359 protein-coding genes, 9 tRNA genes and 1 riboswitch (2 of these 369 running past the window's edge) are annotated in these 461373 nt (G+C 40.9%); of the genes, 233 read left to right on the forward strand and 135 right to left on the reverse strand.

The features are described from left to right. Positions 1-1306, reverse strand: the 5' portion of a protein-coding gene (locus KTO63_RS21335) for a hypothetical protein (RefSeq protein ID WP_217793992.1). The gene continues 131 nt to the left of window position 1, outside the view; 1306 of the gene's 1437 nt are visible here — the first part of the coding sequence; its start codon is at positions 1304-1306; the stop codon falls past the left edge of the window. Positions 1307-1527: 221 nt separating this feature from the next. On the opposite strand from KTO63_RS21335, the gene KTO63_RS21340 reads away from it, so the two are divergent. Further along, the gene (locus KTO63_RS21340) at positions 1528-2841 is read left to right on the forward strand and encodes a glycosyltransferase 87 family protein (RefSeq protein ID WP_217793993.1); all 1314 of its coding nucleotides are present in this window, start codon (positions 1528-1530) and stop codon (positions 2839-2841) included. Positions 2842-2930: 89 nt separating this feature from the next. Here KTO63_RS21340 and KTO63_RS21345 read toward each other — a convergent pair whose 3' ends face one another. The 3 genes from KTO63_RS21345 to KTO63_RS21355 form a co-directional block, all read right to left on the reverse strand. Then, positions 2931-4508, reverse strand: coding sequence for an NAD(P)/FAD-dependent oxidoreductase (locus KTO63_RS21345; protein WP_217793994.1), 1578 nt, complete (start codon positions 4506-4508; stop codon positions 2931-2933). A gap of 115 nt (positions 4509-4623) precedes the next feature. Then, positions 4624-5025, reverse strand: a complete 402-nt coding sequence (locus tag KTO63_RS21350) for a hypothetical protein (protein ID WP_217793995.1) — start codon at positions 5023-5025, stop codon at positions 4624-4626. A gap of 156 nt (positions 5026-5181) precedes the next feature. Then, entirely contained in the window at positions 5182-6021 is an 840-nt protein-coding gene (locus KTO63_RS21355; RefSeq protein ID WP_217793996.1) for a zinc-dependent peptidase, read from the reverse strand. Positions 6022-6296: 275 nt separating this feature from the next. Between KTO63_RS21355 and aspS the strand changes: the two genes are divergently transcribed. From aspS to KTO63_RS21390, 7 genes are all read left to right on the forward strand, one after another. After that, complete coding sequence (gene aspS, locus KTO63_RS21360; protein ID WP_217793997.1) at positions 6297-8120, forward strand: aspartate--tRNA ligase; 1824 nt, start codon at positions 6297-6299, stop codon at positions 8118-8120. A 165-nt stretch (positions 8121-8285) separates the two neighbouring features. Next, positions 8286-8786, forward strand: a complete 501-nt coding sequence (locus tag KTO63_RS21365; protein ID WP_217793998.1) for a hypothetical protein — start codon at positions 8286-8288, stop codon at positions 8784-8786. A 341-nt stretch (positions 8787-9127) separates the two neighbouring features. Beyond that, positions 9128-9697 (forward strand): outer membrane beta-barrel protein, encoded by a 570-nt coding sequence (locus KTO63_RS21370; RefSeq protein ID WP_217793999.1) that lies wholly within the window; start codon positions 9128-9130, stop codon positions 9695-9697. Between the two features lie 175 nt (positions 9698-9872). Beyond that, positions 9873-11138 (forward strand): replication-associated recombination protein A, encoded by a 1266-nt coding sequence (locus KTO63_RS21375; RefSeq protein WP_217794000.1) that lies wholly within the window; start codon positions 9873-9875, stop codon positions 11136-11138. Between the two features lie 97 nt (positions 11139-11235). Continuing rightward, positions 11236-11688, forward strand: coding sequence for a GNAT family N-acetyltransferase (locus KTO63_RS21380; protein ID WP_217794001.1), 453 nt, complete (start codon positions 11236-11238; stop codon positions 11686-11688). A gap of 287 nt (positions 11689-11975) precedes the next feature. Beyond that, positions 11976-12923, forward strand: coding sequence for a hypothetical protein (locus KTO63_RS21385; protein WP_217794002.1), 948 nt, complete (start codon positions 11976-11978; stop codon positions 12921-12923). A 66-nt stretch (positions 12924-12989) separates the two neighbouring features. Then, positions 12990-13409 (forward strand): hypothetical protein, encoded by a 420-nt coding sequence (locus KTO63_RS21390; RefSeq protein ID WP_217794003.1) that lies wholly within the window; start codon positions 12990-12992, stop codon positions 13407-13409. 470 nt (positions 13410-13879) lie between these two features. Here KTO63_RS21390 and KTO63_RS21395 read toward each other — a convergent pair whose 3' ends face one another. The 3 genes from KTO63_RS21395 to KTO63_RS21405 all read right to left on the reverse strand — a co-directional run bounded on the left by KTO63_RS21395 (position 13880) and on the right by KTO63_RS21405 (position 16740). Continuing rightward, positions 13880-14530: a response regulator transcription factor gene (locus KTO63_RS21395; protein ID WP_217794004.1), complete on the reverse strand. Its 651-nt coding sequence runs from the start codon at positions 14528-14530 to the stop codon at positions 13880-13882. 233 nt (positions 14531-14763) lie between these two features. Continuing rightward, positions 14764-15603 (reverse strand): sensor histidine kinase, encoded by an 840-nt coding sequence (locus KTO63_RS21400; protein WP_217794005.1) that lies wholly within the window; start codon positions 15601-15603, stop codon positions 14764-14766. Positions 15604-16377: 774 nt separating this feature from the next. Next, entirely contained in the window at positions 16378-16740 is a 363-nt protein-coding gene (locus KTO63_RS21405; RefSeq protein ID WP_217794006.1) for a hypothetical protein, read from the reverse strand. 476 nt (positions 16741-17216) lie between these two features. Between KTO63_RS21405 and KTO63_RS21410 the strand changes: the two genes are divergently transcribed. The 4 genes from KTO63_RS21410 to KTO63_RS21425 all read left to right on the forward strand — a co-directional run bounded on the left by KTO63_RS21410 (position 17217) and on the right by KTO63_RS21425 (position 19137). After that, complete coding sequence (locus tag KTO63_RS21410; RefSeq protein ID WP_217794007.1) at positions 17217-17876, forward strand: response regulator transcription factor; 660 nt, start codon at positions 17217-17219, stop codon at positions 17874-17876. A gap of 42 nt (positions 17877-17918) precedes the next feature. Continuing rightward, positions 17919-18449 carry a hypothetical protein gene (locus tag KTO63_RS21415; protein ID WP_217794008.1) on the forward strand — a complete coding sequence of 177 codons (531 nt, stop codon included), beginning with the start codon at positions 17919-17921 and terminating at the stop codon, positions 18447-18449. A 27-nt stretch (positions 18450-18476) separates the two neighbouring features. After that, complete coding sequence (locus KTO63_RS21420) at positions 18477-18659, forward strand: hypothetical protein (protein WP_217794009.1); 183 nt, start codon at positions 18477-18479, stop codon at positions 18657-18659. A gap of 268 nt (positions 18660-18927) precedes the next feature. Beyond that, a complete protein-coding gene (locus KTO63_RS21425) occupies positions 18928-19137 on the forward strand; it encodes a hypothetical protein (protein ID WP_217794010.1) in 210 nt (69 codons plus the stop codon). A gap of 240 nt (positions 19138-19377) precedes the next feature. On the opposite strand, the gene secA is transcribed toward KTO63_RS21425, so the two are convergent. Continuing rightward, positions 19378-22704 (reverse strand): preprotein translocase subunit SecA, encoded by a 3327-nt coding sequence (gene secA, locus KTO63_RS21430; protein WP_217794011.1) that lies wholly within the window; start codon positions 22702-22704, stop codon positions 19378-19380. A gap of 329 nt (positions 22705-23033) precedes the next feature. Continuing rightward, positions 23034-24278 (reverse strand): thioredoxin fold domain-containing protein, encoded by a 1245-nt coding sequence (locus tag KTO63_RS21435; RefSeq protein WP_217794012.1) that lies wholly within the window; start codon positions 24276-24278, stop codon positions 23034-23036. A 216-nt stretch (positions 24279-24494) separates the two neighbouring features. Here KTO63_RS21435 and atpG point away from each other — a divergent pair, with 216 nt between their 5' ends. Both atpG and scpB read left to right on the forward strand, forming a co-directional pair. Then, entirely contained in the window at positions 24495-25382 is an 888-nt protein-coding gene (gene atpG / locus KTO63_RS21440) for an ATP synthase F1 subunit gamma (protein ID WP_217794013.1), read from the forward strand. A gap of 417 nt (positions 25383-25799) precedes the next feature. After that, a complete protein-coding gene (scpB, locus tag KTO63_RS21445) occupies positions 25800-26726 on the forward strand; it encodes an SMC-Scp complex subunit ScpB (RefSeq protein WP_217794014.1) in 927 nt (308 codons plus the stop codon). Between the two features lie 182 nt (positions 26727-26908). On the opposite strand, the gene KTO63_RS21450 is transcribed toward scpB, so the two are convergent. From KTO63_RS21450 to gap, 3 genes are all read right to left on the reverse strand, one after another. Then, the gene (locus KTO63_RS21450; protein ID WP_217794015.1) at positions 26909-28108 is read right to left on the reverse strand and encodes a phosphoglycerate kinase; all 1200 of its coding nucleotides are present in this window, start codon (positions 28106-28108) and stop codon (positions 26909-26911) included. A gap of 60 nt (positions 28109-28168) precedes the next feature. Next, entirely contained in the window at positions 28169-28522 is a 354-nt protein-coding gene (locus tag KTO63_RS21455) for a hypothetical protein (protein ID WP_217794016.1), read from the reverse strand. Between the two features lie 78 nt (positions 28523-28600). After that, positions 28601-29614 carry a type I glyceraldehyde-3-phosphate dehydrogenase gene (gap, locus tag KTO63_RS21460; protein ID WP_217794017.1) on the reverse strand — a complete coding sequence of 338 codons (1014 nt, stop codon included), beginning with the start codon at positions 29612-29614 and terminating at the stop codon, positions 28601-28603. Between the two features lie 304 nt (positions 29615-29918). Here gap and KTO63_RS21465 point away from each other — a divergent pair. After that, positions 29919-29990 (forward strand) — tRNA-Glu (locus KTO63_RS21465). A gap of 182 nt (positions 29991-30172) precedes the next feature. Here KTO63_RS21465 and KTO63_RS21470 read toward each other — a convergent pair. From KTO63_RS21470 to KTO63_RS21480, 3 genes are all read right to left on the reverse strand, one after another. Continuing rightward, positions 30173-30427 carry a Txe/YoeB family addiction module toxin gene (locus KTO63_RS21470; protein WP_217794018.1) on the reverse strand — a complete coding sequence of 85 codons (255 nt, stop codon included), beginning with the start codon at positions 30425-30427 and terminating at the stop codon, positions 30173-30175. After that, positions 30424-30675 (reverse strand): type II toxin-antitoxin system Phd/YefM family antitoxin, encoded by a 252-nt coding sequence (locus KTO63_RS21475; protein ID WP_217794019.1) that lies wholly within the window; start codon positions 30673-30675, stop codon positions 30424-30426. Before KTO63_RS21475 ends, KTO63_RS21470 begins: the two co-directional genes overlap by 4 nt. A gap of 119 nt (positions 30676-30794) precedes the next feature. Next, the gene (locus KTO63_RS21480; RefSeq protein ID WP_217794020.1) at positions 30795-31430 is read right to left on the reverse strand and encodes a hypothetical protein; all 636 of its coding nucleotides are present in this window, start codon (positions 31428-31430) and stop codon (positions 30795-30797) included. 202 nt (positions 31431-31632) lie between these two features. Between KTO63_RS21480 and KTO63_RS21485 the strand changes: the two genes are divergently transcribed. Then, the gene (locus tag KTO63_RS21485) at positions 31633-33021 is read left to right on the forward strand and encodes a vWA domain-containing protein (RefSeq protein ID WP_217794021.1); all 1389 of its coding nucleotides are present in this window, start codon (positions 31633-31635) and stop codon (positions 33019-33021) included. A 94-nt stretch (positions 33022-33115) separates the two neighbouring features. On the opposite strand, the gene metX is transcribed toward KTO63_RS21485, so the two are convergent. Next, on the reverse strand, positions 33116-34141 hold the full coding sequence (metX, locus tag KTO63_RS21490; RefSeq protein WP_217794022.1) for a homoserine O-acetyltransferase MetX: 1026 nt from the start codon (positions 34139-34141) through the stop codon (positions 33116-33118). An 85-nt stretch (positions 34142-34226) separates the two neighbouring features. Between metX and KTO63_RS21495 the strand changes: the two genes are divergently transcribed. The 3 genes from KTO63_RS21495 to KTO63_RS21505 all read left to right on the forward strand — a co-directional run bounded on the left by KTO63_RS21495 (position 34227) and on the right by KTO63_RS21505 (position 39795). Next, positions 34227-34655 carry an OsmC family protein gene (locus KTO63_RS21495; protein ID WP_217794023.1) on the forward strand — a complete coding sequence of 143 codons (429 nt, stop codon included), beginning with the start codon at positions 34227-34229 and terminating at the stop codon, positions 34653-34655. A gap of 125 nt (positions 34656-34780) precedes the next feature. Next, positions 34781-35950, forward strand: a complete 1170-nt coding sequence (locus KTO63_RS21500) for an O-succinylhomoserine sulfhydrylase (RefSeq protein WP_217794024.1) — start codon at positions 34781-34783, stop codon at positions 35948-35950. Between the two features lie 332 nt (positions 35951-36282). Next, the gene (locus KTO63_RS21505) at positions 36283-39795 is read left to right on the forward strand and encodes a PKD domain-containing protein (protein WP_217794025.1); all 3513 of its coding nucleotides are present in this window, start codon (positions 36283-36285) and stop codon (positions 39793-39795) included. A 143-nt stretch (positions 39796-39938) separates the two neighbouring features. On the opposite strand, the gene KTO63_RS21510 is transcribed toward KTO63_RS21505, so the two are convergent. The 4 genes from KTO63_RS21510 to KTO63_RS21525 all read right to left on the reverse strand — a co-directional run bounded on the left by KTO63_RS21510 (position 39939) and on the right by KTO63_RS21525 (position 44454). Continuing rightward, positions 39939-41342: an MBL fold metallo-hydrolase RNA specificity domain-containing protein gene (locus KTO63_RS21510; RefSeq protein WP_217794026.1), complete on the reverse strand. Its 1404-nt coding sequence runs from the start codon at positions 41340-41342 to the stop codon at positions 39939-39941. Positions 41343-41560: 218 nt separating this feature from the next. After that, the gene (locus KTO63_RS21515; RefSeq protein ID WP_217794027.1) at positions 41561-42049 is read right to left on the reverse strand and encodes a DUF4442 domain-containing protein; all 489 of its coding nucleotides are present in this window, start codon (positions 42047-42049) and stop codon (positions 41561-41563) included. A 97-nt stretch (positions 42050-42146) separates the two neighbouring features. After that, entirely contained in the window at positions 42147-42641 is a 495-nt protein-coding gene (locus tag KTO63_RS21520) for a thioredoxin family protein (RefSeq protein WP_217794028.1), read from the reverse strand. 184 nt (positions 42642-42825) lie between these two features. After that, positions 42826-44454 (reverse strand): C1 family peptidase, encoded by a 1629-nt coding sequence (locus KTO63_RS21525; RefSeq protein WP_217794029.1) that lies wholly within the window; start codon positions 44452-44454, stop codon positions 42826-42828. Between the two features lie 353 nt (positions 44455-44807). Here KTO63_RS21525 and KTO63_RS21530 point away from each other — a divergent pair, with 353 nt between their 5' ends. Then, a complete protein-coding gene (locus KTO63_RS21530; protein ID WP_217794030.1) occupies positions 44808-45413 on the forward strand; it encodes a hypothetical protein in 606 nt (201 codons plus the stop codon). Positions 45414-45481: 68 nt separating this feature from the next. Here KTO63_RS21530 and KTO63_RS21535 read toward each other — a convergent pair whose 3' ends face one another. Continuing rightward, positions 45482-45880, reverse strand: coding sequence for an OB-fold protein (locus KTO63_RS21535; protein WP_217794031.1), 399 nt, complete (start codon positions 45878-45880; stop codon positions 45482-45484). A gap of 265 nt (positions 45881-46145) precedes the next feature. Between KTO63_RS21535 and KTO63_RS21540 the strand changes: the two genes are divergently transcribed. From KTO63_RS21540 to KTO63_RS21555, 4 genes are all read left to right on the forward strand, one after another. Beyond that, positions 46146-47276 carry a c-type cytochrome gene (locus KTO63_RS21540; protein ID WP_217794032.1) on the forward strand — a complete coding sequence of 377 codons (1131 nt, stop codon included), beginning with the start codon at positions 46146-46148 and terminating at the stop codon, positions 47274-47276. A 26-nt stretch (positions 47277-47302) separates the two neighbouring features. Continuing rightward, the gene (locus KTO63_RS21545) at positions 47303-47950 is read left to right on the forward strand and encodes a hypothetical protein (protein ID WP_217794033.1); all 648 of its coding nucleotides are present in this window, start codon (positions 47303-47305) and stop codon (positions 47948-47950) included. 43 nt (positions 47951-47993) lie between these two features. Beyond that, positions 47994-48551, forward strand: coding sequence for a YceI family protein (locus KTO63_RS21550; protein ID WP_217794034.1), 558 nt, complete (start codon positions 47994-47996; stop codon positions 48549-48551). A gap of 115 nt (positions 48552-48666) precedes the next feature. Then, positions 48667-49638, forward strand: a complete 972-nt coding sequence (locus KTO63_RS21555; RefSeq protein ID WP_217794035.1) for a DUF5777 family beta-barrel protein — start codon at positions 48667-48669, stop codon at positions 49636-49638. Positions 49639-49857: 219 nt separating this feature from the next. Here KTO63_RS21555 and lysA read toward each other — a convergent pair whose 3' ends face one another. From lysA to KTO63_RS21575, 4 genes are all read right to left on the reverse strand, one after another. Further along, on the reverse strand, positions 49858-51069 hold the full coding sequence (gene lysA, locus KTO63_RS21560) for a diaminopimelate decarboxylase (protein ID WP_232373284.1): 1212 nt from the start codon (positions 51067-51069) through the stop codon (positions 49858-49860). Between the two features lie 94 nt (positions 51070-51163). Further along, complete coding sequence (gene truA, locus KTO63_RS21565; protein ID WP_217794036.1) at positions 51164-51928, reverse strand: tRNA pseudouridine(38-40) synthase TruA; 765 nt, start codon at positions 51926-51928, stop codon at positions 51164-51166. A 97-nt stretch (positions 51929-52025) separates the two neighbouring features. Beyond that, on the reverse strand, positions 52026-52661 hold the full coding sequence (locus KTO63_RS21570) for a SanA/YdcF family protein (RefSeq protein ID WP_217794037.1): 636 nt from the start codon (positions 52659-52661) through the stop codon (positions 52026-52028). 120 nt (positions 52662-52781) lie between these two features. Continuing rightward, positions 52782-54188: a DUF4476 domain-containing protein gene (locus KTO63_RS21575; RefSeq protein ID WP_217794038.1), complete on the reverse strand. Its 1407-nt coding sequence runs from the start codon at positions 54186-54188 to the stop codon at positions 52782-52784. Positions 54189-54378: 190 nt separating this feature from the next. Here KTO63_RS21575 and KTO63_RS21580 point away from each other — a divergent pair, with 190 nt between their 5' ends. Both KTO63_RS21580 and KTO63_RS21585 read left to right on the forward strand, forming a co-directional pair. Continuing rightward, positions 54379-56877, forward strand: a complete 2499-nt coding sequence (locus KTO63_RS21580) for a M1 family aminopeptidase (RefSeq protein WP_217794039.1) — start codon at positions 54379-54381, stop codon at positions 56875-56877. A gap of 175 nt (positions 56878-57052) precedes the next feature. Continuing rightward, entirely contained in the window at positions 57053-57769 is a 717-nt protein-coding gene (locus KTO63_RS21585) for a 3-ketoacyl-ACP reductase (RefSeq protein ID WP_217794040.1), read from the forward strand. Between the two features lie 107 nt (positions 57770-57876). On the opposite strand, the gene KTO63_RS21590 is transcribed toward KTO63_RS21585, so the two are convergent. From KTO63_RS21590 to KTO63_RS21615, 6 genes are all read right to left on the reverse strand, one after another. Further along, positions 57877-58188, reverse strand: a complete 312-nt coding sequence (locus KTO63_RS21590; protein WP_217794041.1) for a Dabb family protein — start codon at positions 58186-58188, stop codon at positions 57877-57879. A gap of 17 nt (positions 58189-58205) precedes the next feature. Next, on the reverse strand, positions 58206-58535 hold the full coding sequence (locus KTO63_RS21595) for a hypothetical protein (RefSeq protein WP_217794042.1): 330 nt from the start codon (positions 58533-58535) through the stop codon (positions 58206-58208). Between the two features lie 46 nt (positions 58536-58581). Then, a complete protein-coding gene (locus KTO63_RS26400; RefSeq protein WP_217794043.1) occupies positions 58582-59376 on the reverse strand; it encodes a TPM domain-containing protein in 795 nt (264 codons plus the stop codon). A 41-nt stretch (positions 59377-59417) separates the two neighbouring features. After that, positions 59418-59876: a TPM domain-containing protein gene (locus KTO63_RS21605; protein ID WP_217794044.1), complete on the reverse strand. Its 459-nt coding sequence runs from the start codon at positions 59874-59876 to the stop codon at positions 59418-59420. Between the two features lie 19 nt (positions 59877-59895). Next, positions 59896-60498: a LemA family protein gene (locus KTO63_RS21610; protein WP_217794045.1), complete on the reverse strand. Its 603-nt coding sequence runs from the start codon at positions 60496-60498 to the stop codon at positions 59896-59898. A gap of 113 nt (positions 60499-60611) precedes the next feature. After that, a complete protein-coding gene (locus tag KTO63_RS21615) occupies positions 60612-61208 on the reverse strand; it encodes a riboflavin synthase (RefSeq protein WP_217794046.1) in 597 nt (198 codons plus the stop codon). Positions 61209-61408: 200 nt separating this feature from the next. Between KTO63_RS21615 and rpsU the strand changes: the two genes are divergently transcribed. The 19 genes from rpsU (at position 61409) to rplL (ending at position 72744) form a co-directional block, all read left to right on the forward strand. After that, the gene (gene rpsU, locus KTO63_RS21620; protein WP_217794047.1) at positions 61409-61603 is read left to right on the forward strand and encodes a 30S ribosomal protein S21; all 195 of its coding nucleotides are present in this window, start codon (positions 61409-61411) and stop codon (positions 61601-61603) included. A 63-nt stretch (positions 61604-61666) separates the two neighbouring features. After that, a complete protein-coding gene (locus KTO63_RS21625) occupies positions 61667-62566 on the forward strand; it encodes a tyrosine-type recombinase/integrase (RefSeq protein WP_217794048.1) in 900 nt (299 codons plus the stop codon). A gap of 176 nt (positions 62567-62742) precedes the next feature. Continuing rightward, positions 62743-63045 carry an HPF/RaiA family ribosome-associated protein gene (locus KTO63_RS21630; protein ID WP_217794049.1) on the forward strand — a complete coding sequence of 101 codons (303 nt, stop codon included), beginning with the start codon at positions 62743-62745 and terminating at the stop codon, positions 63043-63045. Positions 63046-63456: 411 nt separating this feature from the next. Beyond that, a tRNA-Thr gene (locus KTO63_RS21635) sits at positions 63457-63529 on the forward strand. Between the two features lie 104 nt (positions 63530-63633). Beyond that, a tRNA-Tyr gene (locus KTO63_RS21640) sits at positions 63634-63716 on the forward strand. Positions 63717-63818: 102 nt separating this feature from the next. Beyond that, positions 63819-63891: transfer RNA gene (locus KTO63_RS21645), tRNA-Gly, on the forward strand. 87 nt (positions 63892-63978) lie between these two features. Continuing rightward, positions 63979-64050: transfer RNA gene (locus KTO63_RS21650), tRNA-Thr, on the forward strand. A 247-nt stretch (positions 64051-64297) separates the two neighbouring features. After that, positions 64298-65485: an elongation factor Tu gene (gene tuf, locus KTO63_RS21655; RefSeq protein WP_217794050.1), complete on the forward strand. Its 1188-nt coding sequence runs from the start codon at positions 64298-64300 to the stop codon at positions 65483-65485. Between the two features lie 93 nt (positions 65486-65578). Continuing rightward, positions 65579-65649, forward strand: a tRNA-Trp gene (locus KTO63_RS21660). A gap of 172 nt (positions 65650-65821) precedes the next feature. Continuing rightward, the gene (secE, locus tag KTO63_RS21665; RefSeq protein WP_217794051.1) at positions 65822-66019 is read left to right on the forward strand and encodes a preprotein translocase subunit SecE; all 198 of its coding nucleotides are present in this window, start codon (positions 65822-65824) and stop codon (positions 66017-66019) included. A 3-nt stretch (positions 66020-66022) separates the two neighbouring features. Next, positions 66023-66586, forward strand: coding sequence for a transcription termination/antitermination protein NusG (gene nusG / locus KTO63_RS21670; protein ID WP_217794052.1), 564 nt, complete (start codon positions 66023-66025; stop codon positions 66584-66586). Positions 66587-66726: 140 nt separating this feature from the next. Continuing rightward, positions 66727-67941, forward strand: a complete 1215-nt coding sequence (locus KTO63_RS21675) for a hypothetical protein (RefSeq protein WP_217794053.1) — start codon at positions 66727-66729, stop codon at positions 67939-67941. Between the two features lie 324 nt (positions 67942-68265). Beyond that, positions 68266-68796: an LVIVD repeat-containing protein gene (locus KTO63_RS21680; RefSeq protein ID WP_217794054.1), complete on the forward strand. Its 531-nt coding sequence runs from the start codon at positions 68266-68268 to the stop codon at positions 68794-68796. An 11-nt stretch (positions 68797-68807) separates the two neighbouring features. Beyond that, a complete protein-coding gene (locus KTO63_RS21685) occupies positions 68808-69572 on the forward strand; it encodes an LVIVD repeat-containing protein (RefSeq protein ID WP_217794055.1) in 765 nt (254 codons plus the stop codon). Positions 69573-69577: 5 nt separating this feature from the next. Then, the gene (locus KTO63_RS21690; protein WP_217794056.1) at positions 69578-70261 is read left to right on the forward strand and encodes a DUF3575 domain-containing protein; all 684 of its coding nucleotides are present in this window, start codon (positions 69578-69580) and stop codon (positions 70259-70261) included. 235 nt (positions 70262-70496) lie between these two features. Continuing rightward, positions 70497-70940, forward strand: coding sequence for a 50S ribosomal protein L11 (rplK, locus tag KTO63_RS21695; protein ID WP_217794057.1), 444 nt, complete (start codon positions 70497-70499; stop codon positions 70938-70940). Positions 70941-70966: 26 nt separating this feature from the next. After that, a complete protein-coding gene (gene rplA, locus KTO63_RS21700; protein ID WP_217794058.1) occupies positions 70967-71659 on the forward strand; it encodes a 50S ribosomal protein L1 in 693 nt (230 codons plus the stop codon). A 48-nt stretch (positions 71660-71707) separates the two neighbouring features. Continuing rightward, positions 71708-72232: a 50S ribosomal protein L10 gene (gene rplJ / locus KTO63_RS21705; protein ID WP_217794059.1), complete on the forward strand. Its 525-nt coding sequence runs from the start codon at positions 71708-71710 to the stop codon at positions 72230-72232. Positions 72233-72375: 143 nt separating this feature from the next. Next, positions 72376-72744 (forward strand): 50S ribosomal protein L7/L12, encoded by a 369-nt coding sequence (gene rplL, locus KTO63_RS21710; RefSeq protein ID WP_217794060.1) that lies wholly within the window; start codon positions 72376-72378, stop codon positions 72742-72744. A gap of 213 nt (positions 72745-72957) precedes the next feature. On the opposite strand, the gene KTO63_RS21715 is transcribed toward rplL, so the two are convergent. From KTO63_RS21715 to KTO63_RS21725, 3 genes are read right to left on the reverse strand one after another with little or no spacing between them, the layout of a single operon-like run. Then, on the reverse strand, positions 72958-74022 hold the full coding sequence (locus KTO63_RS21715) for a beta-ketoacyl synthase chain length factor (RefSeq protein WP_217794061.1): 1065 nt from the start codon (positions 74020-74022) through the stop codon (positions 72958-72960). Continuing rightward, positions 74015-75226: a beta-ketoacyl-[acyl-carrier-protein] synthase family protein gene (locus tag KTO63_RS21720; protein ID WP_217794062.1), complete on the reverse strand. Its 1212-nt coding sequence runs from the start codon at positions 75224-75226 to the stop codon at positions 74015-74017. Before KTO63_RS21720 ends, KTO63_RS21715 begins: the two co-directional genes overlap by 8 nt. A 5-nt stretch (positions 75227-75231) precedes the next feature. Next, the gene (locus KTO63_RS21725; protein WP_217794063.1) at positions 75232-75489 is read right to left on the reverse strand and encodes a phosphopantetheine-binding protein; all 258 of its coding nucleotides are present in this window, start codon (positions 75487-75489) and stop codon (positions 75232-75234) included. A 139-nt stretch (positions 75490-75628) separates the two neighbouring features. Between KTO63_RS21725 and KTO63_RS21730 the strand changes: the two genes are divergently transcribed. The 8 genes from KTO63_RS21730 (at position 75629) to KTO63_RS21765 (ending at position 84668) form a co-directional block, all read left to right on the forward strand. Continuing rightward, positions 75629-75961 carry a zinc-ribbon domain-containing protein gene (locus KTO63_RS21730; RefSeq protein WP_217794064.1) on the forward strand — a complete coding sequence of 111 codons (333 nt, stop codon included), beginning with the start codon at positions 75629-75631 and terminating at the stop codon, positions 75959-75961. A gap of 93 nt (positions 75962-76054) precedes the next feature. Further along, entirely contained in the window at positions 76055-76975 is a 921-nt protein-coding gene (locus KTO63_RS21735; protein ID WP_217794065.1) for a hypothetical protein, read from the forward strand. A 132-nt stretch (positions 76976-77107) separates the two neighbouring features. Beyond that, positions 77108-78244: a beta-ketoacyl-ACP synthase III gene (locus KTO63_RS21740; RefSeq protein ID WP_217794066.1), complete on the forward strand. Its 1137-nt coding sequence runs from the start codon at positions 77108-77110 to the stop codon at positions 78242-78244. A gap of 273 nt (positions 78245-78517) precedes the next feature. Further along, complete coding sequence (locus KTO63_RS21745) at positions 78518-80065, forward strand: hypothetical protein (protein ID WP_217794067.1); 1548 nt, start codon at positions 78518-78520, stop codon at positions 80063-80065. A gap of 44 nt (positions 80066-80109) precedes the next feature. After that, positions 80110-81099 (forward strand): hypothetical protein, encoded by a 990-nt coding sequence (locus KTO63_RS21750; protein WP_217794068.1) that lies wholly within the window; start codon positions 80110-80112, stop codon positions 81097-81099. A gap of 146 nt (positions 81100-81245) precedes the next feature. Beyond that, a complete protein-coding gene (purQ, locus tag KTO63_RS21755) occupies positions 81246-81908 on the forward strand; it encodes a phosphoribosylformylglycinamidine synthase subunit PurQ (RefSeq protein ID WP_217794069.1) in 663 nt (220 codons plus the stop codon). 227 nt (positions 81909-82135) lie between these two features. Next, complete coding sequence (locus tag KTO63_RS21760) at positions 82136-82591, forward strand: protein-disulfide reductase DsbD domain-containing protein (protein ID WP_217794070.1); 456 nt, start codon at positions 82136-82138, stop codon at positions 82589-82591. A gap of 103 nt (positions 82592-82694) precedes the next feature. Further along, on the forward strand, positions 82695-84668 hold the full coding sequence (locus KTO63_RS21765) for a protein-disulfide reductase DsbD family protein (RefSeq protein WP_217794071.1): 1974 nt from the start codon (positions 82695-82697) through the stop codon (positions 84666-84668). 352 nt (positions 84669-85020) lie between these two features. Here the strand turns inward: KTO63_RS21765 and KTO63_RS21770 are convergent, their stop codons facing one another. Then, positions 85021-85605 carry an RNA polymerase sigma factor gene (locus tag KTO63_RS21770; RefSeq protein ID WP_217794072.1) on the reverse strand — a complete coding sequence of 195 codons (585 nt, stop codon included), beginning with the start codon at positions 85603-85605 and terminating at the stop codon, positions 85021-85023. Between the two features lie 301 nt (positions 85606-85906). On the opposite strand from KTO63_RS21770, the gene uvrA (KTO63_RS21775) reads away from it, so the two are divergent. Next, on the forward strand, positions 85907-88723 hold the full coding sequence (uvrA, locus tag KTO63_RS21775) for an excinuclease ABC subunit UvrA (protein ID WP_217794073.1): 2817 nt from the start codon (positions 85907-85909) through the stop codon (positions 88721-88723). 185 nt (positions 88724-88908) lie between these two features. Here uvrA (KTO63_RS21775) and KTO63_RS21780 read toward each other — a convergent pair whose 3' ends face one another. Next, positions 88909-89547 (reverse strand): peroxiredoxin, encoded by a 639-nt coding sequence (locus tag KTO63_RS21780; RefSeq protein ID WP_217794074.1) that lies wholly within the window; start codon positions 89545-89547, stop codon positions 88909-88911. Positions 89548-89720: 173 nt separating this feature from the next. Beyond that, complete coding sequence (dinB, locus tag KTO63_RS21785) at positions 89721-90926, reverse strand: DNA polymerase IV (RefSeq protein ID WP_217794075.1); 1206 nt, start codon at positions 90924-90926, stop codon at positions 89721-89723. Between the two features lie 311 nt (positions 90927-91237). Here dinB and KTO63_RS21790 point away from each other — a divergent pair, with 311 nt between their 5' ends. The 3 genes from KTO63_RS21790 to KTO63_RS21800 all read left to right on the forward strand — a co-directional run bounded on the left by KTO63_RS21790 (position 91238) and on the right by KTO63_RS21800 (position 93162). Beyond that, a complete protein-coding gene (locus KTO63_RS21790; protein WP_217794076.1) occupies positions 91238-91711 on the forward strand; it encodes a hypothetical protein in 474 nt (157 codons plus the stop codon). A gap of 93 nt (positions 91712-91804) precedes the next feature. Then, a complete protein-coding gene (locus KTO63_RS21795; protein WP_217794077.1) occupies positions 91805-92389 on the forward strand; it encodes a Crp/Fnr family transcriptional regulator in 585 nt (194 codons plus the stop codon). Between the two features lie 173 nt (positions 92390-92562). Continuing rightward, a complete protein-coding gene (locus KTO63_RS21800; protein WP_217794078.1) occupies positions 92563-93162 on the forward strand; it encodes a DinB family protein in 600 nt (199 codons plus the stop codon). Here the strand turns inward: KTO63_RS21800 and rimM are convergent. From rimM to KTO63_RS21820, 4 genes are all read right to left on the reverse strand, one after another. Beyond that, complete coding sequence (gene rimM / locus KTO63_RS21805; RefSeq protein ID WP_217794079.1) at positions 93125-93640, reverse strand: ribosome maturation factor RimM; 516 nt, start codon at positions 93638-93640, stop codon at positions 93125-93127. The two genes, KTO63_RS21800 and rimM, sit on opposite strands and share 38 nt — an antisense overlap. 136 nt (positions 93641-93776) lie before the next feature. Then, positions 93777-94229 (reverse strand): 30S ribosomal protein S16, encoded by a 453-nt coding sequence (gene rpsP / locus KTO63_RS26480; protein ID WP_217794080.1) that lies wholly within the window; start codon positions 94227-94229, stop codon positions 93777-93779. A gap of 226 nt (positions 94230-94455) precedes the next feature. Further along, on the reverse strand, positions 94456-95778 hold the full coding sequence (ffh, locus tag KTO63_RS21815) for a signal recognition particle protein (protein ID WP_217794081.1): 1323 nt from the start codon (positions 95776-95778) through the stop codon (positions 94456-94458). Positions 95779-95999: 221 nt separating this feature from the next. Further along, complete coding sequence (locus tag KTO63_RS21820; RefSeq protein ID WP_232373286.1) at positions 96000-96869, reverse strand: sigma-70 family RNA polymerase sigma factor; 870 nt, start codon at positions 96867-96869, stop codon at positions 96000-96002. Between the two features lie 313 nt (positions 96870-97182). On the opposite strand from KTO63_RS21820, the gene KTO63_RS21825 reads away from it, so the two are divergent. Beyond that, a complete protein-coding gene (locus tag KTO63_RS21825) occupies positions 97183-97563 on the forward strand; it encodes an START-like domain-containing protein (RefSeq protein WP_217794083.1) in 381 nt (126 codons plus the stop codon). A gap of 44 nt (positions 97564-97607) precedes the next feature. On the opposite strand, the gene KTO63_RS21830 is transcribed toward KTO63_RS21825, so the two are convergent. Next, complete coding sequence (locus KTO63_RS21830) at positions 97608-98213, reverse strand: hypothetical protein (protein ID WP_217794084.1); 606 nt, start codon at positions 98211-98213, stop codon at positions 97608-97610. A 34-nt stretch (positions 98214-98247) separates the two neighbouring features. On the opposite strand from KTO63_RS21830, the gene KTO63_RS21835 reads away from it, so the two are divergent. The 3 genes from KTO63_RS21835 (at position 98248) to KTO63_RS21845 (ending at position 101677) form a co-directional block, all read left to right on the forward strand. Then, the gene (locus tag KTO63_RS21835) at positions 98248-99675 is read left to right on the forward strand and encodes an LptF/LptG family permease (RefSeq protein WP_217794085.1); all 1428 of its coding nucleotides are present in this window, start codon (positions 98248-98250) and stop codon (positions 99673-99675) included. Between the two features lie 98 nt (positions 99676-99773). Continuing rightward, a complete protein-coding gene (locus KTO63_RS21840) occupies positions 99774-100535 on the forward strand; it encodes a superoxide dismutase (RefSeq protein ID WP_217794086.1) in 762 nt (253 codons plus the stop codon). A 149-nt stretch (positions 100536-100684) separates the two neighbouring features. Further along, positions 100685-101677: a cation diffusion facilitator family transporter gene (locus KTO63_RS21845; protein ID WP_217794087.1), complete on the forward strand. Its 993-nt coding sequence runs from the start codon at positions 100685-100687 to the stop codon at positions 101675-101677. Positions 101678-101820: 143 nt separating this feature from the next. Here the strand turns inward: KTO63_RS21845 and KTO63_RS21850 are convergent, their stop codons facing one another. The 3 genes from KTO63_RS21850 to KTO63_RS21860 all read right to left on the reverse strand — a co-directional run bounded on the left by KTO63_RS21850 (position 101821) and on the right by KTO63_RS21860 (position 104299). Next, positions 101821-103635 carry a DUF4139 domain-containing protein gene (locus KTO63_RS21850; protein WP_217794088.1) on the reverse strand — a complete coding sequence of 605 codons (1815 nt, stop codon included), beginning with the start codon at positions 103633-103635 and terminating at the stop codon, positions 101821-101823. Positions 103636-103775: 140 nt separating this feature from the next. Continuing rightward, complete coding sequence (locus tag KTO63_RS21855) at positions 103776-104057, reverse strand: type II toxin-antitoxin system RelE/ParE family toxin (protein ID WP_217794089.1); 282 nt, start codon at positions 104055-104057, stop codon at positions 103776-103778. Positions 104058-104062: 5 nt separating this feature from the next. Next, on the reverse strand, positions 104063-104299 hold the full coding sequence (locus KTO63_RS21860) for a hypothetical protein (RefSeq protein ID WP_217794090.1): 237 nt from the start codon (positions 104297-104299) through the stop codon (positions 104063-104065). 239 nt (positions 104300-104538) lie between these two features. Between KTO63_RS21860 and KTO63_RS21865 the strand changes: the two genes are divergently transcribed. The 9 genes from KTO63_RS21865 to KTO63_RS21905 all read left to right on the forward strand — a co-directional run bounded on the left by KTO63_RS21865 (position 104539) and on the right by KTO63_RS21905 (position 122443). Next, positions 104539-105903, forward strand: a complete 1365-nt coding sequence (locus KTO63_RS21865; RefSeq protein ID WP_217794091.1) for a dipeptidase — start codon at positions 104539-104541, stop codon at positions 105901-105903. 181 nt (positions 105904-106084) lie between these two features. Next, complete coding sequence (locus KTO63_RS21870) at positions 106085-106492, forward strand: RNA-binding S4 domain-containing protein (protein ID WP_217794092.1); 408 nt, start codon at positions 106085-106087, stop codon at positions 106490-106492. A gap of 581 nt (positions 106493-107073) precedes the next feature. Then, positions 107074-113460, forward strand: coding sequence for a PA14 domain-containing protein (locus tag KTO63_RS21875; protein WP_217794093.1), 6387 nt, complete (start codon positions 107074-107076; stop codon positions 113458-113460). Between the two features lie 82 nt (positions 113461-113542). Further along, entirely contained in the window at positions 113543-115741 is a 2199-nt protein-coding gene (locus KTO63_RS21880) for an exopolysaccharide transport family protein (RefSeq protein ID WP_217794094.1), read from the forward strand. Between the two features lie 81 nt (positions 115742-115822). Continuing rightward, entirely contained in the window at positions 115823-117010 is a 1188-nt protein-coding gene (locus KTO63_RS21885) for an acyltransferase family protein (protein WP_217794095.1), read from the forward strand. A gap of 9 nt (positions 117011-117019) precedes the next feature. After that, the gene (locus KTO63_RS21890) at positions 117020-118240 is read left to right on the forward strand and encodes a glycosyltransferase (RefSeq protein ID WP_217794096.1); all 1221 of its coding nucleotides are present in this window, start codon (positions 117020-117022) and stop codon (positions 118238-118240) included. Between the two features lie 255 nt (positions 118241-118495). Beyond that, the gene (locus KTO63_RS21895) at positions 118496-119992 is read left to right on the forward strand and encodes an O-antigen ligase family protein (protein ID WP_217794097.1); all 1497 of its coding nucleotides are present in this window, start codon (positions 118496-118498) and stop codon (positions 119990-119992) included. Between the two features lie 10 nt (positions 119993-120002). Beyond that, positions 120003-120737 (forward strand): TolC family protein, encoded by a 735-nt coding sequence (locus KTO63_RS21900; protein ID WP_217794098.1) that lies wholly within the window; start codon positions 120003-120005, stop codon positions 120735-120737. A 158-nt stretch (positions 120738-120895) separates the two neighbouring features. Further along, entirely contained in the window at positions 120896-122443 is a 1548-nt protein-coding gene (locus KTO63_RS21905; protein ID WP_217794099.1) for a hypothetical protein, read from the forward strand. Positions 122444-122539: 96 nt separating this feature from the next. Here the strand turns inward: KTO63_RS21905 and KTO63_RS21910 are convergent, their stop codons facing one another. The 3 genes from KTO63_RS21910 to rlmN all read right to left on the reverse strand — a co-directional run bounded on the left by KTO63_RS21910 (position 122540) and on the right by rlmN (position 125637). Next, on the reverse strand, positions 122540-123256 hold the full coding sequence (locus KTO63_RS21910; RefSeq protein ID WP_217794100.1) for an RluA family pseudouridine synthase: 717 nt from the start codon (positions 123254-123256) through the stop codon (positions 122540-122542). A gap of 61 nt (positions 123257-123317) precedes the next feature. Next, a complete protein-coding gene (locus KTO63_RS21915; RefSeq protein ID WP_217794101.1) occupies positions 123318-124472 on the reverse strand; it encodes a pseudouridine synthase in 1155 nt (384 codons plus the stop codon). Between the two features lie 109 nt (positions 124473-124581). Further along, entirely contained in the window at positions 124582-125637 is a 1056-nt protein-coding gene (gene rlmN, locus KTO63_RS21920; RefSeq protein WP_217794102.1) for a 23S rRNA (adenine(2503)-C(2))-methyltransferase RlmN, read from the reverse strand. Positions 125638-125743: 106 nt separating this feature from the next. On the opposite strand from rlmN, the gene KTO63_RS21925 reads away from it, so the two are divergent. The 3 genes from KTO63_RS21925 to KTO63_RS21935 are packed head-to-tail and all read left to right on the forward strand — an operon-like array spanning position 125744 to position 127805. Next, positions 125744-126307, forward strand: coding sequence for a DUF1016 N-terminal domain-containing protein (locus tag KTO63_RS21925; RefSeq protein WP_217794103.1), 564 nt, complete (start codon positions 125744-125746; stop codon positions 126305-126307). A 19-nt stretch (positions 126308-126326) separates the two neighbouring features. Then, on the forward strand, positions 126327-126584 hold the full coding sequence (locus KTO63_RS21930; protein ID WP_217794104.1) for a PDDEXK nuclease domain-containing protein: 258 nt from the start codon (positions 126327-126329) through the stop codon (positions 126582-126584). A 27-nt stretch (positions 126585-126611) separates the two neighbouring features. Further along, complete coding sequence (locus KTO63_RS21935) at positions 126612-127805, forward strand: thiolase family protein (protein ID WP_217794105.1); 1194 nt, start codon at positions 126612-126614, stop codon at positions 127803-127805. 219 nt (positions 127806-128024) lie between these two features. On the opposite strand, the gene hisS is transcribed toward KTO63_RS21935, so the two are convergent. After that, positions 128025-129392: a histidine--tRNA ligase gene (hisS, locus tag KTO63_RS21940; RefSeq protein WP_217794106.1), complete on the reverse strand. Its 1368-nt coding sequence runs from the start codon at positions 129390-129392 to the stop codon at positions 128025-128027. 149 nt (positions 129393-129541) lie between these two features. Next, positions 129542-130000 carry a low molecular weight protein-tyrosine-phosphatase gene (locus tag KTO63_RS21945; RefSeq protein WP_232373287.1) on the reverse strand — a complete coding sequence of 153 codons (459 nt, stop codon included), beginning with the start codon at positions 129998-130000 and terminating at the stop codon, positions 129542-129544. A gap of 273 nt (positions 130001-130273) precedes the next feature. Between KTO63_RS21945 and KTO63_RS21950 the strand changes: the two genes are divergently transcribed. The 22 genes from KTO63_RS21950 to KTO63_RS22055 all read left to right on the forward strand — a co-directional run bounded on the left by KTO63_RS21950 (position 130274) and on the right by KTO63_RS22055 (position 151448). Then, entirely contained in the window at positions 130274-131107 is an 834-nt protein-coding gene (locus tag KTO63_RS21950; protein WP_217794107.1) for an energy transducer TonB, read from the forward strand. A gap of 368 nt (positions 131108-131475) precedes the next feature. Beyond that, a complete protein-coding gene (locus KTO63_RS21955) occupies positions 131476-131709 on the forward strand; it encodes a hypothetical protein (RefSeq protein WP_217794108.1) in 234 nt (77 codons plus the stop codon). Continuing rightward, a complete protein-coding gene (locus KTO63_RS21960; protein ID WP_217794109.1) occupies positions 131706-132641 on the forward strand; it encodes a PstS family phosphate ABC transporter substrate-binding protein in 936 nt (311 codons plus the stop codon). Before KTO63_RS21955 ends, KTO63_RS21960 begins: the two co-directional genes overlap by 4 nt. A gap of 50 nt (positions 132642-132691) precedes the next feature. Then, positions 132692-134383, forward strand: a complete 1692-nt coding sequence (locus KTO63_RS21965) for a tetratricopeptide repeat protein (RefSeq protein ID WP_217794110.1) — start codon at positions 132692-132694, stop codon at positions 134381-134383. Positions 134384-134609: 226 nt separating this feature from the next. Next, positions 134610-135014 (forward strand): NADH-quinone oxidoreductase subunit A, encoded by a 405-nt coding sequence (locus KTO63_RS21970; RefSeq protein ID WP_217794111.1) that lies wholly within the window; start codon positions 134610-134612, stop codon positions 135012-135014. Positions 135015-135118: 104 nt separating this feature from the next. Further along, complete coding sequence (locus KTO63_RS21975; RefSeq protein WP_217794112.1) at positions 135119-135700, forward strand: NADH-quinone oxidoreductase subunit B; 582 nt, start codon at positions 135119-135121, stop codon at positions 135698-135700. A gap of 176 nt (positions 135701-135876) precedes the next feature. Continuing rightward, positions 135877-136407, forward strand: coding sequence for an NADH-quinone oxidoreductase subunit C (locus tag KTO63_RS21980; protein WP_217794113.1), 531 nt, complete (start codon positions 135877-135879; stop codon positions 136405-136407). 182 nt (positions 136408-136589) lie between these two features. Continuing rightward, positions 136590-137831 carry an NADH-quinone oxidoreductase subunit D gene (locus KTO63_RS21985; RefSeq protein WP_217794114.1) on the forward strand — a complete coding sequence of 414 codons (1242 nt, stop codon included), beginning with the start codon at positions 136590-136592 and terminating at the stop codon, positions 137829-137831. Positions 137832-137995: 164 nt separating this feature from the next. After that, positions 137996-138493 carry an NADH-quinone oxidoreductase subunit NuoE gene (gene nuoE / locus KTO63_RS21990; protein WP_217794115.1) on the forward strand — a complete coding sequence of 166 codons (498 nt, stop codon included), beginning with the start codon at positions 137996-137998 and terminating at the stop codon, positions 138491-138493. Between the two features lie 15 nt (positions 138494-138508). Beyond that, a complete protein-coding gene (locus KTO63_RS21995; RefSeq protein WP_217794116.1) occupies positions 138509-138991 on the forward strand; it encodes a copper resistance protein NlpE in 483 nt (160 codons plus the stop codon). Between the two features lie 34 nt (positions 138992-139025). Further along, positions 139026-140375 carry an NADH-quinone oxidoreductase subunit NuoF gene (nuoF, locus tag KTO63_RS22000; RefSeq protein WP_217794117.1) on the forward strand — a complete coding sequence of 450 codons (1350 nt, stop codon included), beginning with the start codon at positions 139026-139028 and terminating at the stop codon, positions 140373-140375. A gap of 53 nt (positions 140376-140428) precedes the next feature. Next, a complete protein-coding gene (locus KTO63_RS22005; RefSeq protein WP_217794118.1) occupies positions 140429-140791 on the forward strand; it encodes a four helix bundle protein in 363 nt (120 codons plus the stop codon). A gap of 84 nt (positions 140792-140875) precedes the next feature. Beyond that, entirely contained in the window at positions 140876-141958 is a 1083-nt protein-coding gene (locus KTO63_RS22010; protein ID WP_217794119.1) for a 2Fe-2S iron-sulfur cluster-binding protein, read from the forward strand. A 94-nt stretch (positions 141959-142052) separates the two neighbouring features. After that, on the forward strand, positions 142053-143117 hold the full coding sequence (gene nuoH / locus KTO63_RS22015) for an NADH-quinone oxidoreductase subunit NuoH (RefSeq protein WP_217794120.1): 1065 nt from the start codon (positions 142053-142055) through the stop codon (positions 143115-143117). A 52-nt stretch (positions 143118-143169) separates the two neighbouring features. Then, positions 143170-143715, forward strand: a complete 546-nt coding sequence (gene nuoI, locus KTO63_RS22020) for an NADH-quinone oxidoreductase subunit NuoI (protein ID WP_217794121.1) — start codon at positions 143170-143172, stop codon at positions 143713-143715. A gap of 179 nt (positions 143716-143894) precedes the next feature. Next, positions 143895-144395: an NADH-quinone oxidoreductase subunit J family protein gene (locus KTO63_RS22025; RefSeq protein ID WP_217794122.1), complete on the forward strand. Its 501-nt coding sequence runs from the start codon at positions 143895-143897 to the stop codon at positions 144393-144395. Positions 144396-144565: 170 nt separating this feature from the next. Then, positions 144566-144949, forward strand: coding sequence for an NADH-quinone oxidoreductase subunit NuoK (nuoK, locus tag KTO63_RS22030; RefSeq protein WP_449580029.1), 384 nt, complete (start codon positions 144566-144568; stop codon positions 144947-144949). Positions 144950-145027: 78 nt separating this feature from the next. After that, entirely contained in the window at positions 145028-146914 is a 1887-nt protein-coding gene (gene nuoL / locus KTO63_RS22035) for an NADH-quinone oxidoreductase subunit L (protein WP_217794123.1), read from the forward strand. Positions 146915-147067: 153 nt separating this feature from the next. After that, the gene (locus KTO63_RS22040; protein ID WP_217794124.1) at positions 147068-148534 is read left to right on the forward strand and encodes a complex I subunit 4 family protein; all 1467 of its coding nucleotides are present in this window, start codon (positions 147068-147070) and stop codon (positions 148532-148534) included. A 125-nt stretch (positions 148535-148659) separates the two neighbouring features. Then, positions 148660-150048, forward strand: a complete 1389-nt coding sequence (locus KTO63_RS22045) for an NADH-quinone oxidoreductase subunit N (RefSeq protein WP_217794125.1) — start codon at positions 148660-148662, stop codon at positions 150046-150048. Positions 150049-150133: 85 nt separating this feature from the next. Next, positions 150134-150928, forward strand: coding sequence for a GDSL-type esterase/lipase family protein (locus tag KTO63_RS22050; protein ID WP_217794126.1), 795 nt, complete (start codon positions 150134-150136; stop codon positions 150926-150928). Positions 150929-151019: 91 nt separating this feature from the next. After that, positions 151020-151448: a hypothetical protein gene (locus tag KTO63_RS22055; RefSeq protein WP_232373288.1), complete on the forward strand. Its 429-nt coding sequence runs from the start codon at positions 151020-151022 to the stop codon at positions 151446-151448. A 377-nt stretch (positions 151449-151825) separates the two neighbouring features. Here KTO63_RS22055 and KTO63_RS22060 read toward each other — a convergent pair whose 3' ends face one another. After that, entirely contained in the window at positions 151826-153061 is a 1236-nt protein-coding gene (locus tag KTO63_RS22060) for a T9SS type A sorting domain-containing protein (RefSeq protein WP_217794127.1), read from the reverse strand. A 384-nt stretch (positions 153062-153445) separates the two neighbouring features. Here KTO63_RS22060 and KTO63_RS22065 point away from each other — a divergent pair, with 384 nt between their 5' ends. Both KTO63_RS22065 and KTO63_RS22070 read left to right on the forward strand, forming a co-directional pair. Continuing rightward, positions 153446-154720, forward strand: a complete 1275-nt coding sequence (locus KTO63_RS22065; protein ID WP_217794128.1) for an ABC transporter permease — start codon at positions 153446-153448, stop codon at positions 154718-154720. A 117-nt stretch (positions 154721-154837) separates the two neighbouring features. Next, positions 154838-156163, forward strand: a complete 1326-nt coding sequence (locus KTO63_RS22070) for an NCS2 family permease (protein ID WP_217794129.1) — start codon at positions 154838-154840, stop codon at positions 156161-156163. Positions 156164-156293: 130 nt separating this feature from the next. On the opposite strand, the gene KTO63_RS22075 is transcribed toward KTO63_RS22070, so the two are convergent. Further along, on the reverse strand, positions 156294-156845 hold the full coding sequence (locus tag KTO63_RS22075) for a YqgE/AlgH family protein (protein WP_217794130.1): 552 nt from the start codon (positions 156843-156845) through the stop codon (positions 156294-156296). 294 nt (positions 156846-157139) lie between these two features. Between KTO63_RS22075 and KTO63_RS22080 the strand changes: the two genes are divergently transcribed. Then, a complete protein-coding gene (locus KTO63_RS22080) occupies positions 157140-158504 on the forward strand; it encodes a sensor histidine kinase (RefSeq protein ID WP_217794131.1) in 1365 nt (454 codons plus the stop codon). Positions 158505-158808: 304 nt separating this feature from the next. Here the strand turns inward: KTO63_RS22080 and KTO63_RS22085 are convergent, their stop codons facing one another. Further along, positions 158809-160065 (reverse strand): S-adenosylmethionine:tRNA ribosyltransferase-isomerase, encoded by a 1257-nt coding sequence (locus KTO63_RS22085; RefSeq protein WP_217794132.1) that lies wholly within the window; start codon positions 160063-160065, stop codon positions 158809-158811. A 427-nt stretch (positions 160066-160492) separates the two neighbouring features. Between KTO63_RS22085 and mraZ the strand changes: the two genes are divergently transcribed. The 15 genes from mraZ to KTO63_RS22160 all read left to right on the forward strand — a co-directional run bounded on the left by mraZ (position 160493) and on the right by KTO63_RS22160 (position 179824). Continuing rightward, positions 160493-160957, forward strand: coding sequence for a division/cell wall cluster transcriptional repressor MraZ (gene mraZ / locus KTO63_RS22090; protein WP_217794133.1), 465 nt, complete (start codon positions 160493-160495; stop codon positions 160955-160957). Between the two features lie 26 nt (positions 160958-160983). Next, the gene (rsmH, locus tag KTO63_RS22095) at positions 160984-161937 is read left to right on the forward strand and encodes a 16S rRNA (cytosine(1402)-N(4))-methyltransferase RsmH (protein ID WP_217794134.1); all 954 of its coding nucleotides are present in this window, start codon (positions 160984-160986) and stop codon (positions 161935-161937) included. 91 nt (positions 161938-162028) lie between these two features. Continuing rightward, positions 162029-162382 carry an FtsL-like putative cell division protein gene (locus KTO63_RS22100; RefSeq protein WP_217794135.1) on the forward strand — a complete coding sequence of 118 codons (354 nt, stop codon included), beginning with the start codon at positions 162029-162031 and terminating at the stop codon, positions 162380-162382. Positions 162383-162387: 5 nt separating this feature from the next. Further along, a complete protein-coding gene (locus tag KTO63_RS22105) occupies positions 162388-164496 on the forward strand; it encodes a penicillin-binding protein (RefSeq protein WP_217794136.1) in 2109 nt (702 codons plus the stop codon). After that, complete coding sequence (locus tag KTO63_RS22110; RefSeq protein WP_217794137.1) at positions 164496-165962, forward strand: UDP-N-acetylmuramoyl-L-alanyl-D-glutamate--2,6-diaminopimelate ligase; 1467 nt, start codon at positions 164496-164498, stop codon at positions 165960-165962. Before KTO63_RS22105 ends, KTO63_RS22110 begins: the two co-directional genes overlap by 1 nt. Before the next feature lie 90 nt (positions 165963-166052). Continuing rightward, the gene (mraY, locus tag KTO63_RS22115; protein WP_217794138.1) at positions 166053-167327 is read left to right on the forward strand and encodes a phospho-N-acetylmuramoyl-pentapeptide-transferase; all 1275 of its coding nucleotides are present in this window, start codon (positions 166053-166055) and stop codon (positions 167325-167327) included. A 143-nt stretch (positions 167328-167470) separates the two neighbouring features. Further along, the gene (gene murD / locus KTO63_RS22120) at positions 167471-168811 is read left to right on the forward strand and encodes a UDP-N-acetylmuramoyl-L-alanine--D-glutamate ligase (protein WP_217794139.1); all 1341 of its coding nucleotides are present in this window, start codon (positions 167471-167473) and stop codon (positions 168809-168811) included. A gap of 85 nt (positions 168812-168896) precedes the next feature. After that, on the forward strand, positions 168897-170147 hold the full coding sequence (locus KTO63_RS22125; protein ID WP_217794140.1) for an FtsW/RodA/SpoVE family cell cycle protein: 1251 nt from the start codon (positions 168897-168899) through the stop codon (positions 170145-170147). Between the two features lie 118 nt (positions 170148-170265). Beyond that, on the forward strand, positions 170266-171360 hold the full coding sequence (gene murG, locus KTO63_RS22130) for an undecaprenyldiphospho-muramoylpentapeptide beta-N-acetylglucosaminyltransferase (RefSeq protein ID WP_232373289.1): 1095 nt from the start codon (positions 170266-170268) through the stop codon (positions 171358-171360). 40 nt (positions 171361-171400) lie between these two features. Next, on the forward strand, positions 171401-172828 hold the full coding sequence (gene murC / locus KTO63_RS22135; protein WP_232373290.1) for a UDP-N-acetylmuramate--L-alanine ligase: 1428 nt from the start codon (positions 171401-171403) through the stop codon (positions 172826-172828). A 305-nt stretch (positions 172829-173133) separates the two neighbouring features. Further along, positions 173134-174177 carry a cell division protein FtsQ/DivIB gene (locus KTO63_RS22140; protein ID WP_217794141.1) on the forward strand — a complete coding sequence of 348 codons (1044 nt, stop codon included), beginning with the start codon at positions 173134-173136 and terminating at the stop codon, positions 174175-174177. A gap of 46 nt (positions 174178-174223) precedes the next feature. Further along, positions 174224-175621 (forward strand): cell division protein FtsA, encoded by a 1398-nt coding sequence (gene ftsA, locus KTO63_RS22145; protein ID WP_217794142.1) that lies wholly within the window; start codon positions 174224-174226, stop codon positions 175619-175621. Positions 175622-175764: 143 nt separating this feature from the next. Further along, positions 175765-177705 (forward strand): cell division protein FtsZ, encoded by a 1941-nt coding sequence (ftsZ, locus tag KTO63_RS22150; protein ID WP_217794143.1) that lies wholly within the window; start codon positions 175765-175767, stop codon positions 177703-177705. Between the two features lie 437 nt (positions 177706-178142). Continuing rightward, positions 178143-178595 (forward strand): hypothetical protein, encoded by a 453-nt coding sequence (locus KTO63_RS22155; RefSeq protein WP_217794144.1) that lies wholly within the window; start codon positions 178143-178145, stop codon positions 178593-178595. Positions 178596-178861: 266 nt separating this feature from the next. Then, positions 178862-179824, forward strand: a complete 963-nt coding sequence (locus KTO63_RS22160; protein WP_217794145.1) for a TIGR01777 family oxidoreductase — start codon at positions 178862-178864, stop codon at positions 179822-179824. A 122-nt stretch (positions 179825-179946) separates the two neighbouring features. On the opposite strand, the gene KTO63_RS22165 is transcribed toward KTO63_RS22160, so the two are convergent. The 3 genes from KTO63_RS22165 to KTO63_RS22175 all read right to left on the reverse strand — a co-directional run bounded on the left by KTO63_RS22165 (position 179947) and on the right by KTO63_RS22175 (position 182594). After that, a complete protein-coding gene (locus tag KTO63_RS22165) occupies positions 179947-180762 on the reverse strand; it encodes an ABC transporter permease (protein WP_217794146.1) in 816 nt (271 codons plus the stop codon). 115 nt (positions 180763-180877) lie between these two features. Further along, positions 180878-181771, reverse strand: coding sequence for an ABC transporter ATP-binding protein (locus tag KTO63_RS22170; protein WP_217794147.1), 894 nt, complete (start codon positions 181769-181771; stop codon positions 180878-180880). Between the two features lie 160 nt (positions 181772-181931). Beyond that, positions 181932-182594 (reverse strand): peptidase M10, encoded by a 663-nt coding sequence (locus tag KTO63_RS22175; protein WP_217794148.1) that lies wholly within the window; start codon positions 182592-182594, stop codon positions 181932-181934. A 292-nt stretch (positions 182595-182886) separates the two neighbouring features. Here KTO63_RS22175 and KTO63_RS22180 point away from each other — a divergent pair, with 292 nt between their 5' ends. Next, positions 182887-187305 (forward strand): T9SS type A sorting domain-containing protein, encoded by a 4419-nt coding sequence (locus KTO63_RS22180; protein WP_217794149.1) that lies wholly within the window; start codon positions 182887-182889, stop codon positions 187303-187305. Positions 187306-187470: 165 nt separating this feature from the next. On the opposite strand, the gene KTO63_RS22185 is transcribed toward KTO63_RS22180, so the two are convergent. From KTO63_RS22185 to KTO63_RS22205, 5 genes are all read right to left on the reverse strand, one after another. After that, positions 187471-189039 carry an ArnT family glycosyltransferase gene (locus tag KTO63_RS22185; RefSeq protein WP_217794150.1) on the reverse strand — a complete coding sequence of 523 codons (1569 nt, stop codon included), beginning with the start codon at positions 189037-189039 and terminating at the stop codon, positions 187471-187473. A 172-nt stretch (positions 189040-189211) separates the two neighbouring features. Next, entirely contained in the window at positions 189212-190783 is a 1572-nt protein-coding gene (locus KTO63_RS22190) for a glycosyltransferase family 39 protein (RefSeq protein WP_217794151.1), read from the reverse strand. A gap of 113 nt (positions 190784-190896) precedes the next feature. Further along, positions 190897-193275 (reverse strand): 3-hydroxyacyl-CoA dehydrogenase/enoyl-CoA hydratase family protein, encoded by a 2379-nt coding sequence (locus KTO63_RS22195; protein ID WP_217794152.1) that lies wholly within the window; start codon positions 193273-193275, stop codon positions 190897-190899. A gap of 332 nt (positions 193276-193607) precedes the next feature. Beyond that, positions 193608-194720: a helix-turn-helix domain-containing protein gene (locus KTO63_RS22200; protein WP_217794153.1), complete on the reverse strand. Its 1113-nt coding sequence runs from the start codon at positions 194718-194720 to the stop codon at positions 193608-193610. An 886-nt stretch (positions 194721-195606) separates the two neighbouring features. Further along, positions 195607-196629 carry a S66 peptidase family protein gene (locus tag KTO63_RS22205; RefSeq protein WP_217794154.1) on the reverse strand — a complete coding sequence of 341 codons (1023 nt, stop codon included), beginning with the start codon at positions 196627-196629 and terminating at the stop codon, positions 195607-195609. 180 nt (positions 196630-196809) lie between these two features. Between KTO63_RS22205 and metG the strand changes: the two genes are divergently transcribed. The 3 genes from metG (at position 196810) to KTO63_RS22220 (ending at position 199940) form a co-directional block, all read left to right on the forward strand. Then, positions 196810-198957 carry a methionine--tRNA ligase gene (gene metG, locus KTO63_RS22210; protein ID WP_217794155.1) on the forward strand — a complete coding sequence of 716 codons (2148 nt, stop codon included), beginning with the start codon at positions 196810-196812 and terminating at the stop codon, positions 198955-198957. Between the two features lie 284 nt (positions 198958-199241). Continuing rightward, positions 199242-199315 (forward strand) — tRNA-Pro (locus KTO63_RS22215). Between the two features lie 214 nt (positions 199316-199529). After that, on the forward strand, positions 199530-199940 hold the full coding sequence (locus KTO63_RS22220; protein WP_217794156.1) for a toxin-antitoxin system YwqK family antitoxin: 411 nt from the start codon (positions 199530-199532) through the stop codon (positions 199938-199940). Between the two features lie 135 nt (positions 199941-200075). On the opposite strand, the gene KTO63_RS22225 is transcribed toward KTO63_RS22220, so the two are convergent. Beyond that, a complete protein-coding gene (locus KTO63_RS22225; RefSeq protein ID WP_217794157.1) occupies positions 200076-201095 on the reverse strand; it encodes a LacI family DNA-binding transcriptional regulator in 1020 nt (339 codons plus the stop codon). Positions 201096-201607: 512 nt separating this feature from the next. On the opposite strand from KTO63_RS22225, the gene KTO63_RS22230 reads away from it, so the two are divergent. The 16 genes from KTO63_RS22230 (at position 201608) to KTO63_RS22305 (ending at position 228947) form a co-directional block, all read left to right on the forward strand. Further along, on the forward strand, positions 201608-204595 hold the full coding sequence (locus tag KTO63_RS22230) for a SusC/RagA family TonB-linked outer membrane protein (protein ID WP_217794158.1): 2988 nt from the start codon (positions 201608-201610) through the stop codon (positions 204593-204595). A gap of 53 nt (positions 204596-204648) precedes the next feature. After that, positions 204649-206196: a RagB/SusD family nutrient uptake outer membrane protein gene (locus tag KTO63_RS22235; protein ID WP_217794159.1), complete on the forward strand. Its 1548-nt coding sequence runs from the start codon at positions 204649-204651 to the stop codon at positions 206194-206196. A gap of 27 nt (positions 206197-206223) precedes the next feature. Then, positions 206224-206937, forward strand: coding sequence for a fasciclin domain-containing protein (locus tag KTO63_RS22240; RefSeq protein ID WP_217794160.1), 714 nt, complete (start codon positions 206224-206226; stop codon positions 206935-206937). Between the two features lie 24 nt (positions 206938-206961). Beyond that, a complete protein-coding gene (locus KTO63_RS22245; RefSeq protein ID WP_217794161.1) occupies positions 206962-208056 on the forward strand; it encodes a DUF5007 domain-containing protein in 1095 nt (364 codons plus the stop codon). A 65-nt stretch (positions 208057-208121) separates the two neighbouring features. Continuing rightward, positions 208122-211271: a SusC/RagA family TonB-linked outer membrane protein gene (locus KTO63_RS22250; protein ID WP_217794162.1), complete on the forward strand. Its 3150-nt coding sequence runs from the start codon at positions 208122-208124 to the stop codon at positions 211269-211271. Positions 211272-211288: 17 nt separating this feature from the next. Then, positions 211289-212827, forward strand: coding sequence for a RagB/SusD family nutrient uptake outer membrane protein (locus tag KTO63_RS22255; RefSeq protein WP_217794163.1), 1539 nt, complete (start codon positions 211289-211291; stop codon positions 212825-212827). 40 nt (positions 212828-212867) lie between these two features. Continuing rightward, positions 212868-213590, forward strand: coding sequence for a fasciclin domain-containing protein (locus tag KTO63_RS22260; protein ID WP_217794164.1), 723 nt, complete (start codon positions 212868-212870; stop codon positions 213588-213590). 50 nt (positions 213591-213640) lie between these two features. Further along, positions 213641-215281 carry a DUF5008 domain-containing protein gene (locus KTO63_RS22265; RefSeq protein ID WP_217794165.1) on the forward strand — a complete coding sequence of 547 codons (1641 nt, stop codon included), beginning with the start codon at positions 213641-213643 and terminating at the stop codon, positions 215279-215281. A 160-nt stretch (positions 215282-215441) separates the two neighbouring features. Continuing rightward, positions 215442-217202: a LamG-like jellyroll fold domain-containing protein gene (locus tag KTO63_RS22270; RefSeq protein WP_217794166.1), complete on the forward strand. Its 1761-nt coding sequence runs from the start codon at positions 215442-215444 to the stop codon at positions 217200-217202. Between the two features lie 40 nt (positions 217203-217242). Next, positions 217243-219231, forward strand: coding sequence for a M60 family metallopeptidase (locus tag KTO63_RS22275; RefSeq protein WP_217794167.1), 1989 nt, complete (start codon positions 217243-217245; stop codon positions 219229-219231). Positions 219232-219259: 28 nt separating this feature from the next. Further along, entirely contained in the window at positions 219260-221053 is a 1794-nt protein-coding gene (locus KTO63_RS22280) for a LamG-like jellyroll fold domain-containing protein (RefSeq protein WP_217794168.1), read from the forward strand. Between the two features lie 359 nt (positions 221054-221412). Then, positions 221413-222540, forward strand: coding sequence for a DUF3472 domain-containing protein (locus KTO63_RS22285; protein ID WP_217794169.1), 1128 nt, complete (start codon positions 221413-221415; stop codon positions 222538-222540). Between the two features lie 90 nt (positions 222541-222630). After that, positions 222631-223869: a metallophosphoesterase family protein gene (locus KTO63_RS22290; RefSeq protein ID WP_217794170.1), complete on the forward strand. Its 1239-nt coding sequence runs from the start codon at positions 222631-222633 to the stop codon at positions 223867-223869. 256 nt (positions 223870-224125) lie between these two features. Continuing rightward, positions 224126-225388 (forward strand): glycoside hydrolase family 88/105 protein, encoded by a 1263-nt coding sequence (locus tag KTO63_RS22295; RefSeq protein WP_232373291.1) that lies wholly within the window; start codon positions 224126-224128, stop codon positions 225386-225388. 37 nt (positions 225389-225425) lie between these two features. Beyond that, positions 225426-226688: a DUF2264 domain-containing protein gene (locus KTO63_RS22300; RefSeq protein WP_217794172.1), complete on the forward strand. Its 1263-nt coding sequence runs from the start codon at positions 225426-225428 to the stop codon at positions 226686-226688. A gap of 312 nt (positions 226689-227000) precedes the next feature. Beyond that, entirely contained in the window at positions 227001-228947 is a 1947-nt protein-coding gene (locus KTO63_RS22305; protein WP_217794173.1) for a hypothetical protein, read from the forward strand. Between the two features lie 171 nt (positions 228948-229118). On the opposite strand, the gene KTO63_RS22310 is transcribed toward KTO63_RS22305, so the two are convergent. Together KTO63_RS22310 and KTO63_RS22315 are read right to left on the reverse strand one after the other, a co-directional pair. Next, positions 229119-230951, reverse strand: a complete 1833-nt coding sequence (locus tag KTO63_RS22310) for a hypothetical protein (protein ID WP_217794174.1) — start codon at positions 230949-230951, stop codon at positions 229119-229121. Between the two features lie 226 nt (positions 230952-231177). Further along, positions 231178-233532, reverse strand: a complete 2355-nt coding sequence (locus tag KTO63_RS22315; RefSeq protein WP_217794175.1) for an arylsulfatase — start codon at positions 233530-233532, stop codon at positions 231178-231180. A gap of 587 nt (positions 233533-234119) precedes the next feature. Here KTO63_RS22315 and KTO63_RS22320 point away from each other — a divergent pair. The 6 genes from KTO63_RS22320 to KTO63_RS22345 all read left to right on the forward strand — a co-directional run bounded on the left by KTO63_RS22320 (position 234120) and on the right by KTO63_RS22345 (position 243494). Then, on the forward strand, positions 234120-234644 hold the full coding sequence (locus tag KTO63_RS22320; protein ID WP_217794176.1) for an RNA polymerase sigma factor: 525 nt from the start codon (positions 234120-234122) through the stop codon (positions 234642-234644). Positions 234645-234724: 80 nt separating this feature from the next. Continuing rightward, positions 234725-235771 carry a FecR family protein gene (locus tag KTO63_RS22325; RefSeq protein ID WP_217794177.1) on the forward strand — a complete coding sequence of 349 codons (1047 nt, stop codon included), beginning with the start codon at positions 234725-234727 and terminating at the stop codon, positions 235769-235771. Positions 235772-235847: 76 nt separating this feature from the next. Then, positions 235848-239162, forward strand: a complete 3315-nt coding sequence (locus KTO63_RS22330; protein ID WP_217794178.1) for a SusC/RagA family TonB-linked outer membrane protein — start codon at positions 235848-235850, stop codon at positions 239160-239162. 29 nt (positions 239163-239191) lie between these two features. Then, positions 239192-241000: a RagB/SusD family nutrient uptake outer membrane protein gene (locus KTO63_RS22335; protein ID WP_217794179.1), complete on the forward strand. Its 1809-nt coding sequence runs from the start codon at positions 239192-239194 to the stop codon at positions 240998-241000. Positions 241001-241049: 49 nt separating this feature from the next. After that, complete coding sequence (locus tag KTO63_RS22340) at positions 241050-241958, forward strand: metallophosphoesterase family protein (protein ID WP_217794180.1); 909 nt, start codon at positions 241050-241052, stop codon at positions 241956-241958. A gap of 276 nt (positions 241959-242234) precedes the next feature. Beyond that, positions 242235-243494: an alkaline phosphatase family protein gene (locus tag KTO63_RS22345; RefSeq protein ID WP_217794181.1), complete on the forward strand. Its 1260-nt coding sequence runs from the start codon at positions 242235-242237 to the stop codon at positions 243492-243494. A 43-nt stretch (positions 243495-243537) separates the two neighbouring features. Here KTO63_RS22345 and KTO63_RS22350 read toward each other — a convergent pair whose 3' ends face one another. Further along, positions 243538-244281: a hypothetical protein gene (locus tag KTO63_RS22350; RefSeq protein WP_217794182.1), complete on the reverse strand. Its 744-nt coding sequence runs from the start codon at positions 244279-244281 to the stop codon at positions 243538-243540. A gap of 416 nt (positions 244282-244697) precedes the next feature. Between KTO63_RS22350 and KTO63_RS22355 the strand changes: the two genes are divergently transcribed. The 3 genes from KTO63_RS22355 to KTO63_RS22365 all read left to right on the forward strand — a co-directional run bounded on the left by KTO63_RS22355 (position 244698) and on the right by KTO63_RS22365 (position 247388). Further along, positions 244698-244844 (forward strand): hypothetical protein, encoded by a 147-nt coding sequence (locus KTO63_RS22355; RefSeq protein ID WP_217794183.1) that lies wholly within the window; start codon positions 244698-244700, stop codon positions 244842-244844. 233 nt (positions 244845-245077) lie between these two features. Beyond that, a complete protein-coding gene (locus KTO63_RS22360; protein WP_217794184.1) occupies positions 245078-246715 on the forward strand; it encodes a tetratricopeptide repeat-containing sensor histidine kinase in 1638 nt (545 codons plus the stop codon). 7 nt (positions 246716-246722) lie between these two features. Continuing rightward, the gene (locus KTO63_RS22365; RefSeq protein ID WP_217794185.1) at positions 246723-247388 is read left to right on the forward strand and encodes a response regulator; all 666 of its coding nucleotides are present in this window, start codon (positions 246723-246725) and stop codon (positions 247386-247388) included. Positions 247389-248561: 1173 nt separating this feature from the next. On the opposite strand, the gene KTO63_RS22370 is transcribed toward KTO63_RS22365, so the two are convergent. Then, positions 248562-252605 (reverse strand): hybrid sensor histidine kinase/response regulator transcription factor, encoded by a 4044-nt coding sequence (locus KTO63_RS22370; RefSeq protein ID WP_217794186.1) that lies wholly within the window; start codon positions 252603-252605, stop codon positions 248562-248564. 397 nt (positions 252606-253002) lie between these two features. On the opposite strand from KTO63_RS22370, the gene KTO63_RS22375 reads away from it, so the two are divergent. From KTO63_RS22375 to KTO63_RS22400, 6 genes are all read left to right on the forward strand, one after another. Then, positions 253003-256134, forward strand: coding sequence for a SusC/RagA family TonB-linked outer membrane protein (locus tag KTO63_RS22375; RefSeq protein WP_217794187.1), 3132 nt, complete (start codon positions 253003-253005; stop codon positions 256132-256134). A gap of 19 nt (positions 256135-256153) precedes the next feature. After that, a complete protein-coding gene (locus tag KTO63_RS22380; protein ID WP_217794188.1) occupies positions 256154-257932 on the forward strand; it encodes a RagB/SusD family nutrient uptake outer membrane protein in 1779 nt (592 codons plus the stop codon). Positions 257933-258193: 261 nt separating this feature from the next. Then, positions 258194-259396: a glycoside hydrolase family 88 protein gene (locus KTO63_RS22385; RefSeq protein ID WP_217794189.1), complete on the forward strand. Its 1203-nt coding sequence runs from the start codon at positions 258194-258196 to the stop codon at positions 259394-259396. A 9-nt stretch (positions 259397-259405) separates the two neighbouring features. After that, positions 259406-260851: an alpha-L-fucosidase gene (locus KTO63_RS22390; RefSeq protein ID WP_217794190.1), complete on the forward strand. Its 1446-nt coding sequence runs from the start codon at positions 259406-259408 to the stop codon at positions 260849-260851. A 110-nt stretch (positions 260852-260961) separates the two neighbouring features. Continuing rightward, a complete protein-coding gene (locus KTO63_RS22395) occupies positions 260962-262224 on the forward strand; it encodes a DUF2264 domain-containing protein (protein ID WP_217794191.1) in 1263 nt (420 codons plus the stop codon). A gap of 115 nt (positions 262225-262339) precedes the next feature. Then, complete coding sequence (locus tag KTO63_RS22400; RefSeq protein WP_217794192.1) at positions 262340-262558, forward strand: ribbon-helix-helix domain-containing protein; 219 nt, start codon at positions 262340-262342, stop codon at positions 262556-262558. A gap of 56 nt (positions 262559-262614) precedes the next feature. On the opposite strand, the gene KTO63_RS22405 is transcribed toward KTO63_RS22400, so the two are convergent. Continuing rightward, positions 262615-263112, reverse strand: coding sequence for a quercetin 2,3-dioxygenase (locus tag KTO63_RS22405; protein WP_217794193.1), 498 nt, complete (start codon positions 263110-263112; stop codon positions 262615-262617). Positions 263113-263317: 205 nt separating this feature from the next. On the opposite strand from KTO63_RS22405, the gene KTO63_RS22410 reads away from it, so the two are divergent. The 3 genes from KTO63_RS22410 to KTO63_RS22420 all read left to right on the forward strand — a co-directional run bounded on the left by KTO63_RS22410 (position 263318) and on the right by KTO63_RS22420 (position 265226). Next, positions 263318-264382 (forward strand): TlpA disulfide reductase family protein, encoded by a 1065-nt coding sequence (locus KTO63_RS22410; protein WP_217794194.1) that lies wholly within the window; start codon positions 263318-263320, stop codon positions 264380-264382. A gap of 204 nt (positions 264383-264586) precedes the next feature. Then, positions 264587-264916, forward strand: coding sequence for a type II toxin-antitoxin system RelE/ParE family toxin (locus KTO63_RS22415; RefSeq protein ID WP_232373292.1), 330 nt, complete (start codon positions 264587-264589; stop codon positions 264914-264916). Then, positions 264906-265226, forward strand: a complete 321-nt coding sequence (locus tag KTO63_RS22420) for a helix-turn-helix domain-containing protein (RefSeq protein ID WP_217794195.1) — start codon at positions 264906-264908, stop codon at positions 265224-265226. The genes KTO63_RS22415 and KTO63_RS22420 overlap by 11 nt, the downstream gene beginning before the upstream one ends. A gap of 65 nt (positions 265227-265291) precedes the next feature. Here the strand turns inward: KTO63_RS22420 and KTO63_RS22425 are convergent, their stop codons facing one another. Next, the gene (locus KTO63_RS22425; RefSeq protein ID WP_217794196.1) at positions 265292-266332 is read right to left on the reverse strand and encodes a DUF6340 family protein; all 1041 of its coding nucleotides are present in this window, start codon (positions 266330-266332) and stop codon (positions 265292-265294) included. A gap of 130 nt (positions 266333-266462) precedes the next feature. Between KTO63_RS22425 and KTO63_RS22430 the strand changes: the two genes are divergently transcribed. Beyond that, positions 266463-267074, forward strand: a complete 612-nt coding sequence (locus KTO63_RS22430; RefSeq protein ID WP_217794197.1) for a hypothetical protein — start codon at positions 266463-266465, stop codon at positions 267072-267074. Positions 267075-267419: 345 nt separating this feature from the next. On the opposite strand, the gene KTO63_RS22435 is transcribed toward KTO63_RS22430, so the two are convergent. Then, positions 267420-268532 carry an AraC family transcriptional regulator gene (locus tag KTO63_RS22435; RefSeq protein WP_217794198.1) on the reverse strand — a complete coding sequence of 371 codons (1113 nt, stop codon included), beginning with the start codon at positions 268530-268532 and terminating at the stop codon, positions 267420-267422. Positions 268533-268839: 307 nt separating this feature from the next. Beyond that, positions 268840-271653: a TonB-dependent receptor gene (locus KTO63_RS22440; protein ID WP_217794199.1), complete on the reverse strand. Its 2814-nt coding sequence runs from the start codon at positions 271651-271653 to the stop codon at positions 268840-268842. 286 nt (positions 271654-271939) lie between these two features. Between KTO63_RS22440 and KTO63_RS22445 the strand changes: the two genes are divergently transcribed. Next, positions 271940-273556: a DUF6089 family protein gene (locus tag KTO63_RS22445; protein WP_217794200.1), complete on the forward strand. Its 1617-nt coding sequence runs from the start codon at positions 271940-271942 to the stop codon at positions 273554-273556. Positions 273557-273683: 127 nt separating this feature from the next. Here KTO63_RS22445 and KTO63_RS22450 read toward each other — a convergent pair whose 3' ends face one another. The 3 genes from KTO63_RS22450 to KTO63_RS22460 form a co-directional block, all read right to left on the reverse strand. After that, positions 273684-274304 (reverse strand): response regulator, encoded by a 621-nt coding sequence (locus KTO63_RS22450; RefSeq protein WP_217794201.1) that lies wholly within the window; start codon positions 274302-274304, stop codon positions 273684-273686. Then, positions 274301-276340 (reverse strand): tetratricopeptide repeat-containing sensor histidine kinase, encoded by a 2040-nt coding sequence (locus tag KTO63_RS22455; protein ID WP_217794202.1) that lies wholly within the window; start codon positions 276338-276340, stop codon positions 274301-274303. Before KTO63_RS22455 ends, KTO63_RS22450 begins: the two co-directional genes overlap by 4 nt. 380 nt (positions 276341-276720) lie before the next feature. After that, complete coding sequence (locus KTO63_RS22460) at positions 276721-280719, reverse strand: hybrid sensor histidine kinase/response regulator transcription factor (protein WP_217794203.1); 3999 nt, start codon at positions 280717-280719, stop codon at positions 276721-276723. A 320-nt stretch (positions 280720-281039) separates the two neighbouring features. Between KTO63_RS22460 and KTO63_RS22465 the strand changes: the two genes are divergently transcribed. The 17 genes from KTO63_RS22465 to KTO63_RS22545 all read left to right on the forward strand — a co-directional run bounded on the left by KTO63_RS22465 (position 281040) and on the right by KTO63_RS22545 (position 309293). Continuing rightward, positions 281040-284099 (forward strand): SusC/RagA family TonB-linked outer membrane protein, encoded by a 3060-nt coding sequence (locus tag KTO63_RS22465; protein WP_232373293.1) that lies wholly within the window; start codon positions 281040-281042, stop codon positions 284097-284099. A 50-nt stretch (positions 284100-284149) separates the two neighbouring features. Next, the gene (locus KTO63_RS22470) at positions 284150-285691 is read left to right on the forward strand and encodes a RagB/SusD family nutrient uptake outer membrane protein (protein ID WP_217794204.1); all 1542 of its coding nucleotides are present in this window, start codon (positions 284150-284152) and stop codon (positions 285689-285691) included. A 205-nt stretch (positions 285692-285896) separates the two neighbouring features. Continuing rightward, positions 285897-287030, forward strand: a complete 1134-nt coding sequence (locus KTO63_RS22475; protein WP_217794205.1) for a cellulase family glycosylhydrolase — start codon at positions 285897-285899, stop codon at positions 287028-287030. Between the two features lie 252 nt (positions 287031-287282). Continuing rightward, complete coding sequence (locus tag KTO63_RS22480) at positions 287283-290072, forward strand: family 43 glycosylhydrolase (RefSeq protein ID WP_217794206.1); 2790 nt, start codon at positions 287283-287285, stop codon at positions 290070-290072. 64 nt (positions 290073-290136) lie between these two features. Further along, entirely contained in the window at positions 290137-291267 is a 1131-nt protein-coding gene (locus KTO63_RS22485; RefSeq protein WP_217794207.1) for a sialidase/neuraminidase family protein, read from the forward strand. A 307-nt stretch (positions 291268-291574) separates the two neighbouring features. Further along, on the forward strand, positions 291575-292021 hold the full coding sequence (locus tag KTO63_RS22490; protein ID WP_217794208.1) for an RrF2 family transcriptional regulator: 447 nt from the start codon (positions 291575-291577) through the stop codon (positions 292019-292021). A 214-nt stretch (positions 292022-292235) separates the two neighbouring features. Then, positions 292236-294110 (forward strand): assimilatory sulfite reductase (NADPH) flavoprotein subunit, encoded by a 1875-nt coding sequence (locus KTO63_RS22495; RefSeq protein WP_217794209.1) that lies wholly within the window; start codon positions 292236-292238, stop codon positions 294108-294110. A gap of 152 nt (positions 294111-294262) precedes the next feature. Continuing rightward, on the forward strand, positions 294263-295972 hold the full coding sequence (locus KTO63_RS22500) for an NADPH-dependent assimilatory sulfite reductase hemoprotein subunit (RefSeq protein ID WP_217794210.1): 1710 nt from the start codon (positions 294263-294265) through the stop codon (positions 295970-295972). 191 nt (positions 295973-296163) lie between these two features. Continuing rightward, positions 296164-297720 carry a uroporphyrinogen-III C-methyltransferase gene (gene cobA / locus KTO63_RS22505; protein ID WP_217794211.1) on the forward strand — a complete coding sequence of 519 codons (1557 nt, stop codon included), beginning with the start codon at positions 296164-296166 and terminating at the stop codon, positions 297718-297720. A 9-nt stretch (positions 297721-297729) separates the two neighbouring features. After that, entirely contained in the window at positions 297730-298542 is an 813-nt protein-coding gene (locus tag KTO63_RS22510; RefSeq protein WP_217794212.1) for a serine O-acetyltransferase, read from the forward strand. A gap of 145 nt (positions 298543-298687) precedes the next feature. Further along, positions 298688-299599, forward strand: coding sequence for a cysteine synthase A (gene cysK / locus KTO63_RS22515; RefSeq protein ID WP_217794213.1), 912 nt, complete (start codon positions 298688-298690; stop codon positions 299597-299599). Between the two features lie 75 nt (positions 299600-299674). Then, complete coding sequence (locus KTO63_RS22520) at positions 299675-300391, forward strand: phosphoadenylyl-sulfate reductase (protein ID WP_217794214.1); 717 nt, start codon at positions 299675-299677, stop codon at positions 300389-300391. Between the two features lie 176 nt (positions 300392-300567). Continuing rightward, positions 300568-301476 (forward strand): sulfate adenylyltransferase subunit CysD, encoded by a 909-nt coding sequence (gene cysD / locus KTO63_RS22525; RefSeq protein ID WP_217794215.1) that lies wholly within the window; start codon positions 300568-300570, stop codon positions 301474-301476. A gap of 417 nt (positions 301477-301893) precedes the next feature. After that, entirely contained in the window at positions 301894-304872 is a 2979-nt protein-coding gene (locus KTO63_RS22530; RefSeq protein WP_217794216.1) for a TonB-dependent receptor, read from the forward strand. A 162-nt stretch (positions 304873-305034) separates the two neighbouring features. Next, positions 305035-306567: a TSUP family transporter gene (locus tag KTO63_RS22535; RefSeq protein ID WP_217794217.1), complete on the forward strand. Its 1533-nt coding sequence runs from the start codon at positions 305035-305037 to the stop codon at positions 306565-306567. Positions 306568-306627: 60 nt separating this feature from the next. Further along, positions 306628-307875, forward strand: coding sequence for a sulfate adenylyltransferase subunit 1 (locus KTO63_RS22540; RefSeq protein WP_217794218.1), 1248 nt, complete (start codon positions 306628-306630; stop codon positions 307873-307875). A 308-nt stretch (positions 307876-308183) separates the two neighbouring features. Next, on the forward strand, positions 308184-309293 hold the full coding sequence (locus KTO63_RS22545) for an acyltransferase family protein (RefSeq protein WP_232373294.1): 1110 nt from the start codon (positions 308184-308186) through the stop codon (positions 309291-309293). A gap of 283 nt (positions 309294-309576) precedes the next feature. On the opposite strand, the gene KTO63_RS22550 is transcribed toward KTO63_RS22545, so the two are convergent. Both KTO63_RS22550 and KTO63_RS22555 read right to left on the reverse strand, forming a co-directional pair. Next, positions 309577-309942, reverse strand: coding sequence for a HigA family addiction module antitoxin (locus KTO63_RS22550; protein ID WP_217794219.1), 366 nt, complete (start codon positions 309940-309942; stop codon positions 309577-309579). 6 nt (positions 309943-309948) lie between these two features. After that, positions 309949-310269, reverse strand: a complete 321-nt coding sequence (locus tag KTO63_RS22555) for a type II toxin-antitoxin system RelE/ParE family toxin (RefSeq protein WP_217794220.1) — start codon at positions 310267-310269, stop codon at positions 309949-309951. Positions 310270-310521: 252 nt separating this feature from the next. On the opposite strand from KTO63_RS22555, the gene KTO63_RS22560 reads away from it, so the two are divergent. The 4 genes from KTO63_RS22560 to KTO63_RS22575 all read left to right on the forward strand — a co-directional run bounded on the left by KTO63_RS22560 (position 310522) and on the right by KTO63_RS22575 (position 316794). Further along, positions 310522-310998 (forward strand): MarR family winged helix-turn-helix transcriptional regulator, encoded by a 477-nt coding sequence (locus KTO63_RS22560; RefSeq protein ID WP_217794221.1) that lies wholly within the window; start codon positions 310522-310524, stop codon positions 310996-310998. Positions 310999-311060: 62 nt separating this feature from the next. Further along, positions 311061-312377, forward strand: a complete 1317-nt coding sequence (locus tag KTO63_RS22565) for a TolC family protein (RefSeq protein ID WP_217794222.1) — start codon at positions 311061-311063, stop codon at positions 312375-312377. 102 nt (positions 312378-312479) lie between these two features. Beyond that, positions 312480-313535 carry an efflux RND transporter periplasmic adaptor subunit gene (locus KTO63_RS22570; RefSeq protein ID WP_217794223.1) on the forward strand — a complete coding sequence of 352 codons (1056 nt, stop codon included), beginning with the start codon at positions 312480-312482 and terminating at the stop codon, positions 313533-313535. A 103-nt stretch (positions 313536-313638) separates the two neighbouring features. Further along, complete coding sequence (locus KTO63_RS22575; protein ID WP_217794224.1) at positions 313639-316794, forward strand: efflux RND transporter permease subunit; 3156 nt, start codon at positions 313639-313641, stop codon at positions 316792-316794. Between the two features lie 150 nt (positions 316795-316944). Here the strand turns inward: KTO63_RS22575 and KTO63_RS22580 are convergent, their stop codons facing one another. The 7 genes from KTO63_RS22580 to KTO63_RS22610 form a co-directional block, all read right to left on the reverse strand. After that, on the reverse strand, positions 316945-320853 hold the full coding sequence (locus tag KTO63_RS22580) for a TraB/GumN family protein (protein ID WP_217794225.1): 3909 nt from the start codon (positions 320851-320853) through the stop codon (positions 316945-316947). 294 nt (positions 320854-321147) lie between these two features. Then, entirely contained in the window at positions 321148-321627 is a 480-nt protein-coding gene (locus tag KTO63_RS22585; protein WP_317195793.1) for a PIN domain-containing protein, read from the reverse strand. Between the two features lie 66 nt (positions 321628-321693). Next, entirely contained in the window at positions 321694-322155 is a 462-nt protein-coding gene (locus tag KTO63_RS22590) for an excisionase family DNA-binding protein (protein WP_217794227.1), read from the reverse strand. Positions 322156-322340: 185 nt separating this feature from the next. Next, on the reverse strand, positions 322341-323597 hold the full coding sequence (locus tag KTO63_RS22595; protein WP_217794228.1) for a homoserine dehydrogenase: 1257 nt from the start codon (positions 323595-323597) through the stop codon (positions 322341-322343). Between the two features lie 106 nt (positions 323598-323703). Further along, positions 323704-324138: a preQ(1) synthase gene (queF, locus tag KTO63_RS22600; RefSeq protein WP_217794229.1), complete on the reverse strand. Its 435-nt coding sequence runs from the start codon at positions 324136-324138 to the stop codon at positions 323704-323706. Between the two features lie 44 nt (positions 324139-324182). Then, a complete protein-coding gene (locus KTO63_RS22605; RefSeq protein ID WP_217794230.1) occupies positions 324183-325367 on the reverse strand; it encodes a trans-sulfuration enzyme family protein in 1185 nt (394 codons plus the stop codon). A 210-nt stretch (positions 325368-325577) separates the two neighbouring features. After that, positions 325578-325700: riboswitch (SAM riboswitch) on the reverse strand. A gap of 167 nt (positions 325701-325867) precedes the next feature. Then, entirely contained in the window at positions 325868-326881 is a 1014-nt protein-coding gene (locus tag KTO63_RS22610; protein ID WP_217794231.1) for a PDDEXK nuclease domain-containing protein, read from the reverse strand. Positions 326882-327035: 154 nt separating this feature from the next. On the opposite strand from KTO63_RS22610, the gene KTO63_RS22615 reads away from it, so the two are divergent. The 3 genes from KTO63_RS22615 (at position 327036) to KTO63_RS22625 (ending at position 329137) form a co-directional block, all read left to right on the forward strand. Then, positions 327036-327989, forward strand: a complete 954-nt coding sequence (locus KTO63_RS22615) for a helix-turn-helix transcriptional regulator (protein WP_217794232.1) — start codon at positions 327036-327038, stop codon at positions 327987-327989. A gap of 243 nt (positions 327990-328232) precedes the next feature. After that, positions 328233-328691, forward strand: coding sequence for a GyrI-like domain-containing protein (locus tag KTO63_RS22620; protein ID WP_217794233.1), 459 nt, complete (start codon positions 328233-328235; stop codon positions 328689-328691). 14 nt (positions 328692-328705) lie between these two features. Continuing rightward, the gene (locus KTO63_RS22625) at positions 328706-329137 is read left to right on the forward strand and encodes an SRPBCC domain-containing protein (RefSeq protein ID WP_217794234.1); all 432 of its coding nucleotides are present in this window, start codon (positions 328706-328708) and stop codon (positions 329135-329137) included. A 173-nt stretch (positions 329138-329310) separates the two neighbouring features. Here KTO63_RS22625 and KTO63_RS22630 read toward each other — a convergent pair whose 3' ends face one another. From KTO63_RS22630 to KTO63_RS22640, 3 genes are all read right to left on the reverse strand, one after another. Continuing rightward, complete coding sequence (locus KTO63_RS22630; protein ID WP_217794235.1) at positions 329311-329961, reverse strand: porin family protein; 651 nt, start codon at positions 329959-329961, stop codon at positions 329311-329313. A 30-nt stretch (positions 329962-329991) separates the two neighbouring features. Then, entirely contained in the window at positions 329992-330675 is a 684-nt protein-coding gene (locus KTO63_RS22635; protein WP_217794236.1) for an OmpA family protein, read from the reverse strand. A 324-nt stretch (positions 330676-330999) separates the two neighbouring features. After that, entirely contained in the window at positions 331000-332160 is a 1161-nt protein-coding gene (locus KTO63_RS22640) for a hypothetical protein (RefSeq protein ID WP_217794237.1), read from the reverse strand. A gap of 393 nt (positions 332161-332553) precedes the next feature. Between KTO63_RS22640 and uvrA (KTO63_RS22645) the strand changes: the two genes are divergently transcribed. Further along, complete coding sequence (uvrA, locus tag KTO63_RS22645) at positions 332554-335424, forward strand: excinuclease ABC subunit UvrA (RefSeq protein ID WP_217794238.1); 2871 nt, start codon at positions 332554-332556, stop codon at positions 335422-335424. A 120-nt stretch (positions 335425-335544) separates the two neighbouring features. Here uvrA (KTO63_RS22645) and KTO63_RS22650 read toward each other — a convergent pair whose 3' ends face one another. Together KTO63_RS22650 and KTO63_RS22655 are read right to left on the reverse strand one after the other, a co-directional pair. Then, on the reverse strand, positions 335545-335949 hold the full coding sequence (locus tag KTO63_RS22650; protein WP_217794239.1) for a helix-turn-helix transcriptional regulator: 405 nt from the start codon (positions 335947-335949) through the stop codon (positions 335545-335547). A gap of 1004 nt (positions 335950-336953) precedes the next feature. Continuing rightward, entirely contained in the window at positions 336954-337445 is a 492-nt protein-coding gene (locus KTO63_RS22655) for a hypothetical protein (protein WP_217794240.1), read from the reverse strand. Positions 337446-337619: 174 nt separating this feature from the next. Between KTO63_RS22655 and KTO63_RS22660 the strand changes: the two genes are divergently transcribed. Next, a complete protein-coding gene (locus tag KTO63_RS22660) occupies positions 337620-338087 on the forward strand; it encodes a ferritin-like domain-containing protein (protein ID WP_217794241.1) in 468 nt (155 codons plus the stop codon). A 180-nt stretch (positions 338088-338267) separates the two neighbouring features. On the opposite strand, the gene KTO63_RS22665 is transcribed toward KTO63_RS22660, so the two are convergent. Continuing rightward, positions 338268-338414: a lmo0937 family membrane protein gene (locus KTO63_RS22665; protein ID WP_217794242.1), complete on the reverse strand. Its 147-nt coding sequence runs from the start codon at positions 338412-338414 to the stop codon at positions 338268-338270. A 180-nt stretch (positions 338415-338594) separates the two neighbouring features. On the opposite strand from KTO63_RS22665, the gene KTO63_RS22670 reads away from it, so the two are divergent. The 6 genes from KTO63_RS22670 to KTO63_RS22695 all read left to right on the forward strand — a co-directional run bounded on the left by KTO63_RS22670 (position 338595) and on the right by KTO63_RS22695 (position 344371). After that, positions 338595-339518 carry a YihY/virulence factor BrkB family protein gene (locus tag KTO63_RS22670; RefSeq protein WP_217794243.1) on the forward strand — a complete coding sequence of 308 codons (924 nt, stop codon included), beginning with the start codon at positions 338595-338597 and terminating at the stop codon, positions 339516-339518. A 316-nt stretch (positions 339519-339834) separates the two neighbouring features. Beyond that, positions 339835-341343: an alpha-amylase gene (gene amyA, locus KTO63_RS22675; protein WP_217794244.1), complete on the forward strand. Its 1509-nt coding sequence runs from the start codon at positions 339835-339837 to the stop codon at positions 341341-341343. A 156-nt stretch (positions 341344-341499) separates the two neighbouring features. Then, a complete protein-coding gene (locus tag KTO63_RS22680; RefSeq protein WP_217794245.1) occupies positions 341500-342006 on the forward strand; it encodes a pyridoxamine 5'-phosphate oxidase family protein in 507 nt (168 codons plus the stop codon). Between the two features lie 225 nt (positions 342007-342231). Continuing rightward, entirely contained in the window at positions 342232-343281 is a 1050-nt protein-coding gene (locus tag KTO63_RS22685; RefSeq protein ID WP_217794246.1) for an AI-2E family transporter, read from the forward strand. Between the two features lie 117 nt (positions 343282-343398). Next, a complete protein-coding gene (locus tag KTO63_RS22690; protein ID WP_217794247.1) occupies positions 343399-344064 on the forward strand; it encodes a porin family protein in 666 nt (221 codons plus the stop codon). Between the two features lie 130 nt (positions 344065-344194). Next, complete coding sequence (locus KTO63_RS22695) at positions 344195-344371, forward strand: hypothetical protein (protein WP_217794248.1); 177 nt, start codon at positions 344195-344197, stop codon at positions 344369-344371. Between the two features lie 177 nt (positions 344372-344548). Here the strand turns inward: KTO63_RS22695 and KTO63_RS22700 are convergent, their stop codons facing one another. The 4 genes from KTO63_RS22700 to rpoN form a co-directional block, all read right to left on the reverse strand. Beyond that, a complete protein-coding gene (locus KTO63_RS22700; RefSeq protein ID WP_217794249.1) occupies positions 344549-345991 on the reverse strand; it encodes an ATP-binding response regulator in 1443 nt (480 codons plus the stop codon). After that, the gene (locus KTO63_RS22705) at positions 345972-347585 is read right to left on the reverse strand and encodes a PAS domain-containing sensor histidine kinase (protein WP_217794250.1); all 1614 of its coding nucleotides are present in this window, start codon (positions 347583-347585) and stop codon (positions 345972-345974) included. Before KTO63_RS22705 ends, KTO63_RS22700 begins: the two co-directional genes overlap by 20 nt. A gap of 2 nt (positions 347586-347587) precedes the next feature. Then, a complete protein-coding gene (locus KTO63_RS22710) occupies positions 347588-349111 on the reverse strand; it encodes a sigma-54-dependent transcriptional regulator (RefSeq protein ID WP_217794251.1) in 1524 nt (507 codons plus the stop codon). Between the two features lie 102 nt (positions 349112-349213). Continuing rightward, positions 349214-350629, reverse strand: coding sequence for an RNA polymerase factor sigma-54 (gene rpoN, locus KTO63_RS22715; protein ID WP_217794252.1), 1416 nt, complete (start codon positions 350627-350629; stop codon positions 349214-349216). A 172-nt stretch (positions 350630-350801) separates the two neighbouring features. On the opposite strand from rpoN, the gene KTO63_RS22720 reads away from it, so the two are divergent. Continuing rightward, positions 350802-352220, forward strand: a complete 1419-nt coding sequence (locus tag KTO63_RS22720; protein WP_217794253.1) for a sensor histidine kinase — start codon at positions 350802-350804, stop codon at positions 352218-352220. 100 nt (positions 352221-352320) lie between these two features. Here KTO63_RS22720 and KTO63_RS22725 read toward each other — a convergent pair whose 3' ends face one another. Then, positions 352321-352626 carry a hypothetical protein gene (locus tag KTO63_RS22725; protein ID WP_217794254.1) on the reverse strand — a complete coding sequence of 102 codons (306 nt, stop codon included), beginning with the start codon at positions 352624-352626 and terminating at the stop codon, positions 352321-352323. Positions 352627-352808: 182 nt separating this feature from the next. Between KTO63_RS22725 and KTO63_RS22730 the strand changes: the two genes are divergently transcribed. Continuing rightward, a complete protein-coding gene (locus tag KTO63_RS22730; protein WP_217794255.1) occupies positions 352809-352970 on the forward strand; it encodes a DUF1328 domain-containing protein in 162 nt (53 codons plus the stop codon). A gap of 130 nt (positions 352971-353100) precedes the next feature. Next, positions 353101-353523 carry a response regulator gene (locus KTO63_RS22735; protein ID WP_217794256.1) on the forward strand — a complete coding sequence of 141 codons (423 nt, stop codon included), beginning with the start codon at positions 353101-353103 and terminating at the stop codon, positions 353521-353523. A gap of 82 nt (positions 353524-353605) precedes the next feature. Here KTO63_RS22735 and KTO63_RS22740 read toward each other — a convergent pair whose 3' ends face one another. The 3 genes from KTO63_RS22740 to KTO63_RS22750 form a co-directional block, all read right to left on the reverse strand. Beyond that, positions 353606-354010 carry a hypothetical protein gene (locus KTO63_RS22740; protein ID WP_217794257.1) on the reverse strand — a complete coding sequence of 135 codons (405 nt, stop codon included), beginning with the start codon at positions 354008-354010 and terminating at the stop codon, positions 353606-353608. Further along, entirely contained in the window at positions 354003-354341 is a 339-nt protein-coding gene (locus KTO63_RS22745) for a phage holin family protein (RefSeq protein ID WP_217794258.1), read from the reverse strand. The genes KTO63_RS22740 and KTO63_RS22745 overlap by 8 nt, the downstream gene beginning before the upstream one ends. Before the next feature lie 208 nt (positions 354342-354549). Then, positions 354550-354786 (reverse strand): YtxH domain-containing protein, encoded by a 237-nt coding sequence (locus KTO63_RS22750; RefSeq protein WP_217794259.1) that lies wholly within the window; start codon positions 354784-354786, stop codon positions 354550-354552. Between the two features lie 223 nt (positions 354787-355009). On the opposite strand from KTO63_RS22750, the gene KTO63_RS22755 reads away from it, so the two are divergent. Both KTO63_RS22755 and KTO63_RS22760 read left to right on the forward strand, forming a co-directional pair. Continuing rightward, positions 355010-355423, forward strand: a complete 414-nt coding sequence (locus tag KTO63_RS22755) for a response regulator (RefSeq protein ID WP_217794260.1) — start codon at positions 355010-355012, stop codon at positions 355421-355423. 170 nt (positions 355424-355593) lie between these two features. Continuing rightward, entirely contained in the window at positions 355594-356184 is a 591-nt protein-coding gene (locus KTO63_RS22760) for a low affinity iron permease family protein (RefSeq protein WP_232373295.1), read from the forward strand. Positions 356185-356253: 69 nt separating this feature from the next. Here the strand turns inward: KTO63_RS22760 and KTO63_RS22765 are convergent, their stop codons facing one another. The 3 genes from KTO63_RS22765 to lpxB form a co-directional block, all read right to left on the reverse strand. Beyond that, positions 356254-356427 carry a DUF6728 family protein gene (locus KTO63_RS22765; protein ID WP_217794261.1) on the reverse strand — a complete coding sequence of 58 codons (174 nt, stop codon included), beginning with the start codon at positions 356425-356427 and terminating at the stop codon, positions 356254-356256. Between the two features lie 183 nt (positions 356428-356610). After that, positions 356611-356943: an MmcQ/YjbR family DNA-binding protein gene (locus tag KTO63_RS22770; RefSeq protein ID WP_217794262.1), complete on the reverse strand. Its 333-nt coding sequence runs from the start codon at positions 356941-356943 to the stop codon at positions 356611-356613. A 183-nt stretch (positions 356944-357126) separates the two neighbouring features. Further along, positions 357127-358245, reverse strand: coding sequence for a lipid-A-disaccharide synthase (gene lpxB / locus KTO63_RS22775; protein WP_217794263.1), 1119 nt, complete (start codon positions 358243-358245; stop codon positions 357127-357129). 229 nt (positions 358246-358474) lie between these two features. Here lpxB and KTO63_RS22780 point away from each other — a divergent pair, with 229 nt between their 5' ends. The 4 genes from KTO63_RS22780 to KTO63_RS22795 all read left to right on the forward strand — a co-directional run bounded on the left by KTO63_RS22780 (position 358475) and on the right by KTO63_RS22795 (position 364045). Then, entirely contained in the window at positions 358475-358957 is a 483-nt protein-coding gene (locus tag KTO63_RS22780; protein WP_217794264.1) for a DUF3291 domain-containing protein, read from the forward strand. 200 nt (positions 358958-359157) lie between these two features. Next, positions 359158-361734 carry a phosphoenolpyruvate carboxylase gene (locus KTO63_RS22785; RefSeq protein ID WP_217794265.1) on the forward strand — a complete coding sequence of 859 codons (2577 nt, stop codon included), beginning with the start codon at positions 359158-359160 and terminating at the stop codon, positions 361732-361734. A gap of 273 nt (positions 361735-362007) precedes the next feature. Further along, positions 362008-363183 carry a TlpA family protein disulfide reductase gene (locus KTO63_RS22790; protein WP_217794266.1) on the forward strand — a complete coding sequence of 392 codons (1176 nt, stop codon included), beginning with the start codon at positions 362008-362010 and terminating at the stop codon, positions 363181-363183. A 127-nt stretch (positions 363184-363310) separates the two neighbouring features. Next, positions 363311-364045 (forward strand): DUF481 domain-containing protein, encoded by a 735-nt coding sequence (locus KTO63_RS22795; protein WP_217794267.1) that lies wholly within the window; start codon positions 363311-363313, stop codon positions 364043-364045. Positions 364046-364264: 219 nt separating this feature from the next. On the opposite strand, the gene KTO63_RS22800 is transcribed toward KTO63_RS22795, so the two are convergent. The 12 genes from KTO63_RS22800 to KTO63_RS22855 all read right to left on the reverse strand — a co-directional run bounded on the left by KTO63_RS22800 (position 364265) and on the right by KTO63_RS22855 (position 380601). Then, positions 364265-365347: an outer membrane beta-barrel protein gene (locus tag KTO63_RS22800; protein ID WP_217794268.1), complete on the reverse strand. Its 1083-nt coding sequence runs from the start codon at positions 365345-365347 to the stop codon at positions 364265-364267. Positions 365348-365433: 86 nt separating this feature from the next. After that, positions 365434-366819, reverse strand: a complete 1386-nt coding sequence (locus tag KTO63_RS22805; RefSeq protein ID WP_217794269.1) for an ammonium transporter — start codon at positions 366817-366819, stop codon at positions 365434-365436. A 677-nt stretch (positions 366820-367496) separates the two neighbouring features. Then, a complete protein-coding gene (locus tag KTO63_RS22810) occupies positions 367497-368333 on the reverse strand; it encodes a DUF2911 domain-containing protein (protein WP_232373296.1) in 837 nt (278 codons plus the stop codon). Positions 368334-368457: 124 nt separating this feature from the next. Then, positions 368458-368994, reverse strand: coding sequence for a hypothetical protein (locus tag KTO63_RS22815; protein ID WP_217794270.1), 537 nt, complete (start codon positions 368992-368994; stop codon positions 368458-368460). Between the two features lie 334 nt (positions 368995-369328). Next, complete coding sequence (locus tag KTO63_RS22820; protein WP_217794271.1) at positions 369329-369856, reverse strand: hypothetical protein; 528 nt, start codon at positions 369854-369856, stop codon at positions 369329-369331. A gap of 351 nt (positions 369857-370207) precedes the next feature. Continuing rightward, the gene (locus KTO63_RS22825) at positions 370208-371710 is read right to left on the reverse strand and encodes a glutamate synthase subunit beta (protein ID WP_217794272.1); all 1503 of its coding nucleotides are present in this window, start codon (positions 371708-371710) and stop codon (positions 370208-370210) included. A 162-nt stretch (positions 371711-371872) separates the two neighbouring features. Then, positions 371873-376387 (reverse strand): glutamate synthase large subunit, encoded by a 4515-nt coding sequence (gltB, locus tag KTO63_RS22830; RefSeq protein WP_217794273.1) that lies wholly within the window; start codon positions 376385-376387, stop codon positions 371873-371875. Between the two features lie 502 nt (positions 376388-376889). After that, positions 376890-377417 carry a peroxiredoxin gene (locus tag KTO63_RS22835; RefSeq protein ID WP_217794274.1) on the reverse strand — a complete coding sequence of 176 codons (528 nt, stop codon included), beginning with the start codon at positions 377415-377417 and terminating at the stop codon, positions 376890-376892. Positions 377418-377422: 5 nt separating this feature from the next. Then, positions 377423-378115, reverse strand: a complete 693-nt coding sequence (locus tag KTO63_RS22840; protein ID WP_217794275.1) for an aspartate/glutamate racemase family protein — start codon at positions 378113-378115, stop codon at positions 377423-377425. A 146-nt stretch (positions 378116-378261) separates the two neighbouring features. Further along, entirely contained in the window at positions 378262-378702 is a 441-nt protein-coding gene (locus KTO63_RS22845) for a nuclear transport factor 2 family protein (RefSeq protein ID WP_217794276.1), read from the reverse strand. A 37-nt stretch (positions 378703-378739) separates the two neighbouring features. Continuing rightward, positions 378740-379813 carry a 3-oxoacyl-ACP synthase III family protein gene (locus tag KTO63_RS22850; protein WP_232373297.1) on the reverse strand — a complete coding sequence of 358 codons (1074 nt, stop codon included), beginning with the start codon at positions 379811-379813 and terminating at the stop codon, positions 378740-378742. 170 nt (positions 379814-379983) lie between these two features. Next, positions 379984-380601 carry a porin family protein gene (locus KTO63_RS22855; protein WP_217794277.1) on the reverse strand — a complete coding sequence of 206 codons (618 nt, stop codon included), beginning with the start codon at positions 380599-380601 and terminating at the stop codon, positions 379984-379986. A gap of 176 nt (positions 380602-380777) precedes the next feature. Here KTO63_RS22855 and KTO63_RS22860 point away from each other — a divergent pair, with 176 nt between their 5' ends. After that, complete coding sequence (locus tag KTO63_RS22860; RefSeq protein WP_217794278.1) at positions 380778-381551, forward strand: NIPSNAP family protein; 774 nt, start codon at positions 380778-380780, stop codon at positions 381549-381551. Positions 381552-381911: 360 nt separating this feature from the next. Then, positions 381912-382082 carry a hypothetical protein gene (locus KTO63_RS22865; RefSeq protein WP_217794279.1) on the forward strand — a complete coding sequence of 57 codons (171 nt, stop codon included), beginning with the start codon at positions 381912-381914 and terminating at the stop codon, positions 382080-382082. Between the two features lie 129 nt (positions 382083-382211). Here the strand turns inward: KTO63_RS22865 and ilvA are convergent, their stop codons facing one another. The 12 genes from ilvA to KTO63_RS22925 all read right to left on the reverse strand — a co-directional run bounded on the left by ilvA (position 382212) and on the right by KTO63_RS22925 (position 397363). Beyond that, positions 382212-383468, reverse strand: coding sequence for a threonine ammonia-lyase (gene ilvA, locus KTO63_RS22870; protein ID WP_217794280.1), 1257 nt, complete (start codon positions 383466-383468; stop codon positions 382212-382214). Positions 383469-383596: 128 nt separating this feature from the next. After that, positions 383597-384646 (reverse strand): ketol-acid reductoisomerase, encoded by a 1050-nt coding sequence (gene ilvC / locus KTO63_RS22875; RefSeq protein WP_217794281.1) that lies wholly within the window; start codon positions 384644-384646, stop codon positions 383597-383599. A gap of 54 nt (positions 384647-384700) precedes the next feature. After that, entirely contained in the window at positions 384701-385186 is a 486-nt protein-coding gene (locus tag KTO63_RS22880; protein WP_217794282.1) for a DinB family protein, read from the reverse strand. A 108-nt stretch (positions 385187-385294) separates the two neighbouring features. Continuing rightward, complete coding sequence (gene ilvN / locus KTO63_RS22885) at positions 385295-385885, reverse strand: acetolactate synthase small subunit (RefSeq protein ID WP_217794283.1); 591 nt, start codon at positions 385883-385885, stop codon at positions 385295-385297. Positions 385886-386024: 139 nt separating this feature from the next. Beyond that, entirely contained in the window at positions 386025-387782 is a 1758-nt protein-coding gene (ilvB, locus tag KTO63_RS22890) for a biosynthetic-type acetolactate synthase large subunit (protein ID WP_217794284.1), read from the reverse strand. 120 nt (positions 387783-387902) lie between these two features. Further along, positions 387903-389582, reverse strand: a complete 1680-nt coding sequence (ilvD, locus tag KTO63_RS22895) for a dihydroxy-acid dehydratase (RefSeq protein ID WP_217794285.1) — start codon at positions 389580-389582, stop codon at positions 387903-387905. 646 nt (positions 389583-390228) lie between these two features. Continuing rightward, the gene (gene leuB / locus KTO63_RS22900) at positions 390229-391344 is read right to left on the reverse strand and encodes a 3-isopropylmalate dehydrogenase (RefSeq protein ID WP_217794286.1); all 1116 of its coding nucleotides are present in this window, start codon (positions 391342-391344) and stop codon (positions 390229-390231) included. A gap of 13 nt (positions 391345-391357) precedes the next feature. After that, positions 391358-392872, reverse strand: a complete 1515-nt coding sequence (locus KTO63_RS22905; protein ID WP_217794287.1) for an ATP-binding cassette domain-containing protein — start codon at positions 392870-392872, stop codon at positions 391358-391360. 134 nt (positions 392873-393006) lie between these two features. Next, positions 393007-393588, reverse strand: coding sequence for a 3-isopropylmalate dehydratase small subunit (leuD, locus tag KTO63_RS22910; protein ID WP_217794288.1), 582 nt, complete (start codon positions 393586-393588; stop codon positions 393007-393009). Positions 393589-393732: 144 nt separating this feature from the next. Next, positions 393733-394518, reverse strand: coding sequence for a class I SAM-dependent methyltransferase (locus tag KTO63_RS22915; protein WP_232373298.1), 786 nt, complete (start codon positions 394516-394518; stop codon positions 393733-393735). 135 nt (positions 394519-394653) lie between these two features. Next, positions 394654-396048, reverse strand: a complete 1395-nt coding sequence (gene leuC / locus KTO63_RS22920; protein WP_217794289.1) for a 3-isopropylmalate dehydratase large subunit — start codon at positions 396046-396048, stop codon at positions 394654-394656. A gap of 157 nt (positions 396049-396205) precedes the next feature. Beyond that, positions 396206-397363, reverse strand: coding sequence for a 2-isopropylmalate synthase (locus KTO63_RS22925; RefSeq protein WP_217794290.1), 1158 nt, complete (start codon positions 397361-397363; stop codon positions 396206-396208). A gap of 190 nt (positions 397364-397553) precedes the next feature. Between KTO63_RS22925 and KTO63_RS22930 the strand changes: the two genes are divergently transcribed. Beyond that, positions 397554-399110 carry a hypothetical protein gene (locus KTO63_RS22930; protein ID WP_217794291.1) on the forward strand — a complete coding sequence of 519 codons (1557 nt, stop codon included), beginning with the start codon at positions 397554-397556 and terminating at the stop codon, positions 399108-399110. Between the two features lie 155 nt (positions 399111-399265). On the opposite strand, the gene KTO63_RS22935 is transcribed toward KTO63_RS22930, so the two are convergent. After that, positions 399266-399763, reverse strand: coding sequence for a hypothetical protein (locus KTO63_RS22935; RefSeq protein ID WP_217794292.1), 498 nt, complete (start codon positions 399761-399763; stop codon positions 399266-399268). Positions 399764-399936: 173 nt separating this feature from the next. On the opposite strand from KTO63_RS22935, the gene KTO63_RS22940 reads away from it, so the two are divergent. The 14 genes from KTO63_RS22940 to KTO63_RS23005 all read left to right on the forward strand — a co-directional run bounded on the left by KTO63_RS22940 (position 399937) and on the right by KTO63_RS23005 (position 423059). Next, positions 399937-400473: an RNA polymerase sigma factor gene (locus KTO63_RS22940; RefSeq protein WP_217794293.1), complete on the forward strand. Its 537-nt coding sequence runs from the start codon at positions 399937-399939 to the stop codon at positions 400471-400473. 105 nt (positions 400474-400578) lie between these two features. Next, complete coding sequence (locus KTO63_RS22945; RefSeq protein WP_217794294.1) at positions 400579-401745, forward strand: FecR family protein; 1167 nt, start codon at positions 400579-400581, stop codon at positions 401743-401745. A gap of 294 nt (positions 401746-402039) precedes the next feature. Continuing rightward, positions 402040-405723: a SusC/RagA family TonB-linked outer membrane protein gene (locus tag KTO63_RS22950; protein ID WP_232373299.1), complete on the forward strand. Its 3684-nt coding sequence runs from the start codon at positions 402040-402042 to the stop codon at positions 405721-405723. Between the two features lie 87 nt (positions 405724-405810). Then, positions 405811-407325, forward strand: a complete 1515-nt coding sequence (locus KTO63_RS22955; RefSeq protein WP_217794295.1) for a RagB/SusD family nutrient uptake outer membrane protein — start codon at positions 405811-405813, stop codon at positions 407323-407325. Between the two features lie 146 nt (positions 407326-407471). Beyond that, positions 407472-408323 (forward strand): zinc-binding metallopeptidase, encoded by an 852-nt coding sequence (locus KTO63_RS22960; protein WP_217794296.1) that lies wholly within the window; start codon positions 407472-407474, stop codon positions 408321-408323. Positions 408324-408383: 60 nt separating this feature from the next. After that, the gene (locus KTO63_RS22965) at positions 408384-409742 is read left to right on the forward strand and encodes a DUF4302 domain-containing protein (RefSeq protein WP_217794297.1); all 1359 of its coding nucleotides are present in this window, start codon (positions 408384-408386) and stop codon (positions 409740-409742) included. 40 nt (positions 409743-409782) lie between these two features. Next, positions 409783-412056 (forward strand): MBG domain-containing protein, encoded by a 2274-nt coding sequence (locus tag KTO63_RS22970; protein ID WP_217794298.1) that lies wholly within the window; start codon positions 409783-409785, stop codon positions 412054-412056. A gap of 23 nt (positions 412057-412079) precedes the next feature. Beyond that, a complete protein-coding gene (porV, locus tag KTO63_RS22975) occupies positions 412080-413201 on the forward strand; it encodes a type IX secretion system outer membrane channel protein PorV (RefSeq protein WP_217794299.1) in 1122 nt (373 codons plus the stop codon). A 44-nt stretch (positions 413202-413245) separates the two neighbouring features. Then, positions 413246-414748: an immunoglobulin domain-containing protein gene (locus KTO63_RS22980; protein WP_217794300.1), complete on the forward strand. Its 1503-nt coding sequence runs from the start codon at positions 413246-413248 to the stop codon at positions 414746-414748. A gap of 35 nt (positions 414749-414783) precedes the next feature. Then, the gene (locus KTO63_RS22985) at positions 414784-415524 is read left to right on the forward strand and encodes a hypothetical protein (RefSeq protein ID WP_217794301.1); all 741 of its coding nucleotides are present in this window, start codon (positions 414784-414786) and stop codon (positions 415522-415524) included. 478 nt (positions 415525-416002) lie between these two features. Next, positions 416003-420295, forward strand: a complete 4293-nt coding sequence (rpoC, locus tag KTO63_RS22990; protein ID WP_217794302.1) for a DNA-directed RNA polymerase subunit beta' — start codon at positions 416003-416005, stop codon at positions 420293-420295. Positions 420296-420566: 271 nt separating this feature from the next. Continuing rightward, complete coding sequence (locus KTO63_RS22995) at positions 420567-421154, forward strand: OmpH family outer membrane protein (protein WP_217794303.1); 588 nt, start codon at positions 420567-420569, stop codon at positions 421152-421154. A 104-nt stretch (positions 421155-421258) separates the two neighbouring features. Next, positions 421259-422053: a PhzF family phenazine biosynthesis protein gene (locus tag KTO63_RS23000; RefSeq protein ID WP_217794304.1), complete on the forward strand. Its 795-nt coding sequence runs from the start codon at positions 421259-421261 to the stop codon at positions 422051-422053. Positions 422054-422156: 103 nt separating this feature from the next. Beyond that, positions 422157-423059, forward strand: a complete 903-nt coding sequence (locus KTO63_RS23005) for a ribonuclease Z (protein WP_217794305.1) — start codon at positions 422157-422159, stop codon at positions 423057-423059. Between the two features lie 141 nt (positions 423060-423200). On the opposite strand, the gene KTO63_RS23010 is transcribed toward KTO63_RS23005, so the two are convergent. The 3 genes from KTO63_RS23010 to KTO63_RS23020 form a co-directional block, all read right to left on the reverse strand. Next, positions 423201-424220 carry a helix-turn-helix domain-containing protein gene (locus KTO63_RS23010; RefSeq protein ID WP_217794306.1) on the reverse strand — a complete coding sequence of 340 codons (1020 nt, stop codon included), beginning with the start codon at positions 424218-424220 and terminating at the stop codon, positions 423201-423203. Positions 424221-424845: 625 nt separating this feature from the next. After that, positions 424846-425673 carry a sulfite exporter TauE/SafE family protein gene (locus KTO63_RS23015; protein ID WP_217794307.1) on the reverse strand — a complete coding sequence of 276 codons (828 nt, stop codon included), beginning with the start codon at positions 425671-425673 and terminating at the stop codon, positions 424846-424848. A 343-nt stretch (positions 425674-426016) separates the two neighbouring features. After that, complete coding sequence (locus KTO63_RS23020; RefSeq protein WP_217794308.1) at positions 426017-426406, reverse strand: SRPBCC domain-containing protein; 390 nt, start codon at positions 426404-426406, stop codon at positions 426017-426019. 255 nt (positions 426407-426661) lie between these two features. Between KTO63_RS23020 and KTO63_RS23025 the strand changes: the two genes are divergently transcribed. From KTO63_RS23025 to KTO63_RS23090, 14 genes are all read left to right on the forward strand, one after another. Then, positions 426662-427078: a VOC family protein gene (locus KTO63_RS23025; RefSeq protein WP_217794309.1), complete on the forward strand. Its 417-nt coding sequence runs from the start codon at positions 426662-426664 to the stop codon at positions 427076-427078. 121 nt (positions 427079-427199) lie between these two features. Next, positions 427200-427613, forward strand: a complete 414-nt coding sequence (locus tag KTO63_RS23030) for a DoxX family protein (RefSeq protein ID WP_217794310.1) — start codon at positions 427200-427202, stop codon at positions 427611-427613. A gap of 248 nt (positions 427614-427861) precedes the next feature. Continuing rightward, on the forward strand, positions 427862-429307 hold the full coding sequence (sufB, locus tag KTO63_RS23035; protein WP_217794311.1) for a Fe-S cluster assembly protein SufB: 1446 nt from the start codon (positions 427862-427864) through the stop codon (positions 429305-429307). 107 nt (positions 429308-429414) lie between these two features. Next, complete coding sequence (gene sufC, locus KTO63_RS23040; protein ID WP_217794312.1) at positions 429415-430197, forward strand: Fe-S cluster assembly ATPase SufC; 783 nt, start codon at positions 429415-429417, stop codon at positions 430195-430197. A 12-nt stretch (positions 430198-430209) separates the two neighbouring features. Further along, positions 430210-431508 carry a Fe-S cluster assembly protein SufD gene (gene sufD, locus KTO63_RS23045; protein WP_217794313.1) on the forward strand — a complete coding sequence of 433 codons (1299 nt, stop codon included), beginning with the start codon at positions 430210-430212 and terminating at the stop codon, positions 431506-431508. Positions 431509-431645: 137 nt separating this feature from the next. Then, a complete protein-coding gene (locus KTO63_RS23050; protein ID WP_217794314.1) occupies positions 431646-432890 on the forward strand; it encodes a cysteine desulfurase in 1245 nt (414 codons plus the stop codon). A 102-nt stretch (positions 432891-432992) separates the two neighbouring features. Beyond that, complete coding sequence (locus KTO63_RS23055) at positions 432993-433427, forward strand: SufE family protein (RefSeq protein ID WP_217794315.1); 435 nt, start codon at positions 432993-432995, stop codon at positions 433425-433427. Between the two features lie 2 nt (positions 433428-433429). Then, positions 433430-433741, forward strand: coding sequence for an iron-sulfur cluster assembly protein (locus KTO63_RS23060; RefSeq protein ID WP_217794316.1), 312 nt, complete (start codon positions 433430-433432; stop codon positions 433739-433741). A 158-nt stretch (positions 433742-433899) separates the two neighbouring features. Next, on the forward strand, positions 433900-434373 hold the full coding sequence (locus KTO63_RS23065; protein WP_217794317.1) for an RrF2 family transcriptional regulator: 474 nt from the start codon (positions 433900-433902) through the stop codon (positions 434371-434373). A gap of 235 nt (positions 434374-434608) precedes the next feature. Then, positions 434609-435394 (forward strand): hypothetical protein, encoded by a 786-nt coding sequence (locus KTO63_RS23070; protein ID WP_217794318.1) that lies wholly within the window; start codon positions 434609-434611, stop codon positions 435392-435394. 205 nt (positions 435395-435599) lie between these two features. Then, entirely contained in the window at positions 435600-437162 is a 1563-nt protein-coding gene (locus tag KTO63_RS23075) for a hypothetical protein (RefSeq protein ID WP_217794319.1), read from the forward strand. Between the two features lies 1 nt (position 437163). Continuing rightward, the gene (locus tag KTO63_RS23080) at positions 437164-438060 is read left to right on the forward strand and encodes a glycoside hydrolase family 25 protein (protein WP_217794320.1); all 897 of its coding nucleotides are present in this window, start codon (positions 437164-437166) and stop codon (positions 438058-438060) included. A 9-nt stretch (positions 438061-438069) separates the two neighbouring features. After that, positions 438070-439107: a S8/S53 family peptidase gene (locus KTO63_RS23085; RefSeq protein WP_217794321.1), complete on the forward strand. Its 1038-nt coding sequence runs from the start codon at positions 438070-438072 to the stop codon at positions 439105-439107. Next, on the forward strand, positions 439104-441353 hold the full coding sequence (locus KTO63_RS23090) for a hypothetical protein (protein WP_217794322.1): 2250 nt from the start codon (positions 439104-439106) through the stop codon (positions 441351-441353). Before KTO63_RS23085 ends, KTO63_RS23090 begins: the two co-directional genes overlap by 4 nt. A gap of 149 nt (positions 441354-441502) precedes the next feature. Here the strand turns inward: KTO63_RS23090 and KTO63_RS23095 are convergent, their stop codons facing one another. Both KTO63_RS23095 and KTO63_RS23100 read right to left on the reverse strand, forming a co-directional pair. Next, positions 441503-442561: a helix-turn-helix transcriptional regulator gene (locus KTO63_RS23095; RefSeq protein WP_217794323.1), complete on the reverse strand. Its 1059-nt coding sequence runs from the start codon at positions 442559-442561 to the stop codon at positions 441503-441505. 553 nt (positions 442562-443114) lie between these two features. Next, positions 443115-444191 carry an AraC family transcriptional regulator gene (locus KTO63_RS23100; protein ID WP_217794324.1) on the reverse strand — a complete coding sequence of 359 codons (1077 nt, stop codon included), beginning with the start codon at positions 444189-444191 and terminating at the stop codon, positions 443115-443117. Between the two features lie 341 nt (positions 444192-444532). Between KTO63_RS23100 and KTO63_RS23105 the strand changes: the two genes are divergently transcribed. From KTO63_RS23105 to KTO63_RS23115, 3 genes are all read left to right on the forward strand, one after another. After that, positions 444533-445561 (forward strand): helix-turn-helix domain-containing protein, encoded by a 1029-nt coding sequence (locus KTO63_RS23105; protein WP_217794325.1) that lies wholly within the window; start codon positions 444533-444535, stop codon positions 445559-445561. Positions 445562-445716: 155 nt separating this feature from the next. Then, positions 445717-445953 carry a hypothetical protein gene (locus tag KTO63_RS23110; protein WP_217794326.1) on the forward strand — a complete coding sequence of 79 codons (237 nt, stop codon included), beginning with the start codon at positions 445717-445719 and terminating at the stop codon, positions 445951-445953. Between the two features lie 176 nt (positions 445954-446129). Next, positions 446130-446570, forward strand: coding sequence for a four helix bundle protein (locus KTO63_RS23115; protein ID WP_217794327.1), 441 nt, complete (start codon positions 446130-446132; stop codon positions 446568-446570). Positions 446571-446675: 105 nt separating this feature from the next. Here KTO63_RS23115 and KTO63_RS23120 read toward each other — a convergent pair whose 3' ends face one another. The 3 genes from KTO63_RS23120 to KTO63_RS23130 form a co-directional block, all read right to left on the reverse strand. Beyond that, the gene (locus tag KTO63_RS23120; protein ID WP_217794328.1) at positions 446676-447314 is read right to left on the reverse strand and encodes a hypothetical protein; all 639 of its coding nucleotides are present in this window, start codon (positions 447312-447314) and stop codon (positions 446676-446678) included. Between the two features lie 233 nt (positions 447315-447547). After that, positions 447548-447621, reverse strand: a tRNA-Asp gene (locus tag KTO63_RS23125). A gap of 137 nt (positions 447622-447758) precedes the next feature. Then, positions 447759-447832, reverse strand: a tRNA-Asp gene (locus KTO63_RS23130). Between the two features lie 136 nt (positions 447833-447968). On the opposite strand from KTO63_RS23130, the gene KTO63_RS23135 reads away from it, so the two are divergent. From KTO63_RS23135 to KTO63_RS23150, 4 genes are all read left to right on the forward strand, one after another. After that, positions 447969-448946 carry an acetyl-CoA carboxylase carboxyltransferase subunit alpha gene (locus KTO63_RS23135; protein WP_217794329.1) on the forward strand — a complete coding sequence of 326 codons (978 nt, stop codon included), beginning with the start codon at positions 447969-447971 and terminating at the stop codon, positions 448944-448946. An 88-nt stretch (positions 448947-449034) separates the two neighbouring features. Next, positions 449035-449916, forward strand: coding sequence for a 4-hydroxy-tetrahydrodipicolinate synthase (gene dapA, locus KTO63_RS23140; RefSeq protein WP_217794331.1), 882 nt, complete (start codon positions 449035-449037; stop codon positions 449914-449916). Positions 449917-450055: 139 nt separating this feature from the next. Next, positions 450056-450772 (forward strand): hypothetical protein, encoded by a 717-nt coding sequence (locus tag KTO63_RS23145; RefSeq protein WP_217794332.1) that lies wholly within the window; start codon positions 450056-450058, stop codon positions 450770-450772. Positions 450773-450782: 10 nt separating this feature from the next. Next, positions 450783-451880 (forward strand): Gfo/Idh/MocA family protein, encoded by a 1098-nt coding sequence (locus KTO63_RS23150; protein ID WP_217794333.1) that lies wholly within the window; start codon positions 450783-450785, stop codon positions 451878-451880. A 116-nt stretch (positions 451881-451996) separates the two neighbouring features. Here the strand turns inward: KTO63_RS23150 and KTO63_RS23155 are convergent, their stop codons facing one another. The 3 genes from KTO63_RS23155 to KTO63_RS23165 all read right to left on the reverse strand — a co-directional run bounded on the left by KTO63_RS23155 (position 451997) and on the right by KTO63_RS23165 (position 459904). Beyond that, the gene (locus KTO63_RS23155; protein WP_217794334.1) at positions 451997-457294 is read right to left on the reverse strand and encodes a S8 family peptidase; all 5298 of its coding nucleotides are present in this window, start codon (positions 457292-457294) and stop codon (positions 451997-451999) included. A gap of 152 nt (positions 457295-457446) precedes the next feature. Then, positions 457447-458778, reverse strand: coding sequence for a sugar porter family MFS transporter (locus KTO63_RS23160; protein ID WP_217794335.1), 1332 nt, complete (start codon positions 458776-458778; stop codon positions 457447-457449). Positions 458779-459019: 241 nt separating this feature from the next. After that, positions 459020-459904: an AraC family transcriptional regulator gene (locus tag KTO63_RS23165; protein ID WP_217794336.1), complete on the reverse strand. Its 885-nt coding sequence runs from the start codon at positions 459902-459904 to the stop codon at positions 459020-459022. Between the two features lie 389 nt (positions 459905-460293). Between KTO63_RS23165 and KTO63_RS23170 the strand changes: the two genes are divergently transcribed. Next, a protein-coding gene (locus tag KTO63_RS23170) for a DUF5107 domain-containing protein (RefSeq protein WP_217794337.1) crosses the window boundary here: on the forward strand, positions 460294-461373 show its 5' portion. It continues 2268 nt past the right edge of the window; 1080 of the gene's 3348 nt are visible here — the first part of the coding sequence; the start codon lies at positions 460294-460296; its stop codon lies off the right edge, out of view.

The raw sequence follows: 461373 nt of genomic DNA on the forward strand, positions 1-461373 counted from the left end.
TTTTACCGTGACTAACATAACCGCCTACCCGGAAATTAAATTTTTCCCGCTTAACGTTTAGGCCCAGTTGCAAATGATAAATGTTCCATTCAGTAGCATTGGCTATAAAGCCGTCGGTGTTTTTATACAAATTATTATTAGCATAGGTATAATCACTTCGAAGCGAACAAAAGAAAGTGTATTTTGGGTTGATCAGGTAACTCGCGCCAATTGCCCAGTTCAGCACGTCCTGACGTAGATCTTTTAATTTTAAAATGTCAGGTGTAAGTGAATTGAATCCTGTATCCGGACGGATAAAAAAATCTTTTCTGGGTGTGAGAATGTTATACTCTTTTACCGCTCCAAAATATTCCAGGCTTACATAAGTCGTCCACTTTCGAAAGAAGTGCGAATATCCCGCCGCAATACTGAATGGTTTTTTCCATGTAGCCTTCAAATCTTCCTGCCTGGTATTTGCCAGCAGACTTGCAGGGTTTCCGGAAAGAGCAAAGTCAATATTGTTGATGACATTGTCCGTAAGGATTGTGCCTTTTCCGGTAATGCCGATATTGGGAGAAGAAATCAGCAGCCCCAATTTGTCTTTTGCTCCATCCCACGCACCACCTAATCTCAATCTTATACCATTAGTACTGTAATTAGCATAATAAGATGCATCGTAACTTACAAGTGGTATGGAAGAGCCTGCGCCGGGATTTACCAATGCCCTTGCGTAATAAGAGGTATTGATCACCTGTTTTCTATGATAGCCCTCAATTGTTAGGCCGAGCGATAATTTCTTTGAAACATTTAAACCGGCACTCACAACACCACCGGCTTCTTTGGACGAATTTTCACTTAGAAATTGGCCGATAAATGTTTCGGGGCCGGGGCTGTAACTATCATCCAGTACATTGAAAACATCGTCGCGTCGTTGTGTGACCGAGAAATTGAAAGCCGGTTGCTGAATAAGCCCGTAGCCGATATACCATGGATGCCTGCCCGGAATTTTGAGGCTTCCCACAAGCATTAAGGCAGTTGCACCGGTGTTGGTTGAAATCAGATCCTTGCCGGTTCCTGCCCCGTCTTTGATCTTTATGTTGTCATATTGATAGGCCGTGGCACTTGCGGAAAGTGTTACAAGCTTTGATTGGGTCAGTAATGCAGGGTTGTAGAAAAACACACCGCTATCACCATTGTTTGCGACAACGGCTCCGGGCAAAAAGAAGCCCCCCGGTGAATAATGGTTGATCCAATAATTGGCATCTTGTGCATGTAAAAGGAAATGGCTCAGGAAAGCAATAAACAACAACAGTTTTTTCCGCAGCATGAATAACGTTTGAGTAAATGATTATTGTTAACGGGCAAACAATGTATTAACGCTTACGAGTGAAAGTAGTTTTGAAAAGGACCGAATTTGTTGGGCTTTGCGATGGCTAAAGGTTGACTATGGAAAACACCTCAAACATATTCAACAGTTAGCCATATCCCTTTTATATTTATGTTTACAAGATAAATCAATTTGCTCAAACCGGAATTAATACCCTGACGATGTCGCAATACTCAAAAAGAGTTCTAATCATACTGCTTTCTTTGCTTGCTATTGTTTCAATTGCAAAGTCTTTTTACTATACAGAAAAGTTTGGAGGAACCGATCTGAGATGCAGGATAGTTGGTAGCCGGCTTTTACTTACAGATCAGTCGCCCTATTTTTACAAGTGGCACAATGGTGATGATGTTCGCTATCTTGATCCCAATGATGAACTTAACCGGAAAGTAAATGGAAATGTGGTAACGCCGGCCCTCCTGTTATTAAACAAGCCACTGTCGCTTCTTTCTTATAAATACATCAGAATTTTGTGGACGGTTATTCTTTATGTTTTGTTTGGGCTGTCATTATTTTTTATCTGGAAAGTAAACGAGTCGAAAAAGAAAATATTCCTTCCCCTCGCAATTATCCTCCTCGGATTTATGATGTCTGATAGCATGTTTTGTAATGTAGAGCGCGGACAGACCTATATTTTATATGCGTTCATTTTTTCTCTCAGCTACTTTGTGTACAACAGTAAATCGCGCTACAATCATTTGCTGGCAGGTGCGATCACAGGTATATCGATATGGCTGCGACCGTTGTTTTTGTTACTGAACATTCCTTTTCTGTTGCAAAAAGATTTTAAGTGGGTGCTGGGTTCCGCAATTGGATTTGTGCTTGGTTTGTTCGTTTTTTTTCTTCCATTAAAGGCAACATGGGCAGATTACAGCAATGCCATGAAGCATTATGAAATGGAACAGCTCGGCAAAGAAAGTTATGTTCCCACCAATCATTTGATCACAAAACCCAAAGATGTAGAAGGCGTTTCCAACCTCACCGATTACAAGAGCGGTTTCGCTTCAGCAGGAATGAGCAATTTGCAGCATATTTTCAAAGCCAGGGGGTATGAACTACGGGCTCCAATGCTTATTGCATTGTTTGCTGTTGTTGTAATAATATGCTCGCTGTTTTTTCTATGGAAAAATTCCGTCAAACAATTTGACACGCATGATCTCTTCCTGTTTGGTTTTTTGTTGTATATGATGTCGGAGCTTTTTCTTATAGGAGCAAGGGGAGGATACAATAATATTCAATGGATATTTCCGGCATTTATCATGCTGATTTTTTTGCGTGAGAATATTGTTGCCGTGGCTGTTTTATTGCTTGGCATTGCATTTATGAATGGCTGGCCATTTCTTTTTCCTAACCAAAGCGCATTGGGAGAGGCGATCATGTTTTATGTGCTGGTAGATTATATTTTTATCCGCAGACTTACAGTTGATAGATGCAACGGCGAAAATGTTCGTCCCTCCGGTTTACCACTAAGACACTAAGAACACAAAGTTGCACTAAGGGTTCTCTTAGTGAGGCTTAGTGTTCTTAGTGTCTTAGTGGTAAATTGCGAACACGTCCTTTCTGGTACTCAGCTATTCGTCTTCTCCTCATGATAATCGTCCTCCGTATTCACGCTCCAGATATTCTCCTTGGTTGATTTTTGAGCAATGATATTGTCAACCGCAATCATTGCCGTAAGCATGGAGTGATCACTGTTGTTGTATTTGTGCATGCCATTGCGGCCAATAAGAAAGAGGTTTTCAAATGTGTTTACGTAGTCGCGTATTTCCGGAAACCTGTTATAACTGCCAAAGTAGGCTGGATATGTTTTTTCCATTCTCACAATATTGCTGTCCAGCACGTCTTCTGCGTTAATAAAACCAATTTCACACAATTCTTTAATGGCAAATCGAATAAATGCATCATCCTGCAATTGCCACAATTCATCATCTACATTACAAAAGTATTCAAGCCCCAGCCACACATGATCCGGGTTATTCACCATTGCAGGGCTCCAGTTATTATAGATTTGTAAGCGACCTATTTTTACATAGTTTTCCTGTATGTAGATCCAGTTATCTTTTATAGAATGTTCTTTTGTTTTGTCAAAAGCCAGTTTGTTTACAAGAAGCCCTACCGTTATATAATCGCGGTATTGTAGCTTGCCAGCGATCTCGGCAATGTCCGGCGGCGCCGAAGGTTGCATACCTTTTATAAGTTCCTGTACCGGCATTGTTGAAAAAAAGAATTCTCCTGAAAAGGTGCGCGCTTCTTTCGTTTCGCTGTTGTGAGAAATTACACTTTCAATAGTTTGATTGGAATGAATGATCTCCGTTACCTGCTGATTAAAATGAATTTCTCCTCCCTTGGCCATAATAATGTCAGCCACTTCTTCCCACAACTGGCCGGGGCCAAACTTTGGGTACAAAAACTTTTCAATCAGGCTCGTTTCTGTTTGCTTTTGCGAGATAGAGTTTTTCTTAGCAGGCAAAAGATTTTTTTGAACAGCATGTGCAATCGCTTTTCTAACGGACAATTCTTTTATGCGTTGCTTGCCCCATTCAGCAGGAATTTCTTTGCAGGGAGAACCCCAAACCTTTTCCGTATAATCTTTGAAAAAGGTTTCATACAATTCGTTGCCGAAGCGGTTTATAAAAAAATCTTCGAGAGAAACTTCATTTTTTAACGGGAACAAAACGGCTTTAGCGTAAGAAAAGCATATGCGCAATGTTTTAACAAACCCCAGGTTGCTCAGCGTTTCAACAGAAAGGCTAACCGGGTAGCTGAAGAACTTTTTGTTGTAATAGATCCTCGAAAGTCTGTTGCGTATCAGCATTACTTTGGAGGGATCGGCAACCGGTTTGTGAAGCATTTCATCACGCAACTCATATGACTGACGATGATAGTTTATAGAAATGTGCTCGTCTTCGTTTTTTTCAATGGGCAGAATACCCAGCCACCAATTCATGACCCTATCCGACTTTGAGAAGAACCTGTGTCCGCCAATATCCATCCTGTTGCCCTTGTAATTAACGGTTTTGCTAAGCCCGCCAATGTCCGTTGATTTTTCAAGGATAACAGGAACAATATCCGTTCGGGTTAAAAGTTCATACGCTGCAGTAAGCCCTGCCGGGCCGGCGCCAATAATAATCGCTTTTCTTTTCATAGTCGTTTTTCCGCGGGGCAAATTAAGACAATAGTTGATAATTGAAAGTTGAAAGTTGAAAAGGGGGGAAGTTTGGCAACCCAATCATTTTCAATTTTCCACTTTCAATTTTCAATTAACGTATGTTCATATTCAAACTAAACGCCGCTGCTTGCAACTTAACATCTACCTCACGTAATTTTTTGATAAGGGAAGCGATGCGCCTCAGTTTCATAATACCAAACAAGGGGAGTGCCGAATGAAGTTTAAAATCATTTGCAGACAATTCCGGCATTTCCCGTAATTGTGTAGTAATAAATTGTATGTCTTTGTTATTGTTAACCGGGGGCGTTTCAGCGGCTTTCTTTATGTCAGACAACAGTTCGCAATAGGCATTAAACTCCAGGCTCTGTTCAGCTTCGGCTTGCGAAAATGCCAGGTTTTTGGCATTGGTTTCCAAAAAATCTATAAGCGTATTTGTTTCCTTTACGGCCTGATCCACCTTGCTGTAAAGGCTTTTTAGGTAATTATTGGGCATGAGGCAAAGCTAGGAATTAGAAATTAGGATTTAGTAGAGACGCATAACAATGCGTCTCCGAATCTCCCCGCATAACAATGCGTCTCCGAATCTCCCCGCATAACAATGCGTCTCCGAATCTCCCCACATAACAATGTGTCTCCCTACCACCAATTCCTAATTCTTAATTGATTCCAGCAGGTTTTGATTCAGCAGGTCACTCAGCGCCGCATACAGGTCCGGCATTTGTTCGCAAAGCTCTCCCGGCTTTTCGAAGAAGGTTTCCACGCATACGGCCCAAAATTCGTTGTAGTTTGTTGCTGCATAGTTGTCAAGTATGGTATCGTTGGGCATTTGCGCGTCGCTGTACATCTGCATGTGATTAAAGATGGGCCTTGCAGTTTTGGAGAAGCGATAAAATCTGGCAATGAAATCGTAGTCCATGTCCTCATGCGCCACAAAGTTCGTATAAGCCAGCGCGTGCGCCATTTCGTGCAACCCAACGTTTTGGGCATCATCATCAAATTTGTACCCCTTAACGAAATTATTCCACGAAAGATAAATGCCCTGGCTACTTACATGTCCCTGGAAAGGCGTTTGGTTCAGCCCGTAATAATAGTCGCACTCCGTTATATATATCTTCTTGAAAAAGTCGAGCAGGTAATGGTCAAGGCCAAAAGTCAGCTGAATGGCTGCCGCCGAAACGAGCACCGGCATTTCCGGTTGTGCATCGAGTTGCACAAACTCAAACTCTTTACTATGCTGAAAATGAAGTAACCGGGTAATGAATTTGGTCCTGTTTTCCGCGTCCAGTCTCTTGTAATAATTGTTATAAGAGCAAAGCAGATCATCGTAGTATTTCCAGTTGGCAGTAAGTTCTGCTTCTACAACGGAAGAGATTTTTCTGTTATACAAATATCTTCTAATCGGCGAGGCACAAAAATAGCCTGCCACCAGGAAAATGCCGCCAACAAGCAACAGTGTAGTTAAAATCGGTTCAGAAGAAATTTCTTCCATTGGAACTGCGGTATATAAGGTAAACGGGTAAAGTTGTAATTTATTATCGAAGATAGGAGGCGAAAATCGATTAATAATTAATAATGAATAATTAATAGGTGAGGCTCACTGTTAAATCAGGTTGCATTTTTGTTACATATGTCCCAAAGGCTGCATTCAATAATGACTGCCGCCCTGTTAATTATTAATTATTAATTATTAATTCCCAATTGTACCTTTGCGCCTCTAATTTTAGGGGAATTTTACCCTTTAATGTTAATATCAACCGGAATCTCATGTATAGAACACACACTTGTGGTGAATTACGACTAACCAATGTAAACAATGAAGTTACGCTTGCCGGCTGGGTACAAACCGTGCGCAAATTTGGAAGCATCACCTTTATTGATCTTCGCGACCGCTACGGCATTACCCAACTTTTGTTTGGAGAAGAATTGAATAAGCAACTGGATGAAAATCCGCTGGGAAGAGAATTTGTGCTCCAGGTGAAAGGAAAAGTAAGTGAAAGAAGCAATAAAAACGCCAACATTCCTACCGGCGATATCGAAATACTTGTACAGGAATTTTCCATTCTAAATAAATCAGCGGTCCCTCCGTTCACCATCCAGGATGATACAGATGGTGGAGATGACCTGCGCATGAAGTACCGCTACCTCGATCTTCGCAGAAATGCCGTAAAGAGAAATCTTGAACTGCGCTATTCTGTGAACCGCGCCGCGAGAAACTTTTTGCATGAGCAAAACTTCATGGATATTGAAACCCCGTTCCTCATCAAGTCTACTCCGGAAGGCGCGAGAGATTTCGTGGTGCCATCCAGAATGAACCCCGGCCAGTTCTACGCGTTGCCTCAGTCCCCGCAAACCTTTAAGCAATTGCTGATGGTAAGCGGTTACGACAGGTATTACCAGGTGGTAAAATGTTTCCGTGATGAGGACCTGCGTGCAGACAGACAGCCAGAGTTTACCCAGATCGACTGCGAAATGTGTTTCGTGGAGCAGGAAGATATTCTGAACATGTTTGAAGGTATGATCAAACATATTTTCAAAACAGTGAAAGGCGTAGAAATTACGGAAAAAGTAGAACGCACTACATGGGAAGAAGCAATGTGGACGTATGGAAATGATAAACCGGATATCCGCTTCGGCATGAAGATCGCCAATTTGAAATTTCCTCAGCATACGTTCCCGGCAAAAGCAAAGGCAGCAGGTGACGTATTGGAAGGCGCAAACTTCGGCGTATTCGATAACGCAGAAACAGTAGTGGCTATCGCCGTTCCCGGAATTGCAGAATACACGCGCAAGCAAATAGATGAGGTGACAGAATGGGTGAAACGTCCGCAAATAGGCATGCAGGGATTGGTTAATATTAAGTGTAATGCAGACGGAACTTTCAAAAGCAGCGTTGATAAATTTTACTCAGAAGATAAGTTAAAAACCATTGCAGAGGCAACCGGAGCTAAAGCAGGAGACCTTATCTTAATTCTTGCGGGAGCTGAAGAAAGAACACGTAAGGCAATGAGTGAGCTTCGCCTGGAAATGGGCAAACGTCTTGGAATGCGTAAAGAAGACGAGTTCAAATTATTGTGGGTACTCGATTTCCCATTGTTTGAATATGCAGAAGAGGAAAATCGCTGGGTAGCAAGGCACCATCCGTTTACAGCGCCAAAACCAAGCGACATTCCAACAATGATCAACAACAATCCGCGCATAGAAAATGCGGCAGAATATTTGAAGCATCCTTATGCGAACATCAAGGCAAATGCCTATGATATGGTTTTAAACGGGAATGAAATTGGCGGCGGCTCCATCCGTATTTTCCAACGTGAATTGCAGGAAAAAATGTTTGAAGCGTTGGGTATGGACAAAGAAGAACAGCTGCACAAGTTCGGCTTCCTTCTCGGAGCATTTGAATACGGCGCACCACCACACGGCGGTATTGCCTTTGGTTTCGATCGCCTGTGTTCTATTTTAGGCGGAAGCGAAAGCATCCGTGATTTTATAGCCTTCCCTAAAAACAATAGCGGCCGCGATGTAATGCTTGATGCGCCGTCATCCATTGATGAAAAGCAGTTGAAGGAATTGCAGATAAAACTGGGGTAGAGAAATAATTAATAATTAGTAATTAATAGGGTTGTATTCTGAATTAAATGCTTCCCTAAAAAGTTAGACGGGTAAGACCATTAGCTCATTTATCCGGGTGTTACACTATTAATTGTTAATTATTAATTATTAATTGCGAATTCCACAAAATAACACAGAAGAAAAATGAAGGCCGCACTAAAAACATCCGTCATACTATCCTGGATCAACCTTGTCGTGTCTTGTGGATGCGTATTGTTGGGACTGATTCTTTCGGGGATAGTGGGTCCAAAAATCGGATTTGTGGCGGTAGTATTGTTTGGTGCTATTGGTTTACACAGTTACGAATCATTAAGGCTTCGCAATTGCATTGTCTATAACGCTCCAATGGATAAAAAAACACCATTGAGCTTGCAGGTAATGGGTTTTATAGCGATATTTTTTTCTTTTGTAACTATTAGAATTGGCTTCGATCTTTTTCGAAATGCAAAAGAAGTAGCAAAAGAGAACAAAAAGATGTTTGTTGAACACATTGAGCAATACGAAAAAGTGAATTTTGAGTTGCTGTATCAAATGTTAGCGGTTGGAATGGTAATTTTTGGATTAGCAGTTTTGGTAAACGTATTGATAAGCATGTCATTGTTAAGATGGTACAAAAGCCAGGATGAAAATCAGAACCCGGAATAAACGAAATAGTCTCCAGATAAAAAATGCATCGCACCAGCGATGCATTTTTTATTTAATGTGGTATGAGTCTTGAAATTTTTGCCAAAACATTGTAGTTCCCTATTACTGGAAATTCCTCCCCTATAACCGATGTAACGGTTATGTATATTCTAATTTATAGAATCGGCCACACTACTTATTGAATAAGGTTTTTGCCCATGAAAAATTTGCACACACGCAATACGAATAAGTTTTATAACATGATGATGTGTCAATATAACACTGACAATGTTATCATTTCACTAAGGGGCTGCAACCTTTGGTTTTGAATTTGATTCTTAGTGATCACAAAAATTTTATTTATGAAAAAAATGTTATTGGCTGCATTCATTTTAGTCGGCGCTGTAATCTCTGCAAAGGCTCAACAAGGAAGTGTATTGGTGTTTGGTAATGTAGGTTTGAATACTTCAAAGACTCCAACAAACGCGGGTGATGGCAGTACTTATAAAAGTACTGACTTTTCTATCGCTCCAGGCGTAGGTTATCAATTTGACAAAAACTGGACAGTAGGTGCTGAACTCGGCTTCTCAACCCAAAAGGCTGGTGATGCAAAGGCTGCTAACACTTTCAAAGCAGGTCCTTTTGTGCGTTACACACATCCTATTTCTAACATCTTTGCTATCTGGGGTCAACTCGGTACCGGATATCAAGGTGAAAAGCAAGGCGATTATAAAGCAAGCGGTGTATATGCTTACATTACACCCGCAGTGGCAGTTAACGTGAAAAATGGTTTCGCGCTTAGCTTCGGTATTGGTGCAATTACCTTCGACAATATGAAGCCTAAAGGTGGAGATGCAACTACTTCATTTGGTTTGACATTCGGTCAGTCATTCAACGTCGGGATCTCTAAAAATTTTGGTGGTAAAAAATAATTTATACCAACATCTGTTAATAGCGCCTGGCACTTTGCCGGGCGTTTTTTTTGAGTGGAGAATTGAGAATTGAGAGTGGCAGATGCTTCCTCTCTTAGAGCCTAACGAATCTTAACTCTCAATTCTCAATTCTCCATTTTCAACTCTCCTCTTCCTTTTTTACTTTTGACTCACCATGAGTAATGAAGCGATTCCTTTAGCAGAGAGATTGCGTCCGTCTACACTGGACGCACTGGCCGGTCAAAAACACCTCACCGGTAAGGGCAGCATTTTACGCACAGCCATAGAACAGGGAAAAGTTCCGAGCATGATTTTGTGGGGGCCTCCGGGAGTGGGCAAAACAACCATAGCCAATATTATCGCCCATACACTGAATGTGCCATTTTACACGCTAAGTGCCATTAGCAGTGGCGTAAAAGATGTGCGCGAGGTTATCGAAGACGCTAAAACAAAAGAAAGGGCAATCTTGTTTATAGATGAGATTCATCGTTTTAACAAGGGACAACAGGATGCATTGTTGGGAGCCGTTGAAAAAGGCACGATAACCTTAATCGGCGCCACAACAGAAAATCCGTCTTTTGAAGTAAACAGTGCATTGCTCAGTCGCTGCCAGGTGTATGTGCTCAAACCGCTGGATGAGGCAGATCTCACTGCTTTGCTTGAATTTGCCCTTAAGAATGATGAACAACTTAAAAAGAAAAACATTATTCTTAAAGAAACATCCGCCTTAATAAATATATCCGGCGGCGATGCTCGAAAGTTGTTGAATTTGCTGGAGCTCGTAACCGATGCATTGGATGACAATGCCGAAATTACAGACGAGAAAGTAATGGAGATAGCACAGCAACGCATTGCATTGTATGACAAAAAAGGGGAGCAGCATTATGATATTATTTCGGCATTCATAAAATCTATGCGTGGCAGTGATCCCAATGGTGCCGTTTACTGGCTCGCAAGAATGATTGAAGGCGGTGAGGATGTTAAGTTTATTGCACGCAGAATGCTGATCCTTGCAAGTGAAGACATCGGCAATGCGAATCCTAATGCTTTACTGCTTGCCAACGCTACGTTTGAAGCGGTCAACAAAATCGGCTACCCGGAAGCAAGAATAATATTGTCACAATGCGCAGTGTATCTTGCCACATCGGCAAAAAGCAATGCTTCTTACATGGCAATAGATGCAGCACTTTCAGCAGTGCGCAGCTACGGAGACCTGCCGGTGCCCCTGCACATAAGAAACGCTCCTACAAAGCTGATGAAGAACATGAACTACGGCAAAGACTATAAATATTCCCACAGCTATGAAAACAATTTTTCTGAGCAGGAATATTTGCCGGGAGAAATAAGTGGCAATAAATTTTACGAACCCGGCCAGAACGCAAGAGAAAACGAAATAAGAAAATTTCTTCAGGATCGCTGGAAGAAAAAGTATAACTATTAATTGAAAATTGAAAGTTGAAAGTTGAAAATGATGTTCTCTCCGGAAAATATCATTCCTCATTTTCAATTTTCAATTTTCAACTTTCAATTAAAATAAAATGGAACTAACCTGGAGCTTAAAGACATTCAACGATCTTACCGCAAATGAATTGTATCATATACTGCGTTTGCGAAGTGAAGTATTTGTTGTGGAGCAGAATTGCGTATTTCTTGATGCTGATAATAAAGATCAGATCGCACACCATTACATGTGCTGGAATGAAAACGATCTTTTGGCCTATACAAGATTGTTACCCGCAGGTTTTGCGTATGAGCATGTGTCTATTGGTCGGGTGGTTACTTCTCCGAGAGCAAGAAATCTGGGTATCGGCAAATTGTTGATGCAGCAGTCTATAGAGGAATGTGTAAAACTTTTTAATGCAGATATAATTAAAATAGGAGCACAACTATATTTAAAGAAGTTCTACGAATCGTTTGGGTTTTCCCAAAGCAGCGAGATTTACGTAGAAGACGGCATAGACCATATAGAAATGTTACTAACTGTTTCGTAATTATACGATGCGATAATACCTATTTTAAAAAAAAGTTAAACCAAACACACCAAAATTTAAAATACTCCGTTTATAGGTTAGGGTACAACAATATTCGAAAACAAAATCCATTAGTATGAAATTAACTCTACGCCTAACCGTCAGCGTCTATCATTATGCGAAGCATCTTTCGCGAAGTAATCAATCCTTTAATAAATCACATAACTAATATATAGCGACTAAAAAAGAGAGTAGTCGTTACCGTATATCTTTTATCCAATACTATTCGAAAACTTAAACATATTCACATGAAAAACCGTGTACATGCTTTGGCGTACAAGTGTGTTTTGTCTATATGCGCCCTATGCCTATCAATCATTTCTTTCGGCCAGATCCGTCTGTTTGACAATTCAGAAGCTGGTATTACAGTAGGACCATCTAACTTTTTGGGAGACCTTGGCGGTAACGCCGGTCGTGGAACAACGTTCCTTAAGGATAATAACTTCCCAATGACCAAGTTGACTTTTGGTGGTCACTTAACATTCAATCCCAATCCATTAATAGGAATTCGTTTGGCCATTAACTATGGTACACTCGAAGGCGATGATGCAGTAATCAAAGCCAAAGGTGGCCTGGAAGAAGCAAGATTAAATCGTAACCAACGTTTCAAATCTACATTGCTGGAAGGTATGTTGGCTGCTGAAATTTTCCCGACAGTAATGTTCGAAGAAAATCCTAATGATGTATATCACAAACTGCGTCCTTATGGTTTAATTGGTGTGGGCGCGTTCCACTTCAACCCACAAGGTAAAGATCCTTTAACTGGCAATTGGGTTTATCTGAAACCGCTGGCCACAGAAGGAGAAGGGTTCTCTCAATATCCTGACAGAAAACCTTACAATCTTACACAGCTTTGTATTCCAATGGGTCTTGGTTTGAAATATTATTTCAGTGACAACTTCGCATTGGGTTTGGAGATCATCTATCGTAAAACATTTACTGACTACATTGATGATGTTAGTACAGACTATATCGATCCTAAATTATTTGATCAACACTTTGGTACAAACACTGCAACAGCAAAATTGGCGAAGAGAATGGCTGACCAAAGATTACAGGTATTTCAAGGTGATAACAAACGCGGAACGCCCCAGAATAATGATGCGTACTATACAATCGGTTTGAAACTTAGTTTCCGTTTGCAAGCCGCAGATCCTTGGGCCAATTCAACCCGCTGTCCTTCTTTCCGTTACTAATACGCGAAAGAAAGGTTACAACGATTGTTATATGCCAGGTTGGTTTTGTTAACTAAATAGAACCTTATGAAAACATCCTCTTTTACCAATGGAAAAAGAAAGTATTCTTATCTGTTATTGATAGTACTGGCTCCATGCTTAGCATATGCAGTACTGACTACAAAAGATAAAAATTTTTTTCCTGATCAAAGTAAAAGAGGTGTTTTAAAAGATAGTATAATAATTACCAAAATCACAACCAGCAAAGCATACGATGTAAAGCTCTATACAAATGCCTCTAACAAAGTGCTATTCTTTTCAGTGAGTGGCGAAGAGAATAAAATATATGAGCTTGCAATCTTCAATCAGGAAAATAACAAGATTAAAGAGTTGCATCTGCGCAATCGGCAAACAAGTTTAATAGCGCAGTTACCAAAAGGTACATATGTGTTTCATGTGTACAGTGATGAGGAGCAAATTGAAAAAGGTAATCTTGTTGTGAAATAATTCAATTCCAATAAGCATACAGGGAAATTGGTAGAATCTAATATCCGGTTAATTTTGACCTGATCCGTTCCCTATTGTTTTCGTTTAGTACCCTATAGTAAAAAGATTTTATTGATCATTCCCTGTACTGCTTATTGGAATAACTTTTTGGTTTAACCCCAGTATCCTTAGTAGCCGTCGACGAGTAGTTGGCGGCTATTTGTTTTTAGATAGTTGAGAGTTGAGAATGGAGAGTTGAGAGTTAGTGGTTGGTAGAAAATGCACTTTAATAGATGCGGAAGCTCTTGTCAGCCAAAATGTATTCCTAAAATTCTTATTGTTGGAATAAACGAAAAAGGTGATGAGTAATTCATCAATTGTTGGAGTCATTGCTCATTCGCAATGCCGCATATAAACACAGCCATCAAATAATAACAAATCTGGCCACCAACTCTCAACTCTCAACTCTCAATTCTCAACTCTCAACTCCTTTAGTCTACCAAATTATTCTTCACTGCATAAAACACCAAACCCGCTGTGTTCTTAGCGCCAAAGCGCTCCATTAGGCGGTCCTTGATGGCTTCAACAGTTCTTGGACTCACTTCCATTTTTGTGGCGATCTCTGCGGCTGTAAATTCCATGCAGATGTACTTGATAACGTCACGCTCTCTGTCGCTTAATGTAATTTCTGAATTGAGGTTTGGAATTACCTTTTGTTTAGCGTGGGCTTTTTTAAGAAGGATTCTGTTTACGAAGTTATTGAGGTAATAGCCTTTATTCATGACATCCATAATGGCTCTTCTGATCTCGGAAGGATCTGCGCTTTTCAGCAAGTAACCATTGGCGCCAATTTCCATCATGTGACCAACGAAACGCTCGTCTTCAAACATGGTGAGGGCTACTATATGAATGTGAGGATAATTTTTGGTAATAAATTTTGTTGCTTCAATTCCGTCCTTCTGGGGCATACGAAGATCCATCAGCACCACGTCCGGGTCTGCCTGTAAAAGACCGTTAATAAGTTCTTCTCCATTTTCTGCTTCCTGTACAAACTTCAGGTTGGTATAAGGCCTTAAAGAAAGAATAACCCCTTTACGGAAAATTTTGTGATCATCAGCAATGGCAACTTTGATTATTCTCATAGGTGAAAAAAATGATATTGGCTTATTATTACGATTATTAAAGATACAAAATCTGCCAATTTGAAAATTTGAGAATTTGAAAATTTGAAAATTCTTTTCGGGCAACGTTCATTTTCCAGGCCAACTCTTCCCGATAACGGTAGAAAACAATAAAACCAGAAAGGCGCACCAGAAGCATTTCCAAATCCTCAAATCCTCAGATTTTCAAATTTAAAGTCGTTTGACCCTCATTATTAATCGACCTTAATATCCTCTTCATTAAGGTTTAATTCGATTGTGATCTTATAGTAGGTTTGCGAACTGTCGCGCTCAAAGAAAATCTTTCCCTGTAACACGTTCAACCTACTTTGGATATTTTTAAGACCCAACCCGCCAGAACTCTTATTTAGCTTCTCAAAATCAGCCTGCGTAAGGCCTTTGCCGTCGTGGTGAAGACGAATGAAGAAGCTGTTGCCGTTGATGTTTTGAGTGATATGAATGAAGCTTGAGTTGCTATGTTTAAGAATGTTATTCACGAGCTCCTGGATAATTCTGAATACAATAAGCTCTTTTTCAGCCGGCATTCTTTCCTTATAGTCATGGAACCGTGCACTGCCTGTAATGGTGCCTGCGCCGCTTATTTTTTGAAACAGATCATTTACTGCCGACTCAAGACCAAAGTTTTTAAGCGTAGGCGGCATCAATGAGTGTGAAATGTTCCTTATAAGCTGTATGGTCTCGTCGATAATTTGCTTTGCATTGTAAATATTCTGAAGCTGCGTGGTTTTATCGAGATTAACAAGGTTTTCGTTGAGGTATAACCGTGCAGTGGCAAGAAGTGGTCCGGCATCATCGTGAAGATCAGCTGCCAGGCGCTGCCTTTCTTCTTCCTGTAATTTAATAGATGCGTTGAGCAACATTTTCTGCTGTTGATATTCCAGCTGTTGCAGCGCCATTTGATAACGGATAATTTTTTTCTGGTGGAAGATTATAAGAAAGATCAACCCTATCGTGAGGATCAGCATCCCTATAGTTCCGAAGAATATCATCTGCGAAACCGGACTGGCGCTATTGAGTATTTGAAGCAGAACCATGTTGACTTCGGGTAAGGGTTGTTGATGCTTTAATTAAGTTGGGTTTGCGAAATCCTCGAATTACTTCTTAAGTTTTGATAGTTGTTTTTTTTTATTGAAAACGCCACTGCGAACATAATGTTCTTCAAGATATTACATCCCAGGTTGATTACCCAAAAAGTTATTTGGGTATTGCGCGATAACTGCCCCGCCTGCACAAAAAGAAAGAAAGTTCCTGCTAAATATAACATTATTCCTGCTACTGCCCAGAATTCGGGCTTTGCATAAATGAACTCGTCGTTCATTTGGTTGAGCTCCTCAAAGAAATAATATATACAAAGGCTTATGATCAGAATAGCCTCAATAGTTACCGGAATAGAATCAAACGAAGCCGCCGCCGAAAAATTATAAAATATTGAAAAAAAGAGAAAAATGGGTGAAATTACGAGGAGGATCCTCTTAACCAGCTGCTTCTGCAGGGTTAAATAAAAGAAAGTGGCAAATAAAGAGAATTCAACGACGGTAAAAACATTAAGAAGGGTTTCGCGGGAAATGCCGTTTGTTAACAATTGCTTGCTTGGTTTGGACGACATCAGCAAAAGATCATTGGCCAGGGTATACAAGCAATAAAAAAAGATAACCCATAATGTTCTTCCTTTCTTACGTGAAAAAAGAAAAAACATTATGGGTATCAGGCTTGAAAATGTGCTTATATATTGTAATACCGTGATAACTATGAATTTTTATATCCAAAAATATAAAACGGTATGATATAAAAATAATTATTTTCAAGAATTAGTACCAGCTCCAGGTTACAGCGTCGTCATTAGGAACAACTCTGTCTGCAGTAATGCCTGGTTTTGATTCCAATTGGCCAAACTGGTTGATAGAAGTAATTTCTTTAATGATGTTATCTTTTGAATCGATACCAACATAAACCAAAGTTTTTTGACCAGCTTCGTTCAATGCATTGTAGAAACGGATTCCTACACAGTCAGGCTGAGCTAGCATTTGCTCGATAATGTTACGACCAATGAAATAAGCCTGAACCTCATCAGGATGAGCATCCTGGAAGTCTTTTACGAATTTTGCACCTAATTCTTGTCCGATCTCTTCGCCTACAGCGGCTGGGTTTGAGTGTAAAAGTTCTTTTTGCATCACAAGTAAGTTTTTTGAATTTTAGATTAATGAGACCGTGAATAACCTTCCAAAAAAAAAAAAAACCAACAGCGTAAATTGCGCAGTTTAATTACTATATTGCCTGCAATTCAATGCCATAGGGCTTTTACGATTGGTTTGTTCGTATGTCTACTAATCTAAAATGAGTAAAAAGACGATGCAATAATAGTAAAATTACTATCATAGTTTTTTTATTTTTCGCCCAATTCTATGGCGAAAAACTTTAATTTGATACTTTTTTGAGGTTTTGGAATTGATCCAAGTAAATATTATTCAGGTTATTGACCTGTTAGTTTGTATAATATTTTAAAAAACGTAGCTTAGTTATTACAATAGTACTTTTCTTATTACGTTTAATGTTGTAGTACAATTTTTAAGCGTATTTTAGACATTGTGCTATCGTAATAATTAGAATTTCCTATTAGTAAAAAACCAAACCCAATACAACCAACCTTATGAGTTCTGAACTGGTTATTAGAGTATCAATAGCCGATGACCACAAGATCTTTCGGGACGGCATTAAGATGGCTCTAAAAGGCAGAGACTACCTGAAAATCCTCTGGGAAGCCGAGGATGGTAAAGATCTCATGCATAAAATGCAACTGAAAAAGCCTGATGTTCTCTTGATGGACATTAGAATGCCTGAAGTAGACGGCATAAACGCCATTCCGCTCTTGCGCAAAGAGTATGAGGATGTGCGCATTATTGTGCTCACCATGTACGATGATCAGGAGATGATCACCAAAATGATGGAAATGGGCGCAAATGCCTATCTCACAAAAACTACAGATCCGGAAGAGATCTACCAGGCCATTCTCACCTGCATGAACGAAGACTTCTATTTTAACGACATGGTAAACAAGGCCGTGCTGTCGAGGTTACAGACCCGCCGCACCGTTCGCCAGTTTTACCCTAATCCTGTTAAGTTTTCTGAAAAAGAAGTGCGCATCCTGAAACTACTTGCGGAGGATAAAACCACTGAGGAGATTTCGAAAGAAGTGTTTTTGAGTCCACGCACCATAGAAACAATCAGGCAGAATATGAAGACGAAAGTGGGAGCGAAGACAATTGCAGGATTGATCATGTACGGTATGAGAAATAAAATCATTGACTAAAAAGTTTCAACTAGTATAAGGTAAATTTTACACTTTGGCATCATGCTTCAGCAAGCATCTTCAGAAATAAGAATGAACGAGGATCATAAGGGCCTTTTGGTTGAAAAGCTGCAATGGTCGAAGAGAACGATATTTTCCCGGTATGCCTGTTTTTACGGAGCAGTCATTTTTATATTGGCACTTTTGCTTAATAAGGTAAAACACCTGTCAGATATATCGATGTATGGGTGGGAAATCATCAGTGCGTTTTCGCTTCCCTTTCTTAGCATATTTACTTTTTTTCTGGTTAGAGACATCCGGCGTGATGTAATACCATTAAAAAAAGATATCTCCTGCGCCAAATGTTGGCAGCATCATTTTGTGGCGCAAAAATATTATCACGCATTAATAAAAAAATACTTGCTGTTCTATCCCGGAAAGGAGGATGAATACATCGAAGTATCTCCTGAAGATTTCGATAAGCTTATTGAAGGAGAGTACCTAAACCTTGTTACTTCACAATCTGATGAAATTATTTGTTTGCAAAGGGACAATGGAGAAATAATAAGAGCTTTCGATTTCAGTTTTAAATAGACGGAATCGCTTAATAATATTTGCTGTATGAGAAATGAAAAATGCTGGTCTATCGTGATCAGCGTTTTCTTTTTAGGTGAGTTGGTGCACAAATACCGTTGGTGCACATATAAGAAGTTGGCGCAGATATGCGGCGCTGCCTTTGCGCAAGGGCCTATCTGTGCCGGCGACTTCATAGTGCCGGCACAGATAGCCATCCGCACAAGCTAAGCCGCATATCTGCGCCAACAGTGTGTAATGCGAACTTTTGACATTGCAACGTGTTTGATTGATTCAGCAATAAAAAATGACCGATTCCATAAATGTTCTTTGTGATGAAAAAATACTTTCGCTATTCCTAATAATCACAAAAGAATGAGAACAATTACAATTCTTCCCCGTGCATGGTGCGGACGAGCGAAAGCCGCCGAACGCTTCCTCTTTTGTGAGCGTAGGACACCTAAACACGGGTTTTTTATTTTCCTAAAAAAAACAAAAGATGGTCAAAATTTCAGACAACAAACTTATTATTGAGATTGCAACTCCTACGCCCGTAGAAACCCTGTACGATCTCCAACGCAGCCTTTTGCATTTGCTCATGCTAAAAGATTCACGTCAAAATACAGATGGCGTTGCAGAGTGGAACACAATTAGCTTGCTGGACGAATTGCAGTTATCAAAAGCCGCATTTCAAAAAGCGTTTTGCTAGAAAATTATTTGCAAAAAGCGAGCTGATCGTATTGATCCGCTCGCTTTTTAGTTTGTGACGCACCCCGTAGAGACGCGTTGAACGCGTCTCTCGCACCATTTGGTGTTTTAGATGTCAAGCGTGCTATTTTCCGTAGCATTCTTCAGGTGTTAAAGAGACGCATTCAATGCGTCTCTACGGGTAATTCCTAATTCTTAATTCCATAAAAAAAGCCGATCCAAAAGGATCGGCTTTTTACACCTATAAATCTTTTCCGTGACACTGTTTAAATTTCTTTCCACTTCCGCAAGGACAAGGATCGTTTCTGCCAACCTTTGGTCCTACACGTATCGGCTCTTGTTTTACCGCAGCGCCAGATGGATCGTAGTAATCATTTTCGTTTGCTGCATAATCCTTACCAGCTGCATCAACTTCTTCTTTATTCGCTTGTAAACGGCTCATGTCTGTTTTTTCTTCATGACCCTCACGAATATGTCCGGAATGTTGCTGCTCCATTGGAATACCGCTGTGGCAAAGGAAAGACACGATGTCTTTGTTTACCTCGCTATCCATATTTCTGAACAGATCAAATGCTTCCACTTTATAAATTACCAATGGATCTTTTTGTTCAAGATATACCGTTTGTACACTTTGTTTCAAATCATCCATTGCACGTAAATGCTCTTTCCATGCATCATCGATCAACGCAAGAGTGATTGTTCTTTCCAAAGAATTGGTAAGCTCTCTTCCGCTTGTATCAAGTGTTTTACGCATGTTGCTCAACACGTTCACACCTCTTCTTCCATCAGTAAACGGAACTACAACATTCTCGATATGCTCACCTTGTGTTTGACGAATATTTTGGAAAACAGGAACAGCGTGCTGCTGAATATTTTCCTGCTTGCGTTGATAATTTGCAGACGCTTCGTTGTACAAAACTTCTGTAAGCGCAGCAAGATTGTCTTGTTTTAAACTGTCGGCAGTAATAGAAGTTTCAATACCGTAGTTCATAATCACTGCCAGTTTGAAACCTTCATAGTCCTCCTGCTCTTTAAATGAGTTTATGAGACCTTCAGCAACTGTGTAGAACGCGTTATCAAGATCAAGCGCAAGTCTGTCGCCAAACAAAGCGTGGTTACGTTTTTTGTAAACAACGTTTCTTTGTTTGTTCATTACATCATCATACTCCAGCAAACGCTTACGAATACCAAAGTTGTTTTCTTCTACTTTTTTCTGCGCTCTCTCGATAGATTTTGTGATCATGCTATGCTGGATCACTTCACCTTCTTTATAGCCCATTTTATCCATCAGGCTGGCGATACGCTCGCTACCGAACATACGCATCAAATCATCTTCCAATGACACATAGAACTGGCTGCTTCCCGGATCACCCTGACGACCGGCACGACCGCGCAACTGCCTGTCTACACGACGGCTTTCGTGACGCTCTGTACCAATGATCGCCAAACCACCCGCTTCTTTTACGCCTGGTCCAAGTTTGATATCCGTACCACGACCCGCCATGTTTGTAGCGATAGTAACTGCTCCTGCAAAACCTGCTTCAGCAACTACTTGTGCTTCTTTGGCGTGTTGTTTTGCGTTCAACACGTTGTGCGGAATTTTTTTCACCTGCAGCATACGGCCCAGCAATTCACTCACCTCTACAGAGGTTGTACCCACAAGTACCGGACGGCCCGCATTACGCAGTCTTTCGATTTCATCGATTACTGCAGAATATTTTTCGCGTTTTGTTTTATATACAAGGTCCTGCTCATCTTTTCTAACCGCCTGAACGTTTGTAGGAATAGTAACCACATCCAGTTTGTAGATATCCCAAAGCTCTGCTGCTTCTGTTTCGGCAGTACCGGTCATACCGCAAAGCTTGTGATACATACGGAAGTAGTTTTGCAAGGTGATCGTAGCATATGTTTGTGTTGCTGCTTCGATCTTTACATTTTCTTTCGCCTCGATCGCCTGGTGCAAACCATCGCTATAACGACGACCTTCCATGATACGACCTGTTTGCTCATCTACAATTTTCACCTGGTCCTCAATTACCACATACTCCACATCTTTATCAAACAAAGTGTATGCTTTCAATAATTGCTGCACCGAGTGAATGCGATCTGCTTTTGTAGAGTAGTCGTTCAGAAGCGCTTCTTTCTGTTGTAATTTTTCTTCTGGAGTACCTGCGCCTTGCTCAATAGCAGCAAGCTTTACGCTGATATCCGGAAGTATAAAGAATTCTGGATCTTCGCCTGATTTAGTGATCATTTGAAGACCTTTGTCTGTAAGGTCTACTGAGTTATTTTTTTCGTCGATGTGGAAATATAGTTCCTCATCCACTTTGCCCATTTCTCTTTGCTGATCTGCGAGGTAATAGTTTTCTGATTTCTGCAATTTCACACGAATGCCCGGCTCACTTAAGAACTTGATCAACGCAGTGTTCTTAGGCAAACCGCGATATGAACGCATCAGGGCCAAACCACCATCTTTTGGATCGTCGTTGCCTTCTGCAATTTTCTTTTTAGCCTCGTTCAGAAATTTATTTACCACTTGTCTTTGTGCTTCGAATAGTTGTTGCACACGTGGTTTCAAAATATGATATTGCTGATCATCGCCCTTAGGAATAGGACCGGAAATGATCAACGGCGTACGAGCATCATCGATCAAAACGCTATCCACCTCATCCACCATTGCGAAGTGGTGCTTGCGCTGAACCATTTCTTCAGGATTGTGCACCATGTTATCACGCAGGTAGTCAAAACCAAATTCGTTGTTGGTACCATAAGTGATATCTGCCATGTAAGCCTTTCTTCTTTCTTCGCTGTTTGGTTGGTGCTTGTCGATACAATCAACAGTCAAACCGAGCCACTCGAAAATAGGGCCGTTCCACTCGCTATCGCGTCGCGCAAGGTAGTCGTTCACCGTTACCACGTGTACACCTGCACTAGCAAGCGCGTTCAGGTAAGCAGGAAGAGTAGAAACAAGCGTTTTACCTTCACCCGTTGCCATCTCGGCAATTTTACCCTGGTGCAAAACTGTACCACCGATCAGCTGCACATCATAGTGCTGCATGTTCCATGTAACTGTACCACCGGCAGCGGTCCATGAGTTTTTGTAAATAACCTGATCGCCTTCAATGCGAACGTGATCTCTTTTAATGGAAAGGTTACGATCCAAGTCAGTGGCAGTTGACACAACCTCTGTATTGTCTTTAAAGCGGCGTGCAGTTTCTTTTACTACAGCAAATGCTTCAGGAGCTATTTCTTTAAGAATTTCTTCAATTTTATCGTTGCGGTCTTTTCTCAGTTTGTCCACTTCCTGATAAAGGGCGTCTTTTCCTGTAAAGTCACTAAACGGCAAAGCCTCAGCCTGCGCATTTAGATCCGCTATCTCTTTATCGATATCCGTAAGGTGAGATTGGATACGTTGTTTGAATTCCTGAGTTTTGGCACGGAGTTGATCGTTAGTGAGGGATTGGTAAGCCGTGAAAAATCCATTGATTTTTTCAACAATAGGCTGAATAGTTTTTACATCTTTTTCTGACTTACTTCCACCAAATAGCTTTTGAATGAACCCTAGCATATTTATTAATTATAATTATTCTAATTATTTTGATATAACAGGCTGTCAAATACGATGCTACAAATTTTTTAAGGCCAATTTGACAGGGTAGCAAAGGTAAGGAAAAGCTAGGGGCAAACTTTGAATAAAAAATAATACCTCGCCAAAGCTTTTTTAAATTGTTTTACCTCCTGCAATTGTTTGCTTATCAGTAAAATAAAATATTAAAAAATAGTTTTGAATCAAGGCAAATGATGATTTTTTAAAAGTAATTCACGAAACAAAAGAGGGAATGACATTTCTATCATTCCCTCGGGTAAAATCAGACAAAATTTACGTTTGATTTCTTATTAATCTTTCCAGGTTTTTTCGCCTTTGTTCATTTTCTCCAAAGTTTCCTGGTAATTTTTTCTTTCGCTTTCAGGAGAAGTATTCATCGCTTTTGTTTCCCATGCGATGGCATCTTCTTTTTTGCCCATTTTGTACAACAAATTGGCATAAGTATCCATAAAGCCAGGATTGTTGTCTTTCTGGAAAGATTTTTTGCTCCACTCCAGGGCTTGTTGTAGACAAGCTACATCATTACAATTTTCAAAAATCGTCCATGCGTACTCGTTCAGATCGTTGTCGCTGGCTTTCGCGCTATATTTTTCCATGTATGGAATGATAGCAGCCTGGAAGTTTTTCCAATCTTTTTTGTACTTATAATAAGTCACTTTACCAAAAGCTGCCAGCTCACCTCCAAGCGAAGGATACTTTGCCGTCAGATTTTTTTCCAACGCGGACCAGTCAATGTTTTCGTAAAACTGACCTGTTTGATTATTGTAAATTTTTGGAATAACATCTTCATTAAGGGCAATGTTTCTCACTTTCAGTTCTGCTTTTCCAGCGCCCAAAACTGCGTTTACCTTAGCTGGGTCTTTCATGAATACTTCAAAACCCTTGTCTTTACTGCTATTGGTAAATTTGTCAAGGAACTCGATGTTTTCTTTTGTAAGAAGGTCCTTCTGCGTTTGCAAATATTCGGCAGAAATCTTTTTAGCCATTGGTTGGTCGTACGCATCACTTGCCGCCATTGCTGCTTTTCTCAAAAAGTCAGGATTTCTTTCGCCCTTGTTATATTTTTCAATCAGCGGGTAATATTGTTTCGCCGGATCAAGCGCTGCGGAAGCTCTTTCTACAAATTCTTTTGCCTCGCTACCACCCACCATTCTGTGCACGATGGAGCCATCGGGCGCAAAAAACAAGAAAGTAGGAAAGGCGCGAACGCTGTATTTCTGCATGATGTCATGTCCGTCAGCATACCATTTTTTTACGTCCTCGTTGTCGTTTTTAGACGTATCGAGCTGAACTTTTACACTGATAAACTTGTCGTTCATGTAGTTTCCAACAGATTCCTGCGGGAAAATCGTTGAGCTCATGTATTTGCACGGGCCGCACCAGGTGGTAAAGCAGTCCATGAAAATATATTTGTTTTCGGCTTTGGCTTTAGCCTGGATTTCGGTCCAGCTCAAACCATGTTGAAAATGAATGCCTTTGTCCTGTGCAAGGCCAAAAAGTGGCAGGAAGGCAAGAAGTGCTGCTATTTTTCTCATTTTTAAGTTTTGAAGTGTGCTAAAATAGTTTCATATGAGGCTAAAATCCAAACCGTTTGTCCCAAATTGTACCTGAATTAACATTTTAAAAATCTGTGAAGTAAATAGTGACCCTAAATGTTCCATTTTAAGTCTATTCTGTTACCTTTGCGCAAATTTTCGGAGGCGGTATATCAAGGAGCCGTTTTTACCTAAAGATCAATATAAATATTATATATGTCAGGTGCTTTAAAAGAAGTTCGCGGTAGAATCAAATCGGTACAAAGTTCTCAGCAGATCACAAAGGCCATGAAAATGGTGAGTGCTGCAAAATTGCGTCGTGCACAGGATGCCATTACACAAATGCGCCCTTACGCACAAAAAATGCAGGAAGTGCTGAGCAATATTTTGAGTAATACAGAAGGTTCTATAGGCGGCGACCTTGCAACTGAACGCGCTCCTGAAAAAGTGCTGTTGATTGTTATTACCAGTGACCGTGGATTAGCGGGTGCATATAACAGTAACGTTATTAAGCTGGCTAAGCAAACCATCAGAGAACATTATGCTGCGCAGGAAGCGAAAGGTAATGTTACCATCTGGTCAATCGGTAAAAAAGGTTTTGAGCATTTTGCAAAAAACAACTACAAAGTAACTGATACGTATAAAGATATTTTCCTGAACCTGAGTTTTGAAAACGTGCAGGCTTGTGCAGAAGCAGCAGTTCAGGCTTACAGAGATCATAAATTTGATGTGGTGGAAATCGTGTACAGCGAGTTTAGAAACGCTGCAACACAGGTGTTTTTGGCAAGCCGTTTCTTACCAGTGCCTTTGGCAAAACCGGCTACAACTAATAAGAATATTAAAACAGACTTCATCTTCGAACCTAGCAAAGAAGAACTGATTGCTGAGTTGATCCCTAAAATTTTGAACACACAATTATTCAAAGCGGTTCTGGATGCACATGCTTCTGAGCACGGTGCACGTATGACGGCTATGGATAAGGCAAGTGAAAACGCAAACGAACTGTTGCGCAACCTGAAGATCAGCTACAACCGTGCACGTCAGGCGGCGATCACTACCGAGCTTACAGAGATTGTAAGTGGTGCAGCTGCGTTGGCAGGGTAACTAGGAATTAGGAATTAGAGGAGAGTGAACAGGTAGAAAAAAGAAGATTTTCACATATTTCATTGCCGTTGGTTTCAACCAAGGGAGAGTGAAAAAGAAATAAATTACAAGGGTCGCCGAAATAAGGCGGCCCTTTTTTTGATTTCGAAATAATCGCCAAAGGCGATAAGATAAATCTGCAAGGCCACAGGCCTTGCAGAGCAATACGCAGCCTGCTCTCTCATTTTCAAATTTTCAAATTCTCACATCGGCTCTCCACTGTTATTCACATTGTGTATAAACTACTTTCAATGTTATCGTTTTTTTTTGAAGCTTGCAGGGGTAAAGCTGGATGCTAAACGCAGAAAGCTTAACGCAAGGAGCTCCGGGCGTTAAGCTTTTGGCATTAAGCGTTTGGCACACAAAATGATTTTTTATATGGAAATAGGACACATTATACCACATATAGAGGCGCTGATCTTTGCGAGTGACAAGCCTTTGACTGCTTTGGAAATTACCGAGCTGATCAACAACGCTTTTGGTTTTATGGAGGACAAGATCACGCTTGACCAGATTGAAAGCTGTATTGAAGGCATCAAAGAAAAATACGACGCTGAGTTTTATCCATTTGAAATTCGTGAAAGTGGCGGTGGTTTACAGTTTCTTACCAAAAAAGCTTACCACAAAACGGTGGGACAGCTGAATGGCGATAAGTTCCTAAAACGCCTGAGCGCGGCGGCTTTGGAAACGTTGTCGATCATTGCTTACAAGCAACCTATTACAAAAGGAGAGATCGAATCCATTCGCGGTGTGAGTACAGATTACAGCATTCAAAAATTGCTTGAAAAAGAATTGATCATCATTTGCGGTCGTAGCGAAACATTGCCGGGCAAACCTTTGTTATACCAGACTTCTAAATCGTTCATGGATTATTTCGGTCTGAATACTCCGGAAGATCTTCCAAAGATCAAAGAAGTATTAGCGGAGCAAATTATGCCGACTGCGATTGTAAATGGACAAACGCAAGGAGAAGAAGGTGAGGAAGACGAAGTAGTTGTAGATACGCTTACTGAAACTGAGACAGAAATTGAAACTGATGAAGACCTTGCGTTGGAAGTAACGGAAGACGGAGAATTGATAGAAAATCATGTTTCTCAAAATCATACAGAAGAAGAAATAACTGATGTTTTGAATGAGGAAATAGAAATTAGCGAAACTGGAGACGAAGAAATTGCGGACATGGAAGAAGCTGATATTACAGAAGAAGCGTCAGAAGAAGCCTCCGACGATAGCAATGCCGACGAAAATAGCGACGACGAAGGCGATTCGCAAACCGAAGAAAGTGATGACGAGGAAAAACAATAGTCTCTTTTGCATCCTTATAACAATTAGCAAACCCGTAGCGAAAGTTGCGGGTTTCTTTTTTTAAGTAAAAAGGCAAAAGGAGAAATTAAAAAAAGTGTTGCCATGACGACAACACTTTTAAATATGCTTAGAGTTTCACTTAAAACCATACTCCCCACTTTCAACTCTCAATTCTCAACTCATTAAGCTTTTACCGCTGCAATGCCCGGCAATTCTTTTCCTTCAAAATACTCAAGCATAGCGCCGCCACCGGTAGATACGTAGCTCACCTTATCAGTAAAACCAAACTGGTTAACTGCTGCTACAGAATCGCCACCGCCTACAAGAGAGAATGCACCATTTTGTGTTGCCTCAGCAACTGCAGTAGCAATTGCTTTTGTGCCGTGTTGGAATTTTTCCATTTCAAAAACACCCATTGGGCCGTTCCACAAAATGGTTTTAGAATTTTTGATAACGTTGGAGAACTGGGCACATGCATTTTCTGCAATGTCAAGTCCCATCCAGCCTGCAGGTATATTGTTGCTTGGTGCAGCAGAAGTATTTGCATCAGCAGCAAACTTATCAGCGATTACAGAATCGGAAGGCAAGTGGATGCAAACACCCTTTGCTTCTGCTTTCTTAAGCAGATCCTTTGCCATGTCAAGTCTGTCATCTTCGCAAAGCGAATTGCCGATGTTACCACCCTGTGCTTTAAAGAAAGTGTACGCCATACCACCACCAATGATGATGTCAGTTGCTCTTTCCAATAAGTTTTCGATGATCAATATTTTATCAGAAACTTTTGCACCGCCGATGATTGCAGTGAAAGGTTTTTGTGCGCTATGCAGTACTTTTTCTGCGCTGCTAACTTCACCTTCCATCAACAAGCCGAACATTCTTTTTTCTTTGGGGAAAAACTTGGCAATAACCGCAGTTGACGCGTGTGCGCGGTGAGCAGTACCAAATGCATCGTTCACATACACATCACCCAATTTGCTTAATTTCTCAGCAAATTTTTCATCGCCTTTTTCTTCTTCTTTGTAAAAACGAAGATTCTCCAGCAATAGAACTTCACCAGCTCTCAACATGTTGGCAGTCATGAAAGCTTGTTCGCCAATGCAATCATTTGCAAACAAAACGGTTGTGCCGCCCAGCAATTCGCTCAGGTGCTGCACAAGATGTTTAAGGGAAGATTTCTCTTCAGGACCGTCTTTCGGACGACCGAGGTGGCTCATTAAAATAACGCTGCCACCATCGCTCAATATTTTTTTTATGGTAGGAACAGCCGCTGTCATGCGGGTGTCGTCTGTAATTGCCTGTGTTTGTTTGTCCAAAGGAACGTTGAAATCAACGCGGACCAAGGCTTTTTCACCTTTAAAGTTGTGTTCGGAGAATTGTGACATAAAGTAAAGTTGGGTTCGTTCTGCAATAAATTTTGATGCCGCCGTAGCCAGCAGTAGTTATCAGTTGGCGTCCGGATTGTCGTAGTCTATCATTTTATCATCCTGGTGACGTAGCATGAACATCGCTTCCATGGTAACATCTTTTCCACCCTTAAAGTTTGTGGCCAGCGTGCTTACTGTATAAATAGGCCCCCATGGTAAACCCCACCAGCCGAATAGTAAAGACAGTGCGGCGAAGCCAAAGCCTTTTATGTAGCGGCTTTGCCCCGGAGGGATGTAATAGATGTCGGATCGTCGCTTAAATGTTATCACAAGTGCGGAAATGCAGTATTGGTATAATACAAAGCGACCGCCCTGATCAACTTCATGCGAAAGCTGATCCAGGCTCACGTTGCCCAGGTTTTTAATTTGCATAGGTTTAGACTCTTGGCAGAGTAATCGTTAGAGGGTCAAAAGAGAAAAGCGGAACTGTAGAGTTCCGCCTTGAGAAATTTATTTGCTGATCAAACCAGCGAAGTGTTTTACTGTACGAACAAGCTGAGATACATAGCTCATTTCGTTATCGTACCAGCTAACAACTTTTACTAATTGTTTGTCGCCTACAGTAACAACTTTAGTTTGAGTTGCATCAAACAAAGAACCGTAGTGGATACCGATGATATCTGTGCTTACGATTTCGTCTTCTGTGTAACCGAAGCTTTCGTTGCTTGCAGCTTTCATTGTAGCATTAATTTCTTCTGCTGTAGTTTTCTTAGCAAGAACAGCAGTCAATTCAGTAACAGAACCGGTGATTGTTGGAACACGTTGTGCACCACCGTCCAATTTACCTTTCAATTCCGGTAATACAAGACCGATAGCTTTAGCGGCACCTGTAGAGTTAGGAACGATGTTCGCGGCAGCTGCTCTTGCACGGCGAAGGTCGCCTTTAGCGTGAGGAGCGTCCAATGTATTTTGGTCGTTAGTGTAAGCGTGGATAGTAGTCATGCTACCAACTTCGATGGTGAAAGCATCGTTCAATGCTTTAGCCATAGGAGCAAGACAGTTTGTAGTACAAGAAGCACAAGAGATGATTGTTTCACTACCATCAAGAATGCTGTGGTTAACATTGAAAACGACAGTTTTCAAATCACCTGTAGCAGGAGCAGAGATTACTACTCTTTTTGCACCGGCTTTAAGGTGGGCAGCAGCTTTATCTTTATCTGCAAAGAAACCAGTACTTTCAATAACAACATCTACATCGTGCTGACCCCATGGAATTTGAGCCGGGTCTTTTTGTGCATATATTTTTACAGTTTCGCCGTTAACGAGGATAGCGTCGTCAGTTGCTTTAACATCAGCATCAAATCTTCCCTGCGCACTGTCGTATTTTAATAAATGTGCCAATACTTTCGGGCTGGTAAGATCATTGATAGCTACCACGTCAATTCCTTCCATGTTGTAAATCTGACGGAAAACCAATCTTCCTATTCTTCCGAAACCATTGATGGCAACTTTTACTGTGCTCATAACTTAAATGTCATTTTAGTGTTTTTGCAATAGCGCAAATGTTATTTTAATGTTGGGAGTTGCGAAGTTACAAATCTGCAAAATTATTTGAGAGATATTTTTTTGTTATTAAGTAGAACCTGATTTTTATCATCGATCTTTCAATGTTTTTGATTGGTGCTTGAAATTTTTCTAACCGTGATTATGCGATTTTGAAAGCGAAAACATTTATTTACAGATGATTGAAAAAATAATTTGAAAGTTTTTGAAGATTTTTTTGGTAGAAAGAAACACAGGCTTATCTTTGCACTCCCTTAACGGAAACGCCGCGTTGGTCAATCGGTTAAGACGCATCCCTTTCACGGATGAATGACGGGTTCGATTCCCGTACGCGGTACAAAAGCTTCGAAGAAATTCGGAGCTTTTTTCGTTTATAGCATGCTCTTTATTTCGCGTCATTTCCTTTTTTCTTTGATAAAAATGGAATAAAAAAACACTGGCTCGTAACCAGTGTTTCAAAAATATCTAACGTAAAGTAGTTGCATTCGATTTCTAATTTGTCTACCAAGAACGCTGCAATTAATAATGATATCGACATTGCACAATAACAATAGAATCGCCTTCTTCTTTGTAAACAATCCGATGCTCCAGATTTATTCTGCGTGACCAAAACCCAGAAAGATTTTCTCTGAGTGGTTCAGGTTTCCCTGTTCCCTCAAATGGAGTACGAATGATTTCTTTAATCAAGGTGTTGATCTTACGAAGCATTGCTTTGTCGGTTTGTTGCCAATAGAGATAATCTTCCCAGGCATCTTCAAGAAAAATTATTCTCATTCTTCAATAAGCTTTCGTTCCTTGCCTTTTCCTTTTTCATATTGATCAATTGCTCTTTGAAGGCGTTCTGCATTTTTTGGAGATCTTAACAGGTAAAAAGTTTCCATTATGCTCTCATAATCTGCTTCTGAAAGCACAACTATATTTTCTCCTTTCGTTCGCGTTACATGAAGAGGAGTATGGTTATTGAAGACTTCGTCCAAATAACCTTTTAATTTCTGTCTGAAATCTGAATAGGTGACTATCATAACTACAAATGTAACAGAAAAGGATTGTTGTACAAAATGTTGTACAATACTTTGTTGAGAATAATAAAGAATTGAAACAAAAAAACTTACGATTAAGGTCATAAGTCTAACCAAAAAAACTATTTCAATACTCCCCAGTCCAGCACTCTTCTCGCATACTTCTTATCACGAATGATAAAAGTATATTCCGTGCCTCGATCGCCCATGCCGAGCATGTAGATGTAAATATTTTTTTTATCCGGTGTTACGTAAACAGCGTTGCGTGTTTTCTGGTTGCCTTCATTTGAAAATGAAAAGGTGGGGTTGTAAAGATCTTTGTACGCAACAGAAGGTATAGCGACTGTGTCTTTATCAATGATCACGCTGATAGAATCGATGGTCGTTTGCGGCGTAATGCCATAGCAGCCATAAAAAGGTTTGCCATCTATTCTTACCAAATGGTCTTCTACCAAATTCAGTTTGTGTTTTGTTGGAACAAATCTTCCCGTTTGAATGTACACGGTAATTCCATCTCCTGAGTAGGTTGCTGAATTGCTGTTAACATCCCGCAATGGAAGTTTGGGAAATGGCTTTTTATTGATGCTTTCCTCAATGCCGGCCATCGTAAAAGCTGCCAGATCAGCTTTTAGGTCTTTTTCCATCATGCGCGCCCATTGGTCCTTTTTCTGGCGAAAATCTGGGTAGTCCAGGTCCTGCGCCTTTACGAAAGTTGTAGTGGCGAGCAACGCGCCCGAGAGAATCAGTATTTTTTTCATGTGGTTCTTCATTTCATAAAAATAATTGAATAATTGATTGACCGACGAGATAATTCTGTTACCAATGTCCTTAAAAAAATGATATTTACCACGTGAAGAAAAGTGAAAGAAAAGCAAAAAGGTTTTCGCTCTTGTGCAAAATAATGTTTTCCGCATCTTCGTTTTGTTCACACCATTTTCCCAACAACTAAAACCCTTCAAAATGAAATTGACTGGCTTTTGTTTAGCATTTGCTGCAGTCTGTATCGTTTTATCTTGTAGTTTTTCCAGCGGACAAGGCGAGAATTCACCTAAGTCGCAAAAGGCTGCCATTGACGACTCTTCCAACCTGATTCGCTGGCAAGTGAGGACCTCAGGTGCCTATCTCCTTTATGATGGCAATGAAGATCCCTACCTGTACATCAACATAAAGAGCGGCGAAAATAAAAACGATAAAAAAAGAGTTCCTCTGAACATATCACTGGTGCTGGATCGCAGCGGTTCAATGGCCGGTGATAAGATAGAATACGCAAAAAAAGCGGCAATGTTTGTGGTGGACCAGTTAAACAGCAATGACATTTTATCTATTGTTAATTATGATGACAAAGTAGAAGTGACCAGCCCTTCACAGCCTGTAAAAAACAAAGAGATGCTGAAAGCTGCCATAGATCAGATCTGCGACCGGGGGTCCACCAATTTGTCGGGAGGCACGTTGCAAGGGTATTGGCAAGTGGCAAAAACAATGAAGGCTGGGTATGTGAATCGTGTGTTGTTACTAACTGATGGCCTCGCGAATGTGGGAATTACGGACCCATCGGAATTAAAAAAACTGGTGGACAATAAGTATAAAGAAAATGGAATCGCGCTTTCCACGTTTGGGCTTGGGGCAGATTATAACGAGGACCTGCTAACCCTGCTGGCTGAAACCGGCCGCGCAAACTATTATTTCATAAAACAAGCGGATCAGATACCCGGAATTTTTGCAAATGAGTTAAAAGGCCTTTTAAGCGTTGTGGCACAGAATGCAGCTGTATCTGTTACCTTACCTGATGGCATGGAATGTGAAAAAGTGTACGGCTATCCATACGAACTAAAGAACAACAAGGTTGAGATCAAATTCAATGATATTTATGCCAACGACGAGAAAGCCGTATTGATCAAACTAAAACCGGTAAATCGCCATAAGGCAGCTTTCTCTTTTAATTGTAACCTTTCTTATACCGACGCAGAAACGTTTCAGGAAAAAAATCTTGCAGGAAATGCCACTATTAACCTTACAAAAGAGAAAGAAAAAGTAGAAAAGTTTCGAGATCCTGTGGTGCAGGAGATGATTGCCGTATTTACGTCTGCTGAAAAATTTGACGAAATACTTGCCGACGTGGATCGCGGCGACTATAAAACCGCAAAAAGAAAAGCAGACAGTACGCTAAAAACGATCAGGGTTTCTAAAGACAAATACAAGTCTGAAAAGCTTCAGAAGCAGGAGCTACAATTGGAGGAATACACTAAAAACCTCGACAGCGTGCAAAACATGAAACTTGAAGATGTAAAGTTGTACCAGAAATCGAACAAGTCTGCGAATTATGAAGTGAAGAAGCTTAAAAAACAATAACCGAATAATTGATTTTTGCAGAACGCTTAACGCCTAATGCACAACGCAGAGCTTTGCGTTAAGCATTAGGCGTTTGGCATTAAGCTTTTTTCAGTTATTCTGCTACATGCCCCAGCCATCTCGTTAACGCCTCTGAAATGATCTGAAACTCAACCAGGAAGCCATCATGACCGTAAGAGGAGTCAATTTCTATATAGGTGGCGTTGGGCAAATGCTCGGCTATAAACTGCTGTTCTTTTGGCGGGCATAAAATATCGCTTGCTATTGCCATTACCAAAGCTCTTTGTGGAACGCGTCTCAAAACTGCAGCAAGATTGCCGCCGCGGCCGCGTGAAATGTTGTGAGAGTCCATGCTTTTGGTAAGTGCCCAATAGCTTTGCGCAGAAAATCTTTTTACCAGTTTATCGCCCTGGTAGTTAATGTATGAAGAGGCTTTAAAATTATCCAGCTTTTCATGATCGTGATCGGCTTGCTGATGCACCATCATATCGTAGTTGCGATAGGTGAGCATGCCAATGGCTCTTGCCGCTTTCAGGCCCTTTTCACCCGCGCCGATGCGTTTTTCCTTCCAGCTTTCATCTGCCTCAATGGCCAGTCGCTGGGCTGTATGAATAGCAATTCCCCAGGCGCTTTCGGCCGGAGAGGTTGTAATAAGGAAAATGTTTTTGATTACCCCTGGTTCCATCACACTCCATTCCAGCACCTGGTAGCCGCCCATGCTGCCACCCATCAACAGGTGCACAGAGGAAATGCCCAAATGCTCCTTTAAAAGAATATGCGCTTTTACCATATCTCGAATGGTAATCAGCGGAAAATCGGCAAAATAAGACTGGCCGGTCACCGGATTAATGGATTGGGGGCCGGTACTGCCGTAACAAGAACCCAGGATATTGGCGCAGACGATGAAATATTTATTGGGATCGATGGCTGAATTTTCGCCCACTACTCCCTTCCACCAGTCGGTAGCATCGCTGTTGGCGGTAAGCGCGTGACAAACCCATACCACATTACTTTTGCTGGCATTGAGGGTGCCATAGGTGTGGTATCCGATAGTTACTTCCGGCAGGGTATCACCGCTTTCAAGTTCAAAACTTTTTTTAATATGTAGCGTTTGCAACATCTAAAATCAAAATAATTAGGGTGCAAAGTAACGGCGTGTGATGTTACCTTTGCTAAAATTTTTTTTCTTTTAAAATTTCTTCGCCATGGTAAATATTGAGATAAACCTTTCTGAGCCCGGATACGGCTTTGAAGCAACGGACAGCATGGGACATGTGGTAAAAATGGACACCAGTCCCGAAACAGGCGGTAATAACTACGGAGCCAGACCAATGCAGGTGCTTTTAATGAGTCTTGGCGGTTGTAGCGGCATTGATGTGGTAAGTATTTTAAAGAAACAGCGCCAGGATATTACCCACTTTAAAATGTTTGTAGAAGCGGAAAGAGAAACCGGTAAAGAGCCTGCCCTTTGGAAAAGCGCCAAAATAGTGTTTGAACTGGGCGATTCCGTAGATGAAGACAAGGCTAAACGTGCCGCTCAGCTCTCTATGGAAAAATATTGCTCCGTAGCTGAAACCCTCCGCAGAGCGGGTTGTGAGATTACGTGGGAAGTGAGAATGGTCGAGATGAATTAATAATTAATAATTAAGAATTAATAAGGCTGCGTGTTTACCAGTGTATGCCCTGTTAATTCACCATCCCTCACGACCAGTATGAAGACCGCTCTATTAATTATTCTTTATTAATTATTAATTAAAAAATGTCACATCATCCTATAACTAAAGTCATCCGTACACAAGTGCCGCGCACAGACGAGATGGAGCACTCTTCGCCTTTGTTTCTTACTAGTAGTTTTTGCTACGATGATGCGGAGGAAATGCGTGCGACATTCGCGGACGAAAACGACAACAATATTTATACGCGATTCAGCAATCCTAATGTTCAGGAGTTTACTGACAGAATGGTGGCGCTGGAAGGCACGGAAGCCGGCTTTGCAACTGCAAGTGGTATGAGCGCCATTTTTGCATCATTCATGACCTTTTTAAAGCAAGGAGATCATTTGATTTCCTGCCGCGCCATTTTTGGAAGCACGCATACCGTTATTACAAAGTATTTGTCCAAATATGGCATTGAATACACTTATGTGGATGCAAATGACGTGGCAAGCTGGGAAGCGGCGGTAAAGCCAAATACCAAAATGATTTTCCTGGAAACGCCCACCAATCCTGCACTGGAAGTGATTGACCTGGAAGCTGCCGGAAAATTTGCCAGGAAGCATAATCTTTTACTGAACGTAGACAATTGTTTTGCCACGCCGATCGCGCAGCGACCGATTGATTTTGGTGCAGACATTATCGTGCATTCTGCTACCAAATGGCTCGATGGGCAAGGACGTGTGCTCGGCGGTGTTGTATTGGGCAAGAAAGAATTGATCCATGAAGTGTACCTGTTTTGCAGAAGTACCGGACCATCTCTTTCTCCATTCAATGCCTGGATATTGAGTCGTAGCCTCGAAACACTGGAGGTCCGTATGGAGCGCCACGCCTCTAACGCACTGAAAATAGCAAAGGCATTGGAAGGGCATGAAAAAATAAGTTCTGTTCGTTATCCATTTTTGCAATCTCACCCTCAACATGAAATTGCGATGCGACAGATGACAAATGGCGGGGGCATTGTATGTTTTGAATTAAAGGGCGGCCTGGAAGCTGGCCGTAATTTCCTGGATGCTTTGCAAATGCTCACACTTACTGCGAATCTTGGGGATACAAGAAGCATAGCTTCGCATCCTGCAAGCACAACGCACGCTAAGCTTACCAATGAAGAGCGCGAAAAAGTTGGTATTACTCCGGGACTCATCCGTATTTCTGTTGGTCTCGAAAATGTGACTGATATTATGAATGATATATTGCAGGCGATAGATAGGAGCTAAGAAAGTTATGAGTAATGAGTTATAAGGTCCCCGTTCGCGGGGACTTTTTTTTTGACTTTTGACTTTTGATTTTTGACGTAATTGTGCCATTTTTTTCAAAATAGTCAACTGCCTGTCTGCGTAATTCCCCATTTTATCGATACATTGTACTTTACATACGACCCAGACCTAATTTTATGAAAACTGTCTGTTTTTAAAAGCCAGGCTACCTGTGATAAATTTTCCTTTCCTAAGACTTATCTTATTGCTAAAGAAAATGGTTTGTTAACCGGTTACTCGAAAGAGAATCTGTTTGTATTATTGGATAAATTGCTTGAATACCGTACTTGGTCATGAAGAAAATATATCTCTTTACTCTATTAATATTGAGCTTTTGGAGCACAAAGGCGCAGGACTTTTCAAACAAAGGAAAGGATTTTTGGATCGGGTATGGCAACCACGTCAAGATGTTCGCCACCAACGCAAATCAGCAGGAGCAGATGGCCCTCTACATCACATCTGATGTTAATACAACAGGTACCGTTTCTATCAGCGGGATTTTTAGCCAGAATTTTACAGTCACTGCCAATCAGATAACTGAGATAGCAATTCCTCAATCGGCGCGGCTGCTATCGGATGGACTTTCGAATTATGGCATTCATGTTACTGCAGCCAAAGCAGTGGTTGTGTACGCACACATATATGCGTCAGCAGTATCAGGCGCCACTGTTTGTTTACCCACAAATACCCTGGGGAAAGAATATTACTCCATTAACTACACACAAAAAAGCAATGAAGAACCGGCCTATTCATATTTCTTTGTAATTGCTACAGAAGACAATACAACGGTTGAAATTACCCCGGCACAGGCAACTATTGGCGGTTGGGCCGCAGGTTCTGTAAATACGGTGACATTGAATACCGGGCAGGTTTACCAGGTTCTTGCAAACAAGGACCTTACCGGTTCCACGATCAAGTCTATTGCCAATGGAACCGGAAACTGTAAACGAATAGCCGTGTATAGCGGAAGCGGAAAAGTTTACATTAGTACACCGGAAAATCAAGGATGTACCACTGCAGACAATTTGTTTCAACAAGTATATCCTACCAATACCTGGGGCAAAAAATATATAACTGTGCCCAGCAGTGGAAGGCCGCTCAATATCTACCGCATTATTAAATCGAACCCCGCTGCCCAGGTATATGTAAATGGGGCTGCAATATCCGCAGGCAGTTTTACCAACAATTTGTATTACGAGTTCTACAATAGTACCACTAATGTTATTGAATCCGATATGCCCATCATGGTGGCGCAATATTTCCCAACACAGGCCTGTAATGCAAACGGAGGAGGTAATGGAACAATAGGAACCTACAACGATCCAGAAATGATCTTCATAAATCCTGTTGAGCAAACCATCAGGCAGGTGACGCTAAACTCCACAAGTCATTATTTGATCAGAGAACAATATATCAATATCGCTGTGAAGAATGAAGGAGCGGCCCTAAGCAGTATGCGTTTAGATGGTAGTCCCATAGGCAACTATTTCAGCACATTGCCACAGGATTCAAAATACTCCTATGCGCAGATATCGGTAGGGCAGGGCACGCATAACCTCAACTGCGATTCGGGCTTTAACGCCATCGCCTATGGCATGGGAGACCACGAAACGTATGGCTATTCTGCAGGAACCAATCTCGTTGACCTTTACCAATTCATAACAATTAAGAATTCTTACGCAACGGTCAATTTCCCGGCGGCTTGTAAAGACGCGCCGTTTCAGTTTTATAATGTTTTTCCGTATCAACCGTTGAGCCTGAAATATCAGTTCAATGGCTTGTTTAATGATACCACGGTCAACAATCCTGTGTATGATTCTACATGGAGTGTTGGGGCAAAAACGCTTTATCGTTATAAGCTCGACAGATACTATACGGTTCATACACCGGCCACCTATCCGATATCGGTTATCGTAAACAATCCGACAGTAACAAATGGCTGCACCGGCGAGCAGCAAATAGATTATGATTTGGAAGTTTTTGATAAGCCCAAAGCTGATTTTTCTTATGACTTCTCCGGCTGCTTCAAGGATGTGGTAAGCTTCAAGGAGATTGCGGACCCAAATAACACACGACAATCAATATTGGTACACTGGGACATGGGACACGGAAAAATAATTGATACTGCAGGTCCAAACTATGTCTTTAAAGCCATTGGCGATTCCGTGGTCAAATATTCTTACATCACCGATGTAGGATGTTTGTCAGATACCGCGGTAAAAACGATTTCAATAAACCCTTTGCCGGTAGCACATTTTAGCACCTCGCTACCCTTGTGTGAAACCAAGGGGGTAACTTTCATTAATCAATCTACTGTACCCAAAGGAAATGTTACAAAATGGCATTGGAGTTTTGGAGACAATACAGATAGTTTGTTTGTGCAAACACCCACACATATCTACGCGAAACAAGGAAGCTATAATGTTTCATTGCTTGTTGAGTCCGACAGCGGTTGCAGGAGCAGCGTTCAAACGGTTCCCGTAACGGTTAACTATCAGCCGCTGGCGAACTTTGGCGCTCCAAGAAATTGCCTTGACGATGGTGTTGCAACTTTTACCGATTCGTCTTCGGTAGGGGATAATTCTACTTTAACCTACAAATGGGATTTGAATTACGGCACGTCTCCCGCAGGAACGTATCCAACAAATGCAAACCCGCAGTGGCACTATACTTCAGTGGGCAATTACCAGGCAAAACTTACCGTTACTTCAGACAAAGGTTGCACGTCTGACACGATAAAGAGCTTTACGATAAACGGTGCCGTAAAGGAGGCCAAATTTTCAATTAACAATACTAATTTTTGCAGCAATACGGCGCTTGACATTACCAATACTTCTCAGGTTATTTTTGGCAATATGGTAAAGCTTGAAATATGGTGGGATTATAATAATGATCAATCCGAAAAAACTACAGATGACTATCCGTATAACGGAAAAGTATATTCGCATTTATATAAAAGTTTTACTTCAGCCAGTGGTGAAAAGTCATTTGCTGTACACTATAAAGCTTACTCAGGAGCGACCTGTTTTGATGAATTTGACACAACCATTACTTTGAAGCAAACGCCTGTACTGGCATTTGATTCACTATCACCGATTTGCCAGGAGGCATCGCCAATAGTCTTAACTGCTGCATCTAACACCGATGGTTTTACCGGCACGGCAACATACGCCGGGGTTGGAGTTGTGTCGGGAAAAACATTTGATCCACACAGGGCAGGAGTGGGTAAGTTTCCAATCAAATTCACATTTGTAGCCAGCAACGGATGCAGTGCTGATTCAACACGTTTTATAACAGTTAACCCAACACCGATTATTAACGTACAGGCAAATATAACATCGCTTGAGGGGGGCACCACGTTGATGCCGGCGACTGCCTCCGGAAATAATTTATCGTATAGTTGGCAGCCACCAGTGGCAATGGAAAATAGTCATTCGCTCACACCAACTATTTCGCCATCCAATGATATTACTTATACACTCACTGCGACATCTGCCGATGGCTGCACGACCAGTGCGGATGTAAATGTAAAAGTGCTGAAGTATGTGAAGGTGCCGAACGCGTTCTCTCCAAATGGCGATGGCATTCACGATACATGGATCATTACCTCCTTGTCTGATTACCCGGGCTGTGAAGTAGAAGTCTATAACCGTTATGGTCAATTGGTGTATAGATCGGTTGGCTATGGCACCCCATGGAATGGAACTTTTAATGGCGCCAAACTGCCTGTGGGAACATACTACTGGGTCATAAAGCCGCACAATGGAAGGCAGCCGATAAGTGGGTATGTGGCGATTATAATGTAATTGAGAGTTGAGAATTGAGAGTTGAGAGTTGAAAATGCCTTGGCAGTTAGTGCATGACGCTTGATACTAAACGCTAAAAGGGTTCTGTTAGTGTTAAGCACTACGCAGCTTTCAACTAACTCTCCACTCTCAATTCTCCACTCTCATCCAAGTCCTACCTCATAATGCATTTCCGGAATCTCTACATCCGAAAACCCTTTCTTAATTAGCCTTTGTTTGAAATGCAGCTGCACTTCGTATTCGCCGTGAACAATGAATAATTTTTTTACCTGCTTGGGATCCTGGCAAGCAAGGAATTGAGAAAGGTCCTCATAATCGCCGTGGGCACTCATGCTTCTAACAGAAGCTATTTCCGCATGCACTTCATGTTCCACGCCAAAAATGGAAACCTCTTTTCTACCAGCTAATAATCGACCGCCAAGTGAATTAGGTTCGCAATAGCCAGTCATTAAAATTGTGTTGCGGCTGTTCTCGATGTTATTGCTGATGTGATGTTTCACCCTTCCTGCATCTGCCATACCACTCGCTGAAATGATTACACAAGGGGTCTTGCGGAAATTAAGCTGCTTTGATTCTTCCACCGATTTAATATATTTCAATCCTTTAAAACCAAATGGATCGTTATCTTTCTTCAGCAACTCTTGTATTGTTTTGTTGAAATAACGCGAATAGTGTTTTACCACTTCTGTTGCCTCAATACTGAGTGGACTATCAACAAAATAATCAAGATCAGGAAGGCGTCTTTCTATTTCAAGTTGATTAAGGTAATATAGAATTTCCTGCGTGCGGCCAACACTGAATGCAGGCATGATCAACTTTCCTTTTTTCTGCAAACAAGTTCTTTCGATCCAGTGTAACAATTGATCTGGTGTGGTAATTTCCATATCGTGCAAACTATTGCCATAAGTGGATTCTATGATCATATAATCCGTTTGAGGAAATTCTTCCGGTGATCGGAGGATCGCGTCACGATAACGTCCCACATCGCCACTAAAAGAAAGACGGCTGCTTTTACCATTCTCCTGTATGCGCAAATGCACAGCGGCACTACCTATGATGTGACCTGCATCTGTGTACATTACCTCAACATCTTCATCGATCCGGAACCACTGATCATAATCCACTTCATTAAAAAAAGGAAAACTATTCTTCGCGTCTTCGATTGTATAAAGCGGCTGTAAGTAAGGCGCACCCTGAGATGCACGCACCTTGTTTACATACTTTACATCGTCTTCCTGGATTTCTCCCGAATCAAGCAACAGCACCTGCGACAATTCTTTGGTGGCAGGTGTGCAGAAAATTTTTCCGTGAAAACCATCTTTGACAAGTTTTGGGATTAAACCACTATGGTCGATGTGTGCATGCGAAAGGATCAAGTAATTTACCTCCGCAGGATCGAAGCCCCATGTGCGGTTGAGCGCATCTGTCTTATCGCCCATACCCTGAAACATACCGCAATCCAGCAAATATTTTTTTCCATTCTTAAGAGTCAATAAATGTTTAGAACCCGTAACTGTTCTGGCCGCGCCGTGGAATGCTATTTTCATAAAAACAAGTTATAGTGAATAAAAAAAGTAAAAAAGTAAAAAAGTAAAAAGTAAAAAGTAAAAAGTAAAAAGTAAAAAGTAAAAAGTAAAAAGTAAAAAGTAAAAAGTAAAAAGTAAAAAGTAAAAAGTAAAAAGTAAAAAGTAAAAAGTAAAAAGTAAAAAAGCTTAAACATTAAACTGTCCTGTATGGGCAAAAATTGTCAACGATTTTTGCCTTTTTAATTTTGTCTTTTTACTTTAAACCCCCATGTAATATAAAACTCCGCAACTACCTCTCCTGCCTCATTTACGCCCGTTGATTTTACCCGTAATGTTTCTCCTTCACCAGATTGTTTTGCTTTGGCAATTGTGTTTTTAATTGCCTCGCCATCGTTGCAGGTGAACGTTGTAACGCCCGTTGCTTTTTTGGTAAAGCTCGCTTCCATGTTTCTTACAAGCATAGACACTGCAGGATCGGATTGATAGCAATGAGCCATTGCCAAAACACCCGTACTCAGTTCGCCCGCCATACCCAAACAAGCAAAATAGGTTGACCTGAATGGATTTTTTGAAAACCATTTGAAAGGCACGGTGACCGTACAGGACGATTCATCTGCGTGCTTTACGCGAACACCGCTGAAATAAGCAGCCGGCAAATTCGATAAAAGAAAAAGCTTGTACTTAAACGAATTGTTGACCAGTTGAAGAAACTTATTTTCATTTGGCATAGACAAGTTGTGAGTTATGAGTGATAAGTTCAAGATGCTATGGCATCAGGATTTTGTCCGTATTATAAGGCCTGACTCTTTAATTTTTCCTTTTGACTTAGTATTTGTATTGATTAGGATCGAGCGCTTTTACATTCCAGTTTTGGAGGAATTCCATCACTTTTGTTTTGTTGTAAGAATGCCCCTGTTCAAGGTACTCAGAATTTTGCGTATTCAATCGCTCTCCATTTTCATCCAGAATTACAAACACCGGGAAGCCGAATCGCTGCGGATATCCCAGCTTTTCCAGCATTTGAGTGTTTTTGTTTTCCTTGCTGTAGTTCAAATGATATACAACATAGTCCGCTTTAATAAGCGAATCTATTTGGGCATCTGCCGTGGTGAACTTGTAAAACCTTGCGCACCAAACGCACCAGTTACCGCCTATCTGCACGAATACATGTTTCTTTTCGTCTTTGGCCTGCCTGATGGCTTTGTTTAAAGCAAGCACCACATTTTCTGACGGCTTGTAAATATTGAAAGTAGAGTCTTGCGCAAATGCGAATGCAGAGTTTAGTAAGCAAATAACTAAAAGGGTTACAATCTGTTTCATCTCCTAAGTTAAAACAAGAACGAAGATGGAACGCAGATTTTCAAGATTTTCATGATTTGTTATGATTTGAAATTTAAAGCGACCTACTGCCAGTTAACCTCAAGTCTTAAATTTCAGTTTCACATTCAAATCAAAAATCACATTCAAATCATGACAATCATGAAAACCAGCGTTCCTGTATTTCTTATTGCTTGTCAATCTCCACCAAACAAGCAACTACCTGGTTATCTGTTGCAGGCACCGAGAATGCAATATTACCCTTTGAAGATGGCTGAAACCTTACATTTTGCACCAATGCTGAACCCAATGCTTTTGATAGTCTCGCACCATAATCCTGAGATGGATTTTGGGCAATGCTCGCGTTCAACTGGTTCCAGTTCAATTCTTTTTTACTTACCACAACGGCCATTATGTCTTTCGTGCCAATGCTATCCGGCTGCATGCTTTTATCTTTTGGAAACAAGCGATATCCTGCAATGCCACAGAATGGAGAGTATTTTGTTTTGGTAGGATCATCTTTTCTTGGATAAGGAAACAACGTATAAGAGGTGCCGTCGGTTTCTTTACCGAAAACATATACGTAACATTCAGTGCTGTTTTTAACTTCCATTTTAAAACGCGTCCCTCCTTTTTTTAACGGAGAAACGGTTTCAAATGTATTGCCGCCGGTTAGTTTTAAAGGAATATAGCCGCGGGCGATCGTACGTTTCTGGTTATTGTCGTACTGAACTTCTACAAGACCTACTTCGCAGGTAAGCGGTTCGTTTGCGGCAGCGCCAACTTTTTGCATCGGCTCAAGGCCGTATGCCTCACGAACAAAATATTTGAAATCGCCGTAACGCACCCATGCGAAACCATTATTTCCCCATTCAGGTCCCCAGCTGTTCATGATCAAAAATGAACCGCCATATTTTTTATCATCATAGCCCACCACACATTGTGCGTGGCCGCCAAATCCATTCATTTGCTGGTCACCCGGCGCCGGTGTCCACAGGTCCTTTCCCTTCATATCCTGCATATAACTTTGACCCACCATCATACCGATAACAACAGGTGCTCCTTGCGATAAATTTTCTTTGATGGCGCGAAGATCAATCACGTCATTTCTGTCACCAAGAGAAAGCCTGTTAAAGCCCCTCATTTTAAATTGGGAAGCATCCTGCATCTGCTGTTGAGATGGTTGCCTGCTACAGTTTTGGTCGGTGTAAGGAAATTGGTCGTAAGGTACAGCGCCTCTTTGCGTCATGAATTCCATAGCGCGGATGATATACGAACCTTCACAATTATCCAATCCAATTTGGTTATATAAAAACGCCGGACTGAATTTAACCGCATCGCCGGATTGGCCGGTTCTGCCAGATTCAAGAATACTCCTGGCGGCATAAGCGCTACTCCAGGCCACACAGCTGCCTTGTTTTCCCTGGTCGCCAACAGCGGGCGCAAACTTTTGGAGATTGGAGCTTTCCGGCAAAGGATTTTTGCTATCATCATCATCTAATGATTCATAGATGTTGGCCTTTTCAAATTGCTTCGGATCGAGAAAACCACCGGTAGCAAGACCGTTGGCAATTTGATTTGTAATCGCCCCGCCGCCAATGCCACAGCCACTTCCGCGGCCCAAAAGAAAATAGCCGCCTATCAGAATGAGTATCAAAAGAAAAATTCTCTTGCCTCTGAATAAACTTAACAATAAAGGTAACAACGCCAGCAAGCCACCGCCGCCTCCCCCAAAGCCACCACCACCGCGGCCGCCACCACTGTTGTCGTCATTGAATTGTTCTTCCGGCTGATCGTCTGTCATTCGAATTGGCATAGCTGTATTCTTTTTGGTAAAAAATAAAGGGTGAAGAAAGTTAAAAATTTTCTTTTAAACATTTCAATAAGGTCAAGAGTTTTAAATAGCGGAAATATATGTTTATCTTAAGCATAGGAATCAGAGTTGAAAAGACCACAAGTCAATTAATAATTAATAAAGAATAATTAATAAGGTTACTGTCGTTATAAGCTGTGGCTTTCTGTTTTTTGATGCCGCTAAACGCACGCAGAACGAAGTCTCGGACAGGTGAGTTTATTAATTCTTAATTATTAATTATTAATTCGCTACGCGGAAATATCATTCCACTCCTGGTTCACGGTAAACCTTTTAGTAACTAAAAAACCTGTTCTATGGCTTCAGCAAAAAAGAAAGCCGCTCCAAAGAAGAGCGCTGCTAAAAAAGCAATTGCCAAAAAGACTCCTGCTAAAAAAAGTGTTCCCGCCAAAAAAGCTGCTAAGAAGGCGGCGCCAAAGAAAACTCCTGCAAAAGGTATTATTGACAAAATTTTGAGAAAAAGACACACGATTTACATCGAGAGCGCTGCATTTTTTCCGCTTAGCAGTGCCACCGGATATGTAGATCATTTTCAAGACGGAAGATGCGCAGCGGTTGCGCCCGGAGATCTTAGTGTTGCATTGCCAATACCCGTGGGCGCAATACTAAAATCTATTTCTATTCACTACATGAATACTACCACAAATACTGTGATCGCATTCTTTTTGCGTAAGCATGCAAACAGGCATTCACCATCAGGTGAAATAGAGATGTCGTTCATTAATTTGCCTCCGGGCACATTGCCACCTGATAATTATCTAACAGTAACGGATACAACATTTCCAGATGGCGGAGTTATACAGGATAAATTCCTGCATTATATAACTATTCCCGGAACAGGAGATTTTCCGGGCGGTTTGAAAATTAGTGTGCGAGGTGTGAGCCTTGTGTATGATTTCTGATAAAAAAAACGTCCCGGTCATTTTGTGACCGGGAACGTTCTAAATCAAACCTTAAAAACAATACCCTTTTATTTTTTAATAACGCATTCAGCGATATTAACTTCTTCCATTAAATCATTATAGCCTACCAGTAAGCCCTGAACTTTAATATTATCACCGGTTTTAATGCCGCTTATTTTGCTGATATCTGTTGAATCAATATTGCATGCAATATTATTCAGTGAAACTGTAATGCCATCTACGTTTGTAACCTTTCCCTGTATCAGTACTGCTTGATTGATATACTTTCTCAGAGCCACTGCAGTATCGGTTTTGAATTCGCTTGAAAGCGTACTTGATGTAACCTCGTATTTAGCTTTTTCGGCGCCCACATTCCTGTGTGGTTTAAAGAAAACATACCATGTGGCCCAGCTGGCAACTGCAATGCCCATTGACAGAACGAGGAGTATAAACTTTTTCTTATTCATAACGGTTCGATGATTTTTTGTTACTTAATCTAACTCAAAAGTATACCCCATATTTCCTAAATTTTATAATAGCCCTCATTCCAAAAGATAACAATTGTCAGCGTTTTGAACTTCGTTTATACGTCTACAATCAGTTTTTTGGAAAATGGTTGTCATGAAAAACCGTTCTTCATCGTCATAGTTTTGTCATCACAAGTTCACGCTATTATTGCCTGCTTCTTGAAAAGATCATTCTCGCTTTCATACATCTCAATCTTTAAGTACAATGAAACGACATCTAATTACAATCAAAACACTAGCCTTTATGCTGTGCGCCGTGCTTATGTCTATAGTAGCGGTGCAGTGCAAAAAGGAAGGCAAAAATGCCTCTTCAATCTTCAGGGGTTTGGCATCCTCCGACATTGACTCAACAATTTTTTCGCCATTTTATGACACAACGGTTTTAAGTATTGCTACTGCGAAGTCCATTAACGACAGCATTATCACTACAGGTATTCAATCGATCATAAAAGCCAATTGTGCCAATTGCCACAATAACAACATTAAACCAAACCTGGTTACATTCAATGATATCAAGAGTTTGGTAGTGCCCGGAAATCCAGAAGCAAGCAAACTTTGGCAGGTAATCACCACAAACGATCTGAACAAAGCAATGCCACCTATCACAACTGAAAAAGCGGTCTCTACAGAAGACAAAATTTCAATCTACAACTGGATTAAAAATGGTGCTAATGAAACACCAGTTCTGGCTGATTATAGACCAACGGCAGTAAGGTTGATCACTGGTGGTTGTACTGCGGTATGTCATAACGACAAGGTTTGTGTTGGTAATTGGGCACGGAAGGGCAATGCGACTGATTTTGGAAGATCTCTTACCACGCTAGATACAATTAGTGCGCCAGTGCATGGAGCAATGCCGCCTAACCCACCTGGCTGTCTTTCTGTTAATGATACTTTAAACAAACGTATCTGGAAATCATATCAGGATAGTGTGATAAGGTATTTTACAAATTTGAGTAATACTGACACGGTAAGAAAATCACCTAGCAGTCCTCTTGATCCATTGAATAATTATAATAATCTCTTGTTTAATATTTGTTATCCAAATGCATTGAGATCAGTCACTACCACTAACAAGGTTACAAAGGATCTTTTTGTTTCGGCAACCTCTGGAAACAATAATTTGTTGGCGAAGGTTGATGCAACAATATCTTTTAAAGGTTTTGCGAAGTCTGGCAATATGGCTTCAGCAGACGGACATTTGAAAAGCTCCGAAGTAGCTATAATTAAAGGGTGGTATTTCTTGGATCCGAATATTCCTGACGTGTGGAAATATGGCAACGGCACTACGCCTGCTTTTAAAGATGCCCAAGGAAATCCTATCCTGAAAAAATAAGTTTAACAATACTTCAATTTTAAATAATGAAAAAATTAATGCTAGCAATGGTGGTATTATCTGGAATAGCCTTATATGCACCATCCTGCTATAATAATAAAGCAGATATAGTATTGCCGGATTCAACCATCTCTTTTACCAAATCAGTTGTGCCAATTTATGTGTCGGGAGGATGTGGTTGTCATAATACAGTTAAGCCTACAAACACCACTGGAAGCGATAATGCTGTAAGATTTTCCAATGGAGGCTATAACGGAAAAGACACTATTCTCTATGATGTGATACTGGGCAAAACATCGTTGATAGAAAGCTGGATAAACGGCGGTAAACACCCTGGCGGTGGCGATGTATACCTGACACCACAGGAAATAAGCGTTCTAAGAAGTTGGATAAATCAGGGCTCACCAGATGATAGAAGCAGCGGCGGAACTCCTACAAATGTGACTTATTCCAACACTATCCAGGCAATGGTGAGCAGCACATGTGCAGGCGGTTCTTGTCACACCGGCCTTGGTCCAACATTAACTTTTGCAAAACTCGTCGGAGATAAAGACAAACTAACAAGTATGGTAAGCTCAAAGGGTACTTCCGGACACCCTGGCGGAAAATTGACCCTTGGAAGTTCAACATGGGCCGCTATCAATGCATGGTTGTCTGCCGGTATGCCTCAATAATTAATCAGATTGTAAACAGTAATAAACTTTTAAAAACAGAATTATGAAACACATTCTTTTATTGACATTATCAATCGTTTTAGGCGTAAGCGTATTAAACGCTCAAACATATAAAACAAGAGATGGTTACCTGACATTCAATCCAAATAAAGACCAAAGTCACAAGGACTATGCCGCAGCTTCTAAAGAGGCAACAGCTGTGCTTAAGGTTGAAACTTCAGAAGTAGCACTGCTTGTGCCAATGAAAACTTTCCACTTTAATAATGCATTGTTGGAAGAACACTTTAACGAAAACTATCTGCATACAGATAAAATTCCAAATGCTTCTTACAAAGGCAAGTTGATTGGTTTTACAAAAGACATGCTGGCAAAAGACGGCACTTATAACATTTCATCTGAAGGTCAGATAACATTGCACGGTGTTACTAATTCGTTTAAATCTCCGGTAAAGCTTGAGGTGAAAAACAAAGTAGCAACATTCTATTGCGACTTTCCTATTCAGGCCGATAAATTCAATATCGAGATTCCTGCCGTAGTAAAACCAAAATTGGCAGATCAAACTCCAATCAGTGCTACCATTAAGTTTCAACTAAACCAATAGGGTTAAAATATTTATCAGGATGAAATGAGCCCCCTGCCCGATGGCGAGGGGCAAATTCCCTGCCCGACCAAAGTCGATCAGGCGGGCATCCGGCCAAAATAAAACGAATACGCAGATGAAAAGAATAACATTATTTACAGTACTATGCTTACTGCTTGGCCAGTTCAAAGCAGTGGCACAGGATGACTTGTTGGGAGATTTAGAGAAAGAAGACAGTGCGAAACCTAAACAGAACATAACAACAGGTACTTTCAAGTCAACTCGTGTAATCAACATGCAAAGTGTTGAGATAACCGGTAAGGGCAACCTGCAGTTCATGATCTCCCACCATTTCGGCAACATTTGGGAAAATGGCAAAGGTTGGTCCAATCTTGCCGAGTTCGCAGGCTTGAACGGTGGAGTTGCAAACACGCTCCTGTCACTCGACTATTCTCCTACAACCTGGGGCAACGTGGGTCTTGCAATGACAGGAAAAGCCCAGTATGAGCTATGGGGTAAACTAAAATTATTAAGACAACAAACTGGAGAACGAAATATTCCTGTTACACTCGATTGGTTTTCTACCATGCACATCGATTGTTCTGAAGGGCCAAGTCCGGAGGATTTCGTTTGGAACAGAATGTCATACTTGCATCAAATATTAATTGCACGTAAGTTCAGCGATAAACTTTCATTGCAGTTAACGCCTTCTTATGTACACTATAACTATACCCCATACTATGATTACAAAACATCAGGGGGGCATCAGGCAAATAACGTGTTCTCTGTAGGTATAGGCGGACGTTATAAGTTCACTTCAAAGAAAGCTTTGACATTTGAATATTCCCGTCAGTTGAATGGCTATAAAGATTTGTATTCTGCAGAAACAGGAGGCATGATTAGCTACAACCCTGATTTGATTTCACTGGGTTATGACTGGGATACAGGCGGGCACATTTTTCAATTCTATGTAAGCAGCACAACAGCAGCGAGCAACATTACGCAGCTGTCAAGAAATACAAGTGATTTCAAACAAGGTAATTTCTCCCTGGGCTTCACTATCAACAGAAGTTTCGGGTTAAAAAAAGTGGTAAAGACCGCTCCATAGGATATTGACATATGAAAAACAAAAAGGCCATGAGCGTTTCGCTTCATGGCCTTTTGTTGTTTTTATCTAGCTTCGTTTGTATTTCTTCGTGTACAATGTACGAGATGCTTTATCAGAAAGCGGTTTAATTGAATGCACTTCTGAGAGTTTAGATTAAACACGTGGACTCAATTTTAAAATCAGTGTAAATCAGTCCAATCTGTGTCATCTGCGTGCTCCCTACAACACCTCGATCTGATTTTTCATCAAATCCTCAAACACATCTCTCTTGCGGATCAAAATTGCTTCGCCATCTTTTACCAATACTTCAGCAGGTTTCAATCTTGAGTTAAAGTTGCTGCTCATTTCAAATCCATAAGCTCCTGCATTATAAAATACAAGAAAATCTCCCTCGCGCACTTCATTCAAAGCTCTGTCCCATGCGAAAGTATCTGTTTCACAAATATTTCCTACGACGGTGTAGATTCTTTCGTGGCCATTTGGATTGGTGATATTTTCAATGCGGTGATAAGCATCGTAGAACATCGGACGGATCAGGTGGTTGAATCCGCTGTTAACACCCACAAACACTGTCGCCGTAGTTTGTTTGATAACGTTTGCTTTCACAACAAAATAGCCGCTTTCGCTTACCAAAAATTTGCCCGGCTCAAACCAAACCTGGATTTTTTTGCCTGTTTCATTTTCATAGCTATGAAATGCTTCCGCTACTTTTTGACCAAGCAAATTGATGTCAGTTTGAACGTCACCTTCCTGGTAAGGAACCTTAAAACCACTTCCCAGATCGATGAACTCCAGTTCAGGAAAATGTGTTGCAAGTTCAAACATGATCTCAAGACCCTGAAGAAAAACATTCACGTCTTTAATATCACTTCCGGTGTGCATGTGAATGCCTCTTACGTGCAATTTGGTGCTTTTCACAACACGCTCGATATGGCGCATCTGGTGAATAGAAATGCCAAATTTGCTATCGATGTGACCGGTTGAAATTTTATAGTTTCCACCACCCATGATATGCGGGTTAAAGCGAATACAGATAGGATAGGAGTTGCCGAAACGTGTCCCAAATTTTTCCAGAATGGAAATATTATCAATGTTCAGGTGAACACCCAATTCTTTTCCTTCCACCACTTCTTCAAAATCAACACAGTTTGGAGTGAAAAGGATTCTGTCTGGTGTAAAACCAGCTTTTAAACCAAGCTTCACCTCGTTAATGCTCACGCAATCCAAAGAAGCACCGATGCTTTCTACATACTTCAGTACGTTTATGTTAGACAATGCCTTACATGCATAAAAGAAACGCGCATTAACATCCTTAAACGCGCTGTTTAGTTTGTTGTATTGTTCCTTTATTTTTTCTGCATTATACACATAAAGAGGCGTTCCAAACTGGTTGGCTAACTGTACTAAATACTCTTTGGATAAACTGGACATAATTGTTTTATTAAACCTATTAACTGAATAGAATTTGCGAATTTAAGAGATTTTAAGGCAAAGATGTAATGTGTGCCGGAGGCCGGCGTTGTTTTCAGGAGAATTTAGGCGATTCTACCTGGTTCAAATAACCCTCCGGATATTGCACATTTACCAGGAACAATGCTTGTGGAGGCACAGAGAAATCTGCCTGAGTGCAGTCCCTGGCCTCGATGATCTTTCGAAAATCATCGATGGAATACTTGCCGCGACCCACGCGCAGCATGGTTCCGGTGAGGGCCCTTACCATTCCGCGAAGAAAGCGGTTCCCTTGTACGTGATAAACAAGGCATCCGTTTTCCTCGATCCATTCGCTCACGGAAAGATTGCAATTGAAAGTTTTAACCTGTGTATTTCGCTTGGAAAAAGAAGTATAATCGGTGTATTCTTTTAAAACATGGGCCGCCAGTTTCAATTGACCTATATCAAGTGTGTAGGGAAAATAATAGGCCCTGTCGTGCAGAAAGGGATTTTTTTCACCGTAAATAAAATACTTGTACTCGCGGCTCAATGCATCAAATCTGCTGTGGGCGCCTTGTGGCATGGGGTAAATGTTTTTCACAACGAGATCTGCCGGTAAAATGGCATTCATTTTATAGACCGCACGTGGATTGATCTCATCTTCATAATCGAAATGAAAAAAATTCTGCAAAGCGTGCACGCCCGCATCGGTGCGGGAAGAGCCGGTCAGCTCAACGGGTTTTCTATGGATGATGCCAAAAGCCTTCTCCACTTCCGCCTGAACAGAATGCGCATTCTCCTGAATCTGAAAACCGCTGTATGCGGCACCGTTATATGCTACTTCTATGAAATACCTCATTCTAATTTAATTGAAAGTGGAAAATTGAAAGTTGAAAATGAAGAGCGCTTTTGGCGTTTTCTCTCATCATTTTCAATTTTCAACTTTCAATTTTCCATTACTCTATTCTTATTTTTTCCCCGAGATACCTCGGTTTCGTTCCAATCAAATAATCGATATAAGCCTTGCATCTTGCCAGCTTTTCACGTTGCTTGGTTTTAAAGCCGGCATACTTTACGACATCTTTTGCATTATAGCCGATGGCATCGATTCCTTCCTTTTCGGCAATGAAAATCGCTCTTTCGTTGTGAAACTGCTGTGAAATAACAGTTACGGATTGCTGACCGAAAATTTCTTTTAAACGCACCACCGAGTCAAAAGTTCTAAAGCCGGCATAATCAAGAATGATTACCGAAGAATCAATGCCTCTGCCAATAAGGTCATTCCTCATATCTTCAGGTTCATTGTACTCTTTACGGCCGTTGTCACCACTTATGACAAGATATTTTATTTTTCCCGCTTTCAGTAAATCGGCAGCAGCATCTATTCTGTATTGATAGTATAAATTGGGATAGCCGTTGCTTAGCAACTTAGAGCAACCCAGCAACAACCCCACTTTATTGTAGGGAATAGATGCGGTATCATTATACAACTTGTTACTTGCCGCGCTTTTGATACTGGCATTCGCAAGAAACACAAACGCTACTGCAATGACAACTGCGATTAGTGCAGCCCAAATAATTTTCTTTATCATGGAAAACGGCTTTTAAGTAGTTGAGAGTTGAGAATGGAGAGTTGAGGTTAAAAATTAAGAATTGAGAGTTGCTTGCAATTCTCCACTCTCCACTCTCCACTCTCAATTCTCAACTCTCCACTATCTTCTGATCATCGCTTTAAATCTGTCACGATAATAGTCAGATTTGAGCAAATCTTCAAGTGTAGAATAGTTATAAGTATCTAAAGTAAATGGATAGGCCGTTTCAAAAAGCTGGTACTTGCTCTCATCTTCGCCAAATAGCTCGCTGATGGCTTTAAGCTGCTTTACAGTAAAGCATTTCGATTTCAATAGTTTCTTGGTCGTTGCTATTTTTTCGTCAAGATCGTTTATGGATAAAAGCTTCACGCGAAGTTTATCAATGTCGGCGTCAGTCGCGGTGTTCCTGCAATCGGAGTTGTTGATTTGCGCAGTATGCGCGATTGGTTTTGCTGTCGCAGCTGTTGTGTCAGCAATTTCTTTTTTATGCGTGGTATCGGCCTTCACCGTTTCGGTTGGCGTTGCAGTCATTGGGGCAACCGCCACGCTAACAGCAGCCGGCGCCTGAACCGCCGTCTCTTTTGTCAAAGGTGTCGCAATTCTGATGGTATCCACCCCCGAATTTGTGCTATCAATATAAACTTCCTCTAAAGCTGTTTCACTGGACGAAACACTTATTTTCTTAACAGACGAAAGCATTGGCTTCGCTGGAAATACGGCGACTGCAGAATCGGTTTTAGCTGGGATTTTTGCAATTGCTGAATCTGAAATGACTTTTTTCTCTGCAGCCAAGGTATCTGTCTTTGTTGCAACTATTGGCTCAGCTGCAACCACTGCTGCTTTAGCCACTGTGTCGGCAACTTGTTTGCTTGCTTCCGTTGTTGTATTATTTGAGGTGGTTACCGCGGTAGTACCGGCAGCAACGGGAGCTACTGCTGTTTCCGTGCTCGGAGTTGGAGTCGTTACATTGCTTGCGGTCTGCGCTGCAGGCTGTTCCTTAGAAGCTAGTGCAGTATCAGCTTGCTTTGCAGCCTGTTGCGGAGCAACGGTCGCCGTTTGCGCAACTGCGGTTTGCGGCGTAACGCTTTCGTATAAAATGCTGGTGTCGTTCACTACATTGGATAATAGGACGGAAAAATTATCCGTCTTTCTCGTTCCGGAAATCATAGAATTGCCGCGCTCACTGTTGCGGTTCATCGTTGCTTCGGAGGTTTGGTAGTTTACCAGGCCCCATCCCTTATCGGCGAAATTTTTCAGTTGATAACCCGCATCTTTATTATAAATATTCAGGATGAAATTTTGCTCAGGGAAAGCGTTCCTAGGGAAGCCTATTACAAACTGATAAGCCTGTCCCTGTAAACCGGATAAAATAAGATAACCGTGATCACTGGAACTGTATGTTTTTCCATCCATCAAAAGATAAAATGGTTGGCTATTGTCTGTCTGTAAGTATATAAAATAATCTTTCTGAGAAAATGCGCCAAAGCCCGTCAAAAGGAACAGTAGTATTGCTAAACCTGATTTCATCCGTATATTTTATATTTTATTTTGGCCAGATGGAATTCGCCCCGCGCCATTCGGCAGGCGGGCCTCATTACATATTATCCAATGTTACAGCAAAACTACTTGAAAATGCAGTTTAGCTTGCCATTTACCATTTTTTTTAGAAAGAGAATGAATCGAAACTATATCTTTAAGCCCTATTTAATAAATCAGTATGAAGAGAAAGCTTTTCCTATTTACTGCTTGCGGTCTTTTAATGCTTGCACAGGCAAACGCGCAATCAGAAGCTACAGCTACAACCCAGCCCTTAATGTACCAGGCAACTGCCACTAAGATTAACGATCTTGTACATACAAAATTGGAAGTCGCATTTGACTATGATAAATCCTATATGTATGGTAAAGCATGGATCACGCTGCAACCACATTTTTATGAAACCGATACCCTGGCACTTGATGCCAAAGGCATGGACATAAAAAAAGTTGCCATTGTAAAAGGTGGTGCAACAACCCCGTTGAAATACGAGTACGATGGATGGGTGCTGAATATCAAACTTGACAAAAAATACAAAGGCGGCGAAAAATACACAGTTTATATCGATTACACTGCAAAGCCTAACGATCTTAAAGTAAAAGGCAGTGCAGCCATTACAGATGCCAAAGGTTTATACTTCATCAATCCAAAAGGGGAAGAGAAAGATAAACCAACGCAAATCTGGACGCAGGGCGAAACCGAAGCAAACTCTGTTTGGTGCCCTACGATCGACAAGCCAAATCAGAAAACAACAGATGAAATTTCAATGACCGTTCCGGCGAAATATGTTACGCTTTCAAACGGTTTATTGATCAGCCAGAAGAAAAACGCAGACGGCACAAGAACAGACTACTGGAAAATGGATCTGCCACATGCTCCTTACCTGATGTTTATGGGTGTGGGCGACTATGCCGTGGTAAAAGATAAATACGGCAATAAAGAAGTAAGCTACTACGTAGAAAAGGCGTACGAACCTGTAGCACGCAGAATTTTTGGTTATACACCGGAAATGATGGCCTTCTACAAACGCATCACTGGCGTTGATTACGCATGGCAAAAATATTCTCAGATTATTGGCCGAGATTATGTAAGTGGCGCCATGGAAAACACGACCGCTACTTTGCACCAGGAAAGCGCGCAACAAGATGCACGTGAACTGGTTGATGGCAACGGCTGGGAAAGTACCATTGCTCACGAGTTGTTCCACCACTGGTTCGGCGACCTTGTTACAGCGGAAAGCTGGAGCAACCTGACAGTAAACGAATCTTTTGCAAACTATAGCGAAACCTTATGGGATGAATACAAACACGGTAAAGATGCCGGCGATGCGCAAAACTATTCTGACATGCGCGGTTACCTGCAAAGCAATAGTGAAAAGAAAGATCTTGTCCGTTTCTACTATGCAGACAAAGAAGACATGTTTGATGCAGTGAGTTATAACAAGGGCGGACGTATCCTGCACATGCTTCGCAACTATGTTGGAGACAGCGCTTTCTTCAAATCACTGAACAACTATCTTACTACAAATAAATTCAAAGCCGCCGAAGCACAGAACCTTCGCTTGGCTTTTGAAGAAGTTACAGGTAAAGATCTGAACTGGTATTTCAATCAGTGGTATTACGGTGCGGGCCATCCGAAATTAAACATCAGCTATGCATATGATGACGCTGCAAAACAAGTAACAGTATCTGTAAAACAAACACAGGACGGGGACAAAGTCTTCCGTTTGCCATTTGCAATAGATGTCTACAATGGTTCTGCAAAAGTTCGCTACAATGTTGAAATGACTGAACGCGAGCAGCAATTTACTTTCCCATACGGAAAATCAAAACCAGAGTTGGTAAACGTTGACGGAGATAAAATTTTGCTTTGTGAAAAAACGGACGATAAATCTTTAGCAAACTTCATACACCAGTACAAGTTCGCTGGCAACTATCTCGACAGGAGAGAAGCAATTGACGCTTGCGCAAAAAATGCTGATAACACAGATGCCCAGGCATTGTTGAAATTAGCGGTAAATGACAGGTATTTTGGCTTGCGCAACTATGCCTTGTCAAAATTGAAAATGGATAATACAGCTATTAAAGATGGCTTTGAATCAACAATTGCAAACATTGCAAAAACTGATAAAAACACAACTGTTCGTGCACAAGCGATCAGTTTGTTAGCAGCTTATAACAAACCTGAATATAAAACATTGTTCGAAAAATCTGTTACCGATTCTTCTTACAGTGTAGCAGGTCAAGCGTTAGAAGCATTAGGTAAAATAGATCCTGCTGCGGCTTTGGCAAAAGCTCAACAGTTGAAGGCCCAACCTGCTAAAGGCAAATTGATGGAATCAATCAGTGGTGTGTTGATCGATGCTGGTTCAGAAGCTGATTTCGATTACGTAGCCGGTAACTTTGATAAAATGCCGTTGTCTCAGGCAAAAATGGAAATGCTGCAACCTTTGGCTGACTACATCGCAAAAGTGAACAATACCGCATTAGTGAAAAAAGGCGTTGACATGATCGTGGAATTCCGCGAAAGTATTCCGGCTGCCTATAAATCTCAGCTTAGTCCATACATCAACAACATGGTGTTAATGGGCATTGCTGGCAAAAAGAAAGCTCAATTGGCGGGAGCCAATGCTTCTGCTGCACAAGAGCAAATCGATTATATTAAATCGAAAGCGAAATAAATATTTGATATCACAAATTGAAAGCTCCCGGAGAAATTCGGGAGCTTTTTTTTGCAGAGAAAGTTGATAGTTGTTAGCCTAAAACAGCGAATATTCAAAAATGAAGCCTAACAACTAACAACTATCAACGAACAACTTGTTTCTCTTAATTTTGCGGTTACAAAAACGAAATACCATGGAATCGATCAAAGGTAAAATAGCTCTCATAACGGGCGCAGGAAAAGGAATTGGAAAAGCTATTGCTGTAGCATTAGCAAAGGAAGGCGTAAATGTGGGACTCGTTGCGCGAAGCGCTGCTGATCTTGAAAAACTGGCCACGGAAATAAAATCATTTGGAGTAAAAACAGCCATAGCAACTGCAGATGTTGCCGATATAAATGCGGTTAACAACGCAGTAGAAAGTATTGTGAAAGAGTTGGGCAATATTGACATTCTGATCAACAACGCCGGAGTTGGGGCATTCGGCGGATTCATGGATCTTCAACCAGAAGAGTGGGAGAGAATAATAAAAGTGAACCTGCTTGGTGTATATTATGTAACGCGTGCTGTACTGCCATCAATGATTGAAAGAAAAACCGGAGATATTATCAATATCGCATCAACAGCAGGTTTGCGCGGAGCAGCCGTTACAAGCGCCTACAGTGCTTCAAAATTTGGTTTGATTGGTATGTCAGAATCACTGATGTACGAAGTAAGAAAACACAACATTCGCGTAACAACACTTACGCCAAGTACCGTTGCAACAGACATGGCCGTTAATTTGAAACTTACAGACGGCAATCCTGAAAAAGTAATGCAGCCGGAAGATATAGCCGAACTAATAATCGCCCAGCTAAAATTGAACAAACGCATCTTCATTAAAGACGCCAGTATGTGGTCAACAAATCCATAGAGAATGAATAACTGAATGACTGAATAACTGAGTGGTCGATTGTTGTAGTGCAAATCGAAAATAAACACTCAGTTATTCAGTCATTCAGTTATTCAGTTATTCAGTTATTAAATCGCGTCATACACCACCACCTTCTGCCACAACTGCGAGTAGTCTTCCACAAATTTTAAATGAATAGGATCGACCTGGTAACTATCCTGATCTGCGGCATTGTCAAAAATGATCATCCAGGAAAGGGAATAAGTATTATCGATCACGCCGCGGTTGGTTGCCGCTGGTTTGCCAATATGAAAAGATTTTATGGTCGAAATTTCTGTAAGAGATCGTAAGCCTTTTTCCAATTGAGCCAAATCGTTTTGATCGGTCGGATTTTTCAGCCAAAAAAATACGTGATGAATAAATACTTGTTTTAATTCCATAATTATCGATTTAGAAACTATTGTTTTTCTATACTATAAATTTTGACAACAGGAATTCCATCTCCCACCATCATGCCTGTCTTGTATTTTTCTCCTGTATATTCAAAAGTAACTTTTACTAATTGTCTTGCCGTAGGTGTTTGTGTAAATGTTTCCGGCAAATTATTCGGATGAACTGCACTGCTGTCTTGCAGTTTTATATACCAACCCACTCCATCGGCAGCAGGCTCGCCTCCATAAATGACGGTAGCTGCAGTAGTAACTTTTTTGTTGTCGGCATTGTCTTTTTTGCAAGCAGCAAGGATCAATACAAAACATGGAATGATTAGTAACAGTGTCTTTTTCATTTTCGGGTGTTTAGCTGCTGACATTAAAACTATACACTTCGTTGCATTACCAGCTACCACTGGCGCCGCCGCCGCCGCCACTACCACCCCCGAAGCCACCAAAACCTCCCCCGCCGCCGCCGGACCAACCGCCTCCGCCTCCTCCACCGCCGAAGCCACCACCACCTGTTGGAAACCAAATAGGTGGACCCCAACCGCGATAACCCCGTCTGCTCATCATGCCACCGCCACCGCCGCCACCACCTCTGCTGGAGAAAATGACAATAATTACGATGACGATTACAATGATTGAGATAATGCTACTGCCGCGGCCACGTCCCTGGTGTTCGCCCCTTTGATCATAACCTTCAGGAGCTTTGTATTCGCCCGCCGCCGCCTTGAAAATTGCATCGGTAGCCTCATCAAATCCACGATAATAATTTCCCGCCCTGAAATTTGGAACTATTTCAGTCTCTATAATTCTTTTTGCAATCGCATCCGGAACAGCACCTTCAAGGCCATAGCCAACCTCAATTCTTAACTTGTGGTCCTCCATCGACGCAAGCAAAATAATACCGTTGTTTGTCTTTTTATTGCCCACTCCCCAGTCTCTCAAAATTTTTAAAGCAACGTCCTGAGGATCATAGTCCCCAATAGATTTTAGCGTTATGACCACAAGCTGATTGGACGTGCTGTCGTCATATGCCACCAACTTGCTTTCAAGAGCTGCCTTTTGATCCGGTGTAAGAACATTCGCAAAATCATTAACCAGGCGAGGTGGAGATGGTCTCGCAGGAATATTTTGCGCAAAGCAAAATGTGCCCGTAAAAAAAAACAATAAATAAAAAAGTAAATTTTTCATGCGTAAAATTCAAAGCAGGTCTTTCGACCTGCTTATGATAATTATTTCCCGAAAATTATATCGTCGGGCAATTCATTTTTATCCGTTTCATTATCGTATGGGAAATGATAATGCAAGGCTTCCCCTACATCATTGATTGCTTTGCAGAGACCCGTGGCATAATGTTCCTGTTTAAAATGCTCCAACATATGCGCAACTTCTTTTTCCCAAAACGCATCGCCCGTTTTTTGGTGTATGCCATGATCGCCAAATATTGCGACTTGCCTGTCCTTCACAGCCAGGTAGATAAGAACGGCATTGTGATTGTCGGTTCTTTCCATTTTCAGCACATCAAAAATTTCTGAAGCCCTGTCAATAGCTGACACATACCTGCATTTACTTTCAATGTACACACGGATTTCCCCACTCGTTCTTCTTTCTGCCTGTTTTATTGCAGCAATAATATCAGCTGACTCGTGGCTATCAAGAAAGGTTCTTTTGGAAGAAGAAAAAAATGGCATCAGAAATAAAATTTAATAATTAAAATTTCACCTCTGGAGCCTTGTCAGATCCAGGTTGTGCTTCAAAATATCCCTTCGATTTAAAACCGAACCATCCGGCATAGAAATTATTCGGGAACGTGCGTATAGAAGAATTGTATTCCTGTACAGCATCATTAAAATCTTTGCGGGCAACAGTTATCCTGTTTTCAGTCCCTTCCAGTTGAGCCTGAAGGTCAAGGAAGTTTTGATTTGCCTTTAAAGTAGGGTATGCCTCAACACTCACCAGCAAGCGGCTAAGTGCACCGGAAAGCTCACCCTGAGCTTGTTGGAATTGTGCAATTTTTTCAGGAGAAAGATCATTTGCATTTATCTGAACAGAAGTTGCCTTTGCTCTTGCTTCAATAACTTTTGTAAGCGTTTCCTGCTCAAAATTTGCGGCACCCTTAACGGTGTTTACAAGATTTGGAACAAGATCAGAACGGCGTTGATATTGGTTTTGAACATTGCCCCATTTTCCCTTCACATTTTCATCCTGCGCAACAGCCTTACGCTGAAAATTAACGGCCCCGCATCCGCCGCATCCAACAAGAAGAACAATAAGTCCAATGATAACAACAAGAATAAGTTTATTAGTGCTCATGGTTGTTTAAAGTTTATGATTAAAGATACAATCAAAGATGGTTATTTGTTTAAAATGATATTGGCGCAGACATGCAGGTCGGCCTCCGCAGCGTTGCGTGTCTGCGCCGGCGTTTAAACCTTACGGCCTAGTTCTAACGATCTCGCAATATATTTTCCCACAACATCAAATTCCAGATTCACAATATCACCCGTTCGCATATTTCTTACGTTCGTATGATTAAACGTGTATGGAATAATCGCAACGGAGAAAGCATCTTCTGTTACATTAAAAATGGTAAGACTGATTCCGTTCATGGAAATTGATCCTTTCTCGATCATTAGATGGGCAAAAGCTTTTGGATAAGAAAAAGTGAGTTGCCAGCTGCCATCCATTTCCTTTATTTCCTGTAAAATGCCAGTAGTATCTACATGCCCCTGAACAAAGTGACCATCCAGTCGGCCGTTCATTTGCAAACATCTTTCTATGTTAACTATAGTTCCGGCTTCCCATTTCCCAAGATTCGATTTTTCCAGTGTTTCTAAAATGGCAGTTACACGGTGGCGATCTTCCGCAATTGCCTCGACAGTAAGACAAACACCATCGTGCGAAACACTTTGATCCACTTTAAATTGATCAGAAATGGCGCTTTGCAACCAGAAACTTTTGTTGGTACCTGAAGTAATAACTTCCAGTACCTTTGCTGATGATTCTATGATTCCTGTAAACATGGTTGCAAATTAGGAATTAGGAATTAGGAATTAGGAATTAGGGCTTCGTTTTATTTATTAGTGGTTAATAATCAGGATGTAAATGAAGTTTAGTGCCAAAAATGAAATTTCAAATCTCAAATTTCGATTTCTCTTGTTTTTTTATTTGAAACTATTTACCTTTGCACTCCAAAATCGCCTAAAGGAGGTATATATAAAATATGTTAATCATAGACTCAAAAGATTGCGAAAACATCGACAAAGCGCTTAAAAAGTACAAGAAGAAGTTCGAGAAAGCAAAAACTTTGCTTCAGTTGAGAGAGCGTCAAACTTTTACTAAGCCTTCTGTAAAACGCCGTACACAAGTACTAAAGGCAATTTACAAGCAACAAGTAGCAACAGGTAAATTCGATTAAGTTATTTAAGCTTTTTCATAGTGGGATAGCTGCAAAGTATTAGCTTTGTGGCTATCTTAGTTTATGGAAACAGCACCGTCCATTCTTTCTCCATTCCTTGATTATCTGCAGTTTGAGAAACGCTATTCTCAACACACCGTCCGCTCTTATCAGGACGACCTCACGCAATTTTTCAACTATTTAAACAGTAATTTCGGCCAAACAACTGTAGTAGAGATCAATTCTTCCATGGTAAGAACCTGGATGGCATCGTTGAAAGATGCAAAGCTTACTTCCAAGACGATTAATCGGAAAGCATCTTCACTAAAATCATTCTTTAAATACCAGCTAAAACTCGGCAATATTGAGTCAACCCCAATGACCAATGTTTCAGCTCCTAAAATTGGTAAAAGACTGCCCTCGTTCGTTATGGAAGACGACATGAACGTATTGTTAAAGGAAATCGCTTTTCCGGATGACTGGGATGGCAAAACGACTCAATTGCTAATTGAAGTTTTTTACGCCACGGGTATTCGTTTAAGCGAGTTGGTAAACCTGAAAGAACAGAGCGTGAACCGTAGCTCAACCTCAATCAAGGTTTTGGGAAAGGGAAACAAAGAACGGATCATTCCGGTCAACAAACAGTTGATAGAGAATCTTGTAGAGTATCAAAAGGAAAAGAGAAAGCTCTTCGAAGCGTTTGACAGCGAATATCTTTTTGCGACCCCCAAAGGCAAAAAACTTTACTCCAAATACGTATATCTCAGAGTGAAATCATACCTCTCGCAGGTAACCACTCTGCAGAAGAAAAGCCCCCATATTTTGCGGCACACTTTCGCCACACACCTCACTAATCACGGCGCCGATCTCAATGCAATAAAGGAGCTCCTGGGGCACAGTAGTTTGGCATCCACTCAGGTTTACACCCATAATTCCATCGAAAAATTGAAGGAAGCATACAAAAAGGCACACCCCAAGGCGTGAAAATTAGACGTTGTTAAAAAGTTGGCAAACCTGAGAAAAATCAGAAGTCTTTATTTGGAAAGGATAGGAGGTTGGTTTATCTTCATAGTCCCTCTAACATTATTATTTTATTAAATAATGAGTGTGAAAATGTTAGTTCTTTAATTTATTGTTTCACGTTTAAAATTGCGATTGTTATGGACGTTAAAATTCAGACTGTGCACTTCGACGCAGATTCTAAATTGATTGATTTCGTAAATTCTAAAATTCAAAAACTTCCTACCTTTCATGACAGGATTATTAAGATTGATGTGTTTTTAAAACTTGACAATGTAATTCATACAATTAAAGACAAAGTCGCAGAAATCAGGGTTCATGTCCCCAAACACAATTTTTTTGTAAAAGCCAGCTCAAAATCTTTCGAAGAATCTTTTGACTGCGCTCTTGATTCACTCGTAAATCAAATGAAAAGAAAAAAAGAAAAACGTTTAGCAGCATAAAAAATACTTCAGACCTCCTTTTGGGAGGTCTTTTTTTTTAATATGACTTCTTCGCAGCGTGAAATTTTATCAAGTGAACACTACTTTCCTGAAAAATATTTTCTTTGCATCTTTAATTGATTGCGCATGCTTAATTTTGCAGTGTTTTCAATGGTTTCAGCGACTTTTAAATGAGTTTTTAAATCGAAAAAATGGCTTTAAAAATTGCAAATCAGAAGCAATAATTAAAAAAGCTAAAAAAAAGTTGAATCAAAATTTGGGTATTATTCGAATTCTCTTACCTTTGCCTTCCCAAAAAACACAGGGCGTTGCGAAACGAAAAAAGCTCTTAGATAATATTGATTTTCAAACTATAGCAAGGAGTTGCCATCTCCAAAAAAGGTGGTAAAAATCCAGTCAAAAATATAGTAAGCCGGAGTAGCTCAGTTGGTAGAGCAACTGATTTGTAATCAGTAGGTCGCGGGTTCGAGTCCCATCTTCGGCTCTTAATTTAGTTTGAAAGATTGAATATGTAAAGTTGAAAGCAAAAAAGCATCATGTCTTTTTAATTTTCAAATTGTCACATTATCAAATTTTCAAATTAATGTCGGGCAGGTTCCAGAGCGGCCAAATGGGGCGGACTGTAAATCCGCTGTCTTTCGACTTCAGAGGTTCGAATCCTCTCCTGCCCACAGACAAAATTGAAATTAGAGAGTTTGAAAATTTGAAAATGAAGTTTAAATGCTAGTTTGATTTTCAAATTTTCAAATTTTTATATTTTCAAATTGTTACGTGCGGAAGTAGCTCAATTGGTAGAGCGATAGCCTTCCAAGCTATAGGTTGCGGGTTCGATCCTCGTCTTCCGCTCTTTGTTTTCAGTTAGCAGTCGGCAGTCGTTTAATATTCAATTGTTAGGTGCTGCAAAGCTGAAAAAAAACTGCCAACTGAGTATATGCCGTTGTAGCTCAGTGGTAGAGCACTTCCTTGGTAAGGAAGAGGTCGAGAGTTCAATTCTCTTCAACGGCTCACAATAAAGCCGGGCTCAGAAATGAGCATCCCGATCTTGATCGGGAAGATCGAGAAATCATTCTCTCAACGGTTCAAGTGTAAAGCCGTGAATTTATCTCACCTAAAAAATGAGGTTTATCAACGGCTAGCCATTTTTTCAGAAACTGAGGTTTAGGCAAATGGCAAATCAGTAGATGTTTCCTGTTGTTAAAACAGTATTCATATTTAGAAAACAAATTTAAAACCGCAACTAAAAACTATAACGATGTCAAAAGAGACCTTTAAGAGGGATAAACCCCACGTTAACGTTGGTACTATTGGTCACGTTGACCACGGTAAAACAACTTTGACTGCAGCTATCACCGATGTTCTGAGCAAGAAAGGTTTGGCGCAGAAGAAAAATTATGATGAAATTGATGGTGCACCTGAAGAAAAAGAAAGAGGTATCACTATCAACACAGCTCACGTAGAATATCAAACAGCTAGTCGTCACTATGCTCACGTTGACTGTCCAGGTCACGCTGACTATGTGAAAAACATGATTACTGGTGCTGCACAAATGGACGGCGCTATTCTTGTGGTTGCTGCTACAGACGGTCCTATGCCTCAAACTCGTGAGCACATCTTGCTTGCTCGTCAGGTAGGTGTACCTCGTATGGTGGTATTCATGAATAAAGTTGACCTTGTTGACGATCCTGAATTATTGGAACTTGTGGAAATGGAAATTCGTGAGTTGTTGACTGAAAAAGGTTTTGACGGCGATAACACTCCTATCATCAAAGGTTCTGCAACTGGCGCATTGGCTGGTGAAGCACAATGGGTTGAGAAAATCAACGAATTGATGGAAGCTGTTGATACTTACATTCCTCTTCCTCCACGTCCGGTTGATCAAGCTTTCTTGATGAGCGTTGAGGACGTATTCTCTATCACAGGTCGTGGTACTGTTGCTACTGGCCGTATCGAGAGAGGTCGTATTAAAGTGGGTGAAGGTGTTGAAATCGTAGGTTTGATCGAAAAACCACTTACTTCTACCGTTACAGGTGTTGAGATGTTCAAAAAATTATTGGACGAAGGTGAAGCTGGTGATAACGCAGGTCTATTATTGCGCGGTATTGAGAAAAAAGATATCCGTCGTGGTATGGTAATTTGCAAACCAGGTTCTATCACTCCGCACACTGAATTCAAAGGTGAAGTTTACGTATTGAGCAAAGAAGAAGGTGGACGTCACACTCCATTCTTTAACAAATACCGTCCTCAGTTCTACTTCCGTACTACAGACGTAACTGGTGAAGTTACTCTTCCAGAAGGAACTGAAATGGTTATGCCAGGCGATAACACTTCATTGAAAGTTACTTTGATCCAACCTATTGCGATGGAAAAAGGTCTTAAATTCGCTATCCGCGAAGGTGGACGTACAGTAGGTGCTGGTCAGGTTACTGAAATTGTGAAATAATATAGCTTAAGCCATTAGCTTTAAGCCCTACTTTTAGCAGATTTGTTTAATTTGCTGATCGTAAACCAAGGTCTTTTGCTAATGGCTTTTTACACGGGCATGGTGCAACGGTAGCATACGGGTCTCCAAAACCTTTGATCTGGGTTCGAATCCTAGTGCCCGTGCTGATTAATTTGTAAGTTTGAAAATGTGTAAATTTGAAAATGAAATAAGTTTCAGATTTTCACATTTTTTGCGCTTTTAGAATATCTGTATTTGTAACTGATCGGGTGACTCAAAAAGCAGAATTTTCAAACTTTCAAATTCACAAATTTTCGAATTCACAAATTGTTCTCTATGAATAAAATCGGAACATACTTTAGCGAGTCATACAAAGAGTTAGTTGAAAAAGTGACCTGGCCTACATGGAGTGAATTGCAACAATCAACCGTAATTGTGTTGGTTGCTACACTTTTGATCACCGTTGTAGTAGGTGTAATGGATTTTGCATCACACTCGCTTTTAAATTTCCTATACTCTTTCTTTAAACACTAAATAATGGAAGCAGCAAATCAAATTGAGACCAAATGGTATGTGCTGCGTGTTGTAAGCGGCAAAGAGCGTAAGGTAAAAGAATACCTCGATAAAGAAATTTCACGTAGCGGATGGGTAGAAGTGGTTAAGCAAGTTTTTTTACCTGTTGAAAAAGTGTATAAAGTACAGAATGGTAAAAAAGTAATGCGTGAACGTAACTACTATCCTGGTTATGTTATGATTGAAATTACTGATGGTAAATTGTCTGATGATTTACGCGACCTTATAAAAAATACAACCAACGTTATTCACTTCCTTGGTAAAGACGATCCTATCGCTCTACGTAAAGCAGAGGTAAATAAAATGTTGGGTAAAATGGATGAAATGCAGGAAGCTGGTGGTGTTACCATGAGCGAACCGTTCATCGTTGGTGAGACAATAAAAATTATTGAAGGACCTTTCAATGATTTCAACGGTATCATCGAAGAAGTTAACGACGAGAAGAAGAAGTTGAAAGTAACCGTGAAGATCTTCGGTCGTTCTACTCCGGTTGAACTGAATTATATGCAAGTTGAAAAGCTAGGATAATCTTAGTTTTCAAAATATTGTGAAAACCGCTCATTTAGAGCGGTTTTTTTAGCTCTATTATTTTTTTGAAAAATCATTCTATATCTTGTTGTCAAAATACCCTTTTCCTGTAATTTGTACCTTAATCTAATTACCAAAACATGCAACAAGCATTGAGAAGACTAATATATTTCGAGAATCCCACCCGGTATCAGTGGCTCATCTATTTTGGGTTCTTCGCTTTGTTGCATATTCCTGCTGTTTTACATCACGAAGGGGTAAATGCTTATTTACTTTACGCAAATTCATTATTGAAAGGTCATATTTCACTCCAGGCGGATAACTACGATTACCTGGATATGATATTTTATAACGGCAAGCATTACCTTCCTTATCCGCCGTTTCCTTCACTTGTACTTTTACCTTTTGCTGCCATACTTGGCCCTAATGTAAATACCATACTGATAGCGCTTATATGCAGTTGCGCGAACCTATATCTGCTTTACAAGGTGTTTCTAAAGCTTGAGATCAGCAAGCCTATCAAATCGTTACTGATTCCCGCATTTTTTTTCGGTACCGGTTATTGGTATGTGTTAGTAACTAGTCATCACGTTTATCAGTTTGCACATATAATCGCTACCACTTTAATTCTTCTTAGTATAAATGAAATATTGGGTAAACAAAGATGGTGGCTTGTTGGAATATTTATTGGCTGTAGTTTTCTTACGCGACAGTTTACACTATTTTATGGAGTGTTCGCATTAGGATATTTGTACTATATAAACAAGGATAAATTAGACGGCAATTTTTATAGAAAAGCTGTCAGCCTATGTGGGTCCATACTTGTGTTTGTGGGATTGTATCTTGTTTACAACTATGTCAGATTTGGGCAGCCATTAAACGCCGGCTACAATTATATTGAGTATGCCGGAATATTAAAGGATCGTGTTGCGACTTATGGTGTATTCAGTCTGAGATATTTTTGGTTCAATTTTTATAGCCTGTTCGTCAAGGGTTTTACGATCATTATTGACGGCCCTGACAGGTTAAAAATTGTGGATATAGATCTATGGGGCACATCGCTAACAGCCGCCAGCCCTTTTTTAATTGCTAGTGTAAAAGCAAACTGGCCAAAGAAATTGTTATGGGTTAGCTGGATCACCATTCTGATAATGTTGACTGGTATTTTGTTCTATCACAATAACGGTTTTTCACAAGTGAACTGTATGCGATTCACTTTGGATTTTCTACCGCTATTGTTTATCCTTACTGCGCTTGGCGCCAATAGCATTCCCAGATGGTTACTTAGAATCATGGTAATATATGCCTGCGTTCTTAATGTTGCCGCATTCGTTATTCATTACATGGCGCAATAAGAAACCAGATTGTTACAATTGTTAAATTTCCTTTAATTCCAATCTCTCCTTTATTGCAGAGCAACGTTTTATGTTGCCCTTATGTCAAAGCTGAAAAGTTGCGATACCAGCTATTACGTTAAAGAAGGAAATGCCACAGCAGCGAGCCCTAAGCTGAATACTACAGAACCATCAACAAGGCTTCTCATAATGCAACTTCGTGTTTCAGATTACGTGTGATTGAATTTAGAAATGATCTGCAAAAAATATGATCTGCGGAATTGTCATTCTTATGCATTGACTTTTCATCGCAGTGATATTTATACTTCAAACAAAACACCATTTATGAAACGCTTAATGATCCTAGTTGTGGCAGGCTTCGTCATTGCCGGAACAGCCTGCATGCCCGATAACGACGCGCCTACAGAAGGGCAGGCTTATGTCCCGGTTTACTACGCCAAACAAAATATCCAACAGATTTCAACAGAAGCGCCAAAAGCTACAATTGATCCGGGAAAGATTTATGCTTACGGGAACTACATCTTTCAAAATGATAAAAATTCCGGCGTTCATATCATCGATGTGAGTGACAAAAAGCATCCGCGTAAAACAGCTTTTCTAAACATTCCTTTTACCAATGAGCTGGCTGTAAAAGGACATTACCTGTATGCAGACAATTACAAAGACATGGTTGTTTTCGACATCAGTGATCCAGCCTTACCGGTAATGGTTAAGCGAATTGAAAATGTATTTACACCCGTTAACCAAAATTATCCACCTTATACCAATGTATTATTTGAATGCCCGGACGCCAGCAAAGGCGTGGTTGTTGGCTGGAAATTGGAAACCGTTAAATCTCCTAAATGCAGACGCTAAAAAATACACTTATGAACAGAAATTTTACACTCATCATACTTAGCTGCTTGCTGATGCAATGCACTAAATCCAGTACATCAACTTCGTCTACCACCTCTTCCTCAACGCTGAATTCGTCTACCGGCGGAAAAGGGGGATCTACTGCACGATTCGCAATTGCCGGGAACTATTTGTATTCAGTGGATGAAATATCTTTAAAGGCGTTCGATATTTCCGATCCAATACATCCGGTGCTGAAAAATACCGTGTCGGTAGGCTTTGACATCGAGACCATATTTCCGTTCAACGATAAATTATTCATTGGCTCCAGTACCGCGGTATATATTTATTCAATTGAAGACCCGTCAAAGCCAACGGTATTGGGTACTGCGTTATCACCCACTGTAATGCGACGTTGCGATCCTGTGGTGGCAAAGGATACGGTGGCGTTTGCGACTCTCCGGTCCAGTGCACCTTGCGGCGGTACGCGAAGTGTTTTAGCCGTATACGACATAAAGGAAATTACAAATCCGGTGGAAAGAAGCACGCTTACGCTTCAGGAGCCCTACGGTCTGGGCTATGATGACGATGTGTTGTATGTATGTGATAAAGTGTTGGGCCTGCTGGTAATTGATATCAAAAATCCTTACCAACCATCGGTGATAAAGGCAATTACCGAAGCCGTTTATTCTGATGTAATTCCCTACAATCATATGCTCATTTGCTGGACAAACGCAGGCATTAAGTTTTACGATATTTCAGATAACCGAAACCCTGTTTTTCTCGCTAATATTTAACTGCAATGAAAAACAAAACCAATTGTGTGCTGCTGACCCTGGTCATTGCAGCACACCTTTCTGCACAATCCAAGTACGACCAAAAAGGAGACCTGAGTGTTCGCTGGAATTTCCCGGGCATGGTCGATCCCCTGAGCAGCAATCTCACAATGGGGGCAGAGTATCGTTTTTTGCCCCACTGGTCCTTTGTCGCAGATGCAGGGTGGATCTTTGCGTCACCGAGTGAAGGGGGGAAAGTATCCGGCTATCTTATACGGCCAGCTGTAAGATATTATCCTTCGTTACGCCACTTTTTCTTCTTTGAAGCCCAGTTTCATTACAAATACATTCAGAAGAAAGAACAGGCATGGGTGCCGCATGAGGTTCAAAACGACATTCCGATCTATGAGAAGTATGAAGATGTTAAGCTAAATGCAAGGTCTTATAGCCTGAATTTACTTTGCGGAACACAGTCCACTTTGCGAAAACCGGGCGGGGCGAAATGGGACCGCCTGAATCGGCTGAAGTTTGAATACTATTGGGGCCTCGGTTTTCACTATTACGAGGAAGCAAAACCCACCCGCAGCGCAGCGACGAACGATTTTATTACCTTTCCTAGTGAATCGACATTTGTTTTAACCCCCCAATTAGGTATTACACTGGTATACAGGGTGGTAGACAAAAGTATGGCCAAGAAGATATTACCTTAGATAGGTAACATGTTTTATTTCAGTTATTTAGACATGGTTTGTTGATTGATGTGTTATCTTTACACCAGCTTGAAAACCAGCATAGTCAATTGTTTCACAGAAAATAGGCAGTAAAAATGTTTATTTATTGGGAAATTTAATTACTTTTGCATCCCCAAAATAAAGTTCTTTCGATTCGAATGGCTTTGGGAGTGCTGCCATTAAGCAGTACGTTATCACCAAAAAATATTTTAACATGGCAAAAGAAATCTCAGGTTTCGTAAAGTTGCAGTGCAAAGGCGGTCAAGCCAATCCTGCACCTCCAATTGGTCCAGCTCTGGGTTCTAAGGGCGTTAACATCATGGAGTTCTGTAAGCAATTTAATGCTAGAACTCAGGACAAAATGGGTAAAGTTCTACCTGTATTAATCACTGTTTATTCTGATAAGTCATTTGACTTTGTAATTAAAACTCCTCCGGCTGCGGTTCAGTTGATGGAAGCTGCGAAAATTAAAAGCGGTTCCAAAGAGCCTAACCGTAACAAGGTTGGTAAAGTAACCTGGGCTCAGGTGGAAGAAATTGCAAAAGACAAAATGCCTGACCTCAATGCTTTTACGCTTAACAGCGCTATGAGCATGGTTGCCGGTACGGCTCGCAGCATGGGCTTGACTGTAGAAGGTAAAGCTCCATGGGAAAACTAATTCTGAAACCGTAAAAAAATTGAGCTATGGCTATCAGTAAAAAAAGAAAAGTAGCAAATACTAAAGTTGACAAAAACAAGATATATTCTTTAAAAGACGCTTCTGCTTTGGTGAAAGAAATTAACACTACAAAGTTTGATGCTTCTGTTGACGTTCACATCCGTTTGGGTGTTGATCCAAAAAAAGCTGACCAGGCTGTTCGTGGTACTGTAACATTGCCACATGGTACTGGTAAAACTAAACGTGTACTTGTTCTTTGCACGCCAGATAAAGAAAACGATGCAAAAGGTGCTGGTGCAGATTTCGTAGGTTTAGATGAATTTATCCAAAAAATTGAAGGCGGTTGGACTGATATCGATGTAATCATCGCTACTCCATCCGTAATGCCTAAAATTGGTAAACTGGGTAAAGTATTGGGACCTCGTAACTTGATGCCAAACCCTAAAACAGGTACTGTTACAAATGATGTAGCTGCTGCAGTTAACGAAGTAAAAGGCGGTAAAATCGCTTTCAAAGTTGATAAAGCAGGTATCGTACACGCTTCTATCGGCCGTGTAAGTTTTGGTGCTGACAAAATCGCAGAAAACAGCCAGGAATTAATCAATGCGCTTATCAAATTGAAACCGGCTACCGCTAAAGGTACTTACCTGAAAGGTGTTAGCATGGCAAGCTCAATGAGCCCTGGTATTACAGTAGACACCAAAACTTTTATTCACTAATTAGTTAATACTGTTGCCGCGTAAGCGTTTACAGATAAAAAAAGCGTCATGAATAAAGATCAAAAAAATGAAGTGATTGAACTGCTGAAAGGTAAGTTCGCTCAATATAATAATTTCTATATCGCCGATACAGAAAGCTTAACTGTAGAACAAGTTAGCAAACTGCGTCGCCACTGCTTTAACAAGCAAGTGGAAATGAAAGTGGCTAAAAACACTTTGATTAAAAAAGCATTGGAATCTATCGATGCTGAAAAATACAGCGGGGTTTATGATTCTCTGCACAATGTAACTGCATTGTTGTTCAGCGAAAGCCCTAAAGAACCAGCTTTAATCATTTCTTCTTTCCGTAAAGAAACAAATGGTGAAAGACCAATTTTGAAAGCTGCTTTCATTAATGGTGACCTGTTTGTAGGTGACAACCAATTGAAAGCGCTTACTCAAATCAAAACCAAAAACGAGCTTATCGGCGACGTTATTGGATTGTTGCAATCTCCTGCAAAACGCGTACTTTCTGCATTGCTTAACAAAGCTGAGAAAGAAGGTGCTCCTGCTGCAGAAGCTGCTGCTGAGTAATTTGAAGTTTGAGATTTATAGATTTGAAATTGATTTCAGATCTTAAATAATACACCTGGCCGGATGGTTAAACAAAGGCAAAACAAATTTTTTTAAACTCTCCGCCGGAGGTATCGATGAAGGCGGAAAAAATTTTAACAATCATGGCAGACGTAAAAGCATTAGCTGAACAATTAGTAGGCTTAACAGTAAAAGAAGTTCAAGAATTAGCAGATGTACTTAAAGCTGAGTACGGTATCGAACCAGCTGCTGCTGCAGTTGTGGTTAGCAGCGAAGCAGGTCCTGCTGCTGTTGAAGAAAAAACTGCTTTCAACGTAGTGTTGAAAAACGGTGGTGCTTCTAAATTGAACGTAGTTAAAATCGTTAAAGATTTGACTGGTTTGGGATTGAAAGAAGCTAAAGAATTAGTTGACGGTGCACCTAAGAATGTAAAAGAAGGTGTTTCTAAAGCTGAGGCTGAAGACATCGCAGCTAAATTGAAAGAAGCTGGCGCTGATGTTGAAATCGCTTAATTCTAAGAGTTTCAATATAATAGAACCCTCCGAGTTTTCGGAGGGTTTTTTATTGGCTATTGTACGCAAGTGAAGCTGATTAAACAGATTTACGCAGATATTTTAATGACTGAATAACTGAGTAACTGAATGCCCAACGTCAAAATGGCTGATAAGCATAAACTTTCAGTTATTCGGTTAATCAGTTATTCAGCTTGCGTATAAATCTGCGTGCTATTGTTTTTCCAGTAAATAAAATGCGTGTTCCTTTCCGTTGTATTGATTGTAGATAACTACATTTTTAAGAGTGGAAGAGGTTCCTTTTTTAAAGATCAGCGAAGGGTGTATAGTTTGATGCTGTAACACTTTAGTGGCGGCCCACAGCGCAAAACCTGCAGCTGTATCAAACTCACCGCAAAGGTGTTTGAAGGCTAATTGATTTGTACTGGGCGAAAGCTGTTGTGAAATGGCATCTTCAAAGTGGCGTGTTTCTATATTTCCGTTATAACTTAAAAACACCGCATCCACCTCGTCCAGCGACAGGTTGTGTTCCGCAAGAAAGTTCTTAAAAGTTATTTTTACTAATGCTTCATCTGCATTATACAACATGCGCAACCCGCTAAGTGTGGCGATTGCGTTTTCTGCATTTTTGTTTAACGTTAAGAAGAATGTGCCTTCTCCTGCGATAGTTCCTGCTGTAGACGAGTCAAGCAAATTGATGTTTTTCATGGCTTCATTTTTCCAGTAACCCATCTTTTTCTTCAGCTCGTAATGTTCGGCAGTCATTTCTTCGAAACATCCGATCAATGCGTTTTCGATTCGATTTTCCTCGAAAAGCATAATGGCATCCATCAAAGAATTTTCCAGAGAAAAGCCACGATGAACATAGGTAGAGTTATAGCCATTTGCATTGTGATGCAGTGCAATCAAACCATTTAATGCGTTGTATGTGGATTGTATAAATGCTGTGGGATTAAGCGTGCCTTCATTGAAATCTACGATGTCATGCAGAAATTTTTCGGTATCAGTCATGCTTCCCTTTGCCGTACCGGTAATGATAGCCTGGGGATGCTCGAGCTTTGCATCTTTCAATGCTTCTATCGCAGTTACCAAGCCAATCTTGATTATGCGTGTCATCCGGCGCAGCTGCATAATAGTAAAATACTGCTTATAGTCCGGTTCGTGATAATTGAGGATGTTTTGCTCAAATACCTTTATCTCTTCTGGCAAATTATTGTTGCTAAAAGTATCCTGTGCACAAATTGCACGCGCAGATGTTATGTAAACCGGATTAAACATATTTACTAAATAGAAGGCTGGCGTTGTTTCCGCCAAATCCAAAAGAGTTACTTAAAACGTGATTGACTGTTTTGTCTGTTTGTAATAAAGTAACAGGAGACAAACCAAGTTCTGGTATCGGTGATTTGAAATTAAGATTTGCGTAAATTATTTGTTCCTGCAAGCTGCGTATTGAGAAAACTGCTTCTACAGCTCCAGCCGCGGCCAGTGTGTGTCCTGTGAATGGTTTCGTAGAACTGAATAAAGGAACATTTTCTCCGAACAATCTCTTCAAAGCTATTCCTTCTGAAAGGTCATTGTTGAGTGTGGCAGTGCCGTGAACATTAATATACGAGATATCCGCTGGTTGCAAGCCTGCCATTTGAATGGTCTCCTGCATCGCAATTAAAGCGCCTTCTCCGTTTGGTGATGGGGCCGTTGGGTGAAAGGCCTCGTTAAAGTTGCGATAGCCACTTAGTTCTGCGAGAGGCTTGTTGTCGGAACGCTGTAACTGTTCTTCGCTTTCCAGGATCACATAAGCCGCTGCCTCGCCGAGATTTAAACCATTTCGATTTTCGTCAAAGGGCATGCAGGGCGATGGGTCTATATTTTTAAGGCTGTTGAAGCCATTCAAAGTAAAACGGGTAAGCGCGTCTGTGCCGCCACAAACAGCAACATCAAGCTGGCCGGATTTGATCAATCTTGCGCCGTATAAAATGGCATTCGCAGAAGACGAGCAGGCAGTGCTAATCGTGGCGATCCAATCTTTTATATTGAAATGATCCGCAATTTTTTCCGTGCAGTCCGCACAGTCAAGGCAATCAGCGAGTCCGTTCTCGTTTGATTTTGTGGTGGGATCAACCAGATCGAAATAACACTTTTCCATGTCACTCATGCCACCGACTGTAGTAGCATTAATGAATCCGGTTTTTTGACGGGATGGGTCAAGTTTGCTCATCTGCATAGCTTCCTGCAATGCAGCAATTCCTAAAAGAGATGTGCGGGTATAGTAAGCGTTTTTTTTTACGCCAGTCAATTCGAGCAGCTTGTCATTAGGCACTTTTATTTCGCCTGCAATCAGTTTGCTCTTAAGAAGTGTATCGACTATTTCAATGGAACCTATGCCAGATGCATTATTTCGCAGTGACACCAACGTTTCCTCAACCCCGGTACCTATCGCAGAAATGATTCCCATACCGGTGATAAACACACGCTTTCCTGGCATGACGACTATTTTTTTCTATTAGCCTGGATGTAATCGGCCATAGCATCTATTGACTCAAGCACTTTTCTTCCTTCACGGGCATCTTCAATCTTGATGCCGTAGTTTCTTTCCAGCAAAACCATTAATTCGAGAGAATCGATGCTATCCAGTCCCAAACCATCTCCAAACAATGGTGCCGTATTGTCAATATCATCAGGGTTCATTCCTTGTAAGTTCAGCGCCTCTATGATCTGCAGTTTCAGGTCTTTTTTGAAGTCGTCCATGTGTGATTGAGTATTTTAACAAAGCAAACAAAAATAGGCATATTTCCCAAAGTTGATTTTATTTGTTGCTAATTATATGCCATGGAAATAAATTGCCGACCGGTGGCGTTTGTTGCTTAATCTAAACTCTATAACCCTTATGATATTTTTTTACGGAACGAAACAGCGATTTATTGGCCACGATGAAGCGTACATGCCGTGCCCGTGTTGTGAAGTACACACAGATGCAGAAGTGTATGTAACGAGCAAGTATTTTCATGTTTACTGGATTCCATTTTGGCCAATGGATAAGGAAGTCAATAGTGAATGCGGCAAATGTGGTCTTAAAAGATATAATTTGCCAATAGAAGACAAATTTATCCCTGATGCGAAAGAGTTAAAGCGAAAATTCAAGCACCCATGGTACACATACCTTGGCCCGGCGCTCATATCATTTATCATCGCTTTTCTTATCGTTTCGAGTTTTAGATAGGTATTTAAAGCAGAAATTTTGCGTGGCATTCATTTAGTATTTTTTGCATTTCCGCTATTGTCTTAATTTAGGCGGCTTATATTAACACCAATTATGAAGCCAAGCGTATTAGTAGTTTATTTTTCGCAGTCAGGCCAATTACGTACCATTATTGATAACATGTTGGCGCCGGTTAAGGATCAGCTCGATGTTACTTACTCAGAAATTGAGCTTGAAAACCCGTTTCCGTTTCCATGGTCGTCAGATTCTTTCTTTGATGCCATGCCGGAGTGCGTTGAAGAAATCCCCGCCGCTATTAAGCCAATGTCAATTCCTGACAAAAATTATGATCTTGTAATACTTGGCTATCAACCCTGGTTCCTTTCTCCGTCAGTGCCCACAACAAGTTTCCTGAAAAGCGATTACGCAAAGGTTTTAAAAGGGAAACCGGTGCTTACCGTAGTTGGCTGCCGCAATATGTGGTTGAATGCCCAGGAGAGAATAAAAGCTAGTTTGCAAAATGTTGGCGCGAGAATAGTAGGTAATATAGTGTTTGCAGATACCAATCATAACCTGGTCGCCTTGTTTACCATCATCCGCTGGATGTTTACAGGTAAGAAGGAAGCGTCAGGAATGTTGCCCGAGGCAGGGGTGCAAACGGCAGATATTAATGCGGCGACTCGTTTTGGTTCAACTATTTTAAATAGTTTGCAAGCCCAAAAACTGGATGAATTGCAGCCAGCATTGCTTGCCCAAAAAGCCGTAGAGTTGAAACCGACTCTTATTGTATTGGAGCGTCGTGGGATTACTAATTTTAGGAAATTCGCGAAGTACATAAGAGCAAAAGGAGATAGGGGAAATCCGGAAAGAAAATCGCGTGTAATGCTTTTTAAACGCCTTTTATTAACGGGCATTTTTGTATTGTCTCCCATTTCAGGAGCAACAGCTAAATTGCAGAGTATTTTTAAAAGAAGGTCCTTTAAAAGCCTGTTGAGCTATTTTAAAGGAATCGAATATAAACAGGGAGTTATTTAGTGAGTTGAAAGTTGAGAATTGAGAGTTGAAAGTTGAGAGGGCTTATTTTTATTCACGCTGATAGCGCTAAAACACTCGACTAACAACTAAAAAACAACTTAAAAGCGTAAAACATAACTATTATATATAACTATGGGAGAAGTGTATATTACAAGGATGGCAAAGTTCCTACCCAATGAGCCGGTAAGCAACGACGAAATTGAGGAAGTTTTGGGGATGGTTGATAACAAACCTTCAAGAGCACGGACGAAGATCTTGAGCAATAATAAAATCACTTCCCGCTATTATGCAATGGATAAAAACGGGAAAAGTACACACTCGAATGCACAACTTGCTGCCACGGCTATACAAGGCTTGTTTGATGATAAAATCACTAAAAATGATATAGAACTGCTTGTTTGTGGTACTATGTCTCCTGACCAATTATTGCCAAGCCATACCGCAATGGTACATGGAGAACTTGCTTGCAGACCTATTGAAATAGCATCAATCAGCAGTTCTTGCGCAGCAGGATTTCAGGCGTTCAAATACGCTTATATGGCAATTAAGAGCGGCGACAAAAAGATTGCGGCAACGTGTAGCTCTGAGAAAGTTTCAACATGGCTACGAGGTGAAAAATTTAACCAGGAAGCTGAAAAACTGAAAGAGATCGACGACAATCCAATCATAGCATTTGAGAAGGATTTCATGCGCTGGATGCTAAGCGATGGCGCTGGTGCTGCCTTGTTGCAGGACAAACCAAATGAGAATGGTATTTCTCTGAAAGTGGATTGGGTAGAGATAAAATCTTACGCCAACGAATTGCCAACCTGTATGTATTCGGGTGCTGTAAAACAACCGAACGGTACGATGACCGGATTTCCTGATTTCGAGCCGGAAGAGTGGGGCAATCAAAGTATATTTTCTTTCAAACAAGACACTCGTTTATTGGGCGTGAAGATCGTTCCCATGGGCGGCGTTTTTATGAAAGAACTTGTTGCAAAACATAATGTGGACCTGGACAAGCTTACGTGGTTCCTGCCGCATATTTCTTCGGAATATTTTAGGGATAAAATTGCTGAAGAAATGCATAAAACAGGCATTCCGGTGGCAGCTGAAAAATGGTACACGAACCTGGTGCGCGTAGGCAACATTGGCAGCGCTGCTCCTTATGTAATGCTGGAGGAATTGTTCAACGGCGGAAAATTGAAAAAAGGTGATACGATTATGCTGATGATTCCGGAAAGTGCCCGTTTTACTTATGTTTATGTGCATTTGACAGTAGTATAATATTTAGGGATACATTTTCGTTTGCATAAAGGAAAGTGCAAGCCGTGGAGATTGATTCAGTTGAAAGGATCTTCACGGCTTGTTTTTTTAAAAGTCGTTAGTTGATAGTTGTTTGTTGTTAGAAAATGCTTTAGGTGCCAGTTCCGATATAGTTTGTAAGCTCTTTAAGCCTAACAACTATTAACTAACAACCTGTTCTGGCGGTTTTATCAAAATTCACTTTTCCCTTTGCTATTGAACCTGTATATTTAGTTGACAAGAAATTGGATAAGTATGAAAAACAGGCTTTTATATTTAGTAGGTTGTTTGCTATTGACTATTTCGACGATTGCCCAGGACAATTTTAGGGTCTATTATTCAGAGCCTGAAAGAGATGATTCGAAGAGAACGAATTTTGAGGTGATCGGGAAAATGGGGCCTAATTTTGTTACCTACAAGAATAACCGTACAGTCCACTCTATATGCGTTTACGACAATGAAATGAAGCTGGTAACTCGTTCCCAAATGGAATTCATTGACGAAAACCGTTTCATGAATGTAGATTTTATTGCCTTCCCTGATTACTTCTACGCCATTTACCAATATCAACGTAAAAATGTTGTTTACTGCAATGTTGCGAAGCTCGACGGAATGGGCAAGGTTATCGGCAAGCCGGTAGAGCTGGACAGTACACATCTTAATGGCCTCAATTCTTCTGCAGATAAAGTATATACTGTTATTTACAGCGACGACAAACAGCGTATAATGCTGGTGAAAATTAACAGCCAGAATCCACGGAGCTATGTTTTTACAATGCTGTTGTTTGACAACAACATGCAACTGGTGGATAAGAGCAGAGCTAGCCTCGCAATGGAAGAACGCAGCAATAATTTTACAGACTTCTACCTCAGCAATAACAGTGAACTTATTTTCGCAAAATTCGTCAGAAGCGGTAATAGTACCGAATCTGTGACCAACGTAAACCTGGTAATGAAATACCCGGATTCGCTTGACTTTACAGTAAGGCCTGTCGATATCGGTACAAAAATACTGGATGAATTAAGGCTTAAAATAGACAATTCCAAACGCAGGGCGGCGCTCACATCATTTTATTACAAACAGAAAAGAGGCAGTGTGGAAGGATTGTATGCGCTTACCTGGGATATGGCAAAAGGCGAGAAAATACGTGACATTACCTACTTCTTTAACGATGACCTGAGAGCTGCAGCCAAAGGTGAGGATGGAAGCAAGAAAACAGCCTTCGATGACTTTTACATAAAAAATATAATTGTAAGGAAAGACGGCGGTTATCTGCTTTTGGCGGAATCGCTGTATTCTTCCTCCAGTGGAAATAGCTATAACAGGTGGAATAATCCCTATTGGGGAAGCCCGTGGTCCTCGCCGATGGATTACTACTCGTATCCGTATTACAGCCCTTACTACATGCCATGGAACCGTGGTGGATTTCCCGATTATTCAAACACTCGTTTTTTTGCAGACAACATAATGGTGCTTTCATTTTCAAATGACGGCACAATGGAATGGAGCAACATCATTCCAAAAGAACAGTTCGATGATCAATCAGATAATTCTATATCCTACGGTCTTATTAACACCGGAGGAGAGCTGCACTTCCTGTTCAACCAGATGGACAAGAAAGTGCAAATATTAACAGATCAAAGTATAGGACCCGATGGAAAAGTTTCGCGACACCCGACTATAAAGAACCTTGACAGAGGTTACGAGTTTATGCCGCGTTTTTCCAAACAGGTAAGCAGCAAGCAAATAATAATTCCGTGCTGGTACAAGAATTATTTATGCTTCGCAAAAATTGATTTTTAAGTAATCCATTATTCAAACACACCCAACCCTAAAAACTAACAACAGTGGTAGGAGTTTTTAAACAAAATAACCTTGGAAATGCCTTTTTCCTTTTGCTGTATGCATTGGTAATAAAGTTTCCAATGTTCATTCACGGCCAGTATGCTGTGCAGCTGGAGGGCGACAACTATATTTACCATCTGGTGCTTAAGTTTTTGAATCCACTTACATCGTCCGCGCCGGTGCTGTTTCCCATCATTGCATTTATCTTTTTATTTGCGCAAAGCACATTAATTAACCGGTTGTGCAATAACCTGAAGTTATTTCCCCGGCCAAATTATTTGGTAGGCATGTCCTATCTTTTGATCACATCGCTGGTGAAAGAGTGGAGTTATTTTTCAGCGCCCTTGCTCATTAATTTTCTGTTGATCTGGATATGGTATTTAACCAACACATGGTACAATAGCAATCAACCTAAAACTAATATTTTCAACACCAGCATATTGGTGGGCATCCTGCCGCTGATATACAGTCCGTCGATTGCCTTTATCCTTGTACTGGTGTTGGCTTTGCTTATTACAAGACCCTTCCGGCTCACAGAATGGTTCATCGCAATACTGGGATTGATCACGCCGTATTATTTTCTTTTTGTCATATTGTACCTGGTTAATAAGTGGCAATGGCAAAAACTTATATCACCTATACATTTCTATCTGCCAAAGCTCACCACTTCGTTATGGATAACAGGTGGCATTGTCTTGCTCGTGGTGCCGTTTCTTATAGGCGCCTTCTACGTGCAAAACAACCTCAATAAGATGCTGATACAGGTTCGTAAAACATGGAGCCTCTTGCTGGTATTGCTGGTGGTTTCACTGATGATTATTCTCATCAACCCCGGAACAGGCTACCAACACTGGTTGATGATTACGATTCCACTGGCAACCTTCCATGCGGCAGTATATTATTTTTCCAATTCAAAATTCTTCGCCCTGATCCTGCACTGGTTCATTTTTGCGTTTGTGATCCTGTTGCAGTACAACGGTTTGTTTAGTTGAAAATTGAAAATTGAAAGTTGAAAATGGGTTCGATAGGAATTCCGTTAAATATTGACGGACATTGGCTATCAATTCACTTTCAACTTTCAATTTTCAACTCTCAATTCATTAACTTTGCCCTTTCAAAATTTAATCCCTCTTATAATATGAAGTTTGGAGTGGTTGTATTCCCAGGTTCTAACTGTGATCGCGATATGCAGGAAGCGCTGCAAAATGATCTAAATCAGGAAGTTGTAATGCTTTGGCACAAGGACAAAGATATCAGCAGCTTTACAACAAATGACTGTATCGTTCTTCCTGGAGGATTTTCTTATGGTGATTACATGCGTTGCGGTGCCATCGCACGTTTCAGCCCAATGATGCAAAGCGTAATTGAGTTTGCAAACAAAGGAGGAAAAGTTTTAGGCGTTTGTAACGGTTTCCAGGTTTTGTGCGAGGCGCAGTTGTTGCCAGGTGTGCTTTTACGCAATGCAAATCAGCAGTTTATCTGTAAAAATGTTTACCTGAAAGGCGTTGGAAGCGATAAAGCATTGAAAATTCCCATCGCACACGGTGAGGGACGTTATTTCGCCGATCAGAAAACATTGGAAGAGCTGGAAAAAAACAACCAGATTATCTACCACTATTGCGATGAAAACGGCAATATCACCGCAGAAGCAAATCCGAACGGAACTACTAACAATATCGCTGGAATCCGAAATGCCGCCGGCAACGTATTTGGTATGATGCCACACCCCGAGAGAGCAAGCTCTAACGCATTGGGTAACATTGATGGCCAGATTATTTTGAAGACACTGTTGATGAGCTAGTAAAATTTTGAGAATTGAGTTTTGAATGATGAGTTTAGGATTTAATAGCAGGACTCTCACCTATTTTTCACGTAATACTCATAACTCATTGCTCAAAACCCGTAGCTAAAATAGGCTTGAAAACGCCGAAAGCGGAGTTTGTATAGAATAAGAACGGGTTTGTACAATTTTAGATTTTTATTAGCAATCAATCGTCGATTTTTGGTTAAGAAATTAAAATTAAACTGATGAAAAAAATAGCGCTTTTTTTAGTAGCGGCCCTGGTTACCACCCTTAGTCTGAGTGCGCAGAGTACAAGTCAGGTAAAGTGGAGTTTTTCCAGCAAAAAAGTAGCCGATAATACTTACGAAATACACATGACAGCAACCATCAACGGAAACTGGCACATGTATGCACAGGATGGCGGCGACGGTCCTGTTTCAACAAGCTTCGCTTTCACAAAAAATCCTTTGCTGACAATGGATGGCAAAGTGAAAGAAGTAGGTAAAATGAAAAAGGTGTACGAAGAGTCTTTCAGCTCCGAAGTACGCTACTACGAAAAAAGCGTAGACTTTGTGCAAGTTGTAAAAGTAAAAGGCAAAGCAAAAACAAATGTTGCCGGTAAAGTAGAATTTATGGTTTGTAACGATAAAGAATGCTTGCCTCCATCTGATGTAGATTTTAAGGTTGCAATCGGCGGTTAATTGACCTTACACTGTCCGCAATGCATTTCTCAATAAAATAGTGAAAACGAGTTCTTGCAAAAGGGACTCGTTTCTTTTTAACTGCCTAATTTTTCTAACAACAATGTTGTCAAAATACACACATACAATACTAACTGCTTTCTTATTGCTGGTTGGCTGCAATCTTTTCGCCCAGAAAGATTCGGTTATAAAAGTAACTGCCACCCAGGAAAAGTTGAATGACAAGGAAAGTGTTATTCGACTGAAAGTAACGACTGCCCCGGGAAATAAAATTTATTCAATCGACAAGAAATCTGAAGAGTCAGTAAGCTCTTCGGTTACATTCGATTCATCCGTTCAAAAAGAATTGAAAGGACCAATCCAGGAATCTGGCAAAGCCATTACAGAAAAGGATACTGTTCTTCTTGCCGATGTGAAATATTACACGGATTCTGTGATTTGGTCACAAACTGTACAAACTCCAGCTGACAAAAAGGAATTTGAAGGAAAGATCAGCTACATGGTTAAAGTGGGAGATGATTATAAAAATGGCGATGAAAGCTTTGATGTGACTGTTAAACAAGCAGACACTGCAAGTGGAAAAGCCGGGGCGACAAGTTCTGACCCTGCAGAAACCAAGAGGTCATTGCCGAGAACATTTTGGATTTGTTTATTAGCCGGGCTTGTTGCGGTAATAACGCCATGTGTTTTCCCTTTAATGCCTGTGACTGTAAGCTTCTTCCTTAAGCGCAGTAAAACCAGAAGCGAGGGTGTTCGTAATGCGTTGTGGTATTCATTGTCGATCATACTTATTTACACAATTCCTACATTGCTGTTGACTATCATTTTCGGTAATAAGGTACTTTATACGATCTCAACAAGTGCTATTTCCAATTTAGTTTTCTTCGCAATATTCATGGTGTTTGCTATTTCATTTTTAGGAGCCTTTGAACTGACTCTTCCAAGCAGCTGGGCAACTAAAGCCGATGAAAAAGCCGGAAAAGGAGGTGCGTTTGGAATATTCTTCATGGCCTTAACGCTTGTGATCGTGTCGTTTTCTTGCACCGGCCCTATTGTAGGTTCATTATTGGGACAAACAAGTAGCCAGGGCATCAGCGCCGCTCCAATTGTTGGTATGTTAGGATTTAGCATTGGCCTTGCTCTGCCATTCTCAATATTTGCGCTTTTCCCATCTATGTTGAAGTCACTGCCGAAAAGTGGTGGCTGGTTAAATAGTGTAAAAGTTGTTTTCGGTTTCGTGGAATTGGCGTTAGGTATGAAATTCTTGTCCAACGTGGATTTGATCTATGGTTGGCATCTGCTTGACAGAGAGATTTTCCTTGTAATCTGGATTGTTATTGCAATAATGTTGGGGTTGTATCTATTGGGCAAACTAAAGTTTTCTCACGATAGCGATATGCCTTATGTCAGCATTCCAAGGCTGTTCCTTGCTATCGCAAGCTTCTGTTTTGCATTATACCTGACTCCGGGGCTATGGGGTGCTCCGTTAAAGGCACTTGGTGGTTTATTACCACCTACAACAACTCAGGACTTCAACCTTGATGAGTTGCAATATAAGATAGGGTCAGCTCCGGCAACTTCGACGGGAGCAACCGCTAGTGCGGTAAAACCTCCTGTAAAATATATCGACAAATTACACGTGCCATTCGGTCTTACCGCATATTACGACCTGGAGGAAGGAATAGCGGCTGCAAAGGCTTCAAACAAGCCAATAATGCTGGATTTTACGGGTCACTCGTGTGCTAACTGCCGAAAAATGGAAAACGGTGTTTGGAAAGATCCGGACGTGTTGAAGAGAATGAAAGAAGACTTTGTATTGGTAAGTCTCTATGTGGATGAGAACAGCAAGCTTCCTGAAGAAGAGCGTTATACCAATGCCAACGGCGAAAAAATCGTTACTGTGGGAGAAAAGAACCTGGATTACGAAATCAAGTTGACTAATAATCCTTCTCAGCCCCAATACGTTTTCATCGATCATGAAGGAAAAATAATCAAAAATGCAGGTGGCTACGATCCTGATATTCCAAGATTTGTAAAAATCCTCGACGAAGTTAAAGAGGGTTTTAAAAAGAAATAAGAATTAAACTGAGAATAAAGCAAAGGCCTGGGTTTACCCGGGCCTTTTTTATTGGAAGAAGTTGTTAGTTGATAGTTGTTGGTTGTCAGCCCTTACTTTCGAATAGTCCTCGCTGATGCCTAACAACTATCAACTAACAACTTTCCCTATACGCAAAAATCCCGCATTACTGCGGGATTTCAATTAGGCGTCATTCCGGGTCAGCCTTCTAAACGGCGAAGCATTCGATGTTTTATTAGATGGAGAAACGGAATGACAATATGTTTGGTTGTTTCTCTAAAAAGATTAATGCGGGTGCAAAATAAGTTATTTCTTAATTGCCCCGCATTTAATATGTTAATAAAATTTCAAATTATAAAGCAATGCTTTTTTCGATCATCATTTTTCTCAGGTTTATCAAGCCATAGCGCATTCTACCCAATGCAGTGTTGATGCTGCAATTTGTTAAAGATGCGATTTCTTTAAAGCTTAATTCTGCATAATGACGAAGAATGATTACCTCTTTTTGATCTTCTGGAAGAAGGTCCAGTAATCTGCGAACGCGATCGTGGCTTTGACGCTTCATAATTTTAACGTCTGCGCTTTCTTCCGTGAAATTGAGAACGTCAAAAATGTCTTGTTGGTCAGTACCAGTTTTGATAGAAGGAGTGCGTTTAACCTTTCTGAAGTGGTCCACGCAAAGGTTGTGGGCGATACGCATAGCCCAAGGAAGGAATTTACCTTCTTCTGTGTAGCGGCCGCTGCGAATAGTGTCGATAATTTTTATGAGAACATCCTGGAAAATATCTTCTGCGAGATATTTATCCTTTACAAGAAAGAGTATGGATGTGTACAGTTTGTCCTTGTGTCTTATTACAAGGGATTCAAGGGCATCCATTTCGCCGTCCATAAACAGATGGATCAGCTCATGATCAGTTTTTTGCAAATGTGATTTCATAAACTTAACTACTGGAGTTTTGTTATTATTGGATATTGGTTACAGTCTTCAATTGTCTAGGGTGATTTAGACGAAATTTAGTAGTATTTTAAGCGATAGGCGCAATTTTTAGGTTTTTCATGTAAATAACAAATGATAATTAAAAATACTGTTATTTTTTTAAGAAGCAAATTTTTGCGAAATTTTTATTTAAGCTGCACAATAAAATTACAATCTGATAACCCAACCTTCATTTTGCGGCATGTTATTGGTCATATTTGCAATAAATTTGTCTATAGCTTCTTTATAGCTACATATATAAATGAATACGAGTACAAAGAAAAAGAAAATAGCAGAGGCAGGTGTTACCAATTCGGACAATTCAATTTTGATAAAGGGCGCAAGGGTCCACAATCTTAAAAATGTAGATGTTGAAATACCTCGTAGCAAGCTGGTGGTGGTAACCGGCGTTTCCGGTTCGGGAAAATCATCTCTTACAATAGATACTTTATATGCCGAAGGGCAGCGACGCTATGCAGAAAGCCTTAGCGCTTATGCGAGACAGTTCCTTATGCGCATGGACAAGCCAGACGTTGATTATATAAAAGGCTTATGTCCCGCCATCGCCATAGAGCAAAAGGTGATTTCCCGTACACCTAGGTCAACTGTGGGTACGATGACGGAGATTTACGATTATTTGAGACTTTTATTTGCCCGTGCCGGCAAAACGATTTCTCCCATCAGCGGAAATGAAGTAAAAAAAGACGATGTAACAGATGTGGTGAATGCCATTAAATCGCTTCCCCATGGAGACAAAGTGCTTATTATGGTAGAGTTTCGCCAGCATAAGAACCGGGACGTTAAAGAAGAACTCAATATTTTAATACAAAAAGGCTTTTCGAGACTATATGCCAACGGAGAAACCCTGCATATAGAAGATACTTTGGAGGATGTTGCTGTATTAACTCCAAAATCTAAAAAGGCAGCTCCGGTATATGTGCTGGTTGATCGTTTAGTGGCGAAAGACTTTGAGGAAGATGATCTTCACCGCATGGCCGACTCAGTGAATACCGCGTTTTTCGAAGGAGAAGGCGAAATGTACATACAGGTGAATAATGACAAGCCTCGTCATTTTTCAAATAAGTTCGAGCTTGACGGTTTGACGTTCGAAGAACCGGTTCCCAATCTTTTTTCATTTAATAACCCATTTGGCGCATGCCCTACCTGCGAAGGATTTTCACAGGTGCTGGGGATAGACGCGGACCTGGTAATTCCCGATAAACGTTTAAGCGTATACGAGGGCGGCGTGGCCCCGTGGAAAGGTGAAAAACTGGGATGGTGGAAAGAACAATTTATCAAAGGTGCAAAACGCTTTGATTTCCCCATTCACACACCAATAATTGATCTTACAAAAGAACAGTACAATACGCTGTGGAAAGGAAATGCACATGTGCAGGGCATAGATGACTTTTTCAAAGAGGTAGAGCAGAACCTGTATAAAGTACAATACCGTGTGCTGCTGAGCCGTTACCGCGGCCGCACGCAATGCCCGGATTGCAATGGATACCGCCTGCGCAAAGAAGCATTGTATGTAAAGGTAGGAGGAATGAATATTGGCGAATTGTGTGACATGCCGGTGAAGGATCTCAACCAGTGGTTTGCAGATCTGAAGTTAAGCGAACACGATAAGCAGCTGGCGAAAAGAATTTTGATTGAGATCAATACGAGATTAAAGACATTGCTAGATGTTGGACTCGGTTATCTTACACTAAGTCGCCTCGCCAATTCACTGAGCGGTGGTGAAAGCCAGCGTATTCAATTAACGAGAAGTTTGGGAAGCAACCTTACCAACTCTTTATATATTCTTGACGAGCCGTCAATCGGATTGCATTCAAGAGATACGGCAAGACTTATCGAGGTTCTAAAAGAGTTACGTAATCTTGGCAATACGGTAGTTGTTGTTGAACACGATGAAATGATGATGCGTGAAGCGGATTACATTATTGACATGGGACCGTTGGCTTCGCACTTAGGCGGAGAGGTGATTGCAACAGGCAATTACGATCAGATTGTAGCCAATAAGAAAAGCCTCACCGGTAAATACCTAAGCGGAGAGCTTACCATTGATGCGCCGAAAAATGCACGCAAATGGACAAGATCTGTAACTGTTCAAGGTGCAAGGCAAAACAATTTGCAGAATATTGATGTGACCTTTCCATTGAATGTAATGTGTGTGGTAAGCGGCGTGAGTGGTAGTGGCAAGACAACGTTGGTGAAGCAAATTTTATATCCCGCATTGCAGAAAATTAAAGGGGAGTTTGCAGATAAAGTTGGCTTGCACAAAGGTGTTACTGGGGACATTGATTACATTTCGCAAATTGAAATGGTCGATCAAAATCCGATTGGTAAATCTTCACGAAGCAATCCCGTTACTTACATCAAAGCATATGATGAAATAAGAGATCTGTTTGCCAAGCAACCACTGAGCAAAATAAGAGGCTTTCAGCCAAAACATTTTTCTTTCAACGTAGATGGAGGAAGATGCGATGCTTGTAAAGGAGAAGGCGAGCAAATTGTAGAAATGCAATTCCTTGCTGATGTGCATTTAACCTGCGAAGTATGTCACGGTAAAAGATTCAAAGAGGAAGTGCTGGAAGTAACTTACAAAGGTAAGAGTGTGTATGATGTTCTGGAAATGAGTGTTGATGAAGCGATCGAGTTTTTTGCCGATGTAAAAGATGTTTCTAAAAAAATAAAACCGCTGAGCGATGTTGGCCTTGGCTATGTAAAGCTTGGCCAATCGTCTGATACGCTTTCAGGCGGTGAGGCACAGCGTGTAAAACTGGCTTCGTTTTTAGGAAAAGAAAAGGCCCAGGGTCATATACTTTTCATCTTTGATGAGCCGACGACCGGATTGCATTTTCACGATATTAAAAAACTGCTGGCATCATTCAACGCGTTGATAGAACAGGGACATTCTATTCTTGTAATTGAGCACAACACCGACGTTATAAAAAGTGCCGATTGGGTGCTTGACATGGGGCCTGAGGCCGGCGATGGTGGCGGTACACTTGTATTTGCAGGAAGACCGGCAGATTTGAAGAAGAGTAAGGAGAGCTATACAGCGAAGTTTCTATAATTGAAAATTGAAAGTTGAAAATTGAAAATGGTTTCTAGGCAGAACAAGCCGTTTTTTTTCAACTTTTTTTAAAGCAGAAGGGCTTCAACAAATTGTCGAAGCCCTTCTGCTATTTATTCAAGTTTCAATCAAAAAGACAGAGCAACTGCACCCATCATTTTCAATTTTCAACTTTCAATTTTCCATTAGTCCAAGTTTGGTTGCGGAGTATAACGCAAGTATGGTTTTACTACCTCAACACCTTTAGGGAATTTTTTGATAGCGTCTTCTGTAGAAACTGCAGGAACAACGATTACTCTTTCACCGTGTTTCCAATCAGCAGGAGTTGCCACGCTGTGGTTAGCAGTCAACTGAAGTGAATCAATTACACGCAAAACTTCAGTGAAGTTTCTACCTGTTGAAGCAGGATAAGTCAATGTTAATTTAACTTTCTTATCTGGCCCGATAACGAACAAAGAACGCACTGTAAAAGTTTCAGAAGCGTTAGGGTGAATCATACCGTAAAGGTTAGCAACAGTTCTGTCTTCATCAGCAATGATTGGAAACTCTACTGAACAATTCTGAGTTTCGTTGATATCTTTTTTCCAGCCGTGGTGCTTTTCAATTCCGTCAACACTTACAGCAAGAACTTTTACATTTCTTTTTTCGAATTCGTTTTTCAACAAAGCAGTTTTGCCAAGTTCTGTAGTACAAACAGGAGTGTAATCTGCAGGGTGAGAAAAAAGGATACCCCAGCTGTTACCAAGATATTCGTAAAAATCTATTTCTCCTTCAGTAGTAACTGCTTTAAAATTAGGAGCAGCATCGCCCAAACGTAAGCTCATAGTTAGATGATTTATTGATTATTTAGTTATAAGTTGTCTACGAAGATATTATTTCTCTACTAAAAAGGTGGATTAATCAAAGGATTTTTTAAAGAGCGTAGATTTGGTTGTAAAATATTGAAAAAACGACAGCAAATGCGGGATATTTTTCTTTTTCCTTTACGAACGGATGTTTACTTTTTAAGGTTTTTTCTTCCGGTTCTGTTGAATGCCGCGTGCTCACTTTTAAACTGCTCATTTTGCTTCACAGTGGCCTTTGTCAGCAAGTCGGAACCGAACTTATTTTTAACGTCGTCAATGGCTTTATAAAGGCCCGATTTTTTTTGAACATCCGTAAAAAGACTGGTTTGCATGGCCTCGTCGGTAAGTTCACTTAGTCGTACGCCAATCAGCCTTACAGCTTGTCCTTTTCGATACGATTTATGAAACAATTCTTTAGCTGAGCGTATCAATTCATCATCGTAAAAAGTGTAGGGAATCGTCGCCTGCTTAGTTGTGGTTTCAAAATCAGCGTATCTTATTTTCACAGCAATGCATCCCGCTGTTTTGTCATCCTGCCTTAATTCATAGGCGACTTTTTCGGTCATTCGCACCAGTTCCACCAGCAGGAAATCTACGTCAGTTTTATTCTCTTCAAAAGTATTTTCGGTGGAGATAGATTTCGCTTCATGGTAAGGCTGTACAACGCGGGTATGGATACCATTTGCCCTTTCCCAAAGATCGCCGCCGTATTTGCCAAGGATCATTTCCATTTCCTCTCTTTTCCGAAGGCGGATATCTTTGATCGTTTCTATGTTGTAGGTAACAAGTTTTTTATAAGTCTCTTCCCCAACGCCCGGAATTTTGTTTACGCGTAGCGGATCAAGGAATGCGAGCTCTTCACCTGGCCTTACCCAAATAAAACCATTTGGCTTGGCCACATCTGTCGCTATTTTGGCAATTAATTTATTACTTGCCAGTGCAAAAGAGATAGGCAAATGTGTTTCATCTATAATGCGTTGGCGAAGCTTTTGCGTCCATTCAAAGGGAACAAAATACTTATCCATTCCAGTTAGATCGAGGTAGAATTCATCAATGGAGGCTTTCTCAAACACAGGTGCTTCTTCTGCTATAATATTGGTTACCCATCGGGAGTAACGGCTGTATTCTCCGCGGGAACTGTTGGTAACAATGGCATGCGGGCAAAGCTGCATCGCCTTTTTCATGGGCATGGCACTGTGGATGCCAAATTTCCGGGCCTCGTAACTGCAGGCCGCTACAACGCCTCTCTCGCTGTGCCCGCCCACAAGCACAGGTTTCCCCTTAAGCGATGGATTGTTTATAACTTCCACGCTTACGAAAAATGAATCCAGGTCGAAATGTGCTATGTAACGCTGCAAGGGAAAATAATTGAATAACTGAATAACTGAGTAACCGAATAACTGAATAATTGAATAACTGAGTCGTTGAATCACGTAGGGACTGATTGATTGAAACCTTCAGTTATTCGGTTACTCAGTTACTCAGTTATTCCACTTTCGGGTTCTAAGTTACGTAAAATACCGGCTTAGGATTTTTTAGTTTTTTGCTACAATTTTTATCAAAAACTAATATATTAGTTTATTTAACTGCCTGTATTTTAATGTGAATGAAGGATAAAATTGTTCTGAAATTGCTCTTTCTCATATGGCTAAAATTCATATTTTTAGAGATGCAATTAGAATGGTTAAAGGCGGGAATTGGCCCGCTTCAAAGTTTAATATCGTTTTTACAGAAGAAATCCGACACGAACGACGTTCACAAAAGGCAGGTAATACGTGAATTGCAAAACAATCTGAACGTTTTTAAAAACGGATTTAAAAACAATGTGGCATACGACGTTTTGATCGATATGCTGTCTAATGACGCAATCAAACAGGCGATAACTGCCAACTTCAATTTTAAGAAATTGCACCAAGGAAAAATTGATGCGCAGAACATATATGAGGAAAGAAACAAGCGCTATATTGGATGGACAGCAGAGAAGCTACTAGAAAAAATTGATGAAAAAATAGAAGAGTTGAAGAACCTTAAAAAGATGAACAACAACTCTGTGACGCAGGTGAAAAACAATGTTTCTCTGATGGTGAGTAATCTGTATTATCGTATGAAGCTGTTAGCTGATTTCATAAAAGCGGCCCATTAGATTGAAGTAAAAAGTAAAAAATAAAAAGTAAAAACGCAGTGATGCGATATTGAAACGATTTTTGCAAGACACTAACCGAAACCCTCGTAGTTTATGGAAGAAGCACATGCACAGGCTTTGAAAAAAACAATTTTTGCATTGCAGCCGCTTGCAGAAAATGAATGGGAAAGCTTTCTGGAAGGCTGGCAAACGGTTTCGTACAAACGAAAAACTATTTTGACTGCGACAGGCGAAACGGAGAAGTATTTGTATTTCGTTGTAGACGGTGTGCAGCGCGGCTTTTACGCTAACGGTGAGAAAGAAGTAACCATTGTTTTTTCGTATCCATATTCGTTTTCCGGCATTATCGATTCTTTTCTTTTGCAACAGCCTTCGAAATATTTTTTAGAAACACTTACTACAAGCACCTTGTTGCGGGCGCCTTACAGGCATATTGAAAAACAAATGGAAACCTGTTTGGGCATTGAGCGCTATGTAAGAAAATCGTTGTCGTTCATTGTGTCTGGCATATTGGAAAGACAAATAGAATTGAGTTGTTTTTCTGCCGAAGAGAAATTTCGCACCTTGCTAAAACGCAGTCCGCACATTTTGCAACTAGTCCCTCATAAATATCTTGCTTCCTATCTCGGCCTTGACCCTACAACCTTCAGCAAGCTCATGGCAAGTGTCAGGATTTAAACCTTTGGAAAAAATCAGTGTAAATTAGTCCCATCAGTGTCATCCCCGTCCGAACGGTGTCAGCCGGGCGGGTGTGTGCCTATTGCCGCTTTCCGTCTCCGATATCAATAATCTTGGCGCAGACCAACATTTTATAAAAACCGGCTTTATAGCTTTGTTTAAAATTTACAACAATGCCATCTTACTCTTCTAAATCTCTATTACAACAGTTGAAAACAGACGTTATCGACGTTCTGGAAGCTGTGCAAAATAACTACGCACATTTACCGGAAAATATGTTGCTCACGCAGCCCGCAGCAGGCAAATGGAGCATTGCCCAGGCAATGGAACATATGAATACTTACGGCAGATACTATCTGCTTGCCATTGAAAAAACAATTGATAAAGCTGCTTTGCTCAACAATAAGAACACTGCTTCATTTGTGCCAGGTTGGCTCGGAGACTATTTTACGAAAATGATGCTAAAGCCTGCGAAAATGAAATCCCCGTCCAAACATATTCCTCCTGCGAAGTTAAATGCAAAAGAAGTGGTGGAAGAGTTTATGGAACAACAGCGCTATTTGCTTTTGTTGTTGTCCAAAGCTGAGATTATTGATTTAGGTAAATGGAGGATTCCAATTACGCTGACAAAACTCATAAAACTTAAACTGGGCGATACTTTCCGCTTTTTAATTGCGCACGAACAGAGACATATGATCCAGATAAGAAATGCTGCAATGGTGTTGGGAGAAAATACTACATATACAATTCCAGCAGTCCATCCGGCAATATAACATGCACCTTTTTGTTCTTTCGGTCTATTTTTTCGAGCGTATCTGTGTGGATGGGAATAAGTGCTTCGTTGCCATTCAAATCGATCTTAGCTAGCACCTGGTGCGGTTGTTCGATCACTTCGAGGATCTCACCAAGGTCTTTGCCTTCGTCAATCAGGTGGTAGCCGAGCAGTGAAACCGGAGCAGACTTGCCGGCATACTTTTGAAAATCTTCTTCGGGAAGCCAAAGTTGTTTTTGTGTGAGTTTTTGAGCGACTTCCTTGTTGTCAACGCCTTCGAGTTTAATGAACACTTCACTGTCGTTTTTCATTCGGGCCTCCTGGATGAAGTAGGGAAGGAACTCGTCCTTCTTAACCTCTACAAACAGCACTTCCAGCCCTTTAAGCGCCGTCTTTTTTCCAAGATGATGTTGGAGGACCAATTCTCCTTTAACGCCAAAGGTGGCCACGAATTTGCCGAGAGTGTTATAGTTAGTCATTAATTGAAAGTTGAAAGTTGAAAATTGAAAATGATGAGGGAAAATATTTTCCGTTTTCAACTTTCAATTCTCCATTGAAGAAAAAAATCCCGATGATAAATCACCGGGATTTTAATTTTTTTCGCAAAAAATTGATTTATCCTTCAGCACCCGCATCGCCTTCGGCTTTGCGCTCAACTCTCTTTACGATTGGTTGTTGTGGTCTTTTGGAAAATCTTGCTTTTCTGTGCTCTTCCTGGCGACGTTTAATTTGAACTTCGTGTTCTTTATGCCAAGCTTCGAATTTAATCATAGCAGTAGCATCGTCGAACAAGCCTAATTTAACTCCGCGCAGTAAATGCTTCAGGTACAATACGCCTTTGAAAGACAGGATTCTGCGAACAGTGTCAGTTGGTTGAGCACCTTTGTGCAACCAGTCAAGCGCTTTTTGGCGATCGAGCTGTACTGTAGCAGGAACTGTTTGTGGGTTGTAAGTACCGATTTTTTGGATGAATTTACCATCTCTTGGTGCACGTGCATCAGCTACCACTACAAAATAGAATGGTCTTTTCTTTGAGCCGTGACGTTGAAGTCTCATTTTTACTGGCATCTTAAATAGAAATTTAAATGCTTGAACAAATAGGGTTTACTCTTTTCAAGGATTGCAAAAATACCAATCCTTTTCGTTTTAGCAAATTTAATAAATGCTAAGAATTTTCTAAATAGTTGTTTGATTTTTAGTTGATAGTTGTTAGGCTTGATTATCAACCAGTCAACCGTATTTTGCAATTTTCCGTTGCGACAAATCTAACAACCAATAACCATCAGCTAACAACTTATTTCTTACCAAACCCGCCCATGCGGCCCATTGGCATTTTATTCATCATCTTCATCATGCTCTTCATTTGTTCGAATTGTTTCATGAAGGCATTTACATCTGCAAGTTCCTTGCCACTTCCTTTAGCGATCCTTGTGCGGCGACTTAGATTGATAGAATCTGGGTTCGCTCTTTCGTGAGGAGTCATTGAATTGATCATTGCTTCAATTCCTTTAAACGCATCATCGCTGATCTCAATATCCTTAATGGCTTTACCCACGCCAGGAATCATACCCATCAAATCTTTCAGGTTACCCATTTTTTTGATCTGGTCCAATTGCTGTTTAAAGTCTTCAAAATCAAACTGATTTTTACGGATCTTTTTTTCCAGCTTCTTGGCTTGTACCTCATCGTACTGCGCCTGCGCTTTTTCCACAAGGGTAGTGATATCACCCATGCCCAGGATACGCTGTGCCATCCTTTCAGGATAAAACACATCCAGCGTGTCCATTTTTTCACCGCTGCTGATGAATTTAATAGGTTTATCTACCGTGTATTTGATGGAAAGAGCAGCACCACCACGAGTATCACCGTCAAGTTTTGTAAGAACAACGCCGCTAAAGTTCAATCTGTCGTTAAACGCTTTTGCAGTGTTTACGGCATCCTGACCGGTCATTGAGTCCACTACGAAAAGGATTTCCTGAGGGTTTACAGCATTTTTTACATTTGCCACCTCGGTCATCATCACTTCGTCAACTGCCAAACGACCGGCTGTATCTATGATCAGAACGTTCTTATTTCTTGTTTTGGCTTCTTTTACAGCGTTTTGTGCAATGGAAACGGCGTCTTTGTTTTCAGGCTCGCTGTACACATCCACACCTATCTGGCCACCAAGTACTTTCAACTGGTCGATCGCCGCAGGTCTGTAAATGTCAGCTGCCACCAACATAGGGGAGAAGCCTTTTTTGCCTTTCAGGTAGTTGGCCAGTTTTCCGCTGAAAGTTGTTTTACCCGAACCCTGCAATCCAGCGATCAAAATGATGGCAGGATTGCCTTTGGCATTGAGTTCCACCTCGTTACCACCCATTAATTCGGTTAGCTCATCCTTTACAATTTTGGTCATCAATTGACCAGGACTGATAGCTGTGATAACTTTTTCGCCAAGTACCGCGTCTTTTACTTTATCGGTAAATTCTTTGGCAATTTTATAGTTAACGTCGGCATCGATCAATGCACGGCGAATTTCTTTTACAGTAGCCGCAATATTAAGTTCCGTAATCCTGCCTTCACCTTTCAAACTCTTAAAGGCCGAATCAAGCCGTTCGCTTAATGACTCAAACATATTTTTCTCTATTTTCTAAAATGAAAAGGTGAATGTAACGATACATTCACCTTAATTAAGTTTGCAAATATAAATTTTAATTGAAGATGGAAAATTGAAAGTTGAAAATGGGATTGTCTCAATCATTTTCCGCCACTCAATCAATTAGGTATAAAAGGAATACGAAAGCTTTTTGAAAGCTTTTTCGGGTAAATTTTTTCTATAGAATATTGTCTTTTGGGTTAAACTCCCAGGTAGCTACGCAAAACTTTAGACCTGGAGTTCGATTTTAATTTAGTGATCGCTTTGTCCTTGATCTGGCGGACGCGTTCGCGTGTCAAGCAGAACTTTTCGCCGATATCTTCAAGACTCATTGGGTGATCTACACCAATTCCAAAGAAAAAGCAAATAACTTCTTTCTGGCGTTCGGTAAGCGCTTTTAAAGAACGGTCGATCTCTTGTTTTAAAGATTCGTCGTGCTCAATGCGTTTTTCGGTTCTTTCGGCGTTGGGGTTTTCAAGCACATCAATCAGTGTATTGTCTTCGCCTTCAGAAAGAGGAGTATCCATGCTTACGTGGCGGGCAGAAACGCCGAGCGTTGATGATACTTCATCAATATCGAGTTCCAGCATTTCAGCCAGTTCTTCTGGTGATGGCTCACGTTCGTATTCCTGTTCAAGCTGCGAAAATGCTTTTTGAATGCGGTTTGTCAAACCAACCTTGTTAAGTGGTAAACGAACGATTCGTGATTGTTCTGCAAGAGCTTGTAAAATACTTTGGCGGATCCACCAAACGGCGTAAGAGATGAATTTAAAGCCGCGTGTTTCATCGAAACGTTGGGCTGCTTTTATGAGGCCGAGGTTGCCTTCGTTAATCAGGTCGGGAAGGGATAAACCCTGGTTCTGGTACTGTTTTGCAACGGATACAACAAAACGGAGGTTTGCTTTGGTAAGTCTGTCGAGTGCCCTTTGATCGCCTTCTTTAATCAGGCGGGCCAAACGGACCTCTTCTTCGGGACTGATCAATTCTACCTTACCAATCTCCTGGAGATATTTCTCCAGACTTTGTGATTCACGATTGGTGATAGATTTCGTGATTTTGAGTTGTCGCATGCTCATAGGTGAGGTTTTTTATCTAAAGCTGTTTTGGTTATGAAAGGTATATTTTAAAAAAATTATGGTTAAGTTTTTGCTACTCACAAAGTGTCTTTCTCCACTCCTCCCTATGCATTAGCAATTTAACAAATATTATTACACCACCCAAAAAATCTATTTTCCATGGTATTTTTCCGAAAAATTAGAAAAAATACGTTGTGTAACCATATGAAAACTAATTTCTAGTAAAATTTATTGTGCAAATCTCTTTTCTACATTAATTATTTTTCTATTATTGCGCATTGGTAATTTTTTGAATTGAATAAGGTAGATGAGCAAAAAACAAATTTTTACACTAGAGTATCCCGTTAGGTGTTCACCATCGATACTCTTTGAATTCCTGAGCACGGCCTCCGGGTTACAGGAATGGTTCGCAGATAAAGTGGATGAAAGAGATAATATTTTTAGCTTTTCATGGAACGGTTCTGTAGAAAAAGCCGACGTTGTGGAAAGTGAGGAAGAAAGTTTCATTCGTTTTCACTGGCAACATGCGCCGGCTGAAGAATACTTTGAATTTCGCATTGAAAAATCTGAAGTAAGCAATCAAACGATTTTGGTTGTGAAGGATTTTGCAGACAAAAAAGACATTAAGGACCAAAGCCAACTTTGGAGCTACCAGGTTAAGGACCTGCTGCATCGTATTGGAAGTTAATTAATAAAATAAAAAGCGGTAAAGCTTTAAAGCTTTACTACTTTTTATAAAAGCGTAAGCATTTCGATTGAAGAAGTTTCCAATTGTTTCTCTGCAATAGACCATTCTTTAAGAGGAGATTTTACTGCAAGTTTTATAAAATTATTTTTCTCCAAAACATCTGACAACGCGGTTTTGCTGTAATCTTTCAGCAAAGAATAATTCCTGCTGTCGATATTGTGAGCCCATTCGTTTCCCTCTGTAGACAAATAAAATTGCTTTGCCGCTAAGTGTTCAAATCGATCAAGAATACTTTCTGCGACTTTGTGCCTGTGTTCACCGCGCACATGTAGGGTGGTGCTGAAATAATTTCCCCACCAGAAAAAATTTCTTACTGCCACAATTTCTTCTCTCGTAAAAAAACGCGGATAGTCCAACATTACATAAGGCAGTTCTTCATACTTTTCTCCTTTTGAAATTTTGGGGTTATTGATTGAGCAAACTGCCGGAAGTGTGTGCTGGCGTGCGTTAATGTGATTATGCAACTGATGTGCAACATTGCCAAACATCGCGTAAACTTTCTCAATTATGGCATTCTTTGTTAAAATCCACCCGCTATTTTGAACTAACTGCAATTCATCTTCCGAAAGCATTATTTTTGTTGCGCTCATAGCATAAAGATATTCACGAATTTATTTACGGCCCGTGATAAAAAAATTAGACAAACTAATCGTTAAAGCCTTCGTAGGACCATTTATTGCCACCCTTTTTATTACATCATTCGTATTGGTGCTGCAGTTTTTCTGGCTGTATATCGACGATATTGTTGGCAAGGGTATTGATATTCTTACCATTCTTAAATTCGTGATGTATGTGGCTGCAACGGTAGTTCCGCTTGCATTGCCGCTGGCTGTTTTGCTTTCCTCTATTATGACTTTTGGTAACCTTGGCGAAACCTTTGAATTGGTTGCCATCAAATCTGCCGGTATTCCACTGCTTAGGTTTATGCGGCCGCTTTTTGTTACAACGATGTTTATTTGCGGCGTCGCGTTCATGTTCAACAACTACATCATTCCTGTTTGTAACCTTCGTTTCAACAGATTGAAATATGATATTATCAACAAAAAACCTGCATTTGATTTAAAGGAAGGTTCGTTCTACACCAGCATTCCGGGTTATGCGATCAAAGTGGGTAAGAAGGAAAAAGATGACTCCACTGTAACAAATGTTGTTATCTACGAAAAAGATTATAACCTGCAGGACAATTTTATCGTTGCGGAAAAAGGTGTGATCACTTTGTCGCCTGACAAAAGGTTCATGATATTTAAATTTAAAAACGGCTGGCGATACCAGGAAAGGGGAAGCCGTGGCGGCGGTACGGAATATATAAGACTGGGCTTCAAGGAATTTCAGAAATCATTTGACATGAGCTCGTTTATGTTTAACAACACGAGCGACAGTGCATTCAAGAACAACTGGCAAATGTTGAGTGTGCGACAACTTTCGATATCTATTGATTCAGTTAACAAAATGATTGACCATCAGAGGAAAATAACCGCTATGAATTACCTGCCGTTTGCCAAGTATGTAGACTCTGGCTGGGCAAAAGTTGACTCGGTGAAAAAAGTGAAATCTATCAAAGACATCATTCCGGATAGTGCATGGACCTCTACGAACGACAGATTGGTTTCCCAGGCGACAGGCATTAAATCCACTATCGAAAGTATGCTTCCTGCGTATGATGATAAGCGTAAGGAACTGCGTTATTATAAAATTGGCTGGCACCAGAAGTATTCTATGTCCCTTGCCTGTCTTGTTTTGTTTCTTATTGGTGCGCCACTTGGCTCCATCATAAGAAAAGGAGGGATTGGAACGCCTTTGGTTTTCGCTGTGATATTCTTCGTGGTCTTTTTTCTTTTGAACAATTTTGGTCAAAAGTTTGTAAAAGAGGACGTGCTGAGTCCGTTCGTAGGAATGTGGATGGCAACATTCATTCTCGTGCCGATCGGGGTGTTCTTAACTTATAAGGCAATGCGGGATTCCCAGTTATTCAACAAGGAGTTTTATCACAGAATACTTAAAAATATTGGTCCTTACCTGGAGAAATTGAGGCGCGGAAAAAAGGAGGCGTAGGGTATCGCGAAAAGGTTTTAAGGTTAAACTTTTAGCGGTATAATTTTTTATATAACTGACTGGTTTTAAATAATTAATTTTGAGCAAACTTTCCTAGCATGAAACAATCATCCCGCCGGACATTCATAAAAGATTCAGCAAAAACTACAGTTATTTTAGGTGTTGGCGCCATGGTAGGCGGTTCTATCATTGAAGGATGCGGACCAGGCAAGAAAACTGCTGCTACTGTTCCTTCAAAAATTAAAACACCTTTTGATCAACAACCTTTACCATACTCGTACGCAGCGTTGGAGCCATATATTGATGCGATGACGATGGAAATACACTACACAAAACACGCAGCAGGATATACAAAAAACCTGAAAGATGCGGCGCAGGCAGAAGGCGTTACAGATACATCGTCCGTTGAAAACGTACTGGCAAATATTTCCAAATATTCCACCAAAATGCGCAACAATGCGGGTGGCCACTATAATCATGAGCTTTTTTGGAAAAGCATGAAAACAAATGGAGGCGGCACTCCTTCCGGCGCTTTACTTACTGCTATTGAGACCAAATTCAAATCTTTCGCTGACTTTAAAACAGCGTTTAATGATGCTGCCAAGGGCCGCTTCGGAAGCGGTTGGGCATGGGTAATCGTAAACAACAACAAGGACCTTGAAATAACTTCCACTCCAAACCAGGATAACACTTTGATGGATATTTCTGAAAAGAAGGGTATTCCGCTTTTGGGTCTTGATGTTTGGGAACATGCTTACTATTTAAAATATCAAAACAAACGTCCCGACTACATTGAAAACTGGTGGAACGTGGTAAACTGGCAATTTGTCCAGGATAGATATCAGACGATTGTTGGGTAGAAAGTTTTGAGTAATAAGTTATAAGTAGTACGTTTTAAGTAATGATAACAAGTGTGTCATTATGCAACTTCCTTATTATAACAGACGAAGCTTACAACCCGGAACCTACTACTTACAACTTATAACGTACAACTTTAAACTCGATTCACTTGAATTCAGCGCAGGTAAATATTCGCATACAAAAGATAGTTGTAACTGTTGCGATTTTTCTTTTCATTGTTAAGATCATAGCTTATTTCCTCACAAAATCTGTTTCCATATTAACGGATGCTTTGGAAAGCATTGTGAATGTGGTGGCTGGCTGCATTAGTTTGTACAGCCTGTTTGTAGCGGCTAAGCCCAGAGATATAGATCATCCGTATGGTCATGGGAAAGCCGAATTTTTATCAGCCGCAGTTGAAGGTACACTGATCAGCATTGCCGGTGCTTTCATCATATACAAATCGATTCTCAATTTCATCGATCCAAAGGAGATACACAAGGTTGATTATGGTATCCTGATGATTGTTTTCGCTGGTGTGGTAAACTGGTTTGTGGGTGCCTACGCCATCAGGCAGGGAAAGCAAAGCAATTCAGCCGCGTTAGTTGCAGGAGGAAAACATTTGCAGTCCGATACTTACTCCACGATAGGCATTGTCGTTGGTCTTATGCTGATCTATTTCACGCATCTTGTGATCATCGATAGCATTGTAGCGGCTATTTTCGGATTGATCATCATCTTCACTGGTTATAAGATCATTCGTTCATCTATCGCCGGCATTATGGATGAGGCTGACATGGAGTTGCTTGGAAAGCTGGTAAAAGTCCTTAACCAAAACCGCCGTGAAAATTGGGTCGATCTTCACAACTTACGCGTGATCAAGTATGGCAGCGTTTTGCATATTGACTGCCACCTTACTGTTCCCTGGTATTTAAATGTGATTGAAGCGCACAAAGAGATCGATGGATTGATAGACCTCATCACAAACAATTTTGGCGAAAGTGTAGAATTCTTTGTGCACACTGATCCATGCTTGAATTTCTCCTGCGCGATTTGCATAAAAGAAGACTGCAACGTTCGCGTGCACCCATTTGAAAAGCGCATTGAATGGACGCTGGAGAATATTATTTCGAATAAAAAACATAGTTTAGTTGAGAGTTGAGAATGGAGAGTTGAGAGTTAGAAGAAAGTTGTTGGTTGTTAGAGCTTCATTACAACATTCTAGATTAGACTTGCTATTCAACAAGGCCTAACAACTAATAACTATCAACCAACAACTCTCAACTCTCAACTCTCAATTCTCAACTACAAATTCACCGTTCTGTCCTTTGGATATTTCACGCTGTACGTGAAGCGCACTTTCTTCGTTTCGTTTGCGGCGAGTTGTAATTGCCAGTTCAGCACACCGAGGTCCTTGTTGATGTCAGCACCGCCCGCATCCAATAATTCTACTTCTATTTCTTTATTGGTCGAAGTTGGAAACTGGTCCTTCAGCAAAACATTTGTTGCTTCGTTCTTGTTATTTTTTACCGTGATTTCGTAAGTGAATTTTTGCAGCTTGTTAGATCCTAAAAACTTAACGCTGCTGTAATCGATCAGCTTATCGCGCTTGATCGCAACGCGTTTGTCTCTACCCAGCGTTAAGCTTAGTGTGTCCTGCACAGAGTTCGGATCAATAAAGGATTTGCCTACATAGGTGCCTTCGAAAATAATGTTGGCGTTACCCGGTAGTAAGTTTAATTTTTCCCAGCCTTTTACTTGTGCAAGCAGATATGCATCTTTATCAAGTTTGGGCACAGAGTAGTGTTTATAGTTTGCAGGAACTTCCAATGATTGGATAGTTGCTGTTTGTTCTTTTCCGTTGGTAGGAACGTCGAATGGTATGGAAATATCAAATGTTACATCCATTGTGTTATCAGCTACTGAAACATAATCTTCAAGGCCTGATTTTAATGTAACCACTATTGCGCCAGCTCCTGCGCGTGAACCGTATAACGCAGTGGCAGCACTGCTTTTTAACTTCTCCATACTTTTAATGGAAGATGGGTTGATTTTGGCAAACTCGCTTTCGTCCATGATGCTTCCGTTTACTACATAAATGGGTTTTGTCGCTTTTTCCATTTCTTTGTCCTCATCATCGATTCTCCTTGTGCCGTAACCAACGACAACAACTTCTTCCATTTTTGAGGAAACGGAGAGTCCCGGAACCCTGCCAGAAAGCGAATTCATCGCAAGCTGTTTGTTCATCACATTAACAGGATCAATATATCCCAAAAACCATTGCGATAAAATAGGCGCATCGCCCCACTGGCTTGGCACTGAGGTTGATAAAGATAATTTCACCTGTTTCCAATCGATGCCTGTAGACTGGTTGATCTTTGCTTTTTGAATGACTTTAAGTGGCTTGTCTGTGCTTTCCACACGAATGTCGTAGTAAGGCGTCCAGAAAGCATTTTGAGCGATATAGGAAATATTGAAATCGAATTTTCCTGGTGTGGCTACAGACACTTGCAATATCAATCTTCCGGAAGTTGCCACGTTTTTACTTTGTTCCTCTTTTAGCTGCGATTGAAGTTTGGTGATTAGTTCCTGTTCTTTTTCTTTTTTAGCATTTTGTTGGAGAAGATCATCCTGCAATTCGCTGAGTTTTGCTTTGTAGTAGTCCATTAGCTTCATCAGCTCCGCAACGCTAAGCCCTGTCTGCGTTCCTTTGATATCACGATTTGCATTTAATACATCGATTAGCTTGCCTGTATTGCTTATGGCAAGATCAATTCGTGCAATTTTATTTTTAACCGTTTCCAAAGAGTCTTCCAGCATTTTTATGCGAGGTGTTTTTTCTGTAGACACAAGATAGTTGTTGGAAAACTCAACGCCCATAATGGTTACAGCTGCAGGGGCTTTTACTTGTATGCTGTTGATATCAACCTTGTTGCTGATATTTTCAATGATCAATTCGTTATTGCCCGGCTTAAGCGTGGCACTTGCAACGTGATTCATTTCTGCGCCGGAGCGGTAAATGGTAACTGTTTTCAGCGTGGCGGGAACAGTTACTTTGTCTTCTGCTTTTGCGGTAAAAGCAAAGGCAACAAACATCCATACTAGCATCTTCTTTTTCATAATACCAATTTTGTATGGAGAGGATGCGGGGGAGAGATGGATTACATAAAAGAAATTAAGAATTAGGAATTAAGAATGCCTAAGTGGTGAATATTTGCGTCGAAATTTCGCTAGACAAAACTTGAAATTTCTAAAAGGTATTAATCTTTTGGTTTTTTGCTTGAATGTCTAACAGCAATTATGATGACTTTCAAGGCTTCCACTTCGTAGATAACCAGATAAGGAAAGCGTTTGATCTTTAGTTTTCTGAAATGTTCGTTAATTGAAGAATAATGGAAGGGGGAATTACAGATTTGTTCAAATCCCGATTCTATTTCGTCGATCAGCTCAAATCCTAATCCCGTTTTCTGTTGTTCGTACCATTCAAATGCGTCTCGCATATCAATTACAGCTTCTTCCTGTAATTCCAGGGCATAACTCATTGAGCTTATTTTTTACCAATAATTTTATCCTTTGCTTCGGTCCAATTATAAACTTTACTTTTTCCGTTTACTCGGTCTGTTCGTCTTTTTTCAAAATCTTTAATCTCCTCTTCGGTAAAAGAATACTCAAAATCATCGTCGTCATAATACTCCTTTGCTATCGCATACATAAGCTTCAAAAGCTTTTCGTCGCTGTTGTCAATATATTGATGTAGTTTTTGACGAATATTTGTCACTTGCATAAACACCCATTTTGACAAATTTAGAATTTTATATCGTCAATAGAAAACTAAGAGTTAAGAAGCTTCAGTGGCAAATATTCCTGACAAGTTGGGGTGGCGCACCCTATGCTTTAGAAGGCACATTCGCAGGTAAAAATCCGTGTAAATCCGTCCAATCTGTGTCATCTGTGTGCGGTAGTTCTTTTTTCCGTGTAAACCCCTAATTTCGTTTACTTTTCACCTAAATTAAACTGATTGTTATGCAAACCTGGAAAGATTATCAGGAAAAAAATAAGGACAAGTTTCTAAATGAGTTGCTTGAATTATTGCGCATTCCAAGCGTGAGCGCAAGAAGCGAACATAAAAAAGATATGCAGGCCTGTGCCGAAGCGCTCAAAACACGCTTACTGGAAGCGGGTGCAGATAAAGTTGAAATTTATGCGACAGCGGGTCATCCCGTGGTGTATGGTGAAAAAATTATTGATCCTTCCAAACCAACTGTTTTGGTGTATGGTCACTATGACGTGCAACCCGCAGACCCGCTGAACCTGTGGCACAGCGGTCCTTTTGAACCGGTGATTAAGGATGGAAAAATATTTGCGCGAGGCGCATGTGATGACAAAGGCCAGGTGTACATGCACGTGAAAGCCTTTGAAACCATGAGCAAAACAAATACGCTTGCAACCAACATTAAATTTTTGATTGAAGGAGAAGAAGAAGTTGGAAGCCCTAACCTGGCAACATTTGTAAAAGAAAATAAAGCGCTTTTAAAATCTGACGTGATTTTGATCAGCGACACTGCGTTGATCAGTCTTGACACACCTTCCATGGATGTTGGTGTGCGTGGATTAAGCTACATTGAAGTGGAAGTGACCGGTCCAAACCGCGATCTGCACAGTGGTGTATACGGTGGAGCAGTTGCCAACCCGATTACCATTCTTGCAAAAATGATTGCTTCATTGCATGATGAAAACAATCACATTACTATTCCAGGTTTTTATGATGATGTGGTAGAAGCCACTACGGCAGAAAGAAAATTGATGGCCGAAGCTCCATTCAGCGAAGAAGAATACAAAAAAGATTTAGGTGTAAATGAGCTGTGGGGAGAAAAAGGATATACCACCAATGAACGCACAGGTATTCGTCCAACGCTTGAGCTGAACGGTATTTGGGGTGGCTATACAGGCGAAGGTGCAAAAACTGTATTGCCATCAAAAGCATATGCGAAGATCAGTTGCCGTTTGGTGCCTAATCAAGGATCTGATAAGATCACTGAAATTCTGATCAACCATCTTAAAAAAATTGCTCCGCCATACATCCAGATCAAAGCAGAATTGCATCACGGTGGCGAGCCTTATATGACGCCGATTGACAGCAAAGGATATAAGGCTGCTGCAAAGGCAATTGAAACAACTTTTGGTAAACAACCAATTCCTGTGCGCGGTGGCGGAAGTATTCCTATCTGTGCATTGTTTGAAAAGGAACTGGGTGTAAAGATCATCTTCATGGGCTTTGGATTGGACAGCGATAATTTGCATAGCCCTAACGAAAAATATGATCTGGCAAACTATTATAAAGGCATTGAAACCATTCCGTATTTCCATAAGTATTTTGCGGAGCAGTAAATAGTTGTGTTGTCGCCAGTAGCCAGTAACCAGTAGCCGGTGTTTATGTGTAAAGGGCCTTGATTTTGAGAGAAGTTTGTTTGTGTAAGGTTTTAATGCGCTTAATCACCGGCCGCCGGCAACCGGTACAGGCAACCCAAAATTACTGGGTAGTCAACTCCAAAAAGATAACGTTTAGAACATGAGTTCTGATAAAGAAAAACTTCGTCTTGATAAATATCTCTGGGCAATCCGTTTGTTTAAAACGCGGAGCATTGCTGCTGATGCGCTGGAGAAAGGGCGTGTGAAAATGCATGGTGAGTCTGTAAAAGCTTCCCGCTCTGTGAACGTAGGAGATGAGTATGAGGTAAAGACTGAAGTTAAGAAATGGGTAATAAAGGTAACAGGGTTGCTCGCTAATCGCGTACAGTACGCTGAAGCCATAAAATACTACGAAGACCTTACGCCACTGGAAGAAAAGGAAAGAGTTCGCTTCCAGGCTGCATCTTTTCATACGGGCAAACGCCTTAGTAAAGTAGGAAGACCCACCAAAAAACAACGCCGCGACATTGAGGGCTTTATGGATGAAGGGGAGGAGGAGAAGGCTTAATTTGAAATTTGAAAATTTGAGGATTTGAAAATTTGAAAATGCTTTCCGGGTAACCCCCGAATGTATATGCCAAGCCCTCTGGTTTGATTTTTTAGATCGCCTGCCAATGATTTCCAATCAAGCAATCCCCACACGGCTTATCCCATTTTTTTGCACAAAGGCTATTTCAATGCGCCTTGGATAAGGCAAATGGTGAGCCCGCACATTATTAAAAAATTAAGCGTAAAAATACGCGTGCATTTTAGCATTTTTAGCAATAATTCAGTATATTAATTTATTCATTTTCAATTCGAAAGGGAATTGCTCACTTTTTGAATGATTTATTTTAACAATTGAAAAATTATATTATTTTTGAGACCGACTTCTAGTTTAACTCTCTCGTCATAAATAGTAGAATACGTACATTCATTATCCCCATCGGAAAACTAACTGTGCTTAATACCTTTATTATTCTTAGAGAAGCCAATTTCGTTTTATTCTCCAATATGCCTCTTGTGTTTCCTTGCATTTAGCCCGTTACGACAATTGTAACTCTGCATAGGACATAAGATTCATCCATTTATTTTATCAATGTATTTCGTATGAAACGAATTGTACTTCTTACCACAACTGCAGTTTTGCTGCTTATTGGAAAACTTTCTGCCCAGAACGTGTTCGATCAGAATGATCCCGTGTACACGTACGATAACACTCAGCCTTCTGGCAGCGTTTATAATCCTGTGGTTCCCAACAATGGAACAATGGCAAAGTGGATCAGGACCACGGCGGCCTACAACGGCAGGCAGGTAACTTTTACTACCACAAATTACAAGCCTTATATATGGAACGGAATGCCTTTCCGTCTTATCTATCCAAAGACATATCAACAAGGTGTGGCAGATGGCAAGACATATCCTCTTGTGGTGTTCTGGCATGGCGGCGGTGAAATTGCGCCAATAACCAACAACGAACTACAATTGTATAATGGAGGTGATTTTTTCCAGAACCAGATTACATCCGGCGGTTACGACGGATTTATGCTTTTTCCACAGGAAACAGCTATTGGCTGGGAGCCTTATTTCAGCCGTGTAAATGATGTGCTTGATTCTCTCTACAAATGGTGTAAGGTGGATCCGGACCGTGTTATTTCTATGGGTTTGTCTATTGGTGGCCAAGGCTCAATGAGTTACGCCAACCAAAATCCAAAACGGGTATCAAGAATTATAGCAGCCTCTCCAACTTTGGTGGGTACTCTTACTCCCAATATTCCATCCTTCCTGCAAATTCCGCTTTGGATGGCTTCGGGAGGGTTAGACACCAATCCTGATTCTGCTTCAGCAAGGGCCTTCTATAACAGTTTTCGACAAGCCGGTGGTAATGTTATTTATGATTTTTTTCCGCTAGACGACCACCACACCTGGAACGATCAGTGGGCCAAGCCTTATTTTCTCTCACAACTCAATACCGCGCATAAAGCAAATCCGCTTGTTTATTTTCAAAATAACTTACTGTGTCCGGATTCTGCCATCAATGTTCGCATGGGATTGACAGCTGGATATTATGCATACCAGTGGGATTTGAATGGAGCGGTAATTTCCGGTGCAACCTCTTCAGAATATACTGCTACTGCATATGGAACTTATCGTGCAAGATTTCAACGCACCGCAACCTCCGGCTGGTCAGCCTGGTCTCCCAGTCCTGTAACGGTATTAACGAGAGCACGGTACAATGCACCAGCAATTGCCATTCAGGGTATACGCACCAATGTGTTGCCTGGTGCGGATAGCAGTTATTCAGTTCCATTAATGGAGCCTGCAGGTTACAATGCTTACAGATGGGTTTCGGCAGCAGACAATTCTATTAAAAGTGCTGCGCAAGTATACAATGCTCCATCCGGCCAATACAAGGCGGCGGTGATGGACGCGACAGGATGTTATTCGTCATTTACCCCTGTATATACTGTCGTAAATGCGAACGGTTCTCCTAAACCGGACAGACCTAAAAATTTGAATGCAACACAGCTCAGCGGGGCCAGCATTTTGCTGGACTGGGCAAAAAATTCAGTAGTTACGAATGCGCCTACCAGTTATGAAGTATACAGAGGCACGAAAGCTGGTGGCCCTTACACATATGTTGGCCTTATTCCGGGAACTTCCCTTTCATACACAGACAATGGTTTGACATCTAATACAGCATACTATTACATTATAAGACCAATAAACGGAACCGCTGCGGGTGCTGTGAGTAATGAAGCTACTGCCACCACGCAAGCAGATGTAACTGCGCCAACTGCTCCATCAAATTTAGTGTCTGGAACATATACCACACGCCAATCTGTGGACCTGTCCTGGAGTGCCGCTACCGACAATGTTGGTGTATATAAATACGATATTTATGTAAACGGTGTGAAAATGTACTCTACTGACTCCCTTTCTACAACCGTATACAACCTTACTCCTCTTACTACATTCGTATTTACAGTAAAAGCAAGAGACAAAGCGGGCAATGTATCGCAGCCAAGCAACCAGGTGATTGCTTCAACTGCGTTGGTTGGATTGAAATGGAGGTTCTATCAGAACTACTATTATAATTTGCCAAACTTTTATTCGCAAACAGTGGTGTCATCGGGCATATCTTCAAACGTAGATATCTCTGTACGTCCAGGTACTGTAAACGATCAGTTTGGATTTGTGTGGGAAGGTTACATTAAAATTCCACAAGCAGGTACTTACACTTTTGGATTGAAATCTGATGATGGAAGTGCTATGTGGGTAAATTCATTTTACAATTACCTCGTAACTCCTACTGTAAACAATGATGGCGCCCATGATAACAGTGCCACAAAAACCGGCACCTATACATTCCCGGCAGGTGGTGTATATCCTTTTGCTGTTTCATATTTCGAGCAGGCGGGTGGCCAATCTATCGCGTTGACATGGAGTGGTCCCGGTGTCACATCAGGAGCCATACCGAACTCTGCATTTACAGATAATGTAAGTGCGGGTACGTTGCCTACAGCACCATCGCTTCCAACTGCAACGGTAAATTCTTATCGTCAAATAACCGTGGGCTGGAAAGATAACAGCACAACTGAAACCGGTTTTGAAATTGTAAGAGGTACAGCTGCTGCTGGTCCTTTCACTTCTCTGGCTACAACTGCTGCAGGTGTGATTAGCTTTGTAGATACGTTTGCATTGAATCCATCAACGGCTTACTATTACAAAATAAGAGCTGTAAATACAGCAGGAGCTTCTGCCTTTACTTCAGTGGCAAATAATACTACACAAGCTGCACCAGCTGCGCCTGGCGCACCAAGTGCACTTGGGTTAGTTGTTAATTCCAGCAAGCAAATAACACTTAACTGGACAGATAATTCCGGTATAGAAACAGGTATGGAAGTATGGAGGTCATCTAACGATAACACTAACTACAGAGTGATCGCTACCTTGAATCCAAATACGGTTAACTATGTTGATGCAACTGTATTGCCAAACGAAACCTATCTATATAAAGTAAGAGCTAAGATTGTTGGAAATAGTTCCGCATTCTCAAATGAAGTAACAGGAAGATCACTGGATATCAAACCTACTGTTACACCAATTGCAGACTTCACTATGAAGTACGGTACAACGTTCGTGTTGCCAATCAAAGCATCTGATCCGGATAACGATGATATCGCATTCACTTATCTGAATAAGCCTGTATTTGCAACACCGGCAAATATTTCAAATGGTAATGCAACACTTACCTTCACGCCAACTGTTGTAACGCAGGGTACTTTCACCATAGCCGTTGTAGCAAACGATAACAATGGTAAGACAGATACAATGAGATTCACTCTTATTGTAAACTCGAACAATCCGCCAAGCATCGCACCTATAAGCAACATTGCAATTGATGAAGGATCTACATCTAACGTTAATGTGTCTGCTACAGATCCGGAAGGAAATGCAAATATCTCATGGACATTTACCGGCTTGCCTTCATTTGTAACGTTTACAAATAATGGAAACGGTAACGGAACCATGGCCGTGGCTCCGGGTTATGCAGCTTCGGGTGTGTACAGCGTAACAGCAACAGTGAATGATGGATTTGGTGGAAAGGCGAACCAAACCTTTACGATAACAGTAAATGATAAATCTCCGAATACCAAATGGTATGTGAAGGTTTATTACTCTGGTGCAGGCGATCCAGCAGCGCCGGCGCCTTGGAATAACGTGGGTGGCGTGTCAACCAACCTGCTAACTTCTTCTGGCAGTGCATCTACGGTGGGCGTTACTATTTCCGCGCCAAATAATATTACGCTGTATAAATCAGGTCAAACAACTGGTAACAACAGTGGCGTTTTCCCGGATGTTGTTTTGCGTGACTGTTTCTATTTGTCAAACCCGAGTAATATAGGAAACATTTTGATCAAGAATTTGAATCCTGCATCTTCTTACAATTTCAGATTGTTGTCTTCAACAAACGACTATACTGAAACTGCATTGTCAAGAACAGTATTCAGCTCCGGAGGTAAAATGGATTCGGTTCTGGAAAAAAATAACACAACCAATACTGCATCTCTTGCAGGAATCTCACCGGATGCAGCAGGAAATATAAACATTCAGTGGTACAGAGGTGCAGCTGCAGGAACACGCAATGCATACATCAATGCCTTTATAATAGAACAAGTATATAATGATGGTACTGCTCCTGCAAAAGCACAAGGCATCGGTTCTACATTTATCCCTGGCAGCGGTGCCAAGGTAACATGGAAGGATATTGCCTATAACGAAACAAGTTATAAAGTATATCGCGCATCAACCAGTGCAGGGCCTTACACACAATTGAATCCTGGCGCAACAAATCAAAATGATTCGAGCTACCTGGATGCAACAGCTACCCCTAATGCAACATACTATTACTATGTTGTGGCAAACAACAGCGTTGGTGATTCTCCGTCATCTGATACAACAATGTTGGTGACAGGAAATAATCCGCCAATCATTGCACCGGTTACCGACTTGTATGTGAAAGCAGGCAGCTCGGCTGCTATAACCTTTAGTGCAAGCGACGATGCAGGTGATGTGTTGACTGCAACAATTCCTGATCTGCCAACTTCATTCGTTACATTAAGTCCGCCTAGTGGTAATACATACACAGTTACGGCTACTCCGGGCCTCGACAATGTAGGCTTCTACAAAGTGACCATCAACGTGGCTGATAACAAAGGTGGCCTTACTAAAAAGACCTTTAATATCCTCGTAAGTGAAAGTGGCGTAAAAACTGCGCTTGTGAAATTCGGTGGTCTTGGCTTTACACTGCCAAAACCATGGAACAACGTACCAAGCGGTTCAGGATTCCCTGTAGCAGGTCTTGCAACCACTTCAATGACAGATGATGGTGGTGCAGCTGTAAGATGGAATGTACAACTCGTAACCCAATTCGACGGTTATTATGGCAATGGTTTCAAAACCGGTAACGATGCAGGCGTGGTGCCAGATACGGTAATGTTTACTGGTATATACTGTAGCCAGGCAACTACTCCACGTACATTCAAACTAACAGGTTTGGATCCGAACAAGAAATATTCTGTAGGATTTGTTTCAGGATTGAACTCAGGTTATAACTATACAGCCACTGTAAGTTCAGGAGCAAAATCCGTAACATTCAACGGTTCTTACAATGCTAACAACCTGCCAAGATTGAATGGCCTTGTACCGGCAGCAGACAGCTCTGTTTCGTTTAATGTGCTGAGAGCATCTAACAGCCAGGCTGCATGTATCAGCGCCCTGATCATCCAGGAATATGATCCTGTTGCTACACCAAATCTCAACCCGACTAACCTCATAGTTGAGCCTGCAGATACCAACAAGATCAGGCTTACATGGAGCGATCGCGGAGATGGTGAAACCGGTATTGAAGTTTACAGATCAACAGCTTACGGTAGCGGATATGCGCTGGTGACAACAACTGCAGCGAATGCGGTAAGTTACACAGATGTAACGCCGGCGACCAATACACGTTATTATTATAAAGTAAGAGTGAAAAATGGTGCTGTTTTCTCAGCGTACAGCAACATTGCAACTACAACAAGCCCAAGAAGCATCATCTATGTAAACATGAAGAATTCAAACCCTGGAGGAGCGCCATGGAACAATACCGGTAAGGCACCTGTAGTGGGAGACGTGTTTGGATTGAATGATCCAAAGGGCAACTATACCGGATATACAATGACCATTGTAAATAACTTTAGCAGCTCAGGCAGCGGCGGAAGCAGCACAGGAACCAACTCCGGCGTATTCCCTGACAGTGTAATGGTATCCAACTATGTTGTTGCAACGAACACTACTGCTACTGTTAAATTCAGCAATCTTGATCAGAGCAAGCGTTATCGTGTTGGCTTCTCCGGAAGTTCAAATACATGGGCAAACTCCTTCAATACTACTTATTCTATCGGTAATCGCACGGTTTATCTGAATGCGTTGTACGATACAATCAAAGCAGTTTACATTGACGGTGTGATACCAAATTCAAACGGAGAAATTACAGCCAATATCTCTACCACACCAGACGCGGCATATGGTTTGCTGAATGCCATAGTGTTGCAGGCATACACGTATGTTCCTGGTGGATCTGCAACTGATCTTCCTGTGGCCAGCCAGGCGATAAGAGTTAACACAGGTATTGCAGCAGACAGCGCTGCGAGAAGAGACTCAACAAAACGAGTTCCGGCAGAATTGAGTACTTATCCAAATCCGTTCAACGATTATTTGAACCTTCAGGTTGAAACTGCAAATACAATTGACAAACTGGATATAGAAATATTTGACAGTAACGGAAAGATAATGTTTGCGAAAGTGTTTAACAGTGTACCTTCAGGTACAAATACCATCAGAATATCAACCGCAGAGGCGAAACTACAGCAAGGCATATACTTCATGCGGGTTCATAGCAGCGATGGTGCAACCAATAGCGTTATCAAGTTGATCAAAATAAATAAGTAGCCTTAACTTACCTTTAATCCGGGAGTTTCGTATTCCCGGATTCTTTTTTTATTTTTCGCACAAAACCACAAAGAACTTACCAATGGATCTAGTCTTTTTGTTACATGCACTGCTGAAGAAAAAATGGGTCATACTCATTTGTACCATTGCGGGTGTGCTTGCAGGGCTCATCTTCGTATTCTCTAAAGATCAATTTTACGTATCCGTCGCGCAGTATTCCACCGGCTTTACCATGAAACAACAGGTAAAGATCAAAGACGATGTGGGATATAGTTTTGCCGAAGCAGATCAACGTTTTAAAAACGTAATTGAAACCTTCAAATCTCCCGTTGTTGTGGGCATGCTGTCTTACGAATTAATGCTGCATGATCTTGAACAAAAAAGACCTTTCCGTACGCTTACCGCAAAAGAGAAAAGTACTCCTTCAATTGTTGGTCTTAACCTGGAAGAAGCAAAAAGAGTATTACATCAAAAAGTAGACAACCAGGAATTGCTGGTCGCTTATGAACCTTCCGAATCAAAAGTATTTGAGCTCATCAAATTGTATCAATACAATCACGAGGCTTTATTGAGCAGATTGAGCGTTGACCGTGTACAGGGAACTGACTATCTGAACATCGTTTTCAAGTCTGAAAATCCTGAACTGTCTGCTTACGTGGTAAACTCCATAGGTCGCGAGTTCATCAACTTCTTTACAAAGATCAATGCGACACGTACCACAGAATCTATGACCAAACTTTCTGCTCTTACTCAACAGAAGAAACAAGAGTACGACAATGCGGTTACGATCTTGCAAAAATTCAGGGAACAAGTAGGTTCTCCTAACGTGGGCGACAGGGCAAAAGCGGCGATGGAAATGATGCAAAGCCTTACCACGCAATTGAACGACAACGAAGGCAAATTAAATAGTTTGAAAGGGCGTCTCAGTTCTGTAAAAGATCAGATACAAGGATTGAGCTCGGGAACTGTTACCGCTTCGAATGCAAATTCCGACATAATATCGCTTACGCAAAAGAACAGAGAACTGGCGTCACAGCAAACTACAGCAGGGCCGGCAACTTATAAAGATTTGCAGAATCAGATTGACAACAATACAAAACAGATCCAAAAGCTGGAAACTTTCAAGGCCGGTAAAGGAGATGTTTCAGGTCTTAGAAATCAATTGACAAGAGATAAGAGTGACATTGAGTATGAAATAGCTTCACTGACTCAAACGTCAAGGTCTATCAATGATAAAATCAACCTTTACAAAGGCATGGCCTATACAGGTGGTGGTGATGAAGTAGAAGTGCAAAAACTACAAAACGAAGTAGACCGTCTCAACACTGAATACCAGGCTTTGCTTGCAAGAATGCAAACGTCGCAAGACGTAGATGTGGCGCCGGAAATCAACTTTAAACAAACCATCGTTGGTCAGCCTGCCATCAAACCAGAGCCGGGTAAGAAGAAGACAATCTTGTTACTCTGTGCGTTAACAACATTAGTAGTGTCTTCGTTGGTGGTGATCATCATCGACTTCCTTGACAACTCGGTGCGTGCGCCTTCTATTTATCATAAGAACATTAAACTTAAATTATTGTCAACTGTTTCAAAGATTAACCTGAGAACAAGAACAGTTGCCGATCAATTTGAAAATGTATCGGAGACAACAAGACAAGCAAACTCAGCAGAAAATATTTTCATTGAGAGTGTAAGAAAGCTTCGTTATGAAATTGAGAACGGTGAGAAAAAAGTTATTCTTTTCACGAGTACAAAATCTGACGTGGGTAAATCAACTTTGATCGAAGCGTTGGCTTATAGCATGAGTCTTGCAAAAAAGAAGTTACTTTTGATAGATACTAATTTTCCGCACAATACCCTTACGGAAAAGTTTGTCCCGAAATCTACGCTTGAAAACGTAAACTTTAATCCAGATAAATCCGTACACGAAAAAGGCGTTTACGAAATCGCCAGCAAAACTCCCATACCCGGTGTTGACATTATTGGCTGTAAGCAAGGTAATTATTCTCCGTTGGAGATATTGCCTAAGCACAACCTGCTTGAGCATCTTGCGCTTATTAAGCGCGAGTATGACTACATCTTTATTGAAGGCGCCGGCCTGAATATGCACTCAGACAGCCGCGAACTTTCAAGATATGTAGAAGGCGTTGTGGTTGTGTTCTCTGCCGATAATACCCTTAATCAACTGGACAAAGAATCTTTACAGTTCCTCAAAACCATCGACAACAAGGTTATGGGGGGTGTATTGAACAGTATTGAAAAAGATAATATCGAACTCTAGTAGTGTGTATATTTAAACCTGAATCCTACAAAGATGGTTCATCAGTGATGATAGCATGCTGCTGTTAGAAAACCTAAAACAGTGGGTATTAAGAACAATTTGTTTAATGCGGACTTCGTATTAAGCAGGAACAGACAGCCGTGGATAGACTACGTCAGAGGCATATGTATCATTATGGTATGCTACAGGCATTGCTTTGATGGTCTTACAAATGCCGATATACAAACGCAGGGATATATCGTGTTCAAATATTTGAACGTGTTCTTATTTAGTTTCCGAATGCCTTTGTTCTTTATCGTATCCGGCTTGTTTGTCGCGGCAAGTTTGAACAAGAAAGGTTTGGGCAATTACGTTTCGGATCGGTTCAAAGTTATTTTTTACCCGCTATTAGTGTGGGGAACCATACAAATAACGCTGCAGCTGCAGTTTGCGCCATATGTAAATGCACACAGGGAAGTAATAGATTATCTCAATCTGATTATTTACCCACGAAAAATAGAGCAGTTCTGGTATCTTAATGCTTTGTTTGTAGTAGGAGTAATTTACGCATTTATAAAAGTGAAATTAAAGCTTACCAGCTTACAGCATCTCGCAGTAGCTTTGGTATTCTATGGCATCGGTGGTTATCTGCATGCAATAAGAACAGGAGCTTTCATTTTTACAGACGTATTTCACTACTATTTGTTCTTTGCAATAGGTGATAATATTTCACAGTTTGTGTTAAATAAAGACAAGGCCAAATACTTTACGCAACTCAAGTATGTTTTGCCGGTATTTGTTCTGTTTATTATTACACATTACTTTTTCACAAAGATCAACCTGCGTCACAATCAGGATTATTACATTGAGCACTATATGCCTTTGTTTTTCCTTGTTGTTGCGCTAACGGGCTGCTGCTTCATTGTGCAGATAAGTTTTTTGCTGGAGAAAGCAGGCATCCTGAAATTTTTGCGCATCGTAGGTTATCATTCGTTGTTCATTTATGTGATGCACCTTATAGTGCTTGCGGCCACAAGAGCATTGCTGGTTCATGTGTTTGACATAAGCAGTGTTCCGGTGTTGTTAACCATAGGCATCTCGATGGGCATCACACTTCCAATAATCATTTACAATATTCTATCGAAAGCAGGTGCATGGTGGCTATTCAGTTTGAAGAAGCCGGTGGAAGAGTTGAATTTTACCAAAGAAACATACAAAAAAAAATTGCTGGCCTCTAACAAGGTTTATGAAACAGTAACACCTGGAAAATCATATACCGGCACGCAATAACTGAACCTTATGGAGCATAAGTTTATACACGATAGAGATATTGTTATGTTCAGCTTCCAGCCGTGGGACACAGAAATAGGAAGCAACTTTAAAGATATGGCGCTCGAACTTGCAAAAAGAAACAGGGTTCTTTTTGTGAACCGTGCGCTCGACCGCAGGTCCCGCCTGCGCGATAAAAATGACCCCAAAGTTTTTGCACGCCTTGCCAGCATTCAAAATGGTGAAGGCGAGTTAACTGAAGTAAGCAAAAACATCTGGGTACACAATCCAAGAACGATAGTGGAATCAATCAACTGGGTGCCGGTGGCAACCGTGCATGATGCGTTGAACAAAATGAACAATAAAAGAATTGCTGACGAAATTAAAAAGGCCGTTCAGCGATTGAATTTTAAAAATGTATTGCTCATCAACGACAACGATTTCACCCGGGGCTTTTACCTGAAAGAAATGCTCGGCTGCAAAGAATATATTTTCTACATAAGAGACTATATGCTCGCCGTTGATTTCTTTAAAAGGCACGGTGCAAGACTGGAAAGCGGTGTGATGAAAAAGGCAGATCTTGTAGTGGCCAATTCCTCCTACCTCGCAGACTATTCCAGGCAGTTCAACAAAAACAGTTTCGATATAGGGCAGGGCTGTGACCTCACACCTTTTCTTGCCGAAAACCTGCCAATGCCAGATGACTTGAAAGCCATCAGGAAGCCGGTCATTGGTTATGTTGGATTCATAAGCGAAGTCAGGCTCGATGAAAAAGTATTGATCCATCTGGCAAAAAATAATCCCGAACACCAGGTAGTACTGGTGGGCCCGGTTGACGATTTCTTTCAAAAAAGTGAATTGAATAAATTGGAGAACGTGCATTTTTTAGGAAGAAGAAATCCGGCGACATTGCCTGCTTATATTTCTCATTTCGATATCTGCATCAACCCACAGATGTTCAATGAAGTGACCGCGGGTAATTATCCACGAAAAGTAGACGAATACCTGGCCATGGGGAAACCGGTGGTGGCAACAGCCACAAAGGCCATGGATATGTTTGCGCCCTATACTTTTTTGTGCAAAACCAAAGAAGATTATGCGGCACATGTAAACAACATCTTGCAACACCCGGAACAATTCAATAGTTTAGACCAGCAAATGAAGCGTCGCGAATTTGCCAAAACGCATACCTGGGAGAATAGTATAGGATTGATGGGAGATGCGTTTTATGAATTAATAATTAATAATTAAGAATTAATAGAGCAGGGTGCGAGATGTTGGGAAAATGAATTCAAGAAGGGTAGAAGGAATTGTGAAGTGTTATGAAGAAGAGAACAAGATTAATCATGAAGCCTAACAACTAACAACCAACAACTGTCAACTTAAAAAAATGTCTGAAGAACAAAAAACCGAAACAAAGGTACTACGAATCGTCTCTCTTCTATTTGTGGGAGGTTATATCGTGTACATGTATGCGCACTTTTTATTTTTCTGAAAAACAACCGAATGTTCGACCAACTGAAAATATATACCAACTCTGTTCTTTCATGGCTGCAGGATCAGATTGTAGCCAAAAAAATGGACTCTCCGTTAGGCTGGCTGATTATGGCAGCCGTGGGGGTTGCGCTCGCATACGCCACTGCAATAGGTGAGGCCGTAACAGCAGTTATTGTTTGTTTTTGTGCAGTAGGCGTATTCATCGTAATACTTTGCCTTAAAAAACCAATGTGGGGATACTACATGGTTATTTTAATTTCCACATTTATATCGCTGCCAGACCGGCTCGTGCATATTCCTTTGCCTTTGGGATTGTTAATTGAGGTGCTCTCATACGTAGTGTTCTTTGGCGTATTGGCCAAGCAATATCGCGAACGCATCAACGTAGGCGAGTTCTGGAGAAACCCCATCTCTGTCATTCTCATCATTCAGTATTCATATTTTCTTATAGAAGCCTTCAACCCCGAAACACAAAGTTTGTTTGGATGGTCGTTGTTTTTCCGCAAGCAGCTTAGCTTTCTGATGTTTTATTACATTACCTATTTACTGCTCGATAACGAAAAAAAGATTTTCGATTTTCTTGCCTTGTGGGTAGGCATTTCTTTGTTCATTGCCCTCTGGGGAATCAAACAGCAGTGGCTTGGATTTTTTGAGTTTGAAGAAAGATGGATCTATTCTGATGCCCAAAGGGTAAACTTGTTTTTCCAAACGGGATTCATGCGTAAGTTCTCCATTCTTACAGATCCCGCCGGCTTTGGGGTGTGTATGTCGTCCACAGGCGTATTCACTTTGATCCTTGGTATAAGAAGCAATCACACGAGAAATCGCATCCTGCTAATTATCGCGGGTATTCTTATTCTGCTTTCATCAAGCTATTCCGGTACACGTACCGCCAACCTGATGATCGCAGCCGGTATCGCCGGTTATGGAATATTTACCATTAACGAAAAGAAAACGGCGGCCCTTATTGTTGCTTTCGTATTTTTCACCGGAGCATTGTTGTTTGGACCGTTTCAAAATAATCCCGTGGTATTCCGGATGAAATCTACCCTCGAAGGAAACAAAGATGCGTCCGCAAACATTCGCGATTATAACAGGCACAACGTTCAACCTTACATATGGTCACACCCTTTGGGTGGAGGTATCAATACAACAGGAGCGGAGGGGCAAAACTACAATCCCTCACACTATCTGGCCAGCTATCCACCCGATAGCGGATACATGAAAATATTGGCAGAGCAGGGATGGCTGGGATATGCCATTCACATGCTTTTCTATTTTATAGTGCTTAAAGCCGGGCTTGAAGGGTTTTACAAGGCGAAAAGACCTGAAATTAAGAACGCATATATTGCAATCACAGTTTTTTTATTTATATTATTGGTGGGGGAAATTTCCCAGATAACCAACGGCGGCTATCCATATTCATATTTCTATTACCCATTGCTGGTTATTCTTTACAAATTAATTGACTATGACACACCAACACCGGAAAAAAGCAACATATAAATACCGTGTTATGAAAAGAACATTAGGCTTACTTCTTGTATCCTTTGGATTGTTTGTTAGTGGATTTGCTCAGAAAAAGCAGAGCTCTTCCGCTGGCAATAGCACTTATCTCACCGCGGACACTTCGAAGAAATCTGATATCCGCGAAAAGCTGGTGCAACTGGCCATTCAAAACCCAACATATGAAGTGGCGGATAGAAGAGTAGCAATAGCCGATCAGGAATTGAGCAGAACAAAAACTAAGATACTTGGACAGATCACTATTGCCGGTAACGTAAATGAATTTACTATCAATCCACCAGAGAACGGTTACAACACATTGTATCCAAGATACAATATCGGAGCCACTTTGCCATTGGACCTCTTCATTACAAGAAGCAGGGACATCAGGATCGCTAAAGAAAATCTTGGTATAGCGCAGGCAGAAAGAAATGAACGCTACCGCGTCATCAAAGCTCAGGTGCTCACTGCCTATGAAGATTATTTGCTGGCAAAACAAAAGCTGGAATTTCAAAGCCAGATCACGCAAGATGCTTTCCAGGAATACAAACAACAGGAAAGGGATTTTTCTGATGGCATCATAGAGCAAAAAGAATACAACGCAGGATTTAAAAAATGGACACAGGAGCAATCTCAAAAAATTGAAATGCAGCGCAACCTCAACGTTATCAAACTTGACCTGGAAGCCATGATAGGTATGCCGTTTGATGAATTGCTTGCCAGTTATGAAAGAGACAAACGATAAGCAATTAGGAATTAATAATTAAGAATTAACAGGTGAAACACGCTCTGTTTATGTGCGGTCGCGAAATTTAGCGACGTTGTGTTAATTATAACCTGTGGGATAACAGGCGACCAATTCACGCTTCACCTTTGACGATTCACGATCCCCTAAAAATAGTAATGAAAAAATATAGCCCTTTTTTAGTTTGTACCGCGTTACTGCTGGTATTTGTTGCTTTATTGGAGATGCAGGCGCTTCACAGAACCGGCGGCCATTTTTGTTATCCATTAGATGATGCTTTCATTCACATGTCAGTAGCGAAAAATCTTGCTGTGAGCCATGTGTGGGGCGTTACAAACAGCGGATGGGTGTCCACGTCATCCTCTCCTTTTTACACTTTGGTGCTTACGTTAAGCTATATCATTGCCGGTGTAAACATTTACTCTCCGTTCATCATTAGCTTGCTGGGCGGCATACTGGTGATGTATGCGTTGTCACGGGAATTGAATAACAACAGCACACTTACCAATCAGCAGAAAATACTGGTGATGATCGTTACGATGATACTCGCGGTGATTCCATCTTTATCATTATCAGGAATGGAGCACACACTGCAGATATCATTCACCTTGTTTTTTGTACATGCTGCAGCAACATACATTGTATCAGACGATAAAAAGAAATCGTTTTGGCCCGTTGCAATATTAGCCGCACTAATGGTTTTTACACGATATGAAAATGTGTTCTTGGTTGGCTCAGTGTGTGGAATATTATTGTTGAGAAAGAAAATTGCTCCTGCATTTCTTATAGGTGCAGTAAGCATTGTGCCGGTTGTATTGTTTGGCATTTTCTTTTACAGCAAAGGAGGGTTCCCCATACCAAATTCAGTATTGATAAAAGGAAATACAAACTTTAAATCTATCGCCGGCGGTCAGTTATCCTTGCCTGCATTGTCCATGAGCCTTGGCGGTATTTTGATTGTAGCATGTCTCGTTGCATACGATAGAATTAAGAGAGGCTTGTACGATCGTGATTTTTATCTCGTAGCAATATTCATCATCACTACTTTCTTTCATAGCGTGTTTGCCCAGTTCGGTTGGTTCTTCCGCTACGAAGCCTATTTGATCGTATTGGCAGTTTCCCAGTTATTGAAAATGTTCCTGCAGGAATTCAACTGGAAGGAATGGAGAAAACCTGCTACTTTAATTTTTGGCGCGTTCACCATCATCATGTGTTCGAACCTGGTGCTCCGCGTTGCTAATGCACAGCGCAAGACAGCCGGTGCCATCCACAATATTTATGACCAGCAATACCAGATGGGAAAATTTGTAGAAGAATATTACAACGGCCAAGCCATTGCTGCAAACGACATTGGAGCGATCAGTTACTTTGGCGATATCAAAACGCTTGACCTTTGGGGCCTTGCCAATAACGAAGTAACAAAAGCACGCAAAGACAATTATTACAACACCGCTTTCCTGCGTGAGTTGGTAAAAAAGAATGACGTCAAGCTGATCATGATTTACGATTCATGGTTCAAGCCGGATATCTCTGAAGATTGGGTGAAAGTGGCAAGATGGTATTTGCCTTACAATGTTATTTGCGGAGATGATATGGTTACGTTCTATGCACCTAACGCGGCGGCTGCCGGCATGCTAAAGCAGAATCTTTTGCAGTATGCAGAAACGTATTTACCGAAGGAGAACAGGGTGGAATATTATCGATAGATTTCCTTTCTTCATAAAGTAAAAAGTCAAAAGGAAAAATTCAAAAAAGCGGAGACTCCAATTTTTGAATTTTTCCTTTTGACTTTTTTATTATCTCTAGTTCCACTTCTCCAACTGATTCAACGTCGCTCTCATGTCCTTTGGTACAGCAGCTTCCAGCACATGAGCGTTTCCTTCTTCATCCTTTACGATCAGTTTTTGCGCATGCAAAGCAAGGCGATTAAGCAAAGGTTTTTCTTCCAGAACATCTTTGCCCAGCTTAAATTTTTTCTTGATTGCAGAAAGTAAAACAGGATGTCCGTCACCATACACTTCGTCACAAACAATAGCGTGACCAAGGTGTTTCATGTGCACACGTATCTGGTGTGTACGTCCGGTGAAGATCTGAAACTGCATCCATGAATAGTTGTTAAACTCTTCCAACACCTGGTATGCAGTTTGTGATGCCTTACCTTTTCTATTGGTAGTCATCACACCTTTCTTTACAGGATGCTCAATGATCGGCATATCAATAAGCCCACTTGGTACAGACAATCTTCCTAACACCAAACCAACATAAAACTTCTCTGTTTCACGTTGTTCAAATTGTTGCGAGAGATGCTTGTGCGTTTGTTCATTCTTTGCAAAAACAATCACACCACTTGTGTCCTTATCAAGGCGGTGAACGGTAAAAATTTCTCCGTATTTATCGAGTAAAATGTCTTTTAAAGAAACTTCGGATTGCATTCTGTCCGGCACAGATAAAAGACCCGAAGGCTTATTAACAGCAATAAAATTGTCGTTCTCAAAAATGATCTCCAGAGAATGCTTCATGTTAAATTGAAAATAAAATATCAGTGTAAATCAGTTTAATCAGTGTCATCAGTGTGCTATACTACTTTTGACCTTTCTTCACCGATCTGTTGAAATGTTTAAGTGTTCTTACTTCTTTTTCGTTCAGTAAACGGAACTTACCGCGGTTCACATTTTTCTTTGTAAGACCTGCATACATTACGCGATCAAGGCCTTTTACATCATATTTCAAATGTTCGAAAATGCGGCGCACGATACGGTTTCTTCCGCTGTGGATCTCGATGCCGATAATAGATTTATCTTTTGGATCAACATAACCCAAAGCATCCGGAGCAATAAAACCATCTTCCAATGTAAGACCGGCAGCAATGCTGTCAAAGTCATTTTTAGTAAGAGGTTTGTCAAGCGTTACCTCGTATATTTTTTTGATCTCGTGGCTTGGGTGGCTAAGTGTTTGTGCAAGATCGCCGTCGTTTGTAAGCAACAAAACACCGGACGTATTTCTATCGAGTCTGCCCACAGGATACACACGTTCTTCCGTAGCTGTTCTGATCAACTGCAACACCGTTTTTCTTCCCTGCGGATCATCAGTTGTAGTGATGTAATCTTTTGGCTTGTTCAACAAAATGTAAACAAGGTTCTTTGTAGGAATGACTTTTTTGCCATTCACTTTGATTACATCTTTCTCACCAAGTTTATAACCCGGCTCAGTAACCACTTTGCCATTTACTTCTACCTTTCCTTCTTTCACCAAAGTAGCCGCATCTCTGCGTGAACACACACCACCATGGGCAATGTATTTGTTCAAAGGCATTCCGGCATGGTTGCCCATGATTTCTTCCTGCACGTCTTTATTACCAGCAGCAGGAGCAGCTTTCGCTTTTACATCAGTATTTTTTGAAATGGAAATTTTGCCTGCTGGTTTTCCAGGCTTTGTTGTATTGTTAGTAACAGGTTCGGCGGTTTTCTTGAATTTCGCGTCTTTCGGATTTTTTGCATTTCCGCCTTTAAGCGCCCTGATCTCTTCTTTACTTACTTTAGGCGATCCGGAAGCGGTAAGGCCCGCTTTCTTTAGTTCGTACGCCTCAGCTTTCTGCTTTCTTTTGTCTTCGAAATGCTTGTCAATAGCCGCAGCTCTTTCTTTTTTAGCTGCTTTTCTGTCTTGCTTGTACTTTTCTTTTACAGTACCCGCTTTTTTCTTGTTGATAAATTTCTCGAACTGTGAAATTCTTCCCATGATTTTAAAAATTTGCTGTTTTTCAACAGTAGTTATGAAAGTGAAAATTCAAAAGTAAAAATTCAAAAAAGGGACACCCCTTTTGACTTTTACCTTTTGAATTTTGATTTTATACGTCGACCTCTTTATTAGCCAATTGTCCGCATGCTGCGTCAATATCTTTACCACGGCTTCTGCGCAGGCGCACATTCACGCGGTGTTTCTCAAGATACTGCATGAACTTGTCGGTAGTAGCTTCATCGGGTTTGGTGAATTGTGCGAGATCAATTGGATTGTACTCGATGATATTGATAAGATCTGCAGGCACCTGGCGATAGATCTTGATCAGCTCATCTGCATCTTGCAATGAGTCGTTAAAATTGTTGAACAGGATATATTCAAACGTGATCTCGTTACCGGTTTGCTGATAAAAATAATTCAGCGCATCAATCAATGATTTGATATTGTTGGTATCGTTGATCGGCATGATCTGGTGGCGCTTTTCATCATTCGCCGCGTGAAGCGATAAAGCAAGTTTAAAACGCACTTTGTCATCACCCAGCTGCCTGATCATTTTTGCAACACCCGCAGTCGAAACGGTAATGCGGCGTGGGCTCATGCCGAGACCATCTTCCGCAGAAATTCTTTCAATCGCTTTCAGCACGTTTTTATAGTTCAGCAAAGGTTCGCCCATGCCCATAAAAACGATATTGCTTAGCTTTTTGCCATGTACACGTTCTGCCTGCTGGTTGATCAGAACAACCTCGTCATATATTTCGTCGTAAGACAAATTACGCTTGCGGTCCATGTAGCCCGTAGCGCAGAATTTGCAACTTAGTGAACAACCAATTTGTGAAGATACACAGGCGGTTTGCCTGTTTTCTGTAGGAATCAAAACGCCTTCCACCAAATGACCGTCAGTAGTTCTGAAACGGCTTTTTACGGTGCCATCGGCGCTGTATTGTGTCGCGTCAACTGTCAATGCCGGTAAAGAAAAGTGCTCAGAAAGTTTCGCACGAAGCTCTTTACTCAGGTTTGTCATTGCATCGAAAGTGTGTGCGTGTTTAAGCCAAATCCACTCGTAAACTTGTTTTGCCCTGAACTTTTTCTCCCCCAATTCCTCAAAATACTGCGTCAATTCATCCTGCGATAAATGACGAATATTCTTCTTGTCTGTGTTTAACATCGTGCAAAGGTACGATAAAAGGGGCGGAGGGTCAAGGAGATATTTGCCACCGATGTGTAACTTTTGAAAGGGTTATATTTGCCAAAACATTCATTCCTTTACGCATATGGATTTGAGTTCCAATAATTTATCCGAACGAATTGCCACTTTGTTAAAAACTGCCAGAAATCGGGTGGCTTCAGTCGTTAACCAAACTATGGTGTTTGCTTATTACGAGATTGGGCGAATGATCGTGGAAGAAGAACAGCATGGAAGAGAACGTGCAGATTACGGAAAACAGTTGCTTGTAGAATTGTCTGTAAAGCTGACCAAAGAATTTGGTAAGGGTTTTTCTGCAAGCAATTTGAAGCACATGCGTCAGTTTTATTTGGTCTATTCAATTCGACAAACACTGTCTGTCGAATTTCAAAACGATAAAAATCAATCATTTACAAATGAATTCTCGATTAGACAGACAGTGCCTGGCGAATTGGAAAGTGAAAAAGGTCAGACGCTGTCTGACCAACCGCAAAAAGCAGAGACACCGTCTGCGCAATTCAAATTAAGCTGGTCTCATTACCTAAAGCTCATGAGAATTAACAATGAAAAGGAAAGGCAATTCTATGAAATAGAATCATTTAAGAATAATTGGAGTTTGCGGGAGCTCGAACGACAATACGATTCAGCATAGACTCTTAAGGTGTTTTGTATTGATCGATTTAAAAATAGGAGAATTAAAACATCAGGATATCGGCCAAATGCAGATGTACGTGAACTACTACGATAGAGAAATTAAGCTGAAAGATGAAAACAAGACAATAGGAATAATTCTTTGTCAAAACAAGAGTGAGGCTGTGGTTCAATACACATTGCCAGAAAACAACGAACAAATTTTTGCTAGCAAATACCTCACAGTTTTGCCAAGCAAAGAATCTCTCAAGGAATTGATTGAAAATAATATTGACTAAGAGCTAAAAATTACCCTCTTCCGATAAATGAAACCAGTTTACATAATCGACGCAGTTCGGACCCCAATAGGCAAATATGGCGGCATTTTAGCAAATGTGAGAGCAGATGATATGCTGGCACACACCATCAAAGAATTGATGAAACGCCAGTCAAATGTTCCCTTACAGGCCATTGAAGACGTAATTGCCGGCGATGCCAACCAGGCAGGAGAAGATTGCCGCGATGTGGCGAGAATGGCTGTTTTGCTGGCTGGTTTTCCCGTATCAGTAGGAGGCAACACAGTGAACAGGCTTTGCGGCTCAGGCATGCAGGCCATTATGGATGCAGCCCGTGCCATCATGTGCAATGAAGGAGACATTTATATTGCGGGAGGCGTGGAAAGCATGACCAGGGCGCCATTCATTTTATCAAAAGGAGAAGGCTCATGGAACAGAGCGCAGGAAATGCACGACTCAACCATCGGATGGCGCTTTACCAATAAAAAGCTGGCTGAAATGTATTACCCCTATAACATGGGCGAAACAGCAGAAAATGTGGCGCAGCGATGGAGCATCTCAAGGGAAGAGCAAGACCTTTTTGCCTACGCTTCGCAAATAAAATACGAGAAAGCTTTGGCCGCCGGTAAATGGGAAGATGAGATCATCGGCGTAGATATTTCAACATCCCGCAAGCCGGAAATAGTTTGTAAAGATGAACCGCCAAGATCAACCACTTTAGAAAGATTGGCAGCATTAAAACCTGCTTTTGTAAAAAACGGAACCGTAACAGTAGGCAACTCCTCTTCAATAAATGATGGCGCTTCGGCCTTGTTATTGGCGAGTGAGGAGGCCGTGGAAGCCTTCCGGTTGAGGCCAATGGCAAAAATTGTTTCCATGGCCATCGCAGGCGTTGACCCTTCAGTAATGGGTATTGCGCCCGTTCCTGCAACCCAGAAGGCTTTACAACGTGCCAATCTTACGATTAAGGACATTAACATCGCGGAAATGAATGAGGCTTTTGCTTCGCAAAGTATTGCCTGCATGCGTGAACTGAACCTTGATCAAAGCATTGTAAATGTAAACGGCGGCGCCATTGCTTTAGGAAATCCGTTAGGTACAAGCGGCGCAAGAATTGTTACGACGTTGGTGCATGAAATGTTTCGATCACAGCTTCGTTACGGACTAGCTTCTGCTTGCGTGGGAGTAGGGCAGGGCACAGCGATGATCGTGGAACGCGTGTGAGAGAAAGAACGCAGATTTTCATGATCGTCATGATTTGTGATGATTTTATTTTGGATAGAAAAGGCTGGATGCTATATCTCCTGTTTTGACGAAATACTTATAAAAAGAAAAGACTTCAAAAATAATCGAAGTCTTTTCTTTTTATAAAAAATCATGTCAATCATGACGATCATGAAAATCTGCCTGCCCGACTAGTCATTCAGGCGGGCGTTCCAATTCTCAAAACCCAAAGTTCAGCAACTCATCAAAACTTATCGTTTGTTGCTCACCCGTAGATAGGTTCTTAATGTTCACTTTCTTTTCTTCAAGTTCTTTGCTGCCCAATATCACGATGTAAGGAATTACTTTCTTCTCGGCATATTTGAATTGTTTGTCAAACTTGCTGTTCTCATGGAAGAGCTCGCTGCGAATGCCTTTGCTGCGTAGTTGCTGCGCCAGTTGAAAGGCTGCATTGCTCTCAGCTTCTCCAAGGTTAAAAAACAAAACCTGTGTTCCGGTATGAACATCGGAAGGAAATAAGTTTAGCTCCTCCATTACGTCATAAATTCTATCCACACCAAAGCTGATGCCCACTCCAGGAACATTTGGAACACCAAACAAACCTGTCAGGTCATCGTATCTTCCGCCGCCGCCGATGCTACCCATGTTGGCACCAATGGCTTTGATTTCGAAAATAATACCGGTATAATAATTCAAACCACGTGCAAGCGTAAAGTCAGTCACGATTTGGCTTGTAGCGGATGTTAAGCGACTATTCGAAAGCAAATAGTTGATTTCATTCAAACCTGCTTTTCCTGTTTCATTATCACCAATCAGTTTTGATAGAGCTTCAATCTTTTCTTCATTGGAGCCTGCAATGTTAAGGTATTGCTCTATCGTGCTGATCTGCTCAGCATTCAAACCGCGTTGTTGCAGTTCTTCTTTAACTTTTTCAATACCAATTTTATCAAGCTTATCAATAGCGATGGTAATGTCGAGCATTTTATCTGCACCGCCGCAAATTTCTGCCAATGCCGCCAAAACCTTTCTGCTGTTGATTCTTATTTCAACAGGGATATTCAGTTTCTCAAAAGCACTTGCATAAATATTGGTTAGCTCAACTTCATTCAACAAACTTTTACTTCCCACCACATCTGCATCGCATTGATAAAACTCACGGTAGCGGCCACGTTGTGGGCGATCAGCTCTCCACACCGGTTGTATTTGGTAACGCTTGAAAGGCATTGGCAATAGAGAATAATTCATTGCCACATATCTTGCAAAAGGAATGGTTAAGTCATAACGCAAAGCACGTTCAGTAAGATTTTTGTCATTCTTGCCCAACAAAACATTTTCAAAAGCCGCTTTGGCTTTGTCAATATTTTTCGAATCGCTCAAGCCGTTATTCAATATTTTGAAAATGAGTTTATCTCCCTCTTCACCATATTTTCCCATCAATGTTTCAAGGTTTTCCATTGCCGGCGTTTCCAGCGGTTGAAATCCATATAGTTCAAATATGCTGCGAATTGTATTAAAAATGTAATTGCGTTTACGAACTACTTCCGCACTAAAATCTCTTGTTCCCTGCGGTAAAGAAGGCTTACTCATTGAAGTTTATTTGTGTATTCTTTCTAATTATTAAAGTCTTGTTGTTATTGCTGTGTACGATGTACGAAGTGCGTTGTACGAAAGTGTTTCGGTTGTGTCATTGTAATGAATTTCGTACATCGTACATCGTACTCCGTACATCTCACGTCTCACCCCTTATGCCTTTCCACAATCACCTCACACGCTTCCTCTATCAATGCATATACTTTGTGATATCCTGGTTCTGTTCCATACCAGGGATCAGGCACGTCCATATTTTTTCCCGGATACAATTCGTTCAACAATAATTCTACTTTGCTTTCATCGAATTTATTTTTTGCAATGCGTCGCATATCATCCACTACATCTTCCGCCATTGCATATATTTTGTCGAACTTGTCGAAATCGTCTGCTACAAATTTTCTTGAACGTTGTGCACTGATATCAACGCCATTCATCAACGCTACTTTTTGCGACAATGGATGAGGCGCTTCTCCAACATGATAGCCATTTGTGCCGGCGCTATCAACATGCCAATCCAGTCCCGCGCTCGCTGCTTTGTCTTGTAAAATTCCTTCCGCTAATGGGCTCCGGCAAATATTGCCCAGACATACCATCAAGATATTCATGGGCGCAAAGATAGGAAAACGCCTAACGCTAAATGCCTAACGCTTAACGCTGGTCCCCGAATGATTGAATAACTGAATAGACTGAATAGACTGAATGATTTATAAATGCCAAGCCCCTTCGACCTTCAACTACTCAGTTATTCAGTCCATTCAGTTTATTCAGTTATTCAATTTTGAGAAATGTTTATGGAATCTTTTCGTCCCCGCATCTCATTATTAAGAACACAGCGCTGGTTTGTACAAAACGAATTTTCCCAAGTAAAACATACTATTATGAATGCTAATTCAATTTTACACAGTGATGTGCTTGACATACTATTTGAAAACCGTAACAAACAATATGGCGCATACACATTAAGGAAAGAGTACAATAAAAGACTGATGACTGCGATAGGAGGGATGTTTTCTCTGGTGGCGATTGTTGTGGGGTGTTTGTCTTTTAAGGCGAAGGAAAAACCTGCTGTATTTATTGCAGAAGGGCCGGTTGTAACTCTTGCAGCAGATCCAACTCCGCCTCCTCAAAAAAAGGACCCTGTTATACCAAAACTAAAACCCAAAATGGATGCCGGAGCGCTTAAACAAAATATTGCTACAATCCAGAATACGGCGCCGGTAATAACAGAAAGTGAGACGACTGTGCCGCCCGTTGAGGCAATGGAAAACAAAGCAATAGGTACCGAAACAAAAGAAGGTAATGCCTCTGATGGTACTGTCCAACCGCAAGGTAATGGTAGCGGAACGGGACCGGGAACAGGAAGCGACAATGCTACAACGCCGCCTGCGGAAGATAATACCATCTACAAAAGCGTTGAGATGATGCCCGAGTTTCCTGGTGGCACAAGCGCCATGATACGTTTTCTCAAAAAGAATCTGCGTGAGATCACAAACGAAGAAGAGCGTACCATTAAAGTGCTCGTTCGCTTCATAGTCGACAAAACAGGTGTGGTAACAGGATTTGAGATAGTGGGTTCAGGCGGAGAGGAATATGATAAAGAGGTTTTAAGAGTGGTGAAAAAAATGCCGCATTGGAAACCGGGTTCTCAAAACGGCAACCCCGTAAATGTGTACATGACCTTGCCGGTTGTGTTTCAAACCGAACAGGAATAGTACTTTGAAATATGTGAGATATACTTTGGATGATGGATCAATAACCCCTATTTAAACCCTCAGCCATTGCGGGCAGCCGGCAAGTTCGTTGCCAGGCTGGCCGCATAGCTCTTTTTGGGACAAAAGCTGATATAGGTTTTCACAATAATATAACGTAGTTGCAGGACCAATCTTAACTGTTTGATTGCGTATTTTTTTAATATAATAAACCACAAAAATTCCCACGTAAAGGGATGGCACACAATAAAAAATGGTAAAATCTAAAGAAGGAAATATAAAATTGAAAAATGTAAAAGAGTTTAAAGAATTAGCGTTCGAAAAAGATATGTTTTTATTATCTTGCTCCATTCTATTTAAAAACGGGTCATATGGACGATAAGTTTCAGGAGCGAAAAGAAAAAAACTACAGTATAATGAGGTCCGTGAAGGATTACGGCATGGGCATCGTAATTCTGTGTTTTGGAATTTTTTTCGCGTTTTCAGACAAGCTCGGTTTTAAATTTGGAGTGGAACCCCTGCTAAAATATTTCTTTGCCGGATTGTGTATCGTTTACGGAGGATGGCGAATTTACCGTGGTTACCAAAAGAACTATTTCGAATGAGATCATATATTGCCTCTAGAAAAATAAAATTTATTTCAACCTGGGTTGTAGTTTTCTTCGTAAGTGTGCTTGCGGGTTGCAACAATGGTCAGCAAAAGCCTTTTGGGGATACTACCAATTCAGGAACAATTAACATAAGTGTTGACGAAAGCTTTAAACCGGTAATTGATTCTCAAATCAAAGTATTTGAGGCACTTAATAAAGATGCCAGAATAATAGCTCATTACAAGCCGGAAGCTGAGTGTCTGAAGGACCTGAATAATGACAGCGTAAGAATGGTTATTATTACAAGGGCATTGACAGACAAGGAGGTTGAACTATTGACCAATAAGGAAAAGTTCTCTCCTCTCCAGGGAAAGATTGCCTACGACGCAGTTGCGTTGATCGTAAACAACCAGGCAAAAGATTCCATCTTTGACATGACTGATGTAAGGTCCATTTTAAAGGGCACCAGTGGTTACAAGCTAAAACCGGTATTCGACGGCCTTTCTGCAACGAGCACAGTTCGTTATGCCATGGATTCCATTTTGCAGGGCCAGCCGATGGGCAAAAATGTTACGGCCGCCACAAGCAGCCTTGGAGTGATAGATTACGTATCTAATAATCCGGATGCGATTGGTTTTATAGGAGTTAGTTGGATCGGAAATCCGGAGGACACATCACAAATTAGTTTTTTGAAAAAAGTTAGAATTGCATCCATCCGTTGCGGTATTTGTCCACAGGAAACATATGTAAAACCTTACCAGGCGAATATTGCCATGAGACGCTATCCGTTGGTACGTGGTTTGTATTATGTGCTGAAAGAAAATTATGACGGCCTTGGAAACGGGTTCGCCAACTTCATGTTGTACGAAAAAGGGCAATTGATTTTCAGAAGAGCGTACTTATGGCCTGCGAAAATGCAGTTTATTGTACGGGATGCAGGGATGTAAAAAGTAGTTTTATATAAAAATCTATATTTAGTAAACCAGAAAAATAAACAATGAAGAAAATTACCTTAAGCATTGCAGTGGCAGCGGTTATGTCCGTTACTTCTTTGTTTGCGCAAAGTGTTGAGCAGGGAAAGAAATTTTATTACTACGAAAGGTTCAACAGCGCTAAGGCAGAATTTGAAAAAGCACTGGCTTCAAACCCTAACGATGTGATTGCTACCTATTGGTTGGGCCAAACATTGCTTGAATTAAAAGATACTGCAGGAGCGAAAGCCCTGTATCAAAAAGGCTTAACAACCAGCAACAATGCACCGGCAATGCTAGTGGGCATGGGGCAGATTGAGTTGAACGAAGGTAAAAAAGACGATGCTCGCCAACGTTTCGAGACTGCACTTAACCTTACTAAAAATAAAGACGTAAATATCATGGCAGCAATTGGCCATGCTATAGTAGATTCTAAAGCAGGAGATGCTCAGTTCGTAATCGAAAAACTGACTCCTGTTACTCAAGCTAAAGACTTCAAAAGCCCTGAAGTTTGGACAGTAATTGGTGATGCTTACCGCAAACTTGGAGATGGCGGAAGTGCCGTTCAGTCTTATCAAAAAGCATTGAACATCGATCCTAAATATGCAGGCGCTGAGTACAGAATTGCAAAACTGTACATGACACAAGGAAACAAAGACATATTCCTTCCTGCATTGGAGCAATCAGTGCAGATGGATCCAGGCTTTGCTCCGGCATATTATGAGTTGTACTACTACTGGTTCAATCGTGATATCAACAAAGCAAAAGATTTCTACGAAAAATTTATGGCAGTTTCTGATCCAAACCCGAACAATGATTACGAAAAAACAAGTATCATTTTCGCTTCAGGAAACTACGACAACGCGATTAGTACCGCTCAGGGATACATTACTTCTCAAGGTGACAAAGCGGATCCCCGTTATTACAAACTGATCGCTTACGCTTATGATGCGAAAAAAGATTCAGTAAACGCAAAAAGCTACCTGGATCAGTATTTCGCAAAACAAAAAGCGGAAAATTTCGTACCGAAAGACTATGCTTTCAAGGCAGAATTGTTGAGCAAATTCCCCGGAAACGAAACTCAGGCTCTTCAAGCTTATGAGCAGGCTATAGCTGCAGACACTTCTAAAACTGAAAAATTAGAATTGATGAATAGCGCGGCTGGTTTATCTAAAAGATTGGGCAACAGAGCAGAAGAAGCAAAATGGCTGGGACAGATCTATTACACAGATCCTAAGTCTACAAAAACCGACTTATACAACTACGGATATGCTTACTACCAGGCTAAAGTGTATGATTCGTCGGTAGCTATCTTTGGAAAATACAAAGAACTTTACCCTGAAGAAATCTATGGTTATTTGTGGTCAGCACGTTCATATGCAGCGATCGATACAACCATGGCAAACGGATTGGCAGTTCCTGACTATCAGAAATTTGTAGAAGTTGCTAAGAAAACAGATTCAGTAAAAATGAAGAGTTTGATCATTCAGTCTCTTTACTACCTGGCTTCTTATTCAAACGATATCAAGAAAGATAAAGATGCGGCAATCGGTTATTTGCAGCAAGTGGTAGCACTTGATCCAACCAATACTGATGCTACTCAGATCATCGAAAAATTGAAAAAACCGGCTAAACAACCCGCTGCAGCTCCTCAGAAAAAAGCAACAGGTAACTCCGGAACTTCTACCAAAAGCTCTGGTGGGCACACCGCCAAGTAGATAGATTATTATCTTCTTTCCATAAAACAAAGAAACTGTCCTCCGGGGCAGTTTTTTTGTTTTAAGAGTGTTGCTGAGTAAGTGTTTTCACTAGTTTTTTCTACCTGAAATCGGGTAAAAAACTTTTTCTACGGACGGGTTGATAATAATCAGCTAGAATATTTCACATTATTGAGGTTTATATCATTGGCTAACCTATTTTTGCGCTTTAAGCAATCTTCTCATTATGAACTTGTTCCTTTTGCAAGTAAGTACTCCGGTAGTTGCCAATACCTCTGCCAACTACATCCCTATTGCATTGCAACTAATATTCGCTGCTCTTTTTGTAGCGGGTACATTAGGTATCGCCAACATTCTGGGGCCAAGACGTAACACCAGCGATAAACTGGCTACGTTTGAAAGCGGTATTGAAAGTGTGGGAAACGCCCGTCAGCCAATGGCTATTAAATACTTCCTGGTTGCTATTCTCTTCGTGTTGTTTGACGTGGAAGTTATTTTCTTCTATCCTTATGCAGTAAATTTCAAGGAGCTTGGCTGGCCCGGTTTAGGTGCAGTTTTAATGTTTGTGGCCTTCTTTATCCTGGGCTTTATCTATATCATAAAAAAAGGAGCCCTCACCTGGGAAGATTAAGCAATAATTAGTGCCTGTTTGGTGTTAATTAGCTGGTTTTGAAATTACAACTAAAAGACAGTACAGCTGTTAGGCAACAGAGGTGCTTTAAAAAGGAAAATATTATGTCTCGTCCTGTATCGTTTAATGTGAAAAATGAAGGTGGTAAGCCTATAAACATAGTCGATGCCCCTGCCGGCTTTACCGGTGAAGGCTTCTTTACTACTAAATTGAGTGACGTTGTAGGTTTGGGAAGAAAAAATTCACTTTGGCCTTTACCATTCGCTACATCTTGTTGCGGAATCGAATTCATGGCGACCATGGCCTCTCATTATGATCTGGCTCGCTTTGGCGCTGAAAGAGTTGGATTCTCTCCCCGCCAGTGCGATTTATTGATGGTAATGGGAACGATTGCAAAAAAAATGGGACCTATCGTAAAACAGGTATACCTGCAAATGGCAGAGCCAAGATGGGTAATAGCAGTTGGTGCCTGCGCATGTTCCGGTGGTATATTTGACTCATACAGTGTATTGCAGGGCATCGATCAGATCATTCCTGTAGACGTGTACGTTCCCGGCTGTCCTCCAAGACCAGAAGCTATTTTAGATGGCTTTATGAAAGTGCAGGATCTGGTAGGGAATGAGAGTATCCGCCGCCGAAATAGCGACCAGTACAAGGCGTTGCTGAATGGATATGGCATTCAATAATTCAATTTGAAGATGTGGCAATTTGAAGATTTGAAAATGCCGTAGAAAGGATCTTGCCCCATTGATGACAGACAAGCTAAAGAATTATTAATAGAGAAAATGACAGATAAGAAATTTGCGATTTAAATGTTCAGGCATTTCCAAATTCCCAAATTTTCAAATTTTCAAATTAACTCATGGATCAAGATTATATAAAACAAAGGCTGATTGAGAAATTCGGAGAAGCTGTAACAGGTTTTGAATCACCGTATGGAATGTTGACTTTTGAAGCACCGAAAGAAATGAACCTGAAAGTGCTGCAATTCCTGTACGATGATGAGCATTTGAAATTCCGTTTTCTAACAGACCTCTGCGCTGTACATTATCCGGACAATAAAGGAAGAGAACTCGCTATTGTGTATCTGTTACACAACCTTGTTGATAATGTTCGTATCCGTTTCAAAGTATTTTCACCAATAAATGAAGCTGGAGCTGCTTATACTGCAGACATCTATACAGCAACAAAATTGTTTGAAGCAGCCAACTGGCTCGAAAGAGAAACTTTCGATTTCTTCGGCGTCAATTTCGTGGGCCATCCAAATCTTAAACGTATAATGAACGTAGAAGAAATGGACTACTACCCAATGCTTAAACAATACCCGCTGGAAGATCAATCCAGGGTAGATAAAGATGATGAGATGTTTGGACGCGGAGGAAGCGTAATTTGAAAATTTGAAAATGTGGCAATTTCCTGCCCGACGGAATTCAATCAGACCGATCATGAGACGGCAGGCGGGGAAAATGATTGTCCCATTACCCGATTTTCAAAAGACAAGGTAACATAAAATACAGGAGGTTTGACCTAATGAATTTTCAAATCTTCAAATTTTCAAATTGACTAATTGATTCTATGTCAGAATTGCAACATATAAAAGATCCGCACATTGTACTTCCGGATGGGTCCATAGAAAAGACGACTACAACGCTTAATCTTGGTCCTACGCACCCGGCTACGCACGGTGTATTCCAAAATATTTTGGAAGTAGATGGCGAACGCATTGTTTCTTCAGAGCAAACAGTTGGATATATCCACAGGGCTTTTGAGAAAATTGCAGAAAGACGTCCGCTTTACCAGATCACTCCACTGACAGACAGGCTCAACTATTGTTCTTCGCCCATCAACAACATGGGCTGGCACATGACAGTTGAGAAGCTGTTGGGCATTACACTTCCTAAGCGCGTGGAATACCTGCGCATCATCATCATGGAATTGGCCCGCATTTCTGATCACCTGATCTGTAACTCAATCGTGGGTGTTGACTCCGGAGCGTTTACTGGATTCCTTTACGTGATGCAATACCGTGAGTTGATCTATGAAATTTATGAAGAGGTTTGCGGATCACGTCTTACCACAAACATTGGCCGCATAGGCGGTTTCGAAAGAAACTTTAATGATATAGCTTTTGCCAAACTTGAGAAATTCCTTGCTGAATATCCGGCTGTGCTGAAGGAGTTTGAAAACCTTTTCAACCGCAACAGGATTTTCATGGAACGCTTGATTGGCGCGGGTCCTATTGGTGCAGACAGAGCATTGAACTACGGTTTTACTGGTCCTAATTTAAGAGCAGCCGGTGTTGACTACGACGTTCGCGTTCACTCACCATACAGCAGCTACGATGATTTTGAATTTGAAGTACCCGTTGGTTCAACAGGTGACTGCTACGATCGTTTCCTTGTGAGAAACCAGGAAATGTGGCAATCACTCAGAATTATCGAACAGGCTTACGCGAAAGTAAAAGCATTCAAAGGCAAAGATGCAGAAGTGTATCATGCTGATGTTCCTGAATTTTATCTTCCTAAAAAAGAAGACGTTTACACCAAAATGGAAGCGCTCATCTGGCACTTTAAGATAGTGATGGGTGAAACAGAAATTCCTAAAGGTGAAGTTTACCATAGTGTTGAAGGTGGAAACGGAGAGTTGGGATTCTATTTGATCAGTGATGGAGGAAGAACCCCATACCGCCTGCATTTCAGAAGACCTTGTTTCATTTATTACCAGGCCTATTCTGAATTGACAAGCGGAGGAATGTTATCAGACGCAGTTATCACAATGAGTTCATTGAACCTGATTGCAGGAGAGATGGATGCTTAGAAATTTGAGAAGGTGGTGATTTGAAAATTTGAAAATGAAAGTTGCAAATCACCCAAATGAATAAGTAGCATTCAATTATTAAAATTTTTGAGTTTGAAATGGAGAAAACCAGACTGTATTGGTCATTTTCAAATTTTCAAATCTTCAAATTTTCAAATTATACCATGTCACAGTTTTCAGAAGAAAGATTGGCGAAAGTAAAAGAGATCATTGCACGTTACCCGGACGGGAAACAGAAGAGTGCATTGCTGCCAGTGTTGCATTTGGCACAGGAGCAATTCGGCTGGCTCAGTTCAGAAACGATGGATTATGTTGCGGGCCTGTTGAAGATCGAACCAATTGAAGTGTATGAAGTGGCTACTTTCTACAGCATGTACAATTTAAAACCTGTTGGCAAATACATGTTTGAAGTTTGCCAAACCGGCCCTTGCATGGTGCGTGGAAGTGAGGACATCATTGAATATATCAAACAGAAGCTGGGAATTAAAGTAGGCGAAACAACCCCTGATGGTTTGTTTACGTTGAAAACAGTTGAATGTTTGGGAGCTTGTGGTTATGCGCCAATGATGCAGCTTGGAAAACATTATCGCGAACATCTCACAAAAGAAAAGGTAGACGCGATCATTGAAGAGTGCAGAAGAAACGCAGCTGCGAATAACTAAAGAAAACAGATGCATATGAAAAAATTACTCTTTGCTTTTTCGATCCTGGCGTTTGCCGCTTGTAACAGCAACACCGTTTCTGAGAAAACAACAGCAGAAGTAAAAGATTCAATTGCAAAGGACAATGTAACAGCGAAAGATGGCTCAGCAGAGGAAACAACCAAAGCTGCAACTACAGACACTATTCACAACGCAGCCAATTCGCTTGACATAGCAGGAACATACTCCGGAAAATTACCTTGCGCCGATTGCGAAGGAATTGAAGAAAGCCTGGAATTGAAAGCTGACAAAACATTTGTGATGACAGATGAATACCAGGGCAAAAAGAAACCGGTTACAAATACGACCAAAGGCAAATGGGAAGTGAGCGGTAACATGCTAACGCTTCAACCGGGGATGAAATACAAGGTGGAAGAAAATAAATTGAGACAGTTGGACATGAGTGGGAAAGAGATCACGGGGCCTTTGGCAGATATGTACGTATTGACAAAAAAATAGATCAGAACTATTAAAAAGCGCAAGCTTTACAGATATGGGAGTAAAACTATTATTAGACAAAGCACATGTAGAGGGAATTCGTTATTACGATGTTTACCGTCGCGAAGGTGGTTACCGTAGCGTGGAAAAGGCATTGAAAATGTCTCCCGCCGATATCGTGGAAGAAGTGAAGAAAAGCGGACTTCGTGGTCGTGGTGGTGCCGGTTTCCCTGCAGGTATGAAATGGAGCTTTATTGCCAAACCAGAAGGCGTTCCCCGTCACCTCGTGTGCAATGCAGATGAGAGTGAGCCTGGTACTTTCAAAGACAGGTACCTGATGGAGTTCCTTCCGCATCTTTTAATAGAAGGATTGATCGTAGCATCCTTTGCATTGGGTTCTAATGCAACTTACATATACATCCGTGGCGAATACGCGTGGATTCCGGATATTCTTGAACAAGCCATCAACGAAGCGAAAGCAAACGGTTGGTTGGGAAAAAATATCCAGGGTAGTGGTTTTGATTGTGAAATTTATGTACAACGCGGTGCCGGCGCTTACATCTGCGGTGAAGAAACTGCATTGATCGAGAGCCTGGAAGGTAAACGCGGTAACCCACGCATTAAGCCTCCGTTCCCTGCCGTGAAAGGTGTGTGGGACAGACCAACAGTGGTGAACAACGTTGAGACGCTGGCAGCTGTGGTGCCAGTCATCAACATGGGTGGTGAAGAGTATTCGAAAATTGGTGTTGGTAAATCAACCGGAACAAAATTGATCTCTGCCTGCGGTAATATCAACAAACCTGGTGTCTACGAAATCGACATGACCATCAGTGTGGAAGAATTTGTATACAGCGATGAATATTGCGGTGGCATTCCAAACGGAAAAAGATTAAAAGCTTGTATTCCTGGCGGATCTTCGGTTCCTATTTTGCCTGCTAACCTGTTGTTCAAAACAGCGAAGGGCGAACAAAGAATGATGAATTACGAAAGCCTTAGCGACGGTGGTTTTGCTACCGGTTCGATGATGGGCTCCGGTGGATTCATCGTACTGGACGAAGATCAGTGCGTGGTAAAACATACATTGACGTTGGCTCGCTTCTATCGTCATGAAAGCTGCGGACAGTGCTCTCCATGCCGCGAAGGAACTGGCTGGATGGAAAAAATTCTTAAGAACATAGAGACCGGCAAAGGCAAAATGACTGACATCGACCTTCTCTGGGACATCCAAAGAAAGATCGAAGGCAACACCATCTGCCCACTCGGCGATGCTGCCGCTTGGCCTGTGGCGGCTGCGATAAGACATTTCAGAGACGAATTCGAGTGGCACGTAAACAATCCGGAGCTTTGCCTCACGCAAAACTTTGGTTTGGCACATTATGCAGATGCACGCGAGGTTGTAGCTTAACTGTTTCACGCGACGAGAGAAAAGAAAAAATAAAAAAGTAAAAAGAAAAAGGGTTGCAGAGTATCGATCGACCTTATGATATAAAGAGGAGGTGTTATCTTTTTTCGAAAGAGCTCTTGTTGTTCATTTCGACACAGAGGTATCAAAGAATTTATCACTCGATATTTGATCAACTGTTGAGAAGTGGAACTTCAATCGGAGCAAATGTGGTAGAAGGAGGAGTGGGAAGCTCGAAAAAAGACGTAATCAATTTCTATCATATTGCGCTGAAATCTGCAAATGAAACAAAATACTGGTTGTGTTTAATTAGAGACACAATCAAATGTGAACAAGAGAAAGTTGCAGGATTGTTATCAGAAGCAAATGAAATATCTAAAATCATTGCTTCAAGTTTAATTCAAATGAAAAAAGTGTAAATAAAGTAAAACAATGAAAACTGAGCCACTTTGAAGTCTTAGAGTTTGAGCTGGTTTTTATTTTTTATTTTTTATTTTTTAATTATGGCTGAAGAACAAAAACTTTTTAAGGTTACAATTGACAACATCACTGTGGAAGTGGAGCCGGGGACTACAATCCTGAATGCTGCACGTAAAATTGGCGGTGATGTGGCACCCCCTGCCATGTGCTATTACAGCAAATTGAAAGGCAGTGGTGGTAAATGCCGTACTTGCCTTGTAGAAGTAGCTGCGGGTTCTACTGCGGACCCAAGGCCAATGCCTAAACTCGTTGCAAGCTGTCGCACCACTGTAATGGATGGTATGATCGTAAAGAACATTACCAGCGAAAGAGTGATCGATGCGCGTGCCGGTGTGGTAGAGTTCCTGTTGCTGAACCATCCGCTGGATTGCCCTATCTGCGACCAGGCCGGTGAATGTCACTTGCAGGACTTAAGCTACGAGCACGGAAAAGCAGGCACCCGTTATGAGTTTTCAAGAAGAACATTTGAAAAACATGACTTGGGTCCGTACATCCAACTGCACATGACCCGTTGTATTCTGTGCTACCGTTGTGTGTTCACGGCTGATCAACTAACGAACAAACGTGTTCATGGTGTACTCGACAGAGGCGACCATGCTGAAATAGCCACTTACATTGAGAAAGCATTGGACAACGACTTCATCGGAAACGTGATCGACGTTTGTCCGGTGGGAGCGTTGACAGATAAAACTTTCCGCTTTAAAAACCGTGTTTGGTTCACTAAACCGGTAGATGCACATTGCGGTTGCGATAAGTGTAGCGGAAAAGTAACTTTGTGGATGCGTGGTGACGAAGTATTCCGTGTAACTGCACGTAAAGATGAGTGGGGTGAAGTAGAAGAGTGGATCTGTAATACCTGTCGTTTCGAAAGAAAGAAAGTAAGCGACTGGACAATTGAAGGCCCAACCGAAGTGAGCCGTCACTCCGTAATTTCGCAAGGACATTATGTAGGCATAACAAAACCGGCTGAAACAATCGATAAAGTAATGGGAAGAAAACCACAACTGTTAATGGACATCCATACGGTAAGTGGCGTAAACGATCCCAATGTGGATTTGAGTGAAATAGAAGGTCCGGCACATTCAGATGATTTTAAAAAGCAGTAGGGGCGAATTGCATTCGCCCTGTTTAACCTGGATGGTTAACAGCGACAACTTTATAAGAGGGCAAATTCAATTTGCCCCTACTAAATAAAAGATTATGGTACTCTTATCTTTCGATTGGTTTTTAATTATTGAAAAAGCGATACTTATTTCTATCGTGATTGTTGCGTCGCTTGTAATTGCGATGTATGAAACATGGGGCGAAAGAAAGGTCGCGGCGTTTATCCAGGATCGTATTGGTCCGGATAGAGCAGGCTTTGGAGGTATTTTGCAACCGCTGGCCGATGGTATGAAACTCTTCATGAAAGAAGAGATCATTCCGAATTCTTCCAACAAGTTCCTGTTTGTAATGGGACCCGGTCTCGCGATGTTAACGGCTATGATGACCAGCGCGGTTATTCCATGGGGCGGACATCTTGAAATAATGGGCAGAACGGTGCCTTTGCAAATTGCTGACATTAACATCGGTATTTTGTATGTGTTTGGTGTGGTGAGTTTGGGAGTTTACGGTGTTATGATCGGTGGATGGGCAAGTAATAACAAATTCTCATTGATGGCTGCATTACGCGGCGCATCTCAAATGATCTCTTATGAATTGGCAATGGGTCTTTCATTGATCGCATTGTTGATGTTGACAGGCACTTTGAGCCTGAGAACAATCGTAGAGCAACAATCTACCGGTCACTGGAACATCTGGTACCAACCGCTGGGTTTTATCATATTCTTTGTATGCGCTTTGGCTGAATGTAACCGTACGCCATTTGACTTACCTGAAGCGGAGAGCGAATTGAACTTTGGTTATCACCAGGAGTATTCATCAATGAAGCTTGGTTTTTATCTATTCGCAGAATACGTGAACATGTTCATCAGTTGCGTTATCATGGCGACTTTGTTCTTTGGTGGTTATGACATTCCGTTTGTGAATGATGCTCATTTGTATGAAATATGGGGCAACTGGGCGGCATTGGCGCAAGTGGTTATGTTGATGGCTAAAGTGATTTTCGGCATATTCGTATTTATGTGGATCCGTTGGACAGTTCCACGCTTCCGTTATGACCAATTGATGAATTTGGGCTGGAAAGGTCTTATTCCATTAGCTTTGGCAAACATGGTGATTACAGCGGTTGTAGCACTATTAAAGTACAACAACTGGCATTTTTAACTTAAAAAAATATATTTGCGCAACATTACCGTTGCGTATGAAATTATAGATCATGCAATCATTAACTAACAGGGTAAAGCCGGTTGATCGTAAGCCAATGACATTTCTGGAGAAAATCTATCTCTGGGAAATTGCCAAAGGCATGATGATTACCATAAAGCACTTTTTTAGAAGAAAGCCTACAATTAAATACCCTGAAGAAAAAAGGGAATTCAGCTCTGTGTTTCGCGGTCTGCACATTTTAAACAGAGATGAACAAGGCCGTGAAAGATGTACAGCCTGCGGACTTTGCGCCGTTGCCTGTCCCGCAGAAGCTATCACCATGGAAGCTGCTGAGAGAAAAAAAGGCGAGGAGCATTTATACAGGGAAGAAAAATATGCAGCACGTTACGAGATTAACATGTTGCGCTGCATTTTCTGTGGACTTTGCGAAGAGGCGTGCCCTAAAGATGCTATCTATTTGAGCCAAACCTTCACACCATCGAATCTTACGAGAGCACAGTTTATATATAAGAAAGATGATCTTTTGATTCCAGATCCCAATAAAGATCCTGAGCTATATGCAAAGGCGTTGGGTGATAGGAAGAAACCACAATAATTTGAAAATTTGGGAATTTGAGAATTTGAAAATGAGAGAGTGTAACCCCAAAATTTTTAAAATGACAGTTCTTGATTTTTAGATTTGAATAATACGAAAATTAAAGAATTGAATTTTTGAGGAATGATGAACCATCCATTTTCAAATTTTCAAATTCACAAATTTTCAAATTGAACAATATGAATATTTCGCAAATATTATTTTGGATTTTAACGGTGCTGGCCCTGGGAAGTGCACTGGGAGTTGTGCTTAGCAAAAACCCTGTTTATAGTGTGCTTTGCCTGATCGTTACCTTCTTCGCCATCTCCGGCCATTACATTCTATTAAATGCGCAGTTTCTCGCTATTGTAAACATCATCGTGTATGCTGGAGCCATTATGGTGTTGTTCCTCTTCGTGATCATGTTGATGAATCTCAATGCAGAGGTTGAACCACAAAAAAGTAAAATATTAAAGTTCGCAGGTTTTATAGCAGGCCTATGTTTGTTCCTTGTTATAGTTGCGGCTCTTAAAAATGCCGAAGCTAAAACGCAAGCCGCACAATTGGCCAGCGGTGATATCGGGTTGATAAAAAACCTGGGTACTGCTTTGTTTAATGACTATGTACTTCCTTTTGAAATAAGCAGTGTGCTATTCCTGAGCGCCATGGTGGGAGCGGTTGTGATTGGAAAGAAAGAGTAAGCAATTTGAAAATGTGGGAATTTGAAAACGAGGGAGGGAACGCAGATTTTCAAGATTCTCATGATTATTAAGGTTAAATTTTTTGAATAAATAAAATTTGAATTGGAAAATGGAATGAGATGTTTATGAACAGATGATTGTTTTAAAGATCATAACAAATCATCAAAATCATGAAAATCTGCGTTCTGCTGTTTTCAAATTATCTAATTAATAACATGCCGATAAATTATTACATCATCACAGCTATTGCATTGTTCTGTATTGGAATTACGGGAGTGTTGACTCGTCGCAATGCGATTATCATTTTCATGTGTATTGAGATAATGCTGAACGCGGTGAACCTGTTGCTGGTGGCATTTTCAAAAATGTTTCACATGGCATACCTGGCAGATCCTGCGAAAGCGGCGACATCTGGTATCGACGGACAATTGTTTGTATTTTTTATCATGGTGGTTGCTGCAGCAGAAGTAAGTGTAGGATTGGCGATTATAGTGATGATGTACAGGAATACGCATTCTGTAGACGTTAATTTCTTAAACAGACTTAAAAATTAAAAAGTAAAAAGTAAAAGTCAAAATACACTTTTGGGTGCTGCTTTTTTGAATTTTTGCTTTTGAATTTTTACCTATATTATGAACTTAATTTACTTAGTACCACTATTTCCGCTCGTAGGATTTTTGTTAAATGGTTTGTGTAGAAACTATCTAAACAAATCATTAGTGGGCATCATTGGCAGTGGCAGTATACTGGCGTCTTTCATTGTGAGCCTTATTGTGTTCTTTGACGTGAAAGCGGGACACACTGGCGTTGTGAGCTACTTTGAATTTATCAATCTTGGAAAATTTGCCATACCGTTTGCATTCCAGGTTGACCAGCTTTCTTCGTTATTCCTTCTGATTATCACGGGCGTTGGTTTCCTCATCCATGTGTACTCAACTTCTTACATGCATGAAGAAGAGAACCAGCACTTCGCAAGATATTTCGCTTACCTCAATCTGTTCGTGTTCTCCATGCTTTTGTTGGTATTAGGAGCAAACTATGTGATCATGTTCATTGGTTGGGAAGGCGTAGGTTTATGCTCTTATTTGCTGATCGGTTATTGGTTCAAGAGCATTCCTTATACAAATGCTGCGAACAAAGCATTCATCATGAACCGTATTGGTGACCTTGGTTTCTTGATCGCGATCTTCTGGATCATTTCCCGGGTAGATTCGGTAAACTATTCAGATGTTTTTACACACCTGGATAAGTTCAGCACAACCGATCTGGTAGTCATAACATTGTTGTTGTTCGTTGGTGCTACGGGTAAAAGTGCACAGATTCCTTTATACACGTGGTTGCCAGATGCGATGGCGGGTCCTACCCCCGTATCTGCACTGATCCACGCCGCAACGATGGTTACAGCAGGTATCTACATGATCGCTCGTAGTAACATATTGTATTCTCACGCTCATGTTACCATGCATATAGTTGCAGTTATTGGCCTGGCAACTGCCGTATTTGCTGCAACAATCGCATTAAAGCAAAACGATATTAAAAAAGTATTGGCTTATTCAACTGTAAGTCAGTTAGGTTATATGTTCCTTGCCCTTGGTGTAGGCGCTTACACTGGTGCAGTTTTTCACGTAATGACGCACGCTTTCTTCAAAGCATTGTTGTTCCTTGGGTCCGGTAGTGTGATTCACGCAATGGGCGGCGAACAGGATATTCGTAAAATGGGTGGTTTGGGAAAATACATGCCTGTAACGCATATCACATTCCTGATCGGTTGTTTGGCAATTGCCGGTATTCCCGGATTCTCAGGATTTTTCTCAAAAGATGAAATACTGGCACATACGTTTAGTGAAAGCCCGTTGATGTATTGCATTGGATTGTTTGGTGCATTGCTTACAGCGTTCTATATGTTCCGCTTGTATGCGACCACATTCAAAGGCGCTTTCCGCGGAACGCACGACCAGGAGCATCACTTGCACGAAAGCCCGGCCGCGATCACCATTCCATTGATCATTCTGGCAGTACTGGCATTTGCAGGAGGCTATGTTGGTATTCCTGAATTTATTAAACCAGATGCACACGCATTAGAGCATTTTCTTTCTCCAATATTCGATGAGTCAACGAAGTTATTGGCTCACAAACCATTGGAGCACAATACGGAGTGGATGCTGACTGGTATCTCTACTTTACTGATCGTTATCGTTGTTGTTGTAGCGTGGTCAAAATTTGCGAAGAAACCGGAGGTGGAAGAACCTCAGGGCTTCGGAAAAGTATTGGCCAACAAATGGTACATCGATGAATTATATGATGCCATTATTGTAAAGCCGGTGTATGGCTTGGGCAGATTCTGCAACAATGTATTGGAGAAACTGGTTGACTGGATCGTGAACGGAGTAGGAAGAAGCGTGCAGTACGGCAGCCGCCAATTGCGTTTGCTGCAAAGCGGACAAGTTGGAAGCTACGTGTTGTTCATGATTATTGGTATTGTGTTGTTCTTTGTAATGCAGTTCTTCTTTAAAAAGTAGAAACAATTTGAAAATGTGGTGATTTGAAAATTTGAAAATGGTTATTAAGCTCGACGCGTTGAGTTAAAAAAGGAAGTCCGAACGTCAGAATTTTCAAATCTTCAAATTTTCAAATCGATAATTAATTACCTGTTTGAATTTGAAAATATAATTATGGTTCCTGTATTATTATTACTCATTCCTTTATTTAGCGGGCTTGCACTGTTTGCAGTGAAGAACGAAAATAGTGTGAAGACGCTGGCGTTGCTATCAAGTATTGTAACGTTAGTGATGGCGCTATATGGCATGACATGTGCTAATGGAAGCGAATATCTAATCGTAAATAAAGAATGGCTTCCGGCATTGAACAGCCGTTTCCATATGGAAGTAGATGGAATGGGTAAAGTATTGACTTTACTTACCGCATTGTCTTTCCCAATCGTTTTTGCAGCAACCTCAGGCAATCGCTATGAAGATTCAAACAGATTCTATGCGCTGATGCTTTTGACCCAGGCCGGTTTGATGGGCGTGTTCATGGCCATGGACGCATTGTTGTTCTACTTCTTCTGGGAGCTGGCCTTGATCCCGGTTTACTTCCTTTGTTCACACTGGGGCGGCGAAAAAAGAATACAGGTTACCTTCAAATTCTTTGTTTACACATTTGTGGGTTCTCTATTAATGCTTACTGCATTGATCTATTTATACTTCCATGCAGGTCAGAGCTTCGATATAAAAGCATTCTACAACATCAAACTAACTTCTTCCAAAGATGCGCTGATGTTCTGGTTAATGTTTGTTGCATTTGCTATCAAAATGCCTTTGGTTCCTTTCCATACATGGCAGCCTGATACATACGAACAATCACCAACTGCGGTTACAATGATCCTGAGTGGCGTGATGGTGAAAATGGGCGTGTTCGGTGTGATCCGCTGGGTGGCTCCGGTATTGCCAATAAGTTTTTATCAATATGGTGATACCATCACTTGGATGGCCATCATCGGTATGATATACGCATCTCTTGTTGCAATGCAACAGGATGATTTGAAACGTTTGGTGGCTTACTCATCTATCGCACACATCGGCTTGATGGTTGTTGCATTGTTTGCAACTACAAAAAGCGGTATGCAGGGTGTAATGATCCAAATGTTTAACCACGGTATCAACATCATAGGCATGTGGATAGTGGTTAATGCAATAGAGCAGAAATTCGGAACAAGAAAAATGTCTCAACTGGGAGGAATTGCTCAAAAAGCACCCGGCCTTGCAATACTATTGGTAATTGTTGCTTTTGCAAATATCGCACTACCTCTTACAAACGCATTTGTGGGTGAGTTCATGATGTTTAATGGCGTTTTTGGGTCGACTGTTACCAGCTTCAACGTTGTGTTTACTGTGTGTGCAGCACTCACAATCATTCTTGCGGCTGTCTATACATTGAAGATGCTGCAGAAAGTTTTATTCGGTGAAGCAAGTTCTGTTACGGCTCAGACAACAGACATCAGTTTCTCTGTAAAGGCTTCCTTGGTGATTATTGTTGGAGCGATATTGTTATTCGGAGTATATCCAAAACCAATGCTTGGTGTGACCAGTGAATTGGTAGATGTGCTGCTGAATAGAATGACACTGACAATGGGTAAGTAAAAAATTAAAAAGTAAAAGTAAAAAGTAAAAATCGAGAGCTGACATCAAAATTCTATCAAGGCATCATGCAGGTTTCTGAATTTTGACTTTTGAATTTTGGCTTTTGACTTCAAGTTATCAATATTATGAACGCGATTATTATTTCTGCTATCCTGGGAGTTGTTATGATGTACAGCGGAGTATTGACTAAGAATACTTCTGCTATACGCAATGTTGCAATTGTTGGGCTTATTGTTTTGCTTGGACTGAACATGGCCGAGGGTTGTGGCTACCAGCTATTTCATATCAACACAAAGGGAATGATGAGCTTTGAAAAATATGGCTTGTTGTTCAACAGCATCGCATTTGCATCCACTTTGATTTACTTTTTACTGTCTGGCCGTGACGTTGAGAAAGTGGGCGTGTATGTGGCAGAATATTTCGCTCTTATATTTTTCATTTTGTGCGGTGTTGCAATCGTAACATCATTCAATAGTTTATTGTTGTTGTTCATCGGTATTGAAATCATTTCTATTCCGCTGTACATTTTAACCGGTGCAGACAAACGCAACCTGAAAAGCAATGAGGCATCTTTGAAATACTTCCTGATGGGTTCTTTCTCCACAGGTATCATGCTGATGGGTATCACGCTGATCTTCGGGGCAACCGGAAGCTTCATGCTGAAAGGCATTGCTCCACTTGTTACCGGCGCCGCTGATGCACCATTGAACGTTTGGTTGGTTTCCGGTTTGCTGTTGTTGTTCATCTCAATGGCATTTAAAGTATCTGCAGCTCCTTTCCATTTCTGGACACCAGACGTTTATGATGGCGCACCTTCTGTCTTCACTTCATTCATGGCAACCATTGTAAAAGCTGCTATTTTCGTAGCATTCCTTCGCTTGTTTGATGGTGCTTATGGCGAAATGAAAGGGGCATGGCAATCAATCATTTCCATTACTATTTTATTGACATTATTTATAGGAAACATTACGGCAGTATTCCAGCAAAGCGTAAAACGCATGCTCGCTTATTCTTCAATAGCTCAAGCAGGCTTCATGTTGTTTGCCTTGTTTGGTTTCAACGAGTTTGCAAAAGAAGGTATCATTCTTTACGCCGCAGCATATAGCCTTGCGACGATAGGCATCTTTGCCATTTTGATTAAAATGAAAGATTATACTTTCGAAGGTTACAATGGTTTGGGAAAATCGCAACCGGTACTTGCTGCAACCAATACAATTTTCTTGTTGTCATTGGCTGGAATTCCGTTAACAGCGGGCTTCTTCGCTAAATACTACATGTTGGCTGCTGCGATCAAAAATGGCACCCAGTTCTGGTTGGTGATCTTTGCGGTGTTGTGTGCTGCGGTGAGCGTATACTATTATTTCCGTGTGATACAATCTATGTATTTCAAAACAGGAAATGCAGAAACTACAACCATTACTCCGGCATTTAAATATGTGTTGATCGTGTTGGCAGGTATTGTGATCTTGCTGGGTGTGTTCCCGCAGTTGTTGCTGAGTCAACTGTATTTCTAGAACTAATAAACCCCGGCTGGTTAACTCCCTTTTATAACTGTCGACTAAATGCCATAGCATTCTGTAAAAATATAAATCTATAGATATGTCGGGTTCATCTGAACACCTGCCAGATAAAGCAGGAACTGGAGAATTTTTGGGAAAGACGCAAGAAAGTGCAAGAGCGATTTCTGCTGGAACATCCAGTTTAAGGTCAAATTGGCGGACAAATCATAAACTATTGTTTCGGCTCCTTTTTGTATCTATAGTCTTAAATGTGCTTTCCGGATTTGTTTTCATCGGCAAGCGTTATTATTATTCGCACCCTAACCTGGCGAAAATTTTTAGATCTTCAAAAGTTAACATAGTTGTAATTGGTGACTCAAGAGTAAGCGATGGAGATTGGGGCAAAATTTTAGAAAGAGACGATGTTAAAAATTGTGGTTTTTGGGGGATTTCCACGAGCGGCCTTCTAAAAAAGTTGGATACCGTTTATCATTACAGCCCTGGCACCTGTATGATTCAAGTTGGAATAAATGATATTCGCTACGACGCTCCGATCGATACCATATTTACCAACTATAAGCTTATTGTTGATAGCCTTTTGACACATAACATTACTCCTATTGTAACTAGTATAATTCCTTTAAGAAAAGATTATTGGTCTGATTTGCTAGACGAAACAGTTGTAAACAGGAGAGTTGATAGTCTTAATAACCAGATTAAGCAATTGTGTAAAGCCAACGGCGTGTCTTATGTTGACATAAACAACGACATCACAGATAATAATAGGTTGAAAAGGGAGTGTACTTATGATGGCATACATCTCAACAAAGAAGGCTATGGGTCAGTCGGAAAGGTTCTCTCTAAATATTTGAAACAAAATGTACGTCTAAAATAAATCTGACATTACAATAGAAATAGAGCCGGCTAACAAGAAAGTTAGCCGGCTTTATTTTTGGGCAACCAAAGCTTGGTACATTTGCTTTATAATGATAAGAAAACCTGAAATAGACATAGTAAACGAAGTGTTGGAGGAATGCATTGTTGCCTATCCGGTTTCTTCATTTGTGATCAGCTTATATCAGCAGTACATCAAGCGAGGTAGTTTGAGTAAAAAACAATTGGAGGGGTTACATAGCAAAGCTTCCAAAATACAAGATATATCACCCGCCAAACTCGCTACACTGGAGGCTTTAATTAAAAAAATGCCTACACGCTTCAAATCTGAAGCACCTGCGCCAACGCCTCTTTATGAGAAAAAAGACGAAACTCACGGACAAATGATCGAAGCCATTCTGGCAAAATATCCGCAACACAAAAGAGTGCTTTTTTTTAAGGCAAAATATGATAACAATGAGACGCTGTCACCGCAGGATGTTGCTGAACTCAAAAAGTTTGAACAGTTGTTGAAACGATAGAAAATTCTTTTAGATTGTAATTAGCGTCTCCGTTATCGACGTCTAAAGATTTTCGTTTCACCAACTTTAACATGTCACCCTTACGGGGCTGATTATAAATTTTCGAAATCCTTTCTTTTCTGCTGACGTTTCGCGCCGATGGGGCTCGAAAATCAAAGGAACGCAACGTAGCCCCATCGGGGCAAAACGTTAGTAGCCCGAATAAAATTATTGAGAACGAAATGTCAGCTCCGTAGGGGCGACATGTTAAACATCGCGAAGTGATGGCTTCCGCAGTTTTTAAATAGACGACTATAGCGAAAGAACGTGCTAAACAAAACGGCAGAAAGTTGATTCTTTCTGCCGCTTGCATTAGCGATTTGCACTAAAAAGACGATTTATTGCACTAAAATTTTTGTAACGGTTACATTTTTATTTCCCTGGATTGGCACAACCTTCATCACATATTCACCTCTCGAAAGCCGTGAACCTGTTGCAATTGATTCTACCTGTCCGGCAATTTTTACATCTACTATTTTTTGAGACAACAACTTGCCAGATTGATCAAGCAGTTGAATCGAATATTTTCCGGTGGGGAGACTGTTGAAGTTTGTATAAACAAGGCCGTTTACGACTGGATTTGGATACACTGATAATTTACTGTTATCAACTTTTTTCAGGTTCTTATTCTCACCCAAAAAATTTCCATTTGCAAGATCTGAACCTACATAACTGGAATCGCATGACCCATACCTCTTGCAAGTGAGCGATGGAATATCTACTACATAGTATCCTGCAGTAGAGCTTGCGCTGCTTACCACAAGATTACCTTCATCATCCACGGCTGCACCATTGCTGGAAAAGTTTTGAGGGAACCCGGATATTGTTCCCAGGTATATTGCCACTTGGGTTTGGATATTTATCCTAAACAAAGCCTGGTGCGCGGTTATAAGGTACAGGTTGCCTACTCTGTCAGCCACCATATCACCTCCCCAGCTTGTTTGTTGGCTGTGAATGGAAATATCTTTATTTGCCGCAGCGTCTGAAACAGCTCCCAGATCGGTAATCACGGGATTTTTATCTGTTGTAAAACTGATGAAGTGATTACCGTCGTTTGAAAGTGCATAGCCAATACCGTTAGGATCAAAGGTCATTCTTGTGATGTGATTTGCCAGATCGTTCAGGTCTTTTGCCACACCAAATGTTTCATTATTGAAATAGTAGATCTTGCCTGTATTGGGTTCTATATAACGAAGCTGGTTAATACCCATCGGCGTGTAATAAAGCCTTTGATGTTTCGCGTCATAGGCTGCTGCTGCACTGTAGGTATCAAACGGCTCACGAATCAACGGCGTTGCAGCGGAAGGGGCAGTTTGATTTAATACAGTTGCTTTGTTGGATTCTTTTAGTAATTTTTTTGAGCGGGCATCAAAAAGTGAATAACTCATATTGCTCTCAAATACATTTTGCACCAATTGCCCGGTAGTAAGATCAATCATTTTAACTTCTGTCCAGCCAATTGTTTTATTGTTGCCCGGAGAAGTGATCACAAAAGCGTAGTTGCTCTTTTGTTGTGAAAATGAAAGAAAGGAAGCTGCGAGTGAGATGGTGGTGAGTAAAGTTTTATACCTCATGATAATAAGGTTTTATGGGTGGTTCAATACTATAAAATTACATTTTTTGGTACGCTTTATCAATGGGTGCGGAAGCTCATTCAACTGGCGCGGGAGAGGCGTTCAACGTGTCTCTACTAATTGATTTTGTTGCATTGTTTTATATAGGGCGAAGAACTTATCAAGTGTTTTTAACACACAAGCAATTTCATCTGATAACAACTTTTGCAGGCTAATTGTTGACAGGGTCGCACTAAAAATCTTTGCTGTTATAACCGCATTACAAAGTTCGGGTTAACAGGAAAAAACTGTGAAAATCTGCCAAATCAGTGTCATCTGTGTGCTCACTTCCGAATTTTCATCTCACAATTCTTTGATCTATAAATCATTTCTTATTTTAGACCTATGAAGTTGACTGATACCATTTCGTTGTCGTTCCGCACAATTAGAAGCAATTTCCTTCGTACCGCAATTACGGTTGCCATAATTGCCTTGGGGATCGCTGCGTTAATTGGTATCAACACTGCCATTCAGGCCATTGCGCAGAAATTCCAGGAAAGCTTTTCCTCCATGGGCGCCAACGGATTTACCATCCGCTACAGGCAGGTGAATGTGCAGTTTGGGAGACCCAGCGTAAAAATGCAAAGCAAGAAAAACAGGAGACTCAAAACTTCCAACGCCAATAAAACCATCAACATCCAGGAAGCTGAAGCATTTAAAGAGATTTATAAATATCCTTCCGAAGTGAGCATTTCAATTGGCGGCGGCGGAAACAATATTGTGAACTATGGTAGCCAGAAAACGAACCCTACCGTGCGGATAAATGGTGGCGATGAAAACTATGTGGATATGAATGGCTATGACCTTGCCGCCGGTCGCAACATTAATACGCTCGATGTTACATCTGCAAGAAATGTGTGCATCATCGGAAAAGATATTGTAGACAAACTATTCAAAGGAAATGATGATCTCGCGGTTGATAAAGTAATTAGCATAAATGGTATTTCATATCGCGTAATCGGAACCCTGCAATCAAAAGGGTCGACGTTTGGGATGAGTCTCGACAACCTCATCATCACTTCTTACAAAAATGTGCGCCGCTTTTTCAATACAGGGACTAATGCTTCTTTTTCGATAGGAGTGAAAGTGCATGACGTGAGCAACATGGATGTTGCCATTGGTGAGGCTGAAGGTGCATTCAGAGCAATTAGAAAAGTGAGCGTTCAGGATGATGATAATTTTCTGATCGACAAAAGTGACAGCTTCGTTGAAATGTTGATGAAACAAATGGGCCGGCTTACGGGTGCAGCAGTAGTAATCGGCTTTATAACACTGGTAGGAGCTGCGATCGGTTTAATGAACATTATGCTTGTAGCAGTAACCGAACGCACAAAAGAAGTAGGTTTGATCAAAGCCATAGGCGGCAAGCAACGCAACGTAAGAATGCAGTTTCTTTTTGAATCGATTATTATCAGTTTGCTCGGGGCATTCTTTGGAATTATCATCGGGGTACTACTTGGAAACATTGTGAGTGTGCTAATGGGTACCGGCTTTGTTGTTCCCTGGATATGGGTTGCATTGGGTGTGCTGATCTGCAGCGTAGTGGGGTTATTGGCTGGTTTATATCCGGCATTCAAAGCTTCAAGACTAAACCCGATCGAAGCCCTCAGATATGAATAAGAGCTGACAATTTACCGACCATTAATGCTAATGGTTCTTGAGCCCGCAAAGCAACCAATGACGAATGCCGCACCTGTCAATTTTCAAATTTTCAAATTTTCAAATTTCCAAATTGAAATGCTGGCATCCTTTTTCCATTTAAAAGAAAACAATACTACTGTAAAAAAAGAGGTTCTTGCGGGACTTACAACATTTTCAACCATGGCTTACATATTGGTTGTTAATCCTGTAATTCTTTCAAAAGCAGGAATGCCGTTCGAGGCACAAATTGTATCAACAGCGTTGGCCGCAATAGTCGGAACATTGGTAATGGCTTTGTATGCAAAGCTTCCTATAGCACTGGCACCGGGCATGGGCTTAAATGCATTTTTCGCCTACACCATCGTATTGGGAATGGGCTATACTTGGCAATTTGCGCTCACCGCCGTTTTCCTCGAAGGCGTTTTATTTATTCTTCTTTCGCTCTTCAAAGTGCGGGAAGCGATCATCAACAGTATTCCCATCAATTTGAAGCATGCAATATCAGTAGGCATTGGATTGTTCATCGCGTTGATAGGAATGGTAAATGCCGGCATTGTAGAAACTGGCATGCAGCACATCGGTCATAATAATTTAGATGGTGTTATTGTAAAACTGGGAGATGTAAAGTCTGCCGGGCCCATTATTGCTGTGATTGGTTTGCTGGTAAGCGCAGTGTTGATGGCTAAAAATGTAAATGCCGCGCTTTTAATCGGAATCATTGCCGCAGCAATTATTGGCATTCCACTGGGCATCACCAAGCTGCCTGCAAATGGCCATTTCATAAGTTTACCTCCTTCCATATCCGCCACGTTTTTTAAATTGGAGTTCAATAAGATCTTCACAGTTGATATGTTGGTGATTTTATTTACGCTGCTGATGGTAAATCTTTTCGATACAGTAGGCACATTGATCGGATTGTGCAGCAAAGCAGGTCTGCTTGACAAAGACGGAAAAATTCCTGTCGCCAAAAAGGCTTTGCTGGCTGATGCTATTGGAACCACATCGGGCGCATTGCTGGGAACCAGTGTGGTGGCGGCTTATGTGGAAAGTGCAAGTGGCATAGCATCTGGAGGCAAAACCGGTTTAACGGCATTTACAGTTGCCTGTATGTTTTTTCTCTCCTTATTTTTTGCTCCGTTATTTATGGCAATTCCTGCCGCCGCTACGGCTCCGGCTTTAATTATAGTGGGAATGTTAATGATGAGTGCAGTAAAAGAAATTGATTTTTCCGACATCACGGAAGCAGTGCCGGCATTCCTCGCCATCGTTATGATGCCTTATACTTACAGCATTGCAGAAGGCATTGTATTCGGCATGCTTTCCTATGTTTTCCTGAAAATACTAAGTGGACGTTACCGCCAGATATCGCCTGTGATGTATGTGTTGACGGCGTTGTTTTTGATCAGTCTGTTCTTGAGATAATTGAAAATTGAAAGTTGAAAGTTGAAAATGCTTTCTGTGTTGCAGCGTCCAAATCGCACAGGCAGCACGCGTGTGAAACAAGAGCGAATTTTCACATAGAACGTCATTTTCAATTTTCAACTTTCAATTTTCAATTCAACTGCGGGTCTATTGGAAAGTTGATCATTATCTCATACTTGCCGCCCATATGTCGCAGAGAATCTTTCCAGATTTCGTTTGTATCGTTGTGGAACACAATATTACGGGTCGCTTCAACCGTGAGCCATGATTTCTCTTTAATCTCACCATCCAGCTGGCCCTCTCCCCAGCCTGAGTAGCCAACGAAAAATCTGATCTTGTTCGGGCTGATCTCACCATTGCGCAGTAGTTCCAGTACGCTGGCAAAATCGCCGCCCCAGTAAATACCTTCGCTTACCATCATGCTGCCTTCGATCTGTTGGGGATATTGATGGAGAAAATGGATGGTATCCATTTGTACCGGGCCGCCATAATACACGGGTATTTCAAGGCCGTCGGCATTATTGATCAATTCGTTGAGCTTATATTCGTAAAAACGGTTAATAACAAAACCAAAACTACCTTCATCACGGTGCTCGCATAACAGCACCACTGTTCGCATGAAGTTAGGATCCTTTAAAAATGGATCGGCTATTAGTAATATGCCTGGTGCGGGTTCAATCATACTATCAAATTAAGCTAATAATTTAAGAATCGGAAATTCAAAATTTGAAAATTTGAGGATTTGAAAATTTGAAAATGGAAATGTGCGCTTTACATCATTCCCTAAAAACAACTGAATATTCTGAAAGCAATTAATAATATAGCTAGTCGACAGTTATCTAATTTTCAAATTTTCAAATCCTCAAATTTTCAAATTTTGGTCCGTTTTGGCTAAAACAATGCAAAACCTTCGTTAAAACACTCCGCAATTTGCTATATTGTCGCTCCAAAACTTATTTGCTAAATAATTTTGTAGATGAAGAAAATTTTCCCCGTCATAATTTTACTGATCACGCTTTCTCTTGCAGGCATCATTATTATCCAGGTGTCCTGGTTCAGATCAATGATGGAGAACAAAGAAGAGGAGCTTGACCGTAAAGTAATTGATGCGATCGCCCAGGTAGCATCAGATCTTACGGAGCAAAAGGGAACACTGCCTTCATTGCGCAATTCAAGATTGCGTCCTTCATTTTCTTTTCCTTCGGATCAGGTGATGAAAGAGTTGATGAAACCTCCCACCATTGCAGAAAAATTTACTGAGTTTGAGGTCAATGAAAAAATTGCCAAGACTTTTAAAAAAATCGGTTTAACATCGACAAGGTATGAGTTTGCAATTATTTCTACAGCGGGCTTATACAATTTGGAGTTAAAGTCGAAAAGGTTTTCTAACGTGATGAATGACACCGTGCATAACAAGCAGTTCATTTACCCGTTCCTTCAAAATTCGGATAATATAAATTTTCAACAATCCGTTTCAAACGAGCTTCTGGTTGTGATTATTCCAGACATCAAAAACCAAGCCTGGCGGGAACTGCGATGGATATTACCTGCATCAATTTTATTCACATTAATTCTCGTGAGTACTTTCTATATAACGGTCCGGACGATGCTGCGGCAGAAAAATCTGGGCGAGATCAAGAACGATTTTATCAACAACATGACGCACGAGTTTAAAACGCCACTCGCAACGATCTCGCTCGCCGTCGATGCGTTGAAGAATGAAAAGGTAATGCAGAGCCGCGAGAAGATGCAATACTTCAGCGACATCATCAAAGAAGAGAACCGCCGCATGAACAAACAGGTGGAAACCATACTACAAGCGGCTTTGATGGACAGGCAAGAAATAAAGCTCAACAGAAAATCAATCCATGTTCACGATGTGATAGGTCATGTGATTGATAATTTTAACCTGCAATTACAGGATAAGAGCGGAAAGGCATTTATGAATTTGAATGCTACGAACGATCTTATTTATGGTGATGAAGTACATGTAACCAACCTGATCTCCAATCTTATTGACAACGCTGTAAAATATTCAAACGATAATCTTGTTCTTCGTGTAAGTACAGCCAACGTGAACGATTCATTGCAAATCAAAATCGAAGATAATGGGATTGGTATGAGCAAAGATTCGTTGAAAAAGATCTTCGAAAAATTCTATCGTGCACACACCGGCAACGTGCATAATGTAAAGGGCTTTGGGCTTGGTCTTAGCTACGTTAAAACAATCATTGATGCTCATAATGGAAAAATTAAGGTAGATAGTGTGCTTGGTAAAGGCACTGTGTTTACAATTGAGTTGCCATTGCAGACAAAGGAAGAAGTGGTGGAGGAAGTGTAATTAAAAATTAAAAATTAATAGGGCGCCATTCATTGCTGAGTGGCGCCCATTTTATTTTCTAAATATTTTGATTGTAACTTCTAATGTTCTTAAGTCACACCGTCATTGCGAGCCCTGCAGAGAAAGAAGATTCAAAACACAAAAATCAAGATGAGCAAACAACAAGCGGGGCGAAACAATCTCAAATGGTGCGCTGGAGATTGCTTCGCCCCGCTTGTTGATATTCGAAGGTTGTTAATTAAAGAGGTCATTCATTCTCTGCAGGGCTCACAATGACGTGCTGGGTTGTTTATCGGACCTGATTTTACAACTGAGAATTCAAAAGCAAACTCCCATCTCCATAACTCAAAAATCTGAAATCGTTCTTCAATGCGTAGTCATAAACTTGCCTCCAATCCTTACCAATCAACGCAGCAACCAATAACAATAAAGTTGATTGTGGTTGGTGAAAATTAGTTACCAGGCCTTTTATCACTTTAAAAGTGTAACCAGGCGCAATGAGGATTTGCGTTTTACATAGGATCTTTTCGAGATTATTTTTTTGCATCCATTGCAGCAGCGCATTCATCGAATCGATAAGTGTCACGTTCATTTGTTGCAATGCTTCACCATACACATCCCATTGATGAATTTCAAGTTCATGCATATTGGCAGAAGGATGCATCAATGCTTTAACGCCCATCCAGTAAAGACTTTCGAGTGTTCGCAATGAAGTGGTGCCAACAGCAAAAATGCCCGGAGCAAAATCTATTATTTTTTGAATCGTAGCTTTATCAACATCAATAAACTCTGCATGCATCTCGTGATCCTGCATTAGCTCTGCCTTTACGGGCTTGAATGTTCCTGCGCCCACGTGCAGTGTAACAAATGTATGCTCGATACTTTTTTGTTTCAATGCATCAAAGATGGCAGGTGTAAAATGCAGACCTGCTGTAGGTGCAGCGACTGAACCATCATGTTCTGCATAAATCGTTTGATAAGTGCTGCTATCCTCAGTTGTGGTTTCTCTTTTTAAGTAAGGAGGAATAGGAATGATGCCAAATGTGTGCAGCACTTCCGCAAAGCTTAATGATGCCGGTTCCCATGAAAGTTCCAGCATAAAGCAATCAGGCAAGCGATCGATCATTCTTGCGTATAGACAAGGCATTGCCTTGTCTCCATTATTTGCGGGAATCTGCGGAAGCGTTTTTTCCAAAATCTGCCCATGCTTCCATTTACTCGCGCCACCAATCAGGCATTTCCATTGCACTTTATTTTTCTGCAACATGGCGGTTGTAAGGTCAGGGTAAATATCAGAAGGTTCCAGGCAAAAGATTTCAATTACACCACCAGTAGGTTTTTGAAAAAGTATGCGGGCTTCCACCACTTTGGTGTTATTGAAAACGAGCAAACTGTTTTCAGGAACAAATGATGAAATGTTACTATAGGTTGATTGTTCGATTTTCCCACTTTTATACACCAAAAGCTTGGAAGCGTCTCTTTCCTGCAATGGAAACCTCGCAATTCGTTCTTCGGGAAGCGTATATGTATAATCGTTGATAGATAATTTTTCAGGATTCATGCGATCAATTTGTGGTTATTAGCACACGGATGACACGGATTAGACTGATTTACACGGATAATTGTTTTAATCTGCAGTTCAGCCGACCGAATGCGCGAAGTTAAAATTGTTTCAAACATGAATACGCAACGATAATAGGACGAAGCTTTAATTGAGAGATCAGTGAAAATCTGTCGAATCTGTGTCATCCGTGTGCCTTCTTTCAATGTTATTCACAAAACGCGCCCGGTAATCCACCAGATATGCACACGTAATTCACATTTTGACGTTTTTAATGTCATTTTTCGCCCTCCAATCACTTATCTGCATTGCATTTGAGCCCATTTTGGGTATGTGGAAAAAATTAAGAAATCAAAATTTGTCTTAAAAGTGGGAAAAAGTGTTATTTTGTGGTAATAAATGTTTGAATAGTGTCAAATTCCTGTAAATGAACGGATTTCTAGGTGAATATGAGGCCACTTTGGACGCAAAAGGTCGCTTTCTCCTTCCGGCTGGCTTTAAAAAGCAACTGCCAGAAGAAGATGATGGCCGTTTTGTGATAAACAGGGGATTTGAAAAATGTTTGACATTATACCCGATGAAGAGTTGGGAACCAGTATTTGACGAGTTACGCAAGCTGAATGATTTTGATCCGAAGGTACGTGAATTCCGCAGGTATTTTTTAAACGGAGCCACGACTTTGGAACTGGATAGTGCAGGAAGATTATTGTTGCCGCCAAACCTCAAGGCACATGCGGAATTGGAAAAAGACATTGTGTTGGTGGCGGCCTTTGATAAAATTGAGATCTGGGACAAAAACAAATATCAGCAGTTCTTTGACACCGTTTCGCCTGATGCATTCAGTAGCCTGGCGCAACAAGTAATGGCACCGCCACCTCCGGCAAAAAGCTAATTCTTTAAGCATTTAAAAAAGTAGTGATGAAGAAAGATAAAAAAGAAACAGCCGGAGATGATGCGCAACACGCTGGCAGCGATTATCACATACCCGTACTATACAACGAGGTGCTTGATAATCTTGCAATAAAAGCGGATGGCGTATATGTGGATTGCACTTTTGGGGGCGGGGGCCACTCAAGAGGCATTTTGACAAAGCTTGGTCCTGAAGGAAAGCTGATTGCTTTCGATCAGGATGCGGACGCGAAAAAGAATTTGCCGGACGATGAACGTGTGATTTTCGTACCACACAATTTTCGTCACATACAGCGCTTTCTTCGTTTGCATAAAATAACACAGGTTGATGGAGTGCTGGCAGATCTTGGCGTGAGCAGCCATCAGTTTGATGAAGCAGAAAGAGGGTTCTCCATTCGCTACGATGCAGATCTTGATATGAGAATGGATCAGCGACAAACGACAACGGCTTTCGATATTGTAAATACTTACAGCGAATCGCAATTGCACAAGCTGTTTGAACAATACGGTGAAGTAACCAATTCCAAAACGCTGGCGAAAAAAATTGTAGAGATCAGAAAAGCAGTTTCGCTTAAAACGATCCACAATTTTAAAAACGCTTTGCAAGGAGTGGTGAAAGGAAATCCAAACAAGTATTTCGCACAGGTTTTCCAGGCATTGCGAATAGAAGTGAACGATGAGTTTGGTGCGCTGAAGGAAATGCTGGAGCAACTGCCAACAGTCTTGAAGCCAGGCGGACGGGCGGCGATCATAACGTTTCACTCTTTGGAAGACAGGATTGTAAAAAGCTTTTTTAAGAAAGGCACATTTGAGGAAGAAGAAGATCATCCTTTTGAAAGTAAGAAGATAGAAACGCTGATGAAGCCAACCACCAAAAAGCCGATCCTTCCTACAGATGAAGAGATGAAGAGGAATTCGAGATCACGAAGTGCAAAATTGAGGGTGGCAGAAAGGATTGGGTAGAGACAAGGCATTGCCTTGTCTGCACAATCAGAATGATAAATCAAAAAAGACAAGGCAGTGTCTTGTCTGTACCGAAAACATCAATAGTTAAATGGACGAGGTTGTAGAAAATAAGGAACCGGAAGTTAAACAAAAGAAAGCCTCCTGGCGCAGATGGTTTAAGTATGCGTGGGTGGTGAAGAACATTCCTTTTTTTCTTTTTCTTAGTGTGCTGGCAATCATTTATATATACAACGGACACTATTCAGATAAAACGATCAAGGAAATAAACAAAACGAACAAGGATCTAAAAGAGCTGCAATTTGAATACAAAACGCTGAAAAGCGAAGTGATGTTTCGCAGCAAGCAAAGTGAATTGTCAAAAGCGGTTGAGCCATTGGGTTTAAAAGAATTGTCAACCCCGCCGGTAATACTAGCAGATAGTTCTACACACAACGACGATTGATTTTTATGGAGGTAAAACGCGACATACTATGGCGGGTGTATTTAAGTTTCCTGGGAGTTTTGTTCCTGGGAATAGCTGTAATTGGCCGCGCTTTTTACATTCAAAATGTGGAAGGGCATTATTGGAGAAGCAAGAGCGATAGTTTACATACAAAAATTGTAAACCTTGATGCAGAAAGAGGAACGATCTATAGTGAAGATGGCAGTATGTTGAGTACCTCGATTCCTTACTTCAATATTTATATAGACTTTGGCGCAGAAGGATTGCGTGACAAAGGTGGTAAGAGGTTCAATGAAAATCTGGATTCATTGAGTATGTCTTTAGCAGGTCTTTTTAAAGATGCTTCCACGGAAGATTATAAAAAGATGTTGCAAAAAGGATACAGAGACAAGAACAGGTTTTTTTTATTAAAGAAGAATATTTCGTTTGAAGAATATAAACAACTGCGTGATTTTCCGCTCGTGAAACTCGGACGCAACAAGAGTGGATTCATCGCAGATGTACAATCTAAAAGATTAAACCCTTTTGGATTGCTGGCAAACAGAACGATTGGCCTGGCTCGTGAGAACGCACAGAACGTGGGATTGGAAAGAACTTACGACAGTTTGCTAAAAGGTGAAAGTGGAAAGAAGCTCGTAAGATTCATCGCAGGTGGTGTAGCCGTACCCGTTGAAGGCTATGAAGTAGACGCAGAGAATGGAAAAGATGTAACAACGACCATTGATGTAAACATACAGGACATTGCGGAAAACGCTTTGCTGAAGATGATGATCGAGAATGAATGTGAGCACGGAACCTGTATGGTGATGGAAGTCGCGACGGGAAAAATTAAAGCAATCGCCAATCTTGGAAGAACGCCGGAAGGCAATTACTGGGAAGATCTGAACTACGGACTTCGTGCAACAGAACCCGGTTCTACTTTCAAGCTGGCAACAATGCTTTCTGTACTGGAAGATAAATATGCGACACTTAACACACATGTGAACCTGGAAGGCGGCAAATGGCAATACGGACGCAGAACGGTCTTTGACAGTGAAAAACACGGGAAATATGATGTAACCATCAAGGAGGCATTTGAAGAAAGTTCAAATGTGGGAATGGCTAAGCTGGCAACAACTTACTATACCAAAAATCCTGAACAGTTCATCAATCATTTAAAAAGATTAAGGCTTAACCAATTAACAGGAGTTGATCTCATAGGAGAAACAAGTCCTGTGATCAAAACGCCAAAATCAAGAACATGGAGCGCTACATCGCTGCCGTGGATGGCTTTTGGATATGAAGTATTGGTGAGTCCGCTGCAAACATTGATGTTGTATAACGCAGTGGCGAACAACGGAAAAATGATGAAGCCTTATCTCGTTAATTCCTTCCAGAAAGATGGAATTACGGTAAAGGAAAATCAACCAGTGGTGCTGGAAGAAAAGATTTGCAGTGAACAAACATTAAAACAACTGAAGTCTTGCCTTGAAGGAGTAATGCTGGAGGGAACAGGTAAAGGCTTACAGTCGCCATATTACAGAACAGCGGGAAAAACAGGAACGGCGCTCGTTGCAAACGGTAGTCGTGGTTACGCAGACAGAATTTATCAATCATCGTTCGCAGGATATTTTCCGGCAAACAACCCGAAATACACTTGCATAGTGGTGATAAAAAATAAACCGTTTGCTAAAAAGTTTTACGGCGCATCAGTAGCAGGGCCCGTGTTTAAAGAAGTTGCCGACAAGTTGTACGCGATGAACGTAGATAAAAGTTCTTTCAATATCACAATGAGCGCTATCAGAAAAGACAGTTCTGCTTTTAGTGGAGCTGGCAATACTGATGAAGTGAAATGTGTAATGCGAACACTGAAACTGCCTTATGTGGACTCAGTGAAAAGAATTGACTACACATCGGTTGCAACAAACGACAACCGCTCTGTACTAACAGCAAGATCTGTGCAGAAAAATATAATGCCGAATGTAAGAGGAATGGGTTTGAAGGATGCGTTGTATTTGCTGGAGAATATGAAGATAAAAGTAATTACAAAAGGTAGAGGAAAAGTAACGGCACAATCGCAGGAAGCCGGAACACCCATTACCAAAGGATCAACAGTAATAATAGAATTGAGTTAATGGCATTATTGCAGGATATATTATACAAGGTTAGCCTTCGCTCCGTGCAGGGAAATATGCAGGTAAATGTAAACGACCTGCAGATCGATTCGCGTAAGATAAGCGAAGGTTCGGCATTCATAGCGATCAAGGGTGTTCATGTAGATGGACATCAATATATAGAAACAGCAATTGAAAAAGGCGCGACTGCCATTATTTGTGAGCAGTTTCCGCTGAACTTAAAAGAAGGTATTACGTATGTGCAGGTAGAAAACAGTGGTGTTGCCGCAGGTAATATGTCTCATAACTTTTATGGACAGCCATCTGAAAAGTTAGTACTGGTAGGGGTTACGGGCACAAACGGAAAAACTACCATCGCTACATTGTTGTACAAGCTCTTTACAGCATTGGGATACAAAACAGGTTTGCTGAGCACTGTTCAAAATCAAATAGGTGGTGAAGTGTTGCCATCAACACATACCACACCGGACGCGATCAGTGTAAATGCATTGCTGAAAAGAATGGTAGATGCGGGTTGTACACATGCATTCATGGAAGTGAGTTCGCATGCGATAGACCAGCACAGGATCAGCGGGCTGGAATTTGCCGGAGGCATTTTCAGCAACATCACGCATGATCACCTGGACTATCACAAAACATTTGCAGAATATCTGCGCGTAAAGAAATCGTTCTTTGACGGATTGCCAACAAATGCGTTCGCTGTTTCAAATCAGGATGATAAAAATGGTGCTGTGATGTTGCAAAACACCAACGCACAGAAGTATTTCTACAGCCTGCGTACGCTGGCAGATTTCAAAGGAAAGATCCTTGAAAATGGTTTGCTGGGTTTGGTGATGATCATTGATGAACAGGAAGTGCATTTCAGATTGATCGGCGAATTCAATGCTTACAATTTGCTCGCTGTATATGGCGCCGCGATTTGTTTGCACGAAGACAAACACGAAGTGCTGAGATGTTTGAGCGTATTGACCGGTGCAGAAGGAAGGTTTGATTACATCGTATCGCCAAAAGAAAGGATCATCGGAATTGTTGACTATGCACACACGCCGGATGCTTTGGTGAACGTGTTGACAACCATTCAAAAATTGAGAAAAGGTCACGAGCAAATTATAACAGTTGTAGGATGTGGCGGAGACAGGGATACGGCGAAACGTCCGGTGATGGGGCAGGAAGCCTGCGACTACAGCGACAAAGTGATCTTTACTTCGGACAATCCGAGAAGCGAAGATCCAAACGAGATCATCAAACAAATGGAAGCAGGATTAAACACTGCAGCAAAAAGAAAATTTATTTCAATAGTAGATAGAAAGGAAGCGATCAAAACAGCATTGAGTTTGGCGAAGCCGGAAGATATCATTCTCATAGCAGGAAAGGGCCATGAGAAGTACCAGGAAATAAATGGTGTCAAACATCATTTTGATGACAAGGAAGTGTTGCAGGAAATGTTCGAGTTATTTGGAAAATAAAAAGTAAAAAGGCAAAAGTCAAAAACGGAGAGTCCTGGTATTCGGCGACAAACTCAGTTATTCAGTTATTCAATTATTCAGTTACTATAAATGCTCTATCAATTATTTGAATGGTTTAAATCTGAAGGGTGGAAATTTCCCGGAGGACAATTGTTCCAGTTTATCACATTTCGTGTTTTGCTGGCCATCATCTTGTCCCTGGTAATTACGACGGTGTTTGGAAAATCGCTCATCAACTATTTGCGTCGCAAACAAGTTGGTGAAACAGTTCGCGACCTCGGTCTTGCAGGCGAACAACAAAAGAAAGGAACGCCAACGATGGGCGGTATCATCATCATTCTTGCCATTTTAATTCCAACATTATTATTGGCGGACCTACACAAAGCCTATATAAGGTTGATGATCCTCAGTACCATTTGGTTGGGAATAATTGGTTTCATAGATGACTATTTAAAACTAAGAGCAAAACGCATTGCACAACAACAAGGCGTTGCATATAAAAAAGGCGATAAAGATGGTTTGGCAGGATGGTTCAAAATATTTGGACAAGTAGGTCTGAGTATCATCATCGCGAGCACACTATTGTTTAATGAGAATGTAAAAGTGTGGCGCGAATATACCGGCGACGTGACAGGTGTTAAAGACGTGAAAACGGTGAAGTTTGATAATGTGGAAAGACATTTTGTAGAAGCGAAAGATCCTGTTACGACCATTCCATTTGTAAAGAGCCATGAATTCAACTACGCGAAATTATTACCGCCGGCTTTAAGAAGTTTTACATGGGTTTTATATATAGCACTTGTAATCTTTATTGTTGTTGCGGTTTCTAACGGAGCCAACTTAACAGATGGAATTGATGGATTGGCAACCGGCGTCTCGGCGATCATTGGTGTGTGTTTGGGTGTATTTGCATATGCAAGTGGTAACCTTCGGTTGGCCGATTACCTGAACATCATGTACATTCCTAACCTTGGTGAGTTGTCCATTTTCATCGGAGCGTTGGTAGGAGCATGTATCGGATTCCTTTGGTACAATGCATTTCCGGCACAAGTGTTCATGGGCGATACGGGAAGTTTAACATTGGGAGGTATCATCGCAGCATTGGCGATCATCGTGCGCAAAGAATTGTTGATTCCTATTTTTTGTGGAGTGTTCTTAGTAGAAAATATCAGTGTAGTAATACAGGTTTCCTATTTCAAATATACCAAGAAGAAGTATGGCGAGGGCAAAAGAATCTTTTTAATGAGTCCATTGCATCACCACTATCAAAAGCTCGGTTATCACGAAAGTAAAATCGTAACACGCTTCTGGATAGTAACCATATTATGCGTTGTGTTTTCAATTGTAACATTGAAGATCCGCTAAAAGTAATATTGAAAAACCGGATCAATAGCTTTAAAATCCTATTCTTGAATGACCACCCTAAGGCGATCAAAAGACATTGAGGTGCAGTTACTAACAAATCCATTCTTTTGAAGAACCCCAAAATCCGATTGGGAAAGTAAATTATGAGCAAACGTATTGTAATTCTCGGGGCAGGTGAAAGCGGGATTGGCGCAGCCATCCTTGCTAAGCAGAAAGGGTATGGTGTATTCGTATCTGATGGTGGCAGTATTAAAGACATTTACAAAAAAGAACTGGAACAACACCAGATAGAATTCGAAGAAGGAAAACATTCAGAAGAAAAAATTCTGAATGCAGACGAGGTGATGAAGAGCCCCGGCATTCCCGAAAAAAACGAAATGGTGAAGAAGATAAGAGCGAAAGGAATACAGGTGATAAGTGAAATAGAACTGGCATACAGATATAAAGGAAACAGCAAGATCATTGGCATAACAGGTAGTAATGGTAAAACAACCACCACATCGCTGATCTACCACATTTGTAAAACAGCTGGAGTGGATTGTGCGTTGGTGGGCAATATTGGTTACTCATTTGCAAAACAGGTGGCAGAAGATCCAAAGCCGTGGTACATAGCAGAGATAAGCAGCTTTCAACTGGATGATATCATAACATTCAGGCCAGATGTAGCAGTGCTGACGAACATCACGGAGGATCATTTAGATAGATACGACTATAAGTTTCAGAACTATATAGACAGCAAGTTCAGAATAATAATGAATCAACAGCAGGGCGATACATTTATCTATTGTGCGGATGATGAAGTAACCATGCAGAACATAAACAACTTTTCAATTAAATCTAACTTATTACCATTCACTATGAGAAATGAACTGAAAAAAGGCGCTTACATTAAGGATGGAGAAGTCGTAATAGCCACGGAAGAAGAAAAAATGCAGATGAGTGTATATGATTTTGCATTGAAAGGTAAACACAATCAATACAACACTATGGCAGCAGGACTGGCCGGTTCATCCATTGGCCTGAGAAAAGAAAAGATACGTGACGCCATTCAGTCATTCGAAGCACTTGAGCACAGAATGGAGTTTGTTGCAACTGTGCGTGGAGTAGATTTTATCAACGACAGCAAAGCAACCAATATCAACAGCACCTGGTATGCTTTGGAAAGTATGGAAAAACCAACCATCCTCATCTTAGGAGGGGTAGATAAAGGAAATGATTATGATTCCATTCGTGAACTGGTAAAAGAAAAAGTGAAAGCGATCGTGTGCATGGGGTTGGATAATTTGAAAATTCAGAATGCTTTTAAAAATGATGTTGCAGTAATTGCAAGTACATCAAGCGCTGAAGAAGCTGTACATACAGCATTTCATTTGGCAAACAAGGGAGATGTGGTTTTACTGAGCCCGGCTTGTGCAAGTTTCGACTTGTTCAAAAATTACGAAGACAGAGGAAAACAATTCAAAGACGCGGTGAAGAATTTGTAGAGTTGCAGAGAAAGCTCTAACAACTAACAACGATCAACTAATAACTTATAGCGAAAACAAAGCAACACCGTAGGAACAAAAAAGAATGAACAACATTGCTGACATAGAACAAAATGCTTTCAGGGGATTAAGCAGCAGAACCAAAGGGGACAAAGTGATTTGGTCCATTGTGATACTGCTTGCCCTGGTGTCGCTGCTGGTAGTGTACAGCTCTACGGGTTCGCTTGCATACAAAATGTACAAAGGCAACACGGAGGTGTACCTGTTCAAGCAGATCGTTTTTATTTCAATAGGTATCGGCATCATATATTTCGCCCACATGGTAAATTATAACGTTTACTCGAAAGTGGCGCGGATATTGTTTCTTGTTGCCATACCATTACTCGTATATACATTGTTCTTTGGTGTGAAGCTGAACGAAGGTAGCCGCTGGATACGACTGCCCATCATCAATCTTACTTTCCAAACATCTGACTTGGCAAAGCTTGCACTCATCATGTACATGAGCCGATTGCTGAGTAAAAAGCAGGATGTGATCAAAGATTTTAAAACAGGCTTTTTGCCAATCGCAATACCGGTTGGCATTGTGTGTATACTGATTGCACCGGCAAACCTTTCAACGGCTTTGCTCATTGGTGCAACAAGCATGTTGTTGATGTTCATTGGACGTGTGAGTATGAAACATCTTTTGCTGATCATTGGCATTGCAATGATACCGGTGATGATGTTGATAATGGCTGCCGTTTTTCAACACAGCAACAACGGTGGTGTTTCCACATCCACTCCAACAGCAAAAGTAGAAGGTAAGTCAAGATTGTTTGTGCGCGTGGGTACATGGATAAGTCGTGTAGAACACTTCATGTACGGAGGGAAAGATATTGATGACGATGACAACTACCAGATCAACCAGGCAAAAATTGCCATCGCAAAAGGTGGGGTGATGGGCCTTGGCCCTGGAAACAGTGAGCAGCGAAATTTTTTGCCGCACCCTTATTCGGATTTCATTTACGCGATCATCATAGAAGAGTACGGTTTGGTGGGAGGAGCTCTCATCTTATTTGTGTATTTGGTTTTCCTGTTTAGAAGCATACAGATTTTCCGTAAATGCCCTTATGCCTTTGGGGCCTTTTTGTCGTTAGGGCTGAGCTTCACTTTGGTGATTCAGGCGCTGGCAAACATGGCTGTGAATGTGAACTTGTTTCCGGTAACAGGGGTAACGCTTCCTTTGGTGAGTATGGGTGGTAGTTCATTTTTGTTCACTTGTTTGGCAATAGGAATTATACTGAGTGTGGCGAGGAATGTAGAGAAAGCGGAACAAGCGGGAATTAATAATTAAGAATTAATAATTAAGAATTAATAGTGTGACTTGCCGATAAAAAGGATGGTACGCCGTAGGGAATTTCGTACACCGTACATCGGACTTCGTACACTGTTTTAACTTTTGACTTTTGAATTTGAAAAAAATAATCATAGCGGGCGGCGGCACAGGCGGGCATATTTTTCCCGCAATAGCCATTGCCAATGCATTGAAGAAAATAGATTCATCCATTGAGATATTGTTTGTAGGAGCCAAAGGGAAAATGGAAATGGAAAAAGTGCCGGAGGCAGGTTATAAAATAGAAGGGCTGGACATTGCGGGTTTCAACAGAAGTTCTTTGATAAAAAATATCGGACTGCCGATAAAGCTGATCAAAAGTTTTTTCCAGGTTAGAAAGATCATTAACTCGTTTCAACCGGCCGCTGTAATTGGCGTTGGTGGTTACTCGAGTTTTCCGGTGTTGAAATATGCACAGCAAAAAAATATTCCAACATTCATTCACGAGTCAAATTCATTTGCAGGAAGGTCAAACATAATGCTCGGCAAAAACGCAACAAAAGTTTTTGTGGCAAGTGATGGAATGGAGAAATTTTTTCCTGCTGCTAAGATTATGATCACCGGAAATCCTGTTCGTGCGACAATTGCGAATTCCACGGTAACACGTGAAGAAGGCGTTCAGTTTTTCGGATTAGATCCTGCGAAAACTACAGTGCTGTCAATTGGTGGAAGCCTTGGCGCACAAAGCATTAATACAGCAATTGATAGTGGCATTGCGGCATTTGCGAAAAATGGTCTGCAGTTGATCTGGCAAACCGGAAAGCCTTATGCAGCAAGAGGTGCAGAAGTGGCTGTCGACAATAAAAATGTTTGGTCCAACACCTTTATAAACAAAATGGAATATGCATTTGCTGCGGCAGATGTGGTGATCTCAAGAGCCGGTGCCATGGCGATCGCTGAATTGTGTGTAGTGAAAAAACCGGTTGTATTCGTACCCTATCCCTTTGCAGCCGAAGATCACCAAACAGTAAATGCACAAAACCTTGTTGCAAAACACGCCGGCATAATGATCAAAGACAGCGAGGCGAAAGACAAGCTGGTAAATGAAATAGTAGGCCTGGCAAAGGATGCACAATTGCAAAATGAATTGAAAATAAATATTGGCAAACTGGGAGTGAAGAATGCAGATGAGGTGATAGCCAGAACAATAATTGAATTATTGAATAAAAAATAACTGAATAACCGAATAACTGAATAACTGAAACGAATGCGGAATGCTAAAAAATTGGACATCAGTTATTCAGTTAATCAGTTACTCAGTGGCAAATAAAATGATCGCACTTAAAGACATAAAGAAAATTTACTTCATCGGCATCGGCGGCATCGGTATGAGTGCACTGGCGAGATATTTTCATTCTCAGCAGATTGAAGTAAGCGGATATGATAAAACGACAACACCATTAACGAAGGCATTGGAAGAAAGCGGCATGGCGGTTCACTATACGGAAGACTTGAACGCCATTCCAAAAGATGTACAATTGGTGGTGTACACACCAGCCATTCCAAAGGAACATGCAGAATTGGTGTACTATCAGCAACAAGGTTACGAAGTGCGAAAACGAAGCGAAGTGTTGCAGATCATCAGTGAGGGCTCTTTTAATATTTGTATAGCAGGAACGCACGGCAAAACCACCACTACCACAATGGTTGCGCATTTGTTACGCGACAGCGGTTATGGTTGCAATGCATTTCTCGGTGGTATTTCTGTAAACTACAACACCAATTTCTGGAGCAATCAAAGAAATGTGTGTGTAATAGAAGCAGATGAATATGACAGAAGCTTTTTAAGATTGAGTCCTGATGTGGCCATCATCACATCAATGGATGCAGATCATTTGGATATTTACGGAACGGAAGAAGCATTGCAGGACACGTTCGTTCAGTTCAGTGAAAAGATTAAGCCCGGCGGTTTGCTCATAAGCAAATACGGATTGGCGAGAGAAAAAGATTTTAAAACGGACAAGCAACTGCGCTACAGCGTAAGCGACAACAAAGCAGATGTATATCCGGAAAATATCCAGATGCATAACGGCAGTTATTCATTTGACGTAGTGATAGACGGTGATAGAATTGAAGGGCTGACATTGCACATGGGCGGCCAACATAACGTGGAGAATTCAATTGCTGCAATAACTGTAGCGTACGAACTGGGAATAGAGAAAGAAAAAATTAAAGCAGCAATCGCGTCTTTCAAGGGAGTGAAGAGGAGATTCGAGTATATCAGAAAAGATAGCGACACAATTTTGATTGATGATTATGCGCATCACCCGGAAGAGTTAAGAGCATTGCTCACGGGCGCGAAAAGTTTGTTTCCTGATAAAAAATGTGTAGTTGTTTTTCAACCGCATTTATATAGCAGAACAAACGACTTGCAGGACGCATTTGGCGAAAGCCTTGATATAGCTGATGAAGTGATACTGCTTCCGATTTATCCGGCAAGGGAACTTCCAATACCGGGTGTAAGCAGCGAAATGCTTCTGGACAAAATGAAAAACCAGCACAAGCAAGTGCTAAGCAAAGAAGATCTTTTAAAATGGGCATCAAGTGTCGATCCTCGCGGTAAGGTAATAATTACTGCAGGTGCAGGAGACATTGATGCGCTGGTAGAACCGATAGGCGAGAAATTAGGAATTAGAAATTAGGAATTAGAAGGAAGGGCAACATTCATCTAATTCCTAACTCCTAACTCCTAACTCCTAATTTCTAGCTCCTGAAAATTATTCTGCACAGTAGGCTGCTGTGCAACAGGTACCCGTCCAACAATCGCTGAAATTAAAGTGTGACTGTTGGGCGGGACACCAAAGTAGAGACAAGGCATTGCCTTGTCTGTGTTAAAAGGATTAGGAAATAATATTTAGAACTAAATAAAGTCTTTTACACCCTTAGAAACTGGTCGGGGGTGAGGTTTATGGAGAAGAAAAAAAATATCAAACGCGTTTTAACTGCCATGCTTTGGATAGCAATGGCAAGCGGCGTTGTGGTATTGTTGGTGGCGGCAATTGGTAAAAAAAACAATGAACAATGCAAGGGCATTGAAATTGATATAAGAGGAGTTGGTGAATATTATTTTGTGGACAAGACAGATGTGATGAATGTTGTTTCCCCAAACAAAAGCGTAAAAGGTAGAGCCATCACGGGTTTTGATTTGAGAAAATTAGAAGAGACGCTGGAAAAAAATCTGTGGGTGAAGGATGCCGAACTGTTCTTTGATAACAAAGCGATACTGCACGTAAAAGTAGAAGAACGTGAACCAATAGCAAGAATTTTTGCGGTGAATGGGAATTCATATTACATCGACAGCGCTTTTGCAAAATTGCCGTTGAGCCCTAAAATGAGTGTGAAGTTACCTGTGTTTACAGGTTTTCCGACTGATGCGGTGAAACTGAGTAAGGCAGACAGTACGCTGATGCAATACATAAAACAAGTGAGTTTGTTTATTGCGAAAGACACTTTCTGGACAGCGCAGATTGCACAAGTGGACATTACACCATTGAGAACATTCGAAATGGTGCCGACAGTTGGTAACCACATCATCATATTTGGCAATGGTGAAAATGTAGAAGCAAAGTTTGACAGGTTGATGATTTTCTACAAAAACATTTTGCCAAAAGTGGGGCTGAACAAATATGAATCGGTGAACGTGCAGTACGAAAAACAAGTGATAGGAATGAGGCGTGGCGCGGACAACAGGATTGACTCGCTGCAGGCATTGAGAAACATTCAGCAAATGTTGCTGGCTGCAAGGCAGATGAGAAGCGACAGCAGTTCAACAACGCAAATGCCGGTGAAGCAAATGCAGCCTGAAACACTGAGCGACTCAACACTGTCACTGATTGATGCAGATAGCAATGCAGGAGCTGCAGCAGGACAGGCGATCAACGCGATTGCGCCACCGGCAAGCAATGTGAGAAGCAATGCTGCAAAACCTGCGACAAGAGCAACGGCAACACCAAAACCTGGTGCTGCAAGAAACAACAGACAACGACGATAGCAACACCATATTCAAAGACGTAACAACTATAAACAAACATATATTTATGAACAACGAACAACCCATTATTGTCGGCCTGGACATTGGTACTACCAAGATAGCTGCCATTGCAGGAAGAAAAAATGAGTTCGGTAAGCTCGAGATCTTAGGTTTCGGACGAGCCAACTCTAATGGCGTTAAGCACGGGCAGGTATTGAACATTGATGAAACCATCAAGGCAATCCGTACCGCACTTGAAAATTGTTATGCCAGCAATCCGAATTTAGAGATCAATGAAGTGTATGTAGGTATTGCCGGACATCACATTAAAAGTTTGCAAACCCGTGGAGACATCGTTCGCCATGATAACAATGAAGAAATCAGTCAACGTGAAATCGATCAGTTGGTCGCTGACCAATATAAAACGTATATCCCTGCAGGTGATCAGATCATTGATGTGATACCACAGGAATTTACAGTAGATAATTTTCAAAACATTCCAAACCCAATTGGGTACGGCGGTGTAAAAGTGGGTGCAAATTTCCACATCATCACTGGTGATAAAAATGCGATTCGCAATATCAACCGTGCGGTTGAGAAAAGTGGATTGCACACCAAAGATCTTGTGTTGCAACCATTGGCATCTGCTGCAGCAGTAATGGGTTACGAGGACATGGAAGCAGGTGTTGCCATTGTTGACATCGGCGGTGGTACAACTGACCTTGCTGTCTTCTGTGATGGTATTTTAAGACATACTGCTGTAATACCGTTTGGTGGTGAAAACATTACCAATGATATTAAAACCGGCCTTGGTGTTTTGAAAACACAAGCCGAGCAAATGAAAGTGCAGTTTGGTAGTGCTTTGGCAAACGAAGCAAAAGCAAACGCGTTCATTACCATTCCTGGCCTGCGTGGTATGCCACCAAAAGAGATCAGCGTGAAGAATCTTGCAAACATCATACAGGCACGTATGAGTGAGATCATGGATTTTGTTACCTATCACTTGAAACAAGTGGGCATGGATAGCAGAGTGCTGAATGGTGGTATCGTTTTAACCGGCGGTGGTTCTCAATTGAAACATTTGATCCAGTTAACAGAATATGTAACAGGCGTAAATACACGCATCGGTTATCCTACAGAACATCTTGCTCCCGGACATATTGAAGAGTTGGCAAAGCCAATGTACGCAACATGTCTTGGCCTGATTTTAAAAGGGTACAATGATTACGAGAACAACCTGAAAGTATTCGAGAAAGATTTCAAGAAAATTCCGGTTCCTGATAATTTGAAAAAACTGGAAGCAGTGAAAGCGGCTCCAATCGTAATCGAAGAAGAGCAGCAGCAAGAGCAGGTTATTCAGAAAGATAAAATGAACAATCGCAATTCAGGATTCAAAGATATTTGGGGCAAATTCAAACACAGTTTGATCGATCTGTTCCAGGAAGAAGAAGATAAGGCTTTATAGAGTGGAGAGAGGAGAGTTGAGAATGGAGAGTTAGTGATTTTTTTAACTCTCAACTCTCAATTCTCAACTCTCAACTGGTTTTCATACTAACTAACCATTTTATTCACAGCCGGCATTTACAGTGTTGGCGAAATTTATTAACTATGATTCACTTTGATCTACCGAAGGAGAAATCATCTATCTTAAAGGTGATAGGTGTGGGGGGTGGTGGCAGCAATGCTGTTAATCACATGTTCAGTCAAAGTATTGAGGGCGTGAACTTTATTATTTGTAACACTGATGCACAGGCTATTTCACAAAGCAATGTGCCGAATAAAATACAACTGGGGCCACATCTTACTCAAGGGCTTGGCGCGGGTGCCAATCCCGAAATTGGTAAGCAGGCAACAGAGGAAAGTTTAGAAGAGATAAAACGCATTTTAGAAGTAAATACCAAAATGGCCTTCATCACTGCCGGTATGGGCGGTGGTACAGGAACTGGTGGCGCTCCTATCATTGCCAAGATCTGTAAAGATCTTAGCATATTAACAGTAGGTATTGTAACCACTCCGTTCTCTTACGAAGGAAAGAAAAGACAACTACAGGCGGAAGAAGGCATCAGTCATTTGAAGAACCATGTAGATACTTTATTGGTGATCAGCAACGATAAATTGCGTCATCAGTTTGGTAACTTAAAAATGAAAGATGCATTTGCGAAAGCAGACAACGTTTTGGCAACAGCTGCAAAATGTATCACAGACGTGATCAACAGCACCGGCCAGATCAACGTTGACTTTGCCGATGTATGTACAGTAATGCGCAATGGCGGTGTTGCTATTTTGGGTAACGCAGCGGTTGAGGGTGAAAACCGTGCGCAGAAAGCAATTGAAGAAGCATTGAATTCTCCATTGCTGAATGACAATGAAATTAAAGGTGCAAGATGGATATTGATCAACATTAACTCTGCGGAAGGTGACCACGAGTTTACAATGGATGAAGTGGACATCATTCAGAATTATTTGTTGAGCCAGGCCGGAGAAGAAACTGACGTGATTCTTGGTTTGGGTTATGACAATTCTTTGGAAAGAAAAATTGGCATCACACTGATTGCAACTGGTTTTGAATATAAAGATCCTTTTTACAGAACAGAAGAAAAGGAAATACCGGAACAACCGAAAAGAGAAGAGAAGATCATCATGAAGCTCGAGCCTCAGCGTGAAGAGCCGAAAGCATACGTTTCAACATCTTTTTCCTTGCCCTTGGACGAGAGGGTGGAAGAAGTGGTTGAAAATGAAATGGATAGTGGTATCATCTCTTTTGTGGCGGAAGAGCCAACAGAAAAATTGAGAGAGGATCTTCAACCTACCCTCGTAGAAGTCCCATCAAATAAGGATTCTGTTGTGTTTTTTACGGAAGAAAACGACAGTAAAAATACTGTGGATAAAAAAGGAGGAAGCGAAAACGGTCCGGAGTTTTTTGAGTTAGTATATTCACATCCAGCCAAAACGGAGATGCCAGGACAGAATTTGTCACAACCACAACAGCCGAAATCTACTCAAAATAATTCTTCAGCGTCTGCAGCGTCTGGAGGATACTTGGCCAAGCCATCCAATATTTATGCGGAACCAAAGGCAGACCAAGGTGCGCCAAAAGCGCAGGCCGCGCCTTACGCGAAGCCTAACATCCCTCAGCAACCGGAAGCAACGTCTGTTCCAAAAGAAGAGGAACCTTCTTTAGACATGCAATTGGTGATTAAGGATGAAGTTCCTGCGGCGGATGTGCAGCGTACAGAACAGACTTATTCAACTGCCAGCAATAACTCTTTTGTTGAGGAACCGGCAATGCCGGACGAAGCAGAGGACCAGCGACGCAGAGCGGCAGAGAGAATACAGAAACTACGTAATCTGTCATTCAACGTAAACTCAGCCGATCCAAACAATGAGTTCGAAACTGTGCCGGCATATATCCGCCGCAACCTGGAACTCTACAACAACACAAATCCGGTAGAGAATTTTTACAGCAACTACACTGTAAAATCTGACGAAAATAATAACGCAAAAATCAGCACAATAAATACTTTTCTTGACGGTAACAAGCCCGACTAACTTATTGGTCGCTTAGCTACCATGTTTGTTTTTAGTTGTATCCCCTTGATTTTTCAAGGGGATTTCTTTTTTAATAATTGAGTAATTGAATGATTGAATAATTGTGGAAGAGGAATTATGGCGCCATTTGCAATAGTTATGGAGCCAAAAGCCCCAGAGGGGCTATATGTTAGTAGTTAGTATCAAACAGCCATGAACCAATGCCAGCCCCGTCGGGGCGACATGTTAACTATCACGAAGCCGGAAAATTCAGGAGATTTCTATTTTACGGCATTAAATGATCGGTGGCAGCGTTGATTGTAACGTCTTCAAGAGTTTTACCACTAAGCCACTAAGGACACTTAGTTCCATTAAGGCAGTTTGGATAATTTGAAATTGTAAATCTTATATTTGGCTTCCAAAATCAATGTTGAAAAGGATATTGGCAATTGAGAAAAATGGCCCTAAAAGAAGATATACTGCGAAATTTTTATAAAGATGGAACCAAAGAGTGGCATTGGGGTAAAATAATCTTAGATGTTGTATTTGTTTTGGCATTATTGATAGTGTGTATTTATGGTAGAAATAGAAAACAAAAGTTAGATGCAGAAAGGATAAAGAATCACAGATATACCATTGGAATAACCGGGAAAAAACATCATGGCATAAAAAGTTCTCAACCCTCGGTTGAATTTTATTATGTGGTTTCATACATGCAGTACAACAGGAATCAGACTGTTGGCGCACAATATGAAGATAACCTGATATCTAACGGAGGACGTTACTATGTAGAGTTTTCTTCAAAAGATCCAGGTAACAGTGTGCTGCTGTTAGGAGAGCCAGTTCCTGACGCAATACAATCCTGCCCTGACACAGGATGGATCAATCTTCCCACTTATTTCGTTAGGTAGAGTTGGCTGTTACCAATGCGTTGATTGTAACTTCGTCATGAGTTTACCACTAAGTCACTAAGGACACTGAGCTCCACTAAGGCCGCTTGATTATCGGCAACCCCTTAGTGAAACTTAGTGCCCTTAGTGCCTTAGTGGTAAAGAAAACGGTCTAACTAAAGGTTGTATGAAGATGATCATGGCAATGCCAGCAAAGAGATTCTATAATCTGCGTATCTTTGTTATCTCTCTACTGAAGAACTTTTCTTTTACTCAATACTATCCAGATGGAAACGATCCTCATTACCGGCGGCACCGGATTAATCGGAAAAAGACTCACATCATTATTATTGCAAAACGGATACAGTGTTATCGTCCTCACGAGAAATAAAATTGAAGCTTCGGAAAATTTCAAATTGGAAGATCCGCAGTCAACAGGCTATCACAATCTTTCCTTTGCTGAATGGAACGTAAAAGAACAAACCATTGATCGCACCGCAGTAGAAAAAGCAGATTACATCATTCACCTTGCCGGCGCCGGCGTTGCAGATAAAAGATGGTCGGACAAAAGAAAAAAAGAAATCGCAGAAAGCAGAACGAAAAGCGGTGCGCTGATTGTAAAAGCACTTAGCGAAAATTCGCATCATGTAAAGGCTGTTGTAAGTGCATCTGCCATTGGTTGGTACGGCCCGGATCCTTCTGTTCCCAACTTAAAACCATTTGTCGAAAGCGATGAACCAAATGATGATTTCCTCGGGCAAACCTGTTTGCAATGGGAGCAAAGCATAGAGCCTGTACAAAAGATGAATGTTCGCCTTGTAAAATTGCGCACCGGCATTGTTCTGAGTAATGAAGGAGGAGCACTTGAGGAATTTAGAAAACCTTTGCGATTTGGTTTATCAACAATACTTGGAAGTGGCAGCCAGGTAGTCAGCTGGATTCATATCGACGACCTTTGCAGAATGTACATGCAGGCAATGCACGACGAAAAAATGCAAGGCGCTTACAATGCCGTTGCAACACATCCAATCAGTAATAAAAAACTCAACGAAACGCTTGCTGTCAAACAACGAGGCAGATTTTATATTCCGATCTATGTGCCTTCATTCGTATTAAAAATGGTGCTCGGTGAAATGAGCATTGAAGTGTTGAAAAGCACCACCGTAAGCAACGAGAAAATGAGAAAGGCGGGATTTCAATTTATATTTCCGGATGTGGAAAAAGCGATTGCTGATCTAATTAATAATTAGTAAAGAATAATTAATAGGTGTAACGGATTAATTGGAAAGAGATATTCCGGTATTTTAAGAAACCATAATGCCACATTCAGTAAAGAATGTGGCATTATTAATTATTCTTTATTAATTATTAATTACAAGTCGCGTCTCATATACACAAACAAACTCAAACTCCACGTAATCACCAGTCCAATCAGTGTTAAAAAGATATGCGATTGAACGGCCGCTAGTGCTAGTTTGTAAGTATCCGCATCAATCTTTCCTAAAAATGCAGGAATTGGAATTAGGCGGTCGGAAATTTCTAACGGTAAAAAGCGGCCGACATCATTTGCCTTGAACTTCAGGATGCCCACTAAAATTGGTTCAAGAATGATACAGTAAAAGATGAAAATGGCAAGCGCGATAAATGATTTGCGCACCAGCAAGCCGATTAAAAAAGCAATTGACAATTGAGCAAATGTTTGAAAAGCAAATAACAGCACATAATAAAACTGGTCCCATTTGCTGGCAGTCACATCATCTGTATTTGTCGAACCAATAATAAGACTCACGACAAAATAGATTGCGGAAACAATCAACGTAATAATAACAACGCTGATGAATTTGCTCCACATGAATTGTTGCCTGCTCCAGCCATCAATAATATTTTGGCGATTTGTTTTGTAAGTGTACTCGTTGGTAATAAGCATGATCACTACAATAGCCGGAATGAAAATAAACAGCGATGAAAAAAAAGCAACTGTATGCCATGCTTCCGGAAATGAAAAAGGATTACCCATCAGCGCCTTTACAATCTGCCCCTGCATCGTCTGTTTTGCGGTAATGTTGTGATAAATACTTAGAAAGGTATAGTTAATGCCGGGATAGGAAAGAGCCGTGATGCAAATGACCCACCAGAATGCAGGATAGTTCTTGATCTTCAGCCATTCTGTTTTTACTAGATTCAACATGAGTTGTAAGAAATTAGGAATTAGGAATTAGGAATTAGGAATTAGAAATTAGAAATGGAATTCAGAATATTCAACCCTGTCTAACTCCTAATTCCTAATTTCTAATTCCTTGTTTTTAGTTATTCGTTAGTTCAAAAAATTTCGCTTCGAGTCTTTTCTTTTTAATGACAAGATGATTAAGGGTAATGCCTTTGCTGAAACAAAATGCATTTATTTCTTCAGGGCGGGCTGTGCCTTTCGCTAGTTGAATTTGCACAAGGCCGTTTTCCAAAATAACCTGCTCCGTACCGTTATATGACTGGAGAATGTTCAGGAGCGCATTGTTGTCACTTGCACTTATTTCAACAATGTCATTGTCCACCAGCACATCGTCGACTGCACCGGTAGTGAGCAATGTTCCTTTTTTTAGAATAGCCACGTGTGTACAAACCTTTTCTACCTCATCTAAAAGATGGCTCGCCATGATGATGGTATGTCCTGCAATACTAAGTTCTTTGATCAATTCCCTTATTTCTGCAATGCCCACAGGATCCAGACCATTAGTGGGCTCGTCAAGCACAAGCACTTTTGGTTCGCCGAGCAAAGCGCCTGCAATAGCAAGTCTTTGTTTCATTCCAAGGCTGTAAGTGCTGAAGCGACTGTTTTTTCTTTCCAGCAATTTTACTTTTTCCAGCACAACGTTTATTTCGGTAACGTTGCCTCTGCCACTAATGCTGTTGGTAATTTTCAAATTATTAAATGCTGAGAGATAATGATAGAAGTTGGGCGTTTCCAGCAACGTACCAATTTTCCTTCTGGTGGCTGGAGAACTTGGTTGGTCAAACCACAGGAAGTTGCCATTATCAGCCTTCAGTACATCTACAATAATGCTGAGCAAAGTAGTTTTGCCACTTCCATTTGGACCCAGCACACCAAATATGGCACCCTGTGGTACTTCAAATGAAACACCATTCAGCGCCTTGATGTTGCCATAAGATTTTGAAATGTTTTGAATAGAAAGAATAGACACGGTTTGAGATTTTCAAACAAGATAAAGGAATAATTAGGAATTAGAAATTAGGAATTAGGAATTGGGCATTTCTGATGATATGCGGCTGCAAAACGTGAGCAGTAAAGAAAGGTTGTAGCTATACAGGTGTTTCACAGAAACAATTCTTAATTCCTAATTCTTAATTCTTAATTGAGCCTCCATGGCTCGCATGATAAACACTAGAAAATTCTCCCACCACCGCTCTGTCATTTTTAAAAGAAAGTTTATGCAATTGAAGATTGTCTACATCGCTTTGAAGTACTTTTCTATGAATCGGGTTTAAGGTGCCTCCAGGTGTGGCGGGCGCCGCCACTGCACTGTATTGATACATGGGGTCGCAGATGGTGCCGCGTGGATACATAATGCCCGGTGCACCTTTTCCTCTTATATCTAATTGAACGGGATGAAGCAGTCCGAGCGTATGTCCATACTCGTGAGCAGCAGTAGTGGAATGATCGAGAATGTTCGCAAGTTTGAAATAACCAGTATTGCAACCAATGCCATCCACAAATGAAATATCCTGGCTAGAAAATTCTTCAATGCGGAAGTAGTTATTTCTCGGGTCATCATTGTACCAGACTTCCTCCGGAGTAAGATCAGGTTTGTAAAAACCTTCAATGCGCAGAGTAAACGAAAAAGTATTTCTCTTTATAATAACCGTTTTGTTAAACTCATTCCATTGTTGCTGAATGTCTTGCGCAGCCTGTATTGCAAGAGATTCGGTTGCGGCATCGCCGTAAAAAAATAACCTCGAATGAATAACAAGTAGTTGTGAATGATGATCAAGATAAGCTTCTCCCATGGAGTTATGAGTTTTGAATAATGAGTAGTGAGTTTGTGCGTAACAATTATTTAATCACATCATTTACAACTTGCCGATCAGGACTCATTACTCACAACTCACAACAAATCTAATAGTTTACGTATAAAAAAGGCTACGGGTTTCTACAAACGGCGAGTAAAATCCCCCATCGTAGATTTACATTGGTTCGCGCACTTTTGCACTATTTCATTTTAGCTCTTGTGAAACACGTTGGAAGTGGCTTATTTTGTATTCAGTCGTATCCGTTTCCGTAATCTAAATCCGTGTACCTATGAAGATAAAACTCTACACTCTACTCAAACTGGCATTGCCGGTTATTTTTCAACTTCTCATAGTACAACTTGCATTTTCGCAGGACTGCTCAACCCTTAAAGCCACTACCAAAGCAACAGAGTCTCGATGCACTGCAACGGGTTCTATTGAAGTAACGGCTACTGGTGGAAGTAACAACTATAACTATAGGGTTGACGGGCCAGTTACCACCTCGTATACATCATCCCGATTGTTAACGGGCCTCTCTGCAGGTTCCTACACTGTTTATATAAAAGACATCGTGAAGGGGTGTGAAATTACGGTTATGAACGTAATTGTACCAGGAAGCTATAGTGATCCTCGCTTCGCATTGGTTAAAACTGATGTGACCTGTAAGAACGGAAATGACGGTACAATTTCTGTAACAGGAGCAGTGAATGGAAGAACGCCTTTCATTTATACCATAATGGCGCCTTCCCCATCTTCTGTTGGCGTAACCAATACAACGGGTAATTTCAAGAATCTCTTAAGTGGTGAGTATGTAATACAACTGCAAGACTCGTGTGGTGGTAAACAAACACGACGCATTACCATTCTTAACTACGATTGGTGGATAGATAGCCAAACCATTACCAATGCAGGTTGTGATTTGGTAAATGTTGCCATTGGCCTTAAAGACAACAAGGGCAACACAAGCGGATCAAGTACGTTGTTCAGCGGATTTACTTTTGGTTATACTTTATCCAAAGGAGATACCACCTATGTTGGTTCTTCCAATTTCTCATTTCATTTAGCGAATAAAAGAAGTGCGGTTATTGTAGTAAAAGATCCTTGTGGGAATACAAAGACGATCAACTGGACAAACAATTTAATTCCTACACTGCCAGCCAATGTAACAACAACGCCAACCTGTAAAACATTCACGGCGCAAGTTACTGGTCAGGTGAATTTTACTGCACCAACACAATATAAATTATACAACAGCTCAAACCAGCAAATAGCGAGCAACACCACCGGAACATTTACCGGTCTTGCTTACGGAACATATAAGGTAACTGCTTACGACGCATGTTATGATACAACCATTACACGCACATTCACTGCAGCGCCGGTTAAGCCCTCAGTAAATGCAACAGTGAGCGTAAGCGGCAAACAGTGTTCTACATTTGATGCTACAGTAACCGGTCAGTCAAACTTATCGAGCCCGCAATTTTATCTGTATAATAAAAATGGCGTGCAGGTAGCAACTAATACAAATGGAGTTTTCACCGCAATTCCTTACGGTTCATACTCTATTAAAATCAAAGATGCCTGCTATGACACAACCATCACGCTGCAGTTCACACAAACGCCTACTAAGCCAAGTGTAAATGCGAACGCGACGATCAGCAATCAAAAATGTACTACGTTTTCCGCAACTGCATCTGGTAGCAATTTGAGCACTCCTCTTTATTGCCTCCTTAATTTGAGCGGTACTCAGATCGGTACTTGCAACAACACGGGTGTTTTTGATAACATCCCTTACGGCGATTATAAAATAAAAGTAACAAACAGCGCAAGTTGTTATGACACTACTATGTATGTTGCTGTTTCTGGAAAAAGAAAGAAACCGACCGCAGGAAGTTATGGTATCTCAAACAAAGATTGTAAAGGTTTCACGCTCACCATCACAGGAGCAACCAATTTGACCAACCCTCTATATTGTTTGTATGATGATCGCGGAAACCAGGTAGGAGATTGCAATACAACGGGTAAATTCACCAATGTACCTTATGGTCATTATTTTATCAAAATCAAGAATGATGCAACTTGCTACGACACAACGCTTGTAACAGAAGTTACAGTGGCAAGAAATGCAATGGGCAAAGGTAACTACACGATTTCTAATTTGACTTGCAGTGGATTTAAAGTGGCCATCAGCGGCGCTACGAACCTGAACAATCCTACGTTTTGTTTATACGATGTAAATGGCAACCAGGTGGGAGATTGCAATGCTACCGGTGTGTTTGATAATGTGCCTTACGGTTCTTACTGCATCAAAATAAAAAATGATCCTGCATGTTATGATACCACGATGATGCAATGCTTTACTCAAAATCGTCCTGTACCTGCAATTGGCACTTACACGATTACAAAATCATGTGCAACATTTGATGTTAAAATTACAGGCAATACTTCTGTAAGCAATCCTGTATATACATTGGTAGATGCGAGCGGAAACCAGGTCGGTTCCACAAACACAACAGGTGTTTTCACAGGCATTCCATATGGTAAGTATTGCATCAAGTTGAAAAACGATCCTTCCTGCTACGATACTACCATGCAAACTTGCTTCACCGCAAACAGGCTGTTGCCAAGTGCCGGACAGTATACGTTAAGTAATCAAGGTTGTACAGGATTCGATGCTACTATTTCGGGTTCATTGAATCTTACAAATCCTACATACACTTTGTATGATGCAAATGGCAACCAGGCAGGAACTTCTACAACAGGTAACTTCACCAACATACCTTATGGTTCATACAGTGTTAAGATCCACAATGATCCATGTTATGATACTACCATGATACGCTATTTTGCTGCGGCACATGCGTTGCTGTCGGTAGATCAAAATGTAAACATTACCAAAGGTTGCGCGTCTATGGATGTTAAGATCACCGGACAAACCAACCTTAACAATCCTACATATACTTTGTATGATAAAAATGGTAATCAGTTTGGCACTCCGAATGCAACCGGTGCGTTTCCTGCAATTCCTTACGGAGATTATTGTATAATGATTAAGGATGGATGTTATGATACAACCATTAAGCGTTGCTTCAGTGTGTTGCCAAATCCGATAAGCATTTCATTATCGGCTGCACAATCTTGTGCGATAGGTGCCACCAATATCAAAGTAGTATTTAACTCCGGCTCTTCTCCATACACCGTTGCTGTATACGATCCATATGGTGATGTAGTAAGTACTCAAACCTCCAACAGCAATACTATTATGCTGAACGACTTGCCAGGGTTGGATAACAACAAAAAGTACACAATCATCGGAACCGATAAATGTAGTGTAGCAGACACCGCGAAAATAACGCCGGTAGCGAGCTATGTAAATCGCAACATCAGCTTCCAGTCCAAATGCCCTACGGCACAGTGGGAAAATGGTGCGGCGTTAATTAGCATTACAACATCATCGAACCTTGGAACAGCAACGCCTACAATCATTTCCAAAAATGGGGCGTCAACAACTATCAACTATTCCATCACTACAGGAAATGGATTCCAGTTTGTTGACATAGAACCTGCAACTTACATTTTGCAGTATTCAATCTCTGGTTGTACGGGACACGTTTATGATACAGTAACAGTGGCTCCTTATGCATATCCAAGTCTTGCACAGTCTGCCGCATACCAGTGCGACAACAATAGCTTTAGCGTGGGTGCATCGCCAAGAGGCGGTATCGGGCCATTTACTTACGAAGTAATTGGAAGTTCACCTGAGTTCCCTTCCATTGTGGCCCCTCCGCAAAGTAACCCTGTATTTACTTTTGACAATGGCGTGGAATATTCCCTCGTTCGTTTGCGTGCAGTGGACGCCTGCGGTAACGCAACGTTGAATGATGTTAACATTCTGCCTTTGGCAAATTCAATAGTAACCGCGTCTGCAAACTGTTTCTATAAAGACGTAACGTTAAGCGTGGACACTGTTCCAAATGCAACATTTGAATGGTATAAGATCAATAGCAACACAGACAGTACGCTGGTGGGCACCGGCACCAAATTACATATGCCTGCGTTACTGCCTGATGAAGCAGGTGTTTATCTTAGCAAAATGTCTGTAAACAGTGGCTGTTTAACCAAGATGGCATACTTCAATGTCACCGGAAGTTGCGATGGCGTATTGTCGATGAAAGTATCATTATCTGGTAAACAAAATAGTCAGGGTAATCAGTTAAGTTGGGTAGCAACTAGTGAAACAAGTGTCCAAACCTACATTATAGAAAGAAGCACGTTCGGTAGCGACAACTATGAAACAATTGCAACGGCAAGCGCAAAGAATACAAGATCATCCAGCAGATATGCGTTTGTTGACAAAGATGCCAATGCTGCCGTGAGTAACTACAGAGTAAGAGTTGTCGATGTAAATGGGGCATCAACATTCACCAATAAGATAACCATTAAGAAAGAAGACAAGGCAGATATTGTGGTAATGCCAAACCCTGTAACAACAGAATTTAATGTAAGTATTGCAGGTAAAAAAACACAGAACTATCAGTTGTCTCTTTACAATATGGCGGGTCAGTGTGTGTTCACTAAACAGGAAGTGAATATTCAGAACGCTACGTTGAAATACGAAAGAGGAAGCATTCGTCCGGGTATCTATGTGTTGCGAGTTTATAATACTTCAACAGGAGCAACCACAGTAACAAAAGTGCTTTTCCAATAAATTTTGGTTGTAAATTTTCATAAGCAAAGAAAGCCCCGTATTTACGGGGCTTTCTTATTGGCTGAATAACTGAATGACTCAATAACTGAGGGTCGTTGATTGATCAAAACCCTGGTCGAAATAAAAACTTCAGTTATTCAGTCATTCAGTTATTCAGTTACTCTGTTACTCAAATATCAAAAGCACAAACCTCTCCACGCGATCAGGTTTCCGGCGCAATAATTCCTGTGACTTTGGATCCTTATAGCGGTAGGCAAAGTAGAGGAGCGCACCGCTGCTTATTGCGTATTTTCCGTTCTTGGTGGTGTCGTGCAGTGGGTTTTTGTATTGAGGATTATTTTTGCGAAAATCCTGCTCGTACTCGAGCAGTTGGCCATAGTCGATCACGCCTTCATTAACGTACCAATGCGCTGTTCTTTTATCAGTAATAAACTCGTTTGTATAAGCCATTTCATGAGGAAAAAAATATAGCACCGATGCGATCATCCACAAACCACCCAGGCCACAAACTATCTGGAAATTCTTCCTGGAAAAATAGTTTCCCATTACATGTAACGCATAGCCACTGGTAATAAAGAGCAGTGGATACATGCTCAGCAAATGTCTTGCACCTATTTGAAACCTGTTGAACAAACCTCCATATAAACAGTATAACAAAGCAACAATTGTTGCGAGGAAAACGAACTTGTTTTTTTGTGCCCTTGCGAGAACATTCAGCGTTCCAATAGAAAAAAGCATCAATAAAAATATAGGAGTGATGATCAATAACAAAAGCCAATAGTAATACCATACAGGCGGTTGATGGAAGGATCGAAACAACCATGTTGCGCCGATGAACGTTTCGTCACTCTCTGGAATGTCCAGCTGACCGTGATAACTAAGCATATCCGCAGCATGGATCATATTGATAGGCAAGGGCACAGGAATGCTTCCAAGAAAACTTTTACTCATCGAATTGAACCGTTCGCTTTGAAAAGACTCATTCTTCAGAGCAATGAATCTGCGGTCCGTAGGGTAGGCAATATTTATTACAAATAAAATAACAAGCGCGCTGATTACTGCAGACTTTAGCAGGAAAAGAAGATTGGCCTTGCCATTTAGTTTTCTGTAGAATAATATAATTGTACCAATGCCAAATCCCATCAGTATGGGTGCGAAAGAAAATTTGCCAACAATACCCAACCCAATAGCAACAGACATCAATAATAAATGGTGGAATTTTCTGCTCGTATAAAATTGAAAAGCAAAATATAAAAATGCAATGGTGCACATACCCACCGCCATATCTGATGTTAGGACAGTTGAATAAGTCAAAAAAAACGGATCGATTATAGCAAGGGGAAAGACCAACATGCTGTAATTGAGATTTGTTTTTTTCAGAAACAGCCACAGGAACACAAGCATGGCTATGGCGAAAATAATCATGGCATACCTTCCATTTAAAATATCCGAATGACCACCATCAGTTCTTTTTAGTTGGGGATTCAGCACCTGTGCTACAACTCTGGGTAAAACGGCTGGAATCAGAAGCATGGTTTTACTGTCATCAAATGCACTTATTCTTTCAGGTTTTCCACGCAGGCAGCGAAGGGTGTAGCTATAATAATCATTTTCATCGGAATGAGTACTTCTATATTGCAGACAAACAAAACTCAGAATAATATATGCACCTAGCAAAATGCACAGTGCAGAAGGCTTACGCAGCCAGTTATCAAAAGATGCGAGAAAATTCATAGTGTTTGCAAATTAAAAGACTTTGGGGAATAACTGAATAACTGAATAACTGAGGGGGTCGCGGTGCTTGCTACCAAATATTTTAGCCGGTAGGCTTTAAAGTCTGACAGCTATCGAAATCCAACTAACAATCGTAGAGAACCTTCAGTTATTCAGTTACTCAGTTATTCAGTTATTTGTCTTCGTCAAATATCAGCACCACAAATCTCTCTATCCTTGTCGGTCTGCGATTCCATAATTCGAGAGATTTGGGATCCTTGCCAAAATAAGCGTCGTAGAATAACCTGAATACACAAATGGCATATTTGCCGTTGTGGGAAGTGTCGCCAAAGGGTTTTTTGTAGCCGGGATTATTTTTTATAAAATCTTCAGCAAAATCAACTGACTGGCAGTAGTCGGTCACTCCAACGTTTGCGGTCCAATGCGCCGTCTTTTTGTCTGTTATAAATTCATTGGTGTATGGCATAAAATGCGGAAAATAGTAGCCCTCAGAAATAAGCAACCATATGAATCCCATGCAATAGAAAGCTACAACCTGGCGGATAGAAAGCCATTCACTCAATTTATACATCGCGAATCCTGCAACAACAAACAGCAGTGGGTATATGGCTAATAAATGCCTGTCGCCTATCTGAAAGAAATTAATGTATCCCGAGTAGGCACAGTAAAACAGTGCAACAACTGTTGCAAGGAAAATAAACGGATATTTCCTGTAAGAAAAAATTGCCGCCGCAGCGCCAATAATCATCAGCAATAAAAGAAAGATTGGTGTTTTAATACCCAACAGCACCCAGTAATAGAACCACAAAGGAGTTGTATGCAAACCACCTAGCAACCACACGCGTCCCTCAAACGTAATATCACCAATAGGGAGATTTGGTTGTGAATGATAACTCAGTTGATCGGCCGCCTGCACCATATTCTGGGGAACTGGCAAGGGAAAGGCTCCTACAAACGACTGACTTAAAGCCTTGAACTTTTCGCTCTTAAGCTCCATGTTTCTAAGAGATACAAATCTTTTGTCCGTTGGATAACATAGGTTGATAACCAGCACAGAGATGACAAAAACAACTGCCAACGATCTAATACCAAATAAAAGAGAGGACCGGCTTCTGAAAGAGGTAAAAAACAGAAAAACGCCACCGATAAAAAATGCCATTAACACAGGAATAAATGAAAACTTGCAGACAAACCCCAACCCGCATACAATAGAGAGATATACCAGGTATCGCGTTTTTTTTGTGCTAAAAAATTGCCACCCATAATAGAAAAGCAGTAACGTGAAAAGGCCCACGGCCATGTCAGAATTAATAAACGTCGCATAATTAACAATCATTGGATTTATCGCTGCAAGCGGAAAAACAAGCATGGCATAAGGCAGATCCAGCTTTTTCAATGAGAGCCAAAGAAATAGAAGAAGAAGAACAGAATAAACAAGAATTGTATATCTGCCGTGAAGAATGTCAGCTATGCCGCCATCATTTTTTGTAAGGCCCGGGTGAAAGATTTGTGATATCATTCGCGGTATCAATGCCGGAAAGACCAGAATAGTCTTGCTGTCATCCAGAATACGTACTCTTTCCGGATGCCCCTTCAAACAGCGAACGGTATATTCGAAATAAGTTTTTTCATCCAGGTTCAAGCTCCTGAAATGAGCGCAGATAAGGCTAAGAGCAATATGAATTACAAGAATGGATGCAAGTGCAACTCTTTTGTTCACCCATCTGTCAAATTGGAAAAGCATTCTTTTTTTAATTGAAAATTGAAAGTTGAAAATTGAAAATTGAGAATGAAGAATCTCAGGCATGTTGCTTCCAAAAAACGCTTCACTCTCAACTCTCCACTTTCAATTCTCAACTAATTCCTCACCGGTTTTCCGCCCTTCAACACACTCTGTATTCTTTCAAGCGTTTTCTTTTCCCCTGTCAGGCTAAGGAAGGCTTCGCGTTCGAGGTCAAGCAGGTATTGTTCACTAACAAGAGATTGTTCGCTAAGATCGCCGCCGCACATAACATAAGCCAGTTTTTTTGCCACTACCACATCGTGATCAGTAGCGTAATTAGCACGCCACATGCCATTAATGCCCGCGTACAATGCGCCCAATGCGGAACGGCCAAGCACTTTCACGTCTGTGCGTGGAGCCGGAGTTGTATAGCCGCGATCGTAAATTTCTATCACGCTGTTTTTAGCATCAGCAATTCTTCGTCCCGGGTTCATTACAATTTCATCATGACCTTTTCGAAGAATGCCCATATCAAAAGCTTCTGCGGCAGACGTCGCTACTTTTGCAGTTGCAATAGTTAAGAAGCGATTTTTTAAAGTGATGGTTTCGGGTTCATCTTCATGCATTTCATCTGCAGCACGAAGCGCAAATTCTTTTGTGCCTCCACCGCCGGGAATCAGCCCCACGCCAAGCTCCACGAGACCAATATATGTTTCTGCAGCTGCACAAACTTTATCGCTGTGAAGACTAAGCTCACACGCACCGCCAAGCGCCAAAGCATGCGGAGCCACCACCACCGGTACAGAAGAATAACGGGCACGCATCATGGTGTTTTGGAACATGCGTATCGCCATGTCCAGTTCATCATATTCCTGCTCAATGGCAAACATGAAGATCATGCCCACATTTGCACCCGCAGAAAAGTTCGGTGCATCATTTGCGATTACAAGCCCTTTGTATTTTTCCTCTGCAAGTGCTATCGATTTTTGGATGCCTTCCAATACTTCACCACCAATCGTTCCCAGTTTGGTGTTCCATTCAAGGCCGAGCACATCACCACCCAGGTGATAAGTACGACAAGCACTGTTTTTCCACACAGTCTGATTTTCGTAATTCTTCATTACTATGAAAGCTTCTCCACCAGGCAATGCCTTGTAAGATTTGCTTTCAATATCGTAATACAGGCGCTTGCCATTTTCTACTTTATAGAAAGATGTAAATCCTTTTTGCAACATTTCCTCCACCCATGGCGCCACGGTGTAGCCGGCTGCCTTCATGGCTTCTGTTGTTTTCGCTACACCCAGCACATCCCAGCTTTCAAAAGCACCAATCTCCCAGCCAAAGCCAGCCATCATGGCATCATCAATCCGGTAAAGCTCATCGCTTATTTCAGGAATACGGTGAGAAATATAGGAAAACAAACCATAGTGGAATTGCTTATAAAACTCACCCGCTTTATCCGTTCCACTTACCAATGCTTTCAATCTTGTTTTAAGATCGTCAATTGGTTTTGCTGCTTCCACTGTAGCGAACTTTGGTTTTTTACGGGACTCATATTCAAGGGTGGAAAGATTCAACACCAAAATTTCTTTTTCGCCACCCGTACCTTTTGTTTTCTTAAAAAAGCCCTGGCCGGTTTTGTCACCCAGCCAGTTATTTGCCACTACTTTATCCAGCCATGCCGGAATTTTAAACGTATCTTTTTGTTCGTCATTAGGACAGTTTTCCGCTACACCGTTCGCTACTTTTACAAGCGTATCAATACCCACTACATCCGCTGTGCGGAAAGTAGCAGATTTCGGACGGCCAATAACCGGCCCCGTCAGTGCATCGATCTCGTCAATACTTAGTCCCATTTTCTCAACCAGCTTAAAGATGGCCATGATGCCATATACACCGATCCTGTTGGCAATAAATGCAGGCGTATCTTTACAAAGCACTGTTGTTTTTCCTAAATACAGATCGCCGTATTGCATAAGGAAGTCAACTACCTCTGGCGATGTGTGTGGTGTAGGAATAATTTCCAGTAATCTTAAATATCGTGGAGGATTGAAGAAATGCGATCCGCAAAAATTAGCCTTGAAATCTTCGCTTCTTCCTTCTGTCATTAAATGAATTGGAATGCCTGAAGTATTGGAAGTGATTAGAGTGCCGGGCTTGCGGAACTGTTCTACTTTTTCAAATACTACTTTTTTTATGTCGAGTCTTTCAACTACCACCTCTATGATCCAATCGCAGTTGGCGATGTCCTTCATATTGTCGTCAAAATTTCCGGTAGTAATTTTTTTAATCGCATCCTTGCTATAGACAGGAGAGGGATTGCTTTTCAATGTAGCCGCCAGTGCGTCGTCAACTATTTTATTTCTCTGTTTCTTATCAGTACTGTCGGCTGCATCTTTGGGTACAATATCAAGTAATATAACCTGCACACCAATGCCCGCAAAATGGCAAGCAATGCGCGAACCCATAACACCACTTCCTAATACGGCAACTTTTTTGATCGTACGTTTCATAATTTTTTTAGTTGAGAGTTGAGAATGGAGAGTGGAGAGTTAAGTGTAAAGTGAGAGTCTTTGGTGGTAATTGTTGGCATTTAATGACGACTCGAAAATACAGGCTAACAACAATCCTCGATCAACCAATAACTCTCCACTCTCCATTCTCAACTCTCAACTACTTCAAAAAAAGGTTAGTTAAACAACTAATTTATCGAAATTAAATAAATTTAATTGAAAAAATTGAAAATTGAAAATGAAGAATGGAAAGAGGGTTGAGAATTGAGAGTTGAGAGTGGGCTTAACTATTATAGTTCAACCAACAACTCTCCACTCTCCACTCTCCATTCTCAACTATTAAAGGTTCTTCTGCTTTGCACGATAATGCTATTGGGATTAATGCCGTAATACTTTTTATACATTTGTGAGAAATGGCTCACCGTTTTAAAACCCATTTCGTAAGCCAGGTTGGTAATAGAGCGTGGATTGTTATATAGCATGTCTTTGGCCCGTCGCATGCGCACATCCAGATAATATTGGTAAACACTGGTTCCTACAATTTCTTTAAACTTGATCTTTAATTTTGTTTTACTTATTCCTACCAGTTTGGCTAAATCATTCAGCGAAAAATGCTGAAAATGTGCGCCATCATCAATGGTTTTTTTTATTTGCATAATCTTTGCTGCATCGCCAAACATTATGCCCTTGGATTTCTTGTACTTCTCCGACGTTATTTTTTGAATAAAATGTGCCAGTATCTTCAATACATTCCCCTTTATAATTATTTTTTCGGACACAGAGTCTCCCTTGTCCATATTAATGATCTCCTGCACCAGGTTATATTTTACTGTCCCCAAAGCTGTATATATATTGCTCTTAATTATTTCTGAGTCGTTAAAAGCGTTGCATATGTCTTTAGCGTCAGCTTTGCAATGACACTCCGTATTTGTTTCCAGTGTGCAGCCTTGTGAGGTGTTATCTCTTAGTCCGCATGGGTGCGAAGGAGAATCTGCATTCCATAGCGTGTTTTGAATATATTCTTTTGATACACAAATGAAGATTGATTGGAATTTTTCACCGGGTTCTGTTTTGAATGATACAGGAATCGCTGATGAAGACCAGTAGATACTTGAGTTTGCGGTTCCTCCCATTTTGTTTCTTTTACCTTGGGAGAAATGCTCGACAGATGATGGGCTGCAATTGAGATGCATTGAATAATAGGGATCTTCTGTTGTTGCGACCCGTTCGTAAATCATACGAACATTATATACAACATCGGTAATACAAATGTCTACGTCGTTTGATAGTTTATAATATTTGCATGACCCTTCCGCGATATCGGGCGGGAAGATGATTTGGTTGTTTTCGACGATTACATGCGAGTTAAAAGTTCTGTTTATTTCGTCAGCTATGTTGTACAGCCATTCGTTTCCGATTCCGCTTTTTTTAAATTGGATTTTCATAATAATGCTTTGTAAGGTATGTAAATTGAATTCCGGACGAAAGTGTATCCGTCTAAATGAAGGGCGTCGCACACCTAAATTCATATAGGCACGATTGTGCTACCGCTTTTCTTATCGTCATTTTTGAGAAATGTTTTTGTGTCAGATATAAAATTATTTTCAGTGGTAAGTATCTGATCTACAAAATGGGACTAGTATATTTTCGAAAGAGGCAGTTTTGAATCTCGTTTTGTCAAATTGAGCTTTCAAAATGTTCTGCGCGGACTAAGATGTTATAGCGCATTGAAAGGTTGCTTGAGGCAGGGGAAATAACTGAATAACTGAATAATTGAGAACTGAATAATGGAAGCATCACCTTGACAAGTTCTGCGAGTTTAAGCCTACCAACAAACAACTAGGAACTAACAACCAAAGAGCCTGCAGCTACTCATTTATTCAGTTATTCAGTCTCTGGGGGAAAAAAAAACGGAGTCGCACGTGGCGCTCCGTCTTTCATAGAATAGGGTGTTAATTAATAAAATAATATTACACCAAGCTCAGGTTTAACAAATCTATTGGACTAGATTTTTTTTCATGGAAAGGGTTTTTGAAACAGGTTTAGGATATTGGTTGAAATTTGTTTCAAATGCTTAGCAAAAGTATAAACGGCTGTGAAGTGAAAGCCTCGAAAAAGGACTTTAGAATTCAGAAAAAGGACTTTTCTAAAAAGTGTGCCTATAAAATAGCATGAGATCTGTTGAAATCTTGTCTTTATTAATGGCCCAAAAAGAAAAGCGGCAATTAGATTGCCGCTGATATTTTTATTTCCCGGAAAGTTGTTTTTTTATCTTGCTATTGTGATGAATTATTGTATGGTCATCAGGCTAGAGATAGCAATCTTATTTTATTATAACTCTTGTAAAGAACATCTGATGCTGCCCACTTCCAGCCTGTGTTTAACACCGCACTTCAATGCGAAATTATTTTTTTGATGACCCACAGGAAAATCAAAGCAAACAGGATAATTAAACATGCTCACTTTTTCCATCACAATTTCCTGCACCGTTTTTCCAAATACTTCACCGGGATCATCTGGTTTAATTTTAAATCCACCTATAACCAACCCTGCAAGATTATTCAGTTTGCCGCTTCTTTTGAGGTTCCAAAACATTCTGTCAATACTATATAAATATTCACCTGTGTCTTCCACGAATAAGATTTTGCCATCTGTTTTAATATCGGATGCGGAGCCCGATAAACTTTCAATCGTTTTTAAATTTCCACCCACAAGCACACCTTCTGCAATGCCAACTATATTTTTTTCATTTGGAGTGGTTACATAGCGCATCTTTTCTCCCTTTAACGCTTTTGAAATAGACAAGATGGTATCTACCTGAACAGGATCTGCGGTTGCAAAATTATCCGGAAAGCTGTTGCACATTTTGGAATGAATGGAGGCGATGTTCATGCGGTTCAATTGCCCATGCATTACCGTAACATCACTGAACCCAACGATCCATTTGGGATTCGCTCTGAAATTGTTGAAGTTTAATTTATCAATAATTCTTACAAGTCCATAGCCACCCCGAGCACACATAATGGCCTTAACAGTGTTGTTGTCCATCATTTCCTGGAGGTCGTTCCTGCGTTCAAGATCGGTGCCGCCAAATGTAAAATCCCTTTTTCCGATGGTTTGCCCGATTTTTACCGTAAATCCCCAGTCCTGCATCTGTTGAACAGCCGGTTTTATCTCGTCCGTGCTGATGAATCCGGCGGGACTAGTGATCCCAATTGTATCGCCCGGTTTTAAATAAGGGGGAATAATCATCGCTTTTTCCTCCTCCGGGGGGTCGATCGCAGGTGGGTTAGTGAAGCCAAATAATGTTCCGGAAGCAAGTATGGTAGACGAAAGGAAGTTTTTACGGTTCATAAAATAAAGATATATTAATTTGAAAATGTGGCAATTGAAATTTGAAAATGTGACAATTTGAAAATTTGAAAATGAAATCAGGGCCTGCCTATTGCTAACATCCCAATAAATCAATAATTCAATTATTCAATCGTTATTTTTGCAGATAATTGAAAGCCGGGCTTTCTTCAAAAAACGAATATGATGACACAACCTAAGAGATATTTGATCACGGCGGCTTTGCCGTATGCGAATGGATTGAAACATGTTGGGCACCTGGCCGGCGCTTATCTGCCTGCGGATATTTATGTGCGTTACCTGCGTGCGCAAAAACGTGATGTGGCGTTTGTGTGCGGAAGCGATGAGCATGGAACGGCAATTCCTATCCAGGCGATGAAGGAAAATACTACTCCACAGGCGATCATCGATAAATATCATGAGTTGATCAAACAAAACTTTGCTGACCTTGGTATTTCTTTCGACATATATCACCGCACGAGTTCGCCTTTGCACCACGAAACTTCGCAGGAGTTTTTTACAGCTTTGAACAACGCCGGTGAACTGGAAACAAAAGAAACTGAACAATATTATGATGAGCAGGCTAAAACTTTTTTGGCCGACCGTTATATAAAAGGTACTTGTCCTAATTGCGGTTACGAAAGTGCGTATGGTGACCAGTGTGAGAGATGCGGAACAGCTTTAAGTCCGGATGAATTGATCAATCCTGTGAGCACATTAAGCGGCCAACCTCCGGTTAAAAAGTTAACGACGCACTGGTACCTGCCATTGAATCGCCACGAAGAATTTTTGAGTAAATGGATATTGCAGGACCACAAAGATGACTGGCGAGCAAATGTAGTAGGGCAGTGCAAAAGCTGGATCGACGGAGGTTTGCAGCCACGCGCCGTAACCCGTGATCTTGACTGGGGCATTAAAGTACCTGTGGAAGGTGCGGAAGGAAAAGTATTGTATGTGTGGTTCGATGCTCCGATTGGTTACATCAGCGCGACCAAACAATGGGCCATCAACAATGGTAAAGATTGGCAGCCATACTGGAACGATAAAGAAACTAAACTGGTTCATTTCATCGGAAAGGATAACATCGTTTTCCATTGCATTATTTTCCCTGTAATGTTGAAACTGCATGGCAATATTTTACCAGATAATGTGCCGGCAAATGAGTTCCTCAACCTCGAAGGAGATAAGATGAGTACCAGCCGCAACTGGAAGCTCGAAATGCAGGATTATATTGATGACTTCGTGAAAAAGGAAAACGGCGGTGCGCAAATGGCCGACGTGCTTCGTTATTACCTGACGCAAATTGCTCCGGAAACAAAAGACAGCGAGTTTACCTGGAAAGGGTTCCAGGATGCAAATAATAGCGAGCTGGTGAGCATTTTCGGGAACTTTGTAAACAGAACATTTGTGTTAATGCACAAGCTGTGTGGTGGCAAAGTGCCGCCATTGCATGCAGATGTTTTTGATGAAAAAGACAAGTTTGTTGGTGAAGAAGTTATCAGAATAAAACAAAAAGTAGAATCGCTTATTGAAGAATATAAGTTCAGGGATGCGCTTTTTGAAGTGATAAACCTTGCTCGCGTTGGTAACAAATACATGCAGGAAAAAGAGCCGTGGATCTTGGTGAAAAAACTTGCTGAGCAACCAGAACTGCAAAAGCAGATTGACAACTGCCTGCATATCAGCCTGCAATTGTGTGCAAACCTCGCGATCTTAATCCATCCGTTTTTGCCAAATACAGCACAGAAAATGCTGCACATGATGAAAGTGGTAGATAAAATGCTCGAGTGGGAAAATGCCGGTAAAATGAAATTGCTGAGCGTAGGATATACTTTGCGTGCCCCTGAATTGTTGTTTAGAAAAATAGAAGATGATGAGGTAAAGGCACAAGTGGAGAAGCTACAGGCCGGACTGGCAAAAGCGACGGCAGAAAACAAAGCGGCCGCAAACGGTATCGCAAAAATCGAAGAAGCACCAGCCGAAAAACCAGCGCCTGCGCTCAAATCGGAAATTGTATATGATGACTTTGCGAAGATCGATCTGAAAGTAGGAACCATTGTAGCAGCAGAGAAAGTGGAAAAAGCAGACAAGCTTTTAAAACTGAGTGTCGACCTTGGCTTTGAAACGAGAACAATTGTAAGCGGCATTGCAACGCATTTTAAACCGGAAGAGATCATCAACAAGCAAGTAGTTGTTGTAGCCAATCTTGCGCCGAGAAAAATGCGTGGTATCGAAAGCAATGGCATGATATTAATGGCGGAGGATACAGCTGGTAAATTACACTTCGTAAAGCCAGAGAATGTGATCAATGCCGGAGCAGGAGTGAGCTAGGAGAATAATTGAAAATTGAAAGTTGAAAATTGAAAGTGCGTTGTGTGTGACTTATCGAAAATAAGGCAGACATGGTTCAGGTTCCTCATTTTCAACTTTTAATTTTCAACTTTCAATTCTCCGGACACATTTTATTTCTATTCATAATTCAGGCCAGATAAGCATTTGAAACCGATTTCTTTAAAAGGTGAAATTTTTTTTGCGAAAATGTTTGTTTTGTATTGGTCAAAATCCCTACTTTTGCACCCCACGATTAAGGATAGTAACTGCTAAAATTAATCAATCGGGGTGTAGCGTAGCCCGGTATCGCGCCACATTTGGGATGTGGAGGTCGTAGGTTCGAATCCTGCCACCCCGACTTAAGAAAGTCAAAATTAAAAGCCTGTAAAGTCAAAAGATTTTACAGGCTTTTTTAATGTCCATTGAGCTCTGTTCGAGATCTTTCGCAGGACATCTCGAACGATAGATAAAAGGGATATCAATCCTGTAGAAACGAGCGGTTGATTCAGGATTAAATCCGTTGTTATCTTTAATCGACATGTCCTGCGGAACATGTCGAATCGTATTAATTTATGAAAAGAAACAGAACTTATTTTATATTTTTTGTAGTCACACTCAGCTTGTTTTCATGTAGTGATAAAAAAAATAATGACGTGGAGATTGAATATTTTGAAAATGGAAATTTTAAGACAATTCAGCATTTCAAGAATGGAGACTCAGAAGGACAGTCGATCTGGTTCTATGAAAACGGAAATATTCAACAAATTGTCAATTTTAAGAATGACAAAGCAAATGGTAATGCGTTTTATTTTTATAGTAGTGGATCATTGAAAAGCCATAGATATTGGCTAAACGATACATTAAATGGTTATGTTACTGATTATTTTGATGATACAGTTGGTCTTATTAAAACGGCTTCATTATACAAAAATGGAGTTGTTGTTTATTCTCGAGAGCATGATAGCTTGACGCTCAAAAAGTAGGAGTTAAAACTTAGTTGTTAAAACATATCGAAAGCCTGTAAAATCATCTATTTTACAGGCTTTTTTGTTATCTGTTGCTTTCATCGCATTGATGGTTCTTGCATAATTGAAAGCTTATTCATTCAAAAATTATGACTAAGCATGGATTACCAAATCTGAATCAATAATGATCTTATAATGCATCTGATCCTCCGTATTTTCAATTTTATTTTGCAATAGTTCTACCAACATTTGTGCTGCTTTTTGGCCTTGCTTAAATGGATATTGTTCCACACTTGCAATGGGACGAAATTTCAGGTGTGGCAGCATGGGCAGGTTGACGTAGCTTACAAACAGCAGATCTTTGTTTACACAAATTTTTTGTTGGGTAGCATAGTGCATTGCATCCATTGCTACATAATCATTGAATGTAACAATGGCGGTTGGCTTTCGCTTATGCGACAGTAATTTTTGAGTGGCTTCATAAACGCTTTCTTTTGACAAGTCGCAGTTAAAAACCAATGAAGGATCAAATTTGAGCCTGTTTTTTTGCATTGCCTGTATATAGCCGTCACGCCTTTCAGCAGTAGCTACTAGCGTTTTGGGACCATTGATCATTCCGATAACTCTGTGGCGTCCTTTAAGCAGATAACTGATCGCTTTCATGGTGCCGGATAAGATATTGCACGCAACATAATTGATGTCGTTCATGTCAGGAATTCTGTCAAAGAAAACTACTGGTATGTTTGCCTTTTTTAAGAGGTCAAAATGCTCGTATGTTTTTGTATTTTTTGTAATAGAAATAAGTAGTCCATCCACGCGATGCTTTTTCATTGTCTCCATCAACTGCTTTTCTCTTTCGATATCATCGTGGCTTTGCCCCATCAACACCGTGTAGCCGTTTATGTTGGCTACTTCCTCAATGCCACTAATTGCAGAAGAAAAAAATGACTCGGACAAACCTGGCAGAATAACCCCTATAGTAAATGTTTTGCGTTGCTGAAGAGAGATGGCCATTTGGTTTGGTTCATAATCCAACTTTTGTGCTAATTGCTGAACAAGGGTTTTTGTTTTTAATCCTATAGAAGGATGATTGTGCAATGCTCTGGAAACAGTTGATATTGATATATTCAACCTTTTTGCTATTTCCTTTATTGTTGGTTGTTTTTCGGGCATATTAATCTCCTAGGCAGCCTTGCAAACAGGAAAACAAGTGCTTTCGTTAGTTGGGTAAATATTTTTAGGGGCTGGTAAAGGTGCATTTTTTCGCGGTATTTGGCTGATTTTTTTTCGGTTTTTTTTAAAGCCTGTTTTCACTAATCTCTGTATCATGAATTGCATCAAAATGATCTCCTATAAATTCATATGATGGCCATTTGATATAACGTTTATGGTCACTTTTTTTCCAAAATCATCTATAGAACGTGGATTTACTATGCTGTTTTTAAGATTACGCAAACGTTTGATAACTCCGTCATTGCTATCACATGTGTTATTTTATAATGTGTCTAGTTGGCAAAGTATACAAAACTCATATAGATTTGTTAAAACCGAAACTGCTAAAAATGTTTTTACTGCTTAAGGAATTTGGTTACAAATTTTTGAAGCTTTTGAGCGCTCCGCAAGAGAAGCAAAAAAAAGGTATAAGCATTTTTTTTAACCAATAAATTTCTAAAAAGTATCTTCTTATGAGAATAGGAAATAAGTTGTTATTAAGGTTGGTACTATTTTGTGTTGTCTGTATTGGAACCACATTGCTTACAGAAGCACAAGGCAAAAGCGAATCAAAAGACACTTCACAGGTTGCAAAAGATACAACTCAGTTACTGAGCAAGGCAGATTACTCCATATTGCCTGTTAAAAAATCTATAGGACCGGTACCAATGGGTACAATTGAAACAAAGCCATTGGTTTCCCTACAGCAAATGCTGAAAGGAAATGCAGTGGGTGTATATGTTCCGGAAAGAAGCGGAGAGCCGGGCTCAGATCAAACCAGCATGTTTGTCAGAGGCTTGTCTATGCCGTTGCTGCTACGCCGCGATATCACCGCTACACAGCCTACCGTGTTTTTAAACGGACTACCACTTATCCAGGAAAATCCTTTCGCATACGATGTGCAACAGTATGACTACAACAGGATAGGTACTCAAACCAATTTGTTGTCAATAATTGATCTGGACAACGTTGAATCCATTAACGTTTACAAGAATGCCGGTGATATTGGTGAGTTAGGCCCATGGGCTCCCAACGGTGTAATTTGGATCACCACTAAAAATGCCCATAAAGCTGAGCGCCAGGTAAGCGTAAACAGTTATGTTGGCTTTGCTCAACGACCAGCTGTTACTACGCTGAATGCTGCTGATGAAAATGCTTTCAGACAACCATTTTATGCGAAGTATGCAACTGCAGATGGTAAAACAAATTATCCATCATACCTGGCCAATAATCTTAGTCCTGATTACTACGGAAAATCTGACTGGACGGATTTGTATTATAAAAACGCGGCACTTTACAATGTTAACTTAAGTGTTACCGGTGGTTCCGACCGTGCGAACTTCCGTTTTTTTGGAGGGGCAACAACCAACAATGGAACGGCTGATCAAACGGGCTTCAACCGTTACCAGGCATTCTTTTCAGTAAATATGCTCCCGCTGAAATGGTTGACTTCTTCTACCACGATCAATGCATCGATGATGAAACGCGAAGGAGCAAGATATTTGCGCGATCGCTTTGCAGAAGCAAGATATCTTCCGGATCTGACAACTCCTCTCTCACCAAACAAAGCGATGTACGGGAATTATCTTGACCAACTGGGTACAAGCGTTGACAATAACATCACAAATAGTATTCAGGGTGCTTTCTCCCTGGCGGCAAAGCTTAATAATTTCGGAATAGTTTCCAGGCTGTCTTTCGACTATAACACTGGTGTGAGAGATCAGTTTTTTCCTACAACCATAATGGAGAACAACAACTTTGTGTCTAATTATTTCGGTTATAACCAAAGGTTGTTCTTCGATAATGCTGCTACATATAAATGGGATTTAAACAAGGCGAATAAGTTCGAATTCAAAGCCGGGTTTTCTTACAACACTGATCTGAATAAATACAACTATGCTTACGCATACAACACGCCAAGCGATTTTATTAAGCTAAACATGGTTGATGGAAATTCAAATCACACTACTGCTGTAATTTCTGCTTCTAACCCTAAAGGAACTGTGTATTTAACTCCGGTGGCCGGCATGCTGGTTACCAGGTTTATTGATCAGGAAGCTCATCGCCGCGCCAGCTTGTATGCTAAAGTGAATTACGATTATAAAGAGATGATCAATGCATCTCTGTTAGTTAGAAATGATGGTTCTTCTACTCAGCAACCTGACAGCCGCTGGTATATGCCATTGCCAACCGCTGCTATTGATATGGATCTGACAAAGATCTTCAGAATAGATAATAATCATAACACGATCAATAATTTGACTTTGTCTGCTTCTTATGGAGTGGTAGGGAGAGATAACCTTAGTGACCGTTTTGCTGCCGGCCCGCAGTATGGTGTGGATCTGGGTTGGAAAGACGCGACAACTATCGCCTCCTATAATGGATTTGCTGGTTTAACAAGGCCTTACTCCAGTGGCTGGGTAGGGTATGGTTTCAAATGGGCACATACAGAAAATTTCAACGCAGGCATTAAAGCAGATCTGTTTAAATCGAGATTGAATATCGGCGTTGATTATTATAGAAAAGCTGACAAGGATATGTTGTTTGCTGTGCCTGTATCATCTGAATCGGGTTATGCTACTCAATACCTCAATGGAATGGATGTGTTGAATAAAGGTGTTGAAGTGATCGTTAGCAGCGACATCATAAGAGATACAAAGCATCACATTACATGGAATGCACAGCTTAATGTTGCATACAATCAAAATGAGTTAACCAAACTGCCGGGCGATTTGAGTTCCGTAATAATTGGTGACAGAAAATTGCAGGTAGGTCACGCGATTGATGAATACTGGTTGTTGAAAAATGATGGAATTTATACTACTGATCCTACAGGAACACAAAACTATAAAGGCATTGCATTAAAAACCGGCGATCCAATATGGACCAATGTCCAAGGCGATCCAAACACAATTAATGATGATGATAAAGTGTTGATGGGCCACGCTATGCCTAAGGTAACAGGAGGATTGGCTAATAACATTAAGTATAAAGACTTCAATGTAAGCTTTGATATATACTTCGCGTTGGGTCAAAAAATATTAAATGAATACGCTTCTCAAAGGTTAGATTTTGTCAATAATGAAAATGGCGGAACAATGGCTTCTGTCAAGGAGATCACTTACTGGCAAAAAAATGCGGACTTGTCTAAATATCCTGTATATAACCCATGGAGCAATGTTATACCGTATCAGCTAAACCAGAGTTTGTTTTTGGAAGATGCATCATTTGCTAAACTGCGTTCAGTAACTGCAGGATATGATTTTATCAACTCCAGATTTATCAAGAAACTTGGCGGCAACTTCACTCGTGTATATGTATATGTAACGGGCATGAACTTGTTGACCATTACTCCATTTAAAGGGAACGATCCTGAACTGGTAGACTTTAACGGCCATTATACCGGATACGGTTTGCCGTTATCAAAGTCATACACATTCGGTATCAAATTAGAACTATAGACCGGTTTGAATTTATACCCGGAAAATCATTATTCAATATTTAATAGTAAGAGATGACTAAAAAAATAGTTTCTTTTCTGCTTATTTGTATACTCTTAGGAGCTTTCTCCTCATGTAATAAAGTATTGGATGTTCAATCATCACGATTGGCGCCTGAAGCAAATTCATGGAAGAGACTTGAAGATACCCGCGGCGCACTAATGGGCATGTACGGTTTGATGCGTGCGGCTTTGGCTGAAGACAATGCTCACTGGCTTTGGGGAGAATTGCGTGGAGGTGATTTTACATCAAGCTCTCGCTCTGACCTGAAAGCAATTATCAATGGGAATTTAAACTATAACTATCCCACTTTGCAAACTTTGTCGGATTGGAGACGATTTTATGCGGTGATCAATAGTGCAAGTACTTTTATTGAACATTCGGGAACTGTATACTCCAACGATCAACGTTATACCGAAGCCAACTGGAAGGCTGATGTAGCGCAGGCAAGGGTAATGCGTGCATTCGCATATTTTTACATGAGTCGTATTTGGGGAAATGTGCCATTGGTAACAACTTCGGAAGAAGGCGATTTTGTTGCAAAACCTGCTACGGACCAAACTATCATATTAAACTTTGCCGAGACAGAAATACTGAAAGGTATCAATGATCTGCCAGGTGTTTATGCCGGCCTTAATGATCCGTTATTGCCTAACTCTTATTATGGACAAGGCCCCGCGTCCTGGTACGGAATTTTGATTACAAAATATTCAGCGTATGCTATCCTGGCTCACATAGCAGCGTGGCAAGGGCATTACATTGATTGTGATGCATACACTTCTCATGTCGTGAATGAATTAAGCACCTCTCAAATTCAACCGAGTGCGATGAGAGTTACCGGTTCAGATTATTTGACCGATCCTACACAATCCGGCAATTTGTTTACAGGAAATAATCAGCGTCAAATTTTAGCCTTTGCTTTCGGTGCCACTGAAAATGTTGGAAGCGGACATTTGGAAGAGCTTACATTGGCTGCTCCGTTTGTATCCAAATCAGTGCCTGATATGTATGTGAGTAAAGATTCCATTACTTCTATATTTCCTGATTGGGCTCAACCAGGAATTGCACCCGATCCTCGCTTTGGCCGTGACTCAGTTTCCAAATTGTATTATGAAAAATGCTTCACAAATTTCACAGGAGAGATACCGGTATTCAGTAAGGTGAAATGCGTGATCAACAGTAACAAAGGTACTTTGCCAATGTTCAACTCAGCAATTGTATTTACGCGCCTTGAAGAAATTAAACTGCTTAGAGCCGAGGCGTTGTATAATATCTGGGGTCCTGCAAGCCCAGAAGCGATAGCATTGCTGAATGATGTAAGATCCCAAAGAGGCGTTGCATTGTACGATAGCAGAACGGACCTGCTGGATGCAATTTTTGCTGAAAGAAGAAAGGAATTGATAGGTGAAGGATGGAGATGGTATGATTTGGTGAGGTACAAAAAAATCAAAGATCCTGCGTTCACTAAGAACATGGTAAACACGAAAGGAATTTACTGGCCGGTTTCTGTAAGTGTACTGGCTACAAATCCAAAACTATCTCAAAATTCATACTGGAACTAGTTTCAAAATTATAATAAAACAGACTTTATGTTTAAGAAGTACGCAAAAATATTAGTCTTACCTGTGCTGTTGTCGTTTATAATGTTTGCGTGTAAAAAAGACGGAGGAGCATACAGCTATGAAACTCCTGTCGATTCATATAATGGAAGTGTGTATGAGTATATTAAATCTCAAAAAGGAACATTAGATTCTTTTGCATTGGTAATTGATCGACTGCCGGGAAATTTAAAAGACACATTACAGAACCTTTCAGCCAGATACACTGTGTTCCTGCCAACAAATGCAAGCTTTAGTTTGGCCCTGGATAACCTGAACAGGGAAAGAAGTATTAGTGGCAAAGAGCCATTGACGCTTTCCACCTACGATGCCAATCAGTTGGATACATTGGTAAGACGCTATGTTATAGCAGGTGCTTACACTACCGATACACTAAGTAGTTTATTGGACGGAATGAATTTGCCCTCGCTTGCAGTTGATACAACAAATTTGTCTGACAGCACAATAGATCACCATTATTTAATGCAGGGTTCTGCACTAAGAACAACAGCAGAAGGAGTAATAAACGGTGGCGAGTTGTACATAATGTTTTCTGATCGTAAGAATTCAATTTTCAAACGTTACTGGATAACAACTTCTACCCATTCGGTAAATGGCAAAGCCAAAAATGCACTAATGCACGTGCTTAAATCAGGACACGAATTTGGATTTAATGAATTTACAAACAGAGGCTTAACTCAATAATATCTAAAAGAGAAAAAGACACCAATGAATAAATTATCACAACTATCGTTTGTTCAGGCGTTCAATACTATCCTGACCTTAGCTATGATAGTAATGTTGTCTGGATGTGCCAAAGATTATGTGCCCAAAGAGCAGGAGGTAATGGATCCTGAGGCGGACTATTTGACAAAGACATTTTCTCCTCTGTTGGAAAGAACAACTTTGATACCCGCCAGTTTCAATTATGGTAACACATCTACGCCTGTTACGTTTTCAATATTGAACATAAGGAATGCCGGGACCGGTGAGCCGGCAAGTGAACTTACTGATAAGTTTCCTGTAAAAATATGGTCGCAATCCTACACAGGAAAAGAGCAATCGCTCGCAGAAATTGAAGCAAAGAGAACTACAGAATATCACTCTCTTTTTGAAGTAAGAGATCATGCAGGAGATTTTGTATTCTGGGGATATCCTAACTCATCAACACTTGTTCAGTCTAACCCGCAGCCGGGATATTTATTTGACGTAAAAGTTACCAACAAGGGAGGCACACGATACTTCAGAGACATGAAGTTGATTCCGAACAAACCGATTCCGTACACTCCTTCAAACTTTGATCATACATCGGGCATGCAACTGACTCCGTATACAACAATCGGTGGCTTGTTAAATGTTAAAGGAGCTAAGACCCGCGGCTACATTAGTAATGTTCAGGTGTCTTTTCATAAAATCATACCAAAAGACAGTAAGATCCAATCAGGTACTTCTCTGACCTTTAGATTTTTCGATACGCTTTATAACCCGATCAAGCTCACTAAGTTCAATACCACTAAATGGGCCACATTAATTCACGGGTTTAATCCTGTGTGGAAAGCAGATTCAACATCGGGGCCAGCAAAGATTGATTCAGCAATAATAACCTACCAGGTAGCATACCCTATACCGTTGATAACATATCCTACTGCCTATACTACTTCAGATGGTACCCAGGCTTTGGCAATGTTCACTTATTCAAGAATAGGGTTTGGAGGATTAAAGGAAGATGCCGTTATAAGTTTTCCCTTTAGTATTTATGAAAGCGGCGATTGGGAAGTAGACTTCTGGTTTAAAGATGATGTTCCTCAATTTGAAAATAACTAAAAAAGGTTTCTCTAAAAAAATAGCTTTTAGCCATACTAACTGGAAAATTTATGAAAGTGAAAAATATGCTTAAGATAGTAGCATTGCTTTTAATAATACCCTGTTTTTTGATTGCACAAAACAAAATAACAGTTACCGGTATTGTTAAAAATGGTGAGACTCAGGAACCGGTTGCCGGCGTAAGTATTTACGCAAATAAAAAAGTGATCGGTGTCACTGCAAACGACGGTACATTTTCAATAAAAGTAAACGAAGATGCTGCTATTACGTTTACTGATGTACGTTATTCAAATTTTAATCTGAAACTAAAACCGGGGCAAACCACTGTGCAGGTGCTGATGAAAGTGCGTGATGATAAAATGAATGAAGTTGTGGTAACAGGTTATGCAAAAAAAGCCAGGGAGTTAACCACCGGTTCAACGGTAGTTATTACTGCTAAAGATATACGCGACGTACCAAGTGCCAACGTTATGGATCTGTTGCAAGGTAAAGTTGCGGGGCTCAATATCAATACTTCATCAGGAGCGCCCGGTTCTACCGGCTCCATCTATTTGCGTGGGCTTTCCAATCCTTCCTTTTCTGGTGCCGGTGCCGATGCGGCTCTTACACCAACATCTCCATTATTTGTAGTTGACGGTGTTCCTATTGATGTGAATTCAACATATGAATATGGATTTAATTCCGGTGGACCTGGTATTAACCCTGTATCATTGATTCCGCAGGAAGATATTGAGCAGATTGAAATATTGAAAGATGCACAGGCCACTACTTTGTATGGTTCCCGCGGTGCTTATGGTGTGATCCTAATTACAACGAAAAGAGGTAAGTCTAAAGTGCCTATTGTAAACTTTAGAACAAATCAATTTTTGAGTACTGTACCAAATTTAAGAAAAGTCATTGGCGGAAAGGACGAGAGAATGATGAGACTGAGTGAGATCCTTCAATTTGATCCGAACTTTCAACATGCTCTTACGACCATCGATCAAACGCCTGCTCTTACAGATAGTTTGAACGCTTATTACAATAACTCCACTAACTGGCAGGATGTGTTCTATAAATCTACATGGAACCAAACGTACAACGTTGGCGTGTCAGGTGGTGATCAGGCATTCAACTACAAAACCAACATCGGCTATTTTAACCAAAAGGGTATTATCAAAAATACAGGCTTTAGCAGGTACAATGTGGACATGAACATGCAGTATCAGCCTATCGAAAAATTTAAGTTGTCTACAACTATTTCTGCTGCCATGGGAGAAAATAAAAAAGGTAGTGGTAATGGTATTATGCAGACCGGTGTTGCCGAAAGTGTAAATACATCATCATTATTGCCGGCTCCCGGTGCATTTGGTGCCAACAGTGCAGACCTCGCGCAATTGGCCGTTATAGATAATAACAAAGCTGCACAGCTGAATACCAATTTCGAAATGCAATATGAATTTGTAAGAGGGTTGAGAGCTACCAATACTTTTAGCTATAACTATATGTCCGGAACCGAAAATACTTTTACTCCGGCAATTATGAATGGCAACATGTCTAAGTCTTATGCATACAATGATTTGACAGGAACGCTATACAATCGTTTTATGTTGAACTATGCAAAAACATTTGAGCGTGGCCATTCAATTAACCTTTATGGTTTTTCTGAGATCAGCAGCAAAAAATATAAAGTTGACGCTATACAGCAAACAGGTACACCAAGTGATGGAATAAGCGGTCCATTGGGTGCTGCAACATCTTTGGGTGGTACGTTGTCCAATACTGAAACGAGAGACGTTTCTTATGCAGGGAATGTTTCTTATGACTACAACAAAAAATATGTACTTAACGCAGGTGCCATGTGGAGCAAAAGTTCTATCAGCGGGCCCAATATGCCGTGGGCATTTAACCCTACCGTTGGTTTAAGATGGAACTTCAGCAAAGAAAAATTGTTTGAGCACCTTACATTCCTCGACTATGGCTCGTTCCGTTTGGGATGGGGCAAAAGCTCAATACCTGTTGGTACAATTTACGATACCTACGGTAAATACCTGAATGGTACTACAACATATAATAGCTCGCCTATTATCAATATCGACTGGTCATCTGCACCGAACGTGAATCTTATTCCTGCAACAAAAACAGACTTAAACTTCGGAACAGAATTGGGTTTGTTTAAGCAAAGGCTACAGTTTGTATTTGAAGCGTATTATAAACAAAACGACAACAACCTGTATGTAAAAAATCTTTCCAGCATGAACGCGTTCAGCCAGGTTAGTACCAATGAACTTGGATTGGTTAACTACGGTTATGAATTAACGGTTACTGCAAAACCTTTAAGTGCTTCGAGCAAGGTATCATGGACTGTTACCGCCAACGCAGCGCTTGACCATGAAGTGCTTACCAGGTTGCCTGGAGAAGCAAAGCAAATGGTAGTGGTAGATCCTAACACGGGCCTTGGTACAATGTATCGCGTGGGAAGAAACAGCTTATCAAATGTGATGTACAATACAAAGGGTGTATATGCCAGCACAGGTGATGTGCCGGTTGATCCTGCTACAGGTTTAAGAATGCATACCGGCGCCCCCGGTAATACCATTTATTTTCAGGAGGGTGATGCCCGCTGGACAGATGTAAACGGTGACTACGTTATTAATCAAAACGATTATATCGTATGCGGTAATGCAATGCCATTGGTAGTGGGTGGTTTTTCATCCTATACCAACTATAAAAATTTTACCCTTAACGTAAGTACTTCATTTAAGTACAAAAGAGATATTATTAATGCGGCTGCCGCGCAGGCTTTTCAACGGTTTTACAATCCGGCAGCTTTAAATCAAATGTTGCCTATTGACCAGTTTAACTATTGGGCGCCTTCGAATACTAAAGGTGTAGTTTATCCTAACCCATACGATTTTACAAGAACAGGAGACTACAAGGCAACGAGTATTGGTAATGGCACTTATTTACCATTCCGTGCAGATCAGACATTGTTCATGGAAGATGGTTCCTACTTTAAAATTAACAGCATCGCTTTTTCATACAATTTCAACAGGAACAAGACCAAGAAATATGGTATAACATCTGCGAGGTTAACATTTACCATGAACAACGTATATACGTTCACAAAATATACGGGGCCTAATCCTGAGAACGTGACTGACATGGGTTATGACCGCTCTGATGGATATCCTCAGTCGAAAAATTACAGTTTAGGCCTTGATCTACAATTCTAACATCTCAAAAAGAAAATATGAAAAGCATATTTAGTAAACTTGGTATTCTGTTAATCATTATAGGTTCTTTCGCTTCGGGATGTAAAAAGTTTTTGACAGTAACGCCCATTGACCAAATGACGGGTAATGAATTCTGGTCCTCTAAACAGGACGTGGAAGCATTTTCCCTCGGGACCTATAACACATTCAGAGACTTTACCTGTAAGAATTGCTTTTTTCCGGGAACCGGCGATTTACGTATGGCTCCGGTTCAGTGGAACACAAAAGCAACCACTTCGAGGAACTATATAAATTATTTGTCCAACAATAATCTGAAAACCTTACTAAACCCGGCTCTGCTATCGTCATCGGATCAATGGTGGGTTACTTATGGTGGCTTTGGATTTGGCAACATCCAGAAGTGGAACTCATTCTACCAAATGATCCAGTCTGCCAATATCATGTACAAACAAGTGGGCAGCGTACCAACCTTGTCTGAAGATGATAAGTTGTATTACCAGGCAGAAGCTGTTTTTCAACGTTGCCTTGCTTATTTCTTTATGGTTAGGATTTATGGTGATGTTCCATATTATACTGATGCATACCACGAATCAAATATGCCAAGAACCAACATGGTAACTGTTTTGCAAAGTTGCATAAAGGATATGGGTGGCGTGCAGCAAAATTTGCCATGGACCTATGCCGACCCTTCGCTGCGAGGCGTTAGGGCCATGAGGGGAGGAGCGCTGGCACTAATGATGCACATGAACATGTGGCTGGCAGGTTTTGACGAAGCTAATAAAACAGACTATTACAAACAGGTAGATTCGCTGGGCGCGCAGATATTGGCTAGTAAGGCTTATACGCTGCTGCCGATAGAAAACACAAAAGAAATTTTTAAAGGACGTACAACCGAAAGTCTTTTTGAAGTGCCACAGAATTTAAACTACAATGAACAGTTCCCCCAGGCGTCAACATACTTTGACCTTGTGTTGCGTGCTCCATTTAAATCGGTTATACCATACAGTTATATAATCTATGACACAAAATTTTTGAATACAATATATCCAACTGTCGACAACCAGGATAAAAGAAAAACATTGTGGTTTACTAATGGTTTGAATGCGGGTGCCGCTGATTTTACATTTAGCAAATTCGTGAACGTATTTGGCAGGCCGGGAGAAGATGTTAACTCGGATGATGACATGATCGTTTTTCGCCTGGCAGATGCTATACTGTTGAGAGCTGAAGCGTGTGCCAATATTGGTAAAAAAGATGACGCCATTGCAATGCTTAATATGGTAAGAAGCAGAGCCGGCGCCTTACTTGAAGATCCTTCCATTGCCGATGACAAGTTTCAGGATGATATTTTTTATGAGCGCTGTAAAGAGTTAATGGGCGAAGGGCACTATTACTATGATTTAATAAGAACAAAAAGAATACTTGATCCTGCAAAAGCATTTGGAAAATTCATGACAGGTGAAGCCTTCCGGGCCGGCGCATGGACATGGCCGCTTGACCCATCTGCTAAAACAAATAACAGTGCCATCATCCTTAATACTTATTGGAGCCAGTAAGAGTTTTTAAATAAATACTCCAACAAAAAATATTTGAACTATGCGTATAAGCAAAATAATAGGAATAGTAACTCTGGGTTGTTTATTGTTGACGGCATGCAAAAAAAACGACTACTATGTGGATAGCGGAGTTAGTAACCCTAAATTCAACGGCACTGTAATGGATTATCTCCAGTCCAAGACAGGCGTTTTTGATACAACTGTGCAGGTTATTAAACTCGCAGGAATGGAAAAGGTTTTCAGCACTGATACGATAACTTTTTTTGCTCCTAATAATATATGTATCAGAAATCTTGTTACCAATTACAATTTTTACCAGAGTGTTTTGGGTAGAGACACTGCAAAAAAATTGAGTGACATAGACCCGTCTGTTTGGAAAAACCTGATGTCTCTATATGTGTTTAAAGGAGCCAGAAAATTGACAGATTTTCATCAGTTGGACATCAGCGTTATCAATTCTTTTTCCGGAGGAATGTACACTTCATACAATGGAAGGCCAATGAACATAGGCGTGCGATACAATGATGAAGGAAGTATTAAGTATGCCGGGTACAGGAGCCTTTACATTTCTTATATCCTTGATTTGACCAGGCCCTATTATATAGGAAGTACGACGTGGACAAATAATGATAGCTGGATAATGGCAAGAGTTACTTCAAGCGATATACAACCCACCAATGGAGTAGTGCACGTGATTGCGTTTAGTAATCCGCCTCATTCTTTAGGATTTGACTTTAACTACGTACTCTCCCTGGTGAATTAATAAAAGAAAGTTTCATCAAAAAAGTATCTCAAAAGATTAATCAATAACTCATGAGCCCAATATTAATCAGAGTTGCAAAAGTTTTCTGTGCAGCACTACTATTCTCAACTGTTGCATGTAATAAATCGAATAGTTACAGCTCCACCAATCTTTATACAGCGGGAGAAGCACCGCTTGGCATTAAGTTTTTAGACAACGCCCTCGTGCCTGCCAGCGGAGCTGAAAATAGTACCGTGTCTGTAGGTATCCAGGGACTTAAAAAATATGCCGGTGAGCTACAAATAGCTGTAAACGGAACGCCCGTTACCACTATAAAAACTATTACTGACAGCATGTTGGTATTTAGCATTCCAAAATGGGCAAGTACAGGCGCTGTTACCGTGCAGGTAAAAGATCAGGTGTTCTTCGGACCTGTATTCAAGGTAGAAGGCAAATTAAGGAGTGACGTGTCATTTAGAGTAATTAACGGAGCAACAGGAGGTAGTATTTTTGATTTTTATCCAAATGCTTCAGGCTATATACTGGCAGGTTCGTTTAGCGATTATGAGTATACAAATTCCGGTACCACCTATGGAGGTTTGGTACAGGTAGATGCAAATGGCGTTTTCCTGCATAAGTATGGCAGAGGCGCTAATTCAGGTTCAATAAATTCTGTAGCCCCTGTTCCCGGCACAGGAAAATTAATGATTGCGGGAAACATCAGCTTGTATGATACATTTCCTTCCCGGCCCAACATTGCCAATATCGCCAGGATTGATCCCATTACCAGCCTGTTGGATACAATGAAAAGCCTGGTTAACAGTACACAGCCTTTAAGTCCTCCGGACACTGCAATCGTTTCTGCATTCAATGGAGGAGTTAGCGGAACTGTTTCAAAAGTATTTGTTCAGCCTGCTTCGGTAGGCGGTAAAATTGTTGCAGTTGGCAATCTCTACGGGTATCAATCTGTTTACTATCCTAAGTCTACATTATTAACATCATGGACCGACTTTGCTCCGATCAATCAGTTGGTACGTATGAATTATAATGGTTCAATAGATTCTACATACAACTATTCTGTGGTTCCCGGAGCTGGTTTAAACGGAATAATAAGTGATGCTTACATGTTGAACGACGGTTCAATAATAGTGGTGGGTTTATTTACCAGTTTCAATGGAAAGTCAATACCTCACAACATCGCCAAATTTAATGCTGATGGAACGATAGACAACTCATTCGGCGGTTTAGGTTGCGACGGTATCATTTCATCAATAACATATAATGGTACCAGCTTTTTGCTTGCCGGTACATTTAAAAGCTTTAATGGAACACCAGCCAACGGCGTCGTAATGCTAAACAGTGATGGATCTGTTAATACCACTTTTAAATGCGGACAAATAACAGGTGGAAGTGCCAACTACGCTGTTCAGTTATCTGCTGCATCAAATAACTACATTATTGTTACCGGGAGCTTTAATAAATACACAGACAACGTGAATCCAACTGTGGTAAAACAAGGCTTTATGGTATTGGACCAAAACGGAAACCTGGTTCCGGGATACAACAACATGGGGCTGTTTGAAGGCACAACAAAGAAAATAATAGAAGTCACCAATTCATTGGGCCACCCGGCAATCATGATGGTTGGTAACATTTCCAAATTTGATGGCAAGCCGGCAGGTAACATAGTGAGGATAGAATTACTAAAATAAAATCGTTGTGAAGTGGCTTGCAGTAGCAGCCGTCAATAGAAAATGATATTACAAAACCAATCCCAGCTGCGAGAAAAAATATATTCAGATGAAATGAGCCCCGCCTGCCGGATGGCGCGGGGCGAATTCCATCTGGCCAAAAAACATTAAGAGTATTCAGATGAAAAAAATTAAATCTTCTTTAGTTGTAGCTATTTTGCTGCCAGTGTTGCTGGTACTTGCCATCAGTGGTTGCAACAAAAAATTTGAGAGGCTGCTAACTCCACACACCGATACCACTACTTATGTAGTACAGCAACCCAAAGTATTGTATTTAATTATTGATGGAGCCGTTGGAACTGAAATTCAAAATATCAACCCCTTCGGCATTAATCAACTTTCAAAAAATGCCGTTTATTCATGGAACGCATTGGCTGATTATAACAGCTATGTTGATCCCACTTATACAGACGGAGAAGGCTGGGCCAATATGATGACGGGCGTTACCAGGTCCAAACATCGCGTGGCCGACAATACATTCTCGGGAAACAACCTGGCGGAGTATCCGTCTTTTATTAAGATGATAAAACGGGATGCCGATTATAAAGGAAAGTTTATTGCAGCCTTTAGCGCATCGCCTGATTTCAACAACTACTTTTCTGATAGTGCCGATATCCACAGCACATTACCTACAGACGACGCTGTAAAAAGTGCTGTAGTCAAAGTTTTGGATACAAGCAGCAAAGTGGATGTGGTTGTTGGTCAATTTCATTCTGTAGCAGCAGCAGGAGCTGCCAATGGCTACACGTCAAGCGTGCCTGAATACAACACTGCTATTGTTCACATTGATTCATGCATTCAATCGATCATGACGGCATTGAAAAGCAGACCTACTTATTCAAAAGAAAAATGGCTGGTGGTATTGGCTTCCAACAAAGGCAGCGATACCGCTACATGGAAAGGTGCTGATACAAAATTTCAGGATAGCAGAAGAAATACATTTGTGTTTTTCTATAGCCCTACTTATGGATCCACTTATGTTGGGCAGCCCAATACAGGGATTACGTTTACCGGAGTAGCTCCACAGCTCACCAATTCAAACAATCCAGGCAACCCCCAGGCACAGGCAACAACCGACAATGGCTTTTTTAATTTCAATGCCAATACCGGAAAAGAGTACACTGTTGAGTTTAAAATAAAAATTCTCAACCCGGGTTCGTTCAACTATCCAACATTGTTTTCGAAAAGAGCAAAATTCGCTGCCGCAAACAATGGATGGTTGTTTTTCTGCCAGGGCAACTACTGGGGAATTAACATGAGCAATGGTAGTGGCAATGTGCAAACATTAGCATCCTCGGCAAACATAAATGATGGCGCCTGGCATACGCTTACCGGCGAATTTTATAATGAACCTAGCGATGCAGGTAAGAGATATGTAAAGGCATATAACGATGGCGTATATACCGGTAAAGTAAATATAGAGGACAGAAAAGACTTAATGAACTCCACAGCTCCATTGGCTATAGGTGCATTAGCCGGTGATGGAGGTAACCCTAATTTTCTTATAACATCAATAAAAGTATTCAATGTAGCATTACCTGATAGTGTTGTACAAAAGAATTTCAAGAAAACAGGAGTGGTGGGCCATCCATATCTAAGTAACGTGATTGGCTATTGGCCATGTCTTGACGGAAAAGGATCTGCATTGACAGACGAAAGCGGATTTGGTCATGACTTTACACTTACCGGTGGTTATACATGGAACTCATTTAGTGATACGGATCCTTTGCGCTTGAGTCCGGATGTTAATACAAGCACATACAGACAGGTGCCCAATAGTGTAGATATACCATACATGATTTTGTCATGGCTAAATGCAAAGAAACCTAATTGGGATCTTAGTGGATATCCATGGACCCCTAATACGTTTGTGGCTAATTAAAAACTGAATTTCTTATAACATTCTATAAAATATAGCTTATATGATGCGACCCATATTAATGTCATTACTGCTGACCGGAATGCTGTTGGGTATGATCTCTTGTCAAAAAAACCAGGTAATTAGTTATCCTGATGGCTGGTCCAAAGGCAGCGACAGTGGTGGGCACCAGTCTGTAGATACTTCTATTTTTGTAATAGACAAAAGCATGTACAGCAAAGCCAGGGTATTTCCGGGAATGGTGGACCCCACGGAAAGAAGAGTAATGGATACGACTATATCCATTAATGCCACTTTCCAGGATGCAGGATTGTTCAATCAATACTTAAGAATATCTGTACAGCCTCAACCACAATTCAGTACCGGCTTGTGGGCTCCGGCGGGAGAGTTGATCATTATTGATGTGCCTGCAGACGGCATGGGCCTTTCATTACAGATAGGTGCGCATACTGATAATTTAACGGGAATGGCGGATCTTGTGCGTGATCCGATTATTGTATCACAGACTACATTAAATCCGGGAAGAAACTATGCTCGTAATCCATATGGCGGTACAATTTACGTAAGAGCTTCCCGCTCTCTTGGTAAAATTATCAACCTTACATTTTCCGGCGCTTGTGCACAACCTGATTTTATTTTAGGAACCACTACCGACGAGGCTGCATGGGCGGCACAAGTAAAAAGATCCACAGTGCCATGGCTGGAACTGAGATCCAACAACTTCATTTTTACACTGCCACGCGATAAATTTGACCAGTTCCCTTTGACCAACCCAATAGCATTAATGCAAACCTGGGATGACATCGTTAACAAGGATTATTATGGCTGGATGGGACTTTCAGACACTGCTATGAATGATGTAGACAAAGCTCCGGGATTGCCGTGGCGCGCCGTTCAGGATATCCAGTTAACTGCAGGTTACGGGCATAGCAGCTATCCAATAGTATTGCAAAATGATAATAACTGGTTCACGGGAATTACTAATCTCAACACGATATTGGCTTCAGGTAACTGGGGCGTGCTTCATGAACTGGGCCATAACTGCCAAATGGGTACTGTATGGAGTCTGAGTTCCCTGGGTGAAACATCCAACAACCTGTTTTCATTTAAGTACGCACACAGGAAAGGCGCTTCGCATGCCAGCATGGCAAAACTTCACCCTGCTTTACCTGGTACTACCGGCGCATTTGCAACGGGGCTTGCATATGCGGCAACCTCCGGGTTTAAAAATTTCAACGTCGATGCAGCCATTAATGATCCCTTCAGAAGAATATTACCGTTTGTTCAGTTGTTTGAAAAAACAACTCCAAAAGGAGGAGGCGATGGTTATAACCTAATGAATTACTGGTATCAGCAAGGCAGAAGAATACAACGTCTGAATTTTGATGATCAAAGTAAAATGGATTTCATCGTTGAAAACGCATGTGATTATACAGGACAGAATCTTGAAAAATTCTTCTTCCAATGGGGTATTAATGTAAGCTCATTAGCCACTTCGCGGATCAGAGCAAAATATCCATTACCGGCAACTGTTAAAGATCTTTGGACATACAATCCTATTATCGATACTGGTGGTACAAGAACAGTTAGCGGTAACCTTTATGTGTCTAAAACCGCGTGGGTGGTTAACTCTAAAAGTTCCGATGACGGTTCAAATACCGCAGCAAAAGCTATAGATGGAAATACAGGTACTTATTGGCAAACACAATGGAGCAGCAATCCTGCCGGCACCACTCACTTCGTAGTTATTGATATGGGAGCGACTTATACTATTTCTGGTGTTTCGCTTAACATGGATGCGTCCAGGTACTTTGACTATTGCAATGTATATGCAAGTAAAACAACTACGTTTTCAGGTACACCCACTTATCAAACTACAAGTTTGGCCAGAAACAATACAGAGCAGGTAATGACATTTGCATCACCTGTAACCTGTCGCTATTTAAAAATTGAAATACCAAGAACGTCAGGACACATCTATACAGATGCATCCAACACCATCAGGATAAGCGAAATAAGTGCGATCTATTAATAAACCAGAACTCAGTGAAATACCAATAATGAAAAGTATTAGTATGCATAAAATAATTGTTTTTTCCGTTGCGATGTTTATCACTGCGGCAGGAATATTACAGTCCTGTAAAAAATTTACCAATTTACCCCCCTACGAAGAAACCTATTCACCGGATACGCTTGCGAATGGTAAACGTAAAATGTTGATCATTGCAATAGATGGTATTCGCGGACAGGAATTTCAAAAAGATAGCGGGAAAGTGATGTCAACCGTATGGTCATTGTTGCCGCACAGTAAATATAGCTTCTCAGGTATAGCTGACGATGCCGCAAATAATGCCGCTTCAATAGCCGCGCTATTAAACGGAGTTTCAAGCAGCGTTTCAGGAATAAGTGACAGCACATTACAAATGCAATCTAATCCCAGCGATCCTGAAGCAAGCAATCAAATAACACTTAATGTATTTGCACGTTTGACCGATGCTAACCCATTTATAAACATTGCTGCGATAACACCCTGGAGACAATTCAGCAAAAGGTTTTTGTCGTATGCCAATATGAACTATGTTACAACGGGAGATGCTGAGTCAAAGGATTCTGCTGTTAGTGTATTGACAAAGTCAAATGCCGACATCGTATTTGTGCATTTGAACGGTCCGGAGATAGCCGGCGAGGCTAATGATTTTGTATTTAGTGATGCTAATTACAAACAAGCTGTGAGCAATACTGACAATTATGTCAAAAGCATTATGCAGGCATTGCAAAACAGAACGCACTACAATGACGGCAAGGAAAATTGGATGGTAGTGATTACATCTAATTCAGGTGGAAACAAAGGAACCATCGCACAGCAAAAAAGTATATTCTCGTTGTATTATAATAAAGGGTTTAATTCAAAATTGTTTAACCCTATTGCATGTACAGCTTTAAGAGTATATGGTGATACTGCTGCAGGAACAACCCTTCCGGGAATAGTGCTTTTGAGCGGTAAAACTGCAAATCCAAATTTTAACATCCCAAAAAATCAGGGGTTGACAGCAGAGTTTAGAATTAAATACATCCCTGATGCATCAGGAAACTACTCTTATTCTAACCCTTTCATTTTTGGTACAGAACAAGATCGTTATTATCCACCGGGATGGAGCTTTTGGATGGGCGGTAGTAATTTGGCATTTTGTCTTAAACCAGGCACAGCTGCAGGCAACGCTAAACCAGAGACAACTGCAGGTGCTTTTAACGATGGCAAATGGCATACCGTTGCCGGAACAATAACCAATACAGGCACATCATCTACCGTAACTATTTTTAAAGATGGTTTAAAACAGGGAAGCTCCACTCAGCCAATGCCCGCAGGACTTGATAGCATTCATAGCACATTTCCCCTGGCCCTTGGAAATCGTGTAGGCGCAGCAAAAGATCCGTTTGGTCAAAAAGTAGATCCTAATTTTTATATTAATGATATAAGAATCTGGAAGACTGTATTGCCCGATAGTATCCTATTCAATTATGTATCACTTAAAGATGCTACGCAGCATCCTTATTACAGCAGCATGGTAGGATATTGGCCTTGTGATGAAGGCGGTGGCGATACGCTTAAATCAAAACTGGCAACTGCTGCAAATTTTGTTGCAAGCAAAGCGCCTGGCGTGGTAGCTAAGTGGTATTTATTGAATGACGCTCCGCAAACATTTGGAACTCCTACAGGAGATCCTTTAACAAGAAATACAAGCCTTTTCCCGAATGTTTTGTACTGGTTCAATGTGCCGGTAAGTGGCGGTTGGAAACCAGCGTTGGACTATACTCAATGGCTTGATCAATATCTGGTTGAATTTTCGAGATAAGAGTAAAAAACAGAATAAAGAATTCAATGTTGTTTAACTAAGTAATTGCATGCCTCTCAAATTAATGTCCTACGGACAATGGTGTTCTTTCTGTTAGACCTTCTATTGATATAAATGCCCTACGGGCAATTGAACATTCCGCGTAGCGGAACAATATCAATAGAAATTGTAAAAGATGCACATATTGCCCGTAGGGCATTTATATCAATAGAAAATGTAGCAATAAGTACTCTTTGTCCGTAGGACATTAATATAGCAAAACTTGAAGCTTAACTAAACGACATTGACTAAAGAATATCATAAAATCATTTGCAACGATTCAGTAGATTGCTGTCGTTGCCGCAAACATAAATGTATTAATGAAACGATTATTATTTGTCGCAGCAGCTGCTTTATTAAACCTGACAACTTTTTCACAAACTGGTCCTTCATGGGGGCCGTACATAGGTGCAAAATTTGCAGGCAAACAAGAAGCTGACTTGTTAATGGCTGACGTTAGAGTAACACCGGAAGCCAACGCACCTTTCACATATAGTTGCAGCATACAATTTAAGATAGGAAAAAGTGGTGGTTATTGCGGTGTTCAAAATAAAAACGGCAATGCCAGCACCAGCAAACCATTGAACAATATTTTCTCTGTATGGGATTTCCCTAATAAAGTTCAGATACATGCATCCTATAAAGATCCTATGACTTTTGTTGGTGGCTTTGGAGGAGAAGGAACAGGATTACATTCACATTGTGATTTCGGAGGCGTTCAGGGTCAATGGTACACGAATGTGGTAAGACGCTGGTACACGGGCGGAGATAAAACCCAGGTTGGATATTTTATCTATGATCATACAAGAAATGAATGGCGTCATTATGTGACCTTCGAGGTTCCTGAAGCTGATGCCAAATTGGGAAGCGGCATCTCGAGCTTTTTGGAAAATTTTGCTGATCAGCGTAAAAGCCCAAGAACTACAGAATATAAAAGTTATTGGTTACTGACTACGGCTAACCAATGGCTCCACGCAGATTCTCTTAAAGCAGACGCAGGAAAGAATGGTTTTTGGGACGCTAAATCATTAGGCAGCGATGGCATTCGCCTTACTTCATGTGGTGTATGGGATTCTACAGAAAAAAAGCCAATAACTTTTCCTGTTACAGAAACGGCCAAAGTACCTGCTATCATTAAACCTGCTGATATTTACGATTTAGGCGCATTCTACGACAAGGGCGAAAAAATGATTTATGTAAACTGGTCCATAGAAGCTTCTGGTGCACCACAGCTATCGTACAGTATTGCCGTATATGATAACCGCCAGAAAACAGGAACTTCCATTGTAAAAAAGGAAGGAACCGATCCTGATATCAGAAGCGTCGCATTGGCGGCAACGAATCTATCAACAACAGAAAAATCATATTATGTAACCTTGACTTTAACTGACATTTTCAATCAGGCTTCAAAAGTAAAAGAGTTTACATTGAGAGACTTAAAACCCTAGCAATCCAATTACGCTAAGAAGAGCAACTCAACTGTTGAGTTGCTTCTTATTTAATTCCGACAGAAAATTTCGTCGTAAATCTCATCATTAATGAAAAATTATTTTTTAGCAACCTTACTATTTATAGGGTTTAACACTGCCAACTATGCTCAAAGTGTAACGTCCGTTACCACCACTGCACAGAAACCAGATGACGTGAAATTTGATTTCATTTGCCATCCATATTTGCAGAACATGACCACTTCCGGTGTGTCCATATTTTGGTTAATGAATAAAAATTGTACGAGCTGGATTGAATTTGGTGAAACCCAGGCATTGGGTAAAAAAGCCGTTAACTCTGCCAATGGACAAATTGATGCTAATTCTGAAATTCAAAAAGTAGCAATTGAGAACTTAGTTCCCGGTAAAACTTATTATTACAGAACTGCTTCGAAAAGTATCGTGAAATATGAATCATATAACGTAGTGTTTAAAGATACCGTGTATAGCGAGCTATATACGTTTACATTGCCTGCTGAGAAAGTCTCAAAATTTTCGTTTTTAGTTTTTGGTGATGTACACAACAAGTGTGAATACATTAAGGAAGTGATGACCCATGAAAAGGATTTCGATTTTGTGATTTTCAACGGAGATGTTGTTGCCGACATAATGAGCGAAAAGCAGATCTATGGCAACTTTCTTGATAAGATTTCCGGATTCTTTGCCGCACAAAAACCTTTTATTTATGAACGCGGTAATCATGAAACCCGCGGTGGATATACGCGGTCGCTGCTCAAATATTTTGATTATCCTGCCAATCACTATTATCATAATTTCCTCTACGGTAATACGAATTTTACGTTTCTTGACTGCGGAGAAGATAAAGAAGATAACAAGTATGAAAGTTATTTTGGGCTTGCAGACTATGATGCGTACAGAAAAAAACAAGCCGAGTGGTACAGCAGTTTAATTCAAACCAAAGAATATAAAAAAGCTGTAAACAGGATCATTTGCTCACATATACCTATTTACAAGGCCTACGATAACGATAAAGAGGGTGGAGGAGACTGGCATGGTGCGTCTGATCTTAGAGATAATTTTTTACCGCTTTTTCAACAAACTAAAATTGACCTGATGTTAAACGGACATACACATATGCCCCGTCTTCTAACTCCGGCACAAGCGGAAAGCCCTTATTTTGTAGCAATTAGCGGATCTCCGATTTACGAGAACTATTCAACACCTAAAAGATTTACAGCCTATACGCTGGTAGAAATAAATGGCAGTAAGATAACAGTTACACTTAAAAAGCCTGATGGCAGCATTATTGATAAAGCCGAAGTAAAATAAATTACAAAACACAAATTGGGCCGCGAAAAAATATCCGGTCATTTTGGTGCCGTCCAGTACAGATCATGCAAACAAGGATCGGTTTGAAATAACCGATCCTTGTTTGTTTTTTCCTAAAGATCAATATGGGGCGCATTTGAAAGCCATAATCTTATACTAAATGCGAAAACTTACATTTTTATTATTAGCACTGATTACAACTAGTTCAGCACTGGCTCAAAAACAAGAACTACGCGCTGATAGTATTTTCCATCAAATGAAAAAAGTAGCCGATTGGCAATGGAGAACCCTGGAAACCGATGGCTGGAAAAATCCTAAGAAAGACTGGACCAGCGGAGCCATGTACGCCGGAATGATGGCCTGGGGGAAAATAGCCAACGATGAAATTTATTATAAAAAACTAATACAGGTAGGAGAAGACAATCAATGGAAAATAGGCCATTATCGTCGCTTTGCAGATGATTATTGTGTAGGACAACTTTATTCCCAGCTGTATACCATTTATAAAGATCCACGCTATATTGAGGATTTTAAATCCGAGGCCGATACTATTGCTTCACTGCCGCATACGGAAAGCCTGGAGTGGAAAAATGGAGTTCACACGCGTGAGTGGGCATGGTGCGATGCCTTATTTATGGGACCTCCTGCATTAGCTTATCTAACTCAAGCAACCGGTGATTCAAAGTACCTGGATGCATCATCTCAACTATGGTGGAAATCCACAGAGTACCTGTATGATAAAGAAGAGTCCTTGTATTATCGGGATAGTCGGTATTTCAATAAGAAAGAAAAGAACGGCGCAAAGGTATTTTGGAGCCGCGGAAACGGTTGGGTAATGGGAGGCTTGGTAAGGGTCTTAACGGTAATGCCGAAGGATCATGCCGACAGAGCGAGGTTCATTCAACTTTTCCAAGACATGTCAGAAAAGATAGCCAGTATTCAATTGGCTGATGGAAGCTGGCACGCCAGTTTGCTTGATCCTGCAACGTACCCGGTAAAAGAAACCAGTGGTACCGGTTTCTTCTGTTATGCTTTAACGTGGGGAATTAATCAGGGAATCTTGCCTTATAAAAAATATGGACCAGTTGTAACCAAAGCCTGGAATGCGCTTACCACTTCTGTACATCCCGATGGTAAACTGGGATACGTTCAGGCGCAGGGCGCGGCTCCTGATAAAGTAACCTATGACGATACCGATGTGTATGGTGTTGGAGCATTTCTATTGGCTGGGTCTGAAATGTTACACATGACAATTGACCAGCAGAAAAATACTGCCATGGTGCAGGCCGTTAATCCTGCCGCATCAGAACAGAATATAAAAGCAACGGTTGAATGGACATCTGTAACTGCTCAAATTAAGAAAGCCAAAGTGAAAGGTCTTGTGTTAGAAGATGCCATATCGGGAGAACAAATTCCTTTTGAAATAATTTACACGGATGACAGAAAGCCGAAATCAATTGTTTTTGAAACATCTTTATCCGCCGGCAGCAGTAAATTCTTCAGAATAAAAAAGAGCTGATCATCTACAAGACTAAGCATAACACGAAATCTAAATTATGAGATCATTTAAAAAGACATTCATTTTCCTGCTGGTTGCTGCAATGTGTTTAAATAACCAGGCGCTGTTAGCGCAAAAGAACAAAACGGCTAATTCAGCAATAACAACAGGGCAGCAGGATCGCGAGTATTGGAGCAATCTGTTATACAAAATGGCTTCGCCCGTGATATTGAATTTGGCCAATAATACATTGAGGAAAAATATGCCGGTTGAAGTGCCGCCAGGTGCAAAACCCGATTTTTATAAAAAGGTAACTCATCTGGAAGCCGTTGGCCGCACAATGGCTGGAGTAGCGCCTTGGTTAGCATTACCAGACGATGATACCAGGGAAGGAAAGATGCGCAAGGAGCTACGGTTAGCATTGCTGAAAGGTATCGTTAATGCAGTTGATCCGGCAAGTCCTGATTATTTAAACTTTAGAACCGAAAGCCAGCCAATTGTGGATGCGGCGTATATGGCACAGGCATTTTTAAGAGCGCCCAAAGCCTTGTGGGAACCGTTGGATTCTTTAACCAAGAAAAGAGTGGCCGAAGAATTCAAAGCACTACGTACCAGAACCGGTGCTTATAACAACTGGTTACTGTTTGCGGGGATTAATGAAGTTTTCTTAATGACTATTGGAGAACAGGCTGATCCCGTACGTATTCAATATGCACAAAATAAAATTAAAGAATGGTATGTAGGAGATGGATGGTATAGCGATGGACCCGGCTTTAGCATGGATTATTATAATAGCTACGTCATTCATCCTATGCTTGTTGATTTTTTTAAAGTACTATCGGCACGTAACAGAGTTAAGACAGAGGAGTATGATCTTGCCTTGAAACGCATGATCCGTTATTCTGAATTTTCAGAACGGTTTATCAGCCCCGAAGGAACCTATCCTGCATTTGGTCGTTCCAGCACCTATCGTACGGCAGCGTTTCAGGCTTTGGGACAAGTGGCTTTGATGGAAAAATTGCCAGAGTATATTCAGCCCGCGCAAGTTCGTTGTGGCATCACTGCGGTAATGCACAGAATGTATGATCAGTGCAATAACTTTGATAGCAACGGCTGGCTCGTATTGGGCTTCTGTGGTTCACAACCTATGATTGCTGATAGCTATACTTCCACAGGAAGTTTATATATGGCCACATTAGGATTCTTGCCGCTGGGCTTACCGGCAGATAATAAATTCTGGACCGATCCCGCTGCTGACTGGACCTCAAAAAAGGCATGGAGCAGCCAACCGTTTAAGAAAGACTATCATGTAGAGTATTAGCATATACAATGCAATGCCGCTTCTTTAGGCAATTCGATTTTTGGTATGTTAATGTCCTACGGACAAAAAGGCATTTGTGTCTACATTTTCTATTGATATCAATGCCCTACGGGCAAAGGTTCCGCATAGCGGAACAATATCAATAGAAAATCAACAGGAATGGTCCTTTTGCCCGTAGGGCATTAATGTTTTATGGAAACGGCATTGATATACAATTAATCAATTATGGAGTTATACAAATTGGCATTGTTGAATGATTCAAAAGCGAACTATTACTTAGACCTTAATTGAAAACAATATCAGAGACAAACAATGAAAAGATTATTATGCATCGTGCTTTTTGCCGGAGGGATATTTCACCATAATCTAAAAGCGCAGACTGAGTTAAGTGGCAATGCAAGTGTGCTGACTTGTCACCTGAAGGAAAATCATTTGTATCAGCAGGAAAAAGACAGGATCTACCTTTTAATTGAGAAACAAGTGCATCACCTTCGCGGCGAAATACAAAACTGGAAAGGCGATGCTTCAATGAAGCTAATTACCAAAAGTGGATCAGGAGAAGCGTTCATTCGTCCAAACGCTGCGCTGGCGGCCAGTTTGTCTTTTTTGTACCGGTTTGGAAAATTCGATGCTGCTGTCGTTGGCCTTTCAAAGAAAGAAATACTGCAAAGTGAAATTATTCCGATGCTCCGGTATATGGTGCGTACCCACAAAGTTGGGGATGTAAAAACAGACGACGGCAAGGCTTGGGGAGATGCATGGCAATCGGCACTTTGGGCCGCCATGATGGGAGATGCGGCCTGGTTCGTATGGGATGAACTACCGGCAGATATTCAAACCGGCGCAAGGAATGTTGTGGCACATGAAGCCGATCGCATTGCTAATGGCAGGCCCCCGCATCAGCTTAAATTAGATAGCAAATCAGAAGAAAATGCATGGAACAGCCTGGCTATTTCTTCGGCATTGCTCCTAATGCCCAATGATGCTCGTTATTCTAAATGGGAGAAAGCCCTGCAAAATTGGGCAATGTCCAGTTACCAGCGTCCGGCCGATTCCACTTCAACCGCCATTGTAGATCAGATGCCTGTTTCAGCACAATTTAACGGGGCTAATATTTACGACGAGTTTACCCTGGAAAATCACGATATAGTTCACCCTGATTATATGGCCGCCTGGATTCAGAATGCCGAAAATGATGTCTATTATTTATTGTCCGGAAGAAAACCCTTTCAGGCTTTTTTATATAATCTGCCGCAAATTTATAACAACCAAAAGCGGCTGTTTTTACCCGATGGTGGTTATTGCTATCCAAACGGACAGGATTGGGCGCTATTCAGGAATGCCGACTGGATGCCTGCACACGCAACGGCAGTAGCAAGATTCAATGATCCCGAGGCCGTTTATTTTCTGAGGGCCGGACTTGAAACAGCAGAGAAAATGCAACAGCGAAATCAGGACGGCGCCATTTATGCGCCCGGCGAAAATTATTTCGCTTCGGCCCAGGGGCATTTAAGCTATTGGCTGGCGCAAGCCTGGCTGGAACTACAGTTTGCACAAAAAGAACTACAACCTGTTTCGCAAAAAACGGGAGTCAACTATTTTCCTGATGGCAAAATTCTTGTTAACAGAACGAAGAATGCATTCCACAGTGTTTCATGGGGAGAAAAAATAATGATTCAGTTAATGGCCCTGGCAAAGGACCACATTGTTTCACCCGATCAGAGAAATGGCATTGGATACATAACCATTGACAATAAGGTACAACCTGTTAAATTAAAGTCTGTTAAAGTAAAAGAAACAAAAAACAGCTTTGTAATTGACATGGTAATTGAACATGGAAAATATATACAGTCCGTTATCAGCTGTGAATCGAATAAGAATGGACAATTAATCATCAGCGAAAAACTTACTGCACTGCAGGATTGTGTTACTGATTCTGTTGAAACGCTGTCCTTTGGCATTCTTAACAATGTTAACTGGGTGCACGAAAAAGGATCGAGAACTTTGAAGCTGGAGCAACAGGAATTCAATGTAAAGGCAGCGTCTGGCCAAGCTTACCGGGCAGTAGCAAAATCTATAAAAGTAGATGGGTTGAATTTTGACCTGGGTACACCCGGCAATGTTACGTATAAAGCAGCTTCCAAACTGAAAGATTCTCGTTATACAGATATGCTTGTGTTAAACGTTATCCAAGACAAACACGAATGGAAACAGGGTAATGTACTTTCACAAAATAAGGTGAGCATTACAGTAAGATGAAGATGAAGTATATGGCAGTTACGAGCGATATTTTTTCGAATGCATATTTGCCTGCACGTTTACAATTCTTCCACTAATTGAATGGTAATGTGGACCCAAAATTAATCCCCAACATTTTACTTGAATCATCTTCAAGAAAAATGTTGGGGATTAATTATGTCAATACTTCGATTATTGAACCGCCGTTACATTATTACTATTTTTAAAAAGGTCAGAAAGCTTTGCAAAGCTAAATCCTACATAAAAATATGTTGGTGCCTGGCTGGGAGAAATCATATGCAAGTTCACACCATAGCCAAAGAATATCTTGTTTCTAAATAACCCAAGCTGCAATCCTGTGCCTATTTCAACATCTTTTTCCGTATCAAAATCGAGATAAGAAACGTTAAACCCTATTGATGGTTCCCAAAAATTTAAGAACCGGTTTTTTCGGGACACTTCATACTCACCGTTTTTATTTTTTGTTACCTCTATACCCTTGTCCTTTTTTTGATAGGTCCACATCAGTACGGCACCGCCAGAACCTTTGAAATTTGAGGGCGAGACTTTGCTTTGATCTACCGTCGATTCGTTTACCCTTTTAACAAGCGCAAACATATCAGCAACTTCCATCTTTATTTCCGTCTCACGCAAATAATATTTACCAATCGGCAGGCGCGGAGAATTTCCTATGCTATCTCTTTTTGAATCTAGTATCCAGGTAATGTAAACGTTCAATACCTCGCCATTTTTAGCGCCGCTTTTTCCCAGGTCAATAGTTGCGTACACCAGTTTTTTGTAAATGACCTTGCCTGCTTCTTTGGAAAGAAGCAAAGCCAGCTCATCTCTGTTTTTATCAATTACATCGTAAAATGATTTTAGGTATATCTGTCTGGCCGAATCTGTGGGATAATATTCTGCTCTGGTCAACTTGTATTTTGGCAGACCTACAATTGTTGTTTCCAATATTGAACCTTGAAACTGGGCAATATCAGCTAAAAACTTGCTTGTCTCAAAGATCAGGTTTTGGTTCAAATACAAAACCGAATCGACAGCATGTGGATCATTTTGGTAAGGTTGCAGGTTGATTTCGGTTATTCTTTTTTGAAACGAAGCCAGGGTCGTTTTAAGGAACTTAAAATTTACCAGGTCCCGGTTGATCAAAGAAAGAAAAGCTTTGTTAGCATCCTCGCCGGCTAATTCAAATGATGATACATAGTCTATTACATTCCCAACTTTCGCCTGGGCATAACCCAAGGCTCGCTGGTAGCTGTCTCTGAAAGGATCTACCTCGATACGATATTCATCAGATAACTTGCTGTCAACCATGTTGATCAATTGCAACAACTCGCCTTTCTTAGGTTTTGCGCTAATAGATGGATTAAATGATCCGAATACATCACTCAGCATATTGCCGAGATTGAGCACTCTGCTTGTATATTTGCTGGCATCTGCATCGCCGGAAAGAGCCTCCAGGTCAGTCTTTAAATTTGCCTCGGCAGCATAAAAATTTTGTTTGACCCTGATCAATGAAGCCACTTTACTGGTTCCGGGATACAGAGATCTAAAAATGCTGTCTGCATTTTGCAGCTCTTTCAGCATGTTTAATAACTTCTTTGCAATCTCTGCAGGCGGTTCAGATTTAATACCAATCGGAATACGCTGAACACCTACTTCGGAATAAGGATTTACTTCAATTCTTCTTGTCCCGTTAAGTCCTGAAATTTCGGCTTCCAGTGAAATAGTTCCTTCGAAGTATTTGTTTTTAAGCAATCCATTTTTTGAAAAATCAATTTTCATTTCACCATCCACGTCTAAATAAATGAACTTCTGGTAAGGAACATTTTTACGTTGCTCCCAGTTCCAGATAGTATCAAGTTTTCCTTGATTTGGCGTTTTCCTGTACTGGATGGTCACGTATTGACGAGGATCTATTGAAACTTCTTCCTCAGTCGAATCTGTTTGCTGACTAAAACCTGCGATGGCTTGAATAGAAAAAAAGAGGGTTAGGGCAGTACGCTGCATTTTGGTAGTTTAGGTTAAAATTTTAATGGGGCGCAAACGTAGATAAAAGTAATTATATATGCAACTTCACAACAGAATGTTTAAACAAATTCAATTTTTGTTACAAATTGTATCCGAAAATATGACGTTGTCCGTTTCTGATGCGACTACCAATAACCACTTGTTGTAAGCCATTGTTTTTAGTTCAATATTGGGCTTTCATAACAATTGCCAACAGAATGTATTGTTACTTCAATTCAATATTTACCTCCTCTATTTTACCTTGAAATTTAAACGGAGCAGGATAGTCGTGCGTTACCGGCGATCCATCATCTTCACCAATGCCAAAAGTGTCAATGCCAAAACGTGCAGCCACGGTGCGGTCTATTTTGCCTTCAGCCACTTTTTCGTTATTGATGTAAAGTGTAACCACACCTCCTTTACCAGGCCCGCCGCCATCATAAGTAAAATCAACTTTTATGGAAACCATTCCATCAGGCAATTTCTTTGAGGATTTTATTGTCTTTACATCATCTTCAAAGTAGTTGTAAACAAATGTTGGGTAACCATTTTTTACATACAAAACATAGCCTGCACTACTTCCCCCAATTGCGTTGATGACGCCATCTTTATGTTTTGCATCTGTGGTTACCACAGCATCCATCGTCCATGATCGATTTTTAGTGTTAGGAGCCGCAGTTTCGGGAATGCGGGTTGCCCCCTCGTAGAATGTAAACTTCGTACGATTGCCCAGTGGTGAAGGCTTGGGCACACTCAACCTGGCAGCACCTCTATCATCGAGCGGGTAAACATGATATTTTTCTGCTTCCTGGTAAAAAAGTTTTTTCAGGTGATCAAGTTTCTCAGGATTTTTATCTGCAATGTTATCTGCCTCCGTAAAATCTTTTTTCACATCATAGAGCTCCCATTTCTCGTGTTCAAAATCAAAACCTGGTGCCAGGTCTTGTCTCCATGGCAGCGTGTGTTGAACAGCAGCTACCCATCCGTTTTCATAAATGGCACGGTTGCCAAATATTTCAAAATATTGAGTATCCCTTATTTCTGGTGCATTGGCATTGGCAAATGTAGAAGCAAACGATCTGCCATCCAGTGGATCTTGTTTAACGCCATTTACATATTCCGGCATCTTAACCTTCATCACATCCAAAATGGTAGGCATTACATCAATCAGGTGAAGGAACTGTGAACGCATTTTTCCATCATGCTTTATCACTTTGGGCCAGGAGATCACCATTGGGTTTCTTGTGCCGCCAAAATGAGAAGCCACTTGTTTTACCCATGGGAAGGGAGTGTTGCCCGCAAAGGCCCAACCTATAGGAAAATGCGGCTCCGAACCAGGCTTTCCAATCTTTCCTGCGTTTTTAAGATTGTCCTGTATTGTAGTAGGTATCCCACTCAGTGCTTTAATTTCATTTAAGGTGCCATCCAAACCTCCTTCTGAGCTGGCACCATTGTCTCCTACAATATAAATGATCATTGTATTGTCTGCGTCTGGCAATGATTTAATGGCCTTTAAAAGTCTGCCCACTTCATGATCGGCAAAGGCCAGGTAACCCGCGAAATTTTCGTACAACAATTCATACAATTTCCTGGCATCCGGGCTACAGGTGTCCCACAATGGCACCGAAGTAATGCGCGGCGATAATTTTGCATCGGCAGGTATGATGCCCATTTTTTTCTGGCGCTCGTAGGTTATTTCTCTTTCTTTATCCCAGCCATAAGCAAACTTGCCTTTGAATTTATCGCGCCATTCCTGCGGCGGTTGGTGCGGCGCGTGTGCTGCACCAGGTGCAAAGTACATGAAAACAGGTTTGTCGGGCGCAATAGACTTTTGCAATTCCAGCCAGTTGATTGCTTTATCCGTCATGTCGGTCATGAAATGATAGCCTTGTTCCGGCGATTTAGCAGGTTCTACCGGTACCGTATTTTGAAATATCACTGGATAATACTGATCTGTTTCGCCTGCATTGAATCCATAAAAATAATCGAAGCCCATACCTGTCGGCCAGCGATCAAATGGGCCAACGGCAGACGTTTCCCAATCCGGTGTGTTATGGTTTTTTCCAAACCATGAAGTATTCACACCATTATATTTAAGTACCGCGCCAACAGTGGCAGTACTGCGCTTTATCATTGTGTTATAGCTTGGGTAACCCGTGGCCCACTCAGCAAGAAAGCCATTTCCTGAAACGTGGTGGTTGCGACCTGTGAGCAAAGCAGCTCTGGAAGGACCACAAATAGCGGTAGTGTTAAAGCAATTGTACATGATGCCGCTCATTGCCAGTGTATCCAGGCAAGGAGTAGGAATGGAGCCACCAAAAGTGCCCGTCATGCCAAAGCCAACATCGTCCAGCATTATAACGATGACATTCGGCGAACCTTTGGCAGGAGCCGGCAGTGTAGGCCATTCCATTTCTGATTCATTATAAGTTTTGGAGATTTTGCCATGAAAAGCAGGATCGTCGTAAGGCAATTTATTGCTGTCGACTTTACTTGTGGTTGTGACATTTTGAGAACGGTTGTTACAACCCCATATAAATGTCGCCGCTATTACGAACAGATAAATGATGAACTTTTTCATAATGACTGATTTGGTTGTTGATATAAAAGGGCGGCTATTTAGAGTTATCTGGTAAATCATTATTTTTTACCCAATATGAGTTGCTGAATACCAGTGTGCCTTTTGTTCCAAAAGATGTAACATTTGTGTGAGGCATTTGTTCGAGGAAATTATTGGAAGGGAGATGCAAGTCAGACCGGCAATGTGTGAAAAATAAGGCCCGACTTATGGTTGCTGTAATTTCTTACATCATCTGTTCGCGATTTTTTTTCGCATATATATGTGTGATAGTTTTGAATATGCGTAATATCCGGTTTGGCATGCAGCCACAGGAATAAATGAACTTCTGAAGGTCATTTTCATAAATGTTGAGAACGTGTATGTAAATCGTTAAATCAAAGCGTTTTCACCAAAACAGCGATATCGTTTTTTATCTGAAACAAGCCACCCGACCGTGTTTTAAACGCTATGTGATGGTGTGTTTACAATCATTTAATATAACCATTTAAAAGTATTATACCACATTTGCGGCAGCAATATTTTACGCAAACGTTTGTTTTCGTTTTGTCGGAAAAAGAGTTGCATATTTCTGTAGTAAAACATTTCAGGTGGATCTGATACACCAAATAATTAACTCTGATAAGCTGGCATTTGAGCAAACATTCCTGCACTGGCAATCCAGGGTGTATTATTATTTTATTGGCCGGACCAGGGATGAGGATTTTGCAGAGGAGCTTACGCAAATGACATTTATCAAACTTTGGGAATACCGCGAAGGGCTTTCGACTGAACACGATTTTGACACTCAATTGTTCAGAATTGCCAGAACGGTTATGATTGACGCTATTCGTGAAAAGGAGCGCAGAAAGCGCCTTATGAACCAATTTCAAACAGAACGCGATACTATTGAATCATATCTCTCCACGCCCAATGAAGCCCAATCAGATTTTGATAAATCACTAAAAGCGCTGCCCGCCGTCCGCAAAAAAGTGTTTGTACTTAATCGCCTGCATGGATTTTCTTACAAAGAAATAGCAGCGGAACTTAATATTTCTGACAGAACTGTTGAAAAACACATCTCTCTTGCACTTAAACAATTAAGACGGATGCTAACCCTTTTTTCTTTCCTGTGATCTTCCATAAAAAAATATTTTTACCACATTACGGGTTTTAAGTACCCACAAGCGTATCCTTTATTATAACCACTTGTATTTTGAATTTATCTAAAGAAATAGTTGAGAATTTTTTGAAAGGCAATTGCTCTGACGAAGAATTAAAAGCAATTACAGACGCTTTGGAAGCAGATCCCGGAGCACTGGATGCTTATATAGATAAATCAAATTGGGATGAGATAGGACGGGCAAATAAGTCAATGCCGACGCAGGCGCAAGAACGCATCAATGCTGCAGTGATGCAGCACATCAACAAGAGGAATGTGAGATTGATAGTCATGAAATACGCTGCTATTGCTGCGGCTGTAATTGGCGTTGTGTTTTTCATTTCGCAGGTAGTGTCGCTGCTTTCAGACAATCACAAAGCCGGTGCTGATATCGCGCAAAGTAATGCTGTATCTGCAAGAGACACTGTAGTAGAGAACAATAGCGGCAAAAACAGGATGTTTCGCCTTAGCGACGGGTCGCAGGTGGAATTGAGCAACGGCTCTTCCCTTCGGTTTCAACTGGGCTTTACTGCTACTGCCCGCGAACTGTATTTGGAAGGTCAAGCGTGGTTTAATGTAGCAACAGATAAAGCAAGACCATTTACAGTTTACAGCGGAACATTGGCCACCACTGCATTAGGTACTTCTTTTACGATCAAAGCCTTTAACGCCAGCGAAGAAATAGACGTAACGCTGCATTCCGGTAAAGTGGTGATAAAGCAGGCAGCGCAAAAGAAAGATATTTTTCTTTTGCCGGGCAAGACGCTGGTATTTAACAGAAACACCCTGGCCTACAAAGTAACAGCCGGCAGCATTGACGCGCCGCTAGCGACTTGCGGGAAACCAGCGCCAATAGTTGTAAAGTACATGGAAAATGCGCTTACGTTCGATCGTGAGCCGCTCGCAAATGTTTTTAAAACCTTGCAGACAGAATATAAAACAAACATATCCTTCGATGAAGAAATGCTGAATGGATTAAGCTTTACAGGAACCATACCCCCAACGCAACCGTTGAAAACAGTTTTGGACAAGATTGCTTTTGTAAATGATTTAACGATTACCGGAACAACAACAAATTACAAAGTCGGCAGACACAATTAACTAAACATTCATAAAGGGAATTACAAAACATATGCAATGCATATGCGGGATTGTATTATCTAAAATTAACTAAACTATGAGCACTTCGACATTATCAATCAAAGCCACCAAAAGAAAGCCGCACAAGTTGCTGTTATCGCTTTTCTTCTGGTGCACATGTATTGCGTCATTTGCGCAGGAAAAGCAGGCCCTTATTCGCGGGCTTGTACAAGCCGAGAATGGCGATGGAATTGCAGGCGTTTCAGTACAGGTAAAAAGTGATTCACTGAAATTTAAGCAGGAGGCACAAACGAACACAAAAGGCGAATTTAGTTTTGCTAATCTTTTACCGCAGGTTGGTTATGAGTTGATCTTTAGTTCGGTAGGCTACAAAAAAGAAACAGTAAAAAGCTATGTATTGAAACCCGGAGAAAAAGCATCTCTGGTTATTACGCTCAAACCCAATGCATCGGGCTTGAATGAAGTTGTGGTGGTTGGTTATGGCACTGCGAAGAAAATAAACGTTACCGGCGCTGTGGACCAGATATCAGGCAAGCGATTGGTGGATCGGCCTATTGCCAATATATTCCAGGGACTGCAAGGCGTTAGTCCGGGTCTAAATATTACTAACATGGGTGGCGCGCCGGGTCAAACACCGAAGCTTAATATCAGGGGGCTAGCATCGCTCAGTGACAATGATGGAACACCACTGGTTATTATTGATGGTATAGCAGGAACCACTGATGATTTGTTGAGAATAAGTCCTAACGATGTAGCCAGTATTACAGTGCTGCGCGATGCTGCGTCTGCTGCCATTTACGGTGCCAGGGCTTCTTACGGTGTGATTCTGATCAATACCAAAGAAGGCTCGCAAATGGGCAAACAGAATGTAAGTTATAACAACTATTTCGCGTGGTCGAAACGCACTATATTGCCCACAGCAGTTACCGATCCTTATATTTACTCAAGAGTATTGGAAACGTCTACTGACAATACGCCGTGGGACTACGTGAACTTTTCCGATGAGTATTATAAATGGGCGAAAGAGCGTTCTGATGATCCTTCTGTTGAAGATGTAAGAGTAGACCCTTCTGACCCCACCAAGTGGGCCTACATGGGAAGCAATGACTGGAACAATTATTTTTTCAACAAGTCAAGCTTCTCGCAGTATCATACTTTATCATTCAGCGGTACTGCGGAAAATGCAAAGAAGCTGCCGGTAAACTATATGCTTTCTGCAGACTATACAGATGAGAATGGCTTGAACAAAATTGCCAAAGACGACTGGAACAGGTATGGCCTCAGAGGACGACTTAGTTTTATGCCACTGTCATGGTTAAAGGTAGATAACAACATGAATGTTTACCAGATGTTGCGCGATCAACCAACATACAACGTAAAAGATGTGTATTACCTTCAACCAACCAACGTGGCAAAAAATCCCGATGGCTCATGGGGTAACAATGCTGCCGGCAGACTGGGCGCACAGCTTACTGATGGCGGCCGCAATCAGCAGACAAGATTCGGTTTCCAGGATATCATCAAAGGAACGGCTACTTTCCTGAAAGGCGATCTGCAGATCATAGGTGATGCAAGCATCAAAAGAGAATTGTGGAAATACCATATTGAAGATCTTCCTTACAAAATTGGTTATGGCCCGAACGATATTCGCCAGGAAAATAATATAGGTGCCATCACAGAAGCAAATGCAACCATTAAACAGGATGTATTTGACTTGTTTGCCACTTATGGTAAAAAGCTGGGCGACCATTCATTCAAAGTACTGGCAGGCTACAACCAGGAAAGCTACGAGTGGTCACCTGTTACGGCAAAAGGTGTGCAGGTTATATCCGCATCCGTTCCGTACTTAGGTCTTACCACAGGAACACCTACAGTAAGTACAAACAAAACAGATTATTTTGATAATGGCTACTCTTCCTATGCCATCCGCAGTCTTTTTGGACGAATTAACTACACTTACAAAGACAGGTATATTCTTGAGGGCAATGGACGATATGATGGCTCTTCCCGTTTTCCTTCGATCAAACGCTTTGGTCTTTTCCCTTCCATTTCAGCGGCGTGGATCGTAAGCAAGGAGAAATTTTTTGATCGCCTTGATCCTGTTTTTTCTACTTTGAAATTGCGCGCCTCTTACGGCAGCCTGGGTAATCAAAGTGTGAGTTATTACGGCTATGTACAGACCTTGCCTACGCGCATGTCTTCTTATCTTATAGACGGCAATACGCAAACAGTTTTAGGAAAAGCACCCCCGCTTCTTGTGGATCCGAATAACTACACATGGGAAAAAGTAACCACTGTTAACCTTGGTACAGACATGGGTTTTTTCAATGACAAAATACAGGCAGGGTTCGATTACTATGTGCGTAACACAACAGGTATGCTGGCGCCGAGCCAGGAACTGCCCGCTGTGCTTGGAACGACTGCGCCACAGCAAAACTCTGCTGATCTGAGCACCAGGGGATGGGAACTATCGCTGTCCTATCACAATGTGTTTGATGTTGCATACAAGCCGTTTACATTTAATACGAAATTTATTCTTTCCGATTCAAGGGCCAGGATAACCAGGTACAATAACGCACAGGAAACCTTCTCTGCAAAATTTTATGCCGGCCAGCAATGGGGAGAGATATGGGGACTTACAAACGACGGCGTATTCAAAAGTAAAGACGAAATAACCAAGCTCGACGAAACATCTATCGTTCCTTGGGGTGCATTGTCTATCGTAGAAGGATGGCCAAAATACAAGGACCTTGATGGCAATGGTAAAATAGAACTCGGGCCTTCCGCAAAAGATCCGAAAGATCTTAAGGTTATTGGCAACAGCCAGCCACGTTACCGCGTAGGTTTGAACCTTGACATGAGTTGGAACAATATTGACCTCAGTATCTTTTTGCAAGGCGTATTGAAACAGGATTATTATCCGAGACATTATCTTTTCTGGGGACCATATCAACAGCCTTACGCAAACGTGTATCCATGGAATCTTGACTTCTACAGAGCTACTGCAGAAACGGATGCACAAAGAGCCATGGATTCAAAATCATACATAGCAGCAGGGCTGGCCGATGCTAATACAAATTCATATTTCCCTGTATTGCAATCGTGGCTCGCTGATAACAACTACGGATCAGGACTGGATATCGCGCAAACAAAGTACATGCTGAATGCTTCCTACATCAGGCTTAAAAATTTGACGCTTGGGTATACACTGCCGGCATCTCTTGTCAAAAAGACCGGATTTAAAAGATTGCGCGTGTTCTTTAGCGGAGAAAATCTTTACGAAATATCGGCTATCAAAAAATACCTTGATCCGGAATCCATCAGTGATGGATATGGATGGGAATATCCATATCAGCGTAAATATTCATTTGGTATCAATGCGGATCTGTAGATTTTGTCAGGTAACTTAAAAATACAATAATGAAAAAGATTTCACTCTATATACTTATTGGAACGATAATGATAACGGCGTCATGCAAAAAAGAATTTCTTGACCGTTATCCTCAAACTGAAATATCGCCTGAATTATTTTTTAAATCAGAAAACGATCTTTCGCTTTATGTCAATGGTCTTTGGAACCAACCCGGTACAGGTAGTTTCTTAAGCGATCAGAATTCTGATAACCTGGCAACCACCGGCTCTATTGAAGTGAAGAATGTAATGACGGGAACGCCCAGTTCAAAAACGCTCACTGATGGATGGGATTGGAAAGGACTGCGCGACATCAACTATTTTTTGGTGAACTACAATAAGGCAAGTGTATCGCAGGAAGTAAAAGATCACTACGCAGGTTTGGCGAGGTACTACAGGGCCAAATTTTATATGGGTATGGTAAAACGCTATTCCGATGTGCCCTGGTATTCGTCAACCGTTAATCCCTCTGACTCTGCAGAGCTGTACAAAGCGGCTACTCCGAGAGCTGCTGTTATGGATAGTGTGATGGCAGATCTTGATTTTGCATCTAAGCATGTGCGTGAGGAGGTTCCTGCCGGTACTCCCGGCGTTTGGGCGGTTAAAGCCTTTTACGCAAGAACTGCTTTGTATGAAGGCACCTATCGCAAATATCACACGGAGCTTAACATCGCAAGTTCGGCAAGCGCTTTTTTGCAAAAAGCAAAAGACGTATCGCTTGATATCATCAGCTCGGGCAAATTCCAAATTTACAACACGGGCAATCCTGATAAAGATTACGGAACATTGTTTGCTTCCGCAGATCTTTCCGGCAACAAAGAGGTAATATTAAATACGCCTTACGATGCAAGCAAAACAGGAGCCTCCAGCAGTAACAACAATGGAACTGTTTTCGGTGACTACGAACAATCACCATCTCGCGACCTTATACAAACTTACCTGATGAAAGATGGTACTTCTTTTACTGCTATAAAAGGATACGAAACATTGGGGTTTGTAGATGAATTTCAGAACCGCGATCCGAGGATGAAACAAACCATTGCTTTTCCCGGATTTAAAAGAGCCACAGACACGAAGCCTTATCTTCAAAGGTTGAATAAAAACTTTACCGGCTACCATCAGTTAAAGGGCTACTACAGCACCACAACAGATAACATTGCGCTCGGTAGTTTTGACTACGCCGCTTACAGGTATGCCGAAGTATTGTTGACTTATGCAGAGGCTGTCGCTGAACTGGGAACCATTGCACAAGCAGATCTTGATCTTTCTGTAAACCTTGTAAGAAGACGTGCTGGTATTCCTGATCTTAACCTTGCTGTTGCCAATGCGAATCCTGATGTTTTGCTTGCAGCAAAATATCCTGACGTAGCCGGTGCGCAAAAAGGCACTATATTGGAAATAAGACGCGAGCGCAGGGTGGAGTTGGCATTGGAAGGATTCCGCTATGATGACCTCATGCGCTGGCATGCAGGAAAGCTGCTGGAAAAAATTCCAGAAGGCATGTACTTTCCGGGTTTAGGAAAATATGATTTGACCGGCGATGGTATTCCGGATATTATTTTAATAGGAAAAGATACCGACATACCTTCGGAAGCTAACAAAGAAAAAAATGCCTTAGGCGATGTGCTGGTATATTACAAGGCAGGAAGTTTTGGTGAAGATGTTACTGTTTATCTGCGCAATGGCGTTGCAGGCGGTACGCTGGTAACAGAAACTGCGGCGAGGAATTTTGCAGAACCTAAATATTATTACAGACCAATTCCTTATACACAAACAGTACTCAATCCAAACCTTACACAAATATTCGGTTGGCAGTAAATAATTAAAAGGCGCATGAAACACATGCGTCTTTTCTCAAATCATCAACATGAAAAGAAGACAGTTAATAAAGAGCGCAGGACTGATGGCGGGTTTGCTTGCTACTGCAAAAGCGGGACTTCCGGAAGTGGGCAACGCAAAAAAAGATAAGAAGAAGGCTGCACTGCGGGTGGCGCATATCACAGACGTGCACATTCGCGAAGGGGACAATGCGCCAGAAAGATTTACAAAATATCTGAAGGAAATAAAGGACCAGCAGGTGGACTTTTTTTTGAACGGTGGCGACTCCATCAATGATGCATCCTATGATAATGTGAAAAGAGAACAGGTAATTCAGCAGTGGGCATTGTGGGACAAATGTGTAGCTACAATATCATCCCACGAAGTGCATAGCTGCATAGGCAATCACGATACATGGTGGGCCGCGCCTTCAAAGACTGACGAAATGTATGGCAAAGATTATGTGGTGCAAAGATTGAAAATACCTGCTCGCTATTACAGCTTTCAGAAAAAGAACTGGCACTTCATTATTCTTGATGGGAACAACAAAGGTATATCGCTGGATGATGAGCAGTTTCAATGGCTGGAAAAAACATTGGCTGATTTGCCCGCTAACACTCCAACGTTGTTAATGTCGCATTATCCTATATTGGGTACTACGCCCATACTCGTTGGCGGAGGACATTCGGACCATAAAAAATTGAAGGACCTGTTTTACAAACATCGCGATAAGGTTAAAGTGTGTCTCAGCGGTCACAATCACCTGTATGATGAAACGCATTACAACAACGTGCTGTATTGCTGCAATGGTGCAATGTCTGGCTTCTGGTGGGGTAAAGGCGATAAGGAATCTGCAGGCCCGGGTTATTATTTGGAAACACCTCCCGGCTATGCTATTTTGAATTTGCATGAAGACGGTACGGTGACTAACGAGTACTTTGCGAAGCCGTATATTTAATGGTTTTCGCTTCACGATATTTAACGTGTCGCCCCTCTGGGGCTATTTTGAGCTTTCCGAATGTTTCAACCAGCCCCAGCGGGGCTACATGTTCGTAGAAAAGAATTTAGAAAATAAATTCCAGCCCCAGAGGGGCGACACGTTAAATGTTGTCTGTTCATTTGAACAGATATTCCTTAGGCTGGCTGTTGTGAGGCAGGCAAGAGCCGAAGTGCATTAATATTGCAAACTACGCTACTTACATTAAATGACACGTACATTAAAACTTCTAAAAGCATGATGAAACAAACCATAAAAAAGATTGCTTTATTATCATTTGTATTTGCATTGATTTCTTTTGCAGTGCGTGCACAAGAGGCAAGAACTAAGAAAGCTGTTTTCATTATTGTAGACGGCATTCCCTCCGATGTAATTGAAGAAATGGATCTTCCAAACCTGAAGGCGATCAGCGCCGCGGGTGGCTACGCAAAAGCATATGTTGGCGGAAAAAAAGGAACTTACTCTGAAACCCCAACTATTTCTGCTGTGGGTTACAATACAATATTGACCGGCACATGGGTAAACAAGCACAATGTGTGGGACAATGACATTGCTGCACCGAACTATAACTATCACACCATTTTTCGTTACGTAAAAGAGCAATACCCCAATAAGAAAACGGCCATTTTTTCAACCTGGCTCGACAACAGAACCAAGTTGGTGGGTGACAATTTTCCTGCTACGGGAAACATTCCGGTTGACTATCATTTTGACGGCATGGAAAATGACACCGTCAATTTTCCACACGATAAAAAAAGCGATTACCTCCGTCGCATAGATAGTGCCGTTTCAGTGCAGGCAGCTGCAACCATTGCGAACACAGCGCCAGATCTTTCGTGGGTTTACCTAGAGTTTACAGATGATATGGGCCATGCCTATGGAACAGGAGAGGAGTTTCACAAAGCGGTAAAAAATGCTGACAATGAAATCGGGCTTGTTTGGAACGCTATTAAAGAACGGGAGCAAAAATATAAGGAAGACTGGTTGATCATTGTAACTACCGATCATGGCAGAACATCGCCGAAGGGGCAGGGTCATGGCGGCCAGTCAGATCGCGAGCGCAGCGGCTGGATCGTTACCAATGCAAAGAACCTCAATGCGCAATTTCACGCGCCACAGGCTTCCATTGCAGACATCATGCCCACAATTGCAAGACACCTTAATGTGAACGTGCCGAAAGACAATGCATTTGAAATAGACGGCACGCCCTTTATCGGTAAGCTGTCTTTTATACAACCTGTGATCAGCAAAACGGGCAGCAAAGTAAATGCGTCATGGACGCCTATTGAAAAGAAAGGAGATATAAAACTTTTTGTTGCCGCTTCCAATAGTTTTAAAACTGGCGGTAAGGACGAGTACAAGCAAGTAAAAAGTGTTGCAGTTAATACAGGCAATACTTCCTTTGACTTACCAGGCGATGCAGACGTTTATAAAATAGTATTGCAAGGAGCAGACAACACCAGCAATGAGTGGCTCTTGAAGAATCTGAAAAAATAAGCATGCCAATACTGTTTGTTTTAGCCTGTAAAGTCGTAAGATTTTACAGGCTTTTTAGTGCCTTCCTGGAAAAGATGTATTTTTTAATAATGTAGTCACTAATTGGTTTTAATCTTAATTGTTGGTCTGTTGGATGTGGGCCTTCTGAAGTGAAAAATTCTATCCCTCCCTTTACTTTCGCGTACCACACGCGGCCCTTTGCTTTCAGCGTGATTGTTTCCGGGTTGGTTATTTTTTTGAAGCCGCTAAGTTTGACATCATCAAATGGAACCAAAATACTATTTCCTGGGTTCTGGCTGCAGGTGATCGCCTCAAAATGGTCGCCGTTCCAATACATGTATTTTTCCAAATCCTCTGTAACGTTGGGTATTTCTATACTGTGCTCGTATTCATTGGCGTCATATTTTTTTCCAAACTCAAATGGTCTGAGCCTGAAGTCGATCAGCCACGCGAGTAGTTCTATATTTTTTATAGCTGTGTCGGCGGTGGCGGCTTTAAGAAAATTTGCCAAAGGTTTAAACTTATCTGTTGCACATTTTGCAATAGCCTTTAGGCAACCCGCTTTGCCATCGTATTGCCCAAAAAATGTTTTCAGACTCTTTTCATCTTTTTTGTTAAACCTTAATTCACATGCGGCCATGCATTCTGCTTTGATTTTCGCAGAGGTTGGATACATAAGGTTCAGGGGAATTGCATTAGCCAGTTTTTTTTGCTGATAATCCTTAAAAACTAAATTCTTGTAGTCAATAAACATATCCCAATAACTATTTAATAAAGCTATCGACATGCAATAGCTGCATTTTTGAAATGTCGATAAGTATGAGTATGGTTAAGATTACGTCTCCCTCAACAAGTAACAGGGGCATTAAAAAAGCATATGATTTTAAGAAATAATGCTCATTTTAATAATTCTGATCAAAAATATTGGAATTATTGGAATTGCTTTACGCGGCAGCATCAATGTCCGTGTACTTTTGTTTTACAAATCAATTGATATCCCGATAGCTACGGGAAACTGTACAGGATTAGTTTTCCATGGTTGTGAAGCGGCGGCCAATAATCGAATTGGGACACGTTTATAGGTCTCCGTTATCACTCCATCTATTCCCAAAAAAATTAAGAAGCGCTTCTTGTTTAAAAGCATCGCCGCACCGAAGGCAGATCTCCGGTTGCTGCATTAATTCATCAATAAAAAAATAAAAAATGTTTGCACTAATAGTTTCTTTTATCATGTCATTTTTTGCTCCAGCTTCCAAACCAACACCAAACACAGCAAAACCAACAGTCAGTGTACGGTCTTCATCAATGATGGATACGGGCGGAGAGACGGCGCATGCGCCCAATCACTAGTCGAAATAGTTTCTTTTGTTGTTAAGTTATTTTTGTAAAAGAGGGCCTTCTCAGGAGTACGAGATGGCCCTTTTTATCGCAGTAACGTTTCGCTCAAAATTCATAGGTGAAAGAGCTTGCCCAATTTTATTTTTATGAGAGGTCCATTTTCTTACTAATATTATTTTGAATCAGTGAAACCAAATCACTGGTTTTTTCATCTTTAGTGTAAATCTTTTTTGAAAAAATATTGCTTGCTACTATTGCTTGTCTCATTATGTACTTGTGAAAAGCAGAAGGCAAAGGACCGGGTACCAACAAATGCAGATTACGAGAAAGGTGAGTCGTTCATGGACCTGCGAAATGATTCTGCTTTTTATTACTACAACAAGGTGGCTGCCAGTTCTGCAGACAGCCTGTTAGTAGCCATGGCCAATAATCGCATGGCGTGCATTCAAACCGATGCCGGAGACTATTTTGGCAGTCAGCAAAGCTTGTTGTTGTCGTTAAAGTTCTTAGAGGAGTTGAAGAAAGAGGACCGCAAATGTCTTGCATCAGATTATAATGAGCTGGGAAATACAAGCCTGGGCCTGAACAATTATGATGAGGCAATAAAATATTATGACTTTGCGCTAAAATTGTCTTCAACCAAGCTAGTCACCAGGATAGGCTTAAACAATAAAGCCATCGCTTATCGAAAGAAGAAACAATATGCCCAAGCAATTGCTATTTATGAATCGATCATAAAGGAAACTGATAAAAATAGAAAAGAGTATGCAAGGATATTGTCCAATTTAGCTAAAGTTAAGTGGTTGCTGGATTCTAATTATAATGCAGCTCATGAGTTACTGACAGCACTTCATATTAGGGAAAAAGAAAAAGACGAATGGGGCCTGAATGCAAGTTATGCGCATCTGTCAGATTACTATTTGAGCTCCCATCCGGCTCTGGCCCTTCATTACGCTAATAAAATGTTTGAAACTGCACAAGAACTCCATAGCCCGGATGATGAGCTGGAAGCGTTGCAAAAATTAATACCTCTTAGTCCGGCCAAAAAATCAAAACGGTATTTTGCGCGTTACTTGTATTTACGTGATAGTGTACAAACGAGCCGGAACGCGGCGAAGTCTCAATTTGCTTTAATTCGTTTTGAAGCTGAGAAAAATAAAGCGGACATTCTCAGGCTGCAAAAAGAAAATGCGGAGAAGGGATTCCAGATAGTATTTCTTGTTTTAGCCGTTCTGATCTTAGTAGCAATAACGATTATTATAATTAATCTGAATCGGAAAAGAAAACAAAGAATACAGCTGAAAGCTCAAAACAGTATACGGGAATCGAAGCTCAAAACATCCAAACAAGTACACGATGTGGTGGCAAACGGGCTATATCAGATCATGGTAAAAGTGCAACATGATAACGATATGGACAAGGATACATTTCTTGACGAAATAGAAATGCTATATGAAAAATCCCGCGACATATCATATGAGCAGCCCGTAACTGATAATGTTGATTTTTCGAACGAAATAAAACAACTGCTCACATCCTTTTCTACACCTGACATCAAAGTGCTACTGGTTGGGAACGATAAGGAACTGTGGGTGGGTGTTAAAGGCAATGTAAAGAATGAACTAAAACATGTGTTGCAAGAGTTGATGGTGAACATGAGAAAACATAGTTCTGCAAAAAATGTCGTTGTAAAATTTGATCAACAAAAAAATCTGCTGCTCGTTCAATATACTGATGATGGTACTGGACTGAAAGCTGGATTTAGCAAAGGAAATGGGTTGGCTGGTATGGAAAACCGGATTGATGACGTTGGAGGCAACCTTACTTTTGATACACACACTACTAAAGGGTTAAAAATTTATATACGCATTCCAATCTCTTAAATTGTCTATGATTAAAAAGGTATTAATAGCCGAAGATCAGGAGTGTGCCAACATGTCTTTGCAAAAGGCGCTGGAAGAGCTTGGCATTACTGATATTGACTATGTTTATTACTGTGACGACGCGCTTGCCAGCATTCAGAGAAGCAAGCACAGCAATGAATCTTACGATCTTTTGATTACCGATCTCTCTTTTGAAGAAGATGGTCGCCTGCAAAAAATAACGGGTGGTAAGGAACTTATTCAAGCGGCAAGACAAGTGCAGCCGGATCTTAGGGTTTTGGTATTTTCAGCAAGCCGGGAAGCAGCCACTATTGAAACGTTGGATAAAACGTTAGACGCAGATGGCTATGTACGCAAGGCCAGGAATGATGCAAAAGAACTGAAAGAAGCGATTGACAAGATATCAAAGAATCAGAGGCATTTCCCCCGGTATATCATTGATCTTGTAAAACAAAAGAACGCACATGATTTTACACGGTTCGATATAGCCGTTATCTCATTGCTTGCACAGGGAACTTTACAAAAAGATATCCCAGCCCATCTTCAAAAAAGCGGTATTAAACCTTCTGGTCTGAGCAGTGTAGAAAAACGACTTAACCTTATGAAAGAAACTTTTGACTTCTCAAAAAATGAACAGCTGGTTGCTTACTGCAAAGACATGGGGATTATCTAATCCTGTTTTTTGCAAAATAAAAATTCGTTTACGGATTCCCGTAAATAATAGCAGTTCAAAGCTTATACTTTTGACATGTCCCTAAGCAAAAAGAAAGAGTTGTTTGAAGCTGTTTTCTGCTGCGTTTATACGACTCTTTTGCTCAGTTAAATTTATAGGAAAAATTGAAATGAGATTTATTCTGCTTGCAGATTTGCAGTACAGTAGCATTAGTAGAATCAACTCAGAGAGGATACAAGTTTGTGTTTTTTTTCATCTAATAGGTTTGTAGGGCCTGTAAACAGCGAGAGTTTGCGGGCCCTTTTTTATGTTGTATTTTTCTCGCGCTGTGCGAGATGTTCCGCAGGGCATCTCTAACGGTAGATAAGGGATTTAAATCTCTTCTTATTTGGGGTTCAACATGCTGCCCTTCGGACCATGTTGAATAGCCTCGATTGCCTCAGCTGGTTGCTTACTGCAAAGGCATGGACATTATTTAGTTCAAATTTTACAAAACAAAAAAAACCTTTACGGATTCCCGTAAATAATAGCAGTTCAAAGCGTATACTTTTGACATATCCCTAAGCCAAAAGAAAGAGTTGTTTAAAGCTGCTTTCTGCTGCGTTTAAACGACTCTTTTGCCCTGGCCAATTTATAGGAAAAATTGAAATGAGATTTATTCTGCTTGCAGATTTGCAGTACAGTAGCATTAGTAGAATCAACTCAGAGGTGATACAAGTTTGTGTTTTTTTTCATCTAATAGGTTTGTGGGCCTGTAAACATGCGAGAGTTTACGGGCCCTTTTTTATGTCTATATTTGTCGGTAGATTTGTTTTCAACATTGATGTCTAAAATCATTAACTAAACAATATATCGGTGATTCCCTTTTTTGTGTTTATTTTAATTATTCTATTTTTTATCAGAATATATTTTTTTGATTTAGTTAAAAGACAAGATTCAAAGGCAAAATTCGTGGGTTCTTTAGTTCGAAGGTATTTTTCATTTGACTACTTACTGCCTTTTGACTTAGAAGACAATGATCCAGAAACTATCGTGAAAAAGAAAAGAACAGGAAATAGGGTTTTGTACGCATTTTATATACTACTAGTGCTAATGATATTGATTATTGTTTTTGGTCCACAATCTTGGTTATAGAATATTTACAGCATCTCGAATATCATCTACTTCGAAAGCTTACTCACTCACTTCATCAGACTGAATAAACTCACTCGGTGTTTTACCAAACTGTTTTTTAAACTCTTTGCTGAAGTATTTTCTATCGTTGAAGCCTACCATCACGCTTACGTCAAACACTGTGTATTGGCCTTGCTGTAATAATTGCGCTGCTTTTTTAAGGCGGATCATCTTGGCGAAATCATTAGCAGACATATCGGTGATCGCTCTTATTTTTTTATACAACACAGATTGGCTCATCATCATTTTTGTTGAGAGCAATTCAACGCTAAACTCCGGATCATCCATGTATTGTTCTATTACGGCAATCAACCTGGTCAGGAATTGTTCATCAACCGTGTTAATGACAACGTTTTGCGGCTGGAGTACAAATTCTTTGCTAAACTTCAACCGCATTTTTTCCCTTGCTGCCAGCAGGTTTCTTACACTTAGTTCAAGGACCTGAGTGCTGAATGGTTTGGTAAGGTAAATATCTGCACCTGTATCCAATCCCGTAACCTGGTCGCTTTGCGAACTCTTTGCGGTGAGTAGTATCACCGGAATATGACTGGTCCTTTCATCGGTCTTTAATTTTTGACATAGAGTAAAACCATCCATTTCCGGCATCATTACGTCGCTGATGATGAGATCTGGTATTTCCTCCAAAGCCGCTTTTAAACCGTCAACACCATTAACACATTCGATAACATTATATTGATGCAAACACTCTTTGATCAGGTTTCTCAACTCATTGTTGTCCTCGGTTACCAATACATTGTAACGTTTTTCTTCAGCCTCTGCAACAATTGTGCGGGCCGCCGGTTCTGCCTCCGTTACAATAGGAGGTGTTTCAATGGAGCCAGAAATATTTTGCAATTCAGCTATTCCAAAATGTTCACGGCCCTTCAAAAGTGTAACAGTAAAGCAGGTGTGACCTTCCTGTGTTTCAGTAGCAGGAGTGCTTTCTACCGTGAGGCTTCCGTGGTGCAATTCTATAATGGTCTTGGAAAGGGCGAGTCCAATGCCATAACCTGTATTTTGCGAGTTGCTGTCATTCACCTGGAAATAATTGGTAAATAATTTATCGAGAAATTGAGGTGCAATGCCTTTGCCATTATCGGTAATATGAATTTCAACTTTGTTGCTTTTAGTTTCCACATGCAAAGCAATAGTGCCGCCGCGTGGAGTAAACTTAAATGCATTCGTCAGCAAATTATAAATCACCTTTTCTAACTGCTCTTTATCAAAATAAAGATTGACGGCAGCTGCATCATGAACAAATGATGCCCGGATGTTTTTTGCAAGTGAAACATCTTCGAACGAGGTGTAGATATCATTTAAAAATGCAATCAGGTCGTGGTTGGCTATCTGAAGTTTTAAGTGATGTGATTCTGCTTTTCTGAAATCCATTAACTCTGTCACCAATTTCAACAAACGGTTGGCATTCTTTCTGGCATTGTCCAGGTGATGCTGCAGCACATTATTGTTGGCATTTTCCTGCTGCATTTTTTCTATCGGTGCCATGATCAGCGTAAGGTGCGTGCGAATCTCATGGGAAATGTTGGTAAAGAAATTCAGTTTTATTTCGTGCAATTCCTTATCCCGCTCCAGCAATGCCCTGATGTAAAAGAAGCGGACAACAAAGAAAACAATTGCAGCAACGAACAACGAATATAACAGGTATGCCCAACCGGTTTTCCAGAAGGGGGGGAGCACTGTTATTTTCATGAACACCGGCTTGCTCCATACGCCATCATTATTTGCACCTTTTATCAGCAACGTATAATTGCCTGCCGGCAGATTGGTGAACGTAGCCGAAGGAGTGTTGATCTCCGTCCATTCTTCATGCACCCCTTCAAGTTTGTAGGCGTATTTGTTTTTGTCTGGCCGGATGAAATTCAGCAGCGCAAATTCAATGGTGAATGTATTTTGTTGGGATGAAAAGCGAAGCTGGTCAGTCAGGCTAAGGTCTTTCTGTAAGATCTTGAATCCGTCGTTAATAAGCACAGGCGTGTTGAAAACCTTCAATCCCGTAAAAACCAGTGGAGACGCTTTGGTGTTGCGTTCTATTTTATCTGCAAAAAAACTGGTCAGCCCTTTCATGCCTCCAAAGAAAAGCTCACCGTTCTTGTTTTTGTAGAAAGCGTTGTTGTTAAATTCATTTCCTGCCAGCCCATCGCTGGTGGTGTAGGTTTGAAAAGTTTTTGAAGCGGGGTCAAATCGCGCAAGTCCATTGCTGGTGCTTAGCCATAGTTGGTTCCTGTCATCTTCCAGGATTCCAAGCACGTTGTTATTAGGCAATCCATTTGCCGTTGTGTAAACTGTAAAGTTGTTTGCTGTTTTGTTGTAAAGAGCGAGACCCTCGTTATAAAGCCCGAGCCAAATATTTCCTTTCGCGTCTACAAGAATGCAATTAATATTGGGTGAAGCGTTCTGATTGACGGCAAAGGGCTTAATCGTTTTGGTTGATTGATCAAAAATAAACAGACCCTCCAGCGCACCGATCCAGATGTTTTGTTCCCTGTCTTCCGCCAAAGCACTGATGTTTTTAGCATCCATGTTTTTCAGCGCGGCTTCATAGCCTATGGATGTAAGATTTGTTCCGTCTCGCTTAAACACTTTTAGTCCGGCGTGGCTGCCAACCCAAAATCTGTTTTGGTTGTCTTCGAAAACCACTTCTACTTCTGAGTGTTTTCTATTCTCGTCGTTTAGATAATATTTGAATTGCCTTTGTTTGGGATCAAAATAATTCAAGCCGCCGCCATGCGTACCTACCCACAAATTTTTGTCCTTGTCAATAAAAACTGTTTTTACCAGGTTGGAGTTTAAACCGCCTTGTACTCCGGGAATATTTTTATAAACCGTAAACTGTCCGTTGGTTCTGTTGTAAAAGTTCAATCCACCGCCTTCCGTGCCTATCCACAGATTGCCGTTTTCGTCTGCCGCAATGGAACTCACCACATTATTGCTGATACTGGATGCGGAGTTTTTGTGTTGCCAGGCAGTGAAGGGCGCTGTTACGCGGTGTGTTATATTTGCTCCGCCAAAAAAAGTACCGATCCATACGGAACCATTGGCATCTTCAAAAATGCTATGTATTGAATTCTGGCTAAGGCTTTTTTCATCCTCCGCATTGTTTGCCAGCGACTGCATTTGTTTGGTTGCAGGATTCATAATGCTTATCCCTTCCTGCGTGCCAATCCACAATTTCCCAGACTGGTCCACCACCAGCGACCTCACATTATTATTAATAAGACCATTTCCCGAAGGTTGGGTTCGGTAGCAGGTGAATTTTCCGGTGCCGGGGTCAAAACAGTTTAAGCCATTTATGGTGCCTATCCACATTTTTCCCTGTCTGTCTTCTGCAATAGATTGTACCAGATCATCACTTAAAGAGGAAGGATCGGACGGGTCGTTTTTGAATGCTGTTGTTATGTACCCACCGGAGGTTTTGCTGAGATGATATAGACCTTTAAATGTTGCGAGCCAAAGGCCATTTTTCGAATCTTTAAAAATTCGTGTGATGCTGTGTGCTTTTATATCAGGCGAAATTCCTTGTTGAGGTGCCTGTATAAATTGATTGGTTGCGGTGTTTGCGCAAAAGAAAAGTCCCTTCGAGGTCCCTAACCAAAGTTGCCCTTTTTCTCCCTTCGCGAAACAATAGATCTCGGGCTGTTGATCTTTGTTGCCCGGTAAATAAATCCGTTGAAATGAATTTGTACCGGCGTCAAATTTATTCAGTCCCCTTGCCGTGCCTACCCAAAGCGTTTTTTCCTGGTCGAGAAAGAGCTCGTTGATATAATTGTTCGAAATAGAGCTGCTGTCTGCAGGTTCATTTTTATAGACTTCCACATGATAGCCATCAAAGCGATTCAGCCCATAACGGGTGCCCAGCCAGATGAATCCCCGGTCATCCTGCGTAATGCACAGCACAGAATTCTGGGACAAACCCTGCTCAACGGACAAGTGATCAAAAGAAATTTTCTGAGCGCCTGCCGGGATGCCTGGAAGAAAAAAGGAAAGCAATCCAATAAGATAGAGTAGGGAACATCTGCTAACTAACATGCCTGTAATAATAGTGTAGTGAAGGTAGTTGAAAATTGAATGTAGAGACAAGGCAATGCCTTGTCTTTGATTGCGACATCGATCTGCCTGTTATTTCGACAAGACAAGGCAATGCCTTGCCTCTACTTAACTATTTCTTAATGCCATGGTAATCAATGATTAATATTTTTTCATTTAGTAAAACAGGATTTTACCCCTTTTAAAACGGAATCTTCACCCCTGTCTTTGTTCATATCAATAGAAATTTAAAGCACCAACTCATCAGAGTTTTTCAACTTAAAACTAATCTAAAATGCGACTGACCAAAACTTGTTGTAGAGAGACAAACTGGCGATTGCCCGCCGTGAAAAAAACTCCCTTCCTGTTGGCTGTTGTTTTCTGTTTTCAAAAACAAACAATGGCAGTACCGGGACACCTTAACCTCCCTTATAATAATATAGGGAACCAGGTAAAATCTCCCACAAAATCTATTGGCGGAAAAGTAACCGACAATGCCGGCAAACCCCTTGCCGAGGTATCTGTATCGGTAAAAGGTTCCGGCCACGGAACAACCACGAACGCGGATGGCGTTTTTAAAATTGACGCAAACAAAGGGGACGTTCTTCAATTTTCATTGGTAGGCTACCCCGCTGTTACTATTACTGTTGATGACAGGACGAGCTTCAGTGTAACGATGAAACCTGAATCTGCCGGCTTGTCTGAGGTGGTAGTGGTTGGCTATGGTTCTCAAAAAAAGGTAAACCTTACCGGAGCCGTTGCGCAGGTCACAGCAAAAGAAATTGAGGGCCGTCCGGTTGCCAATGTTGGCCAGGCACTGCAGGGTGTTATTCCTAACCTGAACGTGACCAATAGTAACGGAAGTCCAAATGCTACGCCGTCACTGAACGTAAGAGGTGGTACTTCATTTACGAAAAACAGTAGTGGCGACTTTGTCATTCAGAATGGTTCGCCTTTTACGCTGGTTGACAATATTCCAATGGACATTAGCCAGGTTAACCCTGAGGATATTGAGAGCATTTCCCTTTTAAAAGACGCTGCTTCTTCTGCCATTTACGGAGCAAGGGCCGCCTACGGTGTATTGTTGGTGACCACTAAAAAAGGAAAGAAAACTGACAAGCCAAGTATTGCTTATTACAACGACTTTCAGTGGAACAAACCTGCGGCGATACCTGATCTTTTGAACGCGTACGAAATTCAGGACGCGCTGATCAAAGCGCAAAGCTTCACAAATGGTTCAGCATCTACCGATATGATTACCAAGCTGGCGGCCATAAAAGCTTATATGGACAATCCCACAACTGCATCGCCTTATATCATGAGCGTGCCGGGCAATGATGCGAGCAACATCATTTGGGTGGCCAACCAAAATCCTTACAAAGAAGCGGTGAGAGCTTCTTCTCCGATGCAAAAACACAACCTGAGCTTGTCCGGTGGTAGTGAAAAATCTACTTACTATGCTTCACTCGGCTACCTTGATCAGGATGGTATATACAAGCTGAATACGGATAAATTCAAGCGCTACAATGCAACCTTCAATTTGTCCTCACAAGTGACCAACTGGTTCAAACTTGATTTCAGAACCAATTATTATAATACCACTTACACGCAGCCCGTTAACCCGGATGGCAAAGGCGGTTGGTGGAGAGCTCTTTCGCAGGAGCCTGAAAGAAACGTGAACATGCCGCTGCATGCTCCGGCCAATGCGCCTAACAATATGGGTGGCATGTACACCGATAACATTTTATCGTTCATGGATTACGGTTCATCGGACAGGCAGAATACGGAGAATTTATTGCTGGGCGTTTCTCCTTCCATAAAGCTGGCAAAAAACTGGAACATTAAAAGTGATATCGCTTATACTTCTAACACCTATTCAGAAAAACGAATTATACCAGAACTAAAAAGAGTGGAAACCAGCTGGTACTCTACTACGAATGTGTACACCAGCCCAAGCTCTGTTTACAAGGTATCCGACCACTACAACCAATACCTGGTGAACCTTTATACAGATTATAGTTACTCACTTAAGAATCACAACTTCTATGCGCTGGCTGGCTTAAACCAGGAATGGTACAAAGACAATTACCTCGATGCAACGGGCAATAACATGATCACACCTTTTGTGCCGGTAATTGATCAAACCACCGGGCAAAGAAACGCAAGCGATGGAGAAAGCGAATGGGCCGTGCGTGGCGCGTTCTACAGATTCACTTACAATTACAAAGGCAAATACTTGCTGGAATCAAATGGCCGCTACGACGAAACTTCCCGCTTCCCTTCCTATTCAAGAGGCAAGTTCTTCCCCTCAGTTTCAGCGGGATGGAGAGTGTCTGAAGAGCACTTTGCCGAAATTATTAAACCAGTGGTGACAGATCTTAAACTACGCGGTTCTTATGGCAGCATCGGTAACCAAAATGTGGCCAATTACATTTATGTACCTTCTTACGGCACCACTGCGCAGGTTAACCAATTGTTTAATGGCATACGGCCAGTTGGTATTACCCCGCCCGGATTGGTTGATCCTAACATTACATGGGAAACAGCATCAACATTGGATTTCGGACTGGACGCGACTTTCATCAATAAGCTTGACATGCAGTTTGATTGGTACAACCGTACCACCAAAGACATCCTTGTAGATGGTTCCAAATTGCCCGCTGTTTTGGGCGCATCTGCACCAACACAAAATTCAGGTGAATTGAAAACGAAGGGCTGGGAGTTCTCACTTAAATGGAGAGATGCGACGAAAGGTGGTTTCAGATACGACATTGCTTTTGTGTTATCCGACTATCAAACCACTATTACAAAGTTCAACGGCAACCCTAACAACCTGCTAAGTACATTGTATGTGGGGCAAAAAATGGGTGAGATCTGGGGATATCAAACAGACGGTATTTTCCAATCAAATGATGAGATAAGCAAGGCGCCAAGCCAGAAACAACTTTACTCCGGCATCCTTTATCCGGGAGATGTTCGTTACGCTAATTTGAATGGAGACAGCATCATATCTCAGGGCGCCAACACGACCACCGATCATGGTGATAAAAGAATTATTGGCAACAGCACACCGCGTTTTCAATTCGGAGTTAACAGTAATTTCTCGTGGAAAAACTTCGATCTGAATATTTTCTTCCAGGGTGTAGGCAAACGTGATTATTGGGTAGGTGATAACCTGTATTGGGGAGCTATCGCAGGAGGAATTGGTACAAAACAAGTGTACAATGATTCATGGACGCCAGAAAACACCGGTGCTTTTTATCCTGCGTACAGAGCAGCATCGCAAAACATACAGGTGCAAACAAGATACCTGCAAAATGCAGCTTATATCCGCCTGAAAAATTTCACACTCGGATACTCAGTGCCCGCAAAAACAATCAGACACATTGGTTTGCAAAAGGTAAGAATCTATGCAGCCGGTTACAATGTATGGCAGTATAGCAAAGTGCCAGACGTGTTTGATCCTGAAGTATTGAGCGCTAATTATCCAATGATGAAATCTTTTGCCTTTGGCCTGCAAGTAACTTTCTAACACACAAAAATCATTATACATGAAATCGAAAATATTAGCCTTAATCGCTTTTTCGGTTATTCTTTACAGTTGTAATAAAAATTTCCTGGACAAGTATCCATTGGATAGCATCAATGATGGTAACTACTGGAACACAGAACAGGATCTGCAGCTGTATAACAATAGCATTTACCCTAATTATATTGTTGGCTTTGGATACGGCTTTGGAGATGCTACTATAGCCCCTTATGGCTACACGCAGGCAGCTATTGCCTATGGGGACGTGATATCTGACAATGCTGCTCCCAATTCCTATTCGCTTGTAGCAGCCAACAAATACATAGCCTACCTGAGTGGAGCCAGTGGTTCCGGCGGATGGAACTTTGCGAATATCAGAACGCTCAATTTGTTTTTGGAAAATTTCAGAAGAACAAAAATTCCCACTGCCACTCAAAACGTATACGGCGGCGAAGTGTACTTTTTTAAGGCATGGGACTATTTTGAAAAAGTAAAACTTTTTGGGGATGTGCCCTGGCTCACAACAACGCTTACTACCACTTCTCCGGAATTGTATGCTGCAAGAACACCGCGTGCGGCAGTAATGGACTCTGTTCTGAACATTATTGACACGGCAATTGCATGGTTACCGTCAAAAGGTAAAGAGCAGACCGATCGCCTTAATAAAGACCAGGCGTTGTTCTTAAAAATGCGTATCGGACTCTACGAAGGCACTTATAGAAAATATCATACAGAGTTAAACCTCGATGGTAAAAAATTCCTTCAGGCGGCAGCAAATGCATGTGAGCAGTTAATGGGAGGCGCTTATTCCATAGTTAAAAAAGGCGACGCATCACAGGTATACAATTCTATGTTTGCCCAGTATACATACAAGGGCAACGCTGAAGTGATTTTGTCTAAAGAATATTCAGAAAGCCTTCAATTGGGCGTTGCGTTCAGTCGTTATTTCGCACAGAACTTAAGACACCAGTTTGGTGCAACCCGCAACTTCATGGATGAATATTTGTGTACAGACGGTCTGCCCATTTCATCCAGTCCGCTTTTCTTGGGAAAAGATTCTATTCAACGTGAGCTTCAAAACAGAGACCCACGCTTGTCTCAAACAGTGTGCAATTTTGGTGCGTATTGTTTGGCAGTGGGCGTTTCGCAAGGAGCAAACAATGCGCCTAAACCAAATATCCCGGGCCTTTCAGGCAACAAATGCCCTACCGGTTATCGCTTGGCGAAATGGTTCCTCAACGATCCTGTAGATTGGAACAGGGTTACCAATGGCATGCAGGCAGCACCGGTATTCAGGTATGCAGAAGTATTGCTTGATTATGCAGAAGCTAAATTTGAATTGGGTGAGTGTGATCAGGCAGTGGTTGACAAAACCATTAATGCGATAAGGGACAGAGTAGGAATGCCCCACCTCCTTGTTACCACTATCGCTGCCGATCCGGTATTAGACGGCAACTATGCCACTTATTGCGCTTATACTCCTGCTCCTTTGCTGCGCGAAATAAGACGAGAAAGAAGAGTAGAAATGGCTTTTGAAAATACAAGATGGGATGACCTTATGAGATGGAAAGCCGGTCGTTTCTTAGAGATACCGGTTGAGGGAATGAAGTTCGTTCAATCACAGTTTCCAACAGTTAAGATCAATTCAGATGTTTACTTAAGTAGCGGTGGTTACTTGCTGCCATATGCGAAAACATTGCCAACGGGAAGAGTATTTGATGAAAAAAAACAGTACCTGTTTCCGATTCCTGTAGAGGATATAACATTGAACCCGGCACTGAAGCAAAATCCGAACTGGTAATAATAGTTTTTCTCATGGTGTTTGTTAGGAGAGGGCCCCGTGGCTTTGGTCGGGGCCCATTTTAAAACATGGAAATTTTTGATGTTAATGCCCTACGGGCAATAAAGTCCATTGGTATTTATTTCTATTGATATTATTTCCCTACGGGAAATGCGTTGCCCGTAGGGAAATAATATCAATAGAAAAGACAGTAACAGTTACAACATTGCCCGTAGGGCATTAATGTCAATAGAAATTTAAAACGAATCCAATTATTGAGTAATGAAAAAAATAGGTTTGATGATGGTTGTTGTGGTAAGCGTTTTTGCAGGCAATGCGCAAACAACCGAAAGCAGAACAAGAATGGCTGAGTTAGTTCGCGAAAATTTTAGTCTTGCGGATAGTCAATACCGCTACATGATGACGCAAATTCCGGCAAATGAAATGCCGCAGTCTTACGATGAAAAAAATAAAAAGTTGCTCGCCAATGACATCACATGGTGGTGCAGCGGTTTTTATCCCGGCTCACTTTGGTACATCTATGAGCAAACAAAAGATGAAACGATAAAAAAAGGAGCAGAGACTGCACTCGATCTCATTGCGCCCAATCAAACCTATACAGGTAATCACGACCTGGGTTTTATGATGTTTTGTAGCTTCGGCAATGCTTACAGGCTTACACAAAATGAAAAATACAAGAACATCATCTTCCGCTCCGCTGAAGCTTTATCAACGCGTTACCGCCCGTCCATTAAAGCCATTCAGTCATGGAACACCAATCAATATTTTAAATGCCCTGTTATTATTGACAATATGCTGAACCTTGAAATGCTGTACTGGGTGAGCAATAACGGTGGAGATGGCAAATACAAAGACATTGCTATTGCACATGCCAATACTACTTTGAAAAATCATTTCAGGCCAGATTACAGTTCATACCATGTGATTGACTACGATCTAAAAACAGGTGGTGTGATTCGCAAGGCAACATGGCAGGGGGCTTCTGATAACTCATCGTGGGCGAGAGGACAAGCATGGGGTTTGTACGGTTATACAATGATGTATCGATTCACAAAAGACAAAAGCTATTTAAAACAGGCATGCAATATTGCCCGGTTCATTTTGCATCACCCCAATTTACCTGCGGACAAAATACCTTACTGGGATTTTGATGCGCCTTTTATTCCCAAAGCAAAACGTGACGCTTCTGCCGCGGCTGTTATGGCTTCTGCATTGCTCGAACTGGCGCAGTATTCATCAAAAGAACAAAGCAAAGAATATCTGTCTGCAGCAGAAACAATTTTACAATCTTTGTCAAGCGATACATATCGTTCAAAGTATAAAGAGAATGGAGGCTTCCTGTTAAAACACAGCACTGGAGGCTTGCCGTTAAATTCTGAAATTGACGTGCCGCTTATCTATGCAGATTATTATTTCCTTGAAGCATTGAAAAGATATAAGGATTGGTATTTACAAAACGTTTAATCTACTACTATGATGGGAATTGACCGATACAGAAATAACATAAAATCACTTACACATTTTTTGTTCGCAGGCTGCTTATTAGCGTCCGTTAGTTTATCTGCGCAGCAAACAAAAGTCCTTCAGCATGGGGCACATCGCGTTGGCAAAAGAACAGATGCAGAAATGGCCACATGGCGCGGTTATGGTCTTGGGCAGTTCATTCACTGGGGCGTATATTCATTGTTCGGCGGCGAGCTGAACGGAAACTATTACAACGGCGCCGCAGAGTGGATTCGATCGTGGAAAGATATGCCGCACGGCGTGTACGATTCAGCTTATAAACAATTTAACCCTGCATCATTCAACGCAACACAATGGGCGAAGATGGCAAAGCAAATGGGCGTGCGCTATGTTACCTTCACTACCAAACACCATGATGGCTTTTGTCTTTGGCCAAGCAAATACACAGATTACACCATTGCCAACTCGCCTTACAAAAAAGACATTGTAAAGCAAGTGGTGGATGCGTACTCCAAAGAAGGCATTGATGTTTATCTCTATTTTTCTGTCATGGACTGGCACAATCCAGACTGGCGTTACGATCTGAAAACAAAGGAAGATAGTGCCGCGTTCGAACGCTTCAAATTATTTACGAAGAATCAATTGACAGAATTGCTGCAACAATATCCTCAAACAAAAGGACTTTGGTTTGATGGCACCTGGGATAACAGCTGGAAAAAAAGCGGCGCATTTACAGATACGTTGGAGCAATATTTGAAAACACTACATCCTGGTTTGATCATTGGAAGCCGCTTTCGCGCAGATGAATTTGGCAACAGGCATGTGGATGCAAACGGCGTGCTGATGGGCGATTACGAGCAGGGTTGGGAAAGAAAAATTCCAAAGACCTATGCAGATGTTCATGGCAATGATTGGGACTGTGTAATGACCATTCCTGAAAATGGATGGGGCTACCAAAAAAAATGGCTCGGGCACTGGAAATCCACAAACGAAATATTGGAGATGACCGCACAATGCGTTTCGCTTGGAGGAAATTTCGTTCTTAACTTCGGACCCAGAGCTGACGGTACTTTCAGGCCTGAAGAAGTAACGATCGCAAAGGAAGCCGGAGATTGGATGAAGATCAACAGCGCTGCCATTTACAATTGCGAATACACCGGATGGGAAAAGCAGGACTGGGGTTACTACACAAAGAAGACCGGAGAAAACAAAGTGTATATGATCGTTTTCAATGTGCCCGTTTCTGGAAGTTTAAAAATTAAACCTGCAAAAAATACATTGGTTGACAAAGCGTATTTATTAACCGCGCCAGGCAAAAATTTGTCTCTCGAAAAGCTGGATTACGGAGCGTCGTTTATTCATGTATCTTCAACAGGATACAAGCAACCTTTTGTTATTGTACTGGAAACAAAAGAAGGCAGCGAGAAGAGCGACGAACAAAAAGCAAAAACTTAAAGCGAGTTGAGAGTGGAGAATGGAGAGTTGAGAGTTAGTTTTAATAGTGCTAACTGAAGTGTCGACTCCTACTCTCCATTCTCAACTCTCCACTCTCAACTTATAAAAAAATGCAAAGAAGAAATTTCCTCAAATGGTCTTCCTTACTGGGGTTTGGCGGCATTATTCCCGGACAAAAAGTATTGGCAAATGATAAAATTGATTTTTCCCAACCTTCTAAACAAAACGACAGGGAGTACTGGGTAAGCTTGCTGGATAAAATAGCAACCCCAGTTTTAAGCAATATGAGCAAAGGCGAGCTTAGGAAAAACATGCCGGTAGTTTACAGTCCTATTTGGGACAACAGAAACAAACAGGTGGCTTACATGGAGGCGTTTGGACGCCTGATTGCAGGCATCGCACCGTTTCTTGCGTTGCCGGATGACAACACTGCTGAAAGCAAGATAAGAGAACGTTTACGTGAACAAACTTTGCAAAGCCTTGCACATTCAGTGAATCCGCAAAGTCCTGACTATTTGTTTTGGGGCGATGGCAAAACGCTGCAACCCATAGTAGATGCGGCACATATCGCACAGGCGCTGTTGTATGCACCAGATGCTTTATGGAAACCATTAAGTGAAGAAACGAAGCAACAGTTTATTCATGAATTCAAGACAATACGCCGCATCAAGCCATTCAACAATAACTGGCTTTTGTTTGCAGCCATGGTTGAAAGCTTTTTGTTGAGCATAGGTGAAGAAATTGATACCGCAAGAATTGACACGGCCATTGACAAAGTGAACGCATGGTATGTAGGTGATGGCTGGTACAGCGATGGAGATAAATTTCACTTCGATCACTACAATGGTTATGTAATGCATCCCATGATGGTGGAGGTGTTGAAGGCGAATGTTGAAAAGGGTAGAAGGGCTAAAAAAGAATTTGATGTTGCCTATAAGAGAATGCAGCGTTATGCATCTTTCCAGGAAAGGTACATTTCTCCTGAAGGTACCTATCTTGTCGTGGGTCGTTCTTCCACTTATCGCGTTGGTGCTTTTCAACCACTGGTGAAACTGGCACTGGAAAATAGTTTGCCTGAAGGCATCGCTCCTGCGCAGGTGCGTTGCGCACTCACCGCAGTAATGAAAAACATGTTCATTCCTTCCACGTTTACAAAAGATGGATGGTTACGACTAGGATTGATTGGTGACAAACAGGAAAGCCTTGCAGATTACTACTCTAACACAGGAAGTATGTATGTGACCTCACTGGTGTTTCTCGCATTGGGTTTGCCATCCTCACATGAATTTTGGTCAGCACCATTTACAGAGTGGACGCAGCGCAAAGCCTGGAGCGGCAAGCCGTTTGCGAAAGATTATGCGGTGGATTATTAAAACCACAAAAAAATTGAAAGCTCGCAATTTTGCGGGCTTTTTTATTGATGAACTGTTTCAAAAATAAACGAGCAAAAGTTGCTAATTTTTATCAATTTTATCCAAATTCAAGATCATGGGGAAGGCAACTAAAGGGCAATGCAAAAATATCAGTGAAGTGATACGTGTAGGATTTCGACTTTTAGAAGAAGAGAATCGGGGTGCGACTGTGAAGGAAACAATTCAGGACGGGATTAACAGTGGCATTGCGAAAAACTTTGACCCCAAAAAACACTTAGAAAATTTGAAAGCTGGAAGACGAAAAAATACTAAATATTTTCTGGCAAGGCGCTGACATCCAAAAGAAGGCCCACAGCCAAATATTTTTGGGCTTCTTCCGTATATAACACTTTATATTTTAGGTACAATCCTAACGCCAAGCGCTTCATTTATTCGCGCTTGTTTCTCAAAAAAACCTTCCGGTAATTTGTCTGTTAGCGGAGCTAGTTCAAGCCTTTCTGCTCTTCTGCCGCAGGCAATGAACATTTCTTCAAAGCCGCCGGGTGTAATAAGCAATAATGTACTTGCAGTTTCTGAGATCAGATTAAATGTATGCGGAACATTTTTGGGCAAATGCACAAAATCACCTGCCCTGCCAATAATAGTCTGCTCGCCGATTTGAAACATAATTTCTCCTTCCAGGATATAATTGCTTTCGTCTTCGCGTTCATGTACATGAAGCGGGGGGCTAAAACCTTTACGCTGCATGATTTTTAAAAGACTGAATGCCCCATTTGTCTCTTCAGAGCTGACAAGAACAGTCGCGAGGTTCGGACCGTACCAGTAGGAGCGTTCCAGGTGTTGTTCGATTGGTAAATGCAACAAATGTTGCGTCATCACATTGTTCATGGTCGTGTTTTTGTTTGTTTGCAGTTGCTGCCATGCAAAGTAGTAAGGGATAATTTCTTGTTACAGTGTAAGAAGTATCACTTGTTATTTGGTTGGTATGAAGTGTTCTTTCGCTTGCGTAAAGTGTTTTTCAAAAAGAGTTGACATTGACAATAATAAACTTATGGCTGTCGTTCTCATCGTGTTCTTAAATTACATTTACCATATGAGATACTTTAAAATTAGTTTGATATTCATTTTGGCCTCGTTTGCTTCTTTTTCTCAAAGCAAGACATTTGAGATTTTTGGAACCATTAGCGGCAAGTACAATAGCAAAATGTATCTCTTTTTTGATGGTAACTACAAGCAACGCGACAGCATTGTCTCCGAGATAAAGGACGGCAAGTTTTATTTCAAGGGCAGTGCTCCCATGCCCGCCCAGGCAAGGCTGCATATGGATCAGCGGTCTTTCATTCGCGACATCTATATAGACAATAGCAAGACTTACGTTACGTGCACAACCGAAATGAAGATTAATAAGAGCGATCTTGACACAACGAACGAGCTTACTGTAATTGACGTTAAGGGATCGGCTGCTGACAAATTAAAAACTGATTTTGAAAAGTGGCTGGAAAACTTAAAGAAATCAAAGGCATCTAAAGAAGAACAAAGTGACGCATATTATCAAAAGCTTACTGCTTTTATTAAAGAACATCCGAAAAGTAAAGTTAGTCCCTATCTTTTGGGCAAAGCTTCCATGCTGTCTTATTCACAGGTAAAAAAGTTAAATGGATTGATTGACAACTCTCTCGATAATACTTTTGAAACGAAAAGCGTCAGCACATTACTGGAGCAGCTTGACAACTCTGCAAATCTGGCGATTGGATTATCGTTTCAAGACGTGGTTTTAAAAGACAGCAGCGACCATGACATTGACACAAGACAGTTTAGAGGTAAGTATACTTTAATTGTATGTTGGGCTTCGTGGTGCAAACCTTGTCGATCAGAGCACCCCGAACTAAACAATATTTATGAAAAATATAAAGGCAAAGGGCTTGAGATGGTGGGCGTTTCCTTTGATACAGACAGAGATAAATGGAAAACCGCAGTTGTGAAAGACAAATTAAATTGGAGACAAGCAATTGATCCGAAGGCCTTTGAAGGAGCAATGGCAAAGCATTATACCATACAGGCAATTCCTACAAACTTTTTGCTTGATAAAGACGGTAAAGTAATAGGAGAAGGATTATCAACGAAAGAAATAGAAGAGATGATGGGGCATCTCCTTTGATGTCAGGTCTTCTCCCGAGGAAAGCACATTTTCTTGAACCAATGCTTGTCTAGGGGAATCGCAGTTAGTGTCGAGCATTACATCGGTAAGATGTACAGTTCCTTAACACGGATGCGCGTTTTTTAATAAAAATTTGTTTCCCAATCAGGAAATTTTTAATTTTGACTAAACCTCCTAATCAAACCAAACTTTGATGTCGAATTATTGCCAGATGCAGTTGATTTTTTAGAGAAACTAGACGACAAAACAAGAGAAAAGATTTATTACAACATCAAGAAAGCTCAGTTCGTTAATGATAATGAACTTTTTAAAAAGCTTAACGACTTCATCTGGGAGTTTCGGACTTTGTATAAGAATAAAGCATACAGACTTTTTTCATTTTGGGATAAAATAGACGGAAAAGACACACTGGTTGTGGCAACTCATGGCATATTGAAAAAGACACAGAAAACGCCAACCAAAGAAAGTAAGAAAGCAGAGGAAATTAGAAAACTGTATTTAGACAAAAAGAAAAAAAATAGCTATGGCAAATAAGTTCAAAACTGTTTCGCTAGACACAATGGTGGATAAACATATTGGTAAGCGCGGAACTGAAAGACGTGAAGCGTTTGAAAACGAGTTGAGAATTGACTTGTTGGGACTTGCCATTAAGCATGCAAGACAGGAACGTAACCTGACACAAGAGCAACTGGGTAATCTTGTGGGAGTACAGAAAGCTCAAATTTCTAAGATCGAAAACAGTGTTAAGAATGCCAGATTTGAAACTATTTTGAAAGTATTTGATGCGTTAGGGGCCAAAGTGAATTTTAATGTTGAATTGAATAATAAAAAGCTTGCTTACTAAAAAGTAAGCGAGCCGGTTAAAGTACGGGTTCGCACTCAACTCGATGGCCGTGCTATCAGCGCGAGTTACTGAGCACTCGTGAGCTGATAGTTCAACAGATCTTCTTCCCTTTTTCTTGAGCGTAAAATATTAAGATACGTAAGTGCTATCTTAACGTTATAATCTTCGTATGATTTCTGCGCCCATTGTATCGCACCATCAAGGTCCCCATTGATTTCACAGATGATTGCCATGTTATAGCAACCACGGCCGGCCACTTTGCGGTCACTGCTGGCACTTTCTTTTTTCCATATATCGGCGGCACCATCCCAGTTTCCTGATTGCGCTTTTCTTTTTGCTATCTTGAAATTTTCATTACCTCTCACAAAATAATCGCGGTAAACCCGTAACCAATACGGCACAACGCGTGATGCATAGATTGCGCCGCCTTTGTTACCTGCATCTTTTACTGCCTCTTTTCTTCCTGCAAGCGCCGATGCTGCTTCGAGTGGATTGATGCCAGAACTGGCAAAATTCAGGGACCTGCCCACAATAAATTCATCCAGAATGGTCTTTGTAGCGGGATCATAAATTCTCCATCCGCTTTTTAAATTCGTAGCAATATTTACGTTGTGATTCAGAACGGGAATGCTGGTGGTGCCAAGCTTAAGATTTGTTGGAGTGCCGGAATAGGCAATTTGCGTCTGTGCATCAAACAGCTCCAGTGAAATTAAAATATCTGTATTGGACCGTTGACAGATCTTTTCTACCGAATCCCAGGCCAGGGCATTTGGAAAAGTTCCGGCGCCAAATGAGGTGAGCTTATAGTCCAACTTTTTGATGGCATTAAACCGGCCATTTCGTGTGAGCTCGTCGTACAGGCCCTGTAGGCTGGATTGTGCTCCGGCAGCCTGCAGTCCTTTTGTTTCCAGTGATGCTCCTTTATGAAGTATGTCAATTACTTTGGATTCAGAAGCGGCTTCTGTTCTGTCCACAATAGCAACGGCGCCTACTTCCGGGCGAATGGTAACCGGTGCGGGAATTTTTACACTCAACGACATTCTGCTGGTCGAACTACAGGAATAGCAAACGACTACAAGTAGTAAAATGTAGAAATATTTTTTCATGGGTCGAGATATTGGAATCAGGATATAACGTTTTTTTCAGGGATTTATTACAGGCTTTTCGCAAAACCGTATTATTGGTGCAATAAGTATTTCTTAAATTCGGTTATACAACCCTGATCAGCGTTTCAATATGACCAATATAAAATCCCTCATTACAATTTCATCATTACTGGTTTTGAGTATCTTTTCAATAATAAGTTCCGGATGCAATTCCGGATACCGGTGCGTAAAAAAAGAGTTCAGGCATTCATTCAAAAATGAAACAAACAGCGATAGCCTCATTCATTTTGATGGTTATTACTACAGATCTGACTATAATGCCAACGGCAATTTTTTAATGTTTTATAAGAATGGATTGGCGGCTTATCGTTGCTTGAACAATTTTGCTTATGATTCAATCCGTTTAAACAGAACTGCTCAGCCCTGCGGCTTATGGGGCACGTATTCTATGTCTGGGGATACTATAAAAGCAAGGTATACCGGGCACGGCACTTTCATGGTTCCTTACGGACCTTTTGAAATGCATTTTCTCATTAGAGACAAAGAACATTTTGAAGTCATTTATGATAAAGAAATCTGCTATCCCGAAGGCAGTTCTCAACCAGTTCATTTTGTTGCCACTTATACACCCAGCGACAAGCTTCCCAGATATCAGGATTGCTGGCTTTTAAAGGAGAAGTGGTTTTGGAAAAATGAAAATGACTGGAAGATGTTTATGGACAACACAAAAGGTGAAAAATAGTAGCAGCGTTTCTCAATGACAAACCTATAGAGCAAATTGCCGGGCAGTGCCAGTCATCTATTCTGATATATTTAATGAGATATCAAGTAGAGGATTTGGTAATAAGGGTTTCAATTATTTCTGTTGTTATAAAAACAGACAAAATGTTTTAGTAATGCAACCAATTATCGTAGGTTTCAATCTATGCTTCTGACAAAGTTAAAGTGCCATTTATGACTAATGGCTTAGGGATATGACACTCTTTTTCTAGAGAGTGTTTTTTTGTATCAATAAGTAAGATTGGAATGTTCAGCGTTAAATCGTGATTGATATTAGCGGCCTTAAAACTAAAAGCCCGCTGTTCTTTTACCTGGCCGCTCTCCCCACTTCTTCCAACAAAGACTTTGGAGGTACTCCATAATATTTTTTGAAAGCCTGCGAAAAATGACTCGACGATTTGAAACCCAGTTCGAAGGCAAGATGGGTTATTGACACCGTGTTCCCTTGAAGGATCGATCTGGCCTTTTCCATTTTCACGTCCAGGTAATACTGGTAAGTTGTTTTGCCTATTACTTCCTTGAACTTCGATTTTAGCTTGCTTTTGCTAAAGGCAACCGACTTTGCAAGATCAGCAAGACAGAGATGTTGCGAGTCTGCATAAGTATCAATGATTCTTTTTATTTCCAGAATCTTGGCAACGTCATTTAAGCGTGTATTGTTTTTTGACCTTTCCTTTTTCTCGGAAATGCGTTTTACAAACAGTGCAAGGATCTTTAAAATATTTCCTTTCAGAAAAAGCTTTTCAGGAATAGAGGAGTTTTTGTCGAAGTTGATTATTTCCTGCACCAGCTCATACTTAAGCTGTCCTATGTTGGTTTTAAGACTGCGGGAAATAATATATAGCTGATCGATACGGCATTTTCCCGCCCCGCTGTTGGTAACGTCACATTTGTGATGACTGTCTGGTGCCAGTATGCATGTGTCGGTATTCGCCTTTCTCACTACACATGAATGAGAGGGTGAATTTTTATCCCAAAGAAAATTTTGAATGTATTCTTTCGACATTGAAATAATGATCGATTGAAATCTTGCTCCTGCTTCCAACTGAAATGATGAAGAGGTGTCCGATACACACCAGGCAAGGCTGGAGTTTAGCGTGCCACCAATTTTTGAGGCCTTCTTGTTCAATAAATGAACAGTCTCCGTTGGACTGCAATTGATATGCATGGAATAGAAATTACTTTCCGTATGAGCCAAACGTTCCACGGTGAGTGCTACGTTAGAGGTGAGATTGAAAATAGTGATTTCAACATCCGGTCCCAGCTGATGGTAGGAGCAAGTACCTGAAGCTATTTGTTCAGGAAACACAATTCTGTTATCAATAATAGAGATGTTAGCGGACAACTTTGTGTTCATATTATTCACAAAGTCTACCAGCCATTCGCGGCCGATTTGTTTCTTAGTAAACTGCACTTTCATAATAAATCAATTGATAGCCATTAACGTTCAGTCAAATGGCATTTAATAACATTTATCAATAAGTGCATTTATGACAGCTTAGGGGAATAAAGTAAGCAAATGTATACGGGGAGGGTTAACTTCCTTTTCAGAATGCGTCAAAGTTTTTTCTTAATCGGTCTTTTTTTGGGAAGGAGAAAATTGAAAATTGAAAATTGAAATTTTTATTTGAGTGCTGTTGTTGATTGTCGTTAGTAACCGGTTGCCGGCAGCCTGTGCGATAGACTTACCGCACCAACCACCGGTAACTGGATACCAAACCTAATCTCTAAAATTTAAAATACAGTTTCGCATACAGCCTTCTTCCGTTAAAACCCATTTGAACGGGGTCCCAGGGACCACCGGCTTCACCATCGTAGGCAGACATGTTAGCGCCCTTTACAATGCCGAGATCAGGATGGATGTTGAAAATATTATCGCAGCCGATGGAGGCTGAAATAACTTTTGTGAATTTATAGGTTGCGTACAGGTCGCTCACAAGTTTGCCATTGTAATTGAATTGCTCGGGCACAAGCTCTCCTGTTTTATCCAATGCCACTAATGGAGGGTAAGTGTTTTCGTAGCCATAACCGAGTATTACGACTTTGCCGAAAAAAGTTTGGTATGTACCAACACGGAACCTGTTGCCATACTCAACGTTTAGGCCAAGTTTTACAGGAGGCGCGGAGGCCAGCACATATTTTTGCTCGCGGTCACTGAAGAAAGCCTGCTGATGGTCATAAGTGTCATTCAGCGCTGTAGGTATATTGATCTGGTCAATGGTCATGTGCTGGAAGTTTCCGGCAAACACCACTTTCAGACTGTTCTTTTTAAATGTTTTATCATAATTTATAACGACGTCCAGTCCGTAGTTGGTGGTGTTTACTGCATTTGCATAGAATTGGGCCTGCGCTACATTTAATTCTTCAAGAATAGGCGCTATTGCCTGAACAGAAGTATCAAACTGACCGGTCAATACCACTCTGTCTTTGATCTTCACTAAATAACCATCAACTGTTACTGTAAAATTCTTAGCCAGTTTCCATGAAAAACCCAGGCTTGCATTGAGTGATTTTTCCTGGTTCAAATTTGGAATGCCTGCCGCTTTTGTAATCGGGCTATAGTTTGGAGCAATCTTTACTTCAAATATTTTTCCGCCCTGCACATTCGTAAATGTGTTGCTGAAATTGATTTGTTGTAGTGATGGGGCGCGATAGCCTGTGCTTATAGAACCGCGAATGTTCAAACTGCGGGAAACTTTATAACGTGTATCAAATTTGAAAGTAGCAAGCGAACCAAAGTCGCTATAGTTTTCAAACCTTACAGCGCCGCCTATCAGCCATTTTCTTGTAACATCTAATTCGCCATCTACATAAATACCAAGATTATTGCGGTGAGCCTTTACTTCATCTCCCGGCTGAAAGCCTGGGAAACCCTGTGCTCCTGCGCCTACTGTAAACTCGTCGCCATCCGCGTTGATTACAGTTTTGTCGGGATCGAAGTTTTTATACGAAGCCTCTTCGCCCGCATAAATTTTATATTGCTCATAACGGTACTCACCACCGAAACTAAAAGTAAAGCCATTCATTATGGTAGGGAAATGCTTGCTGATATCAAGATTCAGCGTGTTTTGCAAAAATGAGAAACCGCCATCATTAAAACGGTTCCTGTTTTTTCCTTCTGCGTTTAACGACGCATTGAATGTTTTTTGACCATAATAGTGAAAATCATTTTCGCCGATTGTATTACTTATGTCCCAATCCCAGCCTTTTCCAAATATGCCTTTAACGCCCGCAGAAAGTGAGGCATCGGTAATGTGCACATCTATCAAAGGATTGAAAAAGATCTCACTGTTCGGGTCGCCGGGATTTACATAGTGCATGATATCTGGTACAAATGCAAGATTGCCGTTTGCATCTGTAGGAAAGCGGTCTGGCCGTGCAGAAAAGTTTCTGGAATAGGCGTAAGCGTTAGATTCCTTGTAATTATATCCTCCAAAAAAATAGGCAGTCGTTTTGGTATGAGCGATTGGGATTTCTGCGTTCAGTAAAAGGCCCCCGCTTCTTACAGAAGCATCACCGTTTGCGCGGCGACCGGTATTTACAGGAAGAGCTTTGTCGTTTGTGGTAACATTCGTGTCCGGCACTTGCCTGAATGTTTTTCCCTGTGTAAGGAAATTAGCGCCCAGATTCAGATAGCCATTGTTTTTTCCTAAAGGTATGCCGTAGTCAAGTCCAAGCTTGAAAGCGCCGCCGTCAATTTGGTGGCCCGTTACATATTCATTCGGGGTAACTGCGTTTAGCGAGTTGTATTTGTGATCATCATACCCTGCCCAGCCCGCACTTACATTAAGATGTTTGACATCTTTTTTCAGAATGATATTGATTACGCCCGCAATGGCGTCAGAACCATATTGAGCGGATGCACCATCGCGCAGTATCTCCACACGGTCGATGGCTGCTTCTGGAATAGCATTTAGATCGGTTCCGGAATTACCACGGCCCCTTGTGCCAAAGAGTGCCACGAAAGCCGTTTGGTGCCTTCGTTTTCCGTTTATAAGCACCAAAGTCTGGTCAGGGCCAAGGCCCCGTAAAGTTGCAAGATCAATAGCATCTGCACCGTCGCTACCGCTTTGCTTGTTATAGTTGAAAGAAGGTGCAAGAACATTTAACAGAGAAGTAAGATCTGTTTTCGCGGATACCTGCGTTGCACTGTTTACGCTGATCACATCAACCGGAACCGGGGTTTCCGTCCGGATGCGGCCCCCGCTGCGTGAACCCACCACTACGACCTGGTTAAGATCGGTAACGGCGGTTTTCATGGCGACATTTATTGTAGACTGCCCCTTAACGGAAATAGCTTCTGGAGCGTAACCTGTATATGTAAATTCAAGAACATCGTTGCCGGCGGCTTCAATTGAATATACCCCCTGTGCATTGGTTGAAGTGCCAGAGCCCGATGATTTTGCTCTCACAGAAACTCCCTGCATAATTTCATTAGTAGAAGCGTCGGTGACTTTGCCGGTAATTTTTATTTTTTGGGAAAAAGAAGGTAACGCACTTACTAATAAAAGTGCCGTTGCGAGTTTGGCCAGTATATTCATAAGCGTTGTTTAATGCAGATATATATACAAAAAATCAGTTCCTTAAGTTCACCCGAAGCCCCTGATTCCGCCTTCATCCTTAAACTTCGCCTCGCCAGATCAAATTGTTTATGGGTAAATAGCTGATCGTATGATATTCAAACAAGGTCATTTGTTCTAAAATTTGGCACAACTGACAATTTATTTGGCACTTTTCGACAGTGCTTCTTAGTGATTAGTTGAATTTTTACAGCCCCGGAAAAACACACTTGGGTGATGTTTAATAAGCCGGCCCTTATTAATTTCTATGGAAAAGTTTAACAAAAAGATCAGTATTCTTTTGTCCTCAGCGCTGTTATTAGCACTGACGGCCAACTGTCAAGAAACAAAAGACATTTCGTTTTCCAGTAGCAAGGTCGTTACAGACTCGGTATCATACAATTCCGAAACTCCAAAGTATGAATTTGGTATTGGTGGCGGGATAGTAGTTTATCAGGGCGATTTAGCTCCGACGGTTTGGGGTGCATATCGCTCATTCAAGCCAGGCCTGCAGGCTAATATCACGAGATTATTTTATCCATCGCTTGCGGTGCGTTTAGGCGCTACTGTCGGGCAATTTGCAGCCAGCGATGTTAAATCTGCCTTTAAGCAATCTTACCGTGAATACCGTAAGTATGACTTTACAACGTCGTTTGCAGAGCTTAGCCTGATGGCACAATGGACGCCTTTTGGAAAAGCTAACTGGCGTTTGAATCCTTATTTATTAGGTGGAGCAGGGATTAGCTATCTGCACGTTAAAAACGATTGGAGCAAAATCGATTTTGATAATTTTGCAGGCGAAAACCTGCAGCAACGGTTATTAGAAGATTCTGCTGAAAAACACACTTTTTTTGCACCTGTTCTTCCTCTTGGTGTAGGGCTGAAATATGATGTATCTGAAAAGGTGTCACTGAAAGCTGAATGGATCAATCGTATTACATTCTCAGATTATCTCGATGGATTCAGTAAAGCAGCCAACCCTGATAAAAAAGACCGTTACAGCTCCGTTATGCTGTCTTTAAACTATGCCTTTGGCAGAAATAAACACTCGAAAGTAATTCGCACTACCACTACTAAGACCTCTGAAAGTGTAGCTGTAACCAATAAGGTTAACTCGAAGCCAAAAGACAAAATTGAAAAATCAGTAACTCCGGTTGATACTCAGGAGGATCCAAAAGGAGAACCAGATCCTACTTCTGTAACTACTGTTAAGAATGATAATACAAGATATCTGAAAGATATTCAACACAACTTAGATTTATTACTGGAAATGGTGAAAAAAGACGGTTGTGCTTATTGTAACAGCGAAGGAATAGCGCTATTAAAAGACATTCAGGAAAAACTAAACCTGATAATTCCAAAGGTGCAGGGAACCGAGGATCTCGCATTGGTAGACGATATTCAGCACAAATTGGCCTTGTTGCTTCAACAAGTAAAAGGGGAAGACTATATTACCCCATTAAAAGAAATTCAAAACAGAACGAACCTGTTAACTGATAAGGTGAATAAAAGAGCAAAAGACCTCAGCGATGCTGAAATACAGAGTTTATTGGACTTTCCGGGGTATATCATTTACTTTTCTTTCGACCTGTATGATTTACAGGGGGATTCTTATAATAAACTAGATCAGATAGCAGCCAGAATGAAAGCTGATCCTTCATTAAGAGTGAGATTTAGTGGCTTCACAGATTTAAAAGGTACTGTAGAATATAACAACAAGTTGTCTCTTGACCGGGCAACAATATGCAAGACCTATCTGATAACACGCAATATAAGTGCCAGCCGCATTAAAGTGGAAGCATTTGGAAAGTCACGGTGGGTTGTTGGAGCTTATGATCCGGATCAACAATGGAGAAATAGAAGAGTAGAAGTATTTCTGTACTAAATGAAGCAGCGTTTGAGTTAAAAATAGAAACACCTATACAATGGGCCCGCTCTGCAAGAGCCGGGCTCATTGTTTTTCTGAAATGTTTATGTTTATAGCATTAAACGAAAAGAGAGCGTTCGCACGATTACTTCACCAGTCCTTCTTGTATTGCAATCTTCACCAATCCCGCAGTATTCTTCACGTCTAATTTTTGTAAAAGATTATTACGATGATTTTCAACAGTGCGAAGGCTTAGGAAAAGTTTATCAGCTATTTCCTGGTTGGTATGCTCTTCTGTAATAAGTTGTAAGATCTCTTTTTCGCGGCGTGTAAGCTGTTTGGAATTTTGTGAGAAGAAATTATTGACGAGCTGTCTTGAAAGAGGTTCGTATAAAAATTGCTCGCCCGTATGTACAGTCTTGATCGCCTCAACCAGAATCTCAGGGCTGGCATCTTTTAAAAGATAACCAAGACAGCCTTTTTGCAACATCTTTTTCACCTGGATCAGGATATCCACATTGGTGAGAGCAATCATTTTTACTTCGGGAAATTTCTTGCTAATGATACCGGCAACTTCAATACCATTTTTGCCGGGCATTTGGATATCAAGTAACAGAACATCCGGCTGTTTGATATCCAAACCTTCTAGAAGACTGTCGCCGTTAAGGTAAACGTCAGTCACTTTAATATCAGGGTGTAACGCGAGAATTTTTTGCAATCCATTTAATACAATAGAATGGTCATCCGCAATAGCCACATTTATCATATCAGTTGTATAGTTTCGGGTTGTGATTCGAATTCTAAATATACACTAGTTCCTTCATTTTTCTTGCTCTCAATGCTAATTGTTCCATGGTTTGTTGTTATCCGGTCCTGTATGCTCCTCATTCCCATGCCTTTAATACCCTCTTCAGTTGACATCCCAATGCCATCGTCCTCAACCGTAACCGTAAAGCTGGTTTCATGGAAATTGAATTGCACAATGGCATTTTTTGCCTTGGCGTGTTTAATTACGTTATGTATAAGTTCCTGAACGATACGGTAAATAGCCAGTTCAAACTCCGGTGTAAACTTTTTGGGCGTACCGAATATCTGGAAGCTGATGTCCGGCGCGTTGGATTTAGCCACGCCGTCGCAGAAATATTTCACGGCATCTACCAGTCCCTCTTCCAGTAAGATCTGCGGCATCATATTATGCGCGGTTTTTCGCAGTTCAGATGCTGCTTGCTCCAATAGTTTAATACCATCCTGAAAGTCTTCCTTATGCTGGTCCTCGATATTTTGTTTCGATATCTCAAAGTTCATTTTGGACACAGCGAGCATTCCACCAATGCCATCGTGGAGGTCACGCGCAATACGCGTTCTTTCTCTCTCTTCTCCACTGATGGCTGCATTCAGTTTTTCAATTTCAATCTGTTTGTTGAAGCTGTTTATTTTTTCCTGTTGTAATTTCTGTTTGTGCAGATTGTTGCGTTGCCATAAAAGGAAAATAATTGCAAGGCAACCAGTGATCAGCAAAATAACGCCGATCCAAAAATTTTTCTTTCTGATTCTGCTTTCTGTTTCAGTTTTGGTAAGTTGCTGTTTGGCAATCTCTTTGTCTTTTTCTGAAATGCTGTAGCGCATCTCAAGCTGGCTGATCATATCCAGCTTATCCTTCTGCATCAGGCTATCATGCAGTTTGGTGTACTTGTCTTTATATACCAACGCGTCATTAAATTTTCCCAGCGCTTCGTAACATTCTGCTGCCGTTTCGTAACCAACAATAATCTCATTATTCAGTACGTCATTATTTTTCTTCAGTTTGTCCAGCGTGTTGTTGATTAAGGCAAGTGACTGATCATATTTTTTTTGAAGAAACAAAACTCTTGCATGCATGATGTTGGTGATAGACATGTAGTACGAGAGATATTGCTGATTACCGGGTTGTTTGCTAATGTCTATGATCTTTTGTACATATACCATCGCCTTATCCGGATTCTTTTCCTGGAGATAGATGTAAGAGAGGTTAAAGTAGATGGCGATTATTCTCGCGGTGTTAATGTTCTTCAGGTTTTTTTTGTCTAAAATCTGCAAATAGTAGTAACGGGCGGAATCGTATTGCTTGATGCCATGATAGTACATGCCTTCAAGAAAGCAAAGCTTGAGATTTGCTTCAGCAGTATCTTTTGTGCGATACATTGCAGAACGGGCCTGATCAATATATTCTTTTCCTATTCGTTGAAGATGCGATGTGTTGTAATTGATATTTATCAGGAAAGCAGTAAGTTTTACATAAGCATTGATCTCAAACACAGGGTCGTTGATATCAGGGTTTTTAATATCATCCGCCAAATAGAAGAAATAGTAGCCTGCCGAGTCGCGGACGCCCTTCTCCTGCAACGAAGTGCCAAGCAGCAAATGGATCTTTGCTTTGAGTTTTACATCGTTTAAATTGTATTTTTCATAAACATTTTGTGCGAGGTTGCCATAATAGATGGCTTTGTTAATGTCATTACCAAAATACCAATTGCCAAGTCCTGCAAAAGCAAATGCAATTCCTTTGTTGTATCGAATTTTGTAACTTTTATTGAGTGCGTTTGAAAGGTCCTGGAAAGCAGTAGCAGGTACAGAGAGATCTTCTCCTTTATGTATCAATGAAAGAATAGCTGTTGTATCGTTTTCGCTGATGTTCTCAAAATTGTCATCTCCACCCGCCCGCGACGAAGTGGTACAAAAAGCGAAAATAATGGTCAATAAAAGAAGAATATATCGACACGAGGAAGAGCTTTTCTTCCTGAGCCGGCAAAACAGGTTTGTCATCTACGTTAGTAATGGTTAATTGTCTTTACAGGAAAGCCTGTCGTATGATAAAGTACGATATAAACCTGCATAGAAAATATAGGTGTAACTACCCAATTTTATAATGGAGTAGAAGCGCCTATAGAAAAATTGTGAAGTTGAAAATATTTTTGTGTCTTCTCAAGGTGTTAGCTTAAATCTCATGTGTAACCGTAGTTAACCCGAACTCAGTTGAATGTAAAGTCACCCCTCTAAACCCGGGTGGCTTTTTTAGTTAGTTAGGAATTAGGAGTTAGGAATTAAGAATTGTTGATTGCGCAGTTTTGCTGTTTGCTATTAAACTTCATGCAACATAGAAACAATTCTTAATTCCTAATTTCTAATTCCTAACTCCTGGCTGGCTACGCCACATTATTAGAGCTGCTCGTCTTCTTCGAAGCTACGTATTCCGAAGGCGTCATGCCGAATTGCTTATGAAAGTCCCGGCCGAAATTAGATTGGTGTGTGTAACCTACGAGGTCCGCAACTTCGTAAATTTTGTAATCTTTCTCAGTTAAAAGCACCGCTGCTTTTTTTAGCCTGGCAAGCGTGATCAATTCATTTGGAGACATGTTGGAAATGCCTTTGATCTTTCTGTACAAGGTAGCCTTGCTCATAAGCATGATCTTCGCCAGTTGCTCCACATCCAGGTCTGTATTTTCAATGTGCTGATAAATGGCGTCGTTCAACTGGTCAAGGAAGTTTTCATCTGCTTTGGAGTAGGCGATGCTCTTGATATGCGCTAGCGGAGATTTGGCAAAATATTCTTTAACCTTTGTCCGGTTATTGAGCAGGCTTTGTATCTGTGCCTGCAAATGCTGCTGTGAAAACGGCTTTTCAATGTATGCATCTGCGCCGAGTTCAAGACCTTCAATTTTTGATTGCAATGTATTTTTTGCAGTCAACAAAATCACAGGCACATGGCTGAACTCAAAACTGCTTTTTATTTTTTTACATAATTCAAGGCCATCCATTACCGGCATCATTACGTCGCTGATCACCAGCTGAACCGTTTCTTCTTCCAGCTTTTGGATGGCCTCCTTGCCGTTATGCGCTTTGATGATATTGTAATGCTCGCTCAGTTCTTTCGCAATGAAGTCAAGGATTTCTTTGTTGTCTTCTACCAGCAAAACAATTGGTTTGGAAGCGCCCGCTGCCGGCTCCTTAAATACTTCTTCCTGTTGTGCTGTTTCTTCGGATGGGTCATCAAATAGCTGGAATTCTTTTTCCTGGTGAATTGGCAGTACTAGTACAAAGGTGTTTACGGTAGTGTCATCCATGCTCACGTTCAAAGTTCCTTTGTGCAACTCCGCAAGCGAACGGGACAGTTGCAGGCCTATGCCGGTTCCGGGTTGCTTTTCTGTTTCCTGCAAGCGAAAGAAAGGTTCGAATATTTTGTCCTTCATTTCAGCAGGAATGAGATAACCGTCATTCTTTACCTGTATACTGAAATGAGTGTCCTCACTATTGAAAGGCATCAAACGTACGTGTGCAGTACTATCTGCATATTTGATCGCGTTACTTAAAAGATTGCTCACAATCTTGGTGAACGCTTCTTTGTCGATATACGCTTGCAAATGAATACTTGGGAGCTGCAGTTTGAAAACAAGGTTTTTCTGCTCGGCCGCGGGTTTGAAACGGCTGTAAATTTCTTCCAGCAATTCGCAAATGTCGGCTTTCACAAAACTGAGGCTAAAGCCTTTCGTTTCTGTTTTTCGAAAATCAAGAAGTTGGTTAGTAAGCTCAATAAGGCGGTTAGTGTTTTTTTCCATGATCTTCAGATTGTCTTTTATTTCAGGCAGGTGCGCTGCTTTTTCAATCGTTTTTTCTAACGGAAGTTTAATAAGCGTAAGGGGCGTTCTGATCTCGTGCGCTACGTTGGTAAAGAACTCTATTTTGGCGTGGTAGATCTCTTTTTCCTTTTCATTTTCGAGCAGTTCAATTTTTCTGTGGTTCTTTTCCTCCACCCGCTGGTGATAGTTTCTGATAAGTATAAATGCAAGAATTGCGCCTGACAATACATAACAAAGGTACGCCCATTTACTTGCCCAAAAGGGTGGCAAAATCTCGATACTGAGCGTGGTTGGCGTTTCATTCCACACGCCGCTGCTGTTGGATGCCTTTACTTTGAAAGTGTATTTGCCCGGAGATAGTTTGGTAAAATAAACCTTCCTGTTTGATTGCAGGTGCACCCAGTCTTTATCAAGCCCCTCCATTTTATAAGCGTACTCGGCCATTTCCGGGGCGGTGTAGCTAAGCGCAGCAAAGTCGATGCTGATGGTAGATTGATCGTGCTTTAAAACAATATTGTGTGCATAAGCAATAGCTTGTTTTAAAGGAGAAGTGTTTTTGTTTACAGTCAATTCTTTATTGTCCACTTGCATGCCGGTAATGAAAACGGTGGGGATGTAGGTGTTGCGGATAAAATCAGCAGGATTAAAACTGATCATGCCTTTGAGACATCCGAAGTACAATTTTCCATTTGCATCTTTATAACCCGACTTATAGTTGAATTGGTCTGTAAGCAAACCATTTGCTTTGGTATACACTTTAATGCCTTCTGTTACCGGATCAAAGCAAACCAAACCCTTTGATGTGGTGATCCACAAATCCCCCTTCTTGTCTTCCAGCATAGAATAAAATACATTGCTCGGAAAACCATTCTGAGTGCCATATCTTTTGAAGCTATTCCTGTCTGCATCGTATCTGCAAAAACCGTTTTCTGTAGTGATCCAGATATTGTTTTTACTGTCTTTAAAAACACCGTTGATGGTATTGTTGCAAAGACTGTTCTTATTGTTTGGATTGTGTTTAAAGCTCGCCGTTTTTCCTGTGCGGTTGTTATAAGAATAAACGCCTTCACGATAAGTGCCTGACCAAATGGTTCCATTGTCATCCTCCACAATTGCCTGCACCAATGATATATCGGGCACGCCTTTTATTTGTGTAAACGTACTTTTATAAGGATCGTATGCAAACAAACCTCTTGCTGTGCCTACAAGAATTTCACCCTTCTTCGTTTTCCAAAAACACTCCACGAAATTACTTTTGAAAGTAGTGTGCAGTGTGTCGGCATTAAAATGTTGTACAACCTTTTTAGTGCTGATGCGCATCACATCCAGGCCGTGCTCAAATGTGCCGATCAATAATGTATCACCAATCGCCAGCAAGCCATGAATGTTGGTGTGCGAAATACTTCCCGGATTGTTCGATGGGCCGAAGTGTTGCACCATGCCAGTTTTAAGATCAAGCTTGTTAAGGCCCGCATCTTCTGTGCCAATCCATAAGTTGCCATATTTGTCCGGACAAATTTCACGGACAGAGGTTCCGCTTATTGAACTTGTACCGTACTGCGGAAAATATTTTTGAAAGAAAGTGTATTTCTTCGGAAAATAATTTACGCCGCCAAAATAAGTGCCTACCCATATGCCGCCTTCTTTGTCTTTGCAAACAGTATAAGATGCATTGTCGCTTAGAGAGATGTGATTGTTATATTCTCTTTTTAGATTCGTGTATTGTTTTGTTTTTACATTATAAATGAAAATACCCGACTCTGTTGCCGCCCAAAATTCATCGTGCGAGTTGACCATAAAGTCTCTCGCAAAAATTTCCGTCTTGTCGTCATTATAAGTAATGGCGTCTTCGTAGGTATGATCTAGTGTATTGAATATTTTGATGCCTTGGGAAGAGGTGCCAACTAAAATATAGTGATCATTGAATGCCCTTATTTTTTCGATCCATCTGGCCTTCGGTAATTTGGAACAATTGAAAATATCGTAAAAGGTAAAGTTATTTTTTACCGGATCATATTTTGCCAGCGAACCCAAAACATTTGCGATCCACAAACTGCCATCTGGCATAATGCAAAGGGAACCCGCATCAAATCCTTTGTTGTCAAAGGATGTAAGCTCGTTGGTGATAAGGTTGTATTTGTATAAGCCAAGACCTGCAACAAACCAAAGGTTATGTTTTGTATCCATCGTAATGTCGCGGACTTCTGATTCCGGCACTTTTGCAAGGCGATGAAAATTTTCTGCTCGCGGATCATAACGGAAAATGCCCCTGTCTGTTCCAACCCACAGCTCCTCATTACTATCTTCATATATGGAGTGGATAAAATTGCTGCCAATACTTGATGTGTCTCCGGGCACATTTGTAAACACCTTGAAAGTATAGCCATCAAAACGATCGAGGCCATCCTTTGTGCCAAACCACATAAATCCTTTTTTATCCTGGAAGCTGCAAATAACAGAATTGTTGGAGAGACCTTGTTCTACCTGGTAGTGCCTGAAATAAAATGATTGCGCATTGACAACGAATGCATAGAAGCAAAGTAATAATATGGCAGTTAGCTTTTTCACCGCGGCAACTAATCAGTTAGGTAATACAAATATAAAAGAGATAAGCAATAGAACGCAGATTTTCATGATTGTCATGATGGTCATGATTTTTTGATTTGAGATTTGAAAACTCCTTCAAATTTCAAATCCTAACAAATCATGAGAATCAGCGTTCTTTCTCTTTTCTCAAAATGATTCACTTTGATAAAACTGTGATACGCTATGATAAGCATGTTAAAAAGGGATGAATTTACTTTGTTAAAGAATTCTTATAGTCCTGTATGCAATTGTATATAGCTATTAGAACATCAACATTCATTAACTAATACTGATTGACTGCCATGAAAGTTATCAAAAGCTTTTGGAAAGGGCTCTTATGCGCCTCTCTTTCCCGGCCAATGAGAAAAGCTGCAATGCTTGGCCTGATTATTATCTCCTCACAAATTTCAATTTTCGCACAAAACAAGATTAAGGTTACAGGAGCTGTTACAGACAGTACCGGACGCGGTGTGGAAAACGCTACCGTAAGCGAAAAAGGAACAAAGACAACAGCGGTGACTGCCGCAAACGGTTCTTTCGCTATTAACGTAGCAAGCGAAAATTCTGTTCTTGTTATTTCTTCAGTTGGATATTCTTCAAAAGAAATTAAGGTTGGAGGTTTGACAAACCTCCATGTTCAATTACAGCAAATGAGCAGCAGCTTACAAGATGTAGTTGTCGTTGGTTACGGTTCTCAAAAGAAAGCGAATCTTACAGGTGCCGTATCAGTAGTGCGTCCTGAAGAAATTACAAAGCGCCAGGTGACAACTGTTGCAGAAGGCTTGCAAGGTCTTGCATCAGGTGTAAATGTTCGCGGTGGTGGACAACCAGGTTCTGAAGCTGTTATTCAAATTCGTGGTTTGAAGAGCCTTTCCGATTCAAAACCGTTATATGTTATTGACGGATTGATCACTACAGCGAACCGTGACTTCAACCCTGATGATATTGAAAGTCTGCAAATTTTAAAAGATGCTTCCGCGGCTGCAATTTATGGTTCACGCGCTGCCAATGGTGTGATTATTATCACCACTAAAAAAGGTAAATCAGGCCCCATGCATATAGATGCATCTGCAAAAATGGGTGTACAAACAACGCCAAGATATAGCCTGACCAAAACTCCACAGTTTGTATCACTCAATGATTCTGCTTATGCAAATGCGGGCTATACACCCGACAAATGGCAAAAGCACAATCTGAGTAATAATACAGATTGGCAGGATGCAACTTTCCGCACAGGATCGATGCAAGATTACAACGTAAGTTTTTCTGGCGGTGGCCAGGGCGGTACCTATTTAGTATCTGCTAACTATTTCGATAATAAAGGTGTTGTAATCAGCACAGGCTTTAAAAGACTTGGTCTTCGTGTAAACTCGCAAGGTTCAAAAGGAATTTTCAGTATCGGTGAAAATGTGGCGATCACCAATGCGCAATCAGATGAAATGAGTGGTAATCCATATGTAGATGTTGTGCGGATGTTGCCTACCATTGGCGTGTACGATCCTTCGCATCCTGCAAAAGGGCCTTATGGATTCGGAAATCCCGACAGTGCGAATACTTTTGGTACCAACCCTGTAGCCCACACTAACCTGGAAGATGTAAATAATGAAAACTTCAGAGTAAGAGGAAATATCTGGAGCGAACTGAAGTTTACGCCTTGGTTGAAGTACAGATTGAACCTGGGTTATGAAACAAGCAATGACCATTACAAATATTTTAGAAAAAAGGGTGACTGGACGCTGAACCAACCTGATGATCCTTCCATTCTGAATGAGAACAGAGCTCGCTGGGAAACATCACTTATTGAAAATACTTTGAACTTCAATAAGAGTTTTGGCCGCCATGCAATTACCGCAGTCGTTGGTCAAACATATCAGCACGACCATTATGAGCAGATCTGGGGCAATAAAAGAAATATACTTTACAATTCTTCTAATGGGACATATTATCCGGTGTTAGATCAGGGTAATTCACCAACTACCGGAGGCTTTACGCAGGACGCGGTACTGCTCTCTTATCTTGGTCGTTTGGAATATAGCTATGATGACAGATACTTACTGAATGCTGTTATCAGACGTGATGGTACATCTCGCCTGGGGCCAGATTACAAATGGGGTGACTTCCCTTCTGTATCTGCGGCATGGAGAATAAGCAAAGAAAAATTCTTTAACATTCCCTGGGTTAACGACTTAAAAGTTCGTGCAAGCTATGGTACACTGGGTAGTAGTAATATTGGTTACTGGGATTACATTCCATTGATCAACACCAACTCTACAATGGTTTTGGGAAGCGGCCAAACAGTACAGTCCGGTGCTACACAGGTACAGTTAGCAAATGAAAATCTGAAATGGGAAAAATTGATTCAACAGAACTACGGTTTTGATGCGACTTTGTTTGATTACAGACTGGCTGTAACTGCGGAATACTTTATTTCTAAAACGCAGGACGTATTATCGACAATGTACATTCCAAGAACTACGGGTAATGATGGTGGCTTTCCGCGTGTAAATGCCGTAAGTCTTCAAAACACAGGTTTTGAATTTTCGGCTACCTATCGCGAAAATAAAAGTGCTGTAAAATATTGGGCAGGGGTGAATCTTACATTTCTTAAAAACAAAATACTTGATCTGGGTTATAACAGAGCAGAGATTATAGACGGAAATACTAAATCTACTGTTGGTGAATCTCTGGGTATGTGGTATTTGTATCAAACGGATGGACTGTTCCAGAATCAAAGTGAGATCGACAACTATAAGAACAAAGACGGAAAGGTTATCCAGTCAGGTGCGAAGCCCGGCGATATCCGCTTCAAGGATAACAATGGTGATGGACAAATATCAAGCGACGACAGAAAGGTGGTGGCAAGTCCGTGGCCGAAATGGGAAATGGGTTTAAACCTGGGTGCCACTTACAAAAATTTCGAAGTGACCATGAACTGGTTTGGATCTTTCGGGGCTACTGTTTACAATGGCTATCACAGCGTGGTGGATAGATTTGATGATAACTCTAACTATAGAACAGATGTGAACCCATGGACACCAACAAATACAAATACAAGCTTCCCGAGAATTGTATATGCTTCAAATCTTAACTCAAGAGGCGATAGTGACAGATGGTTGGAAAACGGCAGTTTCTTTAGAATGAAGTATGTAAGCATAGCATATACAATACCATCTCCACTGCTTAAGAAGATTGGATTTAGCAATGCACAGGTTTCATTGTCCGGCCAAAACCTAATCACTTTTACAAAATATTCCGGATTAGATCCTGAATTTGTAAACACCAATATATTCCAAAAAGGGTTCGACAACTTTGCTTTTCCTAACTTAAAAACTTACTCATTGGGCATTCAGTTTGGTTTCTAATGATGTGTAATTAAGAAAACAAAAGTTAAGAACTCAAAACGATTATGATTATGAAAAATATTTTCAATAAAATTACCTGCTCTGTGGTGGCGCTAACAACTTTGGTTGCATCATGCAGCAAAAGTGAGTTAGACGTTCCTAATCCAAATACCCTTACAACAAAAGAGTTTTGGAAAACAGAAGATGATGCGCAAAAAGGCTTGAACGCCGTTTATACCATGTTTTATAAACCAGGTGTTTGGTCGCGATGGATATATTTCAGGCTTGATCTCACTTCCGATGAAGGCTTTAGTCAAAGCCCGTGGCTTGAGTTGGGTGACTGGACACGCTTTCAGTATGTGAACTACAATTTCTGGGAAGGAAACGTAAACACCTACAATGATGTTTACAAAGCAATTTTCAGATGTAACCAAGTGTTGGACAATATCGACGCAATCCCTTTTGCGGATCCAGCAAAAAAAGACCTCGTAATCGCGCAGGCAAAATACTTCCGGGCGTTTTATTACTACTACGCTGCACTGCTTTGGGAAAATGTAGCATTGGTAACGCATGTGCAAAAACCGGATGATCTGCCGCAGCAAAACACATTAACTGAGGTGTGGGCACAGGTAGAAAAAGATTTAACCGACGCCGCTGCGATACTGCCAAAATCATGGGACAATGCAAATCTTGGCCGTCCAACAAAAGGCGCAGCGCTGGGTTACCTTGCTAAGACTTACATGCAACAACATAAATGGAACGAGGCGAAAACTTCGCTCGACTATTTTATAAATGGCGAAGCAAAAGGTATGTACAGCCTTGTGCCTGATTTCAAAAATAACTTTAGAGACAACAACGAGAATAATACCGAATCTGTTTTTGAAATCCAGTTCTCAGATGCCAATATTGGCGGTCCCGACAATGACGCTCCTAATCAGGGGATGGGTAACAACCGTGCGCAGTTCTTTGCGCCACGCGGTATTGGCTGGTCAGATGGACAAGCGAGGTACTGGATCGTGGACGAATTCAAGAAAGAAAAAACAAAAGACAATAAACTTGATCCTCGTTTAGAATGGACCGTTTTTTACAAAGAGATCACGGCAGATTTTGGCGACAAAGTTTATGGTCGTAACTGGGAATGGGGTGATAAAGAAGCGTGGTTCAGAAAAGGACAACGCGACTACTATCGTACAACTGAAGACTACTATTCACAGGTTAATAACAGATTGCTTCGTTATGCAGACATCCTGTTGTTGTACGCAGAAGTGCAAAACGAGTTGGGACAAACTGCAGACGCTTACAACTACGTGGACCAGGTGCGTGCACGTGTAAACCTGAATACACTTGAGGTGGCACATCCTGAAATTGGTACAGATAAAGCTAAGTTCAAAGAGCGTCTTAAAATGGAGCGTGCTTTAGAACTATACGGCGAAAGCGTACGTTGGGCAGACTTAAAACGTTGGGGCGATCTTGATACGCAAGCAGGTGTGGATGCAGTTGCACAACGCGATCCTGACTTTAAAAATTTCGTTGTTGGAAAACACATCAGACTTCCATTGCCTCAATCTGAAGTTGATAACAATAAAAACCTGAAACAGAACGACCATTATTAAAAAGTAAAAATTAAAAAGTAAAAAGTAAAAAAGGTTGCCGATTCAGTTTGAACTCAAATTGATGATGGGAAAGTATATGATGCAGAGATAAGAGTTCTTCAACATCCGGCGGTTGTTTTTACTTTTTACTTTTTACTTTTTGAATTTTTTTCGCTTGCTGCAAAACACTCGATTTAATATAATGCTCACTTTTAAAACTACTTGAATGAAATTTTTGAAACTGTCTGTTATTGTTTTAATAAGCTGTTGGTTATTGCAGAGCTGTGCATCGCAGGCAAGACCGGAAGAAAACAAAAGAACAATCTGGACAAAAGAACAGGCAAACGATTGGTATAAAGGCCAGCAATGGCTGGTAGGTGCAAACTTTCTTCCAAGCACCGCCATCAATCAACTTGAAATGTGGCAAGCTGAATCATTTGATACTGCTACTATAGATAAAGAACTTGGATGGGCCGAAAGCATTGGTATGAATACAGTTCGGGTGTTTTTGCACGACCTATTGTATGCACAGGATTCCCTTGCGTTTATGGAAAGGATAAACACCTTCCTGGAAATTGCAAAACGTCACCACATAAAACCATTGTTCGTATTGTTTGATTCATGCTGGGATCCGTTTCCAAAGTTGGGAAAACAAAGAGACCCGCAACCATATGTACACAACTCGGGTTGGGTGCAAAGCCCTGGATATGATGCTTTGAAAGATTCAACACAATATCCAAGGCTTGAAAAATATGTGAAAGGAATTGTTGGCCACTTTGCAAACGACAGCAGAATATTGGGTTGGGACATCTGGAACGAACCAGACAATCCTACCGGCCCGTCTTACGAAAAAGTCGATCTGCCAAACAAAGTACAATACGTTTTGCCTTTGTTGAAAAAATCATTTGAGTGGGCTCGTACGCAGAAACCTTCACAGCCACTTACTTCAGGCATTTGGGCAGGTAACTGGACAACGGATGAAACATTGAAGCCAATTGAAAAATTGCAAGTGGAACAATCAGATGTGATCTCATTCCACAACTACGATTCTTCACAGGTTTTTGAAAATAAGATCAAAGAACTGCAGCGTTACGGCAAGCCGCTTATTTGCACTGAGTATATGGCAAGACCAAATGGTAGCACGTTTGCGGGATTTTTGCCTGTTGCAAAAAAATACAATGTCGGCATGTACAACTGGGGTTTTGTAAATGGAAAATCACAAACAATTTATCCATGGGACAGCTGGACAAAAAAATACACAGGTGAGCCTCCGGTATGGTTCCACGATATCTTCCAGAAGGATGGTACACCATACAAACAAGACGAGGTAAACACCATCAAAAGTCTAACGGCAAGGTAGTAGAATCAATATAGTGAAGAAGGCTTATGTGCAAACAAGGCTTCGACGAATCTCAAGCCGATTTGTTGGAGCCTTTTTAATACAATACAATGGCACGCAGATGACGCTGATTTAACTGATTTGCACTGATCATTTTATGTAGATCTCAATCGTATTCAGTACGTAATTTTTCGACCAGTTAGCGACATCAGAGACAAATCAGTGTTCATCTGCTGAATCAGCGTCATCTGCGTGCCCTCTCAAAAAATGGTCATGATAAAAAAACTGTCGCTTTTAGTATTGTCATTTGCTTGCCTTACATCGCAAGCACAAAATATCAACAACCCAGTATTGCCCAACGTTGCTGATGCTGGTGTTATAAAATACAATGGTGAATACTACATTGGCGGTGTATTCACTAAAGGGAACTTTTACAGGTCGTCAAATCTTGTAAACTGGGATACCTCCATTCACGTGTTTTCCATGAATAACAACTGGGCAACAAAGTTTGGAATCGGCGACGAACAAATACATGCAAACGACATTGTGTACATCAATGGCATGTTTCACATGTACTGGTCAGTAAATTATTGGGGACGGGATAGAAACGTTATTCATATCGGCCATGCCGTTTCTCCGAATGTCCTTGGCCCATTTGTGGAACCGCAAAATGATAGCTGGCTCGATAACCGCATCGATCCAAAATTGTTTGTTGATGACGATGGTAAGCCTTATTTGTACATGGTTCGCTTTACAGACGGCAACACCATTTGGGTGCGTCCAATGAAAGATCCCGCAACATTTGAAGGCGAGCCAAAATATCTTTTCGCATCATTGCCCAATACTTGGGAAACGGCCGACAACAGGGTAGAAGAAGGACCGTGGGTTATGAAATGTCGTAACAGATATTACTTAATGTACAACACCAATCATACTTCAACTGAGTGGGGAAATTATGCGTTGGGCGTATCGGAAGCATCGTCTCCAACAGAATTCAATCACGGTAACAAATATTCATATCCTGTCGTGCAAAATAATCAATGGGATATGGATGATAAATATGTTGACCTGCTGAAGTATGAAAACAACGGAACCTTTGACTATACAACAGATGAGCCTGCCGCAAGATGGAATGCCTCCGCATTTGACATTACAAAATGGCAGCGAGGAAAGGCGGGCTTTGGTGGTGAAGTAATTGAAAACTCTTTCACACGAAAAGTAAAAACAGTCTGGAAGACCGATCATATCTGGTTGCGCAAAAAGATCACTATTCAAAAAAATAAAATCGGCAATCTTGCTTTGCGCATGAATCATAGCGGTGCTTCAAAGGTGTATTTGAATGAAACATTGATCTATGATAACAATACATCCAACTACGCGACAATCAATCTTGATGACAAAGCAAAAGCCCTTTTGAAAGATGGCGAGAACACGATTGCCATCAGTGCTGATAAAGGCAATCGCTCAGGCTTTATTGATGTCGCGTTGTATAACATGAAAGATGATGTAGCCGATGATATATTGATCACACCGGGCCAGCCAAATATAGTACACGGCCCGAATGGTTTTGATTGGTGGCTCGTATATATGGCGAACAAGAACCGTGAGCGTCGTGCACAATACATCAACCAGGTACAATTTTTCGATAAGACATTGTTTGTAGACGGCATTACCTCCGGTAAAACGCCGGGCTATCATCCGGTGCCGTCGCAGCCCACGTTTGGTGATTTGTTTAATGATAAAGATGTTTCGCTGAGCAATAAGTGGAACATCACTAAAGGCAAATGGCAGATCAACAATCGCGAGTTGACACAAACAAGTTTGTTCGAGGGGCAAGCATTTATCCAAAGCGATGCAGCATTAGATTATTTGTTTGAAGCTAATGTAAAAATTGAGGAAGGCGATAAAGCCAAAGCCGGCGTGTATGCTTACAAACAAAGTAACAACAACTGGCTGCGTATCTTTTTCAACGCAGGCACGAAGTCGTGGCAATACGAGTGCCTGGAAAATGGCAAGCAGAGAACGCAATCATTTGCTCTTGTAAAAGATTTCAACTTCAATGTGTACCACAAAATAACGGTGTACAAAAATACGACTGAGTTCACTGTTAAAATAGATGATTTGCCTGCGGCTGGTAACAATGTTATAAAAACAGCATTTGCACAAAAAGGATTGCCGGGGCTTTTTTCACAGAATGCGAAAGCTGCTTTCGATGGCATCATTTATACGATCGGTTGGGATGAATTTGATAACAACATTAATGGATGGAACAGTTTGAATAGGGCAACACAACAAAACTGGAAAGTATCAAGTGAAGGGCTAACTCAATCAAATAGCGCTGGTGAACAGTCAGTCTTCAAAGGCGACAACTTGCAATCGTATGATTTCTCGGTGCAAATAAAAAATACTGATGCAACTGGAACCGCCGGAGTATATGCCATGTATGCAGATGAAAACAATTTTGTGAGGGCTGCATTTGATTACACAAAACAAAAAGTCGTAGTGTCGGGGAAATTAAGTGGAGTAGCAATTGACGCGAAAGAAATTTCTCTCGAATATTTACATCCCGAATTTGCCAACATGACCTACAGCGATTTTATGGAAAAACATTTTACTTTCAAAAATCCTGTGTACATCAACGAGCTGCGATTGAATAAAGACGGTCATTTTAAGACAGACACACTGATCGATAAACTATACGACAAAGTTGATATCTTTTATCAAGAGGGAAATAACTGGCATCCACTTGAATACAAAGTTGCGGAATCAGATCACCCTGGTTTTGATAAATTGACTTTCAATACAACAAAAGTTAATGAGTTAAAATTCACCAACAAGCTTGCAAGCGATCATAATTTTTACATCTACAAACTTTGGATGAACGAGGTATTTAAAACATCCTACAATCTTCGTGTTGTAAAAAACGCAGAGGGCCTAAAGTTTATTATTGACGGGCGTTTAGGATACGATTGGAAAATGAAATTACCAGCATCCAAAGTAGGACTGTACACTAACAACGCTTCCGCAAACTTTAACGGAATCACCTTATTTGACCTGAAATAAAGATATTAATCAACCATTCGTCCCCGCATAGCCAGCAGGCATAAACAACACAAACAAGCCATTTATGAAATTACGTTCATTGCTCACCTTTGCCATGTTGGCAACTTGCAGCAGCATGTTTGCCCAAACAAAAACTAACATAGAGTGGAAAGAAAAAGTATTGATCAACGACGTTCCTGTTTTTAATGATGCGGGAAAAGTATCAGAAGCCGGAGGTACAGACGGAAGGCATCAGGGCCGCTACGGTTCGCAGTATGCACGATTGCTCAAACTCACTAATGGCACATGGCTCGCAGCGTATACCGTTTCTCGCAATAATGGTTATGCCAGGGATTCAACCGGTGGTCTTGAATTGGAAGTATCAAAAAGCAACGATAATGGAAAAACGTGGAAGCCGATTTCCGTGATCTCGGATCATGGTCGTGATCTTGACAACGCAGAAATGATCCAGTGCAAAGACGGTTCTTTGCGCATGGCATGTCGTTCGGTAAGATGGCAGGAATCTTATCTATTGCCGGTCTACAAGAGCAAGGACAATGGTGTAAGCTGGACACGCGTCAGTATTATCGATCAAAATGAAGGAAGGCCAGGCGAACTTGGTAAGCCAGATAAAGGCGTATACGAACCTCACATGTATTTTCTCGACAACGGAAAATTATCTGTGATGTATGCAAACGAAATTCACGTAACGGCAAACCCATCATACAGCCAGATCATCTCGCAAAAAATATCTGATGACAACGGCGCTACATGGGGCAAGGAAATTTGGGTTGCGTACGAAGAGGGCCACAACGCATCACGCCCCGGCATGCCCGTGTGGACGAAGATGAAAAACGGTCAGTTTATTGTGGTATATGAAGTATGCGGACCTCAGAAATGCAACATCTATTTTAAAATCAGTAAAGACGGAGTCAACTGGCCAACGGGTTTGGGCACCATCATTCCTGATCAATTGGGCGGGCCATATATTTTAGCATTGTCAAACGGAAGTCTTGTGGTTACTTCCAACTCCAGCAATTATTCCATCAGTGACGACTTTGGTAAAACATGGCGAACGATTGATCAGGCATGGCCAAAAACGCTGTGGGCCTCCATCTATCAACTCGATAAAAACACAATTGGTGCAGTGAACTCAACGTTTCGAGAGGGGGGAGGGAATAACATTCAGGTGAGGGTGGGGACAATTAGGAATTAGGAATTTGAAGACGAAGGCTTCGGTAATTTGCGTCGCGATGCTGCGACGCAAATTACCGAAGCCTTTGTGTTGCTGAAAAAATTAAGTGAATGCGACTTGTCATCCCGAGGAACGAGGGATCTGAGACTTGCTGCATCAGCTTGTTAGAGGAGCGCCCCGATCCCTCGTTCCTCAGGATGACAAGCAGTCTTTCTTTACTAATAGTAATATTATCCTACTACGGCTTTCAACTCCTAATTCCTAATTTCTAATTCCTAATTCCTCTTCTCTCTTCCTCGTTTCAACAAAAAAACTAATTTTACCCCCTATGCTATCAAACAAAGCGCAGTACGCCATCCATGCATTAACGTATTTGGGTGAGCGATATCAGCAAGGATATATACCGATCAATCAAATTGCGGAGGAAAGAAAGATTCCCTATAAATTTCTTGAGGCCATTTTATTGGAGTTAAGAAAAGCGGGCATTTTGGGAAGTCGCACCGGAAAGGGCGGAGGGTACTATCTAACCAAAGCGCCGGAAGAAATTATGCTTGTGCAGATCATGCGGGCTATGGACGGCCCCGTGGCTTTGCTCCCTTGTGTGAGCAAAGTGTTTTATGAGCCTTGTCGCATTTGCCCCTACCCGGAGCCGAAATGTCCCATCAGAGGTGCTTTTTTAGAAGTGCGGGATGTTACCTTAAAAGTGCTGGGCGGCAAGTCATTGCGAGACCTTATAAACAGAGATGTAAACTTTCCATCTGATTTTTCTATCTGATAATCAAGGAAATAAATTTTTTTCTAACAATTCCTATTAAAATTATAGGAGATGTAGGGAATAGTCCTTATTTTCGTATCACAAATCGAATATGGTATTAAATATGTCACATAATATATGTTGTTGTTCACGGTAGCTTGCCGGGGGGCCGAACATTTATATGTACGTTTTTATATTGCCCTTCTCACGAAGGGCTTTTTTTTAAAAATCAGCCATGAGTAACGAACAGTTCACGATAACATCACCATTATTTACTGCTAACGAGAAGCAGCAGGTGCAGCAATTATTACAGAGTTTTGAACCTCAGCAACTGCAATGGTTAGCTGGGTACTTAACCGGGCTGAACCAGGCAAACAAGCAATTACTTGACCTGTTAAACCAATTTCCTAACGTGCAGGAAACGATCGCGCCGGCTGAGGTAGCAAACGTTTCGGCCACACCAGTGACCGTTTTGTTTGGTTCCAAATCCGGCAACAGCAAAAGTGTAGCGAAATCTTTACATGAAAAATTAGTGGCAAGAGGTTTATCTGTTTCCCTTCAGGACATGAACCAGTACAATGCCACCAAGCTGAAGGACGAAAAATACCTGCTCGTTATCGTTAGTACCCACGGCGAAGGCGATCCTCCCCCGGCGGCTGAAGACCTTCACGCATTTATCCATAACCGTAAAGCACCTAAACTTGGCGGCGCAAAATATGCAGTGCTCTCATTAGGTGATCAGAGTTATGTTAACTTCTGCCAGACTGGTAAAGACTTTGACAAACGCTTAGCAGAACTGGGCGGCGATAGAATTGCCGACAGGGTAGATGCTGACGTGGACTTTGAAGAAGCAGCTGAACAATGGATCGAAAATGTTACCACCAAATTACTCGCACAACTAAATCATACAAACGGTACTTCCGTTGTGGCAAAATCAACTGTAGCAACAGCGGTAGCGCCCGCAGTGAAGAAAGTTGTTTACAATAGAAAAAATCCTTTTGCAGCAACCGTATTGGAAAAAGTACAATTGAACGGTCGCGGTTCGCAAAAGAAAACATACCATTTGGAACTGTCACTCGAAGGCAGCGGCTTAACATATTTGCCAGGCGACACCGTTGGTATTTTTGCAAAAAATAATTCAGCACTGGTAAGCGAAGTGTTGGCACAAACCAAATGGGACGGTGCTTCTACACTCGTTTACAAAGATCACTTACTTCCCCTGGAAGAAATTCTTGCAAGTCATATAGAATTGACCACGGTTTCCGGTGTATTGCTGGAAAAGCTGTTGCATTATGCAGAGCAAAAGAAAAATGAAAAAGATGCGGCCGCATTAAAAGCCATTCTCGACAACAAAAAAGAATTGGTTGCTTTTCTTTACGGAAAAGATGTACTCGACATCCTCCTTGCTTATGCACACGGCATCACTGCAGAAGAGTTCATCAATCTTGCGTTACCATTGCAGGCAAGACTGTATTCTATCGCCTCTTCTATCAAAGAACATGAAGACGAAGTGCATTTAACCATCGGCCAGGTATTGTTTGAAACTGGTAGCAGGGCACGCAAAGGCGTTTGCTCAAACCACGTTGCAGAGTTGTTGAATGTGGGTGATTCAGTAGATGTCTTCATCGAAAAAAATGAATCTTTCCGTTTACCGGAAAATGAAAATACACCCGTGATCATGGTTGGTCCGGGCACTGGTATCGCGCCTTTCAGAGCTTTCGTTGAAGAAAGAGCGGCGACAGGAGCAAAAGGAAAAAACTGGTTGTTCTTTGGCGATCGCAATTTCACCACCGACTTTCTTTACCAGCTCGAATGGCAGCGTCACCTGAAAAGCGGAGCGCTTGCGCACATGAATACTGCGTTCTCCCGCGACACAGACAAAAAAGTTTACGTACAACATCGCCTGCAACAAAACGCAGCGGAAATCTATAAATGGCTGAAAGAAGGTGCGCACTTCTACATCTGCGGCGACGCGAAACAAATGGCGAGAGATGTAAGAAACACATTGATCGATATCGTAGAAAAACAAGCCGCCATTAGCCACGAAGAAGCCGTGCATTTTGTGAAGGAATTGATTAAGGCAGGACGCTTACAAGAAGACGTGTATTAAAAAGCAGAACGCAGATGACGCAGATTGTCATGATTTGCGCTGATCTTTTAAACAAGAAATCTAAAAGTAATCTAAACAGGAAACTGATTCAAAATCTTAATAAATCTTGAGAATCATGAAAATCAGCGTTCCTCTCTAACCATCAACTTGTTATGAACGAAGATAAAAGCAAACTTTCCGAAGTAGAGCATATAAAAGAGAGAAGCCAATACCTGCGTGGTACATTGCCTGAGAGCTTGGATGATCAGGTGTCTGGTAACTTGTTTGCGCAGGATCAGCAACTGATAAAATTTCACGGTTCGTATGTGCAAAGCGACCGCGAACTGGATAAAGAGCGCAAAGCGCAAAAGCTGGAACCCTTGTATTCGTTCATGATCCGTGTACGTGTACCGGGTGGTGTGGCTACACCAAAACAATGGATCGACCTCGATAATATTGCGGATAAATACGGCATGCCTACGCTGAAACTCACCACGAGACAGGCTTTTGAGTTGCACAGCATTTTAAAGCACAACCTCAAAAATACAATTAAAGAGATCAACGATTCATTGTTGAGCACCATCGCAGCTTGCGGTGATGTGAACAGAAATGTGATGAATACAGTGAATCCCAACACCAGTTACATTCACGATGATGTACAGGATGTTGCAAGGCAGATCAGTGATCACTTGAATCCAAGAACTTCTTCTTACTATAAAATATGGTTGAACGATGAAGTGGTTGCAGGCAATGGTTTAACAGAAGAAATAGAAGAGCCGATCTACGGAAAGGTGTATCTGCCAAGAAAGTTCAAGATCACACTCGCAATTCCTCCATACAATGATACAGACGTTTTTGCGCATGACCTTGGTTTGATCGCTATTGAAAAAGACAAAAAACTACTCGGCTTCAATATTAGCGTTGGAGGTGGTATGGGAATGACTTTCGGTGACAACACAACGCATCCGCGCCTTGGCAATGTGATTGGTTTTGCGCCAACCGACAAAATCGTTGATGTGTGTGAAAAAATATTGACCATCCAGCGCGACTACGGTAACAGGGAAAATCGCCGTTTGTCAAGAATGAAATATACCGTTGAAAGAATCGGTTTGGATTTTCTGGTAGTAGAATTGAATAAAAGACTTGGCTACGATATCGAGCCTGCAAAACCGTTCAAATTCACGACTAACGGTGATAGCTATGGTTGGGTAAAAGGTGCCAATGGCAAATGGTTCATCACACTGTTTGTAGAAGGTGGCCGTGTAAAAGACACAGAGAAATATCCACTTCGTACCGGGCTTCGCGAGATCGCTAAAATAAGCGATGGCGATTTTCGCCTCACTGGTAACCAGAACGTAGTGCTAGGTAACATCAGCGATAAAAAGAAACCAGAGATCGACAAGCTTTTAAAGCAGTACAATATTTTGCCTGAGCAGGATAAAACGCCTTTGAGATTGCATTCAATGGCTTGCGTGGCGCTGAATGTGTGCCCGCTGGCAAATGCCGAAGGTGAAAGATATTTACCGGAATTGGTAGATAAAATTGAAGGTTTGCTCGGAAAACATAAACTCCAAAACGAACCGATCACGATTCGTATGACCGGTTGCCCTAACGGTTGCGGTCGTCCGTACCTGGGAGAGATTGGGTTTGTAGGAAGAGCTCCGGGAAAATACAACCTTTACCTCGGCGCGTCTTTCGAAGGTGATAGAATGAACGTCTTGTACAAAGAATCGTTAAGCGAAGAAGAGATCCTGAATACGCTCGATCCGCTGATCGGCCAATTTGCCGCAGAGAAAGGGAAAGATGAGCATTTCGGAGATTTCCTGGTAAGAAAAAAAGTAATTGAACATAAAAATTTGACCGCAGATTTTCACGGAGAATAAGAGCAAGATTTACCACTAAGTCACTAAGTACACTAAGCTTCACTAAGAGAAGCATGAACTAAAAACAACCCTTAGTGAGGCTCAGTGCCCTAAGTGCCCGCCCGGCTAAAGCCATTCGGACGGGTCTCAGTGGTAAAGATTTGGGTCTACAAATAATAGAAAATACTGAAGAAAAAAGGGACTTTTGTAATATGAATACGCCAAATAAAATACGATCTAAAGTGTACATCACGGGAGCCGGTCCTGGGGATGAAGGCTTGCTGACGTTGAAGGCAAAAGAAGTATTGCAAAAAGCCGATGTTGTTTTATATGACAACCTTGTGAACCGCCGCCTGCTTGATTTCTGCAAACCGGGCGCCAACAAGATTTATGTAGGCAAACTGCCTTTTGCATGCGCAAACAGACAAGACGCCATTCATGAAAAACTGCTGGAATACGCTGTAGATGGCAACATCGTTGTTCGCCTTAAGGGCGGCGATCCGTTCGTATACGGCAGAGGCGCGGAAGAAGCAGATTATTTGATAAAACACGGAATTGATTTTGAAATAATTCCCGGTGTAACGGCCGGCATTGCTGTTCCTGCTTATGCGGGTATACCGGTCACACATCGTGAAGCATCGACAGGAGTGTTGTTTGTAACGGCGCATCAAAAAGAAACTGCCGACAAACAAATCATCAACTGGCCATTGCTAGCAGCGTTCGATGGAACCATAGTGTTTTACATGGGCGTAAAAAATTTGCCGCAGGTAGTGCAAAACTTATCTGCAAATGGTAAACCGGCAGATACACCCATCGCGATCATCGAACATGGCACAACACCGCTGCAAAGAACTGTAACCGGCACACTCGACAACATCGAAAGTCTTGCAGCCGAAAAACAAATCGGCATGCCCGCGCTCATCGTTGTAGGTGAAGTGGTAAAATATCACAAACCTTTAGAGTGGTTCGAAAGCAAACCGCTCACCCATAAACATATCTTGCTGACACATGCCAGCAACTCTTTGAAAAGTTTGTATGCTGATCTTGTTGCAGAAGGTGCTATGGTAACACATGTTCCTTTGATCGACATCAAAATCGCGGAAGAAAACGAAGCATTACAAAACGAAATTGCAAACCTGCATCAGTACAACTGGCTGGCGTTTACTTCTGTTGCCGGCGTACATGCATTTTTCAAACACCTGGCAAAAGCAGGAAAAGATGCACGCTATCTGCACAATTGCAAAGTAGCGACCGTGGGTAAAGAAACAAGAACGGTATTGAAACATTACGGCATTGAAAGCGATTTAACGCCCGCTATTTCTACCGGACAACAGATGGCGCTCTTCCTGTTACATCAATGTTCGCAGCCTTACGAATTGCGGCTGCTGCATCCAACAAGCAATAAAACCCTGACCGGTTGGGTAAAAGAGCTGCATCAACTGGGAGCAACTGTTACACAGGTGACAGCCTATGAAAATGTGGAGCCTGATTTTGATGAAGGCGAACTGAAGCAATTGCAATCAAAATTCGATGCGATCACTTTTGCAAGTCCATCAGCAGTAGATGAAGTTGAAAAATTATTAGCAGAAAATAAACTTGATTTCGACAAGGCAAATGCGGTGTTCTCCATCGGGCCGAGCACAACAGCAGCTTTAAAGAAAGCAGGTTTTACAAATATTACAGAATCGTTTGCCGCAAATGGCGATGCCCTGGCAAAGACAATTGTGTCAAACAATATAGAAGAACATCTGTCAACCCTAAACAACTAACAAACGAATATGGCGAATCAATATCCCGGATATATACTCAGCAAAAACATTCCTCAAAAAGAGGCCGTAGTGAAGTTTGCACAGGATGTGATCAATTACCTTTTCCCTATCGTGGAAAATGAACAGGCATTTCTTAACAAGCACCAACGCAAAGCAGAAGCTTTGAAAAACGGGCTGCTTGATATTCTATACTCATTCGATGAAAAGAGCAAATACTATGAAGCCAATATTTGCGATCCGTTTCTTTCATCTTTAAACGAAATAAAGGAGAAACTGATTGAAGACGCCAACGCATTGCTTGAGTTTGACCCTGCTGCAAAAAGTATTGATGAAGTGATCATCACTTATCCTGGCTTCCTTGCAGTAGCGGCTTATAGAATTGCGAATAAACTCTGCAATTTAAAATTACCGATCGTGCCACGCATCATCACTGAGTGGGCGCATTCGGTAACAGGTATCGATATTCATCCATGCGCAAAAATTGGCGTACCGTTTATTATCGATCATGGAACAGGTGTGGTAATTGGAGAAACAACGGTAATTGGAAAGAACGTGAAACTTTACCAGGGCGTGACTTTGGGCGCACTGGCAGTAAAGAAGGAAACCACAGGTCAGCGCCACCCAACTATTGAAGATGGCGTGATCATTTATGCTAACAGTACGATCCTTGGTGGTGATACAGTGATAGGGCGCGATTCAATCGTAGGAGGTAACTGTTTTATCACGTACAGCATTCCGGCACACAGCATCGCCTATCACCAACCAGTGGTAACGGTGAAAGACAAAAGAGATTATAACGAGCCGTTGAATTGGGTGATTTAAAAAGGAAAAATTTAAAAGTAAAAAGTCAAAAATGGGAATAATCAAAAGATGAAAACAAAGAGCGACAGTCAGGCTATTTTGACTTTTGATTTTTAACTTTTGACTTCGGTCTTTAACTCCAACCAAAAAATAAAAACGAAAAACAATGATCGCTAACAACATTCTAGAAACAATTGGTAATACACCACACGTAAAGATCAACAGACTGTTTGGTGATAAACATAAAGTGTACGTAAAACTGGAGCGTGCCAATCCCGGTGCCAGCATTAAAGATCGTATTGCTTTGGCAATGATCGAAGATGCGGAGAAGAAAGGTTTGTTGCACAAAGACAGTGTCATCATCGAACCAACATCTGGTAACACTGGTATCGGCCTGGCAATGGTAGCAGCAGTAAAAGGTTACAAGATCATTTTGGTAATGCCGGAAAGCATGAGCATTGAGCGCAGAAGATTGATGAGCTTATATGGCGCTTCTTTTGAACTGACTCCAAGAGAGAAAGGCATGAAAGGCGCTATTGAAAAAGCAAAAGAACTGGTTGAAGCAACTCCACACGCGTGGATGCCACAACAGTTCGACAACCCTGCAAACACAGAAGTGCATCGTCAAACAACTGCTCAGGAAATTTTGAAGGATTTTCCAAATGGAGTTGATTACATCATTACGGGTGTTGGTACGGGCGGTCACATCACAGGCGTGGCAGAAGTGTTGAAAGCAAAATTCCCTAAAACAAAAGTATTCGCGGTAGAGCCGGAATTATCGCCAGTATTAAGTGGTGGTAGTCCGGGGCCTCACCCACTGCAAGGTTTAGGAGCTGGTTTTATACCATCTATTTTAGATACTAAAATATTGGACGGCGTTATAGAAGTAGGTAAAGAAGAATCTTTCGACTATGCGCAACGTGCAGCAAAAGAAGAAGGTCTTTTCATTGGTATTTCAAGCGGTGCAGCACTGGCAGCAGTAGCGAAAAAATTGAGCGAAATTCCAGAAGGCAGCACGGTGTTGACGTTTAACTATGATACAGGAGAAAGGTATCTGTCTATTGAGGGATTGTTTTAATTGAAAATTGAAAGTGGAAAGTTGAAAATGGTAGGGGCGAATCGCATTCGCCCTGCAAAAAAATCAACAAAAACTATGAGTGAAAATATTTCAAAGACTTTGCAGGATATCATCGATGCTCTCGAGCCATTAACGGCTGAAGAGCGATTGCAAAAGATCGTTTCCTTATATAGTGAAGGAGTTGTTTTCTCAACATCTTTAGGGCAGGAAGATCAGGCGATCACTTATATGATCGCAAAACAAAAACTGCCAATTGAAATTTTCACGCTGGATACAGGAAGACTTTTCCAGGAAACATATGAGTTGATCGATAAAACGATCGCCCGTTATAAAGTGCCTGTTAAAGTATATTTCCCGAATGCGGCACGTGTAGAGGAAATGGTGAATGCGAAAGGCCCTAACAGTTTCTATGAGTCTGTTGAAAACCGCAAGGAATGTTGCTTCATCAGAAAGGTAGAGCCGCTGAACAGAGCATTGCAAGGAGCAAAAATCTGGATCACCGGTTTGCGTGCGGACCAATCTGCTAACAGGAACGAAGTGAAGGTAGCAGAGTACGATGCAGCAAGAAACCTGATTAAAATCAACCCACTGATTGACTGGACTTTTGAACAGTTATTACAATATCTTGCGACTAATAATATTCCTTACAATACACTGCACGACAAAGGATTTTTGAGCATCGGATGTCAGCCTTGTACAAGAGCAATCGAGCCGGGAGAGGACATCAGAGCAGGAAGATGGTGGTGGGAAACCTCTCAAAAAGAGTGCGGATTGCATGGAGTGAAAGCGTGAATGGTGAAACGTGAATCGTGAATGTTGTTCGCTAATTATTTTGAAAAACAGCATTATAGGCAACCAATTCCCGTTTCACGATTGACCTTTCACGATTGAAAATTTTGAATGAATTAATATTATCCAACCAGGGGACACATGATTTTCGTCAGCCTGGTTAAATTAAACCAAATAGAATGTCAAGTAAAAGTATTCCGTCTTTTCCACGCAGCCTTGAAGATGAAAGCATCTATATACTAAGGGAAGTGGCTGCGCAGTTTGAACGTCCTGCGTTGTTGTTTAGTGGAGGTAAAGACTCAATTACACTCGTTAGATTGGCACAAAAAGCTTTTTGGCCCGGAAAAATTCCTTTTCCATTGGTGCATGTCGATACTGGTCACAACTTTCCTGAAACAATCGCTTTCCGTGACTGGTTGGTGAAAGAAACCGGAGCAGAACTGATTGTGCGTTATGTACAGGACAGCATTAATGCGGGAAAAGTAAAAGAAGAAACAGGTAAATATGCGAGCCGTAATGCTTTGCAGACTGTTACCTTACTAGATACAATTGAAGAATTCAAATTCGATGCTTGTATAGGTGGTGCGAGAAGAGATGAAGAAAAGGCTCGTGCAAAAGAAAGAATCTTCTCTGTGAGAAATGACTTCGGTCAATGGGATCCTAAAAAGCAAAGACCTGAATTATTCGGTTTGCTGAACGGAAAGATCAACCGTGGTGAAAACGTGCGTGTGTTCCCGATCAGCAACTGGACAGAGCTTGACGTATGGACCTACATAAAAGAAGAAAATCTTCAAATACCATCCATTTACTATTCACACGAAAGAAGCGTGATTACAAGAGACGGCATGTTGTGGCCAAAATCTGAATTTTTGAATACAACAGAACAGGAAGTTCCGTTCAACCATACAGTTCGTTTCCGTACAGTAGGGGATATGACCTGTACAGCTGCAGTAGCATCTACAGCAGATAACATCGACGATATCATTACCGAAATTCTCGCTGCAAAAATCTCTGAACGCGGCGCCCGCATGGACGATCAGCGCAGCGAAGCAGCGATGGAGCAGCGGAAGAAAGACGGATATTTTTAGGAATTAATAATTAATAATTAGTAATTAATAGAGTTGACATCAAGATTGGTTTGTAACTCTCTAAGGAGTTGAGAACCAGAGAGACTAACCACAAATTGGCAGAACACCCTATTAATTTTTAATTATTAATTATTAATTATCTCAGTTCTTTGAAAAGGCGGTTTTGGAAAATAAAAAAATAAATTCTACTAAATTAGTAGGATAATAAAATAAGACTCTTATTTTTGTGTCATCAATACTCTACCTAATTAGTAGAATTATGAAAAAAGTAAATGTTACATATATGATCTTATCAGCCAGCAAATGCTGCCCTTGGGGGCAATATTTGTAAACCACGCGTCCGGCAGGACATTTTGATAAGACCATAGTAATAAGATTCTACATAGAAAAATTTCCAAAAATTAACCGCTTTCTTCAATGAAAAAGTTATTTACCAATAACATTAAAATTGTTATAATCATTTTAGTCTCTACATTAATATTCACCAATGCGAAGGCCCAGTTGAATGGCGCCATCGAGGTGTCGGGCAAAGTAACCGACGACCGCCAATTGGCATTGGATGGTATTTCTATACAGATTAAAGGAACCAGCACAGGAACTGTAAGTGATAGCCTCGGTAATTTCAAATTGGTTACAGCGAAACAACCTCCATTTGTTTTAGTGCTCACAGGCGTTGGCTTTGCGCCCAAAGAAGTAAATGTAAAATCGCTAAGCGATAAAATCAGGGTTCAGCTTTTCACGCAAACTTTTTATGCAAACGAAGTAGTAGTAACGGCCAGCCGCCAATCTGAAAAGATCATGCGTTCTCCTGTTGCGATCGAGAAACTTGATATTCGCGCATTAAAAGAAAGTCCTGCGCCATCTTTTTACGATGCATTGGGCAACGTGAAAGGTGTGCAGCTTACCACTTCTTCGCTCACATTTAAAGTGCCTAATACAAGAGGTTTCAATATTCCAAACAACTTCCGCTTCATGCAGTTGGTAGACGGAGTGGATATGCAAGCCGCTACTTTGGGTGTGCCTTTGGGAAATGCAATCGGACCAACTGAGCTGGATATCCAGACGGTGGAAATCACTCCCGGCGCAGCTTCTGCATTGTATGGCATGAACGCGATCAACGGGATGGCTAACCTTATTACAAAGAATCCATTCCAATACCAGGGTTTGAGCATTTACCAAAGAACAGGTGTTAACCATGTTGACGGCATTGATCATTCTCCTTCCTTGTTAACAGAATCAGCTTTGCGTTATGCAAAAGCTTTCAACAATAAATTCGCATTCAAGGTAAACGTAGATTATTTGCGTGGTACCGACTGGCGCTCTGACAATCACAGCGACCAGAATCCAAACAACTTAAAATCTGCCAATCCTCAGTTCCCCGAATTGAACAATGCTAATGCAGCGTTTGATGGTTGGAATAAATATGGTGATGACGCTCTGGCAGGAAGTAATACTGTTTCTGTTACAGGTTTAAATATCAACGGACAAGCAAACCAAACGCTGACTGTAGCTCGTACTGGTTATTGGGAAAAAGACCTGGTGAGCCCAAAAGTTGACAACCTGAAATTAGACGGATCTGTTTACTATCGTTTTACACCGAAAACAGAAATCTCCTATAGCTACCGTTTCGGTAAAATGGACGGTGTGTTCCAACGTGGTAACAAAGTGCAGCTTGATAATGTGCGTGTGCAAAATCACAAGTTAGAGTTGAAAGGACAAGATTTTCTGGTACGCACCTATGTGTCTCTTGAAAACACAGGCGACTCTTACAACGTAAAACCTCTTGCAGATAACCTTGATCTGTACAGCGGTGGAAGTGCAAGTGCGTGGGGTGCGAAATATAAAACGGCTTTACAACAATACGCTACCAATCACGGTGGGGCGCTTAACTCCAGCAACCTTGCGGATGCAACCATCTTTGCACGTCAGCAGGCAGACGCAGGCCGCGTAGAGCCTGGCACAAAAGAATTTAATGACCTGGTAAATACCATTCGCCACATCAACAACTGGGATATTAAATCATCTGCCATTCCTGATGCGCCTGTAACGGGCGGTGCAGCTTTGATTCAGAAAAGCCGCATGTACCATGCAGAAGGCCAGTGGGATCTTTCACGTCACGTAAAATATTTTAACCTGTTGGTTGGTGCAGATGCTCGTATCTATGAAATCATTCCAGACGGTAACAACTTCGTAGATTTCAGCAGGCCAATTGATCAACGTAACAAGCCCGTGTCAGTAGATGGCAAAGTGCCAGATTCCAGTGACTTTGGCGCGAACGTATACTATAAAAAATTCGGTGGATTTGCACAGATAACCAAAACATTCTTTGATGAGAAACTGAAATTGTTCGGTTCCTTAAGATATGATTACAACCCAGAGTTTACAGGAAAATTCACACCGCGCATAGCCGCTGTTTATACAGCTAACAAGATTCACAATTTCCGTTTCACTTATCAGCAGGGCTATCGTTTTCCGGCGTTGTTTGAAGCATTGTCTTACGTAAACAACGGCCGTGTGAAGCGTGTGGGTAGTCTTCCTTACATCAACGAAGGACTAGGCTATCTTGATAATAGCTATACGCAACAGTCTGTTGTCAACTTTAACGCAGCGGTGAAAGCGCAGGGCAATACGGATGCTGCGGCATTGGCAAATAGGAATTTGCTCGTATGGGCAAATCTTCCAAACGCTACTCCGGAAAAGATCAACTCATTTGAGGTTGGCTACAAAACAGTGTTGTTTGATAACAAAGTGATCGTTGATATCGACGCTTATTCAAATGTTTACACAGGTTTCCTCGGCCAGGTGCAGGTATTTGTACCGAAGGGCGAAACAGTGGGTTCTGATGCTGCAGTAATCGCTATGCTTGACCGCAACCGCGACGCAACAACCGCAAGTGGTGGCAACTCTGCAAGCAAGGGCCAGGACCGCTATCGTGTGTACACCAACGCAAAAAATAAATATCACAGTTACGGGTCCGCTTTAGCGATTACTTATAATTTTTATAAGAAATTTACAATCTCCGGTAACGTAAGCTATAATGATATTAAAACCAATGCTACGAACGACGTTTTCGTAACAGGTTTTAACACGCCAAAATGGACAACGAACGTATCGTTTGGCAACCGTGAAGTAATAAACAATGTTGGCTTTAATATTGTGTGGAAATGGCAGGATTCGTTCCTTTGGGAAAGTCCTTTGGTAACCGGTACTGTTAATGCATTCAATACAATTGATGCGCAGGTAACATACAGTTTGCCAAAATTGAGAAGCACAGTTAAGGTGGGAGCAGCAGATCTGTTTAACAATAGATATTATCAATATGCAGGCGGCCCGACAATTGGTGGATTGTATTACGCAACTATCATAGTTGACGGCCTATTCCAGGGAGACAAGTAGGGGCTTATCGCATAAACCTTCGTGAAAAGTGAATGGTGAAACGTGAATGCGAAACACGGAAATAAAAATGATGAATCGATAGCGCATAGTGAACTGTATTGACTGTTTGATTCACGATTGACGATTGACCATTCACGACTGACAAACAAAGAGAAGCAATAAATGCAAGAAACACGAACGACAGAAAATAATTTATATCCCGTTTTTCTGAAACTGGAGAACCTCCACCTACTAATAGTGGGTGGAGGTTTTGTCGGTACAGAGAAAATGACTTCTGTAATGAATTGCTCTCCAGATGCAAGGGTTACAGTTGTGGCAAAAGAGATCAGCGCGGAGATAAGAAACATGGTGATTGGCAATGACAACGTTGTGTTGCTGGAAAAGCCTTTTGAAGCGTCTGATCTTGATGGCAAGGATCTTGTTTTTGCTGCAACGGCAGACAGGTCTTTAAATGCGGAAGTGAAGGCAGAGGCGGCTGAAAGAGGTATACTTGCCAATGTTGCTGACACGCCAGATCTGTGTGATTTTTATTTGAGCAGCATTGTAAACAAAGGCCATCTGAAAATTGCAGTAAGCACCAATGGTAAATCACCCACCGTTGCAAAAAGATTGAAAGAAGTATTCAATGAAATGCTTCCTGATGAATTGGAACAGGTGCTAGACAACATGCAGCAAATAAGACAAAGTCTTAACGGTGATTTTCATAACAAAGTGCAGCAGCTGAATAGCATCACCAAAGTGTTGGTTGATAATCAGACACCAGTTGAAACACCACTTACCGTTGACCAACCGCCAATGGTGAGTGATAAGAAATGGAAACGCATTGTAACCTGGTGCATTTTTGCATTTGTATTTATGATCATCGGGCACGCGGTTCTGTCTTATATACCATTTAAAGAAATAGCAGACTTTGGTAAAACCGCGCTTGGAAATATTGACCACGGTTGGTTTTTACTCATGCTATTCACAGGTTTTTTGGCTCAATTTGTAGATGGTGCGTTGGGTATGGGCTATGGTGTTATTTCAACAAGTATTCTGCTTTCTGTGGGGGTAAATCCCGCTATTGTGAGTAGCCGCGTTCACTCCGCACGTGTGTTTTCAAGCGCAGTGTCCGGATATAGCCACCGTAAGTTTGGCAACGTAAACAAAAAGTTGTTCAAGGCATTGGTAGTGCCGGGATGTATTGGAGCGATCGGGGGAGCGGTACTGGCTGTGTATGCAAAGGAATCGGCACATATAGTAAGACCAATACTTTCAGTGTATACTTTGTACTTAGGTGTTCGTATCATAACAAAGGCATTTGCAAAAAGGAGAAAAGAGGGTAAGATAAAAAATGCCGGATGGCTCGCTTCTGCAGGTGGTTTCATGGATGCTTTTGCAGGCGGCGGCTGGGGTTCTTTGGTAACAAGTACATTATTGTCAAAAGCAAAAAATCCTCGTTACATCGTTGGATCAGTTTGTTTGACAGAATTTTTTGTGGTGCTGTCAAGCACGCTTACTTTTTTCATTCTTTTGAAAAGTTTGCCGCTGACAGATATCGCCGGTCTTATCATCGGTGGTTTGATCGCAGCACCAATAGCAGCGAGATTAGTTGGTAAAATACCAATGAAATATATGCTCTTCGCAGTAGGCGGTTTGGTAAGTTTATCAAGCCTGAGAATATTGTGGATGGCAGTTTTGGAATTTTTGAAATAACGATAGTGATTGAATGTACGAAGTACATTAGTATTAAAACTCTTAACGAACAGAAAAACTATGGAAGTACTTAGAATTGCAACTGCAGGTAGTGTAGACGATGGTAAAAGTACATTGATCGGAAGATTGTTGTATGAAACCAATAGCATTACAACAGATAAACTCGAGGCGATTGAAAAAGCCAGCAAAAGAAGAGGCGTCGATTATCTTGATCTCAGCCTTTTAACAGACGGCCTTATTGCAGAGCGTGAACAAGGTATCACGATTGATGTGGCGCACATTTATTTCTCTACACCAAAAAGAAAATACATTATTGCAGATACGCCGGGTCACGTGGAATATACAAGAAACATGATCACCGGTGCAAGCAACGCACAGGTAGCGATTATTCTTGTAGATGCAAGAAATGGCATTGCAGAGCAAACCTATCGTCACTTCTATATTACCAACCTGCTGCACATTTCCAATGTAGTAGTGTGTGTAAACAAAATGGATCTGGTGAATTATTCACAAGAGCAATTCGAGAAGATTAAAGAAGAATTCAACGCATTGTCTGGCAAAGGAAACTTCAAAAAACAGCATTTGCAGTTCATTCCAATCGCTTCTTTGTTTGGTGATAATATCGCGTCAACATCTTCAAATATGTCCTGGTATCAAGGCCCGGCTTTGCTTGAGCATCTTGAAAACCTTGATTGGCACACCGAAGAAAATGAGTTGCCGGCAAGATTCCCTGTTCAGTATGTGATCCGTCCGAAATCTAATGAACATCATGATTTCAGGGGTTTCTCCGGAAAGTTGGCAAGTGGTGTTTTGAAAAAAGGAGACAGAGTAATAGCCCTTCCTTCTTTGAGAGAATCCAACATTAAAGATATTTTCCGCTACGATGTTTCTGTTGATCATGCAGAGGCCGGTGATAGTGTTGTAATTACTTTAGAGGATGAAATTGATTTGAGCCGCGGCGACATGCTGGTGCTGCAAAATCAGCCGTTTCATTCTGCAAAAGAATTGTCAGCGCAGGTTTGTTGGTTGGATCATGATGCATTGGTTCCTGGAAAAAACTATTTGCTTCAACATGGCATCAACCGCGTAAAAGCCAAAGTTGGTAACTTGTTTAGCAGTATCAACGTACAGGATTTCAATCATGTAGAAGACGTTAGCAAGCTTGGCCTGAATGAAATTGGTTTTATTTCTATCAAAACTGCACAGCCTGTATTTGCAGATAAATATGCAGAGAACAAACAAAACGGTTCTTTCATTTTGATCGATGAATACAGCAATAATACTGTGGGTGTGGGGTTTGTGGTATAGCCTCGAATATTTACCACTAAGACACTAAGGGCGCTGAGCCTCACTAAGGGTTGTTTCAAATTTAGACCTCTCTTAGTGAAACTCTCCGTTTCCTCTGTGAAAAAAATCTCTGAGAACTCTGTGGTAAGAAAAAACTCTTTGTGCCCTTAGCGTCTTAGTGGTAAACTGTAAAAGCTGCGTTTCTACCGCGTCATTGCGGTTATTTACCGATAAAAATTAAAAGAGGAACTGTTTTATTTAACAGTTCCTCTTTTGTTTAACGCCTGTTGGTTTATATTTGGAGCTTTCTAAATAATTGCTAAAAGCCAATGATGCAGCAAGAATTAACCCTTGAGCGCAAAAGCGCAAATGACCTTCTAAAAACAAAACAGCATTTTGAGATCCTTGACGGACTTCGTGGAGTCGCTGCCATTGCAGTGGTTGTGTATCACTTCATGGAAATAGCAGTGCCGGATTATAACAATTGTTTTATAGCACATGCTTACCTTGCCGTTGATTTCTTTTTCTGTCTTTCTGGTTTTGTGATCGCGTATGCCTATGACAACAGGCTGCAAAAAATAGGAACTACTGCCTTCTTAAAATTGAGATTCATTCGTTTGCATCCTCTCGTTGTAATCGGCTCAGTTCTTGGACTGCTTACTTTTATATTTGATCCATTCAGCAATCTTTGGCTTTCTTATTCAGGCAAGGTGATCGTTATGTTTGTAACTGCCTGCCTGATGATTCCATATGCTGTAGTACCCGAGCGTTATTTTAATTTGTTTCACTTGAATCCTCCAACATGGTCATTGTTTTGGGAGTACGTAATTAATGTGGTGTATGCGTTTGTATTGGTTAAGCTTAGCAAAAAAGTACTTCTGGTTCTTACTATAATATCTGCGGCGCTAGTGGTCTATGTCTCATACAAATGGAAAATTCTCTCACTGGGCTGGGGCATTACAGATAGCAATTGGATTGGCGGCCCTGTCAGAGTTAGCTTTTCTTTTTTAATGGGAATGGTCATCTATCGCTATGGATGGATCATCAAATCCAAACTTGGATTCATTCCAATTGCTATACTCACTTTGCTGGCCTTCTTGTTTCCCTGGAGTGATAAGACTGCCTGGATAGTCGATCCTGTTATTGCAATCATTTATTTACCACTAATGGTGTCATTGGGTGCAGGCGCGCATTTGCGTAGCGGAGTTAAGAAGATCTGCAAATTCTCTGGTGATATTTCCTACCCACTTTACATGGTTCACTATCCGTTCATCTGGATATTTTTTAGCTGGGTAGCTAAAGCAAAACCCGATATTAAAGAGATGACGCCAGTAATAATTGTTGGAACAGTTTTGCTACTGGCATTTGCATACCTGGTACTTAAGTTTGTTGATGAGCCAATTAGAAAATATCTCAGAAAAAAATTAATCAAAGCCTGATGTTCAAATTTGTAGAACGATTTGCATGAATCAAGTAGCGATATTTCTACAAAAAAGTGATGATTGATTCAGGTTGAAAAATATCTGACTGATTTTCAATTAATGAGTTTTTTCGAATTGTTGAAACAGGCGTGGCACAGCATTTTAATATACTTAATCAAAGAACGGTGAATTCCTTTACCTTGACACTTTGATTAACTTCAAAACAGTTAATGATCTAGAGGAATAAGCGTTCAAGGAAGGTGCGTCTCAATTCGAGGTGCACCTTTATTTTTAAAATATATCATTTCGAGCGAGCTGCAATTGCATGGGTTGAACGAGGAAATGCTGACTGTTTTCCCGGCTTCTTTTCTTTTTGGTCGAGTTTTAAATTTCTTACCACAGTTATATCATAATCGCCTTGCAAGTGCATCCAGTATTCAGCTTGTAGTTTCAGATAGTTTTCGATATTTACACAAAATGCAGGTGAAAAGTTCCTACGTCCGGCGAATATGTCACTTAAATATTGCGGGCTAACCTGAAGACCCTTTGCAGCGTCTGACTTAGAAATCTCCCTGGCCTCAAGTTCATCCTTCAAAATTTCTCCCGGGTGAATAGCAATGCGGCTATATAATTCGTCTGGTTTGTATGTTTTCTTTTCTTTGCTCATAAAATATTAATGGTAGTCGGTAAGGTCGTTAATAATTATTTTGGTAATGGTTAGAATAGTTTTGTTGTCGACTGTTTCTGTAAATGAAATGATCAAGCGGTATTGATCGTTTACTTTTACTGAATAGAAGCCATCGTAATTCTTATATAATTTTTCGAAACGCAAACCTTTGTGATGCGTAAGTTCTTTTAAACTATTGAATCGTCTAAGTGCAAAAACTGTTTTAATAAAAGCTTTAATTAAAGCCAAACCATACTTAGGCTTGCCTTTCTCCTTCCCTGTTAAATAGATAGTTTCGAGATTTGAACTTTCAAAAATTATATCCATGCTAAATAGTTCCCAAAAATAGGGAAGTTTTGAACAACGATAGTTGTGTTTGAGACACTTGTGTTGTGAAATCGGCCATTTTTTGTAAACGAATGGCTGGTTGGCAGATATCAAACAATTGTACGGACATAAACAACCGGTTCCTTTCGACCATTTACAACCAGCTGTGTAAATCAGTCCAATCCGTGTCATCTGTGTGCCAATTCTTTAAAATAAATTTGGTTGATATGTCAACTATTGTAACTTTGCTATATGAAAATGCCAAAAGACATATCGGATAGTCCTCTTTTCGACGATTTACGTGGGACTTTACATTTTCAGCTTCATCGTATTCAAAAAGCCATGTTTCGCAACGGCAACCATATGATGCAGAAGTCTGACATACCACTGCAAATGGAGCAATTGCCGGTGCTGATGGTGATTTGTGCCAAGAAAGAATTGTCACAACAGGAGGTTGCAGATATACTGGGTCGTGATAAATCTTCCGTTATGCGATCGATCACTACCATGGTTAAAAAAGGATTGGTAATTGTTTCACAGGATGTGAATGACAAGCGGAGAAACAATCTCATTCCCACGAAGAATGGCATTGCCCTGGCAAATAAACTGAAAAACATTGCCAAAGAAGCGGAAGCGGAAGCGTTTAAAGCATTTTCTGTGGAAGAGAAAGATACTATGCTGAAAGCCCTGATGGACATAGCCGATAAATTGGAAGCTAAAAACAAATAAAATTTTTTTGTATATAATGTTGATATATCAACTATTGATATGTCAACCAAATGTTAAATATTATGAGAAATATCTTAGTGCTCATTTTTTTATTACCCTTTGGAGCCGTTTTCGCACAGGATAACTTATCACTCAAAGAGTGTATATCCTATGGTCTGCAAAACCATAGCTCTGTAAAAGTGGCGGAAAATAATATCGCCAAATCAAAAGAACAGGGCAGGGAAGCCCTTGCTGCGTATCTACCACAGATGAACATTAATGGTGAGTACGATTACAACGTGAAGTTGCAAACAAGCCAGCTGATGTTTAATGATCAACCTACAAAAATAGCAATGGGGTCACCGTATAGCTCTACGCTTTCAGCCCAGCTTGATCAACCGTTGTTTAATCAATCGTTGCTTTTAGGGATCAAAGCAAACCAGCCAAATATGGAGTTGTCTCAACTTAACAAAGAACAAACCAACGAACAGATCATTTACAATATATCAAGTTCATATTTCCAGGTGTTGGTTATTCAAAAGCAAATTCAATTGCTGAACGATAATAAGGCCCGCACTGAAAAACTGTACAACGTAACAAAGTTGCAGGCAGAGCAAGGTACAGGCAAAAGGATCAATGCAAAACAGGTTGAGGTGAATTTGAACAACATCAATTCTCAAATTGCCAATGCACAAAGCAATTATACTATAGCCCTGAACAGATTGAAAAATGCAATGGGAATGGATATTTCAGCAAATGTAATGTTGACCGATACTGCACGCTGGGTGCAAAACGTAACGGCCACACCGCAGTTCGGAGAATTTGATTATTCAAGCACCACCGCGTATAAAATACAGGAGAAACAAATTGAGTTGAATGAAATCAACGCGAAATCTATTCGTGCCGGTTACATTCCAACAGTGTCTATGTTTGGCCGCTATGGATTGAATGGTATTGGTAAAACAGCCGGAGATGTGTTCTCTAATCAGTTTGACTACTCCACCATTGGTTTAAAGTTCACTATTCCTTTGCTTGATGGTTTCAAAAAAGATGCACAGTATAAACAAGCAAAAATTGCCATCAGTACTGCAAAGGAAAATCTGAAGCTGAATCAATCCAATTCAAACATGGTTTTCCAAAATGCAACCAACAAACGTGAACAGGCTCGTACAACATTGCTTAGCGATAAACGAAATATGGAAATGTCGCAGGATTTATACGATAACGTAAACCTGCAGTACAGAGGCGGCACAGCTTCTCTAAGCGATCTGCTAAATGCAGAAAGTTCATGGAGTTCGGCACAAAACAACTTCCTTCAATCAATGATCAATTATTACGTTGCAGCACTTGATTTAGCAAATGCACAAGGTTCGCTGGAAGATTTTTACAATAAACTGTGAGAAATTGAAAATTGAAAATGGAGAATTGAAAATGGTAGGGGCGAATCGCATTCGCCCTCAACAAGATAAACAACCAACTAAGAAAATATAAAACCAAAAGAAATGAAAAGAATAATCCCTATAGTTTTAGTGCTCGGCGTGCTTGGATTGATTGGATGGAGACTAGCAAGCAATAAGAAACACATTGATGAGAAGAAAAAGCCGGTTGCAACGGGCAACGTCGTGATCCCGGTGAACGTGATCAAAGTCGCGAAAGCAGACGTAAACGATCAGTTGATAAAAACAGGAACGCTTATTCCTATCCTGGAGTCTGATATTATGGCGACAGCGGGTGGTAAGCTGGTGGCTGTAAATTTTGAATTGGGTAGCTACGTTGCAAAAGGTGCAACCATTGCGCAGATAGATAACAAGATGTTGCAATTAAAAACCGAAGCGTCTGAATTGGCGAAATCTAAATATGAAAGCGATTACAAACGCAACAAGAAGCTTTTGGAAGGTGATGCCACTACAGAACAAAATGTACAGGACATTAAATACAACTACGATAACACAGTAAATCAGATCAGTCAATTGCAACAGCAAATAGCTGACAATAATATTAAAGCGCCAATCAGCGGACAGATCGTTGTAAAGAAATTAGAAGCTGGTACGTATGTAAGCGCCGGTGCGGTGCTTGGTTCTATCGTAGACATCAGCACATTAAAAGTAGATGTGATGATTACTGAAAAGGATGCCTATACTTTAAAAGTTGGCCAGCCTGTAACAGTAACTACAGACGTATATCCAAATCAAAAATTTAAAGGCACTATTTCATTCATCAGTCAAAAAGGCGATGCTACACACAACTATCAAATACAGGTGAAATTACCCAACACATCTGCGCATCCGTTAAAAGCCGGTACTTATGTATATGTTGATTTTGCACGTAAAAGCAATGCTCCGTTATTGTTGATACCACGTACTGCATTGGTTGAGAGCTTCAAGAACCCTTATGTATATGTTGTTGAAAATGGAAAAGCAATTGTAAGAAAAATTACTCCGGGCAGAGAGATTGGTAACAACATAGAAGTCGTAGAAGGTATTAACGAAGGTGAAGAAGTAGTAGTGAACGGACAAATAAACCTGAGCGAAGGTGCTAGTGTAAAAATGATCGATTAAAATGACGTAGAGACAAGGCTGTGCCTTGTCTTTGTATAGCAGGCATCATGCCGTTTTAAAGAAAGACAAGGCAGTGCCTTGTCTCTACTCAAAACATATTAAAATGAAGAAACTGACAGAACTCGCCATAAAGCGTCCCTTACTGATAATAGTGGCTTTCGTGGCGTTGATATTGTTTGGATTAATAAGTTTCAAACAACTTAACTATAATTTGCTTCCAAAGTTTGATGCAAACGTTGTGACAGTGATCACTACTTATCGAGGAGCATCCGCTGAGGAAATTGAAAATGCGGTAACCAGAAATATTGAGGACGCGGTGTCTTCAATGGAAGGCGTTGACAGGATCACTTCGTCCTCACGTGAAGGCGTTTCTACGGTAACCATTCAGTTAAAAGATGGTGCCGATGTGAACTACGCATTGAACGATGCGCAAAGAAAAGTGAACCAGATCATCGCAGCGTTACCAACCGGTATTGATCAACCTATTTTGAATAAATTCTCATCTGATGATATTCCTGTATTGCGTTTGGCAACTACGGCGAAGATGAGCCCTGCTGCTTTATATGATTTGGTTGATAAACAAATCAAACCGCAGATCGCAAATATTGAGGGTGTTGGCCAGGTGAGTTTGATCGGTGGAAATGAGCGCCAGATCAATGTTAACGTGGATAAAGATAAACTGGAAGCGTATGGATTGACAATTACACAAGTTGCACAGATGGTAAATGCAGCGAGTCTTTCATCTCCTGCAGGTACTGTGGAAACTCCAAAAAATCAGTTCTCGATAAAGTTCGATGCGAAGTTTACAGATCCTGAAGACATGCGCAACATGGTTATCAAACAAGGCAGCAACGGTGGTAAAGTGTACCTGAAGGATGTGGCTGAAGTAGTAGATGCGCAAACAGACGCTACAACCATCAACCACTTTAACGGTGTTCCATCTTTGGGTGTTCAGGTAATGAAACAAAGTGATGCGAATGCGGTGGAGGTGAGTGAATTGGTAAGACAACGTTTGGATAAGCTTACCACACAATACAAAAACATCGATTTGAAATTTGACATCGCATCTGACCAGTCAACTTATACATTGGCCTCTTCTGATGCGGTTATTCATGACCTTATCCTTGCAGTATTTATCGTGGCGGTTGTGATGTTGTTGTTCCTGCACAGCTTGAGAAGTTCATTATTTGTGTTGGTGGCATTGCCTGCATCCATGATCCCGGTGTTCATCTTCATGAATGTATTTGGCATGTCGCTCAACCTGATGACTTTGATGGGACTCTCATTGGTCGTTGGTATCCTTGTGGATGATTCGATTGTAATCCTGGAGAACGTGATGCGACACATGGAGATGGGTAAGAACAAGGTGAAAGCAACAGTAGACGGGCGTTCTGAAATTGGCTTTACTGCGATTGCCATTACATTGGTGGACGTTGTGGTGTTCGTGCCTGTTGCGTTGGCCGGTGGTATTATTGGTAACATTCTCCGCGAGTTTGCATTGGTGGTAGTAAGTTCTACATTGATGAGCTTGCTGGTGTGTTTTACGCTTACACCTTTGCTGGCGGCACGTTACGGAAAGATCGTTCATTTGAATCCAAAATCATGGTGGGGTAAAATGAACATCTGGTTTGAAGATCGCATTACAAATTTGAGAGATGGCTATACTAGTATTTTGACTTGGGCGCTTAAACATAAACGCTGGATTTTGGGTGGTACATTCGTGATATTTATCGCTTCTTTCATGCTATTGACCAAAGGTTTCATTGGATTTTCATTCGTAAGCAAAAGTGACAGAGGGGAGTTGAATATGAAACTGGAAATGGCACCACAAACAGCTGTCTATCAAAATAACCAGATCGTGCAACGGGCAGAAAAAATGCTGTTTGCACAACCGGAAGTGGTAAGTGTTTTCTCCAACGTTGGCTTCAGCAGCACGGCAGGTTTTACCGCTACAAACGGTGGTAACAGCAACGTGAGTGAATTGACTGTGGTACTGGTGGACAAAGAAAAAAGAAAAGTATCGGATGATGAGTTTGGTATCCGCATGAAAAATATGATCGGGCAAATACCCGGCGTAAAGGTTACGGTGAGTCCGGTGAGCATTACAGGTAACACGCAAGTAGACGTTCAGGTGGCCGTGAAAGGCGCCAACCGTGGGGATATGCGCAAAACTGCTGCTCTGATAAAAGATGTAGTGGCGAAAACGCCCGGAACACAATATGTGAAATACAGCGTGGATGATCCGAAACCGGAAGTGGATATTAAACTTGATCGTGAAAAAATTGCAGCTTATGGTCTGAATGCATCTGATGTTGGTACTGCTATTGCGAATGCATTCAGTGGAAACGACAATGCTAAATTCAAATCAAATGGTAATGAGTACGACATCATGGTGAAGAACGATAAGTTTGATAAAACAAATATTGATGACGTCCGTCGCCTGCAGTTTACAAATTCCCAGGGAAAACAATTCCAGCTGTCGCAATTTGCAGAGATCACCGAAACAATGGGTGAGACTGTAATGGAACGTATGGACAGGTTGCCATCAGTAACAATTAATGCTTCTGTTGTTGGTCGCTCTCCGGGAACGGTTGGTAATGAAATAAAAGCACAGGTCGATAAAATGCAATTGCCTACAGGTGTTACATGGCAGTTTATTGGTAACCTCGAGAACCAATCAAGATCATTTGGTAGTTTGCTTGGTGCGCTGGGTCTTGGAATTTTGCTGGTGTATTTGATCATGGTGGCGTTGTATGAAAATGCGATCTATCCGTTAGTAGTGTTGTTTGCATTGCCACTTGCGATGATAGGGGCATTCCTTGCACTGGCATTAACTATGCAGGATATGAGCATCTTTACCATGGTAGGTATCATCATGTTAATGGGACTTGTGGCAAAGAATGGTATCTTACTGGTCGACTTTACCAATCACCGGAAGGCTGAAGGCGCCTCACTTGTAGAGGCATTGATAGATGCCGGTCGCGAGCGTTTCCGGCCAATCCTTATGACCACCATCGCGATGATTGTGGGTATGTTGCCAATCGCATTGGCAGCAGGTGCCGGTGCAGAAGTTAAGAATGGTATGGCATGGGTTATTATCGGTGGTCTTACCAGTTCGTTATTGTTAACACTGGTGGTAGTGCCTTGTGTTTATTATATCGTTGATAAATTACTTCACAGAATTACCCGCCGCAAACGCGTTCGTTTCTTCAAGAAGAGCCGTATTGCGCTGCAAGTAAAACATGCATGGGTTGAATAAAATTAAAAAGCAGAAGCCGCTTGAACTTTCAAGCGGCTTCTGCTTTTTAATAACTGAATAACTGAATGACTGAATAACTGAACTTTAATCTACAATCAGTGATTTCGATATTCAAATACTCAGTTATTCAGTCATTCAGTTACTCAGTTATTATTCATATCTCGAAGACTTCGCGGCATCGTTTATATAGCTGTCGTCATCATCATCTCCTGATGAGTTTCCGAAGAACCTTGAAGAACTGGGTCTCAGGTCGTACAAAGTTTCTTTCAAAAGTTTTTGCAAGGTTGGTGCGACGTCTTTTTTACCAGGCTTGTAAGTTTCCTGTGTAAGTTTTGTAAAGCCCCTTGTATTGCTGTCCTCATCATTGTCATCATCATCGTCGTCATTATCTCCATCATCGCTGCTGTTTACTTTGGAAAGATCGAGCGGTTGCAAACCACACATAGCGATCTTGTAATCATCATCATCTTTATTTTTCTTGTAACCATAAAAATAAACCCAGCCTTTGTATTTTGGTTGGTTTACCTGGAGCTTGTCAATCAAAATCAGCGAATCAAGATTTCCTGAAGTGTAACCGGAAGAAATGAGAATGCTTCTCGCCATAAGGTCCTGCGTCTTATATTTTTCCGGAAACAGTTTTTCTTTTTTACAGTCGACCAGCGCACTGTAAAGGTCTGCCCTGTATTTGTCGTCTGCAGCGAGTTTTGTAATGATGCTATCGGGAACAGGTTTGTTATTCCGTATCATAACAACAGCTGTATTAAACAGTGTCTTTTTATCTTTCAGCACCAGTAGTTTATTAAACAGTGCCGGCACTTCTGTCGAATGGTCCCAAAATGGAATCAATAAAGTAGAATAGCTGCTTATGTCGTTTGAATTATAGTCATTGTAATCATAACTGTCGTTGTCGCTGTCTTTATTATCCTTATCATTCAGCTTGCTCATTTCTTTTTTTCTATCATAAGCTGCTTGTTTTTTGATCGCCTGTTTTGCTTCCAGCAAGAACTTGTTGTAGTGCTGTTTGTATTGGTCCGGTTTAACGTAACCGCTGTCAATTGCATCTTCCAATAATGAGGTAATAGTCGGCTTATAGTCTTCCAACACCATCAGGTCCATAAGTTCCGGTAGCAGAGGTGCAGACAATTGCAATGTATCAAACAGCGGCTGCCATTTTGAACTATAATTGCTGTAGTAGCTATATGACCTTAGTTTTTTACCTGATGATCGGGAAGTGACTACGTCATCAACAAGGGCCTGGATATTGTAATTGTTAGACCCGGCATTAGAAGTACTCGTCAACGCAGGTGGCTCAACGATCACCAAATTTTTAAACGCATTGAAAGAATAAGTAGTCTTGATGTCGAGCAATGCGTCCAATACTTCATTCTGCAGATCAGAAGTGTCTGTTACCTGTTTGTATAATTTCGACAAGTAGTTCACAGTAGCAGTGTCTCTGAAATTGCTCGCAATGCTTATCCATTTTCTTTTGACAACGAGGTAGTTTTTGTCTTTCCATGAAAGGCGCTCAATCGCCTTTATAACATTGGGAAGATCGGTTGAGTCAAATAAAGACGGACTTACCGCCCTCAACGCTTTTGCTGAAACAGCGCTGTCTTTACTAAAATAATCTTCAAAAAGTTTGTTCGACTTTTTTACAAACGGGTTGAAACTTTTGATGCTATCTGATGGTGTAAATGTTTCAAATACATTTTTGATAAAATCGCTTTTGGCAGAGATAGTGTCACCTTGCGACATAAGGTTGAAGGTGGTTCCATTGTGGTAAAGCGACTTCATGATCAGGGTTCTGCTGCTTCCCGAATCGCCGTATTCAACATAGCTGCATTTCCAGTTGCCCGGTGCTGTATATGTTTGTTTTTTGCGAACCTGGTATTTAAAATCACTGCGCATCATTAATCTTTTATCAGAGAAAAAGGCCGCAGAATCTTTTATGTAAACGTATTGTGGAAAACGAATGGACGTAACGCTTACGTGTTCGCCGGTTGTGTCATTGCCAATATTTTTGATGAAGAAGCTGCTCAATGCATCCTGCAAAGCAGATTTATTGTCATCATCTGAATTGGCATACATGTCGAGTGATGGATTATCTGAACTATCCACTTCTGTTTTGTAGAAAAGAGGACTATTTACAGTGTAGCCAACCGCAGTGTCGGTGCGTAGTTTACTCTCTTTATACACAAAGGGCGTTATCTCAAACGAGTTGATAAAGTTGTCGGCGCTGGCTTCATTTTGTTTGTATTTTGCACCTATCACGTAATAGTTATTGCCCTGGATCAGGTAACGAACTTTTACTGTAGAACCATCCGCATGTTGGTATTTGGCGTTGATAACAGGATATCTGTTGACGTTGCCCAATTTGCCGCTGGCAGGTTGTTTCAACATCCTGGAGCTGGTAAAACTTTCCTCCATCAACCTGAGTTCGAAGCTGTCTTTTTCGATGTACTCGTATTGTTGAACGGTGGTTTTGAAAATGAAATAGGCGCTGTTGTTTGCGTCCTTGCTTAACCATTCGCTTCTGTCGCGGTCGTTCCTTTCATTGGCAATATAAAAAGGTTCTGAAGGGAAACTAGCTTTAAAACCTCCGTATGGCGGTTGATACAAAGTGGCCTGCGTATTTTTTGCAGGGAAATTTATTGATGAAAAAAACTGGTCAGCTTCCTTGCCTTCTGTAATGTAATCAGCAATTCCGCTGATTTTGAAAATCAAAACTTCATCCGGCAAAATGAAAATGTTGTAACGCTGCACATCGCCTTTCCTGGTTTTGTTTACAATGTCAAATCCATTGTAGCCGTTTCGCGAAATCGCTTTCTTTGATAATATTTTGCCTGGAATATTTTCATACAGGAGACTATCGGTTTTTCTACTAACAGTTTCGATAGAATTTCCAAGCAACGAAGCGTTGGTTTTAACACGTGTTGCCATGTAATAGCTGCCGTTGCTCATGTCGGCATACTGCAGCATATTCAGGTGCCCGAGTGTATTGTATCTATAGAGTTTTGGCCCGGGAATGTCAACTTTGAAAACGCTGTCTTCGGAATACTGTGTGTTGAAAGTCAGCGGAACTCTTATCTTTTCAATTTTTTCCTTTTCCTCTCCATCGCGTTGACCAGTGTAAACGGGACGAAGCTTGTATCCTTTTTTGCGCAGCATTTCAATTACGCCTCTTTCGCCCGGAAGGTGAGCGGCGCCCACTCCAACAAACAGAGAGTGTTTTTGAATGATCGTATCTATAGAATTGGCTTGTATTTCATTTCTTTTGTACAAAAATTTTTCCTGGAAAGCATCAGAAGTTACACTTGCTACTTCCAGTGAATCCAGTACATCCAGATCGCCGCGTCGGTAGGCATCCTCCATTCTTTTTCTGCCACCATAGCTATCATAGTCGTAGCGCTGCTTGCGATTCTTGTCTTTGTACATTGCCGCGTAAGCCTCTTTTACAATGCGGTTCGATTCTTTATAATCCTCCACGCCCGTAACAATTTTGTTCAGCTTGCGACCCATGCGGTAGATGTACATGTCCAGGTACGTTTCCTCCTCAAAGTCCTCCATGCCAACATTGTTGCGATACAACATTCCATTAACCATTCGTGCCTCTGAGGATAGTGCCAGTTTTATTCTGGATTCGTAATTGCCTATGGCAAAAGTTTGCTGGGTGAGTCGATCGTTTGCTTCTGAAAACGTACTGTAATAATTATTGCCGTAGGGATTCGTGCCTTTGCCGTCGGCCCATTCCTGCTGCCACACTTCGGGGTTTTGTTCCAGCGCAACCACTTCAACATTTTTTATAGCATTGTAAAATGAATCGCTGAGATTGAAAACTAATTTGTTGCTCACATGCATTGTTCCAAACAGGTAAGAAGGCTTCTTCATGCCCTTGCCGGTGATTTCCCAAAGCAGACTTGTGTATTTTTTTTGAGGCGCAGAAGGCGCAGATATAACCGTTACCTTTTGTGTGGTTTTCTTTTTCTTCTGGGCATACGAAGGGGTTACGAAAAAAAGAACGCAAATAAGTGCAAACGGTAAGCCAGGTTTAATTTTCATATAAAAGGGTTTTGTGCCTCTAATCCACCTTAAGTTAGTTAAAAAATGAAAATCCCGATCACATTTAACGAATCACAAGAGAATATCAGGGTTTTAGATCGTTTTTCAGGGTTTTGTGCAACAAAAGTGAGGTTTTTCTTCGGGGCAGGACAGTATTTTAATATAACCCCATAGATGGCGTTTTATTGCTTTTCCGTAGGGATTTGAGGAAAATAAATGAATTATTGAAGGATTGAATGGATGACTATGGAGTTGGGGAGGATAAGTCAGGGAAAAAGGTAAGTATTTGTGTGGTTATCTGAGAAGACCGACAGATTTTTTCAAGCCGCATTTTTCTAAAGTGTCCAGCATTTGTATTTTAGTACGAGGTGGATCTTTTAAAGATTCGATCAGTTTGTCGAAGGCTTCCAATACAGCTTGCTTATCTGCTTCGATTAGTCTTAGGATGAATACGTCAGGGGAAATTGCTTCAATATTGTGTTCTTCAAGCTTGGATTTTGGAAAGTCTTTAAGGTTGTTGGTGATGATGAAAGTAGCGTTACCCTGGATAGCTGCGGCAAGTACATGTCTGTCGTTTTCATCGGGTAACCAGATGGAATCTATAAATTTTTCATGCCCAATCACGTTTGCATTTTCAAAAGCTGCATTCATAAGCATTCTTGTTCTTTTCAGCTTTGTGTCTGCTAAATCCTTTCTTTTTTGTAAAAGGTTATTCAGCCATTCGTCAAGAATCTTTCGGTCCATTTTGGGACATATAAATTTTTTCCGGCTAATCGCAGCAAAAAATCTCTAAGTGGTGCGGCATAAATAACATTGGCGTCAAGTAGGGCGATTGGCAATTTATTCATAATCCCATAAGTTAAGTCTCTGAGCCTCTGCTGTCAAAAGATCAAGTGCCCGGTCTTGTCTTTTTCTAAATTCTTTATCGTACGCAACAACATCTGCAAGTTTCATGCGTCTATGAGTTCCTATTTTTTGATATGGAATTTTCCCCTCTTCCAATAATTTAATAACATAGGGGCGGGAAAAATGAAGAATATCGGCTGCTTGCTGAGTAGAAATTAATAAGTCAGTAGTAAGAACGGTAACGGATTTTCCGTACGCCATGCCGTCGACTATTTCATAAAAGAAACTGACCGCTTTGGTCGGAACACTGATACTGTTTCCATTCTTGCCGACTGTTACAATTGTCGTTGCAGCTTTTTTCTTTTTAGACTGCCGCTGTAGTTTTTGAATTTCGCTCATTGCTTCTTTGGCTATTTTTTGTTCATGTTTTGTTGGTTTGAAGGTTACTGCTTGCATAAAAAATATTTGGTACTCAAATGTACATAAACGAAATAAACGAAACGCATTTTTTCTTTTCGACTGCTAACTCCAATCATACAATTAATCAATAATTCAATCCCATAGTGTATAGTTTATAAAAAAGGCCGCACCCAAAGTGCGGCCCAGACAAAAACTATAACAATGAAAAATGAGAGAGCTGATTAGAATATGCCTGCCAGTTCCAGGCTTTTTTTCTTGATGTTTCTTATTTCAACATCTTCGATAATGGAATCTGGCGCTACGATAAGTGATGTGCCGTTTTCCTTCCACCATTTGCTGTTTTTAAGCTCTGCAAACGGCAATACGCCTACCAGGTAGCTTCTGCTTTCAGATGAGTGCCATTCTTCGATCCAGTTGAATTTTTCTTTCGGAATGTTTCTCAAGTCTGTAAAACTCACGTACACTCTTATGTAAAAATCATCACTTAACTCATGCGGAGTGTGATGATATAATTTTTTATACTCGTATTTATAGTCATAACGCAGTGATGAAATATCACTCAACACGGCAGAAGCAGTAGGGAAGCTGCCGGCGCCTTTCCCGTAAAAGAATTGCTTATCTGCGAAACCACTTTCAATTACCACTCCATTGTATTCATTTTTTACAAATGATAAATGGTCATCAGCAGCAACAAATTGTGGTAATACAAATGCCGCTACTTTCCCGTTCTTCAACTTCTTTGCCTGTGCAACCAGTTTTATTTGCAGATTTTTTTCTTTGGCCGCATTTGCGTCGGTTGCATCAATATTTTGAATGCCATTGAATACGATAGCATCGGGGTGGATTAGAATGCCGTAGGCATGCGTGAGCAGGAAGGCCCATTTGCTTACTGCGTCATGCCCTTCCACGTCAAGTGTTGGGTCAGATTCAGCAAAGCCAAGTTGCTGAGCAAGTATTAGAGCTTGCTGGAAATCGAGTTTATCCTCAAACATTTTCGTAAGGATAAAATTGGTAGAACCGTTTACGATTGCTTTAATTGAGTGCAGCAAATCGTTGTCATAGTATTCTTCCAGGTTACGGATAACAGGAATAGATGCGCAGGCCGCGGCTTCGCAAAGGAATGACTGACCTGTGGTTTGCTGCAATTTCAAAATGGCTGGCAAGTGTTCAGCGATCATTTTTTTGCTGGCACTTACTACAGATTTTCCGTTGGTCAAAGCTGTGCTCACAATTTCAAATGCGGCGTCTGCTTCGTTGATTACTTCTACGATCACATTGATTTCAGGATCGTTTAGTAGTACGTCCTTGTCTGTTGTAAATAAACTTGCCGGGGCATTTCTTTTTTTGTGTGCATCTTTAATACACACTTTTTTGATACTGGCTTTTAAAGACGGAGTTTGTTGTAAAACCTTATATAAACCTTCACCTACTACACCAAAACCAAAAAGACCGATCGTTAATTGCTTATGTGTTTCCATTGTATATGCTTAGTCTGATTTTAATTAAATATTCGTCAATTGTCAATCGTGAAACGTGAATTCTCTCAAGGTGTGTCATTCACCCATTCTCGTTTCACCATTCCCGCTACATCGTTACTTCCCACTCATCTTCGATAATTTTCCAGTCGTTAAACACTTCTGTGCCTCCACGAATTTTCCAGTCGGAATCAATGGTCAGTTTTGAGCTGATGCCACCACGCGGATTACAAATCATAACAATCCTTAGCCTTGAAGGTTGATAAACGGCCATAAGATCTTCGTAAATAATATTGATCAGTCTTTCGTAACTCACTACGATGTTCCTTAGTTGGAAAACATAGTGTTTCAGGGACTTGAGTTCAATGATACTTTTTCCCGGATAAAAAGTAAGATAGATCACTGCAAAATCAGGCTGCTCCTTTACTCCAAGAAAAGTGAACTCAGGAATTTTTGTTTTTATTTCGTACGCCTGGTTCGTAGGGTTTGGAATAGCAACGAGTAAATTCCTGTCGATATCTTTATACGTTTTTATAGCGCTCATTTGTTGTTAATTAAGTAAAAAGTAAAAAGGCAAAAGTCAAAATATTAAGCTGCCGTTTTTTGATTTTTTAATTTTGAATTTTGATTTTCCAACGTTTCAAATGTTTGTTTCAAATCATTGATCAAGTCATTCGCATCTTCCAAACCAACGCTCAATCTTATCAGGCTGTCATTCACGCCATTTGCTCTGCGTTTATCTGCTGGAATGGATTTGTGAGTCATTTGCGCAGGATGGCATAGTAGGCTTTTTACACCGCCGAGACTTTCTGCCAGCTTGAATAAACTGGTTGAAGTTACAAACGCTGCAGCTGCTTCTTCGGTGTCATTTTTCAAGGTAAATGATACCACACCACCAAAGGCTTTTTGTTGCGCAGCAGCCAATTCGTGTTGAGGATGGCTCTTTAAACCAGGATAAAAAACTTTGTCCACTGCAGGATGGGATTCAAGGAAAGTCGCTACAGCCAAAGCATTGCGGCTATGCTCTTTTACACGCAAATGCAAAGTTTCAATACCTCTTATCAAAAGGAAACTATCAAACGGGCCTAGAATATTGCCACATGCGTTTTGATAGAATTTTATTTGTTCGCCGAGTTCTTTTGTTTTTGTTACTACAACACCTGCGATTACATCGCTGTGGCCACCCAGATATTTTGTGGCGCTGTGTACTACGATATCCGCGCCAAGATCGAGCGGGTTCTGCAGTACGGGCGTTGCAAATGTATTGTCTACGCAAAGCAAGATGTTTTGTTGTTTAGCCAGTTTTGCGATTGCTGTGATGTCAGAGATCTTAAGGGTAGGATTGGTAGGTGTTTCAAGCCAGATCAATTTTGTTTTTGGAGTAATGGCGTTGAAAACCTCTTCTACTTTTGTAGTATCAACATAGGTAACGTTGATGCCGAATTTTTTGTACACTTTTTCAAACAGACGAAACGCGCCACCGTAAATATCGTCAACGGCCACAATTTCATCGCCGCTTTCAAGCAACTTTACAACGGCATCGATTGCTGCAAGGCCGCTGGCGAAGGCAAGACCAAACTCGCCATGCTCAAGTTCCGCTACTAAATTCTCCAATGTTTTACGAGTGGGATTGTTACTGCGTGAGTAATCAAATCCTTTGTTAACGCCCGGTGCTTCCTGCTCAAAGGTGGATGTTTGATAAATAGGAACTGCGATTGCGCCTGTAAGTTCATCTACCGGAATGCTGTGAATAAGTTTTGTTGTTGCCTGCATTGTTAAACAGTTTTTGTGCTTCGCTGTGCGAAACGATTGATAATTGATTAAACATTGTTTTGTCGGAAAACTTATGCAGAAAGGATTACCGGAAATGCTGTTTTGTTTGATACTGTGCCGGGTTGGCGATAAGTGTATAAAACAAAAAAGCGCTTCCGATAAATCAGAAGCGCTTTAAATATTGTAAGTAAAAATTGTAAAGCATTATCTGACTTATCTGTCCCGAATAAAATCCATCGGGGTGGAATTGGCACCTTACTTCTTCGATGTGAATCGAATTGCAGGTTGCCAAGGCTTCAAAGGGCCATGTCCCTCAGCCTTTCTTGATAAGTAATCTATAAAGAACTGGCGCAAAGATAAGGTTACATATTTCAAATTTCCAAATGGAATTTGGGGAATTGAAAATTGAAAGTTGAAAATTGAAAATGGAATTGCGTTTTTGCCGGTTGGTTATCAATTACTTATGGGTTTAATAGAAGAAGTAAATTTTTTCTATGTTTTTAAAGTAAATCTCCTACGGTATCAATTTTTTCCAATTCTTTTTTTACTTCTGCGATTAATTGCTGTTCGGTTGGTAAATACAAATGATATTTACTGGCTATGATAGACTTGTTATTTTCAGGCAAAGTGATTTTTACGACTGCGTCATTTTTGTCGGTGCATAGGATAATGCCAATGGTAGGGCTTTCAAAATCTTGTTTCTCAAATCTGTCAAAGTAGTTAACATACATTTGCAGTTGGCCTATATCTTCATGGGAAAGCTTTTGCGTTTTTATTTCAACGATTACAAAGCACTGAAGCAGACGATTATATAGCACTAAGTCAATAAAAAAATCATCACCTTCAAGATGAATTCGTTTTTGTCTCGCAATAAATGCGAACCCGTTACCTATCTCCAACAAGAACTCTTGCAAATGAGTTATTATAGCGCTTTCGAGGTCTTTTTCATAGTAGGCCGATTCCCTTTTTAAACCTAAAAATTCGAGAATCATTGGGTCTTTGATTATTTCTTTGGCATTAGTTGGCAGTTTTTCTTTCCGAGCCACAGCCAAAACTGATGAAATATCATTACTCAATAACAAACGCCCAAATAGCTGACTATTTATTTGTCTTTCCAATTGTCTGGCTGTCCAGTTATTCTTTTCAGTTTCAGCCATATAAAATGCTCTTTTTTCTTCATGTTCAATACGAATAAAGGATCGATAGTGAGTCCAACTAAATTGCGAACGCACTGCGTTCGCAATTGGGAACCTGCGAAAAAATTGTCTGCAAAGTTGCAGTTGTCTTGTTGAAAATCCACTGCCAAGTTCCGGCTGCAGCTCTTTTGATAAAGATTTAATCAGGAAATCACCATATGCTGCCCGGTTTTTCCCATGTTGCTCCTCTTCAAAAATAATTTTGCCAATGTTCCAATACATTAACACTCTTTCATGATCTACAGATTTCGTAGCCTTGTCTCTCGCGGTGGATATAACAGTTAATATCTGTTGTAGAAGTTCTTTCTTTAAATGCATTTAATTATTGTTTAATGCATTTGGTCACGGTACACAGTTAAGAAGAAGTTGTAAAATTAAGGCGAGATCAATTTACTATCAACTAGTAAGAAAGTCGATTTAGGTAAATAGCCAACAAATAAGAACATGTATTTTTGCCAACAAACAACAACCATTGAACCGGATAGACAGATTAAGCGCCATTTTGATTCATTTGCAAAGCAAACGACGAGTGACCGCACAAGAAATTGCCGAGCGCTTCGAGATTAGTTTGCGAAGCGTATACCGCGATGTAAAAGCCCTGCAGGAGAGTGGGGTGCCGATAATAGGCGAATCGGGCATTGGCTATTCGGTGATGGAAGGCTACCGTTTGCCGCCGGTTATGTTCACTAATGAAGAAGCCAGTTCTCTTTTGCTTGCGGGAAAATTGGCGGAGATTTCCACGGATCCTGTTGTGAAAAAGCATTTTGAAAATGCGTTGTACAAAATCAAATCTGTACTACGTTATACCGACAAAGAACAAATTGAAGCATTGGAAGAAAATGTTGTTGTTCTCCCTTCTTCTTACAACACCAGCAAAGATGCGAACGCGCAATACCTGAGCGAGCTACAAAGGGCAATGGTGACAAAAAGAGTGGTGCATATGGAATATTGCAAGGCTTATGACACCACTGTTGAAGCGAGGGATATTGAGCCTATAGGCTTGTGTTATTATGGAAATGCATGGCATTGCATCGCGTGGTGCAGGCTACGCAATGATTACAGGGATTTTAAGATGAGCCGCATTGTAAAATTGTACGTAACCGATACCGCATTTGACAACTCCTCACACCCATCTATAAGCGAGTATCTAAGCAAGATGACAACAAGGGAGAAGCAGCTTTCTGAGATTGTCATCAGGATAAGAAAAGATGTTGCCAGGTACATTGGCGAGCAAAAGTATTATTATGGATTTGTGTCTGAAGAAATTTGCGAAAGCGATGTAAGACTGACTTTCCTAACCTCTTACCCGGATATGTTTGCTCGCTGGATCTTAATGTTTACTGATGCGCTCATCATTGAATCTCCAGCTGATTTTAAAGCTCAGGTTAAAGAAATGTGTGAGAAGTTGTACAGGCATCATGTGTGATTTCTGCCGCATTCGATATTTAAATTAAGAGTCAATACTGCCGACGATCAAAGTTTACCACTTAGACACTAAGGACACTAGCCAGCACTAAGAGTCGCCTTAATTTTAAAGAAACCCTTAGTGAATCTTGTGTCTTTAGTGTCTAAGTGGTAAACTCAAAAGCGGAGCTTTTTTCTCTCTTCAAAAACTTCCTGACATAAGGCTGTCACTCCTGCATTGTTGTTTTGTGTAAAATAACACACCATGCAAGTCAAAACAATGCCGCCAATGACCGTTCTGTATTACACAACGAAAACCACTTTTGCAGGATTGGAAGAGATAATAGGTAAGGTTCCGCAGCAGCTTCAAAATGAGGCCAACCGTCTACAACTCTTTATTTCAGGGCCTCAGTATTGGTTTTATTTTGGAGCCGATGGCAAGCCGGATACGGAATTTACCCTTGAAGTTGCGCTTCCTGTTAAAGGCGATGTCAATCAAGCAACCGGTTATCAGTTCAAACACTTATCGCCGTTCAAATGCGTTGCAGCAACTCATGAAGGAGGGTGGGATCAATTGCATCTTACTTACGGAAAGATAATTCCCTGGTTGTTTTCGCAAGGCATGCAAATGGCAAATGATCTTGAGTGCAGGGAAATGTATGTAAATGTGGATTTTGATGAACAGGAAAACAATTTAACCGAAGTGCTCGTCGGTATCAAATAATTCAAACGCGATTTATGGAAACCGAATTAAGCATAGAACGCTCTTTGTCGTTGCCCGCAACAAAGGATAATGTTTGGCAGGCATTGACAGATCCGGATTTCACAAGGCAATACATGTTCAATTGCGACGTGATCACTGATTGGCAGGAGGGAAGTATGGTGCTTTGGGTTGGAAGATATGCAGGTTACGAAGCGTTTCAAAAGGGATTGGTGATGAAATGTGTTCCGTGTAAAGAATTGAAATATTCCTTTTTCGATCCCTACTATGAATGTGAAGATGAGCTTCGCAATTATGTGCACGTTTCTTATAAATTGGAAGAAGAGGATCACAGCACAAAGCTGGTAACAACGATAGATAACTTTGGAGCAAACTACAATCGTTATTCGCAGGTTAAACACTCGTGGGATGAGGAGGTATTGCCTGGATTAGAAAGCCTGTTTAAATAACAATGAACGCAGATGAGGAAGAACGCTGATTTTCAAGATTGTCATGATTGATCAAGATTTTTTATTTCGGATTTGAGATAAATGCAATGCTCAAACTTTAAATCTAAATATCAAATCATCATTAATCATGACAATCTTGAAAATCTGCGTTCCGTTCTTCTGCGTTCCGGTTTTTAAAATCTATAGCCTACAGAAAGTCCGAAGCCCGTGTTTTTAACAGAAGCAGACGATTTACTATCGCCGGATGTAAGTTCAGGCGCTATGTTTGCTAGACCAAGTTGAGCGTTTAACTGGAAGGAAAGATTGCTGGCAAATTCATAACCAATCAATAAATTTCCGCCCGCATCAACTCTTTTGAAGTAAGCTCCCTGATTGGCGAAGAATTCCAGTGAGGAAGTACTCTTTGTAAAAGTTACGGCCTTGTTACCCACTTTGCCGCCTACGCCAAAACCGATATAAGGTCCTACGCCCAAAAGCAAATGCCCGTCACCCAGGTCTGGTTTGTATAATGCATACACCGGTACCTCAATGTATCCGAGATTGACTTTATTATCTCCGGATTTTGCTCCTTTAGTTGTATATAAAATGCCGGGTTGAATAAACCAATCCGTTCCAATAGGAATTTCGGCGTTTACACCAACATTAAATTTTAAGAGCGGATCATTGTCCAGTTTGTTATTTAGGTAATCATGGCCGTTGATATTTTGAAGATCAACACCAGCTCTGATGCCAAAAGTAACAGCTTGTTCCGTTTTTTTCGATTGAGCGTTCGCTCCTGCTATTGACAATGCTATTAATGTGATTGCGGTAAGAACACGTTTCATAGTTCAATGATTTTTTAGAATTGTTGTTTATTATTTCTGTCCCGCCTGTTGCTTTGCTTCCTGCTGCATTTTTTCATTTGCAGTGATGATAAATTCTACACGACGGTTTTGCGCACGTCCTTCAGCTGTTGCGTTAGGATATTTTGGAACATCGGGACCATAACCCTTTGTTGTAACACGTGCCGAGTTGATATTATGATCTAGCAAATAGTTTGCCACAGCAATCGCGCGGTTTACAGATAGTGTTTGGTTGTATGCTTTTGTACCAGTGCTGTCTGTGTGACCTTGCACTTCGATATCTGTATCCGGATATGTGTTAAGGATAGTGATCAATTTGTTGAGGCTTTCTTTCGATTGATCAGAAAGGTCAAATTTATTTACCTTGAACAGAACCGCGCTGTTGAATTCAACCATAATACCTTCGCCCACTCTTTCCACTTTTGCGTCAGGTACGGTTTGTTTAATTTGCTCAGCTTGTTTATCCATATTGCGTCCAATGATCGCACCACCTGCACCACCAACCACGGCTCCGATAATAGCGCCGAGACCTGCATTGCCGGCTACTTTGCCAATTATTGCACCTGCAGCAGCACCCCCGGCTGTTCCTATCACTGCACCTTTCTCTGTTCTGTTCATCTTGTTAACTGTGCTACATCCTGAAGCCAAAATCAAAAGGGCCATGCTACCAAATAGAACGCTTTTTACTTTTTTCATACACTTTGGGTTTTATTACAATAAAATTTTATTTCGAAATGTTGTTTATCAAATAGTTAAAAAAATTGTTCCTCAGCTGTAAGTATTTGGGAATAAAATACCGATATAAGAGAAGGGGGTAACCCGTTTTGGGTTGCGCATAATAAGTTGCGCTCTATGTGCTGGATCATAGGCTGGATTCTATTTAAGGCCGCAAATGTAAATAATTCATACAAACATTAGATGAGTAAAAGTCCTATAAGCAAAAAAAATCCGGGCAATATGCCCGGACTTTATATTGGTCGAATATCAGAATTTTGGATGGCTTAATGGTCTTGGATTTTATTATAAAGATGCAGTACCTGCATCGGTTTTAATACCATCAAAGCTGATCACTTTTTTCACTGGTGCCTTTGCAACTGCGTGAGAATTTTTACCTTTTTTTACTGGTTTCTCAGCAGGCTGTTCAGCACTGGCTGTTGCCTGTGTACCGTTTAAAGAAGCAGTAGGATCTGCATCATTAAAACCACTACCGATACGGATGTGTACTTCTTTTGAAGTTTCGTCATAAGATACGATGCCCTCTGAAATAGATTTTTTATCGCTTACTTTTTGGGTCGGAATTTTATAAACGTTCGCATCATTTTTCAGGTAAGCATAAAATTTATCATCGCCGATACCGGATACCCAGATTTTACCAGGGTTCTGTTCATCAACAGTTATTGTAACATTGCTGCCAGCTGTTGTTGTGGTTGTTGCAGATGGCTGTGTTTCTGTTGCTGTTGTAGTGGTGTTTTCCGATTGAAAAGTTCCAAGCACTGCAACATAGTATCTGCCTGCATTTGGAGCCGGAGCGGAAGATTTAAATTCTGCCAACGGCTGTGCTTGTGGAATCGGTGCTAAAGAACCCCAACCTGACGGTTTTTTAGTTGTGTCATTTGGGACAGTGTCTAAAACAATGTATGCATCTTCTACTGCAAAAGGTCCCTTTGCTACATCGTTAAAAGAAAGTTCTTTCTTTTTATCGGAAGTGTCTTTTTTCTCAGGCACTGTATCCAATACTGCATAATTTACGAATGCAAACATGCCGGTTGAATCTTTCTCTTTCTTATGTTTCTTAGGTTTTGTGGTATCTGCATCATTGATGTAACTAAAAGCAAATGCTTTTGTTGTGTCCTTTTCTTTCTTAGGTACTGTATCTAACGCTGCATAAGATATCCACTTAGAAGTGTCTTTTTTTGTAGTGGTATCTTTCTTACCAGGAACTGTATCAAGTGCCAGGTAGTTGTCTTCCATTAAGAAAGGTCCTTTTGCAATTTGATTAAATGCATAGTCTTTCTTTTCAGTAGTGTCTTTTTTCTTCTCAGGAACTGTATCCAGAACAGATACAAAAGAAAAGTCTTTTTTCTTAGTTGTATCCTTAGGTGTTTTTGTAGTATCAGTTTGGCTGAAACCCTGTATTGACAGTAACATCAGGCCTCCTAGAAGTAATTTTGGTGCTTTCATAAAACTAATGGTTTGTATTATCAATTTGTTTTCTGACTAGTAGTATAGAAAAACTGTGCCAATTCTATAAAAATGTGGATAACTCCATTTTTTTAGGAAATGCTTTTTTGTCGAAACTCAATGATACTGTGGCTTTCATTGATTTGCTGTATGTTATGCAGGGTTAGGCCGAGAAGCGTGTGTTATGAAAACATTAACGAAGACAATGGTTGCAGCGTTTTGCAAGCGCTTACAAAATGGCCGCAAAAGATATCGTTATTACCTACATGGAAATTTTAGCCCAATAGTCTTGTAAGACGGTAGGAAATTCGTGTAAATCACGCCGGATAAGCGTTTTATCATGTCGCTACTTTATCTTAAATTTACTGTTCTATTCTTATAAGGAAACAAGGTATGGCAAAGAACAATAACGGGTTTGTAAGTGAAGACGGTGCAATAGAAGTTTTTGGTGCGAAAGAGCACAATCTGAAAAACATAGATATCTCCATTCCAAAAAATAAACTGGTAGTATTTACGGGAGTGAGCGGCAGCGGAAAATCTTCCCTTGCTTTTGATACTATTTATAATGAAGGTCAGCGTCGGTACATGGAAAGTTTCAGTGCGTACGCCAGGCAGTTTATTGGAAATATGGAAAGACCTGAAGTCGATAAAATCACGGGGCTTTCTCCGGTAATTTCTATCGAACAGAAAACGACCAATAAAAATCCACGATCTACTGTTGGTACTATTACCGAGGTTTATGACTTTCTACGTTTGTTGTACGCAAGAGTAGGTGAGGCCTATAGCTACAACACAGGAAAGAAAATGACGAAGTTTAGTGAAGAAGAAATAGTAGAAAATATTTTCAAAAAATTTCTTCGTCAAAAAATAAGCATCCTTGCTCCGGTTGTGCGTGGCCGTAAGGGACATTATCGGGAGTTGTTTGAGGACCTTCGCAAAAAAGGATTTGTAAAAGTACGCGTGGATGGAGAGATAAAAGATCTTGTTCCTAAAATGCAGGTGGACCGTTACAAAATTCACGATATAGAGTTAGTGATCGACAGGTTGAAAGTGGAAGAGGAGTTTCGTATACGTATAAGCCAAAGTGTACAGCAGGCTTTGAACCTTGGCAAGGGGCTTATGTTCCTTGATCTCAGCGAAGCCACAAAAGGCACTGCTAAAGAAGCCTCTTACTCGAAACAATTGATGTGTGAAGATACCGGCATCAGTTACGAAGAGCCATCTCCCAATTCATTTTCCTTTAACTCTCCATATGGTGCGTGTCCCGTTTGTAAAGGTTTGGGAACAGTGTACCAGGTGAGCATGGACAAAATAATACCAGACAATACCATTAGCATAAGCGATGGTGCTATTGCTCCCCTTGGCGAAGAACGTGAAGCATTTGTATTTAAGCAGGTGCAGCAAATGGCAAGGCGGTATAAGATCGATCTTAAGAAACCGGTGAAAGATATTCCACAAAGATCGTTGAACTTGTTGCTTTATGGAAACGAAGAGGGCGAAGATGAAATGGTAATGGATTTTGAAAATGTTTCCGGCGAAGGAAACGTTTATACAGAAGAGTTTGAAGGCATTGTACCGCAATTGAAAAGATGGTTTGCGGCAAGTAACTCAGATGCAATACGCGATTGGGCGGAAAAATTCATGGACCTGAAAACATGTCCGTCCTGTAAAGGTGCAAGACTGCGCAAGGAAAGTCTTTGGTTTAAAGTAGATGAAAAAAATATAGCCGAGATAAGCGAACTGAATCTTGATAAATTAATGGTTTGGTTTACCGGCATTGAAAAAAGATTATCATCAAAGCAAAACACGATTGCGAAAGATATTTTAAAAGAGATCCGTGAACGTTTGCAATTTTTGCTGGATGTGGGTCTTACTTATCTTACCATCAACAGATCATCCAAAACATTGAGTGGCGGCGAGTCGCAGCGTATTCGCCTTGCTACGCAAATAGGATCGCAATTGCAGGGCATCACATACATACTTGATGAGCCTAGCATTGGTTTGCATCAACGTGATAACCACAGACTGATTGATGCGTTGAAAAATCTTCGCGATATAGGCAATAGTGTGTTGGTTGTGGAGCATGATAAGGATATTATGATGGCCTCAGACTATCTCGTCGACATAGGTCCGAAAGCGGGCAAACATGGCGGAAGCATAGTGGCACAGGGTACACCGGATGAAGTGTTGAAGAGCCAGAGCGAAACCTCCAAATATCTGAATGGTAAAAAAGGAATTGCTGTTCCCAAAGAAAGAAGAAAAGGGAACGGTAAGTCAATGGTGTTGAAAGGGGCGAAGGGAAACAACTTGAAGAACGTGAGTGCAACATTTCCTTTGGGAAAACTAATTCTTGTAACAGGTGTAAGTGGTGGTGGTAAATCAACACTGATCAACGAAACGTTGTATCCGATCCTTTCCAAATATTGTTACGATTCTAAAATGTATCCTTTGGAATATGATTCCATAAAAGGGTTGGAGAACATTGACAAAGTAATTGAAATTGATCAGTCGCCGATTGGCAGAACGCCACGAAGCAATCCGGCCACTTATTGCGGATTTTTTACGGAGATAAGAACTTTGTTTGCTGCGGTGCCGGAAGCGAAAATTCGGGGCTATAATGCGGGGCGATTTTCGTTTAACGTAAAAGGTGGACGTTGTGATATGTGTGAAGGCGGTGGTATGCGTGTGATCGAAATGAATTTTCTACCCGATGTTTATGTGCATTGCGAAAAATGTAACGGTAAACGCTATAACAGGGAAACGCTTGAGATTCGTTATAAAGGAAAATCCATCAGTGATGTACTTGACATGACTGTGGATGAAGCCGTTGAGTTTTTCCAAAACGTTCCCTACCTCTATCGCAAAATAAAAGTGCTGCAGGAAGTAGGTTTGGGATATGTTACGCTGGGGCAAAGTGCCGTAACGCTGAGCGGTGGTGAGGCGCAGCGTGTAAAGCTTGCGACAGAGCTTTCAAAGAAGGACACAGGCAAAACTTTTTATATTCTTGATGAGCCCACAACGGGCCTCCATTTCCAGGATATTCAACATTTGCTGGATGTATTAAACAAGCTGGTTGATCGTGGCAATACAGTGCTGATCATCGAGCATAACCTCGATGTCATAAAGGTAGCAGACCACATCATAGATCTTGGTCCCGAAGGCGGTGATGGCGGTGGTAAGATATTATTTGAAGGATTACCTGAGGATCTTGTAAAAGTAAAAGAAAGCCACACGGGGAAGTTTTTGAAAGAAGAACTGAAATAAAATAACTGAATAACCGAGTAACTGAATAACTGAACATGAAAGTCACGCTTTCATTAATTATTCGGTTACTCAATAATTTAACCTTCAGTTATTCAGTTACTCAGTTATTCAGTCATTGCCTCACTTCTCCTCCAATCCCTGCTTCAAAAACGTATTCTCCGTTGTTAGTTCGGCTATCTGTTTGTCTTTAACATCTATCAACTGTTTCAGTGTGTCCACATTCAATTGAAGGCTGTCAATTAGTTTAGCCGTGTTTGCCAGATATGCTTCCTGTTCTTCTTTTACAGCATGGTTGTGTTCAAGATTATAACTCGAGAGGGCGAGGTCATCCAGAATTAAATGATCGAGAGTGATCTGAAAAAAGTCGGCAATTATTACGAGTTCTTCAATGCTCGGCTGTGCTATCCTTTTTTCCCAATTACCAATTGTTGTATGGGCTTTTTCGACCAGGATGGCGATTTCAGTTTGGGTAACGCCTTTGCGTTTTCTTAAGTACCGCAGATTGCTTGCGAAGTGATGTTTCATTATAACCAATGATTATTTAAAAAATATGTATTTCTCAAACAAGCTGGGTATATTTGCCTTGCTATATCATTATTACCTGATGGCCTAATACTTCCTACTTACTTCAAGAAACCAGTAAATTTTTTGTGATAAAATACTAACCGAATTTGAATGGTCCGGTCAGCGTTATTGGTAGGTACTTGTCAATGTGCAAATATATTGTATTCGCTGTTATTTCATGAAGGAAAGCCTCTTTCGGCAATTTCGTGTGCAATATTCGACATCCATGAATCCGAAACTGAGTAGAATTACGTTGATTTTAGTCAACTTTTGGAAAGCGCATATTTGAGGACGTTGTATGTCAATTGATTAGATTCAAAATTAACATTTTGGAAAAGTTACCCACACAGTATGAAGTTATCTTTATTTTTTGCAACTTTAAAGCAGATGAATAAGAAGCTATCTGTAACGTAAATGAAATGTTCTTATTCTCTTTTTAGAATCCATTTAGTCCTGCGAACACGGAAAGCCTACCCCTTATTTTAACTCATCAACCATTTTGAAAAATGTTACTACAACTACTCAACCACGTCATCTGCTTTTTGGTGCTGCTGTCTTGTTTTTTGTCCTTTAATCTTAACAGGACAGACAAAAAGAAATTCAAATTGACTTTCACCGAACCAACAACAACCGTTTCTAATCAGCAGATTTAATTAAGCAGATTTTGTAAAATGAAAATGGCGATTTCCTGTTTTGAAAATCACCATTTCTGTATATAGAAAATGAATGCTCAATCATCATGCATGATTGATTGCGTCCATCCAGAATATTATTGCATTTTATTTTAAGGGCGACCGGTCCTTTACTTACCATTCAGTTTAATCTATTTACGCGTTTGACCTGGCGTAAATTTTCCCATTTTTAATCAATTGAGTTGCTAAAATTTTTCCGTGAAAGTGATAGGAGTTGGATATGGTAGGATATTGAACGAAGGATACGATCAAAAAAATGGGGAATTGTAAGAACTAACCGGCAATTTTATACTCAACTACTCCGCGTGAAGGATTGTGGAATGGAAACAAAGTTTCCATGAAAAAGTTTGACACTGCGGCCCATACGTTATTTTTCCGGGCTGTAGGTTCAAACATTTCTACCCCTTCAATTTTTATTCTTACCAGCATGTACTTATCACGTGCCTTTTCGCGTAACTCATCATCTATACAGGTTACAGTGTTTATCACCTCCGGATCAAGGATCATTTCTCCCAATCCGTTAATTGATAACGATGTATTTATTCCTTTTTTAAAATAAGAAAGTTTTACCGGAAAAATTCTGTCAAACAATGCTACGTGTTGTACCGGTCTGGGGACAAGGAACCACAGATGGCCCAGCTCATCAATGCACAATGTGTTTACAATTTGTGTAGGTAGTTTTAATACAGTATCAGGCACGCTGTACATAATGGCACTACCTATATTCTCTATTTTATCTTTAATTATTTCAAGGCTTTTGTCCATAACACAGTTATTTGTTTAGTCAATAACAAATAAATGTTATGCCTTGTTGAAAATTAAAGAAATAAAAAAAACGGTGTAGAATTTGTTCCTCAAAGACCTGCGCCATTTTTAGGGGTTTATTAGGAAATGTTGGTACAATTATTTAGATACACTAAGCTATAAAAATCAGATACTATGTCACAAAATGAAACTGTAGAGGTATTAAATGACCTTATCAAAATCAACAACGATCGCGTTGCCGGATATCAAAATGCCATTGATAATACACCCGGTATAGATGTAGACTTAAAGGCCATTTTTAGAAACATGGCGAATGAAAGTCTTAAGTATAGTAATCAACTTAAAGATGAAGTTGTAAAACTCGGTGGCGAACCAGCAACCGGCACAACTTTGAGTGGAAAGATCTATCGTGCATGGGATGACGTAAAAGCAAGCTTCTCAGGTAATGACAGACAATCTGTTTTAAATGCGTGCGAATTTGGCGAAGACGCTGCGCAAAAAGCATATAAATCTGCATTGTCTTCTGATGCTGAGTTGCCGGCAGCTTTAAGGCAAACAATAGTGGACCAACAAACAGCTTTGAAAAAATCTCATGATTTGATCAAGAGCTATAGAGATGCGAATAAAGCAGTAAGCGCTTAGTAGGCTTAATGCCAAATGCAAAACGCCGAACGCTTTACCTTAATGTCGGAGCTTCCGCATTGAGTGTAGCGTTCGGCGTTTTTTTTTGCGTTGAGCATTAAGCAAAAAGAGAAGCATTCCCTGTTAAACGAATGCTTCTGAAATAGTGATTGGTGATGTATGATGAGTGAGAATATTTTTCTAAGCACGCCTGATCACACCAAGCAACAATGCGATAACTGCCAATACTAACAATACGTGAATCATTCCTGTTGCGCTATAAGCGAATACGCCCAATAACCAACCTACTAATAGAATAACTGCGATGATATAGAGTATGCTTCTCATAATATTCAATGTTTTTTAGTGATTAATCTTTCAGTGAGTATTGTAAAACCTGCGCCAGTGTATAAATGCAGGGATCAAGTGGAAGAAATTCCTCAAGTTGTTGAATTTTTACTTTAAAAGCTACCTCTATTTCTCACTTTTAAACGGGCACATTATTATGAACTGTTTCAGGAAAAACACGTGCTGTCATTCAAAAGCTTTATAAATATTTTAAAATCAGCGGGTAAGAGTTTTGGTGCGGATAACGCCATCAAATTAAGCGCTTCATTATCCTATTATACCGTGTTTGCCCTGGGGCCCATGTTGATGATCATGATTTCTCTTGCCGGATTATTTCTCGGCCAGGACGCAGTAAAGGGAAAGATTTACGCGCAAATAAAAACGCTGGTGGGCTCTTCCGCAGCTTTGCAAATACAAGACATCATCAAGAACATTGAGGCTTCTCAGTTTACTTCTACCGGCGTTGTTATTGGCGGAATTTTACTCGTGCTCGGTGCAACAGGTGTTTTTACGGAGATACAGGATTCAATCAATTTTATTTGGTCTATCAGGGCGAAACCAAAGAAAAACTGGCTGAGATATCTCACTAACAGATTGATATCTTTTTCTTTAGTAGTAGGTCTTGGATTTCTGTTGTTGGTGTCGTTGCTCATTAATACATTGATAGATGCTTTCAGCGATTATCTAACAAGGTTCTTTTCAGATGATACTTATTACATCGCAGGCTTTATCAATACTGTTCTTACCCTGGGAATAATAACCGGATTGTTTTCTATTATTTATAAAGTTTTACCGGATGCCAGGATCGCGTGGCGCGATGCAATGGTGGGCTCAGGGTTTACAGCGATGTTATTTATACTGGGAAAATTTCTTATCGGCCTGTATATGGCGCATTCAAAGGTTGGATTAACTTACGGTGCTGCAGCATCAATCATTGTTATTCTTACGTGGATATATTATTCTTCTATCATCCTGTATTTCGGCGCAGAGTTTACAAAGGTGTATGCACTAACAAGGGGACAAGGAATTAAGCCTTATGACACCGCTGTGTTCATTGTTAAAACTGAAACAAAGGAGATAAAACCAATGACTGAGGCAGGCTAAGTCGAAAGCTGGTGAAGAGTTATGAGTTGTGAGTTTTGAGTAGTATAACCGTAACGGTGGAAGCCGCGTTTAGAAAAGCTTGCCGATCGTCTCTTTAAACCGTATTTTTCGTGAGCTAGTGCTTTTGGCGGCACAGAAGATGCATAACCATATATCGGCAGTATTTCCGGAGAGTCAAATACCAGTCTCCAGAGGAAGGCTAAAAAGGATGCAAGGTTCCAGATAAACAAACAATTGTCTTGCCTCAGCATTGAAAGCCTTTCCCTTTCCGAACCCATCAATTATTCAGTTACACAATAATTCAATTATTTAAAATATGCCTAACAGCCTCAACCCGGTAATCATACAGTTCTTTCACTGGTATTATCCAGGCAATGGCAGACTCTGGAACGATTTCGTTGCCGAAGCTCCCAATCTTGCAAAACATGGTTTTACAAACGTATGGTTTCCCCCTGCTTACAAAGGATGCAATGGTGGTTATTCTATTGGCTATGATGCCTATGATCTTTTTGACCTTGGTGAGTTTGATCAGAAAGGAACTATCCCGACAAAATACGGCACGAAAGAGCAATATCTTAAAGCAATTGAAGCGGCGCACAAAAACAACATGGGCGTGATTGCAGATGCCGTTTTTAATCATAAGGCCGGCGCGGATGAATTGGAAAAATTTACCGTTAAGAAAGTCAATCCAGACGATAGAAACGAATTCATTAGCGACCACTTTGACATTGAAGCATGGACAAAATTTACATTTCCCGGACGTAATGGAAAGTATTCTGAATTTATTTGGGATCACAAATGTTTTTCGGGAGTGGATTGGGCAAACGATATAAATGAAGACGGCGTGTACAGCATTCAAAACGAATATGGCGAAGGCTGGGAAGAAGTAATGGAAAGTGAGTTGGGCAACTACGATTACCTGATGTATGCGGATATTGAGTTTCGCAACGCTGCTGTTCGCGAAGAACTAAAATACTGGGGCAAGTGGTATTTGGAACAAACGCATGTAGATGGCTTCAGATTAGATGCAGTTAAACATATTGCATCCTATTTTTTTAACGAATGGATAGACTATATGCGTTCGCTAAAAGAAGAGTATACACCGATGATTGGTGAATACTGGAACATTCACGACGTGAATGCTTTGCTTCGCTATATCGACGTTACCAAAGGTCGAATGCAATTATTTGACGCCCCACTTCATCATAATTTTTACGTAGCGTCAAAGGCAGGGAAAGATTTTGACCTGCGTAATATTTTCAATAATACTTTGGTGCAGCAACTTCCAACACATGCTGTTACAATAGTTGACAATCATGACACGCAACCATTGCAATCGTTGGAATCACCAGTGGAAGACTGGTTCAAACCACTTGCCTTGAGCCTGATCTTATTGCGGGTAGATGGAACTCCCTGTGTTTTTCATCCGGCTTTATACGGAGCTGAGTATACTGACAATGGGCATGATGGACAAGGTTACGATATAAAAATTTCACCAGTTGATATTTTACCAACGCTGTTAAGAGCGAGAAAGGATTTTGCATTTGGAATGCAGCGCGATTATTTCAATCACGGCAACTGCATCGGATGGACAAGAGAGGGAATTAAAGAAGTGCCGGGATCCGGTTGCGCAGTTGTTTTATCAAACGGTACTGAGGGCTTTAAAGACATGCAAATGGGCAACACACACGCGAACGAAACATTTGTAGACCTGCTGGGAAGAAGAAAAGAAAAAGTAGAACTCAACGGAGATGGATGGGGAAAGTTTATGTGTGACGGTGGTAGTGTTTCAGTTTGGATCAATGAAAAGAAAATTAAAAATTAATAGGTGTAGCACTATAAGCAGAACTATTATTCTCTGTTCAGAGAGTTTACATGAACATTTCTGGATAAGCTCCACCCCATTAATTATTCATTATTAATTATTAATTACGGCTTCGCCGCTGGCATAGTTTTTTTAATCTTATTCTAAATTTTAACCATGGACGCGCAAGAAAAAAATGACCTGCAAAAGCTAAAAGAACTCGTAGAAGATATTCGTATTTGCATGTTCACAACTGTTGATGATCATTCTAAAATTAGCAGTAGGCCTATGTCTACAGTGAAAGTTGATGAGAGTGGTTACATATGGTTTTTTACAAACGAATATTCAGAAACTATACAAGAGTTGTCAAAAGACAATATGGTGAGTTTGATTTATGCTCACCCTTCAAAAAATATTTATATCGATATTAAAGGAACAACTTCCGTAATTATCAACAAGGATAAAATAAAAGAATTGTGGAACCCAATGTTGAAAGCATGGTTTCCAAAAGGAATTGACGATCCTAAACTTTGCCTGGTCAAAGTAGCTCCCCAGGAAGCTCATTATTGGAAGAATTCTTCCAACAAGGCAGTTGTATTCCTGAATATATTGAAAGCAATCGCGACGAGAGAACAATATTCAGAGGGAGAGCATGGAAAGATCAAGATCAATCAAACAATGTAAGAGCGAAAGAGCGAAAGAGTTTTGATCCGTACCTCATTATCTAATTAATAATGAATAATTAATAGGATTGCTTTTTTTTGCTTTTCGCTGTTGTAATGCGGGGAGCGATTTGTTAGCAGAGAGATGAAAATATTAATTATTAATTACTATAGTTATTGTGTATTAAAGCACCGAAGGGGAGTTCATTAGTTTGACTCTCCTTTGTTTTTTAAATAGATCAAATAGATGCAAACCTTTAATCTTCGACTGAAGCAAATTATTATTCTCATCATTATCGTGGTGCTTATCTATGTTGTGTTGCATGAACTTATTGCCTTTGTGCCCGGCTTCCTTGGCGCAATCACGCTTTATGTTTTAAGCAGGGCAAATTATTTTCAATTGGTGTATCAACGCAAATGGAAGCGTGGATGGTCAGCTATGCTTATTATCTTTTACTACACGTTGGTAATTGGATTGCCCATTTATCTTGCCATTACTTTGATAAGCCCCAAGATTGATATGCTGATACACAACAGCGATCAGGTAATTGCGAGTTTTAAAAAAGCGATCAATCATCTGCAGGCGAATTTCAAGATGCAAGTTATTTCGGAACGAAAATTAGATGAAGGACTAAATGCCATCAGTCAGTACGTGCCATCGCTATTGAACAGCACAGCAAATGTTGTAACCAATGTTGTTTTAATGTTGTTTGTTTTGTATCACATGCTGGTGAACGGAAGAGCGATGGAAAGGAAACTTTCGCGGTTCATACCGTTGAAGCCTTCTAATGTAAATACGCTTGCGTCGGAAACGAAGAAAATGGTAAAAGCCAATGCTATTGGTATTCCTATCATTTCTCTGGTGCAGGGGACAGTGGCTATGTTGGGCTATTTTATATTCGGTGTAGATGAATATTTGTTGTGGGGATTTGTGACGGGTGTGTTTGCATTTTTTCCAGTTGTAGGCACAGCTGTCGTTTGGGGGCCGTTGGTTATTTATATGTATGGAATTGGAATGAACTGGCAAGCAACATGGTTGATCGTGTATAGTTTGCTCGTAACGGGCAATGCAGATTATCTTGTACGCATCACTTTGCTTAAAAAAATGGGTGACATACATCCTGTTATCACCATCTTCGGAGTTATTGTCGGGCTGAGTTTATTTGGATTTATTGGAGTTGTTTTCGGGCCGTTGCTTATTAGCTACATTTTAATACTGATTGAAATTTATGTAAATGAATTTGTAGAACAAGATTTTAAAATAACTGAGGAAATGGCCGCCGATTCTACATTGTGAGGTTTGAATTCTACATGAGTTTAACTTTTTGTAATGGCATCCGGTTTTAAATAGTACTGTAGTTAAAAGAATATTTACGGCAGTCTTTGAGGCTGCATTCACTAAAAAATAAGTACTATGAAACGGAGAAAAATCCTTGTGAAAGTTATTGGAATTACATTGTTAAGTGCGATAACCATCAGAGCATTCAGTCAGGAGCAACAAACAAATTATGAAAGTAAACTGTCTCCAAAGTTCGGAATTAAAGGTGGTATAAATCTTTCCAATTTGCACGCAGACGATGTTGATGATGAACACATGAAGGTGGGTGCAAACTTTGGGGTGTATGCTAAGCTTCCTGTTACCACAGGTTTTTCTATTCAACCGGAGGTATTGTACAGCATGAAAGGTGCGCAGCTTAATTACAACAACGCGCTTATGGGAAGCGGAAAGTACAGGTTCAATTTGAATTATGTGGAAGTGCCGGTGCTGGCGGTTTTTAATGTGGCGAAGAATTTCAACATACATGCAGGTGGTTATGCTGCATACTTAGCATCTGTGAAAGTTAAGGATGTCGACAATGAAGGAAATGTGAATCATGTGGACGAATTAAACAAGGATAACTTCCAAAGTTTCGACTACGGTTTGATAGGAGGTATTGGTTTTGATATTTCCAACGTTACACTAGGAGCACGATATAACTATGGTCTCAAAGAGATCGGAAAGTCCGGTACGTTTGCTGGCGAAGTTGCAAACAACGCCAAAAATAGTGCTGTCTCTATATATGTAGGGTTTGCGTTCTAGGGGTTTACTGGTTAAAGGGCTGTTGAAATTTATTTCAGCAGCCCTCTTTTGAAGACTGAATGAATGAATGATTGAATAATTGAAATTGGAGCGCAGTTCTAATCAAATAATCAGATAAAGTGAAGAAAGTATGAAACAGTTGTTTACAATAGTATTTCTTATGACGGTGTTGCCCGTCTCATTAATTTCCTGTAGTGCGATAGAAGGAATATTTAAAGCGGGTGTGTGGAGCGGTGTGATTATGGTAGTAGGTGTGATCGTGTTGATCGGGATTATTTTCTATAGCTTGTTTAAAAATAAAGATTAGGCTGTGAAGATGTCCAGGCACTCTATTTTCACCAATAAGGCACTTAGGGCACTAAGTTGCACTAAGAAGTGCCCTAAGTGAAGCATATAACAATTGTATCTTTTTGAAAATGTCTTAGTGAAGCTTAGTGTCCTAAGTGGCTTAGTGGTAAACTCTCTTAGAATGCGAAGCATTCTCTTAAGCTTTCTCAAATGTTATAGTAAACGTAGTTCCTTCTCCCGGTTCTGATTTTACATCGATGAATGCATTGTGGGCCTGCAGAATATTTAATGTGGAAGGCATGCCGAGACCCATTCCATTTCGCTTTGTAGTGTAATACGGTTCGAACAGACGGCCGAGGTCTTCACGTGACATGCCAATGCCATTGTCCTGGATGCTCACGCTGGGTTTGACTTTATCTTCGATAGCAATAAATAATTTGCCCGGAGATTTTTCTATGGCTTCCATTGCATTGTTTATAAGGTTGGAAAACGCAAGATGTAATTTTTCTTTATCTCCCATTATCATCACAGGCGTTTCTGGTTCTTTATAGTCGAGTGAAATGCTTTTTAAAGCAATGGTATCTTTCGCAACATTTAAATTTTCGTGTATTACGTCCTGCAAAGAAACCGGCGTTAGCTTGATGTCGGAGAAGCGAAGCGATTGCAACAGCTCTGTGATCAGCGAATTAATGCGGCCGGAATTTCGATTGATGATCTCCATGTACATGTGCGATTCATCTCCTTTCACGATGTCCATCAATTGTTCCAGTGAAAGATTGATGTTGTTCAAAGGATTTCTTACTTCGTGCGCCAAAGTGCGTACCAGGCGGCCTGCGGCGGCAAGCTTTTCAATATTCAGCGAGGCTTTTTCGTTGCGCTTTCTTTCGGTAATATCGTGAAGAATTCCCTGGTAGTATAAAGTGTGATTATCGCTGTCTTCGTTGGATAATGTAAGGAGACAGTATTTTACTTGTCCCATCGCGGTTTTTAATTCAACTTCATAGTCTTTTATCTCTTGTTCGTTATTGATGAGTTCGAGAATGTTTTTCTTGACATTGTGATCAATAATAAAATCAAAGAAACGGTATTGATCAATTTGCAAAGGTTCAAGTTGAAGTAAATCAAGGCCCGCTGAATTTATTTGTATCAGTCTTCCTTTATGATCACCAATGAAGATTGCATCTTTCGATTTCTCGAAAATACTTCTGTATTTTTTTTCATTTGCTTTTAATGCCTTTAGCGTTGTGCTTCTTTCCAGCGCATAGCGAATGCAGCGCTCCAGCTTTTCAGGCGTTAGTTCGCCCTTAACCAGGTAGTCGGTGGCGCCAATAACCACGGCCTGTCTGTCAATCTCCGGATTGCCTTTGCCAGTTAATAAAATAAATGGCATTTCAGAGCCTTCTGCAAGAGACTGACTGATGAAATCCAATCCGGTTTTAATGCCGAGACGGTAATCTACAAAGCAGATGTCACAATCGTTTTGCCGCATTCTTTCAATTGCGGTGCTGTATGAGTAACACCAATGCGCTTTGAAAGTGCCGCTGGTAATGGATTGTAGATAATCATTCATTATGAAATAATCATCTTCATCATCTTCCACCACCATTACATTGAGGAGTCTATTCTTCAGTTGGGGCATTCGTTTTGGATTGTATTAACGGAAGTATAATTGTAAAGGTAGCTCCTTTTTGAGGCTCGCCTTCAGCATACATTACACCCTGGTGGTGATCAATTATTTTTTTGCAAATAGCAAGACCAATACCAGATCCGGGATATTCTGATTTGCCATGAAGGCGCTGGAATATCTGGAATATTTTTTCGGCGTAGTCTTGCTCAAAACCAATTCCATTATCTGATATGCGGATAGAATAATAGTTTATGTCGCTGTAAAGCATGAATTTCTTTCTTTCCTCATTATCTGCCAGCCTGCATGAAATATGAATTACCGGAGGCACATCTTTCTTTCTGAATTTTATGGCATTGCTGATGAGATTAGAAAACAACTGCTTCATTTGTAGCGGAATGGCCTCTACTAAAGGGAGTGCGCTGTCAATTACGAGCTTCGCATTGGTGTCATCAAAAAGCAGTTCAAGTTCGTTGGAAACTGTTTTAATGGTAACGTTAAGATCGGTTGGTTCAAATATTTGTGTGCGTCGCGTAATTCTCGAAAATTCAAGCAGGTTGTCGATGAGGCTTCTCATGATCTCTGCAGAACCCATGATTCTTGTTAAATACACTTTGCCATCATCATTCAAAACATCTCCATACTTGGTTTGCAGTCGTTCTCCGAAAGTTTGAATTTTCCTTAACGGTTCCTGCATGTCATGCGATGCCACATAGGCAAATTCTTCGAGCTCTTTATTGGACTGATTAAGTGTTTTAATATTTTGGCGGAGTTCCATTTCAGTTAGTTCAGCTGGCGTAATATCCCGCGTAATGCCAAATATTCTTTTGTGGCCGTGGGCATCGGACGTAACGGTGCCGTTGGTACTTATACTTTTCTTTTCACCACTACTTGTGGTGATATGGTAGATGATATGAAAGTTGGATTTGTTTTTAATTGCTTCATCAATCCTGGCCAGGTACATGTCTCTGTCCTGCGTATCGATGTGTTTTAGATAGAAGTCATCATTGATGACAAGATCTTCGTTTTTGTCATATCCGAAAATCTCATACAGCCCGTCGGACCAGATCATTTCCCTGGTTAACATGTTATGACTGTAGGTGCCGAATCTCAGTAGCTTTTCGGAGTCGCTGACAAGCTGCATGTTCTTTTTCAGATCATCACTCACCTTCATCTGATCCGAAATGTCCTGCGCTATAAATAGAAAGGACCCTGGAGTACCGTCTTCACTTTTTCTTAAAACAGTACCCAGGGTTTTAAAGTAACGCCAATCACCATTTTTGTGATTTAGCCTGCTGTTGTATTCGTACGATTCATCTCCGTTGAGATGATAATATTTTTCAATTTCGGCCTTTACAAGATCGACATCCTCGCTGAAGATAACTTTCATGAGATCATTGTCCCACTCCTCGAAATCTCCATAGGTGTATCCCAACAGATCCGTGACTCGTTTATTAATATAGCTTAGCTTTTTATTGTGAGCGTCGTATATATAAACCAGGGCCGGGATAAAGTCAGTTAATTTTTGCTGCCACTCGTTTCCAAAACCTACAGACTCAAGTAGTGTCTTCAGGTTTTGAATGTTTTCTTTTTCTGATTCCGGATTCATGATTAATCATTGTTAAATTCATGGAATTGCCTCATTTTATTATAAAGCGTCTTCCTGTCAATATTGAGCAACTTAGCGGCTTTACTTTTATTAAAGTTTACCTTCTTAAGCGCCTCCAATATCGTTTCGTATTCTGCGTCCAATGATGCTTCTCTCAAGCTGTTTTCATGAAGTTCTATCTTCTTCGGTGTTGTATATATGGGCTGTGGTTGAGTGGGTTGCGTTGGCACCGCTCCGCTGTAGGCATTGCCCGGTTGAGCATAGTCAACAGGAGCCATCGGTGCCGGCGGTATCACTGCTTCGTCAAACTGCAACTTCTGGAAATTGGTAATTTCAAACGGCAGCGAAATCACATCGATCAATTGACCATCTGTTAGCAATGCTGAGCGTTTGATAACGTTTTTCAATTCACGCAGGTTGCCGTGCCAAACGTAGTTCACGAAGATTTGCTCTACCTGCGGTGTAAATCCCTGGATGCTTTTTTGCAGCTCAATATTTGCCTGATGAAGGAAATGTTTTGCAAACAACAGAATGTCGGCCTTTCTTTCTCTAAGCGGTGGTACGTTTATACTAAACTCATTGAAGCGGTGATAAAGGTCTTCGCGGAATTTGCCTTTCTTCGCTGCGTCCAGCAATTTTTCGTTGCTTGCTACGATGATACGCACATCCAGATCAATGTCTTTGGTGCCGCCTATTCTGCGCATTTTTCTTTCCTGGATCACGCGTAGAAGAGATACCTGTACATCATAACTTAAATTGCCAATTTCATCAAGGAAAACAGTACCTGTATTTGCGAGCTCGAATATGCCGATCTTTTGATTGATGGCACCGGTAAATGATCCTTTCTCGTGACCGAACAATTCACTGCCGGCGAGTTCTTTGGAAAGCGCACCGCAGTCGATGGCCATGAAAGGTTTGCCGCTTCTTTTACTTTGGTGGTGTATTTCTTTTGCGATTACTTCTTTACCGCTTCCACTTTCACCATAAAGGATAATGCTATAATTGGTAGGGGCCACACGTCTGATTTGCTCCATAATGTTAATGAACACCTGGCTTTCGCCGGAAATATAGTCATCGTGGTGGAGCGCTTGTGATCCGGACGAAACACTTGTCTTAACAGGCTTGTTGTTGTCTTGTGTCGTCGCAACGGGCCTTGCCGGGCTGTTTCCTTTTTCCAATGTCTTTTTAATCGTCAGCAAGATTTCATCCGGAAAAAGCGGTTTCGTCACGTAGTCTGTGGCTCCGTTCTTTAACACTTCTACTGCGGTTTTTATATCGCTATAGCCTGTAATTATGATTACAGGTAAACTAAAATTATATGCTTTGATCTGCATCAGCAGATCATTACCATTCATATCGTCAAGCCTATAATCTGAAAGAACGATATCCGGATTGAATGATTGAAGCAACTCCAGGCCCTTTTTACCTGAAGGTGCCGTAACAACCTCATAGCCCTTCTTATTTAGAAAACGGCTAAGCAGGTTGCACATGTCCATATCGTCATCGATTACCAGTATTTTATCCATCGTTTGCGTATTCGGGTGGTTAAATCAGAAATTAGGAATCAGGAGTTAGGAATTAGAAATGAGGCATCTAACTCCTAATTTCTAATTCCTAGTTAACTAATATCATGCCCAAAGCCTGCGCATTTGTGACATCGGTATTTGCATTTGCTCCCTGTATTTTGTTACAGTTCTTCTTGCAACCGGCATTCCTTTGTTAGTAAGAATGGCCACGATCTGCTGATCAGTATATGGGTTGTTTTTATTTTCCATTGATATCAATTCCTGGATAGTTGATTGAATAAGCTTGTTGCTTACAGAATCTCCGTTTCCATTAATAATACCTTCAGTGAACAGATTTTTCAGCGGTATTATACCAAAGTGTGTGTCCACAAATTTGTTGGAAGTAAGCCTTGATACCGTTGCAATTTCAATATCAAGTTTCTCTGCGATATTCTTTAAGATCATTGGTTTCAATGCCCTTATATCGCCTTCCATGAAGTAATCCTTTTGATAATCCACAATGGTCCTGATCACTTTCAACATGTTACTTTCTCTTTGCTTTATGGCGCTGATGAACCATTGCGCAGAAGCAAGTTTGCTTTTCATGTATTGCCTTTCGCTCCTGTTGCTTGTTTTATCCAATTCAATTTTCTCGCTCCAGGCAGCATTCACGTGCAGGTTTTGAGAATATTGATTATGCAGTGAAACAATCAGTTCTTCATCTACTCTGTACACCGAATAATCCGGAACTATAGTTTGCTTCGCATTGAAAGCATCTGACTGCGCTGCAATCGGTTTTGTTTTCAATTTAGAAATATGCTCCACAATTATTTTAAACTCGTCTTCATCTACTTTCAGCAAATCTCTGATCTTTTCAAACTGCGCAGTGCTCAATAGTTTGTAGTGGTCGCTTAATAATTTAATGGCAAGTCTATCAACCACACTCTTTTTGTTTTTGCGTTCCAGTTGTAGCAAAAGACATTCGCAAATGCTGCGTGCACCAATGCCCACGGGATCGAGGGACTGCACTACTTTCAGCGCTTTTTCAAATTCTTCGGCAGTAACCATTTTGTGATTGCTGAACGAAAAATCATCAGAAATATCATCCATTGATTGTTCAAGCAATCCATCTTCATTTAAACTGTCGATCAGGTAGTCTGCATAAATGAGCGTTTCGTCATCAAGGTTGAGCAATTGTAGTTGTTCCTTTGCTTCCTGCCTGAAATCTACTGATGCTCTCATTGGCACATTTACAAGATCAGTATCCGGGAGATAATTGTTGTATTCAAGTTTATAATCGGGAATGTCATCATAACCATATTCTTCCCAATCCTGGAAATCTTGGGCCGCATTTTTATCGAACTTGTCAATACTTTCCGTATCATTGTTTTCTTCTTTTTCAAGAAATGGATTTTCTTCTAATTCATTTTGTATACGCAACTGTAGTTCTTGTTGTGTGAGCTGAAACAAGTTCAGTAATTGAATTTGCTGCGGCAATATTTTCAGGCTCTGCTTCTGTGTAAGATTTTGGCTTATCATAAACACGTCGTTTTTTCTATCTCACAGTAAGGCAAGCTTGACACCAGTTTTGCAAAAAGAAGCAACAAAAAGTTAAGAACTTGATAATGAATGTCTTTCAGGTATAGTTTTTTTCATTTCGATACCGAAGCTGTTTTTAAAAATACAAAAAGTGTGGAAATAATTCTACAGTATGATGAGATTAAAATTTAAATTTTCATACATCCAAAAAAACTTCCAGTTTGTAGTGGTTGCGTTCATTATTTCTCTCGCAACACTTATCGGCATTTCGTTTCTTATTCGCAAGCAAGTAAACATTTACGGCCAGTATTCAGATGCCATTGAACATTCTTTTGAAGTGATGAACAGGGTGGAAGTGCTTGAACAATTATTGAAAGATGCAGAGACGGGCGTTCGTGGCTATTTGTTAACAAATGACAGTATTTTTCTTCAGCCCTATACACACGTCAACGACAGCATAAAAAAGTGTATGCTTGACCTCAGGGAAATAATCAGTGACAGCGAAAAGCATGGGAACAATTCCTCCATGCAGATGAATAGGCTGAGATACATAAACGAGAAAGTGATCTTGCAGACAAGTATTTTGAATGATCTTTTGGTAGCCCCGAAGCCACCGGACAAGGTTTTGCTCCGTAAAGGAAAAGATATTCTTGATAGCTTGAGGGTGAATTTTGACAGCATGCGTCACTATGAGTTGAATTTGCTGGCAAGCAGCCGGATAGAAAAGAATAAGTCAAAGGAGGCAACGCCGGCCTATTTGTCATCATTGCTTGCATTTTCTGTGATCCTTACCCTTGCTTCGTTCGCATACATTCTTAAAGAGCTGTTTACCCGGCATAAATATCAAACGGAACTTGAAAGGAAAATTGCCGAGCTGAACCAAAGCAATGAAGAGTTGGAACAAATAGCCTATGCATCATCCCACCATTTGCAGGAACCGTTGCGGAAACTAAGGCTTTTCAGCAGCAAGCTCTTGTACAAGTATAAAGATGATGTGGAAGGCGATGTGAAAAAATCCTTAGAGCGAATTGATGCGTCTGCATTTGCCATGCAGGAACTTATTCAAAACCTTGCCGACTATACGAGTCTGACCAAGCACCAGGAAAGCTATACAAGCGTATCGCTCAACTCGGTGTTATACCAGGCATTATATTCTGTCCAAAACGAATTCTCTTCAAAGGCAGCACAAGTAAAAACGGACCGCCTGCCTGAAATAAAAGGCTCATTTGAAAGGTTGGTGCTGCTGTTTAAAAATCTGTTGGAAAATTCAATAAAGTATGCGAAGCCAGACAGCGTATTGGAGATAATAGTAAGTTATAGAACGGGAACTTATGCAAAGGATGGAAAACGCAATAAGCAGGAATACCACATCATATCTATACAAGATAACGGGATTGGATTTGACAATATGTATGTAGAAAAGATTTTCGCGCTTTTTAGAAGATTACATACCCAGCAATCTTTCTTCGAGGGTAAAGGAATCGGTTTGGCGATCTGTAAACGAATAATGTCAAATCACAACGGACACATTACAGCAGCAGGCAAGTTAAATGAAGGAGCTTTGTTTGAATTATACTTTCCTATTAGTTGAGAATTGAGAATTGAGAGTTGAGAGTGAGGACAGAGAGAATATAAAAGTGGAGAACTGAACGTTAACAAACTTTCAACTCTCCACTCTCAATTCTCCATTCTCAACTAACTACCTGCTTTCCTTCCATTTTGCTGCGCAGGGTGTCGAACGCGTCAAGCAACGCATCTTCCCAGCGTTTGGAAATAGAATAGCCGGAAATGATAATGTTGTGCAACGACAGTTTTAACAGTGCTACCTTGTCCTTCTCACTCTCATCTTTGTAAGTTTCATACAACTCAAGCTCAGCAGAGTCAATGTTTCCAAACTCTTCCTGAATTTGTTTAAGCTTGCTTGTCATCTTTCTGAGGAGAGAATAATAGCCAGCATTGTCAATGGCGGAGGTCTTTGTAACGAAATTGAAATTCATATGACATTATTTAATTTAACTGGTTAAAAAATGTGTGCCTGTTTACTTTATTTTTCATGGGGAAGATATTCCTCGAATACTCCACCAATGCAATATTGATTTGCAAGTGATTAACAAAGGGTACATTTTTTTAAGACTAGTAGTGTAACAAAACAACATTGTTTCATTTAAAAACTACAACTATGTTACGTTGGACAATAACCTTCTTAGTAATAGCAATAATCGCTGCGGTACTTGGATTCGGGGGCATAGCAGCCAGTGCTGCGGGTATAGCAAAAATCTTATTCTTCGTATTTCTGGTATTGTTTATTGTTTCTCTCCTTACCGGAAGAGCAAGAGAATAGACGATCCGTTGGTCTCTTAAAAAGTGCTACTAAAGTTACATAAATTGATTTGAAATTGTAATGACTGGCAGCACTTTTATTTTTTTCTTCTCCTCTTTAAAGTTAGCTTTATAGAAATTATAACATTGGTATGGAAAAGCTTTTCGTACTTATAGCTGAAGACGACGCGGATGACAGATTCTTGTTACAGAACGCTTTTGAGGAGATGGGATATACTGACAAGCTTGAGTTTGTAGAGAATGGTGTAGAACTGATGGATTTTCTTGAAAACAATTCAAATAACTCGAATTCCGTTCCTGGATTTATTTTACTCGATCTTAACATGCCGAAGAAAGATGGGAGAGAAGTGCTGAAAGAATTGAAACAACATGAAGACTACAAGACAATTCCCGTAGTTGTTTTTTCTACTACAAAAAACGAAACAGAAGTAAAAAGATGCTATGAGCTCGGCGCAAACACATACGTTGTAAAGCCGGTGAGCTACGATTCTTTGTTGAAGTTTGTTGAGAATATTCGAAGCTACTGGTTTAATGTTGCAACCATTCCAATGTAGAATGTAATTTGTGGAGACAAGGCAATGCCTTGTCTGTGGTTAGATACATCGTGTTATTTTTAGACAAGGCAGTGCCTTGTCTCTACAACGCCATTTTTCCTTCTCCCTCCCGCACTTTTTTATCAGATCTTTTGAAAAAGTTTCTAAGTCTGCTGAACCAATTTTTCCCTTCGCTTACATTTAACATATTGCTCGAATAGTTGCGGATAATTGTTGGCACGAGCAATTTTGTAACGAAACCCGCATTGCCTAACAGCAGTCTTCTTATAAGAACATCTACACCTAAATCCAGCCCCATATTTAACAGAGGGTTGCTCTTGTTTTTGGTGGATATTTTGGAAACAAAACCCAGTGCATTTTCAAATGGCTTTAATTGCTGCTTTGTATTGTTCCACTCAGTTTGAATAGCCAGTTTTTGTGTAGCAAGTTCCGCAGAAAGTCGTTGCTCTTCCGCCACCAGTTCACGATAAGTAGAAATTTTATTCATAGATTTTTCTAACTAGAAAATTTTTAAGAGGCATGGTGATTTGCTTTTTACAGAGAAGGAGGATCAATCCAATCAAAAGATAGGCTCCTGCCACAATGAAAAAGCCCTCTTCCATGTTGTTCATTGTATGGCCAATCCACAAACCTGCGCCAATGCCTGCAAACAATAAACAGAATATAAAAAAACAAGTCACGAAAATGACCACCAGGCTTTCGGAAACAGCATTTGTTGCCTTCATCGTTGTGCGAACACGTGTATGCTCTATGAAGGTATTTACATAGTTGGTTGCCTGATCGGTTAGATTTGCCGCGCTTTTCTTCAAATCTTCCATAATAAAGTGTTTAAAAAAGAGCAGGTTCTTCCTGCTCTTTTATCGATTCTCAAGGGTAGCTGCAGCGAATTCCAACATTGGTGGGAGGCTGCAGGCATGCTAAGTAATGAGTTCTAAGTTGTAAGTAAGAAAGCATGGGAAAATATGCGAATTGGAGATTGCCCGTTCTTTTATACTTACAACTCAGAACTTATCACTTTGAACTTAATTACGATAATTCAGAAGTAATTGAATTGGCTTTTTGTTTGTATTCGCCCTTAAGTTTGTTTAGTTTGTCTTTTCCGCTGTCAAGTACGCCGCCTATTTTATCTGCCCAATCAGCAGCTGTATCTGCAATGTTTTTGCGGGTGGTGCTTCCTTTTTCGGGAGCCATTAAAATACCTACTACTGCACCTACTGCTGCTGCACCTAATATGCCCAATACGATTTTTGTTTGAGTTGTCATAATTGATTAAGTTTAAATGATTATTTGATGATAGTTTTCTTCGAGCAACGTTTAAAAAACTGTGCCATCGCGAAGAGGATGTGGGAAATAAATTCCTCAGGTATAAGCTTTATATATCAGATAGATAACAATAGTTAATCTCTGAATGTTTTGATTAAAAATATAATTTAGCTTTTTAATAAAAACGCTGGGAATTGTAGAATGAAAAGAAGAAATGAAAGCGATGGAAAATTCTCAAACCAACATAACAGCAACAAAGTCAATCGTGTATCTTAAAAATAATGAAATTAAGAGATTCAAAGTCCTTATCGTAGATGATGAGGAAGACTTATGCATGCTGCTTAAAAACTATCTGACCCGAAAAAATTTCGAGGTATTTATTGCCCATACTTTAAAAGAAGGATTGTTGGCTCTTAACGAAATAAGACCGGATATTTTGTTTCTCGACAACAATCTGCCGGATGGCACGGGTTGGGATAAAGCTTCAGATCTTTCTGTGCTTTATCCGCATTTACGCATCAATTTAATCAGTGCTTTTCATCCTTCCCTCCCAGATGGAAGTAATCGCAACATCAACATTATAGACAAACCGGTTTCCTTAAAACAGATTGATAAGTTCGTTTCTCCCGTCATCTAAACTTGAACTTTCGGGATTTTATTTGCGTTAATTGTTTTCCCAAAATAAGAATAGGTATAAAGTTAGCAATATACAGGTATTAGAATCCTGTGTGTTAACGCACTCAAGGTGCCGCGCATTGCTGTTGTGTCTTTTGATGTAGTTCAATTCAAACTGAAAATGGAAAAACAATGAATACTAAAAACAATCACCCCGAAGAGCATTCCCACGCATTTGAAGGAGCAAGTAGAAAATTAGACTGCAATAATGATTTAATGGGCTCCGATGCTGACGTCCGCATTTCAAAAATTTCCCGCTTTTACAACAAGATGTCCGGTGTTATCACAAAATCTACAGGGAGCCCTGTGGCACTTATCTTAGCAATGTCGATCATTATCATCTGGGCAGTAACCGGCCCTATTTTCCATTACTCGGATACCTGGCAACTGGTAATTAACACTGGCACAACCATCATTACTTTCTTAATGGTTTTCATTATTCAACAATCGCAGAATAAAGACACTGTTGCTGTGCATTTGAAACTCAATGAATTGATTGCGGTAAATGAGCATGCAAGCAATCGCCTGGTCGATATTGAAGATTTAAGCGATAAAGAGTTGGAGGTACTGAAAAAGTTCTACATTAAAATATCGGAAATGGCGGAAAACGATAAGGAACTGTTTACTACCCACTCACTTGATGAAGCGGCGGAGAATAGAACCAAAAAGATCAAGGCGAAGATGAGAAGACATGGCGGAGAAACGGGAGTGAATGATAAATAAAAAGTCAAAAGTAAAAATTCAAAATCGCGGGCAGACCTTTTGAATTTTTACTTTTGACTTTTGAAGTATTTAGTGTCTGTGGAAAAACAGGGCTCTTATAATTATGAATAAAATGGCCGCTAAAAACATGAATATGGAAATGCGGTTGATGCCATGCATATATTTTATCCAGGTGGTGGTGGGAGCTTTTGGATCTTTTTTCTTTATGTACAGATATTCTGCAAGTTGGCGCCAGATTCCCATGGGACAAATTTGAGATTTGAGATTAAATGTTTGAGATACAAAGTTACGATAAAAGGGCACGCAGATGACGCAGATTGAACTGATTTGCACTGATGTTGCTTAATAGGTAGGATTATTGAATAATTGAATTATTGAGAAAAGCTAGCGCTGGAAGTTCAGTTATTCAGTTACTCAGTTATTCGGTTATTTCTTCCTCGCCTTTTTCGCCACCAAGCCATACGAATCATCAATCATCTCGCAAAGTTGTTTTTTCGTCAGGCTTCCATCAATGATCACCGTGTTCCAATGCTGTTTATTCATGTGATAGCCGGGCAATACACTGCTATAGCGTTCGCGCCACTCGATGGCCTTATCAGGATCGCATTTTGCGTTAAACTGCAAAGGATTGCTGTTCAGCGACACAAGCAAGAATATTTTACCATTCGTTTTGTAAACGAGTGTTTCATCTCCAAATGGAAATGTTTCTGCAACGTCATCCTTTTTAAGACAATAGTTTTGTAGTTCTTCGATGTCCATGTGACCAGGAGTTAGAAATTAGAAATTAGGAATTAGAACAGCCGCACACCGATGACACTGATTGGACTGATTTGCACAGATTTTTTTCCGTTGATCTCTGCTGCTTATTTGTATAGACTTTCAATCAATCAATAATTCAGTTATTCAATTATTGATCAGTGTAAATCCGTCTAATCCGTGTCATCAGCGTGCTTTCTCCACGAACTCCACAATGCTCCTTGCTGCATTTGCTGAAGCGTCGCCGCCCTTTGTCAGCAGTTGTTTCAGCTCGGAGTAATCGCTTTGCAGTTGTTGCCTGCGTGTTTCATCATTCAACAATCTGTTCAGCTCGTCTTTTATTTTTACAGGATTCATTTCGTCCTGTATCAGTTCTTTCACCACTTCTTTATCCATTATAAGATTTACAAGGCAGATATATTTCACCTTAATCAATTGCCTTGCGATAAGGTAGGAGACAGGATTACCTTTGTAGCATATTACTTCCGGCACATCGAACAACGCCGTTTCCAGGGTAGCAGTGCCAGAGGTTACAAGCGCTGCGCTGCTTTGCAGCAGGAGCTTGTATGTTTGATTGCTTACTGTGCTTACATTTGGGTATGGTGTAATAAACTGGGCAAAGAAATCATCAGTAAGGCTCGGCGCTTTCGCAATGATGAATTGGTAATCCGGAAAATCTTTACTCACTTCCAGCATTACCGGCAATTTTTTCGCCACTTCCTGTTTGCGGCTGCCGGGAAGTAGCGCAATTATTTTTTTATCGCTTAGAGGAGACTCATCTTTTAGGTTTTTCTTCGCGTCTTCTATCACCTGCACCAGCGGATGTCCAACATATTCCACATCCCATTGCCATCTGTCTTTATAATAATCTTTTTCAAACGGAAGAATCACCAGCATTTTGTCGATGTATTGCTTCATTTTCTTCACGCGGTTTTCCTTCCATGCCCACACCTGCGGAGAGATGTAAAACACAATTTTATAACCCTGCTGCTTGCCCCATTCTGCGATGCGCAGGTTGAAACCGGGGTAGTCGATCAACACCAAAACATCTGGTTTAAAATGCTCAATGTCTTCCTTGCAGAATTTTAAGTTTTTTAAAATCGTAGAAAGGTTGGCCACCACTTCCACAAAGCCCATAAAAGCCAGGTCCCTGTAGTGTTTTACCAATGTACCGCCGGCATTTTGCATAAGATCGCCACCCCAGCAGCGGATATCTGCAGCTGCATCTTGTTTCTTCAGCTCCTTAATGAGGTTACTTCCATGCAAATCGCCCGAAGCCTCGCCGGCAATAATGTAGTATTTCATATGGCCGCAAGATAGCAATAACTGAATAACTGAGTAACTGAATGACTGAATAACTGAGTAACTGGGTAGAATGAATTATTGCATAGTTCTTAGTTGTTGGTTGTTAGTTGTTAGATTTCAACGACGGATATCCAAACCTAACGGCTAGCAACCAACAACTAATAACTAACAACCATCTCAGTTATTCAATTATTCAGTTATTCAGTTATTTTTACTAAAACACACCAGCATGAACTTCGAACTTGCCCAGGTAAACATCGGTCGGATTCTGGGGCCAATGGACAGCGATGTGATGACCGACTTTGCTGCCAATATTGACTACATTAACGGTCTTGCAGAAAGCAGTGATGGCTTCGTTTGGAGACTAAAAGACGAGAACAACAACGCCACGGATATCAAAATGTTTGACGATGAATTTTTGCTCGTTAATATGTCTGTTTGGAAAAATGTGGACACTCTTTTTGAATTTACTTACCGCACCATGCACACGGAATTTTTAAAACGGAGAAAGGAATGGTTCTCAAAATTGGACCAGATGCACTATGCTCTTTGGTATGTGCCTACCGGCCACAAGCCAACAACAGCCGAGGCTAAGGAAAGATTGGAGTATATAGAGCAAAACGGGGACACCCCTTTTGCGTTTGGCTTTAAGAATAGATTTTCAGTGGAAGACTATGTAGCCTTTAAGCTCAATGATTCGATAAATCAATAATTCGATTATTACTGAGAAAAACTAACGTTCATAAGTATTGTATAATTATTTATTGAATTAATGAATCCTTAATACAAAAAATAAAATAATCGAAGTTATTTGAGATAAATTCAAACAGATCGCTGCATTTTTTGTAATTTCAGCCCTCGTTTGTTTGCCAACATTCACCCAACATTTTACATTTCAAACTTAGAGGTTTCATGGACAACCAATCTTCTGCTCTTACATTGTTTAAAAACCAGGTGGGTATCAAGTTTCAGTTATACAACAGTTTGTTCACCTCACTGCCTTTTCACCGCATCGAAAAAACAGGTATCCTGCTTTCTTTGCTGCTTACCATTTGCGAAGATGGTTACCGCAACAGGCAGAGTCCGATGCAGATTATGGACGATTTTTTTGCAAGGCAAACAACATTCACAACTGAAGCTGAAAGGCTTGATCTGCTCTTTCGTTTCGTGCAATACGTAGAAAGGCAGGTAGTGCTTTTTGATGCGCTGGAAGATGCTGCCTTCAGGCAGATCAACGACATGAACGGCGTGGGAACTTTGCGCCATCTATCGTCCGAAGTTATGCAGGACCACAAAGAAAACGAGCTCGCCAAATTGATGAAAGATTTCGGCGTTCGTTTGGTGTTAACTGCACACCCTACGCAATTCTATCCCGGCCCGGTTTTGGGAATCATAAACGATTTGTCAAGAGCTGTAATTGAAAATGATTCCAGCGATATCAATATGTATCTGCAGCAACTTGGAAAGACGCCGTTTTTCCAAAAAACAAAACCAACCCCGTACGATGAGGCGTTGAGTTTGTTGTGGTACATGGAAAATATATTCTATCCGGCATCGGGACGCATTTTGACTTACATAAAAACGCAGTTCCCTAATGCCGTTCCCGAAGAGCACTCATTGATCCAAATGGGCTTTTGGCCGGGCGGTGACAGAGATGGAAATCCATTCGTAACAGTGGACACAACGTTAAAAGTTGCGGAAGCTTTAAGAGGCGGCATCATCAAATGTTACTACCAGGATGTTCGCAGACTCAAGCGCAGACTGACTTTTAAAGGGGTTGAGAATGTGCTGGCAGATCTGGAAACAAAGCTGTACGACAATATATTTGTTCCGGGGCAGCAGGCGAACATTACTGCAAAGGAAATGCTCGATACTTTGAAGCAGGTAAAAGAAACCATCATTTACCAGCACAATGGTTTGTTCCTGCACCTTGTAGAAAACTTCATTAACAAAGTAGAAATATTCGGATTGCACTTCGCGTCGCTGGATGTGCGCCAGGATTCTTCTGTACACGGAAATGTGCTGGAAGAAATTGCAGCGTCAACAAAGGCTTTGCCGGACAATTATGCTTCTTTAAAAGACAAAGAAAAAATTGAAGCGCTTACGCAAATAACAACCGTTATCAAAGGCGACGATCTTAAATCTGATATCGCAAAAGATACCATCAAGACAGCAAAAGCAATTCAGCAAATTCAGCAGTACAACGGTGAGCCCGGTTGTAACCGTTACATCATCAGCCAGTGCAACAGCGCGTTGAACGCAATGGAGGTGTTTGGTTTGTTACTATTGGCAGGCTGGAAAAAAGATTCCATGAAAGTGGACATCGTTCCGCTGTTTGAAACCATCGACGATCTGAGAAATGCCGCCGAAGTAATGAAGGAGTTGTACGATCATCCTGTTTACCGCAAGCATCTTAAGAAAAGACGCGACAAGCAGACGATCATGCTTGGCTTCTCCGATGGCACAAAAGATGGCGGTTACCTGATGGCGAACTGGAGCATTTACAAAGCAAAAGAAGAGCTGACAAGGCTTTCAAAAGAATACGATATTGAGGTGATCTTCTTTGATGGTCGCGGTGGTCCTCCAGCACGCGGCGGTGGAAAAACGCATAAGTTCTATGCGTCTATGGGAAAAAATATTTCCAACAAGGAAATACAACTGACCATCCAGGGCCAAACGGTAAGTTCCAATTTCGGAACAGCTGATGCTGCGCAATTCAACATCGAGCAATTGATACATGCCGGTATTTCCAACAGTCTTTTCTCCAAACGCAATTTTACTTTGGAGAAAAAAGAAGAGACTTTGTTGCAGAAGCTTGCAGAATCAAGCTTTAAATCGTTCTCTCAATTGAAAGGACATCCAGATTTTCTTAACTATTTGTCACAGATAAGCCCGCTGAAGTTTTACAGCGAAACAAACATCGGAAGCCGTCCTGCAAAACGCGGAGGTGGTTCAAGGATGACGCTGAAAGATCTTCGCGCCATTCCATTCGTAGGTTCGTGGAGCCAACTGAAACAAAACGTAACCGGTTACTACGGCGTGGGAAGTGCGTTGAAAGAATTTGACGATAAAGGCAAATGGAAGGAAGTAAAAGAGTTGTACGAAAACTCACTGTTTGTAAAAACGCTTATTGATAACTGTGAGATGAGTATGAAGAAATGCTTCTTCCCGCTTACGTTCCACTTATCAAAACATCCGGTACACGGCGAGATTTGGAATATGATCTACAGCGAGTACGAGCTTACAAAGAAATACTTGTTCAAGCTAACCGGTAAGAATGAATTGATGGCAGATTACCCTGTAGAGCAATTGTCCATACAGGTAAGGGAAAGAATAGTGTTGCCATTGGTAACTATCCAACAGTTTGCGATCAACCGCATCCGTGAAATAGAAGATCAAAGGCAAAACACGCCAATAAAAGCAACGTATGAGAAGCTGGTAATGCGTTGTTCGTTTGGTATTATCAATGCGGGAAGGAATTCAGCGTAGGGGCGAATTGCATTCGCCCTGGCACCTCGGTTCGTGTCCAGGGAAACAGAGATGATCAAACTGAATGGGCAAAATATGTTTAGTGAAGACACGGAACATAGCGCCGAAAAATAAAAAATATAAAATATAAAGCCCGGTGCATGAGCATCGGGCTTTTTTATGCTATGGCTCTGCGAACATGGAGGATCAGGTGTGGAAAATATTGATGTATTGATTTTGTGGAAATTCGGCGATAAATTGTCTTAGATAGAATCAACATTAATGCAAGCCATTATGAAAGAAAAATTAGCCTTATTATTGATTTTAGCCATTCCATGCTCTTTGTTCGCACAGCAAAAATTTAAAATCGACTTAAGTTCGCCTTCGCTTATTAATAAGAGTCTGATACTTGCGCCCTCTCCCTGGGTTAAAGAATTGAAAGGACTTTATTGCCTCAACCTGGATACAAATAAAAACATAATTGATTTTTGTAAAAATAACGGCTTTGAGAAATCGGTTTATCAGATAACCGTCCAGGAAAAAAATTCAATCCGAGGTGAATTTGCTTACCCCGTACCTGTCACATTTCAGTTTGTTGATCCCGAAAACAATCAGCTTCATCTAAGCTCCAAATTTTTTCTGGATAGTGGCAGTTACAAAATAGACCTGCCCAAAGTTTTGCGTCGATGCGATATCAATCTGAACTCTCCTGTTAACAACGAATACGCAGATTTTAAAAAACTATTTGTGGATTTTTATATCAGCCAAGACAAGCTATTCGACAGCTTAACCAACCTGGCTGAAAAAGAAAACAGAGTTGCTTCTTATATAAGAAAGAATCCTGACTCTTATGTCGCTTTGTGGGAGATAATTGACGATTATTTTACACATGATTACGTCCCTGTTTATTTGGAAAATCTGCGGTTGTTTTCTGCTAGTATGAAAACCTCGAAATTATTCACAACGTTTGAAGGTATATTAAAGCATGACAGTTCTAGTAACAAGGGAAATAAATTTGAGCTTGAAAGATCAGTTGTTGCAGGTAGTTTATTTCCTGAAATAGATTTCGATGGTCGTAATATGCTGACCAAGGAAGATTTTAAAAAGAGTGAGTTAACGTTAATTGACTGTTGGGCAACGTGGTGCGGATATTGCGTAAAAGCGATGCCCGGGGTTGTTGCCTTGTATAATGAGTATAAAGACCTTGGCGTTAATTTCATTTCGGTGGCCCTGGAAAACGATCCTAAAAAAATTAAACTTGCCAATGAAATTTTGAAGAAGAATAATGTAAAATGGAAGAACTATTTCGATATTAAAAAGGATTTTAACGATAAGGTTGGTGTAGTTGCGATTCCTCTTTTATTTTTAGTTGATCAGAATGGAAAAATCGTTGAAAGGGTAAACAGTGCTGACATAGATTTTATTAAAAAAACTATTGATGATTATTTAAGGAATGAAAAGAATGAATGAATGGAAAGGTTCTTGCAGACTGGAAACACTTCTTGCAAATAGTATTTGGTACAGAGGCACAGAGTTACGAAGAATATTTCTTCGTTTCTTTGTGCCTCTGTGGCATAAAAATATAGAAAGGGGATGTATGAAATGGTTATTCGCAATTAGTATATTCTTAGTCTGCGAGCAAGGTTTCGCACAGTTCAATGATAGCACACACTATTATGCACGTTTTGCATCAACGGGTGTCATCAACAAAACCGATGGCGCAAACTCTTATGTTTTGAGCAATTTTGCCACCTATAATATTGATAAACGCAAGTATTTCTTAAACACCGCAGCCAGTTATATTTACGGCGAGAACGATGGCGGATTAACGAACAACGATTTTGCCACCACTGCCAGTTTTGACTATTTGAAAAAACAAAAGAGGCTCTATTATTGGGCATTGGTAAACTACGATAAAAGCTATTCGTTACAGATTACTAACCGTTTGCAAGCCGGCGTGGGATTGGCTTACAAGTTTATAAGGGATTCCACAGGTAAGCAGGAATTTACCATTAGCGATGGATTTTTGTACGAAGCATCTAATCTTATTGACAGTAAATTGGGAAAGGATGATTATCAAACCGTGCGGAACAGCTTCCGCATTCGGTATCATTTTACAATAAAAGACATACTTGTTGTTGACGGCAATAATTTCTTTCAACCTTCTATTTTAGATATCAGCGACTATGTTATAAAAGCCACCAACACACTCTCCGTTAGGCTATACAAATGGCTTAGCATAACCGCGGCACAAACTTACAATAGGGTCAACCGCACTGAGCGGGAGAACTTGTTGCTGACGTTTGGTTTGACGGTTGATAAGTATTTTTAAGCAACTAACTGAATAACTGATTAACTGAATAACTGAGTGGTTGATTGTCGAAAAACACTGTCAGACATTGAACCACTCAGTTATTCAGTTATTCAGTCATTCAGTTAAGAAAAAAGCCCCTGGAAAGGGGCCTTCTAATTGTTGTGGTTAAAATAAATCAATCTATAATTACCTGGCTAAGGCGTTGTATCGAAAAATGTGTAACTAAACTTTAAACTTTTAGAAATGATAGATCGCTGCTACTAACAATGATGCTGTGCTTTTTGTGGTAGTGCCATCATGTTTTGTAAACATTTCTTTGCCAGAATTATCATATCTGATCTCAGGAATAATGGTCAAACCATCTATTTTAAAGTTCGCTGAAAGTGTGGTTTCAAAGAAGTTGGTGCCAAATGCGCCGCCGCTTACTGCATCTTTATCGTCAAAATATTCACCTCTCAAAGTAAGGCCGAACCATGGTTTAGGATCAACGTTGAAGTACAACGCAGAACCCCACCAGTTTTTAGTATCGCCATATTTGCCATCATCATCTTTGGCTTTTACCATTTGCACTGTTCCATTGTAGCCAATGCTGAATTTTGGAGAAAGTGCGCCTGTAGCAACCACATCTATCTGGTTCATTTTAGCGGTGCCGTTTGCATTACCACCCTGGTAGTTCAGGTATAGTTTTATCGCATCTTTTGCCAATGAAGTGCTATACTGGCCTATGATGAATTTGCGGGAGAAATCGGCATATTTTAAATCACTTGGATCAGAAATACCAAGCATGAAAGTGCTTTTGCCTACGGTGAATTCACCTTTCAAACCAGTGTTAAAGAATGGCCCGTAAGAAAACATGTAAGACATGCTGTAGTTTCTGTTCAGGTAAGCATCTACCAATTCGTAGCCGATATGTGTTGCCCAGCTACCTGCAGTAAATTTTACATTTTTCCATGGAGTGTAGTACAAATAAGCTTGCTTTACAATCAAACTACTTTTGGTATCGTTGTAGGAAAACTCATCTGCTCTTTTTCCATAACCCAGGTCGATAACACCGCCTACTTTCCCAACACTATGCTCCAATTTTATGGAAGCCATGTTGAAAGTGAAAGAATTTTGTGAATTGGTGAAACTGGTATAGTTGTTAAACGTTTCTGCTTCTTTTGGAGGATTACTTAAATTATATCTATAGAAAACGTCAATTGAACCGGTGATATTAAAATTAGGTTTCTTTTGTTCAACGGTTGTAGTAGTAGAGTCTTGCGAGTAGGCAGTAGAAAATCCTGCCAGCAATGTGGCTGATGCAAATAATTTTCTTAACATTGTTTTGGTTTTTAAGTGTTAATAAAAAAGGTACGGCTTATCAGGGCTTGGTCAGAAGCCCTGATGTTCAAGCTGTACCTTCTTTTTTAGAATTCTGCTGGTGTTTCTTTCATCGCGCCGTTATTGCTAACGAGCAAAGTACCTTGCAAATATTTTTCGTTGTGTTGAGATTCGTCAAGACCTTTTTCTTCATCTTCAGCAGTTACGCGAATTGGAAGGATAAGGTTGATAAATTTGAAGATGCCGTAAGACATGATGAAGCTGTATGCAACCACAATGCCCAAAGCTTTTACCTGAGTAAGGAAGAATGCGGCATTGCCATAGAAAAGACCGTCGTTACCACCTGCGTTTACTGCTTTTGTAGCAAAAACACCGGTAAGCAACATACCTACCATACCGCCAACACCGTGACAAGGGAATACGTCCAAAGTATCGTCAAGAGTAGATTTTGATTTGTAATAAACCGCCATGTTGGAAATGATCGCAGCAACCACACCAATAAATACACTTTGAGGAATTGCAACGAAACCTGCAGCAGGAGTGATAGCCACAAGACCTACAACTGCACCTATACAGAAACCAAGTACAGAAGGTTTTTTACCGCGCATTACATCAAAGAACATCCATGATAAACCTGCAGCCGCAGCAGCAGTGTTGGTAGTAGCAAAAGCAGAAACAGCCAAACCATTTGCCGCCAAAGCAGAACCTGCGTTGAAACCGAACCAACCGAACCACAGCAAACCGGTACCGATCAATACATAAGGAATGTTAGCCGGTGGAATTTCTTTATGATCCATGTGAGATTGTCTGCGTTTCAATACCAGTGCACCGGCAAGAGCAGCACAACCTGCAGAAATGTGTACCACTGTACCACCTGCAAAGTCAAGAACTCCCATTTTGAAAAGGAATCCATCAGGGTGCCATGTCCAGTGTGCAATTGGTGCATATACCAACAAGCTGAACAACGCAATGAAGAGTATATAAGAAGTAAAACGGATACGCTCAGCAACAGCGCCTACCACCAGGCCTGGAGTAATGATCGCAAACATCAATTGGAAAAGCGCAAATAATGTAAGTGGGATGGAAGGTGCAAGGCTCCATGGAGCACCTGAGTTCACGCCTTTAAAAAACAGGTGCGTAGTTGGGTTACCGATAATACCTCCGATAGATTCACCGAAGCAAAGGCTGTAACCAACGGTTACCCAAAGGATGCTTACCACACCGGCAGCAACCACACTTTTAATCATTGTAGAAATAACGTTCTTTCTATGCACCATACCACCATAGAAGAAGGCAAGACCTGGTGTCATTAAAAATACTAAAGCCGTGGCAACAAGGATCCACGCAATATCGGCAGCGCTGTATTTGCCACCATCATCGAAATTTGGTAAGGTGGGAATGAAAATGCAACAGACTGCGATGATCGCAAGAATGAGAAAGGGAAGAATTTGTTTGGCGGTCAACTTACTCATGGCGGAAGATTTAGTTTTAAGTATTATTAATTATCAAATATGAATATCTAACTCTAAATTAAAAAACTAAATGATATAAAGCCACAAAAAAGATATATATTTTAAATTGTAATGTGAAAGAAAGTGTAGATAATTTTCGACAAGAAGTGGGTGTTGTATTTTTTATATAATTTTTTAAAATGTGATTTATTTTGATTTACTGCTTTGTAAAGTATGATTTTGTTGCAAAAACATCAATATAAGCTAAGTGTTGAGATAAAAAATTCAACAAAAAATGATTCGAAAAAAAATATTTTACCGCGTCAATTATTACTGGTTTTATAATACCACCGAGACGAAAGGGGTGGTTTGAGCTAATAAATGGAGATAACGTCATTTAATAAATATGTCAGCAAATGAGTTTTTTATGAAGAAATCATCATAATTGTAATAATTATAATAAAATGCAATATATAATCAATTGATTTATTTTTCTTGGATGGCGAAACCATTTAGTATTAGACTAACGGCCATTGAATATCATCGACGTTTTGCAACTTTTTGAAATCCGTATGGCTCATAGCTGTAGCCCCAGGACAATAAAAAAGCAGTCTCTTTTAAAGACTGCCTTTTTATTATTGAACGAATGATTTTAAAATCTTCTTCTGCGTATGACGCCTAATGTCAGGGCTATGCACCTACTTTAGCGTCGCTAGCAATTTTTCGTTGAGTGCAACATAATCCTCATTGCCTGCCTCTTTCGATAGCTCGATGGATTTCTGAGCTGTTGCTTTTGCTTCTTCTTTTTTACCAAGCGCAGCGAGGGCCTTTGCTTTTTGGTAATAGACATAGAACGCCTTAGGTTGTTGCTCGATAGCCTTGTCGAACCATGTGATAGCCTGGTTTAAATCTTTGTTGCTTTGTACATAATACATACCTGCCTGGAAGTAAGCCGGCTTGTCTGATTTCATGTTCTCCTGGATCTGGGCCATGATCTTTCCGTCGATATCAGCACTTACCGGGATGCCTACAGAAGTTTTATCCCATATAATATTAATAGTAGCCGTGTTTGATTTTACATCGGCCACTTCTATGGTAAATGACTCAACCGCAGCTTTCAATTTGTTTGATTTTACTTTGAATCTTGCCACATCTTCAGATTCTTTATAACCAACTACGCCGCCATTTTTTACGCCCGTGTTAAGAATGATCTCCCATTCGCCGGCATTTGGAATAGTGTACAGGGCGTATTCGCCAGCTTTCACTTTTTGTCCGCCAATGGTAACATCTTCGCCGAATGCGATTTTCGTAGCGCCATTTGCACCGGTGCGCCATAATTTGCCGTAAGGCACAAGATCACCAAAAATTTTTCTGCCATTTACTACCGGTCTTGAGTAAGTGATTTCGATGGAAGACAATGCGAAATCCTGTTTTATGGTTTGCGTTGGGGAAGGAGCCGGAACCTTCAGGCCCTGTGCAGACATGTCAAAATGTAATGCGCCCAATAAGCAACAAGCAATAAAGAGTTTTTTCATGATCTAAAATTTGACGCAAAGGTAGGGGCGAAGAGCAATTGAAAGTTGAAAGTTGAAAATTGAAAATGGAGCTTTGAATTGCGTGCCCCCTCATTTTCCATTTTCAACTTTCAATTTTCAATTATTAGTGGTTGTTATTGTACAGCTTGCCCGAAAAGTTTCCTGTGATCAATTCTGAACCGTAGTGAAGTTCGTATGTGATATCATACCAGTCGACGTGTTTATTGATCGACACCGTTCCGTTGGTAAGCAAGTTGAACGTTGTACCATCTGTATAAAGGGTGTCATGCTGATATGTGCGATTAAGTATGACCGTTGCTGCATCAAAATTTTTCGTGGAGTCAAAGGACGAATCGTTGTGGCTTTTAAAAGTGAAGTTGCCCGTAGTATATCTTCCGTCTGCTATAGAATTGTCTTTAAGGAAGATGTTTACATAGTAGCATGGGCCGATATAAACATGAGTGAAATGAAAGTCAAGAGACGAAAGCGCCATTTGCATGCCCGAACCATCTTTATTGGTAAAGGTGCCAAAGGGAATAGAGTACTTGTCGGTATTATGAAAAAGATAGTTGCTGCTGTCATTTTGCTCTTTTTGACACGAGCTTAATGTCAGCAAATAAATAAACGATAGCAATAAAGATGTTAGAAGACGTGTTTTCATTCAGGGGTTTTGTTTACACTAACACATTAATTTAAACAAAATTAACCGCTGCATTGGTATTATCTGCTATTTATCCACCCAGGTTCTTTCAAAAAAGACCGATTTCTACCACAATTTGTTGATATTCATGGTGTTTGAGGTGAATGGGTAAAATCCAAAAAAAGAAAGCCGCAACGGTAATTGCGGCTTCTACAACTATAAATCACGAAAAATATGTATCAGAGTCAAATCATTGAGTCATTGACTGATTGAATTATTGAATGATTGAAAAGAACCCCTGCACGTCTGAATTTAAGACTTCAATTATTCAGTAATTCAGTTATTCAACCAAGGCCTAAAGCCCAGTAACCTTGCCATTGTATCTTCCTGAAACTGTACCTGTTTTATAAGTGATATTGTAGGTAAAAGTGTACACGTCTCCGCTTTTCTCAACGGTTATTGTACCTGAAGTGATATCAGCTTCGTTTAATTGAGTACCGCTTGCATCATCATAATCTCCGTCTTTAAAGTTCATGTTTATTCCAAAATCTGCATCCGCGAAGTTTTTTGTGGCATCAAATGCTGGATCGTCAAAAGCTTTATAGGTGTATGTTCCTGCTGCCAGAGGAAAAGAGCCGAACTCAATGAAGCCAGCGGAAACTTTAGTGGTAGTAGCAGAGAGGGTTGGATTATAAGAGAGAAAAGTTACATCGGTATACGATGCGCTTCCACTGGATTCGCCGGCCCCAAACGCATAGAGCGTTTCATAGCTTTGAGAATTGTAGGAAAAAGAGTTAGAGGGAGTGTTGTCTTTTTTACAAGAACCGAGTGTGAAAGTAGAAACAATAGCAATTAAGCCAAACAAAAGACCTTTTGTTTTCATAGTTTGAATTTTAAAGTTTAGTGGTGTTTCGTGTAAACGCTGCTAAAGTAAGCGGACATTTATATACTTCCAATTTAATTGAACGATATAAATGCGTTTTAGTAAGAAACACTTAGGACGTGGTGAGGAAAAGTTAGTAAATGTTGATAGTTGATAGTTGATAGTTGATGGCAGGAAAGCCCTTAAAATCTAACAACCAGCTTAGTCTGGTAAAGTAAGTCTGCTCTTACATTCAAATCCTCAGTTATTCAATTATTCAGTTACTCAGTTATTAGCAAAAAAAAGCCTCCCGGGAAACTTCCCGAGAGGGCAGACATATGGCAGATAAGTTGAGAAAAAATCAAGCAATAATTAGAGAGCCAGTTCGAGATTCATGTCCTTGCTTTCAAGCAGAGAGAAGCCCATAAGGAACTCGTCTACTTTGCGGGCGCATTCTCTTCCTTCGCTGATGGCCCAAACTACTAAGGACTGACCACGGCGCATATCGCCAGCCGTGAACACTTTTTGTATATTTGTCTGGTAAGCTTTTTCAGAAGCCTGAACGTTTCCTCTTTCGTCAAGATTAATGCCCAGTTCTTTCAGCATACCTACGTGTTGCGGATGTACAAAGCCCATTGCTAATAAAGCCAATTCGCAAGGAATTTCTTTTTCGCTGCCCGGCACTTCTACAAACTGTGCAGGACGGCCGTCTTCTGTAAACTTCCACTCAAGTTTTACTGTTTTCAAGCCTTTCAGATTGCCCTTGCCATCACCAATAAACTCTTTGGTGCCAATCGCCCAATCCCTGTCTGCACCTTCTTCGTGAGAAGTAGATGTTTTCATGATCATTGGGTAAGTTGGCCAAGGCATGAATGGTGTACGTGAAGAAGATGGTTTTGGCATCAGTTCGAACTGTGTGATGGATTTCGCGCCATGACGGTTTGAAGTTCCCACGCAGTCACTACCTGTATCACCACCACCGATCACCACCACATTCTTATCAGTAGCAAACACATGCTCAGACAATATATTGCTTTCGATTGCTGCATTAGCCAAAGGATCTTTTGCAGCATTGCGTTTGTTTTGTTGTTTCAGGAAGTCCATTGCGAAATGAACACCATTCAGTTCACGTCCTGGGATTTTCAAATCTCTTGGAACGGTAGAACCGCCGGTCAATACGATCGCATGGTATTCTCTTAAGATGTCGTCTACTTTTACATTAACGCCTACGTTGGCATTGTATTTAAAAGAAACGCCTTCATCTTCCATTACTTTAATTCTTCTGTCGATCACCCATTTTTCCAGTTTGAAATCAGGGATGCCATAGCGCAACAAGCCGCCCGCTGCGTCATCTCTTTCAAAAACTGTTACAGAATGGCCAGCATAGTTTAATTGCGCTGCAGCTGCAAGACCAGCAGGGCCTGAACCAATTACCGCTACCTTTTTGCCGGTGCGTACATTTGGTGTGCGTGGTTGCACAAAGCCTTTATCGAAAGCAATTTCAATAATGTGTCTTTCAATTTCTTCAATCGCAATGGCAGGTTGATTGATGCCTAACACACATGCATGCTCACACGGAGCTGGGCAAATGCGACCTGTAAATTCAGGGAAATTATTTGTCGACGTTAAAATGTCGTATGCTTCTTTCCATTCTTTTCTGTAGACAGCGTCGTTGAATTCAGGAATAACGTTTCCCAAAGGACAACCGCTGTGACAAAACGGAACGCCACAGTCCATACATCTTGCGCTCTGTTGATTGAGCTGTGTGTCAGAATATCTGTTTACAAATTCGTTGTAATCCTTTTTACGCTCTGCTACCGGGCGTTTGCTCGGCAACTCTCTTGTGAACTCTAAAAAGCCTGTTGGTTTGCCCATCTTTTTATAGTTGTTGGTTGTTAGTTGATAGTTATTTGACAGGGAGATCTTCGATCTCTTTTATTTGCCACTGAGGTACAGAAGTACTGAGATTACTTAGTTTTATTTGTAGAGAAACTTTGTATTCTCTGTACATCTGTGTTTCTGTGGCTAATTTCTTCGTTACACTTTCTGTTTTACACCTTTTGATTCCTTCAAGGCTTTCTTGTAATCTTTCGGGAATACTTTTACAAAATGTTGTAACTGGTTTTCAAAATCGTCCAGTACAAATTTTGCAACGGTGCTGCCTGTGTAGTCGTAATGTTCCTGGATCATTTTCCTTAAACTTTCAACATCGTCGTGACCAACCGGATCAAGGTCGATCATTTCCATGTTGCAGTTGCCAGGGAATGTTCCTTTCACATCGTATACGTAAGCGATACCACCACTCATACCCGCAGCAAAGTTTCTTCCTGTGCTGCCGAGAATTACTATGGTACCTCCGGTCATGTATTCACAACCGTGGTCGCCCACGCCTTCTACAATGGCTTGTGCGCCTGAGTTACGAACCGCAAACCTTTCTCCTGCTTTACCGCGGATGTAAGATTTTCCGGATGTAGCGCCATAGAAAGCAACGTTACCAATCAAAATATTTTCTTCAGGAACAAAGCTTGCCTGTTTAGAAGGATAAACTATCAGCTTGGCTCCGCTAAGACCTTTACCGAAGTAGTCATTCGCGTCACCTTCCAGTTCCAGTGTAACACCGTTTGTATTGAATGCACCAAAGCTTTGTCCGGCAGTTCCGGTAAGTTTGATGTGAACGGTATCTTCCGGCAAACCAGCCGCTCTGTATATTTTAGTTATTTCGTTAGAAAGAACAGTACCTGTAGTTCTGTCTGTATTGATGATGTCGAAAGAAGCTTTTACTTTTTCCTTTTTCTCCAATGCAGGTTTAGCAGCTTCGAGCAATTTCCAGTCAAGGATGTTTTGCATCAGGTGATCCTGCTCTTCCATGTTGTACATACCTGTGAACTCTGCAGTTGGCTCTTTGTATAAGATAGGAGCGAGGTTCAACTTGCTGTACTTCCAGTGGTCGATGTTGTCTCTTACTTCAAGATGTTCCACCTGACCAATCATTTCTTCTACAGTTTTGAAACCAAGATCAGCCATGATCTCTCTCAATTCCTGTGTAAGGAATTTGAAGAAGTTCACTACGTGATCAGCATCGCCTGTAAATCTTTTTCTCAACTCAGGATCTTGTGTAGCAACACCTACCGGACAAGTGTTCAGGTGACATTTACGCATCATGATACAACCTTCTACTACCAGCGCAGCAGTTGCAACACCCCATTCTTCAGCGCCTAGCAATGCAGCGATGGCAATGTCACGGCCTGTTTTCATTTGTCCGTCAGCCTGCAATACCACGCGGCTACGCAACCTGTTTTTCAACAAAGTTTGCTGCGCTTCTGCAAGGCCAAGTTCCCATGGCAAACCTGCGTGCTTGATAGAGCTCAATGGAGACGCACCTGTACCACCATCATAACCTGCGATCAAAACCACGTCTGCTTTTGCCTTTGCAACACCGGCAGCAATGGTACCAACACCTGCTTTAGATACCAGCTTCACGCTGATACGTGCAGCACGGTTGGCATTTTTAAGATCGAATATTAATTGGGCCAAATCTTCAATTGAATAAATGTCGTGGTGCGGAGGAGGAGAGATCAAACCTACACCCGGTGTAGAGTGACGGGTTTTACCGATCCAGTCGTCAACTTTATGACCTGGCAACTGTCCACCTTCACCTGGTTTTGCACCTTGCGCCATTTTAATTTGCAGCTCGTCTGCTTCAGTAAGGTATAAGCTCGTTACACCAAAACGTGCAGAGGCAACCTGTTTGATGGAAGAACGCATAGAATCGCCGTTGGCCATTTTATCATAGCGTCTTTCATCTTCGCCGCCTTCACCTGTATTGCTGCGACCACCGAGGCGGTTCATTGCAACAGCAAGTGTAGTGTGCGCTTCCCAGGAAATAGAACCGAAGCTCATGGCACCTGTTGCGAAGCGTTTGTATATTTTTTCTGCCGGTTCTACTTCATCAATGGAAATAGAAGGACGGAGATGTTTGAATTGGAAAAGACTTCTTAATGTAGCCGCTTTCTCACCCTGGTCATTTACTGCTTTTGAATACTTCTTGAACGTGTTGTAATCGTTCATGCGAGTAGAGTGTTGCAGCAAGTGAATAGTGGTTGGGTTGAACAAGTGGAACTCGCCTTTACGTTTCCATTGGTAAACTCCACCTACAGACAATCTGTCGACCGGCGTTTCTTTTTTGCTGAAAGCGTATTTGTGTTTGGTCAAAGTTTCGCGTGCAATTTCATCAAGGCCCATACCCTCAATGCGGGATGTAGCGCCGGTGAAATATTTGTCCACTACTGTTTTATTGATACCAATGATCTCGAATATCTGCGCACCCTGGTAAGATTGCAAAGTAGAGATACCCATTTTGGAGAATACTTTCAAAAGTCCGTCGTTAACGGCTTTCACGTAATTCTTTTTCAGGTAATCAACTTCCAGATCCGATTGCAGTTTACCGCTCAACTTCATGTCTCTGATAGAGGAAATAGCAAGATAAGGGTTAATGGCTGTGGCACCGAAACCTATTAAACATGCGAAGTGATGTACTTCCCACACGTCTCCTGCTTCTACTACCAAACCTACGCGGCCACGGTATCCTTTGCGGATCAGGTGGTGGTGCACTGCTGCAGTTGCCAGCAATGAAGGAATGGCAGCGTGATCTGAATCGATCGCTCTGTCGGAAAGGATCAATACTTCGAAACCATCTTCCGCAGCATCTACCGCATAGCGGCAAAGGCGGTCAAGGCCTTTTTGCAATGAACCCGGTTTGCCATCGGCACGGAAATAACACTGCAAAGTTTTAGCCTGGTAAATGCCTGTATCAATACTTCTGATCTGCTCCAGCTCATGGTTATTAAGTACAGGCTGTTTGAGCGCTACACTATGACAAGCAAGCGGATCTTCTACAAGAAGATTTCCGTTATTACCAACAAATGTTGCAAGTGACATTACCAAACGCTCACGGATAGGATCGATTGGCGGATTTGTTACCTGCGCGAAAAGTTGTTTAAAATAGCTGGTGATATGTTGTGGTTGATCACTCAACACGGCCAAAGGCGCGTCAGTTCCCATAGAACCGATTGGTTCTTTACCATCGATCGCCATTGGAGCGATGATTGTTTCGAGATCTTCGGTTGAGTAACCAAATGCTTTTTGATATTTGAAAACCTGCTCGCTTTCAAGGTGAGTGAACATAACGCGAGGTTCAGGCAATTCTTCCAAACGGATCTTGTATTTGTTCAACCATTCACCGTAAGGTTTTTGTCCGCAGATATTTGCTTTCAGTTCATCATCGCTGATGATGCGACCTTGTTCCATATCTACCACGAACATTTTACCCGGTTGCAGGCGACCTTTTTCTTTCACCAGGCGCTGATCAACAGGCAATGCACCTGTTTCAGAAGCCATGATTACGCGGTCATCTGTAGTAACGCAATAACGGGAAGGGCGAAGACCGTTTCTGTCAAGCGTAGCACCAATGATCTTTCCATCTGTGAATGACAGAGACGCAGGGCCATCCCATGGTTCCATCATTGCAGAGTGGTATTCGTAGAATGCTTTTTTAATTGGGTCCATTTCCTCGTTGCCATCCCATGCTTCCGGCACCAGCATCATCATTACGTGAGGCAGTGAGCGGCCACAAAGTGTAAGCAATTCGATCATGTTGTCGAGGCAGGCAGAGTCAGACTGACCGTCTGTAACAAGCGGCAACAACATTTCCATTTCTTCCTTAGAGAAGTAAGGAGATGTGAAACCTTTTTCGCTTGTTTTAAGCCAGTTGAGGTTACCTTGAAGGGTGTTGATCTCACCATTATGCGCCACATAACGGAACGGCTGCGCCAGTTTCCATGATGGGAAGGTGTTGGTAGCAAAACGGGAGTGTACAAGGCCGAAGGCGCTTACTACACTTTTGTTGCTAAGATCAGGGAAGTAATGGCGTACCTGTCCGCTGGTAAGCTGACCTTTGTACACCAGTGTTTTATAAGAAAGAGACGCTACGTAGAAACCGATAGCATCTTTTTTAACAGTACTATTGATGGTGTGTTGTGCATAATTGCGCAGCACAAATAATTTACGTTCGAAATCTTCAGGATTGCTGATGTGATCCGGGCATGCGATGAACACATGTTCCATTTCTGGTTCTACAGACAATGCCGTAGGTCCGATGTCATCAGGATTAACCGGAACTTTTCTCCAGGTAATAATTTCAAGGCCGAGCTTTTCAGCACTGCGAATGAAAATATCACGGCATTCTTCACGCAGTTTAATTTCCTTTGGAAAATAGATGGCGCCCACACCGTATCTGCCGTAAGCAGGGAGGTGCACACCAAGTTTAATACACTCTTCAAAGAAGAATTCGTGAGGAATCTGGATGAGGATACCCGCTCCATCGCCAGTGTTGCTTTCGCAACCACAGGCTCCGCGGTGTTCCATGTTTTCCAGGATGGTTAACGCGTCAGAAACAACCTGATGGTTCTTGTTGCCTTTTATATTGGCGACGAACCCAATCCCGCACGCATCACGCTCAAATTCGGGAGAATACAATCCAACGTTACTTGCCATAGCAGCGCAATAGTTTTTGTTAAGAGAATTATTACCACAACAGTTTTGTTGCAATCCGTTAGTTTGGTTACTTGTGCATTAGGACAAGCATTATTTCATTGGCAGACTACAAATATAATTCACTTATTTCACTAAATTGTTAGATATGCAATATTTTATCGAGCATATCATTATTTTAAATTTATTTTTTTGTGAATTATTTGGATATTTTTCAGAAATGACTTTTTCGGGCAGATTTTAATCTTAATTCAATTTAGTGAAAAAACGCGTAAAAAGCGAATGCGTTGGCGGGTGAGTTTCAGTAAAATCCGCTTGGGACATTTACGAGATATGTAAAATGAGGATAATGTGTTGGGTGTTAGAGACATATGTCTCGTAAAGATCTCGAACACACCATAGGGCGGTCTTTGTTATTACCACTAAGTCACTAAGGCCACTAAGATTCACTGAGAGAAACTGCAACATTGGGCAGCCCTTAGTGCGGCTAAGTGTCCTTAGTGCCTTAGTGTTGAATCTTGGTCTCGTCTTTAAGGAACTGCAGTGTCTTTTCCGAATGTGCGCTACCGTTGCTAAACGAGTCGAAAGTATAGACGATTTTTCCAGTAAGATCAACAACGAATGTTTTCCTTCCGGTAAGAAAGAATTTTCCCTTCACGCCAAACATCTTCAAAACCTTATTGTCCGGATCGCTCAGGAGTGTAAAAGGCAATTGATGATTTGTAATGAAATCATGATGGCTTTTCACACTTCCAGAATTAATGCCCACTACAATCGCTCCGGCATTGGTGAAATCTGTATAGCTATCGCGAAATGAACAGGCTTCTTTGGTGCAAACCGGGCTTTCGTCTTTTGGATAAAAGTAAATGACCAGCTTTTTCTTGCCAATGTAGTCTGCAACATTGAACAAACTATCATTTTGATTTTTCAATGAAAACATAGGGATGGTGTCTCCAACATCTAATTGTTTTGACTGCCCTTTACAGGAAATAATCAAAATGCTGCAAACCAGTAAGGCGAATATCTTTTGCATAAAAATTATTTATCGAGTGCAAATTGAACGGCTGCTTCTGCGTGGATAAGTGTTGTGTTGAAAACCGGTACCGAAACATCGTTTTGGCGGATCAGCAATGGAATTTCTGTACAACCTAAAATAATGCCTTCAGCGCCATTTTCAATGAGCTTGCTGATGATATTGAGATAGCGTTGTTTTGTTTCCGGAAGAAATACATTTTTTCCCAACTCATAAAAAATCGTGTGGTGAATGAATTCTCTGTCTTCACTATCTGGAATAATTGCCTCGATATTCTTTGCTGCAAGCTTCGATGTAAAGAAGTCGCACTCCATGGTGAATTTTGTTCCCAGCAATCCTACTTTTTTAATGTTTTGCTTTTGTATCGCATCCGCAGTTACGGTGCCAATGTGAATCACCGGCAATTGAATATGCGCTTGCAATTTATCGGCAATCATATGCATCGTGCTTGCGCAAAGCAATATAGCTGATGCACCACTGTTCTGCAAATGTTCCGCAGCCTTTGAAAGCATGGCGAAGGTTCGGTCCCAATCGTTCGCTTCATTATTGCGTTTAATGTCTTCGTAATTGAAGGAATAGATCATGCACTCGGCAAAATTGAGATCGCCCAGTTCTTTATTGACACCTTCATTAATGAGTTTGTAATAGTCAACTGTTGAAACCCAGCTTATCCCACCGATTAGTCCTAGTATTTTCATTTTACGAATGTTTTAATGTTTCTACGTGAGGGCTGCATCGCCTATGTTTAACGGGGCTTCGACAGGCTCAGCCTGACACCCCGGTCGCGCTGTCAGGCTGAGCCTGTCGAAGCCTTCATGCACGAAATACATTTCTGGTGTCACAGTCAATTTGCCATTGCCAAAACAGGAAGCTGTTTGTTCCCATCCTGGTAAAGCAGATTCAACTTCATAGAAGAAACGTGCCAATTGCCTCCGTGGTTGTCCAGCGCGAAATCATATGTGCCATATACAATCCACAAGTCGCCGCCTTGCGCATTTGGTAAATGATGCACCGCCTGACCTTTACAGAAAGCTGTGGCTTTGTTTCCCTGCATGTTAACCTCAAAGTTGGTGAGCATGTGGATGGTGAATGCAAACTTCGGTAGAAAGTCTATCCAGGAATTTGTGATGTCCGATGAGGAAAGGGTAGAGGCTCGTTGGCCGCTGAGAGATGAATAATCCAGCAACACATTTTCACAGAAACTGTTTTTTACCATTTCCCAGTCATGTTTATCTGCACCGTTGAAAAGATTGACGATGGTTTGAATGATAAGGTCTTTGTCCATTGGTGTATATTTCGAATAACAAATTGGTGGTTGTTATTTATGGCATTTTGTAGCAAATGGCATTGATATTCATTCCGGCACCTACTGATGCGAAAACAATAATATCTCCCGATGCGACAGAATGTCCCGCTACATTGGATTTGAGCACCATATCAAATAGTGTGGGTATGGTGGCCACTGAGCTGTTGCCAAGTTCCTTAATGTTCATTGGCATTACATCCAACGGAGCATCATTAATTCCATAAAGTTTATACAAAGCTGTAATGATCGCTTCATCCATTTTTTCATTTGCCTGGTGAATAAAGATCTTCTTCACGTCTGCTATGGCAACGTTGCTGGTTTCAAGACAAACCTTGATAGCATCTGGCACAAATTTTAATGCAAACTCATATACTTTTCGTCCCTGCATTTTTATGTAGCGAATGCGGCTGTCTGACTCTGGAAAATAAGACTTGCCCAGGTAAATGTAATTTAGCTCGTCGATAGCGTAGGATCTTGCACTGACGCCAATGATGCCTTGTTGTTTTTCTCCATCATCCTTCAATTCGAGTATGCATGCCCCGGCACCATCACTAAATATCATGCTATCTCTATCATGTGAATCTATTACGCGGCTCAGGGTTTCTGTTCCTATGACCAGGCATTTTTTTGCCACGCCCGCCTGCATGAATGCATGAGCCTGTATGAGCGCCTGCACCCAGCCGGGGCATCCAAACAAAATATCGTAGGGAATACAAGCCGGATTTTTTATGCCAAGTGTATGTTTTACCCGCGAAGCAAGTGAGGGCACCGCATCTGTTTGAATGGTATGTTTAATTACATCTCCAAAATTATGTGCAACAATGATCTGGTCGATGGTCTCCGGATCAATACCTGCATCCTGAATGGCAAGTAAAGCGGCACTGGCTGCCATATCTGATGCAGTGACATTTACGGGTGCATATCGCCTCTCTTCAATGCCCGTTATTTTTTCGAATTTTTCAATGATCTCAAGGTTGTCCTGCTTAAGCGCCTCATGGTTTTCTGTATAAAAACTGTTGATAGCAAATTCTTTATTGTACTTAGTTATGGATGGAATGTAGCTGCCAGTACCAGTAATTATAGTTGACATAATAGGGAGATATGGGTGAACGTATTGTTTCAATGAAGGTACGTCTTATACAAAGGCAAAGTGCATAAAGGAAACACAAATACCTGCAGTTTTAACGCTTAAGATGTTCGGGGTCGGGCAAATAAAAAACCCTGCATTGCAGGGTTTTTCAAATTGTATATAAAGGAATTTTAAAAGAATACTCCAACATTCAATGCGATGTAAGATACTTTTGAGGAGAAGCCTTCTGATTTCTTGAACACGTTGCTAAGGCCGCTGTTGTAAGTAATACCTAACAACAAACGAGTATTATCCTGCAGCGTATATTCTGTACCGCCGCCAATCAGCAAGCTTGCTTTAACAGGCTGTAAATCGCTTGAAATGCTTGTTTGATCTCCCGCATCATTTTTTATTTTGCCACCTATTTTAAAGCTTGGCATAAAACCAAACTGTCCGTAATATCTGAATGGGTTAGACGAAGATTTATTTGTTTTCAGCTTTAATGAAATAGGAAGGTCCACATAAGAAAGACGCATTTTTAACTGGTTCTCCTTGCTGCCCAAATAATCTAATTTGCCGGTAATATTTGTAATAGCTAGTTCGGTTGCAAAAGCGTAGTTGTCGCTAATATAAAAATCGCCCATAACGCCGTAGGAGTAACCGATGCGCGGACCGCCAGCTGTTGCGTTTCCTTCTGTTCCGTTGAACCAGCCAACTAATGGGTGGATCTTAAAACCAAGGTCAACTTTTTGAGCGAAGATGCATTGTGTTGCAGCAATAAAAAGAACGAATAAAATTGTCTTTTTCATAGTTACAAATTGATTGTTTAAAAATAGTTTTTCATAAAGTGCCCGCAGGCGCCTATGGATTACGGCCGCGAAAATAAGGGTTTGAGCAATAAGTTGTTTGGGGGCAAGTACTTGATATAAAAGAAGTATTTTTCCTATATGAGAAATTCTCTTTTATCTTAAACAAAATTTGTACGATGCGACACCTCGTTTATTTATTTGCACTAACGATCATCAGCAACCTTTCTTTTTCGCAAAAAACAAAAAGGGAGTATTATGAGTTGAAAGTGTATCACTATAAAGATTCCATTCAGGAAAAGATATTGGACAATTACTTTAGCCAGGCTTATATTCCGGCCATACATAAGGTGGGCATAAGAACGGTGGGTGTTTTTAAGGCCATCGCAAACGATACGGCCGCGGAAAAGGTCTTGTATGTTTTGACGCCATTCAAGTCATTGGATGAGTTTACGTCTACGGATAAAAAATTGAACTCAGATAAAGATTACCTGCAAAATGGAAGCGCCTACTTAGACGCCGCTTATAACAAAGCGCCTTACACCCGCACGGAAAGTATTTTGCTATATGCATTTGAGCTGGCACCCAAGCTAACAGCTTCCGGCTTACAATCTCCTAAAAGCGAAAGACTGTATGAACTAAGAAGCTATGAAAGCCCAACCGAAAAACTATACGGGAATAAAGTGAAGATGTTTAACCAGGGCGGCGAGATTGATATTTTTTCAAGGCTTGGATTTAATAGTGTGTTTTATGGGGAAGTTATTGCCGGCAGTCATATGCCCAATCTTATGTACCTGACAACGTACGATAACAGGAAGAGTCGCGATGAACACTGGAAAGCCTTTAGCGATGATCCTTCGGTGAAGAAACTGTTTGCTATGGAGGAGTATAAGAACAATGTTTCGAAGGCGGAGATTATATTTTTGCGGCCGACAGTGTACTCGGAACTGTAGCCAAGGAAATAGGAAATAGGAATTAGGAATTAGAAGGGGGGGCACTTGGAGAGGGAGATTGCTTCGCCCGATTGTTTTATAAGGGGCTGCATTTTGTTTGCGATCATTAAGCTCGGCTGGGCTCGCAAAGACGGGCAACACCCTGAAGTTGTTTTAACAAACAGTCTGACAAAACTCAACAGGACCGGACCGTCATTGCGAGACCGGCCGAGCGTAGTGATTGGATGGGTAATGAAGGCTTACATTACAGCGTTCGGGCGAAGCAATCTTGTGGGTGAAGTGCTGTGCAAAAAACATCGAACGGAGAATTGCAATAACCACCCGCTCGCCTTACATTTGACCAACCTAAACCCTTTGAATATGTATTTCTTCTTCCGTTACGGATTCGCCATTTTAGCCCTGCCATTCTTTCTCGTTTATCAAATGCTCATCAAGAAAAAATCCTGGAGCGATGTAAAAGGCGACCTCGGAATCATCATTTTTTTCTTACTCGTGTGGGGAGCATTGTATTATTTCTGGGTGATCGCATAGAGGCCACTGCTTTTTTTGCTGGCACAGATAGGCATCCGCACAGGCCTATGCTGCATATCTGCGCCGACACAAAAAAAGCCTTCCATTTCTGAAAAGCTTATATGTACCACGCGTCGAATATGTTGTACGTTACACCAAATAACCAAATAGTGTATCGTGTTTGTTCAATTCTGTGAAGTCGATCTTACATTCTTTCATGCGTTCAAGCAGAGAGTTGTAGTCTTCTTTTTTCTGTAACTCTATACCTACAAGGGCAGGGCCGCTTTCCTTGTTTGTTTTCTGCATGTACTCAAAGCGGGTGATGTCATCTGTTGGTCCCAGCACTTTGTTCAGGAACTCGCGCAATGCACCTGGCTTTTGTACGAAGCGGATAAGGAAATAATGTTTCAGGCCTTCGTATTGTAAAGAGCGTTCTTTGATCTCCGGCATCCGGTCAATATCGTTATTGCTACCACTTACGATGCATACAACGTTCTTGCCTTTGATCTGTTCAGCATAATCATCAAGTGCTGCAATTGACAAAGCGCCTGCCGGTTCTGCAACAATTGCATCTTCGTTATACAATTTAAGGATTGTTGTGCATATTTTTCCTTCCGGAACCAAATGCATATCATCCAATACTTCTTTACAAATTTGGAACGTAAGATCACCTACGCGTTTTACCGCAGCGCCGTCTACGAAGCGATCAATGTCGCTGAGTGTAACGGGGTGACCGGCTTTTAAAGCTTCCAGCATAGAAGGCGCACCTTCAGGCTCGAGGCCAATAATTTTTGTTTGTGGGGAAAAAGTTTTGAAGTAAGTGCCGATGCCCGATGCGCATCCACCACCACCTATGGGCACGAACACGTAATCAACATTGGAAAGATCTTCGAGTACTTCTACGGCAACTGTTCCCTGGCCTTCGATGATGCGATAATCATCAAAAGGTGGAATGAAGGTCATTCCGTTTTCTTCAGTATATTTTTTTGCAGCAGCGGCACAGTCATCGAATGTGTCGCCAATTAGTTTGATTTCGATATTGTCTTCGCCAAACATTTTCGTTTGATTCACTTTTTGTTTGGGCGTAACAATAGGCATGAACACAACACCTTTGATGTTTAGTTTTTTGCAACTAAACGCAAAGCCCTGCGCATGATTGCCTGCACTCGCTGTAGTAATGCCTTTCTCCAGTTGATCCTGTGGGAGCTGGCTCATCATGTTGTAAGCGCCACGAATTTTGTAGGAACGTACAATTTGAAGGTCCTCGCGTTTGAGGTAAATATTCGCATTGTAACGGCGAGACAGGTTAGCGTTCAACATTAGTGGTGTTTTGGTGACCACCTTTTTTAACCTGAACGCAGCATCGTGGAAATTGAGCGTTGGCTTGGTGTGAGTATCTGTGTTCATTTTTTGATTTTTTAGCACGCAGATGACACTGATTGGACTGATTTTCACTGATTATTTTCGGTTAACTATGTTTAGCACATAAAATCCGCGGTCATCAGTCAAATCTGTGTCATCCGTGTGCCAATGTATTACTTCTGATTTTCAGGGCGCAGACTGCGAACAGTTTTTCCTGCCTGCCACATTTCGCTTTCACGAAGTTCTTTCAATTCTGCATCCAGTTTTTCGCGGTAATCAGCCTGGCTGTTGCTGTCGATAGAACGCTGAGATTCTTGACCTGTAGCAACGCTTTCATACAAATCTCTGAAAACAGGAGCTGTAGCATCGCGGAATTTTTTCCACCAATCCAATGCGCCACGTTGAGCTGTAGTAGAGCAGTTTGCATACATCCAATCCATACCATTTTCTGCAACCAATGGCATCAATGATTGAGTCAACTCTTCAACAGTTTCGTTGAATGCTTCAGAAGGAGTGTGTCCTTTATCACGCAACACTTGATATTGTGCAGCGAAGATACCCTGGATAGCACCCATCAAAGTACCACGCTCACCTGTAAGGTCGCTATACACTTCTTTTCTGAAATCTGTTTCAAACAGGTAACCGCTACCTACAGCGATACCAAGAGCGATTACTCTTTCTTTTGCTTTACCAGTTGCATCCTGGAAGATTGCGTAGCTACTGTTCAAACCACGACCTTGCAAGAACATTCTGCGAAGTGAAGTACCAGAACCTTTTGGAGCTACCAAGAATACGTCCACATCTTTTGGAGGAACGATACCAGTTTGCTCGTTGAAAGTGATACCGAAACCGTGAGAGAAGTATAATGCTTTACCCGGAGTTAAATGTTTTTGAACTGTTGGCCACAATGCAATTTGAGCAGCATCGCTAAGCAGGTAACAAATGATGGTACCGCGTTGCAAAGCTTCTTCGATTTCGAACAAAGTTTCACCTGGTACGAAGCCATCAGCGATCGCTTTATCCCATGTTTTAGAGTTCTTACGCTGACCAACGATTACGTTGATACCGTTATCCTTTTGGTTAAGTGCCTGACCAGGACCTTGTACGCCGTAGCCGATAACTGCTACTGTTTCATTTTTCAAAACTTCCTGTGCTTTGGCAAGTGGGAACTCTTCCCTTGTTACTACGTTTTCTTCAACGCCGCCAAAATTTAATTTAGCCATGATTGTTTATTTGTGTTTTATTTGAGATTTATGATTCGAACAAGTTGTTCGTTGTTAGTTATTAGTTGTTAGTGCTTTTTGTTTAACCAGTTTCTTCATCGCATTGGCTACACCTAAGTGCAGGCTCACATGCGCCGTGATACAAGTAAGTAGCTCATCCATTGTTGCCATTTCATACTTGAAGGTGATAGTTGCAAATGGAGTAATCTTGTTAAACACGCCGTTCGCGTAATCTTTTTCGATTTTATCCAAATATGAAAATGCGAGACCTTTTAATTCTTCAAATTCTTCTTTCGTTACAAAATCACCTGGTTTTGTTCCTCTGTTGTATTTCGCCAAAAGCGGAACCTGAAAAGTTGTATCAACACCAGTGCGCAAATAACACAATGCAGGTGTTGTGTTCACAATATGCCCGAAATTCCAGATGATATTGTTGTTATAACCTTCCGGTATTTCATTGAGTTGCTCGATGGTTAGATCGCTCATGAGCTCGATGAAATTTTCGTTGATTCTTCTGATGTATTTTAAAGCGTATTGCATTTGAGTTGTTTGTTGTTAGTTATTAGTTGTTAGACTTTATTGACGGTTATTCGTTATTAGGAATGACTTTGTAATAAAGTCTAGCAACTAACAACCATCAACTAACAACTACATCGTAAACACTTCATCCTGCTTATCCAAAAACTCATTCTCTATCACTTCTTCGCCGGGTTCGTGTTCTTCAAATTCTTTTAATTTTTCGTGGAAACCTTTGCTTGCCTTGATGATCGCAATTCTTGCACTGCGAACAAATTCAATCAGGCCATACGGTTCCAATGCTTTTATCAAGCCTTCCAACTCTTCGCGGTGACCTGTTGTTTCGAACACGGTGTAATCTTTACGGATCACAACTGCTCTTGCTCCATATTGATGCAACAGTCTTTCCACTTTTACTTTTTCTGCAATTATATCTGTTGGCACTTTGTACAAAGCCATTTCCTGCCACACGATCTCGTCTTCTGTGTTGTAGTATGCTTTTAATACTTCCACCTGTTTCTCGATTTGACGAACCAGTTTTTTTACTACTTCTTCAAATTCGTTGATCACGATGGTGAAGCGGTGAACGCTATCTACTTCGGAAGGAGAGGTGTTCAGGCTTTCGATATTTATTTTACGTCTGGAGAACATGATCGCAATACGATTTAGTAAACCGATCTGGTTCTCTGTGTATACCGTTATTGTGAATTCTTGTTTTGACATATCTGTTTTTTATTGGAACACTGATGACGCTGATCTGGACTGATTTTCAATGATTTTTTTCTTTTGACTGATTGCATTCGATCTTTAAAAATCCGTGCAAATCAGTCCAATCTGTGTCATCTGTGTGCTAGTGTATTCTTTATTTCAAACGAATTTCGCTTACGCTGCAACCTTGTGGTACCATTGGGAAAACGTTGTTTTCTTTTCCTACCATTACTTCCAGAAGGAAGGAGCCATTGTGGTTGATCATTTCTGTTACGGCAGCTTTCAAATCAGTTCTTTGGTCGATTGATTTTCCTGCAATGCCATAAGATTTGGCCAACATTACAAAGTCCGGACTTTGGATGTCCACAAATGAATAGCGTTTGTCATGGAACAATTGCTGCCACTGACGCACCATACCAAGGAAACGGTTGTTAAGAATAAGGATCTTAACGTTCACTTCGCTTTGCATGATGGTACCAAGTTCCTGCAATGTCATTTGGAAACCACCGTCACCGATCACTGCAACAACAGTTCTGTCAGGCGCTCCGAACTTCGCACCGATCGCTGCCGGCAACGCAAAGCCCATTGTACCCAAACCACCAGAGGTTACATTGCTTTTCGATTGATTGAATTTTGCGTAACGGCAAGCCACCATTTGGTGCTGGCCCACATCCGTTACAATAACTGCGTCTCCATTCGTCAATTCATTTACTGTTTTGATAACCTCGCCCATAGTCAGGATTTCTGATGTTGGGTTCAGCTCATCATGTATAACAGCTTCTACTTCCTGCCTTGTGTATTCGTTGAATCTCGCCAGCCATGCTTTGTGTTCTTTTTTCTCAACGAGTTGAGTAAGCATTGGCAAGGTTTCTTTGCAATCGCCCCAAACGGGAACGGTTGATTTTACGTTCTTATCTATTTCAGAAGGATCAATATCGAGGTGGATTACTTTGGCCTGTTTTGCATATTTATCCAAACGTCCGGTAACGCGGTCATCGAAGCGCATACCGATGGCGATCAATACATCGCATTCATTTGTCAACACATTGGGGCCGTAGTTGCCGTGCATACCCAGCATGCCCACATTCAGAGGGTGATCTGTAGGCAATGCGCTTAAGCCAAGCACCGTCCATGCAGAAGGAATACCAGTTTTTTCAATGAAGGCTTTGAATTCTTTTTCTGCTTTTCCAAGAATAACGCCCTGGCCAAACAGGATGAACGGTTTCTCTGCTGCATTGATCAGCTTCGCTGCTTCTTCAACAAATTCTTTACGAACGATTGGTTTTGGGCGATAGCTGCGGATATGTTTGCAAGGTGTGTAACCCTGGTAAGCAAACTTTTGCAGCTGCGCATTTTTAGTGATGTCGATCAGCACCGGACCTGGCCTTCCGCTTCCCGCAATGTAGAACGCTTTCGCCAACACAGAAGGTATTTCTGTTGCATCGGTTATCTGGTAGTTCCATTTGGTAACGGGTGTTGTGATGTTCACTACATCTGTTTCCTGGAATGCATCTGTACCGAGCAGGTGAGCAAACACCTGGCCTGTGATACAAACAAGTGGCGTGCTGTCGATCATAGCGTCTGCCAAGCCTGTTACAAGATTAGTAGCGCCCGGGCCGCTGGTAGCAAAAACTACACCTGTGCGCCCGGATGTTCTTGCAAAACCTTGAGCAGCGTGAATACCGCCTTGCTCATGGCGAACAAGTATATGTTTTAAACGATCGTGATAATCGTATAGTGCATCGTAGATAGGCATTATGGCACCACCGGGGTAACCAAATATAGTGTCCACGCCTTCAGCAATAAAAGCTTCCAACACCGCCTGCGAACCTGTTACCTCATCCACCTGCTTGCCAGATGAGTGCGGAATTGCTTTGGGCGTTTTTGCTTCTAATGTAGTTGCGTTTGTCATGATTTCTATTTTAATTGAGAGTTGAGAATTGAGAGTTGAGAGTTGCTAGTTGATTATTGTTAGTTGTTTTTTCCTTGGGAGTTTTTCACTCTCAATTCTCAACTTTCAACTCTCCACTCATTAAGCTTCGTCCGTTACACAACCTTCTGCTGCCGATTTCACTGATACTGCATATTTGTACAAAAGACCTTTTGTTGCTTTCAGTGCCGGTTGCTTCCAGTTGGCTTTTCTTTTTGCAATCACTTCATCTGAAACTTTCAACGTGATGGTATTTTTTACAGCATCCAGTTCAATGGTGTCATTATCTTCAACGAATGCCAGCAAACCACCTGAAAAAGCTTCAGGAGTGATGTGACCGACGACGAATCCGTGTGTGCCACCGCTAAACCTGCCGTCTGTGATCAATGCCACAGATTTACCCAAACCTGCGCCAATAATAGCAGAGGTAGGTTTCAACATTTCCGGCATGCCCGGTGCGCCTTTAGGACCAATATTTCTGATTACAACCACGTCACCAGCGTGAACGCGGCCGCTTTGTATACCTTGAATTAAGTGATGTTCTCCGTCGAAAACTCTTGCCGGTCCTTCAAAACGCTCACCTTCTTTACCGGAGATCTTAGCAACGCTTCCGCCTTCTGCGAGGTTGCCGTATAATATTTGTAAGTGCCCTGTAGCTTTTATTGGAGTCTCCAGGGGCAAAATGATTTTTTGTTTGTCGAAATCAAGAGCAGGAGCTTCTGCAAGATTTTCTGCTAATGTTTTACCTGTTACAGTTAAACAATCGCCATGCAGCAAACCTTTGCTCAGTAAGTATTTCATTACAGCAGGAATACCGCCATGCTCATGCAGATCCTGCATTAAATATTTTCCGCTTGGTTTGAAATCAGCCAATACAGGAATGCGATCGCTGATTGTTTGGAAGTCATCCTGTGACAATTCTACGTCAACAGCTTTTGCCATTGCCAACAGGTGAAGAACCGCGTTGGTACTGCCGCCAGTTACCATGATCGTCACGATTGCATTTTCGAATGCTTTACGCGTCATGATATCTTTTGGTTTGATATCTTTTTCAAGCAGTAAACGAATTGCTTTACCTGCGTCTTCACACTCTTTTCTTTTCTCTTCGCTTAATGCAGGGTTTGAAGAAGAATAAGGAAGGCTCATGCCCAATGCTTCAATAGCTGCGGCCATTGTGTTTGCCGTGTACATACCGCCGCAAGCGCCGGCACCAGGGCAGGCATGTTGTATGATACCTTTGAAATCTGCTTCGTCAAGAGTACCTGCGATCTTTTGTCCCAAGGCTTCAAATGCAGATACAATGTTTAAATCTTGTCCTTTATAATGTCCCGGAGCAATTGTGCCGCCGTACACCATGATAGAAGGGCGATTCAAGCGACCCATTGCTATCAAAGAACCCGGCATGTTTTTGTCGCAACCGGGAACGGTGATCAATCCATCATAATATTGTGCACCGCAAACTGCTTCAATAGAATCTGCAATTACGTCGCGGCTCACCAATGAATAACGCATACCATCTGTACCATTACTCATACCATCGCTTACGCCAATGGTATTGAAAACAAGACCCACAAGACCATTGTCCCACACACCTTTCTTAATGACTCTTGACAGGTCATTCAAGTGCATATTACAAGGGTTGCCATCGAAACCCATGCTTGCGATGCCGACCTGTGCCTTCTGAAAATCTTCTTCTTTAAAGCCAATTGCATACAGCTGAGCCTGCGCCGCAGGTTGCGTTTCGTCTTGAGTTAATGTTTTCGAGTATTTATTAAGTTCCATGGTTGAGCCGTTGATTTATATTTTATATGACGTTATCAATATTTTTTCACGCCCGCCTGAATGACTTTCGTCGGGCAGGCAAAGCTTCGTAAGGAGCAAAGGCGCGTAAGTTAGTTTTCTTTTGGACGATCTGTATTACTACTATTAAGCATAGTTGTGTCACTCACTTCAGCTTTTAATTCTTTATTGAACAAACTTCAATAGATCAATAGAATTACAACAGCTGAACGGAGCGTCGCAAGTAAAGCTTAATCAAAGAACTAATGTTGACCAACAATATCCGTGTAAATCCGTCTAATCTGTGTCATCCGTGTGCCAATTGGTTTACCGCCTAAAAGCAAAAAACCCGCCTTTTTGGAGGCGGGTCTTATATATCGCATTACTTACTTTATACTTAGATACCACCTCCGTTAATTGCAGGAATAATAATGACAACCACCACAATAATAATTGCGATTTGGCTAATGACATTATGTATTCTGCTTTGTAACATGAAGTGTGTTATAAAAGCGAATATACAACCGCCTGTTTAGAAAACAAAGAACTTTTTTTAGTGGAGAGTTGAAAGTTGAGAATTGAGAGTTAAATTTTTAATGAAAAACCGCAACTAAAATATAACTCTCAACTCTCCATTCTCCACTCTCAACTAGATTATCGTTGACTTTCTCAACTCAATATTTGCCTGGTTAATATCTCCCGGAATTTTATTGCTCACAAAATCTGCGATCAGGTCGCCGATAGTGGAGGTGAAATAGAAATTAACCGGATCGATATCTTTTGTAACGAATTTATTGTTGATGGTCCATTCTACACCTTCGCGAACAACTTGTGCCTCTTTGTTTAATCCAAAGTGATCAAGCAACATTGCAGCGGAAAGGATAGAACCCAAAGGATTCGCAATGTCTTTACCAGCCGCCTGCGGGTAAGAACCGTGTATTGGCTCGAACAATGCAGAACCGTTTCCTACAGATGCAGATGGCAATAAACCAAGTGAACCGCTGATCACGCTTGCCTCATCGCTGATGATGTCGCCAAACATGTTTTCAGTAAGCACCACATCAAATTGTTTTGGATTCACGATGATCTGCATAGCAGCGTTGTCCACGAAAAGGAAATCAACCGCTACGTCGCTATATTGCGGAGCAAGTTCCTGGATAACTTTTCTCCAAAGTCTTGAAGTTTCAAGAACGTTGGCCTTGTCGACCAACGTTAATTTTTTTCTTCTCTTCTGTGCATACTGAAATGCAAGATGTGCCACTCTTTCAATTTCCTCGCGGCTGTAAGAGCACTCATCAAAAGCATACGTTTTTTCTTCGTTTGTTTCCTTCTTGCCAAAGTAGATACCACCTGTAAGTTCGCGGAAGATGATGAAATCAACTTCTTCCAGTTGCTTAGCTTTCAATGGTGATAAGTGTTGCAGAGAAGGGTACGTAATTACGGGCCTGATGTTTGCGAACAGTTGTAACGATTTTCTAAGCTTCAGTAAGCCTTGCTCAGGACGAACTTTTGCATTAGGATCGTTATCGTATTTGGGGTGACCTATTGCTCCGAATAAAATGGCATCGCTGTTAAGACAAACTTCGATTGTTTCGTCTGGCAGAGGATTGCCGGTTTTGTCAATGGCATCTGCGCCCATTAAACACTCTGTGTAATGAAATTCGTGACCGTATTGTTTTGCTACAGCGTCCAATACTTTAATAGATTGTTGTGTAACTTCTGGTCCGATACCATCTCCTAAAATGACAGCTATTTTCTTGTTCATAGTATGTGTTTAATTAAGCAGTTAATAAATTTTTTTGTGGGTACTCTTGTATAGTTGCTTTGCCGTGTTCGAGAAGAATCATTTTATTTACCGCCGCCGGAACTTCTTCCGCGTAGTGGCTTACGTAAATAAGTGTTCGCTGATCGTCCTCACACAAAGCATCTACCAATTCTATAAAATTGTTTTTTTGTAGTTGATCCAATCCCTGGCATGGTTCGTCAAGAATGAGCAGGGGAGGATTTTTAACCATTGCTCTTGCTAACAAAGCAAGTCGCTGCTGGCTGGCAGAAAGAGCCGATAATAATTTGGACCCATAAGCAGTTAGTTCGAAATAGTCGAGCCATTTATTTACCTGCTCTTCCTGTTCTTTATTGATGTGTTTGAATAAACCTATTGTATCAAATAATCCGGAAGCAACCGCCTGGAAACAGTTTACCGTATTATCAAAGTACCATTGCAGTTCAGGAGAAACATAACCGATATTTTTCTTAATGTCCCAGATGCTTTCACCGGAACCTCGGCGTTTGTCAAACAAATAGATTTCGTTTGCGTATGCCTGTGGATTATCGCCGGTGATTAAACTTAGGAGTGTAGATTTTCCTGCACCATTGTGACCTTTCAGTAACCATTTTTCTCCACGATTCACTTTCCAGTCAATGTTATGTAGAATTTCTTTTTCACCATATTTCACAGAAACGTTTTTCATTTCTATGGTGGTAGAAAAATCGCATTGCAGAGACGGATAATTATCCGTCTGTACGGTGCGCACAGTGTTGGAAGCGACGGCGGGAAGAAAATCAAATGATTTGGCTGGCGCAAATTCTTTCAGATGTCCGTCTTGCAGATACGCAACGTGCGTGATAGCCGATGGCACATCCGCATGATCGCAAATGATGATGAATGTTGTACCATTTGCTGCTAATTCGTTGATCAGCGTTTTTAATTTTTTTCTTGTTTCAATATCCAAACCAACAAACGGTTCGTCGAGTATCAATACATCAGGCTTTTGCAGTAAAGCTTTGATGATTTGAAAGCGTTTGTGTTCGCCGCTGGATAATTGCAACAAAGGCGCGTCTATTCGATGCGCCATGTCAAGTAGAGACAGATAATTATCTGTCTCCAGAGACGCATAATTATCTGCATGCAGAGACGGATTATCATCCGTCTGTACGGCCGCACAATTTTCCAATTCTTCCCTTACAGTAGCTGCGTCCTGCGCATCCATGCTATTGAACCTTTGCTGGTAATAGAAGGTGCTGACATTGGAGCGGTTCTTAAAGTGGTAATGCTGATCCACCATAATGATGTGTGGTTGAGCAGCATTGCCATCATCATCATGAAAAGCAATCGTTCCTTCGTGGAAAATTTTTCCGGCAATAGCTTTGGCAAGCAATGTTTTACCACTTCCCGAAACACCTGTAATCATAAGGTGTTCGCCTTTGTTAAGCGTAAACGAAATATTATCCAGCACAGCTTTTCCAAGCCATGTGAGTTTAATATTGTTTACTATCGTTGAAGTGGTGGTCATTAAATTTTGTTTGCACACAGATGACACGGATTAGACGGATTTTCACTGATCTTTTTTATTTAGACTAATCGAATTCTATTTTTACGAATCCGTGTAAATCTGTCTAATCCGTGTCATCCGTGTGCCATTCTTTTCTACGCCTTTTCGAATTCTTTTATCTCATTCTTAATGCTCAGCAGATAATCGATATCATCATAGCCGTTCAGTAAGCATGTTTTTTTATAGTTGTTGATGTCAAAGCTTGTCTGTTCGCCTGTCGCGTCAATCGTGATGGTTTGCGCTTCGAGGTTTACAGTTAAAGTTGCCTCGTTGCCCAGTGCGAATATCTTTTGCAGGAACTCTTCTGAAACGGTTACTGGCAAAACGCCATTGTTCTGTGCATTGTTTTTAAAGATGTCAGCAAAGAAGCTGGACACTACCACGCGGAAACCATAATCGTCAACGGCCCAAGCGGCATGCTCTCTTGAAGAACCGCAACCGAAGTTCTTGCCTGCTACCAAAATCTCACCAGAGAAGTTTGGATTGTTCAGCGGGAAATCTGCTTTAGGCTCCAGTTCGTTATCGTTGTTATAGCGCCAGTCGCGGAAAAGGTTTTTACCAAAACCTTCACGAGTGGTAGCTTTTAGAAAACGTGCTGGAATGATCTGGTCCGTATCAATATTTTCAATTGCTATCGGAACGAATCTGCTTTTTACTATGTTAAGAGGTTTGCTCATAATTTTTGTTTTTTATTTCACGCAAAGCAACGTAAGGGGCAAAGGCGCATAAGCTTCGTTTAACTTATCTTACAATAATTGTCAATATTTTTACGCAATCTTGGCGGCCTTTGCTTCTTTGCGCCTTTGCGTGAAATTTAATTGTTACACTCGAACGGCTTTCACCCTCAGTCTCACATAATCTGCGTACCATATGCCGTCTTTATAAAAATCGCGTCGTAAGTATTCGACTGCTTTTTTGATAACTGTTTCGCTTTCGGCGGCTGAAATTTGCGAAAAGAAAAATCCGCCAAACATCCTGATCCAGTTTTCCATTCCGTTTTCGCCTTCCAGCTTTGTTGGCCTGTCGAAATGAGCTGCCGTCGTCACTCTGAAACCTTGTCTTTCCAACATCGCTGTGTATTCGCTAAGGGATGGAAAGAACCAGAATTCATTTGACAATTTATCAGACAATCCTTCTGAGGCCATCGCTTTTTTTACCGCCGTTACGATGCTTTTCACATTTCCTCTGCCACCCATTTCTATTACCAGTCGGCCGCCTTTTTTTAAGTTGTCGTACATACAAGCCACTGCTTTTTCTGCGTCTGTGATCCAGTGCAGCGTGGCATTGGAAAAGATTGCATCAAAGGGTTGGCCAAAAGAAAAGTTCGTCGCATCCTTCACTTCGAAAGTCAAACCCGGAAAAGTGGCTTTTGCTTTCTCGATCATTTCCGGTGATTTGTCCATGCCGGTTACGACTGCTCCGGTTGCCTGGATCTTTGCTGCCAGTTCTCCTGTTCCGCAACCCAGGTCAAGGATCTGTTCTCCCTGATGAGGCTGCAGCCACTCCAAAACATCCTCTCCGTATTTAGACACGAAGTTGTGTTTGGTATCGTACAACTCCGCGTTCCATGTTATGTTCGGGCTATATGTTGTATTTGCTACGCTCATAAAATTTGTCTGTTTTCACGCAAAGGACGAAAGGGAGAACACAGATTTTCATGATTTTCAAGATTGGTCAAGATGATTTTTAGGAATAAGATCATAATAAATCATCACGATCTTGAAAATCTGCGTTCCTGTATTTTAAATCATCTCTCTCACATCACTAATAACACCAGTGATGGCAGCAGCAGCAGCAGTCAGTGGGCTGGCAAGCAATGTTCTTGCACCGGCGCCCTGGCGGCCTTCAAAGTTTCTGTTGCTTGTAGATATGCAGTATTTGCCTGCAGGAATCTTGTCTTCATTCATACCAAGGCATGCAGAGCAACCTGGCTGGCGAAGCTGGAATCCGGCTGCTTCCAATATTTTATCGATACCTTCTTCTTTTGCTTGTGCTTCTACTTGTTTAGAACCCGGCACGATCCATACTTCCACGTCGTCAGATTTCTTTTTGCCTTTCACAAAAGAGGCAACTGCTCTCAGATCCTCAATTCTTGCATTGGTACAGCTACCAATGAACACGTAATCGACTTTATGACCTTTGATCTTTTCGCCTGGCTCAAAGCCCATGTATTGCAATGATTTCAGGAAAGAAGGTTTTTCTTTGTCGTCGATCGATTTTTCAGAAGGAATGTTTTCATTTACGCTGATGCCCATACCAGGGTTGGTTCCGTAAGTAACCATGGGTTCGATGTCTTCTGCTTTGATGTTGATTTCCACATCAAATTTTGCATCATCATCCGTGCGCAATGTTTTCCAGTAAGCAACCGCTTTATCCCAGTCAGCGCCTTGCGGAGCGAATTTTCTGCCTTTCACGTAGTTGATCGTTGTTTCATCGGGAGCGATCAAACCGCCACGGGCACCCATTTCGATGCTCATGTTGCAGATGGTCATGCGTGCTTCCATGCTCAATGCACGGATAGCGCTACCAGCGTACTCAACAAAGTAACCTGTTGCCCCACTGGCAGATATTTTAGAAATGATGTAAAGAATGATGTCTTTAGAAGTAACGCCTTTGTGCAATTCACCGTCGATGGTGATGCGCATTTGTTTTGGTTTGCTTTGCAACAAACATTGTGTTGCCAAAACCATTTCTACTTCACTTGTTCCGATACCAAATGCGATTGAACCAAAAGCACCGTGCGTAGAAGTGTGGCTGTCACCGCAAACCATTGTCATACCGGGTTGTGTAACGCCCAGCTCTGGCCCGATCACGTGAACGATTCCCTGGTAAGGGTGACCAAGACCGTATAGTTCAATGCCGAATTCAGCACAGTTGTCAACCAGTTTTTGCACCTGCATTTTTGACAATGCCTCTTTAATAGGAAGGTGCTGATCGATCGTAGGTACGTTATGGTCCGCAGTTGCTACCACTTGTTTTACGTTGTGAACCGGAATGCCTCTTTTACGAAGACCGTCAAATGCTTGCGGAGACGTTACTTCGTGAATAAAATGCTTGTCGATATATAAAACAGAAGGACCTCCCTCAATGCTCTTCACCACGTGTTTGTTCCAGATCTTATCAAATAATGTGCTCATGTTATGTTTTTTTGGAACGCAGATTTTCAAGATTGTCAAGATTTGTGATGATCTTTTTTTGTGCGTTCTTTTTGTTTTTTGTGGTTGTAATTGAATCTACAGATCGCTAAAGAAATCATGAGAAATCATGACAATCTTGAAAATCTGTGTTCCTCTCTTACGCGCTTGCAAATTGTGTAGCCATTTCCTTCAAATCCTCATCCAGCACTTCTTTTTTCTTATCTGCAACTTTCAGGAATTCGCTATAAAGAGTGTCGATATCGTTTCTGTTGAATTCGAAGCCCAGTTTCAGGAAACGGTGTGCCAGAGCAGAACGGCCGCTTCTCGCAGTCAATACGATCTTAGAACCATCTGCACCAACTTCTTCCGGAGTCATGATCTCGTAAGTGGTAGCTTCTTTTAAGAAACCATCCTGGTGAATGCCTGAAGAGTGGGCAAATGCATTTGCGCCAACAACTGCTTTGTTTGGCTGAACCGGCATACGCATAGTATCAGAAACCAATTGGCTAAGAGGGTTCAGTTTTTCTGTTTTAATGTTAGTGAACAGGCCAAGATCATTGTGTTTTTTGATGATCATCACCACTTCTTCCAATGAAGTGTTACCAGCTCTTTCACCTATACCGTTGATGGTACATTCGATTTGTCTTGCGCCCGCGATAGCACCTGCGATAGAGTTTGCAGTAGCAAGGCCAAGGTCGTTGTGGCAATGGCAGGAAATGATCGCTTTGTCGATGTTAGGAACGTTATTCACTAAGTAAGCGATCTTTTCGCCGTATTGATGTGGCAGGCAATAGCCCGTAGTATCCGGAATATTTACAACTGTGGCGCCCGCAGCGATAACAGTTTCGATCAATTTTGCGAGGAAAGGAAGATCGGCACGGCCGGCATCTTCAGCGAAGAATTCAACATCCGGTACAAGGTTGCGGGCAAGTATGGTCGCTTTTCTTGCACGCTCAATAATGTCTTCGCGGGTAGTGTTGAACTTGTGTTTGATGTGGATATCAGAAGAACCGATACCTGTGTGGATGCGTGGGCGTACAGCATGCTTCAGTGCTTGTGCCGCCACTTCTATATCTTTTTGCACGGCACGAGTAAGGCCACAGACCGTTGCATTTTTTATCACTTTAGAGATTGCTTCCACGGAAGCAAAGTCGCCCGGACTGGATATTGGAAATCCGGCTTCGATGATATCAACACCCAAATCTTCGAGTGCCAATGCAAGTTCTACTTTTTCAGCAGTATTGAGTTTACAACCTGGAACCTGTTCGCCATCTCTAAGTGTGGTGTCAAAAATTTGGATTTGATTTGAAGCCATAGTAATAAATTGATTTTTAAAACGTCTGTACTAAATTTGTGTGCTTGCATAACACAGACCTGCATATTCGAAAGTATTCATCTCTTAGGGGGATAAAAAATCAAAGTAAAGGGTGTTTTACAGGGTGTAATCAAGATAAAATTTAGCTAAAACGCTCACTAGCATTGAATTGTAAAGAAAAGTAAATACGATGCCCAACCGCTCAACAGATGCTTTATTTCAGCTTATAAAATCGCTCGAAAAGTCGGAAAAAAGGAATTTTAAGCTGTATGTAAACAGGAATAGTTCAACCGAGGACCTGAAAACGGTGCAACTTTTTGATGCTCTGGACAAAATGGAGAACTACGATGAGCCGCTTTTACTGAAGAAAAATCCGGAAATACGAAAACAGCAGCTTTCCAACATAAAAGCCAGCTTGTACAGGCAAATATTATCCAGCCTTCGCCTGATTAAAGATGCAGATAACATTGATATTCAATTAAATGAGTTGATGGGCTTTGCCCGAATCCTTTATAACAAGGGCCTTTATTTGCAAAGCTTGAAAACCCTGGAAAAGCTAAAGGAGATCGCTTCGGAACACAACCAGGTCACGTTCATGCAGCAGGCGCTCTTCTTTGAGAAAAAAATTGAGATGCTGCACATTACCCGCAGTATGCAGGATAGGGCAGAGAAGCTGACCGAACAGGCAGATTACGTTAATAAAAGGCTGAATATCATCAGCCAGCTTTCAGATCTTTCCTTGTTGCTCTACAGCTGGTACATTAAAAATGGCCATGCCCGCAACGAAAAAGACGAAGAAGAGGTAGATAAGTTTTTCGAGAGACACCTTATTAATATAGACGGGGAAAATATTACGGGCTTTTACGGAAGGCTCTACTGGTACCAAAGCAATTGCTGGAAAGGGTTCATCAAGCAGAATTTTCTTCAATATTATCGCTATACGCAAAAATGGTTCGACCTGTTTGAGCATAATAAAAAAATGATTCCGGTGGAGTCTATCTATTATCTCAAGGCGATGCACAATCTGCTGAGTGCGCATTTTGCATTGGGCAACCGCGGCAAATTTGCGGAGGTACTTAAAGCACTGGAAGAGTTTTCGGAAACCAAAGAGGTAGTCCAAAATGCCAACACGAAAATTCAGACATTTATTTACCTCTACACTGCCAAAATAAATAAGCATTTTATGGAAGGCAATTTTACGGAAGGCCTACACCTGGTGCAGGAAATTGAGGACAGGATTGAAGAATATGAATTGCAGATAGACCGCCACCGTATTTTGGTGCTGTATTATAAAATTGCCTGCTTATATTTTGGCAGCGGTGACAATGAAAAAGCAATTGACTATCTCAACAAGATCATTCACTGGAAAGTAGACCTGCGCACGGACTTGCAATGCTACGCTCGTCTGTTGCATCTGATTGCTCACTACGAGCTGGGCAATTTTGATTTGCTGGAATATCTCACCAAATCTGTTTATCGCTTCATGGCAAAAATGGAAAACCTGAGTTTGGTAGAAGAGGAGATGTTCAAATTTTTGCGCAGCGCCTTTCAGCTTTCTCCAAAGGAAATAAAGCCCGCTTTTGAAAAGTTGCTGGATAAATTAAAAAGCCAGGAAAACAACCGTTTCGAAACCCGCGCCTTTCAATATCTTGACGTTATTTCATGGCTGGAAAGCAAGATACAGGGACGCCAGGTGCAGGATGTGATAAGGGAGAAGTATTTGGATAGGAAGAAAACGAGTTGTTAGATGCGATTTATGTAAGACTCTCTCTTTACCACTAAGACACTAAGCCCCACTAAGGGTGCCTGAAATTTGAGCCATTTCTTAGTGAGGCTTAGTGGACTTAGTGTCTTAGTGGTAAACCTCGCACTTCGACCTTAATGACAGATAGACTCAAACAACTACTGCTTCTCCACATACATTTCCCCTTCTGTAATGCTCACTGCACTGGTTCCGTTATACGCTTTCGCGCTAAATGTTCCCTTGATCGTTTTGTCCGTAATTTCTGTGATATCAAGTTTTACGAATTCATCAGTGTTGTGTGGCAGATTTGAAGTCGTGTATTTTTTGCCGTCTTTATCGTAGTAGGTGAAATTTAGTGTGGTAGTGAACTTGGGCACATCAGCGGCGTTAATATGTGCAACGTTGGCACCGTTCAATGCGAACTCAATATAGTCGGGCGTTGCTTCTAATGCCGAGTCCAATAGAGATGCACGAAAAAAGTTGACGCCCACATTCTGTGGAACGCTATATTGAAAAGAGGCCTGGTAATTGAAGTTTTGCTGTTCACCGTTCACCTTAAAATTGATATGATAAGCGGACGAAGCGGAATCGTTATTTTTTTTGCAGCCTGCAAACATTAATAAAGTCAGGCAGCATATTGCGGTTATGAACTTCATAGAAGGTTGTTAGAGTTTGTGAGGGCTTAAAAATAGTGAATAATTCTACTTTTCAACCATGCAAAATGGAGAGTTCACGATAAGATAAAAAGATGTTCTCTAAAAAAAGTTCCACCGCATTTAAAAATTACTGGGAAAATCTGTTTTAATTTGTTCAATACCTAAAGCTAGGCATGAGTAACTTTGGCGACCATTTAATACTGCAATTGATCAAGGAAGGGCAGATTGAAGGATACCGGGCATTATTTGCCAGGTATTACAAGCCGCTATGCATGCAAGCCTACTTACTGCTTAAGAATAATGAAGATGCGGAAGATGTGGTACAATCGACCTTCATCTATTTGTGGAACAATAACAAATTCGAAAATATCCAAACATCCTTATCCGCCTACCTTGGTACTTCTGTGCGGCATGCCTGCCTGACTCATTTACGTAAATCGAGAAAGGAGCAGGAGGGAATGGACGATTACCTTACTCTAAATGCTTCCGACGACCATCATGATGTGGAACACATGGATGAAGTGTTTAAAAAAATGGAGGGTGAAATAGAACAATTGCCCACGCAGTGCAAACAGATTTTTCAACTGGTGTATTTTGAAAAAAAGAGTTACCAGGAAGCGGCAGACTCGGCGGGAGTTTCAATTAATACAGTAAAGACCCAATTGAAGATTGCCATGAGCCGTTTGCGAGCAGCCATGAAGGAACAATAAATTGAAATAAGGGGAAACAAAATATTGATTTGAAAAAAAGTTTAAAAAACATGAAAATCCTTTCACCTGATTTTTGAAAAAAACACTCTATAGTTAAATGAACTTATGCCATTTGATCAAGACCATATAGAACAACTCATTGTCCAAAAGCTTATGGGAGAAATTACTCCGCAGGAAAATGAGGAGTTGGAGCTGCTGATACAGGAAAATGAATCGGCAAGATCGCTATGGCTTGACATGAAGAATGCGCATGATTTCTTTTCTGCCGGCACGGCTGCCAATGACTTTGACGATAAAAAGGCCTGGGAAAAAATAGAAGGTCAACTGATTATTTCTCCAACTGTTAGTGTTCAAAAAAAGTCTCCTACCTTCTTTACCAGAAAAAGATCGCTTGCATTTGCTGCGTTGTTATTTGTAATAGCTGTTGGTGGAGCTGTTTTCCTCTTTAATAAAAAGGAAGAGCATCCTGCACTGGCAGCCAATGGTATTGTGTTGAAAATGTCCAACGGAAAAACCATTGAAATTCCGGGCGGCGAACAGGAAATGAATGTGGAGCAGTCCGGTTCAGATGCTTCATTTAAGCTCACAGATGGAAGTGTTTTGACCTCTGCCAGCAAGGAAAAGCTCAACAAAGACGAATACAATACTATATATGTTCCTGCGGGAAAGGATTACCACATGGTGCTTCCCGATGGTTCTGAAGTGTGGTTGAATGCACTGACAGAATTCAAATTTCCATTATCTTTTTCAGGTGATACCAGAACGGTTACTATCAAAGGAGAAGGATTTTTTAAAGTGACTCACCAAAGCAGCAGACCCTTTATAGTGAAAAGCCCAGAGATGAACGTAAAAGTTTTGGGGACAGAGTTCAATATCAAATGCTACGAGGATGAACCTGAAAAAACTTCTTTGGTAACAGGGAAGGTTGCATTGCAAGCGCATAACGGTAAGGATACTGTGCTTATTCCAGGCAAAGAAGCAGAGATAAACGATGGTAAATTTCAAATATCAGATTTTGAACAAGATGTTACTTTGTCGTGGTTAAAAGGCATCTATGTATTTAATAACCAGGACCTGCGTCATTTACAATCCATCATTAAAAGATGGTACAATATGGAAGTGGTAATTGAAGAAGAAACCCTTGCCAATAAAAGGTTTACAGGTACAGTTGAGAAGAATAAACCAGTTGAGGAATTCCTCAATTCCCTTACAAAAAGCTCCGATTTAAAATTCCATGTGAAGAATAAACAGGTTGTTTTTCATACGAAATAATTCTGTAGAGACGCATGATAATGCGTCTCTGTTGCACGAATCGTAACCGCGAACGAATGTTAGGGAGACGCATTATCATGCGTCTATACGGGTGTCATATACCAACCAAACCCTGAACCTGTTTATTCATCAGCCTTCACGCAATTTTCCATTCTCAAAAGATCGCCGCAAAAGATACCACAATGCCTACAAAATAATTTTTTTAAAAAAACTTAACGTTTACTTCACCCGTTCTGTTTGGAATTGATTCTAATAGTGTTGAATAGATTTTAAAACCAAAGTTTTTCAACTGCTATGATGAGAATTATGAAGAATGGGCTTCTTCGTGTTAATAACAGAAAGGCGTTGTTAGTTTTTAGCTTGTCATTTCTTTTATGTCTATCTCAGGCTTTATTTGCTCATCCAGAGCAGGAGTATAAAGTAACGATCGTTGGACGCAACATACCTATTTCCAAAGTATTTAAAGAGATACAGAAACAAACGGGCTTGTATGCATTTTACAACAATGATCTGCTGAATGACAGAGAGATGATTAGCGTAGATATTAAAGGCATGCAGATTGAGAATGCCATGAAGGTTATTTTGAAAGGAAAGAATTTATCCTTCACTATAACCGGCAGCAACATCATTATCTCAAAAGACAAAAACATTGCACCCATTGAACATTTGATTGTGTCGGATGAACATCTAACCGACACAATCATTCTTAAAAAAATTGCCGGAAAGGTTACAAGCGCTGAAGACAATTCACCGCTTTCTTTTGCGTCAGTAACTATCCTCCATTCAAAAAGAGGAACCAACACAAATAATTCTGGTGAGTTTACGCTGGAGGTAAAACCCGGCGATACTTTGCGTGTAAGCTACGCGGGCAAGGCGAGTAAATCAGTCGCAGTAGGCCACCAATCTTATTTCAACATTTCGCTTGTTACATCTGATGAGACCCTTGCTCCGGAAGTTGTAGTAACAGGGTTTCAAAAAATTGATAAAAGAAAGTTTACAGGCTCTGCAGCTAAAGTAAAAATGGATGACATCAAACAGGAAGGCGTTATGGATGTTGCCAGAATGCTTGAAGGTCGCGTTGCAGGGGTAACTGTAGAAAACGTATCCGGTACCTTTGGTACGGCTCCGAAGATCCGTATTCGCGGAGCTACCTCTATTTCTGGCTCTAATAAACCTCTATGGGTTGTTGATGGCATCGTGCTGGAAGACATCGTAAACGTAACAAACGACCAGCTTTCCAGCGGTGATGCCACAACAATGCTGGGTTCTTCTGTTGCTGGCATCAATACCAACGATATTGAGTCGTTAGACATCCTTAGAGATGCGTCTGCTACTGCCTTGTATGGGGCACGTGCGATGAACGGCGTAATCGTTATTACAACCAAGAAGGGTAAGTCTGGCAAAACACAGATCAACTACAGCGGCACATTTTCCAGCATTTTAAAACCAAACTACAAGAAGTTCAACATCATGAACTCTGCACAGCAAATGAGTGTAGATCTTGAGTTGGCAGAAAAAGGCTGGTTGAATTTTTCTGATGTGTCCCGCAACCCAACAGGAGGTGTGTTTGCAAAAGCATCAGATCTTGTGAGCAAATGGGATAAAACAGAAGGTAAATTTGGTTTGGACAATAACGTTGATAGCCTCGCAGAATTCTACAGACGTTATGGTTTGGCCAACACTGACTGGTTCGATGTGTTGTTCAGAAATTCATTTGCACAAGAGCACAACCTTAGTTTGTCTTTTGGTACAGATAAATCACAATCGTATTTCTCTACAAACTTTTACCAGGACAATGGCTGGACGATTGGTGATCGTGTAAACCGCTACACCGCTAACTTTCACAATACATACAATGCAAGCGACCGCTTAACGCTGGGCTTTTTGACCAATGCTTCTTACAGACAGCAAATGGCGCCAGGCACAGTGGATAGAACGAGCAATAAAGTAAGCGGCGGTTTCGATAGAGATTTTGATATCAATCCATTCAACTATGCATTATCAACCAGCAGAATAATTACTCCATATGATGAGAATGGTAACCTGGAATACTTCAGGAAAAATTTTGCACCATTCAATATCGTAAATGAATTGCAAAACAACACGCTGGATGTAAACGTGCTGGATGCAAAATTACAAGGCGATCTCGGCTACAAAATTTCAAAAGATTTAAAGTTTGATTTTACCGGAGCGATCCGTTTGGTGCAGTCTTCGCTGGAACATCAGATCACTGAAAATTCAAACATGGCGCAGGCTTACCGCGCTGCCGATAATTCTTTCATCAGAGAGAACAACAAATTCTTGTACCGCGATCCTGAACATCCTGATGATGAGCCGCAGGTGGTTTTACCCAAAGGTGGTTTTTATAACCGCACAGATAACAGGATGTTGAACTGGAGCATTAGAAATCTATTGACCTATACCAAAGATTTCAACCGCAACAACTCTTTGAATGTAATGGGCGGTATGGAAATCAAAGCTACAGACAGACGTGTTTCCAACAACACAGGATATGGTTATCAATACAACAGCGGCGGTATTCCATTTGTGGACTACAGAGCATTGAAACAATTGCTGGAGGCCAACTTTAACTACTATGGCCTTGCGAATACGCGTGACCGCTTTGTTGCATTCTTTGGAAACGGTAGCTATACTTATAAAGGTCGTTACACATTAAACGGAACAGTGAGAGAAGATGGATCAAATGGCCTTGGTAAATCAACCAAATCAAGGTGGTTGCCAACATGGACTGTAGGCGGTGCCTGGAACATCTTTAACGAGCCACTCATTCATGATTTTCTTGCTAATAACTACGTTAACCGCGTTAACCTTAGAGGTAGCTATGGTTTGAGTGCAGACTTCGGTCCTGCAAATAACTCTTCTGTTATCCTCAGCATGGAAACCAGTAAGAGACCAACACTGGCAGAGCAGGAGTCGGGCATGGACCTGGTAAGTTTGGAAAACAAGGATCTTACATGGGAGAAAAAATATGAAGGAAACGTTGGGCTCGACCTGGGTTTCTTCAAAGACAGATTAACGTTGGTTACCGATGTGTACAGAAGAAACAGCTTTGATCTCATAAGCCTTATTCCTACAGCAGGCGTGGGTGGACAAGTATTCAAAGCCGCGAACTATGCTGATATGGAATCTCATGGCGTGGAGTTTACACTGGGAGGTAAGATCATTGCACAAAGAGCATTTACATGGGGCGCAAATCTTACGTTCGGATACAACATCACTAAAATAACCAACATTAAAAGTTTGAGCCAAATTGCAGACCTAGTGTCTCCACAAGGTGGTTCTTCTCTTGGCTATCCTGTACGTTCCATTTTCTCTATTCCATTTAAAGGATTGGATCATTACAGTGGTGTGCCTTTGTTCACAGATGAATCTGGTAACACAAACACAGATGTGTTCCTGCAAAGCAGCAACACAAGCAATCTTAAATACGAAGGTTCTGCAGATCCATTATATACCGGCGGTTTGTCAAACGTATTTACTTACAAAAATCTTTCATTGAATATTCTGTTCGTTTACCAGGCCGGTAACAAGGTGCGTTTATCACCTGTGTTCGGTGCCTCTTACAGCGACATGAACGCAATGTCAAAAGACTTCATCAATCGTTGGGAAGCACCTGGTGATGAAACGAAAACAAACATTCCTTCCATCAGTGATTCTCGTATTGTGTATTTCCTCGGAAGTTCATCTCCGTACGGTAACTACAACTATTCCGATGTGCGTGTAGCAAGAGGAAGCTTCGTGAGATTGAAAACTGTGGCATTGACATATTCTCTGCCGGGACACCTTACAAAATCAATCGGCATCAACAACTCATCATTAACATTTACAGGTAACAACCTTTGGTTAATTGGTGCTGACAAGAAGCTGAAAGGACAAGATCCTGAGTTTGCCAACTCTGGCGGTGTAGGATCTCCGGTGTTTACACAGCTTTCACTAGCATTGAAAATTGGGTTCTAAAAATAAATTGTTGCCAGTTGCCGGTTACCAGTTACCGGCAACAGGCAATTAGATAACTGGTGAATAGAATTTTTGATAATAACGAGCATGAAAAAGTCTATAAATATTGCGCTTATCGTGTTGAGTGTTGTTGGGTTATTCGGTTGCAAAAAGTTTTTATCTGAACTGCCGGACAATCGTGTGGATATGGACAACCCATCAAACATCACGGTGGATAACATTTCAGCGATATTGGTAAATGCGTATCCAAAAGCCAACTACATGGGCTTTTGCGAAGCAATGTCTGATAACGTAGATGACAAATTGGGCGGTAGTTTGGTGTTGTCAAATTTTTATCCGTATCAATTTGCAGATGCGAATAACAATCACTCGCAGGACATGCCCACCGCTTATTGGGATGAGTGTTATAAAGCAATTGCCTTGTGCAACCAGGCTTTAGAAGCAATAGGCAAGGCAACGAATCCTAAAACTTTTAACGCACAAAAAGGGGAAGCATTAGTAGCAAGAGCATACGCTCACTTTATGCTGGTAAATCTTTTCGCAAAAACATACGATCCTGCAACAGCGAGTACAGATCCGGGAGTTCCTTATGCAACAAAACCTGAAACGATTGTATTTGGTCAGTATACAAGAGGGACCGTTGCTTCTACTTACGACTCCATCAGAAATGATCTTCTGACAGGTATCTCGTTGATAAGTGATGATTCTTATACTGTTCCTAAATATCATTTTACAAAAGCAGCTACGAACGCATTTGCTACCCGCTTTTACTTATTTAAGCAACAGTATGACAGCGCGGTCATTTTTGCGTCGAAAGTTTTCCCTAGCGGAGACTTTGCTTCTAACATGCGTCCGTGGTTAACCACATACAGAAAGCTTACATATTATGCGCTTCAGCAACAGTACACACAGATAGATCAAAAAGCCAACCTGCTATTGGTAGAAACATTGTCTAACTGGGCAAATAGTTTTTATGCGTATCGATTTGGTTTTACACCTGCATTGCAAACAACCATTTTGGGTAAAAATATTGCTAATGGTTATTATCCTTACATGGTGTACGGAAATTCGCAAGTGTTGAATATTCCAAAGTTCTATCCACACTTTGTGCAGACTGGTTTAAATGCAAATACAGGATATAACTATACCACGATCCCTTTGTTTACAACAGAAGAGGTATTGCTTAACAGAGCTGAGGCTTATGCAAAGCAACAACAATACGGTCTTGCTTTGGCTGATCTCAACACCTTCGCGAGCCAGCGTATTTTCAACGGTTATGATGCGAATGGTGACCCGATTCCATTCGATCCTGCAAAGAATACCATCACTATCGATTCTGTTAATAAGTATTATCCTAAAGGAGATATTCAGACAAAAGTTATCACTGCGATCCTGGATTTTAAACGTGCGGAGTTTCTTTTCGAAGGTTCAAGGTGGTTTGACATTCTTCGCTACAAAATGGAAGTGAAGCACAAATACATGGTAAGCAATAGTAAAACGGATTCCACGGTACTAAAAGTTGACGATAAACGTCGACTGATACAACTGCCGGATGCAGCTGTGTTATCTGGTTTAGCTCTTAATCCAAGAGATTCATCATAACGGAAAGGTTTGTTTCCCAAAAATATTTTGAAAGAATAGAAAACAAAATTTTCACAACGCAAAGACAACGTAAAAGTAGCATGAACAAGAATAATCATCTGTGTAAATCTGCCCAATCAGCGTCATCTGCGTGCTATCAAAAAAATATGAAACTGAATAGAATAATAACATTGCTAATGCTCGTGGTGATAGCCGTTTCATGCGGCAAGAAAGAAGATCTCGCGTCTGAACTTCCTCCTATAAAAACACCGGACGTGCAACCTTTACCACAAGATATCTGGATAAGAGATTCGCTGACTATTCCCTACAACATTGACGTAAAATATAAATGGGATGCGTTGGAACTTGATCTGTATAAAACACTGGTTCCACCATATGAATCTCAGATCGTACCATCATTAAAGATTGTAAAAAAGATCTGGATAGATACTTATATAGAACAAGCAGGTGCAGATTTCTTTAAATCTCTCTGCCCTAAACAATTTTTGATGGTAGGTAGTGCCAACTACGAAACAGATGGCACAGTGATATTGGGTACCGCTGAGGCAGGACGAAAAGTTGTTTTGTATAATATCAATAATCTTACTACAACCAAACCTTCAACTGTTACAGATCTTATGCACGTTATCGAGCATGAGTTTACTCACATCCTGCATATGAATGTAAGATACCCTACAGAGTTTAAAACGCTGACACCGGTGTACACCAGTACATGGTTAAACTTTACTACTGCACAGGCGAATGCACAAGGGTTCATTACGCCATATGCCATGAACTCCTCGGATGAAGATTTTGCGGAGACAGTGTCTAAGATGGTTACTATGAGTAAAAGCGATTGGGATAAAACCATTAACAGTATTACATCCCAAACAGGTCGCAATGCGTTAAGAGCAAAAGAAAACATTGTGGTGAATTATTTCAACGACATCTACAATATTGATTTCTATGCTTTGCAGGCAAGAACGGTAGAGGCTATAAACGAAGTAACATCACACTAATTCAAACAAACATGATGGATTTGAAACTGATTTTCAAATCTCAAATCTCAGATTTTTAATATGAAGCTAACCAATTCTATACTATGTGCTGTTTTAACACTGTTGTTATTCAGCGGTTGTAAAAAGGATTATGATAAATCTGTTTTTGAACAGCTTCCGCAGGAGCGTTCTGCAGAAATGTTGAAAGATTATAAAACATTGCTAACGTCTGCACCTTACGGATGGCAGGCATATATCTATCCCGGATCTGGTAATCTTGCCAGTACATTTTTGTTCAAGTTTGATAGTACGAACAGGGTGATCACTAATTGTGATCTGGGGCCGTCTACTATTACAACACCAGTGGAAAGCAGCTATAGTCTGCGTGCATTGCAAATGACCACTTTGGTTTTTGATACATATAGTTATTTGCACCTGCTGGCAGATCCTAATGATAATGTGATGGGGGGAACCCGCGGGCAAGGGTTTTATTCTGACTATGAATTTTATTTCATGGGCGTATCCGCTAATAAGGATACGATCTACATGGAAGGTGCACAAAAAGGCATGCCTTTAACACTCGTTAAAGTTACTGATGACAACAAAGCTGATGTAGAGCAAGGTTTTGACCAGGATGGGGGTAAGAAAATGGCCGATATGCAATATCGCATACACTCATATTTATCTTCTGCTATGTTTATTAACATGAAAATGCAGGATAATAAACAGATAAGTTTTATTTATAACGGCGGAAGCTCTATATACTTCCTTTATCAAAATGATACTACCGGCAAAATTGTGGGACAAAGCACTTTATTCAGTTATACTGCCAAAGGCATTCACTTCCGCGATACCGTAAAGTATAAGGATGTTGCTTTTAAGGACATGATATGGAACCTGGGAACTAATACTGGTTTTTACGTTGATGGTATTTTCAATACTTCAAAAACAAGCAACACTCCGGATTTCCCGATGTCATCTCTGGCAGGAACATTGTTCCAGGCGCTTTACCAACTTGGCGGCTATCCTGATCAAAGCCCAACAGCTGTTTCGCAATCTTATAAAGATATATTTAAAGGAATCAATGATTCTTTAAACAGCAAGGGATACACTTTCGGTGAAATTTCTTATTTGTTCAGCCAGTCAAGAAGTGAAATGACTATTTATTTTGGCATGACCAAAGAAGGATCGGCCTATTACGGAACATATACGTATAGCTTCACTTTATCCAACGATGGGAAAACGTATACGTTTAAATACAAAAGCGAAGACCCGGGAGGACAGGTTATGAGATTTGCAATGGCTCCATTGCTTAAATACTTCGAAACCGGCAGCCAAAAACTCACATTGGATTATTATTCTTCAGCTTCATACGGTATGCTGGCGCAGTTTAAAAGCTTAGATGATCCAAATTTCTTCTTTGTACTAATACCATACTAAGAACAATTAATAACCCTGATAATAAAAATATTAGATAGAAATGAAATTGAGGAATCTATTTACAATCATCGTAATGGCTATGCTGTTCGTTGCTCAAAAAGCAACGGCGCAATGGAACAGTGAAGCTTCTAAAAACACTCAGACAGTAACAGCGTCTTTGTCTGGGTCGGACCGTCCTGATATAGCAGCGTCAACAATTGATGGTAGTTATTTTGTCCGCTGGGTACAATATGACCCTAAGGGAAAATACAACTTTGCCATGTATGTTCAGAAAGTGGACAAAAAAGGAAACAGGATGTGGGGCGGAAGCGGCATCAGAATAGATACGCTTATGGGGAATGGAAGGTATAGAGATGCAATGGTCGTTGATAAGAAAGGTAATTTGTTGGTAGCTACGCAAAATACACGTCTGGATCAATACAAGCAGTTTCCGTTAGTATATAAAATCGATGGCAAAACCGGTCAAACATTATGGACTGCTAAAATTGATACGGTTGCAGGAGAAAATGACTATCAGGGTCTTGCACCTACATTGGCAGTTACCAATTCAAATGATGTGATTGTTAGCTGGAACTTAAGCATTTCATTGGGCGGAGGAAGTCGCGATGGTGTATATATGCAAAAACTTAATGAAGCCACCGGTAAATTCATGTGGCCTTCACGCATTACCATACAGGATGATCTTTCTATGATGGGGCTTTTCCCACAACCAATCATTATCAGTGATGCTAGTTTCATCGTTACCTGGGAACACAGACCAACTGGTAGTTCCGGTTCAACTCCATTCAATTTATCCGCGCAAAAGTATAGAATAGATAGCGGATTGGCGGTATGGCCAACCCCAACTGAGTTGTCGCCCGCTAATCCTGTGGCTCCCGGGGCTCCGTCTAAATATTATAATGATAGAAAAGGCGGTGTGATTGTTAGCTATATTAAAACTGGCCTCTCCGGTGCAGAGATTTATGCGCAGCGTATTGATACTGCAACAGGGCAAACCAAATGGGGTGCAGAGTCAAAACTTGTTGCAAGAAATACTGTAGGTGCATCAAGTAACGATGCCGGAACAGCATACGACACCGTAACAAATAAATTATGGTTCGCAGTTATGGACGATGTCCCTAATGGTGGTGTTCACGGCGACTGGATTTATTTGCAAGGTCTGGATCTCAATGGCAAGTTCATATATGGAGATAGTTCAACAGGTCCGCAAATACTTCCGCTGAGTGATGGCACCCCTAAGAAGTCAAGACAAACCATTGGCATGAGAAATACCGGTGATGGATTGGTATTGGTATATGCGGAAGGGATTAATCCGTCTAAAACTTTAATAAAGGCAACCAAAATAGACTACGCAGCGAAAATGACATGGACCGGGTTAGGTGATTCTATTGTTACGGTTTCTTCCGTTCCGGATTTGAATGCAGGAACGCTTAGTGATTATATTCCGGTAGATAGTCAACTGGTAATTGCAATGAATACCGATGCCGGAGTTCAACTTGTGCAGAATGTAAAGAACAGTAAGGCAACAGGCGGTTCCCTGGGTAATGGTACTATTAAACAAATAACAGCTTTTGATACTGCTACACTTGTTATAACATATGGAGATGCAGTTCCTTTCCTCGGTGGTACTTCTAACACAGGTATTTCTCCGGAGTACATTGTTGATAACCCCGATGTGGCTTTCGTGGACGAGAACAATAATATTGTGGTACTAACAGCCGGCACCTTCCACGCCCAGGCATATTTTCCCGGAACAGAAGTGTACGTATCTAAAACGAGTTTGCCCAAAACGATCATTGTAAAGAAAAAGCAACTGACTGTTATCGCTGAAAACAAGTCAACGGAATATGGTCATGATATACCTCAGTTAACCATGACGTTTCATGATTTCGTAAACGGAGACGATGTAATGAGCTTTACAAAATTGCCAACCATCGTTACACCAGCGGTAACAAAATCGCCAATCGGTATTTATCCAATCACACTACAAGGTGGTGTTTCTCCAAAATATGAACCGGTATTGGTAAATGGCACAATGACTATTTATCCTTCATCAGGTTCAGATAAAGATAAGCTGGAAGCGTATTGCAGCAGCTCAAGCACATTGCAGGTAAATATCTATTCAACACAGCAACAAACCGGCGTTTTGCAACTGATTGACATGTCGGGAAAAATGTTGTGGTCACAGCAAGTTGAAGTACCTAATTCAATTACGAATTTCCAGATACCTGTGTACACACTTTCCCCTGCTATATACGTAGTAAGGTTTGTAGGGAAAGGAACAGTGCTGGATCAGAAAGTGAAAATTAAATAAGCTCATTTCTCAAGTATATTCTCATGAACTATATACATAAAAAAATATTCAGAAGGTTAGTGATCGTTGCAGGGGTGTTGTCTGCAAATAATATGATGTCATTTGCGCAAACGCCCGTGCAGGTAACTACAACGGGAGTGCCGTTCCTGCAAATTACTCCCGATACACGTTCAGGTGGCATGGGTAATATGGGCATAGCAACAAGCGCCGATGCAGATGCTATGTTTCATAATTTATCAAAAACGGTTTTTAATGAAGACAAAGGAAACGTCTCCCTTAATTACACCCCATGGTTAAGAAACGCTACTTCCGGCATTTCTTTTGTAAGTGCGGCTGGTAATTACAAACTGAACGAAAACCAGGCTGTATCTGCTTCCTTACGCTACTTTAATATGGGTGACGTTCCGGTTACAGATTACACAGGAAAAAAACTGGGCATTTACAGACCCAATGAATTTGCCTTTGATCTTGGATATTCAAGAAAGCTTTCAGAGAAATTTTCTATCGGCATCGCTGCACGATATATCTACTCCAAACTTGCAGATGGTTCCGTGAACGATGTTAATTACACTGCCGGAAACGCTTTCGCAGGCGATATTTCCGGGTTCTATAATGGTATAGATAAAGAAGGAAATGGCTTTACCGCCGGAGTTGCTTTGTCAAATCTCGGATCAAAAATAGGCTACACAGGCAACGCAAATGAAAAGGCTTTCCTGCCTGCCAATGCAGGTATCGGTGCTGCCTATACGAAGAAATTCGAAGGTGAGCATAAACTGACATTTGGTATTGAAGCTAATAAACTATTAGTGCCCTCAACACCAGCTACAGAAGCCGAAATGCAGGATTATTATAACAAAGGAGTAATGCAAAGCTGGTCAGAATCATTCGGTAATACTGCTTACAAATTAGGAGCGGGTATGGAATACACTTACAACGATATGTTCAATCTTAGAGTGGGCTACACCTTTGATGGAGATGATATTGGCAACAGCAAATACATAACCGCAGGAGCAGGATTAAAGTACGAATGCTTCGGATTGAATTTTGCGTACCTCATGCCTTCCGGCGCCACCAAAACACAAAGCGCCATGGCAAACACCCTCCGCTTCGGATTGATCTATCATTTTACCGACAATAGCAAATAAACCGATAACAGAAACACACACATTTCATTACAAAAACTAACAACATGCGAAAATCAAATTTAAAACAAGGATTCTTGTTGCCGGCGATTATGTTGGTAATGGGAATTCTTTCAGTCTTTATTGCGGATGCGCAACTCACGGTTAAGGCCAATCCTTCATTTTCCGTACAAGAGGCCGATCCTATTACAACAAATCTTTCAGTTACAGCTTCAGGTGGAACAACACCCTACACCTATCAATGGAAAAAAAAGGGTGTAGTTACTACCCTGAGTACAACTTCATCAATCAGGATAAATGTTGTTGCTTTCAGTGATTCCGGTAGTTATACTTGCGTTGTAACAGATAAAGCTGGAAATACTCTTGAATCTAGTCCTATTTATGTAACAGTAACCATGCCAGCAACCGCTCCGGTTTTTGTAAGTGCGATTGCTGACATTACCGTGGCAGAAGCCGCCAAACTTCAATTCCTTACAAGAGCTGCTTTCTGGGCGCCCAGAGGTGTTTGTAAATGGTACAAAGAAGACGGCACTCCGGTAACAGGAGGTGTAGAGGGTTACAACACGGCCGGCGCGGCTGTTGGACCTTATTATACATATGATCAGGCCAAAACATCGATGAGCGGCAATTATTATTGCACAATGACCAACGGAATGGGAGTAACAAAAAGTAATGTTTTCAAAGTCACAGTGAATCCTGCGACTGCAACGCCCGTTATTAACTACCTGAACAGTGCTCTTTCAAGTTATAAAGATTCAACCATGTATCGTGTTACTTTCCTGGAAGGCAGCATTAGCACGAGTGATTATCTAAACGTCACAGCGACTGGTTACACAACGATTCAATGGAAAAAGGACGGACAACCAATTGCCACGCCTTCCAGCACGCCTACAAGATTTGCAGTACAGGACCAGCCAGGAAGAAGCTGGCAGGGAAGCGATGCAGGAACATATACAGTTGACCTGACAAATTCAGTAGGTACCACAACTAGTGTTCCCATCATTGTAACCATTGCTCCAAGTGTTAAACCTAAGCTTATCGCTCATACAGCAGATACTACGGTTACAGAAGCCGACACTATTGCTTTATACGGAGTAGCGAGTGGTGTTGCGGTAAATTATACGTGGGCCAGACTTTTAGCAGATGGCACAATTAGGTCCATCACCAACCAAAAAAATACCTACAGTACATACATGTCTATTGCAGATACAGGTACCTACTACTGTATTGCTTACAATACTGCAGGTAGCGACACTGCTGCAATTCGTGTAACTATGAAAAGAACTCAACCCCTGCCAATATTCCTGGATTTGAAAGATCAATATGAGCAGGGAGGGTCTAACTTAGTTAGCGTAAGACTGATAGGCGAATTGAGTGAAACGCTTACTTTATGCTACATCGATGGCACAGCCGCTACCAGGGGAACACTTCAACTTTATAGTCTCGGAGTGCCTGGAGGTTCTGGTACGTTGCCTGTTGGAAAACATACGATCAGGTTTACCAACGCCGATGCTACACTTGTTCTTGAAAAAACATTTGAATTAAAATAACCACAATCCTCATTCTACATACTATTATTATGAAAATGAAAAATATTCTTGCAAGCGTACTTTCTGTATGTCTGGTGGCTGCAGCCATTACGTCTTGTAACAAAAAAGATAACCCGGCGCCATTGCCTGTTGCGCCTACATTGTCGGCAGCAAGCGTAAATATGGATATCAACACTGTTGACTCCTCTGTATCGGTGAGTGGCGGTGTTGCACCTTACACACTTACAGTATCTGATGCAACTAAGCTTACCGCTACGCTTTCGGGTACAAAAATCGTATTGACAGCAAGTGGCAAAACTGCTTCTTCTGCGACTCCGGTTACCGTGACTGTAACTACTAAAGAAAATAAAACTGCAACCCTTACTATTACCATCGGTGACCCTTACGCAGATGCGAAAGTAAATACCAAAGCCCGTTTTGAGCTAACAGGTCCATCGGCATTGGTAACTTATGTTGCAAATGACAGTTTGATCACTGGTATTGGTTATTTCCAGATTTACCGTGATAATGGCAAACTTTTCGGTTCCGCAAAACCAAAATATGGCTGGGCTTCCGGAGATAGTAAGAACTTCCTTTTTCTTGAAGTAAGTGGAGATGTGAAAGCGCCTGGTCAAAAAACAGGCAGCAGGTTGTATGTACGCAAAAATGGAGGCACCCCGGCATGGGTTGACTGCAGCAAAGCAGAAGTTATTCAATCTGCTTCAGGTATCACCTGGATCACGTTCCAACTACAAGACGGTACGAAAGGACTTGTCGTACAGCCTTGGATACAATAACAACTTAGAAATTAGGAATTAGGAGTTAGGAGTTAGGAATTTAGTGGCGTTGCATTCTTTACGGAAAGGTAACTTTCACAATATTTATGGTTAAGGCTATTCTAATAATTATCAATTAGTTACATAGGATAAATTCTTAATTCCTAATTCTTAATTCTTAATTTCTTCGTTCACTTATGTTCATTCAATAATTGCCAAAGTGGGCAGGTAAGGATAAATAGTAAAGTCGCCAATAGGCTCCTGAACCGTGAAATGTTACAATTTCCATTGAAACATTTCTAATATTGGTACTTTAAACTATAATCCCTACCTTTGCCCACTATTTATTTTGGGTTTAATGGGTAACTTTTCCTCGGATTTATTGATAAAGTATTGATTTTGAAGCTAATTTGATTATATCAAATTGGTTATCAGTATTTTATTGTTCGAGGAAAAAGCTGTTAAATCAAGAACATAAACACAATCTGCAGATTAATTTATGGCTATTAAAAAAGAAAATCGTCCCAGGGCTACGTTCTCCAAAATCACAATTGGCCTTGCCTCTCCGGATTCTATTCTTGAAAGAAGTTATGGTGAAGTGCTGAAGCCTGAAACTATTAACTACCGTACGTACAAACCTGAAAGAGATGGTTTGTTCTGCGAAAGAATTTTCGGGCCGGTGAAAGATTACGAATGTGCGTGCGGTAAGTACAAACGCATTCGTTACAAGGGAATCGTATGCGACCGTTGCGGCGTAGAAGTGACCGAAAAGAAAGTGCGTCGTGAGCGCATGGGCCACATTAAATTAGTGGTACCTGTTGTTCACATTTGGTATTTTAAAAGCCTCCCTAATAAAATTGGTTACCTGCTCGGTATGAGCTCCAAGAAATTGGAAACCATTGTTTACTACGAGCGCTTCGTGGTAATTCAGCCAGGTATCCGAGCAGACAAAGGTCAAAACTACGGTGACCTGTTAACTGAAGAAGAATATCTGGAAATTCTTGATACTCTTCCAAAAGATAACCAGTATCTGCCAGATGACGATGCAAACAAATTCATCGCGAAAATGGGAGCGGAAGCAGTTCACGATCTTTTGCAAAGAATAGATCTTGACCAATTGTCTTTCGATCTTCGTAACGCTGCCGCTAACGAAACTTCTCAGCAACGTAAAGCAGACGCTTTAAAACGTCTGAGCGTAGTAGAAGCCTTCCGTGATGCAAACACAAGAATCACCAACCGTCCTGAGTGGATGGTAATGCAATACATCCCTGTAATTCCACCGGAATTGCGTCCATTGGTTCCACTGGATGGCGGTCGTTTCGCATCTTCAGATCTGAATGACCTTTATCGTCGTGTGATCATCCGTAACAACCGTTTGAAACGCTTGTTAGAGATCAAAGCCCCTGAAGTAATCTTACGTAACGAAAAACGTATGCTACAGGAAGCAATTGACTCATTGTTTGACAACAGCCGTAAATCAAATGCAGTAAAAGCAGAAGGTGGACGTGCGTTAAAATCTTTGAGCGATGTATTGAAAGGTAAACAAGGTCGTTTCCGTCAAAACTTGCTTGGTAAACGTGTTGACTACTCCGGTCGTTCTGTAATCGTAGTAGGACCTGAATTGAAAATTCACGAATGCGGTCTTCCAAAAGACATGGCTGCGGAATTGTTCAAACCATTTATCATCCGCAAGCTGATTGAAAGAGGTATTGTAAAAACAGTAAAGAGTGCACGCAAACTGGTAGACAAAAAAGAAGCTATCATTTGGGACATTCTTGAAAACATATTGAAAGGACACCCGGTAATGCTAAACCGTGCCCCAACACTGCACCGTTTGTCAATCCAGGCGTTCCAGCCAAAATTGGTTGAAGGTAAAGCGATCCAATTGCACCCTCTCGTAACATCAGCGTTCAACGCCGATTTCGATGGTGACCAGATGGCGGTTCACGTTCCATTGAGCAACGCCGCAGTTCTGGAAGCACAATTGTTGATGCTTTCTTCACACAACATTCTTAACCCGCAAAACGGTACGCCGATCACCCTTCCTTCTCAGGACATGGTACTCGGTCTGTACTACATTACTAAGGGTAAAAGAACCAACGATAAAGAAACATTACGCGGCGAAGGCATGGCGTTCTATTCTGCAGACGAGGTGATCATTGCTTACAATGAAAACCGCATTGACCTGCACGCATGGATCAAAGTGAAAACAAACGTACGTAATGCGAATGGAGAACTGGAAAAGAAACTGATCGAAACTACAGTAGGTCGTATCTTGTTCAACCAGTTTGTTCCTGTAGAAGTTGGTTTCATCAACGCATTGCTGACTAAAAAGTCTTTGCGTGAAATCATTGGTGATATCATTGAAATCACCAACGTTCCTAAAACAGCTAAATTCCTTGATGATATCAAGCAACTTGGTTTCCGTATGGCCTTCCGTGGTGGATTGTCGTTCAACCCACAGGATTTGATCATTCCGGATGCGAAAGAAGAATTGCTTGAACAAGCTAAAGTTGAAGTTGACGAAGTTTGGGATAACTACAACATGGGTCTTATCACAAACAACGAGCGTTATAACCAAATCGTAGATATCTGGTCAAGAGTAGATACGCGTATCACTGAAACGTTGATCCGCGAAATGCAAAATGATAAACAAGGGTTCAACTCAGTTTACATGATGCTTGACTCAGGTGCCCGTGGTTCTAAACAACAGGTAAAACAGCTTGCAGGTATCAGAGGTTTGATGGCTAAACCAAGAAAATCAGGCTCTACCGGTTCTGAGATCATTGAGAACCCGATCCTTTCAAACTTTAAAGGAGGTCTGAACGTATTGGATTACTTCATCTCTACGCACGGTGCCCGTAAAGGTCTTGCCGATACAGCGTTGAAAACAGCCGATGCCGGTTACTTAACCCGTCGTCTGGTTGACGTTGCACAGGATGTTGTAATTACCGAAGAAGATTGTGGAACATTGCGTGGTATCGCTACTTCAGCATTGAAAGACAATGAGGATGTAATCGAACCACTAAGCGATAGAATTGAAGGTCGTACTTCATTGCACAATGTATACCATCCTACAACAGAAGAACTGATCGCTGAAGCAGGTAGAGAAATTACTGCTTCTGTTGCGAAAAAAATAGAAGAAGTAGGTATCGAAACAGTTGAGATCCGTTCTGTATTGACTTGCGAAAGCAAACGCGGATGTTGCGTTAAGTGTTATGGTAAAAACCTTGCAACAGGTTACCTGGCACAAAAAGGTGACGCGGTTGGTATCATCGCAGCACAGTCAATCGGTGAGCCTGGTACTCAGTTGACACTTCGTACCTTCCACGTGGGTGGTGTTGCCGGTTCTGCGTCAGTAGAATCTACATTGCCTGCTAAATTCGACGGTACTATCCAGTTCGATGGTTTGCGTACTGTAACAACAGAAAACAAAGAAGGCGAAAAAGTACAATTGGTAATCGGCCGTACAGGTGAGGTTCGTATCATGGATGTTAAAAACGATCGTCTGTTGATCACAAGCAACGTGCCTTACGGCGCTACCTTGTTGGTAAAAGATGGTCAGAAAATTGCCAAAGGCGAACCAATCTGCTCATGGGATCCATATAACAACGTAATCGTTTCTGAGATCAATGGATCTGTGAAATTTGACAACGTTCTTGAAGGTTTCACTTACCGTGAAGAAGCGGATGAGCAAACAGGTCACCGCGAGAAAGTTGTTATCGAAACAAAAGATAAAACAAAACTTCCTTCTATCGGAATCGAAGGAAAAGAATTCAAATCATACAACTTGCCTGTTGGATCTCACATCGTAATCGACGAAGGTGAAGAAGTAAAAGCAGGTCAGGTGTTGGTGAAAATTCCTCGTGTACTTGGTAAATTGAGAGATATCACGGGTGGTCTGCCGCGCGTAACTGAGTTGTTCGAAGCTCGTAACCCGGCGAACCCTGCAGTAGTATCTGAAATTGATGGTGTAGTTTCATTTGGTAACATCAAACGTGGTAACCGCGAAATGATCGTGGAAGCAAGAGATGGTGTTGTTAAAAAATACCTTGTACCTCTTACACGTCAGATCCTTGCACAAGATGGTGACTTCGTAAAAGCAGGTACTCCATTGTCTGATGGTCAGGTTGCTCCTTACGATATCTTAAATATCAAAGGACCTTACGCAGTACAAGAGTACGTTGTAAACGAAATTCAAGAGGTTTACCGCTTGCAGGGTGTACGTATCAACGACAAACATATCGAGGTTATCGTACGTCAGATGATGCGTAAAGTAACCATCGTTGATCCAGGTGATACTAAATTCCTTGAAGACGATACTGAAGATAAATTTGACTTTATGACTGAAAACGACTGGATCTTCGATAAGAAAGTCGTTACAGAACCTGGCGAAAGCACTAAGCTGAGAGCCGGTCAAATTGTTAGCCTGCGTGATGTAAGAGAAGAGAATTCTATCTTACGTCGTTCAGATAAAAAACTGGTTGAATTCCGTGATGCTAATCCTGCAACATCTCAACCGTTGTTGTTGGGTATCACAAAAGCATCATTGGGTGTACAAAGCTGGATCTCAGCTGCGTCATTCCAGGAGACAACTAAAGTATTGTCATCTGCAGCGATCATGGGTAAAACCGATGATATGCTTGGCTTGAAAGAAAACGTAATCACAGGACACGCAATCCCTGCGGGTACTGGTCTGCGTGACTTTGAAAACATGATCGTAGGTAGCAAGGAAGAATATGAATTGCTGCAAACTACTCGTGAAGCCATGACTTTTGACGACGAAGAATAATTATTAAAGTTCTTTATAGTTTTTTGAAAGGTAGGAAGTGTTAAAACTTCCTACCTTTTTTTGGTAGATGACTGCTGAATTATATGTTTGCTATGTGAAACGGCGGTAATATTTACAGAAAGGCTTTATTTTTTTCTAATAATCATGTTGCGTTTAATCTCCGAAAGCTTATCTTCGGCACCGGTTTTTCTTTAGGTAAATAATTAGAATCCGTTTATCTATTTTACAAGTAGCTTAAAATAGATTACAAGAAATTAATTTAAAAATTATCATGAAGCATCTCTCTACAATTTTAAGTGTTATTGCTCTCGCTCTGATAGCTGTGCTTTTTTACTTCCAGTTTGCAAACAAAAAACCTCACACTGAAAGTCATGCAGGCCCTGCAGAAAAAGACAACAGTTTCAAAATGGCTTATTTCGACATCGATTCTTTGCAAAACAATTATCAATACTATAAAGATGCTCTTGAGGAATTGAAAGCTAAAGAGCAATCAATGAATAACGAATTGCAGTCTCTTGAAAAAAGTTACCAAAGAAAAATTCAGGAGTGGCAGCAACGTGGCTCGTCCATGAGCCAGTCTGAAGCAGAGGCTGCAAACAGGGAATACCAGCAAATGCAGGCGAATTATCAGCAAAGAAGAGGTATGCTGGAGCAGCAGATCGGTAATTTACAAATGGAGAAAAGAAAGAACATTAAAGAGAAAATCGAAGCCTTCCTGAAAGACTATAACAAAGACAGAAAATACGCTTACATCATCTCTTATGAGCCTGAATTGATGTTTTACAAAGATTCAGCTTACGATATCACTGGTGACCTTATTAAAGGCCTGAATGCCGGATATCAGCCTCAAAAGAAGTAAGAAGCCAATAAATTATAAAAAAATGCGTTCTCATCGGGACGCATTTTTTTATGTCCCTTTAATACCCGGATGTTTTCCTATGCTCCATCCTTAAAATCTTAAACATGAGCTTACCAATTTACGTTGTCGATGCATTTGCAGATAAATTATTCCAGGGCAACCCTGCAGCAGTTTGTCCCCTTCAGGAATGGTTGCCAGACGATGTAATGCAGAAGCTGGCATTTGAAAATAACCTTTCAGAAACTGCTTTTTTTGTAAAGGAAGAGGAGTACTATCACGTTCGCTGGTTTACCCCGGATTTTGAGGTAGATCTCTGCGGACACGCAACTTTGGCAAGTGCTTATGTAATATTCAACTTCATCGCCAAGAAAGCCAAAACCATCACATTCAACTCAAAGAGCGGCATATTAACGGTTTCAAAAACAGATGAAGGCCTGATCCAGCTTGATTTTCCAGCTTATATTGCTGAACCGGTAGACAGCGCAAACCCTGCTTTGATCAAAGGTTTGAGCATTATTCCACAGAAAATTCTCAAAGCGAAAAACTATTTATTGGTATATGAATCGGAAGAAGAAGTTCGAAAAATTGTTCCGGATTTTAACTTTCTGAATGCATTGGGATCAACAAGAGTTATTGTAACAGCTAAAGGCGCTGAGGTTGATTTTGTTTCCCGTTTCTTCGTTCCAAATTCTGTTATAATGGAAGACCCGGTTACAGGATCGGCGCATAGCACGCTGGTGCCATATTGGAGCAAGAAGTTGGGCAAAACAACATTTGTTGCCAGGCAGCTATCGAAACGCTCCGGCACTTTGTATTGCGAATACGTGGGAGACAGAGTGTTGATGGCAGGAAACGCAGTACTTTATTCCAAAGGTGAGTACTTCCTGGAGCAACTATAGCACATCAATCTAACCATTATTGGGAATACTTTTTGTCATTTTAACCCTACCTTTATTGGATGCCTCTGATTGGGTAACAGCAATTGTATAACTGAATTATCGTATGCTTGGATTAACTATACTGGGAAATAATTCCGCGCTACCGGCTTTTGACAGGCATCCAACTGCGCAAGTGCTTACGTTGGAAGATCAGCTTTTCTTAATAGATTGTGGCGAAGGCACACAAATGCAGCTCGCTAAATACAAAATAAGAAGGAGCCGCATCAACCACATTTTTATCTCTCACCTTCACGGCGATCATTATTTTGGTTTGATTGGCTTGATTACAAGCATGGGTTTACTCGGCAGAACACAGGACCTGCATTTGTTTGGTCCCGAACCCTTGCAGGCAATAATAGATCTGCAATTAAAGGTTGCCGATACTGCACTGCCATATCAACTCATATTTCATGCATTAAGAGGTGATGAAGTAATAATGCAGGAAGAAAAAATAAAAGTTTCCTGTTTTAAAGTTTCTCACAGAATTGATTGCTGGGGATTTCGCTTCGATCAGGTAAAAGCTCCGCGCCGCATCAACCCCGACAATACGCGCAAGTACGAAATACCCGCAGCCTTTTATGAAAGACTGAAATGGGGCGAAGATTACACCACCAAAACAGGCGAGGTTATAAAAAACGAATGGGTTACGGAAGCGGCCCCCAGAGCAAGATCATACGCTTACTCTGCTGACACCATCTATAACGAAGCCCTTGTTGAAAAGGTTTATAATGTAGAAGTGCTATACCACGAAACCACTTATCTAAAAGATCTTGAAGACCGCGCTGCGCTTAGGTTTCACTGTACCACTACACAAGCCGCCACCATTGCGCTTAAAGCCAACGCAAGTCAACTGCTCATCGGTCATTTCAGTTCAAAATATGAAACACTTGATCTCTTTGAAAAAGAGGCCAGGGAGGTTTTCCCAAATACTTTGCTGGCGATTGAAGGAGTGACATATAGGTTTTGAGGAAATTAAGAATTAAGAATTAAGAATGCTTCCTGTACTACTTCCTTAACAGAATACACTCTTCGTCTATTGGGTGCGTAATTTTCAAAGGGAAGCTGCACCTGTAATTCTTAATTCCTAATTGTTAATTCTTAATTGACCTCACGCGTATTTCCTCACTTCGCTCGGATACACATTAAACATGCTTTTAAAGCGCTTGGAAAAATAGGGGACATTCTTGTAGCCCAGGCTGTGTGCAATTTCGTTGACGGAAACCATCTCCTTATAACGCAAAAGTTCATACGCTTTTTTCAACCTTTCTTCATTATAAAAATCCGCGAAGTTGCAGTTAAAGTATTTTCTAAAGTTGCGCTGAAAAGTAGATTCTGTTATGTGAAATTTGTTACAAAGCGATTTAAGGCACATTTGAGTTGCCTGCAATAGATTATCCTTCACATAATTTCTTATCTCAATAATTTTTCCAAGCTCGGGGATCTTTACATCGAAACTGAAACTCTTTTCAATGTCCAGTCTCTTTTTTAAATAAAAGGAAATCAGTTCGTTTGTATAAGCGTTAATGTCAAAATATGTAGCAGGACCATCTGATTTGTCGAAAGAGTAATCAAGTATTTTTTTCGCTGCCTTTATTTCATTCAGAGTGAGATCATTTTTGCAAAACAGATTATCTATACTAAGGATTTTTTGCACTTGCTCTGATGCCTGTGTTGAGATGTATCTTGTTTTTTCAACAAGCCAGCTTTTGTCTATAATCAGCCAGAGCCTTTTATTCAATTTATTGAGCGCTGGTTTTATAGTTAAAGTCAGGGAATTATTGAACGATAAAACTTTGTTTGCTATTTCACCACTTGCGATGGTGCCATTTCGATCTTCCATGGAAAAAGCAGTTTCGTCTGCCGAGAGGTCAAACAAAATCACGAGTCTATCCTTAGACGAACTCTCTTTAATGAATTGGACAGGATGAAAAAACTCCTGCGTACAGGAGAGAATAGATAATCCCTTTGCAAGCTTGAAATATTGAATAGCTCCATTGCCGGAAGAAGATGATAAGCTAATTCTTTGTTCAGAAAATTTATAGCCGAAAATTTGTGAAATGGAGCTTTTGATTAACTGTTCACTGTTTTTAATATCACAATCAAGTTCGAATGGGATTTTAATAAGCATATGATAAGATTGATAGCGTTCAATCGCTAATTGTTTAACTATACAAAGAACAAAAAATCGCTAAAGAAACCCTTTGGAAAAGAGACAAGATTGTGTTGAAAAAGGAAGAAAGCGGGATGGTTTAAAAGCATAAAAGCAGTTATAGATCAATCATCTGCTAGAAAAGGTTCAAAATGTTGAGAAAGCATTGCCTGCGGACCGATCTGCTACACCTTTGCATCAGGTAAGTATTTGGTCATAGGTTACTAATGGGAACCCTCCTTGTCTAAGGAGGGTTATTTTTTTGCAGTAACTGAAAGGATTTGTTAGTTGGTAGTTGGCTGTTAGATATTCTGTTCGAACAGTCATCATTGAAGCCTAACAACTAATAACAAACAACAAGCAACTACTCACTCATTCCTCATAGCTCAACTTTCTGCTACAAAAAGTTCAAAATGAAACGAAAACATTGAAACCGGTATGAACTGCTACATTTTTGCATCAGGTAAGTATTTGGTCATAGGTTACTAATGGGAACCCTCCTTGTCTAAGGAGGGTTGTTTTTTTAATAACTGAATGATTGAATAATTGAATAGTAGTTAAGCCAACAACTAAATTATTCATTAAATCAGTTATTCAATTATTTCTACAAGTGCTGAAGTAACAACCTGATTCCAACAATCGTCAGGCAAACGGCCAACGCCTTAATAATAGTGGTTCCTTTTATTTTGTGGGATAAGAAAGCTCCGAGTTGAGCGCCTGCAACTACGCCGATAGCAAGGTAAATGATCATCTTCACCACTGCAGGATCATTATAGCTTCCTTGCAAATAGTGGGTGACAACACTTATGATGGACATGATCGCAAGAATGAAGTGAGAAGTGGCAGTCGCAATGTGTACCGGAAATTGCAACCATTGTACCATTGCGGGCACGTGCACGATACCGCCCCCAATACCAAGAACAGGAGAGATGAAGCCAACAAAAACACTTATGATAATTCCGATTGTCTGGTTGTAGGAATAAGAATATGTCTCGCCGCTTTTATCTGTCAGTTCGTGATGTTTCCAGTTTCGCGAACGTCTGTCGGAAGATGGTTTTTCTGCTCCGTTTTTCCTGTTTAAAAACAGAAAAATACCAACGCCGATAAGGATAATGCCAAATACAATTGTGAATACCTGAGGGGATATATATTTGGTGGCGCGAACACCTAAAATGGAGCCTGGAATAGTAAACAGAGCAAATAGCAATCCAGCTTTAAAATCAATTCGTCCTGACCTTGCATAGGCAACTGAACCCGAAATGGCATTGCAGGCAACAATGGCAATTGAAATTCCGGTTACAACATCCGGAGGCAACTGCGGAAATGCCAGCAATAATACCGGAACCAAAATAAATCCGCCTCCTGCACCAATTAAAGTTCCCAAAGTGCCAATGATAAAACCTCCTAAAATAAGTACGATAAAATTGTCCATTACTTAGCAATCTTTTGTTTAACCGGTGCAACAAAATGCACATGCAGGGCGTGAAACTAAATGATTTTTTACTTCGTAAAAAGAATAAACAGACAATATTTTGAGCCAAAAAATGAAAATGGGTTTGGCCGGAAAGTCTAGTAAATAAAGGGACTTTAGCCAAATGCAGGACAGTTAAGCAATATAGAGTAGTCTATAATTTCTAGTAATTTTATAGGAGTTATGGGAAGATTTTTTGAGTGTTCTAAAAGCTTTGTGTACGAAGTACGATGTACGGTGTACGAAATTGTTTAGAAAGATGCGCCCGGATGAATTTCGTACATCGTACTTCCTACGCAGTACATCATGCGCTATGTTCATCGTAAAACTCTTCAAGCGATCCAAAATAAACCTCATCCCACCCTTCGATCATGTCCTCATAATCGTCGTCGGGAATATTGGTATGGCGAAGTTCGACAGACGTACCTTTTTTGTGAGGATGTAATATGAAGGTTACAATAGAGTCTTCTGCCTGTTCGCCAAAGTTCCATCGCTGAACAATTTTGCGCCCGGTTTCAAACTCGAGGTTTGTGCCTGAAATAGCATCGTTCCACAACGAAAATTCAGAGTTTGGCTCAGTGCTCATTTGCGCTGGTTCGCCCGTCCACAGTTGAATAGTTGCGGGATTGGTAAGCGCTATATAAACTTCATCAGGAGGCGCTGGCAAGATGTAGTATTTTTTGTAATCCTTCATGTTGTAAAGATAGAAAGGAATGGACGGACTGAATAATTGAAAAACTGAATAACTGAATTTGCGACAAATTCGGGGTTGTTTGCGACGTACAAAATGAAAACACAGGCCTGGTAAAGGTTTTAGAGGCTAATTGGAATAGATGTCGCGAATGCCCCTTCAGATTGTCTTTTTTGCCCATCACAAATTTCTTTTTCGCAAAATACTTTTACATCAGAAACAGCGACACCAAAATCAAACAACACAAAAACCTTTTTTATGACACAAATTGTAGCATACTTAAACTTAAACGGCAAATGCGAAGAGGCGATGAATTTTTACAAAGACTGCCTGGACGCAGAACTTACACTGCAAAAAGTAGGAGACACTCCCATGGCCAGTCAAATGCCTGTAGAAATGCATGGCAAGGTTTTACACTCAATGCTGGTAAAAGATACCATTACATTAATGGCTTCTGACATGAGAGGTAAAGACTTTGTGAAAGGCAACGACACTACCTTGCTTTTTAACTGCAGCAGTGAGGAAGAGATCACCAATTATTTCGATAAACTTTCAAAAGGGGGAACGGTTAAGCTACCTCTGATGAAGCAATTCTGGGGTGCCACCTATGGCGAGCTTATAGATAAGTATGGCAAGGAATGGGCGTTTAATTTCATGGAAGAAACAGCCAATTAAATACAAGTTGTTAGTTGATAGTTGTTAGCCTCTATTATTGAACAATCGCCTTTGAATTCTAACAACCAACTACTAACAACTTTCTCTCAAACACACTTTTTAACAACATCAAACTTTTTTTATGAAACCGAAAACAATTAAAATCGTTTACTGGACACTGACAATCATTTTCTCTCTGTTATTTATCATGGATGGCTTTGGAGGCGTTACTCGTCAAAAAGAAGGTCAGGAAGTTTTAATGCACCTGGGATATCCAATGTATGCGCTTACTATTTTCGGAATAGCCAAACTGTTGGGAGTAATTGCGCTTATTCAGGATAAATACAAAACAATAAAGGAATGGGCGTTCGCCGGATTCACTTTTAATTTCATTGGCGCATTTATGTCAAGAGCCCTTGTTGGAGATGGAGCAGGCGAAACCATTTTTCCCTTGATCGTTCTTGCTTTATTTATGGTCCTTTATTTCTACTGGAAAAAATACCAGCAGGTAAAAAACGTGCGAACAACAGCACAAATACCCGCGCTAGCCCTATAAGTCTTGAGTTTATAGTTAATTATCTTGCGAAAAGATCCTGTGTTTTTTGCACCGGATCTTTTTTAATTAAAAGATTTTTAGAAAATCTATCAAATCAGTAGGAGTTTAAAATATATTGATTTTCAATATAATAGCAATGTCTGGTATTTGTAAAACAATCTGCTCATAGAAACTATTTATACTTTTTTGTATAAATTCATTCGTATCTTTGCGCGATAATTGAAAATGATAAATTCTGAAGCGTATTTATGAATGATTCAAGCACAGATATAGAAAAAGCCGTCCTCAAGGAGTATGAATATGGTTTTGTGACCAATATTGAAGCGGATGCTGCTCCAAAGGGATTGAGCGAGGACATTATCAGATTCATTTCTGCAAAGAAAAATGAACCTGAATGGATGCTCGAGTGGCGCTTAAAGGCTTATAATCACTGGCTTAAGATGGAAGAACCGGACTGGGCCAATGTGAAATATCCGAGGGTAAATTACCAGGATGTTATTTACTACTCCGCCCCAAAACAAAAGAAGAAAGTTGGCAGTTTGGACGAAATTGATCCTGAATTAAGAGAAACTTTTGAAAAACTGGGCATTTCCCTTGACGAACAAAAAAGACTTTCCGGCGTAGCGGTAGACGCTGTTATTGACAGTGTGTCTATTGGTACAACTTTTAAAGCACAATTGGCAGAGCAGGGAATTATTTTCTGTTCTATGAGTGAGGCTATTCAGGAGCATCCGGATTTGGTAAGAAAATACCTTAGCTCTGTGGTGCCTGTTACCGACAACTTTTTCTCCGCACTAAATTCGGCCGTATTTACTGACGGTTCGTTTTGTTATATACCAGAAGGCGTTCATTGCCCGATGGAACTTTCTACTTATTTCCGTATCAACGCTGAAAACACGGGTCAGTTTGAGAGAACCCTCATCGTTGCAGAAGCCGGCAGCTATGTTAGCTACCTTGAAGGTTGTACAGCTCCAATGCGTGACGAAAACCAATTGCACGCAGCGGTGGTTGAAATCGTGGCAATGGAAAAAGCTGAAGTAAAATATTCTACTGTTCAAAACTGGTACCCTGGTGATAAGAATGGTAACGGTGGTATCTACAACTTCGTAACCAAACGTGGTATTTGTAAAGGTGATAACTCTAAGATTTCCTGGACACAAGTTGAAACAGGATCTGCGGTTACCTGGAAATACCCGAGCGTAATATTAAAAGGCGATAACTCTGTTGGCGAATTCTACTCAGTGGCTGTTACCAACAATTATCAGCAAGCCGACACAGGTACTAAAATGATGCACATCGGAAAGAATACCAAAAGCCGTATTGTGTCAAAAGGTATTTCTGCCGGGCACAGTAATAATAGTTACCGTGGTTTGGTACAGGTAAGTAAAAATGCTGCTAACGCAAGAAATTTCTCTCAGTGCGATTCTCTTTTGCTGGGCGATAAATGCGGCGCACATACCTTCCCTTACATCGAAGTAAAAAATAACACTGCTGTAGTAGAACACGAGGCAACTACTTCGAAAATAGGTGAAGACCAGCTTTTCTATTGCAACCAAAGAGGTATCGATACTGAAACTGCTGTTGCACTGATCATTAACGGCTTTGCAAAAGAAGTAATGAATCAATTGCCAATGGAGTTTGCCGTAGAAGCACAAAAGCTTTTGGCAATCAGCCTTGAAGGAAGCGTAGGATAATGGAGAATTGAAAGTGGAAAGTTGAAAATGAAGATCAACTTTCAATTTTCAACTTTAAACTTTCAATTGATATAAATAGTAAGTAAATTAAAATAGACACTAGTATTATGTTGACGATAAGCAATTTGCATGCGGGGATTGAAGACAAAAAAATTTTAAAGGGACTTAACCTTGAAATTAAAGCGGGTGAGGTACATGCGATCATGGGACCAAATGGTGCCGGTAAAAGTACTTTGGCTTCTGTATTAGCAGGAAGACAAGATTATGAAGTAACTGAAGGTTCAGTAGAATTTTTAGGAAAAGAATTACTTGACCTTGCTCCTGAAGAAAGAGCAGGCGAAGGTTTGTTCCTTGGCTTTCAGTACCCCGTAGAAATTCCGGGTTTAAGCACTACCAACTTCATCAAAACTGCGGTAAATGAAATTCGTAAATATCGCGGACAAGATACTTTGGATGCTGTTGCATTTTTAAAGTTGATGAAAGAGAAAATGGCATTGATGAATATTGATCAAACGCTGTTGAGCCGTTCATTGAACGAAGGTTTCTCTGGTGGTGAAAAGAAACGTAATGAAATTTTCCAGATGGCAATGATCGATCCGAAATTGGCTATTCTGGATGAAACTGATTCTGGTCTTGATATTGATGCTATCCGTATTGTATCTAATGGTGTAAACAAATTGCGCAGCAAAGACAATGCTGTCCTTTTGATCACACACTATCAAAGATTACTTGATTACATCGTTCCTGATTTTGTGCATGTATTGTATAATGGACGTATCGTAAAATCCGGTACCAAAGAATTGGCTTTGGAACTGGAAGAAAAAGGTTACGATTTCATTAAAAATGAAATCAACGAAGACGAAGAAGTATCAATTGCGGAAAAACACTAAGACGGACAGATCATGAACATGACAGAACTTTTTAAAGATCAGTTTGCACAACTGCAGGCTGAAGATAAAGATAGCAAGCTGAGTGCCGTGCGTGAACAGGCATTTAGCGCTTTCAACGAATTTGGAATACCTACCGTGCGCCATGAAGAATGGAAATACACTCGCATCGGTACACTATTCGCCAAAGATTATAAATCACAGGTAAGTGGTCAGCCTAATTTCTCTGCAAAAGATGTAGATGCTTATCGTTTACCAGGACATAAAGAAGCAAACGAACTCGTTTTTGTAAATGGCCAGTTTGCAGATAAACTTTCAACTATTCGTTCAAAAGATTTAACGGTATTGCATTTAGCAGAAGCTGCAAAAAATGAATACAGCGAGATCGTGTCGAAACATTTCGGACACAGCAGCGATTATTTGAAAGACGGCATCAATGCGCTGAATACAGCTTTCGTAAAAGACGGCATCTTTATACATGTAAAGAGAAGCAAGATCATTGAAGAGCCTGTTTACATTTATAACATCACCGATGCTGCTGCTGAAAACATTTTAGCACAGCCAAGAAGTTTAATCTATTTGTCTGAAAATGCGCAATTGCAAATCATTGAAACATTTGCTACACGCGGCACCGAAGATAGCTTCACTAACCAGATCATGGAAGTGATAGTAGAAAAAGACGCAAGATTTGAATATTGCAAAATTCAAAACGACTCTGCAAATGCGAGCCAGGTAAGTACAACACATATCAGGCAGACAGGTACGAGTTATGTGAACGCGATCATCGTTTCACTGAATGGTGAGATCGTTCGCAACAATACAAACGTTGTAATGGAAGCGCCACATTGTGAAGCTCATTTATACGGTTTGTATTTCCAGAAAGGCAATAGCCACATTGACAACCATACCATTGTTGATAACGTAATGCCTCACTGCTTCAGCAATGAACTGTACAAAGGCATGATGGATGAAAACAGTACCGGTGTGTTCAATGGTAAAATTTTTGTAAGACAGCCTGCGCAAAAAACAAATGCCTTCCAGTCGAACAAAAACATATTGCTTTCAAACAACGCAAGCGTAAATACAAAACCTCAATTAGAGATTTTTGCAGACGATGTGAAATGTTCACACGGTTGTACAATTGGTCAATTGGATGAAGAAGGTTTGTTTTACCTGCAGTCAAGAGGTATTCCAGAAAAAATTGCAAAATCAATGCTATTGGTAGGTTTTGCTAGTGATATTCTCGATAAGATCAATCTTCCACACATCCGCACATACGTGGATCACCTTGTTGCGGAAAGACTGGGGAATTAATAAACCAATTTGAAAATGTGATAATTTGAAAATTTGAAAATGACAAGTGCAACATATAGTTTCTAAGTAAATGAGAGACTGTTTCACTAAATGCAATTTTCAAATTACCACATTTTCAAATTTTCAAATTGTTATCTATGCAAGTAGCTGCGGATTTACAGAAAGGATTAGACGTTTATGCAATCAGAGAGCAATTTCCTATACTTAAAAGAGAAGTAAAAGGAAAGCCTCTTGTTTACTTCGATAATGCGGCAACTTCTCAAAAGCCACAGGTCGTTATTGATGCGTTGGTAAACTACTACACCAACTACAATGCAAATATTCATCGCGGCATTCACACGCTTGCAGAAGAAGCTACGGCTGCTTTTGAAGCAACTCGCGATACGGTTCAGAAATTTATTGGTGCAGCATCAAGAGAAGAAATAATTTTCACAAGAGGAACTACGGAAGGCATTAACCTTGTAGCATATACATGGGGAAGGCAAAATCTACAGGCTGGTGATGAAGTTATCATCTCGGGCATGGAACATCACTCCAACATTGTTCCATGGCAAATTATTTGTGAAGAAAAGAACGCTGTGCTGAAAGTGATTCCTGTTGACGACAACGGTGAACTCATATTGGAAGAATTCGAAAAATTACTGACAGAAAAAACAAAGATTGTTTCCGTGGTGCATGTTTCAAATGCATTGGGAACAGTGAATCCTGTTAAACAAATCATTGATGCCGCTCATGCGAAAGGCGCAGTGGTATTGATTGATGGCGCACAATCTTCTGTACACCTGGATATCAACGTACAGGAAATGGATTGTGATTTCTTTGCTTTTTCTGCACATAAATTATACGGTCCAACAGGTGTTGGTGCTTTGTATGGCAAAAAACAGATTCTTGAAGCCATGCCTGTTTTCCAGGGCGGCGGAGAAATGATCAAAGAAGTAACGTTTGCAAAAACTACTTACAATGATCTTCCATACAAATACGAAGCCGGTACTCCAAACATAGCTGATGTTGTAGCATTCAAAGCAGCGCTCGATTTTATGACGGAAACAGGCATGAAAAAAATGCGTGATTACGAACATGAATTGCTGGCCTATGCAACAGAGCAGTTGGAGCAAATTGAAGGTTTGAAAATTATTGGTAAGGCTCGTGAAAAAACAAGTCTTATCTCATTTGTAATAGATAAAGTGCATCCGCAGGATGTGGGCATTTTGCTCGACAACCGCGGCATTGCAGTGCGTACCGGTCACCATTGCGCACAAACATTAATGGAACGTTTCTGTATACCAGGAACAATCCGTGCTTCTTTTGCGATTTATAACACGAAAGAGGAAATTGATGCACTGGTAGAGGGATTGAAGAAAGCGATTAAGCTTTTGGTTTAATTAAGAATTAGGAATTAGGAATTAAGAATTGGTTGAAAGTTGTAAAGCCTGATGAACAGTAAAGCCCATCAACTAACAACTAACAACTATTAACTAGCAAGCATGACAATTCAACAAGTAGAAGACGAAATAGTAGAAGAATTTTCATTGTTTGATTCGTGGGACGATAAATACGAATATATCATCGACCTTGGAAAACGTTTGGCTCCTCTGGATGATAAATATAAAATAGATGAGAACAAGGTGAGAGGTTGTCAATCTACAGTGTGGCTCGCGGCGGAATATAAAGAGGACGGTAAGATCTATTTTACAGCAGACAGCGATGCGATAATTGTAAAAGGTCTGATAAGTATGTTGATAAGAGTATTGTCGGGCCGCACACCGGACGAAATTATCAATGCTCCGTTAACGTTCATTCAGCGAATTGGCATGACAACGCATCTGGCGCAGACACGTTCGAATGGTTTGTTATCCATGGTGAAACAAATGAAAAATTACGCTGTGGCATTTAAAATTAAAAATTCTCAATTGCAATAGAAATGAATACAGAAGAATTAAAACAAAAGGTGATTGAATGCTTGCAGACAATCTTCGATCCTGAGATTCCTGTAAGCATTTGGGAGTTGGGTTTGGTTTACGAAGTTGAAGTATTACCCATCAATAATGTTCAGATTGTGATGACGCTTACAGCACCAAGTTGCCCGGCCGCACAATCATTACCAATAGAAGTTGACCAGAAAGTGCGCATGATAGAAGGGGTGAACGATGTCTATGTTTCTGTTACCTGGACACCAAAATGGGACAAGAGCATGATGAGCGAAGCAGCAGCCCTGGAACTGGGATTTATGTAGGGGCTTATCGCGTAAGCCCTCAATTGAAAATGAGATTGATTCAAAGCAAACGATTGAATAACTGAGTAACTGAATAACTGAAGGGTTGCTCGGTTTAAAACCTTCAGTTATTCAGTTACTCAGTCATTCAGTTATTAAAAACATCAGGAAAAGTTCAAATGAAAATAACGGCACAAGAAGAATATGGTTTGCGCATATTAATACGCATTGCAGGTTGTAAAGATGCTGCCGGTATAAGCATTCCTCAACTGAGCGAATCGGAAGGACTGAGCAGTCACTACGTTGCAAAGCTTGCAAGGGTATTGAGAATGGGCGGTTTTATCAAAAGTACACCTGGAAATAAAGGTGGCTACTTATTGGCAAAATCTGCAAAGGATATTGTTATCAAAGACGTACTTACTGTATTGGGCGGTGAGATATTCGATAAAGAATTCTGCGGCTTGCATACCGGAGCCATGAGATTATGTACAAACTCTGTTGACTGTTCTGCCAGATCGCTCTGGCAAATGGTACAGTTTGTAGTAAACCAACTACTGGTAAGAATTACATTGCACGACCTTGTAAGCAACGAAACTGAATCTTCAAAAAACCTGGGCAGCCTGTTAAAGGAAAGCCTGGTATTAGCGGAATAAAACAGTTTACGCAAAGAATTATTGGTAGAGACAAGGCATTGCCTTGTCTTTTTTATTTGCAGACAGGTTCTATATCACAGACAAGGCAATGCCTTGTCTCTACTATTTTACGCCTGCTACACTTGCAAAAGCGCTAAATCAGTATTAGTTTAGTGTATACTCAGGTACACTCGAAGAAACACAAAAAGGACATTCGATTCGGCGCACCTGATCAACACCATTTAATAAGCCATCAATGAAAAAGTTGACAGAACCGGGCCGTGTTATGTACTCTATCGGCCTAATAGGTCTTTCTATTATCTGTTTTATTTCAAAGGATTTTATCGTTGGCCGCCCTCCGGCCTGGCCCGCCAGCCTTAACCTGAATCCTGCGCTGGCTTATGTTTCCGCTACTATTCTGATTATTCTATGCCTTGGCATTATTTTAAGAAAAAGTCCCGTTATTTCTGCACTATTGATTGCATTGCTTATTTTCTTTCTTACTGTTATCAGAGCATTGTTCCATTTTATGAATGACTGGGTGAATGGTTATAAAGCCATCGCACTAATGGGAGGTGCCCTGATCATTGCGGCCAGTTTTTTAGAAAACAAGCACAACATCATTCCCAACGCTTCCATGCGTGACAGCAGACGAAGAATGCTGATCATCGCTGGTACTATTCTTATTGCTCCGTTTTTAATAGCAGGTGGGTATGCGCATTTTAAGTATGCAGATTTTGTAAAAGATCTAATTCCCGCCTATATTCCCTTTCATTTGTTCTGGACGTACTTCTGCGGAGTGTGCCTTATTGCCGGGGGCATTGGCATTCTCATGCGACCCACCATACATCTCGCTTCGCTTCTTTGTGGCATCATGATCTTTGGCTGGTTTATTTTACTGCATGTGCCAAGATTTGTTTCCAATATGAACGACGCCAGCGACAGAATGGGACTTTGCGAATCATTTGCATTCGCAGGTGTTTTCTTTACACTGGCTGCAATAACGAAGAGAAGAAAGCGCATAGTCATCAACCAGGAATAATGTTGGTAAGTGCTGTTGCAAATAGAGATTACTTTAGTTAGTTTAGAGTAACAAACAACTCTTTCAATCTCCGGCATGTGCCATATCCTGTCCCCATAAAAAGCTTTATTCATAAGCTTTTCCACAAGTAAAGCATGTGAACGCGATCCGTTACTGTGAGTGATATCTGGTCTCTGTAAACAAGAACGCACAACCCCAAGTAACGATGTTCAACAATGTTGCCCTTGATGTTTTTATAGGACTCGTATTCGTGTTCCTATTATACAGCTTGCTTGCTACCATTTTGCAGGAAATGATTTCTACCAAACTTGCCTTTCGTTCAAAAGTTTTGGAGAAAGCCATAATACGCATGTTGGAAGATGGCAAAGCAACGACGGCAAACGGTTTTTGGAGCAGGTTAAGGTCGTTTGCACATTTGCTTGGCAAACCGAATTTGCTCAAAGACAAAACCATCACTCCCTGGTTTTATGCGCATCCATTGATAAGATATTTGGGAGAAGATAATTTCTACAGTAAGCCCGCGTATATTTCTCCGCAAAATTTTTCAAAAGTGATTGTTGATCTACTGAAAGGATTTGGCAAGGATGATATCAATGAAGTACAAACAATATCGGACTCTATCAACAATGGAAAAATCTATAAACTGCCCATCAATCTTGAATCTGATAAAAAAAATCCCGCAGTAAAAGCACTTCTGTTTCAAAAACAGGACAACGTTGTTTCTGCACTTGAAACCGTTGATATCAATATGGATACAGCGCTGTTTTTGCGCTCCCTGTGGCTGGAGTCCAACGCGGATCTTGACACATTTAAATTAAAGCTTGAAGGTTGGTTCAATGACACAATGGATAGATGTTCGGGTTGGTATAAACGATACAACCGCGTTATCCTCTTCATTTTGGGATTGATAATGGCAATATTCTTTAATGTTGACACTATCGCTATTCATTCGATATTGGCGAAAGACAAAACGGCGAGGGATCAATTGGTGCAAATGGCCATTAGCCGGCAGCAGCAATATGGAAACATCATTAACAATTTGTACGATGATACCGCGAAGTTGCGCAAGGTGTACGCTGCGCAGAATAACGATACAACTATCAACGCAATTTATCAGCAACTCAATAATGATGCAAACACAGCAAACGAGATATTAGGATTAGGGTGGGGTTGGGGTGATACTTGTAAAATTTGCGAAGAAACGTTGACCAAAGAATATTATCGCAAGATCGATTCGTTAAAGCTTATCGTAGATACAATTCAGACAACCCGGGTGTTGAGAGCTACATTGACAGACTCAATCGACGCATATACAACGAAAGCTGAGAAATTGGACAGCAAAGGAAAAGGAGTTGCACAAACTATGGCCAATGCATTTCAGGTACAACAGAAAAATATAGACGCATCGTTACAAAAAATAGGCTCATCAGCCGTAGCTGAGTATACGAGAATGCAGATGTTTAGCGATCGCTGTGCTTACATACAAAATGAGCGAAAACACCATTATTTTAAAAACAGTTCGAGGCAGCAAGGGGGATTTGTAACCATAATTGGTTGGTTGATTACTGCAGTCGCCATTTGTTTGGGTGCGCCGTTTTGGTTTGACATGCTGAATAAGCTTATCAGCATAAGAGGAGTAGGAACGAAAGTCGATGCGGCAAGCGGCAGCGGCGATGATAGCAAAACTTCCGGCAATCAACCGGGCAACAATAATAATGCTCCTACAATAATAGTCAACCCTAATTCAGGAGAGGAGGCCGTTGGATAATATGCTTTTACAGGTTAGCGCAAAAAAACTGAACAAACGAAGTGGTTTTCCACCGAGCCTTGCCGATAAAAACAATATAGTCGGCGTGGCTTTGCAAGGCTTTAAATTTGAAGGAGAGGAAACGGAAGATCCAGCAAATCCCGCGATTGGCAAATGGTATAGAGACAAAGCAGGAATTTACTATTGGGCCGGTGGCGTGATAAGGCTGCCGGGCAGAGTAATTTCTAATTTTAAAAATCTGCCCATCAATCTGCCGACGGGTTTTTCATTTGGTGTAGATGTTTCCCATCATAATGATGCGCCGGATTGGGATGCTTTTAAAAAAGCTGGTTGTGAGTTTGTTTACATCAAAACTTCAGAAGGTGTTGGCACTCCAGATATGCAGGCGGCAACGCACGCACGCAATGCAAAACTGCAAAATTTCAGGATTGGCTATTATCATTTTTGCAGGCCGGATACAAGAAATGGCGGCTCAGTAAGAAGCGATGCAACAGCAGAAGCAAATGAAGTGATCAGCAGAATTGCCACGCTCACGTCGCCAGATCTGCCACTGGTGCTCGATCTTGAAGATCAGCAAACATGGGATTCTCCTTTGGGCAAAACGGATTATTTGCTATGGGTGAATACATTTATTGAAACCATCAATGCCCATCTTACGAAAGGAGTGATGCTCTACAGTCGCAAGGAATACCTCGACAGAAAATTGCCGCCCAATCATAACCTGGGCAAATACAAACTGTGGATGTCCTATTATCCGTCAAGCCCTGATGCTACCAAAGTTCCGGTGCCAAATGGATGGAACGATTGGTCCGTTTGGCAATACACAGAACACGGCGTTGTTGGCAATAATCCAAAAGTTGATTTGAATATTCTAAAAGATAACACGCTTTTTCTATAAATGACACAAATGAAAGTCATAGTGCCGGTACTTAACATTCGCAAAGCGCCTGTGGAAGACTTTTCCGACAAGAGTAATGTAGTGGCGAAGCTATTTAACGGCGCGCCTTTCATAACTGTAAAAGAGAAAACAAATAAACTTGGAAAATGGTACCAGAATGAAAAAGGATATTGGGGCTGGGAAGTGGGGCTGGGCTCACCATCGGCTATAGAGAAACCTATTCCTGATTTGCAGTCTTTTTTGAATTCGTGCTTTGACGGACAAACACTCAAGTCTGAAATCAATTACGGTGCCCTGTTGGAAATGGAAGATGCTGTGAAATTAACATCCGGACAAGATGTGACCATTGGCATACTGGATCACCCCATGAGCAAGTCGATCCAATTTAATAATCCGGTCGCTGCACCTTTTCACGTAAATGACCCGCTGTTTAATTTTCACGCAAACTTCATCGCAGGAATAATTGCGGGAACTACAGGCGTGATAGGATTTGCAAATAAATGTCGGTTGGTTGAATTGCCTATATACAATGCCAGAGCGAGTTCCAGCGGTATTGATATAAATGCGGTATTGCAATTTGTTAATAGAGATGATCAACCTATGATTGTTAATATCAGCAATAAACTGGATGCACAATATAATGATACAATAAGAAATTTCAGACCCAATAAGATTGTAGTTGCCGCTGCAGGAATTGATGAACAGTTGTGCGCCGATACAATCAGAGATCCTGCCTCACTTGATAATGTTATTGCAGTAGGTGCAATAACAAAGCCATTGAGTAATCTACCGAAGCTCAATAACAAAGTAGATTTCGTTTTGCCAAATTTCAATTTCGTATCCTATGGTAAGGCTTCCAATCTTTTTGCGCAGGAAAAAGGCGACAGCTTTGCTTGTGCAGTTGTATCCGGAATCATTGCGTTATTGATATCATCTAACAAAGTTGGATTTGACAAAGCATCAATAAAAAATGCATTGAATGAAATTGCTTTTCCGTCTTCTGTGGAATCATTCAATAGTCTTAACGTCATTAATGTTACGTCATGAAAAGAATAACCTTAGCATTCCTCTTGTTTGTTCCATTTTTATTGAATGCGCAGAATGCTTACTACGATGCAATAAAGCTCAGAACGCTTTATTCAGTTGGAGATGATAAATTAAAGATCGGCGACTCTGCGTTTATCAATATCCCTGATATTCCTGAAGTGCATCAGATATTGCAGTGGTATGTTATGCCTGAAAAAAGCCCTATCGATTCCATGGAGAAATCCTTTAGATACAATCCCTTCCTAAGGTTTGATCCAAATGCTTCCAAAGGTGCATTTACAAGTTTGGTACAATCCGGTATAGGAGCTCTTGGAAATCTTGATGTAACCAACATAGCAGACGGCCTCGCAAGATTTCTCATAAAACGGGGAAAAGAAGAACTGAATATTGCTTTTTTTGAAAGGATGAAGAAATATCTTGATGATCATGTTGAAGCGAGAACATTATTTCCGTCTACCACGGCTTTTTTAGGTAGCATCGCTTCGTATCGTTATTCGGAATTTTTGCAATCATTACGCGAAGCATTTTATAAAGATGTTAGCAACCTGATTGTGAATTTGAATTTACTGATTGATCTTCCCAAGTACCAGCAGCTTTTGAAAACATTACCGGAGATACGTTTGGCGATACGCTCCGCGAAAATAATCAGCGCACTTTCGCAGCCTGATTCATCACTACATCCAGCGATTCTGATCAATCATTTTGCACAATTGAGCGAGTGGGGCGAAATGAACATCAATCTGCAAAGTTCATGGCTGGTGCTGGATAAAATTTCTGAAAGCGTGAGACGTGTTGAATACACAGTGGATACGAAACGGTCATTAACTGTAAAGACAGTACCAATGACGAAAGATACATTTACGGTGAAGATGATTCAGTTGGCCCCAAATCTGTTTAAGACGGATACTACAAAGATTTCCGCAAAAGGCCTTGTAAGGGTTGACAGTGTTGTGTTGTTGAAGTATGACACTATCTATAATAAAGAGGTAGCATGGATAAGGTTCAGCGATTTTAACCAGAATATTTTAAACGACACCCTTACCTTGAGAATATACCTGGGCCTGTTGTATCAAAAGATGCAGAACATTGCTTTCCAGTACGCACCAGGCAAGGATACCAGCGTGCAGGATTTTATGAGGGACAATGCGGATAATATTTTGAAGATTGCAGATCTCATAGAAAACTTTTTAGTGTTGGCAAATGATGTAGAACAAACGTTGAAAGATATCAAAACAAAGAAGAGCAATCTTACCAACGATGATTATTCCACCTACATCGAAAAGGCAATCAATGTGGTAGATTATGGCTTTAAAGTGGCCAATGTGATCAAAGAAGGAATTGCAAATGACAGGTACATTGTAATGGCACGCAATGCAAACAATTTGTACAAGAACATTTACACAAAAAACTATAATGCAGCGGTAATGAACGCGTACCTCATTTTGCAGGAGGTGCTGGAAAAACCAAAGGAAGCAATTGCCGCAAAGGACGCTGTATTGGTCATGGATTCAGCAAACAGAATATCGGCACCTGCAAAAACGAGCTTTGCGGCAGCAAAATCGCGGCTGGACGTTGGCAAGTTTTTTTCTCTTGATTCTATAAAAGATCGTTCCAAATTTGTTGAAGGTGCGCTGAAGTATGGAAATGTGATGGCAAGCATTGTAAAATCACAATCGCCGGAGGAAGCGCAGGCAGCAATAGAAGCGGCAGTGTTGCCTGCCGGAAGCTCGTCCATTAAAAAGAATTCTGCATGGAACATTTCCCTTAATGCTTATATAGGAGGATATTTTGGACGATCGTTTAACAGCACCGATCAAATAGACGGAAGCAATTCAAAAGTGGGAGTGACAGCGCCGGTAGGATTCGCAATAAGCAAGGGCCTCGGATTCTGGAAAGATGGGCGAACACTGGGATCCCTTAGCGCATATTTTACTGTAATCGATGTGGGCGCAATTGCTGGCTATAGACTCAATGACGACAGTACAGCACTCGAACAGAAGGTTACCTTGAATGATATTTTTGCGCCCGGTGGGTATCTTGTTTATGGAATAGGATTGCCTTTTAAAAAAGCGCCCTACATTCCTTTGTCCGTTGGATACGGCTGGCAATACGGGTGTAAGTTGTATTACAAGAATGATGAAGGAAAATTGTTGGTGTCAGATAAGTCACGCTGGAGAAGCAACTGGTTTGTAGCCATAGATATTCCGCTGGCAAATTTCTGGACGAAGAGTTATAGGAAGAAGTGATGAGTTTTGAGAATGAGTGTTTCTATCCAGGAAAAGCGTGCAAAAAATATTGCCCGCTTTTTTTAAAGGATAAGGTGAAGGTTTTTAGAATCGCAGCGAAACACTATATTAAAACAGTGCATTTTGATACGATTAGTTTGCACAGTTTATTAATTTTTTGAGGCTACAGATTTTGGACTCACTCCATAGTGTTTTTTAAACGCCTGTGAAAAATGACTTGTCGATTTAAATCCAAGTTCATAAGCCACATCACTTATTGGAATCGGACAATCTTCCAGTATAGACCGGGCTTTTTCCATTTTCACATCCAGGTAATATTGGTAAGTCGTTGTTCCGACAATCTCTTTGAATTTTGTTTTAAGTTTCGTTTTGCTCATCGCAGCGTTTTTTGCAAGCTCATCTAATGACATTGGTTCGCTGCCAGCATTTTCATCAATTATTTTCTTTATTTCAAGGATCCTGCTGGCATCACAATGGCGACCAGAAGTTTCATCTCTGCTGCTTTTATTAGCGACACGTTTTATGAACAGCGCGAAAATTTTTAGGATATTCACTTTTAACAGAAACATTTCTGAAATAGAGCTTTTTTTGTCAAAATTTAAAATCTCCTGCACCAGTTCATATTTTAATCGTCCTATCCCGGTTTGTAAACTACGGGATATGAAATGCTTTTGCTCAGTGAGATGCCTCATTGTTATAGTGTCGTTCAGGTGGCACAGATTCTTGCCATTTTCAATAGATGACTTCTGCGCCGTTTCTTCCCCTAATGCTTCCTGCAGAAACTCATTTGACATATAGATAATAATTGCCTGGAAGGTTTGTCCCTTTTCAATTTTAAAGGAAGAAGACAGATCAGAGGCGGACCAAAATATACTCGAGTTTACCGTGCCACCAATTTTTGACTCCTTGCCTTCTGCAAAATGAGATATTTCAGAAGGACTGCAGTTGATATGCATTGAATAGTACCTGGAATCCTCTGTTGCAGTTCGTTCGATCCACAAAGGCGTATTAAACGCGAGATTAAAAATACACAAGTCAAGACGCTCAGATAGTTGGTGATAAGAGCATGTGCCTCTTGCAATATTTTCAGGAAAGATAACTTTGTTGTCCCTGAGTTCAATCTTGCCAGGTAACTTTGCATTCATGTCTTTCACCATGTCAACCAACCATTGGTTGCCAATTCCTTCTTTCTTAAACAGTACTTTCATATATCGGATATTAATAGGATTAATTTTTTGGCTATCCCCATAAGCACTCTTGCTCCGGAATGCCTTACATCAAGTTTACAGATGCAAAATTATTTTAACCTAATCCACTAGGGTTTACTAATGAGGCATTCGATTTTAATGAAAGGGCAGGCATAGAAATTTGGGGACGGGGTATGTTTTACAGCGGTTACAAAAAAAGAATCTAATTGCATCACTTTCAATTTATTGTCATTACTCGTCATTGACCTTAAGGTTAACTAGTGTCTTTTTCTTTTGTATTTTTTTAACTTAACGCCAGAAGACGCGTTGTGGGAGCTGGGTATTTATCGACAGGCATATCAGCTGGTTTATTTTAAAAAAGTTCCAGAAGCGCAATATGTGGAGACGGAGTTACATGGCATAGCAACGGGCTATACCTCGATAGTAAATTATGTCGGATAGGTATTAACAAATTAAAAAAGCGTGCATTTTGCACGCTTTTTTAGTTTGAGGACTCTCTTAGTCACAAATTTGAATGATTTCTTTTCGAGGCAACCAATGTAATTTTGAATGTCTAGGCTCTTAGACCAACTGATTTTGGGGACACCCCGTAATGCTTTTTAAATGCTTGTGAAAAATGACTTATCGATTTAAACCCAAGCTCATATGCGAGATCGCTTATCGGAACGGGACCATCTTCAAGCATAGTCTTAGCTTTTTCCATTTTTACATCCAGGTAATATTGATAAACGGTTTTGCCTACAATTTCTTTGAATTTTGTTTTAAGTTTTGTTTTGCATATAGCTGCTTCCTTTGCTAAGTAAGTCAAAGAGATGTGTTCAAAAGGAGCAACTTTGTCTATTAGTTTTTTTACTTCAAAAATTTTTGTCGCGTCGCTGAAGCGGGCATACTTTTCATTGTTTAGATTTTTACTTGAGATGCGTTTTATGAAGAGTGCAAGCAGTTTCAGAATATTGGCTTTTATCAGTAATCTTTCGGTTGTTGAAACTTTTCCGTCAAGACCTAAAATTTCCTGCACCAGCTCACGTTTTTTTTCACAAGTGGTTGAATACATGCTTCTCGAAATGATGTGTTTTTGATCAACGAGCGTTCTATCGGCTTTATTACCAGATATATTATATAGATGACGATTTGCTGCTTCAATACTTTGGCCATTGGCATCGATTGCCGGTAAAGCCAAATCGCCTAAAGCACTTTGCAAGAATTTTTTCGACATGTGAATCACTATTCCTGAGAAAGTTTCTCCAGCCCCAACTTTAATACTGGATGCCATATCCGACGCGGACCAAAAGACACTGGAGTTCCACTCACCTCCAATTTTTGATTCTTTGCCGTCGGAGAAATGCGATAATTGTGCGGGACTACAATTAATGTGCATTGTATAGAATTCTGTTTCTTCAGTAGCCTTGCGCCCAATAGTTGCAGCTGTCTTAAACACAAGATTGCAAACAGAAAGGTCAATATCATCGTCTAATTTGTGAAACGAACTGGAACCCGTCGCAATACTTTCCGGATATACAATTTTTTCGCCTCTTATTTCAACTTTACCTTGGCACTTTTCCCCTGGCTCCGTTGTTGTTTCGATTCTCCACTTTTTGCTTACTGCGTCTCTGATAAATTCTAATTGCATGATTTTCAGTTTTAACTGTTGTGTTTAAAAAAATAATTCAAATAATGTAGTTAGCGCATTGTTTTTGTGATCAATCATGTTAAACAATGACGACGCAAAAGTATTCACCTGCTATCCGCTGAAGTTTATAAAAATGTCATTCGATTTTCGATAAAAGGCAGCGTCAATTTTATGACTTAAGCATGATATTATAGAGTATTGAATTTCATGCCCTAATCTTATAGTGGACACTTGTTTTTCTGGAATCGTCGTTTCACCAGTGTTGTGGTTGCCACACTAATGCAACATGGCAACTAAACTTTTTTACTAGTCCGTTGTTGAAGGCCTAATGAGCTTGATATATGAAAGAAATAATCGCTGACTGGGGCGTGGACAGGCCACATTTCAACAAGTTTTATTATACTATGCTGAATGCGCTCGGGGACGGTGTAGTGTTAAACAACGATAGCATACAAATTGACAATCAGCTCGCCAAAGGCAATGTTGATTTTTTCCCATTCGGAAATGGAATTGCTCTGGTGCGAATAAGTATTTTATTTGCAGAAGCAATCAATTTTAAACGACTGCTTGAAGCTGGACCCGAGTATTATGCCTGTTTATTTTCTTTAAAAGAAGGTGTTGATATGCATGTTTTTGACGGCGAAGCTGACCAACAGGAAATGAACGGACTTGGACTATCTGGAAAGCATTCTGTGCTTTATTTTTCATCAGATGTTCAAAGCCTATTTAGGGTGACACCCGACGAGGAAACAAAAATTGTGATTTTGGTTTTTACGAGTGGTGCCCTTCATGAGATTTTTCCTTATTCTATTAACGGAGAATTTTCGGCTTTTCGTGTTGGCCAGTCTGTAAAAGGATATTCGAACAAGACTGCAGAAATGATTGAGAAAGTAACCGACATATTTGAACATGCATCCGTGGAACGTATTCAATCATTGTATTTGCTAGGAGCCGTTTATCAGCTACTTGCGGTTTTGCTTTTGCAAATTGAAGCGGATCGTGAACTACTTAAGCAATCTACCGGAGTGGTAGAGGTTGCGCGAATGATCCAGATAAGAAATTTATTGATTGCGGATTTTTCAAGTGATTGTCCTCTGCTTGAAGAAATGGCCAAGAAGGCTCAAATGAGTGCTACTAAATTTAAGACCCTTTTTAAAAAGTTATTTAAGTTACCATATTATCAATATTATCAGCGCTATCGTCTGGAGGGGGCCCGCCAAGCTATAATTTTAGGTAAATCTGTTAGTGACACAGCCTATGAATTCAGTTTCAATTCAATCAGTAATTTCAGTGTAGCGTTCAAAAAAATGTTCAAAATATCACCAAGCGAATTAGTCCAAGCTGTGATATTGCTTCTTTATTTTGAGTAAACAACTGTTTCCTTTCGCTTCACATACATTTTTCATTTTAAGCCTTTTTCTAACCAAATCTAACTTTTTAATAAAGTAATAGTGCATAAGAGTTGATTTCTTTGCAGATCGTTTTTTTCAATAAAAAACGAGTATTAAATCTAAATCCAATTTCCATGAAAACACTCATCGGCTTTATCGCCATTTCCATCATTATTTGTCTATTGACCGTAACTATTTTTTGCTTGTGGAACTTCAGTTTTGTCAACTGGCAACTTGTTTCACAGGTCGTTAATACCACCTGTGCTGTATCTGGTAGCTTATTTATCGTTTGGCTGTGTTGCCGAGTTTATTTTACGGAACGTCGATTTGAGGAGCGGAAGGGAAATAGTGCTTATCCTAAAGTGAGATAGTCTTCAGGCAAGTTTGTTTTTGCAGTCCGTAACTTATAGACAGGAAATTTAAGAAAGCAACTTTTTCAGTATAATTCACTCTTTACGCTTGTTGGCTCAAATTGGGATTACAAGAATTTTTGAAACCAAAATAACAGTTTGAGCTATTGCTCAATTTTTGATTAAAACGACCATCAATGAAAAATCTACCTTATGACGAAAAACAAATGATCAAGATTCGTGAGTTGAAACCAATTCGCACTACTCGTGAGTTTGATGCTGTAGAGCGCCTTAAAAGCAATATTTCTAATAGTGTAGCTTATAAAAAGGCCTATGAGCTTTTTTTGAAGATATCTGCACTTATTGAAAGGATGGAAAGAACAATGGAAAGGGCCATGGTTACGAGTTTAAGCAATGCATGCGTTGAAATGCTTATTACGCTTTATAAAATGGATATGTCTGCAGATAAGACCCGGCACATGGCAGCAGCATGTGAAAAAATAGAAGTCGTTGAAATGCTGCTTAGATTGGTAAAAGAATTTAAAATGATCGCAGTGTTTTATATCTCTGACCTCGAAGATCATATCAGGCAGTTAAGCAGACAGATGTATGATGATTTTGATGGCGAGTCGGCATAAATTATAAAGTAAAGACCAGTTAAATCAGCTTATGTTCTTATTTCGTTAAAGAAAAATCCCTCACTCGGCATGTCGCCAAACGAGGGATTGAATTGCTTTTTCAGGCTATCTGCTTCCGCCGGATTTTAGTAGGTCAAGTGCAGCTTTCTGCCGCTCCATTTCTTTCAATTGTAAATCCTGGGTTCTTTTATTTTCCGCAATATCTCCTTCAACGTTCTTTCGCTGCTTTTCAAGTCTTTCACTTTCTTTTACCAGGTCGTTATATTTTCTTTGCGCTTTTGTAAAAGATTCGGTTTGTGCTGAGATGTCAACTTGTTTTTTCTCTGCATATATCGAAGAACTTAACGAAGCGAGGTAATTTTTGGCGGCCAGATATACATCTGCATTTGCAGGGCTTATAAAATTATCGTAGCCGCTTGATAACGCCATTTTAAGAACAGACCTGTCTTTTTCTGAACGGCTAGCAGGATCGACGCTGAAGTACACGTCGTACATGTTATTGCCCATTTCCTGAATAGAAACGGCTTTTGCTAGCAATAATCCTTTCGATTTTTCGAGCTTAATGTCTTTCGATTTGAAAGACTCCTTCAATGCATCTTTCAACGCATCGGAAGACATGTTGTACTCATTCGATATGGCGCTACGCTCCGTTTTATCAATTTTAATAGTGCTTTCCGTTGTTTGGGCTCGTGATGCTGTTGCTATTGCCACACATAATAAAATTGCGAAAAACTGTTTTTTCATTGATGCGGTTTTTAGATTTTTGAATTTCTAAAGACCGGGCATTGGTTTAAATGGTTGCCAATGCAAATCAAAGTCATAAATTATTGTAACCGCTTTTCTAAGAAACGATTGGAGATTGTTTTAAAGAGACGCTAAATGGAAAAATGCGAAGGAGAGTAACTGTGATAAAATGCATTTAACTGGTCAGCTGTTTATACAAACAAAAAAGGCTCACATTGCTGTGAACCTTTTCGCGGACCGGACGGGACTCGAACCCGCGACCTCCGCCGTGACAGGGCGGCATTCTAACCAACTGAACTACCGATCCAATATTTTGAAGATCTACTTACTTTATTTAACCCGATCTCGAACCATTTTTTTCACCATTCTGGCTTTAAAGCAAAATTTCCTAAACTTGCGATTTTAGTCCAACAAAAAAGCTCCACATTTCTGTGAAGCTTTTTGCGGACCGGACGGGACTCGAACCCGCGACCTCCGCCGTGACAGGGCGGCATTCTAACCAACTGAACTACCGATCCAAGATCTTTGCCTTTCAACGTTTTGCGTTACCGCTCTATCGTTTTGGGAGTGCAAATATAAGGCGATTTTCTTTTTCCAAACAAATCTTTTTTAAAAAAATTTTCAACCCTTATTTTTACACTTCATTATTCAATTATGCCAGACAATAAAAATCGACAATTCCTTGATTTCGAAAAACCGGTTAAGGAAATCTTTGATGAGATCGAAAAGCTAAAGCAAACTGAAGAGAAGACAAAAGTTGACTTATCTGACTCCATCAAGAAACTGGAGGATCAAGTTATAGAGAAAAGAAAAAATATTACCAGCAACCTTACCGCATGGCAAAAGGTACAGCTTAGCCGTCATCCGGATAGACCTTACACACTTAAGTATATCCAAAAGATGACTACCAATTTTGTTGAGCTGTTTGGTGATCGCAACGTGAAAGATGACAAGGCAATCGTTGGTGGATTTGCTCAACTTGACGGCGAAACTGTTATGCTTATTGGGCATCAAAAAGGTATTAATACAAAAATGCGTCAATTGCGCAATTTTGGAATGGCCAACCCGGAAGGCTACAGAAAGGCTTTGCGCCTTATGAAGCTTGCTGAAAAGTTCAATAAGCCGGTTGTTACCCTTATAGACACTCCGGGAGCTTATCCTGGTATGGAGGCAGAGGAGCGCGGACAAGGAGAAGCCATTGCCCGCAATATTTATGAAATGATGCGTCTTAAAGTGCCTGTGATTTGTGTGATCATTGGTGAAGGTGCATCTGGTGGCGCGTTGGGAATTGGCGTGGGCGACCGCATTTTCATGTTGGAGAATTCCTGGTACACGGTTATCTCTCCCGAAAACTGTAGCTCCATTTTGTGGAGAAGCTGGGAAATGAAAGAGAAGGCGGCAGAGGAGCTGAAACTTACTTCAGATTACATGCATAAATTTGGTTTGGTAGACACTGTAGTTCCGGAGCCTCTTGGAGGTGCTCATTGGAACTATGATGAGGCTGCCGGCAATCTAAAGAATCAAATTATAGCTACGCTCAAAGAACTTAAACAAATACCTGCTGAGGACAGAATCAACCAGCGTATTGATAAGTTCAGCAAAATGGGCTTCTGGGACGAAGTAGCGTCTTAGAAATTTCAGAAATTAAATCGTAGGGGCGAATCGCATTCGCCCATTAAACGGCCGACAGGCCGCACACAAATAACAATATAAATTAGAAATGTCACTCAAAACACAACTAAGAGGAACAGGTGTTGCTTTAGTTACTCCTTTTACCGCCGATGAAAATATTGACTTTCCGGCATTAGAAAAATTGATCGATTACGTGATTTCAAACGGTGTTGAATATGTGGTAAGCCTTGGCACCACTGGCGAAACACCTACTTTAAGCAAGCAGGAAAAGATCGATATCATCAACTTTACATACGAGAAGGTAAACGGTAAAGTACCTGTAGTTGTGGGCGTTGGCGGAAATAATACCAAAGCTGTTGTGAACGATTTGCAAACACTTCCACTTGATAAAGCGGTGGCTGTACTAAGCGCAAGTCCTTATTACAACAAGCCTTCACAAGAGGGGATTTTCCTGCATTATAAAGCCTTGGCAGAAGCTTCGCCGAAGCCAATTTTGTTGTACAATGTGCCGGGAAGAACAGGAAGAAACATGGAAGCTTCCACTACTTTGAAACTGGCACATGAAGTAAAGAACATTGCGGGTATCAAAGAAGCGGCTAACAATATGGTGCAGTGCATGCAAATATTGAAAGACAAGCCTGCTGACTTTTTGGTAGTAAGTGGTGATGATGACCTGGTATTGCCTCAGCTTTCATGCGGTATGGACGGCGTTATCAGTGTTGCGGCTAACTGTCTTCCAAAAACATTTACAGAAATGGTGCGCAAAGGCTTGAGCGGTGATTTTGCTGCGGCAAAAAAACTGAACGATACTTTACTGGAAGCGTACAGTTTGCTTTTTGCGGAAAACAATCCTGCCGGCGTAAAAGCGTTTTTGACTGAGCTGGGACTTATTCAAAACCACCTGCGTTTGCCAATGGTTCCATTAAGCGGCGGATTGCACGAAAAAGTGAAAGCATATTTGAAAAAATAGTTTTTTCAACTTTTTGATATTTAAGCGAAGACTCCGGATTTTATACTCCGGAGTCTTCGCTTTTTTTATTATTTTGACTACCGCATAGTTATTGCTGCTACTAATTCATCACCATTATCGAACCTGTTAACCAACACTCATGGAAAAAAAGATCTTGCGGGAAATTCGTTTCCTGAAAATGTATGCGATCATAAGCACTACTCTTTTTCTGGCATTCATTTTTATGTCTTTCTACAGACAAAACGGGAAACAAAAGTTTGAAGAAATAGATGTTCAAAGAATAAATGTTGTTGAAAATGATGGTGCGTTAAAGATGGTGATCAGCAATGACGCAATGCAACATCCGGGATTGATAAATGGAAAAGAATTGGCTAAAAGGCCGCGAGGCGCGGGAATGATCTTCTTTAATGAAAGTGGGGATGAATGCGGAGGTTTGGTGTATGACGGCACAAAAAAATCTGCGGGCCTTGCACTCTCAATCGATCAGTTTAGAAATGATCAGATAATGCAATTGCAATATTCGCAGGGAGAGAATAGAAAGAATGCTTCTTATGGGTTGAAGTTGTGGGACAGGTACGATGAATATCCGCTTGCCGCACAGTTGAAAATGGTGGATTCATTAAAACAATTAAAGGATGAAAAGATTTATGAAAAAGAAATAAGCAAACTGGTTGCTGATGGAACATTTGGTCACGAAAGGTTGTTTGTAGGAAAAACCAAAGAACAGGAAGTAGGGCTTTTTATCAGGGATGAAAAAGGAAGACCGCGCATCAAAATTTTTATAGACAAAAATCAAAACGGAATAATGCAGTTTCTCGATTCGCTGGGAAATGCAGTTCCTGTCCATCAACCATAAAACATTTACCATGTCCACTTTTTATCCTCGCCGAAAATTTATCAGAGATATTTCACTGGGTACGCTTGCTTTGGCTCCAGGCATTTCCACGCTAGCTGCTTGCGCAAAAAACAAACAGAAGAAATTAGGAGTGGCTCTCGTAGGGCTTGGGGGCTATAGCACATACCAGCTAGCACCCGCTTTGCTACAATGTAAAAATTGTTACCTGGCAGGTATTGTAACGGGCACGCCTTCGAAAGAAAAAATATGGGCCGACAAATACAACATTCCCCAAAAGAATATTTACAACTATCAAAATTTTGATTCCATTGCAGACAACAAGGATATCGATATCGTGTACGTTGTACTGCCGGTTGCAATGCATAAAGAATACACCATCAGAGCGGCTAAGGCTGGCAAGCATGTAATTTGTGAAAAGCCAATGGCGGTAAGCGCTGCGGATTGCCAGGCAATGATTGATGCTTGTAAACAAGCAAACAGAATGTTATCGATCGGATATCGTTTGCATTTTGAGCCATTCAACATGGAAATGATGCGGCTTGGGCAGAAAAAAGTTTTTGGGAATATAATGAAGATAAATTCCAGCAATGGTTTCGTGTGGGGCGGAGACCCCAATGCATGGCGCCTGAAAAAAGCACTGGCCGGTGGTGGTGCATTAATGGACATGGGTGTTTATGTAATTCAGGGCGCTCGTTACACAACAGGAGAGGAGCCGCTTACTGTGAAAGCAAAAGAGATAAAAACCAAACCGGATCTTTTTAAAGAAGTAGATGAAACGGTTGTTTGGGAAATGAAATTTCCGGGAGGCAGCGTTGCTGAATGCCGGACAAGTTATAATGAGAACGCCAACTTTCTTCGGGCCGAAGCAGAGAGGGGCTGGTTTGAATTATCTGAAGCATATCGGTATGGCGGAATGGTTGGTGCAACCACGAACGGCAGCATGAGCTTTCCAAACATTAATCAACAAGCGGCACAAATGGATGACTTCGCGCAGTGTGTAACGCAAAACAAATCAACACGAGTACCAGGGGAAATGGGACTGCAGGACATAAAAATTGTAGAAGCAATTTATAGAAGCATTGCGAGTGGGAAGGAAGAGAGTGTTTAATTAGTGGAGAGTTGAGAATTGAGAGTTGAGAGTGAAGGGGTGCCTGATTTCGAATCTTTTCTACTTTCAATTAACTCTCCATTCTCAACTCTCCACTCTCCATTCTCCATTCTCAACTACTCCCTAACTATTTTCTCCACTCTCGTCCCTGCGTCGGTTGTAATTACCAACAGATATAAGCCACTACTGATGCCGGATACATCGAATGTGTTCTGTTTGCCGGAGGTTGTAATTAATTGCAGTCTTTTGCCTGTCATGTCTTTTAATTCCAGTGATGAGCAGTTGGCCGATGTTTTGATATACACTGTGTTTCCTGTTGCTGGATTAGGGTAGATCATTACATCAAAATTATTCTGATTATAGACAATGGCACGAACCGGTGAATAGGTAAACTGTCCGTTGATGTCCGTCATTTTCAATCTGTAATAGTTTTTACCTGTTGTTAGGTTGTCGTCGATGAAACTGTAGTTGTTTACTGTGGAACCATTATTCTTTGCGGACACTTTGCCGATTTGTTTGAACTGACTACCATCTATACTTTTCTCAACAATAAAAGACTGCGTGTTAATTTCTTTTTCCGTTTGCCAGTTCAAAATACCTTTTGCATTTTTTACGTCTGCGGTAAAGGAAAGCAATTGTAAGGGCAAAGGAACGTCATTGGTTGTTCCTCCGTTATTGATCCAGAATTCGGAGAATCTGCTAACCTTATACTCTGCATAGTAGCCATTGTTGTATGGCATTACTGTTGCCTGGGAATGTGGCAAAATGAATCTGTAAACGCCCGAGCTTGAGACGTTGTTGGCTAAGCCGCCATCCTCTTCGGTTGGCAAGCCACTATATTGCGTTACACCGCTTGCATAAGGGTCAGTAATGGTAGTGCAGGTGGCACAACCCGTTGCCGCCATTAGTTTTTGAGCCTCCGCATCGAGAAAATAAAAACGAACGCTAACGCTGTCTGTTGGCGCGTTTTGGGTTTGAACAACAATATTTCTATCGAGATAGTATTGTCCCTGCGATATTCTGATTTGTGTGCCGGGATTGAAGAAAACTTTAGCAGTTGCATTTCCAAGATTTTGTCCATGTGGATGAATAGATGCAACACGTTTGCCGGAAGCGTCATTAAAATCTATCCATTGATTACCACTGGCAGTATTTGTTATGCCAGATGAAATATCCGGTCCGCTGTAAATAGTTGCTTTATCGAAAATGGTTACATCGTCAATTCCTACACCGTCGAATGTACTTCCGGGATCGCTGTTCATCACGAACCTTAAATGCAGTCTTGAGGATTTTGGCAGATCATAACTAGCAACATGCCATTTGGTGAGAGATGGTGTTTGCCAGATATTTTTAGTTGCATTATTATACCAGTTTGTACCGGTATTTGCAACGCCGAGTTTCGTCCACGTTGATCCATCGGTACTGTACTCCACCCAATGTCCGTCACAATCACAGTTTTCCAATTGAAAAATATGACTAAAGGAAAGCATTGGATTTGCCATGCCGCTAACATCAAAACAAGGCGAATAGAGATATGATAACTCGTTGTTGTTATAACTGAAATAAAGACTTGTCGTCCATATTTTAGAACCATTTGCAGCCTTGCTGATAACTGGTTTTAATGGCGCTCCCCATTCCCAGCTGTCGTTTACGCCGTCTGTATACCAATTGCCATTGTTGTTTTCAAAACCTTCCACATAAGGAAAGGTATTGATGAAAGGAACTGTATGGAAAGAAATAGGTTGTAGCGTATCGTTGTTTGGATAATTGTCAGTTGGATTTTTTACCCATGCACTGATGGTATATTGTTGGAAAGCAGAAAGGTCGACGGTATGCGTGAAAGTGTAAGTCATTTCACCTGGAGGAATTGCACCAATGATCTCAGTGGTGGTTGCACCATTTACGTTTACCGTAACAGGAATATTCGATAGTGTTGTGGCCGTATAGTTTTTAAGATGTATAGAAACCTGTTCTGCACTACCGAACTGACAAATGTTAGAAGTGTCCGGTGCAACAAACGAGAGTACACCAACGTCATTTGCAGATTTGGTAATGGTTACATCATCGAAAGAATATCCATCGTCAAGATTGCCGGTTGGTATAACGGAATTTGCAGAAGTGTAGCCTTGCGTACCAAATCTTATCTGGAAGCTGCTGCTGACTTTTTGTGCGGCGGCAGACAATATTTCTGTGATATTCTTGCTGATAGCAGGTTTGTAAATTCCAAAGTCGGCAGTGTTTATAGGCAATGTAAACACAGGCAACCACAAAGAAGTATCGCTTCCACGAATCCAAACCCGGTTGCCCGGAAGAGTGAAGTCTACCCCATGATTTTTATAAAAGAAATCGAGCCATAGTTGATCGGCAGGGCTGTATGAAGATAAATTGAAAGTAAGCGTTAAACTATCCGTTGAAGCAAATGCGTTATAAATTGCCTGATCCAAAGTTGCACAACGGTTGCCTGATCTTGCAATGCCACTATTGACGAATGTTCTTAGTCTTCCGTTGTTTGAGTTTGTATTAAAATCTGCACGATCGAGATTGACCAAACCTTGTTTTTTTGTTTGCACCGTTTGTACCGCAGCTGCCTCAAAGTCCTCTGTAAAAGAGGGAGTAAGTGCAAGCGGGTCGTTGGCTAATTGTTGGATCGTTGTTGTTAACGTATCATCGTCCTGTCGTGTATCTCCGGTATGTTTTACCCATGCCTTAAATTGGTAGGTGCCCGGTGCGGAGAAATCGTAAGTGGAACTAAACGTATAAATAGATGAGCCCCCCGCAGGAACGGCAACATTGCTTGTTTCCGTAACAATAGGTCCGCCATTTACCTGGTATGAAATATTGTAACTTGATGTACCGGACGATGCATCATCTCCATTTCGTAAACGTACCTGGATTGCATTGTTTGATTTTAATGCTGTCGAAGTAAAGAGTCTCCCCGTTGCCGGTGACATGATGGAGTCCATTACAAAGTTATTGTCCAGAATAGAGCTGCTGCATGTGCCGCCCGTAGCTGTCACAGTCGCTAAAAGTGAACGCCGTCCAGTCACTCCATTAGCAACAGGTTCCACCGCAAAGTAATAAGTACTGTCCTGGTCAAGCGCCATTGACACGCTGGTCCCCGTAAGGTTCTGAATTTTTTGCAATGAATCACCTTTAAGCATGTACAGATTGTATGAGGTGGTTATGGGCGATAAATTGCTCCAGCTAAGCTGCACGTAGCCGGGGCATAGCGGTGTGGATGTTATGGTTGGCTGACGCAATATCCTGAAATTATAATCGCTTACGTCACTGTAGCCCACGTTATTTCTCGTTACACGGATAAGAGCTTTCGTCGTTTGCGTTATTCCGGCGGGAATGGGCCAATCCATTAAAGTGCTATCAGCTCTAACGTTGTTTCTAATGTTTACCCAGCTAGTACCGTTGTCAAGAGAATAATCAACACTAAATGTATTTACGTCTGTGCCGAAATAACTCCATCTCACTTTTTCCGTTGTGGCAGGCAAAAACGTTTCATCCCCAAATGGATAGTCAACCGTTACAGATGCCGGCAGCACCTGGTATACTACAACGTAATCCTGGTTGCCGGTTGGAACGTTTGTTCCTGTAACATTTATGGTAAAATTTCCTGCCGTTAAATTGGTAACTACTACCTGTTCAATATTGTTGAAATTGTCAACTGCTTCGGTGGCAACAGCCGCAACATTTGCCGGATTTAGCGTAAGCGGCTTGTGTGAAGTGCCCGAAGCATCCGTTATCGTAAGGTCAAGATTATTGATAAGTGCATTTACAGCATTCGGTGACGCAGGAGGATCTATCCAGCACAATATAATTTTTACCTGGGCATCCGCAGGAACATTGCTGATTGTTTGCGTTTGTACACTACCGTTAGTAGCAGTGTTTATGAAATAATTATTTTTTTCCAATGCTTCAACGGCTCTGCGGGCATTGAGGTTTCCATAGCCATAAAGGTAGTCGGGCCCTGCAGCGCCTTTGTCTTCAGCTGTATTGCACACAAGCGCTTTTATAAGTGCGCTTGAGGGATCTGCGCCTGCATTGAGCTGCCTGTACCTTTCATACAACAACGCTAATGTGCCTGTCACAGTTGGTGTGGACTGGCTTGTTCCGGTTAAAATTCCATATGAGTTGTTAGGATAGGTAGAAGCTATGCCCGTACCGCCCGCAACTATTTCTGGTTTCAATCGCCCGTCATCGGTTGGGCCGCGGCTGGATGAAGCGTTGAGTTGGTAATTGTTTAAATTGTCGAGGTTGCCAACTGTCAACACGTTTTTTGCACATTGGAATCCCGATTTGACAGTGCTGTAAGTGGCTGGAAATGGGGCACAGGTAAGCTTTCCATCGTTACCTGCCGCAAATACGTGCAGAATATTTGGGTAAGTGTACAGCTGATCGTCAATGTAATTGCTTAGCACATCATACGCTCCGTTACCGGGGCAGAGGTCCGCCCCTGAGTAGTAAGAGTTGTTGCTCAGTACCATGTGATTATCGCTATAATACAGCGGTGCAAAAGCTATGATATTGCTGAAATACTGATTAATGAGGGTCGTTTGCGGCGCCATGCCTTTAAACGGCGGATTAACGATCCCACCGCCGCCCACTGTGCCTGTAACGTGCGTGCCGTGGGCTTCAGGACCTGAGGGCGTTCTGACCAGGAGCCTGTTGCCAAAGTCCAGGTGCGTAGCAGGATTTGCATTATCGCCTACTCCAACCGTCACATTTTTTCCCGTAAGATTTCTTCCAGATATAGACTGCAGGGCATCAATGGAATGAGCAGCCCTGTTGTTGTAATTAAGGGGAACATCCTTGAGCGTTTGCAACCCGATGTAATTTATGAAAGGTAGTGCTGCTATTTTTTGAATGATCTCGGGAGATGCTTTTACAAATACTGCGTTGCCCGGTTTTAGCTCGCTGTTGGCAATGGTAGCACCCGTTTTTGTCAACTGGTCAACAACTTCTTGCTTCGTTAGCGAACCAAAAAACATCACAGACACGAAGCTGTTGGGTTCATGTAAGACAGATTCATCATCTAATTTGCTGTCTATTTTTGCTTCGGCGGGAATGTTGTAAACGCCTGTTATATCTGGTGGAAGAGAAGCAATGCTTCCGGTTTTAATTTCTGCGAGAAATGAGTTTGAACCAAGGGGGGCCTGCAATAGTATTCCCTTTTCTTTCAATTGTTTCCTTGTTTCCGTATCGGGAACTTTACTGAGTTGAACGATTGTGTAAAGATTATTTTTAAAGGAAACGTTTTGCTGATAGCGATTCAGAAATTTCTGTTTAAGCAGGTTTTCGCCTGTTTTAACAGCGCCATTCTTTAAACGGATTACTTTTTCCTGGGCGGATATTTCATTGCCAATAAAAGCCAATAAAAAAGAGAACAAAATGATTTGTTTCATTCGGAAGCACTTATGTTAGAAAGAGAACTCTTAATGTTTTGGTTACATAGATATCAGGGTGTTATAAAGATATTTCAAAAAAGAGATTTCAGGGCATAAAAAAGCCGGTAAATGACGTCTCATTACCGGCTTAACACCTAAACGATTGCTTATTAATGCCTAAAACTGCTATCCATTTCCTCAAGTGTTTTCCCTTTCGTTTCATTTACCTTTTGCCAAACAAATACAAATCCCAGCGCACAAATCACTGCATACACGTAAAACGTATTGTTTTTAAAGTGGTCAAATAAGATAGGGAACGTAAAAACAAGTATAAAATACGCCAGCCAGAGACAGATCACGGCAATAGAAGTTGCCACGCCTCTCACCTGGTTGGGGAAAATTTCAGAGATCAAAACCCAAGTAACCGGAGCCAGCGACATGGCATAGGTACCGATCGCAGTAAGCAAAAACCACGAAACATGACCCGAAGATCCGCTCAACATTTTTGCGATAATGATAAACAGAACCGAAAGGCCACCAGCGCCCAAGAGCATCAAAGGCTTTCTGCCAAGTCTGTCTACCAGCAACATGGCAAGTATGGTGAAAGTAAGATTTACGCCACCAATGAAAACGGTTTGCAACAACTGATCATCCTGCGAAGCGCCAATGCTTTCAAAAATTTTGGGAGCATAATTAAATACAACATTGATGCCGCACAATTGCTGGAAGATAGCCAACACAATTCCTATAGTCAGCGCGGGTAAATAAATTTTTGAAAAGGCCAGTTGAATATTTGGTTTAGATGCGTGCTGCAATGAAGTTTCAATTGTGCGTATAGAATCACCGGCAAAATTTTCATCTCCAATTTTGGTAAGCACTTTTCTCGCTTTATCTATTTTGTTTGCAGCAACCAACCAACGTGGGCTTTCAGGAAGAAAGATAACGCCCAACAGAAAAACCGTTGAGGGAACTACGCCAAGGCCAAACATCCAACGCCATGCATCCGCGCCTTCATTTCGCAGAGAATAGTTTACAATGTTGGTTATTAAAATGCCAATTACGACGGTAAGCTGGTTGATGGCCACCATTCTGCCGCGAAGGTGTGCTGGAGAAATTTCTGCAATGTACATAGGTGAAAGCATAGAAGCCATGCCCACTCCGGCACCTGCAAGAAAGCGAAAAGCAATGAATGTTTCTTTACTGTGAGAAGCCGCCATAGCTAAGGAAGAGAGTGCAAAAATAGCCGCCGCTAACAGTAAGCCTGGGCGACGTCCGTATTTGTCTGCCACACGACCGGCAACAACACATCCCGCTATTGCGCCAAGTGCAAGACTGCCGGTTGCGAATCCTTCCCAAATTTTATCTAATCCAAATTGTGATTGTAAAAAAGGCAGAGCGCCGGAAATAACCGCAAAGTCAAACCCAAACAAATAACCACCCATTGCAGATATAAAAGAAATGACAATGATATAACCCGAGTTGAAGCGATATGTACTATTCATTATGAAAAAGCAATTGTTATAAGCAAATGTAATTTCCCCAAAAAAATTAAGGATGGATATTTGGTAGAAAGGGATGGACAATTTTATGATAATTTGAAAATATGGAAATTTGAAAATTTGAAAATTGGTTCCCTGCTATCGCTGCTATTATATTTTTTTAAAAGAGGTTTGAGAAAAAAAGTAAAGAACGCTCACGAAGCATTTTCAAATTTTCAAATTAGCATATTTTCAAATTGGCTCTCTAAGTGTGTCTCTTAATCCTATACTCGTTCGGCGAAATGCCCATTATTTTTGAAAACATCCTGGAAAAATAATACGGATCGTAAATGCCTATTTTCCCTGCGATCTCTTTAACACGCAGATCCGTGAACAGCAGGTACTGGCAGGCTTTTTGAACTTTCAGGTGATTGAAATATTCGATAGGCGAGAAGCCAGTTTTCTTCCGGAAAACGAATGAGTAGTGAGAAGGCGATAAATTAACGATGGCCGCAAGATCCTGCAATTCAACAGTAGCGTCAATGTTCTTTTGCATATAATCAATCGAACGGTTGATGATGTCTTCCTTGTCTTTAAGATCAACCTGCGTATAGCGTTCGTTGAAAATGAATGTTGACAAATAATGCCCTACGCACAAATTGGAATAGCTGAGGTTTTCTAAACCATAACCACGTTCAAGGTTCGTATAGATCTCTTCAAATAGGCGCTGGCGTTTTTCATTCATTGATACGCTGCCCGCAAGTGTACTGTTCTGCTGCATCATCATATTCACAATCTCGTTTGCTGAAGAACCGGAAAAGTGTACCCAATAAATTGTCCATCCGTTCTTTTCCTCTGAACCATAAGAATGGCGGATCTTTGCGGGAATAATAACAAAGCTGCCGGACGTTAATTCGTATTTTTCTTTCTTTATTTCTGCCCAGCCTTTTCCTTCCATGCAATAAATAAGGATGTGCTGCTCGGAGCCGTGAGATCTTTCCATGAGATGCCCCTTCGCCTTTGGATAATAGCCAATGTCTGTTATGTAAAGATTCTTCAGCAGCGGGTTGTTATCGCAGTGTGTATGCAAAATTTTTCGTGGAATCATAATGGCCCGCTGGCCTTCAAAGCCTTCTTTTTTCCTTAGCATAGCAATGCTTATGTTTAAGAGGTAAATGTAATAAATCGCGAGATGCGGTGTATCTTTTTTGCCACAGAACCACAGAGGATGTCAGGCTTCACATAATGCGCTCGTACTTTTTAACCACAGAGTTAAGGAGTTTTTTTCACAGAGGAAAGGAGGCTTCATGGGCTTCTCCTCTTTATCTCTGTGCTCTAGTGAGCTGCACGAGTTTTTCGAATAATTTCTCTGCGTTCTCTGTGGTTAATAAATCTTTGTGAAACCTCTGTGTTCTCTGTACCTCAGTGGCAAAGAAAGGGCGAAGCCCGCCACCATAAAAAAATCCATCACAATCGCTACTCTATCCATCAAGCATAAAAGCCCTCTGAATAATTTTGATCTAAATTAATGATTGCATCATGACTACACGCTCAGTTAAAGCCTGGAAGGAAAAAGTGATACTTCCTACCTACGAAACAGGCGAAGCGGAAAAAAATCCCATTTTTTTAGAGAAGAGAGTTTACCAGGGCAGTTCAGGGTCGGTATATCCTTATCCTGTTGTTGAGAAAATCAGCGATACAAAAGTTGACAAAGAATACAATGCATATTTCATAGAGAATGATTATCTGAAGATCATGATCTTGCCGGAATTGGGCGGTCGTGTACATCGTGCATATGACAAGATCCGCAAACGCGATTTCATATATTACAACCAGGTCGTAAAGCCGGCATTGGTTGGTTTAACCGGTCCGTGGATATCCGGGGGCATCGAATTCAACTGGCCACAACACCACAGGCCAAGCACCTTTTTACCAATTGATTGTGCGATAGAAGAACATGCAGACGGAAGCAAAACCGTTTGGGTAAATGAAGTGGAGATCATGTTCCGTACCAAAGGCATGGCGGGTTTTACGCTACATCCAGATAAAGCATACATAGAGATAAAAGGAAAAGTTTACAACAGAACACCATTTCCACAAACCTTTTTGTGGTGGGCAAATCCTGCGGTGAAAGTGAACGATTATTATCAATCCATTTTCCCGCCGGATGTATACGCAGTGTTTGATCACGGCAAACGTGACGTGTCTGATTTTCCTATTGCAACCGGCACTTACTACAAAGTGAATTATGCGCCGGGCACGGACATCTCCCGCTACAAAAATATTCCTGTCCCAACATCATACATGGCCATTCAATCGAAGTTTGATTTTATGGGTTGCTATGAGCACGACACGCAAGCGGGCATGCTGCACGTAGCAGATCACCATGTGTCTCCCGGCAAAAAACAATGGACCTGGGGCAATGGCGATTTCGGTATTGCATGGGATAGAAATCTTACTGATGAAGATGGTCCGTACATCGAGTTAATGACTGGTGTTTTTACAGACAACCAACCAGACTTCACATGGTTACAGCCAAATGAAGAAAAGACTTTTGAGCAATACTTCATGCCTTACGCATTGATAGGCGAAGTGAAAAATGCAACAAAGGAAGCGATG

The sequence above is a fragment of the Pinibacter aurantiacus genome (genome assembly GCF_019130065.1).
In the GTDB taxonomy this organism is placed as follows: Bacteria; Bacteroidota; Bacteroidia; order Chitinophagales; family Chitinophagaceae; genus Pinibacter; species Pinibacter aurantiacus.

Coding starts and splice junctions, on each gene's coding strand:
- rpsP (WP_217794080.1), bottom strand. CDS start 94,229: ATGCCAGTAAAAATGAGACTTCAACGTCACGGCTCAAAGAAAAGACCA.
- murC (WP_232373290.1), top strand. CDS start 171,401: ATGCTAAAAAATTGGACATCAGTTATTCAGTTAATCAGTTACTCAGTG.
- nuoL (WP_217794123.1), top strand. CDS start 145,028: ATGAACTTAATTTACTTAGTACCACTATTTCCGCTCGTAGGATTTTTG.
- KTO63_RS21455 (WP_217794016.1), bottom strand. CDS start 28,522: ATGCAAATTAAAAACCTGGGCAACGTGAGCCTGGATCAGCTTTCGCAT.
- KTO63_RS21545 (WP_217794033.1), top strand. CDS start 47,303: ATGAAAAAATTAATGCTAGCAATGGTGGTATTATCTGGAATAGCCTTA.
- KTO63_RS22455 (WP_217794202.1), bottom strand. CDS start 276,340: ATGACAAACCTGTTTTGCCGGCTCAGGAAGAAAAGCTCTTCCTCGTGT.
- KTO63_RS22190 (WP_217794151.1), bottom strand. CDS start 190,783: ATGCTTTTCCAATTTGACAGATGGGTGAACAAAAGAGTTGCACTTGCA.
- KTO63_RS21380 (WP_217794001.1), top strand. CDS start 11,236: ATGGAACTAACCTGGAGCTTAAAGACATTCAACGATCTTACCGCAAAT.
- KTO63_RS22840 (WP_217794275.1), bottom strand. CDS start 378,115: ATGAAAATACTAGGACTAATCGGTGGGATAAGCTGGGTTTCAACAGTT.
- KTO63_RS22750 (WP_217794259.1), bottom strand. CDS start 354,786: ATGACAACTCAAACAAAAATCGTATTGGGCATATTAGGTGCAGCAGCA.
- KTO63_RS22960 (WP_217794296.1), top strand. CDS start 407,472: ATGAAACTGAATAGAATAATAACATTGCTAATGCTCGTGGTGATAGCC.
- KTO63_RS22555 (WP_217794220.1), bottom strand. CDS start 310,269: ATGGATATAATTTTTGAAAGTTCAAATCTCGAAACTATCTATTTAACA.
- KTO63_RS22860 (WP_217794278.1), top strand. CDS start 380,778: ATGCGACACCTCGTTTATTTATTTGCACTAACGATCATCAGCAACCTT.
- KTO63_RS22705 (WP_217794250.1), bottom strand. CDS start 347,585: ATGAATCCGGAATCAGAAAAAGAAAACATTCAAAACCTGAAGACACTA.
- KTO63_RS21950 (WP_217794107.1), top strand. CDS start 130,274: ATGAATGCTAATTCAATTTTACACAGTGATGTGCTTGACATACTATTT.
- KTO63_RS22735 (WP_217794256.1), top strand. CDS start 353,101: ATGGAAAAGCTTTTCGTACTTATAGCTGAAGACGACGCGGATGACAGA.
- KTO63_RS21830 (WP_217794084.1), bottom strand. CDS start 98,213: ATGAGCGCAACAAAAATAATGCTTTCGGAAGATGAATTGCAGTTAGTT.
- KTO63_RS21680 (WP_217794054.1), top strand. CDS start 68,266: ATGAAACGCTTAATGATCCTAGTTGTGGCAGGCTTCGTCATTGCCGGA.
- KTO63_RS22390 (WP_217794190.1), top strand. CDS start 259,406: ATGATGGGAATTGACCGATACAGAAATAACATAAAATCACTTACACAT.
- KTO63_RS22565 (WP_217794222.1), top strand. CDS start 311,061: ATGAGAAATATCTTAGTGCTCATTTTTTTATTACCCTTTGGAGCCGTT.
- KTO63_RS22905 (WP_217794287.1), bottom strand. CDS start 392,872: ATGACCACCACTTCAACGATAGTAAACAATATTAAACTCACATGGCTT.
- KTO63_RS23115 (WP_217794327.1), top strand. CDS start 446,130: ATGAAAAATCTACCTTATGACGAAAAACAAATGATCAAGATTCGTGAG.
- KTO63_RS22270 (WP_217794166.1), top strand. CDS start 215,442: ATGAAAAAAATTAAATCTTCTTTAGTTGTAGCTATTTTGCTGCCAGTG.
- KTO63_RS23050 (WP_217794314.1), top strand. CDS start 431,646: ATGCAAGTAGCTGCGGATTTACAGAAAGGATTAGACGTTTATGCAATC.
- KTO63_RS21780 (WP_217794074.1), bottom strand. CDS start 89,547: ATGAGCTTACGTTTGGGCGATGCTGCTCCTAATTTTAAAGCAGTTACT.
- rplA (WP_217794058.1), top strand. CDS start 70,967: ATGGCTATCAGTAAAAAAAGAAAAGTAGCAAATACTAAAGTTGACAAA.
- KTO63_RS22070 (WP_217794129.1), top strand. CDS start 154,838: ATGCTGGCATCCTTTTTCCATTTAAAAGAAAACAATACTACTGTAAAA.
- KTO63_RS22800 (WP_217794268.1), bottom strand. CDS start 365,347: ATGTTAAGAAAATTATTTGCATCAGCCACATTGCTGGCAGGATTTTCT.
- metX (WP_217794022.1), bottom strand. CDS start 34,141: ATGTTGCAAACGCTACATATTAAAAAAAGTTTTGAACTTGAAAGCGGT.
- mraY (WP_217794138.1), top strand. CDS start 166,053: ATGCTCTATCAATTATTTGAATGGTTTAAATCTGAAGGGTGGAAATTT.
- KTO63_RS21555 (WP_217794035.1), top strand. CDS start 48,667: ATGAAAAGAATAACATTATTTACAGTACTATGCTTACTGCTTGGCCAG.
- KTO63_RS23005 (WP_217794305.1), top strand. CDS start 422,157: ATGCTTGGATTAACTATACTGGGAAATAATTCCGCGCTACCGGCTTTT.
- KTO63_RS22560 (WP_217794221.1), top strand. CDS start 310,522: ATGAAAATGCCAAAAGACATATCGGATAGTCCTCTTTTCGACGATTTA.
- KTO63_RS22765 (WP_217794261.1), bottom strand. CDS start 356,427: ATGGGAATCTGGCGCCAACTTGCAGAATATCTGTACATAAAGAAAAAA.
- rpoC (WP_217794302.1), top strand. CDS start 416,003: ATGGCTATTAAAAAAGAAAATCGTCCCAGGGCTACGTTCTCCAAAATC.
- murD (WP_217794139.1), top strand. CDS start 167,471: ATGAGCAAACGTATTGTAATTCTCGGGGCAGGTGAAAGCGGGATTGGC.
- KTO63_RS22010 (WP_217794119.1), top strand. CDS start 140,876: ATGGCTGAAGAACAAAAACTTTTTAAGGTTACAATTGACAACATCACT.
- KTO63_RS22575 (WP_217794224.1), top strand. CDS start 313,639: ATGAAGAAACTGACAGAACTCGCCATAAAGCGTCCCTTACTGATAATA.
- KTO63_RS21570 (WP_217794037.1), bottom strand. CDS start 52,661: ATGATAAAGAAAATTATTTGGGCTGCACTAATCGCAGTTGTCATTGCA.
- KTO63_RS22650 (WP_217794239.1), bottom strand. CDS start 335,949: ATGAAACATCACTTCGCAAGCAATCTGCGGTACTTAAGAAAACGCAAA.
- KTO63_RS23010 (WP_217794306.1), bottom strand. CDS start 424,220: ATGCTTATTAAAATCCCATTCGAACTTGATTGTGATATTAAAAACAGT.
- KTO63_RS21790 (WP_217794076.1), top strand. CDS start 91,238: ATGCAATTAGAATGGTTAAAGGCGGGAATTGGCCCGCTTCAAAGTTTA.
- KTO63_RS21795 (WP_217794077.1), top strand. CDS start 91,805: ATGGAAGAAGCACATGCACAGGCTTTGAAAAAAACAATTTTTGCATTG.
- KTO63_RS22445 (WP_217794200.1), top strand. CDS start 271,940: ATGGAAAAGTTTAACAAAAAGATCAGTATTCTTTTGTCCTCAGCGCTG.
- KTO63_RS21955 (WP_217794108.1), top strand. CDS start 131,476: ATGGACGATAAGTTTCAGGAGCGAAAAGAAAAAAACTACAGTATAATG.
- KTO63_RS21385 (WP_217794002.1), top strand. CDS start 11,976: ATGAAAAACCGTGTACATGCTTTGGCGTACAAGTGTGTTTTGTCTATA.
- KTO63_RS22725 (WP_217794254.1), bottom strand. CDS start 352,626: ATGAATTTCAATTTCGTTACAAAGACCTCCGCCATTGACAATGCTGGC.
- KTO63_RS23145 (WP_217794332.1), top strand. CDS start 450,056: ATGGAAAAAAAGATCTTGCGGGAAATTCGTTTCCTGAAAATGTATGCG.
- sufD (WP_217794313.1), top strand. CDS start 430,210: ATGAACATGACAGAACTTTTTAAAGATCAGTTTGCACAACTGCAGGCT.
- KTO63_RS23060 (WP_217794316.1), top strand. CDS start 433,430: ATGAATACAGAAGAATTAAAACAAAAGGTGATTGAATGCTTGCAGACA.
- nuoE (WP_217794115.1), top strand. CDS start 137,996: ATGTCACAGTTTTCAGAAGAAAGATTGGCGAAAGTAAAAGAGATCATT.
- KTO63_RS22545 (WP_232373294.1), top strand. CDS start 308,184: ATGATGCAGCAAGAATTAACCCTTGAGCGCAAAAGCGCAAATGACCTT.
- KTO63_RS22950 (WP_232373299.1), top strand. CDS start 402,040: ATGATGAGAATTATGAAGAATGGGCTTCTTCGTGTTAATAACAGAAAG.
- dapA (WP_217794331.1), top strand. CDS start 449,035: ATGTCACTCAAAACACAACTAAGAGGAACAGGTGTTGCTTTAGTTACT.
- KTO63_RS22510 (WP_217794212.1), top strand. CDS start 297,730: ATGGCGAATCAATATCCCGGATATATACTCAGCAAAAACATTCCTCAA.
- KTO63_RS22610 (WP_217794231.1), bottom strand. CDS start 326,881: ATGCATTTAAAGAAAGAACTTCTACAACAGATATTAACTGTTATATCC.
- KTO63_RS22535 (WP_217794217.1), top strand. CDS start 305,035: ATGCAAGAAACACGAACGACAGAAAATAATTTATATCCCGTTTTTCTG.
- cobA (WP_217794211.1), top strand. CDS start 296,164: ATGAATACGCCAAATAAAATACGATCTAAAGTGTACATCACGGGAGCC.
- KTO63_RS22665 (WP_217794242.1), bottom strand. CDS start 338,414: ATGAGAAGCATACTCTATATCATCGCAGTTATTCTATTAGTAGGTTGG.
- KTO63_RS21735 (WP_217794065.1), top strand. CDS start 76,055: ATGAAGCCAAGCGTATTAGTAGTTTATTTTTCGCAGTCAGGCCAATTA.
- KTO63_RS22730 (WP_217794255.1), top strand. CDS start 352,809: ATGTTACGTTGGACAATAACCTTCTTAGTAATAGCAATAATCGCTGCG.
- KTO63_RS22955 (WP_217794295.1), top strand. CDS start 405,811: ATGAAAAAGTCTATAAATATTGCGCTTATCGTGTTGAGTGTTGTTGGG.
- KTO63_RS22160 (WP_217794145.1), top strand. CDS start 178,862: ATGGAAACGATCCTCATTACCGGCGGCACCGGATTAATCGGAAAAAGA.
- KTO63_RS21435 (WP_217794012.1), bottom strand. CDS start 24,278: ATGAGAAAAATAGCAGCACTTCTTGCCTTCCTGCCACTTTTTGGCCTT.
- KTO63_RS22295 (WP_232373291.1), top strand. CDS start 224,126: ATGAAAAAAGTAGCCGATTGGCAATGGAGAACCCTGGAAACCGATGGC.
- KTO63_RS21980 (WP_217794113.1), top strand. CDS start 135,877: ATGGATCAAGATTATATAAAACAAAGGCTGATTGAGAAATTCGGAGAA.
- KTO63_RS21820 (WP_232373286.1), bottom strand. CDS start 96,869: ATGCGACAACTCAAAATCACGAAATCTATCACCAATCGTGAATCACAA.
- KTO63_RS22740 (WP_217794257.1), bottom strand. CDS start 354,010: ATGAATAAAATTTCTACTTATCGTGAACTGGTGGCGGAAGAGCAACGA.
- KTO63_RS21760 (WP_217794070.1), top strand. CDS start 82,136: ATGAAAAAAATAGCGCTTTTTTTAGTAGCGGCCCTGGTTACCACCCTT.
- KTO63_RS21390 (WP_217794003.1), top strand. CDS start 12,990: ATGAAAACATCCTCTTTTACCAATGGAAAAAGAAAGTATTCTTATCTG.
- KTO63_RS21515 (WP_217794027.1), bottom strand. CDS start 42,049: ATGCCAAATGAAAATAAGTTTCTTCAACTGGTCAACAATTCGTTTAAG.
- KTO63_RS21625 (WP_217794048.1), top strand. CDS start 61,667: ATGGAAACAGCACCGTCCATTCTTTCTCCATTCCTTGATTATCTGCAG.
- gltB (WP_217794273.1), bottom strand. CDS start 376,387: ATGGCAAGTAACGTTGGATTGTATTCTCCCGAATTTGAGCGTGATGCG.
- KTO63_RS22355 (WP_217794183.1), top strand. CDS start 244,698: ATGTTTGCACTAATAGTTTCTTTTATCATGTCATTTTTTGCTCCAGCT.
- KTO63_RS23065 (WP_217794317.1), top strand. CDS start 433,900: ATGAAAATAACGGCACAAGAAGAATATGGTTTGCGCATATTAATACGC.
- KTO63_RS22785 (WP_217794265.1), top strand. CDS start 359,158: ATGGACAACCAATCTTCTGCTCTTACATTGTTTAAAAACCAGGTGGGT.
- KTO63_RS22745 (WP_217794258.1), bottom strand. CDS start 354,341: ATGGAAGATTTGAAGAAAAGCGCGGCAAATCTAACCGATCAGGCAACC.
- KTO63_RS21355 (WP_217793996.1), bottom strand. CDS start 6,021: ATGGAAGAAATTTCTTCTGAACCGATTTTAACTACACTGTTGCTTGTT.
- KTO63_RS22630 (WP_217794235.1), bottom strand. CDS start 329,961: ATGAAACGTGTTCTTACCGCAATCACATTAATAGCATTGTCAATAGCA.
- KTO63_RS22225 (WP_217794157.1), bottom strand. CDS start 201,095: ATGCCCGAAAAACAACCAACAATAAAGGAAATAGCAAAAAGGTTGAAT.
- KTO63_RS21605 (WP_217794044.1), bottom strand. CDS start 59,876: ATGCCATTTTTTTCTTCTTCCAAAAGAACCTTTCTTGATAGCCACGAG.
- KTO63_RS23135 (WP_217794329.1), top strand. CDS start 447,969: ATGCCAGACAATAAAAATCGACAATTCCTTGATTTCGAAAAACCGGTT.
- KTO63_RS22400 (WP_217794192.1), top strand. CDS start 262,340: ATGGGGAAGGCAACTAAAGGGCAATGCAAAAATATCAGTGAAGTGATA.
- KTO63_RS23105 (WP_217794325.1), top strand. CDS start 444,533: ATGAAAGAAATAATCGCTGACTGGGGCGTGGACAGGCCACATTTCAAC.
- KTO63_RS22935 (WP_217794292.1), bottom strand. CDS start 399,763: ATGAAGTTCATAACCGCAATATGCTGCCTGACTTTATTAATGTTTGCA.
- KTO63_RS22085 (WP_217794132.1), bottom strand. CDS start 160,065: ATGAATCCTGAAAAATTATCTATCAACGATTATACATATACGCTTCCC.
- KTO63_RS22930 (WP_217794291.1), top strand. CDS start 397,554: ATGCCCAACCGCTCAACAGATGCTTTATTTCAGCTTATAAAATCGCTC.
- KTO63_RS22220 (WP_217794156.1), top strand. CDS start 199,530: ATGAAAAGAAACAGAACTTATTTTATATTTTTTGTAGTCACACTCAGC.
- aspS (WP_217793997.1), top strand. CDS start 6,297: ATGTATAGAACACACACTTGTGGTGAATTACGACTAACCAATGTAAAC.
- KTO63_RS21405 (WP_217794006.1), bottom strand. CDS start 16,740: ATGCAAAAAGAACTTTTACACTCAAACCCAGCCGCTGTAGGCGAAGAG.
- KTO63_RS22980 (WP_217794300.1), top strand. CDS start 413,246: ATGCGAAAATCAAATTTAAAACAAGGATTCTTGTTGCCGGCGATTATG.
- KTO63_RS22815 (WP_217794270.1), bottom strand. CDS start 368,994: ATGAAAACACGTCTTCTAACATCTTTATTGCTATCGTTTATTTATTTG.
- rlmN (WP_217794102.1), bottom strand. CDS start 125,637: ATGTTAAACACAGACAAGAAGAATATTCGTCATTTATCGCAGGATGAA.
- KTO63_RS21870 (WP_217794092.1), top strand. CDS start 106,085: ATGAGTTCTGATAAAGAAAAACTTCGTCTTGATAAATATCTCTGGGCA.
- KTO63_RS22570 (WP_217794223.1), top strand. CDS start 312,480: ATGAAAAGAATAATCCCTATAGTTTTAGTGCTCGGCGTGCTTGGATTG.
- KTO63_RS21890 (WP_217794096.1), top strand. CDS start 117,020: ATGGAGCATAAGTTTATACACGATAGAGATATTGTTATGTTCAGCTTC.
- KTO63_RS22450 (WP_217794201.1), bottom strand. CDS start 274,304: ATGATAAATGTGGCTATTGCGGATGACCATTCTATTGTATTAAATGGA.
- KTO63_RS21590 (WP_217794041.1), bottom strand. CDS start 58,188: ATGGAATTAAAACAAGTATTTATTCATCACGTATTTTTTTGGCTGAAA.
- atpG (WP_217794013.1), top strand. CDS start 24,495: ATGTCAGGTGCTTTAAAAGAAGTTCGCGGTAGAATCAAATCGGTACAA.
- KTO63_RS22205 (WP_217794154.1), bottom strand. CDS start 196,629: ATGAACCGTAAAAACTTCCTTTCGTCTACCATACTTGCTTCCGGAACA.
- KTO63_RS21550 (WP_217794034.1), top strand. CDS start 47,994: ATGAAACACATTCTTTTATTGACATTATCAATCGTTTTAGGCGTAAGC.
- KTO63_RS22375 (WP_217794187.1), top strand. CDS start 253,003: ATGGCAGTACCGGGACACCTTAACCTCCCTTATAATAATATAGGGAAC.
- KTO63_RS21345 (WP_217793994.1), bottom strand. CDS start 4,508: ATGAAAAGAAAAGCGATTATTATTGGCGCCGGCCCGGCAGGGCTTACT.
- KTO63_RS22865 (WP_217794279.1), top strand. CDS start 381,912: ATGTATTTCTTCTTCCGTTACGGATTCGCCATTTTAGCCCTGCCATTC.
- KTO63_RS21540 (WP_217794032.1), top strand. CDS start 46,146: ATGAAACGACATCTAATTACAATCAAAACACTAGCCTTTATGCTGTGC.
- rsmH (WP_217794134.1), top strand. CDS start 160,984: ATGAAGAAAGATAAAAAAGAAACAGCCGGAGATGATGCGCAACACGCT.
- KTO63_RS23165 (WP_217794336.1), bottom strand. CDS start 459,904: ATGCTAAGGAAAAAAGAAGGCTTTGAAGGCCAGCGGGCCATTATGATT.
- KTO63_RS21740 (WP_217794066.1), top strand. CDS start 77,108: ATGGGAGAAGTGTATATTACAAGGATGGCAAAGTTCCTACCCAATGAG.
- KTO63_RS22230 (WP_217794158.1), top strand. CDS start 201,608: ATGAGAATAGGAAATAAGTTGTTATTAAGGTTGGTACTATTTTGTGTT.
- KTO63_RS22250 (WP_217794162.1), top strand. CDS start 208,122: ATGCTTAAGATAGTAGCATTGCTTTTAATAATACCCTGTTTTTTGATT.
- KTO63_RS22340 (WP_217794180.1), top strand. CDS start 241,050: ATGAAAAGAAGACAGTTAATAAAGAGCGCAGGACTGATGGCGGGTTTG.
- rimM (WP_217794079.1), bottom strand. CDS start 93,640: ATGACTAACTATAACACTCTCGGCAAATTCGTGGCCACCTTTGGCGTT.
- KTO63_RS23110 (WP_217794326.1), top strand. CDS start 445,717: ATGAAAACACTCATCGGCTTTATCGCCATTTCCATCATTATTTGTCTA.
- KTO63_RS22680 (WP_217794245.1), top strand. CDS start 341,500: ATGGACGCGCAAGAAAAAAATGACCTGCAAAAGCTAAAAGAACTCGTA.
- KTO63_RS22995 (WP_217794303.1), top strand. CDS start 420,567: ATGAAGCATCTCTCTACAATTTTAAGTGTTATTGCTCTCGCTCTGATA.
- KTO63_RS22290 (WP_217794170.1), top strand. CDS start 222,631: ATGAAAAATTATTTTTTAGCAACCTTACTATTTATAGGGTTTAACACT.
- KTO63_RS21715 (WP_217794061.1), bottom strand. CDS start 74,022: ATGTTTAATCCGGTTTACATAACATCTGCGCGTGCAATTTGTGCACAG.
- KTO63_RS21425 (WP_217794010.1), top strand. CDS start 18,928: ATGGTCAAAATTTCAGACAACAAACTTATTATTGAGATTGCAACTCCT.
- KTO63_RS21995 (WP_217794116.1), top strand. CDS start 138,509: ATGAAAAAATTACTCTTTGCTTTTTCGATCCTGGCGTTTGCCGCTTGT.
- nuoF (WP_217794117.1), top strand. CDS start 139,026: ATGGGAGTAAAACTATTATTAGACAAAGCACATGTAGAGGGAATTCGT.
- KTO63_RS21975 (WP_217794112.1), top strand. CDS start 135,119: ATGTCTCGTCCTGTATCGTTTAATGTGAAAAATGAAGGTGGTAAGCCT.
- KTO63_RS21895 (WP_217794097.1), top strand. CDS start 118,496: ATGTTCGACCAACTGAAAATATATACCAACTCTGTTCTTTCATGGCTG.
- KTO63_RS22040 (WP_217794124.1), top strand. CDS start 147,068: ATGGTTCCTGTATTATTATTACTCATTCCTTTATTTAGCGGGCTTGCA.
- KTO63_RS21685 (WP_217794055.1), top strand. CDS start 68,808: ATGAACAGAAATTTTACACTCATCATACTTAGCTGCTTGCTGATGCAA.
- KTO63_RS21945 (WP_232373287.1), bottom strand. CDS start 130,000: ATGAATATCTTGATGGTATGTCTGGGCAATATTTGCCGGAGCCCATTA.
- KTO63_RS22810 (WP_232373296.1), bottom strand. CDS start 368,333: ATGAAAAAACTCTTTATTGCTTGTTGCTTATTGGGCGCATTACATTTT.
- KTO63_RS21725 (WP_217794063.1), bottom strand. CDS start 75,489: ATGGACGACTTCAAAAAAGACCTGAAACTGCAGATCATAGAGGCGCTG.
- KTO63_RS21745 (WP_217794067.1), top strand. CDS start 78,518: ATGAAAAACAGGCTTTTATATTTAGTAGGTTGTTTGCTATTGACTATT.
- KTO63_RS26400 (WP_217794043.1), bottom strand. CDS start 59,376: ATGAAAAATTTACTTTTTTATTTATTGTTTTTTTTTACGGGCACATTT.
- sufB (WP_217794311.1), top strand. CDS start 427,862: ATGAATGATTCAAGCACAGATATAGAAAAAGCCGTCCTCAAGGAGTAT.
- KTO63_RS23055 (WP_217794315.1), top strand. CDS start 432,993: ATGACAATTCAACAAGTAGAAGACGAAATAGTAGAAGAATTTTCATTG.
- KTO63_RS23085 (WP_217794321.1), top strand. CDS start 438,070: ATGAAAGTCATAGTGCCGGTACTTAACATTCGCAAAGCGCCTGTGGAA.
- KTO63_RS22985 (WP_217794301.1), top strand. CDS start 414,784: ATGAAAAATATTCTTGCAAGCGTACTTTCTGTATGTCTGGTGGCTGCA.
- uvrA (WP_217794073.1), top strand. CDS start 85,907: ATGAATACGAGTACAAAGAAAAAGAAAATAGCAGAGGCAGGTGTTACC.
- KTO63_RS22300 (WP_217794172.1), top strand. CDS start 225,426: ATGAGATCATTTAAAAAGACATTCATTTTCCTGCTGGTTGCTGCAATG.
- KTO63_RS21850 (WP_217794088.1), bottom strand. CDS start 103,635: ATGAAAAAGAAGATGCTAGTATGGATGTTTGTTGCCTTTGCTTTTACC.
- KTO63_RS22265 (WP_217794165.1), top strand. CDS start 213,641: ATGAGCCCAATATTAATCAGAGTTGCAAAAGTTTTCTGTGCAGCACTA.
- KTO63_RS22685 (WP_217794246.1), top strand. CDS start 342,232: ATGCAAACCTTTAATCTTCGACTGAAGCAAATTATTATTCTCATCATT.
- KTO63_RS22380 (WP_217794188.1), top strand. CDS start 256,154: ATGAAATCGAAAATATTAGCCTTAATCGCTTTTTCGGTTATTCTTTAC.
- cysD (WP_217794215.1), top strand. CDS start 300,568: ATGTCAAGTAAAAGTATTCCGTCTTTTCCACGCAGCCTTGAAGATGAA.
- KTO63_RS22200 (WP_217794153.1), bottom strand. CDS start 194,720: ATGAAAATCCAATTTAAAAAAAGCGGAATCGGAAACGAATGGCTGTAC.
- uvrA (WP_217794238.1), top strand. CDS start 332,554: ATGGCAAAGAACAATAACGGGTTTGTAAGTGAAGACGGTGCAATAGAA.
- KTO63_RS22350 (WP_217794182.1), bottom strand. CDS start 244,281: ATGTCGATAGCTTTATTAAATAGTTATTGGGATATGTTTATTGACTAC.
- KTO63_RS22495 (WP_217794209.1), top strand. CDS start 292,236: ATGAGTAACGAACAGTTCACGATAACATCACCATTATTTACTGCTAAC.
- truA (WP_217794036.1), bottom strand. CDS start 51,928: ATGAGGTATTTCATAGAAGTAGCATATAACGGTGCCGCATACAGCGGT.
- sufC (WP_217794312.1), top strand. CDS start 429,415: ATGTTGACGATAAGCAATTTGCATGCGGGGATTGAAGACAAAAAAATT.
- KTO63_RS23015 (WP_217794307.1), bottom strand. CDS start 425,673: ATGGACAATTTTATCGTACTTATTTTAGGAGGTTTTATCATTGGCACT.
- tuf (WP_217794050.1), top strand. CDS start 64,298: ATGTCAAAAGAGACCTTTAAGAGGGATAAACCCCACGTTAACGTTGGT.
- KTO63_RS21905 (WP_217794099.1), top strand. CDS start 120,896: ATGAAAAAATATAGCCCTTTTTTAGTTTGTACCGCGTTACTGCTGGTA.
- ftsA (WP_217794142.1), top strand. CDS start 174,224: ATGAACAACGAACAACCCATTATTGTCGGCCTGGACATTGGTACTACC.
- KTO63_RS22780 (WP_217794264.1), top strand. CDS start 358,475: ATGAACTTCGAACTTGCCCAGGTAAACATCGGTCGGATTCTGGGGCCA.
- KTO63_RS21520 (WP_217794028.1), bottom strand. CDS start 42,641: ATGAAACAGATTGTAACCCTTTTAGTTATTTGCTTACTAAACTCTGCA.
- KTO63_RS22405 (WP_217794193.1), bottom strand. CDS start 263,112: ATGAACAATGTGATGACGCAACATTTGTTGCATTTACCAATCGAACAA.
- KTO63_RS21495 (WP_217794023.1), top strand. CDS start 34,227: ATGGTAAATATTGAGATAAACCTTTCTGAGCCCGGATACGGCTTTGAA.
- KTO63_RS21575 (WP_217794038.1), bottom strand. CDS start 54,188: ATGAAATCAGGTTTAGCAATACTACTGTTCCTTTTGACGGGCTTTGGC.
- KTO63_RS22790 (WP_217794266.1), top strand. CDS start 362,008: ATGAAAGAAAAATTAGCCTTATTATTGATTTTAGCCATTCCATGCTCT.
- KTO63_RS21615 (WP_217794046.1), bottom strand. CDS start 61,208: ATGTTTACAGGAATCATAGAATCATCAGCAAAGGTACTGGAAGTTATT.
- KTO63_RS22345 (WP_217794181.1), top strand. CDS start 242,235: ATGATGAAACAAACCATAAAAAAGATTGCTTTATTATCATTTGTATTT.
- KTO63_RS22075 (WP_217794130.1), bottom strand. CDS start 156,845: ATGATTGAACCCGCACCAGGCATATTACTAATAGCCGATCCATTTTTA.
- ffh (WP_217794081.1), bottom strand. CDS start 95,778: ATGTTTGAGTCATTAAGCGAACGGCTTGATTCGGCCTTTAAGAGTTTG.
- ilvN (WP_217794283.1), bottom strand. CDS start 385,885: ATGTCAAAACAAGAATTCACAATAACGGTATACACAGAGAACCAGATC.
- secE (WP_217794051.1), top strand. CDS start 65,822: ATGAATAAAATCGGAACATACTTTAGCGAGTCATACAAAGAGTTAGTT.
- nusG (WP_217794052.1), top strand. CDS start 66,023: ATGGAAGCAGCAAATCAAATTGAGACCAAATGGTATGTGCTGCGTGTT.
- KTO63_RS22850 (WP_232373297.1), bottom strand. CDS start 379,813: ATGTCAACTATAATTACTGGTACTGGCAGCTACATTCCATCCATAACT.
- KTO63_RS22060 (WP_217794127.1), bottom strand. CDS start 153,061: ATGAGGTATAAAACTTTACTCACCACCATCTCACTCGCAGCTTCCTTT.
- KTO63_RS21825 (WP_217794083.1), top strand. CDS start 97,183: ATGAGCAAAAAACAAATTTTTACACTAGAGTATCCCGTTAGGTGTTCA.
- KTO63_RS22580 (WP_217794225.1), bottom strand. CDS start 320,853: ATGAAAATTAAACCTGGCTTACCGTTTGCACTTATTTGCGTTCTTTTT.
- KTO63_RS23000 (WP_217794304.1), top strand. CDS start 421,259: ATGAGCTTACCAATTTACGTTGTCGATGCATTTGCAGATAAATTATTC.
- KTO63_RS23095 (WP_217794323.1), bottom strand. CDS start 442,561: ATGAAAGTACTGTTTAAGAAAGAAGGAATTGGCAACCAATGGTTGGTT.
- KTO63_RS21510 (WP_217794026.1), bottom strand. CDS start 41,342: ATGAAAATAGCATTCCACGGCGCGGCCAGAACAGTTACGGGTTCTAAA.
- KTO63_RS22795 (WP_217794267.1), top strand. CDS start 363,311: ATGAAATGGTTATTCGCAATTAGTATATTCTTAGTCTGCGAGCAAGGT.
- KTO63_RS22165 (WP_217794146.1), bottom strand. CDS start 180,762: ATGTTGAATCTAGTAAAAACAGAATGGCTGAAGATCAAGAACTATCCT.
- KTO63_RS22620 (WP_217794233.1), top strand. CDS start 328,233: ATGCAAGTCAAAACAATGCCGCCAATGACCGTTCTGTATTACACAACG.
- KTO63_RS21585 (WP_217794040.1), top strand. CDS start 57,053: ATGGAATCGATCAAAGGTAAAATAGCTCTCATAACGGGCGCAGGAAAA.
- KTO63_RS22640 (WP_217794237.1), bottom strand. CDS start 332,160: ATGAAAGCACCAAAATTACTTCTAGGAGGCCTGATGTTACTGTCAATA.
- purQ (WP_217794069.1), top strand. CDS start 81,246: ATGAAGTTTGGAGTGGTTGTATTCCCAGGTTCTAACTGTGATCGCGAT.
- KTO63_RS23120 (WP_217794328.1), bottom strand. CDS start 447,314: ATGAAAAAACAGTTTTTCGCAATTTTATTATGTGTGGCAATAGCAACA.
- KTO63_RS22055 (WP_232373288.1), top strand. CDS start 151,020: ATGATAAGAAAACCTGAAATAGACATAGTAAACGAAGTGTTGGAGGAA.
- KTO63_RS22760 (WP_232373295.1), top strand. CDS start 355,594: ATGAATACTAAAAACAATCACCCCGAAGAGCATTCCCACGCATTTGAA.
- KTO63_RS22175 (WP_217794148.1), bottom strand. CDS start 182,594: ATGGGAGAAGCTTATCTTGATCATCATTCACAACTACTTGTTATTCAT.
- KTO63_RS22195 (WP_217794152.1), bottom strand. CDS start 193,275: ATGAAACGTACGATCAAAAAAGTTGCCGTATTAGGAAGTGGTGTTATG.
- KTO63_RS22125 (WP_217794140.1), top strand. CDS start 168,897: ATGAACAACATTGCTGACATAGAACAAAATGCTTTCAGGGGATTAAGC.
- KTO63_RS23080 (WP_217794320.1), top strand. CDS start 437,164: ATGCTTTTACAGGTTAGCGCAAAAAAACTGAACAAACGAAGTGGTTTT.
- KTO63_RS21365 (WP_217793998.1), top strand. CDS start 8,286: ATGAAGGCCGCACTAAAAACATCCGTCATACTATCCTGGATCAACCTT.
- KTO63_RS22395 (WP_217794191.1), top strand. CDS start 260,962: ATGCAAAGAAGAAATTTCCTCAAATGGTCTTCCTTACTGGGGTTTGGC.
- KTO63_RS23030 (WP_217794310.1), top strand. CDS start 427,200: ATGAAACCGAAAACAATTAAAATCGTTTACTGGACACTGACAATCATT.
- KTO63_RS22590 (WP_217794227.1), bottom strand. CDS start 322,155: ATGCAAGCAGTAACCTTCAAACCAACAAAACATGAACAAAAAATAGCC.
- KTO63_RS22770 (WP_217794262.1), bottom strand. CDS start 356,943: ATGGACATCGAAGAACTACAAAACTATTGTCTTAAAAAGGATGACGTT.
- hisS (WP_217794106.1), bottom strand. CDS start 129,392: ATGAGTAAGCCTTCTTTACCGCAGGGAACAAGAGATTTTAGTGCGGAA.
- KTO63_RS22430 (WP_217794197.1), top strand. CDS start 266,463: ATGACCAATATAAAATCCCTCATTACAATTTCATCATTACTGGTTTTG.
- KTO63_RS22700 (WP_217794249.1), bottom strand. CDS start 345,991: ATGCCCCAACTGAAGAATAGACTCCTCAATGTAATGGTGGTGGAAGAT.
- KTO63_RS22105 (WP_217794136.1), top strand. CDS start 162,388: ATGGAGGTAAAACGCGACATACTATGGCGGGTGTATTTAAGTTTCCTG.
- KTO63_RS21470 (WP_217794018.1), bottom strand. CDS start 30,427: ATGAGAATAATTTTTCTTGAAGATGCCTGGGAAGATTATCTCTATTGG.
- secA (WP_217794011.1), bottom strand. CDS start 22,704: ATGCTAGGGTTCATTCAAAAGCTATTTGGTGGAAGTAAGTCAGAAAAA.
- KTO63_RS22490 (WP_217794208.1), top strand. CDS start 291,575: ATGCTATCAAACAAAGCGCAGTACGCCATCCATGCATTAACGTATTTG.
- rplJ (WP_217794059.1), top strand. CDS start 71,708: ATGAATAAAGATCAAAAAAATGAAGTGATTGAACTGCTGAAAGGTAAG.
- KTO63_RS22695 (WP_217794248.1), top strand. CDS start 344,195: ATGAAACAGTTGTTTACAATAGTATTTCTTATGACGGTGTTGCCCGTC.
- KTO63_RS23100 (WP_217794324.1), bottom strand. CDS start 444,191: ATGCAATTAGAATTTATCAGAGACGCAGTAAGCAAAAAGTGGAGAATC.
- KTO63_RS21340 (WP_217793993.1), top strand. CDS start 1,528: ATGTCGCAATACTCAAAAAGAGTTCTAATCATACTGCTTTCTTTGCTT.
- KTO63_RS21770 (WP_217794072.1), bottom strand. CDS start 85,605: ATGAAATCACATTTGCAAAAAACTGATCATGAGCTGATCCATCTGTTT.
- KTO63_RS22820 (WP_217794271.1), bottom strand. CDS start 369,856: ATGAAAACAAAAGGTCTTTTGTTTGGCTTAATTGCTATTGTTTCTACT.
- mraZ (WP_217794133.1), top strand. CDS start 160,493: ATGAACGGATTTCTAGGTGAATATGAGGCCACTTTGGACGCAAAAGGT.
- metG (WP_217794155.1), top strand. CDS start 196,810: ATGATGACACAACCTAAGAGATATTTGATCACGGCGGCTTTGCCGTAT.
- KTO63_RS21970 (WP_217794111.1), top strand. CDS start 134,610: ATGAACTTGTTCCTTTTGCAAGTAAGTACTCCGGTAGTTGCCAATACC.
- rpoN (WP_217794252.1), bottom strand. CDS start 350,629: ATGATAAGCCAAAATCTTACACAGAAGCAGAGCCTGAAAATATTGCCG.
- KTO63_RS22925 (WP_217794290.1), bottom strand. CDS start 397,363: ATGGCTTCAAATCAAATCCAAATTTTTGACACCACACTTAGAGATGGC.
- KTO63_RS21960 (WP_217794109.1), top strand. CDS start 131,706: ATGAGATCATATATTGCCTCTAGAAAAATAAAATTTATTTCAACCTGG.
- KTO63_RS22470 (WP_217794204.1), top strand. CDS start 284,150: ATGAAAAATATTTTCAATAAAATTACCTGCTCTGTGGTGGCGCTAACA.
- KTO63_RS21730 (WP_217794064.1), top strand. CDS start 75,629: ATGATATTTTTTTACGGAACGAAACAGCGATTTATTGGCCACGATGAA.
- leuD (WP_217794288.1), bottom strand. CDS start 393,588: ATGAGCAAACCTCTTAACATAGTAAAAAGCAGATTCGTTCCGATAGCA.
- KTO63_RS22595 (WP_217794228.1), bottom strand. CDS start 323,597: ATGGAAACACATAAGCAATTAACGATCGGTCTTTTTGGTTTTGGTGTA.
- KTO63_RS21925 (WP_217794103.1), top strand. CDS start 125,744: ATGGATTTGAGTTCCAATAATTTATCCGAACGAATTGCCACTTTGTTA.
- leuC (WP_217794289.1), bottom strand. CDS start 396,048: ATGAGCACATTATTTGATAAGATCTGGAACAAACACGTGGTGAAGAGC.
- ftsZ (WP_217794143.1), top strand. CDS start 175,765: ATGATTCACTTTGATCTACCGAAGGAGAAATCATCTATCTTAAAGGTG.
- KTO63_RS21350 (WP_217793995.1), bottom strand. CDS start 5,025: ATGCCCAATAATTACCTAAAAAGCCTTTACAGCAAGGTGGATCAGGCC.
- KTO63_RS22280 (WP_217794168.1), top strand. CDS start 219,260: ATGAAAAGTATTAGTATGCATAAAATAATTGTTTTTTCCGTTGCGATG.
- KTO63_RS22065 (WP_217794128.1), top strand. CDS start 153,446: ATGAAGTTGACTGATACCATTTCGTTGTCGTTCCGCACAATTAGAAGC.
- rpsU (WP_217794047.1), top strand. CDS start 61,409: ATGTTAATCATAGACTCAAAAGATTGCGAAAACATCGACAAAGCGCTT.
- KTO63_RS22365 (WP_217794185.1), top strand. CDS start 246,723: ATGATTAAAAAGGTATTAATAGCCGAAGATCAGGAGTGTGCCAACATG.
- KTO63_RS22275 (WP_217794167.1), top strand. CDS start 217,243: ATGATGCGACCCATATTAATGTCATTACTGCTGACCGGAATGCTGTTG.
- KTO63_RS21580 (WP_217794039.1), top strand. CDS start 54,379: ATGAAGAGAAAGCTTTTCCTATTTACTGCTTGCGGTCTTTTAATGCTT.
- KTO63_RS22440 (WP_217794199.1), bottom strand. CDS start 271,653: ATGAATATACTGGCCAAACTCGCAACGGCACTTTTATTAGTAAGTGCG.
- KTO63_RS21720 (WP_217794062.1), bottom strand. CDS start 75,226: ATGCCAGGAAAGCGTGTGTTTATCACCGGTATGGGAATCATTTCTGCG.
- queF (WP_217794229.1), bottom strand. CDS start 324,138: ATGAGCGCTATAAAAACGTATAAAGATATCGACAGGAATTTACTCGTT.
- KTO63_RS22180 (WP_217794149.1), top strand. CDS start 182,887: ATGAAGATAAAACTCTACACTCTACTCAAACTGGCATTGCCGGTTATT.
- KTO63_RS21840 (WP_217794086.1), top strand. CDS start 99,774: ATGAAACAATCATCCCGCCGGACATTCATAAAAGATTCAGCAAAAACT.
- KTO63_RS22260 (WP_217794164.1), top strand. CDS start 212,868: ATGCGTATAAGCAAAATAATAGGAATAGTAACTCTGGGTTGTTTATTG.
- KTO63_RS22755 (WP_217794260.1), top strand. CDS start 355,010: ATGGAAAATTCTCAAACCAACATAACAGCAACAAAGTCAATCGTGTAT.
- KTO63_RS21395 (WP_217794004.1), bottom strand. CDS start 14,530: ATGAGAATAATCAAAGTTGCCATTGCTGATGATCACAAAATTTTCCGT.
- KTO63_RS21800 (WP_217794078.1), top strand. CDS start 92,563: ATGCCATCTTACTCTTCTAAATCTCTATTACAACAGTTGAAAACAGAC.
- KTO63_RS21475 (WP_217794019.1), bottom strand. CDS start 30,675: ATGATAGTCACCTATTCAGATTTCAGACAGAAATTAAAAGGTTATTTG.
- KTO63_RS22155 (WP_217794144.1), top strand. CDS start 178,143: ATGGCCCTAAAAGAAGATATACTGCGAAATTTTTATAAAGATGGAACC.
- nuoH (WP_217794120.1), top strand. CDS start 142,053: ATGGTACTCTTATCTTTCGATTGGTTTTTAATTATTGAAAAAGCGATA.
- KTO63_RS21935 (WP_217794105.1), top strand. CDS start 126,612: ATGAAACCAGTTTACATAATCGACGCAGTTCGGACCCCAATAGGCAAA.
- KTO63_RS22330 (WP_217794178.1), top strand. CDS start 235,848: ATGAGCACTTCGACATTATCAATCAAAGCCACCAAAAGAAAGCCGCAC.
- KTO63_RS21420 (WP_217794009.1), top strand. CDS start 18,477: ATGAGAAATGAAAAATGCTGGTCTATCGTGATCAGCGTTTTCTTTTTA.
- KTO63_RS22420 (WP_217794195.1), top strand. CDS start 264,906: ATGGCAAATAAGTTCAAAACTGTTTCGCTAGACACAATGGTGGATAAA.
- ilvA (WP_217794280.1), bottom strand. CDS start 383,468: ATGAACACAGATACTCACACCAAGCCAACGCTCAATTTCCACGATGCT.
- KTO63_RS22435 (WP_217794198.1), bottom strand. CDS start 268,532: ATGAAAGTGCAGTTTACTAAGAAACAAATCGGCCGCGAATGGCTGGTA.
- KTO63_RS23155 (WP_217794334.1), bottom strand. CDS start 457,294: ATGAAACAAATCATTTTGTTCTCTTTTTTATTGGCTTTTATTGGCAAT.
- KTO63_RS21910 (WP_217794100.1), bottom strand. CDS start 123,256: ATGAAGCATTCTCTGGAGATCATTTTTGAGAACGACAATTTTATTGCT.
- KTO63_RS22880 (WP_217794282.1), bottom strand. CDS start 385,186: ATGCAATACGCTTTAAAATACATCAGAAGAATCAACGAAAATTTCATC.
- amyA (WP_217794244.1), top strand. CDS start 339,835: ATGCCTAACAGCCTCAACCCGGTAATCATACAGTTCTTTCACTGGTAT.
- KTO63_RS22305 (WP_217794173.1), top strand. CDS start 227,001: ATGAAAAGATTATTATGCATCGTGCTTTTTGCCGGAGGGATATTTCAC.
- KTO63_RS22425 (WP_217794196.1), bottom strand. CDS start 266,332: ATGAAAAAATATTTCTACATTTTACTACTTGTAGTCGTTTGCTATTCC.
- KTO63_RS22915 (WP_232373298.1), bottom strand. CDS start 394,518: ATGAGCGTAGCAAATACAACATATAGCCCGAACATAACATGGAACGCG.
- KTO63_RS22240 (WP_217794160.1), top strand. CDS start 206,224: ATGTTTAAGAAGTACGCAAAAATATTAGTCTTACCTGTGCTGTTGTCG.
- KTO63_RS22500 (WP_217794210.1), top strand. CDS start 294,263: ATGAACGAAGATAAAAGCAAACTTTCCGAAGTAGAGCATATAAAAGAG.
- KTO63_RS21500 (WP_217794024.1), top strand. CDS start 34,781: ATGTCACATCATCCTATAACTAAAGTCATCCGTACACAAGTGCCGCGC.
- KTO63_RS23150 (WP_217794333.1), top strand. CDS start 450,783: ATGTCCACTTTTTATCCTCGCCGAAAATTTATCAGAGATATTTCACTG.
- KTO63_RS22945 (WP_217794294.1), top strand. CDS start 400,579: ATGCCATTTGATCAAGACCATATAGAACAACTCATTGTCCAAAAGCTT.
- KTO63_RS21525 (WP_217794029.1), bottom strand. CDS start 44,454: ATGCCAATTCGAATGACAGACGATCAGCCGGAAGAACAATTCAATGAC.
- KTO63_RS21765 (WP_217794071.1), top strand. CDS start 82,695: ATGTTGTCAAAATACACACATACAATACTAACTGCTTTCTTATTGCTG.
- KTO63_RS21530 (WP_217794030.1), top strand. CDS start 44,808: ATGGCTTCAGCAAAAAAGAAAGCCGCTCCAAAGAAGAGCGCTGCTAAA.
- KTO63_RS23025 (WP_217794309.1), top strand. CDS start 426,662: ATGACACAAATTGTAGCATACTTAAACTTAAACGGCAAATGCGAAGAG.
- KTO63_RS22480 (WP_217794206.1), top strand. CDS start 287,283: ATGATAAAAAAACTGTCGCTTTTAGTATTGTCATTTGCTTGCCTTACA.
- KTO63_RS22655 (WP_217794240.1), bottom strand. CDS start 337,445: ATGGACAAAAGCCTTGAAATAATTAAAGATAAAATAGAGAATATAGGT.
- KTO63_RS22110 (WP_217794137.1), top strand. CDS start 164,496: ATGGCATTATTGCAGGATATATTATACAAGGTTAGCCTTCGCTCCGTG.
- KTO63_RS21415 (WP_217794008.1), top strand. CDS start 17,919: ATGCTTCAGCAAGCATCTTCAGAAATAAGAATGAACGAGGATCATAAG.
- KTO63_RS22410 (WP_217794194.1), top strand. CDS start 263,318: ATGAGATACTTTAAAATTAGTTTGATATTCATTTTGGCCTCGTTTGCT.
- cysK (WP_217794213.1), top strand. CDS start 298,688: ATGATCGCTAACAACATTCTAGAAACAATTGGTAATACACCACACGTA.
- KTO63_RS22255 (WP_217794163.1), top strand. CDS start 211,289: ATGAAAAGCATATTTAGTAAACTTGGTATTCTGTTAATCATTATAGGT.
- KTO63_RS21485 (WP_217794021.1), top strand. CDS start 31,633: ATGAAATTGACTGGCTTTTGTTTAGCATTTGCTGCAGTCTGTATCGTT.
- KTO63_RS21985 (WP_217794114.1), top strand. CDS start 136,590: ATGTCAGAATTGCAACATATAAAAGATCCGCACATTGTACTTCCGGAT.
- KTO63_RS22965 (WP_217794297.1), top strand. CDS start 408,384: ATGAAGCTAACCAATTCTATACTATGTGCTGTTTTAACACTGTTGTTA.
- KTO63_RS22045 (WP_217794125.1), top strand. CDS start 148,660: ATGAACGCGATTATTATTTCTGCTATCCTGGGAGTTGTTATGATGTAC.
- rplK (WP_217794057.1), top strand. CDS start 70,497: ATGGCAAAAGAAATCTCAGGTTTCGTAAAGTTGCAGTGCAAAGGCGGT.
- KTO63_RS21595 (WP_217794042.1), bottom strand. CDS start 58,535: ATGAAAAAGACACTGTTACTAATCATTCCATGTTTTGTATTGATCCTT.
- leuB (WP_217794286.1), bottom strand. CDS start 391,344: ATGAACAAGAAAATAGCTGTCATTTTAGGAGATGGTATCGGACCAGAA.
- KTO63_RS22335 (WP_217794179.1), top strand. CDS start 239,192: ATGAAAAAGATTTCACTCTATATACTTATTGGAACGATAATGATAACG.
- KTO63_RS21370 (WP_217793999.1), top strand. CDS start 9,128: ATGAAAAAAATGTTATTGGCTGCATTCATTTTAGTCGGCGCTGTAATC.
- rplL (WP_217794060.1), top strand. CDS start 72,376: ATGGCAGACGTAAAAGCATTAGCTGAACAATTAGTAGGCTTAACAGTA.
- nuoI (WP_217794121.1), top strand. CDS start 143,170: ATGCAATCATTAACTAACAGGGTAAAGCCGGTTGATCGTAAGCCAATG.
- KTO63_RS22080 (WP_217794131.1), top strand. CDS start 157,140: ATGAAGAAAATTTTCCCCGTCATAATTTTACTGATCACGCTTTCTCTT.
- KTO63_RS21875 (WP_217794093.1), top strand. CDS start 107,074: ATGAAACGAATTGTACTTCTTACCACAACTGCAGTTTTGCTGCTTATT.
- KTO63_RS22485 (WP_217794207.1), top strand. CDS start 290,137: ATGAAATTACGTTCATTGCTCACCTTTGCCATGTTGGCAACTTGCAGC.
- KTO63_RS23070 (WP_217794318.1), top strand. CDS start 434,609: ATGAAAAAGTTGACAGAACCGGGCCGTGTTATGTACTCTATCGGCCTA.
- KTO63_RS22605 (WP_217794230.1), bottom strand. CDS start 325,367: ATGCAGGCAACAACAAAACTTATTCACAGCATTCCGGTAGATGAACTT.
- KTO63_RS21400 (WP_217794005.1), bottom strand. CDS start 15,603: ATGGTTCTGCTTCAAATACTCAATAGCGCCAGTCCGGTTTCGCAGATG.
- KTO63_RS21450 (WP_217794015.1), bottom strand. CDS start 28,108: ATGTCACAATTCTCCGAACACAACTTTAAAGGTGAAAAAGCCTTGGTC.
- KTO63_RS21860 (WP_217794090.1), bottom strand. CDS start 104,299: ATGCAAGTGACAAATATTCGTCAAAAACTACATCAATATATTGACAAC.
- gap (WP_217794017.1), bottom strand. CDS start 29,614: ATGAGCACAGTAAAAGTTGCCATCAATGGTTTCGGAAGAATAGGAAGA.
- KTO63_RS22310 (WP_217794174.1), bottom strand. CDS start 230,951: ATGCAGCGTACTGCCCTAACCCTCTTTTTTTCTATTCAAGCCATCGCA.
- KTO63_RS22690 (WP_217794247.1), top strand. CDS start 343,399: ATGAAACGGAGAAAAATCCTTGTGAAAGTTATTGGAATTACATTGTTA.
- nuoK (WP_449580029.1), top strand. CDS start 144,566: ATGAAAATCTGCGTTCTGCTGTTTTCAAATTATCTAATTAATAACATG.
- KTO63_RS21610 (WP_217794045.1), bottom strand. CDS start 60,498: ATGAGCACTAATAAACTTATTCTTGTTGTTATCATTGGACTTATTGTT.
- KTO63_RS22660 (WP_217794241.1), top strand. CDS start 337,620: ATGTCACAAAATGAAACTGTAGAGGTATTAAATGACCTTATCAAAATC.
- KTO63_RS22245 (WP_217794161.1), top strand. CDS start 206,962: ATGAATAAATTATCACAACTATCGTTTGTTCAGGCGTTCAATACTATC.
- KTO63_RS21535 (WP_217794031.1), bottom strand. CDS start 45,880: ATGAATAAGAAAAAGTTTATACTCCTCGTTCTGTCAATGGGCATTGCA.
- KTO63_RS23090 (WP_217794322.1), top strand. CDS start 439,104: ATGAAAAGAATAACCTTAGCATTCCTCTTGTTTGTTCCATTTTTATTG.
- KTO63_RS21375 (WP_217794000.1), top strand. CDS start 9,873: ATGAGTAATGAAGCGATTCCTTTAGCAGAGAGATTGCGTCCGTCTACA.
- KTO63_RS21630 (WP_217794049.1), top strand. CDS start 62,743: ATGGACGTTAAAATTCAGACTGTGCACTTCGACGCAGATTCTAAATTG.
- KTO63_RS23075 (WP_217794319.1), top strand. CDS start 435,600: ATGTTCAACAATGTTGCCCTTGATGTTTTTATAGGACTCGTATTCGTG.
- KTO63_RS21675 (WP_217794053.1), top strand. CDS start 66,727: ATGCAACAAGCATTGAGAAGACTAATATATTTCGAGAATCCCACCCGG.
- KTO63_RS21965 (WP_217794110.1), top strand. CDS start 132,692: ATGAAGAAAATTACCTTAAGCATTGCAGTGGCAGCGGTTATGTCCGTT.
- KTO63_RS21900 (WP_217794098.1), top strand. CDS start 120,003: ATGAAAAGAACATTAGGCTTACTTCTTGTATCCTTTGGATTGTTTGTT.
- KTO63_RS22720 (WP_217794253.1), top strand. CDS start 350,802: ATGATGAGATTAAAATTTAAATTTTCATACATCCAAAAAAACTTCCAG.
- KTO63_RS22285 (WP_217794169.1), top strand. CDS start 221,413: ATGAAACGATTATTATTTGTCGCAGCAGCTGCTTTATTAAACCTGACA.
- KTO63_RS22385 (WP_217794189.1), top strand. CDS start 258,194: ATGAAAAAAATAGGTTTGATGATGGTTGTTGTGGTAAGCGTTTTTGCA.
- KTO63_RS22530 (WP_217794216.1), top strand. CDS start 301,894: ATGAAAAAGTTATTTACCAATAACATTAAAATTGTTATAATCATTTTA.
- KTO63_RS22855 (WP_217794277.1), bottom strand. CDS start 380,601: ATGAAAAAGACAATTTTATTCGTTCTTTTTATTGCTGCAACACAATGC.
- KTO63_RS22825 (WP_217794272.1), bottom strand. CDS start 371,710: ATGGGCAAACCAACAGGCTTTTTAGAGTTCACAAGAGAGTTGCCGAGC.
- KTO63_RS22540 (WP_217794218.1), top strand. CDS start 306,628: ATGGAAGTACTTAGAATTGCAACTGCAGGTAGTGTAGACGATGGTAAA.
- KTO63_RS22520 (WP_217794214.1), top strand. CDS start 299,675: ATGAGTGAAAATATTTCAAAGACTTTGCAGGATATCATCGATGCTCTC.
- KTO63_RS21855 (WP_217794089.1), bottom strand. CDS start 104,057: ATGAGTTATGCCCTGGAATTACAGGAAGAAGCTGTAATTGATATGCGA.
- KTO63_RS22635 (WP_217794236.1), bottom strand. CDS start 330,675: ATGAAAAAAGTAAAAAGCGTTCTATTTGGTAGCATGGCCCTTTTGATT.
- KTO63_RS22465 (WP_232373293.1), top strand. CDS start 281,040: ATGAAAGTTATCAAAAGCTTTTGGAAAGGGCTCTTATGCGCCTCTCTT.
- KTO63_RS22970 (WP_217794298.1), top strand. CDS start 409,783: ATGAAATTGAGGAATCTATTTACAATCATCGTAATGGCTATGCTGTTC.
- KTO63_RS22050 (WP_217794126.1), top strand. CDS start 150,134: ATGTCGGGTTCATCTGAACACCTGCCAGATAAAGCAGGAACTGGAGAA.
- KTO63_RS21690 (WP_217794056.1), top strand. CDS start 69,578: ATGAAAAACAAAACCAATTGTGTGCTGCTGACCCTGGTCATTGCAGCA.
- ilvD (WP_217794285.1), bottom strand. CDS start 389,582: ATGGAACTTAATAAATACTCGAAAACATTAACTCAAGACGAAACGCAA.
- KTO63_RS22805 (WP_217794269.1), bottom strand. CDS start 366,819: ATGAGTAAGTTGACCGCCAAACAAATTCTTCCCTTTCTCATTCTTGCG.
- KTO63_RS21505 (WP_217794025.1), top strand. CDS start 36,283: ATGAAGAAAATATATCTCTTTACTCTATTAATATTGAGCTTTTGGAGC.
- KTO63_RS22835 (WP_217794274.1), bottom strand. CDS start 377,417: ATGCAAAAGATATTCGCCTTACTGGTTTGCAGCATTTTGATTATTTCC.
- KTO63_RS23160 (WP_217794335.1), bottom strand. CDS start 458,778: ATGAATAGTACATATCGCTTCAACTCGGGTTATATCATTGTCATTTCT.
- lysA (WP_232373284.1), bottom strand. CDS start 51,069: ATGTCCAGTTTATCCAAAGAGTATTTAGTACAGTTAGCCAACCAGTTT.
- KTO63_RS22710 (WP_217794251.1), bottom strand. CDS start 349,111: ATGGATAAAATACTGGTAATCGATGACGATATGGACATGTGCAACCTG.
- KTO63_RS22235 (WP_217794159.1), top strand. CDS start 204,649: ATGACTAAAAAAATAGTTTCTTTTCTGCTTATTTGTATACTCTTAGGA.
- KTO63_RS22100 (WP_217794135.1), top strand. CDS start 162,029: ATGGACGAGGTTGTAGAAAATAAGGAACCGGAAGTTAAACAAAAGAAA.
- scpB (WP_217794014.1), top strand. CDS start 25,800: ATGGAAATAGGACACATTATACCACATATAGAGGCGCTGATCTTTGCG.
- KTO63_RS21915 (WP_217794101.1), bottom strand. CDS start 124,472: ATGGGAAGAATTTCACAGTTCGAGAAATTTATCAACAAGAAAAAAGCG.
- KTO63_RS21480 (WP_217794020.1), bottom strand. CDS start 31,430: ATGAAAAAAATACTGATTCTCTCGGGCGCGTTGCTCGCCACTACAACT.
- ilvB (WP_217794284.1), bottom strand. CDS start 387,782: ATGACAAACGCAACTACATTAGAAGCAAAAACGCCCAAAGCAATTCCG.
- KTO63_RS22940 (WP_217794293.1), top strand. CDS start 399,937: ATGAGTAACTTTGGCGACCATTTAATACTGCAATTGATCAAGGAAGGG.
- KTO63_RS22315 (WP_217794175.1), bottom strand. CDS start 233,532: ATGAAAAAGTTCATCATTTATCTGTTCGTAATAGCGGCGACATTTATA.
- KTO63_RS22550 (WP_217794219.1), bottom strand. CDS start 309,942: ATGAGCAAAGAAAAGAAAACATACAAACCAGACGAATTATATAGCCGC.
- KTO63_RS21880 (WP_217794094.1), top strand. CDS start 113,543: ATGGATCTAGTCTTTTTGTTACATGCACTGCTGAAGAAAAAATGGGTC.
- ilvC (WP_217794281.1), bottom strand. CDS start 384,646: ATGGCTAAATTAAATTTTGGCGGCGTTGAAGAAAACGTAGTAACAAGG.
- KTO63_RS22185 (WP_217794150.1), bottom strand. CDS start 189,039: ATGAATTTTCTCGCATCTTTTGATAACTGGCTGCGTAAGCCTTCTGCA.
- KTO63_RS22140 (WP_217794141.1), top strand. CDS start 173,134: ATGCTTTGGATAGCAATGGCAAGCGGCGTTGTGGTATTGTTGGTGGCG.
- lpxB (WP_217794263.1), bottom strand. CDS start 358,245: ATGAAATACTACATTATTGCCGGCGAGGCTTCGGGCGATTTGCATGGA.
- KTO63_RS22475 (WP_217794205.1), top strand. CDS start 285,897: ATGAAATTTTTGAAACTGTCTGTTATTGTTTTAATAAGCTGTTGGTTA.
- KTO63_RS22845 (WP_217794276.1), bottom strand. CDS start 378,702: ATGGACAAAGACCTTATCATTCAAACCATCGTCAATCTTTTCAACGGT.
- KTO63_RS21410 (WP_217794007.1), top strand. CDS start 17,217: ATGAGTTCTGAACTGGTTATTAGAGTATCAATAGCCGATGACCACAAG.
- porV (WP_217794299.1), top strand. CDS start 412,080: ATGAACTATATACATAAAAAAATATTCAGAAGGTTAGTGATCGTTGCA.
- KTO63_RS23020 (WP_217794308.1), bottom strand. CDS start 426,406: ATGAAGGATTACAAAAAATACTACATCTTGCCAGCGCCTCCTGATGAA.
- KTO63_RS22025 (WP_217794122.1), top strand. CDS start 143,895: ATGAATATTTCGCAAATATTATTTTGGATTTTAACGGTGCTGGCCCTG.
- KTO63_RS21865 (WP_217794091.1), top strand. CDS start 104,539: ATGCAAACCTGGAAAGATTATCAGGAAAAAAATAAGGACAAGTTTCTA.
- KTO63_RS22625 (WP_217794234.1), top strand. CDS start 328,706: ATGGAAACCGAATTAAGCATAGAACGCTCTTTGTCGTTGCCCGCAACA.
- KTO63_RS22370 (WP_217794186.1), bottom strand. CDS start 252,605: ATGTTAGTTAGCAGATGTTCCCTACTCTATCTTATTGGATTGCTTTCC.